Consider the following 392,851-nt stretch of genomic DNA (forward strand, 5'->3'; position numbering starts at 1 on the left):
CGTCCCGTGTGAGCGCGCTGAAGAGGTCGGTTCCGGGTGCGCGGCGCTTGTGGGCGATCAGCTCGGTGAAGTAGGCGTACAGACCGGTCCACGCCTCGTCCACCGCGCCGGACTCCAGCGCGTCGGCGGGCGAGCCGACCCGGTAGGTCCAGGCCCGCAGATCCGCCCGGTCGGCCTCCGGCACCCCGAGCACCTCACCGATCACGAGGACGGGCAGCGGGAAGGCGAAGGCGTCCACGAGGTCCACGCTGCCGTCCCGTCGTAGCCGTAGCTCCATCTCCCGCAGGAGTCCGGCGGTCAGCTCCTCGATCCGCGCACGCAGCGCGTCGACGCGGCGCGGGGCGAACGCGGCGGTGGTCAGCCGGCGCAGCCGGGTGTGGTCGGGGGCGTCGGTGTTGAGCATGTGCCGGGCCAGGCAGGCGCGGGCGCGCTGCGCGGGGGAGTCACCCTTCGGCCGCCCGGCACCCTGCGGGGGCACGTTCGAGAAGCGGGGGTCGGCGAGGACGGCCCGCGTCGCCTCGTATCCGGTGACGAGCCAGGCGTGCGTCCCGTTGGCGAGCGGGACCCGCACGGCGGGCCCCTGGTCGCGGAGGCGCGCGTAGTACGGGTACGGGTCGCGTGCGAAGGCGGGGTCTGCGGGGTCCAGGGGAGCGATCACCCGCTCATCCTCGCCGTGCGGGCCCGGTGACAGAGGTCCCCGCACCGCCAGGAACAACGGACAGGACCTGTGGGAACCGAACAGCAACCACCTGTGACGAGGGCTGCCACGGAACGTGACGGGGGCTACGGGCCGTGACGTATCCAATGCGGGGCCGCTTCGTGGAAGGAGGCGATCACGAGATATCTTGATGTCGAGCAATGTTGCAGACGTGGAGCGGAGCACCCGGTGACTGACTCGACCATCATCTACACCCAGACCGACGAGGCCCCGGCCCTCGCGACGTATTCGTTCTTGCCGGTGGTCAGGGCCTATGCCTCGACGGCGGGCGTCGCCGTGGAGAGCCGTGACATCTCCCTGGCGGGGCGCATCATCGCTCTCTTCCCCGAGTTCCTCGAGGAGAGCCAGCGCATCGATGACGCACTCGCCGAACTGGGCGAGCTGGCCAAGACGCCCGGCGCGAACATCATCAAGCTGCCGAACATCTCGGCCTCGATCCCGCAGCTGAAGGCGGCCGTCGCCGAGCTGCAGTCGCAGGGTTACGCGCTGCCGAACTACCCGGACGACCCGAAGACCGACGCGGAGAAGGACATCCGCGCCCGTTACGACAAGGTCATGGGCAGCGCCGTCAACCCGGTCCTGCGCGAGGGCAACTCGGACCGCCGCGCCCCCGCGTCGGTGAAGAACTACGCCAAGGCGCACCCGCACCGCATGGGCGCCTGGACGGCCGACTCGAAGACGAACGTCGCCACCATGGGCGTCGACGACTTCCGCTCCACCGAGAAGTCCGCGACCATCGCCGATGCGGGCTCGCTGCGCATCGAGTTCACGGGCGAGGACGGCAGCACCACGGTCCTGCGCGAGTCCGTACCGGTCCTCGCGGGCGAGGTCGTCGACGCGTCCGTGATGCGCGTGGCCAAGCTGCGTGAGTTCCTGACCGCGCAGATCGCCAAGGCCAAGGCCGACGGCGTGCTGTTCTCCGTGCACCTGAAGGCCACGATGATGAAGGTCTCCGACCCGATCATCTTCGGCCACGTCGTGCGCGCCTTCTTCCCGAAGACGTTCGCCGCGTACGGCGCGGCGCTTGCCGGCGCGGGCCTGAGCCCGAACGACGGTCTCGGCGGGATCCTCAACGGCCTCGACGCGCTTCCCGAGGGCGAGCAGATCAAGGCGTCCTTCGAGGCCGAGCTCGCCGAGGGCCCGGAGCTCGCGATGGTCGACTCCGACAAGGGCATCACCAACCTGCACGTGCCCTCCGACGTCATCGTCGACGCCTCCATGCCCGCGATGATCCGCACGTCCGGCCATATGTGGGGCCCGGACGGCGGCGAGCACGACACCCTCGCCGTCCTGCCCGACTCCAGCTACTCCGGCGTCTACCAGGTCGTCCTCGACGACTGCCGCGCCAACGGCGCCTTCGACCCGGCCACGATGGGCTCGGTGCCCAACGTCGGCCTCATGGCGCAGAAGGCCGAGGAGTACGGCAGCCACGACAAGACCTTCGAGATCGCGGCGCCCGGTACGGTGCGCGTGCTCGACGAGGCCGGCAACGTCGTCCTGGAGCAGACCGTCGCCACCGGCGACATCTTCCGGATGTGCCAGGCCAAGGACGCCCCGATCCGCGACTGGGTCAAGCTGGCCGTCAACCGCGCCCGCGCGACCGGCTCGCCGGCCGTGTTCTGGCTCGACGAGACCCGCGCGCACGACGCGCAGCTCATCGAGAAGGTCAAGGCGTACCTGCCCGAGCACGACACCGACGGCCTGCAGATCGAGATCATGTCGCCGGTGGAGGCGACCAAGTTCTCCCTGGAGCGCATCCGCCGCGGCGAGGACACCATCTCGGTCACCGGCAACGTCCTGCGTGACTACCTGACGGACCTGTTCCCGATCCTCGAGCTCGGCACCAGCGCCAAGATGCTCTCGATCGTGCCGCTCATGAACGGCGGCGGCCTCTTCGAGACGGGCGCGGGCGGCTCCGCCCCCAAGCACGTCCAGCAGCTGGTCCGCGAGAACTACCTGCGCTGGGACAGCCTGGGCGAGTTCCTCGCCCTCGCCTCCAGCTTCGAGCACCTCGCGCAGACCACGGACAACGCGAGCGCCCAGGTGCTCGCCGACACCCTCGACCGCGCGACGGCGACCTTCCTGGAGAAGGACAAGTCGCCGACCCGCCGCGTCGGCGGCATCGACAACCGCGGCAGCCACTTCTACCTGGCCATGTACTGGGCCCAGGAGCTGGCCAAGCAGACCGCGGACGCGCAGCTCGCGGAGTCGTTCGCCCCGCTGGCCAAGATGCTGGCCGAGCAGGAGCAGACGATCGTCGACGAGCTGAACGGCGTCCAGGGCTCGCCCGCCGAGATCGGCGGCTACTACCGGCCCGACGAGGCCAAGGCCGCGGCCGTCATGCGCCCGTCGGCAACGCTGAACAAGGCCCTGGCCCTCCTCGGCTGAGGAACCTTCGGCTGACACAGCCCCGCCCCGGCAGCGAAGTCGACTGCCGGGGCGGGGCTGTGTCCGCGTGCGGCGGGCGAGTCCGGCAGGATCAGCGCATGTCACGCCCGTCGAGCACGTTCCCCTGGCCCGCCCGACTGTCCACGGACCGCCTCCTGCTGCGCCCGATCGAGGCCGACGACGTGCCCGCCATGGCGCGGCTCTGGACGGACGCGGCCGTCCGCCGCCACCTCGGCGGGCCGGTCGACAAAGAGACACTCCGGGTGCGCGAGCAGCACTGCGTCGGTGTGCGCGGCGCCTTCAGCGTGACGCTGCGTACGGACGGGGCAGTGATCGGCGGCGTGCAGCTGGAACCCGATGCGCGCCGGGCCGGGCGGACCGAGGTGTCGTACCAACTGCTGCCCGAGCCCTGGGGGTCCGGATACGGCCGGGAGGCGGTCGCCGCCGCGGGCCCCCTGGGCGAAAGCCGCCGGTGGTGAGCGGTGCTCTTGACGGGCCTCTCCTCTTGACGGGCCTCGCCATTCCCTATTTCTGAAACGCGTTCTACTGTGTGCGCCGTCAAGCCCGAGCCCGGGAGCCAGCGGAAGCAGGAGGGGTCGTGCACCTCGAATACACGCCTGAGCAGCGGCAGTTGCGCACCGAGCTGCGCTCGTACTTCGCCGAGCTGGTGCCCGGCAACGCACACGCGCGGTACGCCGACCCGGCCGCGCAGAAGCAGTTCTACCGGGAGACCATCCGTCGCCTCGGCGGCGACGGCTGGCTCGGTGTCGGGTGGCCCAAGGAGTACGGGGGCCGCGGGCTCTCGCCGATGGAACAGTTCATCTTCTTCGACGAGGCCGCGCAGGCCGGCGTCCCGCTGCCCGTGATGGCCCTGAACACTGTCGGGCCGACCCTGATGCAGTTCGGCACGGAGGAGCAGAAGGCGTACTTCCTGCCGAAGATCCTCTCCGGCGAACTCGACTTCGCGATCGGCTACAGCGAGCCGGACGCCGGCACCGACCTCGCGGCGCTCAAGACCAAGGCGGTCCGCGAGGGGGAGGAGTACGTCGTCAACGGGCAGAAGATCTGGACCACCAACGGCGACACCGCCGACTGGGTCTGGCTCGCCGTCCGCACCGACCCGGACGCCCCTCCCCACAAGGGCATCACCATGCTCCTCGTGCCGACGAGCGACCCCGGCTACTCCTGCACCATCATCAACACCCTCGCCTCGCACGACACCACGGCGAGCTACTACGAGAACATCCGCGTCCCCCTCTCTCGCCGGGTGGGCGAGGAGAACAAGGGCTGGCGGCTCATCACCAACCAGCTCAACCACGAACGCGTCACGCTCGCCGCCCACGGCACCATGGCCATCCGCGCCTTCCACGACGTGCAGCGCTGGGCCGCCGACACCAAGCTCGCCGACGGCCGCCGCGTCATCGACCTGGGCTGGGTCCGTCGGCGGCTGGCCCAGACACACACCAAGCTGGACGCGATGAAGCTCCTCAACTGGCAGATGGTGAACGCCGTCCAGGAGGGCACCCTCACCCCCCAGGACGCCTCCGCCGTGAAGGTGTACGGCTCCGAGGCGCGCAGGGACGCGTACGCCTGGCTCATGGAAGTGGTCGGCTCGGCCGGCTCGCTCAAGGAGGGTTCCGCGGGCGCGGTCCTCCACGGAGAGCTGGAGCGCGGCTACCGCAGCGCCGTCATCTTCACCTTCGGCGGCGGCAACAACGAGATCCAGCGCGAGATCATCTCCTGGATCGGTCTCGGGATGCCGCGGGTGCGCCGCTGACGCCGCCATTTCCGGGGGTGGCTCAGAGACCGCGGGCGAGGTCTTCGAGTCACCCCCGAAGCGTGCGGCGGTGAGATCCGGCCAGTCCGTTACGGCCAGATGTATTGACACGGTCCGGAGGGCGGGCGAGCATCACAGCCAAGTTAATTAACTATCTAGTGCGTTAACTACGTCCCCTCGCAGTCCGCCCCCGCTCGTGGCCGGCTGCTCTCCCCGAGGAGTTCACGTGTCCGCTGACCCGCAGGCCGACCAGCCACCGGCCGCGCCGCCCCAGGGCAAGCCACGCAAGGCCGCCTTCGCCGCCTGGATCGGCAGCGCGCTGGAGTACTACGACTTCTTCATCTACGGCAGTGCCGCCGCCCTCGTCTTCCCCAAGGTCTTCTTCGACCCGGAAGACCCGGCCACCGCCACCCTGATCTCCCTGGCCACCTTCGGCGTCGCGTACGCGGCCCGGCCGCTCGGGGCTCTCGTCCTCGGCCACTTCGGCGACCGGCTCGGCCGCCGGAAGATCATGGTCTGGACGCTGATCCTCATGGGCCTCTCCACGTTCCTCATCGGCTGTCTGCCCACGTACGCCCAGATCGGTACCGTCGCCCCGGTACTGCTCGTGCTGATGCGGGTGTTCCAGGGCCTGTCCGCGGCGGGTGAGCAGGCCAGCGCCAACGCGATGACGCTGGAGCACGCGCCGGAACACCGGCGCGGCTACTACACGAGCTTCACCCTCAACGGCACCCAGGCCGGTCAGCTCCTCGCGACCCTCGTGTTCCTGCCGGTCGCCGCACTGCCGGACGAGCAGCTGTACAGCTGGGGCTGGCGCATCCCGTTCCTGCTGAGCGCCCTCGTCGCCGTCGCCGGATACGTCATCCGCCGCACCCTCGAAGAGACCCCCGTCTTCCAACAGGCATCCGCCGACCGGGAGGTGGCCAAGATGCCGCTGGCGGATCTCCTCAAGAACCACTGGGCCGACGTGCTGCGGGTGGTCGCCGCCGCGTTGATCGCGACGGTCAGCACGATCTTCTCCGTCTGGGCCCTCTCGTACGCCACGAGCGACGCGGTCGGCCTCGACAAGACGGGCATGCTCTGGGTCGCGGGCAGCGCCAACGCGGTGGCGCTGCTCGCCATCCCGCTCTGGGCCAGGCTCTCGGACCGGATCGGCCGCAGGCCCGTCTTCCTCGCCGGGGCGCTGGGCAGCGGGGTCATGATCTTCGTCTACCTGTGGGCGATCTCGACCGCCAGCTACCCACTGGTCTTCGTGACCGGAGTGCTCCTCTTCGGTGTCGTCTACAGCGCGGCCAACGGCATCTGGCCCTCGTTCTACGGCGAGATGTTCCCCGCGAGGGTCCGCCTCTCCGGCATGGCCATCGGCACCCAGATCGGCTTCGCCATCGCCGGCTTCGCGGTGACCTTCGCCGCGCAGATCGACGGTCCCGACGGCGACGACTGGCTCGGCGTCGCGATCTTCACCGCCGTGTTCTGCGTGATTTGCGCGATCGCCGTGGCCACCGGGCGCGAGACACACCGAGTGCCCACCGCCGATCTCGGACTGCGCGCACGGGACGCGAAGGCGCCGGCGAAGACGCCCGAGGCCGCCGCCCACTGAACCGGCCGCGCTCCCACCGCGCCCTCATGAACGACCGTGCCAAGACGACCCACAGGAATCCTCGATGACCTCGTACCTCACCGGCCTGATCGGCTCCGGTATCGGCCCCTCCCTGAGCCCCGCCCTGCACGAACGCGAGGCGGACCGGCACGGTGTCCGCCTCGTCTACCGCACCCTCGACATCGACGTCCTCGCCGTCGCGCCCGAAGCGGTGGGAGAGCTGGTGCACGCCGCCCGCCGCCTCGGCTTCGACGGCCTGAACATCACCCACCCCTGCAAGCAACTGGTCATCGAGCACCTGGACGAACTCGCCCCCGAAGCCGCCGAGCTCGGCGCCGTGAACACCGTCGTGTTCCGGGACGGACGCGCCATCGGGCACAACACCGACGCCACCGGATTCGCCCAGTCCTTCGCCCGCGGCCTGGCCGACGCGCCCACCGGTGACGTCGTACAACTCGGCGCGGGCGGCGCGGGCGCAGCGGTGGCGCACGCCCTGCTGAACCTCGGCGTCGACCGGGTCACCCTCATCGACACCGACCCGGCCCGTGCCGCCGCCCTCGCCACCGCGCTGACCACGCGCTTCGGGTCCGGCCGTGCGGTGTCGGCGCCCACCGCGGCGATGCCCGAGCGCCTCGCCGCCGCGGACGGGCTCGTCCACGCCACACCGACCGGCATGGTCGCGCACCCGGGCCTGCCCCTGCCGGCCACGCTGCTCAGGCCCGCCCTCTGGGTGGCCGAAGTCGTCTACCGGCCGCTGGAGACCGGCCTGTTGCGCGAGGCCCGTGCGATCGGTTGCCGCACTCTCGACGGTGGCGGCATGGCCGTCTTCCAGGCGGCCGACGCCTTCCGGCTCTTCACCGGCCTCGAACCGCACACCGGACCCATGCTCGCCGACCTCGGCGACCTGGCCGCCTTCCCGGCCTGACAGCCCCCGATCCGACCCGAGGACAGAGAACATGCGGAAATCGATCGCCACCGTCTCGCTCAGCGGCCCGCTGTCCGAGAAGCTCACCGCCGTCGCCACCGCCGGATTCGACGGTGTGGAGATCTTCGAGAACGATCTGCTCGGCGGCCCGCTCAGCCCTGAGGAGGTGCGGCTGCGCTGTGCGGACCTGGGGCTCGGCATCGACCTCTACCAGCCGTTCAGAGACTTCGAGGCCGTCCCCGCCGACGTGCTCGCCTGCAACCTGCGGCGCGCGGAACGCAAGTTCACCGTGATGGAGCGACTGGGCGCGGACCTGCTCCTCGTCTGCTCCAGCGTCGCACCCGAGTCCGTCGACGACGACGCGCTCGCCGCCGAGCAACTGCGGCTGCTCGCCGACCGGGCGGCGGCCCACGGCATCCGCATCGCCTACGAGGCCCTGGCCTGGGGCCGGCACGTCAGCACGTACGACCACGCCTGGCGGATCGTCGAACAGGCGGATCACCCGGCTCTGGGGACCTGCCTCGACAGCTTCCACATCCTCTCCCGCGGCTCGGACCCCAAGGGCATCGCGGACATCCCCGGCGAGAAGATCTTCTTCCTCCAACTGGCGGACGCACCCCTGATGGCCATGGACGTCCTCCAGTGGAGCAGGCACTACCGCTGCTTCCCCGGCCAGGGTGGCTTCGACCTCGCCCCGCTGGTGGCCGCCACCGTGCGGGCCGGATACCAAGGGCCCCTGTCGCTCGAAGTGTTCAACGACGTCTTCCGGCAGGCGGGGGCCGCCTCCACGGCCGTCGACGCGCTGCGCTCGCTGCTCCTCCTCGAGGAGTCGGCGGGTCTGTCCACTCTCCCCGCCGCGGCCGTCCCCTCCGGCTTCGCCTTCGCCGAGCTGACCGCGGCCGACACCGAACCGCTGCGCGGAATCCTGCAGGCCCTCGGCTTCGCCCACACCGCACGGCACACCTGGAAGCCGGTCGAGCTGTGGGAACAGGGGGAGGCCCGCGTCCTGCTCAACACCGGTGTCAGCGGACGCCGTCAAGGCCCCGCGCTGACCGCCATCGGCGTGGAGACCCCCGACCCGGCCCGAGCCGCACGGCGTGCCGAGGAGGTGCTCGCCCCCGTCGTGCCCAGGCGCAGGGCCCCGCACGACGCCCCGCTCGACGCGGTCGCCGCACCCGACGGCACGGAGTTCTTCTTCTGCCGCACGAAGCAGCCCGACCACCCCAGCTGGACCGGCGACTTCACCGACGTCCCGCCGCGTGCTCTGCCGGGGCAGGAGCCCGGAGAACAGAGCGCGACCATCCGCCACACCAACCACACCAACCACACCAACCTCATCAACAACATCGACCACATCGCCCTCACCCAGCCCTGGCACCAGTTCGACGAGGCATCGCTGTTCCACCGTGGCGTGCTGGGCCTGGAGGCGGACGACAGCCTCTATCTGGCCGACCCCTACGGCCTCGTGCGCAGCCGGGCCGTCGCCTCCCCCGACGGCGGTGTCCGCATCGTCCTCAACATCGCACCGGCGCCGGACGCCGAGGGCGCTCGCCTCCAGCACATCGCGCTGGCCACCGACGACATCGTCGCCGCCGCCCGGCGCGTGCGCGAGACGGGCACGAGCCTGCTCCCGATCCCCGCCAACTACTACGACGACCTCGACGCCCGCCACGAACTCGAGCCAGAGCACCTGGCCACCCTCGCGGAGCTGGGCATCCTCTACGACCGGGACGAGAACGGGGAGTTCCTCCACTGCTACACCGCCACGGTCGGGCGTGTCTTCTTCGAGCTGGTGCAGCGCACGGGCGGCTACCGGGGTTACGGGGCAGGGAACGCGGCCGTACGGCTCGCGGCCCAGCATCTTCACCAGCATTAGACTGACCGGCGCCGATGAGTCCGCCCTGAGGAGCCGCATGGCCGCCGCCGTCCCCCCGCCGTCACCGCCCGTCAAGCGCACCCGGGACGCGGCACGTACGCGGGGGGAGATCCTGGACGTGGCCACCGAGGAGTTCGCCCGCATGGGGTACGCGGGGGCCAGGGTGGACGAGATCGCCGCCCGCATGCGGACCACCAAGCGGATGATCTACTACTACTTCGGCAGCAAGGACCGGCTGTTCACCGCGGTCCTGGAGCGGGCGTACAAGGTCATCCGGCACGAGGAGCAGCAGCTCGACGTCGGGCATCTGAACCCGGTGTCCGCCATCCGCCGCCTGGCCGAGCTCACCTTCGACCACCACGAGGCACATCCGGACTTCATCCGCCTCGTCAGCATCGAGAACATCCACGAGGCCAAGCACATCGGTGCCTCGCCCAGTCTCGCCTCCCTCAGCTCCCCGGCGATCGACGTCATCGCCTCGATCCTCGAAGCCGGGCGCAAGGAGGGCGTGTTCACCTCCGAGGTGGACGCCGTCGACCTGCACGCGATGATCAGCTCGTTCTGCTTCTTCCGGGTCTCCAACCGGCACACCTTCCGCACACTCTTCGGCCGCGACCTCACCGAGGCGTCCCGCCGCGAGCACTACCGGACGATGCTGGGGGACATGGTCATCTCCTACCTGACCTCGGACCGCCCGCACATATAAGGAGGTGGTTGTATGCGCGAGGCATCCTCGTCGGGACGCCCGACCGCACCGGACCCGGGGCTCTTCGGTCCCTCGTCGGTGACCTGGCAGATGCACGGCGACCCGATGATGTGGGTCGCCGGGATCCGCGCCCTGTATCTGCAGGCGCTGCACCCCCGCGCGGTCCGCGGCGTCATGCAGAACTCGGATTTCCGCAAGGACGCCTGGGGCCGTCTCATGCGTACGGCGAACTTCGTGGGCACCACCTCGTACGGCACCACCGAGGTCGCCGAGCACGCGGGGGCGCGCGTACGGAAGATCCATACGATGATAAAGGCCACCGATCCCGGCACGGGGGAGCGGTACGGCGTCGACGAGCCCGAGCTGCTGCTGTGGGTGCACTGCGCCGAGATCGACTCCTATCTGCACGTCGCACGCCGGTCGGGGTTCCGTCTCACCGATGAACTCGCGGACCGGTATGTCGCCGAGCACCGGGTGAGCGCCCGGCTCGTCGGTCTCGACCCCGCGGCCGTTCCGGCGTCGACCGCCGAGCTCGCCGCGTACTTCGAGCGGGTGCGGCCCGAGCTCGCCGCCGGGGCCGAGGCGCGCGACGTCGACGACTTCCTCCAACGGCCGCCCACCCACCCCCTGTTGATCCCGGCGCGCGCCCTCCTGTGGCGGCGCGTGGCGAATCTGGCGTACGCCTCGTTGCCGCCGTACGCCCACGAGCTGTACGGCAGGAAGGCCCCGCCGCCCGCCACCGTGACCCGGCGGCTCGTCACCACCGGCACCATCCTGCGCACTGTTCCCGCACGTCTACGCTGGCAACTTCCCCCGAAACATATTCTGCGGGCCATGGCGAGGCTCGGCCCCGGCGCCCGGCCTGCCCCGTACAAACTCGACAGTCGGACAGCCATACTGGACGAGCCGGGGAGGGCGAGGCTAGGCAACGGGGGCGACGGACGGAGATGGCGGACACCAGGCTGATCCAGGGCCGGTACCGGCTGCTGGAGCTGATCGGGCGCGGCGGCATGGGCGAGGTGTGGCGTGCCCGCGACGAGTCGCTCGGGCGCAGGGTCGCCGTGAAGTGCCTCAAGCCGATGGGGCCCCAACACGACCAGTCCTTCACGCGCGTGCTGCGCGAGCGGTTCCGCCGCGAGGCGCGCGTCGCGGCGGCTCTGCAGCACCGCGGCGTGACCGTCGTCCACGACTTCGGAGAGCACGACGGCGTCCTGTACCTGGTCATGGAGCTGCTCGAAGGGCGCAACCTCAGCCAGCTCCTTGAGGACAACAAACAGCATCCGCTGCCCGTCGCGGACGTCGTGGAGATAGCCGACCAGGTCTCCGCGGCGCTCGCGTACACCCATGAACAGGGCATCGTGCACCGCGACCTGAAGCCCGCGAACATCATGCGACTCACGGACGGCACGGTGAAGATCTGCGACTTCGGGATCGCCAGGCTCGGCCACGACATCGGCTTCACCTCGCGCCTGACCGGCACGGGCATCGCGATGGGCACGCCCCACTACATGTCGCCCGAGCAGATCAGCGGCGCCCAGGTCGACCAGCGCAGTGACCTCTACTCCCTCGGCTGCGTGCTGTACGAGATCGCCACCGGGGCGCCGCCGTTCGACCTGGAGGACGCCTGGGCGGTGCTCGTCGGCCACCGTGACACGCCACCCGAGCCGCCGCGCCGGCACCGCGACGAGCTGCCCGAGTACTTCGAGAAGATCGTCCTCGACCTGCTCGCCAAGGAACCGGACGAGCGCCCCAGCGACGCACGCGAGCTGGGACGCCGTATCGTCACCGGCCGCACGGTCCCCTCGTACGTCCCGACCGTCGTCACCCCGCCGGTGCGCCGCGCGGAGCAGCCGCCCTCGCGCGAGCCGCGGCTGCCCTCGTGGACCCGCGGCATGACGACCGGGCACAAGGCGAACGGCGCCTCCGAGCTGCGGACGACGCCGCCCGACGCGGCGGCGGGCCTGACCGGCGAGTGGATACCGCGCGCCGACGCGCGACGGGCCGCCGCCCCGCGACAGCCCGAACGGCCCACCCCGTCGCCCGAGGTGGTCGCCACCCTCGTCAGCCGGCACAACGCGGGCCTGAGCCTGGGGCGCCTCGGCCGCTGGGCGGAGGCGGGCGAGGTGCACCGCGCGGTGGCCGCCGAGCGGGAGCACGCGCTCGGCCCCGACCACCCGGACACGCTCGCGAGCCGCTATGAAGTGGGCTTCACGCTCAGTCGCACCGGCCGGGCGGCCGACGCCCTGCGGGAGTACGGCCGCGTCGCCCAGGGCAGGGAGCGAACGCTCGGCCCAGAGCACCCGGACACGCTGGCCGCGCGGCAGGAAATGGCTTACGTCATGGGGCAGTTGGGGCGGCACTTCGAGGCCCACCAGCTGTATACGTCGGTTCTCGCCCTCCGGGAACGGACCGCGGGCGCCGACCATCCCGACACCCTGCGCTGCCGGCACAACCTGGCGTACAACCTCAGCAGGCTCGGCCGCCTGGAAGACTCCTACCAACTGGCCCGCGAGGTGGCGACGGCCCGGGCGCGCGTTCTCGGGGCCACGCACCCCGACACCCTCGTCACGCGCTACGAAGTGGCTTACGCGCTAGGCCAGTTGGGGCGCTGGCCCGAGGCGCTCCAGACGTATCGCGAGGTGGCCGACGCCCGGGTGCGGGCGCTCGGCGCCGACCACCCGGACACCCTCGCCGCCCGCTACGAGGTGGGCATCAGCCTCGGCAGGCTCGGCCGCAGCGGCGAGGCCCTTGAGCTGTACCGCGCCCTGATCGACGACCGCACCCGTGTGAACGGTCCTTCCCACCCCGAGACCCTGCGCGCCCGGCACGGCCTCGGCGTCAACCTCGGGCGCCAGGGCCGCTGGGAGGAAGCCCTGGCCGAGGCCCGCGACGTCTGCGCGATCCGCGAACGCGTCCTCGGCGGCGACCACCCGGACACCCTGGTCAGCCGCCGCGAGGTCGCCGTGGGCCTCGGCTGGCTCGGCCGCTGGGCCGACGCCCTGACCGAGTACCGCCGGGTCGCCGCGGCCCGCGAGCAGGTCCTCGGTGCCGATCACCCCGACGCCCTGGCCAGCCGCAACGACGAGGCGCACTGCCTGGAGCAGCTGGGCCGTGGGACGGAAGCGGTGGAGCTGTACCGCCGGGTTGCCGCGTTGCGGCAGCAGCGGGCCTCCGGCGGGTATTGAACCCGGGGCGCGTCGAGCGGTGCCGTTGCGCTGGGGCGGGCGGGTCGTCCGCGGGCTTGTCGTGGCTGGTCGCGCAGTTCCCCGCGCCCCTTCGGGGCGCCCTCGTGCTACCAAGGGCTATGCCTCCTCGCGATCGATACGACGCCGTCATCGTCGGCGGCGGCCACAACGGACTCGTGGCCGCCGCCTATCTCGCCCGCGCCGGACGCTCCGTCCTGCTCCTGGAGCGGCTCTCCACCACCGGTGGCGCCGCCGTCTCCAGCCGCCCCTTCGCCGGCGTCGACGCCCGGCTCTCGTGCTACTCGTACCTGGTCAGCCTCCTGCCGCGGAAGATCGTCAGGGAGCTCGACCTGGACTTCAGGGTGCGCACACGCACCGTCTCCTCGTACACCCCGACCGAGCGCGACGGCGCGGCGACGGGGCTGCTCGTGGGCGGGGGTGACGCGCGCACCAGGGACGCGTTCGAGCGGCTCACCGGCGGTCCGCGCGAGTACGAGGCCTGGCGGGAGTTCTACGCGATGACGGGGCGCGTCGCCGGGCAGGTGTTCCCGACGCTCACCGAGCCGCTGCCCACGCGCGACGCCCTGCGCGAGCGGATCGGTGACGAGGCCGCCTGGCGCGCGCTGTTCGAGGAGCCGATCGGCGCCGCCATCGAGGAGCGGTTCGCCGACGACCTGGTGCGCGGGGTGGTGCTGACCGACGCCCTCATCGGGACGTTCGCCGACGCGCACGACCCGTCCCTGCGGCAGAACCGCTGCTTCCTCTACCACGTCATCGGCGGCGGCACCGGCGACTGGAACGTGCCTGTCGGGGGCATGGGCGCGCTCACCGGAGCCCTCGCGGCCTCGGCGCGCGCGGCGGGCGCCCAGCTCGCCACCGGCCACGAGGCCACTCGCATCGAGTCGGACGGACGGAGCGCCGAGGTCACGTACCGCACAGCCGAGCGCGAGGCCACCGTCGGCGCCCGGTACGTCCTGGTCAACGCCTCGCCGCAGGAGCTCGCCGCCCTCGTGGGCGACGCCCCGCCCGCCCCGGCCGAAGGGGCCCAGCTCAAGGTCAACATGCTGCTCGAACGGCTGCCGAGGCTGCGCGACACGTCGGTCGACCCGCACGAGGCCTTCGCCGGGACCTTCCACATCGGGGAGGGGTACGGCGAGCTGGCGACAGCGTACGCCCAGGCCGCGTCCGGCGAGCTGCCCGCCGCGCCGCCCTCCGAGATCTACTGCCACTCCCTGACCGACCCGACCATCCTCGCCCCCGAACTCGTGGAGCGGGGCTGCCAGACGCTCACCCTCTTCGGGCTGCACACGCCCGCCCGCCTCTTCGCCCAGGACAACGACGCCGTCCGCGCCGAGCTGCTGAAGTCGACCCTGGCGCAGGTGGACGCGCACCTGGCCGAGCCGCTCGCCGACTGCCTGGCCACGGACGCCGAAGGCCGCCCCTGCATCGAGGCGAAGACCCCGCTGGACCTGGAACGCGACCTGCGTCTGCCCGGCGGCAACATCTTCCACCGCGACTTGGCCTTCCCCTACGCCCAGGAAGGCACCGGCCGCTGGGGCGTGGAGACACGGCATGCGAACGTGCTGCTGTGCGGGGCGGGTGCGGTGCGCGGCGGCGGGGTCAGTGGCATCCCCGGGCACAATGCCGCGATGGCGGCGATGGGCGAGTAGCCCCTCGGTGGCGGGCCGGGACAGCGAGGCACTCAGTCACTCGAAGGCGCCCACCCGACGGCTTCGATCCGGGCCGCGTCGGCGGGTCGTGCCTCGTCGAAGACCGTGCGGGCGCCGTCCTCGACCCGCAGTCCGTCGGCGTACGCGCCGCGCCCCACGTAGAGCTTGTCCGTCGCGTACCGCCAGCGCAGCGTGACCCCTTCGCCCCGCCATGGTGAGAGGTCCGCCGCGAGGCGGTGCCAGACGCGTCCCGACCAGCCGGACGCCGTGCCGTCGGGGTGCTGTCGAGGCGCCGTCCCCCGGTGCTCGGTGGTGAACGCCACCGGCTGCCATGTCGTGCCGTCGTCGCGCGAGGCCTCCAGGCGCAGCACGTCCGAGCCCGGCTCCGTGTCCCACCACAGGTCGCACCGCAGCTTCGCCCGGTCCGTGGTGAGAGTGAGGGGCGGCAGGGTCAGCGTGGCCGTTGCCGCGTTCGCCATGCCGGAGAACCACGCGGTGCGTCCGCGGGCGGGGCGCACCGGGACGGCGCGTGCCATGCGGTTCGCCGCCGCCACCCTGGGGGCCGAACCGGAGCGCCAACTGCGCACCGGGTGGACCGAGTTGCCCAGGACGACGAGGAAGGAGTCGGTCGTCGGGTCCAGGACGAGGGAGGTGCCGGTGAATCCGGTGTGGCCCGCGGTGCGCGGCGTCGCCATCGCACCCATGTACCAGTGCTGGTAGAGCTCGAAGCCCAGGCCGTGCTCGTCGCCGGGGAAAGCGGTGTTGAAATCGGTGAACATCAGCTTCACGGACTCGGCCGAGAGGATGCGGGAGCGGCCGTACACCCCGCCGTTGAGCAGCGTGCGGCCGAGGACCGCGAGGTCCCAGGCGCAGGAGAAGACCCCCGCGTGTCCCGCGACCCCGCCGAAACGGAAGGCGTTCTCGTCGTGCACCTCGCCCCACACCATGCCGCGGTCCAGGCCCGACCAGGGCAGGCGGGCGTCCTCGGTGGCGGCGATCTTCCGCTGCCAGGAGGCGGGCGGGTTGTAGCGCGTGCGGTGCATGCCGAGCGGAGCGGTGATCTCGTCGCGGAGCAGTGCGTCCAGACGGCGGCCTGTGATCTCCTCCAGGACCAGCTGGAGCGAGATGAGATTCAGGTCCGAGTAGAGGTACTTGGTGCCCGGAGCGTTGACCGGCGCCTCCTGCCAGATGAGGCGCAACTGGCCCTCGCGCGTGGGCTCCTTGTAGAGCGGGATCCAGGCACGGAACCCCGAGGTGTGGGTCAGGAGCTGGCGGACGGTGATGTCCTGCTTTCCGGCGCCCCCGAAGTCGGGGAGGTACGACGCGACCTTCGCCTCCAGCTCCAGCTTGCCCCGCTCGATCTGCTGCACCGCGAGCAGCGAGGTGAACAGCTTCGACACGGAGGCGAGGTCGAAGACCGTGTCCTTGGCCATCGGGATCTGCCGGTCGGCCGGCAGCTCGACGCCGGTGTCGGTCTTCTCGTCGTACGCCGCGTAGCGCACCGCCTTGCCGATGGGCTGGTGCAGGGCGACTGTTCCGCCGCGGCCCGCGAGCAGGACGGCGCCCGCGTACCACGGGTGCTTGGGGGAGGGGCCGAGGAACTGCTCGGCGTCGGTGACCAGTTGCCGCAGGTGTCCGGCGAGCAGTCCGGCGCGCTCGGGGCTGCCGGGCCGCAGCGTGGGACGCTTGGCGCCGGTCGCGGACGCCGCCGCGGCAGGGCCCGCGGGAAACGGGACCAGCGCGAGCGCCCCGCCCAAGGTGGCGAGCCCGGCACCCAGTTGGCGTCTGGTCAGCCCGCCGCCCGCTCTGTCGGACGCAGCCCCGTTGTCCTCGGCCATGACCGTGCCCCCTCCTGGAACTCTCCTGAGCTGAAATTATCTTTCGGGATCACAAGAGACTGCTGAAACTTTCATGTCAGTGCCGGGCCGTGTCAACCGCAGGCGCGAGGCAAAGATCTGACACCGCATCAGAAAATCTCTTCCGTCGTCCGGACGGCTGCGGCATCCTGCGCCCATGCAGACAGAGCTGAGCAGGAAACTGGGGATCGAGCACGCCATCTTCGGCTTCACGCCCTTCCCGGCGGTGGCGGCCGCCATCAGCAGGGCGGGCGGATTCGGTGTGCTCGGCGCGGTCCGCTACACGGCGCCCGACGAGCTGGCCCGGGATCTCGACTGGATGCAGGAGCATGTCGGCGACCGGCCCTACGGTCTCGATGTCGTGATGCCCGCGAAGAAGGTCGAGGGGGTGAGTGAGGCCGACGTAGAGGCGATGATCCCTGAGGGCCACCGGCAGTTCGTCAAGGACACCCTCGGCAGACACGGCGTGCCCGAACTCGCCGCGGGGGAGGCATCCGGCTGGCGCATCACCGGATGGATGGAGCAGGTCGCCCGCAATCAGCTCGACGTCGCCTTCGGCTACCCGATCAAGCTGCTCGCCAACGCCCTCGGCTCACCGCCCGCCGACGTCATCCAGCGCGCCCACGACCAGGACGTACTCGTGGCCGCGCTCGCGGGCAGCGCCCGGCACGCGCGAAAGCACGCGGACGCGGGCATCGACATCGTCGTGGCGCAGGGCTACGAGGCGGGCGGCCACACCGGCGAGATCGCCTCCATGGTCCTGACACCGGAGGCCGTCGAGGCCGTCGCGCCGCTGCCGGTGCTCGCGGCGGGCGGCATCGGAAGCGGGGAGCAGATCGCGGCCGCGTTCGCGCTCGGCGCGCAGGGCGTGTGGCTCGGCTCGCTGTGGCTCACCACGACCGAGGCCGACCTCCACTCGCGGGCGCTCACCGAGAAGCTCCTGGCGGCGGGCTCGGGCGACACGGTCCGCTCACGGGCCCTGACGGGCAAGCCCGCACGCCAGTTGCGCACCGAATGGACCGACGCCTGGGACGACCCGGACGGACCCGGCACGCTGCCCATGCCGCTGCAAGGGCTCCTGGTCGCCGAGGCGGTGTCGCGCATCCAGAAGTACGAGGTCCAGGCGCTGCTCGGCACGCCCGTCGGGCAGATCGTCGGCCGCATGAACAGCGAACGCGGCGTCCAGGCGGTCTTCGACGACCTGACCCGCGGTTTCGAGCGCGCCATCGACCGCGTGAACCGTGTCGCCGGACGCGACTGACGAGACGACGGAGGAGAGGTCCTTATGAGCAGTATGCCGGGTGGCACGCCCCCCAACGGCTTCTGGGCGCAGGCAGAAGCGGACCCGGACCGCACTGTTTTGACCGCGCCCGACGGTGAGCAGTGGACCGCGCGACGCCTGCACGCGGCGACCAACCGACTCGTCCACGGGCTGCGCGCCGCGGGCCTGGAGCGCGGCGACGCCTTCGCCGTGGTGCTGCCCAACGGCGTCGAGTTCCTCACCGCGTATCTGGCGGCCTCGCAGGCCGGTTTCTATCTGGTCCCGGTCAATCACCATCTGGTCGGACCCGAGATCGCCTGGATCGTCGCAGACTCCGGCGCGAAGGTGCTGATCGCGCACGAGCGGTTCGCGCAGGCGGCGACCGACGCCGCCGACGAGGCGAAGCTCCCGGCCACGCACCGGTACGCGGTGGGTGAGGTGACGGGTTTTCGCCCGTACCACGAACTCCTCGCGGGGCGAGCGGAGTCGGCGCCGCGCGACCGCACGCTCGGCTGGGTCATGAACTACACCTCGGGCACGACGGGCCGCCCGCGCGGCATCCGCCGCCCGCTGTCCGGCAAGCTCCCCGAGGAGTCCTACCTCGGCGGCTTCCTCGGCATCTTCGGCATCAAGCCCTTCGACGGCAACGTGCACCTCGTCTGCTCACCGCTGTACCACACAGCGGTCCTCCAGTTCGCGGGCGCCGCCCTGCACATCGGCCACCCGCTGGTCCTGATGGACAAGTGGACGCCCGAGGAGATGCTGCGTCTCATCGACACGTACAAGTGCACGCACACCCATATGGTGCCGACCCAGTTCCACCGCCTCCTCGCGCTGCCGGACGAGACGAAAGCCGCGTACGACGTGTCGTCGATGCGCCACGCCATCCACGGCGCCGCACCCTGCCCCGACCACGTCAAACGGGCGATGATCGAGTGGTGGGGCGAGTGCGTCGAGGAGTACTACGCGGCCAGCGAGGGCGGCGGCGCCTTCGCCACGGCCCAGGACTGGCTGAAACGGCCGGGCACCGTCGGCAAGGCCTGGCCCATCAGCGAACTTGCCGTCTTCGACGACGACGGCAACCCGCTGCCACCCGGTGAACTCGGCACCGTCTACATGAAGATGAGCACCGGCGGCTTCTCGTACCACAAGGACGAGTCCAAGACGAAGAAGAACCGCATCGGCGACTTCTTCACCGTCGGTGACCTCGGCCTCCTGGACGAGGACGGCTACCTCTACCTCCGCGACCGCAAGATCGACATGATCATCTCGGGCGGGGTCAACATCTACCCCGCCGAGATCGAGTCCGCGCTGCTCACCCACCCCGCGGTCGCGGACGCGGCCGCCTTCGGCATCCCGCACGACGAGTGGGGGGAGCAGGTCAAGGCGGTGGTGGAGGTGGCCGAAGGCCACGAGGCGGGTGACGCGCTCGCCACCGAGATCCTCGACCACTGCGAACGCCAACTGGCGGGCTACAAACGCCCGAAGAGCGTCGAATTCATCGACACCATGCCACGCGACCCGAACGGCAAGCTCTACAAGCGGAGGCTGCGGGAGCCGTACTGGGAGGGGCGGGAACGCGCGGTCTAGGGGCGAGGGCCGTACAGCGCGGGCAGGAGCTGTTCCTCCTCGTAGGCGAAGTGCCGCTCAAGGTCCGACGCGAGTCGGTCGAGTTCGCCGGCCAAGTCGAGGGCCGGGTCCGGATCGGCGATGAGCTTCTCCAGCTCAACGAGGGTCCGCGCGACCGTCTTGTGCTCCTCGCGGAGCCTGGCGATCCCCGGGGCCAACTCCGGGAACTGGCGCTCCAGTTCGGTGAAGGCGCCGTCCTCGTTGGTGTGGTGCTCGTGGAGCGCGCCGCAGAGGGTGATGCAGTGGCGGGTGAGCTGCTCGCCGAGGGACGGCGCTGGGCGCCGCATGCCGGATGTGGTGGGAGGGGCGGCTGCCTGCTTGCGTAAGTCGGCCAGCTCGTCGCGCAGTTCGGCGTGGACGCGGACCAGGTGATCGGCGATCGCCCGGTGCCGTGCCGGGTCGGCCGCCCTCAGCCGGTGCAGCGCGATGACGGGGATGGTGCGGTCCGTGCCCTGCTGGTAGGCGGTGAAGGCCGGGTCGCGCTCGCACTGCGCCGTGTACTGGCGGTCGCGTTCCTCGCCGACGAGCGGCTCGGCCGTGGCCGGGAAGCGGTCGACGCCGCCCGTGCCGTCGGCGACCTCGACGGTGAGCCGCGGGTCGGCCAGGAGATTGTGGTACCAGTCGGGGTTCTTGTCCCCACCGCCGTTGGAGGCGAAGACGAGGAGCCTCTCGCCGTCGCGGGCGTACACGGCGGGATTGCTCCGGGGGCGGCCGCTGCGGGCGCCCGTCGTGGTGAGGAGCACGAGCGGGACACCGGCGAACATGCCGCCGACCTCGCCTCCGTTCGCCCGGAAATCGGCCATGAGCTGTCGGTTGAACTCGGCGGGAGAGGGGAGCTGCGCGGGCTGTTCAGGCTCTTCGGGCATGGCTGTGGACCCCTTCGATAGCATCGGCACCCCAGGTGCGTTTGCTGTGAAAGCAAAATACCTTTGAGTTCAAAGCTATTAAGGAGGGTGGCGAGTGTCAACCGGCGACCAGGCCGGTCCGGAGGTCGACGACGCCGTCCGGACCCTGCTCCTGCTGATGCCGCGCATGGTCGGACGCGTCAAGCGGATCAAGATCCCCGAAGAGCTGCAGTCGCTGGCGCTGGCGCCCCGCCATCTCTCGCTGCTCGCCTATCTGCTCTTCGACGGCCCGATGAGCGTCAACGAACTGGCTGCCCGCCTGGAGGTCGCGCCGACGACGGTGAGCCTGATGGTCGGCGAACTGAGCCGCAAGGGAGTCCTGGAGCGGCAGGAGGACCCGGCCGACCGCCGACGCAAGATCGTCGACATCGCCGATGCGCACCGCTCGTCGATCGACGGCTGGCTCGGCCGGGGCGCCGTCGCCTGGCGCAAGGCGCTCGCCCCGCTCACGGGGGCCGAGAGGAAGCTGTTCATCGACACGCTCGCGGCGTACGAGGGTGCCCTCGCCGATGGCTGAGCGCCTCCCGGGCGCGACAGGGCCGGGTCACCCCGCCTCGACTTCAACGCGGCGGAACCCGGCCCCAGTGGGTGTCGAGCGGCCTCAGCGGCGCTCGCGCACCTTCACCACCTTCAGCTTCGGATCGCGCATGATGTCCTTCTCGCAGAACCGCGACGTCACCCAGCGCTCATCGGCGTACAGCCGCGTCTGATCGCTGTAGTGCGGCGAGTTCGGGTTGGACGACTGCGAGTAGGTGAGCAGCGTGCGCGCCTTCGGGCAGCCGCTCTTGTCCCAGCCGACCGCCTGGATGTGGCTCGAACCGTGCGCCACCTCGGTGTAGCCACCGCCCTTCGCGTCCCACACCGGCTCGATCTTGTTCCACACGCCGACCGACTCCGTGCCGCCGTGGATCGGCAACCGCTCCGAGCCGCGTACGACGAACTGGTTCCTGCCCAGCGGCGCGTCGAGCGCGATGCCCGCCCCGCGCAGTTCGGTCACCGCGTCGGCGAGCGCGGTCGCGAAGCCCGGCGCTGCCGTGTTGAGGGTGTTCGGCGTGCGCACCGGGTCGGCGGCGGAGAACGGCACCTTCCACAGCTGCGCGTTCGGGACGGCGGTGACCAGTTTGCGCCAGAACCGGTCGAAGAGCAGGGCGCCCTCGCTGTCCGTGTCCATGGAGTGGTCCCACGCCTTGAGGGCGGCACAGGCCTTGCGTACGTCAACCACCTTCCCGCCGCTGCCCGTTGCGGACCCGCCGGGCAGCGCGGCGCACGCCCGCGCCGCGTCGTCGGCGGCCAGATCGCCCGCGGGGGCCCGGTTCGCGAACTGCTGCTTCTGGAGGTCCTTGACCGTCAGGCCGCCCTCCTTCGCCATCGCCGCGACATCCTCGATGGCGCCGCGCGTGCGCAGGGAGCGCTGCGTGCCGATCGTCCCGAAGACCCGCTCATAGCCCGTGATCGGCCGGTCGGCGTTGGTCAGCCAGGCGCTGTCGTTGGAGTTCTCCGCGTACGGGGCGTCCTTCAGGGTGGGCATCTTCGACGGGCCGAAGACGCCGGGCTGGACGGCGTCCTTGTCCGAGCCGAGGGCGCAGGCACCACGCGAACCGTCGAGCACGGCCACGCCCGACGCCGGGTACGTCACCTTGCCCAGATCGGTGGAGCAGCGCGCGGCCAGGTCGTCGGTGATGCGGGGCAGCACCTGTGACTGGGTGAGCAGCGAGTGGCCCTTGCGGTCCGCGGCGACGGTGTTCACCCAGGGCAGGCCCTGGGTCTCACGCAGCGCCTTGAGGATGTCTTCGGTGGAGCGGGCCTTGCCGAAGCCGAGGTTGGTGTCGCTGCCGCGCATGTTCGTGGCGTTGGGGTCGTTCAGGGCGTACGCCGTCTTCGCCGACCAGGGCAGCGGGAGCTGAGCGCCGAGCCCGGTGGTGACGGGGCCGTACCGGGTCCACCACTGGGTGCGGGTCACCGCAGCGCCGTCCTTGACCGGTACCTGGACCGTCCGCTTCGTCATCTTCTCCGGCTTGCCGTCCACCAGATAGGTGGTGGGATCGGCCGGGTCGAGCGTGAGCTGATGCAGGTTGAGGGTGACGCCGGTCGCCACCGTGTGGCTCCACGCCACATCGCCGTTGAAGCCGATGTTGACGACGCCCGTGCCCAGCAGCGAACCGCCCGATACGTTCAGCTCGCCGGGGATGGTCTGCTGCGACTGCCAGAAGCGCCGGCCGCCCTGCCAGGGGTAGTGCGGATTGCCGAGCAGCAGACCCTTGCCGTTCGCGGTGGCCTTCCCGCTGAAGGCGACGGCGTTGGAGCCCATGACGGCGTCCTCGGCCGAGAAGAGGTCGCGTGCGGCCTTCGCCGTGCGCTCGGGGTCGGCCGTGCGGCCTGGGGTGTCCGCGCCGGGAGGCCGTGCGGCGGTGATGCCGTCGATGCCGCGCCCCTGACCGCCGAGCACCTGGACGGCGAAGCCCTGACGGGCCACGTCCAGGGAGGTGATCGGGCGCAGCCACTTGGCGCCCTTGCAGGCGGGGTCGGTGACGCGGTTCTGCCTCAGCCAGGCGTTGTAGCCCGCGGCGAAGCCCCGCATCAGCTTCTTCGAGGTGGCGCTCGGACCTGCCGGGGCGGGCTGATCGAGGAGCTTCTCCACCGTGCGTGTGTCGCGGACACCGCCGAAGTAGAGGTCGCTGGAGAGGTTCGTGGTCGCCGAGGACAGCGAGCCGTCCGGCTTGCCGTCGGGCCCGAAGTGACGTGACCGCTCCCCGCGTACGGTCACGTATCCCTCCGCGAGGGTGCACACCTGGTCGGCGGCCTGGGCCCAGCCGGTGCCGAAGCCGAGATTCTCGTAGTCCTTGGCGAGGATGTGCGGAATGCCGTACTGGGTGTAGCGGACGGTCGCGGACAGACCACCGTCCGACGGGCGGGCGTCACGGTCCTGTGCCGCGCCGGCGGTGGCGGCGGACGACGGCAGGAAGGCCGCGGCGGTCAACAGGCTGATGCCCAGGGCCGTGAGGCGTCTGGTGCGGGTACGCATACGCATGGTGCCTCCCAACAAGGGTGAGGGAAGGGGCGGTTGAGCGTACCAAGCGGTATGTCACTTGATCGAGTAGCGGGACCGGCCGGTTTCGCGCCCCGTCCGGAGCCTTGACCGCCGCGACGCACGCGGCACAGGATCACGCCATGACGGGTGTACGCAGCAATACGGTCGACGATGTCCTGGCGCGCAGCGCGCGGCGCGTGCCCGGACGGGTGGCACTGCGTTATGGAGAGCGGGTCTGGACCTACCGCGAACTTGACGACGCCGTGACCCGGGCGGCGGCGTACCTCCATCGGGAGGGGCTCGTCGACGGCGCCCGGGTCGGTGCGTACGGGCACAACTCCGACGCGTACGTCATCGGCTTTCTGGCCTGTGCCCGCGCGGGCCTGGTGCACGTGCCCATCAACCACAACCTCGAGGGCGAAGACCTCGGCTACATCATCGAGCAGTCGGGCAGCTCGGCCGTCCTGGTCGACCCCCACCTGGAGCGCCGCCTGCCCGGCACGGTGCGCGCGATGCCGCTGCGGGACACCGCGGACTCGCTGCTCGAACGCGCGCGTGGGCGTGAGGGCGAGGCCGTGTTCCTGCCGGGCCCCGACCGCAGCGGTGACCTCGCCCAACTGCTCTACACCTCCGGCACCACAGCGCTCCCCAAGGGCGCGATGATGACGCACCGCGCCCTCGTCCACGAGTACGTCAGCGCCATCACCGCCCTGGACCTGAAGGAGACGGACAAGCCCGTTCACGCGCTGCCGCTCTACCACTCGGCTCAGATGCACGTCTTCCTGCTGCCGTACCTGGCGGTGGGCGCCGAGAACACGGTCATCGACGCGCCCGACGCCGAGCGGATCTTCGAGCTTGTCGAGGCGGGTCGCGCCGACAGCCTCTTCGCGCCGCCCACCGTGTGGATCGGCCTCTCGAACCATCCCGGCTTCGCCACCCGTGACCTGGGCGGCCTGCGCAAGGCGTACTACGGGGCGTCGATCATGCCCGTCCCCGTTCTGGAGCGCCTGCGCGAACGGCTGCCGTCGCTCGCCTTCTACAACTGCTTCGGGCAGAGCGAGATCGGCCCCCTCGCCACGGTCCTCGGGCCCGACGAGCACGAGGGGCGGATGGACTCCTGCGGTCGCCCCGTGCTCTTCGTGGAGGCGCGGGTGGTGGACGAGCGCGGCCTTGAGGTGCCCGACGGCACGCAGGGCGAAGTCGTCTACCACTCACCGCAGTTGTGCGAGGGCTACTGGGACAAGCCGGAGGAGACAAAGGAGGCGTTCCGTGACGGGTGGTTCCACTCCGGGGACCTCGCCGTGCGGGACGAGGACGGCTACTTCACCGTCGTCGACCGGGTGAAGGACGTCATCAACTCCGGCGGTGTCCTCGTCGCGTCGCGCCAGGTCGAGGACGCGCTCTACACCCACGAACGCGTCGCGGAGACGGCCGTGATCGGGCTGCCGGACGAGCGCTGGATCGAGGCGGTCACCGCGATCGTCGTACGCAACGGAGACGTCACCGAAGCGGAGCTCATCGCGCACGCGCGCGAGAGGCTCGCCCACTTCAAGGCGCCCAAACGGGTGCTCTTCGTGGACGAGTTGCCGCGCAACGCGAGCGGGAAGATCCTCAAGCGGGAGCTGCGCGACCGTTTCGACGCGTCATAGTCCTAGGGGCCGTAGGGCCCCTAGGGGTTCCGCAGGTCCACGATCCGTTTGAACTTGCCCACCGACCGCTCGATGGTCTCGGGATCGACGATCTCGACCGCCACCGAGACACCGATGCCGTCCTTCACCGCCGACGCGATCTCCCGGGCCGCCGCCTCGCGCCGCTCGGGGGTCGTGTCCGCGCGGGACTCGGCCCGGACCGTCAGGGCGTCCATGCGCCCCTCGCGGGTCAGCCGCAGCTGGAAGTGCGGGGCGACGCCCGGCGTCCGCAGGACGATCTCCTCCACCTGGGTGGGGAAGAGGTTCACGCCGCGCAGGATCACCATGTCGTCCGACCTGCCCGTGACCTTCTCCATCCGGCGGAAGACCCGTGCGGTGCCGGGCAGAAGGCGGGTCAGGTCGCGGGTGCGGTAGCGGATGACGGGCATGGCCTCCTTGGTGAGGGAGGTGAAGACCAGCTCGCCGCGCTCGCCGTCCAGGAGTACCTCGCCGGTGATCGGGTCCACCACCTCCGGATAGAAGTGGTCCTCCCAGATGTGCAGGCCGTCCTTGGTCTCCACGCACTCCTGGGCGACACCCGGGCCGATCACCTCCGAGAGCCCGTATATGTCCACCGCGTCGATCGCGAACCGCTCCTCGATCTCGCGGCGCATCTCCTCCGTCCACGGCTCGGCGCCGAAGATGCCGACCTTCAGGGACGTCGTGCGCGGATCGACGCCCTGGCGCTCGAACTCCTCCAGGAGCGTGAGCATGTAGGAGGGGGTGACCATGATGATCTCGGGGCGGAAGTCCTGGATCAGCTGGACCTGGCGCGCCGTCATGCCGCCGGACGCGGGAATCACCGTGCAGCCCAGTCGCTCGGCCCCGTAGTGCGCGCCGAGCCCGCCGGTGAACAGGCCGTATCCGTACGCCACATGGACCTTGTGCCCGGGGCGACCGCCCGCCGCGCGGATCGAGCGGGCGACGACGTCCGCCCACATCGACAGGTCCTGCTCGGTGTAGCCGACGACCGTGGGCCGGCCCGTGGTGCCACTGGACGCGTGCAGGCGCCGCACCTCGGACTGCTCGACCGCGAACATCCCGAAGGGATAGTTGTCCCGCAGGTCGGACTTGGCCGTCAACGGGAAGCGGGACAGGTCGGCGAGCGTGCGGCAGTCGTCGGGGCGCAGGCCCGCCTTGTCGAACGCCGCCCGGTAGAAGGGCACGTTCTCGTACGCGTGCAGCAAGGTGTCCTGGAGGCGCTCCAGCTGCAGCGCTTCGAGCTCCTCGCGCCCGAGGCGCTCCGCCGCGTCCAGCATGGCCGTCATATGCGGTAACTCCCGTCCCAAACGGGCGACCGATCATTCGGTCGTCGATCTTCCGTAAAGGTCAGTAATCCAGCCCCGGAGGCGGCCGTCAAGAGATCGCGCAGGGCGGCCTTGAGCTGCGGCGCGACGGCCGCACGGCATTGTCCGGGTGCGGCGTGGGATGTGATGATCGCCCTCATGCCGACATTCCGGGGAATCGCCGTGCGTCCCGCCTCGTCCGCGAGGCGTCTGCTTGCTGCCGGGGCCGTGGCGGCGGCTCTGCTCGCCGGAAGCGGGGGCGGGGTGGCGGACGCAGCTTCCCCGGCGCCGCAGCCCGCTGTGTCGTCGTCCGTCCCCGCGGGGGCCTCGTACGCCCGGCTCCACTGGCTGGCCGATCTCGCTGCCCAGCGCCTGGCCACCGCCGATCTCGTCGCCGCCGCGAAGTACGGCACGGACAGTCCCATCGACGACCCGGCCCGCGAGAAGCAAGTGCTCGACGACGTCGCGCGGCAGGCGCGGGAACTGGGCGCCGACCCAGAGGCGACCGTGCGGATCTTCCGGGATCAGATCGAGGCCAACAAGATGGTGCAGCGGGAGCTGCACCGGCGGTGGGACGCGGACCCTTCGCAGGCGCCGACACCGGAGGAGCGGCCTGACCTCGCGGAGGTGCGCAAGGAGATCAACCGGGTGAACGGGGAATTGGTGCGGGGGATCGCTGCCTCTTCCGCCGCCCGAACGGCGCCGTCCTGCCGGGGGCTCGTGGTGGCGGCGGGCGTACGGGTGCGGAGTGAGCGGCAGCTCGACGAGTTGCACGCGATGGCATTGGGGCGGGCGCTGCGGTCCGTCTGTGCGGGCTGAGGTCTTTCTGGGCCGCCGCTTCGCGGCGGATCTCTCCCGCCCGCCCACCTGTCACTCCGAAGCTGATCTCTGTGGCCGTGGCGGTGGCTTCGATCAGCTCCCCGCAGCCACCGCCTTCGCCCAGCGGTAGTCCGCCTTGCCGCTCGGCGAGCGTTGGATCTCGTCGGTGAAGACCACGGAGCGGGGGATCTTGTAGCCGGCGAGGCGGGTACGGCAGTGGGTCTGGACGGCTTCGAGGTCCAACGAGGGTGCCCCGTCACGCAGTTGGACGACCGCGGCCACGCGGTTGCCCCAGCGCTCGTCGGGGACTCCGGCGACCAGTGCGTCGTACACGTCCGGATGCGACTTCAGCGCCTGCTCGACCTCCTCCGGGTACACCTTCTCGCCGCCGGTGTTGATGCACTGCGAGCCCCGGCCGAGGACGGTGACGATGCCCTCCTCGTCGACCGTGGCCATGTCGCCGAGCAGCACCCAGCGCTCCTCGCCCTTCCGGAAGAACGTCTCGGCGGTCTTCGCCGGGTCGTTGTAGTAGCCGAGCGGCACATGGCCGCGCTGGGCCAGGCGGCCCACGACACCCACCGGCACCGGCTCGTGGGTGACCAGATCCACCACCTGCGTACGTTCGTTGACCTCCAGGCGGAAGCCCTTCTCAGGGCCCGAGTCGTCCGTCGCCTTGCCGTTGGAACCGGACTCGGAGGAACCGAAGTTGTTCAGGAGCAGAACGTTCGGGGCCAGCTCCTGGAACTGGGCACGCACCGTCTCCGACATGATCGCCCCGGAGGAGGAGACGCTGAACAGTGAGGACAGGTCGGTGCCCTTGAGCGGGCCGTGCAGCGCGTCGATGAGCGGCCTGAGCATCGCGTCGCCCACCAGCGACACGCTCGAGACCTTCTCCCGCTCGATGGTACGGAGCAGCTCTTCGGGGACGTACTTGCGGTGTATGGCCACCCGCTGGCCGTAGTTGAAGGCGATGAACGACGTCAGCGTCGAGGTGCCGTGCATCAGCGGGGGAGCGGGGAAGAAGGTGATGCCGGGTCCGCCCGCCGCGACGCGTTCCGCAAGCTCCTCGGGCCGCTTCACCGGCTCACCGGCGGGCTCGCCTCCGAAGAGCCCGGCGAAGAACAGGTCCTCCTGGCGCCACATGACGCCCTTGGGCATGCCGGTGGTGCCGCCGGTGTAGATGATGAACAGGTCGTCGGCCGAGCGCGGCCCGAAGCCTCGCTCCGGCGAACCCGCGGCCTCCGCATCGCTGAAGGCCACCACGTCGAGCGCGGGGGCGTCGGCGGGCGGGAGCCCCACCCGCACCAGATGCCGCAGCTTCCGCGTGCGCGGCAGCGCGGCTGAGACCCGCTCGGTGAACTCCGCGTCGAAGACGAGCGCGGCGAGGTCGGCGTCGCGGTAGAGGTAGACCAACTCATCTTCCACATAGCGGTAGTTGACATTGACCGGGACGAGGCGTGCCTTGAGGCAGGCGAGGACGGTCTGGAGATACTCGACGCCGTTGTAGAGGTGGAGCCCGAGATGTTCACCGGGCTGGAGGCCGCTGTCGATCAGGTGGTGCGCGATGCGGTTGGCGGCCCGGTCGAGCTCGGCGTACGTCAGCCTGCGTTCCGCCCCGGTGCCGGGGTGATCGATGTACACGAGCGCCTCGCGGTCGGGGACCACGTCGACGACCGACTCGAACAGGTCGGCAAGGTTGTACTCCACCGCTCCTCCTGACCCCGGCGTCATCTCTTGTGGCCGTCATCAGAGCAGAGGCGCCCACAAGTGGGAAGGGTCCTCGTGCAAGGAAACTGACTGGGTGTCAGAAAACTCTTGAACTGGCTCCCCGCCTACTGCAACCTGTTCCAGGTCCGAAGCCGACAGCTGGGCCGAAGCCGACAGCAGGTCCGAAGCGAGAGGGAGCACGGCCATGGGTGGGACGGAACATCTCGCTGTGCAGCGCGAAGGCGCCACACTGATACTCACGCTCAACCGGCCGGAGGCGAAGAACGCGCTCTCGCTGCCGATGCTGGTGGGCCTCTACGACGGATGGGTGGCAGCCGACGAGGACGACTCGATCCGCTCCGTGGTGCTCACCGGAGCGGGCGGCGCGTTCTGCGCCGGCATGGATCTCAAGGCCCTCGCGGGCAACGGCATGGATGGTGAGCAGTACCGGGACCGGATGAAGGCCGACCCGGATCTGCACTGGAAGGCGATGCTGCGCCACCACCGCCCCCGCAAACCCGTCATCGCCGCGGTGGAGGGGTACTGCGTGGCGGGCGGCACGGAGATCCTCCAGGGCACGGACATCCGCGTGGCGGGCGAGTCCGCGACCTTCGGCCTCTTCGAGGTCAAGCGCGGCCTGTTCCCGATCGGCGGCTCGACCGTGCGCCTCCCGCGCCAGATCCCCCGTACGCACGCCCTGGAGATGCTGCTCACCGGGCGGCCCTACCCGGCGGCCGAGGCCGCGTCGATCGGACTCGTCGGCCACGTCGTCCCGGACGGCACCGCCCTGGAGAAGGCCCTCGCCATCGCCGAGCAGATCAACGCGTGTGGGCCGCTGGCCGTCGAGGCGGTCAAGGCATCCGTGTACGAGGCCGCCGAGATGACCGAGGCGGACGGCCTCGCGGCGGAGCTCGAGCGGGGGTGGCCCATCTTCGACACCGCCGATGCGAAGGAGGGCTCCAGAGCCTTCGCGGAGAAGCGTGCCCCCGTGTTTCGGCGGGCCTAGGTCTTGTCTCGTCTGCGGGGCCGCTGTGGCTGGCCGCGCAGTTCCCCGCGCCCCTTCGGGGCGCCAAGAAACGGAGTTCTGCTCATGGCATCCGCTCCCTCCCCCGAAGTGCTGCGTGCCCCTCTTGTTGTCGAGTTTCCCTTCACCCGCTCCCTCGGGCCCGTGCAGAGCGCCTTCCTCACCGGGCTGCGCGAGCGCACCGTGCTCGGCGTGAAGACCAAGGACGGGCGCACGCTCGTTCCACCCGTCGAGTACGACCCGGTGACCGCCGAAGAGATACGTGACCTGGTCGAGGTCGGTGCCACCGGCACCGTCACCACCTGGGCCTGGAACCACGAGCCCCGCAGGGGACAGCCCCTGGACACCCCCTTCGCCTGGGTTCTGGTGAAGCTCGACGGCGCCGACACCGCCCTGCTGCACGCCCTGGACGCGCCGGGCCCCGACGCGGTCAGGACCGGCATGCGCGTCCGGATCCGCTGGGCCGGCGAACGCACCGGGGCCATCACCGACATCGCCTGCTTCGAACCGTACGAAAGCGAAACGGGGGGTGAAGTCGGTTCGCACACCGGAGAGTTCAGTGACCCCGTCACCGGCATCGTCGCCGCCGCGCGCCTCGACTACACCTACGCGCCGGGCCGCGCCCAGACCGCCTACATCAAGGCACTCTCCGACCAGAAGACCGTCGGCGAACGCTGCCCCTCCTGCCGCAAGGTCTACGTACCGCCCCGCGGCGCCTGCCCCACCTGCGGCGTCGCCACGGCCGAGAGGGTCGAGGTCGGGCCGCGCGGCACTGTCACCACGTACTGCATCGTCAACATCAAGGCGAAGAACCTCGACATCGAAGTGCCCTACGTCTACGCGCACATCGCCCTCGACGGCGCCGACCTCGCCCTGCACGCCCGCATCGCGGGCATCCCCTACGACCAGGTGCGGATGGGTCTTCGCGTCGAGCCGGTGTGGACCGAGGGCGCCCGCTTCCCCGATCACTACCGGCCCACGGGCGAACCGGACGCCGACTACGACACGTACAAGGAGCTGGTGTAGATGCCGTCCGTGATGCGGCCCGTCCGCGACATCGCCATCGTGGCCTTCGGGCAGAGCGACCACCTGCGCTCCACCGACGAGCTCTCCGAGGTGGAGATGCTCATGCCGGTCCTGCATCAGGTGCTCGCCGCCACCGGCCTGAAGACCAGCGACATCGGCTTCACCTGCTCGGGCTCGTCGGACTACCTGGCGGGACGCGCCTTCTCCTTCACGATGGCGCTCGACGGGGTGGGTGCCTGGCCGCCGATCTCCGAGTCGCACGTCGAGATGGACGGCGCGTGGGCGCTGTACGAGGCGTGGACCAAGCTGCTCACCGGCGACGCCGACACCGCGCTCGTGTACTCCTACGGCAAGTCGTCCCCCGGATCGGTGCGCGACGTGCTGACCCGGCAGCTCGACCCGTACTACGTGGCGCCCCTGTGGCCAGACTCGGTGGCCCTCGCCGCGCTCCAGGCGCAGGCCCTGATCGACGCGGGGGACGCCGACGAGCCCGCGCTCGCCGGGGTGGCGGCGCGCAGCCGCCGGGACGCGTCCGGCAACCCTCACGCGCAGCTGCGTGGAGCGGTGCCGCAGGGCGACTACCTCGTACGTCCCCTCCGCACGGGTGACTGCCCGCCCATCGGGGACGGTGCCGCCGCCGTGATCCTCGCCGCGGGGGACCGCGCCCGTGACCTGTGCGAGCGGCCCGCGTGGATCCGCGGGATCGACCACCGCGTGGAAGCGCACAGCCTCGGCGTGCGCGACCTCACCGACTCGCCGTCCAGCCGCTTGGCGGCCGAGCGGGCCGGTGCCTTCGAACGGCCCGTGGACACCGCCGAGTTGCACGCGCCGTTCACCTCCCAGGAGCTCGTCCTGCGCAAGGCGCTGAAGCTGGGCGACGACGTCTCGGTGAACCCGTCCGGGGGCGCCCTCGCGGCGAACCCCGTCATGGCCGCCGGTCTGATCCGGCTCGGCGAGGCCGCCGCCCGCATCCACCGTGGCGAGTCGGACCGGGCCCTCGCGCACGCCACGTCCGGCCCGTGCCTGCAGCAGAACCTGGTCGCCGTCCTCGAAGGAGAGTCGTCATGAGTGGGGTGAGCGGGGTGGGCAAGGAGCCCGTGGCCGTCGTAGGGATCGGCCAGACCAAGCACGTCGCCGCCCGGCGGGACGTGTCGATCGCGGGCCTCGTCCGAGAGGCCGCTCAACAAGCACTGGAAGACGCCGAGTTGACGTGGGCGGACATCGACGCCGTGGTCATCGGCAAGGCGCCGGACTTCTTCGAGGGCGTCATGATGCCCGAGCTCTACCTCGCCGACGCGCTCGGCGCGGTGGGCAAACCGATGCTGCGCGTCCACACGGCGGGCTCCGTCGGCGGCTCCACGGCGCTGGTCGCGTCGAACCTCGTCGCGGGCCGGGTCCACGGCACCGTACTGACCCTCGCCTTCGAAAAACAGTCGGAATCCAACGCGATGTGGGGGCTCTCCCTCCCCATCCCCTTCCAGCAGCCGCTCCTCGCGGGCGCGGGCGGCTTCTTCGCCCCGCACGTGCGCGCGTACATGCGGCGCACCGGCGCCCCCGACACGGTCGGCTCGCTCGTCGCGTACAAGGACCGCCGCAACGCCCTCAAGAACCCCTACGCCCACCTGCACGAACAGGACATCACCCTGGAGAAGGTCCAGGCGTCACCGATGCTCTGGGACCCGATCCGCTACTCAGAGACCTGCCCGTCGTCCGACGGGGCCTGCGCGATGATCCTCACCGACCGTGCGGGCGCGGCCCGTTCACCCCGGCCGCCCGCCTGGATGCACGGCGGCGCGATGCGCAGCGAGCCGACCCTCTTCGCGGGCAAGGACTTCGTGTCACCGCAGGCCGGCAAGGACTGCGCCGCCGACGTGTACCGGCAGGCGGGCATCACCGACCCGCGGCGCGACATCGACGCCGTCGAGATGTACGTGCCGTTCTCCTGGTACGAGCCGATGTGGCTGGAGAACCTCGGCTTCGCCGAGGAGGGTGAGGGCTGGAAGCTGACCGAGTCGGGCGTGACGGAGCTGGACGGCGATCTGCCCGTCAACATGTCGGGTGGCGTCCTGTCCACCAACCCCATCGGCGCCTCGGGCATGATCCGCTTCGCCGAAGCGGCACTTCAGGTGCGCGGCCAGGCAGGCGAGCATCAGATCGACGGGGCCCGCAGGGCACTCGGACACGCTTACGGCGGCGGCTCGCAGTTCTTCTCCATGTGGCTGGTCGGCGCGGAGCCGCCCACGACGTGACGGGTGTGTCGTGCCGGACAGGCGACCGTCCTCCTGCCGCGGCCTGTCCGGCACCGGCACCGAAAGCTAGGCTGGCGGGCGGACGACGCATCGGGAGGAGCACGGACGTGGCCGAAGGCACCATTCAGCATCCGCTCGCGGGTCAGCAGCGCCCGCTCACGGGCTGGGACAAGCCGGAGCTCGACCTCAGCACAGCGGACTGGCAATCGAGCAGCGAGGGGCGGGGTGATGTGGAGATCGCCTTTGTCGAAGGCTTCATCGCGATGCGCAACGCAGGCCGCCCCGAGAGCCCTTCCCTCATCTTCACTCCGGCGGAGTGGGGAGCGTTCGTGCACGGCGCGCGAGCGGGGGAGTTCGACCTGACGTAGGCCGTGTGGGGCGTTTGGGCCCGCGTCTCCGGCTGTCGCGACCGCTCGCGGCTCGTGCCGTGCTGACCTGGTGACCTCGGCATCCGCCGCCGGCCCGCCTCCCGCACGAGGCAGGGACCGGCAGCGGAGCCGGTCGACCTTGGCCTTGCGCCGGAGACGAGGAAGCCATGAGTGACGATGCGCCCGTTGAACCCGCCGCGGCCTTCGACGAACCTGTCGTCGTGGCCGTCGACGGGTCGGCCGGCAGCGACCACGCCCTGGAATGGGCACTGACCGCCGCGCGGCTGCGGAACGCGCCGTTGCGCATCGTGCACGTGCGGCAGTACGCGCTGCCGCTGGCCGACGGTCCGTACATGCCGACCATCGACCACCGCCTCGACTCCGACCCGGTCGTCGAGCGGGTGCGGGGTGCCTTGGAGGGGCGGGCGAATCTGCCTCCGCTGACGGTCGAGGTCGTGGATGGCGCCCCGGGGCGGGACATCGCGCCGCTCGGTGACGAGGCGCGGCTGCTGGTCCTCGGGTCGCGGGGGCGGGGCGGCTTCACCAGTCTGCTGCTCGGCTCGAACGGGCTTGCGTGCGCGCGGGAGGCGGCGTGTCCCGTGGTCGTGGTGAGACCGGGCGACGGGATCACGGCGGGCGCCGGGCCGTGTGTGGTGCTCGGGCTCGACGTGCTCTCCCCGCACGAGGAGACGATCGGCTTCGCCTTCGCGGAGGCGGATCTGCGGGGCGCGGTGCTCCGGGTCGTCTGCGCCTACCCCGGGCCCGTCCTCGTCTACACGGCCACCGGCGATTTCGTGACTTCGGCGGAGGCGGACGCGGCGACCGCGGCGCAGTACACGGAGCTGGCGGGCCGGCAGCTCGCGCCCTTTCAGGAGCGGTATCCGAACGTGAGCGTCGAGAGGGAGGTCCTGCCGGGAGACGCGGCGGGGATCCTGGTGGACGCCTCACGGGAGGCGGACCTCGTGGTGGTGGGGCGCCACCAGAGCCGCAGGTCGCTGGGGAGGCTGATGGGATCGGTGACCAACGCGGTGCTGCTGCACGCGAAGGGCGCGGTGGCCGTGGTGCCTCAGAAGTCGCGGTAAGGACGGCCTCGCGCAACAGGGGCTCAGGGGCTCAAGGGCTCACTCCTCAGCGCAGCACCACGCAGCCGCGCCCCTCCAGCCTCCGCAGCAGGGAGTCGGGCACGGAGACCTCGTTCCAGCGCAGGTCCAGTTTCTCCAGCGCGGGCAGGTGGCCGATCCACGGCGGAAGCTCGCGCAGGCGGTTCGCCCGCAGATCGAGTCTCCGCAGCAGGGGCAGGCCACGCAGGGCCTGCGGCACCGTCGCGAACGCGTTCTCGCGCAGATCCAGTTCGCGCAGTTCGCCGAGACGGCCGACTGAGGCGGGAAGCGACGTGAGGCGGTTGCCACGCAGCCACAGCTCGCGCAGGGCCGCGAGCCCGCCGAGCGACGAAGGGACCGTGGTCAGGCGGTTGTGCTGGGCGCGCAGCTCCACCAGGGCGTCGAGTGAGCCCAGCGTGTCCGGCAGCGCCGTCAGCCGGTTCTCGCCCACGTTGAGATACGTCAGCCGCTTCAGACGGCCCAAGGAGTCCGGCAGCGCGGAGAGGCGGTTGTCGTGGACGTAGAGGAAACGGCTCAGGCCCGTCAGGTCACCCAGCTCCGGCGGGAGCTCCGTCAGGTGGTTGTGGCCCAGGTCCAGTGTGTGCAGCGAGGTCAGGGTGCCGATCCGGGCGGGGAGCCGCGTGAGCGCGTTGTCGGGCAGGAGCAGGACCTCCAGGGACGAGTGGTGCCACACCTCGTCCGGGACGTCGCTCAGGCCGCCGTGCCAGTAGTTGAGTACGTTCTCGGTGCCGACCGTCACGTGAAGTTCCTTCCATCCGCAGTGGATGACCATGGACTGCCGCCTCACTGTGGCCGTTGCGGGGCGTCCCATGGTGCATCACGGCACCTACGGCAAGCGGACCCATTGTCCGTGCGCGAAGGTCAACTCGCGGAGTCCGAGCAGGTGTTGAGTGATGTGTGCAGCCTGTCGCGGGACGTCCCGAGGCGCCGGGCAGGGCCTGCGGTGCGCGCGTCGCCTTCGCGTGGCGCGCGGGCCTGGCAGGACTTCCCTGCTCGCCGAAACCCATGACGCCCTCGGGTGCGCGCTCGCCACGGCGAACGAACCCGTCTGTGCGCCGGTCCGTCCGGCGCTGAACCGCGCCACGCCGGGCGACCAAGGATGCCGCCGATCCCCTCTGCCGCCGCACAGCACCGAGACGGACACGCTCACCGCGCGCGAGCGCACCGCGGCGGCGCTTACCGTCCGCGGCGAGTCCACCGTCTGCGGCTGGTCCACCGTCCGCGGCTGGTCCGCCGTCCGCGGCGAGTCCACCGCCCGCACCGCCGAGGAGCCGCACACGGACGAGCCGGCCGTCGTCCGGCTGCTGTCCGGCTGCTGTCCGGCCGCTGTCCGCCGTCTGCCGGAAAGTGGGAACGGACCGCTCCGCTCTCGCCGCCGCGCTCGCGCCCCACCACCCCCGCTGACCTCGCGCGCGACACCGTCCCGCCCGCCGGCCGCCTCGTGCGCGGCGCCGCCCCCGCGCCGACAAGCGTCGCGGGCCACGTACCATTGGCGCATGTCCTTCCTCCGCCGCCGCAGCTCCGCCACTCCCGCTGGCCCGGACTTCGATGTCCTGGCCATGGACCCGGGTGACTGGCCCGGCAACCTCGGCGCGGGTCTGCTGCCCGCCCCCGACGGCAGCTGCCAGGGCGTCTTTCTGCGCTACGACCTCTTCGGCGGGCGCGGCCCCGCGATGATCATCGGCAATCTGCCCGAGGGCTCCCCGGCGCGCGAGACGGCCGAGGACGAGGTTCCCTTCGAGGTGGCCCAGCTGCTGCTCGCGCTGGAGAACGACGAGGAGGTCACCGTCGTCACCACCGAGGACATGCCGGTGATGCAGGGCGACAACCTCCTCATCGTGCGCCGCCTCAAGCTCTCGGAAAGCCGCATCTCCTGCGTGCAGTTCGACCGCAGCGACGGCGTCCTCGTCACCATCGCCGCCTGGGACCGGCCGATCACCGACGATCTGTACGCACTCCTGAAGCCGCTGCCCGCGGAGCTCTTCCAGCAGGGCTGACACACCCGGGACCACCGCAGGCCGACCGCCCACCCCTTCTGCCGGAGGGGTGGGTTTTGTCATGCGCCTTGCCAGGCCAGTCATCGGACTTTTAACGTGACCCGTCATGACTCCCGGGATCTCGCGAAGAACCACGATGAAGTCCGCCGTAGGCGGAGCAGCCGTACTAGCGGCAGGTGGAGGCGCGCAAACCGCTACCGCGTCCGCAGTCGAGAGGCGGCCCGAAGAGCGTGATACCTCCGATGAATCGCTGCTCTGGTACGCGACGCCTGCCGCGGACTGGGAACGCGAGGCCCTCCCCATCGGCAATGGCGCGCTCGGCGCCATGATCTTCGGCACCCTCCCCTCCGAGCGGCTCCAGTTCAACGAGAAGACGCTGTGGACCGGCGGCCCCGGCTCCCGCGAGGGCTACGACCACGGCAACTGGCGCGAGGCCAGACCCGGCGCCCTCGACGCGGTGCGGGGGCAGCTGGACGAGAAGGGCGCACTCACCCCCGACGCCGTCGCGGCCGGCCTCGGCCAGTCCCGCCGCGGCTACGGCGCCCATCAGACCTTCGGCGACCTGCACCTCGACATGCCGGGCGCCCCGGACGCACCCGACGCCACGTATCGCCGCGCCCTCGATCTCCGCAAGGGCCTGGCGACCGTCACGTACACCCACCAAAAGGTGCGCCACGAGAGGGAGTTCTTCGCCTCCCACCCGGACGGCGTACTGGTCGGGCGCCTCACCGCCGACCGCCCCGCGAGCGTCAGCTGCACCCTGCGCCACACCTCGCCCCGCGCCGACTTCACCGCGAAGGCCGCGGGCGACCGGATCGCCGTACGCGGTGAACTCGCGGACAACGGGCTGAAGTTCGAGGCGCAGCTGCGCGTCGTCCAGCAAGGCGGCACCCGCACGGCGAACGCGGACGGCAGCATCACCGTCAGCGGCGCCGACCACGTCTGGTTCGTGCTCGCCGCCGGAACCGACTACGCCGACACCTACCCCGACTACCGCGGCGACGACCCGCACGCCCATGTCACCCACACCGTGGACAAGGCCGTCACCCGCGGCCACGGCACGCTGCGCGCACGCCACCTGCGCGACCACGGCGACCTCTTCGGCCGAGTCGGCCTCGACATAGGCCAGGCCGCTCCCACCGACGTCCCCACGGACCAGCTGCTCAAGGGATACACGGCAAGTGCGAGCCCGGCCGACCGAGCCCTCGAAGCGCTCTTCTTCCAGTACGGGCGCTACCTCCTCATCGCCTCGTCACGCCCCGGCTCGCTGCCCGCCAACCTCCAGGGCGTGTGGAACAACAGCACCAGCCCGCCCTGGTCGGCCGACTACCACACCAACATCAACCTCCAGATGAACTACTGGCTCGCCGAGGCCGCCAATCTCGCCGAGACCACCGCCCCGTACGACCGCTTCGTCGAGGCACTGCGCGCGCCGGGGCGGCGCACGGCGAAGGAGATGTTCGGCTCCCGGGGCTGGGTGGTGCACAACGAGACCAATCCCTACGGCTTCACCGGCGTCCACGACTGGCCGACCGCTTTCTGGTTCCCCGAGGCGGCCGCCTGGCTCACCGCGCAGCTCTACGAGCACTACCGGTTCGGGGGCTCCACCGCATACCTGCGCACCACCGCCTATCCGGCGATGAAGGAGGCCGCCGAGTTCTGGCTCGACAACCTCCGGACCGACCCCCGCGACGGCACCCTCGTCGTCACGCCCAGCTACTCGCCGGAGCACGGCGACTTCACGGCGGGTGGTTCCATGGCCCAGCAGATCGTGCACGATCTGCTCACCAACACCCTGGAAGCCGCCCGCGTGCTCGGTGACACGGCCGCCTTCCGCGCCGAACTGGAAAGGACCCTCGGCAAGCTCGACCCCGGCCTGCGCGTCGGATCGTGGGGGCAGCTCCAGGAGTGGAAGGCCGACCTGGACTCCGAGGCCGACGACCACCGGCACGTCTCCCACCTCTACGCCCTGCACCCCGGACGCCAGATCCAGCCGGGCAGCAAGTGGGCCGACGCCGCGAAGGTCTCTCTGACCGCGCGCGGCGACGGCGGCACCGGCTGGTCCAAGGCGTGGAAGGTCAACTTCTGGGCGCGGCTGCGCGACGGCGACCACGCGCACAAGATGCTCGGCGAACAGCTCAAGACCTCGACGCTGCCGAACCTCTGGGACACCCATCCGCCGTTCCAGATCGACGGCAACTTCGGGGCGACCTCGGGCATCGTGGAGATGCTCCTGCAGAGCCAGTTCGACGTCATCGAGGTGCTGCCCGCGCTGCCCGCGAGCTGGCCCGAGGGATCGGTGCGGGGCCTGCGCGCACGCGGCGGGGCACGCCTCGACATCGAGTGGTCGGGCAGAAAGGCCACGCGCATCGTGCTCACCGCGTCACGCACCCGCGAACTCACCGTGCGCAGCAGCCTGTTGAAGGGCGGCGAGAAGACCTTCAAGGCGCGGGCCGGACAGCGGTACGTCTTCGACTGAGCGCCGACCGCGCGCAGACGTCAGGGCCGGGCCGCTCCCACGCGAACCCGGCCCCGACCGTCCTCGGTGTACTACGAGCCCGAGGACACCGCCTGCACGTCGGCCGCACGTACATACGCCACGCGATGCCCGAACTGGATCTCGTAGTACATGTCCTTGCCGCGCACCACCTTGTGCGGCGCCGTGTCGAACGTCGGCGCGTAGAAGTACTCGCCCGGCACCTTGGCGCCGACCGCGTACTTCTGACCCGCGAGGAGCTTGTACGGCAGCGGCGTGACCGGCTGCACCGGGACGCCCGCCGGGTACGCCTCCTTCTCCGGGTAGGCGCGCCCGTAGACCGGGACTTCCTTGGCGTCGCCCTTCGGCGTCACCACGAGCCCCTTCGCGTCGACGGCCGTCGGCTGCTTCTTCGGGTTCTTGAACCAGGCCTTCTGGCCCAGGTACCAGACGGCGGTCCAGTCGCCCCTGCGATCGGCGACCGCGTACTGCTGGCCGGTGGACAGGCGGGCACCGATGTCGTTCACGCCGGTCGTCGAGTCGCCGCCGCCGGGCCGCAGGCCGATGTCCTTGATGAGCGGAGCGTCGTCACGCGGCTCGGTGTGGACGCGCACCGCGGCGGAACCGTGCGGCACGCATGTGTCGCCTGGCTTGACGCAGCCCGTGTACTCCGGCCGGTTCTTGGAGTAGGTGGGAGCGATCGTCACGAGGCCGCCGCTGGGGCCCGCCGTGCGCTTGAACGGCTTGCCCATCAGCGTGAAGTAGTGCTGCCAGTCCCAGTACGGGCCGGGGTCGGTGTGCATGCCCGCGATCGTCGAGGGCAGCGTGCCCGGGACGTTGTCGTGGCCGATGATGTGCTGACGGTCCAGCGGAATGCCGTACTTCTTCGACAGATACGTCACCAGGCGAGCCGAAGAGCGGTACATCGCCTCCGTGTACCAGGTGTCGGGCGCCGTCAGGAAGCCCTCGTGCTCCAACCCGATCGACTTGGAGTTCACGTACCAGTTTCCCGCGTGCCAGGCGACGTCCTTCGCCTTCACGTGCTGGGCGATGTGGCCGTCGGTGGAGCGCAGGGTGTACTGCCACGAGACGTACGTGGGGTCCTGCACCATGTTGAGGACGCCTTCCCAGCGGCCCTCGGTGTCATGGATGACGATCGTGTCGATGCTCTGGCTCTTGGGCCGGTCGGCCAGGTCGTGGTTGCCGTAGTCGTCGTTGCCCTGCGGGTCCTTGAACTCCTCGTACGGCGCAGGGATCCACTCGCACGACACGGTCGACGGGCACTCGGTCTCGCCCTTCGGCGCCTTCCGCAGCCCCATGCCCCGCACCTGCGCGGCATCCGGCTCCAGGCCGCTGACCGCCCCGAGCGCCACGCGCTGGCCGGCGTCCGTGGTGCGCTCCTGGCCGTCGCGGATGACGGCGAAGACGTCGTTGGCGTACGTCGCCGCGGTGGCCTGGTCGTCCGCGCCGGAGAAGCGGGCGATCGCGCCGTACCAGTCGGCCGGGTCGTCGCTCAGCGGCTTGCCGAGCTTCTTCTGCGCGGCGGCGAGCAGGGCGGCGCCGCCGCTCACGTTGGCGGCCGGGTCGGTGCGCAGCTGCTCGGCGGAGTGCCCGCTGAGCTCGGCGGCGCGGGGCAACGTCTTGAGACGCGCCGGCAGTTCGGAGTTCTTCGGCACCTCGGCCGTGAACTCCTTGGGCTTGAGGACGCCTCGCGACTCGTCGCCGCGCGGGTCCTCGTCGCCCTCGCTGTGGTGCGGGGCGGCGGCGATGGCGGTGCGCGCGTCGGTGAGATGCATCGGGCCGTACCCGCCGGTCACACTCGGCGCGCCGCCGTGCGCGTCCCAGCGGGACTGCAGATAGGACACTCCGAGCAGCACGCTCTGCGGTACGCGGTATTCGGCTGCCGCGGTCGCGAAGGCGCCCTGCAGGTCATCGCCCGCCCCGGGAGCACCCGGCGAGGAGGAGGACGGGGCGGCACCGAGCAGCGGAAGCAGCAGGCCGGCGGAGACAAGGGCGCCCGCGGTCCTGACAGCGCGTCTGCGCGCGGCAGGGGTACGGGCGGTGGCGGATCCTCGCAATGCGGCCTCCTGGGACGGTGAAGCGTGACGGGGCGTGCGGGGCCGGGCGTGCGTCAGTGGTACCGGCTCTCCGACGATCCGTCAATCATGCCCAGGAGAGGGGATCTCCCATGTCAGCGCCGGTTCCGGCGGGTTTCCCCCGGGAAGCCGCACGGCCTGCGACGCGTCAGTGGATTGGACCAATGAGCAGCGCCGATGTCCTGCGGGCCGACGAGCGGACCGGCCGCGGTGTCAGAGGTCCGGTCCACCTGTTCGGGGGAGGGGGCGGGGTGATTTCTCTCAGCGGGCCGCGCCCGAAAGGGCCCGGTTCACCTGCCGCGGGGACAGCGCGTGCTCGACGGCGAGGATGCCCGCGCCGATCGCCGCCGCGTTCTCGCCGGTGCGGCTCGGCTCGATCCGCAGCACATGGGTGGCCAAGGGGTGCGAGCGGCGGTACACCGCTTCCCTCACGCCGGCGAGAAGCTGGTCGTGGACGGCGGCCAGCGCCCCGCCGACCACCACCGTGTCCGGGTTGAAGAAGTTCACCAGGCCCGCCAGCACCTCGCCCACCGCACGGCCCGCCTCGCGCACCATGCGGACGGCATCGCGGTTGCCGGACTTCACCAGACGTACGACATCGCTGCCCGAGGTCGCCTCCAGGCCGAGCCCGGACAGCTTGCGGGCGACGGCCGCACCACCCGCCACCGCCTCCAGGCACCCCGAGTTGCCGCACCGGCAGGGCTCCTCGATGTCACCCACCCGGATGTGCCCGATGTCGCCCGCGCTGCCCTGCGCACCCCGGTGAGCCGGCAGTCGGCGACGATTCCGCAGCCGATGCCCGTGCCCACCTTGATGTGGAGCAGATAGCGGGTGTCGGGGAAGGCGCGGCGCTGCTCGGCGAGCGCCATCACGTTCACGTCGTTGTCGACGAGGGCCCGCGGGCCGAACTGCTCGGCGAAGAACTCCGGGATGGGGAACTGGTGCCGGCCCGGCATGATCGGCGGATCCACCGGACGGCCCGTCGAGAACTCCACGGGGCCCGGCACCCCGACCCCGATGGACTGGAGCGACGAGGGATCACGCTCGGTCTCATCGAGGAGCGTGCGCAGTGTCCGCTCCACGTGGCCGAGCACTTCCTGCGGGCCGTCCGCGATGGAGAGGGGGTCCTCGCGCAGGGCGAGCATCTCGCCGCCGATGTCGAGGAAGGCGACCCGGCAGTGCGACGCGCCCAGGTCGACGCCCGCCGCGGCGTGTTCGCGCGTGCGCAGGCGCAGGCGCCGCGGTGGCCTGCCGCCCGTCGACCCGCCGTCCGCCTCCTCCGTGACGAAGCCGTGCGCGATCAACGCGTCCACCCGCTGCGACACCGTCGATCGCCCGAGCCCCGTCAACTCGCTCACAGTGGAAGCTACTTGCGACCCTGACAGGTCAAAGCTCTCTCCCCCGGCACCCACAAGCTGTACATGGTCTTCAAGTCGCCGCAGAACAATGCCTTTGACGTGGACGCGGTGCAGTTCACCACGTCATAGTCACCCGGAAGTAGCCGGGGGCATACGAAAGCCCGCAGTGCGCCGCTGTCCAAGGCGCACTGCGGGCCTTCTTCCCCCCGGGTCAGCGAGTGCCGACAGCCGCGCGTACGGCCCGGCGGGCCAGCTGGCAGTCGTCGTGCAATCGCCTCAGCAGCAGCCGCTGTTCCTCACCGGACGGCGCGGCACCGGGATGGGCCGGTCCGGGCGCCGCCGGCGACGCGTCGTGCATGGACCGCTGCACGGCCATTTCGTACGTACGGATCTCCCGGGTCAGTACCAGCATCAGATTGACCAGGAACGCGTCACGTGCCGCCGGACCCTGCTCCTGCGCCAGCTGACTGATCTCGCGCCGCGCGACCGGGGCGTCACCGAGCACCGACCACAGCGTCGCCAGGTCATAGCCCGGCAGATACCAGCCCGCGTGCTCCCAGTCCACGAACACCGGGCCCGCCGGGGACAGCAGGATGTTCGAAAGGAGCGCGTCACCGTGGCAGAACTGCCACGTGCCGTGCTGCCCGGCCGAGTGTGCGATGCCGTGCAGAAGCTTCTGCAGGTCGCCCATGTCCCGGTCGGTGAGCAGCCCCAGCTCATGGAAGCGGTTGATCCGCTTGCCGTAGTCCATGGGGCGGCCGAACAGCTCCTGCGGTGGACGCCACCGGTTGAGGTGGCGGATGGCGTTGAGCGCCAACCGCACGTCCGCGCGCGGCGGCGGCTCCACGGGATGGCGGGACAGCGCGGCGACGCGTCCCTGCATCCGCTCGATCACCAGCGTGCAGTCCTCGGGGTCCGCGGCGATGAGCCGAGGGACCCGGACGGGAGGACGGTGCCGGACGAACGAGCGGTATACCGCTATTTCGTGCCGGATCCGCTCGGCCCACGCGGGCGAGTGGTCCAGTAGGCATTTGGCGATCGCGGTGCTGCGTCCTGTGGTTCCCACCAGCAGTACGGTGCGTCCGCTGCGGCGGAGCACCTGTACGGGGTTGAACTCCGGACAGATGCGGTGCACCGAGGCGATCGCGGTGCGCAGTTGCGCCCCCTGGGGGCCTGACAAGTCGAGTCTCCCGCTGAGCGGTTGCGTGCCGGCCCCCGGAACGCGTCGCGCTCGCCCGGCGCCGAGCGATCCGGCCGCGGGACGCGCGGGTTCCAGATACGGGCCGCTGCCGGGCTGTCGGCTGTGCAGCGGCCGGGGCGGAGCGGACACGGAGGACGATGCTGTGTACATGGGCGATACAGATCCCTTCGTGTGCCTGCGAATTGCGGCGCCTCCCGCCCCGGGCCCCTTGGGAGCACCCTGGGGAATGTCCCGCGGTGGCCCGGGTCGGGGTGGCGCATTCCTACCTGACACCCGGCGTCCCCTGGCACACCATGTGGCGCACCCTGGCGAACCCTGGCGAATAGTCGCTCAGCAACTGACAGAGGGTTACTGTCAACTCAGCCGAGAACCTGGGGGCTTGACGTGAACGGACAACCCAACACCCGACTTTCGGACCTGTTCGGCCTGGCAGGATGGTCCAAGGGTGAACTCGCGAGACTGGTGAACCGGCAGGCGGCGGCCATGGGCCACCCGCAGCTGGCCACCGACACCTCGCGGGTACGGCGTTGGATCGACACGGGAGAAATCCCGCGCGATCCGGTGCCCCGGGTGCTGGCGGCTCTGTTCACCGAGCGTCTCGGCCGTGTCGTGACCATTGAGGATCTTGGTCTGGTCCGGCACGGGCGCGTGGGGAAACGGCGTGGCGACGGGAGTGTGGAGCACCCCGACGGCATGCCGTGGGCGCCCGAACGGACAGCCGCGGTCCTCACCGAATTCACGGGAATGGACCTCATGCTCAACCGACGCGGCTTGGTGGGCGCGGGTGCCGCGCTCGCCGCCGGCTCCGCACTGACCGGCGCCATGCACGACTGGCTGCACACCGATCCGGCGCTCGCTGCCGACGCCCCCCGAACCGACCATCCCCTGCACGCCGACCCCGCCGGGTTCGACCGCTATGAGGCAGCCCCCATCGGGTCGCAGGAGATCGAGGAACTGGAGACCTCCGTCGAGGTGTTCCGGGCCTGGGACGCCTCCCGCGGCGGCGGGCTCCAGCGCAAGGCTGTCGTGGGACAGCTCAACGAAGTAGGCGGCATGCTCGCCTACCGGCACCCCGACCATCTCCAGCGCCGTCTGTGGGGCGTCGCTGCCAATCTCGCCGTCCTCGCGGGCTGGATGTCGCACGACGTCGGCCTGGAGCCCACGGCACAGAAGTACTTCGTGATCGCCGCGCACGCGGCCCGCGAGGGCGGTGACCGGCCGCGCGCCGGTGAGGCCCTGTCCCGGGCCGCGCGCCAGATGGTGCATCTGGGGCGTCCCGACGACGCCCTGGACCTGATGAAGCTCGCCCAGTCGGGTTCGGGCGAGGAGATGCTGCCGCGCACGCAGGCCATGCTCTACACCATCGAGGCCTGGGCACAGGCATCGATGGGCAAGGGGCAGGCGATGCGCCGCACGCTCGGCATCGCGGAGGAGTTGTTCGTCTCCGACAAGGGGGACGTGCCTCCGCCCGACTGGATGCAGATGTTCGACGAGGCGGACATGCACGGCATGCAGGCCCTGGCCTTCCGCACCCTCGCCGATCACGACGCGTCCGCCGCCAACACCGCCCAGCGCCACGCCAAGGAGGCCATCGACCTGCGGGCCAAGGGCCGCGACCGCTCGCAGATCTTCGACTACATCTCACTGGCATCGGCGTGCTTCATCGCCGACGACCCAGAGCAGGCCGATCGGTACGCACGGTTGGCGCTGGTGTCGATGGGGTCGAACTCCTCGCACCGCACCTGGGACCGGCTGCGTGAGATGTACCGCCTGACGGCTCAGTACTCCGGTTTCCCGAAGATCGAAGACCTGCGCGAGGAGATCAAGCTGGCCCTGCCCAAGGCGGCGGCCAAGTCCGGAGGTGGCAGCCGGGTCCGCGTCTAGGACCCGGCACGGCTCGGGCGCGGGTCAGGAGCCCACCCGGGGTCAAGAGCCCACCCGAGCGATCAACAGACAGGCGTCGTCCTCACGTGGGGCCACGCCGAACTCTTCGATGACCGCCCTCACGCAGTCCTGCGCACCCCGCGTGTCCGTGAAGCGTGGCGCGAGCGCGAGCAGCCGGCTCGTGGCCGCGTCCCTGGTGCGCCGGGGGACCAGCCCGTCGGTGTGCAGCATCAGCAGGTCGCCGGGCACGAGCTGCACGTCGGCCTGTTCGTACGTGGCTCCGGACGTCGCCCCGAGGATCACTCCACGCGGCGGCGTCAGCGCGCGCCCCGTCCCGTCGCGGAACAGCAGCGGGGCGGGGTGCCCCGCCTGCGCCCAGCTGAGGGTGCGGGTCGCGGGGGCGTACTGGCAGCAGACGGCGCTGCCGAGGGCGGGCTGTGTGGTGCCGTCCAGCAACTGGTTGAGCCAGCCCATCAGTTGGCCGGGCCGGACTCCGGCGACCGCCATGCCGCGCACCGCGCCGAGCAGCATCGCCATGCCCGACGTGACGGTGACGCCGTGTCCCGTGAGGTCGCCGACGCTGAGCAGGAACTGGCCGTCGGGCAGCTCCATCGCGTCGTACCAGTCGCCGCCGATCAGTGCGCTCGTCGACGAGGGGAGGTAGTGCGCGGCGAGGTCCAGCGAGGCGGGTCCGCCGTGCGGGAACCGCAGGGAGCCGCGCCACGGCGGCAGCACGGCCTCCTGCAGTTCGACCGCGAGCCGGCGCTCTGTCTGCGCGATGTGCCGCTGGCGCTGCAACGAGTCACGGGTCTCGCGCACCACTCGCTGGCTGCGGCGCAGCTCGCTGACGTCCCGCAAGACCGCCCACATCGAGGCGGTGCTGCCGTCAGCGGCGAGCACGGGCTCGCCCATCATGTGCACCTGTCGGACGCCGCCGTCGGGGCGCACGACGCGGAACTCGCCGTCGATCGGTTTGCCGTCGATCAGGCAGTCCGTGACCATGGCCGTCAGCAGTGGCTGGTCGTCGGCGTGCACCAGGGAGGGCAGTTCGTCGAGGGAGAGCGGGGGAGCTTCCGGGTCCCGCCCGAGAATGTGGTACAGCTCGCCCGACCAACTCGCCTCGTCGTTCAGGAGGTTCCACTCCGCGCTGCCGACCCGGCTGAGCAGCGACCCGCGCTGCGGTTCGAGCGGCGGGGGCATGGCCGGAGCGGCGGGCTCCCCGGCCGGTTGCGCGGGTCCGTCCCGCAACTGGGCGAGATGGTCGTCCAGGTCGCTGAGCTGTCGGACCGCCAGGTCGCACAGGGCGCGTTGCCAGCGCCCCTGCGGGTCGCTCTGGTCGGGCACGGCGTCACGGCGTACGGCGTCGACCTGGCCGCGGAGCCGACGTGTCTGCGTGATCAGCGCTTCGACCGAGCCGCGCTCGGGCGGCTGGGCCGAAGGGCGGTCCGCGAAGACATGGGACGGCATGAGGTGCTCCGTTGAGGGTGCGGTGCGACCAAACGGGCGGGATAGACCGCTAACGACTTTCGCACAGCGGTGGGTGGCTCGTAAGGCATTTGGCAACACACGACGCGGTGATGCTTGTGGCATATGTCTATGTCCTCCGGAACGATATGTTCCGATGGTGCGACGCGTCGGTGCGCTCCGCCGCGCCCGCTGAAGAACCTGCGACGCGAAGAGCGAGGAGCTGTCGCGTATGTGCGGGTACGTGGTCTTCGCTGAGGCCATCGATGAGGCCCGCCAGCGGAACGGGCTTGTCCAGGACGAGTGCGTCGTTGGACAGCAGGAGTGACGGCACCAGGACCGAGGCGGCTTCCTCGCTGAGCTGGTCGGCGATGTCGCACAGGACGGTGGCCTGGCTCCGGACGTGTTCCATCAGATCCGCCCGGCCTGAGTGCTCGGCGATCACGCGGTCGAGATTCCAGGTGTCGAGGGAGATCCGGTTGTCGAAGGTGGGCCGAGACCCGGCGACGACGCCCAGAGCGACCGCGGCGATCGAGGCGTCGACGCTGAGGAGATGAGCCAGTATCTGGTCGGCGTTCCATCCTCCGTCGGCCGCGTCGCCGAGGTCGGGGGTGGCCGCCGCGTCGAGCAGTCTGTCGTAGGCGCTGCGCAGTGCTGTCGTGTCCATGGCGCTTCCCTTTTCAGTCGGGCCGGGTGGAACTCGCATCCCGCTCCGCTGCCTCAGCGACGCGTTTGATGTTCGCCAACCGCCGGTCCCAGTCGGCCGCGAGCGAGGCCATCCACCGTGCCGTCGTGTCCAGCGCCGCGGGCCGTACCGCATACCGCACCTCGCGTCCGACCCGGCCGCCGGAAACCAGCCCGGCGGCGTCCAGGACGGCGAGGTGTTTGACCACCGCCTGGCGCGAGACGGGAAGCTGTTCGGCGAGCACGGTGGCAGTGGCCTCACCGCGTGCGGCCAGCAGATCGAGCAACTGACGTCGCGTGGGGTCGGCCAGCGCGCCGAGGACGCTGTCGACGACCTCGGCGGCGCCGTGACGTTCTTCCGTCACGTGGAGGGCTGTTCGGCGCGAGTCTTGAGCGCGTCGAGCTCCTGGGGCCAGCCCTTGCTGTGGTCCTTCAGGTTCTCGCTGCGCAGCTCCTCGGACCCGGCCAGCGCCGCGAACCCGCTCTCGACGACGCGGAGCCGCGTCTGGTCGCCTTCCTGGCTCAACGTGAACTCCACGAGGGTGCTGTTGTTCTCTCGCAGCTCTTCTCCGGGAAACGCGCTGGTCCAGCGGTATGCCAGGTACGTCGGCGGCTCGACCTTCTCCACGCGCACCGGGAAGTCGCCGTGCTCGGCGTTCTTCGCCACCATCGACTCGCCCTCCTTGGCCACGGTGCCGGGCAGGCTCGCTTTGTCGGCCACCCAGAACCCGGGTTGCGCCACCAGCGACCAGACCCGCTCCAGGGGCGCTGCGATCAGGGTGTCGCGTTCGATCCGGTCCACGCTCATGAGGGACTCCTTCGTCGTCACCATCGGATGCAACTCCAGGGTTGCACCTCAGCCGTCAATGCGCAACCCGCGGGTTGCGCCCGGGTTCTTCCGAGGCTGCTGTCAGCACTGCGCGAAGACGTACCCCCTCGTTCCCTCGGGGCTGACATCGCGGTCGCGCAGCGTGATGGACAGGCGAGAGCCCCAGGCGTCGCAGGCGTTGCGGTAGTCCTTGCGCGTGTACTCGACGGCGAAGACCTTGTCGGCGTAGGCGTCGGCGAAGTCACCGCACTCCTTGTACGCGGCGCACTCCTCGACGACGGCGAAGTCGAAACCGACGCGGTCGCGCTCGGGGAGGAGGCCGGTCGTGTTCTTCTGCGCGATGGCGAGGCCGCGACTGTGAGCCCGCTCGGCGAGCAACGTGGCGAAGGCGGCGGCGTGTTCGGGCGTGAGGAGCTCGTCGGAACGCTCGTAGGAGTCCAGGTTGTCGGGCTCGACGGCGTCGTGGCCCGACTTCGCGCAGCCGTCGATCCACGGTCCGACGATGTCCATCAGCTTCCGGCGCTTGCCGGGCGTGGAGATGTCCAGGAGCGGCTCCCCCCAGTCCTCGTCGATCACCAGCGAGCCGTCGCCGTCCTTCAGCAGCAGGTCGGGGTGGGTCTTCTTCCACCAGGTGATGGCGGAGCCCGGCTGGGTCTGGAAGGCGTTGACGTAGCACACGTTGTAGAGACCCTCGGCCGGCTCGGCGGAGCGGTCGCGGGACACCGCCTGTACGCCGTCGCCGGGGGAGTAGGGGCCGCCGAGCTGGTAGTCGAAGACGGCGTCGGCCTCCGGTGCGCGTACGGAGTCCGCGCGGTCCGTGGCCGGGCTGTCCTTGCCGTCTTCGGCGGTGCAGGCGGCCGTCAGGACGAGGGCGGCGACACAGACGGCCAAGCGACCGGGGCGAGAGCGGTGCGAGCGGCGGGAGCGGTGCATGCGAGGCCTTCGGTCGGGGCGGCAGTCGGTGAGGGCCATCCGGAAATATGACGCGATGTCGATCTTACGTAGGGCGCCCGGGGCCCCCGCGGTCAGGCCGTTGGCCGTCCCGCGCCCGGCCGTCCCGCTGGTCCTGGTCGGCGGCACCGTCCGCAGCGAGGGCTGTGAACTGGTGGGCCCCATCGCGCGGAAGCCCCTCGCAGGCCACCACGCGGGCGGACATCGCGTGCCTCGACGTGGACGGCATCGGTGCCGCCGGCGGGCGCGTCACGCCCAGGGGCGCCGTCAGTGCGCGATGGAGTCGATCAGCTCGCGCGCTCCCTGGCGCAGCAGCGTGACCGCCACGGACGTGCCGAGCGTGGCCGGGTCGAGCGGCCCGGCCCACTCGTGGGCGTTGAGGACCGTCTTGCCGTCGGGGGTGAAGACCCGGGCGCGCAGCGAGAGGTCGCCGCCGCGTTCGCAGCGGGCGTACCCGGCGATGGGGGAGTTGCAGTGCCCCTGCAGTACGTGCAGGAACATGCGCTCGGCGGTGGCCTCCCGCCAGGCCTCGGGGTCGCCGAGGCCCGTCACGGCGTCGATGGTCTCCGTGTCCTCCTCGCGGCACTGCAGCGCCAGGATTCCCGCGCCGATCGGCGGGCACATCGTCTCCACCGACAGGACCTCGGTGACCACGTCCATACGGTCGATGCGCTCAAGTCCCGACACCGCGAGCAGAAGTGCGTCCGCGTCGCCCGCGGCCAGCTTCTCCATGCGGCGACCGGCGTTCCCGCGCATCGGCACACACTCCAACGCCGGGTGAGAAGCGGCGAGTTGGGCGATGCGGCGCACTGATGACGTGCCGATGCGCGTGCCCGCGGGCAGCTCGTCCAGGGTGAGCCCGCCGGGGTGGATGAGCGCGTCGCGGATGTCGTCGCGCTTGAGGAACGCGGCGAAGGTGGTACCCGCCGGAAGCGGCCGGTCCGCCGGTACGTCCTTGACGCAGTGCACCGCGAGGTCCGCCTCACCGGCGAGCAGCGCCGCGTCGACCTCCTTGGTGAACGCGCCCTTGCCGCCGAGCTTCGCGAGATCCCCCATCCAGCGGTCCCCGGAGGTCGTGACCGGGACGACCTCGGTACGGATCCCGGGGTGCAGCGCGGCGAGTTCGGCGCGTACGCGCTCCACCTGGGCCAGCGCCATGGGGGAGGAACGGGAGACGATGCGGATCAGCTCAGGAGCGGACATGCGCACCACGATAGGCGCTCACCACGGCAGTCTGTTAAAGGACTCCGCACGCCCGCCGTGGGCCCTCGCACGATGATCTGTCGGTCGGCCCTGGCGTGCGCGCCGCCCCCGGCCCTCATAGCGTGAGAAGCAGCCGGTCACCGTCCCGTCCCCGCGCAGGTCCCGGCGTCCGCCACCTGGGAGGCCCCATGTCAGCCGCCGCCGCTCACCAGCGGTCCCCGATCGTTCTCGAACGCATGGCTCCCACCCATCTGGCCGACGTACTCGCCCTGGGACGCGAGCTGTACGACACCTCGGTGAAGCCGTACACGTCCTGGTCGCTGTCGGCGATCGCCCGGCACCTGGACGCCGACGCCTCCTCCTGCTGGGTGGCGCTCGACGGTGGCGCTCTCGCCGGGTTCGTCTGCGGCTCGATGGGATTCGATCAGCGGGCGGACTGGGGGAACCTGGAGTGGATCGCCAGTGCCCCCGCCTATCAGGGGCAGGGCGTCGCCAGCCATCTGGTGCAGGCCTGCTGCGCGACGCTGACCGCCGCCGGTGCCACCGCCGTGGTGACCGACGTCGAGTCGCGCAACACCGCGTCCGCCACGCTGATGCGGCGCAACGGCTTCAAGGAGAGCGTGTCCGTCACCCTCTTCGTGCGCGAGGCACCGGACGCGGTGGCCTGAAGGTCTCGGCCGGGCCGGGTGTCTTCGTGGGCGGGCGGTCAGCTCTGCGGCTGGCTGATGTTGACCATCCAGCTCCGCCTCGTCGTCTCCGCTGAGGCTCACCGAGAAGCTGTTGAGTTGAGGCGCGAGACCATGAAAACCTCCCGGAACGGGGTGGAACGGTCAGTTGTCCGGAGACTAGCGCGGCCCACTGACAACGGCCCGGGGAGGCGACTGCGAGGGGCCTCGCGGCACGTCGTCCCTTGATGGACGGAAAGCCCCTTGCGTGTAGCGTGCAGCCATTTGTCGCGCTCGGTTATTCAATCTTCATCCCGGTCCGGCATCCGGACGGACCTCTTGTGTGCGGACTGTATGCGAAATACGTTCTGCCGTAGCTGGCCAGGGCCCTGCCCAAGACGTCGAAGGACGGCCGCACCGTCACCTTCGCCCTGCGCGAGGGCCTGCGGTTCAGCGACGGCACCAGACTGGACGCGGACGCCGCCGTCACATCGCTGCTGCGCCACCGCGACCTCGCGGGCTCCGCGCGCGCCACCGAACTCGCCCCGCTCAAGGGGGCGCAGGCGACCGGACCGTACACCGTGAAGCTCACGCTCAAGTAGGCCTACGTCCCCCTCACGGCCGTCCTCGCCGACCGCTCCGGCATGGTCATGTCGCCGGCCGCGCTCAAGAAGTACGGCAAGAACTTCACCAACCACCCCTCCTGCGTCGGCCCGTTCAAGTACGTGGAGCGCGTCGGTGGCGACCGCATCGTGCTCGCCAAGGACCCGAACTACTACGCCGCCGAGGTCCACCTCGACAAGGTGATCTACAAGCCGATACCCGACGGCAACGTACGCCTGGCCAACCTGCGCTCCGGAGACATCCAGATCGGTGACCAGATGACACCGGTCGACGTACGCAGCGCGCTCACCGAGCCCGACCTCCAGCTCTTCAACTCACCCTCGCTCGGTTACCAGGGCATCGGCTTCAACGTCGGAAACGTCAAGGGCCTCGGGGAGAAGCCGGGACGCGTCGACACGCCCCTCGCGCGCGAACCGCGCGTCCGCGAAGCCTTCGAGCTCGCCATCGACCGTGACCTCATCAACAAGGTGGTCTTCCAGGGCATGTACGAGCCCGCCTGCGGCCCGGTCTCGCCCGAGTCCGCCATCGCGCCCGGCGTCAAGGCGTCCCGATGCCCCAAGCGGGACGTCGCGAAGGCCGAGCGGCTGCTCAAGGAGGCCGGGGTGAAGACCCCGGTGCGCATCGAGCTGAAGGTGTCCACGACGCCCGAGCACAGTCGTCTCGGGCAGGTGGTGCAGGCCATGACCAAGGAGGCGGGGTTCGCGGTCACGCTGCGGCCCACCGAGTACGCCACGATGCTCGAGGAGACCGACTCCGGGCACTACGACGCCTTCACCAGCGGCTGGTCGGGGCGGCTCGACCCGGACGGCAACATCGCCAGCTTCCTCCAGACGCGCGGCGCGATGAACGCCTACGGGCTCTCGGACCCGGGCATCGACCGGCTCGTCGAGCGTGGCCGAGCCGAAGCCGACCCGGACGAACGCACCGAGGTCTACGAGGAGTTGACCCGGCGCGCCCAGGAGCGGCGCGGGCTCGTCCACCTCTACCGCCAAAAGAACTACATCGTCGCGGGCAAGGACGTCGCGGGCGTCCGCGTCTACGGGGACGGCCTGGTCCGCGTCACGACTTCGGGGTACGCCCGATGAGCCCCATGACGCCCTACCTGCTCACCCGCGTCCGCCAGTTCCTCATCACGCTCGTCCTCGTCAGCATGGTCGTCTTCGCCGGCATCCGGGCGCTGCCCGGCGACCCGGCGCTAGCGCTCGCCGGTGAGGAGCGCAGTCCCGAGGCGCTCGCCGCCATCCGGGAGAGCTACGGCCTGAACGACAACATCGTCGTCCAGTACGGGCGCTTCATCGGCCATGCCGTCACCGGTGACCTCGGGACCTCCTCACGCACCGGGCCCCCCGTCTCCGACGCGATCACCGCCGCCCTGCCCATCACCCTCGAACTGGCCGCCCTGTCCCTGCTGTTGGCCGTCACGGTCGGCATCGGCGCGGGCATCGTCGCCGCCGTGCGACGCGGCAAGCCCGAGGAGTGGCTCGCCAACGCCCTCGCCCTGCTCGGCCTCTCCATCCCCACCTTCTGGCTCGGCATGGTCCTGGTCCTCGGGTTCGCCATCGCCGTGCCGGTCTTCTCGGCCTCCGGATACGTGCCCTTCGGGACCGACCCGCTGGACAACCTGCGCCGCATGGTGCTGCCCGCGATCGTCCTCGGCTCGGGGCTCGCGGCCGTGGTGATGCGCCAGACGCGGGCGGCGATGCTCGACTCGCTCTCCGCCGACTACGTCCGGACCGCGCGTGCCAAGGGCCTCTCACGGCGCGAGGTCATCGGAGGGCACGCGCTGCGCAACTCGCTGGTCACGGTCGTGACCGTGCTGGGCCTCCAGCTCGGCCATCTCATCTCGGGCGCGGTCGTCACCGAGCAGATCTTCGTCCTGCCCGGCTTCGGCAAGCTCACCATCGACGCCGTCTTCACCCGCGACTACGCGACCCTGCAAGGCGTGGTGCTGTGCACCTCCGCCGCGTACATCCTCATCAACCTGCTGGTCGACGTGGCGTATTCGGTCATCGACCCGCGCATCCGGCTCGGAGGTGCCCGGTGACGACAGCGGTGCTCACAAGACTGGGGCGGATACGTTCCGCGGGCGCGGGCAGCGGCAAGCTGCGCGCCCTGCGCAAGAACCGGCTCGCCATGACCGGCGGCGTCATCGCCGCCGTGTTCGTCCTCGCGGCGCTCTTCGCGCCGCTGGTCGCGCCGTACGGCCCCGCACGGCCCGACTTCGCGGGCGTCCTCGCCGCGCCCAGCTGGTCGCACTGGCTCGGCACCGACGACCTCGGCCGCGACCAGCTGTCCCGCGTCGTGTACGGGGCGCGTGCTTCTATGCAGGTGGGCGTGGTCGCGGTGGTCCTCGCGTTCGTCGTGGGCGTGCCGCTCGGCCTGCTCGCGGGCTACTACGGCAAGTTCACCGACAGCGTGGTCTCGCGGCTCACCGACACGATGCTGGCCTTCCCCTTCCTGGTGCTCGCCGTCGGGCTCGCCGCGGTGCTCGGCCCCTCCCTCACCAACGCGACCATCGCCATCGGGATCTCGCAGATCCCGGCCGTCATCCGCATCACCCGCGCGGAGACACTGCGCCTGCGGCACGTCGACTACGTGGCCGCCGCCGTCGCCAACGGAGGCGGCGACGCCACTGTCCTCCTCCGGCACATCCTGCCCAACGCCACCCCCGCGCTGACCGTCCAGGCGACCGTCGGCATCCCCGCCGCGATCATCGGGGAGGCGCTGCTCAGCTTCCTCGGCCTGGGAGTGCAGCCGCCGGAGGCATCACTCGGCGTGATGCTCTCCGGCGCCCAGTCCTTCCTGGCGCCCGCGCCGTGGATGGCGGTCTTCCCCGGACTCGCCGTCGTCGCGGCCACCCTGGCGTTCAACCTGCTCGGCGACGGCCTGCGGGACGTCCTCGACCCCCGAGGAGCCACCCGATGACCGAGCCCGTACTGAGCGTCCGTGACCTGTCGGTCTCCTTCCGCTCCGACGCGCGTACCGTGCACGCCGTCGACCATCTCTCGTACGACGTCGCACCGGGCGAGGTGCTCGCGGTGGTCGGCGAGTCGGGATGCGGCAAGTCCGTCACCGCGATGGCCGTGATGGGCCTCCTGCCGCCCACCGCGCACATCGAAGGGTCGATCAGACTCGGCGGCGCCGAGATCGCCGGAGCGAGCGAGAAGGAACTCGGGCGGGTCCGCGGCAAGGACATCGCGATGATCTTCCAGGAGCCGATGACCTCGCTGAACCCCGTCCTGACCATCGGCCGGCAGATCGGCGAGGTGCTCCGGCGCCACCAGGGCCTGTCGAAGAAGGAGGCACGCGCGCGTGCCGTCGACCTCCTCGACCTGGTGGGTATCCCGGCCCCCGCCCAGCGCGTCGACGAGTACCCCCACCAGCTCAGCGGCGGCATGCGGCAACGCGTCATGATCGCCATCGCGGTCGCCTGCGATCCGTCCGTCCTGATCGCCGACGAGCCGACCACCGCCCTCGACGTCACCGTCCAGGCGGGCATCCTCGAAGTCCTGCAGTCCCTGCGGGAACGGCTCGGCACCGCGATCGTGCTGATCACCCACGACCTGGGCGTGGTGGCCGACACCGCCGACCGTGTCCTGGTCATGTACGCGGGCCGCCCCGTCGAACAGGCCCCGGTGCACGAGCTGTTCGCCGAGCCGCGCCACCCGTACACCCGCGGCCTCCTGGGCGCGGTCCTGCGCCCGGGCGGCGAGGGCAAGCGCCGCCTGCCCGAGATCCCCGGCCTGGTCCCGAGCCTCGACGCGCAGCGGGACGCCTGCACCTTCGCCCCGCGCTGCGCGCACGCCGACGACCGGTGCACGACGGGCAGACCCGGCTTCAAGGCGGTCTCCCGGAACGCCGGTGCCGATGCCGCGCACCGGGCGGCCTGCTGGCACCCGCAGGACGCCGCCGTGCTCACGCCCACCACCCAGGAGGCCGGACAGTGATCCCCACGACGCAGACGCGCGAGAGCCAAGCGACTCCGGTACTCGAACTGCACGGCCTGGAGCGGCACTTCGCGGGACATGGCGGCGTCGTGCGCGCCGCCGACGGTGTCACGCTCACCGTCGGCAAGGGCGAGGTCGTGGGTCTCGTAGGGGAATCGGAGAGCGGCAAGTCGACCGTGGGGCGCTGTGCCGTACGGCTCGACGACCCCACCGGCGGAACCGTCCGCATCAACGGCACGGACGTGACCCGTCTTTCGCGCCGTGCCCTGCGGCCCCTCCGGAAAGACTTCCACCTCGTCTTCCAGGACCCCTCCTCCTCGCTCGACCCGCGCATGACCGTCGGGCAGATCATCGCCGAACCCCTGCACCTGCACGGCATGGCCAAGGGCGACGCGGCACGCGCGCGCGCGTGGCCGAACTCCTCGCCCAGGTCGGCCTGCGCCCCGAGCACGCGGACCGGCATCCGCACGAACTCTCCGGCGGACAGCGCCAGCGCATCTCCATCGCCCGCGCGCTCTCCGTCGACCCGGACCTCCTGGTGGCCGACGAACCCACCTCCGCCCTCGACGTCTCCGTCCAGGCCTCGGTCCTCAACCTCCTTGCCGACCTGCAGCGGGACCGCGGCTTCGGCTGCCTGTTCATCACGCACGACCTGGCCGCCGTGGAGTTCCTCGCCGATCGCATCGCGGTCATGTATCTCGGCCAGATCGTCGAACAGGCACCGACCGCCCAGCTGTTCGCCGACCCCAAGCACCCGTACACACAGGCACTGCTGTCCGCCGCGCCCGTCCCCGACCCGGCGCTCCAGCGCACCCGCCAGCGCATCGTCCTCAGCGGTGAACTGCCGAGCCCGCTCGCCCCGCCGCCGGGGTGCCGCTTCCACACGCGCTGCCCGCTGGCCGTCGACCGCTGCCGCGTCGAGGTGCCCGAGCTGCGCGAACTTCCCGGAGGCGGAGGCGGCGACGCCGACGGCCGTCGCCAGGTCTCCTGCCACCTGGTCGAGGACGACGGCACGGCTCCCGACGCGGCCGCCGCCCCGACCCTCCGTACGATCCCCAGTAGCCGCACCAGTACCCGCACCGCACGCTAGGAGCAGCACTCTTGTTCACCACTAGGCCGACCCTCCAAGGCACCTTCGGCATGGTGTCCTCCACCCACTGGCTCGCCTCGCAGTCAGCGATGGCCGTCCTGGAGGACGGCGGCAACGCCTACGACGCGGCGGTGGCCGCCGGTTTCGTCCTGCACGTCGTCGAGCCGCACCTCAACGGCCCGGCGGGCGAGGTGCCGATCATCCTGGCCCCCGCCGGAGGCGAGGTGCGGGTGCTGTGCGGGCAGGGTGTCGCGCCCGCCGGAGCGACCGTGGACCACTACCGCTCGCTCGGCCTCGAACTGGTACCGGGCACAGGGCCGCTCGCGGCCGCCGTGCCCGGCGCCTTCGACGCGTGGATGGTGCTCCTGCGCGACCACGGGACGAAGTCCCTCGCCGACGTCCTCACGTACGCCATCGGGTACGCGGAGGACGGCCACGCACCTGTGGAGCGCGTCGGCGAGACCGTCGAGACGGTGCGTGAACTCTTCGAGACCGAATGGCCCTCCTCGGCCGAGATCTACCTGCCCGGCGGCCAGGCCCCGCGCCCCGGTGAACTCCTGCGCAATCCCGCGCTCGCCGCGACCTGGCGCCGTGTGATCGAGGAGGCCGGGAGCGGCACGCGCGTCGAACAGATCGAGGCCGCGCGGAAGCTCTGGAGCGAAGGGTTCATCGCCGAGGCGCTGATACGCCAGGTGGGTCGCCCCACGCTGGACACCAGCGGATCCCGGCACACCGGCACGCTGACGGCAGCGGACCTCGCCGGCTGGGAGGCGACCTACGAGGCCCCGGCGACGTACGACTGGAACGGCTGGACGCTGTGCAAGGCGGGCGGCTGGAGCCAGGGCCCGGTCTTCCTGCAGCAGCTTGCCGTGCTCCCCTCGGCACTCGCGGACCTGCCCGCGTACGGCTCGGCCGACTACGTCCACCTGCTGATCGAGGGCTGCAAGCTGGCCATGGCGGACCGCGAGGCCTGGTACGGGGACGCGGACGGCGCCGACACGGTCCCCGTCGCCGACCTGCTGTCCGCGGCCTACAACGAGGAGCGGCGCACGCTCATCGGCGAGAAGGCATCGCACGACCTGCGCCCCGGAAGCCCCGGCGGGCGCACCGCGAAGATCTCCGCCCACGCGAGTGCCGTGGCCGCGGGCGAGCCCGGCTTCGACGCGCTCGGCCTGCCCGGAGCGGGCGCGGGCGAACCGACCGTCGCGAAGAGCGGCACCTCGCCCGTGCCCGGCGAACCGCCCGTATCGGCGGACGGCGCGACCCGCGGCGACACCTGCCACCTGGACATCGTCGACCGCTGGGGCAACATGGTCGCGGCCACGCCGAGCGGCGGCTGGCTGCAGTCCAACCCGGTCGTCCCCGAACTGGGCTTCCCGCTCGGCACCCGGCTCCAGATGGCCTGGCTGGAGGAGGGCCTGCCCAACTCCCTCACGCCGGGACGCCGTCCGCGCACCACGCTGACACCGTCCCTCGCGCTCAAGGACGGCGTACCGGTGATGGCGTTCGGTACGCCCGGCGGAGACCAGCAGGACCAGTGGCAGGTGCACTTCTTCCTGGCGGTGGCGCTGCGCGACTGGGTCCGCGGCGGCCTCGACCTCCAAGGCGCCATCGATGCCCCCAACTGGCACAACGACAGCTTTCCCGGCTCGTTCTACCCGCGCGGCATGCGCCCGGGGAGCGTCACGGTGGAGTCCCGCATGGACGAGGCGGTCATCGAGGAGCTGCGGCGGCGCGGGCACGACGTGACGGTCGGCGAGCCGTGGTCGGAGGGGCGGCTGTGCGCGGTGGCGCGCGACCCGCGGACCGGGGTGCTCTCGGCGGCGGCCAACCCGCGAGGCATGCAGGGGTACGCCGTGGGGCGGTGAGACGCCCGACGCGAAAAGGCTCCGGCCGAACTCGGCCGGAGCCTTTCCCGAGGCGCGTGCCCTCAGGCCTGCGGTGCCCTCAGGCCGGTGCGCGAGTGGGGCGGCGCACCAGCTCGCCGCCACAGTTCGGGCAGACATGCTGCATGCCGACGGCGCACGGCTCGCAGAACGTGCACTCGTAGGAGCAGATACGCGCCGGCGCGTCGAGAGGCAGGGCCGCCTTCTCGCAGCGCTCGCAACGGTCCCGCATCTCCAACGCCATCGTTCCTCCTCGACTGGACTCTTCGGAGCTTCATCTTCGACGGCGGTTCTGGCTCTGGAAGCAGGGTGGACGGCCAATGCCCGACATGATCGGGCCATGACCGCGCCTCGGCGTCCACCCTGCGCCGGAATCAGGAACGGCCGCCCGTTCCCTGCCCGTCGAGCGAGTCCTCCGTGACCGGGACCGGCTCCCGCTGAGGTGGCAGAGACACCGTCGCCGTGGCGCTGCGGCTCCGGGAGAACCGTGCGGCGACCGGCTGCGCGAAGCGTGCGGTCAGCGGGCCGACGATCACCAGGATCAGGACGTACGCCGTGGCCAGCGGGCCGAGGGACGGCTCGATGCCGGCGGTGACGGCGAGACCCGCGATGACGATGGAGAACTCGCCCCGTGCCACGAGGGCGCCGCCGGCCCGCCACCGTCCCTTGACGGAGATCTTGGCGCGGCGAGCGGCCCAGTACCCCGTGGCGATCTTCGTGCACGCCGTCACGACGGCGAGCCCGAGCGCGGGAAGCAGCACCGGCGGGATGCTGGCCGGGTCGGTGTGCAGGCCGAAGAAGACGAAGAAGACGGCGGCGAAAAGGTCCCGCAACGGTGCGAGGAGACTGTGCGCGCCCTCGGCGACCTCGCCGGACAGCGCGATGCCGACCAGGAACGCCCCCACGGCGGCGGACACCTGGAGCTGCTGCGCGATCCCGGCGACCAGGAGCGTCAGACCGAGGACGACCAAGAGCAGCTTCTCCGGGTCGTCGCTCGACACGAAGCGGGAGATGACGCGGCCGTAGCGGACGGCGAGGAACAGCACCAGACCGGCCGCACCGAGCGCGATGCCCAGGGTGAGACTGCCCGCGGCCCAGCCGACACCGGCCAACAGGGCGGTGATGATGGGCAGATACACCGCCATCGCCAGGTCTTCGAGGACCAGGATGCTGAGGATGACGGGTGTCTCGCGGTTGCCGAGACGCCCCAGGTCGCCGAGGACCTTGGCGATGACGCCGGACGACGAGATCCAGGTGACGCCCGCGAGGACGACGGCGGCGACCGGACCCCACCCCATGAGCAGTGCGGCGATGGCGCCCGGCACGGCGTTGAGCCCCATGTCGACGAGTCCGGCCGGGTACTGGGTCTTGAGATTGCTGACCAGATCGCTCGCGGTGTATTCGAGCCCCAGCATGAGCAGCAGCAGAATGACGCCGATCTCGGCGCCGATCGCGACGAACTCCTCGCTGGCCCCCAGCGGAAGGAGCCCGCCCTCGCCGAACGCGAGCCCGGCCAGCAGATAGAGGGGGATCGGGGAGAAGCGGAACCGTCCGGCGAATCTGCCGAGCAGTCCGAGCGCGAGGATGATCGCGCCGAATTCGATCAGGAAGACAGCGGAGTGCATCGAATCACTCCCGCCCGAGTATCGCGGCGGCGCTCTCCACACCCTCGCGGGTGCCGATCACGATCAGCGTGTCCCCGCCCGCCAGGCGGAAGTCGGGCGCGGGCGACGGGATGGCCTCGGCCCTGCGCAGCACCGCCACGATGGAGGCGCCGGTCTCGGTGCGCATCTGGGTCTCACCGAGGACCCGCCCGTTCCAGTGCGAGGAGCCGGCCACCTCGATGCGCTCGGCGACGAGACCGAGGTCGGTGGTGTGCAGGAGGTTCGGGCTGTGGTGCGAGGGCATCAGCGCGTCGATCAGCGCGTCCGCCTCGCCCGAGCTCAGCCGCAGTGAGAGCGCGCACTCGTCAGGGTCATCGGCACGGTAGGCGCTGAGGGTGCGCGCGCCGTCCCGGTGCGCGACGACCGAGATGTGGCGGTGTTCTCGGGTGGTCAGGTCGTACCGGATACCGATGCCTGGGAGTGGCGTCTGGCTGAGACGTGAAGCGGACACAGCTCTTCCCCTAGTTGCTGATTGGCTGATGGGCGTCAATACGGCGTTAAGGTCACCCTATAGGCCCGTTCTTTGCCAGAACTTGGTGGTAGAGGTCCCGTGCCGGGGTCAGACTTCGCGCTCCGCCAGCACCGTCTCGACGGAATCGGCTTCCGCCGCCGCCTTGTCCTCGCGGTAGCGGACGACCCGGGCGAAGCGCAGCGTGACACCGGCCGGATAGCGGGTCGACTTCTGCAGTCCGTCGTAGGCGATCTCGACGACGAGCTCCGGACGTACGGTCACGACGAAGCCGTCGTCGCTGACCGCCAACTCGCGCAGCCGCTCGGTCTGCCAGGCGAGCATCACGTCGGTCATGCCCTTGAAGGTCTTGCCGAGCATGGCGAACGTGCCGTCCGGGCGCCGGGCGCCCAGGTGCAGATTGGACAGCTTGCCGGTCCGCCGCCCGTGCCCCCACTCGGCGGCGAGGACCACGAGGTCCAGGGTGTGCACCGGCTTGACCTTCAGCCAGCTCGCACCGCGCCGCCCGGCGATGTACGGGGCGTCGAGCGCCTTGAGCACGACGCCCTCATGGCCGCGCCGCAGGGTGTCGGCGAAGAACTCCTCGGCGGCGCCGACCTCCGCCTCGTCGGCGGGGTCGGCGACGACGGTGCGGCGCACCCGCATCGGCTCCGGGACGAGCCGCGCCAGATGGGTGTGCCGCTCGGCGAACGGCAGGTCGAGCAGATCCTGACCTGACGCGTACAGGGCGTCGAAGAAGACGGGAGACACGGGGAGCCCGGCGGCGGCGGTGGTCACGTCGACGCGGGACCCGACACGACCGGCGATCTCCTGGAAGGGCCGGGGTCTGCCGTCCTCGTCGAGCGCGATGACCTCACCGTCGAGAATGAAGGCATCGCCCGCCAGCTCAAGGGCGGCTGAGGTGAGTTCGGGCAGCCGGTCGGTGATGTCATCGAGCGTGCGGGTGTAGACGCGTACGTCGTCCCCGTCGCGGTGCACCTGGACACGGATGCCGTCCAGCTTCTCCTCGACGGCGCACGGCCCGCCCAGCTTGCCGACGCCTTCGGTGACGGAGACGGCGCCGTGCGCGAGCATCGGCAGCACGGGCTGTCCCACGCTGAGCCGGAACTCGTCCACCGCGTCCGGCCCCTTCGCGAGGAGGGCCTCGGCGACGGGCGTCACCGCCCCTGCCAGCATCACCGCGCGGCGCACGGCGGCGGGCGGTGCCTCGGTGGCACGGGCGAGTCCCTCCACGGCGATGGCGTCCAGCGCGCCCTGGCGCACCTCGCCGGTCAGCAGACCGACGAGGAACCGCTGCTCCTCCGCGGTGGCCGCACCCATCAACTCCGCCACCAGCCGCCTGCGTTCGGCCTGGGACCCCTGCCCGGAGACGGCGCCGATGGCGGTCAGCGCATTGTCCGTGTCCTGAACGGTGAGGCCGGCCTCGACGGCCGGCGCAGGCGCCTCCTTCAGAAGGCTCCACCCGATGCCCAGCCTCCCCTGGGGGAGGCGCCCGGCGAGATAGGGGATGACGATGGGGGCGTCGGCGGGGGTGGCCGAGCGAAAGAGGTCGGCGAGAAGAGCGATCTTCTGGGACCGGGCGGGGGTGGTGGCCACGGTGGCGGATACGTGGGCGAGGCGGGCTAGGAGCATGCGTTGTCCTTTCCCCGGTCGCCGCCCTCCCTGAAACGCAGGGGCTTCGCCCGTCCGGCGTTTGGGGGCGAACTCGACGGAGGCGGTGGGTCGGGTGGGTGTGCAGCTCAGGTAGTAACTAAACCGACACACGGGGTGAGAGTGGTGCAGATCACACAGATCGGCCCGTGAGTCGCGTAATGAACCACCTCGTCCCGGCCTCGAACAAGCACGGAAGAAAGCAGAGCGAGCAGCGGCAGCTGCGCGGAACAGGAGTCCGATCATGGCCGTCACCTTTGAGCAGCCCGCCCGCGCCCGCCTGCTCACCCGCGAAGGCCAGGAGCGCGCGCTGCGCGTGATCTTGCGCTACACGGCGGCCGATCCGTCGGCCGTCCAGATCGTCTTCCCGCCGGAGGCCTCCCTCGACGGTGCGGAGGTCACCTGGATCTTCGCCCGTCAGCTCCTGGAGGAGGGTCTTCGCGACCCCGCGGGCGGCGGTGGCGTACGCGTCTGGCCGTCCGGGCGGGCGCGTACGGTTCTCGAGTTCCATGCGCCGCGGGGCCGGCCCTGGCGCAGTTCGACAGAGCTGCGCTGCGGCGGTTCCTGCTCCGCGCTCGGCTACCGGCGCCCCGAGAAGTGGGAGGCGCGGGTCGTTCGACGCCGCCGGACCACCACCGCCGCACCCACCACCAGAGCGGCCGAACCCGCGGCGACGAAGAGGAACGTGGTCCAGTCATGGCCGTCCGAGCCGCTCGCGTGCGAGGCGAGCTCGGCAGCGGGCGCGGGACCCTGCGCCGTGCCCCGGGACTCGCTCTCGGGGACCAGTGAACCCACCGGCCGCACGTGCCCGGCGGCCTTGAACCCCCAGTCGAGAAGCGCCCTGGCCTCCTCGTACACGCGGTGCGCGCCGCTCGCCTGGGGGTTCATCACCGACACGACGAGGGTGCGGTCGCCGCGCTGGGCCGCGCTGATGAGCGTGTTGCCCGCGTGGCTGGTGTAGCCGTTCTTGATGCCGAGCAGGCCGGGGTAGGGGGCCACGCCGTCGGCTCCGGTGAGAAGCCGGTTGGTGTTCTGGATGGGGTAGGACCAGCTGCCGTGCGGAAACTTGGCGATCGACGTCGAGCAGTATCGGGCGAACTGCGGGTCCGCGAGCCCCGCCCGCCCGAAGACCGCCAGGTCGTACGCAGAGGACACCTGCCCCGCGGCGTCGTACCCGTCGGGAGAGACCACATGGGTGTCGTGGGCGCCCAAGGCGCGGGCCTTGGCGCGCATCTGACGGACGGTCTGCTGCCAGCCGCCGTTGAGCCTGGCCAGCACGTGCACGGCGTCGTTGCCGGAACTGAGGAACACCCCGCGCCACAGATCCGCGACGGTGTAACTGCGTCCCGCCTCCACTCCCACCAAGCTGCTGCCGTCCCCGACCTCGGAGAGCTCGCTCGAAGTGACCCGGTGCCGGGTGAAGGCGTCCAGATGGGGCAGGGCCGTCAGGGCGAAGAGTGACTTCAGGGTGGACGCGGGCGGCAGCCGGCGGTGCGCGTTGTGGGCGGCGAACACTTCGCCCGAACGGGCGTCGGCCACCAGCCAGGAGAGAGCGGAGACGTCGCGCGGCAGGGCCGGGGCGCCGACATCGGGCCGCACCTGGACGCCGGGCCGGTCGAGGAGGTTCGAGGAGTACGCGGGGCCGGGCTTGGGCGGCGTGGGCTCGCCGGTGACCGCGGCGGCGGGTGTGGGCAGGAGGACCAGAGCGGCTACCGCGAGGGCCGCGGAGCGGACGGATGAGGAGCGCGGAAGGTACCTGATGACCATTCAGTCACCGTACGAGCGCCGCCCGAAGCCCGCAGGTCAGCTTGGTCCTACTGGATGTACGGGGTGGCCGGGGGCGGGGGACCGGACGCCTCCGCCGGAGCCACCCTCGAGGCGGTGTCCTCGTGCGTACCGAGGAGACCAAAGGCGCGGCACACCGGCGACCGCCGGTGTGCCGCGCCCTGTCGGTGCGCGCGTGGCGTTACTTCGGCAGGTGCGCCTCGATCGCGGTGACGACCGCGGGGGCGTCCGGCTCGGTCTGCGGGGCGAACCGGGCCACCACCTCGCCGCCCGGAGAAACGAGGAACTTCTCGAAGTTCCAGCGGACGTCGCCGGTGTGCCCTTCGGCGTCCGCGGTGTCCACGAGCTTCTTGTACAGCGGGTGCCGGTCGTCGCCGTTCACGTCGACCTTCTCGGTCATCGGGAACGTCACGCCGTACGTCGCCGAACAGAACTCGGCGATCTCCTCGGACGTGCCGGGCTCCTGGCCCATGAACTGGTTGCAGGGCACGCCGAGCACCGTGAAGCCACGGCCCGCGTACTTCTCCTGCAGGCTCTCCAGGCCCGCGTACTGCGGGGTGAGCCCGCACTTGGAGGCGACATTGACGATCAGGACGGCCTTGCCCAGGTGCTGCTCCAGGTTCGCCGGGCCGCCCTGCAGGCTTTCGATCTTTACAGCGTCATAGACAGACATGGTCCGGAGCCTACGCTCTAGCCGACGCGCGCCCGTGAGGAGACCGGCACAGGGCCTGCTAAGGGCGTGGCTCCGTTCGCTCCGACAGTTCGGCGCGCCACTGGCGCGGCCATTCTCCCGAGGGCGGGGGAGCTCCTCCGATGCCGAGGTCGCCGCGCGCGCTCTCGTAGAACTGATCGCGTGCGGCGCTGGCTATCTGATGTGCTCGGGCCCAGTCGGTCGACGCGCTGACCCCCTCCCGTACGAGAAGCTCTATGGTCCACACGGCTTCATGCCACTTCCGGGCCGCCGCGATCGTGGCCGCGTCCCCGACAAGCAGCATCGATTCCCACTCGGCCGCACGATGGGACTCGGCCTCGGCCAGTTCGGTGAACCCGTGGCTCCGCTCCAGCGGATCGGTCACGTCCGTGTACCCCATGGCCGCACCGATGCGCTGAGCGATCCGGAGCTGCACCTTGAGGGCGTTTCCGTAGCGGATGTACGTCTCGAACCGCTTCTCGTCCCATCGTTCCAGCTTCTGGATCTTCCACTTGCGCCGCTCGGTCAGGCTCTGTGCCGCGTAGGAACCCACGGAGCCCACCACGACACCGATCAGCGCGGGCAGTTGGTCAGCAAGCGACATGTTCCCCCCTCGTCACTCCGAGATTATCTCCGTCCGGTTCAGGTGACCCCGGGCGACCAGCTCGACGGTCGTGGCCACCGCGATCGCCTGGACCGCCATGAGGGCGATCAGCACGAAGAGCTGCACCGCGCCCGCGAGGACGGGTGACGCGCCGCCCAGGAGCATGCCGACGAAGGCTCCGGGCAGGGTGACAAGACCGACCGTGCGGGTCTGATCGAGGCCGGGCAGCAGGGCGTCGGACGCGGCGGGACGGATCACCTCCAGGCGGGCGTCACGGTCCAGCAGGCCAAGTGCCAGGCCCGCCTCGAACTCGCCCTTGCGGGAGTGGAGTTCATCCAGGGCCCGGCGCCCGCCGAGCACCGTCGCGGTCAGCGCGCCGCCGATCAGGATGCCCGTCACGGGGATCATCGCGATGCCGCGCACCGGCAGCAGGCCGGCCAGGACAAGACCCGTCACCACCGGGACGACCGGGCCCGCGATCGGCAGCGCCGCCCACCACCAGGTGCCATTGGCGGTGATGCGACGCCCCGCCGTACGCGCGGCGACGGCGAACATCAGGAGCAGGAAGGCGAAGAGCGCCACGACGTGGTGGATCACCCAGCCGATGACCAACGAGACCACGCCCAACTGCACGGCCGCCCGCACCCCGGCCACGAGGATCTCCCGCGCCCTGCCGTACATGCCGTCGGGGGAGAGGCGGAACACGGCGGCCACCGTGGCGGCGGCGAGCAGCAAGGCGAGGAGCACCACGCCGAGCGTCGCGTTGACCGGAAGCAGGGCCTGAGCAGCGAGATCACGCACCTACCCACCCTAGGGCCCGTCGCGCCGCGCGGATCGGGGGGAAGAGGACGGAAACGGTGATCGGAACTCGTGCCTCCTGGGTCGTCGCGAGCGGGCCCGGTCTGTGAGGATGCGGGAAGAACATGTGATGCCGGACGAGCAAGTAACGCCGGAAGAAAGAAGGGCTGACCTCATGGCGCAGCAGGTACAGGGCGTGATCGCGCGCGCGAAGGGCGAGCCGGTGCGGATCGAGACGATCGTCGTGCCGGATCCGGGGCCCGGAGAAGCCGTGGTGAAGGTGCAGGCCTGCGGGGTCTGTCACACCGACCTGCACTACCGCGAGGGCGGCATCAACGACGACTTCCCCTTCCTCCTCGGCCATGAGGCGGCGGGCGTCGTGGAGTCGGTCGGCGAGGGCGTCACGGAGGTCGCGCCCGGCGACTTCGTGATCCTCAACTGGCGTGCGGTGTGCGGCCAGTGCCGCGCGTGCCTGCGGGGCCGCCCCCAGTACTGCTTCGCCACGCACAACGCCAAGCAGAAGATGACCCTCGTGGACGGCACGGAGCTCTCGCCCGCGCTCGGCATCGGTGCCTTCGCGGAGAAGACCCTCGTCGCCGCCGGACAGTGCACCAAGGTCGACCCGGCCGCATCGCCCGCCGCGGCCGGACTCCTCGGCTGTGGGGTCATGGCCGGTATCGGCGCCGCCATCAACACCGGCAACGTGGGCCGCGGCGACTCGGTCGCCGTCATCGGCTGTGGCGGTGTCGGCAACGCGGCGGTCGTGGGCGCGCGGCTCGCCGGAGCCGCGAAGATCATCGCCGTCGACATCGACGACGAGAAGCTGCGGACCGCGACGAGCCTCGGCGCCACGCACACCGTCAACTCCCGTTCGGGCGACCCGGTCGAGGCGATCCGTGAGCTGACCGACGGCAACGGCGCCGACGTCGTCATCGAGGCGGTCGGCCGCCCGGAGACGTATGAACAGGCCTTCTACGCACGCGACTTGGCGGGCACGGTCGTCCTGGTCGGCGTGCCGACACCGGAGATGCGCATCGACCTGCCGCTCCTCGACGTCTTCGGGCGCGGCGGCGCGCTCAAGTCGAGCTGGTACGGCGACTGCCTGCCCTCCCGCGACTTCCCGATGCTCATCGACCTCTACCAGCAGGGGCGGCTCGACCTGGACGCGTTCGTCACCGAGACGATCGCGCTCGCAGACGTGGAGAAAGCGTTCGAGCGCATGCACCACGGCGACGTCCTGCGTTCGGTGGTGGTCCTCTGATGGCGGCGCGCATCGACCACCTCGTCACCTCGGGCACGTTCTCCCTCGACGGAGGCACCTGGGACGTCGACAACAACGTATGGATCGTGGGGGACGACAGCGAGGTCGTCGTCATCGACGCGGCGCACGACGCGGACGCCATCGCGGCGGCGGTCGGTGAGCGCCGCGTCGTCGCCATCGTGTGCACGCACGCCCACGACGACCACATCGACGCGGCCCCGGCGCTCGCCGCCCGCACCGGTGCGCCGATCCTGCTGCACCCCGCCGACGCGGAGCTGTGGAAGCAGACCCACCCCGACCGCGCCCCCGACGGCGAGCTGTCCGACGGGCAGGAACTCAGCGTGGCGGGCGTGGAGTTGAAGGTGCTGCACACCCCGGGGCACTGCCTCGGCGCCGTCAGCCTCCACGCGCCGGCCCTTGCCACGGTCTTCACCGGTGACACGCTCTTCGCGGGCGGTCCCGGAGCGACGGGCCGGTCGTTCAGCGACTTCCCCACGATCGTCGACTCCATCAGGGACCGCCTCCTCACGCTGCCGCCGGAGACGGTGGTGCGTACCGGGCACGGCGACAGCACGACCGTCGGCGCGGAGGCGCCGCACCTGGAGGAGTGGATCGCCCGCGGTCACTGACCGCGACAGCTGGCGTGAGCGACATCAACTGACGTACGCGACCGGGCTCAGCCCGGCGCGCCCGACCGGCCCCGCGTGGTTCACCGCGCGGGGCCGGTCGCGTACTGGCCCCGTTCCACGATCTCCGATAAGTTAGGCAAGGCTTACCTAATGGAGGTTGAAGGATGGCTGTCCGTCACGCTGGCACGACCGTGCCCACCGCAGCGGCACGCGCTCGCTCACTGCTCGCCACCGCCTGGTCCTGCGCGGTGACCACGGAGATCGGCAGGGATGAACTCGTCGGCGCCCACAGCGTCACGCCGGAGGGCGTCCTCCTGCTCTCCCCGCCCCCGGACAGTGCGCTGGCCACCGCGATGATCTGCGCGCCGCGCGGCGAACCGTCCACCCTGGTCGAGTTCGCCGACGTGGCCCCCGTACCGGTCAGGGACCGGATCCGGGCCCGGTTGTGGCTCTCGGGGTCGCTCGTACCCGACGGCGAGGGATTCATCTTCGCGCCGACCTGCGCCGTGCTGCACGACTCGACCGGCGGCCGCGTCGGCATCGACCTCGACGAACTGGCCCTGGCCGCCCCCGATCCGCTGGCCGAGGCCGAGGCACGGCTGCTCACCCACCTCGCCGACGCCCACGAGGACGCCGTCGAGCAGCTGACCAGGCTCGTGTGCGCGGACAGCTTGCACGGCGTGGTGCGCGTACGCCCGCTGGCCATCGACCGCTACGCCCTCACACTGAGGCTGGAGAAGGCCAGCAGCCAGGCCGACGTCCGGCTCGCCTTCGACGAGCCCGTCGAGGACCTCTCCCAGGTGACCGAACGCATGCACATCCTGCTCACCAAGGCCCGGCGCCTGCGGCGTCCCCTACTGCGCCCCACGCCCCCCGACGCCTGAGTTCGCCGACCGCATGGACCGCAGCGCGAGCACGAGCACGCCGATGTCATCGAGAAACACCGGGTCCGGCAGCAGATCGGCCGGCAGGACGAGATAGGCGACAGCGCCCCAGAACACCCACTGGCGCTCGACCGGCAGCCCCGCCGCGCGCAGCATGCGGCGCGTGCGGACCAGACGTACGAGCAGCGCGATCGCGACCGCGAGCGTCGCGGCGACCAGGATCGCGCCGCCGACAAGGAGGACCGTGACTTCCGTGCTCATCAGACCCTGACCTCCGTCCTGCGACTCCTGCGACCTTCTGCGGCGTCCTGCGCGGGCACTCGGCCCAGGCTATGGGTACCCGCGGGACACCGCGCGAACATTTCGTCCCGTTTTCGCGTGACGGACTTCTGCCCTCCCATGACGGACTATGGGGACTGGCTTCACAGCATCACCGCCAGCTCCTCGAACTCCTTCCCGGAAAGGCAGAGATGAGCCAGATGGGCCAGACGCTGCTCACGGCAGGGCGGGTACTGACCGGGCCACGTGGCCAGTACGTCACGGACGGCGCCGTACTGACCGAGGGCGCGGACATCGTCGCCGTGGGCGCCCGGGCCGAGGTCGAGCCCCTGGCACACCGTGTGTCGCGGCGGTACGCACTGCCCGACGCCACGGTGCTGCCCGGCCTCATCGACGCCCATGTCCACCTGGTCCTCGACGGGAGCAAGGACCCCGTGGCGGTCCTGGACGCGCACAGCGCCACCACCCTCATGGCGGCGATGGAGGAGCGAGCACTTCAGTTCCTGCGCAGCGGCGTCACCACGGTGCGCGATCTGGGTGACCGTGGCCGCCTCACCCTGCGTCTGCGCGAGGAGATCGCCGCGTCCCGGGTGCCGGGCCCGCGCATCGTCGCCGCCACGACGCCGCTGACCACGAAAGGCGGCCACTGCTGGTTCCTGGGCGGTGAGGTCGAGGGCGAGAGCGAGATCCGTGCGCTGGTCCGGCGCAACGCCGAGCTCGGCGCGGACGTCATCAAGGTCATGGCCACCGGCGGCGGTCTCACCCGAGGCGGTCCCGCCCCCTGGCAGGCGCAGTTCGACGCCCCCGAGCTCCGCGTGATCGTCCGCGAGGCACACCGGGCAGGGCTGCCGGTCGCCGCCCATGGGCACGGCACCGCGGGGATCGTGGCCGCGCTGATGGCGGGCGTCGACACCATCGAGCACTGCACCTGGATGACGCGCAAGGGTCTCGACCTGCGCGAGGACGTCCTGGACGCCATCGTCGCCAAGGGCACCCGGATCTGCCCCACCGTCAGCCCCAACTGGCGGATGCTGCCCATGTTCTTCGGCGCCGAGCGGGCCGAGGCGATGTTCGACCAGGTCCGCACGATGGCGGAGCGCGGCGCGCGGCTCATCGCGGGGACGGACGCCGGGGTGCAACGCGCGGGCTGTGACGGCCTGGCCCAGAGCCTCGGCTTCTACCAGCACTTGGGCATCGAGCCGCACCGCGTCATCGACATGGCGACCACGGAGGCAGCCGACGCCCTCGGCATCGCCGACCACGTCGGACGCCTGGCCGCGGGCCACCGCGCCGACCTGATCGCGGTGCGCGGCGATCCGCTCAAGGACGTGGAGGCGCTGGGCGACGTACGGCTGGTCATGGCGGACGGCAAGATGGTGGACCATGACCGAGCCACTTGAACATCCCACGCAGCCGTCCCCCACACGACCACGGTCCACGAAGGCCGTCCAGGCGCTGATCGTCGTCGACATGCAGTCCGCCTTCGTCACCGGCGACGGCGCCGTGCCCGAAGCGGCCCGCGTCCTGGACCGCACGACGGACCTGATCACGCGGGCACGCGCGGCAGGCGCCCTCGTCGTCCAGCTCCAGAACGACGGAGAGCCGGGAAGCGTCGACGAACCCGGCACCCCCGGCTGGGAGACACACTTCCCGGCGGACACCGACCGGGGCGAGAAGATCCTGCGCAAGAGCGTCGACGACGGCTTCGAGGAGACCGGGCTCGCCGACCTGCTCGCCGAAGCGGGCGTGCGCGACCTGGCCTTCTGCGGGGTGCAGTCCGAGATGTGCGTACTTGCGACCGCACGCACCGCCCTTGAGCTGGACTTCCGTGTCGTCCTGCCGCACGACGCGCACGCGACGTACGACATACCGGCCGCCGAAGGCATCAGCGACCTGGTCCCGGCGCCGATGGTGTCCCGGGTCGCCGAGTGGGCCCTCGGCGACGAGGTCGAGATCGTCGCGAGGGCCCAGGACGTCGGCTTCACCAAGCCCTAGGCCAGGCGAGGGGGAATCAGCGCGCGGTGTATGCGCCGTCCACCAGGTGATAGCTGCCGTGGATGAACGAGGCACGCTCCGAGAGCAGGAACACGATCAGCTCCGCGACCTCCTCGGAGTGACCGAGACGGCCGGCCGGGTGCAGGGAGACGAGGGCGTCGTACGCCTCCTTGTCCATGCTCTGCAGGAGCGGCGTCTCGATGAAGCCGGGGCCGACCGCGTTCACGCGGATGCCCTTCGCGGCGTACTCGGCGGCGGCGGTCTTGGTGAGGCCGACGACGCCGTGCTTGGCGGCGACGTAGGCGGGCGAGCCCGCGAAGCCCACCGAGCCGAGGATCGAGGCGACGTTCACGATGGCGCCGGCGCCCGCGGCCTCCAGGACCGGGAGTTCGTGGCGCATCGAGTAGAAGACGCCGTCGAGGTTGGTGCGTATGACGCGGTTGTAGACATCGATGTCGTACGCGCCCGTCGGCTTGCTCTCGCCGCCGATGCCCGCGTTGTTGACCGCGAGGTCGAGTCCGCCGAACGTGTCGACCGCGAACCTTACGGCGGCCTCGACCGACGCGGGCTCGGTGACGTCCACGGCGACCGCGGCGGCCTTGACGCCCTCCGCGAGGAGTTGGGCGGTGGCCTTCTCGGCGCCGTCGGCGTTGTAGTCGGCGATGACGACGTTCGCCCCGCCCGCGCCCAGGCGGCGGGCAGTGGCCAGGCCGATGCCTGAGGCGGCGCCCGTGATCAGGGCGGTCTTGCCCGCGAACTCGGTGGCGTACTCGGGGACGGAAGGGGCGGGGATGGTGGTGGTGCTCATGGTGCTCTTCGCTTTCCTCATCCGATGTGGGGGGCGGCGAGCGCCGCCTCCCCGGTCAGGACGGCGTAGGCCTGCTCCACATGTGCGGCGAGGTCTGCGTCGTGTCCGTGCCCGCCGCGTGCCCAGCCGCGCAGGGCCGCGGTCAGGACTCCGGCGGCGGCGCCGACGACGACGGCCGGGCGCTGGTCCCGGACGGGGTCGGTGCCGAGCCGGTCGGCGATGATCCGGACGGACTCGTCCTGGGCGTCGACCCGGACGCGTTCGTACGCGGCGAACAGGGCGGGCTCCGTGTCGACGAGCGCGAGCAGCGCCCGCCTGCGGGCCCGGCGGTGCGGCCCCGGAGACTCCGGGTCGGTGAGCCAGTCACGCACCGCCGCGTGGTAGGCGGCCAGCGGAGGCTCCTCGGCGGGGCGGGTGCGCAGGGCCGCGTTGATGCGGTCGCCGTCGGCGCGGGTGAAGTCGAGTGCCGCGGCCTCCTTGCCGCCGAAGTGGCGGCTGAAGGTGCGGCGCGTGACGTCGGCGCGCTCGGCGATGGCTTCCACGGTGACGGCCGCGAGGCCGTGCTCCAGGATCAGGTCGATGGCCGCGTCGGCGAGCGCCTCCCGGGTCTGCCGGGTCTTGCGCTGCCTGCGGTCCTCGACGCCCCGGTCCGTGGCCGGGGCGGCTGAGCCGGACTCCGTCGCCTTGTTCATGTCTCCGACTGTACACCCGTGATGTCCCATTGGGACACTTGTCCCGGCGGGACTCAAGGAGGACGGCTGGAGAGCGAGGCTCAGGAGGCGCAGGGGCCCTGGAGCGGCAGTGCGCACACGGCGAGCGGGGCGGAGAACGGCTCGCCCACCAGGCGTAGCCGGCCGTTCTTCGCCACCTGGAAGACGCTCACCGAGCTCGACTTCTGGTTGGCCGCGAACAGCAGACGCCCGGACGGCGAGAAGGCGATGTGCCGGGGGAAGTCTCCGCCGACGGGGACCGTGTCGAGCAGTCGCAACCGGGCACCGCCCGCTTCGATCGCGTACCGCGTGAGGCTGTTGTGCCCCCGGTTGGCGAGGAAGGCGAAGGTGCCCTCGCGCGTGACGAGCAACTGCGCCGGATAGCTGGTGCCTTCGCCCGTGCCGGTGGACTGCGGAGCACCGGGAGTCAGCCGCCCGCTCGCGGGGTCGTACGCGCAGACGACCACGGTGTTGTCGACCTCGTTCGCCAGATAGGCGAAGCGGCCCAAGGGGTGGAAGGTGAGGTGTCGCGGTCCCGCGCCCGGTCGCAAGGCGGCGTGCGAGACCTGGGCGAGCTTCCCCTTCTTCGTGTCGAGGCGGTAGCTGTAGACGGTGTCATTGCCCAGGTCGACGGCGAGGACGTGCCCGCCGTCCGGACTCGTCACGATCTGGTGGGCGTGCGGCCCCTCCTGCCCGGGGCCGGGCGGCGGGCTGGAGTGGGTGACCACGTCACTCAACTCGCCGAGGGCGCCCGACGGTTGAACCGGATGGACGGCCACGCTGCCGGAGAGGTAGTTCGCGCTGAGCAGCCAGCGACCGCTCGGGTGCACGGACAGATGGCAGGGCCCGGCACCGCCCGTGCCACGCGCGCCCAGGACCTCAGGGCCCGCGGACGAGAGCGCGATCGCGGTCACGCCGCCCTGCTCCCGCTCGTTGACGGCGTAGAGAGTCTTGCCCGAGGGGTGGAGACAGAGATAGGAGGGGTCGGGTACGCCGGTCAGTGTGCCGGCGCCGGTGATCTGTCCCGTCACTTCGTCATACGTCGCAAGGCCGAGGCCGGTTCCGCCGTCGGGCTGGTTGGTGTAGGTGCCGAGGAAGAGCCGCCGGTCCCGGCGAGGAGGCCGTACGGGAGACAGCGAGGACGCGAAGGCGGGCGCGGGCGTGGCCACGACAGCGGCGGCAGCGGTCGCGGCGGTGGCGGCGACCGCTCCGATGAATCCCCGCCGTCCCCAGGCGTGCACCTCCGGCCGGCCGTCGGATCCGGTGTTCGTCCCTGCCGCCATGTCCGCTCCTCGAGTGTCGGTGGTGACGTGTGTGGCAGACAGAGTGATGCCCGCGATCCCCACGAACAAGAGGCGCTGCCCGAGTTGCGTTCCGTGCGACGCCGTGAGGGCGGCGGTCAGCGTGCGCGTGGGCCCGCGCGGCGGCCGTGGAGGGTGCCGCGGGGGCCTGTTGTCGTCACAGGCTCGCGTCGCGGTGCGTGGGCCTGCCGTCGAGGACCGTGAGCAGGACCGGCAGGTCGGGGAGTTCGGTGGCGGCGGTGGTCAGCGGGTTGTCGGCGAGGACTGTGAGGTCGGCGCGGTGGCCGATCGTGAGCTGTCCCGCCGTGTGCTCCTCGCCTGCCGCGTAGGCGGCGTTCACCGTCATGGCTCGCAGTGACTCCAGCGCGGTGAGCGCCTGTTCGGGGCCGTGCGGGGGCTGGGTGAGGTCGCGGCTGGGGCGCCGGTGGCGGGCACCGGCCATGACACCGAGCGGCGGGTAGGGGGCGATGGGCCAGTCGGAGCCGAGGACGACCGTGGCACCGGAGTCCCACAGGTCCCGGCAGCGCCAGGCACGTGCCGCGCGCTCCTCGCCGAGGCGGCGTGACCAGTTGTCCGTGTGGTCGGCGCGGGTGAAGTCGCAGCAGTGCGTGGGCTGCATGGACGCGACGACGCCCAGCTCGGCGAACCGGCGCAGGGTGTCGTCGGGCACGGTCTCGATGTGCTCGACGCGGTGCCGGACCCCGTGGCTCCCGGTGGCGCCGGCCTTTTCGACGGCGTCGAGGACATGGCGTACGGCCGCGTCACCGATGGCGTGGGTGGCGGTGGGGACTCCGGCGCGGTGGAGCTCGCCGATGATGTGGGTGTAGACCTCGGGGTCGGGCCAGAAGGCGTGGGCGGACTCGCCGTGGCAGTCGGGGCGTTCCAGCCAGGCGGTGCCGTTGTCGATGGTCCCGTCCATGAAGAGTTTGATGCCTTCGGTCCGCCAGAGACGGCCGCCCGCGCCCTGCTGCTCGATGAGGGCGCGCAGCGCGTCGGCGTCGGTGCCGGGCTGGCAGCGCGGCGCGACCCGCACGCGCAGCGGCAGTTCACCGGCGGCGTCGAGTTCGGCGTAGAGCGTGAGGCTGTCGCCGTCCGCGTCCATGGCGTGCCCGCCGGTGAGTCCGGCGGCGGCCATGCCGCGCAGCACGGCGGCCAGGCGGGCGCGGCGTTCCGCCCGCGTGGGCCGAGGGGCGGCGCGCTCCACGAGCTCGCAGGCCGCGTCCTCCAGGAGCAGCCCGGTGGGCCTGCCCGCGTCGTCGCACACGACCTCGGCGGCTTGGGCGAAGGTGCGCGGCCCGTCGACGCCCGCGAGTTCGAGCGCACGCGGGCTGGCCAGCGTGGAATGAGCGTCGAAGAGTTGCAGGAGCGCGGGTACGCCGTCGAGGACGGGAGAGAGCGCGGCGGACTCCACGGGCCGGTCCCCGAAGACGTTCGGGTCCAGGCCCCAGCCGTGCAGCCAGGCACCGGGGGCGAGCGCTCGCACCGCGCGGGCCAGTGCCTCACGCACCTCGTCCAGGCCGGTGCAGCCCGACAGGTCGAGGCCGTGCGTCAGCTCCGCGCCCGTGACGGGGTGGAGGTGCCCGTCGACAAGGCCGGGGGTGACCACGGCCCCCTTCAGGTCGATCACCGTCGTGGAGGAGTCCGCGCGTGCGCGGATCTGCCGGTCGTCGCCCAGCGCGGAGATCCGTCCTCCGGACACGGCCAGAGCGGTCTCCTCCAGGAACCGCCCCGTGACCGGGTCGAGCAGGCGGGCGGAGAGCAGGACGAGGGAGGTGGGCACGGTGACTCCTTGAGGTGCGGTGGGTGGGCCTGTCGGCGGCGGGTGACTAGGCTCGGTCGGCCTTGTCGGTGGACGTGTCGACGGAACCGGCGTCGGTGTCGGCATCGGTATCGGAGTCGGTGTCGGCGTAGGTGAGCGTGCCGCTCGCGAGGCCCAGTTCCCGTTCCGCCGTGGTCACGGCCATCCGCGTCACCGCCTCGGGGCGTTTGCCGGCGTCGGCGTCGGCGTTCGCGTGGGCGCCGAGGCCATCGATCACGACAAGGACCTGAATGGCCGTCACTTCGGCGTCGTCCGTGCGGAATTCGCCCTGCTCGACGCCCTCGCGGATGAGACCTGCCAGGCGTCCGCGCCATGCGCCCTCCTGCTCGGCGACCCGGTCCCGCAGGACGGGGCGGTAGCGGCTGAGGTGGCGCGCGTTGATCCAGAGCCGGCTGATGTCCTCGTACGCCGGGCCCGTCGCGTGTGCGAAGAACCGCGCGAGGTGTCGCGTGGGGGACCTGTCGAACCGCTCGGCGGGCAGTAGGGCGTCGAGTTCGGCACTCGCGGCGCTGCCGAACGCCTCGGCCACCAGATCCTCCGTCGAGGGGAAGTAGTGGCTGATCAGTCCCGGACGTACGTCGAGCTCTTCGCCGATCCGGCGCAGAGTGACGCACTCGAGCCCCTCGGTCAGGGCCACGGCGGCGGCCGCTTCGACGATTTCCGCACGTCGGGCGGCCGGAGATTTCCGAATTCGCTTGCGCTGAACGCTTGACGACATGACCGCAACGCTATTGAGTGTGCGACCAATACGCAAGCAGCGGGCATGACCAGCACCCGGAGGGGCCACATGGCGTCCACGATTCCCGACCCGCACCAAGGCACCCGTGGCGCCCCCGAGGAGCCGCGACCGTCGAAGCGAGCGGCCCGCGTCGAGGCGCACGGCATCGATCCCATTCCCGAAGGAGAACGCCGCGGTCACCCCCGGGAGCTCTTCTCCGTCTGGGCGGCGGCGAACGTCAACTATCTGAGCCTGGTGGTCGGTGGCGCCCTGATCCTGATGGGCCTGACCCTGTGGCAGGCCCTGGCGGCGCTGGTCGTGGGCAACCTGTTCTGGGTGCTCACCGGGTTCCTCGCGGTGTCCGGACCGGCGGCGGGCGCGCCGAGCGAGGTGATCACCCGGGCCATGTACGGGATACGCGGCAACCGCGTGAACAACGCGGTCGTCGGCTGGATGATCTCCGTCTGCTACTTCGCCCTGAACCTCTCCGCCGCGGCGGTCGCCGCCTTCTCCCTCGTCGAGAAGACCGGCATCGAGGCGAGCACCGGCGTCAAGGTCGCGGTGATCGTGGTCATCGCCGCGCTCACCCTGACCGTCAGCGTCTTCGGCCATGCCATGATCATGAAGCTCTACCTCCCGATCACCCTGGTGCTGGCCGCGGTGTTCGCCGTCGTCGCCGTCGGAGTGATCGGGCACGCGGACTTCTCGTACGTCCCCGCCGAGCCGCTCACCGGCATCGACCTGTGGGCAACCGCCCTCGCCGGTGTCACGCTCATCGCGGCGGGCCCCCTGTCGTACACCACCAGCGCCGACTTCTCCCGCTATCTGCCCCGTACGACGTCGAAGAAGGCGATCGTGGGATGGACCGCCCTCGGCGGCTTCCTGCCCAGCACGATCGTCTGCTCGCTCGGCCTGCTCGCCGCGACCGCGGTCGACATGACCGATCCGCAGACCGCTCTCGAACAGGTTCTGCCCGACTGGTTCACGCCGTTCTTCCTGCTGGCCCTGATCCTCGGCACGATCTCCATCAACGCCTTGACGGCCTACAGCGCGGGGCTCGCCCTGCAGGCCGTCGGCCTCCGTATCCGCCGCTCGTTCAGCGTGATCATCGACGGGGTCGCCGCCGTCTGCCTGACCCTCTACGGGCTCCTGGTGTCCAATTTCCTCGACACCGTCAGCAACGTCCTCCAGCTCACCGTCATCCTGCTCGGCCCCAGCACGGCGGTCTACGCGACGGACATCCTGCTGCGCCGCAATCGCTACGACGGCCTCGCGCTGTCGGACGAAACCCCTGGTGGTCCCTACTGGTTCAGCGCCGGGGTCAACAGTGCCGGAGCGCTCGCACTCACCGCCGGCACCGCAGCGGCCGCCCTCTGCGTCAACACCCTCTACACGGGGCCGATCGCCGACGCCCTGGGCGGAGTGGATCTGGCCCTCCCCGTCGGCATGGTCGTGGCTTCGAGCGTCTACGCCCTTCTGGCCCGGCGGGCGATCGGTGCCGCGCACAGCGCGTGAAACACGGAGAGTAACGGCGGTAAAACGACCGCGAATATGCGCCGCAGCGTGGCCGGGGATGCCCCTCGGAGGTATGAACTGGCTCTGAGCGGGCAAGATGTAGGTGCCATTCGCGGTGCCGCCCCAGACCCCGGCGGCGTCGGGCGCCGGCCTCAGGGCCTCGCCGCTCGCGTTGTCGTAACTCTTCGTATGCGGGGTGTAGTGAATTGGGGGGTGGACCATGGGCACGCCCGACCCGGGCTTTGGGCTGCACCACCGTGTGGTCGACGGATCGATCGTTCTGACGTTCCGAGGCGAACTGGACGCCTGGGCCGATCAGGAACTCTCGCCGCACATAGCGGAGTTACTGGACCGGCCAGGCGCAGACGTGGTGGTGGACCTGCGGCAGGTCACGTTCCTGGACGCCGGCGGCCTGCGGCTGTTGGTACGCATCAAACGCCGGACCGTCGCGAAGCGGCGCACTCTGCGGCTGGTCCGCAGCAGTCCACGCGTCTGGCGAGTGCTGCGCATCACCCGCCTCGACCGCAGCTTCTCCGTCCTGGACGCCATGCCCGCGAACCTCGACACGCCAGAGGGCCAAGCGGGAGACCTGGAGAGGCCGGCCTGAGCCTGGAGAGGCCGGCCTGAGCGGGAAACCTCGCCCGGCGCGCGGGCGAGGGGTGGGCCGCGTGGCGGTTGTGGGTCTACTGATGTGAGACGGACGAGCCCCGCGCCCGTGCGGGGGCGCTCATCCCTCGGGACGCAGCAGCCCGCGCGCGTACGCCTTCGCCAGCCGCTGGGGCACCAGATAGGCGGAGCCGTCGATGGTGACCGGCACGAGCTGCGGGGTGGTGGCCTTCCACTGCGCGCGGCGGTGACGGGTGTTGCTGCGGGACATCTTCCGCTTGGGTACGGCCATGGGTTCAGATCCTCTCTCGGCGGTGCGACGCCGAGGCTACATGAAAATGGGTCCCATTTCGAAGTGGATGCCGGTCTGGCAGAGGCAAACCGTGGTTGACAGCCCGAACGCGCTCGCGACAGCATCCCGTTGATGGAGATCACCGACGTGACACCGGCTGAGGTCCGCGTCTGGCAGGCCTTCGCGCTCGGCGACGGAGTCGACTTCCGCGAGAGCCCCGACGACAACCCCCGGACCGGTGGCTCCTGGGGGCCCGAACGGACCGTGCGCGCCGAGGTGTTGCGCGCGCTGCTGCTCAACGGCCCGACGCGGGACGGCGAAATAGCGGGCCTGAAGCTGACGGGCGCACGCATCACCGGGCAGCTCGACCTCAGGTACGGCACGGTCGAGCATCCCCTGCGCCTGCGGTCCTGCTACTTCGAGGACACACCGGATCTCTACGGGGCCCAGGTGCGCACCCTGGTGCTGAGCGACTCCGTGCTTCCGGGGCTGTCGGCGGCAACGCTCCGGGTGGATCTGGTCCTGCGGATCACCTGCTGCCGGATAACGGGCCCCGTGCGGCTCGCGGGCGCGCAGATCGCTGGCGCCTTCTTCGCCAACGGCGCGGAGCTGGGCACCCCGCCCGCTCCCGACGAGCCGCCCGCACCGGACCCCGCGGCGGCGGCCGAAGCGGTGCTGCAGCTGAACCACGCGGACATCGGCACCGACGTATGGGCCGTAGGCCTGGTGGCCCATGGCCAGATCCGGCTGAACGGCGCCACCGTGGGAGGCCAGGTCAACCTCGACGACGCCGAACTGAGCGCACCCGGCGAAATCGCCCTGCACGCCGAGACGTTGTCGGTCGGCACCGACCTGCGGGCCAAACGGCTGCGCCTCCACGGCACGCTCAACCTGAGCGGCGCCAGAATCCCACGCCACGCCAATCTCGCCTACGCCCGCCTCTCCCAGCCCGGCGGATCAGCGCTACGCGCCAGCAGCTGCGTCATCGGCGAGCTGTGGCTGCGCGAAGCCGCTCCGATCCAGGGCACCGTGAACCTGCGCCGCTCCCAGCTCGACCTGCTGCACGTCCCTCCGGAGGTGTGGCCGGGCCAGGTCAAGCTCGATGGCCTCGTGTACCAGAGGCTCGCCCCGCACCTGCCCGCCGAGCTGCGGCTTCCGCTCCTGGAGCGCGAGGCGGGCGGCTATCTCCCGCAGGGCTACGAGCAGTTGACCGCCGCGTACCGCACGGTGGGCGACGAGGCGGCCGCCCGCACCGTGCAGCTGGCCAAGCTCCGCCGCCACCGGCGCACCCTGCCCCCGTACGCCAGGGTCTGGGGGTATCTCCAGGACGTGACGGTGGGCTATGGGTTCCGGCCGATGCGGGCGGCCGGATGGCTGCTGGTCCTGCTGCTCACCGGAGCGCTCGCCTTCGCCCTGCACCATCCGCCCGCCCTGAAATCCGGCGAGGCCCCGGACTTCAACCCCGTCTTCTACACCCTCGACCTGCTCCTGCCGATCATCGGCTTCGGTCAGGAGCAGGCCTTCGCGCCGGACGGCTGGTATCAGTGGCTCTCGTACGTGCTGGTCGCCACGGGCTGGGTCCTGGTCACCACGGTCGCGGCCGGCATCACGCGCTCGCTCAGCCGCCAGTGACGAACATCGCCGACCTGGACACAGACGAGCCGACGATCGATATCCTCCAGCGAAACGCTCAAACGAACACCTGATGGGTACGGAGCGAGGGGGGTCGGCAGCATGCGGGAGCCGAGGGATGTCAGGCGGCAGCGGATACTCGCGGTCGTGTCGTCGCGTGGCGAGGCGCGGCTGAGTGATCTCGCCGACGACCTGGAGGTCTCGGTGATCACTGTGCGCCGGGATGTCGAGGACCTGGCGCAGGAGGGCAAGCTGCGGCGCGGGCACGGCGTGGCGCGGTCCGTCGGTCCCGTCGAGCGTGGCGCCGCACCCGCCGAACCCGTGGCGAGCGGCGGGGCCGTGGCGCTGATGGTGCCGGAGCGGCACACCTACCTGTACGAGACGATGCACGGCGCCCGAGGTGTCCTGAGCGAGGCGGGCATCCGGGTCGCCCTGCACATCGCTCCGCAGGTGGAGGGCGCCGAACGGCCCCTGATCGAGCGGGTGTTGACCGAGGACGTACGGGGTCTGCTCATCGCCCCGCGGTGGCGCACCCGGGCCGAGGAGGAGGCGGACTACGCCTGGCTCGCCGCTTGCGGCGTGCCCACCGTCCTGATGGAGCGGCGGCCGGGCGCGGGCAGTGCGCTGCACGCCATGGACTCGGTCTGCACCGACCACTGGTACGGCATCCACCTCGCCGTCGACCATCTCGTGCGGCTCGGGCACCGGCGGATCGTCCTGGCAGCGCGCGACGACAGCCCGACGGCGCGCGCCCTGCGTGCGGCCTTCGCCGAGATCGCCGCCTCCAGGACCGAGGTCGAGGACTGGAGCGTCATGCTCAGCGCCGAAGGCGCGGGACCCGGCCGGGCGCGCGAGCCGCTGGACCTCGCGGCGCGGCTGCGCGAGAGCGGGGCGAGCGCCGCCGTGCTGCACGGCGACGTCGACGCCCTGATGCTCGTGCAACAGCTCATGGACCGTGGGGTGCGGGTGCCGCAGGACTGCTCGGTGGTGGCGTACGACGATGTGGTGGCCGCGCTCGGCAGCACTCCGCTGACCGCGGTGTCGCCACCGAAGCACGAGGTGGGACGCACGGCGGCCGGACTTCTGCTGCGCAGGCTCGACGAGTTGGCGGGGACCGGCGCCGGGCCGACGCAACGCGTGGAGCTCCTGCCCGAGCTCAAGGTTCGGGGATCCACCACGAACATCGGGATCGTTTGACCGCTTCAGTTTCTTTTGATCGGTCTATTGACCGGCACCGTTCACGCGATCAGGATTCCCGTGTCCCGAACAAGAGCCGCGGGAGGCACCCATGCCTGGTCGACCGAGCCGCCGGTCCCTGCTCGCCGTGACAGCCGCAGTTCCCATGGCAGGCGCGCTGAGCGCCTGTTCGGGCAGCACGGGCCGTACGTCGAGCAGCAAGGGCGGCACCACACGCATCACCTTCTGGTCCGCACTGCGCGGAAGCCAGGAAGTGGTCGACGCGTTCAACAAGACCCACGACCGCATCCAGGTCGAGTTCCAGCAGATCCCGTCCGGCGCCATGGGCGGATACGCCAAGCTCAGCAACGCCGCCCGGGCGGGCAACGCCCCGGACGTCGCCACCCTCGAATACCCCCAGGTCCCCGGCTTCGCCATCGACGGCGTCGCCCGGGACATCACCTCGCTCGTCAGCGACCGGCTGCGGGCCAAGCTGCTGCCGCAGGCCCTTGGCCTCACCACCTTCGAGAAGCGGGTCTTCTCGGTGCCGCTCGACGTGGAGCCGATGGTGCTGCACTACCGCTCCGACCTGTTCGACCGGTACGGCATCGAAGTCCCGCGCACCTGGGACGAGTTCGGCCAGGCCGCCCGCGCGGTGCGTGACAAGGCGCGCGACCGGCGCATCGCGGTCTTCCCCACCGACGGCGGAACCCAGTTCGCCGCGTGGGCGTGGCAGGCGGGCGCCCAGTGGTTCGACACCCGTGAGGGCGCCTGGAACGTCTCCCTGACGGACCGCCCGACACGGAAGGTCGCGGCGTACTGGCAGCGGCTCATCGACGAGGAGCTCCTCTTCGTCAACGCCACCGAGAGCAGGCACCACGACTCCCAGCTCGGGGAGGGCCTGGTCCTGGCCCGGCTCAGCGGCGCCTGGGACGCGGGCGCGCAGATGAACGCCAGGCCCGGACAGAAGGGCCAGTGGACCGTCGCCCCGCTCCCGCAGTGGGACCCCGGGAATCCTGTCGTCGGCACCCACGGCGGATCCACGTTCGCCGTCACCAAGGACTGCCGGCACCCCGAGGCCGCCATGGAGTTCATCGAGTGGCAGGTCTCGCACCCCGACGCCCTGCGCGCCCGCCTCTCCAGCGGCACCAGCAGCCAGTACCCGGCCGTCCCCGACCTCGTCCCCGTGGGCCGCGCCGCCTTCGACCGCGCCTACTACTCGGGCCAGGACATCTACCGCCTCTTCGAGGAACAGGCTCAGACGATCCGCGACGGCTGGGTGTGGGGGCCGCGGATGACCGCCACCCAGAAGGTGATGCAGGACGGCTTCGCCCGCGCCGGCGGCGGCAAGGGCTCCCTGCTCGACGCCGTCCGGGCGGCGCACGACGGCACGATGCCGGACCTCAAGGCCCTCGGCCTCGCCACCACCGAGCACAGCACATGAGCGGCCCGAACGGCCCCGGCGCGATACAAGCCGACGTACGCACCGACGAGCACCAGCAGAAAGGCAGGTGACCCCCGATGACCACGACCGCGCCCCCGGCCCGCGCCCCCCGCGCCGCTGAAGCCGTCCCCGACCATCGCGCCCGCACGCGTGCGCGACGCGGTGAACACCTGGCGTGCGGCGTCCTGATGACCCCCTTCCTGATCCTGTTGGTGGCGGTCTTCCTGATCCCCGTCGGCACCGCGGTCTGGCTGAGCTTCTTCAGCGACGACCAGCCGGGCCTCGGCTTCGGCCCGGAACGCACCGTCTTCGTGGGCCTGCGCAGCTACACGGCCGTCCTCACCGACCCGACCTTCCTCGGCAGCCTCGGCCTGGTCGCCCTCTACTGCCTGATCTACATCCCGCTGATGGTGGCCGGGGCCCTCGGTCTCGCCCTGCTGCTCGACTCGGGCGTCGTACGGCTGCGCGCCTGGGCTCAGTTGGGGCTCTTCCTGCCGCACGCGGTACCGGGCATCATCGCGGCGCTCATCTGGCTCTACCTCTACACGCCGGGTCTCAGCCCGGTCGTCGACGTGCTCTCCAAGGGCGACATCCACATCGACTTCCTCGGCGTGAACACCGTGCTCCCGTCGATCGTGAACATCGCCCTGTGGAGCAACCTCGGCTACAACATGGTCATCTTCTACGCCGCCCTGCAGGCCGTGCCCCGCGAAGTGATCGAGGCCGCCGTGGTCGACGGCGCGGGACCGGTGCGCACCGCACTCCAGGTCAAGGCACCTCTGGTGCGCTCCTCGATCGTCATGGTCGCCATGTTCACCCTGATCTGGGCGATGCAGCTGTTCACCGAACCGATGCTGCTCAGCCAGTCGTCCCCGATGATCAACTCGCGCTTCTCGCCCAGCATGTACATCTACGACGCGGCCTTCACCCGCAACAACTACGGTCTCGCCGCCGCCGCTTCGGTGATCCTGCTCCTGTGCACGGTCGCCCTTTCCTACGGCGTCACCCGCTGGACCAACCGCTCCCAGAAGGAGGCCGCACGATGAGCGCCGACACCCTCACCGCGCACCGCCCCCGCCTCCTGGGCCGCGCCGTCGTGAACACCGTGGTCGGCATCGCGGTGCTCTACACGCTGCTGCCCGTCCTGTGGCTGGTGCTCGCCGCCTCCAAGAACCGCGACGCGCTGTTCAGCAGCAACTTCTTCTCGCTGGCCGACTTCTCCTTCGTACAGAACCTGGGCGACCTGTTCGCGATGGACGGCGGCCTCTACGGCCGCTGGTACACCAACAGCCTCCTGTACGCCGTCCTCGGCGCCGCGATCAGCGCCCTGGTGAGCGTCGCCTGTGGCTACGCCTTCGACAAATACCGCTTCCGGCACAAGGAGAAGGCCTTCGGCCTGGTGCTCGCCGCGGTGATGGTGCCGCAGACGGTGCTCGCGCTGCCGCTGTATCTGATGGCCTCCGCCACGGGTGTCGTCGACACCTTCTGGGCGGTGTTCATCCCGGTCCTCTTCAACCCGTTCGGCGTCTACCTGGGGCGGATCTTCAGCCAGGGATACGTGCCCGACGAGGTCCTCGAAGCGGCGCGGGTGGACGGTGCGGGGGAGCTCACCACCTATGTGCGCGTCTCCCTGCGGATGCTGGGCCCCGGCCTGGTCACGGTGTTCCTCTTCCAGCTCACCGCCATCTGGAACAACTTCTTCCTGCCGATGGTGATGCTCTCGGACGAGAAGCTTTACCCGGTCAGCCTCGGCCTCTACACCTGGAACAGCTCGGCCACCGTCTCACCCGAGTACTACCCCGTGGTGATCATCGGCTCACTGCTCGCGGTGCTGCCGCTGATCCTCGCCTTCATTCTGCTGCAACGCTTCTGGAAGTCGGGTCTCACCGCGGGCTCGGTCAAGTGAGGCAGTGACCCCGGTCAAGTGAGTCATGTGAAAGGGAAACTGTTGAAGAACGGCAGCCACCGTCCGCGTACCGCGCTCGCCATGGCCCGGGACGCGGCGCAGGCCGTGCTCGGCCCCGACGCCCTGGCCGCACTCGGCCGCGTCAGCGATCTGGTGCCGGACACCGTCCTGGACGACTTCACCACGGAGCGGGCACGCACCGTGCTGCGGGACGTGGAGGTCCTGGTCACCGGCTGGGGCTGTCCGCCGCTGGACGCCGCTGCGCTGGCGGCCGCGCCCCGGCTGCGGGCCGTCGTCCACACCGCGGGGTCGGTACGCGGCCACATCACTCCCGAGTGCTGGGACCGCGGCATCGAGGTGTCATCGGCCGCCGCTGCCAATGCCCTGCCCGTCGCCGAGTACACCGTCGCCATGATCCTGCTCAGCGGTAAACGCGTCATGGAGCGGGCACGGGAGTTCAAGGCCACCCGGCGCCGCGACGCATGGCTCGGCCTGTCGCACGGCGTGGGCAACTACGGCCGTACGGTCGGCATCCTCTCCGCCTCGATGATCGGCCGCCGCGTCATCGAACTGCTGGGCCCCTACGACCTGCGGGTCCTGCTGCACGACCCGTACGTCAGTGACGAGGAGGCCCTGGCGCTCGGCGTACGGCCGGTCGGCCTCCAGGAGTTGTTCGCGAGCAGCGATGTCGTCAGCGTGCACACACCGCTGCTGCCCACGACCCGCGGCCTCGTCGGCCCCGAGCTGATCTCCGCGATGCGTCACGAGGCGGTGCTCATCAACACGGCCCGCGGCGCCGTCCTGGACCAGGCCGCCCTCACCGAAGCCGCGCTGGCCGGCCGCGTGCGCGCCGTCCTCGATGTCACCGACCCCGAAGTCCTGCCGCACGACCACCCGTTGTGGGAGTGCGACAACGTCATGATCACCCCACACCTCGCGGGCTCGCAGGGCAACGAGTGGGGGCGTCTCGCCGATCTCGCCGTCGCCGAGCTCGGTCGCTGGGCCGCGGGCGACGGTTTCGCCCATGCCGTACGACGCGAAAGGCTGGCCTACCTCGCATGAGCATCCCCGCACTGCCCGAAGAGAACCGGGAGTTGAGCCCTCACACCGGATACACGCGCGAGCACTGGGAGGCAGCCGCCGACGGTCTCCTGAGCGCCGCCTGGAAGTGGGCGACCCCACGCGGCGCCCTGCTCGACCTGCCGGGTCGGCCCTCCGTGTCCGGCGTACGGTCGGACGGCCTCGAGGGATACGCCCGCACCCTCCTGGCCGCCGCGTTCCGCGTGGCGGGCGCCGAGGGCAAGGACCCGCACGGCTGGCTCGACCGGTATGCGGAGGGCCTCGCGGCGGGCACCCGCACGCCGGGCCGCGACGACGCCGAGTCCTGGCCGGTGATCCTCGACCACCACGTCCAGGGCCAGCCGATGGTCGAGTCGGCGTCCGTCGCCCTCGGTCTGCGGCTGACCCGCCCCTGGCTGTGGGACCGGCTCGACTCGGACGTACAGGACCGGACGGAGCAGTGGCTGCGCGGCGCGATACGTCACGTCCCCGCGCCCAACAACTGGTACCTCTTCCCCTACACCGTGGCCGGGTTCCTGGAGTCCGTGGGCCGCGGCGACGCGGAGACGGCAAGGGCGCGTGAGCGGGCGCTCGGGCTCCTGGAGACGTGGCACCGCGGCCAGGGCTGGTACGCCGACGGTGACGGCCGCGCCTTCGACCACTACAACGGCTGGGCACTGCACCTGTACCCGACGCTCGACGCCCAACTCGCCAGGGACACCGGACAGTTGGAGCGGCATGGCGCCCGTCTCCACGAGCACCTGGAGAGCTTCGGTCTCCTCTTCGGTGCCGACGGCGCCCCGATCCACTTCGGCCGTTCCCTGACCTACCGCTTCGCCGCGGGCGCGTCCGTGGCCCTCGGCGCGCTCACCGGTCACACGCCCCTGACCCCCGGCACATCGCGCCGCATCCTCAGCGGATCGTTGCGCTACTTCCTCGACCGGGGCTCCGTCGGCGCCGACGGACTGCTCAGCCTCGGCTGGCACGGCCCCCACGACGCGACGCTCCAGCCCTACTCCGGTCCCGCGTCGCCGTACTGGGCGTCGAAGGCGTTCGTCGGCCTCCTCGCACCGGCCGGCCACCCCCTGTGGACCGCCACGGAGGAACCCGCGCCCAGCGAGCTCCGCGACACGGTCCTCGCGCTGCCCGCGCCCGGACTCCTCGTGCAGAGCACCCGCGCCGACGGGATCGTACGGCTGCACAACCACGGCAGCGACCACGCCCGCCCGCACGAGGCCGAGTCAGCGGCTCACGAGGACCCGCTCTACGCCCGCCAGGCCTACTCCACGCGGACAGGACCCACGACGCGCGGCAACACCCCGGACAACCACGTCGCGGTGGAGGTGGCGGGAGCACGCAGCGCGCGCTGCCGCATCCACCCGCTGGGCGCCGGTCAGGGCGACGGCTGGGGCTGGGCCGCTTCCCGGCACACCCCCGCCTTCGTGAGCGGTCCGCCCATGGTGCCGGGACTGCGCGTGGAGAGCGTCACCGTGGCCAAGGGGCGGTACGAACTGCGCGTGCACCGCGTCGTCGGCGCACCGCGCGGCGCCCGCGTCACCCACACGGGCTGGGCGACAGGCCCCGAGGAGCTCTTGCTGTCCGCGCTGCACCCCTTGCACGGCTGGAGCGGCCAGGACGAACAACGCGCGCCCCAGGGCACGGCTTTCACCCGGTGGGCCCGTATGCCGCGGCTCACGGCCGAAGCGGAAGGTACGGCCGTGTACGCGGCGCTGGCCACGCTCTGCGCGGAACCGGAACCCGCGCCCTTGGCGGACGCGGCCACCGTGGAGAGCGTGACGGAGGACGCCGTCGAGGTGCGATGGGCGGAGGACGACTCCGTTACTCGGATCGCCTTCGAACCGCTGCGGGTGGAGCACGGCTGAAACAGTGCTGCACAGGCTCGTCCACCCGCACCAGGGCCCTAGCCCCGCACCACTTCCCCGCCCACCACCACGACCTCGGCCCTCGTCCCGGGGATGTCCTCGGGGCGCACCCGCAGAATGTCCCGCGACAGCACGACGAAGTCGGCCAGCTTGCCCACGGTCAGCGAACCTCGGTCATTCTCAAGGAAGTTGGCGTAGGCAGAGCCCATCGTGTAGCCGTGGACGGCTGTTTCCACGTCGAGCGTCTCATCCGGCTGCCAGGCCTCACCACCGCCGAGGGGGCGCCGGGTGAGCGCGGTGTAGATGCCCGCCATCGGGTCCATCTCGGCGACGTTCCAGTCGCTGGAGAGCGCGAGCACGGCCCCCGCCTCGTGCAGGCTCCGCATGGGCCAGGCCTTGTGCCACCGGTCGGCGCCGACGTTCTCGGCCCAGTCCTGGCCCGGCCCCGCGATCTCGGGGGCGCAGTGGCGCGGCTGCATGCAGGCGACGACGCCGAGTTCCGCGAAGCGCGGGGTGTCGGCGGGGTCCAGGCACTCGACGTGCACGATCTGGTGGCGGGCGTCGCGCGGTCCGTTGAGCGCGCGGGCGTGCTCGACGGCGTCCAGGACCGTGCGGATGCCCCGGTCACCGGTGGCGTGCACGAAGCACTGGAAACCGCGGGCGTCCAGCTTCGCGAGCAGCTCCGCGAACTCGTCCGCGGGGTAGAACGTGTCGCCCCTGTGCCGTCCGCACCCGGAGTAGGGCTCCAGGAGCGCGGCCGTTCGGGGCTCCACGACATCGTCGATGTACAGCTTGAGCGGCCCGACCCGCAGTCGGTCGTCCGCGAACCGCCGTGCGGCGTCCGCGAAGTCGTCCAGGTCCGCGTCGGACGTACCGCGCGGATGGAAGAGCGCCGCGACGACGCGCGAACGCAGTCGTCCCTCCGCTCGGGCGCGGGTGAACAGCTCAAGGTCGTCCAGGGAGTTCTGCGGTTCGACGACCGTCGTGATGCCGTAGCCGATCGCGTCGTCCAGGCTCTTGGCCAGGCGCCCGTACTGCCGGTCGGGCGACGCCCACGGCAGGCCGAGCTCGCGCAGCGCGCGGTGCCCGTCGCGGGAGAGACCCTTGACCGCGAAGTCCTTGATGAAGCCGGTGGGTTCGCCCGTCGCCGGATCGGTCTCGGCGCGGCCGAACGGCAGTGACGTACGGTCGCGGTCGACGCCGAGACGGCGCAGGGCGGCCGTGTTGAGCCAGGCGGTGTGGACGTCGTAGCTCAGGACGAAGGCCGGGGTGTCGCCGGTGACGGGGTCGAGGTCGGCGGCGTTCGGCATGCGGCCGCCGGGGATGGCGGAGTAGTCGAACGCCTCGGCCTCGATCCAGTCGGCGCCCGGATTCTGGGAGCGCCAGGCGCGGATGCGGTCGTGGATCTCGTCGAGGGTGCGGGCACCGGCGAGCTGCACGCAGGCGTCGTCGGAGCCGAGGCGCACGTGGTTGTGGGCGTCGATGAAGCCGGGCAGGACCAGCCGTCCGCCGCCGTCGACGACCCGTGTTCCCGCGCCGGTCCAGGCGTCCGCCTCCGCGTCGGGCCCGAGCCAGGCGATGCGCCCGTCCAGGACGGCGAGCGCCTCGGCCGCGGGGAGGTCCGGGTCGACGGTGTGGATGCGGGCGCCGCGCAGGACGAGGTCCGCGGGCCTGGGAGTGGTGCTGGTCATGAGAGGTGAACTCCTGGAGCGGTACGGGTGGTACGGGTGGGTCATGGCGGGCGTACGAGCAGTGCGCGAAGGGCGCTTCAGACGGAGACCGGCGGGACCGCGGGAACGCTGCGGCGGGCCAGCGCCCAGTACGTGAGCGCGGCGACGACCGAACCGAGCAGGGTGAGGTCACCGCCACCGAGCGGCGCGACCAGCGGCCCCGTCCACAGCTCCGAGTCGCAGGTCAGCGCCGCGAAAGACATTCCGGCGACCAGGGCGGCCATCCCGGCGGGGTGGAAACCGGCCCGGTACCAGTAGGCCCCCTCGCTGCCGGTGGTGTGCAGGGCCCCGGTGTCGTACCGGCAGCGCCGCAGCAGCATGTCGGCGAGGAACACGCCGCCCCACGGTGCGAACACGATGATCAGGAGCGAGAGGAAGCTGAGCAGCGACTCGGTGAAGTCGGTCAGGAACAGCGCGCCGAGCGAGCCGAGCCCCGTGACGACGACGCTGATGACGATGGCCTTGGCGCGGCTCCACGGGATGCCGAGCACCTGGAGGTTGAGGCTGGAGGAGTAGAGCGTGAGGATCGAGTTGGTGATCGAGCCGCCGAGCACGAGCAGCAGGAACACCGGCTGGAACCAGCCCGGCAGCAGCTTCTCCACCCCCGCGACCGCATCCGTCATGTCGGCCTGCGTGGCGGCCGCGACGCCCGCGACACCGAGCGCCACGGAGGAGACGAGGCCGCCGAGCGCGCCGGTGACGGTGATGGAGCGCAGTGAGGTGTCCCGGGGCAGGTAGCGGGTGTAGTCGGCGGGCATCGGCAGGTACGAGAAAGGCCCCGCGAGCATCACCACGAACGCGAGCGTCCAGCCGGAGAGGCCCGCCCCGCCGCCCGCGACCGCGCCGAACTCGGCGTCGGGCAGCACGAAGACGAGCAGCACCCCGAAGCCGGCGGCCAGCACGTACGCCATCCAGCGTTCGGCGAGCTGCACGGTGGCGTGCCCCCACATGGCCACGGCGAAGGTCATCGCGAGGGTCACCGCGAGGGCGAGCGCGCGTGCCGCGTCACCGCCCGCCCAGCCGAGGTCGGCGAAGAGGGCTTCGAGGGCGAGCGTGCCGACCACGGTGTTGACGATGGTGTAGCCGATGGAGACCACCCAGTTGAGCAGCCCGGCGGGGAAGTTCCCGAGGACGCCGAAGGCGGCGCGGGAGATGACGAGGGTCGCTGTGCCGGTGCGGATGCCGCTGAGGCCGGCCGCGCTGATCACGAAGAAGGAGAGCCCGCCGATCACGACCACGGCGGTGGCCTGCCAGAAGCTGAGGCCGAAGCTGACGGCGAGGGCGCCGTTGATGACGTAGGTGAAGGTCAGGTTGGAGCCGAACCAGAGCCAGAACAGATCCTTGGCGCCGCCGTGCCGGTCCTCGTCCGGTATCGGGTCGATGCCGTGGGTCTCGACGCGGAACACCTCGTCGCTGGTGACGCCGGTGCCGATCCCGGAGGTCGTCGTCCCGGTGGAAACCGGGGCCTGTTGCGTCATGCGGGCACCTCACTCTCCGGCACCCAGAGTTTGAATGCCGTTCTATGACCTAGAACGGCATTCAAAATGCGCCACGGGTCGGGGAGCCGTCAAGACCCTGCGGGAAATCGGTCGCGGACAGCGGGGATAGGGTCGGCGGGTGGAGCGGGACGCGGGGACCGGAACGGGAGCAGGCGTGGCACGACGGCGGGACGGGCAGGTGGCGCGGGACCGGATGCTGGAGGAGGCGATGACGGCGATCGCCGAGAACGGCCTCGCCGCGCTCACCATGTCCGCCCTCGCCGAGCGTCTCGGCACCAGCGGCGGCCACATCCTGTACTACTTCGGCAGCAAGGACCGCCTGTTCCTGGAGGCGCTGAGCTGGAGCGAGGCCGCGCTCACCGAGGAGCGGCGCGCGCTGCTCGCGGGCCGGGCGGCGCCCGCCCGGAAGCTGGACCGCTTCCTGCGGATGTATCTGCCCAAGGGGCCGCGTGACCCCCGCTGGATGCTGTGGATCGAGTTGTGGGCGCGCACCGGTGCCAATGAACCGCTCCGTACGGCCCAGGAAGAGCTGGACCGCGGCTGGCAGGCGGATCTTCAGGCGCTGCTCACCCAGGGCGCGGCCAAGGAGGTCTTCGCGGTGGACGACGCCGCGGGCCGGGCCGGTGAACTCCTCGCCCTCCTCGACGGACTGAGTACCCGTGTCGTCCTCGGGCAGCGCGGCGCCGACCGCAAGGGGGCCCTCGCCTCCGCGCGCTCGGCGGCCGAGCGGCTCGTCGGGCGCCCCGAGGCGACCGGTCCGTAGCCCGAGCGGCCGAACGGGCAGGTCGTGACGGTCATGACGGAGCCGGAGCGTGGAAGCCTCCACACATGACCGAAAGCGCATACCTCTACATGCCGAATCCTCGGATCACGGTCCTTGGCGTCAATCCCGGCCGGCCGCCCTTTCGCATCGTCGAGCTCGACGGCGAGGTGGTCGGCGAGGCCAGGGAACTTGTCGACGTCCTGGAGGTGGCCGCTCAGGCGGGTCTGGTGGTGCACGACGTGGACGACCCGGATCAGGTGCGCTGGGTGGGCGGCGACAAGTTCACCTGGAAGCCGAAGGAACCGACGGGGCCCGAGGAGCCTAAGAAATCGATGGAGCCGAACTAGCCGAAGCGGGGCACGCCAGGGGGTCGGGGTGGTCGGCACCGAGGTCGTAGATCCTGTCCAGGAGCTCGGCCTCGTTGCCCGTCAGGCCCGCGCGGCGCAGGGCCTCGTCCGCCTCCGCCATGGGCCCGGCGAGCAGTGAGGCCGCCGCGGCCGGTGAGGGACCGGACAGTGCGGCGCGTGCGGTGTGCAGCAGCCGCAAGCAGGCCTGGGCCGCTGCCAGTTCCGGGGTCGGCGTGCTGGTCATGTCGAGAGCTCCTCTGCGCGGGGTCACAAGGACCGGTGGCTCGCACCGGTGGACCCTCCACTCTTGCGCACAGGTCTGACAATTGGGCTTCAGGCGGCCGCGGCGCGGCGGGTGAGCCGCAGCGTGAGGCCTTCCGGCATGAGGGTGAGGCGTTCGACGACCCGAAGGCGATAACCGGGGTCGGCGTGCAGGTCGTAGCGGCGCAGGAGCAGGCCGAGGACCAACGTCGCCTCGTGCAGCGCGAACTGCCGGCCGATGCAGGCCCGCGCGCCCGTGCCGAACGGCTTGAAGACGTGGGCGGGCCGTGCGCGTACCGCCGAAGGGGCGAACCGGTCGGGGTCGAACTCCTCGGGCCGCTCGCCCCATGCCGCCGGATCGCGGTGCAGCAGCGTGGCGAGGACGAGGGCCCAGGCGCCCTCGCGCATCGGGTGCGCGCCGCCGAGCGTCGTGTCGTGGCGGGCCTGGCGCGAGAAGCCGGGCGCGGTCGGCCACAGCCGCAGTGACTCGTCGAGGACGCGCCGCAGATAGCGGAGCTTGGCGACCTGCTCGTACGCGGGCTCCTCGGCGTCACCCCAGATCTCGTCGACCTCCGCCTGGGCGCGGGCAAGCACTTCGGGGGAGCGCGAGAGGTAGTGCAGGGCGAACGACAGCGCGCCCGAGGTCGTCTCATGCCCGGCGACCAGGAAGGTGATGACCTGACGGCGGATGTTCTCGGCGGAGAGTCGCTCTCCGGTGTCGGGGTGGGCGACCTCCAGCATCCGGTCCAGCAGATCGCCGTCACCGGGGCCGGAAGCGGCGCGGCGGGCCGCGACCACGTCGTCGACGGTGCGGTTGAGGTAGGCCATGTCGCCCGCGTTGCGCCGGGTGGCGCCGCGCAGCAGCAGCGGGGCGAGCGCGGGCGGCACGACGTTGCGGCGCTGGGCGTGGGAGAGCGTGCCGACCATGGCCGATACGAAGGGGTGCGGCCGGGACCGCTCGAAGGAGCCGAAGTCGTGCCCGAAGCCGGTGCGGGAGATCGTCTCCAGGGTCAGTTTCGTCATGTCGCCGGGCACGTCCACCGACCTGCCGGCCTCTGCGCGGGCGTCCCAGCGGGCGGTCAGCTGCCGGGCGACGTCCAGCATCAGCGGGTGGTAGCCGGCCATCGCGTCGCGGCTGAAGCCCGGCGCGAGGATGTCGTGCGCCAACTGCCAGTTGGGCTCGTGGTTGTACGCGGTGAACAGGCCGTCACCGGCCACCGGACGCAGGTTCGCGACACCGAGGCCCACGTGTTTGGCGAACCGCGACTCGTCGGCCAGTTCGGCCGCGAGGCCGGCGCCCCAGACGAAGACGATCTCCTTGCCGAACGCCTTGCGGCGGAAGATGGGGCCGAGGCCGCTGCCGATGCGCATCGAATCCTGCACCGGCGTACGGACGTTGGCGCCCAGGACGTCACCGATCAGGGGCAGGCGGCGCGGCGGGTGCGGTATGAGGTCGAGCCGCGGCCACCCGAGCTCGGCACTGCGGAACCCCTTGGGGGGAGCGCCGGCGGGCCCGTCCGCCCCGGCCGTCTCAGCGCCCTTCGCCACCCGCGATGCCTGCGACGCCTGCGCCATGTGTGCCATCTCCCTTGAGCCGCAGACCCGTTGAGCCTGTTGTACGCGGATTCAATAAGGGCTTCAGTCTGATCCCGCTGTTGAATCCACGTCAAGTAAGGTGCTGCCATGGCCGCGAACCCGCAGGAGCGCACGCGCCGCAGACTCAGCACCGAGGAGCGCAGGGAGCAGCTGCTCTCGGCAGGTGCGCGGCTCTTCGCCCAGAATCCGTACGACGACGTCTGGGTCGAGCGGGTCGCGGAGATCGCCGGCGTCTCGCGCGGCCTGCTGTACCACTACTTCCCGACCAAGAGCGACTTCTTCGCCGCCGTGGTGCGGCGCGAGAGCAGGCGCATGCTGCGTCTGACGGCGGCCGTGCCCGGAGTCCCGGTCCGCGACCAGATCGGTACGGGCCTCGACGCGTTCCTCGCATACGTCGAATCGCACGCGGAAGGCTTCCGTGCCTTCCACCGGGCGGAGGAGACGGGCGACGCCACCGTCCGGAGGATCTACCGCGAAGGCCTGGCGGCCCACGAGGACCAGATCCTCCAAGCCCTCGCCGCGGACCCCGAGACAGCGTCCACCCCGCACGAACTGCCCACCCTGCGCCTGGCGGTGCGCGGCTGGCTCGCCTTCATGGTGACCGTCTGTCTGGAGTGGCTCGATGAGCCGGAGCTGCTGCCGCGCGCACAGGTGCGGGATCTGTGCGCGAGAGCGTTGCTGGGTGCGATCGCGCCGTGAGGTGATCCCTGCGGTATCAGGCTCTGGAACGCCTGCCCCGCGCTGGTGGGGTGCCCGCGGTCAGGCCGCCATGGCCGGCGGCCTCGCCGCGGCCACCACTCGTCCGTCCGGGAGCAGTTCGCCCGCGTCGTCGAAGACGATGGTGCCGTTGCACAGCAGGCTCCAGCCCTGTTCGGGGTGGGCGGAGAGGATGCTGGCCGCGAGGTGGTCAGGGCTGTCGGCGGGCGGGCACGGGGGCTGGTGGGCGCACATGGTGTACCTCCGGGTGGGGGACGCGAACCTCGCGCGGCCCGGTCTCTTCGCGGTTTCTCCTTGCATGAGTTGAGACTTTCCGGAGGGACTCAACTCATCGGCCGAGGAGGCTGCTTGTGCCCTCAGGTGGGGAGGAAACCGGCCCGGAAGTGCGCCCGGAGTGTGGTGCGTGACGACGCGTCCCCGTCCGTGAGGCGGCCCGCGGCCCAGAGGAAGAAGTCGTCCCCCTCCGCGTCCATCCAGTCGTACGTCGGATCGAAGGGGCCGGGATCCGGTGCGGGGTAGAGCAGTTCGAGCGCCGTGCCCCGTGCGTCCTCGACCGTGAAGCGGCGGGTGCCGTTGGGGCCGGTCGACTGATGGGCCCACGCCGCTGCGCAGTCCCAGCGGCGTCGGCCGAACTGGAACCAGAGGGCCGGAGTCTCGTCGGCGGGGTCCGCGTACAGCGCCGCCGCCCCTGCCTCGCCCGCGTGGACGAAGCCGTGGCAGCGGCCGGACGAGGGGGACAGGAGCCCCGTGCGGGGGTCGAGGGCCCACGTCCGGCCGTGGTGGTCGTAGTCCTGAAGCGGCAAGGGCTTTTGAAGCAGCATGGACGTCAGGGGCTCAGGCGCGCGGCGGAATGCCGAGTTCCTGGTCGACGGCGGTGCTGGTGCGGGTCGCCGCCTCGATGACCGCGGCCCAGCTGCCGTACTTGGCGAACTGCTGGTCCGCGGTCGGGCCCAGGGGGTTGCCGTACTTCTTCATGTTCCGCTCCTCCAGGGCCTCTACCTGCGCGGGCGTCATCCCGGCGCGCGTGATGTCCTTGGCATCGTTGCGCATGTCGACGAGGACGCGGGCGATCTCCTCGTCGGAGCGGCCCTCCTCGCGCATACGGTCCGCCACGCGCTCCATGGTGTCCAGAAGCTGGTGGTAGCGCAGCCGCACCTCACGTGCCCGCTCCCGTTCCTCCGGGCTCATCTGCCGGATCAGACAGACCGCGGGGTCCTTGCTGGTGCAGGGCTCTTCGGTGGCGGGCGGCGGGGCCTGCAGGCTGGTGGCGGACGGGGCGTACGGCACCAGGGCGTCGGCATGGGCGTGTGCGGGGGCGAGCAGGGTGCCGCTGAGGGTGGTGAGCAGGGGGAGGAGGAAGAGGACGACGAGGCGGGGGAGGAGCCGCGAGGGAATCCGGGGTGTGACGGGAGCATTGGGTGTGACGGTCACGACCGTTACGTCGGATACGGCCATGGGGCGGGCAGGCACGTAAGAACTCTCCTTCGCCTGGGAGTTGGGGCGAAGGGGACATTACGGCGCGATAACCGCCGCGAGCGGCCACCCCCGCGGCGCGTCCGGGTGACGCACGACGCGACGCACGACGTGACGTACAAGGTGGCGTACGAGCTGATGCGCGAGGCGAGCTGCGAACCGACGCGCCCGGCTCGCCTTGTGCGTCGGCTCAGCGCACCGAGTCCGCCTCACCCGCGGCCGGCCGCAGGCTCAACGCGTGCAGCGCCAACTGCATCTCGAACTGCGCCACCGGGTCGTGCAGCCGGTCGCCGAACACCTCGTCCAGCTGCCGCAGGCGGTAGCGGACCGTCTGCGGGTGCACGGCGAGACGTGTGGCGACCTCGCTCGCGTTGTGTCCGCACCGCAACCAGCACAGGAGGGTCTCCGCGAGGCGCTCGCGCTGCGGTGAGCGCACCCCCTCCAGCGGCAGCAGATGCCGCTGGGCGAGCGCGTCGATCAGCGCCTCGTCATGGAAGAACAGCAGTGTCGACAAGTGATCGGCGCAGTGCAGCAGGCCCGCGCGGGGCAGGATGCCGCGCCGGGACAGCTCAAGGGCGTCCAGTGCCCAGCGCAGCGAGCGCGCGCCTTCGTGCAGTGCGACCGTGGGACCGATCACCGCGCGCAGGCCCTGCAACGCGGCGGCGATCGAGCGGGCCCGCCCCGGCCCCTCCGGGTCGGGCACCACGATGCGGCCGGGCTGCTCGGTCAAGCGCGCGAGGAACTCCGGCGGGACGATGGGGCTGACGGTCTCCGGGGCCAGGGTGTGGTCGATGACGACGACCGCCACCTCGCGCGGAATGGGCCACTGGGCGGCCTGCGCGAGATCGGCGATCGCATCCGGCGACGCGGGAGGATCGGCGGTCAGCAGGTCGACGAGGCGGGCGCGACGCTGCTGCAGTTCGCCCGCGGCGTGCAGCCTGGCCTCCGTGTAGCCCGCGGTCGTGGCCGCGGCCATCTCGTCGAGGTGGAGGAACAGGGCCTCACCGAAGGCGGCGAGGACATGCCGTGGCAACAGGTCGGCGTCGACCAGGGCGTTGACCCGGCGCCAGGTGACGCGTGCGCCGAGGCGCAGCGCGGACTGGAAGGAGTCGAGGCTGCGGCCCTCGTCCGCCTCGCCCCTGCCGATGTTCTGGTACGTGGCCTTCACCGACACCCAGTCGGTGTCCGGGTGGGCCATCCGGGCGAGAAACCCCTCGAGGGCCTGCTCCACGCCCCGGTTCACGACATGCATGTACGTGTCGTCGGTCGGGCGTGCGTACTCCGGGATCTCCGTGCGGATCGCCCGCACCACCTCCGATGTGATGTCGTCGAGGAACGGCCTCACGTGATCGTGGAGGCCCGAGGGGAAGGCCCTGAACGCGGCGTACGACTCCTCTGCCGGGGTGCCCGCGGGCACGGGGGCGTCTGCCGGGGGTATGCCGGCGGGCAGCGTCGAACCGTTCACCTGGGGTGCTCCCTCTGCGCGCGGGGGACAAAGGTTTGGTGAAGACACCGCCACGGGTCCGTGGCGGCCCGTCGAGGACGGACAGACATGATGCTGCCTCCTGACACCCGGCTGACAAGAGGCTGCGTGTGCGAACTAGGTCACGGCCGCAGGCAATTGCCGAACCCCGGCTCGCCCCCGAACCGGTCACCGACCCGTGCGGGTGTGTCGTCCTCGGTGAGTTGTCGGACTCCGCCGAGGAACGCGCCCGTCCGTGACCCGCTCCTCCTTGGCCGGCTGGTGCGCGTTGGGTCTTGCCGCGCTGCGCGCTCACTGCCCGGTGCCTTCGGCGACGGCTCCGTGGAGGGTGCGCGACGAGGGCCCGCCTCGTCTCTGTCCGGCCTCAGCGGACCGTCACGTAGACCACGGGCGAGATGGCGCGGCCGCCGACGATACGCAGGGAGTTGCGGCCCTTCCAGCCGAGCTTGACCCGCATTTTGTACACCCCGGAGCGCGCCGTGTACACCGACGCGGGCAGTGACACCCAACGCTTGCCCTGCTTCTGCTGCAGCGTGACGCGTGTGCCCGGCCGCATGTTGCGGCCGACGCCGTAGATGTGGAAGTTCTTCCACGCGCGCACGGTGCGCACGGTGGCCTTCGCCGTCAGCGTCGGACGCGGGGCCGCGGCCGTGGCAGCGCCGGGCGCCTGCGAGGTGTGCGGGCTCACGGCGCCCGCACCGGGCACGGCGGGGCCCGTCAGCACGGCGAGGGCCGCGATTCCCGCCACCGACGTGTACTTCACCGATGCGTACGTCAGCTTCGACCGATTCACACGCTCGCTCCGTTCGCTGGCTTCCGGGTGCGCTGGCCTCCGGGTCGAACCATGTGTAGACCGCGGAAGGATGAACGAATCAGATGATCGGGTGTGTTTCCCGGAATTTGACCCGACTGCCTCAGGGGCCCGGTGGATCCCAGCCGCACGGCGGTGTCCACTCGACTCCGCCGAGCGCGGGGCCGTGTTCGATCGCGGTGATCAGCTGATGGACCGAGGCGGCGCCCAGCGGTCCGGCCACGGATTCGACTCCGGCGAGCGCCTTGTGCGCCCGGCGCCAGGCCCGGCTGCGCCGGCCGCGCAGATGCTCGACGAGGGCGTACGCGTACTGCGTCATGGAGCGCGCCCATATGTCGTGCCGCGTCTGTGTGCCCGCCGACGCGCGGCGGACACTGCGCAGGGCGTCGGCCGGGCGGACGTGCGCCTGCGCCACGGCGAGCTCGGCCCAGCTGACCGCGGCGGGCGGGCCGTGGTCGGCGTGGACGGGGACGGTGTGGGCGGCTTCCCGCAGATGCTCGATGGCGCGTTCCGTCGCGCCGTCGCGCAGCGCGATGACGCCTTGGACGTGAGCGACCCGGCCGACGGTCGCGTCGTCCCCGCAGAGCACGGCGACCCGCCAGGCCTGGCTGAGAAGTTCCTCGGCCTCCGGCGCTCCCGTGCACGCCGCGAGCCAGCCGGCCAGCCACAGGGCCTGACCGCCAACCGGGGTGTCCGCGCGGCCGAGTGGCAGCAGCCGCCGCAGATGCTCCCGCCCCTCCGCGGCGTGTCCGCAGACCGCCCACCAGAACCACAGGTCCACGACCATGCCGAGGGCGGTCGCGCTCCGGTCGGCGCTGTCCGGGCCCCGCTCCAGTGCGGCCCGCAGGTTCGGCTCCTCGTCGCGCAGCAGCAGGGTCGCCCGCTCGTGCTGTCCGGTGCTCCACAACTGGTGGGCCTTCGAGGCGACGTCGCGGTACCAGCTGAGGTGGCGGGTGGCCGCCGCGACCCTCTCGCCCACGGATTCGAGGCGTTCGGCGCCGAAGCCGCGGGCCGCCGTCGGCAGCCGGTAGCGGGGCGGCAGCACGCCCCCGGGGTCACGTACGGGTTCCAGCACCGAAGCCAGGACGAGGCGTGCGAGACAGGACGCCACCCGCGCCTGGTCCAGTCCGCCCCCCGCGCACACGTGGACGGCGGCGTCCTCGTCGAACTCGCCCGCGAAGACGCTGAGCCGCGCCCAGACGGTGCGCTCCTCCTGCCCGCACAGCGCGTAGCTGGCGCCGACGGCGGCCCGTAAGGACCGGTGCCGCCGCAAGGGCGCCTCCGGCTTGCCGAGCCACCCCTGGCCGAGCCGCAGCATGTGTGCGAGCCGCGCCGGTGGATGCAGCGCGCTCTGCGCCGCGGCGAGTTCCACCGCGAGCGGTACGCCTTCGAGCCGAGCGCAGATGTCACTCACGGCGCGCAGTTCGGCTTCGTCGGGTGCGGCAGGGGAGGGCGCGGCGGCGCCCGGGGCCGTCCGCACGGTCGCCCGGCGCCCGGCGCCGCGGGCCCGCTCCATGAAGAGCTCCACCGCGGGCCCCGGTTCCTCCGCCGTGCCGGGTGCGCCTACGGGGAGCGGCCCAAGGCGCAGCACCAACTCCTGCCCCAGGCCGAGCGGTTGCCGACCCGTGGCGAGAACGCGCACGCCCGGCGCGCGCAGCAGCAGCGACTGCACCAGGCGTAGGCACTCATCGCGTACGGGATCGAAGTCATCGAGAACGACGAGCACCCTGCGCTCCCCGAGCCGCGCGATGAGCTCCGCTTCACTGAAGTCGCCCCGTGCCCCGGCGCTTTGCCGGCCCGCGGCTCCGGTCGGCTCGTGACCTTCCGTGGCTGCCGGCGTGCTGGGCTCGCCTCCGGCTGCGGGCGGCCCCCCGTCCGTCTCCCCGTCCATGGCCTCGACCACCGCCCGCGCCGCCGACCGGCCTTGCGCGGGAGCGCCGTCCCACCACCGTACGATGACGACGCCGTCCGTCAGTTGGCTGCCCACCGCCGCCGCGGCGTGTGCCGCGAGGACGCTCTTGCCGACGCCAGGGCCGCCCGTCACCGTCACCAGTCTGCTCTGGGCCAGCAGGCGGCGGAGTCCCGACAGCTCATCGGCCCGGCCCAGCAGGCCACCCCCGCGAACATGCACTCGCCCTGTCATCCCCTTCATCCCCGGGCCCTCCCATGCCGCGAGCCCTGCCGCCCGCCCCGCGCCACACTCGCCCTGCAGAATCGTCTCTGCAATGAATTCGACAAATCCTCTAACTCCGTGTCCGGTTCTGGGTTACGGGGCGAAGCCCCGGGCGGCCGGTCAGGTAGATCACTGTCTCCGGCGTCCTGCCTTACGTGACCAAGAACAAGCCGCAACAGCCGGCCGACGAAAGACCGGCCCCGGACAGACCGGGGCAGGAGCGGCTCTCCGCGGGGGAGACCTGGCGGGCGCTGTACCGATACTTCCGCCCGCACCGCTGGGTCGTCGCGTTCGGCGCCCTGTGCACCCTGATAGGCGCCGCGACCGGCCTCGCCCAGCCGCTCGCAGCGAAAGCCCTGGTGGACCGGCTCGGCAGCGACGACTCGATCACCGGGATCATCCTGCTGCTCACCGCGCTCGTGGTGCTCGGCACCGCCATCGACTCCGTCGGCGCGTACGTCCTCGAACGCACCGCCGAATCCGTGGTGCTCGCGGCCCGGCGCACCCTGATCGGACGGCTCCTGCGGCTGCGCCTGCCGGAGGTGGAGCGCACCCAGCCCGGTGATCTGATGTCCCGGATCACCTCGGACACGACGCTGCTGCGCGCGGTCACCACGCAATCCGTGGTGTCCGCCGTCGCGGGCGGTCTCTCCTTCATCGCGACGATCGTGATGATGGGCCTCATGGACGTCGTCCTGCTCGGCGTCACCCTCGGCGTGATCGTGCTGATCGGCGGCGCGGTGGCCCTGGTGATGCCGAAGATCGCTCAGGCGACCGAGCGGGCCCAGGAGGCGGTCGGCACGATCTCGACCGCGCTGGAGCGGGCGTTCGGCGCGTTCCGCACGCTCAAGGCGTCGGGCGCCGAGGAGCGCGAGACCGCCGCCGTGCGGGCCGCGGCGCAGGAGGCCTGGCGGCATGGGGTGCGCTCCGCCAAGTGGCAGGCGGTGGCGTGGAGTTCGGTCGGCTTCGCGGTGCAGGTCTCCTTCCTCGCCGTCCTGGGCATCGGTGGCGCGCGCGTCGCGTCCGGCGCCATCTCGGTCTCGACGCTCGTGGCCTTCCTGCTCTTCCTCTTCTACCTGATCGACCCGGTCTCGCGGCTCGTCGAGGGCGTCTCGCAGTATCAGGTCGGCTCCGCGGCCATCGCGCGGATCGTACGGGCCGAACGCCTGGAGACGGAGGACCTCACCGAGCCCGCGGCGGGCGCGAGGCGGCGCGGTCCCGCCGCGGTCACCTTCGAGGACGTGACCTTCCGCTACCGGGACGCCCTTCCGTACGTCCATCACGGCGTGAGCTTCGACATCCCGGGCCCCGGCATGACCGCCTTCGTCGGCCCTTCGGGCGCGGGCAAGACCACGGTCTTCGGCCTGCTGGAGCGGTTCTACGACGCCACGGGCGGCCGCGTCCTCGTCGATGGCCGTGACGTGCGGCAGTGGCCGCTCGCCGAACTGCGTTCCGTCATCGGCTATGTGGAGCAGGACGCGCCCGTCCTCGCGGGGACCCTGCGCGAGAACCTCCTGTTCGGTGCGCCCGGCGCGACCGACGAGGCGATCGCGGACGTGCTCGTACGCGCCCGGCTCGACACCCTCGTCGACCGGCTTCCGGACGGTCTGGAGACGCTGGTCGGCCACCGCGGCTCCCAGTTGTCCGGCGGCGAACGCCAACGCGTGGCGATCGCGAGGGCACTCCTGCGCACACCGCGCCTGCTGCTCCTCGACGAGGCGACCTCGCAGCTCGACGCCGTGAACGAACTGGCCCTGCGCGACGTCGTCGCGGAGGTCTCCCAGGAGGTCACGGTCCTCGTCGTGGCGCACCGCCTTTCGACGGTGACGCTGGCGGACCGGATCGTGGTGATGGACGCGGGGCGGGTCCATGCCTCCGGCACCCACGAGGAGTTGGTGGCGTCCGACCCTCTGTACGGAGAGCTGGCGGCGACGCAGTTCCTCGCCACGTCGGCATGACCGCGCGACCGCATGACCGCACGGCCGCCGAAAATTGCTGGCCCGGGACCTGACGCCCAGGATTGGATGGTGCGCATGACCAGCGGACGCAGGCGAGCGGGACTGTTCGTCGACGAAGAGCGGGACGGCCGACTGGCCGCGCGCACCACCGGCGACGAGCGGCTCATGCTCGTCGATTTCCTCGCGGCCCAGCGCACGACGCTCGAGTTGAAGTGCGCCGGTCTGGAGGCCGAGTTGGCCCGGCGGTCCGTGGAACCCTCCACGCTCTCGCTGCTCGGCCTCGTCCGACACCTCGCCGACGTGGAGCGCCGCTGGTTCCGGCGCGTGCTCTGCGGTCAGGACGCGCCGCTCCTCTTCGGCACCGACGCCGACCCCGACCAGGACTTCGACGGCGCCGACCCCGAACCGGCCGTCATCGCTGCCGCGTGGGACGCCTGGCGCTCGGAGGTGGCGTTCGCCGACCGCCTCGTCGCCGAAGCGCCCGACCTCGACATCGAGGGCGATGACGGATGGCGCGGAACGGTGTCGCTGCGCTGGGTGCTCATCCACATGATCGAGGAGTACGCCCGGCACAACGGCCACGCCGACCTGCTCCGCGAGCGGATAGACGGCGCGATCGGCGTGTAGAGGTGACTGCTTCTCTCCGCCGGCACACCGCAGGCAGACGACTGACGACGACCCTTCTCAGTAGCCACGGAGATCATTCATGACGGCCCTGGACAACCTCGTACGCCCGGACCGCTACCCGCGCTCCTCCGGCTACGACCCGGCCTGGGTGCTCGGCCTCGACATGGGCCCCCACCCGCTGTGGCTCCTGGAGAACCTCGCGGAGGATCTCGATCTGCGCCCCGGGATGCGCGTGCTCGACCTGGGCTCCGGCAAGGGCGCGACCTCGGTGTTCCTGGCCCGCGAGTACGGCGTCGAGGTCGTCGCCGCCGACTGGTGGATCGCCGCGGACGAGGCGGCGGCCGTCTTCGCCGAGGCCGGGGTGGGGGACCGGGTGGAGGCCGTGCGGGCGGAGGCGCACGCCCTGCCGTTCGACGAGGAGAGCTTCGACGCCGTCGTGAGCATCGACGCCTTCGAGTACTTCGGCACGGCGGACAACTACCTGCCGTACCTGTTGCGATTCCTGCGCCCGGGAGGGCAGTTGGGCATGGCGACTCCCGCGATGACCCAGGAGATCCGTGAACTCGGCGCGATCCCGCCGCACATCAAGAACCTCGTCGGCTGGGAGGCGCTCGCCTGGCACACGGCCGAGTGGTGGCGCTTCCAGTGGGCGATCACCGACCTGGTGACGGTCACCTCCGCACGCCTCCAGGAGGACGGCTGGCAGGACTGGCTGCGGTGGACGCGGGCCTGCGCCGAGCACCTCCCGGACGGCCGGGCGGCGAACCAGCCGGTGCTCGACATGCTCACCGCCGACGAGGGGAGGTTCCTCACCTTCGCCCTGGTGAGCGCGTGCAAGAACGGAGCGCCGTCCCGGGCCGCGGCGGGGTGAGGCACCACCGGGCGGCAACGGCTCTGCCGGACGGCGGGATCAGGCGGCTGAAGACGGTGACGTCACAAGACGGGTGACGAGGTCGTGCCATCCGGCCTCCACGCGGTCGAGCGGCATGCCGCGCTCGACGGTGAGGTGGTGCACGAGGACCCCGTCGATGGACCCGAGCAGGGTGTGCGCGAGGAGTTCGGCGTCGCCCGCGACACCGGCCTGGCGCAGCAGCATCGTGACGTGCGTGAGCCGCAGCCGGTTCGCCGGGACGGCGTAGGTGCGCAGCGGGTCGGTCCGTGAGGACAGGATCAGTTCGTGATGGTCGCGCTCGTGGCGGATCAGGGCGGGCCCGAACGCGTGCAGGCGCTCCAGGGGCGGGGCGTCGGGGCCCAGCGGGGCGGGGCCGGAGAGGAAGGCGGCCTGGAGCTGCTGCTCGCGGTGGTCGAGCAGGGCGACCAGGAGCCCGCTGCGGTCACCGAAGCGCCGGAAGACGGTCCCTTTGCCGACCCCCGCCGCCGTGGCCACCGCGTCCATGGTCAGCTGCGCGGCACCGCATCCCGCCATCAGCTGTGAGGCGGCGTCGAGCAGCCGCGTGCGGTTGCGCGCCGCGTCGGCCCTCAGCGACGGCGGCTCGCCCACCGGGGTGAGCGCGAGCTCGGTCGCCCCGACCGGTCTGTCGGGCGAAGGGAGGGGTGGGGTATCGGAGCCGGTCATGGATCCAGCGTAGCGCCCCGAGCCACTAAGTGGACCGCGGTCCGGATTGGTGGTACAACTTTAAACGGACCCCGGTCCGCTTGCTCCGTATCCCGTATAGAGACCCCGCCCACCCTTTTCAGGAGTTACGCCATGTCTGTACGCATCGTCGCCCTCGTCGGCAGCCTCCGCGCCGGCTCGCACAACCGCCAGCTCGCCGAAGCCGCGGCCAAGCACGCACCCGCGGGTGTGGACGTCGAGCTGTTCGAAGGCCTTGCGGACGTGCCCTTCTACAACGAGGACGTGGACGTCGAGGGCGGCGTCCCGGCCGCCGCGGCCCGCCTGCGCGAGGTGGCGGGGAGCGCCGACGCCTTCCTCCTCTTCTCGCCGGAGTACAACGGCACCATGCCCGCCGTGCTCAAGAACGCGATCGACTGGCTGTCCCGCCCGTACGGTGCCGGCGCGATCTCCGGCAAGCCGGTCGCCGTCGTCGGCACCGCCTTCGGCCAGTACGGCGGCGTGTGGGCGCAGGACGACGCCCGCAAGGCCGCGGGCATCGCGGGCGGCGTGGTCGTGGAGGACGTCAAGCTGTCCATCCCCGCCTCCCTGACCCGCTTCGCCGAGACCCACCCGGCCGACGACACCGAGGTGGCCACGGCCCTCACCGAGGTCGTCACCCGCCTCACCCAGCAGGCCACGCCCGCCGCGGCCTGACACCGCCGCCGCGCCCTGCCGGGGACGCTCCGGCCGGGCACGTCCCGGCCGGGCTAGGCGCAGTCGACGCGGTGGGCGACCGGACGGCCAGGACAGGTGAGGCACTCGAAGAGGTAGACCCCACCCATGTCGCCGAACATCATCCCCGCGCTTTCGTAGCGCACCTCGCGGTCCTCGACGGGAGTCCAGGCCCGCGCTGAACCGGCATCGCTCTCGGTGCTCTCGAACGTCAGCAGGTGCTCCATCGGCCGGCCGCACTCCGTGCAGGCCGGCCACTGCGGGTCCTGGCCCCACGCGGGGTAGCCGCCCAGCTTGGTACCCGGAGCGGTGGAGAGGTGGTACTCGTAATCCCAGCCGGTCTCCGCCAGGACCTGCTGGATCCGTGGCTCCAGGGCGTCCCACAGGTCGTCCGCGAGGTCCCAGCCGGGGTACTCCGTCACCCTTTCCGGATGTACGACGCAAGGGCGCGGCACGTAGTTCTCGTGCCGTTCGGTAGGCGCGGGCGGAGCGTCGAGCACCTGCCGCACCTCGCCCGCCGCCCGCCAGTGGACCCGGGGGACGACCCACGGACCGTCGCTGTGCCGGCGCGGGCACCACAGCACCTGGAGCACGTCACACCCCTCCGGGAAGGCGACGACGTCCGGGACATCGGCCCGGTAGATCTGCGCGACGGCCACCATCGGCGCCCCGCCGTGCTCGTCGCACACCGGCCACGGCTCCCGCTCGGGCCAGAGCAGCGGACCGCCGACGGAACTCTGGCGGTACGTCGGCCCGCCCGCGCGCGGGTGGAGCCGTACCGCCTCCTTCTTGTGGCGCACGACCTCGGGAAAGAGCCGCTCCACGTCCAAAGGGCGCGGCGGCGTGCGGCGGGTCATCCGCCCGAGGGTACGCGCACCCCGGAGAAAAGCACTTCCGTGCCGGAACGGCCGACCGCTAGCCTGCCGACAACGCCTACCCCTCGGAGAGTTGAGATGCCCGGTCGCTGAAGCGCGCGCTGACCTCCTGGTCGTCATCGACCTGTCATCGCGTGCTGCCCATGAGCTGCGGCACGGTGCATCCCTCTCTGCCTCAAGGGGCCCCTCGTGCCGTTCGCTTCCCGTGCCGTTTCCGCGCGTCGCCGGTCCAGCCTGTGGCGTGACGCCGACTTCCGCGCCCTCTGGTCGGGGCAGACCGCCTCGCAGCTCGGAGCGCAGGCCGGTCAAGTGACGCTGCCGCTCGTCGCCGTGGTGGCGCTCGACGTCGGTGCCGGTCAGCTCGGCGCCCTCCGCGCGGTGGAGCAGGCGCCGATCCTGCTCTTCTCGCTCTTCGCCGGGGCGTGGGTGGACCGTCGACGAGCCCGCGACGTGATGGTCCTCGCGGACCTGGGGCGTGCCCTCGCGCTCGCCGCGATCCCCCTCGCGTACCTGCTCGGAGTGCTCGGGGTCCCGGCCCTCCTCGTCATCGCCTTCCTCGTCGGTGCCCTCAGCGTGTTCTTCGACGTGGCCTACCAGGCCTCGCTGGTACGGCTGTTGCAGCGTGACCAGTTGCTGGTGGGCAACAGCGCGCTCGAAGGCAGCAGATCCGCGGCACAGATCGGTGGGCCCGCGCTCGGTGGCGCGATGGTGTCGCTGTTCTCCGCGCCGATCGCCACCATGGCCGCCGCGTTCTTCTTCGTGCTGTCCTTCGTGTCGATCCGTCGCATCCGCCGACGAGAAGTACTGCCGCAGGACGACCGCCCTCCGCGTGTCCGGCGACAGATCAGGGAAGGTCTCCGCTTCGTCGTCAAGAACACGTCGTTGCGGGCCGTGGGAGTTGCCTCGGCCCTCTTCCAGTTCTCGTTCGCGGCAGTGATGACCGTCTATCTGCTCTTCCTGCCGCGCGAACTGCACCTGTCGGGCATGGCGGTCGGCCTGGCGCTCGCCGCCATGGGGCCGGGCGCGGTGGTGGGCTCGCTGCTGGCGGCGCGGCTGCCGGAGAGGTTGGGCTACGGCAGGGTGGTGGTGGCCTCGGCGGTCCTCGCCGACGGTGTGATGCTCTGCGTTCCCGCCCTGCACGGATCCACGGCCGCCACCATCGGCTCACTCATGGCGATCAACTTCGTCTTCGGCGTCTTCGGTCAGTTGGTCAACGTCACGCTCATGGCCGTACGACAGGCCGTCACGCCCGTGCCGATGCAGGGACGGGTCGTCGCGACCATCAACTTCGTCGGGATGGGCCTGACGCCCTTCGGATCGCTGCTCGGCGGTTTCCTGGCCGGTGCGTGGGGGCCGCGCACGAGTCTGCTCCTGACCGCCGTAGGCCTGGCGCTGTCTCCCCTGTTCATGGCCCTGTCCCCGCTGGCGCGCCTGGGGCGCCGGCTCCCGGAAGAGGACGACGACTTGGCGCACGAGGACGACGTTCCGCGCGAGCGGCCGACGTCCTAGATTGGCTCTCATGTACTCGACACAGGTGTCCGGGCATGTGAACGCCCCGCGCGGGGCCGTCTATCAGGCGCTTGTGGACGAGGAGGCGATCGCGCGCTGGCGCGTCCCGGACGGCATGAGCAGTCACGTGCACGCCTTCGAAGCGTGGGAAGGCGGACGCTTCCGCGTCTCGCTCACCTACGACGGGCAGTCGGGCACCGGCAAATCGGCCGCGCACACCGACACGTACCACGGCCATTTCGCGAAGCTCGTGCCGGACGAGCAGGTGGTCGAGGTGCTCGCGTTCGAGACCGAGGACCCCGGCCTGAGCGGCACCATGACCATGACGACCACGCTCACCGACGCGGACGGCGGCGGAACCGATGTCCTCGTTCTGCACGAAGGAATCCCCGACAGCGTGCCCGCAGCCGACAACGAGACGGGGACGCGCATGGCGCTGGCGAATCTCGCCCGGCTCGTCGAGGAGGCGCGGTAGGCGGATCAGGTCGCACGTGGCGCGGTCGCGCCGGGCAGGGCCGCTGCCAGCGTGACGGCGGCGAGCAGGACGAGTGCGGGCGCGAGCGCGGCGGCAGTGCCGTGGTGGATCTGCAGCAGCCCGCCCGCGAGGGCGCCGGCGAACATCGCGGTGACGGACACGGCCCTGCGTACGGACGCCGGGCCGAGCCGGTCGGAGGCCAGCCCGGTCAGGGTGCGCGTGAGGACGGTGGTGGTGAGGTCGGGCACGGCGAGCTTGCCGACCACGGCGTTCTGCAGCCCCATGCCGAGCGCGAGCAGCACGATCAGCGCGTGCCTGGCGTCGGCGGCGAGGTCGAGCGACAGGGCCGCCGCCACGAGCACGGCGTGCGCGCCGACGAGGAGCGCGAACAGCCGCAGTGGCCGCACGACCCGTGGCGCGATCCGCCCGCCCGTCCACGCGCCCGCCACGAACGCCCCGACCGCGAGGAGCGAAGCCGTCGCGGAGAGCTGCACGTCACCGGCGAGCGCGAAGCCGAGGAAGACCACATTGCCGGTCATGTTGGCGACGAAGACACGGTCGAGACCCAGAAAGCTGACGGCGTCGACCAGACCCGTGACGAAGGTGAGCACGACGAGCAGCGGGGGCAGCACGCCGTGGTGGTCTTCGGTGTCGGGGAAGAGGAAGGCGGCGGACCGGTCGAGCGATGAGTTCATACCGTCTCTTCGGCAGGCACGGCCCACCGCCCGATCCGCCCCCGACCTGCCCGTCCTGCCGCTCACCGCCTCCAAACCCGGCGCACGTCACCGCGCGGGTCTTCGTGCACCGTCCAGCGACGGTCGATGACCGTCGTGATCCGGTGGCGGGTGTCGTACGGAGCCCAACCGGGGTCGCCGTGGCGGGCGAAGCGGATCCAGGCGGCGTGCATGCGGGGAGCCAGGTCGGGAGGCGGGCTGCCGGGGCCGAACAGGGAGCCGAAGCCGCCTGGTCGGGCCGGGTCGAGACCGAAGACGAAGGGGAGCTCCGTCGTGTGGGTGGCCCCGAGCAGTCCGTCGAGGGCGGGGGAGCGCCAGTCGAACCGGTAGCTGTAGGTGGTGCCGGAGGACCGATCGGCGTGAGCGTCGGCCAGGGCCCAGCTTCCGTTGCCGAACAGCGCGTCGCCCATGACGGCGGAGCGCAGCTGCCCGGGGGAGGCCCCGGGGTGCGCGGCGCGATAGGTGTCGACGAGCAAGTCCGGGTCGGGGTGGGAGCGTTCGGCCGCGGCGCGGACGTCGGCTGTCGTCGAGGCGGCGTAGGCGCCCGAGGGGACGAGATAGAGGCTGCCCTCGTCGGCGTTGGTGCCGATGAGGAGATCGACGTCGGCGCTGTCGGCTCCGGCGGCGATGGCGTCGGCGGGTTGCCGGTCCGCGACCACGCTGAACGGACTGAGCCCGATCAGCGGGTCGTACGCGGTCGTGGTCCGCAGGTCGATCCCGCCGAGCCGGGCCACCGCCCCGACCAGGCGTGCGTCGGAGACTTCCTCGAAGGCATCGACGTCCGGCGCGATGCCCAGGGCCGCCGTTGCCGCCTTCGTCACGCGGGCCGCCTGCTCGGTCGAGAAGGCGCCCAGGCCGCTGCCGCTCTGGATGATGGCGCGCCGCAGGAGACCCCTGCTCTCGGGGGCGGCGATGACGGCACCGGTGAGGGTGGCCCCGGCGGACTGGCCGAACAGGGTGACCTGGCCGGGGTCGCCCCCGAACTCGGCGATGTTCTCCCGTACCCAGCGCAGGGCGGCGAGGATGTCGAGGAGGCCGCGGTTGCGCGGCGCTCCGGGCAGGTCGAGGAAGCCGCTGATCCCCAGCCGGTAGTTGACGGTCACCAGGACGACACCGCTGCGTGCGAAGGCGGTGCCGTCATACAGGCTCGCCCTGGTCGACCCGGCCACGAAACCTCCGCCGTGCACGAAGACCATGACGGGCAGGGCCTGGTGCTGCTCCGGCTTCTGGTCCTGACTCGGGGTCCGCCCTCGGCGGGCGGGGCGGTCCGGGGCCCATATGTCGAGGGTGAGGTAGTCGTCGCCGGGCAGCCAACCGGGGCCGAAGTAGGGCGACATGTCGATGGCGCCCAGCTTCCGCTCGGCCTGCGGCGCGGTCGGCCCCGCCGTCGTCGCGTCCCGCACGCCCTTCCACGGGGCGTGCGGCTGCGGCGCGGCGAAGCGCCCGGTTTCGACCGGGGGCGCGGCGTACGGGACGCCGCGGAAGACGGTGAAGCCCTCGTGCCGTGCGCCCGCGACCTCTCCCTGACCGGTGCGTACGGTGCGGGCGTCAGCAGGGGACCCTGTGCGGCTCTGTGTGGTCATGCCTTCGCCACCAGACCCTCGCGACCTGCGTCTCCCTCGGCACGCACGTACGGCGCGTCTCCCTCCGCACGCCCGTACGGCGTGAAGGGCGCCCACCCCTTGATGGCGAACGCGCTGCCCGAGCGTTCGACCTCGGCGGCGCCGTGGCCGCCCAGGTGCGCGGGAACGACCAGCGCGTTGTGATCCGCGGCCCAGCCCAGGATCCGACGGCGCGTGGTGCGGGCGCCGACGGGATCCTCGCAGAAGCAGCTGTTGTGATCCGGATGGACGAGCTGGACGGGGCTGTGCAGCAGATCGCCGACGAAGACCGCGCGGTCCGTCCCGCTGACAAGGGTGAGAACGCTCGACCCCGGGGTGTGGCCGGGGGCCGTGTCGAGGCGCAGGTCGGCGTCGATCCGGTGGCTTCCTTCCCACAGGCGCACCTGGCCCGCGCGGTGCACGGGGGCGACGCTGTCCTCGAAGACGTTCTGGTTGCCGCGGCCGAGCAGCGGCTTGTGGCCGTTCTCGGGGTTCCAGAAGTCGTAGTCGTCCTTGGGCATCAGATAGGTGGCGTTCGGGAAGGTCGGCACCCAGTCCCTGCCGTCCAGGCGGGTGTTCCAGCCGACGTGGTCGACGTGCAGATGCGTGTTGATGACGATGTCGACGTCCTCGGGTGCGACACCGGCGCGCCCCAGGTCGGCGAGGAAGTCGGTGCGCAGGTGGCTCCAGACCGGGGCGTACGGGCGCTCCTTGTGGTTGCCGACGCCCGTGTCGACGAGAATGGTCTTCCCTTCGCTGCGCAACAGCCAGCTCTGCACCGCGGAGTTGACGATGTTGGTCCGCGGGTCGAGGAAGTGCGGCGGGTGCCAGGCGACATCGTCGCGCCAGGCGTCCTTCGGGACGGTGGGGAAGAATTGGCCGGGCGTCATGTCGACGGGGCCGTAGTACTCCTTGACGCGGGTGACGGTGACATTGCCGAGTTTGATCTGGTCCGTCTGGCCGATCTCGTTCGTCTGGCCCGCGGTCTGGCCCGCGGTCTGGCCCGTGTGGCGGCCCGTCTGACCCGTCTGACCCGTCTGATTCTTCTGTTCCATCGAGATGCTCCATGGCCGGGGATGGTGTGGGGCTTCGGAGCACCACCGTCGTCCTGTCCGCGCAGGTCAGCCAGACCCGCCGCTGCCTACCCCGGACAGGGTCAGGCTGCCGCACACGGGCCGGTGCAGACTGGGGACATGAGCGAACGAGGCCGACTCGGCGACTTCCTGTACGCGCGACGTTCCCAGCTGCGTCCCGCGGACGTCGGCCTGAGGGACTACGGCGACCGGCGACGCGTGGCGGGCCTGCGCAGGGAAGAGCTCGCGCTGCTCGCCGGGGTCAGCGCCTCGTACTACACGAGGCTGGAGCAGGGACAGTCGGTGGGAGCGTCCCCGGAGATCCTGGATGCCGTCGCGCGGGCGCTCTGCCTCGACGAGACGGAACGCCGGCATCTGCACGACCTCGCCGACGCCGGCAGGAGGCGGACCCCGGCCCGCCGGCCGCGAGCCGAGCAGGCGGGGGCCACCACGCTCCATCTGCTGAGCACCCTGGAGAGTGTTCCGGCAGTGGTCATCGGCCGTCGCACCGACGTGCTCGCCTGGAACCGACTCGGCCACGCGCTGTTCGCGGCACACCTGAGTCCCGACAGCCCCGAGCGGGCGTCGGAGCGCCCCAACCTCGCCAGAATGCTCTTCCTCGACCCCCACACCCGCGCGTTGTACGCCGACTGGACGGCGAAGGCCAAGGCCGTCGTCGAGAATTTGCGGATGGTCGCCGGGCGCCATCCCGACGACACGCTGCTGACCTCGCTCATCGGTGAACTGACCGTCAAAAGCCCGGAGTTCGCCACCATGTGGAGCGGCCACCGGGTGCACCCCTGCGACTTCGCCCGCTACGAGATGCGCCACCCGCTCGTCGGCACCCTCACCGTCACCCAGCAGAGCCTCAACCTCCCGCAGGCGGAGGGCCAGCACCTGGTGCTCGCCGTCACCGAGCCCGGCTCACCGTCGAGGGAGGCCGTGACCCTCCTCGGGCAAGCCATGACCGCCGACAACCCCCCGCGTACCGACAACCCCCCGCGTACCGACAACCCCCCGCGTATCGACAGCCCCCCGCTTACCGACGACCTCCCCCGTACCAACGGTGAACGGGTCGACGGAGCCAGGAGGGCGGACGTGCAACACCCCTAGGACGGCTGGCGCCCCTCCAAAGCCGTCTGCCAGCCCGGCAGTTCGGCCTCGCGCACCGGCGCGGCGCGCCGCCCGCCCCGCGCGAAGAAGTCGGCCAGCGGCAGCGTCGCGGCACCGACCGTCACCGCGTCCGGGCCGAGCCGGCCCAGGTCGATGGCGACGCGCCCCGCCGGGTAGGAGAGGGCGTAGGTCGGGATGTACCGCTTCACCGCGCTCAGGAAACGCTGCCCGAGCTGGAGCCCGGCCCAACCGCCGACGAGGATCCGCTCCGGCTGGAAGAGGTTGATCAGATCGGCGAGGCCCGCGCCCAGGTACTCGGCGGTCTCTTCGAGCACCGCCACGGCCGTCGGGTCGGCCGCACCGCCGCCCTGCGGGTACGCGGCGCCGAGCATGGCGGTGAGTGCGCTCTCCTCGTCCGTGCCCTGGGGCGGGCGACCGCCCGCCTCCTGCCACCGTTCGAGCAGTGCCTCCGCCCCCGCGTACGCTTCCAGGCACCCCAGGGCCCCGCACCGGCACCGTCTGCCCCGTACCCGCACGGTGAGGTGCCCCCACTCGAGGGCCCGGCCCTGCTCCACGTCCTCGGTGACGACGCACGCGCCGACGCCCGAGCCGAACAGGACGACCACCGCGTTGCGCGTCCCGCGCCCCGCGCCGAACCACATCTCCGCCTGGCCGAGCGTCTTGGCACCGTTGTCGATGAAGTACGGCGCGGAGGCCGGGAGCCGGGTCGGACCCCGGCCGGTCTCCCGCAGCAGGGATTCCAGCGGGACCGCGTTCCAGCCGATCGTCTGCCCGTGTACGACGGCACCGACTTCTCCGTCGCGCGCGACGATTCCGGGTACGCCGATCCCGACGCCCAAAAGCCCCTCCTCCGTGACGCCCCCGGCGCCGAGCACTTCTTCGATCCCGTCGCGGATGTGCCGCACGATGCCGCCGACGTCGTGGCCTTTCAGGGTCAACGGCCGCTCGGTACGGGCGAGTTCGGACAGGGACAGATCGAAGAGCTCGACGCGTACGCGGGTCTCGCCGACGTCCACGCCGATCAGCTGCCCGCGGCCGGGCGCGACCCGCAGCAGCGTACGCGGGCGCCCGCCGTCGGAATCCACGCTGCCCGCTTCCTCCACCCACCCCTCTGTCACCAGCTCGGCCACGACATTGCTGATGGAACCTGAACTCAGCCCGGTGGCGGGGCCGAGCGTGAAGCGGCTCATCGGTCCCTCGAAGTACAACCGCTGCAGTACGGCGGCGCGGTTCTCCCGCCGCAGGTCGTGCACCGTGCGCCCGTTGCGCTGCCCAGCCATGTGGTTCCTTCCGGCCTGCTCTGCCTCGAAGTTGGTTCTGTGCGACCCCTTGACGGTATCTTCCCTGCCGGTTTAACTCACGTCCTAAATTAAGTCATGAGGTCATTCAAGAGTTGAACGCGGCGCCAGTCTCCGTCCGGCGCTGAGCCATCCGCCCCATGACTCCCTCCGGAAGGGACACCTGGAGCCATGCGCAGTTTCCGAGCCGCCGCCTCCGTCGGCGCCGTCACCCTCTCGCTCGCCCTCACCGCGACCGCCTGCGGGGGCGGTTCGACGACGGGCGGCGAGGGGTCCAACGACTCGCCGAAGACGCTGACCTACTGGGCGTCGAACCAAGGCCCCAACATCGAGGCGGACAAGAAGATCCTCAGGCCCGAACTCGACAAGTTCGAGAAGAAGACGGGCATCAAGGTGAAGCTCGAGGTCATCCCCTGGTCGGAACTGCTCAACAAGATCCTCACCGCGACGACGTCGGGCCAGGGGCCCGACGTCCTGAACATCGGCAACACCTGGAGCGCGTCGCTGCAGGCCAGCGGAGCCCTGCTGCCCTGGGACGCGAAGAACTTCGACAAGGTCGGCGGCAAGGACCGCTTCGTGGAGTCCGCGCTCGGATCGACCGGAGCACCGGACAAGGACCCGGCGGCCGTACCGCTGTACTCCATGGCGTACGCCCTCTACTACAACAAAAAGATGTTCAAGGAGGCAGGCATAGAGAAGCCGCCCGCCACCTGGGACGAGCTGGTCGAGGACGGCAAGAAGATCTCCAAGGGCGGCAAGTGGGCCCTGGGCGCGGAGGGGGCGAACCTCTCCAACAACATCCATCAGGTGTTCGCCCTCGGCAAGCAGCACGGCGCCGACTTCTTCACCCCGGACGGCAAACCCGACTTCACCTCCGACGGCGCGGTCGCCGCCGTGAAGCAGTACGTCGACATGATGGCGAAGGACAAGATCATCGCCCCGGGCAACGCCGAGTACGCGCAGAACCAGTCCCTGAGCGACTTCGCCAAGGACAAGACGGCGATGGTGCTGTGGCAGGCGGCGGCCACCACCTTCAAGTCGCAGGGCATGAACGAGGACGAGTGGGGCGTGGCGCCCGTGCCCGTCGATTCCGGCGTGCCGGGGCAGGGCAGGGCCACCAACTCGATGGTCGCCGGAATCAACATGGCCGTCTTCAAAAACACGAAGAACATCGACGGCTCGCTGAAGTTCGTGAAGTTCATGACGAGCGACGCCGAGCAGAAGATCCTCTGCAAGTCCTACGGCTCCGTGCCGCCGGTCAAGGCGGCCCAGGAGGACGCCGCCTTCGACCGTCCCGAGCTGAAGGTCCTGCGCGACACCCTCGCCAAGAGCGCCGCGCCCCTGCCCCAGGTGGCCGACGAGTCGCAGTTCGAGACCGCGGTCGGCACCGCCGTCAAGAATCTCTTCGCGAACGCCGCCGCCGGCCGTGAGGTGACCACCGCCTCGGTGAAGGCCGAACTGGTCAAGGCGCAGCAGCAGATGTCCCAGCAGTGAGCGACACGACTGTGCCCGCTGGGACCACGACCATCGTGCAGAGCGCCGGGGAACCGCCCGTGAACGTGAAGGTCCCGGAGACGAAGCGCGGGCCGCGCCGCCGTCCCGGGCGGCTCCGCCGTATCGGCCTGCCGTACCTCCTGTTGCTCCCGGCCTTCCTGTTCGAACTGCTCGTCCATCTGCTGCCGATCGTCATCGGCATCGTGATGAGCTTCAAGGAGCTCACCCAGTTCTTCATCCGCGACTGGGGCGCGGCACCCTGGTCGGGCCTGGACAACTACAAGATGGCGGTGGACTTCGACGCGCCGGTGGGCGAGGCGTTGCTGCACTCGTTCTTCGTCACGTGCGCGTTCACGTTGCTCTCGGTCGGCCTGTGCTGGCTGATCGGGACGACCGCCGCGATCTATCTGCAGGAGACGTTCAAGGGGCGGGGCTTCCTCAGGGCGCTCTTCCTCGTCCCGTACGCACTGCCCGTGTACGCCGCGGTGATCACCTGGGGCTTCATGTTCCAGCGTGACAACGGCCTTATCAACCACGTGCTGCACGACCAGTTGGGCCTCGCCGACAGCGCGCCGTTCTGGCTCATCGGCGACAACAGCTTCGTCGCGCTGCTCACCGTTTCGGTGTGGAAGGGCTGGCCGTTCGCCTTCCTCATCATGATGGCCGGGCTGCAGAACATCCCCAAGGAGATGTACGAGGCCGCAGCGCTCGACGGCGCCGGGATGTGGCAGCAGATCCGCCGCATCACGCTGCCGTCACTGCGCTCCGTCAACCAGGTCCTCGTCCTCGTCCTGTTCCTCTGGACGTTCAACGACTTCAACACGCCGTACGTCCTGTTCGGCAGGTCGGCGCCAGAGGCCGCGGACCTGGTCTCGATCCACATCTACCAGTCCTCGTTCGTCACCTGGAACTTCGGCACCGGTTCCGCCATGTCCGTCCTGCTGCTCCTGTTCCTGCTCGTGGTGACGGGCGTCTATCTGTGGGTCACGTCACGCGAGAGGAAGTCCGCTCATGTCTAGCGCCCGCATGGCCGTGCGGCCCCGTACGGCCCGCCGGCCCCGGTCGCCGATGGCGGCGCCCCGCTCGTTCCTCTGGTCACGGCGTATCTTCCTGACACTGCTCACGGGCTTCGTGCTCCTTCCGGTGTTCGTCATGGTGTCCAGCTCGCTCAAGCCTCTCGAAGACGTGTCGGGCGAGTTCCGCTGGATGCCGAGCGGGCTCACGGTCCGCCCGTACATCGACATCTGGAAGACCGTTCCGCTGGCCGAGTACTTCATGAACTCGCTGATCGTGGCGGGCGCGGCCACCGTCTGCTCGGTGGTGATCGCCGTCTTCGCCGCCTACGCCGTCAGCCGCTACCAGTTCCGCGGCAAGCGCGTCTTCACGGTGACGGTCCTGTCCACCCAGATGTTCCCCGGCATCCTGTTCCTGCTGCCGCTGTTCCTGATGTACGTCAACATCGGCAACGCCACGGGGATCGCCCTGTTCGGCTCGCGGGCCGGGCTCATCCTCACCTATCTGACCTTCTCGCTGCCCTTCTCCATCTGGATGCTGATCGGGTACTTCGACTCGGTGCCGCGCGACTTGGACGAGGCGGCGCTCGTCGACGGCTGCGGGCCGATCGGCGCGCTCTTCCGGGTCGTCGTGCCTGCCGCGATCCCCGGCATCGTCGCGGTAGCGGTCTACGCGTTCATGACCGCGTGGGGAGAAGTGCTCTTCGCCTCCGTCATGACGAACGAGGCCACCCGCACCCTCGCCATCGGCCTGCAGGGCTACTCCACCCAGAACGACGTCTACTGGAACCAGATCATGGCCGCCTCGCTGGTCGTGAGCGTGCCGGTGGTCGCGGGCTTCCTCCTGCTCCAGCGCTATCTGGTGGCCGGCCTGACCGCCGGAGCCGTCAAGTGACCCCTCCTGCCCCTCATCTGCCCCATCCCCTCACGTCTGAGAGGACGTCTGTGTCCGAGCTCATCGACCTCGCCGCACTCCCGCACGATTTCGCGTGGGGCACGGCCACATCGGCGTACCAGATCGAGGGGGCCGTCACCCGGGACGGCCGGTCCCCCTCGATCTGGGACACCTTCTCGCACACCCCCGGGAAGATCGACAACGACGACCACGGGGACGTGGCCTGCGACCACTACCACCGCTGGCGCGAGGACATCGCGCTGATGAAGCGGCTGGGCACCAACGCCTACCGGCTGTCCCTCGCCTGGCCGCGTGTGGTGCCAGGCGGCGACGGACCGGTCAACGCCAAGGGCCTCGACTTCTACGACCAGTTGATAGACGGTCTGCTCGACGCCGGCATCACGCCGTCGGTGACCCTCTACCACTGGGACCTGCCGCAGGTCCTCCAGGACCGCGGCGGCTGGCCCGAGCGGGAGACGGCGGAGCACTTCGCGGCGTACGCGTCCGTCGCCGCCGAACGCTTCGGTGACCGTGTCACCCAGTGGGCGACGATCAACGAACCCCTCTGCTCGGCCTGGATCGGGCACCTCGAAGGGCGGATGGCACCGGGCCTGACCGACCTGACCGCCGCCGTGCGCGCCTCGTACCACCTGCTGCTCGGGCACGGTCTCGCCACCCAGGCCATTCGCGCCGCGGCGCCCGGCGCGCAGATCGGCATCGTCAACAACCTCTCCACGGTCGAGCCCGCGAGCGACCGCCCCGAGGACGTGGCCGCCGCCCGCCGCGTGGACGGCCACACCAACCGCTGGTGGCTCGACCCGGTCCACGGCCGCGGTTTCCCGGCCGACATGCAAGAGGTCTACGGGGTGGAACTGCCGGAGAAGGCGGGTGACTTGGCGACGATCGCGCAGCCGCTCGACTGGCTGGGCCTGAACTACTACTTCCCTGCCGCCGTCTTCGACGACCCCGCGGGCCCCGTGCCCTACGCCCAGCAGGTGCGCCGCGAGGGAGTGCCCCGCACCGGCATGGACTGGGAGATCGACGCGAGCGGCATCGAGACGCTCCTGCTGCGGCTGACGAACGAGTACGGGGCACGCAAGCTGTACGTCACCGAGAACGGCTCGTCCTACCCCGACGTCGTACGCCCCGACGGAACGATCGACGACCCGGAGCGCACCGACTACCTGGTCCGCCATCTCGCCGCCTGCGCGAGCGCCGCCCGCAAGGGAGCGCCCCTGGCCGGGTACTACGCGTGGTCGCTGCTGGACAACTTCGAGTGGGCCTACGGCTACGACAAACGGTTCGGCCTGGTGCACGTCGACTACGAGACGCAGCGCCGCACCGTCAAGGGAAGCGGTCTGCGCTACGCGGACATCATCCGTGGCCACCAGGGGCGCGCGAGCCGCGCCGCCTGACGCGCTCGCACGGCTGACGGCGGCTCCCGGCTCTCCGCCGATCCGGGGGCCGCCGCGCTTTTGTGGCTCCGCCTTCCCGCGTCAGGTCGTGTTCGTCCTGCGGCCCTCCTTCGCCGCCGCGGCGGTGCACACGAGGCCAAGGAGGAAGGTGAGGCCGCCGATGATGATGTTGGTGAGAATGACGCCCATGTCGGGGCTCGTGCCGACGACCCACGGCGACACGATCATCCACACGCCCATGGCGCACATGGCCCAGCTCAGGCCGTACATCCTGGCCGGGGCGACGGTGAACCCGAGACCCAGCAGGCCGATCGCGATGCCCATGATGAGGTTGTGGGTCGCGAGGACCGGCTGGCTTGCGGTGAAGTGGACCACCCAGGGCGAGATGGCACAGAAGAGACCCGTGAGGAACACGGGCCCGTCCACGAGTGCCACATCGCGTCCACCGAGTACGCGGGCGTATCGATCCCGCATTTCCGATACGTCAGGGTGAGCGGCTATGTCTCCCCTGTGTGAGACGTCGGCCATGAGACTCGTCTCCTCTGCTTCATGCAGACCTGATGACCTCGCGCGGCGAGATGTCGCGCATGTCCATTGTGCTCTTATTTTTTCTTTATGTGTAGTCGGGGTGATCCGCGGTCGACGGGCGCCGCCCGTACGGGGGACCAGAACGCGCCGTCCCACCCCCCGCCCGCTGGAATGAACGAGTGACCGCGCCCCCGGACGACTGCCTCGCGCGCAACGAGTGGATCTGCGGCGAGTATCTGAGCACCCGCCGCCAGATCATCGTCGACGCGGTCCTCCAGCACCTGGAGCTGACCGCCCTCTCCGTCCTCATCGCGCTCGTCATCGCCCTGCCCCTCGCCGTAGTCGCCCGCCGCTGGGCCCTGGCGGCCGGCCCCGTCCTCGCGCTGACCACGGTCCTCTACACGATCCCGTCGCTCGCGATGTTCTCGCTGCTGCTGCCCGTGTACGGCCTGACCGCGTCCCTCGTGGTCGCGGGACTCGTCCTGTACTCGCTGACACTGCTCGTCCGCAACATCCTGGCCGGTCTGCGCGCCGTCCCCGAGGAGACCCGGCAGGCCGCCCGCGGCATGGGCTACGGGCCGATCCGCCTGCTGCTGACCGTGGAACTGCCGCTCGCGCTGCCCGCCGCCATGGCCGGCCTGCGCATCGCCACCGTCTCCGCGGTCTCCCTCCTCACGGTCGGCGCGATCGTCGGCTTCGGCGGCCTCGGCAACCTCATCTACACGGGCATGAACACCTACTTCAAGGCGCAGGTCCTGACCGCGTCCGTGCTCTGTGTCGTCATCGCCGTACTGGCCGATCTGCTGCTCCTCGGCGTCCAGCGGATCCTCACCCCGTGGACGAGGGCGGTCCGCTCATGAACACCATCAGCGATGCCTGGCAGTGGCTCACCGACTCGGCGCACTGGGCGGGCGACGACGGCATCTGGCACCGGCTCACCCAGCACCTCGTCCTCACCGTGGCGTGCCTGATCCTGAGCTGCCTGATCGCGCTGCCGGTGGCGCTCGTCCTCGGCCACCTCGGCAAGGGAGGCGCCCTCGCGGTCAACATCTCCAACGTCGGCCGCGCGGTGCCGACCTTCGCGGTCCTCGTCCTGCTGCTCCTCACCCCCATCGGACAGTGGGGCGAAGGCCCCACCGTGGTCGCGCTCGTCCTGTTCGCCGTGCCGCCGCTGCTCACCAATGCGTACGTCGGGATGCGCGGTGTCGACCGCAGCGTCGTCCAGGCCGCGCGCGGCATGGGAATGACGGGGCGGCAAATGCTGTGGCGAGTCGAACTGCCGCTCGCGATGCCGCTGGTCCTCAGCGGGGTGCGGATCGCGGCCGTGCAGCTCGTGGCCACCGCCACGATCGCGGCGCTCGCGGGGGGCGGGGGGCTGGGCCGGATCATCACGGCCGGCTTCAACCTCGCGAGCACCCCTCAGGTCGTGGCGGGCGCGGTGCTGGTCGCCGTCTTCGCCCTGATCGTCGAGGGGATCTTCGAGATCGGCGAACGGCTCGCCCCCGGACGAGCGCGGGGGAGAGGACGGACCGGATGAGGCGGCATACGGGGCTGCCCCTGCTGACCTCGGCGCTCCTCGTCCTGTCCGGCTGCGCTTCGGGGCCGTCCCTGGAGACACGGGGGCAGGTGACCGCGCCACCCGGCGACAGCCATCACCTGGTCGTCGGTTCCGCGGGATTCACCGAGAGCGATCTGCTCGCCCAGATGTACTCCCTGCTCCTGAAGAAGGCCGGGTACGGTGCGCAGATCCTCTCCGTGGCCAACCGCGAGCTGTACGAACCCGCTCTGGAATCCGGCCAGATCGACGTCGTTCCCGAGTACGCGGCGACGTTCGCCGACTGGCTGAACGCCAAGAAGAACGGCGCGGACGCGCGGCCGGTCGGCTCGCCCGACCTGGACGCCACGATGAAGGCCCTGCGCGGCCTTGCCGCCCCGCGCGGCCTCACCGTCCTCGACCCGGGAGAAGCCGTCGACCAGAACGCCTTCGCCGTCACCGCGTCCTACGCGAAGCAGCACCGCCTGAAAACGCTGAGCGACCTCGGCAAGTCCGGCCTGAAGGTACGCCTCGCCGCGGGGGACGAATGCGTGCAACGCCCGTACTGCGAACCCGGCCTGAAGAAGATCTACGGCATCGACATCACCTCCGTCGACCCCAAGGGCGTGGGCACGACCCAGGCCAAGAAGGCCGTGCAGAGCGGTCAGGACCAGATGGTCCTGACCACGTCCACCGACGCCACGCTCGACGACTTCGGCCTCGTCCTGCTGAAGGACGACAAGAAGCTGCAGAACGCCGACTACATCGTCCCGGTCGTCAACCGCTCCCGCGCGGGCAGCGAGGGCGTCTCGCAGGCACTCGGCCGCCTCAACTCCGTGCTGACGACGGCGGACCTGGCCTCCATGAACGAACAAGTGGACAGCTGGCGCAGGCTGCCGCAGGACGTGGCACGGACATACCTGGAGGAGAAGGGGCTGCTGTAGCTCAGAAGGGGCTGCGGTGGCCCGCGACGTGCTGTGGCCCCGCGACGCCTGCGCGGCAGCCGAGAGGCCCGCACCCGGCAAAGACCTACGCGTCGGCCACGGAGTCGAACGCCACCTGATCCCGCGTCACGCCCTGCGCGTCCGCGTCCACCGAGCGGCGCAGGGCCTCGTGCAGCTTCGCCGGGGTCAGCACGCCGAGGAAACGGGCGCCGTCCAGGACCGCGACCCAGCCCGCGTCGTGCTGGAGCATCACACCGAACGCCTGCTTGAGCGGGGCGCCCACCGGGACCCACGCCTGCATGCGATGGGCCAGATCGCCGACTCTGCCCCTCTCTCCGGCCGACGCCACCTCGTCGATGCCGACCCAGCCGTGCAGGTCTCCGCCCGCGTCCAGGACGACGCCCCAGCGGGCGCCCTCCTCGCGCAGCCGGGCCGCGGCGTGCGCGGCGGGCTCGTCGAGCCGGACCACCGTCGGCTGCTCCAGGTCGTCCGGCTCGATCTCGGTGACCGAGAGCCGCTTCAAACCCCGGTCGGCGCCCACGAACCCGGCGACGTACGGCGTCGCCGGGGTGCCGAGCACCGCCCCGGGGGTGTCGTACTGCTCGATGCGCCCCTGCCCGTACACCGCGATCCGGTCACCGAGCCTGACGGCCTCCTCGATGTCGTGCGTCACCAGGAGAACCGTCTTGCGGACCGTCGCCTGCATTCTCAGGAACTCGTCCTGCAACTGCTCGCGCACCACCGGGTCCACCGCCCCGAACGGCTCGTCCATGAGGAGTACCGGTGGATCGGCGGCCAGGGCACGTGCCACGCCCACGCGCTGGCGCTGTCCGCCCGACAACTGCTCGGGATAGCGGGAGCCGTACGTCTTCGGGTCGAGGCCCACCAGGTCCAGCAGCTCGGCAGCCCGCGCCCGTGCCTTCGCCTTCTTCCAGCCGACCAGCGCGGGAACGGTCGCCGTGTTGTCGAGGACCGTCCGGTGCGGGAAGAGTCCCACCTGCTGGATGACATAGCCGATACGGCGGCGCAGGCGCACCGGGTCGACGTCCGCGATGTTCTCGCCGTTCACGAAGATGCGGCCCGCTGTCGGCTCGATGAGGCGGTTCACCATCATCATCGTGGTCGTCTTGCCGCAGCCGGAAGGGCCGACGAGCGTGACCAGTTCTCCCTGGGTGACCTCGAAGGACAGATCGTCCACAGCCATCGTGCCGTCCGGATAGCGCTTGCTCACCTGCTCGAACCGGATCATGCACTCACGCTAACCGCGGCCCTCGGACTCCGCTCACCAGCACCACCTCCAGGGTCCGCGGGCCATGCACGCCCTCCACCCGGTCCAGTTCGATGTCACTGGTGGCTGACGGCCCCGAGATCCACGTCAGCGGGCGGGTCGGGTCGAGCCGTTCGAGTGCCTGCGGGACGGAGGAGACCACCTGGTCCGGGACCCGTACGACACAGATGTGGTGATCAGGGACGAGGGTGATGCGCCGGCGGCCCTGGTCCGGACCGCCGTCCAGGACGATCGTGCCGGTCTCGGCGACGGCGACCGCGCAGCCGGTGACGACGCTGCCGACCGCGTCCAGCTCCCGCGCGGTGTGGGTCGCGCGGTCCTGGACGAGAGCGGCCGGACCGCCTTCCGGCAGCCAGTGGGCGGGCAGGGCGGACGGCACGAGCACCGTGCGCGATCCCCGCTCGGTCAGCAGCCGCGCGAGCAGGGCCGGAAGCTGGTCCTCCCGCGTGCGGTGCACCAGCGCGCGATAGTCCGCCAGGTTCTCCGCGAGCAGCTCGACGGTCTGCTCGGTGGTCCGGTCGCCGTGCTCGCGCGCGTAGTCGCGGGGGACCGCCGTGCTGTTGGTGTCCTTCCCTTCGTCCTCGCGCACGTCGCCCAGCGCCCGCCGGACGCGGCCCAGGACCCGGTCCCTGCTGTTCACTTGGTGTCGCCCTTCTGCGGCTTCTGCGGCTTCGGCGGATTCTGCGGACTCAGCGGTATCGGCGGCTCCTGCGTCTGGCCGCCGTTCGTACGCCGCCACCAGTCACGGAACGGCTCCGCGGGCACCTGCGGCAGATCCCGCGTCCCGCTCCACGCCCGCCCCGGGCCGGGAAGCGTGCGCGGATGGAGGCGCCGGGTCCCCGACGCCAGCCGCTGCCCCGCCCGCAGCACACCCGGACGACCGAACGCCCACCCCGCCGCGCGCATCGCCGCCCGCTCCGCGGCGTGTCCCTTCGCGGGCCGCAGCGTCACCTTCGAACCGTGCCGTGTCACTTCGCCGCCCTGCACCACCCGCTCCCGCAAGTGGACGAGGACCTCGGGGATGTCGATGGCGACCGGGCACACCTCGTAACAGGCACCGCAGAGGGACGAGGCATAGGGGAGCGAGGCGTCGATGTCGCTCTGGGTGCCGCGGAGTTGCGGGCTGAGGATCGCTCCGATGGGGCCGGGGTAGACCGAGCCGTACGCGTGGCCTCCGGCGCGTTCGTACACCGGGCAGACGTTGAGGCAGGCCGAGCAGCGGATGCAGCGCAGCGCCTGGCGGCCCACCTCGTCGGCGAGCGTGTCGCTGCGGCCGTTGTCGAGGAGCACCAGGTGGAAGGTGCTCGGTCCGTCGTCCTCGGAGGTGCCGGTCCACATCGACGTGTACGGGTTCATCCGCTCGGCCGTCGAGGAGCGCGGGAGGGTTTGCAGGAAGACCTCCAGGTCCCGCCAGGTCGGCACGATCTTCTCGATGCCGACCACCGAGATCAGCGTCTCGGGGAGCGTCAGGCACATGCGGCCGTTGCCCTCGGACTCGACGACGACCAGGGTGCCCGTCTCGGCCACCATGAAGTTCGCTCCCGAGACGCCGACCTTGGCGCGCAGGAACTTCTCCCGCAGATGCAGGCGGGCGGCGTCGGCGAGGTCGGCGGGGGCGTCGGTGAGGCCGTCCGGGGCGGGGCGGCCCCACTCGCTCATCTCGCGCGCGAAGATCTCGCGGATCTCACCGCGGTTGCGGTGGATGGCGGGCACCAGAATGTGCGAGGGGCGGTCCTTGCCCAGCTGCACGATGAGTTCGGCCAGGTCGGTCTCGTACGCGTGGAGGCCCTGAGCCTCCAGTGCTTCGTTGAGGCCGATCTCCTGCGTGGCCATCGACTTGACCTTGACCACCTCCGACTCGCCGGTCTCCTGGACGAGGCGGGTCACGATGCGGTTGGCCTCGTCGGCGTCCGCCGCCCAGTGAACGATGCCGCCCGCCGCCGTGACCGACTCCTCCAACTGCAGGAGGTAGTGGTCGAGACGGGAGAGCGTGTGATCCTTGATCCGTTTGCCCGCCTCGCGCAGCTGTGCCCAGTCGTCCAGTTCGGCGACGGCGCGGGCCCGCTTGTCGCGGATGGTGTGTGTGGCGTGCCGCAGATTGGCGCGCAGGGTCTTGTTGCCCACGGCCTCACGGGCGGCGGTGGGAAAGGCCGGCATGCCCACGAACGTGCCGCTCGGGCCACTCATACCGCTCGTACCGCTCGTGCCGCTCATGCCGTTCATGACAGGGGCTCCTCTTCCGTGCTCGCCAGGATCTCCGCGATGTGGACCGGACGCAGGCCGCTCTTGAGACGGCTCATGGTGCCCCCGATGTGCATCAGGCAGGAGTTGTCCGCCGCGCACAGCGCGTCGGCGCCCGTCGACTCGGCGTTGCGCACCTTGTCCGTGCCCATCGCCGACGAGACATCGGAGTTCTTCATCGCGAAGGTGCCGCCGAAGCCGCAGCACTCGTCGGCGCCCGGGAGCGCGCGCAGTTCGAGACCCTTGACCGCCTGGAGCAGTCGCGTCGGACGATCGCCGAGTCCGAGACTGCGCAGACCGTGGCAGGTCGGATGGTACGTCACGGTGTGCGGGTAGTACGCCCCGACGTCCGTCACGCCAAGGACGTCCACCAGGAACTCGGTGAGTTCGTACGTCTTGGGCACGACGGGTGCCAGCGTCGCCGCCAGGCCCTCACCGCGGCCCTCCGCACGGGCTCGTTCTCCCATGCGTGGGTACAGCTCGCGAACCATCGCGCCGCACGAACCCGACGGTGTCACGATCGCGTCGTACTCCTCCGAGCCGAAAACATCGGAGAAATGACGGGCGAGCGGCTCTGCCTGGTGGCGGTAGCCCGTGTTGTAGTGCGCCTGCCCGCAGCAGGTCTGCGCCATCGGAAAGTCGACCTCAACCCCCAGCCTGGTCAGCAGTTTCACCACCGCTCGCCCTGTGTCCGGATAGAGCGTGTCGTTGACACAGGTCAGGAACAGAGCGACACGCATCGCGGGTTCCTCCTCGTCGATCATCGGATGGATGCAGCGTAGGCGCTAGGCGCGCATTGCGGGAGACATGACGGGAGTCATGCTGCGGGTACGCGTCGCGCGGCCTCCTCCCACGCCGCCCGGCTCGCCGGGTCGCCGGCCGGTGCGTAGCGCGTCAGCCGCTGGGTGCGGGCCAGCAGGGCGCGCATCTCGTGGCGGTCGCCGCCCACCAGTCCGTGCGCCCTGGCCTGGACGAGTACGTTGCCCAGCGCCGCCGCCTCCGCCGGGCCCGCGACGACGGGCAGCCCGCAGGCGTCCGCGGTCAGTTGGCACAGGAGCGGGTTGCGGGCGCCTCCGCCGACTATGTGCACTACGTCCACGGATTTGTGCGCGAGACGTTGGGCGTCCTCGATGGCCCTGCGGTGGGCCAGGGCCAGGGAGTCGAGGATGCAGCGGGTCGTCTCGGCCGGGTTGCGCGGGGCGGGCTGGCCGGTGGCCTCGCAGGCTCTGGCGATGCGGTGCGGCATGTCGCCGGGAGGTAGGAAGGCGGGATCCGCCGCGTCGACGAGCGAGCGGAGGGCGGGAGCGGCGGCGGCTTCGAGCAGCAGCGCTTCCAGGGAGGGGGCGCTCGCACCTGTGTTCCACGTGCGCAGGCACTCCTGGAGCAACCACAGGCCCATGATGTTGCGGAGGTAGCGGATCGTGCCGTCTATGCCCAGTTCATTGGTGAAGTTGGCTTCGCGGCTCTCCTCCGTGCGGACGGGGGTGGTCAGTTCAAGGCCTGCGAGCGACCAGGTTCCGGTGCAGATGTAGGCGAAGTTGTCGGTCGTGGCGGGTACGGCGACGACGGCTGACGCGGTGTCGTGCGAGGCGACGGTGGTCACGGGGATGGGGGAGGTCAGGCCGGTGTCGTCGAGGACCTGGGGAAGCAGGTGACCCGCCGGGGTGCCGGGGTGCCTGACGGGGGCGAAGAGGCTGAGGTCGATGCCGAGTCGGGCCGCCACCTCGGGCGACCACTCGCCTGTGCCGGGGTCCATGAGCTGCGTGGTGGAGGCGTTGGTCAGCTCTGTGCCGATTTCGCCCGTCAGCCAGTACGTCAGCAGATCGGGGATGAGCAGGAGCCGCTCTGCTGCCGCCAGTTGGGCCGAGCCCCGCGCGGCCATCAGTTGGTACAGGGTGTTGAAGGGGGCGTACTGCACTCCTGTGGTGGCGTAGAGCTCGGCGGCCGGGACCGTTTCCCACGCCTTGGCCGCGACGCCGTCGGTACGGGGGTCCCGGTAGTGCACCGGGTTGCCGAGGAGGGTGCCGTCCGCATCGAGGAGGCCGTAGTCGACTGCCCAGCCGTCGATGCCGATGGAGGTGAGAGGGGCGGCGGAACCCGCGGCGCGCAGGCCGTCCAAGACCCCGGCGTAGAGGGACAGGACGTCCCAGTGGAGGGTGCCGGCTGTGCGGACGGGGCGGTTGGGGAAGCGGTGCGCTTCCTGGAGGGTGAGGGTGTCGGGGCCTGTCTCGGCCACCATGACGCGTCCGCTGGAGGCGCCGAGGTCGATCGCGGCGAAGTGGTGGTGTGAACGGTAGTGGGCGCGGGGCCGGGTGCGGGAGCGGGGGTTGGGCATGGTGACTCGCAGGGGTGAGGTTCGAGTGCTGGTCTTCGGTGGACGCTGGTACCCCGGGGGCGGGGTCACGCCGTCATGTCCGCCCGCGCCGGTTCGGTCTGAGCGCCCGGGGCTTCCGCCCCGGAGCCTGCGTACCGTGCTCCGGGCGGCCATACCGGTACTTCCCCGCCGGTCGGGCCCGTGGCTTCGGGCCGGTGGGCCTGCCGGTCTTGCTGGGCACGTCCCTCCGGCCGGGTTTGTGGCGCCGGCCGGAGGGGGCTCGGGCTACCTGAGGAACGCCGCCGCGACGCCCGCGTCCACCGGTATGTGCAGGCCGGTCGTGTGGGTCAGGTCGCCCGCCGTCAGGGCGAAGACCGCGTTGGCCACATGCTCGGGGAGCACCTCGCGCTTGAGGAGGGTCCGCTGGGCGTAGAACTCACCCAGGTTCTCCTCCGCTATGCCGTAGGTCGCCGCGCGCTGCGCGCCCCAGCCGCCCGCGAAGATCCCCGAGCCGCGGACCACACCGTCCGGATTGATGCCGTTCACGCGGATGCCGTACTCGCCCAACTCTGCTGCGAGGAGACGGACTTGGTGGGCCTGGTCCGCCTTGGTGGCGGAGTACGCGATGTTGTTCGGGCCCGCGAACACCGCGTTCTTGGACGTGATGTAGATGATGTCGCCACCCAGCGCCTGGTCGCGCATGACGCGGGCCGCCTCACGGGAGACGAGGAAGGAGCCGCGGGCCATGATGTCGTGCTGGAGGTCCCAGTCGCGGGCCGTGGTGTCCAGCAGGGGCTTGGAGATGGAGATGCCCGCGTTGTTCACCACCAGATCGACCCCGCCGAAGGCGAGGGCCGCCGATTCGAAGGCGGCCTTGATCTGCTCCTCGGACGTGACGTCCATGGGGACGGCCACTGCCTTGTCCGGGCCGCCCAGTTCGTCCGCCACGGCGGCCGCGTTCTCCGCGTTCAGGTCCGCCACCGCGACGCAGGCGCCCTCCGCCACCAAACGGTGCGCGATCGCCTTGCCGATGCCGCTGCCCGCGCCGGTCACCAGGGCGACGCGGCTCGCCAGGGGCTTGGGCTTGGGGAGGCGCTGGAGCTTGGCCTCCTCCAGCGGCCAGTATTCGATGCGGAACTTCTCCGACTCGTCGATGGGAGCGTAGGTGGAGACGGCTTCGGCGCCCCGCATGACGTTGATGGCGTTCACATAGAACTCACCTGCCACACGGGCGGTCTGCTTGTCCTTGCCGAAGGAGAACATGCCCACGCCCGGGATGAGGACGATGGCCGGGTCGGCGCCGCGCATCGCGGGAGAGGACGGGTCGGCGTGGCGGGTGTAGTAGGCCGCGTACTCCTCACGGTAGGCGGCGTGCAGCTCCTTGAGGCGGGCGACGGCCTCCTGGAGTGGGGCGGTCGGCGGCAGGTCCAGGACCAGAGGCCTGATCTTCGTGCGGAGGAAGTGGTCGGGACAGGAGGTGCCCAGGGCCGCCAGGCGCGGGTGCTCCGTGGCGGCCAGGAAGTCCAGGACGGTGTCCGAGTCGGTGAAGTGGCCGATCTGGGGGCGGTCCTGCGAGGCCAGCGAGCGGATGTGCGGAGCCAGTTCGGCCGCACGGTGGTGGCGTGCGGGGGTGGGAAGGGGGTCGTACCCCTCCAGGGCCGGGCCGAACGGAGCGGGCTTTCCGCGTTCCGAGAGGAACGCCTCCGCCGTGCGGATGATGTGCAGCGAGTTGCGCTCGCACTCGTCCGCCGTGGCGCCCCAGGCCGTGATGCCGTGACCGCCGAGGACGCAGCCGATGGCCTCGGGGTTGGCCGCCTGCACCTCGGCGATGTCCAGGCCCAGCTGGAAACCGGGGCGCCGCCAGGGCACCCAGGCCACTGTGGGGCCGAAGCACTCGGCCGTCAGCTTCTCCCCGTCCGCGGCGCAGGCCAGGGCGATGCCCGAGTCCGGGTGCAGATGGTCCACGTGCGGTGCGTCCACCAAGGCGTGCATCGCGGTGTCGATGGAGGGTGCCGCGCCGCCCTTGCCGTGCAGGCAGTAGTCGAAGGCGCCGACCATCTCGTCCTCGCGGTCCGGGCCCGCGTACACCTCCTTCAGCGCGTGCAGGCGGTCGAGGCGCAGGACCGCGAGGCCCTCCTCGGTGAGGGTGCCCAGGTCACCGCCCGAGCCCTTGACCCACATCAGGTCCGTGTCCGCGCCGGTGACCGGGTCGGGGGCCGTGCCCTTCGCCGACGCGTTGCCGCCCGCGTAATTGGTGTTGCGCGGGTCGGCGCCCAAGCGGTGGGCGCGGTCGAGAAGTTCCTTGATCCGTGCGTGCTGTGTCATGTCGCTCATGCCCCCCATCCGGCCTGCTCGCCGCCCACGCGGTCCTTGACGATCTGCTCCTGCCAGCCTGACTCCCGATAGGCCCTCATGGGATCCGGGTCGAGCCCCGAGTCCTCCCTGACTTCCGCCAGTAGGGGACGGACGTCCGTGTTGAACGCGTCCATCAAGGCCGCGTTGGCGGCGAGCACGTCGCCGGTCCGCTGCGCCTCGGCCAGCGCGTCCGCGTCGACGAGGAGGGCCTTCGCCGTGGCCTCCTGCACGTTCATCACCGAGCGGATGATCGCGGGGATCTTCGCCTCGATGTTGTGGCACTGGTCGAGCATGAACGCTATGTCCGAGTCCAGGCCGCCGCCCCGGACGACCTCGTACATGATCCGGAAGAGCTGGAAGGGGTCCGCGGCGCCCGCCATCAGGTCGTCGTCGGCGTAGAAGCGCGAGTTGAAGTCGAAGCCGCCCAGGCGGCCCTCGCGCAGGAGGGTCGCGACGATGAACTCGATGTTGGTGCCGGGGGCGTGGTGGCCGGTGTCGACGACGACCTGTGCCTTTGGCCCGAGCTTCAGGCAGTGGGCGTAGGCGGTGCCCCAGTCCGGGATGTCCGTCGCGTAGAAGGCGGGCTCGAAGAGCTTGTACTCGATGAGCATGCGCTGGTCGTCGCCGAGGCGGTCGTAGGTGGTCCGCAGGGCCTCCGAAAGCCGGTCCTGACGGCTGCGAAGGTCGTCCTGGCCGGGGTAGTTGGTGCCGTCCGAGAACCACAGCTTCAGGTCGCGCGAACCCGTCGCGTCCATGATGTCCACGCACTCCAGGAGGTGGTCGAGTGCCTTGCGCCGGATCGTCGGGTCCGGGTTGGTGACCGAGCCGAGCTTGTAGTCGTCGTCCTGGAAGACGTTGGTGTTGATCGCGCCGAGCGTAACGCCGCGCTCGGTGGCGTACTCCGCGAGCGCCGCGTAGTCGTCGACCTTGTCCCAGGGGATGTGCAGGGCGACCCTGGGCGCCACGCCCGTGTGGGCGTGCACCCGGGCGGCGTCATCCAGCTTCTCCCGGGTCGTGCGCGGGACACCTGGCTGCGCGAAGACCTTGAAGCGCGTACCGGAGTTGCCGTACGCCCAGGAAGGGGTCTCCAGGGCCTGGGTGGTGAGTGCCGTCTTCACGGCGTCCTTGCTGGTTCCGGCGGTCATCGCGCAGCCTTCCGAAAGAGCGGTCGTGGTGGGTCAGTTGGAGAATCGGTGCGTGCCGGAGGCAGCGGCGAAGACGGCGCAGCCGTCCTCCATCCGCAAGAACTCCGCCGCGTCATGCGTCACCTGCGTGCGCTTGCCGGCGGGAATCCACACCTCCGCCGTGGTGTTGGCGGGCAGGGTGAGGGTGAGACGGAACCCTTCGTCGTCCGTCTTCCAGTGGGTGCTGACCGGGCCGTAGAGCGCGTCGAAGCTGCTGTGGGCCTCGGTCACGCCGCCGCCTGGGCGCGGGCGGACGAGGATCTTGCGGAAGCCCGGGTCAGCCGGTGCGATGCCCGCGATGTTGGCGTACATCCACTCGCCCACCGAGCCGTAGGCGTAGTGGTTGAAGGAGTTCATGCCGGCGTCCTGGAAGCTGCCGTCCGGCTTGATGGAGTCCCAGCGCTCCCACATCGTCGTGGCGCCCTTGTCGATCTGGTAGCCCCAGCTGGGGAAGGATCTCTGGACGAGGAGGCGGTAGGCGACGTCCGTGTGGCCGGTGGCCGTCAGGACGGGGAGCAGGCGCGGGGTGCCGAGGAAGCCCGTCGACAGGTGCCAGTCCTTGGACCTGATGAGCTCCACCAGGCGGGCGGCCGCCGGTGCGCGGTCGCTGTCGGTGAGCAGGTCCATGGACAGGGCGAGGACGTACGCGGTCTGCGTGTCGCCCTTCACCCGCCCACCGCCGCTCACATACGCCGCGCGGAAGGCGTCACGGACGCTGCCGAAGAGCTTCTTGTACGGGGCGGGGTCCTTGCCCAGAACTTCGGCCACCCGGGCCACCAGGTCGGCGCTGTGTGCGAAGTAGGCGGTGCCGATGACGTCCTTGGGGGTCTCGTCCTGGATGTTGAGCCAGTCTCCGTAGCCCTCGGCGGGACGCAGGTATCCGGAGCTGTGCTTCTCCAGGTAGTCGAGCCACTTCAGCATCGACGGCCAGGACTGCTCCAGGACGCGCTTGTCCCCGTACGCCTGGTACAGGGCCCAGGGCACGGTCACTCCTGCGTCGCCCCAGCCGGCCACTCCCTTGCCGACCGTGCCGATGAAGGGGGCCACATCGGGGAACGCGCCGTCGTCGGGCTGCCCGTCGCGCAGGTCGTCGAGCCACTTGGTGAGGAAGCGGGCCGACTCCATCGTGTAGGCGGCGGTCGGCGCGAAGACGTTGATGTCGCCCGTCCAGCCGAGCCGCTCGTCACGCGCGGGGGTGTCGGTGGGGATGGAGAGGAAGTTGCCGCGCTGGCCCCAGGTGATGTTGCTGTGCAGCTGGTTGAGCAGGGGGACGTCGGTCTTGAAGTCCATCGTGAACGGCGCCGACGTGTGGATCACGCGGCCCACCACGGCGCCGAGCGGTGGCTTGCCGGGGTAGCCCGTCACCTCCACGTAGCGGAAGCCGTGGAAGGTGAACCGAGGCTCGAACGTCTCCTTGCCGCCGCCCTTGAGCGTGTACGTGTCGGTGGCGCGCGCGGACCGCAGGTTGGCGGTGTAGAGCGTGCCGTCGGGGTTGAGGACCTCCGCGTGGCGCAACCGGACCTTCGTACCGGCCTTCCCGGAGACGTTCAGCCGGACCGCGCCCACCATGTTCTGACCGAGGTCGAAGACGAAGACGCCGGGCTTAGGCTCGCTCACCTTCCGGGCGGAGATCTCGCTCTCCACGCGCGTGTGCCCGTCGATCTGGGCCACGACGGCGGCCTTGACCTTGTCGACGGTGTCAGCGGCGACCCACTTCGAGTCGTCGAAACCGGCGCGGGTCCAGCCCGCCGTCTCCAGGCGGGCGTCGTAGTCCTCGCCGGACAGGAGGTCCGCGGCGGTGACCGGGCCGGTGGCGGCGCGCCAGTCGGCGCCGGACAGGACACGGTCGGTGGAGTCGTCGGTGTACGTGACCTCCAACTGGGCAAGGAGGGCCGGTCGTTCGCCGTACTGATGAGGGCCGAACATGCCGACGTTGCCCGCGTACCAGCCGACCGCGACCGTCACGCCGAGCGCGTTGGCGCCCGACTTGAGCTGCTTCGTCACGTCGTACGTCTGGTACTGGACCCGCTTGTCGTAGTCGGTCCAGCCGGGCGCCAGGCGGTCGTCGCCGACCCGCTCGCCGTTCAGCCAGGCGTCGTAGAGGCCGAGGGCCGTGGAGTACAGCCGGGCCCGAGCGACCTTCTTGCCGGGCCGCAGGCGGAACTCGTGGCGCAGCTGGGCGGCGGGGCAGTGGTGGGGGGCGACCTTGCCCCACGGGCCCGCACCCCAGGCCGCGGTGACCTTCGCCGCCGGCCACGAGCCGTCGTCGTATCCCGCCGCCTGCCAGTCGCCCGTGGGTTCCTTGTCCGTGGTCTTCCACGTGGCGTCGGTGGTGAGGGTGCGCACGCCGTCGGCGGTCGTGAGCTCGAGCGCACCGAGCAGGCCGGCGGGCCCGGTGGTGGCGTTCGTGGCGGATACGGCGATGACCGCGGCGTCGGCGCCGAGCTGACCGGTCACGTCGACGACCGTGGGGCGGCGCCAGTTGTCGGCCGGGCCGTCCGCTTCGGTGTGCGCCACCCGCGTGCCGTTCACGTAGGCGGTGTAACCGTCGTCGGCCGTCATGACCAGCCGCGCGCGGGTCACTCCTTCGGGGACGTCGACGCGCCCGCGGAACCAGCGGGTGGCGGCCGGAGCGCTGGTCGCGGGGTCGCCCTCCGGGAACCAGATCCACGAGGCGTCGTCCAGGGCGGGCGCGCCGATGAGGGAGGCGGGCGCCCCGATCCACCGCGCCGTCCAGTCCTTCGCCGCGAGGAGCCCGGTCTCCCACCAGGAGGCCGCGCTCCATTCGGAGGCCGTGCCCGCGGTGTCCCAGACCCGGACCGACCAGTAGTAGCGCGTACGGGACTTGAGGTCCGGGCCCGCGTACGGGACCAGGACGGAGTCACTGGACGCGACCTTGCCGCTGTCCCAGACGTCGGGCTCGGCCAGGCGGCTCGCGGCGGTGGCCACGCGCACCTGGTAAGCGGTCTGGGCCTGGCCGTCCTTGGCGGACGTCAGGGGCCAGCTCAGTCTCGGACGCGGCACGTCGAGACCGAGCGGGTGTCTCACGTACTCCACGGTCGGTCTGGTCACGCGAAGGGCACGGCCTCCCGCGGCGGGGGCGCCATGGGCCGCCGGAACGGCCCCGGCGGTCATGGCCGTTCCCAGGGCGGCCGTGGCGCTGGTGCTGAGCAGTCGTCTTCTGCTGATCACAACTCGACTCCGTAACGACTCGACGATGAATCGTTTCACGAGAGGCGAAGCTAGGGAGCGTGCTGCTCGCTGTCAAGGGCCCCGAGGCGCTTGCCCCTTGTTGGGCCAAGTCGCGACAGGATTTACAAGTCGCGGCCATTGACGCCGTAGTTGGCGCGGGTTTAGCTTCCCTGAAAATTGTTTGAAACCTTTCACGCCGCATGCCCTTCGTGACCGATCGGTGCTACCTATGAGAGAGCCCCCCGTCCTTGCCGTGCAGGGCCTGAGCAAGTCCTTCGGGGCCGTGCGCGCCCTGCACGACGTCTCCTTGGAGCTGTACGCCGGTGAGGCGCACGCCCTCGCGGGCGAGAACGGCGCAGGGAAGTCCACCCTCATCAAGACCCTCGCCGGGGTCCACCGGCCGGACGCGGGAGAGCTGTCGCTCGACGGGTCCCCGGTCGTCTTCCACGGCCCGGGCGACGCCAGGGACGCGGGCGTCGCGGTCATCTACCAGGAGCCGACGCTCTTCCCCGACCTCTCCGTCGCGGAGAACATCTTCATGGGGCGCCAGCCACGCCGTTCCTTCGGCCGCGTCGACCACCAGGCCGTGCACGCCGCGGCCGACGCGCTCTTCAAGCGCCTGGCCGTCGACCTCGACCCCGAACAGCCCGCACGCGGCCTGTCCATCGCCGACCAGCAGATCGTCGAGATCGCCAAGGCGCTCTCCTTCGACGCCCGAGTCCTGATCATGGACGAGCCGACAGCGGCGCTCACCGGCAGCGAAGTGGCCCGCCTCTTCGGCGTCGTCCGTACCCTGCGCGAACAGGGCGCCGCGGTGCTTTTCATCTCGCACCGCCTGGAGGAGATCTTCGAGCTGTGCCAGCGCGTCACCACGCTGCGGGACGGCGGTCTGATCGCGAGCGAGCCGCTCGAAGGGCTGACCGAGGACGATCTCGTGCGCCGCATGGTGGGCCGTGACCTCGACGAGCTCTACCCGAAGCAGGACACAGAGGTGGGCGACGTCGCCCTCAGTGTTCGCCGGCTGACCCGGGAGGGCGTCTTCACCGACGTCTCGTTCGACGTGCGGCGCGGCGAGATCGTCGGTCTCGCGGGGCTCGTGGGGGCCGGACGCAGCGAGGTCGCGCGGGCCGTGTTCGGCATCGACCGGTGGGACGCCGGAACTGTCGAGGTGCAGGGGAAGAAGCTGATCAATGGAGCCCCCAGCATCGCCATGGCGGCCGGGCTCGCGCTCGTCCCCGAGGACCGGCGGGCCCAGGGCCTGGTGATGGACATGTCGATCGAGCGCAACATCGGGCTCACCGGACTGCGTACGACGGTGCGCGCCGGCCTCATGGACCGCGGCGCCGAGCGCAGCCGCTCGCTCGACTGGGCGGTGCGGCTCCAGGTGAAGTACGCGCGCATCGCCGACGCCGTCTCCACCCTGTCCGGCGGCAACCAGCAGAAGGTCGTCCTCGCCAAGTGGCTGGCCACCAAGCCTCAAGTGCTGATCGTGGACGAACCGACCCGCGGCATCGACGTCGGCACCAAGGCCGAAGTGCACCGTCTGCTGTCCGAACTCGCCGCCGACGGGGTCGCGGTCCTGATGATCTCCTCCGACCTGCCCGAGATCCTCGGCATGGCCGACCGCGTCCTCGTCATGCACGAAGGCCGGCTCACCGCCGAGATCCCACGCGCGCGGGCGACCGAGGAGTCCGTGATGGCGGCCGCCACAGGGAGGACGGCATGAGCGTGACCACCCAGAGCCCGGCACCCGCCGTGGACCCCGAGAAGGCCGGGGGCACGCGCCTGGTGGACCGCGTCTTCAAGATGCGCGAACTCGCCATCCTCCTTGTCTTCCTGGTGATGATCGGCATCACCCAGGCGGGCAACAGCGAGTTCCTGTCCGAGCAGGGCATCAAGGACCTGCTCCTCAACGCGACCATCCTCGTCCTCGTCGCCACCGGTCAGGCCCTCGTCGTCATCACCCGCAACGTCGATCTGTCGGTCGGCTCGACACTCGGCATCAGCGCCTTCGCCGCCGGCAATCACCTCCAGGGCGGCGGCGACCCGACGGTCGCGATCCTCCTCGCCGTCGCGCTCGGCGTCGGCTGCGGACTGCTCAACGGGGCGCTCGTCAGCCTGGGCCAGGTGCCCGCCCTCGTCGTGACGCTCGGCACCCTCTACGTCATCCGGGGCATCGACTCCATCTGGGTCGGCTCCCGGCAGATCACCGCGTCCGACCTGCCGGACGGATTCGTCGACTTCGGCTCCGGCGGGATCTCGGCGGTGCCGTACCTGGGTCTTATCGCGCTCGCCGTCCTCATCGTGGTCGCGTACTACCTGCGGCACTTCGGCGGCGGACGCGAGCTCTACGCCCTCGGCTCCAACCCCGAGGCCGCCCGGCTCGCCGGCATCCCGGTCCGCAAGCGCATCCTCGCCGCCTACACCGCGTGCGGGGCGCTCGCGGGGCTCGCCGGTGCGCTCTACCTGGCCCGCTTCGGCAACGTCGACTCCGCCACCGGCAACGGCTACGAACTCACCGTCGTCAGCGCCGTCGTGGTCGGCGGCGTCGTCTTCACCGGCGGCTCGGGGAGCGTCTACGGAGCCGCGCTCGGCGCCCTGCTCCTGACGTCCATCAACAGCGTGCTCCCCGCGCTGGGCGTCAGCTCCGTGTGGGTGCTCGCCATCAACGGCGTGCTGCTCGTCCTGGCCATCGCCGTCGACCGGATCGTCGCCCTGCGCGTCGCCAAGGCCCTGAAGAAGAGGAACGCCCGCCATGGCTGACTCCCACCGGCTCAACGTCACGCGCGCCGTCCGCTGGGACACCGTTGTCGGCGCCCTCCTTGTCGTACTCCTTTTGATGTCGTTCTCCTTTGTCGACGGTTTCGGGAACGCCCTCAACCTGTCGTTCCTCATCGGCAACACGCTGCCCATCGCGCTGATAGCCCTGCCGATGACCCTTCTCGTCGTCTCCGGAGAGATCGATCTGTCGGTGGCCTCGACAGCGGGGCTCTCCGGAGCCGTGATGGGCGCGCTCTGGAACGCCGGTATGGCCATCGAGACGATCATCCCGCTGGTGCTCCTCATCGGAGTCCTCTGCGGCCTCGTCAACGGCCTTCTGGTGACCCGCCTCGGACTTCCCTCGCTCGCCGTGACCATCGGCACCATGGCCGCCTACCGCGGCATCGCACAGATCGTCCTCGGTTCCGACGCCGTGACCGACTTCCCCTCGCAGTACCTGGACTTCGCGGCCGGACGCATCGGAGACACCTTCCTGCCGTACGCCTTCCTGCCCTTCCTCGCCCTCCTTGCGATCGCCGTCGTCGTCCTGCACGCCACGCCCTTCGGGCGCTCGCTCTTCGCGATCGGCGCCAACGAGGAGGCGGCGCGTTTCGCCGGTGTCCGCGTCAAGCGGCACAAGCTGTGGCTGTTCGTCGCCACGGGCCTCATGGCCTCCCTCACGGGTGTCTTCTGGGCCCTGCACTACGCGAGCGCCCGTTATGACAACGCCACCGGACTCGAACTGTCCGTCGTCGCCGCCGTCCTGCTCGGCGGCATCGACTTCGACGGCGGCAAGGGCACCCTCGGCGGGGCGATCGCCGGAGTCTTCCTGCTCGGCGCGCTGCAGAACGCGATGAGCCTGCTCAACGTCTCCGCCCAGTCGCAGATCGTCGTCACCGGCGTGCTGCTCGTGGTGTCCGTGCTCGGGCCGCGCGTGGCCCGGCAGATCGCCGTCGCCAGAGCGGGCCGCCGCGCCGCCGCTCCCGCCCGCTGACTCTCGTCGCCCGCCCGCTGACCCCTCGTACCGTCCGCACGTCCGAAAGGGACCAACGATGCTCTCTCCCCGCCGATCCCACCGTCGATCTGTCCGCCGCTCCGCCCTCACCCGCGCCTGCGTGACCCTCGCAGCCGTCACCTCGCTCGCCCTCACCGCCACCGCCTGCGGAGGTACCACCAAGGAGACCTCCAAGAACGACGACGCGGGCAAGGCCTCGAACGCCAAGGCCGACCCGAACGCGCCCACCAAGAAGGGCCTCACGGTCGCCTTCCTGCCCAAGCAGGTCAACAACCCGTACTTCACCGTCGCCGACAAGGGCGGCGAGAAGGCGCTCAAGGACCTCGGGTCGTCGTACAAGGAGACCGGTCCCAACAGCGCCACCGACACCAGCGGGCAGGTCTCTTACGTCAACACGCTCACCCAGCAGCAGGTCGACGCCATGGCCGTCTCCGCGCAGGACCCCGGCGCCCTGTGCACCGCCCTCAAGCAGGCCATGAAGAACGACATCAAGGTCGTCACGTACGACTCGGACACCAACCCGGGATGCCGTGACGTGTTCGTGTCGCAGTCCAGTGCCGAGGCGCTCGGCCGCACCCAGGTGGAGCTGCTCGGCAAGCAGCTCGGCTACAAGGGCGACATCGCGATCCTCTCCGCCGCCCAGACCGCGACGAACCAGAACACCTGGATCCGCTACATGAAGGACGAGCTGAAGAAGCCCAAGTACAAGAACATGAAGCTGGTCAAGACCGCCTATGGCAACGACGACGCCCAGCAGTCCTTCCAGCAGACCCAGGGACTCCTCCAAGAGCACCCGAAACTGGCCGGGATCATCTCTCCGACGACCGTCGGCATCAAGGCTGCCGCCCAGTACCTTTCGGGATCGAAGTACAAGGGCAAGGTGAAGCTCACCGGCCTCGGCACGCCCAACGACATGCGTCAGTACGTGAAGAACGGCACCGTCGAGGGGTTCGAGCTGTGGGACCCGGCCAAGCTCGGCGCGCTCGCCGCGCACACGGCGGTGGCCCTGAAGTCCGGCCAGATCACCGGCAAGAAGGGCGAGAAGTTCGAGGCCGGAGACCTCGGCAGCTTCACCATCGGTGACAAGGGAGTCGTCGATCTCGGCGAACCGACCGTTTTCGACAAGAAGAACATCGACCAGTACAAATTCTGAGGGGATCGCACGCGGCGGTGCACAAGGCACCGCACGCGCAACGGAACAAGGGGACGCATGGTCGGCATCAAAGACGTGGCGAAGCACGCCGGCGTGTCGGTGGGCACCGTGTCGAACGTGATCAACCGCCCGGACGTCGTCTCCGAAGAGACACGCCACCGGGTGCAGTCCGTGATCGACCGGCTCGGCTACGTCCGCAGCGAGTCCGCGCGGCAGCTGCGGGCGGGCCAGAGCCGCATCATGGCGCTCCTCGTGCTCGACATGGGCAACCCCTTCTTCGTGGACGTCGCGCGCGGCGCCGAGCGGGCCGCGCGCGACGCGGGGCTGCGCGTGATGATGTGCAACAGCGGACAGAGCCCCTCCGAAGAGGCCGAGTATCTGGCGCTCTTCGCCGAACAGCGGGTACGCGGCGTCCTGCTGACCCCGGCGGACGCGACGGGACGGAACATCGAGGCGTTCCGCAGGCACGACATTCCGTTCGTCCTGGTCGACCGTGTCGCCGAGGGCGCCACCGAGTGCTCCGTCTCCGTGGACGACGTCCTCGGCGGGGCGCTCGCGGTGAGCCACCTCGTCGACGCCGGGCACCGCGGCATCGCGTACGTGAGCGGCCCGCCCGGACTCAACCAGGTCAAGGACCGCAGACAGGGGGCGCTGCAAGCCCTCGCGGAAGCCGGACTGCCGGCTTCGGCGCTTCGGGAGCTGCCCACCGAACGCCTTGATGTGGCCGCCGGGCGTGACGCGGGCGCCCGTGTCCTCGGCCTCGCCGAGCGGCCGACCGCCGTCTTCTGCGCCAACGACCTGCTCGCTCTCGGGGTGCTGCAGGCGATGTACGCGGCAGGGGTGAGCGTGCCCGAGGACATCGCCATCGTCGGCTACGACGACATCGAGTTCGCCGCCGCGGCCGTCGTGCCGCTCACCTCGGTGCGCCAGCCCGCCGTCAAGATGGGCGCGATGGCCGCGGAACTCCTCCTGGAGGAGACCGAGTCGGACGCCGGCCCCGACGACCATGATCATCGGCGCGTGGTGCTCCAGCCGGAGCTGGTGGTGCGGCGCTCCAGCCTCACGCCCCGCTGAGCCGGGCCCGTGGCCCCCGCGCCCGCCTGACCGCTCCCGGGACCCTGGCGCCCGGCTGACCGCGCCTGTGGCGGGTGTGCTGAACTGGGGCGGAGTGTCCCCTTACGTATGCCGCCCAGGAGCCCTCTTGACCGCCGTCACCGCCACCGCCTCCTACCGTCAGCCCGGCGTCGTTCTGACCGACCACCGCTTCTCCGTGCCCCTGGACCACGACGACCCGGCGGGGGAGCGGATCGAGGTGTTCGCCCGCGAGGCCGTGGCGAGCGCGCACGGCGAGCACGGGGGCGCCGCCCTGCCGTGGCTGGTGTATCTCCAGGGCGGCCCGGGATTCGGGGCCAACCGGTTCGTGGGCAAGGAGGCGTGGCTGGGCAGGGCCCTGCAGGACTACCGGGTGCTGCTCCTCGACCAGCGCGGCACCGGCAGCTCCACGCCTGCGACGCGTCAGACGCTCCCGCTGCGCGGCGGCCCCCGCGAACAGGCCGACTACCTGACGCGTTTCCGCGCCGACTCCATCGTCCGCGACTGCGAGCTGATCCGGCGCGAACTGACCGGCGGCGCCCCCTGGACCGTCCTCGGCCAGAGCTTCGGCGGCTTCTGCGCGACCCACTACCTCTCGGCGGCCCCCGAAGGACTGCACACCGCCCTCATCACCGGCGGCCTGCCCACACTCGACGGCCACGCGGACGACGTCTACCGCGCCGCGTACCCGCGCATGGAGCGCAAGAGCGCCGCCCACTACGCCCGCTACCCCCAGGACGTCGAGCGCGCCCGGCGCATCGCCGCACACATCGCCGAGCACGAGCCGGTCCTGAACGGCGGCTACCGGCTCACCGTCGAGGCGTTCCAGTCCCTCGGCATGCTGCTCGGCATGGGCGACGGCAGCCACCGCCTCCACTACCTCCTCGAAGACGCCTTCGTGCGGACCCCGGCGGGGCACACGCTCTCCGACGCGTTCCAGGAAGCCGTACAGGCCCACCTCTCACACCGAGGCCACCCGCTCTTCGCGCTCCTGCACGAGACCATCTACGGCCAGGGCGGGCGGCCCACCGACTGGTCGGCCCAGCGGATGCGCGGCGAGTTCCCGCAGTTCGACCCGGGCAGGGCGCTCGCCGGGGACGCGCCGCTCCTCTTCACCGGGGAAGCCGTTCAGCGCTGGCAGTTCGACTGCGACCCCGCCCTGCGGCCGCTGCGCGAGACCGCCGACCTCCTTGCCGCACGTACCGATTGGCCGCCCCTGTACGACGCGGCACGCCTCGCCGCGAACGAGGTGCCGGCCGCCGCGGCGATCTACCACGACGACATGTACGTCGACACCGGTCACTCGCTGCGCACCGCCCGCTCCATCCGCGGCCTGCGGACCTGGGTCACCGACGAGTACGAGCACGACGGGCTGCGGGTGGGTTCACCGCGTGTCCTGGACCGGCTCCTCGCCCTTGCCAGGGGCGAGGCCTGAGCCCTCCGCGTCGGGGTCCCGCGAAGCTAGGCTGCGGGCATGACAGAGCCGTTGAACGAGAACGACCAGCTCACGCCCATGCCCGAGGACTGGCAGCGGGCCCTCGCCGTCGTCGCCCACCCCGACGACCTGGAGTACGGGTGCTCGGCCGCGATCGCCGGATGGACGGACGGCGGGCGCGAGGTCGCCTACCTCCTGGCCAGCCGGGGTGAGGCGGGCATCGACACGCTCGACCCCGCCACCTGCGCCCCGCTGCGCGAGCGCGAGCAGCGGGCGAGCGCGGCCGTCGTCGGCGTGTCCACCGTGGAGTTCCTCGACCACAAGGACGGCGTGATCGAGTACGGGACGGCGCTGCGCCGCGACATCGCCGCCGCGGTCCGCAGGCACCGGCCCGAGCTGGTGATCACGCTCAACCACCGCGACACCTGGGGCGGCGTCGCCTGGAACACCCCCGACCACGTCGCCGTCGGCCGCGCCACCCTGGACGCCGTGGCGGACGCGGGCAACCGCTGGATCTTCCCCGAGCTGATCGAGGAGGACGCGCTCGAACCCTGGGACGGCGTGCGCTGGGTGGCCGTCGCCGGTTCCTCGTCGCCCACGCACGCGGTGGACGCGACGGCCGGACTCGAACGCTCGGTGCTCTCGCTCCTGGAACACCGCACGTACATCGAGGCGTTGACGCAGGAGGACCCGGAGAAGTACTGCCGTGAGTTCCTCACCGGCAACGCGCAGCGGGTGGCGGCACGCTTCGGCGGGAAGCCCGCGGTGTCCTTCGAGGTCTTCAGCCGCTGAGCCACCGCCACTAAGCTGACGGCGCGTCGCATCGCTGACGGGGCGTCAGAAACGTAGGCAGGGGCTGGTACTGGATGATCGACACCATCGGCACGGACATCCCGGAGGGTGAGGAGCGGCTGCGCCTCGACATCGAGGACGGCCTGGGCATCCTCACCCTCTGCCACCCGGACAAGCTCAACGCGTGGAGCTGGGAGTCCACGCGCCAGCTCGGCGTCTTCGCCGACCGGATCCGCTTCGACGACTCGATCAGGGCGGTGCTGCTGCGGGCGGAGGGGCGGGCGTTCTGTGCGGGGATCGACGTCTCGGCGCTCAATGGCGGTGCGATCGAGGGACGTTCGGGTTCCGAGCGCACACGCAACTACTACGAGGGCCTGCGCTGGGTCCATGAACGCTTCCGCACGTTCGCACGCCTCCCGCAGCCGGTCGTCGCCGCCGTGCAGGGGTACTGCCTCGGATTCGGCTTCGAACTCGCGCTGATGGCGGATGTGCGGATCGCGTCCGACGACGCGGTGTTCGCGCTGCCGGAGGCGCAGATCGGTGTCGCGGTGGACGCCGGCGGTGATCTGCGCATCGCGCGCGACGCGGGAGCGGGCTGGGCCAAACTGCTCTCGCTCACCGGCCGCCGCATCGACGCCGCCACGGCCGAACGACTGCGGCTGGTCCAGATCGTCACGCCGGTGGACGAGTTGACCAAGACGGCCCGGGAAGTCGCCACGGAGATCGCGTCGAACGCCCCGCTGGCCGTCCAGGGCATCAAGCGGGGCATCGACGCGTACGCGGACGCGGGGATGGACGCCGCTCTCGACCGCGTGGCGATGAACGCGGCGATCACGCTGACGTCGGAGGACTCACGGGCCGGGTACAAGGCGAAGGGGGAGCGGAGGGCGGCCACGTTCGAGGGGAAGTAGGCGGCGCGGCTGCCGGGGAGCGGGGCGGGGCGGGGTCCGGCGGGGGTGCGGGGAAGTGCATCGTCTCGCCAGCCCTCGAAGTCCTCTCGCTAGCCCTCGAAGGGGCCGCGCCCCATCTGTTCGCGTACCGTCACCACCTCCGGACTCACCAGGCCCCGTCGCTGCCAGTTGGCGCCGTCCACCACCAGGGTGTGGCCTGTGATGAAGCGGGCGTAGGGGGAGGCGAGGAACGTCGCGGCCCAGCCCAGTTCACGTGGCGCGCCCACGCGCAGGGCGGGCTGGCGGCTGGCCTTGTCCTGGACCCGGTCGAGGTTGCCCCTGATGTCCGAGGTCATGTCCTCGTGCGGCATCAGCCCCGGCACCAGGCCGTTGACCTGGATCCCGTACGGACCCCACTCCACCGCCAGGCTCTCGACGAGGCTCTGCACGCCCGCCTTGGCCGCCGCGCTGTGCGCGAAGCCGGGGCCGCCCGTCCACGCGTACGACGCCCCGATGTTGATGACGGAGCCGGGCGTGCGCGCCGCGAGATGGCGGCGGCCGAACTCCCGCGTCATGAAGAACGTCCCGGTCAGCGTGATATCCACGACCGAGCGCCACGCGTTCGGGGACATGTCCTCGGCGGGCACGGGGAAGTTCGCCGCAGCGTTGTTGACCAGGACGTCCGGCAGGCCGTACGTCTCTTGCGCCGCGTCGAACACCTCGGCGACGCGGTCCGGGTCCCGGATGTCGCACGGGGTGGCCGCCACCCGACCGCCGAGGCCCGCGAGTTCGTCCCGCGCCGCCTTCAACCGCTCCTCCGTGCGGCCGGCGATCACCAGGTCCGCCCCGAGCCGCGCGAACTCCGTGGCGATGGCCTTGCCGAGGCCGGAACCGCCGCCGGTGACCAGGACGACCGCTCCCTCGTACGTGCCGGGTGGCAGCGCGCTCGCCCCCGACGGGGCGGGTGGGGGCAGGCCGGGCAGTGCGCTGCCCGGCCCGTCGAATGCCACGCCCTCCCCGTCGGATGCCACGGTCTCGTCGTCGGTCATGCGCGCGTTCCTTCCGTCGCGTCGTGTCCGTCGTGCGCGCATCGATACCGCGTCCGGGACGAAAGCTCCATGCCCGGAGGGGAATCGGGCGTTCAGTGGGTCAGGCCGTGCACCCGGTGGCCGCCCACCGCGGCAGCCACCTGAGCCTCCGCCTCCGGTGTGAAGACCCCTGCCCGCCGCCGGTCCGCTGTCGCGTCGATGTCCCGCATGACGAGTTCGGCGTTGATCGTCACCCCGGCCCGGTAGCCCGCACTCGCCGCGTTGACCACCTGCTCCATGGGGCTCGCGGCGTTGCCGACCGCCCAGACGCCGGGGACGCTCGTGCGGCCCGTCTCGTCCACCGCCGGATACGGCCCGTGGGGGGTGTCCCTCATCTCGGCGCCGAGTGCGCCGAGTACGCCGACCGCGCCTACTGCCCCGATGAGGTTGTCACGGGGCACCGCCTTCGCAGCGACGAAGAGCACCGAGCGGGGGACCACCCGTCCGTCGGCCAGCCGCACGCCCACCAGCCGGTCCCCCTCGACCTCCAGACCCGCGACCTCGCCCTCCACCACCGAGACCCCGGCGGCCGCGAGACGCTCCCACTCGGCGTCCGGCAGGTCCGCGACGGTGTGCAGGAACAGCGTCACGTCCTTGGACCACTGCGTGACCAGAAGCGCCTGGTGGATGCCCATCGCCGGCGACGCGATCACCCCGAAGGGCTGGTCCCGCACTTCGTAACCGTGGCAGTACGGGCAGTGGAGCACGTCACGGCCCCAGCGCTCGGCGAGGCCGGGCACGTCCGGAAGCGTGTCGACCAGGCCGGTGGCGAGGACGACGCGGCGAGCGTGCACGCGACCGCCGTCCGCGAGATCGACCTCGAACTCCCCGGCGCCGTCGGGCCGTACGGCCGTCACGCGGTCCGCGGCGATCTCTACGCCATACGTCTCCACCTCCCGCCGCCCCGCGGCGAGGAACTCCGCAGGCGGCATTCCGTCACGCGACAGATAGCCCTGCATGTGCGCGGCGGGCGCGTTGCGCGGCTCACCCGCGTCCACGATCAGTACGCGGCGCCGGGACCGGCCGAGGACGAGTCCCGCGCTCAGTCCTGCCGCGCCGCCGCCGACGACGACCACGTCGTACGCGTTCTTCTTGCTGTTCATAGTGACCACCTCCACGCCGGACCGTCCCACCGAGCGTGCGGGATTGACAAGCAAGTTTGCTGATACTGCAATAGAGGCATGGAAGAGAACAGAGAAGAGAGCAGAGAAGGAAACAACGACGACGGTGCAGATCTGGACGGAGTCCTCGCCGAGGTGGGCCCCCGCCTTCGGAGAATCCGCAAGGAGCGCGGCGCGACGCTCGCGGGCCTCGCCGCCGCCACCGGCATCTCCGTGAGCACCCTCTCCCGCCTGGAGTCCGGCCACCGCAAGCCCAGCCTCGAACTTCTGCTGCCCATCGCCCGCGCCCATCAGGTCCCCCTGGATGAACTGGTCGGCGCCCCTCCCGTCGGTGACCCACGGGTGCGGGCCAAGCCGATCGTCCGGCACGGACGCACCATGTTCCCGCTGACCAGGCAGCCCGGCGGCCTCCAGGCGTACAAGATCATCGAGCCCGCCCGCTCCGTCCAGCCCGATCTGCAGACCCACGAGGGGTACGAGTGGCTGTACGTCCTGTCCGGGCGCCTGCGGGTCGTGCTCGCCGATCATGACGTGGTCCTCACGGCGGGCGAGGCCGCGGAGTTCGACACCCGGCTTCCGCACTGGTTCGGGTCCACGGGGGAGGGGCCCGCGGAGTTCCTCAGCTTGTTCGGGCCGCAGGGCGAGCGGATGCACGTCCGGGCACGGCCCTCACGGCAGAAGCCCGAAACGGACTGACGAGACGGTTCCCCTGCCTGCAAGCGACCGCTTAGTATGCGACCGAGCCCGGTCTACGAAAGCCCCGTGGAGGCCCCGCATGCAGGCATGGCAAGTGCACCAGAACGGCGAGCCGAGCGCGGTGATGCGCCTCGAAGACCTGGACCGGCCGGTGCCCGGCGAAGGGCAACTGCTGCTCAAGGTCCGCGCCGCCAACATCAACTTCCCTGACGCGCTGCTCTGTCGCGGGCAGTACCAGGTCACGCCTCCGCTGCCGTTCACGCCCGGCGTGGAGATCTGCGGCGAGACCGAGGACGGGCGGCGCGTGATCGCCAACCCCGCTCTCCCGTACGGCGGATTCGCCGAGTACGCGATCGCCGACGCGGCGGCCGTGCTGCCCGCGCCCGACGCCCTGGACGACGCCGAGGCCGCCGCACTGCACATCGGCTACCAGACGGGCTGGTTCGGCCTGCACCGCCGCGCGCACCTCCAGGAGGGCGAGACCCTTCTGGTGCACGCGGCCGCCGGCGGTGTCGGCAGCGCCGCCGTCCAGCTCGGCAAGGCGGCGGGCGCCAAGGTCATCGGTGTCGTCGGCGGCGCGGCGAAGGCCGAGGTCGCGCGTGAGCTCGGCTGCGACGTCGTCATCGACCGGCGTACCGAGAACGTCATCGGCGCCGTGAAGGAAGCCACCGGCGGCCGTGGCGCCGATGTCGTCTACGACCCCGTGGGCGGCGACGCGTACACGCAGTCCACGAAGTGCGTCGCCTTCGAGGGGCGGATCATCGTCGTCGGCTTCGCGAGCGGTGTCATCCCGACGCCCGCGCTCAACCACGCCCTGGTGAAGAACTACGCGGTTCTCGGCCTGCACTGGGGCCTGTACAACGCCAAGGACCCACAAGCGATCCTCCGCTGCCACGAGGAGCTCACCCAGCTCGCGGCCAAGGGCGCCATCAAGCCGCTCATCAGCGAGCGTGTGCCGCTGAGCGACGCGGCAGCCGCCGTCCAGCGGGTCGCCGACGGCGTCACCACGGGGCGAGTGGCCGTGGTCCCCGGGGGAGGAGTGGCATGACGGACGCCGCCGAACTGCGCAGTCGCGCCCAGGAGTTCCTCGCCGCGAACCCACCGGCGACGACGGAACGCGCGGCCTTCCTGAAGGCCCGCTTCGACGCCGGACTCGCCTGGGTGCACTACCCGGAGGGGCTCGGCGGGCTCGGGGCTCCGCGGACCCTGCAAGCCGTCGTGGACGCCGAGTTGGAGGCCGCGGGCGCGCCCGACAACGACCCGCGCCGCATCGGCATCGGCCTCGGCATGGCCGCCCCGACCATCCTCCACTTCGGTACGGAGGAGCAGAAGCGGCGCTTCCTGCCGCCGCTGTGGGTGGGCGAGGAGGTGTGGTGCCAGCTCTTCAGCGAGCCGGGCGCCGGGTCCGACCTCGCCGCCCTGGGCACGCGCGCCGTCCGTGACGGGGACTCTTGGGTGGTCAACGGGCAGAAGGTGTGGACGTCCGGTGCGCACGCCGCCCGCTGGGCCATCCTCATCGCCCGCACCGACCCGGAGGTGCCCAAGCACCGCGGCATCACCTACTTCGTCTGCGACATGACCGACCCGGGCGTGGAGGTGCGGCCGCTGCGGCAGATCACCGGTGAGGCCGAGTTCAACGAGGTCTTCCTCACCGACGTGACGATCCCAGACACGCACCGCTTGGGTGAGATCGGCGACGGCTGGAAGGTCGCGCAGACCACCCTCATGAACGAGCGCGTCTCCATCGGCGGCAGCCGTATCCCGCGGGAGGGCGGTCTGATCGGCCCGGTCGCCGAGACCTGGCGCGAGCGTCCCGAGCTGCGCACGCACGACCTGCACCAGCGGCTCCTCAAGCTGTGGGTCGAGGCCGAGGTCGCCCGGGTCACCGGAGAGCGCCTGCGTCAGCAGCTCGTCGCGGGGCAGCCGGGCCCGGAGGGCTCGGGCATGAAGCTCGGATTCGCCCGTCTGAACCAGGAGATCAGCGGCCTGGAGGTGGAACTCCTGGGAGAGGAAGGGCTGTTGTACGAGGACTGGACGATGCGGCGGCCCGAGAAGGTCGACTTCGCGGGCCGTGACGCGGGCTATCGCTATCTGCGGGCCAAGGGCAACAGCATCGAGGGCGGCACGAACGAAGTGCTGCTCAACATCGTCGCCGAGCGCGTGCTCGGACTGCCCTCCGAGCCGCGCACCGACAAGGACGTCGCGTGGAAGGACCTCGCCCGATGAGCACGCAGACCCCCCAGATCCCGCAGCCCGCGCAGCGCGACCTGCTGTACTCCGAAGAGGAAGAGGCGCTGCGGTCGGTGGTGCGCGGCCTCCTCGCCGACCAATGCGACGCCACCGCCGTGCTCGCCCGCACCGAGGCCGCCGAGCCGCACGACCGTGAGCTGTGGAAGGCGCTCACGGACGGCATGGGACTCGCCGGCCTGCTCGTGCCCGAGGACCTCGGCGGCCAGGGCGCCACGCACCGCGAAGCCGCCGTCGTGCTGGAGGAGTTGGGCCGCGCGGTGGCGCCCGTGCCCTATCTCACCAGCGCCGTCATCGCGACCGAGACGCTGCTCGCCTGCCCGGGTGACGCGGCGAGGGAACTCCTCAAAGCGCTCGCGTCGGGTCGCACGGTCGGCGTGCTCGCCGTGCCGCTGGCCACCGCTCCGGGTGGCGTGCTGCCCGACGTACGCGTGCGGGACGGCGCCCTGCACGGCAAGGTCACCGGTGTCGCCGACGCGGTCGCGGCTGATGTGCTTCTCGTCGCGACGGGTGCGGGGCTGTACGCGGTGGACGCGGAGGATGTCGGCGTGCGGGTCGAGCCGCAGACCGCGCTCGACCTGACGCGGCCGCTCGCCACGGTCACCTTCGAGGGGGCGCGTGCGCGTGAGGTCGGCCCGGAGTCCGCGCCCGCGGTACGGCGGGGGTTGCGGGCAGGGGCCGGGCTCCTGGCGTCCGAGCAGCTGGGCCTCGCCGACTGGTGCTTGACCGAGACCGTTCGGTACACGAAGGAGCGGCATCAGTTCAACCGGCCCGTCGGGTCCTTCCAGGCGCTCAAGCACCGTCTCGCACAGCTCTGGCTCGAGGTGGTCAACCTGCGCGCAGCGGCCCGCAACGCGGCCGACACCCTCGCCGCCGGAAGCGAGGACGCCGATGTCGCGGCGGCTCTCGCGCAGGCCTACGCGTCGCCCGCCACGGTGCACATCGCCGAGGAGGCGCTCCAGCTCCACGGCGGTATCGGCATGACCTGGGAGCACCCCGTCCACCTCTACCTGAAGCGGGCCAAGGCCGACTCCATCGCGCTCGGCACGGTGGGGCGGCACCGCGAGGAGCTGGCCGCCCGCGTGCATCTGCCGGCACCCTGACACCGCCCCGGCGGCCGAGCACCGTGATCCACTCGGTATGGACCGCACGTTTTAGCCACCCATTACATGAGGCATAATTGCGACCCGTTCGCAATAACGCTTGATCTTCAGTAGGGGTGTGGAGCATGAGGGCCCGATCGATACGGGGTACGGGCGCGGTGGCGGCGGCCGCCTCACTGGCGGTCGCCGCTTCGGCCTGTTCGGCGCCGGGCGACGGCAAGAACGCGGGCGGCGCCAAAGACTCCGCGGTCGTCGGCATCGCGTACGAACCGGACACCCTGAGCCCGCTCCTCGGCTACGGCAAGGACGGCAACTCCAAGATCTTCGACGGTCTGCTCACGCACGACGCCGACATGAAGCTCAAGCCCGCGCTCGCCGCCGAGCTGCCCAAGGTCGCTGACGACGGCAAGACCTACACGTACAAGCTGCGCGAGGGCGTCGAGTTCAGCGACGGGAAGCCCTTCACGTCCAAGGACGTCGTCTTCACCTACGAGACGATCCTCGACAAGAAGACCAATAACGCGGCCAAGACCGAGCTCGACGCCGTCAAGAGCGTCGAGGCCAAGGGCGACGACACGGTCGTCTTCCACCTCAAGTACCCCTACGCGCCGTTCGCCGAGCGCACCGTCCTGCCGATCGCGCCCGAGCACATAGCAGGCAAGCAGGACGTGAACACCGGCGAGTTCACCACCAAGCCGATCGGCACGGGCCCGTACAAGCTGGTGAACTGGTCCAAGGGCGAGAAGCTCACCTTCAAGGCCAACCCCGGCTACTGGGGCGGCGCGCCGAAGGTCAAGAACTTCACCATGGCGATCATCAAGGACGACGACATCCGCGCCACCCGGCTCGACGCCGGTGAGCTCGACGGCGCGATCCTGCCGCCCAACCTCGCCAAGAAGTACGCACACGACGGCAACAAGAAGTCGTACGCCGCCACCACCTTCGACTACCGCGTGGTGACCCTGCCCACCGGCAACAAGGTCACGGGTGACACCGCCATCCGGCGCGCGCTCGACACCGGCGTCGACCGCAAGGCGATGGTCGACTCGATCCTGGACGGCGCCGGCAAGGAGGCCTACGGGCCCGTGCCGACCGACAGCCCCTGGTTCACGAAGGGGACCGAGCGCAAGCACGACCTGGCTGCCGCCGAGAAGATCCTCGACAAGGCCGGGTGGAAGCCCGGCAAGGACGGCATCCGCGAGAAGGACGGCGTCCAGGCGACGTTCCCGCTCTGGTACCTCTCCGGCGACAAGCTCCGCCAGGACCACGCGCTCGCCTACGCCTCCGACGCCAAGAAGCTCGGCATCAAGGTGGAGGTCCAGGCGGGTACATGGGAGGTCATCGAGCCGCGCATGCCCAAGGACGCGGTCCTGGCGGGCGGCGGCTCCCCGGCCGACCCGGACTTCGACCAGTACACCCTCCTGAAGTCCTCGCTCGCCGGTGACGGCTTCAACAACATGGCCCACTACGACAACCCCAAGGTCGACAAGGCGCTCGACGAGGCCCGCGAGAGCGGCGACCACGCCAAGCGACAGGCCGCGTACGACACCATCCAGCGCGAACTGGTGAAGAACCCGGGCTACACCTTCCTCACCCACATCGACCACCTCTACGTCGTCGACAAGCGCTTCGGCGACCTCACCACCCAGATCGAGCCGCACGACCACGGCCTCGCGTCAGGACCGTGGTGGAACGTCGAGGACTGGCAGCCGAAGCAGTGAGGACCGCGCTCCAGAAGCTCCCCTGGGGGCCGATGGCGCGCATGACGGGACGGCGAGCCCTGTTCGCCGTCCCGGTCCTGCTCGCCGTGACCTTCGGCGTCTTCGCCATCGCCGCCGCTTCCCCCTTCGACCCCGTCAAGGCGTACGCGGGCACGGCCGGGCTCACCGCGTCCCAGGAGAACCTCGACCAGCTGCGTCGCAACCTCGGCGTCGATCAGCCCCTGGCGCAGCGCTGGTGGGAGTGGCTGACGTCGGCCGTGACCGGCGACCTCGGCGACTCCAGCACCCTGCGCCAGCCCGTGGCCGACGTCATCGGCGAACGCATCGGCTGGTCCGTGCTGCTCGCCGCCACCGCCTTCCTGCTCGCCATCCTCGTCGGCACCACGCTCGGCGTCCTCGCCGCGCGCCGCCCCGGCGGCTGGCTCGACCGTGCCGTGACCTCGCTCGCGTACACGCTCGAAGCCGCCCCGCCGTTCTGGATCGGCCTTCTCGCCGTCTGGCTCTTCGCCCTGAAGCTCGGGGTGCTGCCGTCCGGCGGGCTCACGGACACCGCGAGCTCGGCGGTGACCGCCGGGCAGGTCGCGAGCCACCTCGTGCTGCCCGCCGCCGTCCTGGCGATCTCGCAGCTGCCGTGGTTCGTCCTTTACGTGCGCCAAGGAGTCGGCGACGCACTGGGCGACGACCCCGTCCGCGGCGCACGCGCGCGTGGCCTCGCCGAACGGACCGTCCTGCTCGGGCACGCCCTGCGCTCGGGCATGCTGCCGGTGCTCACGCTGATCGGCTCCCGGGTGCCCGAGCTGATCACCGGGGCGCTCATGGTGGAGACCGTCTTCAGCTGGCCCGGCATCGCCGCGGCCACCGTGTCGGCGGCGACCGCCGTCGACTTCCCGCTGCTGGCCGCGCTCACCGTCCTCGCCACGGCGGCGGTGCTCCTGGGCAACCTCCTGGCCGACCTGCTGTACGGCCTCGCCGACCCGAGGGTGGGATTCGATGGCTGAGACGACGACCTGGCGCGCCTCCCTGGGGAGCGCCTCGAAGACTCGCTCCACGCGCGCGTGGCGGGTGCGCTCCTCGGGCGTGATCGTCGCGGCGGTCGTCCTCGCCGTCCTCCTCGTGCCGCCGCTGGTGAACCTCGACGAACAGGCCGTGAACCTCGCGGCCAAGCTGCAGCCGCCGTCCTGGTCACACCCCTTCGGCACCGACGACGTGGGACGCGACCTGCTGCTGCGCTGCGTCTACGGGCTGCGGGTCTCGCTTCTCGTGGGGGTGGTGGCGGCCGTCGTCGCCACCGTCATCGGCACGGCGGTGGGTGCGCTCGCCGCCGCGTCGGGCGGCTGGGTCGACCGGATCGTGATGCGGCTCGTGGACGTCTTCTCGTCCGTCCCGCACCTGCTGCTCGGCATCTTCATCGTGGCGATGTTCCGGCCGGGCGTGTGGCCGGTGGTCGTCTCCGTCGCGCTCACCCACTGGCTGTCCACGGCTCGTATCGTGCGCGCCGAGGTGCTCTCGCTGCGCTCACGTCCGTACGTCGACGCGGCCATCTCCGGGGGCGCGTCGCGGATGCGCGTGACCGTGCGGCATCTGCTGCCCGGCGTACTCCCGCAGGCCGGACTCGCCGCCGTCCTGATGGTGCCGCACGCCATCTGGCACGAGTCCGCGCTGTCCTTCCTCGGGCTCGGACTCCCCACCCACCAGGCGAGCCTGGGTACCCTCGTGCAGAGCGCGCGCGGCTCGCTCCTGGCGGGGGACTGGTGGCCGACCCTCTTCCCCGGCCTGTTCATCATCGTGCCCACCCTGGCGATCGCGGGCCTCGCGGGCGCCTGGCGGGAACGGATCAATCCCCGGCGCCGATCGGAGCTCATGCTGTGACCGAGCCCGTCTCGACCTCAACCCCCGCGTCCCCGTCCCTCTCGGCCCCCGTGCTCTCCGTACGTGGACTCTCCGTGCGGTTCCGCATGCGCGGCGACACCTTCGTCTCCGCCGTCACCGACGCCCACTTCGACCTGGCGGCGGGGGAGTGCCTCGCCCTCGTCGGCGAGAGCGGCTGCGGCAAGTCCGTACTCGCCTCGGCGCTGCTCGGACTCCTTCCGCAGAACGCGGAGACCGCCGGGTCCGCGCTCATCGGCGACGTGGACCTGCTGACCGCGGACGAGCGCACCTTGGCCCGCACGGTCCGCGGGCGGCGCGTCGGTCTCGTACCGCAGAGCCCGGCCGCGCACCTGACGCCGGTGCGCACGGTCCGCGACCAGCTGGAGGAGACCCTGCGCGAGCTGGCGGACGTGCGCCGCCCGCAGCTGCGCAAGGCCGCCGAAGCCGCCGCCGAGCGGGCTGCGTTCCCCGCCGGGCACCTGGACCGCTACCCGCACGAACTCTCCGGCGGACTCGCCCAGCGAGCCGCCACCGCGCTCGCGCTCATCGGCGACGCGCCGCTGCTGCTCGCCGACGAGCCCACGACGGGCCTCGACCGCGACCTCGTCGACCGCACGGTGGACGAACTGCGCAAGCACGTCGGGAAGGACCGCGCGCTGCTCCTGATCACCCACGACCTGGCGGCCGCCGAGCGCATCGCGGACCGCGTCGCCGTGATGTACGCGAGCCGCATCGTCGAGCTGGCCGACGCCGAGGACTTCTTCGGCGCCCCCGGGCCCCGGCACCCCTACGCCCGCGGCCTCCTGAACGCCCTCCCCGAGCGGGAGTTCACGCCGATCCCCGGCATGCCGCCCGAACTCTCCGCGCTGCCGCCAGGATGTGCGTTCGCCGCGCGCTGCCCCGCGGCCGACGAAGCCTGCGCGGCCGTGCCGCAGGCCGTGGCCGGAGTCGCCTGCCACCACCCCCGTACGGCGGCCGTGCTGGAGGCACCCCGTGCTTGAACTCCTGTCCGTCACCGCTGGATACGACCGCCGCGCCCCCGTCATGCGCGGCGTGGACCTCACCCTCGCGCCCGGCGCCTCCGTCGGCCTTCTCGGCCCCAGCGGCTGCGGCAAGTCGACCCTGGCCCGGGTCGCCGCCCTGCTGCACAAGCCCGACGCGGGCCGCGTCGTCATCGACGGTGAGCCCGCCCACGGCTGGCGGCACCGCGCCCCCCGCGCCCAGCGCACGGCCTTCGGTGTCGTCTTCCAGCAGCCCCGCCTCTCCGCCGACCCACGGCTGACCCTCGCGGCCCTGATCGCCGAGCCGATGCGCGCGACCGGGCGCGGCAACGAAGCCGCCGGACGTGTACGGGAGTTGGCGGCCACGGTCGGCCTCGGCGCGGACCTCCTGGGACGCAGGCCGCACGAGGTCAGCGACGGCCAGCTGCAGCGCGCCTGCCTGGCCCGCGCCCTGGTGCTCCGCCCGCGCTGGCTGATCTGCGACGAGATGACGGCGATGCTCGACGCCTCGACGACGGCGGCTCTCGTGCACGCCGTGGAGGAGTACCGGCGGGAGAGCGGCGCCGGACTGCTCGCGGTCGGCCACGACCGGGTGCTCCTGGAGCGGTGGTGCGAGCGGACCGTCCACTGGGCCGAGCTGGTGAGGGAGGGGCCGCGGGGCACGTGATGTGGCCGCGGTGAACGAAGGGCGGCGATAGCGCCAACTCCCGTCGCCAAGGGGTTTCTTGACGCGAGCATGGCCTCATACTCACTGAGGCCCGCCCGTCGTCCTCTGCCCTTTCCGGGAGTCTCCGTGGCACTCATCACCCGTCGTAGAGCCCTCACCATCGGCGCCGCACTCGCCGGCACCGCCGCCGTCCCCGCGTACGCCCAGGCGAGCGAGCGAGGACACCACCCCCGCCCGCTCGTCCGCGCCCACGCGCACAACGACTACGAGCACCCCCGGCCCCTGTTCGACGCGCTCGACCACCGCTTCGGCAGCGTCGAGGCCGACATCTACCTCGTCGACGGGCAGCTCCTGGTCGCGCACGACCCGATCGACCTCGACCCCACCCGCACCCTCGCATCGCTCTACCTGGACCCCCTGGCGACCCGCGTCCGCGCCCACCACGGCTCCGTGTACCGCGGTCACCACCGCACCCCCTTCCAGCTCCTGATCGACATCAAGACCGAGGGCGCGGCGACGTACCTGGAACTCGACCGGCAACTGCGGCGCTACCGGCACCTGTTCACCACGTACTCCCACGGCAAGGTGCGCCGCGGACCCGTCACGGCGGTGATCTCCGGCGACCGGGCCGCCCGCGCGCCCATGGAGGCCCAGCGCGTGCGCCGCGCTTTCTACGACGGCCGCCTCGCCGACCTGGGCAGCGCGGCGCCCGCCTCGCTCATCCCGCTGATCAGCGACAACTGGACGCTCAACTTCAGCTGGCGGGGCGTCGGCGCGATCCCCGCCGCCGAGCGCGCCAAGCTGCGCGGCATCGTCACAGCCGCCCACAAGCGCGGGCAGCGCGTCCGCCTCTGGGCGACTCCCGACCTGGCGGGCCCGGCACGGGACGCGGTGTGGGGTGAGCTCCTCGCCGCGGGCGTCGACCACTTGAACACGGACGACCTGGCCGGTCTCGAGGCGTTCCTCGACGCCCACGGGCAGTAGGCGACGGCTCGGCCAGAGCAACCTCTCGGCAGATAACACCCGTTCGGAGGACATGCCGGTCGCCCGGACGGTCCCTCCGCTGCGCCACACTCGGCCCAAAGCCGCGATGTTGACGTGGCGGAGGAGGTTGACCCCATGGCCGTCTCGGTCTCTGTGGTGCTGCTGCTCGTGATCCTGGCAGTGGTCTTTCTGCGCAACGGCGCGCTGAAGTTCTCGCACGCCCTGGTCTGTGCGCTGCTCGGCTTCTATCTGGCGAGTTCGAGCATGGCGCCGACCATCCACAACGGGGTCACAGCTGCCGCGGACATCGTCAGCGGCCTGCAGCCGTGAGCCTGCAGCCATGAGCCTTGGGCCGTGATCGTTGCGTGTTCATGAACAACTGTCACCTTTCCATGGACACTTCAAGGCGCTGCCCCTAGCTTCGGCCCATGCCGCGTCGCAGAACCCTCAGCAGCGCCCTCGCCCTGACCGCTCTCACGGTCTCGGCCGCCTCCTTCGCGCATCCCGCCCAGGCGGACGACATACCGAAGGCGCCGGGGCACCGGCTCGTCGACCAGTACACCGGCACACCCGCCGACGCTCGCCCGCTCCCCGGCGAACAGCCGCCCCAGCACCCGTTTCTCGCCGCCAACGGCCGCAGTGGGATGCACGCGGACGCCGCGGGCAGCGGGACGTACCCCTGGAACGGCCCGCTGGGGAAGAAGCCGAAGGTCAGCAGCGAGAAGATGGCGGCGCTCGGGGGCGAGTGCGCCACCGTGACCTTCGACAGGGACGGCCGCATCGTCACCGTCTGCGGCACGTTCACCGGCTTCCTGGTCAAGCTGCTCGACCCGGACACGATGGCGACGCTCGCCGAGTACAAGCTCCCGCAGCGCCCCTCCACCGTCGAGGCCATCACGCGCCTGGACTTCTCGAAGATCTTCAAGGACACCTCGGGCGGCGCCTACTCCTACCTCGACGACCAGGACCGGCTCGTCCTCGCCGACTCCCGCCAGCACATCGTCCGGCTCGCGCACGAGCAGAGGGCGGACGGCAGTTGGCGCTTCGTCGTGGACCAGGACTGGGATCTGACGGCGCATGTCCCGCACGACTGCGTGACCTGGTCAAATCTCTACCCGAGTGGCGAATGTGACCCGGTCACCTCGGTGATGCCCGACTGGGACGGCCGCATCTGGTGGGTGACCCGGCAGGGGCGCGTCGGCACCGTCGACCCGAGGTCCGGTGACGTCCGCTCCGTCCGGCTGGAGGGCGAGGAGATCCAGAACTCGTTCTCCGTCGCCGAGGACGGCGTGTCGATCGTCTCCGACCACGCGCTCTACAGCTTCCGTGCCGCCGAGGACGGCACCCCGAAGGCCGTCTGGCGCCATACGTACGACCGCGGAACGGGCACCAAGCCCGGTTCGGTGAACCAGGGCTCGGGTACGACCCCCGACCTCTTCGGTCAGGGCGGCGACGACTACGTGGCGATCACCGACAACGCCGACGACCGGATGAACGTCCTCGTCTACCGCCGGGGCGACGACGTCGCCGACGACAAGCGGCTCGTCTGCAAGGTCCCGGTCTTCCGCTCCGGCGCGTCCACCACCGACAACTCACTGATCAGCTGGGGCAACAGCCTCGTCGTCGAGAACAACTACGGCTACGAGAACATCACGTCGCTCACCTTCGGGCGCAGCGTCGTCGGCGGCGTCAGCAGGATCGACGTACGCGAGGACGGCAGCGGCTGCGACACGGTGTGGGAGAGCGATGTCCGCGCTCCGTCGAACGTGCCCAAGCTGTCCACCGCGTCCGGACTGCTGTACTTCTACACGAAGGAGCCGAGCAGCCTCGGCATCGATGCGTGGTACCTGACGGCCGTCGACTTCCGCACCGGCGAGGCCAAGTGGAAGCGGCTCGCCGGCACGGGCATCGCGTACGACAACAACTGGGCCCCGGTGACCCTGGGCCCCGACGGAACGGCGTACGTGGGCGTGTTCAACGGCCTGGTGGCGGTGCGGGACACCGAGTGACCCTCCCGGCGCCCCGGCGCCCCGGCTTCGGTCAGCCCCCGGAGAACACGCCGATGCCGTTCGGCACCGGGCGTTCCACGCCGCCGCTGGGGTGGTTGCGTACGGTTACGGCTTCCGCGCCCGGGAGCTTGGCGACCAGCGTGGCGGACGAGACCAGGGTGGAGGAGCCGCCGCCGTCCAGACTGAAGCCGTCCTGCGCGCCCAACCCCTTCAACGTGTCGGCCACTTCGGCGATGGTCAGCCCCGTACGGAACTCGGGTGAGCCGTCCAGGGACAGGAGCAGGAGGCGCCGGCCGTCGTCGGAGATCCCGACAGCGGTCCGCACGGCCGACGTGACCGCGTCGAGGCCGGGCAGCGGGGCGCCGTCGCGCAGGACGGGGAAGCCGCCCAGCGCGAAGCGGAACGGAGTGCGCGACTCGGCCGCCACCAGGCGGTGCCTGACCTGCACCCGGTCGCCCGCGGAGAGCTTGCGCAGCTCCTGGGCGCCCGCCTCGCGCCCGACGAGGACCGTGGCGCCGTAAGCCACCGGACCACTGCCGGGTGTGTCCGCGGACGCCACGACACGGCCGCCGCGCACCGTCACCTCATGGGTGTCCGTGCTGCACGGAGCGCCGCGGTTGGTGTCGGTGCCGCAGGTGGAACGCACCCGCGAGGTGCTGCCCCAGTCGCTGGTGAAGGCACCGACGGAACCCACCGGGAGGGCGTACTGATTGAGCCCGCCGAGCGGCAGCCGCGTCTGCTGGGTGCGTACTTCACCGTCGAGGTGGAGGCTGTCCAGGCGGGCCCGGCCGTCGTAGCCCACGCCGAGCACGGCCTCCGTGGTCACACCGGGAGGCATCGCGGGTCCGAAGCGCTGCCCGTTCGGCACCGCCGCCTTGAGGGCCCTGCCGCGTGCGACCGCGGGGCCGACGGGCGCGCCGGTGGGCTGGACGCCCGGATGCTGGGTCTCGGAGATGTTGAAGAAGTCGCCGTTGATCCCGCCGACCGCCCCCGCTGCGTCCGCGAGCGCGGAGACGACGGAGCGGGCGCCCACCGCACCCGGATAGAGCAGCCCGACGCTCGTGTGCCGGTTGCTCAGATCGACGTCCAGTACGTGCGCGCGGGCCTTGCCCTGCGAGGCCGCGATGTCGAACTGCCGGTACTCCACGCCCGGCGCGATCCGTGTGGAGGCCGTCTTCCCGTCCGCCTCCACGCCGCCGGCCGGTGCCGCTCCCATCAGAGCCGCACCGGCCAGCGTGCCGAATGCCGTCAATGCCGAGAGCGCCGCTCTCGCCGTTCTGAACCGTCCCAAGATGTGCTTGCGCCGTGCTGCCACCCATGCCCCCTGAAGTCTTCCTGCCCATCAGTCGCCCCAGTCTGAGGGTCGGTCAGAAAGTGCACCAGAGGGCAGCGCCGGACGGGTGCAGGGCCGGTGGCTAGGTGCCGACCAGACGGGAACGGATGAGGAAACGTACGCCTTCCGGGGCTTCGAGGGAGAAGCCGCTGCCCCGGCCGGGCACGACGTCCACGATCAGCCGCGTGTGGCTCCACACGTCGTACTGGCTCTTCGACATCCAGAAGGAGATCGGTTCCGCCACGCCCTCGACGGTCAGCGAGGCCAGGCACACATCGGAGCCTCCGGTGCGGAACTCACCCTCCGGATAGCACATGGGCGCACTGCCGTCGCAGCATCCGCCGGACTGATGGAACATCAGGGGGCCGTGGGTCTCCCACAGCCGCCGCACCAGATCGGCGGCGGCAGGGGTCAGCTCCACGCGCGGAGTATCGGTCATGGGCTGCCGCTCCTTGGTCGCCGTCACCGGGCCGCCGTCGAGGCGGTGCCCCAGTCGACTACGGGCGAGGTTGCGAGGACGTTGCGGCCGAGGCCGGGGGCCACCGCGCCGTCTGCGGCGGGCGTCGCCCGAACGGCCCTAGGTGTGCTGTTCGGGCGGATCTCCACCAGAAGGGCGCTAGGTGAGCACCGCCCGGACGGCCTTGCCGCGCCGGCCGCTGCCGATCACCTCAAGGCGCGCGGCGAGATGCCGCACCATCGCGAGGCCACGACCGCTGTCCCGCTCGGTGCTCGGCTTGAGCACGCGTGGGCCTTCGGGGCTCGCGTCGTGGACCTCGACGGTCACGTGGTCCTCGGAGACCTCGAGGCGCAGACGGCAGGGGCTGTGGCCGTGCTGGGTGGCGTTGGCGACGAGTTCGGAGACGATCAGCGTGGCATCGTCCACCTGTTCGGCGTCCACTTCCGTCAGAGGCCGCCGGTGCCGGGTGAGGAACGCGGAGGTCAACTTCCGCGCCCGACCGGCCGATGCGGCTTCCTGCGGCAGTGCGTATTCCACGCGGGCGATGTGCCGATGGGCGCGCTGGTGCGCACGCATGGCGACTCACTTCCCTCCCCTGGACGACCGGCATGCTCTCGACGACATCCGCTCACCGGGGCCGCGACGTGTCTTGCGCGGCCGATCCTGCCCCACGGTGATGCCCGCCCCCGCTGATCGCCAACCAAGCTCCTGGGTATGGAGGTATGGAGGGACGAGCGCGCCTGCCGGCGTCTCAGGGAATGCGCGCCACAGCGGCGTAGATCCCGCTGCCCTCCGCGTCCGGCCGCGCCGTGCCCTTGAACCACTGTGTGGCTGTCACCAGGCCGGGCTCGACGAGGTCGAGGCCGTCGAAGAAGCGGGCCACCTCGGCACGGTTGCGGAAGCCGAGCTTGATGCCGCCCTTCGCGTACTCGGCGGTGACCTGCTCGGCCAGCTCCGGGTAGATGTCGGACGAGGCGTGCGAGAGCACCAGGTGGCTGCCGGAGGGCAGGGCGTCCACCAGGGTGTTCACGATGCCGTACGGGTCCTGGTCCTCGGACAGGAAGTGCATGAGCGCGATGAGGGAGAGCGCGATCGGGCGATCGAAGTCGAGGAGGCCGCGGGCGTGCGCGAGGATCTCCAGCGGCTCGCGGACGTCCGACTCGATGTAGTCGGTCATCCCCTCGGGGCTGCTGACCAGCAGGGCTTCCGCATGGCGCAGCACGATGGGGTCGTTGTCGGTGTAGACGACCCGCGCCGACGGCACGATCTCCTGGACGATCTGGTGCAGGTTCGGCGCGGTCGGGATTCCGGTGCCTATGTCGAGGAACTGGTCCACGCCCTGGGTGGCGAGCCAGGCGGTCGCGCGGTTCATGAACGCGCGGTTCTGCCGCGCGGCGTCCTTCGCCTCGGGCGGCAGCTTCTCGCCCACGGCCTCGTCGACGGGGTAGTTGTCCTTGCCGCCGAGCAGCCAGTCGTAGACGCGCGCGGGATGCGGCTTGCTGGTGTCGATCGTCGGCCTGGGCACACCTGCGGTCATGACGCACTCCGGTTGCTGCTGAGAGACGCTTGGATCGCCGCAGTCTGCCACAGCAACACCGCCTCGGGCACGGGGTGTTGAGGGCGGTGGGCCCGGCCGCCGCGTGCGGCGGTGTGTGGGGGTGCGCGCGAGCGATGAACGGGGGAGGACAGTCACACCCCGTGTGGGCGAGTTCGTCGGCGACCGCGCCGTGCGGGTCCGTCGCCACCGGGTCATGTCGTGGCCGGCGCTCCATGGCGGCTGAACCGACAGGACGATTGGCGCGACAGGCACGGCCCTGGCAGCACCGCATTCAAGGGGCCCGGCAGCGAGCAGGTGGCGGGCGGCCCCGGTCTGCAGCTCGGCACCGACGGTCCGCCGCCTCATCTGCGGTAGAGATCGCTCAGGAGCGCCACGGCGGCGTGCGTCATGGGGTGCGGGTCGTGGCGGCGCCAGACGAGATGGACGGCGATGGGGTCGGCGTCGCGCAGCGGGCGGAACACGATGCCGTCGCGGCGGTACTGGTTGGCGGTGCTCTCCGGGGTGAGGCCGACGCACCGGCCCGACGCGATGACGGCCAGCCAGTCGTCGATGTCCTGGGTGTACTCCACCGGGGGGCGGGCCTCCTCGGGCCACAGCTCGGCGGTGGTGGTGCCGGTGCGCCGGTCGATGAGCAGCGTCCGGTCTCGTATGTCGGCCAGGGGCACGGAGCGGCGCTTGGCCCAGGGGTCGTCGCTCGCCAGGGCGCAGAAGCGCCGCTCGTGACCGACGACGGCGCTGGCGAAGCGGGTCTCGTCGAAGGCGGTACGGACGACGGCGAGGTCGCACAGGCCCTCGGCGAGGCCGCCGGTCGCGGAGTTCGTCCGGACCAAGTACAGCTCGACGTCGGGGTGCCCGGCGGCCCAGCGGCGCTGGAACTCCGCCGTGTGGCGGCCCATCGCCGACCAGGCGTGGCCGATGCGCAGCCGGGTGTGCCCGGTGGTCGCCTCCCGGATCAGGTCGTCGGCCTCCGCGAGCAGGTGCCGGGCCCGGGCGAGCACCTGCACTCCGGCGGTCGTCGGCGTGATGCTCCGGCTGGTGCGGTGCAGCAGCCGCACTCCGAGCACTTCCTCCAGGCCGCCCAGTGTGCGGGAGACGGCCGCTTGGGAGACACCCAACTCGGCGGCTGCGTCGGTGAAGCCGCCGGTGTCGACGATGGCGACCAGGCAGCGCAGATGCCGCAGCTCCAGATTCATGACCCTCAGTGTATGGAGACCAAACCACATCGATAACCAGACCGTATGGATGGGTCCTCGCATGCATTTTTCGTATGCGCGTGAGTGACGCATCCTGCGGAGCATGCGAACGCTTCAGAGCCAAGCCGTGCCCGCAGCCGTCCATGACCTCCCGGACAGTTCGAGCGATCCGGCGCGCAGCTCGCGCGGGCGCCTCACGGGCATGGCGATGATGTTCGGCAGCGGCCTGTCCAACCAGGTCGGCGCCGCCACGGGCGCGTTGGCGTTCGGCGTCATCGGCCCTGCCGGCGTCGTGGCCGTGCGGCAGTGGGTCGCGGGAGTCGTCCTGCTGGCGGTGGGCAGGCCCAAGGTGCTCACCTTCACCTGGCGCCAGTGGTGGCCGCTGCTGTGTCTGGCGGCGGTCTTCGCCACCATGAACCTCTCCCTGTACACCGCGATCGACCGCGTGGGCCTCGGCCTCGCGGTGACCCTGGAGTTCCTGGGACCGCTGACGGTCGCGCTGGCCGCCTCCCGCCGTGCGGTGGACCTCGGCTGCGCGGTCGTGGCGGGGGCCGCGGTGGTCGCGCTGGCCCGCCCGCAGCCCAGTACGGACTACGTGGGCATCGGACTCGGTCTGCTCGCCGCGGCCTGCTGGGCCTCGTACATCCTGCTCAACCGCACGGTCGGCGTCCGCCTCCCGGGTGTCGAGGGTTCGGCCGCCGCCGCGGGAATCTCCGGGCTCCTCTACCTGCCGGTCGGCATCGTGGTGCTCGCCCACCACCCGCCGACGGCCGCCGCCCTGGCGTGCGCGGCCACCGCCGGCATCCTCTCCTCCGCGGTCCCGTTCCTCGCCGACCTGCTCGCGCTGCGCCGGGTCGACGCCCGCTTCTTCGGGATCTTCATGAGCGTCAACCCGGTCCTCGCGGCCCTGGTGGGCATGGTCGTCCTTGGGCAGGCTCTGGGCTGGGTGGAGTGGCTGGCCATCGCGGCGATCGTGACGGCGAACGGGGTCAGCGTCCTGGGACGCCGAATGTAGCTCAGCTTAACGAAGGTTAAAAACTCTTTGCTTGTCCTTTCGGGTCGGCGGCGGCATCGTTCCCTGACAACGGCCCGAACAAGGAGAACAACAGTGAACGGCGTCCCCGGACGGACATGGGCAGCGGCCAGGGTCGGTGTACTCGCCCTCCTCTGGGGTTCGACCTTCCTCTGGATCGAACTGGCCCTTGAGGGCCTGTCCCCCGTGCAGGTCACGCTCCTGCGCTGCGCCCTCGGGGCGGCCACCTTGACGGCCGTGCTCTTCGGCACACGCCACCGCCTCCCACGGGGCCGCGCGACGTGGAAGCACATCGCCATCGCCGCCTTCTTCTGCAACGCCTTGCCCTTCGGGCTGTTCAGCGTCGGGCAGCAGACGGTCGACTCCGGGGTGGCAGGGGCGCTGAACGCGACGACTCCGCTGTGGTCGGTCCTGATCGGCCTCGGCATCGGCACGGAACGAGGGCTGCGCCCCGTCCGCCTGGCCGGGCTCCTCCTCGGATTCGCGGGTACGTCGCTGATCTTCGCCCCGTGGCAGCAGTCGGGGCTGACGAGTTGGGGCGCCCTCGCGATCGTGGGCGCGGCGGCGAGCTACGCCGTCGGCTTCACGTACATGGGGCACCACCTCGTCGGCAAGGGCATGCCCACCCTGTCCCTCTCCGCCGCCCAGCTCATGGCGGCGACGGGCCTGACGGCGCTGGCCCTGCCGATGGGCGGCCTTGAGCCGATCGACGTGGCCCCCACGACCCTGGTCGCCGTCGCCGTCCTGGGGGTCTTCGCCACCGGCGTCACTTTCCACCTCACCTACCGGATCATCGCGGACGAGGGCGCGACCAACGCCGCGACCGTCGGGTATTTGTTGCCGGTGGTCTCCGTGGCACTGGGCGCCATCGTGCTGGACGAGGCCTTCAGTCTCCGGGTGGCCGCGGGGATGGCGGTCGTACTCATCGGAGTGAGCATGACGCGCCGCCAGAAGCGGACTGAGGTCGCACCTCCGATGGAGTACCCGGCGGCCTCGGGTCGTCCGTCTGGTGTGCGGCTTCCGCGGGTACATTCCCCGCATGACTGATGCCGTGGACGCCGACGAACTGCTGCGCCGCATCCAACGAGCCCGTGCCTGGGCCCAGCAGGAGGAGCAGCACTGGAAGACACAGTCCGACAAGTCGGAGAAGGAGGATCCGAACGAAGCGCTGGGAGCGGAGATCTTCGCCTGCGCGTACGAAGCGGTCCGTAAGGTCTTGGACGAGGTCATCGAGCCGGGGATCAACGACCGCGACCAGGGCGTGACCGGAGGCGGAGACGGCAGAGCATCCGAGTAATCCTCGGCGCCGCCCCTCGGTGCCAGCGCGACGTCCGATTCCCGCCAGCATCCGTTTCCGCCCCGCCCCACTGTTGAGGGCGGAAGGAAAGCGAAGCGAGGCAGGGAAGAAGAGGGAGGTCGCCATGACCGTCTACACCACCGTCACCAGTCCGCTCGGTCAGCTGCTGCTTGTGGGCGAGCCGGGCCCGAGGGGCGTCTCCTTGACGTCGCTGTCCATGACCGGGCAGAAGAACGCGCCCGCGGTGCGCGGTGGCTGGACCCGTGATCCCGATCGCTTCACGGGGGTCGCCCGGCAGCTCTCCGACTACTTCGCCGGTGAACTCACCGCCTTCGACGTGGAGTTTACCCCGAGCGGCACCGACTTCCAGCGGCTCGTCTGGAGCGCCCTGGAGGAGATCCCGTACGGCTCCACGACCACCTACGGCGAACTCGCCGGCCGCATCGGCGTGGAGCGCGGACGGATCCAGGCCGTGGGCGCCGCGATCGGAGCGAACCCCCTGCTTCTCGTACGCCCCTGCCACCGCGTCATCGGCGCGGACGGCTCCCTGCGGGGCTACGCGGGCAGCGTGGAGCGCAAGGTCCAGCTCCTCACGCATGAGGGCGCCCTGCAACCCACCCTCCTGTGACCCGCACGCTCACGAAGGTGTGACCCGCACGCTCACGAAGGGCCCCTCATCATGACCGACACAGCTCGCCCGACGGCCACCCGCGTCGGCGAACGCGTCGCGGCGGCAGACTGGGACGCCCTGGCCGCCGAGCTCGACGAACACGGCCACGCCCTCACCGGGCAGCTCCTGGCCCCCGATGCCTGCCGCGAGATCGCCGCCCTGTACGACGAGACCGACCGCTTCCGCGCCACCATCGACATGGCCCGCTACCGCTTCGGCTCCGGCCAGTACCGCTACTTCACCCACGAACTACCGCAAACGGTCAGGGAGTTGCGCGAGGCGTTCTATCCCCGGCTGCTTCCCGTCGCCCGCGACTGGGCCGCGAGGCTCGGCAAACCAGCCCCCTGGCCCGACAGCCTGGGGGAGTGGGTGGAGATGTGCCACGCGGCCGGGCAGGTCAAGCCCGCCCAGATCCTGCTCCGTTACGGCCCCGGCGACTGGAACGCCCTGCACCGCGACGTCTTCGGCGACATGCTCTTCCCGCTCCAGGTCGTCATCGGGCTCGACGCCCCGGGCGTCGATTTCACCGGCGGTGAGTTCCTCATGACCGAGCAGCGCCCCCGCGCCCAGTCACGCGGCTCGGCCATGGCCCTGCCGCAGGGCCACGGGCTCGTCTTCACGACCCGCGACCGGCCCGTGGCTTCCAGGCGCGGCTGGTCGACCGGGCCGATGCGGCACGGCGTGAGCACCGTCCGCTCCGGGCGCAGGCACACGCTCGGCCTGGTCTTCCACGACGCGGCGTGAACCCCTCGCAGACCGGAGGGCCGGGCCCGCGCACGTACACGCTGTGCGGTCCCGACGGAAAGCCGTACTCGAGCGACACGCCGGGCGCCCTGGGCGGGCACCGCCGCGGGCGCCTGTACGGCCGCCTCGACTGCCCCTCCGCACTGCGGGCCGTCGCCCGCGGTCCGTACGCCACCCACCGGGTGTTCTTCCCCGACGAGGCCACCGCGATCACGGCCGGACACCGCCCCTGTGCGGTCTGCCTGCCCGCTCAGTACGCTCGCTGGAAAGCAGACCGAGAAAGCACCGGCACACCATGAGCATCCTCAAGGAACGGGAAGCCTCCCGCTCACCCCTCGTCGGCGCCGCCGAGTCGGCCGCCCACGCGGACCTGCCCGCGCCCGCCGCGCACACCGAGGCCGAACTCGCCGCCATCGTCGGCCTGTTGACGCTTCCGGAAGCGCGGATCGAGACCGTCTCGGTAGGTCACAGCCGCGACGCGGCATCCCGAGCCGCCGCCGAATCCTTCACCACCGCGTGGACGGCCCGTGGCGGCACGGTCCTCGCCACGGTGAGCTGGCCCGAGACCGCCGCCTCCTGGCTGCGCCCCGCGCACCGGCTGACCGCTGAGCTCCCGGACGCCTGGGTGATGGCCGCCGCCCCCCTCGGGTTCGCCCAGCTCGCCCGCCGCCTGCGCCACTCCACCGACTGGGACCCGGCCCGCACCTACGCCTTCGCCTCCCTGCGGGACTCCAGGGTCCCCGCGCTCGCGGGCGCCGACGTCCACGGTCTGCGCGGCGCCACCGCCGAAGGCGGCACCTGGGACGTATGCCACCGCTGGGTCACCACCCGACTGCCCGCGGAGGCGACAGCGTGAGCGCCCTGATCCCCCGCCCCACCACGGAGATCGCCCCCGGGGCGGTGCACGTGCCGCAGTGGCTCACCCTGGACCAGCAGCGCGAACTGGTCACGGCGTGCCGCGGCTGGGCCACCGGACCGGTGCCGATCCGCCACACCGAGCTGCCGCGCGGCGGGGTCATGTCCGTGCGCACGGTGTGCGTCGGCTGGCACTGGCAGCCGTACCGGTACACGCGGACCGCCGGTGACGTGAACGGTCGTCGGGTCGCCCCGTTCCCGGACTGGATGGTCGCACTCGGCCGCCGGGCGCTCACGGCGGCGTACGGAGACGCGGCGGCGGCAGCCGACTACACACCGGACACGGCGTTGATCAACTTCTATGACGGGCAGGCCAGGATGGGCATGCACCAGGACAAGGACGAGCGGTCATCGGCCCCGGTGGTGTCCTTGTCCATCGGCGACACCTGCGTCTTCCGCGTGGGCAACACGCAGACGCGCACCAAGCCGTACACCGACATCGAACTGGCCTCGGGCGACCTGTTCGTCTTCGGCGGCCCCTCGCGCCACATCTTCCACGGGGTGCCCAAGGTCCACGAAGGCACCGGGGACCCCGCCACCGGCCTGGCCTCGGGCCGCCTGAACATCACGATGCGGGTCACCGGCCTCATCGGCTGACCAGGCGGCCCGAGCCGCGCGGCTATTCGAAGCGCGAGGTGTCGCCCGCCCCGCGGCGCACGATCTCGGCCTCGCCACCGGAGAAGTCGATGACCGTGGTCGGGCTCGTGCCGCAGTCGCCCGAGTCGACCACGGCGTCCACCACGTGGTCGAGGCGTTCCTTGATCTCCCAGCCCTGGGTCAGCGGCTCCTCCTCGTCGGGCAGGAGCAGAGTGCTGGAGAGCAGCGGCTCACCGAGCTCGGTGAGCAGGGCCTGCGTGACGACGTGGTCGGGAATCCGGACGCCGACCGTCTTCTTCTTCTGGTGCAGGAGCTGGCGCGGCACCTCCTTCGTCGCGGGCAGGATGAAGGTGTAGCTGCCCGGCGTGGCCGCCTTGATCGCACGGAACACGTCGTTGTCGACGTGCACGAACTGACCCAGCTGCGCGAAGTTCTGGCACACCAGGGTGAAGTGGTGGCGATCGTCGAGGTTCCGGATCTTGCGGATCCGGTCGAGACCGTCGCGGTTGCCGAGCTGGCATCCGAGCGCGAAGCAGGAGTCCGTCGGATACGCGATCAGCGCACCGGAGCGGATGCTGTCGGCCACGGAGTTGATGCTGCGCTGCTGCGGGTTGTCGGGGTGCACGTCAAAATACTTCGCCATCCGCCGAGCGTACGTGATCGCCTCAGCGGTCCCTGGTTCCTCAGCCGCCGAGGATGGTTCCTGGGCGCCGCACCTCCAGTTCCCGGGCGCCGCACCTTGAGCCGTCAGTCGTCGGCGACGACCGTGATCAGGGCGAGCGTGACGTTGTCCGGGCCTCCGGCGTCGATGGCGGCCTTCCACAGCTCGAAGACGGCCCGGCCTCCGTCGTGGGCCGCGAGCACCTCGGCCAGGGTCTCCTCGGGCACGGGATCGGTCAGGCCGTCGGAGCACACCAGGAAACGTTCACCCCCGACGAGCGGCGACGTGCTGACGTGCGGTGTGATGGCGGTGAACCGCAGCGCGCCACCGAGCGCCTGCGTGACGATCGACGTGGTGCGCCGGCCGGGAGCGGGCGGCGGGCTGTCGTCGACGCTCAGCCGGCGCAGCGCGCCGTTCACGCCGCCGAGGCCCACGCCGAGCACTCTGCTGTCACCGACGTTGAACACCAGCACTTCTTTCCCGAGGAGAACGACACCCGCGACCGTCGTCCCCATGGTCGTCAGCTCCGGGTCGCGTTCGGCGGCCTCGTACACGGCCTGATTGCAGGCGTTCAGTGCGTCGTGTACGGCCTGTTCGCTGTCCAGCGAGGGCCCGAGCGCCGCCAGCCGCCGTACGACGAGGCCGCTGGCCACCTCGCCGCCCGGCTGACCGCCGATACCGTCGGCGACCGCGACGACGAGAGGATTGCCGAGCGGGAACCCCAAGGTCTGCGGGTTCTCGGTCATCGTCCCGCACAGCGTCCACGGGCCGACGGCCAGGCTGTCCTCGTTGTGGTCGCGCACGAGCCCCGGGTGGCTCAGCGCGGTGACTGTGATGTAGGGCATCCGTGGGCCGCCTCTCCGCAACGGCGGGCGTGTTCCGCACCACCATTGTCACGCCGTCAGCCGCTCCCGGCTCAGTGGCGGACCGTGGCCGCCCCCTGCCCGCCGGTGACCGGGCGTGCCATGGTGGGGGAGTCGGCTGGTCTGGACCAGCTTCGGTCGTGGTGAGGAGCGTTCGCATGCGCGGCACAACGGTCTTGCCCGGTGAGGGGAACAGTGGGCTGCCCGGGGAGGAGGGCGTGCCGACGCACCGCCTGGAAGTGCCCATGCCCAACGCGCTTCCGTTCGCCATCGGCACGTTCGACACCATCGGGCCGATGTCGCGTGCGTCGTTCCCGCACCGCCACACCTTCCACGAGATCGTCCACGTCACCGGCGGCACCGGCAGGCACGTCGTCGACCTGACCGGCTTCGCCCTGAGGCCGCCGAACCTGTGCTTCATCGCCCCCGGTCAGGTGCACCACTGGGAGGACGTCACCGGCCTGGAAGGGAGTGTCATCCTCTTCACCGACGACTTCCTCCTGGACCATCCCGCGGACCGGCACGCGCTGCGGGGGCTCGGGCGGCGCTCCTGGCTCGAACTCCCCGACGAGGCGGCCGACCGGACCGCGCGCCTCGTCGCCGACCTCGACGGTGAGTACCGCGCGGGAGCCGACGGGTTCCAGGGCGTGCTGCGGGCCCTGCTGCACGTCCTGGTGGTGCGGGCCGCGCGGCTCCCCGCACACCATCCGGCGGCGGCCCCGCCCGTCCCGCGCACCCGGCCCGGCTCCGTCGCCGCGCGGTTCATGACCCTGCTCGGCGGCCCGGACGGCTCCCTGGGGTCCGTGCGCGCGTGCGCGCGGCAGCTGGGCGTCTGTGAGAGCTACCTCAGCGAGGCGGTGAAGGAGTCCACCGGCCGCACGCCGGGCGAGCTGATCCGGCAGGCACGGGTGCACGAGGCCAAACGCCTGCTGCTGCGTACGGAGTTGTCGGTCCGTCAGGTGGCCGCCCGGGTCGGCTTCGGGGACCCCGCCTACTTCTGTCGCTTCTTCCGCCGCGAGACCGGTGCGAGCCCCGGAGACTTCCGGCGCGGCGGCGGCGATATTCACCACGACCACCGACTTGAGTCCATCGCGCGGGCCCGGCCGCCCGCATAGCTTCGGAGCCGATCCGGAACTCACCCCACCCCCCTTCAGGAGGAGCGATGGAGCGCGAGAACGACACGACCGGGACCGGCGTACCTGACGACGGAAGCGGCCCGTCCGGGGATCACCGCGACAGCGGAGGCCCCAGCCGCAAGACCGTCCTGAGAGCGGCCGCCGCGGTGGGCATGTCCCTGCCCGTGGCCCTCATGGGGGTCCCCGCCCTGGCCCGGACGGCGGGCGAACGAGGGGTCGCGCCGGAGGCGACCCCGGCCTGCGACGACGGTGACGACCCCACGCCGCCGCAGATGGAGGGTCCGTACTTCAAACCCAACTCGCCCCGGCGCACCTCGCTCCTCCAGCCAGGCACTCCGGGCGTACGGCTCACCGTCACCGGCTACGTCTTCGGGCGCGCCTGCCGGCCCATACCCCGGGTCCTGATGGACTTCTGGCAGGCCGACACCTACGGAACGTACGACAACACGGGGTACCGCTTCCGGGGACACCAATTCACCGACGCGAACGGCGCGTTCAGGCTCACCACGATCGTGCCCGGCCTCTATCCGGGCCGCACCCGGCATCTGCACGTCAAGGTGCAGGCCCCGGGGCGCCCGGTCCTGACGACCCAGCTGTACTTCCCCGGTGAACCGCGCAACAACACCGACCCGATCTTCGACGCCCGGCTGCTCATGAACGTACGCACGGTCGGAAACGCGAAGGAGGCGGACTTCGACTTCGTCCTGAACGTGCCGCAGTAGCCCTGACCGCGAGACGGCTGAGCGGCAAGGGGCGCCGTACCGGCGACGTCAACGGCGACCACTACGACGACCTGGTGGTCGGCGAGAGCGGCAACGGCGAGAGCGATGCCAAGGTCATGGTCGCCCACGGCTCGGCGGACGGCCTGAAGCCGGACGTCCAGGAGTTCGACCAGGATCTGCCCGGCATCCCCGGTGCGGAGGAAGAAGGCGACCGCTTCGGCAGCTCCGTCTCCGTCGCCGACGTGACGGGCGACGGCTACGCGGACATCGCGCTCGGCGTGGTCGGCGAGGACATCAAGGCCGTCGGTGACGCGGGCGCCGTCGTCCTCGTGCACGGAAGCGCGAACGGCGTGACCGGCACCGGCGCCCAGGCCTTCCACCAGCACACGGCGGGCGTCCCCGGAGTCGCCGAGACCGACGACCAGTTCGGGGCGGCCACGGCGCTGCTCGACGTCACGGGTGACGGACACCGCGACCTCGCGGTGTCCTCCGCACGGGAGAACGCCCAGGCGGGCGCGGTCTGGTGGCTGCGCGGTACGTCCACCGGCCTGACCGCCACGGACTCCGTCGCCTTCGGCCCCAAGGACGTCGGCGCCCCGGACGTGGCGGCGATCTTCGGAAGTACCCTGCGCTAGGCGCGGCGCGGAGCAGTCCAAGTACGGGCCCGCGGGCGCGGCATGACGGGGCGTCATCCGGGCCCGCGGGCCCGCGTCGTGCACCGCCCCGTCAGTCGCCTCCGCCTCCACCACCTGCGCAGCTGGAGCCGGAGTCCGCGTGGTCCGATTCGCGGTCCAGGGCATGGCCCATCCGGATCATGGCCCGGCCGAGACCGGACGGAACGTACTGCGCTTCCGTGACGGCGCGTCGGACCGTGCCCTGCGGGAGTACCTGGGGCCCCGCGCACACGTACGCCGCCAGGGTCCCGTCCTCTTCGGCCGTCTGGAGCCGCTGCTTGCCGACCCGGGTCAGCTGGTGCCGGGACCTGGTCACCAAACCCCACTCCGCGAGCCGGGCGCCGATCTCCTCCACCTCGGGAGACTCGCGCAACTCCGCGCACACCGAAGCCGTTCCCCGGCTCTGCGGACACGCCGCGATCAGGGCGCGCTCGACCGGATGCTCGGGCGTCTCCTCGCCCAAGGCGCACACCCGTGACGCCCTGAGCCTGAGCAGCCCGCGCTCGGCGAGTCCGATCACCGCGCACTCCACCACACGGCGCGGCCCACCCGCCAGCCAGGCGATGTCGTACACGTCAAGGGCTTGTCGTGCTGCCGCCGCCGTCGTGGCCCGCCTGAAGTACACCCGCATGCCCCCACCCCCTTCACAACCCCGTCTTTCGGCTGTGGTGCCCGACGGCGGAGGCGCGCACCCCTCTCCCTCGTCCCTTCAGAGCGAAACTTGAGGGTTCCGGCACCTCCCGCCTCTCTGGGCGGCTACCGCCCCACGGCGATCCACGGGAGGAGCGGGCGACTGTGGGTGGCGCCACCGACACATGCGCCACCCACAGTCCGCTCGGCCACCGTCTCGGGGGTGACGGCGACAGCCTCAGCGGCACCGACTCCGCTGAGGCCGAACAGGAAGCAGGGTCCGGGCGGTCCTGCCGACCTCAGGCTCAATGACGTGACGACGAGCTACAGACTGCTTCCGTCGCGACCGGGCGCTTGGATGCACCCGGGCCCGAAATTCTTCAGCAGCCCTCCTCCGCGTCCTCCAGGCGCAGGCGCAGGCTGCGGATGCCGCGCCGGGCATGGCTCTTCACCGTGCCCAGCGGCCATCCGGTGCGCTCCGCGATCTGCGGGTGGGTCAGGTCCTCGTAGAACGACAGACGCAACACCGTCCGCTGGGGGGCAGGGAGCCTCGCCATCTCCTGTGCCAGCAGCGTCCGGTCGACCGTGGAGTCCATGCCCTTGAGGGCATCGTGATCCATCATGGCGTACTGCGCCACCGCACCCTCGACGAGCGCCGCCCGCCGGGTGCGCGCGCTGAGCGCGTCCGCGATCCTGCGCCGGGCGATGCCCGTCAACCAGGCCGCGGGACTGCCGAGTTCGGGGCGGTAGCGGGACCGGCCGCGCCATGCGGCGAAGAACACCTGCTGCGTGATGTCCTCCGCCTCACGGCTGTCGCCGAGCGCGCGCTGGGCCAGGGCGTGCACCAGCGGCCCCCACCGGCGGTACACCGCCGCGAGGCTCGCCTCGTCCCCACCGGCGAGGCCTCGGGCCAGGTCTGTGATCCCCTCCCTGTCGGGGGCTCGCACCGGCTGTGGCACCACTGTGCTCATCAGTGTGTCGTCAGCTCCCTCCGGCGATCGCAAGCGCCGTAAGAACGAACGGAAACGGGCAGTCGCGCCGTGACGTCGGACGCGATCCGGTCATCCTGGAAACAGCTGCTCCGGCACGGCAACTCGCATCGGTTGTGCGTCGTATCGTGGCCGGATGAGCGAGGGACAACGCCGCGGCCAGGACAGCGAGTCGGCGAGCACCGCGGTCACCACCGGTGCCCTGGCGCGGCGACTGGGGGTGTCACCGACGACGCTGCGGACCTGGGACCGCAGGTACGGTCTCGGCCCTGCCCGGCGCGATCCCGGCCACCACCGCCGCTGGTCCGAGCGGGACGTCGCCATGGTCGAGGAGATGGGCCGCCTCACCTCCTCAGGGGTGCCGCCGGCCGAGGCCGCCCATCAGGCGCTCAAGCTGCTCGACCCCGACGCGGCCTCCGGGGCCGCGCCCGGCCCGGCCGCCGTGCCGCGGCCCAGGCGCCCCGCACGCCGGGCACCCTCGTCCCCTGACACGTTCGTTCGCCGGCAACGGGGCCTGTCACGCGCCGCCGTGCGGCTCGACGCGCCCACCGTGCAGGACCTGCTGACCGACGCGGTGGAGAGCCACAGCCTGGTCACCGCGTGGCAGGAGGTGATGGTGCCGGCGCTGCACGCGGTGGGCCGCAAATGGGAAGAGGCCGGCGACCGCTATGTGGAGGTCGAGCACCTGCTGTCCTGGCACGTCTCCCGCACCCTGCACCGTTGCGCCACGGCGCCGACCACTGCGGACACGCCGAGCGCGCCCACTGCGAGCGCGCCCCTCGTGTTGGCCTGCGTACCGGGCGAACAACACTCGCTCCCGCTGGAGGCACTCAGCGCGGCACTGGGTGAGTTCGGTGTCCCGCAGCGCATGTTCGGCGCGGCGGTGCCGGTCGAGGCGGTCTCGGCCGCCGTGCGCAGGACAGGCCCTGCCGTAGTGGTCCTGTGGGCCCAGGCCCGCTCGACCGCGAGCGTCCCGCTGGCCCGGCACATCGCCGAGATCCGGTGGGGGGTGCGTGGTGCCCGCGGGCGTCCCGCCGTGATGCTGGCAGGGCCCGGCTGGGCGGGTCCGGCGGTGCGCGGTGCGCTGCGGCCCGCCAGCCTGCGGGAGGCTCTTGTCCAGATCGGCAGGGTACGCGGGGAGACGCCGACCGGCCGCGGGACAGTCTGACGCCCCGGGCAGTCAGACCGTTGCCACCAACGGCGTGCGCAGAGCGCTGCGTCCGTCGCGCCATGCGGCCAGGAGCCGTGCCCCGAGGCGGTCCTCCAGGAAGCCCGTGGCCTTGATGCCGAAGACGACGTCAGGCTCCAGGCCGGGTTCGCTCGCGAGCAGGCCGCCGATCACGTCGCGGCGCACCACCTGCTCATGAACGGCGTCGGCCTCCACGTGCTCGTCGTAGAACCGCTCGGCCGCCTTGCCGGCGCCGCTCCTGCGCATGGCCTTGGCCAGCCGTCGCGAGCCCGGGGACGAGGTCACCTCGACGGCGGCGAAGTGACCGACCAGCGCGCCGCGCAGCGCCCGGTGCAGGCCGAACAGGGACATCAGGTTGACCGTCGCGAGCGCCGTGCCCGGGGCGGCGTCGAGATAGTGCCCGTACGCGGTCTCCAGCGAGAGGTCCTCCATGAGGTCGGCGAAGAGCCGGGCGTGGATGTCCTCGGCGCGTCCGGCACCGAACTCGTCGAACTCGATGGCCACCATGCCCGCCTTGGCCCGGCCGTGCAGCCGCGGGATCACCCAGGCGTGCGGATCGGCCTCCTTGAGGTGGTACAGCGAACGCAGCGCCGCGTACTCCCTGAGCTGCCACAACTCGCCGTCGCGTTGCAGGTGGTGGCTGACACTGGTGGGGCAGTGGCCGATCGGTTCCACCAGCAGTCCGCCCAGGGCGCCTTCGGCGCTGTCCGTGGAGCGGCAGTCGGCGCGCAGGGCGCCGAGGAAGCGTCCTTCGAGCGCGCGGCGCAGTCCCAGCAGCTCGGGGTCCCATTCGAGGTCCTCGTGGACTCCGTCGAAGCCTTGGTAGTGCAACTCGTAGAGCGTGTAGAGAGCGAGCTGGAGGTCGTCTCCATAAGGGTCGGCGTCGTGCGTGTCGCGGGGCAGCGGCCCCGGACTCCCGCCCGCACGCAGGGTGGTGATCACGAGCTCGGACAGTGGGCCGCGGGGCTCGGGCAGAGCGGGGCTCGTGCGGCGCGACTCGCGGACACCCTCGCAGAGCGTCTGGTTCTCAGCGGTCATCGGGTGCTTCCTCCCCCTTGGTGTGCTCGGTGTCCTCGGCGTTGTCGAGGTTCTCAGCCTTCTCGGCGTTCTCGGCGTGCTCGGCGTTCTGGGCGTTCTGGGTCTTCACGCGGCGGCGGTGGCTGGTGTCGCACCACGGGTAGGTGCGACTGCGGCGGCAGGTGCAGATCGCGGTGGTGAAGCGCCGGGAGGCGATGACGCTGCCGTCCTCAGCGACGACTTCGACAGGGCCCTCGACGAGCAGCGGCCCCTCGGGGTCGATCGTGACGCGGCGCGGCCGTGGGTCGCGTGGCCGATGGTCCGTCGCGGTCGGCGCGGGTTCAGGTGCGTTCGGCACGGATGACCACCAGTTCTTCCAGTTCCTCGTCGCCCAGCAGCCCTTGCCTGCGCAGGAAGGCCCGGCGTGAGCGCAGGACGGGCCCGAACGGTATGAGGGCGCGGTCGGTGACCGTGGCCTCCAGACCGGCCTTGGAGAGCCGCGACAGTGTGGTGTCGGTGTCGCACAGCGCCGAGTGGACCATGAGCAGCACACCTCCGGGGCGCAGCACCGCGGGCGCCGCGTCGCAGATGCGGTCGACCAACGCGCGGCCGTCCCGCCCAGCGTCCCAGGAACGGGCCGGGCCACGCCGTGGCAGCCGGTAGGAAGCGGAGGGCACATACGGGGGATTGCTCGCCACCAGGTCGTAGGTCCGCCCGGGCACGGCGGCCGTGAGGTCGCCCCGCAGGACGGTGATGCGCTGACGTGCCGCCAGTGCGTTGAGACGGGCGGTCAGGACGGCACGCCGGGCGATGTCCACCGCGGTCACGTTGGCGCCGAGCCGCGCCGCGTGGACGGCCAGCGCGCCACTGCCGGTGCCCAGGTCCAGTACGTCCGTGCCGGGGCCTATGGCCTCGCCGCACAGGGCGCGAGCGAGGAGACCGGTGTCGTCCTGCGGTGCGTAGACCCCGGGGAGGGTCAGCAGGCGTCCCGGGGACGCACCCGCGGTTGTATCGGCGACCATCACGCACCTCCGATGGGTGAGGGGCCGGCGGGACGTTGCGTTTCCTTGCCCGGCCCTCTCACCACACTCCGCTGTTCCCGCACCTGCCACCACTCGGGTGGTGACACACAGTGACGAGTCGGGCCGACCGGGTGTCTCTCTGACCTCATGGGTTCCTCGGTTGCTCGGGGCTCGCTCCGGCGACTGTCGATCTCCCAAGTGCCCTGCGAACCGAGACGCACACGTGCGGGCCATCCGGAGTGGTTGGACACTGGAAGGGAGGCGTGGCGCGCTGACGGGGCCGCGATTGCGCCACCGTGACCTGGGTACGCGGCCATCTCGGTCATTCAGCGGAACAGCCGCTGGCACCCCGGACACAGAAAGGGCGCCATGCCGCTCAACATCTTCGTAATCGGGCTGGACGAGGCCAATCTGCAGACACTGCGCGCTGTCCCCGACGCGCAGGACTACGAGTTCCACCCCCTCCTGACAGTCGACGAGCTGCAGCGCGGCGAGGTGTCCGTCCCTGCATTGCTGGCCAAGGCGGAGCGGATCCTCGACGCGTTCGACGGCCACATCGACGCGATCGTCGGCTACTGGGACTTCCCTGTGAGCACGCTCGTGCCGATTCTCGGCGAGCGCTACGGGACGCGGACCACCAGTCTGGATTCCGTGGTCAAGTGCGAGCACAAGTACTGGAGCCGACTGGAACAGCAGCGGGTCACCGACGCTCACCCGCCGTTCGGTCGGGTTGACATGGACAGCGCCGACCCCGAGCCCCCCGAGGGCATGGACTTCCCGATGTGGCTCAAGCCCGCGCTGTCCTACTCGTCCGAGCTGGCGTACGGGGTCCATGACCAGGCCGAGTTCGTCGAGGCGGCCAACCGCATCCGTGAGGGGATGGGCCGCATCGGGCGGCCGTTCGAGGACATACTCGCCCGCGTCGAGCTGCCCCCGGAGATGGCCGACGTGGGCGGCCAGGTCTGCCTCGCCGAAGGCGCGCTGAACGGCATCCAGGTGGCGGTCGAGGGCTATGTCCACGAGGGCGAGGTCACCGTCTACGGCATCCTCGACTCGATCCAGTACCCCGACTCCCCGTGCTTCCTGCGCCACCAGTACCCCTCGACTCTCCCCGGGCCCGTGCTGGAACGGCTGCGGGACGTGTCGGAGCGGGTGATGCGGCAGATCGGCATGGACGCGGCGACCTTCAGCATCGAGTACTTCTACGACCCGGGGACCGACGCGATCAACCTTCTGGAGATCAATCCGCGTCACTCCCAGTCGCACGCGGAGATGTTCGACTACGTCGACGGCGTGCCCAACCACCACTGCATGCTGAGCCTCGCCCTCGGCAAGGACCCCGCACTGCCGTACCGCAAGGGCCCCTACGCCACCGCCGCCAAGTGGTACTACCGCTGGTTCGCCGACGCCACCGTCCACAACGTCCCCTCCCGCAAGGACATCGAGAGCATCGAGCGGCGCATCCCCGGAGTGCGCATCGACGTGGTGGTCGAGGAGGGGCAGCGCCTCTCCGACGTACCGCAACAGGACAGCTACAGCTACGAGCTGGCCCACATATTCACCGGTGGGGACAGCGAGGAGGACATGCGGGCCAAGTACGACCAGTGCGTGGCGGCCCTCGGCCTCACCTTCGACGAGACCGAACCCGGCGGTCGCGACACGACGAACGACTGAACCACGAACCCCCCGCAACACGAAGGAGCGATCTCGGCTTGCGCTATGTGAGCGACCTTCCGCACGAGACCAAGGAAGAGGAGAACGTCACCATCCCCGTGGCGGACGGAACCCGCCTCGCGGCCCGCATCTGGCGGCCGACGTCCTCCGACCAGGACCCCGTCCCCGCGGTCCTGGAGTACATCCCCTACCGGCAGCGCGACCTGACGGCCGAGCGCGACTCCATCCACCACCCCTACATCGCGGGGCACGGCTATGCCTGCGTCCGCGTCGACCTGCGTGGCACCGGCGACTCCGAAGGGGTGCTCAAGGACGAGTACCTGGAGCAGGAGCAGACCGACGCCGAGGACATCCTGGCCTGGCTCGCCGACCAGCCCTGGTGCGACGGCACCACCGGCATGATGGGGATCTCCTGGGGCGCCTTCGCCGCGCTCCAGGTCGCCGCGCGACAGCCCGAGAGCCTGCGCGCCATCGTCATCGCGTCCTTCACCGACGACCGGTACGCCGACGACATGCACTACATGGGCGGCGCCCTCCTGTCGGACAACCTGGCCGAAGCGGGCACCATGTTCGCCTACGGCACGTGCCCGCCCGACCCGGCGATGGTGGGGGACCGGTGGCGCGACATGTGGCACGAGCGCATGGAGGGCACCCGCCCCTGGGTGATCGAATGGCTTCGGCACCAGCGCCGCGACGACTACTGGCGGCACGCGTCGGTCTGCGAGAACTACCAGGCCGTACGCTGTCCCGTCCTCGCGTCGAGCGGCTGGGCGGACGGCTACTCGAACGCGGTGATGCGTCTCCTGGGCAATCTGGACGTGCCGCGCAAGGGGCTGATCGGCCCCTGGTCCCACAAGTTCCCGCACCTCGGTCAACCGGGCCCCGCCATCGGCTACCTCCAGGAAGTGGTGCGCTGGTGGGACCACTGGCTGAAGGGCGTCGACAACGGCGTCATGGAAGGCCCGATGCTGCGGACGTGGATGCAGGACAGCGTGCCGCCCTCCACGTCGTACGAGGAACGTCCCGGACGCTGGGTGGGGGAGCCGTCCTGGCCCTCCCCGTACATCACTCCCGTCGTGCGGTGCCTCACCCGACACGGTCTCTCCGAGCCGGACTCCGAGACCTCCGCGTCTCAGGGTTCCCCCCAGGGAGAGCGTGCGGGCGCTGACGTGGGGCTGTCCGTCCAGTCACCGCTGTCCGTGGGCCAGTTCGGCGGGAAATGGGCCTCCTACAACGCGCCCCCCGACCTTCCCTACGACCAGCGTGAGGAGGACGGCGGCTCGCTGGTCTTCGAGACCGAGCCGCTGACCGAGCGGACGGAGATCCTCGGCGCGCCCACCGTCGAACTCGACCTGAGCGCCAGCGAACCGGTGGCCATGGTCGCGGCACGCCTGTCCGACGTGGCCCCCGACGGCAAGGCCACCCGCGTCAGCTACGGCTTGCTCAACCTGACCCGCAGCGAGGCGCACGGCGATCCGCGCCCCCTCGAACCCGGGCGCCGCTACCGCGCGGCCATCGCGCTCAACGGCGTCGCCCAGGCCTTTCCACCGGGCCACCGCATCCGCCTGTCCCTGTCCACCTCGTACTGGCCGCTGGCCTGGCCGCCGCCCAAGCCGGTGCTCCTGACCGTGTACGAGACTTCGAGCACCCTGACACTCCCGGTCCGCCCCGTGTCGGAACCCGATGCCGTGCCGGAGCAGCCCTTCGGCGAGCCGGAAGGCACACGGCCGAGGTCTCCCGTCCAGCTGGTGGCGCCCGAGGAGCGCTGGCAGGTCAAGCGCGATCTGGTCGACTACGCCGCTGAGCTGGAGATCGTCAAGGACCGGGGCGTCATGCGTCTTGAGGACATCGGCCTCGACGTCGGCCGCCGGGCCTACGAGCGCTACACCTCCATGGCCGAGGACTTCACCTCCGCCGCGGGCGAGTCGGCCTGGACGATGTCTTTCCGGCGCGACGACTGGGACGTACGGGTGGAGACGCGAACGGTCCTCAGCTGCGACGAGGACAACTTCCGGGTGGACGCCACCCTGGACGGTTACGAGGGTGAGCGGAGGGTTTTCTCGCGTACCTGGAATGAAACCGTGCCCCGCGACTTGCTGTGACACCACGGCGGAACAAGCCGTGGTGAGACGGCCGGAATTTTCAGTTTGGCCATTTTCCGGCAGGGCACCCGATGCCTTGGAGGTTGATCATCCCCTCCCGCTGAGTGAATTCCTGCGTTTCGCGGAAAATCAATTGAGGAGTTCTCGATGAGCAACGAAATCTGGAGCTACGTTCCCACCGCCGGGCACGGCCCGGACGCCGATCTCACCGGCTACAAGGTCGAGGCCGCCGACGGCCACATCGGCAAGGTCGACAAGCACTCGAACGAGGTCGCCAACCAGTACATCGTCGTCGACACCGGAGTGTGGATCTTCGGCAAGGAGGTGCTCCTGCCCGCGAGCACCGTCACCGCCATCGACCACGAGGCGCGGACGATCCGCGTCTCGCGCACCAAGGAGCAGATCAAGGACGCTCCCGAATTCAACAAGGAAAAGCACCTGGGCGATCCCGCCTACCGTGACCAGATCGGCGGCTATTACGGTGGCCACGGTCCGGGTCACTGACCTTCGCGGTGGCGTGAACATTCCGCCCCACTGACACCGATGGCGTCCGAGGCAGCACATGCCTCGGACGCCATCAGGCGTTTATGCCGGTATCGAAAACGAGCCGTATCGAAAATGCGCCGACCCGCCGGAATTGGTGTCCGGCGGCGTCATCGCTCAGCCGCGACGCGGGCGGCGATGGCTCGGGCGCACTCCAGCGCTTCGGTGTGCGTCGTGTCCACCTCCATGTCGTAGAGCACGCCGTCATGGACCACTTCGGCCTGGGAGGCGGCCATCCCGGCCACGCGGTCGCCCCGCGCCGTCTCCCGGCCCGCGGCGACGGTGCTGTCGCAGCGGACACCGACCCAGAGCACCCGCACATCGCCGAGGGCCTTCCGCCACCGCTCCTGGGACGCAGGACCGCCCAGAAAGACCTCGTCGACGATGACCCGGGCTCCGGCACGGGCCATCGACGCGATTCCCTCGATCCACGCCACCTCCAGCGTCCGGAATTCGGGTCCGACGACCACCTGGCCGTCCTCGGCGAACTCGATTCCCCCCGACCCGGTGCGCATGGACGCGGGCATGGCGTCGACCAGCGTGTCGCAGCCGAAGGTCAGCCACGGGTCCGCCAGCACCGTCTGCAGGCAGCGCGCGATGCCGGACTTCCCGGAGCTTGACCCGCCGTTGAGAACGATCACTTGAGTCGTCACCGCGCCACCGTAGAAGCATCGCGGCGCCATCGGAAACGGATTTCGTCCGCCCCGTCCGCCCCGCCTGCCCAGCCCGCGATGACGCGCGCCCGCGACCCGCCCGGTCAGCCGGTGCCGTCGTACGGGCTGACGCGGCGGTACGCGGCACGCGCGTGGAGTACGCGGCCCGCCGTCGTGCCGACAAGAGCCGCGGCCAGCAGGCAGGTGATCCACTCGGGGTCCCGGTGCCCGGCCCAGGAGACCTCTCCTATGGGGTGCGTGGCGGAGACATTGAGGAGCATCCAGCACAACAGGGCCGTCCCCGGCGCCGCGACGAAACGACCCCGCATCCCAAGGAGCGCGGCCAGCACCGAGAGAGCCGCGAGAGCGATCCCCGTCCGGTCGAGCGCACCGAGCAGATCGAGCAGCGTCACCAGCACGAAGGCGCCCGCGTACGCTCCCGTCCAGATGAAGGGCGTGGCCACCGGTTCGGGAACTTCCCGCACACCTTTGGCGAGGTACCACCACTCCACCACCATCGTTTCCTCCCCACCGCCGGTCCGCCGGGGCGCCGCTGCCCCGGGGACGTCCGTGACCGGCGCCTCCCGCAACGAGACGACGCACCGGAGATGGGACACGGGCGTGGTCTCGGGCAGATTGTCGCACCACATCCGATGACCGCTGTCCGCACGGAGGCCCTGCCGAAGTGGTCTTGCTCTCGTCGTGTTCGCGTCATAATCCCCGGATGGACCCCGCCTCGAATCCCGAGCCCTCCGCGCCCCGACGCCGTGCCCGCATCGTCGTCGTGGGGGCCGGGCCGGCGGGCCTCACCGTCGCGAACATCCTGCGTGCCGCCTCCGTCGACTGCGTGGTCCTGGAGACGGAGAGCAGGGACTTCATCGAACATCGGCCCCGCGCGGGCTTCATCGAGGAATGGGCCGTGCGCGCCCTGGAACAGCGAGGTCTCGCCGACCGTCTGCTGGCCCACGCGCAGACGCACGGCGCATGCGAGTTCCGCCGGGCGGGGAAGCGCCACCGGTTCGCGTACGGAGAGCTCTCCGGGCACCGTCACTTCGTCTATCCCCAGCCGCTGTTGGTGACGGACCTGGTGGAGGCGTACGCCGACCGGTCGGGCGGCGACATCCGCTTCGGCGTACGTGACGTGGAACTGCACGGCATCGACACGGACCGCCCCTCGGTGTCGTACACCGACCCGGAGACGGGCGAGCGCATACGCGTCGAGTGCGACGCCATCGCGGGCTGCGACGGCGCGCGCGGCGTGACACGCGCCCACCTGGCGGCGGAGCGGGTCACCGTCGCCCGGCACGACTACGGCATCGGCTGGCTCGCCCTTCTCGCACAGGCGCCACCGTCCTCGGACTGCGTCGTATTCGGCCTCCACCCGCGCGGATTCGCGGCCCACATGGCCCGGAGCCCCGAGGTCACCCGCTACTACCTGGAGTGCCCGCCCGGCGACGATCCCGAGAACTGGCCGCACGAGCGCGTCTGGTCCGAGCTGCACGCCCGCCTCACGGCGGAGGGGGCGCCGCCGCTCATCGAGGGGCCACTGATCGAGAAGCGTGTTCTCGACATGCACAACTACGTCGTGGAACCCATGTCCCACGGGCGGCTGTACCTGGCGGGCGACGCCGCGCACCTCGCCGCTCCGATCGCCGCGAAGGGCATGAACCTGGCCCTGCACGACGCACTGCTGCTGGGCGACGCACTCGTCGCCTACTGCGCGCAAGGGAACGAGAGCGGCCTGAGCGGTTACTCGGAGGCCTGCCTGCCCAAGGTGTGGCAGTACCAGGAGTTCTCCCGGTGGCTCTCGGAACTGCTGCACGGGACGTCGTCGGGTGACCCGTTCCAGGCGGGCATCGCGGCAGCACGGCTGCGCAGGATCCTCGACTCGCCGGCCGCCGCCGCCGCGTTCGCCGAGCTCTACATCGGCAAGGGCGCCGACGCCGACGACTGAGCCCCCGCAGGTGACATGTGTACCGGGGAATCGGCGACATCCGGATCTGCCGGGCGCCGCGCTCGGCGGGCACGCTGGGTCGGGTACCGCGGGGTGGCCGAGCCTCCGCGGACGGCAGCGGAGGGAGGCGCTGAGGTCATGATCCTGCCGAGCCCGAAAGAGCGGAACGTACCGAAGAGCGGTAGGTACGAGATCGACGCGGCGGCTTCGACGGTGCGGTTCCGGACACGCACGGTCTTCGGCCTCTTCCCGGTCCGGGGCACCTTCGGCATCAGCCGGGGGCAGATCACCGTGGCCGATCCCGTCGACGAGTCCTCGGTGGACGTGACCGTCAGGGCGGGCTCCTTCGACTCGGGTCTGGAGCGCCGCGACCGGCACGTCACGTCCGCCGACTATCTGGACGCGGCCAGGCATCCGGAGATCGCGTACCGCGGCCGACGGGTGGCGTGGTCCGCGACGGGCACGGCAGTGCTGGAGGGCGAGTTGACGGTACGAGGCGTCACGCGGCCCGTAGCCGTGACGGTCGGGCCGGTCGTGCTGAACGGGCGCCGACTGACCGTCGAGGGCACTGCCACCGTCGACCGGTACGCGTTCGGCGTCACCACGGCGAAAGGCATGACCGGCCGTCGCCTGGACATCCACCTCGCGGTCGAAGCGGTCGCCAACGAGTGACCGGCTGAGCGGGGACGGCAGCCGGTGGTCCACCGGGCGCGCCACGCGCCGGTGAGCAGGCGGAAGTCGAAGAGCCACGTGTGGCAGGCGCCACCGCGCCCCCCCCAGGCAGGCGTCCGTGCATACGCGTGAGGCACATGATGGACTCGGAGCATGGCTGTAGAGGCTCTTATCGTCATCGACATGATCAACACGTACGACCACCCCGATGCGGAAACCCTCCGTAAGTCCGTCGAGGACGTCCTGCCCAACGTCCGCAGACTGATCGAGCGGGCGCGGGCCGAGGACATCGCGGTGATCTACGTCAACGACAATTTCGGCCTGTGGCGCTCGCACCACGACGAACTGCTCGACATCGCCCTGAGCGGCCCGCACGCCGAGCTGGTCGCTCCGATCCGTCCCGCGGACGACTCGCTCTTCGTGGTGAAGGCCCGGCATTCGATCTTCTACGACACCCCTCTGGAGTACCTGCTCGGTCAGCGCGGCATCGAATCCGTACTCCTCTGCGGCCAGGTGACCGAGCAGTGCATCCTCTACTCGGCGCTCGACGCCCACATCAGGCACCTGGATGTCGTCGTGGCCGAGGACGCCTGCGCGAGCATCCACAGCGACCTGGCCGCCGCGGCGCTGCGGATGATGGAACGGAACATGCAGGCGCGCGTGGTCCGTTCGACCGACGAGGCGCTGTTCGGGCCCGCATGAACCCGCTGGACGAGTTGGACGCCCGTATCGCGGGGTGCTCCGCCTGCCCCAGGCTGGTCGAGTGGCGGGAAGAGGTGGGGCGGGTCAAACGGGCCGCCTTCACGGACTGGACGTACTGGGCCCGGCCGGTGCCGGGGTTCGGGCCGCCGGACGCCTCCATGCTCGTCATCGGGCTCGCGCCCGCGGCGCACGGCGGGAACCGGACGGGCCGGATGTTCACGGGCGACCGTTCCGGAGACGTCCTCTACCGGGCGATGTACGAGCTGGGTCTCGCGTCGAGCCCGTTGGCGGTGTCCGTCGACGACGGCCTGACGCTGCGCGGGGTGCGGGTCACGTCGCCGGTGCACTGTGCACCGCCCGAGAACAAGCCGACCCCCGGTGAGCGTGACATGTGCAGGCCGTGGCTCGTACGGGAGATGGAGTTGCTGGGCCCGCGACTGCGGTCGGCGGTGATTCTGGGGGCGTTCGGCTGGCAGGCCGCCCTGCCGGCGTTCACGGCGGCGGGCTGGCGCGTGCCGAAGCCCAGGCCGCGGTTCGCGCACGGAGCGAGGGTGACGCTGGAGCGTGAAGCCGCGCAGGCAACGGGTGGCCGGTCAACGACGGTCGCACACGGGGAATCCGGGCCGGGTCCCGTCACCCTGTACGGCTGCTTTCACGTCAGCCAGCGGAACACGTTCACCGGCCGTTTGACCCCGGACATGCTCAAGGACGTCCTGCGGGAAGCGGCGGCGGAGGCGGACATCCCGCCGTACGCACGGGCGGACGGGCGGGATTGACCGGCGAGGCCACTCACCACCTGTGGCCTCAGCCGCCCTCAACGGCAGAAGCCCCCGCACGGGAGTGGGCGGGGGCTTCTGCGGAGTCTGGTCAGGTGTCGCGGCGCTTCATGGACTCGCGCGTCTCCTCAGCGCGGTCGCGGGCGCCGCCCATGGCCTTCTTGGCCTCACCCTTCGCCTGGTCCACCTTGCCCTGGGCCTGCTTGCTGCGATCGCCCGTGACCTTGCCGGTCATCTCCTTGGCCTTGCCCTTCATCTTGTCCATGCCGCCCTTGTCAGCCATGACCACTCCTTTGTCGGTACAGCGCCCACCGGTGTCACACACGGTGTGGGCCTCTGCCTTCAACGTAAGCGGGACACGGACACCTCGCCCGTCCAGCCGTCACACACCGTCACGGCAGGCTCAGTCCAGGCAGAACTCGTTGCCCTCGGGGTCGGTCATCACGATGTAACCGGCGCTCATCGGGGGAGCGGGCTCGTCGCGACGCACCCGCTTCGCCCCCAGCGCGACGAGGCGGTCGCACTCGGCCTCAAGTGCCGCCATGCGCTCCCCTCCCTCAAGGCCGGGAGCCGCGCGGACGTCGAGATGCACACGGTTCTTGGCGATCTTGTCTTCCGGGACCTGCTGGAAGAACACGCGTGGCCCGTCCCCTTGTGGGTCCTCGATGGCCGACTTCGAGTTGCGCTGGTCCTCCGGTACGCCGATCCGTGCGAGGAAGTCGTCCCACGCCGCGAGCGCGTCGGCGCCCTCGGGCAGGTCGACTCCTGGCGGGCCGGGGTGGACGTAACCCAACACGTCGCGCCAGAAGGACGACAGCGCCCGCGGGTCGTGGGCGTCAAAGGTGATCTGGATGTGGCGGCTCATCGGATTGCTCCGTTCGTGGCGGGACTCGTGAGCGGGAGAGACCGACCGCAGACCCGTCGGTTGTCTGGGCTCCCTCAAGCCACCCTGACACTCATGGCGGACAGGATCGGTCCGCCACTCTGGCAGACTGCGCGCCATGGACGGGGCACGCGACGACGAACTGGGTACGACGGAGCGGGTGCTCACCCTGCTCGGACTGCTGCAACAACGCCAGGTGTGGACCGGCCCCGAGCTCGCCGACCGGCTCGGCGTCACGACGCGCACCGTACGGCGTGATGTGGAACGGCTGCGCACACTCGGCTACCCGGTGCACGCCGGCCAGGGCGTCGGCGGCGGCTACCGACTCGGCCCGGGGCGGGAACTGCCGCCGCTGCTTCTCGACGACCGGGAGGCGATCGCCACCGCGGTCTCGCTGCTGGCAGGGGCGAAAGGCGCCGTCGCGGGCGCCGGTGACGCCGCACTCCAGGCCCTGTCCAAGCTCGACCAGGTGCTGCCCGCGCGACTGCGGCACGAGGTGCGCGCGCTCTCCGACTCGGTGGAGTTCTTCGGCCGAGGCCGCGCGCCCGTCGATCCCGAGGTGCTCATGACGCTCGCCCGAGCGTGCCGCGACGAGGTCGAGGCCGGGTTCGACTACCCCTCCAAGGGCGAGGTGCGAAGGCGGCGGGTGGAGCCCTACCGCCTGGTCGCCTCCGACCGGCGCTGGTATCTCCTCGCCTACGACCTCGACCGCGACGACTGGCGCAGCTTCCGCGTCGACCGGATGACCGACGCGTCCGCGCGGACCTTCCGTTTCAGCCCGCGCGAGGCGCCCGACGCGGCGACGTACGTCCAGGAAGGGGTGGCCAGCCGGGTCTACGCGCACCAGGCGCGCTTCCTCGTGCACGCGCCGGCCGCCACGGTCCGCGCGCAGGTTCCGGGGTCGGCGGCGGTCGTACGACCGCGGGGGAGCGAACGCTGCGAGGTCCTCAGCGGTGCCGAGCGACTCGACTTCGTGCTCATGCACGTGCTCCTGCTGGGGCACGACTTCGAGGTGCTCGACCCGCCGGAGCTCGGTGAACGCTGCCGTGTGCTGGCGCACAGACTCCTGGCGGCCGGAACCACGACCACGCCGTCGCCCGACGTCGAGAAGCCCTGAGCCGCGGGCCGTCAACAAAAACGCAACTCCCGTCCGATGAACGCAACTCTCGTCGCACCCGTATCTAAGTCCGGAACAGGTGTCCGGGGCCGGACGTCCAGGACCGGACACGTCCCCGGCTTCGGTCGGTGAGCGCATTCGGCAATCCCCCACAGGAGGCGACGAGTTGAGGCACAAGCGAATACCCAGGCGAAAGGCCGTTGTGGCAGGGGCCGCGGCGTTGGGCATGGTCGCGACGGCCGTCCTGCTGCAGCAGGCCAACGCCTCGCAGTCCGGGTCGGAGACCGCTTCGGGGCCCGCCGCCAAGAGGATCAGCGCGGCATCGGCGACGAAGCTGGTCGAGCCGTTGGCCTCGCGGCTCGGTGACGCCTACGCCGGGGCGTACTACGACGAGGAGAAGCAGCAGCTCGTCGTCAACGTCGTGGGCGACAACAACGCGGTCGACGTGCAGGTGAGGAGAGCTGGAGCGGTGGCGCGCAGCGTCGACAACAGCGCCGGTGAACTGGGCGCCGCCACGCGGACGTTGGCCGGACGGGCCACCATGGCCGGAACCGCGTGGGCCACCGACCCGAGGACCAATCAGATCGTCGTCACGGCCGATCGCACCGTGACCGGCGAACGTTGGGACAAGCTCGAGGCGACCGTCGAATCGCTCGGTTCGGGAATGGCCCGCATTCAGAAGTCCGCGGGGGAGTTCAAGACCTTCGCCGCAGGCGGTGACGCCATCTTCGCGGGCGGCGCGCGCTGCTCGCTCGGCTTCAACGTGACGACCGAGGACGGCAGTCCCGGCTTCCTCACAGCCGGGCACTGCGGGGTGGCCGCCGAAAGCTGGTCCGACGCGCAGGACGGCGCGGCCATCGGAACCGTGCAGGCGGCGACGTTCCCCGGCGACGGCGACTTCGCGCTGGTCACGTACGACGATCCGGCGACGGAGGCCCCGAGCACGGTCAACACGGGAGACGGCCAGGCCACGGAGATCGTGCGGGCCGCCGAGGCGGCGGTCGGGCAGGAGGTGTCCCGCATGGGCAGCACCACCGGCCTCCAGTCAGGCGCGGTCACCGGCCTCGATGCCACCGTGAACTACCCGGAGGGCACCGTCAGCGGGCTCATCCAGACCGACGTCTGTGCCGAACCGGGAGACAGCGGGGGCTCGTTGTTCACCGCGGACGGCAGCGCGATCGGCCTCACCTCGGGTGGCAGTGGTGACTGCACCGCGGGCGGCGAGACCTTCTTCCAGCCTGTGACCACCGCGCTGGCCGCGGTCGGCGCCGAGATCGGCGCCGGCGGCAACTGAGGTCAGGGTGCCGGGCCCCCCGTAGGTGGGTGTCCATGCCCGTCGCGGCGCTGATCGCCTTCGGCGTGAGGCGCCGCGATGATGCCCGCGGGGTGCGGCGAGGGGCGACGGGGTGCGGCTCAACCGACCGAGAAGGTGGTGCCCGGGGTGGCGTGGTCGACGGGGCCGCCGAACCGGGCGGCGGCGCGGGCCACTGCCTGTTCGGGGGTGAGGGCGCGTCCGACATGCGTGACGATCAACCGGCCCGCGCCTGCCGAGTGGGCCGTTTCCCCGGCGTCTTCAGGCGTGTGATGGACTCGCTCGCTCTCCGGGAGCCGCTGTGCGCTGTCGGCCTCACACAGCAGTACGTCGCAACCGTCGGCCAGCCGTGTGAGGTTGGCGCAGGGCGCCGTGTCCCCGGAGTAGACCAGCGTCCTGCCCGCGGCCTCGACGCGCAGGGCGAAGGCCGGGATGCCGTGCGCCACCGCCCGGCTGGTCAGGGTGAGCGCACCCACGCGGGCTTCGTGCCCGTCGTGCAGTTCCCGCACATCAAAGGCCGATTCGACCGGACAGCGGGTCGCGGTGTTGGTCAGGAAATGAGCCAGCCGGTCGGCGATGCCCCGCGGCCCGTACAGGCGGATCGGCGCCGTGAGCCGCACATCCGCGAACAGTGCGCCGTAGTAGGCGGTCAGCAAGTCCGCGCTGTGATCGGCGTGCAGATGCGAGATCCAGATCGCGTCCAGCTCGTCCAGCCGCACGTACCGCTGCAACTGCGCCAACGTCCCACTGCCCGCGTCCATCCACACCCGGGTGTCACCACCGGACACCAGGTATCCGGAGCATGGATTGTCCACGCTCGGATAGGGCGTCGCGGAACCCAGAACGGTGAGACGGAGAAGATCGCTGGCCACCGCACGAGTCTAGAACGCATGGCCGGACGCCCTGACCGCTCGGACGGCCGGACTCAGTCCACCGGCTTGCCCGGCTGATCGTGGGTGGAGCAGTGGATGCCGCCCCCACCGGAGGCGATGGTGTCGATCCGGACCTGCACGACGTCCCGGCTCGGGAAGTGTTCCCGCAGGATGCTCCGGGCGCGGTCGTCGGCCTTACGGTCTCCGAACTCGGGCAGAAACACGGAGTCGTTGGCGACGTAGAAATTGGTGTACGTCGACACGAAGTCGTCGCCCGCACCCCTGATCCTGTCCAGGTCGGGCTGCGGCAGATCGATGACCTCGATGCGCCGGCCCCTGGCATCCCTCGCCTCGCCGAGCGCGGCCTTCGCCTGGTCGGCCGCGCGCGACCAGGAGTCGGCGGGCATGCCGGGGAAAGCGCGGTCGAGGAGCACCACACCGGGGGCGGTGAACCGCACGAGGCTGTCCACGTGAGCGTCGGTGATGTCCTCGCCACGTACGCCGTTCAGCCAGATCACCTTCTTGATGCCCAGCGTCCGCTTGAGCACGGTCTCGATCTGGTCCCGGCTCTTGCCGGGGTTGCGGTTGTCGTTGACGATCGAGCTCTCGGTGATGAGGAGGGTGCCCTCGCCGTCGGTCTCGAAGGAGCCGCCCTCGGCGACCAGGGGCGCCTTCCTGCGCGGGATGCCGTACTCCGGCAGGAGGGTGCGGCCCACGCGGGCATCGTGGGTGTGCTCCTGCTTGTTCCCCCACCCGTTGAAGTTGCAGTCGACGCCGACCACGTCACCGTCCTGCTCCACGAACACGGGCACGGTGTCGCGCGCCCACAGGTCGTCGACGGCCAAAGGGATGACCTCGACGTCGCGCCCGCAGGCCTTCTGGGCGGCTCTCCGCTGACCGGGCCTGGCCAGCATCACGACCTCCTCGTGCGCCGCGATGGCGCGGGCGACGCGCGCGATGTCCTCGCGTACGGCAGGGAGGTCCTCCTCCCACACCGACTCCAGAGCGGGCCACGACATGAAGGTGCGCGTGTGACTCTCCCACTCGGCGCCCATGCGCCGCCCCTTGCCTGCCGTGTCCTGGGCACCGGCGGTCCTGGTGCTCCCCGGCAGAGCGTCGCTGGGCCCGCACGCCGAAGCGCCGAGAGCGCCCGCGCCGATCCCGGCGAGCGCGCGGAGGGCTGAGCGACGCGAGGGGAGAGGCGGACGAGACGTAGGGCGGGGCGACACGGCGAACTCCGATCGGCTGTGGACCTCGACTCTGACACAGACTGAAAATTCAGTCAAAGAACGGGACCGGGACCGTGTCTCCGCGCCATGAGCGTCCCGGTAAAGTTCGGGTGCATGGCGTCTCGCAGCACTCAGATCCTCGAAGCGGCCGCACGGCTCATCGCCCGCCGCGGCGTGCGCGGCCTACGCGTCGAAGAACTCGCCGCCGAAGCGGGCGTGTCGACCGGGTTGATCTACTACCACTTCAAGGACCGCACCGGGATCCTGCGCCACACGCTCGAGTTCATCAACGACCGTGCCGAGCGCTACACCACCGGCCGCGCGACGGACGCCGAACCCCTTTCCCCGCGTGCGGAACTGGACGAAACCCTGCTCCTGGAGCTGCAGGACACCCAGATGGTCAGGGAGAACAGCGCCGCCTGGGGTGAGCTGCGGGCGAGCGCCGTTTTCGATGAGACGCTCCGGGAGGACCTCGCCAGGGCGACCCTGGTGTGGGTGCAGGAGGTGGCGGCCCTCCTCGGCCGGGTGCGGCCGACGGCCCCGGCGCCCGCCCTGGCCGCTTCGGGGGAGCGGCTCACGGCCCAGCTCGAAGGGCTCAGCATGCGCTGGCTCAGCGGCGGACTGAGGATCGACCACGCGCGTGACCTGATGCGCGGTGCCGTCGACGCCGAGGTGGCGCTGCTGGGGGAGAAGTAGCGACTCCCGAGCGGATTCCCCACCACTGAAAATCGCGTCAGTCCGCAAACCTCACGCCATGCTGGTGGCGCCGTCCAGTGACTCGCGGATGATGTCGGCGTGGCCCGAGTGCTGGGCGGTCTCGGTGACGATGTGCATCAGGGCCCGGCGTGCCGACCACTCCGCGCTGGCCTGGAACCACGGAGCCTTCGGAAGCGGCCACGTGACGTCGAAGTCGGGCAGGGTGGCGACCAGTTGGTCGGTCCGGCGGGCCACATCGGCGTAGTCGGCCAGTACGCCGGCCAGCGTCTCGCCCGGCAGCATCCGGAAGTCGTCGGCCCGGTCGCCCCAGTCGGCCTCCGTCATGGACATGAAATCCGGCATCGTCGACGGGCCTTCCAGGATGAAGTTCACCCACGCTTTCTCCGTCTCGGTGACGTGCTTGATCAGGCCGCCGATGCACAGCTCACTGGCGGTGGTCCGCAGCCCGGCCTGCTCGTCGGTGAGGTCACGTGCGGTGAAGCGCAGGAAGTGCCGGTGCTTGGCCAGGACCTCCAGCCATTCGGCGCGCTCGCCGGCGACAGCCGGGGTCTCCGTCGTGTCGGGGGTGGTGCTCAGCTCGTGCGCAGTCATGGTCATTCGCCTTCCGGTTTTCGCGTCTCGCCGGTCGAGGACCACGCTACGAGGCGTATAGGCCAGAAGCTGTCCTAGATGGCGCGCGCAGGGAAAGTGGGCGGAACCGTTGTGGACGGAGGCGAGGAAACGCACAAGATCCGCGCCGCGCCTCTCCCCGCCTCTGCCCCCGGACCGAAGTACCGGGGGACAGCCCTACCCGAATCCGGCAGCCAGCAGGATCGCCCCGGGCCGCCGCCTGCGGAAATGCTGAGATCGGCAAATGCCGCAGGTTTTCCCAGAGTCCGTAGGAGTTGGCGCGTGCGTGAGCAGGTATGGCAGAAATCCCGTTCTTCCCGGCGGCAGGGAGGCCGGCGCAGAGTCCTTCCAGGCGCGGTCGCGGTGGTCGTCGGCGTCATGACGATCGGTGCGCTGGCGCCGCACGCTGTAGCCGACGCCAGGCCGGACGCCGTCGACACCGTCCGGCAGGGGCTGAACGGGCTGGTGCGCTCCGACGGTATGCCCGCCGCGCTGGCGAGCGTCCAGGACCGGGAAGGCCGCCACCGTACCTACACCGCGGGGGTCGGCGATGTGGCCACCGGCTCGAAGGTGCCGAGGGACGGCCGGGTGCGGATCGGCAGCAACACCAAGGCGTTCACCGCGGTAGTCGTGCTGCAACTGGTCGGCGAGGGGAAAATCGGCCTCGACACCACGGTCGACACCTATCTGCCGGGCCTCGTCCGCGGGGAGGGCATCGACGGCCGCCACATCACCGTCCGTCATCTCCTGCAGCAGACCAGCGGGCTTCCCAACTACAGCGACCATCTCGGCGAAGACGTCCGGTACTTCGCTCCCCGCGAGCTTCTCGACATCGCGCTCCAGCACGAAGCCGACTTCGACCCCGGGAAGAAATGGGCGTACAGCAACACCAATTACGTGCTGGCCGGCCTGATCGTCGAGAAGGTCACCGGCCACCCCCTCGCCAAGGAGATGGACCGGCGCGTCATCCAGCGCGTCGGGCTGCGCCACACCTACTTCCCCGCCCCGGGTGACGCGGCCGTCCGAGGCCCGCACCCCCACGGCTACTACCGGGAATCGGCCGACGCGCCTCTGCGGGACGTCACGGAGATCGACCCCTCCTGGGGGTGGGCCGCGGGCCAGTTGATATCCACCAACTCCGACCTCAACCGTTTCTACTCCGAGCTCCTGGGCGGCCACCTCCTCGCACCGGCCCAACTCGCCCAGATGCGCGGCTCCACCCTCCCCGCCGAAGAGACCTTCGGTCCCGGCGCCCGCTACGGCCTGGGGCTCGTGAGCAAGCCGCTTCCGTGCGGCGACGGCCTCTACTGGGGTCATGGCGGGAGCTTCCCCGGATACGAGACAAGGGGCGGAGCCACCGACGACGGCCGCGCGGTCAACGTCGCGGTGACCATGCAACTGGACGACGAGGCGGGCAGGGAGCGCGTCGACAAGGTCGTGGACGCGGCCTTGTGCCGCTGAATCAGGTGGGCAACAAGTGAAGCGATGAGTGCCGGTGGGCGCGACCGCCGAGGTCCATGTGCCCGCCGCGTCCCGCAACGCGTCGCGCAGGGGGGCGCATGCGCCGCGCGGCACTGAGTTCGTGCGCACCGAACCGGGCTGTGCGGTGTACCGGGCGCCGCACGGAACTCGGCGGCTCAGCGGCCGTCCCTGACCCTCTGTCACCGCGCTTCTGCCTCGGTGCTCGCCGCGCCGGGGTGGGGCTGCGCGGCAGGACGGTCGGCTGAGCCAGGTGGAAGGCGTCTGAACAGGCGAAGGCCTGCGTCAGGCGCCTTCTGCCGTGCCCGGACCTGCCCCGCTGTTGTCCCGCATCTGGGTCTCGCCTGGATCTTCGTGCTGCGCTCCCCAGCTCATCGGGTTATTTTATGCACGTTTTTCCGGCTTATGTCTATGTGTGCCTTCTGTCCTGCGCTCGTAGGCCAGAAGAGGAGCAAGAGCAGCAAGAGCAGCCCTACCGCGCGTAGGGGGAAAAGGCAGGCGATGGTCAAGACCTTGAACGCCCCGCGCGTCGGACTGGAAAGCCGCGGTCCGGCACCAGTGGTCCGCCGTTCGCGCCGCGCCGCAGGCCAGGGGTGGCTGGCCGCCGTCGCGGTGGCCTTCACGTTGGTCCAATTGGCCCTGGTGCGGCCCGGCATGGGCCTCGGCTGGGACGAGGCGGTGTACGTGAGCCAGGTCAGCGGCCACGCTCCGGCGGCGTTCTTCAGCGCGCCCCGCTCCCGCGGGATCTCCCTGCTGGTCGCACCGATCGCCTCCTGGTCGTCGTCCACCGAACTCCTGCGGGTCTATCTGGCTCTGCTGTCCGGCCTCGGCCTCTTCCTTGCGCTGCGCGTCTGGCGCGGGCTCTTCCCCCAACGGGTGGTGACCCTGGCCGGGGTCCTGTTCGCGACGCTCTGGGTGACTGTTTTCTACGGCCCGGAGGTCATGCCCAACTACTGGGTCGCGATCGGCGCCCTGGCCGGTGTCGGCTGCTTCCTGCGGGCCCAGGCCGACCGCCGCGACCGGGCCGCGCTGTGGGGTGCGGGTGCGAGTACGGCGCTGCTGGCGTGGATGCGGCCCACCGACGCCGTCTGGGGGGTCCTCCCGTTGTTCGTGCTGCTGGTGTGTGTCCGCCGGTGGCGGCGACCGCGGCTGCTCGCGGCGCTCGTCGTGGGGCTGGGGTCGGGGGCCGTCGGCTGGGTGGCCGAGGCGTACGCCAACTTCGGCGGCCTGGGTGCGCGCCTGGCCGACGCCTCCCAGATCCAGGGCGGCCTCGGCTGGAACATCGCCGTCCTCGATCAGCTGCGTGGACTGGGCGGCCAGACCCTGTGCCGCCCGTGCGACAGTCCACTTCCGGCGCCGGAGCTGATCGCGTGGTGGTTCGCCCTGCCGCTGCTCGCCGTGGTCGGCCTCGCCGTCGCGGTCAAGGGCCGGCGCACCGCGCGCACGCTGGTGCCGCTGGCCTGCGCCACGACGGCGGGCATCCCGTACCTGTTCATGATCGGATACGCCGCCCCGCGCTTCCTGCTGCCGTTCTACGCGCTGCTCGCCATCCCGGTCGCCGACGCCCTCGTCCACCTGGTCACCACCGTGCGCCGGCCATGGAGGCCGGTGGCGGTCACGTTGGCGGCGCTGGCCTTCGCCGGGCATCTGGCCATGCAGTACGTGGTGCTCGAGGACACGGTGGCCCGCTCGACCGCGGGTCGCCAGGAGTGGGCCCGCACGGCGGCCGAGCTTCACCGGCTCGGCGTACGGCCGCCCTGCGTGCTGAACGGACACGAGGCGCTCCCGGTCGCCTTCTACGCCGGGTGCTCCTCCGCCCAGACGCAGGGGCACAACGCCAGCGTCACGCAGGCGGAGCTCCTTCGGACGGCACAGCGGACGCCGACGGCCACGCTCGTCAGGGAGCAGGACGGGCCGCCGGGTTTCGCGCGCGACTGGCCCTCCCACGACTTCGGTGACCTGCGCATTCACATGGGTCCCGCGGACCGGACAGACGGCCCGGGATGACGCGCGCCTGGAGCCCGCCTCCGATCGCGGACGAGCGCGCCCTTTTCGGCGTACGAGCTGTGTGAGCGACGGGGGAGAGCGCACCCTCTCACACCGCCGGCCGTCTCACACCGTCGCGGGAAAGGCCTGCTCCGTCCAGATGGTCTTGCCGGAGCGGGTGTAGCGCGTTCCCCACCTCTGGACGAGCTGCGCGACGATGAACAGGCCGCGCCCGCCTTCGTCCTCCTCGCCGCTGTGGCGCAGGTGAGGTGAGGTGTGGCCCCTGTCCGCGACCTCGCACAGGAGGGTGCGGTCACGGATGAGACGCACTTGGATAGGGCCTTCGGCGTACCTGACAGCGTTGGTCACCAGCTCGCTGACGACGAGCTCGGTCGCGAACGCCAGTTCCTCCAGGCCCCATTGGTGTAGTTGTTCGGTCGCCAGCTCGCGGGCCCGGCCCGCGGCGACAGGTTCGGACGGCAGCTCCCACTCGGTGACCTGTGAGGTGTCGAGCTCGCGGGTACGAACGAGCAGCAGTGCGGTGTCGTCGGCCGTCGAACCGCTCGGCAGGAGCTGTGCCACAGCCCGGTCGCACAGTCCCTCCAGCGAGGCGTGCCGGTCGCTGAGCACCTCCTTCAGGGTGTCGAGTCCGTGATCGATGTCGCGGTCGCGTGCCTCGACCAGGCCGTCGGTGAAGAGTGCCAGCAGGCTGCCCACCGGCAGCTCGATCTCCAACGACTCGAACGGCAGACCGCCCAGGCCCAAGGGCGGTCCCGCCGGCAGGTCGGGGAACGTCGGCGGGCCGTCCGGGGCGACGACCGCCGGAGGCAGGTGCCCGGCCCTGGCCATGACGCAGCGTCGCGACACCGGGTCGTACACCGCGTACAGGCAGGTCGCCCCGGTGGTCACATCGGCGTAGTTCCCGTCGGGCGTGCCCAGCTCGCTGCGCTGCTCCTCCGCCGACTGCGCCACCAGATCGTCGAGCCGCGAAAGCAGCTCGACGGGGTCCATGTCCATCTGGGCGAACGCGCGTACGGTCGTGCGCAGCCGGCCCATGGTGGCGGCTGCCTGGAGCCCGTGACCCACCACGTCCCCGACCACGAGCCCGACCCGGGTGCCGGACAGCGGGATGACGTCGAACCAGTCTCCGCCGACGCCTGTCACGTCGTCCGTGGGCAGATACCTGTGCGCGACCTCGACCGCCGACTGCTCCGGCACGTGCCGCGGCAGCAACTGGCGCTGGAGGGCGAGAGAGGCGGTGCGTTCACGGGTGAAGCGGCGGGCGTTGTCGATGGACACGGCCGTACGGGCGACCAACTCGTCGGCCAGCGCCACTTCGCCGCTGTCGAAGGCGGACGATGCGGTGTCGCGGATGAAGGTGACGAGTCCCAGCATGCTGTTGCCGGCCCGCAGTGGCACGACCAGGACCGCGTCGTCGAGCACGAGCCCGCCCGATGACAGGCTGCGATACTGCGGCGAACCAGGCGGGTACTCCACGGGTGGATGGTTCTCGGAGGGAGCGGCACGCCCGCGGTCGGCGGGCCCTCGATCACTGGGCCCGCAGTGAGAAGGGTGTCCTCCCGGCTCCAGTTGTTCCGCTTCGTCCGCCGAGCAGCGGGCCACCCGCACCAGAGACGCCGCCGACGGGCCGATGGTGCCGGGCACCTCGCCTTCGAGCACCGCCTGGGCGAGGTCGACCGTCACCGTGGAGGCGAACTCCGGTACCGCCACTTCGGTGATCTTCTCGGCGGTGACCCGCACATCGAGAGCGGTTCCGATCCCGCGGCCCGCCTCGACGAGCAGGGCAAGCCGCTGCTGCGCCTTGTACCGGTCGGAGATGTCGAACGCGTCCTCGCACACTCCGATGACGCGGCCGTCGGCGTCCTGGAGCCGGTAATAGGCGCAGGACCAGAGGTGGTCCGTCTCCGGGTCGCTGGGCGGGCGGCCCTGGAAATGCAGGTCCAGAAAGGGTTCTCCGGTGTCCAGGACGTGACGCATGACGGCTTCGAGCGTGGGCGGATGTCCCTTGCTCACGAATTTTCCACCGGAGTACAGCTCATCGGCCCGAAGGCCCCGGAACTCGGCGAACGGTCGCCCTATCTCCCGTTCGTACGCGGTGTTGCACCAGGTCAGGCGCAAGTCGGCGTTGTAGATGCCCAGGCCGACGGGCGACTGGGTGGCCAGGCCCTGCAACAGGGCGAGGCGCGATTCCCACAGCCGCAGATCCTGCAGCTCTGTCGCGACGAGGATGCGCGCCGCCGGGCCCGCGCCGGGCAGGTCGCACACCGCGGTGGCGACGATCAGGTCATGCCCGTCCTGGTGCCGTGCGACGTAGAGCTCGCTTCCCCGGAATTCGGGAGGGCGAGCGAGGGAGGGGGTCGTCGGACCGGGTGACAGGAACGTGGTCAGGGGCCGGCCGACGATTTCCTGCGGCCGGTAACCGAGGAGCTGCTCCGCCGCCGGGCTCCAGCCGATGACCGTGTCCTGGGCGTCGACGACCGCCGTGGCCGCCCTGGTGACGTCGAGGGGACCACGAAAGTCAGCACCCTGCTCCTCGTTCCATGCCTTCATGGCGCCACACCAGCCCCGTTCATTCCCTACAGAATCCGCTGTCCGCGGGGAGGGCACAACTGCGGTTCACCCGCTCGACGAAACCGCGGGGTCGGCTCGCCCGCGGGATTGTCCTGCGGATCGCACAGGAAACGAGGATCTCGTCCCGCATAGAGCCGGGTGACCACCCGCTGCGCGCCCCCCTCGCCCGGACGCCACCGAACGCGGAGGCCCGCTCCCACTCCCATGCCCACCCCCCTGCCGCTCGGCCTGGTGCGGGCGACGAGGACCCCGCGCGGGTCATGACCGCGGCCGCTCAGGACATCGAAAGTCGTTCACCAAGATCGTCGAACGATACGCTCCTGCGATGCGTCTGATACCCGACGACCCGTTTCCCGAAATCGGCCACCCTTACACGACGGACGTGAGCGCGGACGGCCGCTGGATCGCCGTCAGTTGTCACGCGAGCGGTCGCGGCGGTCGTGGCCGGATCGTCGTCTACCGGGCGAGCGACCTCGCCTTATGGGACCAGATCGTGCTGGATCAGGGCATCGAGTGGCTCGTCTTCCACCCGGCCCTGCCCGTGCTCGCCGTGGGCACGGAGGACGGTGACGCATTCGAATTGCGGGGCGGGCTGCACCTGTATGAGCCGGAGACCCGGCGCCGCACCGACGCGGCCATCGACGGGGCCGGTGTCAGCGCCCTGCGCTGGCGGGACGCGCGCCGCCTTGAGGTGACGCTCGCTCGGCCGGTCGTCGACCACGTGGACCCCGGCCGAGTCACGTACACGCGACTCGTCTGCGAGCGTCACGACTGGCGGGGCATGACTGCTGACGTTCTCACAACGGTGCTTGCCGCACCGGGGATGCCGGTGGAGGTCGACTGGAGCGGCATCAAGGGTCCGGACATCGACCTGCCTCAGCGGTACCTCACCGACACCGCCGCCGAGAAGGGCCGCGTCTGGACCCGACGATCCGGGGCGGCCGTTGTGGAGGTGCTGCGGGACGGCCGGATGCTTGCCGCGTCACGGAGCGGGGCCCTGCTGGAATGCTGGTCGCCGGACGGCACTCTGCAGTGGACCGTGCCGGCGCCCGACGAGCAGGGGCAACGCAGCGGCTGCCGGCTGTACGTCACCCCGGATGATGAGAGCGCTTGGATCACCGTCCTGGTGGGCGACAGCAGCGATCGGCGCACCTTGCTGTGCCGGTTCGCTCTCGCCGACGGTGCCCAACTCGCCGAACTCCGCCTTGACTTCCCGGTGGCCATCGCTGCGCGCACGGACGGGGCCTGGGTGGCGAGGGACTCCAGGGAGCTGTTCCCGGGGCCGCGCTGGCCACCGAACGAGAGCGTCGTGCTCACCCCTTCCGGACGACAGCTGGCGACCGTGGCGTTGGGAGAGAGCGACAGTTCCTACGACTTCCCGGTGCGACGCTCGCCCCACCTGCTGTGCCTCTACGGCGTCGGTGGCGGGGACGTGATGACGGGGGCGCTGGAGAAGTGGGTCGTACGGGTCGACCCCCACGGGACCGAGCGTTTGTTCCCGTTCGCCTGGGACGACTCACTCGGCCGTCACCTGCGCGGCGGCCCAGCCGTGTACGTCGACGACGATGCCGGGCCAGGGCTCGTCCACACGTGCACGGCGCCCGACGGCACCCACCTCGTACGGCGTGCTTACCCGGGCGGTGCGGTGGTCTGGGCCCATCGCTTCGACGCACAGGTCACGGGGGTCGACGCCCACGGCGGTCTCGTCCACGCCGTGACCGGAGCCGGAGCCGGAGCCGGAGCCGTGACAGGAACCCGAGCCGGAGCCTGCGAGCTGCTCACGCTGCGAGCAGCGGAAGGCACAGTAGTGCGACGGAGCGAACTCGGCCTCGGCGGGCACGTCTACACCCCGACTTGCCTGAGCGCCGGCCCGAGCGGGGACCTCGTGATCGGCACGGCGGAGGGCCGGTTGATCAGTGCGGCTTTCCCCTTGCGTACCTGACTTGACGGTGCCTCGGGTCCCGGCTGGGGTGGGCCGGCGGGGATTGTGCACCGGAACCTGCGTGCCACCGGCCGCCGAACCCACACCGCCGCCGGCCGGATCCGGTGATCCGGACCTGGCCGCTGTGGCAGATGGTGCGGATGGTGTCAGAGGGCGGGGACGCGGGTGAGGCGTTCGCGCAGGGTGGCGGCGAACTCCTCGGCCCTCGCCAGCTGAGTGCGCAGCTTCTCCACCTGCTCGGCCGCGTCCTGCTCGTAGCCGCGCACGCGCTCCAGGAGCGCCTCGCGCTCGTCCGCCGCCAGCTCCTCGCCGGAGTCGAGCCGGTCGGTGGCGTCAAGGAGGTCGCGCATCTGGTCCAGGGTGAAGCCGAGCGGCTTCATGCGGCGGATGACCATCAGACGGGCCACGTCGTCCTCGGTGTACAGCCTGAAGCCGCCCTGGGAGCGGGCGGAAGGGATGACCAGGCCGGTCTCCTCGTAGTGCCGGATGGTGCGCAGCGACAGCTCGGTCCGTGCGGCAACCTCGCCGATCTGCATGTGTTCGCTGCTCACACGGACACCTTTCTCTCCTGTCGCCCGAGGCCACAGGCCGGCCGGCGTCGATCTCTACCGTAACGTTAGGGTAGAGTAAGTGGTCGTGGGCGTGGGCTCCAAGTCGTCTCCTGCTCCCCATGGTGCGGGATGGACCGCTCCCGTGACCGACAGCCCTGTCGGGGCCGACGACGCCCCCGGCGAAGTCCGATGCTGCAGGAGAGAGCGTGCGCATGTCCATGATGCCCAGCGCCGCCGCCTGCCCGCCGTGACCCTTCGCCCCTGAAGCAGCCGCGCACGCCTGCGCGAGCCGGCTGCTTCCTTCTGGCTTCAGCCCGCCGTACGTGGGCTCCCCGGCTGGCCGCCCGGCTGTCCGGCGCCTTCTCGCACGCCCCACGACACCGGGCGTGCCCGAGCACGACAGGTAACTCTTCTTGTCTACGTCTGCACTGTCCCCGGCTGCGCGGCTGCGAGGCCTGCGCCCCGACTGGCTGAACGACCCGAAGGTCTGGCGCACCGAGGTCCTGGCCGGCCTCGTCGTCGCCCTCGCGCTGATCCCTGAGGCGATCTCGTTCTCGATCATCGCCGGGGTCGACCCGGCGATCGGCCTGTTCGCCTCGTTCACGATGGCCGTGACCATTTCGATCGTCGGCGGACGCCGCGCGATGATCTCCGCCGCGACCGGCGCGGTGGCCCTGGTCATCGCCCCGCTCAACCGCGAGCACGGCCTCGGCTACCTGATCGCCGCAGTCATCCTGGCCGGTGTCTTCCAGATCATCCTCGGCGCGCTCGGCGTCGCCAAGCTGATGCGTTTCGTGCCCCGCAGTGTGATGGTCGGCTTCGTCAATGCCCTGGCCATCATGATCTTCATGGCGCAGGTCCCCGAGATGCACGACGTGCCCTGGCCCGTCTACCCGCTGATCGCGGCGGGGCTCGCCCTCATGGTGTTCTTCCCGAAGGTCACCAAGGTGATCCCGGCCCCGCTCGTGTCGATCGTCATCCTCACGGCCATCACGGTCGCCGCCGGCATCGCGGTGCCCACAGTGGGAGACAAGGGCGAGCTGCCCTCGTCCCTGCCGGTACCGGGCCTGCCCGACGTGCCCTTCACCATGGACACCCTGACCACCAGCGCCCCGTACGCGCTCGCCATGGCGCTGGTCGGCCTGATGGAGTCCCTGATGACGGCCAAACTGGTCGACGAGATCACCGACACCCACTCCTCCAAGACCCGCGAATCCATCGGCCAGGGCATCGCCAACATCGTCACCGGCTTCTTCGGCGGCATGGGTGGCTGCGCGATGATCGGCCAGACGATGATCAACGTGAAGGTGTCCGGGGCCCGCACCCGCCTGTCCACCTTCCTGGCGGGATCCTTCCTGATGGTGCTCTGCATCGTCTTCGGGCCGATCGTCTCCGACATCCCCATGGCGGCCCTGGTCGCCGTGATGGTGATGGTGTCCTTCGCGACGTTCGACTGGCACTCCATCGCGCCCAAGACCCTCAAGCGCATGCCCACCGGAGAGATCGCCGTCATGGTGATCACCGTGACCGTGGTGGTCGCCACCGACAACCTCGCCATCGGCGTCGTCGTCGGCTCCGTCACCGCCATGGTCATCTTCGCCAAGCGCGTCGCCCACCTCGCCAACGTCACCTCCCACGCCGCCCCCGACGGCAGCAGCGTGGTCTACTCCGTGACCGGTGAGCTGTTCTTCGCCTCGTCCAATGACCTCGTCGGACAGTTCGACTACGCCATCGATGCGGACAAGGTCGTCATTGACCTGACCGCTGCCCACATCTGGGATGCCTCCTCCGTCGCAGCGCTCGACGCGATCGAGACCAAATACGCCCACCGCGGCAAGACCGTCGAGATCATCGGCCTGAACAAGCCGAGCGCCCAGATCCACGAGAAGCTCAGCGGCGAACTCACCGGGAACCACTGACCGATCCACCGCGTCTGCGAGGGCGGCGAGCGGACCCCTGGACCGTCATCTACAGAAAGACGACTGATGAGGGCCGAGTCCTTGCCGCCATTCTCGCCGCCAGAATCCAGTTGAGATGGCGCCCTTGATGGGCAAGGGTCTGAGGTCATGGAGTTCTTCTGCTATCACCGTGATCGGCCCGGCTCCCTCGCCTTACGCGAGGAGTTGCTGGAGGAACACTGGTCCTACATGGATCAGTACGCCAAGGAGCTGATCGCTCGCGGCCCCACCTTCGCCGATGACGGGGAAACACCCACCGGCAGCGTGCACATCGTCGACCTGCCCGATCCCGCCGCCGCTCGCGCTTTCGCCTTCGGCGAGCCCAACTACCAGGCCGGCGCGTACCGGGACGTGTTGCTGCGCCGGTGGCGCAACCTGCTGGGGCGCACCATGTGGGATTTCCCGGGTGGCCGGACCGGTGGCAACCGGTACCTGGTGCTCGGCCTGGGCGAGGGCCCGGCCGCCGACCTCCGCCTGCCGCTCGACCGGGACGAGCTGGTCGCGTACGGGCCGCTGTTGTCCGACGACGGCGACACCTGGCTCGGTACGGCGGTGCTGCTGAGGGCCCCGGACCCGGACACGGCACGAGCCGTCCTGACTCCGGACCGGTACGCGGACATCGAGGTCCACGACTGGGAGTTCGGCGGTCGTCGATGAGCCACGGACCCACCGGTCTGACGTCATCTGCGGACCACATCGACCTGGGGCAGGAGCAGTGACGGTGGCGCTTCGGGCTGTTCCTCTGCTGGGCGGGCCGGTGGAGTTTCGGGGAGCGCTGGACCTGGAGACCACACAGGCAGGGGTGATGCCCCGCCGGTTGCCCGCGTGGACCAAGGAGCAGTACCAGGACCCGTCGGTCTACGGCGTGACCGTGATGCCTTCGGGGGTGAGGCTGGTGTTCCGCACTGACGCACGGGAATTGGAGTTTGAGGTCCTCACCTCCACCGGCCAGCTTGCCTCCGACCCCCATCCTCGCCCGACCGGGATGCTGGAGTTGCTGGTGGACGGCGTCTTGACCGGCCGTCAGCAGGCGCCGGTGGGCAACGTGCTGCGGATGGCGGGCCCCGGGGCCGTACAGCGACTAGTCCCGGGCGAGCCAGGGACCGTACGGTTCGCCGGGCTGCCGGCAGGCATGAAGAGCGTCGAGTTGTGGCTGCCACAACAGACCCCGACGGAACTGGTGGCACTGCGCGCTGACGGCGAGGTGTCGGCCCCACTGCCGGACGGGCGGCGCCGCTGGGTGCACCACGGCAGTTCCATCAGCCACTGCATCGAGGCTGACGGTCCCACTGGCACCTGGCCGGTGGTGGCGGCGGCGCTCGGAGGGGTGGAGGTGGTCAACCTCAGCCAGGCGGGAAACGCGCTGCTGGATCCCTATGTCGCCCGTACGATCCGTGATGCGCCCGCCGACCTGATCAGCCTCAAGGTGGGCATCAACATCGTGAGCCTGACCGCCTTCCGGCTGCGTACGTTCGGCCCGGCGGTCCACGGGTTCCTGGACACGATCCGGGATGGACACCCGGACGCCCCGCTGCTGTTGATCTCTCCGGTGAGCTGTCCGGCCCTGGAGGAGGCCCCCGGCCCGACCGTGACCGGGCCGGACGGGAGGCTCGCTGCCCTGGGCGACCCGGCTGACGTGGCCCGCGGTGCATTGTCGCTGGCGGTGGTCCGTGCCGAGCTGGCCCGGATAGTCGCGGCACGGCAGGCGTCTGATCCCCACCTCCACTATCTCGACGGACGCGAGCTGCTCGGCCCGGACGAGGCGGACGACCTGGCCGACGGCCTCCACCCGACCGCCGCCGCATACCGACGCATGGGCAAGCGCTTCGCAGCCCACGCTTTCGCGTCGGACGGTCCCTTCCCTTGAGCGAGCCGGGCTCCGCACAGCGCAGGCGTCTTCTGTTGCGCTGAAGCGGGAGTGCCGCTCCCATGGCCCCGGCTGAAGGGTGTACCCCGGCTCCGGTAGCAGTGCGGCTGAAGTTCCGGGCCCGGGGCGGCTCTTGAGCCCCTTGTACGGGGGCTACTTCACGGCTCCTGCGGCCAGGCCGCGGGTGAGGGAGCGCTGGAAGAGGAGAGCAGGTAGGTGCCGAAGGCGCTGTACGTGATGCCGACCAGGATGGTGTAGCCGAGCTTGCCGTCGTACAGGCCCATCTCCTTGAACAGGTAGTAGATGGGGTAGACGAGGCCTTCCTGTGGCAGGACGTTGACGCCGAGGAAGAGCGCCCCGAGCGGCGTCAAGTCCTCCTACCGCCGGGTTCAATGGACTACCGGTATCCGGTGGCGCACCCGGTGGTGTTGAGGTTGAAGTCGGACGGGGTGCTGTTGGCTCCGGGCAGGGTGCCGGTGAAGGAGACCCGGCGGGTCTGGCCGGGGGCCAGGGCGCCGTCCGAGCCGGGGCTCTGCAGGGCGACATCGGTGCCGTTCTGGATGGCCTCAGCGCCCTCCGACTGCTTGATCCGCTGGCCGTCGGCGTAGCGGAAGCGCACGGACCAGGCGGCGAGCGGCGTCCGCCCGGTGTTCTTGATCTTCATGGTGCCGGTGAACTCGCCGCCGGCCTTCGGCTCCGCCGCGTAGCTCACCCGGCAGGAACCGGCCGGCACCTCGCCGCGGGGGAAGAAGACCGTGCCGGGCATCTCGGGGCGCTTGATGTCGGTGTTGGCCGCGATGAGGTCGCCCAGGTCGTGACGGAAGTCGATGCCGTACTTCTTGGAGATCGCCTCCAGGGCGCTGGCCTGATTGCCGTAGAAGAACCGGTCGCCGTCGCGCAGCCGCCGGAACTCCCGCGCCCACATGGACCGCTGCAGCTCGCCGAACTCCGAGCCCTTCAGGTGCGGTTCCGACTGCATGCCCACGTAGGCGTCCACCCGGTCGACCGAGCCGTAGATCGCCTTGAGCCGGGCGGCGAGCGTGGTCCGCTTGGTGTAGCTGACGGTGGAGTGGTCGCGTGGGTCGTTGCGGTGGCCGACCTTGCTGCCGAAGAGGTTGGTGATATTGGTGAAGTCGGTGCTGTCCGGGTCGTTGATCTCGTTGCCGGGGGTGAGTTCCGGGTCCTTCGGGAAGGCGTCGGTGGCCTCGCCGGTGATGTCGGTGAACGACCGGGCGGGCGGGAGGCCGTAGGCCCGGCGCATGGAGTTGTACGACGGCATGCCGTGGTCGCGGCTGCGGGCCAGGTCGGTCGCGCCCAGGTCGAAGACGCACTTCGGGTCGGCGCTCTCCGGCCCGCATAGCACGCTGCGCAGCAGGTGGTCGATCGTCTCGTCGTTGCGGTACTGCGCCCGCTCCCCGATGGTCTGCAGCGTCGGGCCAAGACCCAGGCCCTTGACCAGCGATGGGTTGTCGCGGGTGTGCACCATGTCGACCTCGACGACCACCTTGCCGTCGTTGGTGAGGAAGGCGGGTAGGCCCGCGGCCCGGAACGCGTCCAGTTGGGCCGGCGTGTAGCGGTCGGCGGGCTGGGTGACGGAGAAGCCGCCGTGGATCATGCTGTGTGCCCGGTAGCCGGTGGCGGCGAACTCGTTGGACAGAGTGGTGTTCACCTTCGGGTCGTAGCCCCGGTAGCGCGGCAGATCGATCCCCATGGCGGGCAGGAACTCGCGGTAGGTGATGTATTGGATCTCGCTGATCACCACCCGCCGGGCGATCTGGAACCGCTCCTCTTCACTGAGCGACGCGGGCAGCGCGTCCACGATCCTGTTGTGCTCCCTGGCGAACAGCGTCTGGACCGCGGTCACCGCGATGTTGTTGTTCACCCGCACGTCCCCGGCGACCGCCGCGCTGGCCGGATCGGCGCGCAGCCGGCCGTCGATGTCCGTGGCAGGAGCGTTCGAGGCGTCGCCTCGCGCGTCCCGGCGGGGCAGGTAGCCGTCAGGCAGCAGCAGCTTCGCCCCGTTGTTGGCCACATCGCCGTCCGCCGGACCCTGCCGGAGCCAGTCAAGCCGGGTGTTCTTGGTGCCGTAGACGCCGGAGGCGTCGAGGTAGGAGCTCTGCATGTTGACCTGCTGGCGCGCGTTGGTCACGCCGGTGCCGTCGGCCGGCCTGGATCGTACGAACGGCAGATAGTGCTTGCCGGATATCAGCTCCAGCGGATCGCTTCCGTCGCCCTTCATGTCCTCCCGCTCGCCCTGCGGGTCACTGGCTTGCTCGCCCAGCCGCAGCGCGAAGGTGTGGTCGAGGAACTGCGCCCAGGCCCAGCCCCACTGGCTGACCTGGCGCTCGGAAAAGACGTTCACCGCGGGTACGTCATTGGCTCCCAGGACCTCCTCGTCGCCGAAGATCCGGTTGCTGGCGTAGCGAGGGTCGGGCCCGGCGACGGGGGCGCTGTGTCCGTCGGCGTAATTCGGGGCGGCTAAGCGCGCATACGGGCTGTCGGCCCGGCCCCAGTCCGGGTGCGCCCGATTGTTGCCACTGCCGTCCAGCGACTGGGTCTGCGGGCGTACGCCGTCCTTGGCGTCCGCCGCGCCGAGTGGCACGGTCAGCGCTGCCACCAGCCCGGCCCCCACCCACCACGCGCGTCTCATCTGTCGTCCCCTCCGTAGATGGCGGTCGAATGCCTCGCCAAGAATGCACGGAGCGCTGTCCAAGTGACAGAACCGACTGTTTGGACGGGTGGGGGCATGGCGGGTCCACGTCAACGGGCGTCGGGGATAAGCAGGTTGATGACCGTGAGCTGCTCGCCGCAGTTGGGGCACTCGTGGAAGGCGCCCAGGCCGGCGCCGGGTTCGGCCGCGTACGGGACCTCAGTCGGCTCCGGTGCCTCGGCGGCCCGCAGCTGCTGCGCCCGCCACCAACGGGCCCGGCAGCCAGGGGCGCAGAACCTGCGGGTCGGGTTCCGGCTGGTCCAGGCGAACTCTGCGTCGCATTCGGCGCAGCGCCGGGTAGCGGTGGCCATGGGGCCTCCTGTATCTGCTCGCGGGGCTGAGGGATCTGCGACCAGTAGACAGGGGAATGGGTAACTCCGTTGTAACACAGGGCCACATGGCAGGAAGGGGTGCTCCGCCGCTCGTTCGTCTGATCCTGTTACCTCGCCGAGACCACCCGAGGTGGAGGATGAGCGAGTGATCGAGGGGGCGATGAGTTGCGCACATCCGCAGGGCGAGCGGCGCGTGGGAGCGAGCAGGCGGCACAGTTGCCGGTCGAGGGCCGGGCGCGGCTCACACCGGACGCCCGGATGGCGCCCCGGCGCACCGGGCTGACGCTGTCCCCCGGTCTTCCGCTGGCGGAGTGGCGCCATATCGGCCGGCAGATATTCGTGGTATCGGATTCGTCGGCATGGTGGCTGGGTGACTGGCTGATATACGGCAGGAAAGAGTATCCCGACCGCTACCGCAAGGCGGTGGCCGACACCGGCCTCGACTACCAGACCCTGCGCAACTATGCCTGGGTCGCCGGTAAGTTCGAGCCTGCCCAGCGACATGCGCAGCTCAGTTTCCAGCACCATGCCGAGGTGGCCGGATGTCCTGCGGAGGAGCGGGAGGTCTGGCTGACCCGGGCCGAGCAGGGCGGCTGGTCGCGGAATGAGTTGCGCCGCCGGACCCGGACTCGGCGTGACTCCGGCGGAGGGGCACTTGCCCCGCAGATGCAACTCGATCTGCCGTCCGATCACCGGGTCCGCTGGGAGAGGGCTGCCGCGGCGGCAGGACTAGACCTACTGGAGTGGATTGTCCGTATGCTGGACGAGGCCGCCGGCGATCCCAGGGAATCTGCGGTCCTGCTCGATGCCTCTCTCGAAACCTGAAACTCCGTTTTCACCGTAGGGCGTTCGCCCGTTGTCCCGCCGGCGAGACAACGGAATCGCGCATTCTCTCCCCTGTTTCGTGCCAATTGCCGTCGGCTGCCAGAGGGGTTGCCAGCCGTGCGAATTCCGTCGGCAGTCGGCCGTACACACCCGTCGGGCCTGCGTCTATTCCCTTGTATACGGAGCCGTGGCCAACGTTCTCGGCCCCGCCTGAGACATCTGGCCGACCCCCTCTGAAGGGGCGTACGGTGTCCGGATTCCTGGCATCAGAACCGATGGACGGTGTTAGAGTCCGAAGCGGCTAACAGGGTCGTTATTCGGCCCGTGCGGTGGCATTGCGGGGGGAGAAATCCAATGCGCTCAGCCGTGGGGAAGATCCACAGTGGAAGCGACGCCGGTATCACCTGGTCCACACTCCTTTGGGGTACGCCTAACGCCATGCACCGCTGAGTGCGAGCTGGTTCGCAGGAGTTACCTCGAGAGGAGCTTGTGATGCAGTCTGGCCAGCCTCAGTTCGAACAAGAGATGGTAGTCGAAGCCGAGATCAGCTCATTGTCCGTCGCCGCTTCGCCGCGTAGTGCGGGTGAAGATCAGGACCATATACAGGCCTTGATGGAAGTGCGGATTCCGCTTCCTCCAGTGCTGGTGCACCGGCCGACCATGCGGGTGATCGACGGGGTGCACCGTTTACGGGCGGCGCAGCTTCGCGGTGATGAAAAGATCCCCGTAACGTACTTCGACGGAAGCGAATCCGACGCGTTCGTGCTCGCGGTGGAGTCGAACGTCGCGCATGGCCTGCCGCTGTCGATGGCGGACCGGAAGCAGGCGGCGGGCCGGATCATCACGACGCACCCGCAGTGGTCGGACCGGATGATCGCCATGACCACGGGTCTGTCGCCCGGCATCGTGTCCGAGATCCGCCGGCGGGCGGCCGGGGGCAACCTCATCGAGGGCAGCAGAATCGGCCAGGACGGGCGGGTCCGGCCGGTCAACATCGCTGCCGGGCGCGTGCTGGCCAGCAAGCTCATCCAGGAGAATCCCGGGCTGTCGTTGCGGCAGATCGCGCGTGAGGCCCGGATATCGCCCGAGACCGCCAGGGACGTCCGAAACCGGCTGCACCGCGGCGAGGACCCGCTGCCGAAGCCGCGCGTGCGGGCGCGTCCACGGCCCGATGCCGTGATCCCGGCAACGCCCGCCGAGCGGGGGAGGACCGAGCCGCCCGCGGTGACGAGCGATGGCGGGGCGATCAGCAGGTCGCGGATCGCGGAGCGGGTGGCGGCCGTGGACCGGCTGAAATCCGACCCCGCCCTGCGGTTCAGCGACACCGGACGTACGTTGCTGCGGCTATTCGGTTTCCTCACCCTCGCCGGTGCGGAGTGGCAGGCGATTATCGACAGCGTGCCCCCGCACTGCAAGGGGACGGTGACCGGCCTCGCCCGCGAGTGCGCGGGCGTCTGGGAGGAGATCGCCGCGCGCATGGATTATGAGGTTACGGCGTAGGGATAGTTGATCGCGGCTGCCCGACCGAGCCGTCCAAGTGGCGAATTCAGCTGGTTGGACGGGCTCGGTCCAGTCGCGTTTTCCTGTTCCCGCCCCATCATGATTTCCCTTGTCCAGGATTTCACCGCGTCCGGTTGGACGTCGTTGTCGAACGCTGGTGCACGTGTGATGCTGAAGCCTGAAACTCGCTTTCATTGAATTGTCAGGCAGCCTTTCGGGGGAGTCCATGATAACGCGGCAGCTTGCACCGGCGGATTTACTCAGGCAGGACCTTCACGACTCCCTCGCCGACCCGGTGCTGGACACGATGAACTTCCTCAACGAGATCACTTTCCGCTATCCAAATGCGATCTCCTTTGCCCCCGGCCGCCCGTACGACGGCTTCTTCGACACCGAGCAGGTCTTTACCTACATCCGCGGCTACCTCGACCACCTTGCCGCGCAGGGGAGTTCGCCGCAGGAGATCAGGACCGCCCTCTATCAGTACGGCCCGACCGCGGGCACCATCCGCGAGATCATCGCCGATTCGCTGCGGGCCGACGAGGACATCGACGTCCCGGCCGAGTCGCTGGTGGTCACCGTCGGCGCACAGGAGGCGATGCTCCTGGTGCTGCGGGCGCTGATGGCCGGCCCCGACGACGTGCTGCTGGTCTCCAGCCCCTGTTATGTGGGGATCACCGGCGCGGCCCGTCTCCTTGACATCGCCGTCTGTCCGGTCGAGGAACGCGAGGACGGGCTGCACCCCGACGACGTCGAGGCGGCGATCGAGGAGCAGTTGGCCCGCGGCCGCCGCCCGCGCGCCCTCTACGTGCTGCCCGACCACGCCAACCCGGCGGGCACCACCATGAGCGAGCCGGCCCGCCGGGCTCTCCTTCGCTCGGCCGGGCGGCACGGCCTCCTGATCGTGGAGGACAGCCCGTATCGGATGGTGAGCCCCGGCCCGCGGCTGCCGACGCTGAAGTCCCTCGACACCAGCCGCTCGGTGGTGCACCTGGGTTCCTTCTCCAAGACGGTCTTCCCCGGGGCTCGCGTCGGCTTCGTCGTCGCCGACCAGCGGGTCGACGACGGCGCCGGCGGTACGTCCTTGCTCGCAGCCGAACTCGCCAAGATCAAGAGCATGGTGACGGTGAACACCCCGTCGCTCAGCCAGGCCGCCGTGGCCGGCGCGCTGCTCGCCGCCGACGGCCGGCTCTCGGAGCTGAACGCCAAAGCCGCCGACTACTACGGCGACGCCATGGGAGCCATGCTCCGGCATCTCGGCGAGGCCCTGCCCGCCGACCGCCGTGCGGCGCTCGGGGTGCGGTGGAACGAGCCGGCCGGCGGGTTCTTCCTCAGCATGCGGGTCTCCTTCGCGGCGGACGAGGCCGCTCTGACCCGCTCCGCGCGCGAATTCGGAGTCATCTGGACGCCGATGCGGAACTTTTATCCTCACGGCGGCGGCCGGCACGGCATCCGCCTGTCCATCAGCTATCTGACGCCCGCGGAAATGAAAGAAGGCACCGCGCGGCTCGCCCGCTTCATAGCGGCGGAGAACTCCGGAACGGAAGGGGGAGGTACGTGACCAGCTACTCAGGACTGCTGCGCAGTAAGCCGCGTAGGTGGGGGTGGACGTTCCGGTGACCGCCATCCTTGAAAGCCCGCATTCCCCCCGGAAATCCGCACCGGTCGTGCCTCAGCCAGGCCTGACCGCGAGGCGGGAGTTCCTGCACCCGCGGATCATCGGAGTCGGTACGGCGGTGTCGCCCACCTCGTACAGCCAGCAGGAGGTGCTCGACGCCTTCGCGATCACCGACCCCCGGGTCCGTTCCGTCTTCCTCAACAGCGCCATCGAGCGCCGCCACCTCGCGCTCCCCGCCGTGGACGCCACCGGGGCCCGGATCGCGGAGCCGCAGGGCGACCTGCTCGCCAAGCACAAACAACTGGCCATCGAGATGGGCGCGGACGCGCTGCGCGCCTGCCTGAAGCGGGCCGGCGCCGACCTGGCCGACCTGCGCCACCTGTGCTGCGTGACCTCCACCGGCTTCCTCACCCCCGGGCTCAGCGCGCTGCTCATCCGGGAGCTGGGCATCGACCGGCACTGCAGCCGTTCCGACATCGTCGGCATGGGCTGCAACGCCGGGCTCAACGCCCTGGGCGTCGTCACCGGCTGGGCCGCGGCCCACCCCGGCGAACTCGCCGTCGTGCTGTGCACGGAGGCCTGCTCGGCGGCGTACGCGATGGACTCGACGATGCGCACGGCCGTCGTGAACAGCCTGTTCGGCGACGGCGCCGGCGCGGTCGCGCTGCTCGCGGGCGAACGGACCGGCGAACAGGCGGGCGCGGCAGAAGCCGAGGAGGGTCCGCGGCTGCTGAAGTTCGCCAGCTGCATCATCCCCGACGCCATCGGGGCCATGCGCTACGACTGGGACCGGGACCTCGCCCGCTTCAGCTTCTTCCTCGACCCGCAGATCCCGTACGTGGTCGGCGCCCACGCCGAGATCGTCGTGGACCGGCTGCTGGCCGGAACGGGCCTGCGGCGCAGCGACATCACCCACTGGCTGGTGCACTCGGGCGGCAAGAAGGTGATCGACGCGGTCGGCGTGAACCTCGGCCTGACCAGGTACGACGTGCGGCACACCACCAGCGTGCTGCGCGATTACGGAAACGTGTCCAGCGGCTCCTTCCTCTTCTCCTACGAACGGCTGCTGGACGAAGGCGTCACCGAACCAGGGGAGTACGGCGTGCTGATGACCATGGGGCCAGGCTCCACCCTCGAGACGGCACTGGTCCAGTGGTGAGGCGGGAGAGCGCCGTGAAAGAGGTATTGACGCTGACCGTGGACGGCACCGAGCCGATGTCGGCCGCCGCCGTCGCGGCCGTGCAGGAGGCCTGCGACCGGGCCGAGACACAGGGCGGCTCCGGCATCCTCACCATCCACGTCTCCGGTGCTCCCAGCGGCGACTGGACCAGCGGACTCGACGTGATGCTGGTCAGCAAGTGGGAGCGGGCGCTGCGCCGCCTTGAACGGCTCCCCGTCGCCACGGTCGCGGTCGCCGGCGGCGACTGTGGAGGGACGGCGCTCGACGTGTTCCTGGCCGCGGACGTCCGCGCGGCGACGCATGGCACCCGGCTGCTGATCCCCCGGGACGCCACCGCCACCTGGCCCGGCATGGCGGGCTACCGGCTCGTCGCGCTGGTCGGCACGGCGAGGATCCGCCGCGCCGTCCTCTTCGGCCTGCCGATCGAGGCTCCCGAGGCGCTGCGTCTTGGCATCGTGGATGAGATCGTCGACGAGCCCGCCGCCGCCACGGCGGCCGTCGCCGGACTTGCCAGCGGGCTGGCCGGCAAGGAGCTGGCGATCCGGCGGCAGTTGCTCTTCGACGCCGCGACGACGAGCTTCGAGGACGCGCTCGGCCCGCATCTGGCCGCCTGCGACCGGGCGCTGCGCGGCACGGCCCGACAGGAGGCGTCGTGACGGCACCCGACCAGCCGGACAGGGACGTCTGGCCGAGCCTTCGGGAGGCGGCGACCCGCGTGGAGGACCTGATCGCGGCGCTCCCCGACCCCGGTGCGCGCACGCACCCGCAGCGTGCGGAGCTCGCCGCAGCCAAGGACGCGGCCCGCGCGCTACGGGTGCACTACCTCGACACACACGCCGACGCCGTGTTCGAGCGGCTCGCCGACGGGCTGCGCATCGACGAGCTGGTGGCAGCCGCCGCGGACGCCTGCCCCGGCCTGGTGCCGACGGAGAAGCAGCTCGCCGCCGACCGCGGCCGCCGCCAGGCGGACAAGGAGGGCTGGGAGATAGACCAGGGCATCTTCTTGCGGGCGGTGCTGCGCTCCCCGCTGGCGGGCCCGCGGGTGCTGGACGCGATGCTGCGGCCGACGCCGCGCGCCCTGCGGCTGCTGCCGGAGTTCCGCCGCACCGGGGTGCTGCGCACCCGCTCTGTCCTGCTGGAACGGCGGGACGGCGCCGCGCATCTGACGATGTGCAGGGACGACTGCCTGAACGCCGAGGACGGTGAGCAGGTCGACGACATGGAGACCGCCGTGGACCTCGCGCTCCTTGACGAGGAGGTGCGCGTCGGCGTGCTGCGGGGCGGGGAGATGAGCCATCCCCGCTACCGCGGCAAGCGGGTGTTCAGCGCCGGCATCAACCTCAAGAGCCTGCATGCCGGCGGCATCTCGCTGACCGGCTTCCTGCTCCGCCGCGAACTCGGCTACCTCCGCAAGCTGGTCACCGGCCTGCTCACCGATCACACCGGGGCCTGGCATTCCCGTACGGTCGAAAAGCCCTGGATCGCGGCCGTCGACACCTTCGCCATCGGCGGCGGCATGCAGCTGCTGCTCGCCTGCGACCAGGTGCTCGCCGCGTCGGACGCCTATCTCACTCTGCCGGCCGCCCGCGAGGGCATCGTGCCGGGAGCCGCCAACTTCCGCCTCGGCCGGTACACCGGTCCGCGGATCTCCCGCCAGGTCATCCTGTCGGGGCGGCGGATCTGGGCGACCGAACCGGACGCCCGGCTGCTGATCGATGAGGTCGTGGAGCCCGGCGAGCTCGACACCGCCGTGGCTCGCGGCGTGGCACAGATGCAGAGCCCGGCGGTCGTCGCGAACCGCAGAATGCTGAACGCCGTCGAGGAGCCGCCGGAGGAATTCCGCCGGTACATGGCCGAGTTCGCGCTGCAGCAGGCGCTGCGCCTGTACGGCGAGGACGTCATCGACAAGGTCGGCCGCTTCGCGGGGCGCGAAGGATGAGCGACGCCGGCCCCCGGGTGCGGTGCGAGACGCGCGACCACGTCGCCTACGTCACGCTCGACCGCCCCGACTTACTGAACGCGATGGACCTGCGCATGCACGAGGAGCTCGGCGCGGTCTGGGACTACGTCGAGGCCGACGACGAGGTACGCGTCGCCGTACTCACCGGGGCCGGCGAGCGCGCCTTCAGCGTCGGACAGGACCTCAAGGAGCGCGCCCGGCTGAACGCCGGGGGCGCTCCGCCGACCACCTTCGGCAGCCGCGGCCAGACCGGCTGGCCGCGGCTCACCGACCGCTTCACGCTGTCCAAGCCGGTGCTCGCCCGGGTCCAGGGCTACGCCCTCGGCGGCGGGTTCGAACTCGCCCTGGCCTGCGACCTGATCATCGCGTCCGAGCGGGCCGTGTTCGGCCTGCCCGAGGCGCGGCTCGGGCTGATCCCCGGGGCCGGCGGCGCGTTCCGGCTGATCCGGCAGCTGCCGCAGAAGGTCGCGCTCGGACACCTGCTGACCGGCCGCAACCTGGACGCCGCCGCGGCGCTGCGGTACGGCCTGGTCAACGAGGTCGTACCGCCCGCCCGCCTTGACGACTGCGTCGCCCAGTGGACGCGGGATCTGGTGCGCAGTGCCCCGCTCTCGGTCCGGGCGATCAAGCAGGCCGCCCTGGCGTCGGTAGACATGCCGCTCCCGGACGCGTTCACCGCCACGTACAGCTGGGAGGAGCGCCGCAGGCACAGTGCGGATGTGGCGGAAGGGGTCAAGGCCTTCACGGAGAAGCGCGACCCCGTCTGGACCGGTAAGTGAGCGGAGAGCAAAGGGGGATGGCCGATGCCGGTGGTGCCTGTCAACGGGATCAAGCTGAGCTACGACGACCACGGCTCCGGAGAGCCGGTGGTGATGGTCACCGGAACCGCCGCGCCCGGGCGGATTTGGCGCACCCACCAGGTACCGGCCCTGAAGGCGGCCGGCTACCGGGTCGTCACCGTCGACAACCGGGGCATCCCGCCGACCGACGCCGGACCGCAGTCATACACCGTCGACGACATGGCGGCTGATGTCGCCGGACTCATCGAGCACCTGGGCGCGGGCCCGTGCCGGGTCGTCGGCTTCTCCCTGGGCGGCATCATCGTCGCCGAACTGCTGCTGGCCCGCCCCGAGCTCGTCCGGCAGGCCGTGCTGATCGCCTCCTGCGGCCGGGCGGACGCGCTGATCGCAGCCATGGCGGCCGCCGACCTGGCCCTGGCCGACAGCGGCGGCGCCCTGCCGCCGGCGTACGCGGCCTATGCGCAGGCCATCCAGAACCTGTCGCCGGAAACCCTCAACGACGAGGAGCGGCTGCGGGACTGGCTGGCCGTCTTCGAGCTGTCCGGGGCCGCCCCGGGCTCGGTCCGCGACCAGCTGGGCCTGCAGCTGATCGGCGACCGGCTGCCCGCCTACCGCCGGATCGGCGTGCCCTGCCACGTCATCGGCTTCGCCGACGACCTCGTCGCCCGCCCGCACCTGGTCCGTGAGGTCGCGACGGCGATCCCCGGCGCCGGTTACACCGAAATCTCCGGCTGCGGCCACTTCGGCTGCCTGGAAAAGCCCGACGCGGTGAACGAGGCGATGACCGGATTCTTCACGCCCAGCTGACGTATCCGAGCGATAGCGTTATCGGCTGAAGGCGACCGGTCTGCGCTAGGGGTGGGGCGATGAGAGTGCTGGTGGTTGAGGATCATGCCGTGCTGGCGGAATCGGTGGCACGGGTATTACGCCGCGAAGGAATGGCCGTCGATGTCGTACACGACGGCGAACGCGCCCTGGAGAGCACCTCCGTCGTCGACTACGACGTCGTCGTGCTCGACCGGGACCTCCCCGGAATCCACGGCGACGACGTCTGCGGCACGCTGGCCGGACAGCCGCAGCAACCCCGTGTGCTGATGCTGACCGCCTCCGGCACGATGGCCGAGCGGGTGGACGGGCTGAATCTGGGCGCGGACGACTATCTGCCCAAGCCCTTCGCCTACCCGGAGCTCATCGCCCGGATCCGCGCCATCTCCCGGCGCCCGCAGCAGGCGCTCGCGCCCATCCTCACCCACGACGACCTGCGGCTCGACCCGGCCAAGCGGCTCGCCACCCGCGGCGGCGAGCGGCTGCCCCTCAACCCCAAAGAGCTGGCGGTCCTCGAGTACCTCATGGCCGCCGAGGGGCGGGTGGTACCGACCGAGGAGCTGCTTGAGCGGGTGTGGGACGACGCGACGGACCCGTTCACCAACACCGTCAAGACGACGATCAACCGGCTGCGCGCGAAGCTGGGGTCCCCGCCCGTGATCGAGACGGTACCCCGGGGCGGGTACCGGATCTGACCGGATCTGAGGTGTCATGCGCTCGTTCCCGCTGACCGCGACCTACCTCACCCGCGCCCGGGCCGCCGCGCTGCTGCGGCCCCGGCGGGTACGCATGCGCCTCACCCTGCTGTACGGCGGGCTGTTCGTCCTGTCCGGTGCGGTGCTGCTGACCATCACCTATTTGCTGGTGGCCGGTTCCACCGGCGGACCGGTCCTGGTCAAGGGCGTAGAGGAGTCGGCGGAGTCGGGAGGGCCACCACGGCGGAGCCGGTTCGTCGGCGACGGCCAGCCGGCTCCGACCAGCCAGCTCACGAAGGGGCTGGAGCAGCAGGCCGCCCGCACCCACGAGGAAATGATGAACCGGCTGCTGCTCGAGTCGGCGATCGCGCTCGCGATCACGGCGGTGATCGCGATCTGGCTCGGCTGGGTCGTTGCCGGCCGGGTGCTGCGGCCACTGCGCTCCATGACCACCGCCATCCAGCAGATCACGGCACGCAATGTCCACGAGCGGCTGGGCGTCGACGGCCCGCGCGATGAGCTGAAGGACCTCGCCGACACGGTGGACGGACTGCTCGGCCGGCTGGAGACGGCGCTGGACTCCCATAAACGCTTCGTCGCCAACGCCGCGCACGAACTGCGCACCCCGCTCACGCTGGAGCACGCGCTGCTGGAGGAGTCCCTCATCGACGGCGACCCCACGGTGGAATCCTTCCGCGGCAACTTCGAGCGGCTGCTGGCGATCAGCAAGCAGCAGGGCCGGCTCCTTGAGTCGCTGCTGTTCCTGGCCACCAGCGAGCGCGGCCTCGAGGAGCCGGAGCCGCTGGAGCTGGCGCACCTCGCCGACGAGATCGTACGTACCTTCCGCCCGGCCGCCGAACGGCGCGGCCTGCGGCTCGTCGCCGATGTCGGGCCCGCCGCCCTGCACGGCGACCCAGCGCTGGTGGAACGGCTGCTTGCCAACCTCCTCGACAACGCGATCGACTACAACTGCCCCGACGGGCAGGTGGAGATCACCATCGGCACCCGCTCCGGCCGGGCCTTCGTCCGGGTCGCCAACACCGGCCCGCAGGTTCCTGCGGACCAGGTCGACCGGCTGTTCAACCCCTTCCAGCGGATGCGCCGCAACGCCGACGACGGCCACCACGGCCTCGGCCTGTCCATCGTCCGCTCCATCGCCACCGCACACGACGCCGAACTCACGGCGCAGGACCGTCCGGACGGCGGCCTGGTCGTGCAGGTGGCCTTTCCCGCACAGCGCAAGTTCACCGGCGCTGCGACGAGAGCGGTGACAAGAAAGGCTGACAAGTCCAAATAGCGTGTCCAAGTGTCGAGAATAAGCGGTTGGACAGGGCTGTCAAATTACACTGCTTGTCGTCTACCAAGGGCCTGATTATTGTTGGCCACGCCCAGGTGAACCCATTGACGGGAGTGGTCATGGCGAATCCCTTTGACGACGAGAACGGCTCCTTTCTGGTGCTGGTGAACGACGAAAACCAACATTCTCTCTGGCCCGCATTTGCCGAGGTGCCGGACGGCTGGAAGGTCGTTTTCGGCGCAGGAATGCGAGCGGCCTGCATGTCGTACATCGAGGAGAACTGGACGGACATGCGCCCCAGGAGCCTCGCCGAGGCGATGGACGCGGCCGACGGCGAGAAGGCCACGGCCGAATCCGTCAACTGACCGAAGACCGACCGGACGGCGAGACGACGGGACAGAGGTGGTAGCTGTGGCCATGATGGGTGGCCCAGGACCGGTGATCGTACGGGGGGACGGACCCGATCCGTCCATCGGGAAACAAGAGGTCAGGCCCGGCACCGCTAAACGAATATTCCCGTACGCCAGGCGACACCGCCGCCTTGTAGCGGGCCTGCTGGCGGCGACAACACTGAACGCCGGCATCGCCGTTGCCATTCCGGTGATGTTCAAATACCTCATCGACAACGGAATTCTCAAGAACAACACCTCGGCTGTTGTATGGATAGCCGTGGCCGTCGCCGGATTATCCCTCGTGGCCGGCCTGTTGGGATTCGTGGAGGCCTGGGTGTCCGCCCGGGTCAGCGAGGGGCTCATCTACGACCTGCGGACCGAGGTCTTCGACCACGTACAGCGGCAGCCGCTGGCCTTCTTCACCCGGGCCCAGACCGGAGCGCTGGTCAGCCGGCTCAACACCGACGTGATGGGCGCACAAGCTGCGCTCACGTCGCTGCTCTCCACCGTCGTCTCCGCCGCGCTCACCCTCACCTTCATCCTGATCACGATGATCTACCTGTCGTGGGTCATCACGGTGATCGCCCTGCTGCTGGCCCCGTTCTTCGTGGTGCCCGGCCGCGTCATCGGCCGCCGGATGCAGCGGCTCATGCGCCGGCACATGCAGATCAACGCCGAAATGGGGTCGATGATGCATGAGCGGTTCAACGTCACCGGAGCCCTCCTCGCCAAGCTCTACGGCCGCCCCGGCCGGGAGTCGGCCGAGTTCTCCGGCCTGGCGGGCAGAAGCCGCGACGTGGGTGTGCAGACCTCCGTCCACATGAAACTGCTCTTCCTCTCCACCATGCTGGTCAGCTCGCTGGCCACGGCGGCGGTGTACGGGGTCGGCGGCCGGCTGGTCATCGACAGCACCCTCCAGATGGGCACCCTGGTGGCGCTGGCCACCCTGCTCACCCGGCTGATGCAGCCGATCGGCCAGCTCTCCAACGCCCAGGCGGACGTGATGAATACGCTGGTCAGCTTTGACCGGCTGTTCGAGGTACTGGACCTGAAGCCGCTGATCGCAGAGAAGCCGGACGCGGTGGCGCTCCCGGCGGCGAGCGGGGCCGGGAACAAGGCCGGCGGCAAGCAGCCGCCCGCGGTGTCGATCGAGTTCGACAACGTGTCGTTCCGCTATCCCAAGGCGGCCGACGTCTCGCTCGCCTCCCTCGAATCGATCGCGCTGCCGATGCCGGAGCGGGCCGGCGACGCCTGGACCCTGCGCGATCTCACCTTCACCGCACCGGCCGGCAAGCTCACCGCGCTGGTCGGCCGCTCGGGAGCAGGCAAGACCACCATCACGCACCTGGTGCCGCGCCTGTACGACCCGGGCGCGGGAACGGTGCGCATCGGCGGCCACGACGTGCGCGACCTGACCCTGGAGTCGGTGCTTGACACCGTCGGCATGGTCACCCAGGACGCGCACCTCTTCCACACCACGATCCGCCAGAACCTCACGTACGCCCGCCCGGACGCCACCGAGCAGGACCTGACCGACGCCTGCAAGGCCGCGCAGATCTGGGAGCTGATCGAATCGCTTCCGGACGGCTTCGACACCGTGGTCGGCGACCGCGGCTACCGGCTCTCCGGCGGCGAGAAGCAGCGCATCGCCATGGCGAGGCTGCTGCTCAAGGCCCCGCCCGTCGTCGTTCTCGACGAGGCCACCGCGCACCTCGACTCGGAGTCCGAGGCAGCGGTGCAACAGGCGCTCAAGACCGCGCTGAAGGGGCGTACCTCCCTGGTCATCGCCCACCGGCTGGCAACGATCCGCGACGCGGACCAGATCCTGGTGATCGACGAGGGCCGGGTCCAGGAGTCAGGCACCCACGAGGAACTGCTCGAACAGGGCGGCCTGTACGCCGAGCTCTACCGGACGCAGTTCGCCGGCCAGTCGAAGAACGGATCGTCGGCGCCGCGACCGGAGCCGGTGCACGCGGGCGGGCCCGGACCGGGACCTGGTGGCCGTGGTCCGGTGCGGATCGGGATGGGACCAGAGCCCGGGATGGGACCAGGGCCGGGGATGGGACCAGGGCCGGGCATGGGACCGGGCCCCGGCGGGCCCGGAGGCGGCGGTCCCTTCTTCCACCAGGGGCCCCCGCCACCGCCGCCGGAGCACCGCTAGCTCCGTACGCCCAGCGACCGACGACCCAGTGGAGACCTCTGGCATGTCTGACTCTCGCCGCTCGAATGTCACCAACCCCGTCCCGGAGCTGATCCGGGCCCAGGCGCTTCGGTCGCCGGAGGCACGCGCGGTGTGGTGCGGCTCCGAGACCCTCTCGTACGGGGAGTTGGACGCCCGGTCGAGTCGGCTGGCGCGCTATCTGCTGCGACTCGGCGTGGTTCGGGAGTCGAGGGTCGGACTGCGGTTGCCGCGCGGCGTCGACATGGTGGTGTCGATGCTGGCGGTGTGGAAGGCCGGGGGCGCGTATGTGCCGCTGGACCCGGAGTACCCCGCCGACCGGCTGGAGTTCATGGCGGCGGACTGCGAGTCGTCGCTGGTGATCGACGCAGAGTGGCTGGCCGGCGCGCGGGCGGTGATTGCCGCGGAACCCGCGCAATCGCTCCAGGCAGTGCTCGCCCCGGATCAGTTGGCGTACGTGATCTACACCTCCGGCTCCACCGGTCGCCCGAAAGGGGTGGCCGTCCATCACCGGGGCGTGGCCAATCTGGTCGAGGCGATGGGTCCGGTGCTGGGCGCGGGTCCTGGTGAGGTGACGTTGCAGTTCGCGTCGTTCAGCTTCGACGCTTCGGTGCTGGATGTGGCCGTCACCTTGGCGTCGGGTGGCACGCTGGCGATCGCCACCGGCGAGGAGCGCACGGATCCGCGGGCGCTGGCGGAGATGATCGATACGGCCGGGGTGACGGTGGCCAGCGTGGTGCCGTCACTGCTGTCCGTACTCGACCCGCAAACCGTGCCCGGCGTACGCAACTGGGTGCTGGGCGCCGAGCGGCTGACCGCGGGCCTGGCCGCCAAGTGGCGTGCCCAGGCGGGGCTGTGGAACACCTATGGACCCACCGAATCCACGGTCATCGCCACCGCCGTGGAGCTGCCCGCGGGCATCACCCCCGACGATCAGCCCCCGTCCATGGGCCGTGCCCTGCCCAACACCCAGGTCCTCGTGCTGGACGACCTGCTGCGCCCGGTGCTGCCGGGTGTGGTGGGTGAGGTCTATCTGGCCGGTCCGGGCCTGGCCCGCGGCTACCTGGGCCGCCGGGAGCTGACCGCGGAGCGCTTCGTCGCCAGCCCCTTCTTCGGTGGCGGGCGGATGTACCGCACCGGCGACCTCGCGCAGTGGACCGGCGACGGGTTGCTCCACTTCCAGGGCCGTGCCGACGAGCAGGTCAAGATCCGCGGCTTCCGTATCGAACTGGGCGAGATCGAATCCGCCCTCACCGCGCATCCGGCTGTCGCGCAGGCGGTGGTGACCGTACGGGACGACCGTCTCGCCGCGTACGTGGTCGCCGACGGCGAACTCACCTCCGCCGCCGCGCGCGAGTTCGCCGCCGCGCGTCTCCCGGAGCACATGGTCCCGGCCACGGTGACCGTGCTGGACGCGCTGCCGCTCACCCCCAACGGCAAGGTCGACAAGGCGGCGCTGCCGGCCCCGGCCGCACGCGAGCGGGGCAGGGCCCCCGCAACGCCCGCGGAACTGCTGCTCTGCGATCTCTTCGCCGAGGTCCTTGGCGTGGGGGAGGCCGGTGCCGACGATGACTTCTTCGCGTTGGGCGGGGATTCGATCCTGTCGATGATGGTCGTATCCGGCGCTCGCCGGGCGGGTCTCGCGGTCACGACCCGGCAGGTCTTCGAGGAGCGGACCGCCGCCCGGATCGCCGCGGTCTCGGTGCCCCTCGGCGACGCCGCCGCATCCGTCGACACGGCTGCCGGTACGGGCGATGTGCCGCTCACTCCCGTCATGCTCGAACTGCTGGAGCGGGTGCGGCCGGCAGATCTGCCGGAGATCTTCCAGTCGGCCCTGGTCGCGACCCCGCCGGGAGTGGACACAGCGACTCTGACAGCGGCGCTGCAGTCGCTCGTGGGTCACCACGACCTGCTGCGCGCACGGTTGGTGCCGGGTGCGCAGGCGCGGCTTGTGGTGCCGGAGGCGGCTTCGGGGCGGGTGTGGGTGCGCCGGGTCGATGCCGCTGTGGCGGATGCGGAGGCGGAGGCGCGGGCAGCGGTGGGTCGGCTGGATCCGCTGTCCGGCGTGATGGTGCAGGCGGTGTGGTTCGACGCCGGGGTGGAGGCGCCGGGGCGGCTGTTGCTGGTGGTTCATCACCTGGTGGTCGATGGGGTGTCGTGGCGGGTGCTGCTGCCGGATGTGGCGGAGGCGTGTGCGGCGCTGGGCGCGGGTCGGGAGCCGGTACTCGCACCGGTGGCGACGTCCTTTCGGCACTGGGCGCGGGAGTTGGTGGCGCAGGCCGGGAGTGCGGAGCGGCTGGCGGAGCTGGAGGCGTGGGCCGCGATGCACGCGGGTTCCGACCCGCTGCTGACGACGCTGCCCCTGGACCCGGCCGTGGACTTGGGCGCCACCGTGCGGCGGGTGTCTGTGCGGGTGCCGGTGCCAGTGACGTCGGCGCTGCTGACCGGGGTGCCGGGGGCCTTCGGAGCCGGGGTCGATGAGGTGCTGCTCGCGGGGCTGGCGGCGGCGACAGGGGCGTGGGCCGACTGGGGACGGATTTCGTTCCTGGTGGACGTGGAGAGCCACGGCCGGGAGCCGTTCGGCGACGATGGAATGGACTTGTCGCGGACGGTGGGCTGGTTCACCGGCATCCATCCCGTCCGGCTGGATACCGGTGGGGCGGTGGGGGTCGGGGAGGTCGTCAAGCGGGTCAAGGAGCAGGTGCGGGGTGTGCCCGGGGACGGGCTGGGTTACGGAATGCTGCGGTATTTGAATGCGGATACGGCGGCGAGGCTGGCGGAGCTGCCGGCCGCGCAGGTCGGCTTCAACTACCTGGGCCGCTTCAGCAGCCGCTCGGGCGACTGGCAGCTGCTCGACGACGGCCTGGGAGAGGGCATCGCGAGCCGGGCGCCGGCCATGCACGCCCTTGAGGCCGAAGGCATCGTCCATGATCTCGCCGAAGGGCCGGAGCTCACGCTGACGTTGGCGTGGCCGGAGCGGCTGTTGGGCGCGGAGTCGGCGCAGTCTCTCGTTGATGCCTGGGCGGCGGCCTTGGCGGATCTGGCCGCATACGTGGCCTCGGGTGGTGGCGGTCATACGCCGTCGGACTTCCCGTTGGTGGTGTTGGGGCAGTCGCAGATCGAGGAGTTGGAGGCGGCGGTTCCCGGGCTGGTGGAGGTGTTGCCCGTATCGCCGTTGCAGGAGGGTCTGCTGTTTCACGCGCTGTTCGACGAGGGTTCGGCGGATGTGTACGTGGAGCAGTTGGTCCTGGACCTGGCGGGGCGGCTGGACGCGGGCGTGTTGCGGGCGTCGTGGCAGGCGGTGCTCGATCGGCACGGGAGTCTGCGGGCGGGGTTCCGGCAGGTGGCGGGGGTCGAGGAGCCGCTGCAGGTGGTCGTTGAGGGTGTGGAGCTGCCCTGGCGTGAGGAGGATCTGACCGAAGAGCCGGAGTCGGCTGAGGCGTTGGTTCGTGCCGAGCGGGTGCGGGGCTTTGATGTGGCTCGGCCGCCGTTGATCCGTGTACTGCTGATCCGGCTGGGCGCGGACCGCTGTCGCATGGTGATCACGCTGCACCACATTCTGCTGGACGGCTGGTCGCTGCCGATCCTGCTGCGGGAGGTGTGGGCCGCCTACGCGGCCGGCGGCCACGGCGCGGGACTGCCCGCCGTCACCCCGCACCGCGAACACCTCGCCTGGCTGGCGCGCCAGGACAAGGACGCCGCACGGGCCGCCTGGGCGCAGGCCCTGGCCGGGCTCGACGAGCCGACTCTCGTGGCCGCTGCCGCCGCGGACGGCACGCCGAGCCCAACCGGCCGCCTGGCCTTCGCGCCGGACGCCGAACTGACCGCGGCACTGCGCGACCTGGCCCGCCGGCACGGCGTCACGCTGAACACCGTCGTGCAGGCTGCCTGGGCACTGGTGGCCGGTGCCCTGACGGGACGTCGGGACGTGGTGTTCGGGGCGACGGTCGCGGGCCGGCCGGCTGAGCTGTCCGGCATGGCGGACATGATGGGGCTGTTCATCAACACTGTTCCGGTGCGGGTGCGGTTCGATCCGGCGCGGACGGGCGCCGAACTTCTCGCAGGCCTGCAGGCAGAGCAGTCCGCGCTGCTGGACCACCAGCATCTCGGCCTTACGGAGATCCAGCGCCTTGCGGGCCCGGGCGCGGCCTTCGACACACTGCTGGCGTTTGAGAACTACCGGGCCGGCGAGAGCGGCCCACCGCAGCCGCTGCGGCTCACCGGCTCCGGGGTCCGCGAGTCGACGCACTTCGCGCTGACGCTGGGCGTCGATCCGGTCAACGGGCTGCGGCTGCGGCTTGACCACCGCCTTGACAGCTTCGACGCGGCGGCGGCCGTGGCGATATCGGAGCGGCTGATCCGGGTGCTGACCCGGATGGCCGCCGCGCCGGAGGCACGGATCGGCACGCTGGACAGCCTTGACGAGGCGGAGCGGTCCCTGGTCGTCGAGGAGTGGAACGACACGGCGCGGCCGCTACCGGCGGACACTTGGCTGGAGCTCTTCGGGGACTGGGCGATCCTGACGCCCAATGCAGCGGCGGTGCGCTGCGGCGCGGAGACCCTCTCGTACGCGGAGCTGGAGGACCGGTCGAACCGGCTGGCGCGCCATCTGCTGACGCTTGGTGTGGTTCGGGAGTCCCGGGTGGGGCTGCGGTTGCCGCGGGGTGTCGACATGGTGGTGTCGATGCTGGCGGTGTGGAAGGCCGGGGGCGCGTATGTGCCGCTGGACCCGGAGTATCCCGCCGACCGCCTGGAGTTCATGACCGCGGACAGCGGCGCGTCCGTGGTGATCGACGCGGACTGGCTGGCAGCCGCCGGGCCGATGATCGACACCCGGCCGGACGCTCCCCTCGATGTCGTGGTGGATCCGGATCAGCTCGCGTACGTGATCTACACCTCCGGTTCGACCGGCCGCCCGAAGGGCGTGGCGGTGGAACACCGGGCTGTGGCGAACCTGGCCGAGGCGATGCGTCCGGTGCTTGAAGTCTCGGAGGGGACGACGGCGTTGCAGTTCGCGTCGTTCAGCTTCGACGCCGCGGTACTGGACGTGGCCGTGACGCTGACAGCGGGCGGGACGCTGGCGATCGCGACGAGTGCGGAGCGGACCGATCCGCAGGCGCTGGCGGAGATGATCCGTACAGCTGGGGTGACGGTGGCCAGCGTGGTGCCGTCGCTGCTGTCCGTGCTCGACCCGCTGGCCGTTCCGGGCGTACGAAATTGGGTGCTGGGCGCCGAGCGGCTGACCGCGGGCCTGGCCGCCAAGTGGCGGGCTCGGGCAGGGTTGTGGAACACGTACGGCCCCACCGAATCCACGGTCATAACCACCGCCGTGGAGCTGCCCGCGGGTATCACCCCCGACGACCGGCCGCCGGCCATCGGCAGCCCGCTGCCCAACACACGCGTCTTCGTGCTGGACGACTTCCTGCGCCCGGTGCTGCCGGGTGTGGTGGGTGAGGTCTATCTGGCCGGTCCGGGCCTGGCCCGCGGCTACCTGGGCCGCCGGGAGCTGACCGCGGAACGCTTCGTCGCCTGCCCGTACGTGGCGGGCGGGCGCATGTATCGCAGCGGCGACCTGGCGAGGTGGAGCGACGGCGGGCTGCTGCACTTCGAGGGCCGGGCGGATACGCAGGTGAAGATCCGCGGCTTTCGCGTGGAGCCGGGCGAGATCGAGTCGGTCATCGCGGCGCATCCGGCCGTCGCGCAGGCGGCGGTCGTGGTGCGTGCGGACCGTATCGCCGCCTATGTGTCGCCCGGTGCGCAGGGCGCGGCCGACGCGACCGCGATACGGGACTTCACCGCCCGCCGGCTGCCCGCGTACATGGTCCCGGCCGCGGTGACCGTCCTTGACGCGCTGCCGCTCACCCCGAACGGCAAGGTGGACAAGGCCGCTCTGCCGGCCGTTGACGCGGCGACCGGACCGGGCCGGGCGCCGGCGACACCCGGCGAGGCGCTGCTGTGCGGGCTCTTCGCCGAGGTCCTTGGCGTGCGGGAGGCCGGTGCCGACGACGACTTCTTCGCGCTGGGCGGAGACTCGATTCTGTCGATGCTGCTGGTCTCGGCCGCTCGGCGGGCAGGCCTTGCGATCTCCTCCCGGCGAGTGTTCGAGCTGCGGACTCCGGCTGGGCTGGCGCGGGTCGCGGAGGCCGTGGACAGCGGTGGTGTGGTGTCGGTCGGGGAGTCCGGCGTGGGTGCGGTACCGCTGACGCCGGTGATGCATGAGCTGATCGAACGAGTCGGACTCGACCGGCTCCATGAGGTCGTGCAGTCCAGCTGGGTACGGACGCCGACCGGTCTGGACTTCGAGGTGCTCGCGCGGGCGGTGCAGGCGCTGGTCGCACGGCACGACGTGCTGCGGGCGCGGTTGGTGCCGGGCGCGGAGGCGCGGCTTGTGGTGCCGGAGGCGGTGCCGGGGTGGTCGTGGGTGCGTCGGGTGAACGCGGATGTCGCGGATGCGGAAGTGGAGGCGCGGGCGGCGGTGGGCCGGCTGGATCCGCTGTCCGGTGTGATGGTGCAGGCAGTGTGGTTCGACGCCGGTCCGGCGACCGAGGGGCGACTGCTGCTTGTCCTCAACCACCTGGTGGTGGACACGGTGTCGTGGCGGGTGCTGCTGTCGGATCTGGTGGCGGCGTATGCGGCGTCGGCAGCCGGTGAAGAGCCGGGTCTCGATCCGGTGGAGACGTCGTTCCGGCACTGGGCGCGGGAGTTGGAGGCGCAGGCCGGGAGTGCGGAGCGGCTGGCGGAGCTGGAGGCGTGGGCCGCGATGCACGCGGGTTCCGACCCGCTGCTGACGACGCTGCCGCTGGTTCCGGTGCGGGATGTCGAGTCGTCGGTGCGGCGGGTGTCGGTGCGGGTGCCGGTGCCGGTGACGTCGGCGCTGTTGACCGGGGTGCCGGCGGCGTTCGGTGCCAAGGTCGATGAGGTGCTGCTGGCAGGGCTGACAGCGGCGCTGGAGGAGTGGCGGCCCGAGGGTGACTCCGGGGTGCTGGTCGAGGTTGAGCGGCATGGGCGGGAGCCGTTCGGCGACGATGGAATGGACTTGTCGCGGACGGTGGGCTGGTTCACGGGTGTGCATCCGGTCCGGGTGAATGCCGGTGGGGCGGTGGGGGTCGGGGAGGTCGTCAAGCGGGTCAAGGAGCAGGTGCGGGGTGTGCCCGGGGACGGGCTGGGTTACGGATTGCTCCGGTATTTGAATGCGGATACGGCGGCGAGGCTGGCGGAGCTGCCGGCCGCGCAGGTCGGCTTCAACTACCTGGGCCGCTTCAGCAGTCCCGCGGGAGACGGCTGGCAGCTGCTCAGTGACGATGTCGGGGGTGGCCTCGGCGGCGACTTCCCGGTGCGGCATGCGCTGGAGTTCTTGGGTGCGGTCCGTGATCTGGCGGATGGGCCGGAGCTGACCTTGACGTTGGCGTGGCCGGAGCGGTTGCTGGATGCGGAGGCGGCGCGGGCGCTGGTTGACGGCTGGGCGGAGATGCTGGCCGGGCTTGAGGCTCATGTGGCCTCGGGTGGTGGCGGTCGTACGCCGTCGGACTTCCCGTTGGTGGTTTTGGGGCAGTCGCAGGTGGAGGGGTTGGAGGCGGCGGTTCCCGGGCTGGTGGAGGTGTTGCCTGTATCGCCGTTGCAGGAAGGCCTGCTGTTTCACGCTCTGTTCGATCAGCAGGGCCCGGATGTGTATGTGGAGCAGTTGGTTCTGGAGTTGGCGGGCCGGCTGGACTCGGATGTGTTGCGGGCGTCGTGGCAGGCGGTGCTTGACCGGCACGGGAGTCTGCGGGCGGGTTTCCGGCAGGTGGTGGGGGTCGAGGAGCCGCTGCAGGTGATCGTGGAGGGTGTGGAGCTGCCCTGGTGCGAGGAGGATCTGACCGAACAGCCGGATTCGGCGGAGGCGTTGGTTCTTGCCGAGCGGGTGCGGGGCTTTGATGTGGCGCGGCCGCCGTTGATCCGTGTACTGCTGATCCGGCTGGGCGCGGACCGCTGTCGCATGGTGATCACGCTGCACCACATTCTGCTGGACGGCTGGTCGCTGCCGATCCTGCTGCGAGAGGTGTGGGCCGCCTACGCGGCCGGCGGCAGCAGCGTCGGACTGCCCGCGGTCACGCCGTACCGGGAGTATCTGGGCTGGCTGGCGCGCCAGGACAAGGACGCCGCACGGGCCGCCTGGGCGCAGGCCCTGTCCGAGGCCGAGGAACCCACCCTGGTCGCCCCCACCGCCGTGGACGCCGGGGCGGCGTTGCCGCAGTCGGTGTCATGCGCGCCGGGTGCGGAGCTGAGCGAAGCGGTGCGCGGCCTGGCCCGGGAGCTCGGCGTGACGGTGAACATCGTCCTGCAAGCGGCATGGGCCATCGTGGTGGGTCAGCTGACCCGTCGACGCGACGTGGTCTTTGGGACGACGGTCGCAGGGCGGCCGGCGGAGCTGCCGGGCATGGAGACCATGCTGGGCCTCTTCATCAACACCGTGCCCGTGCGGGTGCGGATCGAAGCGATGCAGTCGGTGGCCCAGTTGCTGACCGAACTGCAGGCGGAACAGTCGGGGTTGCTCGACCACCAGTATCTCGGTCTGACGGAGATCCAGCGGCTGGCGGGGACCGGCGCGAGCTTCGACACGCTGCTGGCCTTCGAGAACTTTCCGGGTGATCCGGATGTGCCGTCATCGCTGGAGTCCGTGGTCGTCACGGGCACCGGGATGCGGGAGTCGACGAACTTCGCGCTGGCGCTGGGCGTGGACCCGTCCGATCTGAATCTGCGGCTCGACTACCGCCCGGACCTGTTCGGCGAGGACACCGCTCAGGCGTTGACCCGTCGGCTGGTGCGAGTCCTTGAGCAGGTGGCGGCGGATCCGCAGATGCGGCTGAGTGAGATTGACGTACTCGATGCCGATGAGCGGGCGCGGGTGGTGGAGCAGTGGAATGCCACGGCGCGGCCGGTCGGGTCACTGACCGTGCCGCAGCGCTTTCAAGAGTGGGCGGTTCGGTCGCCGGAGACGGTCGCGGTGCGCTGCGGGGCGGAGACCGTCTCGTACGGGGAGCTGGAGGTCCGGTCGAATCGGCTGGCCCGGTATCTGCGGGGGCTTGGTGTCCGGTCCGAGTCGCGGGTGGGTCTGCGGCTGTCGCGTGGTGTCGAGATGGTGGTGTCGATGCTGGCGGTGTGGAAGGCCGGGGGTGCGTATGTGCCGCTGGACCCGGAGTATCCCGCCGACCGGCTGGAGTTCATGGCCGTTGACAGTGGCGCGTCGGTGGTGATCGATGCCGGCTGGCTGGCTGAGGCAGAGAGCGCGATTGCCGTCGAGCCGGACGCGTCGCTTGAGATCCCGGTGCATCTGGATCAGTTGGCGTATGTGATCTATACGTCGGGCTCGACGGGTCGCCCGAAGGGTGTGGCGGTGGCGCATCGGGGTGTGGCCAATCTGGTCGAGGCGATGAGTCCGGTGCTGGGTGCGGGTCCTGGTGTGGTGACGTTGCAGTTCGCGTCGTTCAGCTTCGATGCTTCGGTGCTGGACGTGGCCGCCACGCTGTCGGCGGGTGGCACGTTGGCGGTCGCCACCGGCGAGGAGCGCATGGATCCGCGGGCGCTGGCGGAGATGGTCGATACGGCCGGGGTGACGGTGGCGAGTGTGGTGCCGTCGCTGCTGTCGGTGCTCGACCCGCAAGCTGTGCCCGGCGTACGCAACTGGGTGCTGGGTGCGGAACGGCTGACCGCTGATCTTGCCGTCAAGTGGCGTGCTCGGGCCGGGTTGTGGAACACCTACGGGCCGACCGAGGCCACCGTCATGACCACGGCCGTGGCCGTCGACGAGAGGATCAGCCCGGACGATCAGCCGCCGGCGATCGGCGGTCCACTGCCCAACACCCAGGTCTACGTCTTGGACGATTTCCTGCGCCCAGTGCCGGTCGGTGTCACGGGTGAGGTGTATCTGGCCGGTGCGGGTCTGGCCCGCGGTTATCTCGGCCGCCGGGAGCTGACCGCGGAGCGGTTTGTGGCCTGCCCGTACGCCGAAGGCGGGCGCATGTATCGCACCGGAGACCTGGCGAAGTGGAGCGATGACGGGTTGCTGCATTTCCAGGGCCGTGCCGACGAACAGGTCAAGATCCGCGGCTTCCGTATCGAACTGGGCGAGATCGAAACCGTCCTCACCGCCCACCCGGATATCACCCAGGCCACCGTCATCGCCCGCGAAGACCGGCTCGCCGCCTACATCGTTCCCGCCACCGGCAGCCGCCTCGACACCGTCGCCCTGTTGGACGCTGCCGCCGCCCGGCTGCCGGAGCACATGGTTCCGTCCGCCGTCGTCGTCCTGGACGAGCTGCCGCTGACCCCCAACGGCAAGGTGGATCGCGCAGCCCTGCCCGCGCCCGTGAGCGCGGCCAGGGGCGGCCGGGCACCGGCGACGCCGGTCGAGGTGCTGCTGTGCGAGCTCTTCGCCGAAGTGCTCGCGCTGGAACAGGTGGGTGCCGACGACTCGTTCTTCGAGCTGGGCGGCGACTCGATCATGTCGATGCTGCTGGTGTCGCGTGCTCGGCGGGCAGGGCTGGCAATCTCGTCTCGGCAGGTGTTCGAGCGGCGGAACCCGGCAGGTCTGGCGCGGGTCGCGGAGGCCGTGGACAGCGGTGGTGTGGTGCCGGTCGGGGAGTCCGGCGTGGGTGCGGTACCGCTGACGCCGGTGATGCATGAGCTGATCGAACGGGTTGGCCTCGACGCGGTGGGCGAAGCCGTGCAGTCGGCAGTGGTGAGCACCCCGGTCGGACTCGACTTTGAGGTCCTCGCGCGGGCGGTGCAGGTGCTGGTGGGTCACCACGACGTACTGCGGGCGCGGTTGGTGCCGGGTTCGGGGCCGCGGCTCGAGGTGCCGGAGGAGGCGCCGGAGCGGACGTGGGTACGCCGCGTCGACGCGACCGGCCTGCCGGCCGACGCTCTGCGGGAATTGACCGGCGCACAGGCTCGTGCGGCCGCTGGGCGGCTGGACCCGGCCGCCGGCGTGATGCTCGAAGCGGTGTGGTTCGACGGTGGTCCTGAGGCCGGGGGGCGACTGCTGCTTGTCGTCAACCACCTGGTGATGGACACCGTGTCGTGGCGAGTGCTGCTGCCGGATCTGGCGGAGACGTGTGCGGCGTTGGAAGCCGGTAGGGATCCGGACCTCGAGACGACGATGACGTCATTCCGGCATTGGGCAGGGGAGTTGACGGCGCAGGCCGGGAGCGTCGAGCGGCTGGCGGAGCTCGAGGCATGGACCGCGATGACCGCGGGCCCCGACCTGGAGCTGACGGCCGGGCCGCTGGATCCGGTACGGGATGTCGAGTCCTCGGTGCGGCGGGTGTCGGTACGGGTGCCGGTGCCGGTGACGTCGGCGCTGTTGACCGGGGTGCCGGCGGCGTTCGGTGCCAAGGTCGATGAGGTGCTGCTGGCCGGGTTGGCGGCCGCGATAGGGGAATGGGCCGCTCATGGACGGGCGTCGTTCCTGGTCGACATCGAGCGGCATGGGCGTGAGCCGTTGTCCGACGGCATGGACTTGTCGCGGACGGTCGGCTGGTTCACCGGAGTGCACCCGGTCCGGCTGGATCCGGGCGAGGCCGACAGCGGCGCGATACGGGCCGGCCAGGCGGCCGCCGGAGCGGTCGTCAAGCGGATCAAGGAGCAGGTGCGCGCCGTGCCCGGGGACGGGCTGGGCTACGCCATGCTCCGGTACCTCAACTCAGCTACGGAGCTGCCGACTGCGCAGGTCGGCTTCAACTACCTGGGCCGCTTCAGCAGTCCCGCGGGCGACGACTGGCAGCTGCTCGACGACGATCTCGGCGGTGGCGTCGGCGGCGACTTCCCCGTGCTGCACGCGCTGGAGTTCATGGGAGCGGTTCACGACCCGGCCGAGGGCGGTCCGGAACTCACCCTGAGCCTCTCCTGGCCGGAGCGGTTGCTGGATGCGGAGGCGGCGCGGGCACTGGTTGACGGCTGGGCGGAGATGCTGGCCGGGCTTGAGGCTCATGTGGCCTCGGGTGGTGGCGGTCGTACGCCGTCGGACTTCCCGTTGGTGGCGTTGGGGCAGTCGCAGGTGGAGGAGTTGGAGGCGGCGGTTCCTGGACTGGTGGAGGTGTTGCCTGTATCGCCGTTGCAGGAAGGCCTGCTGTTTCACGCTCTGTTCGATCAGCAGGGCCCGGATGTGTATGTGGAGCAGCTGGTCCTTGACCTGGAGGGACGGCTGGACGCAAGCGTGTTGCGGGCGTCGTGGCAGGCGGTGCTCGACCGGCACGGGAGTCTGCGGGCGGGTTTCCGGCAGGTGGTGGGGGTCGAGGAGCCGCTGCAGGTGATTGTGGAGGGTGTGCAGCTGCCCTGGCGCGAGGAAGACCTCACGGACGAGCCGGTGCAGGCCGCCTGGGCGCGGTCGGAGCGGATCGCGGTCGCCGAGCGCGCGCAGCGATTCGAGCTGGTGACGCCGCCCTTGTTGAAGGTGCTGCTGATCCGGCTGGGCCAGGATCGCTACCGGTTGGTGATCACCATGCATCACCTGGTGCTGGACGGCTGGTCGCTGCCGATCCTGCTGCGGGAGGTGTGGGTCGCCTACGCGGCCGGCGGCAGTAGCGCCGGACTGCCCGCGGTCACGCCGTACCGGGACTACCTCGCCTGGCTGCAGCGCCAGGACAAGGACGCCGCACGGGCCGCCTGGGCGCAGGCCCTGTCCGGGCTCGACGAGCCGACTCTCGTGGCCGCTGCCGACCCGGCCCGGTCGCCCGGCGAGACCGCGTACATCAGTGCCGAGCTGGCCCCGCCGCTCGCGCAGGAGCTGACGCGGCTGGCCCGCGAGGCGGACGTGACCCTGAACACCGTTCTGCAGGCCGCCTGGGCGCTGCTGGTCGGCGGCCTCACGGGCCGCCGGGACGTGGTCTTCGGAGCCACAGTGGCGGGGCGCCCGGCGGAGCTGGCGGGTATGGAGGACATGCTGGGGCTGTTCATCAACACGGTCCCGGTGCGGGTGCGTTACGAGGCCACGCGGTCAGTCGCGGAGCTGCTCGCCGACCTGCAGGCGGAGCAGTCCGCGCTGCTGGACCACCAGCATCTCGGCCTGACGGAGATCCAGCGGCTGGCAGGGGCGGGCGCGAGCTTCGACACGCTGCTGGCCTTCGAGAACTTCCCCGGCGACCCGGAGGTGCCGGCCGCCCTCGACTCCGTCCGGCTGACGGGTGCGGGGATGCGGGAGTCGACGAACTTCGCGCTGGCACTCGGGGTGGACGCGTCCGAACTGAAGCTTCGGCTCGACTACCGCCACGACCTGTTCGATCAGCGGGAGGCCGAGCGAATCGTACGCCGGTTGGTGCGGGTGCTGGACCAGGTGGCGGCGGATCCGCGGGTAAGGGTGGGCGAGCTGGACCTGCTGGACGCGGGTGAGCGGGAGCTGGTGGTGGAGGGCTGGAACGCCACGGCGCGCCCGGTCCGGCCGCTGACCGTGCCGGAGCGGTTCCGGGAGTGGGCGGTCCGGGCTCCGCAGGCGGTCGCGGTGCGGTGCGGTGCGGAGGCCGTCTCGTACGGGGAGCTGGAGGTCCGGTCGAATCGGCTGGCCCGGTATCTGCGTCGGCAGGGTGTCCGGTCCGAGTCGCGGGTGGGTCTGCGGCTGTCGCGTGGCGTCGACATGGTGGTGTCGACGCTGGCGGTGTGGAAAGCCGGGGGCGCGTATGTGCCGCTGGACCCGGAGTACCCCGCCGACCGGCTGGAGTTCATGACGGTCGACAGCGGCGCGTCCGTGGTGATCGACGCGGAGTGGCTGGCGGATGCCGATGGGGCGGTGGCTGCCGGGTCGGGCGCACCGCTCGAAGCAGAGCTTGATCTCGATCAGTTGGCGTATGTGATCTACACGTCGGGTTCGGCAGGGCGCCCGAAAGGTGTGGCGGTCGTGCATCGGGGCGTGGCCAATCTCGTCGAGGCGATGGGACCGGTGCTCGGTGCCGGTCCCGGCGAGGTGACGCTCCAGTTCGCGTCGTTCAGCTTCGACGCCTCGGTGCTCGACGTAGCCGCCACCCTGGCGTCGGGCGGCACGCTGGCGATCGCCGCGAGCGAGGAGCGCACCGACCCGCAGCTGCTCGCGGAGATGATCGATACGGCCGGGGTGACGGTGGCCAGCGTGGTGCCGTCGCTGCTGTCCGTGCTCGACCCGCAGACCGTTCCCGGCGTACGCAACTGGGTGCTTGGCGCCGAGCGGCTGACCGCCGACCTCGCTGCCAAGTGGCGCGCGCAGGCAGGGCTGTGGAACACCTATGGGCCGACCGAGGCCACTGTCATGACCACCGCCGTAGGTCTCGATGAGGGCATCAGCCCGGACGACCCGCCGCCGGCGATCGGCGGCCCGCTGTCCAACACCCGGATCTACGTCCTCGACGAGTTCCTGCGTCCGGTGCCGATCGGTGCCACCGGGGAGGTGTATCTGGCCGGTCCAGGTCTGGCCCGCGGCTACCTGGGCCGCCGGGAGCTGACCGCGGAGCGGTTTGTGGCCAGCCCGTACGCCGGAGGCGGGCGCATGTACCGCACCGGCGACCTCGCGAAGTGGAGCGATGACGGGTTGCTGCATTTCCAGGGCCGCGCCGACGAGCAGGTCAAGATCCGCGGCTTCCGCATCGAACTGGGCGAGATCGAGTCCGTACTCGCCGCCCACCCGGACATCTCCCAGGCCACAGTGATCGTCCACGACGACCGGACAGCCGCGTACACCGTGTCCGACGCCGAGCTGGATCCAGCCGCCATCCGGGAGTTCGCCGCCGCCCGCCTCCCCGACCACATGGTCCCGGCCACCGTGACGGTCCTGGACCAGCTGCCCCTCACCCCCAACGGGAAGATCGACAAAGCAGCCCTCCCGACCCCCGAAGCCGCCACCGGCCACGGCCGAGCACCCGCCACTCCCCTCGAGGAAACCCTCTGCGCCCTCTTCGCCGACGTCCTCGGCATCGACCACGTCGGCGCGGACGACTCGTTCTTCGAGCTCGGCGGCGACTCGATCATGTCGATGCAACTGGCGTCGCAAGCCCGCCGAGCCGGCTGGGTGGTGTCGCCGCGGCAGGTCTTCGAGGAGCGCACGCCCGCCGGTCTGGCGCGCGTCGTGGAGCCGGACCGTGCTGCGGAGTCGACAGCCGGCCCCGACCTGGAGGCAACCGGTGTGGGGGAGATCGCCTTCACTCCGGTGATGTGGTCGCTCGGTGAGTCCGTGGCCGGCGCCGCGCAGTGGATGGCCGTGGGCGCGCCCCCGAAGCTGGGTCTGGAGACGCTGACCGCCGGTGTGGCCGCGCTGCTGGACACGCACGACATCCTGCGCGCCCGGCTGGTGGCCGCCGAGTCGAAGCTGGTGGTGCCGCGGCCGGGCTCGATCGACGTACTGACGCTCGTGTCCCGCGTCGATGCCGCCGGTGTCGAGCACCCCGAGCTGAGCGAGCTGGTCCGGACCGAGGCGCGGTCGGCAGTCCGCCGACTGGATCCGGACGCAGGGGTGATGGCGCAGGTGGTGTGGCTGGACGCCGGTCCTGACCGGGTGGGCCGCCTGCTGATCGTCGTCCACCACCTCGCGGTGGACGGGGTGTCCTGGCGGATCCTGCTGCCGGACCTGCGGGCCGCCTGCGAGTCGGCGGCGGCCGGCCGGGAGCCGCGACTCCAAGCCGTGGGTACGTCCTTCCGCCGCTGGTCCCAGCTGCTGGCCGCCGAGGCGGTCAGCGAGCACCGGACAGCGGAACTCCCGGTCTGGCAGGAGCTGCTGTCCGCCGACGAGCCGCTGCTCGGACAGCGACCACTGGATCCCGTACGGGACACAGTCGCGGACCTGCACCGCACCGAGTGGGTCGTGCCCGCCGCCGTCGCCGACACGCTTGTCTCCCGCACCGCCGCCGCCTTCCACTGCGGCGTCCACGAGGTACTCCTCGCGACGCTGGCCGGCGCGGTGGCGCAGTGGCGGCCCGAATACGCCGCCGGTGTGCTCGTCGACATCGAGGGCCACGGCCGGGAGGCACTGGCTGACGGGGCGGATCTCTCACGCACGGTCGGCTGGTTCACCAGCGTGCACCCGGTCCGGGTGGCGTCCCGAGGTGTGGACCTTGCCGACGCGCGGTCCGGTGGCCCGGCCGCCGGCGCCCTGCTGAAGGCCGTGAAGGGGCAGGCTCGGGCCAAGCCCGGCGACGGCCTCGGCTACCAGCTCCTGCGCCACCTCAACCCCGAGACCGCACCCGTACTCGCCGCGCTGCCCGTACCGCAGATCGGCTTCAACTACCTCGGCCGCTTCGCCGCCGGGCCCGACTCCGGAGAGCCGGCAGTCTGGGAGCCCGCCGGTGAGACGGGCCCGGGCGGCGCCGCCGACCCGCAGGCTCCGGCCGCCCACGCACTGGACGCGGGCGCGGTCGTCCGGGACTCCGCACACGGACCCGAGCTGACGCTGTCACTGGCCTGGGCAGCCGGCCTGCTCGATGACGCTGACGGCGCCGAGCTCGGCCGCCAGTGGCTGGCGATGCTCACCGGCCTCGCCGAACACACCACCACCGACCCCGCCGCCGGCGGCCACACCCCCGACGACTTCCCCCTCCTCCAACTCCCCCTGCCCCAGCGCGGCGTCCAGGAGCTGGAGCGGGCGGTCCCGGACCTGGCCGACGTGTGGCCGCTGTCCCCGCTGCAGGAAGGGCTGCTCTTCCACGCCGCCTTTGCCGACCAGGAGCCCGACGTCTACGCGGGACAGCGCGCCTTGCTGCTCGACGGCCCGCTGGACGCGGCCCGGCTGCGCGGAGCCTGGCAGGCGGTGCTTGACCGGCATCCCATCCTGCGGGCGAGTTTCCACCAGGGCGTATCCGACGAGGCAGCGGTGCAGGTCATCGCCGACGACGTCGCACTGCCGTGGCGCGAGGCCGATGTGTCCGGCATGCCGGAGGCGCAGGCGGGCGTGGAGACGGGCCGGCTGTGCGCGGCGGAGATGGCGGAGCGGTTCGACCTGACCAGGGCGCCGCTGCTGCGGGTGCTGCTGATCCGGCTCGGCGAGCGGCGGCACCGCATGGTGGTGACCACCCATCACGTCGTGGTCGACGGCTGGTCGCTGCCGGTCCTCTTCGACGAGTTGTCCGCGCTGTACGAGGCTGCGGGCGGCGGGCGGCGGGCGGCGCTGCCGCCGGCGACGTCCTACCGGGAGTACCTGGCCTGGCTCGGCCGGCAGGACCGGCCGGCCGCGCGGGCCGCCTGGCGGGCGGAGCTGGCCGGCGTCGACGAGCCCTCGCGCGTCGCGCCCGAGCGGTCGGCAGCGGCGGCGGCCCGTCCGGTTCCGCTGGAGTTCGAGTGCTCCGCCGAACTGACCCGTGACCTCACTCGACTCGCCCGCACCCACGGCCTGACGATGAACTCGATCGTGCAGGGCGCCTGGGCGCTGCTGCTGGCCCGGCTCATCGGGCGCGACGACGTGGTGTTCGGCAGCACGGTGGCCGGCCGGCCCGCCGAGGTGCCGGGCGCGGACGCCTCGGTCGGGCTGTTCATCAACACCCTCCCGGTACGGGCCCGGCTTGACCCCGGGCAGTCGGCCGTGGACCTGCTCGCGGACCTGCAGCGGCGCCAGGTCGCCCTGATGGGGCACCAGCACCTGGGCCTGGCGGAGATCCAGAAACTCGCCGGTTCCGGGGCCGGGTTCGACACGCTGGTGGTCTACGAGAACTACCCGCGCTCCGCCGCCGACGAGGGCCCCGCAGGCGGCCTTTCGCTGCGGCCGGACGGCAAGTCGCAGGACGCGAGTCACTACACCCTCGCCCTCATCATGGCGCCCGGCGACCGGCTGGCAGGAGAGGTGGTCTACCGGCCGGACCTCTGCACTCGCACCTGGGCGGCGGAGAACCTGGCCTGCCTGTTGCGGGTGCTGGAGCAGCTGGCGGCCGACGCCACCGTGCCGGTGGGCCGGATCGGCGTCCTCGGCGCGGCCGGGCAGGAGCGGGTGCTGCGGGAGTGGAACGACACCGACACCGCCGCGCCGGTGACCGCCGCCCCGCTGCCCGAGCTGTTCGCCCGCCAGGTGCGGCGGACCCCGGACGCGGCGGCGCTGAGCTCCGTATCGGACGAGCCGGCCCGGTCGCACGGGCACGAGCTGTCGCACGTGCATGAGCGGACCATGACCTATCGCGAGCTGCAGGACGAGGCCGGCCGACTGGCCCGGCGGCTGATCGCCGCCGGCGTCGGGCCGGAGGTCCGGGTGGCACTCCTTGCGGAGCGCACGGTGCCCGCGGTGGTGGCGCTGCTTGCGGTGTCGATGGCGGGCGGCGTCTTCGTACCGGTGGACCCGGCCTATCCGCGGCAACGGCTGGAGTTCATGCTGCGGGACGCCGATCCGGCGCTGGTGCTCTGCTCCACCGCGGTGCGCGGCGTGCTGCCAAACGAGTTCGCGGCGCGGGCTCTGGTCCTAGACGAGCCGGCCGTGGCCGCGGCGGTGGCGAACCAGGCACCCGGGTCGATCGCGGACGCGGAGCGGCGCGCACCGCTGCGGCCGGAGCATGCGGCCTACGTCATCTACACCTCGGGCTCCACCGGCCGCCCCAAGGGCGTGGTGGTCTCGCACGCCGGCCTTGCGAACCTGGCGCAGGCGCAGATCGAGCGGTTCGCCGTGCACCCGGACGCCCGGGTGCTGCAGTTCGCCTCGCTGAGCTTCGACGCGGCCGTGTCCGAGCTGTGCATGGCGCTGCTGTCCGGCGCCACGCTGGTGGTGGCCGGCGCCGAACACCTGCCGCCGCGGCTGCCGGTGGCCGAGACGCTGGCACGGACCCGGACCACGCACGTAACCCTGCCGCCCAGCCTGCTGGCGGTGGCGGAGACCCTGCCGGACACGGTGCAGACCGTGACGGTGGCCGGTGAGGCTTGCCCGGCGGCGGTCGCGGACCGCTGGTCCGCCGGGCGGCGCCTGGTGAACGCCTACGGGCCGACGGAGGCGACGGTGTGCGCGGCCATGAGCCCGCCACTGACGCCGGGCGCCGACGGCACCGTGCCGATCGGGCGGCCGATGGCGAACACCCGGGCCTTTGTACTCGACGGCTTCCTGCAGCCGGTGCCCGCCGGGATAACGGGCGAGCTGTACTTGGCCGGCCCGGGCCTGGCCCGCGGCTACGCCGGGCGGCCGGGGCTGACGGCGGAGCGGTTTGTGGCCTGCCCGTACGTCGAGAGCGGACGGATGTACCGGTCGGGCGACCGGGCGCAGTGGACCGCCGACGGCCAACTGCTCTTCCAGGGCCGTGCGGACGAGCAGCTGAAGATCCGCGGCTTCCGCGTCGAACCGGGCGAGGTGGAGTCGGCCCTCGCCGCGCGTCCGGGGGTCGCCCAGGCGCTGGTGGCGGCGGACGGGGAGCGGCTGGTCGGGTACGTCGTCCGTATCGCGGGTGCGGAGGTGGACGGCGCTGCCGTCAGGGAGGCCGTTGCCGCACGGCTGCCCGAGTACATGGTCCCGGCAGCGGTGGTGGTGCTGGACGAGCTGCCGCGCACGCCCAACGGCAAGGTCGACAAGGCGGCGCTGCCCGCGCCCGATGTCGTACGTGAGGCGAGCCGCGCGCCGTCGTCGCCGGTGGAGGAGGCGCTGTGCGGCCTGTTCGCCGAGGTGCTGGGCGTGGACGAGGTCGGGGTGGATGACGACTTCTTCCAGCTCGGCGGCGATTCGATCATGTCGATGCAGCTGGCGTCGCGGGTGCGGCGGGCGGGCTGGGTGGTATCACCGCGGCAGGTCTTCGAGGAGCGGACTCCGGCCGGTCTTGCGCGAGTTGTCGCCGCGGCGGATGCCGGGATGTCGGCGGTGGACGTGTCCGGGGTGGGGGAGATCGCCTTCACCTCGGTGATGCGGTCGCTCGGGGAGTCCGTCAGGCGGCCGGGCTTCGCGCAGTGGATGGTCGTAGGTGCGCCCCCGACGCTGACTCTGGAGACGCTGACCCCCGCCGTGGCCGCCGTGCTGGACGCGCACGACATGCTCCGGGCGCGGCTGGTGACCGGCGAGTCCCGCCTGGTGGTGCCGGAGCCGGGCTCGACCGACGCCGCTGGGCTCGTATCGCGGGTGGCCGCGGTCGGCGCGACGGATGCCGATCTGGGAGAGCTGGCAGGGGCGCAGGCGCGGGCGGCCGTCGAACGGCTGGATCCGGGCGCAGGGGTGATGGTGCAGGTGGTGTGGCTGGACGCCGGTCCTGAGCGGGTGGGCCGGCTGGTGATCGTCGCGCATCACCTCGCGGTGGACGGTGTGTCGTGGCGGATCCTGCTGCCGGATCTGCGGGCCGCGTGGGAAGCGGCCGCGGCCGGCCGGGAGCCTGCGGTGGACGCGAGTGGCACGTCGTTCCGCCGCTGGTCGCAGCTGCTGGCCGCCGAGGCCGTCAGCGAGGAGCGGACGGCGGAGCTGCCGGCGTGGCAGCAGCTGCTGACCGCCGACGAGCCGCTCATGGGGCGGCGGCCGCTGGACCCGGTACGGGACACGGTGGCGAGCCTGCGCCGCGAGGAGTGGGTCGTGCCCGCTGCCGTGGCCGAGACGCTCGTCTCCCGCACCTCGGCCGTCTTCCACTGCGGTGTACACGAGGTGCTGCTCGCGACGCTGGCCGGCGCGGTGGCGCGGTGGCGGCCGGAGTACGCCCCCGGCGTGCTGGCCGATATCGAGGGCCACGGCCGCGAGGCAAGCGGCGACGGGGTGGATCTCTCGCGCACGGTCGGCTGGTTCACCGGCGTACATCCGGTACGGGTCGCCGCCGGTGACGCGGATCTCGGCGAGGCGCAGGCGGGCGGTCCGGCGGCGGGCGCCCTGCTGAAGGCGGTCAAGGAACAGCTCCAGCGGGTTCCGGGCGACGGCCTCGGCTACGGGCTGCTCCGCCATCTGAACGCGCGCACCGCACCGGAGCTGGCCGCGTTGCCCGCACCGCAGATCGGCTTCAACTACCTGGGCAGGTTCCCCGTCGGGTCCAGCACCGGCGAACCGGCCGCCTGGGAGCCGGCCGGCGAAACGGGCCCGGTCGGCGCCGCCGACCCGCAGGCCCCGGCCACCCATGCGCTGGCAGCCGGCGCGATCATCCAGGACACCCCGCACGGACCCGAACTGACCGTGTCGCTGGCGTGGCCGGGCGCCCTGCTGGACCACACGCAGGGTGCGGAACTCGGCCGCCACTGGCTGGCGTTCCTCGCCGGACTCGCCACCCACACGGACGGCGACCCCGCCGCCGGCGGCCACACCCCCTCCGACTTCCCCCTGCTCGAACTCGCCCAGGACGAGGTCGAGGAGTTCGAAGCACTGGCGGCAGAACGCGAAGGAGAAAACCCGCTGTGACGACGCCCAAGGCAAACGCCCTCGCCGAGGTCTGGCCGCTCTCGCCGCTGCAGGAAGGCCTGCTCTTCCACACCTCCTTCGACGGCGAAGGCCCGGACGTCTACGCCCTGCAGACGGTGATCTCGATAGCCGGACCACTCGACCCGGAGTGCTTCCGGGCCTCCTGGCAGGCGCTCCTTGACCGGCACGCGGCACTGCGGGCGAGCTTCCACGAGCGGAAGTCGGGCGCGCCCGTCCAGCTTATCGCCCGTACGGTGCAGCTCCCCTGGCAGGAGACCGACCTGTCCGGCCTGGCGGAGCCCGAGAGGACGGCCAGAGCCGCGGAACTCGCCGCACAGGAGCACGCGAAGCGGCTGGACCTGGCGGCCGCGCCGCTGCTCCGGCTGCTGCTGATACGGCTCGCCGACCAGCGGCACCAGCTGGTGCTGACGACCCACCACATCCTGATGGACGGCTGGTCGATGCCGGTGCTGCTCAACGAGCTGGCCACGGTGTACGCGGCCGGCGGTGACACCCGGACACTGCCCCCGGTGGCCGGTTACCGGGGCTACCTGGCCTGGCTGAACCGCCAGGACAAGGCGGCGGCACGAGCCGCCTGGCAGGCCGAGCTGACCGGCGTGGAGGAACCGACGCTGGTGACGACCGCCGACCGGAAGCGGACCGCGGTACTGCCGCGGGAGTGCCGCCTCGACCTCTCCGGTCCTGCCACTCGCGCCCTCACCGAGCTGGCCCGAACCCAGGGTCTGACCGTCAACACGGTGGTGCAGGGCGCCTGGGCACTGGTGCTCGCGCGGCTGGCCCGCCGCACCGACGTCGTCTTCGGCGCCACCGTGGCGGGCCGGCCGGCGGAGCTGCCCGGGGCGGAGTCCATGGTCGGGCTGCTTATCAACACCCTTCCGGTACGGGTCCGGCTGCGGCCCGAACTGCCGGTGCTTGAACTGCTCACCGGGCTGCAGCAGCGTCAGTCGGAGCTGATGGCACACCAGCACCTCGGCCTGGCGGAGATCCAGCGCGCGGCCGGACCGGGCGCGGGCTTCGACACGCTGGTCGTGTACGAGAGCTTCCCCAGGGCCCCGGAACCGCGGGGAGACCGCACCGAGACCTACACCATCTCCGGCGGCGAGACCCGCCAGGCAACGAACTATCCCCTCACCGTAGGGGTGACCCCGCACGACCGGCTGCGGATCGAGCTGGCTTACCGGCCTGATCTGTGCGAGGCGATGGAGGCCGAGCGGATCGCCGCCCGGTTGGTGCGGGTGCTGGAGCAGGTGGCGGCGGATCCGCTGGTGCGGGTGGGCGAGATCGAACTGCTGGCTGCGGGTGAGCGGGCGCGGGTGGTGGGGGAGTGGAACGCCACCGCGCGGCCGGTGGGGTCGGAGACGTTGGTGGAGCGCATTCGGGCGTGGGCGGTTCGGGCTCCGGATGCGGTCGCGGTGCGGTGCGGTTCCGAGGCGGTGTCGTACGGGGAGCTGGAGGCGCGGTCGAATCGGCTGGCCCGGTATCTGCGTCGGCAGGGTGTCCGGTCCGAGTCGCGGGTGGGTCTGCGGCTGTCGCGTGGTGTCGAGATGGTGGTGTCGATGCTGGCGGTGTGGAAGGCCGGGGGTGCGTATGTGCCGCTGGATCCGGAGTATCCCGCCGACCGGCTGGAGTTCATGACGGTCGACAGTGGCGCGTCGGTGGTGATCGATGCGGAGTGGCTGGACGAGGCGCGGGCGGAGATCGCTTGGGAGGCCGATGGGCCACTCGAAGCGAGCGCCGATCTGGATCAGTTGGCGTATGTGATCTATACCTCCGGTTCTACGGGTCGCCCGAAGGGTGTGGCGGTGGCGCATCGGGGTGTGGCGAATCTGGTCGAGGCGATGGGTCCGGTGCTGGGTGCGGGTCCTGGTGAGGTGACGTTGCAGTTCGCGTCGTTCAGCTTCGACGCGTCGGTACTGGACGTCGCCGCCACGCTGGCGTCGGGTGGCACCCTGGCCATCGCGACCGGCGAAGAGCGCACCGACCCGCAGGCGCTGGCCGCAATGATCCGGAACAGCGGCGTGACAGTCGCGAGCGTGGTGCCGTCCCTGCTCGGTGTCCTGGACCCCCAGGCTGTGCCCGGCGTACGCAACTGGGTGCTGGGTGCGGAACGGCTGACCGCCGGCCTGGCTGCCAAGTGGCGTGCTCGGGCCGGGTTGTGGAACACCTACGGGCCGACCGAGGCCACCGTCATGACCACGGCCGTGGCACTGCCCGCAGGCCTCACGTCCGACGACGAAGCGCCGGCGATCGGCAGTCCGCTGCCCAACACCCAGGCGTACGTCCTGGACGAATTCCTGCGGCCGGTGCCGGTCGGCGCCACGGGTGAGGTGTATCTGGCCGGTGCGGGTCTGGCCCGCGGTTATCTCGGCCGCCGGGAGCTGACCGCGGAGCGGTTTGTGGCCTGCCCGTACGCCGGAGGCGGGCGCATGTATCGCACCGGAGACCTGGCGAAGTGGAGCGATGACGGGCTGCTGCATTTCCAGGGCCGTGCCGACGAACAGGTCAAGATCCGCGGCTTCCGTATCGAACTCGACGAGATCGAAACCGTCCTCACCACCCACCCCGACATCACCCAGGCCACGGTCATCGTCCGCGACGACCGCATAGCCGCCTACACCGTGTCCGAGGCGGAGCTGGACCCCGCCGCCATCCGGGAGTTCGCCACCACCCGCCTCCCTGACCACATGGTCCCGGCCACCATCACCGCCCTGGAGACCCTCCCACTCACTCCCAACGGCAAGATCGACAAGGCGTCGCTGCCCGCTCCCGACATCGCGCACGCGCCGAGTCGCGCGCCGTCAACGCCTGTGGAGGAACTCCTGTGCACCTTGTTCGCCGAGGTGCTGGGCGCGGGTGAGGTCGGGGCCGACGACGACTTCTTCCAACTCGGCGGCGATTCGATCATGTCGATGCAGTTGGCGTCGCGGGTCCGCCGCGCCGGCTGGGTGATATCGCCGCGGCAGGTCTTCGAGGAGCGAACCCCGGCCGGCCTGGCGGGAGTCGTCGCCGCGACGGGCAGTACGGCATCCGCAGCGGACGCGTCCGGCGTGGGTGAGATCGCCTTCACTCCGGTGATGCGGTCGCTCGGCAATGCCGTCACAACGGCCGGCTTCGCGCAGTGGATGGTCGTCGGCGCGCCTCCGAGGCTGGGTCTGGAGACGCTGACCACCGGGTTCGCCGCCGTGCTGGCCGCCCACGACATCCTCCGCGCCCGGCTGGTGGCCGCCGAGTCGAAGCTCGTGGTGCCGCCGCCGGGCCCGATCGCCGCACCGGCGCTCGTATCCCGCGTGGACGCCGCAACCGTGCCGGTGGGGACGCTGGATGCGCTCGTGGCCGCCCAGGCCGAGGCGGCCGTCGAACGGCTGGATCCTGCCGCCGGTGTGATGGCGCAGGTGGTGTGGCTCGACGCCGGGCCGGAGCGCGTGGGCCGCCTGCTGGTCGTCGTCCATCACCTCGCGGTGGACGGGGTGTCGTGGCGCATCCTGCTGCCGGATCTACGGGCCGCCTGCGAGGCGGCGGCCGCCGGCCAAAAGCCGTCTCTGGAGCCGGTGGGTACGTCCTTCCGCCGCTGGTCGCAGCTGCTGGCCGCCGAGGCCGTCAGCGAGCACCGGACGGCGGAACTCCCCGCCTGGAAACAACTCCTCGCCGACAAAGAGCCGCTCCTTGGACGGCGCCCCCTGGACCCCGCGCAGGACACCGAGCGGACCACGTTCCGGCGGCGCTGGCTGGTACCCGCCGCCACGGCCGAGACGCTCGTCTCACGCACCCCGGCCGTCTTCCACTGCGGAGTGCACGAGGTGCTGCTCGCGGCGCTGGCCGGGGCAGTGGCGCAGTGGCGGCCGGAGTACGGCGCCGGGGTGCTCGTCGACGTCGAGGGGCACGGCCGAGAGCAGTTGCACGACGGCGTCGATCTGTCGCGGACCGTGGGCTGGTTCGCCAGTACGCGCCCCGTACGGCTGCGCGTCGGCGCCACCGGCGCGGACCGTGCACGGACGGGCGGGCCGGCTGCGGGCACGTTGCTCAAGGCGGTGAAGGAGCAGGCCAAGGCCGCGGCCGGGGATGGGCTCGGCTTTGAGCTGCTGCGCCACCTGAACCCCGCGACCGCACCCGTACTCGCCGAACTGCCCGCCCCGCAGATCGGCTTCAACTACCTCGGCCGCTTCCCCGCCGGCGACTCCGGCGGACCACCCGCCGCCTGGGAGCCCGCCGGCGAGTCGGCGCTCGGCGGCGCGGCCACCCCGGACATGCCGGCGCGGCACGCACTGGAGGCCGGGGCCCTGGTCCAGGACACCCCGGGCGGACCGGAGCTGTCGCTGACGCTGGCCTGGCCCAGCGGACTGCTGCCTGCGGCCGACGCCGACCGGCTGGGGCTCGGCTGGCTGGACCTGCTGGCGGGACTGGCCGCACACACCATGGCCGACCCGGCAGCCGGCGGCCACACCCCCTCCGACTTTCCCCTGCTCGACCTCGCTCAGGACGAGGTCGACGATCTCGAGTCCGAATTCGCCGACGACCGCGCGTAAGTCACTCGACCCTGGCAACTGTAAGGAGAAACCCGATGGCCCGAGCACATGTCGAGGACGTCTGGCCGCTGTCGCCGCTGCAGGAAGGGCTGCTGTTCCACGCTTCGTTCGACGACCAGGGCGCCGATGTGTACCAGGGCCAGCGCGGCGTCGACCTGATCGGGCCGCTGGACGCCGACGTACTGCGCGCATCCTGGGCAGCGCTCCTTGACCGGCACGCCGCGCTGCGGGCGAGCTTCCGGCGGCGGAGTTCCGGCGAACCAATGCAGGTCATCGCCCGCGAGGTGCCCCTGCCCTGGCAGCAGGCGGACGTCAGCGGGCTGGCGGAGGCCGAGGCGACCGCCGATATCGAAGAGCGGTGCGCGGCGGAGCTGCGGGAGCGCTTCGACCCGGCCACACCGCCGCTGCTGCGACTGCTCCTCATCCGCCTCGGCGAGGACCGCCACCGACTCGTGCTGACCAGCCACCACGTCCTCATGGACGGTTGGTCGCTCCCCGTCCTCTTCGGCGAACTGGCGGCCATCTACGCGGCCGGCGGCGATACGCGCGCACTGCCCAGGGCCACCTCGTACCGGGACTACCTCGCCTGGCTGCAGCGCCAGGACAAGCCGGCCGCACGGGCGGCCTGGCAGGCGGAACTCGCCGGCGCAGACACGCCGACGCTGGTCGCCCCGGCCGACCCGGGCAGGCGCCCCGGCGAGCCGGCGAATCTCATCACCGACCTTTCGCCCGAGCTGACCCAGGACCTCACCCGGCTGGCCCGCGGCCAGGGCGTGACCCTCAACACCGTGATCCAGGCGGCCTGGGCGCTGGTCCTGGGGCAGCTGGCCGGCCGCACGGATGTGGTGTTCGGCGCGACCGCGGCCGGGCGGCCCGCGGAACTGCCCGGCGTGGAGTCCATGGTCGGCCTCTTCATGAACACCCTCCCCGTGCGGGTACGCCTCGAAGCCGCCACGACGGTCTCCCAGCTGCTCACCGACCTGCAGAAGCGCCAGTCCGCGCTGATGGCCCACCAGCACCTCGGACTGCCCGAGGTGCAGCGACTGGCCGCCCCGGGCGGCGTCTTCGACACGATCGTGGTGTACGAGAACTACCCGAGCCCGCCGAAGGAGGAACCCGCCCCGGAGCGCCTGGAAATCCGCCGCACACCAGCGGTGCGGGACGCCTCCCACTATCCGCTCGCGCTGATCGTGGTGCCCGAGGAGCGGATGCATCTCAAGCTGGACTACCAGGAGGAGGTGTTCGGGCGGGCGGACGTCGCCGCGATCGCAGGGCGATTGGTGCGGGTGCTTGAGCAGGTGGCGGCGGATCCGCTGGTGCGGGTGGGCGAGATCGGACTGCTGGCTGCGGGTGAGCGGGTGCGGGTGGTGGAGGAGTGGAATGCCACGGCGCGGCCGGTCGGGTCGCTGACCGTGCCGCAGCGCTTTCAAGAGTGGGCGGTTCGGTCGCCGGAGGCGGTCGCGGTGCGCTGCGGGGCGGAGACCGTCTCGTACGGGGAGCTGGAGGTCCGGTCGAATCGGCTGGCCCGGTATCTGCGGGGGCTTGGTGTCCGGTCCGAGTCGCGGGTGGGTCTGCGGCTGTCGCGTGGTGTCGACATGGTGGTGTCGATGCTGGCGGTGTGGAAGGCCGGGGGTGCGTATGTGCCGCTGGATCCGGAGTATCCGGTGGACCGGCTGGAGTTCATGGCCGTTGACAGTGGCGCGTCGGTGGTGATCGATGCCGGCTGGCTGGCTGAGGCAGAGAGCGCGATTGCCGCCGAGCCGGACGCGTCGCTTGAGATCCCGGTGCATCCGGACCAGTTGGCGTATGTGATCTATACGTCGGGCTCGACGGGTCGCCCGAAGGGTGTGGCCGTTGCGCACCGGGGTGTGGCCAATCTGGTCGAGGCGATGAGTCCGGTGCTGGGTGCGGGTCCTGGTGAGGTGACGTTGCAGTTCGCGTCGTTCAGCTTCGATGCTTCGGTCCTTGACGTCGCCGCCACGCTGGCGTCGGGTGGCACCCTGGCCATCGCGACCGGCGAAGAGCGCACCGACCCGCAGGCGCTGGCCGCAATGATCCGGAACAGCGGCGTGACAGTCGCGAGCGTGGTGCCGTCCCTGCTCGGTGTCCTGGACCCCCAGGCTGTGCCCGGCGTACGCAACTGGGTGCTGGGTGCGGAACGGCTGACCGCCGGCCTGGCTGCCAAGTGGCGTGCACGGGCCGGGTTGTGGAACACCTACGGGCCGACCGAGGCCACCGTCATGACCACGGCCGTAGCCGTCGACGAGAGCATCAGCCCGGACGATCAGCCGCCGGCGATCGGCGGTCCACTGCCCAACACCCAGGTCTACGTCTTGGACGAATTCCTGCGCCCAGTGCCGGTCGGTGTCACGGGTGAGGTGTATCTGGCCGGTGCGGGTCTGGCCCGCGGTTATCTCGGCCGCCGGGATCTGACCGCGGAGCGGTTTGTGGCCTGCCCGTACGCCGGAGGCGGGCGCATGTACCGCACCGGCGACCTGGCCAAGTGGAGCGATGACGGGCTGCTGCACTTCCAGGGCCGCGCCGACGAACAGGTCAAGATCCGCGGCTTCCGTATCGAACTGGGCGAGATCGAAACCGTCCTCACCGCCCACCCGGATATCGCCCAGGCCACCGTCATCGCCCGCGAAGACCGGCTCGCCGCCTGTCTGGTCGCCGACAACCCCGACCTGAGTACGTCCGCCATCCGCGAGTTCGCCGCCGCCCGGCTGCCGGAGTACATGGTCCCGGCCATCCTGACCGTCCTGGACGCCCTGCCGCTCACCCCCAACGGCAAGGTCGACAAGGCGGCGCTGTCCGCGCTCGAGTACGCGGCCGGCCAGGGGCGGGCCGCGGCGACGCCCATGGAGGAGATCCTCTGCGGGCTGTTCGCCGATGTGCTGGGCGTGGCACGGGTGGGACCGGACGACGGCTTCTTCGAGCTGGGCGGCGACTCGCTGCTGGGCATGCGGGTCGTCGCCCGTATCCGTGCGGTGCTGGACGCGAAGGTGAGCATCCGCGACCTGTTCGGCGCGCCATCGGCCGCCGGGCTGGCGCGGCAGCTGACCGGCGCAGGCGAACACAAGCGCCTGGAACTGCTGCCGCAACCGCGCCCCGACCAGGTGCCGGTCTCGTACGCGCAGCGCCGCATGTGGTTCCTGAACCGGCTGGCCGAGGTCGGCTCGGAGGCAGCGGGGGCGTACAACCTGCCGCTGGCGCTGCGGATGGAGGGTGAGCTGGATGTGCAGGCGCTGGAGGCGGCGCTCGGCGATGTCGCCGACCGGCACGAGAGCCTGCGCACCTTGTTCCCCGATGCGGATGGCGAGCCGTGGCAGCAGGTGCTGGAGGGCGCGGCCGGACGGCCGACGCTGGACGTGCGGCCGGCCGATGCGACGCGGCTGGAGGAGCTGCTCGCGGCGGCCTCAGGCCGTGGCTTTGACCTGAGTGCTGAACTTCCGTGGCGGGTGTCGTTGCTGCGGGTGGCGCCGGGGGAGTTCGTGCTGTTGTTGGTGGTGCATCACATTGCCTCGGACGGCTGGTCGATGGGGGTGCTGGCCCGGGACTTGCGGGCGGCGTACGAGGCGCGGTGCGAGGGTCGGGCGCCGGCCTGGGAGCCGCTGCCGGTGCAGTACGCGGACTACGCGCTGTGGCAGCGGGAGGCGTTGGGCGACTCGGGCGATCCGGAGAGTGTGATCAGCGGGCAGCTGGCGTACTGGAAGGACGCCCTGGCCGACGCACCACCCGAGCTGGCCCTGCCGGTGGACCGCGCACGCAGGGGGGAGCCCTCCTTCCAGGGCGGCAGTGTGCCGGTCTCGGTGGAGGCGGACACGCACCGACGGCTGGTGGCGGTGGCTGCCCGGGGCCGGGCGACGATGTTCATGCTGGTGCATGCCGCGCTGTCGGTGCTGCTGTCACGGATGGGCGCCGGGTCCGACATTCCCGTGGGCACGGGGATCGCCGGCCGCGGGGACCCGCAGCTGGAGGGGCTTTCGGGGTTCTTCGTGAACACGCTGGTGCTGCGGGCGGATCTGGAAGGTGATCCGTCGTTCGCGGAGGTGCTGCGGCGCGTCCGGGAGGCGGATCTGGCGGCGTACGCGCATCAGGACGTGCCGTTCGAGCGGCTGGTGGAGGAGCTGAACCCGGCGCGCTCGCTGTCCCGCAACCCGCTGTTCCAGGTGATGCTGGCGCTGCAGAACATCCCCGAGGCCGAATGGCAGCTGCCCGGCTTACGCGTCACCCCGCTCCCGCCCGTGGCGGAGTTGCCGGCGCGGTTCGACCTCTCCGTGACGCTCGGCGAGCGGCGGGATGCGGACGGCTCTCCGGCGGGTCTCGGGGGCGGGATTCTGTACGCGGCGGATCTCTTCGACGAGCCGACCGTACGGGCCCTCGGCGACCGTTTCGTGCGAGTGCTGGAGCAGGTGGCCGCCGATCCGCAGGTGCGGCTGAGCGAGATCGACGTACTCGACGCGGGTGAGCGGGCGCGGGTGGTGGAGCAGTGGAATGCCACGGCGCGGCCGGTCCGGTCGACCACGGTGGCGGAGGCCATCGCGGCGCAGGCGGCCCAGTCGCCGGATGCGGTCGCGGTGCGGTGTGGCTCTGAGGCGGTGTCGTACGAGGAGCTGGAGGCGCGGTCGAACCGGCTGGCTCGCTGCCTGCGGGGGCTTGGTGGTGTCCGGTCCGAGTCACGGGTGGGTCTGCGGCTGCCGCGCGGCGTCGACATGGTGACCTCGATGCTGGCGGTCTGGAAGGCCGGCGGCGCCTACGTACCGCTGGACCCGGACTATCCGGCCGATCGCCTGGAGTTCATGGCGGTCGACAGCGGCGCGTCGGTGGTGATCGACGGCGAGTGGCTGTCGGACTTCGATGTGGCGATCGCTGCCGAGTCGGACGCGCCGCTCGAAGTGGAGCCTGATCCTGAACAGTTGGCGTATGTGATCTACACCTCGGGCTCGACCGGTCGTCCGAAGGGTGTGGCGGTGGCGCATCGGGGTGTGGCCGATCTGGTCGAGGCGATGGCGCCGGTGTTGGGTGCCGGTCCCGGTGAGGTGACGTTGCAGTTCGCGTCGTTCAGCTTCGATGCCTCGGTCCTGGACGTCGCCGCCACGCTGGCGTCGGGTGGCACCCTGGCCATCGCGACCGGCGAAGAGCGCACCGATCCGCAGGCGCTGGCGGAGATGATCCGTACGGCCGGGGTGACGGTGGCCAGCGTGGTGCCGTCGCTGTTGTCCGTGCTCGACCCGCAGACGGTTGCGGGGGTACGTAACTGGGTGCTGGGGGCCGAGCGGTTGACCGCGGATCTGGCCGCCAAGTGGCGTGCGCAGGCAGGGCTGTGGAACACCTACGGCCCCACCGAGGCCACCGTCATGACCACGGCTGTTGCGCTCGACGAGGGCATCACGCCGGACGATCAGCCGCCTGCGATCGGCGCCCCGCTGCCCAACACGCGGGTCTTCGTGCTGGACGATTTCCTGCGCCCGGTGCCGATCGGTGCCACCGGGGAGGTGTATCTGGCCGGTGCGGGTCTGGCCCGCGGTTACCTGGGCCGTCGGGACCTGACCGCCGAACGGTTTGTGGCTTGCCCGTACGCCGCTGGCGGACGCATGTATCGCACCGGTGATCTCGCCAAATGGAGTGGCGACGGGCTGCTGCACTTCCAGGGCCGCGCCGACGAGCAGGTCAAGATCCGCGGGTTCCGTATCGAACTCGGTGAGGTGGAGTCCGCCCTCACCGCCCACCCGGATGTCACCCAGGCCACCGTCATCGCCCGCGACGACCGCCTTGCCGCGTACGCCGTGTGTGCGACCGCCCTGGAACCCGCCGCCTTACGGGAGTTCACCCTCACCCGCCTCCCCGACTACATGGTCCCGGCCACCGTCACGATCCTGGACGCCCTGCCCCTCACACCCAACGGCAAGGTCGACAAGACCACCCTCCCCGACCCCGAAACAGTCACCGGCCACGGACGAGCACCATCCACCCCCGTCGAGGAGATCCTCCGCACCCTCTTCGCCGACGTCCTCGGCATTGGCGAGGTCCGTATCGATGACGACTTCTTCCAGCTGGGCGGGGACTCACTGCTCGGCATGCGGCTCGTCGCCCGAATCCGCGCGGCGCTTGACACCGAGCTGGGTATCCGCGACGTCTTCGGCACACCCACTGTGGCCGGGATCGCGCGGTTGGTTGGCGACGTCGCGGCCGAGAACCGGGTGGCGCTGCGGCCGCAACCGCGGCCCGACGACGTGCCGCTGTCGTTCGGCCAGCAGCGCATGTGGTTCCTGAGCCGGATGGACGGCGTGGACTCGGAGGCGGCCGGCGCGTACAACCTGCCGCTGGCGCTGCGGATGGAGGGTGAGCTGGATGTGCAGGCGCTGGAGGCGGCGCTCGGCGATGTCGCGGACCGGCACGAGAGCCTGCGCACGGTCTACCCGGACCGGGAGGGCAAGCCGCGCCAGGACGTGCTGACCGGAAGCGGCGCTCATCCGCGGTTGACCGTCGTGGACACCGAGGAGTCCCGTCTCGACGAGACCCTGGCCGGGCTGAGCGGCCGTGGCTTTGACCTGGGTGTGGAGCTGCCGTGGCGGGTGTCGTTGCTGCGGGTGGCGCCGGGGAAGTTCGTGCTGTTGTTGGTGGTGCATCACATTGCCTCGGACGGCTGGTCGATGGGGGTGCTCGCGGAGGATCTGCGGGCGGCGTACGAGGCGCGGTGCGAGGGTCGGGCGCCGGCCTGGGAGCCGCTGCCGGTGCAGTACGCGGACTACGCGCTGTGGCAGCGGGAGGCGCTCGGTGACCCGGACGATCCGGAGAGTGTGATCAGCGGGCAGCTGGCGTACTGGAAGGACGCCCTGGCCGACGCCCCACCCGAGCTGGCGCTGCCGATGGACCGCGCCCGTACCGCGACCCCCTCCTTCCGCAGCGGAACGGTGGACGTCGAGGTGTCCGCACAGACGCACGCCTGCCTGATCGAGGCGGCAGGGCGCGGCCGGGCGACGATGTTCATGCTGGTGCATGCCGCGCTGTCGGTGCTGCTGTCACGGATGGGCGCCGGGTCCGACATCCCCCTCGGTACGCCCGTCGCGGGACGCGGGGACGCGCAGCTGGAGGGCCTTTCGGGGTTCTTCGTGAACACGCTGGTGCTGCGGGCGGATCTGGAAGGTGATCCGTCGTTCGCGGAGGTGCTGCGGCGCGTCCGGGAGGCGGATCTGGCGGCGTACGCGCATCAGGACGTGCCGTTCGAGCGGCTGGTGGAGGAGCTGAACCCGGCGCGCTCGCTGTCCCGCAACCCGCTGTTCCAGGTGATGCTGGCGCTGCAGAACGTACCCGAGGCCGAATGGCGGCTCCCCGGCCTGCGCGTCACCCCGATGCCGCCGGCTGCCGCGCCCCCGGCGCGGTTCGACCTGTCCGTCTCGCTGGGCGAGCGGCGCGGTGCGGACGGCTCTCCGGCGGGCCTTGGGGGCGGGATTCTGTACGCGGCGGATCTCTTCGACGAGTCGACCGTACGGGCCCTCGGCGACCGACTTGTGCGAGTCCTGGAGCAGGTGGCGGCCGATCCCGAGGTGCGGCTGAGCGAGATCGACGTACTCGACGCGGGCGAACGGGCGCGCGTGCTCGAGGAATGGAACGCCGGCACCCGGCCGATCGGCCCGCTGACCGTGCCCGAGCGCTTCCAGGCGTGGGCGGTCCGGACCCCGGACGTGGCCGCGGTGCGCTGCGGGTCCGAGGAGCTGTCGTACGCGGAACTGGAGGCGCGGTCGAATCGGCTGGCCCGCTACCTCCGTCGGCAGGGCGTGTGCCGGGAGTCGCGGGTGGGGCTTCGGCTGCCGCGCGGCGTCGACATGGTGACCTCGATGCTGGCGGTCTGGAAGGCCGGCGGCGCCTACGTACCGCTGGACCCGGAGTATCCCGCCGACCGGCTGGAGTTCATGGTCATGTCCAGTGAGGCACAGGTCGTGCTGGACGACGCCGTGCTGGCCGACGCGCAGGAGACGATCGATGCGCAGTCGGACTCTCCACTCGAAGTAGGGCTGGATCCCGACCAGTTGGCATACGTGATCTATACCTCCGGCTCCACCGGCCGCCCCAAGGGCGTCGCTGTCCCCCACCGAGGCCCGGCCAACCTGGTCGAGGCGATGGGGCCGGTGTTGGGTGCCGGTCCTGGTGAGGTGACGTTGCAGTTCGCGTCGTTCAGCTTCGACGCCTCGGTCCTTGACGTCGCCGTGACCCTGTCGTCGGGCGGCACGCTGGCGATCGCCGCCAGTGAGGAGCGCACCGATTCGCAGGCGCTGGCCGCCATGGTCGAGCGGAGTGGTGTCACCGTCGCGAGCGTGGTGCCCTCCCTGCTCGGAGTCCTGGACCCGCAGACCGTTCCCGGCGTACGCAACTTGGTCCTTGGCGCCGAGCGGCTCACCGCCGATCTCGCCGCCAAGTGGCGGGCGGCCGCCGGGCTGTGGAACACCTACGGTCCGACCGAGTCGACCGTCATTGCCACGGCTGTTGCGCTCGACGAGGGCATCACGCCGGACGACCAGCCCCCGGCGATCGGCAGTCCGCTGCCCAACACGCGGGTCTTCGTCCTGGACGATTTCCTGCGGCCGGTGCCGATCGGTGCCACCGGCGAGGTGTATCTGGCCGGTCCAGGTCTGGCCCGCGGCTACCTGGGCCGCCGGGACCTGACCGCGGAGCGCTTCGTGGCCTGCCCGTACGCCGAAGGCGGGCGCATGTACCGCACCGGAGACCTCGCCAAGTGGAGCGACGACGGGCTGCTGCACTTCCAGGGCCGCGCCGACGAGCAGGTCAAGATCCGCGGCTTCCGTATCGAACTCGGCGAGATCGAGTCCGTCATCGCCGCCTACGAGCACATCGCCCAGGCGGCCGTCGTCGTCCGCGAGGACCGGCCCGGCGACCCCCGCCTGGTCGCCTACGTCGTCCCCGCCGAGGGCAGTGGCCTTGAACCGGCTGCCGTGCGGGAGTTCGCCGCCGCCCGGCTGCCCGAGTACATGGTGCCGGCCACGGTGATGGCCCTCGACGCGCTGCCGCTCACCCCCAACGGCAAGCTGCACAAGTCCGCCCTGCCCGCGCCGAGCTACGCCAACCTGGTCTCGGCGCAGGCGGCGCAGGGTGAACTCCAGGAGACCCTGTGCGTCCTCTTCGCCGAGGTGTTGGGCCTGGAGCGGGTCGGGCCGGGCGACAACTTCTTCGACCTGGGCGGCAACTCGGCCCTGGCGATGCGTCTTGCGGGGCGGGTCCGTACCGAACTCGGTGCCGAGCTGAGCATTCGGCAGTTCTTCGGCGCCTCGACCCCGGTCGGCGTGGAGCGGCTGCTCGGCGCCAAGCTGCGGCCGCCGCTGCGGGCGGTCGACCAGCGGCCCGCCGAGCTCCCCGCCTCCGTATACCAGCAGCGGGTCTGGCAGGCGGAACGGGCGGCCGGCGCGGACGCGACGAGCAACCTCGCCGCAGCGCTGCGGCTCGATGGCGAGCTGGACGTGCCGGCCCTGCGGGCCGCGCTGGCCGATGTGGTGGCGCGGCACGAGCTGCTGCGTACGCGGTTCCGGGAGACTCCGGAGGGCACGCTGATGCAGGAGCCGGCCGAGGCCGGCGGCGACGCTGCCGTACCCGACGGCCTTGCGGTGCTGCGGGCAAGCGAGGACGAGTTGCCGGGGCTGCTGGCGTCCCGCATCCGGCAGCCCCTCGACCTGACCCGGGAAGCTCCCTGGGCGCAGCATCTCTTCAGGCTCTCGGCCACCGGGCATGTGCTGCTCATCGTCATCCATCCGATCGCGGCGGACGAGTCCTCGGTGAACCTGCTGATCCGCGACCTCGCCGCCGCCTACGGGGCACGCCGCGAAGGGCGGGCGTCGGAACGGGCGCCGCTGCCACTGCAGTTCGCCGACTACGCGCTCTGGGAGCGCGAGCTGCTCAAGGGCGAGGAGGAGGCGGAGAGCCTGGTCGCCGATCAGCTCGAGTACTGGAGGGCCGCCTGGGCCGACGCCCCGCTGCGGACCGGACCGCCGACGGACCGTGAGCCGGCGGCCGGGCCGGACGGGCGCACCGCCTCCATCCCGATCCGGATCCGGGCGGACACCCACGCCCAGCTCCTTGACGCGGCCGACGCCGCCGACGCGACCACCTTCACGGCGGTGCACGCCGCGCTCGCACTGCTGCTCTCCCGGCTCGGCGCCGGAACGGACCTGCTCCTTGGCACCGTACTGCCGCGGCCGGACGGGGAGGAGAGCCTGGAGGGCGTGGTCGGGCCGCTGTCCGGGCTGCTGTCGCTGCGCCTGGACACCCACGGCAACCCGGCCTTCCGCACCCTGATCAAGCGGGCCAGGGAGGCGTACCAGGAGGCGCTGCAGAACCAGGACGTGCCCTTCGACCGGCTGGTGGAGCGGCTGGAGCCGAGGTCGAGCGGAGCCCATCACCCGGTATTTCAGATTCTCCTCGACGTACGCGACGACATCGCCGAGAAGTGGGAGGACGCGGGGTTGCCGGGTCTTGCCACCACCAGGCTGCCGCTGCCGCCCCAGAACTCCGCGCTCGACCTGCGGCTCACCCTGACCGAGAGTTTCGAGGACTACGGGGACCCGGACGGCATCGTCGGCAGCCTGGACTACGCCGTCGATCTCTTCGACGAGCCGGAGGCCGCCGCCTTCGCCCGCCGGCTGGTGCGAGTGCTGGAGCAGGTCGCGAAGGATCCGGAACTCCCGATCGGCAGACTCGATCTCCTTGACGAGGGCGAGCGGGCCCTGACCGAGCGGCCGGCGGCCGCGCCCGGCGACCAGGGCACGGACGTGCGGTGGCCGGACGGCACCCGTGCCCATCTGCTGGACTTCTACCTCCGTCCGGTCCCGCCGGGCGCCCTGGGCGAGGTGTACGTCACCGGCCCGGCGCTCGCGCACCGCTACCCGGACGCATCCTGCGAGACCGGCAGCCGCCTCGTCGCCAGCCCCTTCGGCCGCCGCGGCGAACGGATGCTGCGCACCGGCCAGTGGGCCCGGCGCGACGCCTCCGGCCTGCTGCGGCCGCACGCCGCGGGCGACCCGGACCGGCATCGGCGCGACGGCGTTGGCCGACGCACCGTCAGAAACTCCGAGGATCTCGGCGTGCTGCTGCCGCTGCGTGCCGAGGGCGGTCGCCGGCCGCTGTTCTGCATTCACCACGGCACCGGCCTGAGCTGGAGTTACGCCACCTTGCTGCCGCACCTTCCGGCCGATCTGCCGATGTACGGCATCCAGGCGCGCGGCCTCGCCGGCCCGGAGCCGCTGCCGCACAGCGTGGAAGAGATGGTGGACGACTACGTTGCCCAGATGCGGAGCGTGCAGCCGCACGGCCCGTACCGGCTGACCGGCTGGTCCTTCGGCGGTGTCGTCGCGCAGGCCATCGCGTGCCGGCTGGAGGAACTGGGCGAGCAGGTCGACCTGCTCGCGCTGCTCGACGCGTACCCGTACCGGGACGTCGGCTCCGTCGGCGGCGACCAGGAGAACGGCATGGGCCCGGTGGACGGCAAGGGCAGCTGGGGCGAGGACAGCGGTGCCGGTCCCGGCCGGGACGTGGAGGCGCGCGGTGCGCAGCTCGAGAACATGCGGGAGGTCATCATGAACATCGTCGGCCTCATCCGCGACCACACCCCGCGCCGCTTCGGCGGCGACCTGCTGGTGTTCGTGGCGACCGAGCGGCGCACCGAGAAGCTGCTGGCCACCGAGGCCATCGCGAGCTGGCGACCGTATGTCGCCGGGAACATCGAGACCCACGAGGTCACCTCGAGCCACGAGGACATGCTCGAATCCGCGCACCGGTCCGGCATCGGCCGTGTGCTCACCGCGAAGATCCGTGCCGGAAAGGGCGATTGAGATGGCAGCGGAGAAGACCTTCGACATCATCCCGAATCATGTGCGGGAGGGGGTGGAGCCGCCGCCCGGCCTGGCGCCGATGAGCGAGCACACGCCGCTGCTAGAGGACACCGGGCCGGGGCTGATCAGCTGGGTCGCCACCGGTCGGGATGAGGTACGGGAGATCCTCGGCGACGCCCAGTGCCGCTTCTCCACCCGGCCACCGGCCGACAGCGAGGAGGAGTCGCGGGAGATCACCCAGATCGGCAATCCCCTGATGCACGACCCGCCGGAGCACACCCGGCTGCGGAAGATGCTGGCGCCGGAGTTCACGCCGCGCCGGATGCGGCGGATCGAACCGCAGGTCGAGCGGATCGTCGAGGACCGCCTCGACGTCATGGAGCGGGCCGGCAGCCCGGCCGACTTCATGCGGCACTTCGCCTGGCCCATCCCCGGCCTGGTCGGCTGCACACTCCTCGGCATCCCCCGCGACGACCAGGCGGAGCTCGCCCGGCACCTCGACCTCAGCCGGCGCGACAACCGCGGCTGGCGGGCCCGCCGCGCCTCAGCCAAGGCCTTCGACGACTATCTGGCCCGCTATGTCGCCGCCAAGCGCCGCCACCCCGGCGACGACCTCGTCAGCGGGCTGATCACGGAGCACGGCCCGGCGGTCACCGACAAGGAACTGGTGGGCCTGGCCGCCTCCGTCATGGCCGCCGGGATCGAGAACATGGTCGGCATGCTGGGCCTGGGCATCCTGTCGCTGCTCGACCACCCTGACCAACTCGCCGCGCTCCGCGACAAACCGGAGCTGATGGACCGGGCGGTGGAGGAACTGCTGCGCTACACCACCGTGGTCGCGGTCGCCTCACCGCGCACGGCGCTGACCGAGGTGCGCATCGGCGAGCACACCATCCACCCCGGGCAGGTCGTCTCCTGCTCGCTGCTTGCGGTCAACCGCGCCCAGCCGGACGAGACCGACCGCGACCATCTCGACATCCTCCGCGAGGGCAACAATCACCTGGCCTTCGGCCACGGCATCCACTACTGCGCGGGCGCGGCGCTGGCCCGCATGGAACTGCGGATAGCCTTCGCGGCCGTGCTGCGCCGCTTTCCCGAGTTGCGGCTCGCGGCGCCCCGCGAGGACCTGCGGTTCCGGCCGCCGTGGATGGCCACCTTCGGCATCGAGACCCTCCCGGTCTCCTGGTAAACGGAAAGGCACCCCATGCCGCAGCCACCGGAACTCCCCGCGCACCTGCGCCGCGACGGCCTTGACCCGACGCCCGAGCTGACCCGGATGAGCCACAGCACGCCCGTCACCCGTGACCCGGGGGCCTTCGACTGGGTTGTCACGGGGCGCGCGGAGGTACGGGCGGTGCTCAGCGACACCGACCGGTTCAGCTCCGTGCCGCCCGTACAGCAGAAGGCCATCTCGCAGCCCAAGGAGGCCGGAAATCTGCTGCATTACGACCCGCCGGAGCACGGCCGGCTACGGAAACTCCTTGCGCCGGCCTTCACCAGCCGGCACATGCGCTCGATGGCACCGGCCGTCGAAGCGGTGGTGGCCGAGCGGCTCGACGTGCTGGCGGAGAACGGGCCGCCGGCCGATCTGATGCGGCACTTCGGCTGGCCGGTGCCGGGCCTGGTCAGCTGCGCGATGCTCGGTATTCCGCGCGACGACCTGGCCCAGCTGGGCCGGATGCTCGACGTGCGCGCGCCCAGCCGGATGGACGCCCACTCCGGCAGCCGCGCCCGGCGGCGGATAGCGGCACAGAAGGCGTACATCTCGTACCTCGGCGGCATCGTCGCGCGGCAGCGCCGGGAGCCCGGCGAGGACATGCTCGGCACCATCGTCCGCGAACACGGCGCGGAGCTGACCGACGCCGAACTGGTCGGCGTCGTCAACTCGTTTCTCGCGGGCGCGCTGGAGAACTCGACGCAGATGCTGGGCCTAGGCGTGCTCACGCTGGTGCGGCACCCGGACCAGCTCGCGCTGCTGCGCGCGCGGCCGGAGCTGCTGGATCAGGCGGTGGAGGAACTGCTGCGGCACGTCACGGTGGTGTCGACCGCGTCGCCGCGGACGGCGCTGGCGGACGTGACCCTCGGCGGGCAGCAGATCAAGGCGGGCGAGACCGTCTCCTGCTCTCTTCTCGCGGTCAACCGCACGCGCCTGCCCGGCGGTCCCGAGGACCGGCTGGATTTCACGCGTGCGGATGCCTCCTCCCACCTGGCGTTCGGGCACGGCGTCCACCACTGCATCGGGGCCGCGCTCGCGCGCGTGCAGCTGCGGGCCTCCATCGCCGGGCTGCTGGCGCGGTTCCCCGGGCTGCGGCTGGCGGTTCCGGAGGCCGAGCTGCGGTTCCGTCCCTTCGCCGTGCAGTACGGAGTGGAGGAGCTGCCGGTCGCCTGGTGACGGTGACGGCGGCCCGGGAGGGCCGTCGTCACCGTCGTCATACGGCGTCGGGGGAGCAGCTGTAGAGGGTTTCCTGGCCCTGCCGGCGTGCCTCGCCCTGCTGTTTCGGTTCTGCCTTGTCCTTCGAGGGCTTCGCTCCGGCTTGATCCTTCGGCGCCTTGGGACCTGGGTCGCCCTTCTGGTTCTGAGGCCCCTTCGGGCCCTTCTTGCCCTGAGGTTCCTTCGGGTCCTTCGGGTCCTTCGGGTCCTTCGGTTCTTGAGATTCCTGCGGAGCCTTCGCGCCATCTGGTCCCGCCGGCCGGCCCCCGTACGCCTTCGGCTCGACCTTGGTGCAGGTCGACCTGACCCAGTCGTTGATCTGTCCCACCGAGCTTCCGGCCTGCGATGCGCCCGACTTCCCGCCGCCGCTGCTCAGCAGCGCGAAGCGCAGCTTGCCGTCCGCCACCAGCTTGCGGTACTCGTCCAGGGTCGCCGAGTTGGCCCCGCCCGTGAACCCGCCGAGCGGCAGCACGGGCAGTGCCCTGGCGTAGATGTACGGGGCCGCCGCCTGCCAGTTGTCGGTGGAGAAGGTGTACTCGGCCCCGCGGTCGTGCTTCTGGACGTACGCCAGGAGCGCCTTCTGTTCCTTGCTCAGCCCGGCCGCGATGTCCCCGCCGCTCGGACCGCCGGACGGTCCCGACGAGCGGCGCGGCTGCCCGGAAGCCCCCTGCCCGCCCGCCGATACGGTCGGCCCGCCGCTGTTCTTCCCCGCCTTGCCGTCCTCCGGCCGGTAGGGCGGCCCGGCGTACGCGTCGAAGGACGAGCCGGCGTACGTGGAGTCCAGCACCGACAGCGACCACGCCGTGGGCGCGGCGAACATCGCGATGCAGCCCGCCACCAGCCCGGCGACCCCGATCCGGCGGGACAGCCGGGCGTCCGGCGGCGCCGGCAGCACCGCGTACACGAGGCCCGCGCAGGCCGCGACGGACGCCGCGAGGATCACGGGCGTGAGCCACGGCACGAAGTCGGGGTACTCCGCGGCCACATGAAGCGTCCAGGCCTCCTGTACGACGATGGCGGCCGGCAGCACCAGGGTCTGCGGCGGGCCGAGCGCCGTGCGGTGGATGCGCCACAGCGCCACGATGCCGACGGCGGCCAGCGCGGCCAACGCGGGTGCGAGCAGCGTGACGTAGGCCGTGTGCGGGACCCCCATGGCGCTGAGCAGCACCGCCGAGGTGAGCAGCCACCCGCCCCACATCAGATAGCCGGCCCGCCGCTGGTCGGTGCGCGGGGCGCGGCGGTGCCGAATCAGGCCGAGGACCAGGGACAGCAGCGCCAGCGGATACAGCCAGCCGATCTGCGCGGCGAACCGGGGTCCGAAGAGCTTGCCCCACCCCTCGGTGCCCGGCATGGCCTGGGGGTCGCCCGCCTGGGCGCCGGCCTGGCTCTGCGACGGCGGCGCACCCTGGAAGGTCCCCTTGAACGAGCCGTCGATCAGGCCGTCGTGGAGGCGGTCGAGCCCGTTGTAGCCGAAGACCATGGCGAAGGCGCTGTTGTTGGTCGTGCCGTCCGCGTACGGGCGCGAGCTCTCCGGTGTGAAGGTCATCAGCGCGACCCACGACAATGACACCGCGAACAGCACGCCGCCCGCCGCAAGCAGCTGCCCCAGCCGCTTGCGCAGCGGGTGCGGGGCGGCGATGAGATAGCCGAGGGCGAGCGCCGGCACGACGACCCAGGCCTGCATCATCTTGGCCTGGAAGCCCAGCCCGACCCACATGCCGCTGAGCAGCAGCGGGCCCAGGCGGCCGGTCATCACCGCCTTCTGGTACTGGTCCGCGGCCAGCACCAGGCACATGGTGAGGGACGCGTCGAGTATCGCGTGGCCGAACATCGACGCCGCCACCGGCGTCATGGTCAGCAGCCCGGCCGCGGCAAGACCGGCCACCGGGCCCTGCCAGCGGCGCACCACCCGGTACAGGACCAGCACCGACACCACGCCCTCCAGAACCTGGGGCAGTGTCAGTGACCAGGCGTGAAAGCCGAACAGCCGGGCGGCGAGCGCCTGCGGCCACAGAAAGCCGCCGACCTTGTCCATGGTGATGGTGGCGGCCGGGTCGAAGGCGGTGAAGAAGAACGCGTGCCAGCTCTCCGACATGCTGCGGGCGGCCACCGAGTAGTACGGGGCATAGGAACTGCCGGCGAGATTCCAGCCGTAGAGCACGGCGGCGAGCGCGGCCACCCCCAGCAGCGCCGGGCGGGCCCAGGGCGGCTGGTCCGGGGGAGATCGCCAGAACCAGCGGCGGTGGGGCGGTGGGGCGGTGCTGGGGGAGGTCTCGGGGTAGGTGGCCGCAGCAGTCAGTGACATGTCCCCACCGTGTGAGGGCTGCGGTAACCGTGCGGTCACAAACGCTTGCGGAATGGACAGTTGGACGGCCGCGGCTGTGTCCGCCGTGTGACCGCCGCCCACGTAGAAACGGCACCATGCTCATCACACGTAAGCGCGCCAAAGCGCACACCCTGATCGCCGCGTCCGCTCTTGTCGTCGCCGCTTTCGGTGCCGCCGGCTGCTCCGGTGACTCGAACGCCGCCGAGTCGGGCGGCAAGTCCCCCGGCACCAAGGACAAGGGATTCGCCCAGGCGATGGCCTACTCGAAGTGCATGCGGGAGAACGGCGTCCCCGACTATCCGGACCCGGAGCAGGACGCCGACGGCCGGGTCAAGACGAACCCCGGCAATGGCGCGAACGACCCGAAGACCCTGCAGGCGATGGAGGCCTGCCGCGACAAGATGCCGCAGGGGCGCTCCGTGGAGAACGGCGGCAAGATGGACGCCTCCAAGGTGAACTCGTGGGCCGAGTGCATCCGCAAGAACGGCATCCCGAAGTTCCCGGACCCGGAGGTCGACGGCACCAGGATCAACGTGCCGCTCGGCAAGCTCGGCATGATGCCCGACGACCCGAAGATGCAGAAGGCGTCGCAGGCGTGCCAGGACAAGTCCCCGGGCGGCGAGATGTACTTCACTGACGGGTCCGAGCAGTGACGACGCCCGATCACACCCATGAACTGCGGGATCCCGGCGCGCCGGACGGCGACCCGGCCGCCGCGCTGGAAGTGCGCGGGTCCGGTGCTCTGGCCACCGAGCAGCCGGCCAGGGCGGCGCTCGCCGCTTCCGCCCCGGATCCCGCGGAGTCGGCCCCCGTTCCAGCCGGCGGCGGGGGCCAGGACGGCGCCGGCGGCGGCGAGGAGCCGCCTCTCAGCCGCGGCAAGCGGCGGCCCCTGCGCACCACCCTGATCGTGCTGGTGGCGATCGCCGTGGCCGCGACCGCGGGGCTCGCGGCCAGCGGCTCGCTGGGCGGCAAGGAGGACGACAAGCCCGAGGCGTCCAAAGGCCCTTCGGCGACGGCGAAGGTGCAGCGCACCACCCTGACCGACATCCAGACCGTGGACGGCAGCCTGAGTTACGGCGATGCCGCCACCGTGCTGGCCCAGTCCTCCGGCGGCGGATCCACCCCGGGAGCGGGCGGCGGCTCCGGGATCGTCACCTGGATGCCCAAGGCAGGCGACACCATCAAACGCGGCGGGGACGTCTACCGCGTCAACCAGCAGAAAACACCGCTGCTCTACGGCAACATCCCCTTCTACCGCACCATGAAGTCCGGCGACTCCGGCAGCGACGTCAAGATCCTCGAGCAGAACCTGAAGGCCCTCGGCTACGACGGCTTCGTCGCCGACTCCACGTACAACTACGACACCGCCGCCGCCGTCAAGGAGTGGCAGGACGACCTGAACCGCGAGGAGACCGGCACCGTCAAGCCGGGCGACGCGGTAGTGGCCCCCGGGGCCAGGAAGGTCTCCGCCGTGAAGGCCGAGGTGGGCGCCGCACCCAGCGGCGAGGTGCTGACCTGGACCGGGACCGAGCGGGTCATCACCGTGGACCTCGACGCCCAGTACGAGGACCTCGTCAAGAACGGCACGAAGGCGCAGGTCAAACTCCCCGACGGGACGAGCGTCGAGGCGACGGTCACCGAGGTCGGCTCGCCCTCGAACGCCGCCGACGAGGGGTCCGGCGACTCGGGCTCCGGTGACTCCGGCTCCGACGACAGCGACAAGGCATCGACCCTCCCCGTCGAGCTGAAGGTGAAGGACCAGAAGGGCCTCGGCAGCTATCAGGCGGCGTCGGTCGACGTCACCCTGAAGTCGGAGAGCCGCAAGAACGTGCTCGCGGTCCCGGTCAGCGCCCTGGTGGCGAAAGACGGCGGCGGCTACGCGCTCGAGGTCGTGAAGTCCTCGGCGCCGAACGGCGTCGAGTACGTCCCGGTCAAGCTCGGCATGTTCGCCGACGGCATGGTCGAGGTCTCCGGCGCCGGCATCTCCGACGGCACGGTCGTGGGGGTCCCGAAGTGAGCCCACTGTCCCACCCGGTGGTCGACCTCGCCGGGGTTTCCAAGTCGTACGGCGAGCTCACCGCGCTGCACTCCGCCGACCTGGTGATCCACCGCGGCGAACTGCTCGCGGTGGTCGGCCCGTCCGGCTCCGGCAAGTCCACGATGCTCAACATCATGGGCACCCTGGACCGCCCGTCGGAGGGAAAGGTCCGCATCGGCGGCCACGACATCGACGAGCTGCGCGACCGCGACCTCTCCGCGCTGCGGGCCGCCACCATCGGATTCGTCTTCCAGCAATTCCATCTGGCGCAGGGCATACCGGCGCTGGACAGCGTCGCGGACGGGCTGCTCTACAGCGGCCGGACCCGCGCCGACCGGCGCGAGCTGGCCGAGCGGGCACTGCGCCGGGTCGGCCTCGGCCGGCGGCTCTACCACGAGCCGCACCAGCTCTCCGGCGGCGAGAAGCAGCGCGTGGCCATCGCCCGCGCGGTGCTCGGCGACCCGCCGCTGCTGCTCGCCGACGAGCCGACCGGCGCGCTGGACTCCCGCTCCGGCGCGGTGGTGATGGAGCTCCTGCACGAGCTGCAGGAGGGCGGCACGACGGTCGTGGTCATCACCCACGACCGCGACATCGCCGCATTGCTGCCGCGGGAGGTCCGGCTCAAGGACGGCCGGATCGAGCACGACTCGGCTGTCGGCGCGGCGGCCGGCGAGCTGATGGCCGGAGGGAGCGCCCGATGAGCCTTGTGTCCCCGCCCCGGGAGACCGAACCCGCCCCCTGGCGCAGCCTCCCGGCGCCCCCGCGCCCCAAGGCCGCCCGGATGAGCCCGGCCGATGTGATCCGGGTCGGCGGCTCGGGGCTGCGCGCGCGGCCGATGCGGGTGTTCCTGTCCGCGCTCGGCATCGCCATCGGTATCGCCGCCATGATCGGCGTGGTGGGCATCTCCTCGTCCTCCACCAACGACCTCAACCAGCGCCTCGCCGCCCTCGGCACCAACCTGCTGACGGTGGCCCCCGGCGAATCCTTCGGCGGCGGCACCGCGCACCTGCCCGAGCAGTCGCTCGCGATGATCGGCAACATCCCGGACGTCACCTCGGTCTCCGCGCTCGGCAAGACCAGCGCGAAGGTCTACCGCAACGACATGATGCCGGAGGAGGAATCCGGCGGCCTGCGCGTCACCGCGGCCCGCACCGACCTGCTGAAGTCCATCGGCGGAGAACTCACCGACGGCCGCTGGCTCAACGCGGCCAACAGCAAGTACCCGGCCGTCGTGCTCGGCGCCAACGCCGCGTACCAGTTGAACATCCACCAGGCCGGTCCGGAGGTAAGGGTCTGGCTCGGTGACCGCTGGTTCACCGTCGTGGGCATCCTGGCACCGAACGAGCTGCTGCCCGCCCTGGACAACAACGCCATGATCGGCTGGGGGGTGGCGAAGGCGGAGCTGGGCTTCGACGGCTACCCCACCACCGTCTACGTCCGCGCCGAGGAGGACGCCGTCAAGGACGTCCAGGCCAAGCTCGGCGCCACCGCCAACCCGGAGGTCCCGAGCGAGGTGGACGTCTCCCGCCCCTCCGACGTACTGGCGGCGAAGGAGGCCACGGACGACACCCTCAGCGGACTGCTCCTGGGCCTCGGCGGCGTGGCGTTGCTCGTCGGCGGCGTCGGCGTGGCCAACACCATGGTCATCTCCGTCCTCGAGCGCCGCTCCGAGATCGGCCTGCGCCGCTCGCTCGGCGCGACCCGAGGCCAGATACGCACCCAGTTCCTGGCCGAGGCGCTGCTGCTGTCTGCTCTCGGTGGCATCGGCGGCGTACTGCTCGGCATCGGCGTCACCATCGGCTACGCGACGTACCAGGACATGACCACGGTGGTGCCGGTCTGGGCCATGGTCGGCGGCGTCGGCGCCACCCTCGTCATCGGCGGCCTGGCCGGCTTCTATCCGGCTGTACGAGCCGCCCGGCTGCCCCCCACCGAAGCGCTGGCCACCTCGTAGCCCCGCTGCCGTTCCGCCCCGGGCCGCGGTGCCCCTGCTGACACCCCCGAGCAGCAGGGGCACCGCACCGTCTGCGGCGACACGCGACCCTTCGGGCGGGTCGCGGAGTCGGTGGTGGACCTCGTAGCCACAAGGCGTCCAGTGCGTGAGCGTGGGCGAGAAGGGCGTCGACCGAGCGATCTCATTGGCCCACCCCGCGCAGTTCGCGGGCCACTCAGTCGCGGTGTGCGCTCCCCCTACGGATCGCCGGGTCAGCACGGTGAAGCGCGTGCCCCGGCACCGGCGAAAGGCAGGCGCGCGATCCGGCAGGATGGCCGCATGTCCCACACTCCGATACGCCCCGCGCAGCCCTTCGACGAGAAGTGGATCGCCCAGGCCCTCAACGGTTTCATCGAAGGTTCTGGACACTGGGGGCCCGGCACGCTCGCCGTGTTCACCGAAGTGGGCGGCTACTTGACCGGGAGCGGCGAGGAGGCGCCCGCGCGGTACCGGGGCTGGAACTGGTACCGGTTCATCGGCCGGTGCGGCGCCGTGGCCCTGCGGGCGAGCTCTTTTCACGTGCAGGACCATCTGCGCGAGGTGCAGCTGGCGATGCTGGATGTGTGGGCAGAGACTCCCTTTGCCGACCCGGAGGTTCGCGCCCGGATGCGTACCGGCGTCCTCGAACTCGCGGACAAGAACACGCATGCCACTCGAACCCACGATGGTGCGGTGGTCGCTCTGCACGGGCTCGGCGCCGGCCGGGACGGGCAGCGCTTCGTCGAGTTGCGCACCGGCACCGCCCAGCCGCCGGCACCAGGTCGGATCACGGCCACCGAGCCGGTGCCCGCGGCCGGTTGGGACACACCTGACCGACTGCGGCGCCTCGTGCACCTCGTACGGCAGAAGGGGCCCGCGCCCTGGGACCGTGCGGCGGCCGCGGTGCTCGCCGAGCGGACCGGGCTGAGCCGGGCCGGTGCCGCACTGCTGCTCGCCGGGATACCCGATGTGAAGTACGGGTACCGGGGCCTCGATGCCGAGGCGCGCAAAGTGATGGGACTCAAGCAGTCCGAAGCCGAGGCCGGTGAACGGGAGTTGGCGGCCCTGCGGGTGGCCGAGCGCCTCGACCTGCTGGCCGACGTGCTGCCCGCGGACCCCGAGCAGCTGTGGCTGGAGGGCGGGCAGTTGGCGCTCGCCGAGCGGATCGCCGAGGCCTGGCGCAGGCAACAGGGCGTACGCCCCGCCGTGCCCGAGTCGACGCTCGCCGTGGCCGCCGAGCACAGTGATATTCGGATGGCCCCGGCAGCCGTGTGCGCCGTGTTCGCCGATCCCGCGCGCGAGCCGCGGCTGACCCGCGACCCTGACACCCGGCTGCGGGTGAACAGCATCAGCGGCGGCGGTTGGGAGGGCGGCGAGGGTTTCCGTTTCAGAGAACTGCTCGCCGTGGTGTGCGACGCCGTCGACTGGGTGTACGCAGAGCTTCCCGAAGGAGATCCCGTACGCCGGGGTGTCCCCGAGACCGTACGGCTGCTGCGGGAACGCCTGGCCCACCCGGAGTTGCTGCTCTCCGCCCGTGGCCGCAGCCTGCGTGGCCGCACCGTGGCGGACCTGCTGCCGGGCTTCCCCGGCGCCCTGCCCTACTTGGACGCCGCCGAGCCGCTTGCCCATCCCACGCTGGACGACGGCCTGGTCGTCGTGTCCGAAGCGGGGTTCGACCGGCGCGGTGAGCGCGAGGCGCCCGGCGTGTACTTCCGGCCCGGCCGCTACGGGGCCGACGAGCGCTCGCGGCGCCTGGAGGCTGTGGTCGACGCGGAGGACTCGCATCTGGCGCTGGTCCGCCGGCTGCGCGGTCCCGAGTTCGAGCGGATCGTGCAGCGTATAACCGAGGGGTCGCTGCCGCCGGGCGGCTACGAGAGCGATCCGCGGCTGTCCGCACCAAAGGTGGTCGAGGAGGTGGCCGCCACCACCGGTCTGGAGTCGGACGCCGCCACTTTGTATCTGCAGCTGCTCGCCCTGCCCGTGCCCACCGACCGCCGTATCCGCCGCTTCAACCGGTGGACTCCCGCGCACCACAAGGCCGTAGCGGCCGCACTCGTCGAGGCCGGTCTGGCGGTCGCCGACCGCAGGGCCCGGGCCGGGCGGGGGGTGTTCCTGCCCGGCGACTGGGCGGGCGGGGACAAGTTCTACCCTCCGATGGAGACCTGGAAGGCAGGGCTGCTCGGGGTCCGGGTCATCGGGGCCAAGGTCTGCTCCCGGCCCGTCGTCGGCCCTCTGCCCGAACTCTTCGCCCGGGCCTGGCGGACGCGTCCCCACTGAGCGTGGTGGCACGTTCCCCAGGTTGCGCCAGAACACCGGAGGATGACTGACTGACTGTCCTCCTCCTTCGATTTGTGCGGTCAGGAGCTGGGTTCGCCCGCGGGCCCCGTGCACGGTGTCACCAGTCCGCAGTCGTCGGTCGGCACCGCCGCCCGCTCGCGGTCCTACCCGGGTCTCTCCTCCCAGGCCGTGACCACGCGCATCCGCTCGCCCTGGGCGCCGAAGAGACTCAGGAACTCGACGGGCTGCTCGCCGGCGTTGCCCAGCGCGTGGGGCAGCCGGGTGTCGAACTCTGTGGCCTCCCCGGCCGTCAGGACTCGCTGCTGCCGCAGTGTCCGCAGACGCCCCCCGACCGTACGCAGTACCTCCTCCGGTTCATTGCGGTTCGCACCCGCATCTTGCCAGGTCGGCAAGGTGGCTTGGGTTCCGACGACGGTCCGCCGGAAGATCACCGCCGAGCGAAAGGAACACCACGGAACACAAGCACCACACCGAGCGGCAGGCGGCCGACGGACAGAACGAACCGGTCCACGACGTCGTCGTGGTCGCAGGAGGCGCGGCAGGTCTGAACGCGGCGCTCACCCTGGGGCGCGCTCGCCGCACCGTACTGCTCGTCGACGCCGGACGACAGCGCAACGCTCCCGCCCGCAGCATGCACAACTACCTGGGCCACGAAGGCATCGCTCCCGCCGATTTCCTCGCTCTCGCGCAGGGTGAGGCCGCGCGCTGCGGAACGCGTACGGTCGAGGCATCGGTCGTTGCCGCGAAGCGTGCCGGGGACGGGCGCTTCGAGGTCGCTCTCGACAACGGCACCGTCGTGCGGGCGCGCCGCCTGCTCCTGGCCACCGGCCTGGTGGACGAACTCCCCGACGTGCCCGGGGTGGCCGAGCGTTGGGCACGGGAGGTGCTCCACTGCCCCTACTGCCATGGCTGGGAGGTACGAGACCAGGCGATCGGAGTACTGGCCACTGGCCCGGTCGGCGTCGAGCAGGCGCTGCTGTGGAGCCAGTGGAGCGATGACATCACCCTGTTCACGCACACCGGGCCGAAACTCGACGACACGGCGCGTGCACGTCTCGCTGCGAGGGACGTGCGCGTGGTGGAGGGCGAGGTGTCACGCCTCGACATAGGGGAGGACCGCCTGCGCGGTGTCGTGCTGGCCGACGGGCGGCGACCGGAGGTGAGCCACCTGGTGGTCGCTCCGCGTTTCAACGCCCGCCTGGAGGGACTGGCCGGCCTCCACGTCGAGACCACGGAGCTGCGGATCTTCGGGCAGGTCGCGGGCCGCCATGTGGTGACGACCCTGGCTAGCGACGTTGCCCGCCGCGTACACACCCGCGGTACTCGTCGCCCCCTGCGGGCGGGGTGGGACACGTTTCTCCGGGTCGGTGGAGGGCCAGTGGGAGCGGCCCTGCCCGATGTGCTGCGTCTCGTCGAGAGGTCCTTGACCTCGGATGACGCTCGTATCGGAGGTTTCTGCTGCGCTTCCGTAGTGGTGGCGCGAGTGTCCATCCCGGCCGTGCCTACCTCGGAGCCCGGGTGGTGGAGGAGCCAGGCCGTGGTGATACAGGCGATGCGGCGGTGCCGGACGGTGAGGATGCCACCGACGCGAAGAGTGGCGGTGCCGCCTTCGCCTCAGACGGGCGTGGAGTCGGTGTCGGCCTTCCCGAAGGGGAGTGGTGTGGCGGCGAAGACGGAATCCGGGTCGAACGCAGACTTCAGTGCCAGCAGGCGCTGGGTGTTCGGCCCGTAGGAGTTCGCAACCTGGTCGGGAGTCTCCGGCCCCAGGAAATTCACGTAGCCGCCCGGCAATGAGAACGGTTCGAGCGCCGCGTGAAGCTCTTCCAGCCAGCGCAGGTGGGGCGAGCTGCCGACGGCACGTCCTGCGTGGTCGTTGCTCTCGTCGCTCTCCCACAGGGAGATCAGCTCGACCATCAGGTGCGGTTCGCGCCGGCCGAAAGCCGTCGAGCCGAGAGGCGGGCGGGTGGCGGCACCATGGAACTGGTGCCACACGATCGCGGAGAACGGTGAGGTGAACTCCTGGGCGGCTCGGTCCAGGACGGTCGCGACGGAGCTGGAGACGCTCTGGACGGTTCGCGTGCGGATCGCGCCCATCCGCCCGGGTGGGAACATGGCGTCCGTCGCGGCCAGCGTCACGGAACGGGCGACAGGTCCCACCTCGGCGAGCACGGGTGTACCGAGCCCGGCCAGCGCACGGACCGGCCCGTTCTCGGCGTTCCCCACCTCGAGCTCCCCCGACCAGGTCGGCGCGACGTACACCGTCGGCTTGCCGTCCGGACCGGGAAGGAACCCCACGTCCACCGTCAGCTCGTCCGGACTGTCCTGAAGGATCCCACTGAGGTCGGCCAGGATGCCGGCGCTCTGGGCGATCGGGTACAAGATGGTTCCCGACACCACTGTCGGCACGGGGTGCAGACGGATCCGCGCCGAGGTCACGACACCGAAGTTGCCGCCGCCGCCGCGCAACGCCCAGAAGAGGTCCGGATCATGTTCGGCGTCGGTGTTCACCCGTGAACCGTCGGCCAGGACGACTTCGGCGCCGAGCAGGTTGTCGGCTGCGAGTCCGAACTGCCCGAGGAGGGGACCGTACCCGCCGCCGAGCGTGAGGCCGACCATTCCGACGGAGCCCGCCGTTCCGGTGACGGCGGTCAGGCCCGCCCGCTCGGCGGCCGAGACGACGTCGGACGAGAGCGCCCCGCCACCCACCGTCGCGCACCGGTTGTCGACGTCGATCCGAACTTCCCTCATGTCGGTCAGATCGAGAACCAGCCCCCCGGGACGGAACGCCCGGCCCCAGAAGTCGTGACCCCCGCCGCGCACGGACAGCGGTACCCCATGGTTACGAGACGCGCGTACTCCGGCCTGCACGTCAGCGGTGGTCGCGCACCGCACGACGACGGATGGGCGGATATCCACCGCCGCGTTGAACAGCGCCACGGCTCGTGCGTACTCCGGTCCGTCGGTGAGCACACGGTCCGGTGATATACGGGACCGCAGCTCGGTCAGCAAGGCGGTGCTGACTTCGTCGTGGGCGTCGGTACCGGCAGGTGTCTGCATGGTCACTCCTGTGTGTTGTGGTCGGAGATGGAGTTCGGTGCCCTGGATGGATCAGGAGGACGGCAGGTCGGGCTCGGCGCACTGCCGGGCGAGGACAGCGACCATGTCGGGCAGCAGAACGGCCACGGGGTCATGGGTCAGTTCCGTCATGCGCAGGCGTCCCCCGAAGGTGGCGACACCGAGGACGTGCTCGCCGCGCAGTTGAGTGGTCTGCGCCGGCCCCCACAGAGCGGTGAGACAGGTGCGGTCGTGTGCCGGCGTCCGCACCACCCCGAGGTTGGTGATCTGAATGTCGGCGGCGGTGGCGACGGTCATCATCGCCTCGGCCTCTTCGGGGGTGGCCGGCGGCTGTTGGGCCAGCGCCTCCGAGCCGGTCTTGAGTACCTGCGGTGCACGCCGGCGTGCCAGAGCCTCGTGATGATGCCGGGCCAGTTTCCAGAAATCTTCGGCCTGGGATGCCTCACTGGCGGTCCGTGCTCCCGCGAACCGGTTGGCGACGGCGTCGGGCAGACCTGCGGCACGGCGCAGGTCGACCGGGCTCAGCACCCTCACCCGGGGGCGGCCCGCGCGGTGGAAGACCGTGCAGGCGGCAGCGCACAGTGCGGCGTGCACGGAAACGCCCTCCGCGCGGCAGCGGGTCACGAGCCGTGCGGTCAGACCGCGTTGCAGTGCCAGGGCGGAGACGTGCGGTGCCCGTCCCGAGAACTGCGTCAGCTCACCGGGCGCGTTCATCAGCTCATCCGGGGGTGGGCCCACGGTGGGCGTCGCAGTGTCGAGAGCTCGCAGGAGGGTCTCCTGGGGTGGCGGTACATCCTGCTCCGGGATCGGCTCGGCGTCCTCCTCGTCGCCGTCGAGGGCGGCGACAAGGTCCGTTACCGCGCGCATGCCGCCGGTGCCGTCGGTGATCTGGTGGGCGAAGGTCAGCACGATGAAGCTGCCGGTCTCCGCGGGAATCAGTACGGCGCGTATCAGCGGGCCGGGCTCCGGCGCCATGGGGCGCGTCTGCTCGCCGGCGACAACCGCCTGCCAGGGGGTTCCCTCGGCAGCGGTTTCGATCCTGACCGGGCCTTCCGCCCAGCGGTATCGGGCCTGGGGAACTCGGCGGTCGACCGAGACGCGAAGCAGCGGGTGCAGTGCCTGCACACCCCGCAGCGCCCGCGCCAGCGTCTGCCGGGACACCTTCCGGTTGATCTCGGCGACCAGGGAGAACTGGACGGGGTTTCGGTGCATATAGAGATCGATGGTTCGCTCGAAGGCTCCGAGTTCCCTCACCGTCTCCGCGTGCGTATGGCTGATCGACATCCAGAGGCCCCTTCTTCGCTGAGGTGATATGACGGATCACTACCTGGACGCATCGTGGCGAGGCGGGAGTTCGGCCTCCTGCTGAGCGATCGTCTCGGCCGGTCGGCTGGGCACCAGGCGCTTCGACGTTGTGCGGAAGGCCCAGGCGACGACCAGCGCGGCCACCACGGTGAGGGGAGTGCCCATGGCTATCTTCGCGAAGGCGAGCCAGCCGGTGGCGTCGTGCACGTAGAGCCACTGCTTCACCACGAACCGGGCTCCGAGGACGATGGCCGCTGCGAGGGTGGCGATGTCGTGTGCCCGCAGAACCTGACGGTCCTCGCGCCAGGCGTGCGCGCCCCCGTGCAGGAGGTTCCACGCCACGCCGGTCAGGGGGCGGCGGAAGAGGACCGAACCGAAGGTGGCGAGGAAACCGGCGAAGGCCACCCAAATACCCAGCAGGAAGAAGTCCTTGGCGGAACCGGTGAGCGCGACGATGCCTGCCGCGACCAGAACGCCGGTCAGGCTGCCGGAGGCTGCGAGAAGACGTTCCCCGCGCACCAGCCGGGCCAGGGTGAGCACCGCACCGGTCGTGACGGCCGCGATCACGGCCGCCTTCGTCGACAGCAGAGCGAGTGCGATCACGAACACCACGACCGGGACGGTCGAGTGGACGAAGCCCGCCGCGCCGCCCATGGACTCGAGCATGGGCGGCCGCGGGGCGGGAGGCGGCGTGTTCCCGGGGTTCCTGCCGTCGGTCGAGGAGGGGCCGTGCTCGCCTTGGGGATGGGACATCGATCACTCCTGATCACGTGGTGCGGTTGCGGCTTTCCTGGGGCGTTTCTCGTCGCGGTGGCACTTCGATTCAGGCGCTCCAGCCGCCTCCCACGGCCCGGCTCGCGAGATAGGAGTCGCGCAGCGCCTTGCGAAGGCCGGGTACGAAGGCGTCGAACCGCGCCGCATGCGCAGTGAGGCCGGCCTTGTGGGCCCGGCGGTCTTCCTTGCTCCACACGGTGGCCAGTTCCAGCTCCACGGCCAGGACGGCCATGGCGAGTTCGTCTGTCAGGTCCTCGGCGGGAGGGTTGTCGAAGACGGTCGCGCGCACCCGGTCCTGGAGAGCGCGCACCAGGTCCGGTTGCACCACGGAGACCCGGTCGATGGAGATGGCCCCCAGCTTCTTCTCCCGCGTCATGACGACATCCCCGGAGGCGAGCAACTGGTCGCGAATTGGTGTCTCGGCGGTGTGGGCCTTGTTGTGCAGGAACTTGAGCCAGCCCCTGGGCTTGTCCTCAGGCAGGTCGTACCAGACTGCGGTGGTGAACGGGTCCTTCGGCGGGTTGCCGGGGAGTCGCCGGACCTTCCCCCCGGTGGCGTCCAGCAATCCGTCGCGGGCCAGCTCGGTCATCGCTCCGGCCCGTAATAGTTGGCCGCGCCCCTGAATGTTGTCGAGCTGGAACTTCTCCTTCTTGACGGTGTAGCAGAGCAGGTACAGCTTCTGGGCGAGAGTCATGGGCATGGTGGTTCACCTATAAGTCAGTCGTTGCAGGGTGGGGGGATTCTTGTGCCGCGGAAAGAAACAGCAGGCAAGTTTCCCCCTCACCTTTCACCTGCAGTCTTCCCCAAATCGCTTTTATGGCATAGAAGACGCAGACGGCTAGGCGTTCACCACTCCGGTGTATGTCAGTGAGCGAATTCCCTGCTGCTTTTGCCTTCTGTTGTGACTACTACCTTCGGTTCGAGCCGTGAAACTGGTGACGTTACGGCACACTTCTGTGCACCACCGGAAAATGGACATGTCGTGCGACCACCCTGAGACCGGCTGCGACTCAACGGTTCGCGGAGACAAGGGGGCGGGTGGTGGCGGGCGTGTCCGTCTTGCATACGGTGCCGTCGGCGGGGTGGGTGCCGTAGATGAGGGCGGCGTCAACTGCCCTGTCGACACACGAGTTGGTGCCGTAGGAGCCGTGTCCGACTCCCTCACGCGTGAGCAGGACCGCGGAGTCCAGGGTTCGCGTCATGTTCTCGGCCCAGTGGTGGGGGGTGACCGGATCCAGCCGGCCCGCGACCACCAGTGCCGGGGGCGTACCAGCGCCTGTGAGCGGCTTGGTGACGCGGTCCTTGTTCGGCGCTGGCCACCGGGCGCAGTTCAGGGCGGAGTAGGCGGCCCGGGTCCCGACACGCCTGGCCTCAGCAATGGCCTTGGTGGCTGCGGTCTTGTGCGCGGCGATGCCGGCCGGGGTATGCCAGTCGGCGCAGCGTACTGCGGTGTGGGCTTCGAACATCGCGGTAGGAACCGGGAAGGGGGACACCGTGACGCTGTTCCACAGTGTGTACAGGGGCGCGCCGTTGCCGTCCTGGGCGGCCAGCAGAGCCGAGGTCAGCAACGGCCAGGTGTGCTGGTCGCCGGCCAGGGCTCGGGTGGCCTCGAGGGCCATGGCGCCGTCGAGTTCACCGCCCGGGGTGGCGCCCTTGGCGGGTGCGATCTCCAGTGGCTTCGCTTCCAGCGTGTCGATCAGTTCGTCGAACGCCGCCTGGGGGTCGCCCGCTCCGAACGGGCACACCGCGGTCCCTTCGGTGCGGCAGGTCTTGAACCAGGCGTTGAGGGTCCGTTCGCTTGCAACGGCGACGTCGTGCTGGAAGGGGAGGGAGTTGCCGAACCACTGGTTGGTGTCGACGGGCGCGTCGAGCACCATCTGGCGGACGCGGTGAGGGAACAGGGTGGCGTACATCGGGCCGACCACGGTGCCGTAGGACAAGCCGTAGTACGTGATCTTGTTCGCGCCGAGCGCGGAGCGAACCTGGTCGATGTCGCGGGCCACGTTGTCGGTGGACAGGCCGGCCAGGAACGCCTTGCTCTGGTGTCTGACGCAGCCGTCGGTGAACGCGGCGGCATCGCTCAGCAGTCGCGGCAGGGGTTTGCCCCCGGGTACGGCCGGGTCGAAGGCGGTGCCGACGGCGTCGGATCGTTGTTTGTCTGTCAGGCAGCGAACGGCCTGTGATCCGCCGACGCCGCGCGGGTCCATCGCGATGATGTCGAATCTGGCGAGCACCGCGGGGGAGAAGGCGCCAGGAGTGCCGGCTGTTCTGGGCAGATTGCGCAGTGCTTCGGTGGCGGGAACTCCGGGCCCGCCCGGGTTGAAGATCAGGCTGCCGATGCGGTGGTCGGGGTCAGTGGCCCGGTGGCGCATGACCGCGAGCGGGATCTGCGTGCCATCGGGCTCGGTGTATTCCTGCGGCACCTTGATCGTGCCGCATTCGAGGTTCTTCCCGCACGTGCTCCAAGTGAGCGGGTCCGGAGACGGGGCGGAGGCCGACGTGGCCCCTGCGGAGGTGCTGCGCGGCCCCGAGGCGCCGGACGAACACCCGGTCAGGACGAGGAGCGCTGCGGTGAACGCCGCCCCGTACCGGGGTCTTGGCTTCAACCGGGTCATGCTGATCTTCCTTTCGCCGTACGCGTGCCACTCCCTGCGGCCGGGCCATGCCGGTCGTGCAGGAAGCCGGCCGTAGGGGGGTTGATGTGGTCACGCCTTCCTTGCTTCGTGGGGTCAGTGACCGGCCGCGTCGAGCAGAGAGGAGTACCGCAGGCGGAGCGCGCGCTCCATGCTGGCCAGAACGGCCCCGACCCCCAGTACGAGGTTCAGCCAGATCGGCAGGTGCATCGGTGATTCGAACGTTCCGACCCGCTGCGCGACGGGGGGAATCTGAGAGACGGGTTCAGCGAGCTGTAGCAGGTTCAGGCCCACACCGATGACAAGCAGCAACACCGACCCGATGCCGATCGCCCGGCTCAGGTCCGGATGGCGGGCGCCGAAGCGCGCCCGCCGTCCCTCCGCCGAGGCCGGGTCGGGCGTGAGCTGACGCGGCTGTCCGCCCGAGGGGCGGTAGTGGCAGCGCCTGATGCCGTAGTTGCTCATCGCCACCTCGATGACACCCCCGTCGACAGGGAAGACCGCGGGCAATTTCGACTCGGCCACATGCCTGCCGTCCAGGAACAGGTGCGCCCGGATCCTGCTGTTGTCCAACCGCGCCCAGTGCCGTACGTCGACGGCGTGCAGGCGGGATGGCCCATCAACCCGGGAAAGTCGTAAGCAGAACAGGGAGCGCAGGGGGAGCTGCCACCAGCGGAACCGCTGGAGCTCCCTGCCGTCTCCCGGCTTGAGGCGCTTCGATGCCGCCCACTGCTTCCAGGTCATGCCCCGCCCCTTCTGCGCACATCGGCCGCACCTCACTAGTACAGCGTGTTAGAGAAACGCTAGCACACTGTACTAGTACGGCGTGCTAGTACAGTGAGGGGCTGGTAGAAGCGAAGGAGAGCGGAGCATGGACACCCGCGAGAAGATCCTCCAGGCCGCTGCGGAGATGATCAGCGAGGACATGGCGGCGAAGCTGAGCGTGCGAGCGGTCGCAGCGCGTGCGGGAGTGAGCACCGGCTCGCTGAGGTTCCACTTCCCCACCCAGCGTGCCCTGCAGGACAGCTTGCTCGCGCGGATCTACGAACACCTGCTGCCCGGCGACCCAATCCGGGACCGGACACTGCCGCCCCGCGAACGGCTGCTGAACTGCCTGCGGCAGGTTCTCGCACCGCTCGGCACCAACGAGGACGCGCGAACCGCGTGGGGCACGATCTACCGGGCCTTCATCGAACCCGAGCCGACCGAACAGGTACGCGCCGCATACCTCGGCCATGAGCGGGAGGCGGAGCGCCGGATCGAACACTGGCTGACCGTGCTCGCCGAGGAAGGCGCGCTATCCCCGGGAGACCACACCCGCAACGTCAGGTTCCTTCTCACCGTCCTCAACGGGCTCTCGGTCGAACGCGCCCTGCCCACCCGCGAATCCGTCCTCATCGCCGAGATCGAGACCCTCGACGCCGCCGTCGACCACGTCCTCTCCACCGGCCCCGCACCACCCGCCGGGCCGACTCGACCGTGAACCGAACCAACCACCCCTCTCCACCGGTTCCACCCGACTCTCCACCGGTTCCACCGACGGGTAGGGGCGCGAGCGGAGCGTGCGGTAGTGCGACGTCCGCCGGGACCTTCCCTCAGCTCAACGGCCTGCTGCGGGAGCACGCTCTCCCCTGCGCGGGCCTGCCGTTGCGTCATGGTTTTCAATGGCCCCACGGCGCGACCGCGCCGACTGCACCGGACGGTGAGGGAGACATCGATCATGGCGTGGAGCACCCGGGAGATGGCGGAGCTGGCCGGCACCAGCCTCAGGGCCGTACGGCATTACCACGCCATCGGCCTGCTCGACGAGCCGGAGCGCCGCTCCAACGGGTACAAGCAGTACGGCGTCCAACATCTCGTCCGACTCCTCCGGATCAAGCGCCTCGCCGCTCTGGGGTTCTCCCTCTCCCAGATCGCGGACATGTGTGACGGCCCGGATTCCGACCCGGACCCACGTGATCTACGGGCTCTCGACGAGGAGTTGGCCGCCACCATCGAACGTCTGCAACACGCCCGCGCCGAGGTCGGCGCCCTCATGCGCAGAAAGGCCACGACCGATCTTCCCCTCCGCCTCGCCTCCCTGGACGAGACAGCAGAGCTCCCTGACCCCGACCGCTCTTTCGTCACTGTCCTCGGTACGGTCCTCGGCCCCAGTGGGCTGGACGCCTACGCGGACTTGCTCCATGAGGAGCCGCAGCCGGTGGCACGCGCATTCGACGAGCTTCCCGCCGATGCGGACGAGCAGGCACGCCAGAGTCTCGCTGAGCGTCTCGTGCCTTACGTCCGAGGTCTCCGGGCCAAGCATCCCGGGCTGAGCGACCTCGCCTCGGACGCTCCGCGCGGCCGGCAGCACACCGCTCGCACCATCGGCACAGCCATTACCGATCTCTACAATCCGGCCCAGGTCGACGTGATGCGGCGTCTCCACACCCTTCTGTCCGATGCGGGCGACCCACGTTGACGGCCTCCGGGGAAGGTCAGTCCGCGCGGCAGAACGTGTCCTTCGCGGGCATCTCGCCCTCCACGAGGTAGCGCGTGGCGGTGTTCAGCGCGCAGGAGTTGTTGCCCAGGACGTACCCGCCGTGCCCGCTGTCGTCGACGCTGACCAGCCGTGCCCGGTCGCCGAATTTCTCGCGCAGCATCTTCCCGCCCCGGTGCGGGGTCGACGCGTCCCGCCGGTCCTGCAGGAGCAGCACGTTGCGGAGGCCCTCGGCGTCGATCTTCACCGGCGGTTCGGCGGGGGTGTGCGGCCAGAAGGCGCACGGTGTGATGTCGGCGGTGGCGGCGCCGTACAGCGGGTAGCGTTCGCGGTCATCGGCGCACCCCGGCGCCCGGCCACCGACCCGCGCCCCCCGGTGGCCGCTTCTCCCGCCTGGCGCGCCCGCTGTAACAGTTCCAAGCTCGGTCGGCTGGAGTGAGCTTGGTGGCGCCTTCATCGAGGCGGTGGGAGATTCCCGGCCGCCCGCGTCGTCACTTCGCTGGCCTGTGCAAGCGTTTCTTGATACGTACGGTGCGTGCCGAGCGGACACACGTACGTGACCGCGCGTCCCCGAGTGCCGGAGGTCCGTCATGGGCAAGCGTTTCACGCGGCAGCACCTCGGCCCGGTGGCCCTGATCGCCCTCATCGCCACCGCCCTGCTGGGCGCGGGCCTGGCTCCGGCCGCTTCGGGGGCAGTGGAGAGTGGGCGCCCCGGCACCGATTCCGGCGCCGTCACGGGGGCCACTTCCGGCAGCGGGTCCGCGACCGCCCCCACCGCCGACGGTATACCTCGCCTCACTGACGCCCGCGGACGCACACTCACCCTGCGCGGCTGGAACGTCGAGGACAAGATCCACCACGGCCCGGACGCCCTCAGCGCGATCACCGAGCGGCACTTCGCCGACTTGCGGGCCCACGGCTTCAACTTCGCCCGCCTGCTGGTCTTCTGGGACGACCTGGAGCCGCGGCGCGGGCGCTACAGCGAGTCGTACCTGCGCAAGGTCCGACGCATCCTCGACTGGGCGCACGAGCACGGTGTCCACGTCGTCATCGACGCCCACCAGGACGTGTTCGGGCCCGCGTTCGGCCACCGCGGGTTTCCGGCGTGGGCGACGCGGACCGACGGGCTGCCGTTCACTCCGCACCCCGGCGACTGGTTCGCCGAGTACTTCGAACCCGCCGTCCAGCGCGCCTTCACCCATCTCTACGAGGACGCGGACCTGCGGCGCGCGCAGGCTCGCATGTGGCGCCTGCTGGCGGACCGCTTCGGCGGGCACCCCGCGGTGTTCGGCTACGACCTGATCAACGAGCCGATGGGGGAACTGCGCGCGGGTGAGGACCTGGCGAGTGCCGCACGCCGCATCGAGGCGACGCAGCTCACTCCGATGTACCGCCGCCTGGCCGCCGCCATCCGCACCCGGGACCGCTCGAACCACCTGTTCATCGAGCCGACCCCGATCGTCGGCGAAGGCGTGCCCACCGGCCTGGGCCGCATCCCCGACGAACGCGTCGTCTACGCCCCGCACTTCTACAACACCACGATGGAGGCGGGCGCCGACTACGACCCGGCGGCCGGCTGGATCACGGCGTACGAGAACGCCGTCACCGCATACCCGCGCGAGCACTCGGTTCCCGTCGTGGTGGGAGAGTGGGGCCCGCTGAACAGCGGCCTGCCGAACATGCGCCGCTTTCACGACGACGCGCTCGCCTCCTTCACCCGCTACTCCTCGGGCTGGGCCGCCTACGTCTGGTGCTACGGCGGCGGCTACTGCGCCCTCGACCGCGACGGCCGCTTCCGTACGAACAAGGAGCGCACTGTCACGCCGTACGCCCCGGCGGTCGCGGGCACCGTGCGCGCCGACACCCACGACCCGGCCCGCGCGACGTACCGCCTCGCCTACCGGTCGACTCGCCGTCCCGGCACCACCGTGTTGTCCCTGCCGCCGAACACCACCGGCTGGCGGATCGAGGTGTCGGGCCGCACGGCACACCCCAGCGCCCGAAATGTGCCGCCTGGGCAGGCACGACAGGTGCGCGTGTGGGCGTCCGACGGAACGGAGGTGCAGGTGACGGTGCGGCCGGGCTCCGGCCGCCGGGGCTGAGACCCGGGGCGTCCTACTAGACCCCGAGTCTTATGGCGTGATCATTCGTTGAACGGTGCATGACAGACCTGGTTCAGCACAGGTCGATCATCGACTTGAGGCAGCCTGTTGCTTACTCAGAGTGACTCCGGTGTCGGGCTGCCTGGAGCGTAGCGGCGCCTCCAGGCAGCCGACTTGAGGCTCTAGAAGAAGCCGAGTTTCTTCGGGCTGTATGAACAAAGAACGTTCTTCGTCTGCTGGTAGTGCTCCAGCATCATCTTGTGCGTCTCGCGCCCGATGCCGGACTGCTTGTAGCCGCCGAACGCCGCGTGTGCGGGGTACGCGTGGTAGCAGTTCGTCCAGACGCGGCCCGCCTGGATCGCGCGGCCCGCGCGGTAGGCGGTGTTCATGTCGCGCGTCCATACTCCGGCGCCCAGGCCGTACAGCGTGTCGTTGGCGGTCTTGATCGCGTCGTCGAAGTCGCTGAACGACGCGACCGAGACGACCGGGCCGAAGATCTCCTCCTGGAAGATCCGCATGCGGTTGTCGCCCTCGAAGATCGTCGGCTGGACGTAGTAGCCGCCGGCCAATTCGCCGTCGTACGTGATGCGCTGACCGCCGGTCAGTACCTTCGCGCCCTCCTGCTGGCCGATGTCCAGGTAGGACAGGATCTTCTCCAGCTGGTCGTTGGAGGCCTGGGCCCCGATCATCGTGTCGGTGTCCAGCGGGTGACCCGGCACGATCTGCTCGGTGCGGGCGACGGCCGCTTCCATGAACTCGCTGTAGTGACCCCGCTGGACGAGAGCGCGCGACGGGCAGGTGCACACCTCGCCGTTGTTGAGGGCGAACATCGTGAAGCCCTCGAGCGCCTTGTCACGGAAGTCGTCGTTGGCGGCCCACACGTCGTCGAAGAAGATGTTCGGCGACTTCCCGCCCAGCTCCAACGTCACCGGCTTGATGTTCTCCGAGGCGTACTGCATGATCAACCGCCCTGTCGTGGTCTCACCGGTGAAGGCGACCTTCGCGACGCGCGGGCTGGAGGCGAGAGGCTTGCCCGCCTCGACGCCGAACCCGTTGAGGATGTTGACGACACCCGGCGGCAGCAGATCGGCGACCAGGCTCATCCAGTAATGGATGGACGCCGGGGTCTGCTCAGCGGGCTTGAGGACGACCGCGTTGCCCGCCGCGAGAGCCGGCGCGAGCTTCCATGTCGCCATCAGGATGGGGAAGTTCCACGGAATGATCTGCGCGACGACACCGAGCGGCTCATGGAAGTGGTACGCGATGGTGTCCTCGTCCACCTCGCTCAGTGACCCCTCCTGCGCACGGATGACCCCAGCGAAGTAGCGGAAGTGGTCGATGGCGAGCGGGATGTCGGCGGCCAGCGTCTCGCGCACCGGCTTGCCGTTCTCCCAGCTTTCCGCCACCGCGAGCTGTTCGAGGTTCGCCTCCATGCGGTCGGCGATCTTGCGCAGTACGTCGGCTCGTTCGGTGGCGGAGGTGCGGCCCCACGCGGGCGCGGCGGCATGCGCGGCGTCCAGGGCACGCTCTACGTCCTCGGCCGTGCCGCGGGCGATCTCGGTGAAGGGCTGACCGTTGATCGGGCTCGGGTTCTCGAAGTACTGGCCGCGGGCGGGCGGGACGTACTCGCCGCCGATGAAGTGGTCGTAGCGGGCCTGGTAGGAGACAACTGCGCCGTCGGTGCCTGGCGCTGCGTAACGGGTCATCTTGCTGGCCTCCCGGGGAAGGCTGCCCGCCGTTGGGCAGCTCTCGCCCGGAGGCTAGGAGGGCGGACGTTGCAGGTACGTTGCGGTAGTGGCCGGTGGATTCAGCCCTCCCTGTCTCGCGTCGCTCAACTCCGCGTCCAGCTCCCGGAGTCGGGCCAGCACCGGTGGCGTCGGCCGTACCTGCGCCAGCGCTTGCCACACCGGCAGGTCGTCCACACCCCACGGGGAGTGCACCCAGTCCGCCAAAAGGTCCGGGTCGCGGCGTGCGACGAGTGCGGCCCGCAGTTGATCGGCGAGCCTGCGCCGCAGCCGGGACACGGCAGGCGCCTGCGAGGCGGGCAGCAGCGGACCCGCGTACGCGGCGGCGGCCGCCGTGACAGCCCCCGAGCCGAGCCTTCGCTCGACGGCATCGACATCCGACTCGACCGGCACGGAAAGCCTGTACGGGCGCGACCTCAGCAACTCCGGCCCCAGAAGTCGCCGCAGCCGCGCCAACTCGGCCCGCAGCGTCACCGGCGTCACCGACTCGTCCTCGTACAGCGCGCACAACAACTCATCGCCGGTCAGCCCCTCCGGATGGTGGGCCAGCAGCACGAGGATCTCGCTGTGCCTGCGGCTCAGCCGCACCTTGCGTCCGCCCGTCAGCAGCAGCGCCTCGTCCCGTCCGAGCGCGGTGAGGACCACGGAGTCCCTGCTCTCCACCGGCGGTGACAGCAGTGCCAGTTGTGACTCAGCCGCCCGAGCGACCGCCTGCACGAAGGCAAGACTGTGCGGATGCGCGAGGCCGTCGCCGCCCGTGATGTCCACCGCTCCGAGCAGCCGCCCGGTCCGCGGATCGTGCACCGGGGCCGCCGCGCACGTCCACGGCTGGACACGCCGGATGAAGTGCTCGGCCGCGAAGACCTGCACCGGCCGATCCACCGCCACCGCCGTCCCCGGAGCGTTCGTCCCCATCGCTGACTCCGCCCACCGTGCACCGGGCACGAAGTTCATCTGCCCCGCCTTCTGCCGGGTCGCGGAATGACCCTCGACCCAGAGCAGCCTGCCGTGCGCGTCGCACACCGCGAGGAGATGCTCACCGTCCATCGCGAACGTGCCCATCAGCTCACGGAACAGCGGCATGACCCCGGCCAGCGGATGCTCGGCGCGATACGAACCGAGGTCCCCGCCGGTGAGCTCCACCGCCGCGCCGGTGTCCTCCGGACTGACCCTGGCCCTGGCCGAGCGGCGCCACGACTCGGCCACCACGGAACGCACCGGTCGCGTGAGTGTCCCCGCCTCGGTGAACCTCTCGTGAGCGCGCCGCAACACCCGCACCCGCTCGGCAGGATCGGCGCCGGCTTCCAGGGCCACCCATGGTTCGGACAACTCGGCCTCCCGGGACGGCGATGAGTGCTGCCATCGTCGCCCCGCGAGCGTGCCCCGACAAGCGCTGCGGCAAGTGCCCTGACGAGCGCCTCGACATCCACCGCGGAATGCGCCGAAGCCTCGACGCCCACCGCGGAGTGAGCCGCCGCCGTCAGGTGAAGTTGACCAGACGGATGTAGCGCGTCCAGTCCCAGTGCGGTCCTGGATCGGTGTGATCGGCGCCGGGCACTTCGACGTGCCCGATGATGTGCTCGCGGTCCTTGGGGATGTCGTACATATCGCAGATGGCCGAGGTCAGCAGCGCGGATTGCTCGTACATCGCGTCGGTGAAGTACTTCGGCTGATCCACCCACCCTTCGTGCTCGATGCCGATGCTTCGGGTGTTGTAGTCCCAGTTGCCCGCATGCCAGCCGACATTGCGTTCGCGCACGCACTGGGCGATGTGCCCGTCCTTGGAGCGCACCACATAGTGGGCCGACACCTTCTTCGCCGAGTTCTGGAAGATGGCGAGCGTGTCGGCGTAGGTCTCCTGGGTGACGTGGACGATCACGTAGTCGACGGGGTAGGTGCTGGGGCGGTTGGCGGCCGTGTAGTTGAAGCTGCTTGCCGGAACCCATTCGGCGAGCGGATAGTCGACCGCCCGAGGCCGGGCCGTGGCGCGGGTGGCGGGGAGGAGCGCGCCGGGGACGGCTGCCAGGGCCGCACCCTGCAACAGCCTGCGCCTACTGGGAAAGCGTCTTGCTCGATCCATGGCCGGCCTGCCTCTCGTGGGGGGAACAGCTGAACTTACTCAGTGGGGCAGCAGCATGGCCGTCTCTCGCAGCCGCGCGTGCAGCCGAGGTCGAGCACCGTACCGGGAGCGATCCGCCACGGGCGGCGCGCCGCCGAACGTCCAGGCGTACTCGTCGGGTTGGGGCCGCACGGTCAGGATCCGAGGCTGGTTCATGGCTGGGCTGCTCTCCTCTGTCGCTCCGGGGGGAATTCGTGGGCCTTGTGCGGCCCGACGGCCCCGCGATGCGGCCCATGACGAATTGCTCGCGACACCTGAATCCCCCGATCCGCGTGAACACGAAACCGCCGCCGGGGCGATGGTGTTCCGCGTCAATTACGTTACGGGCAGGGATGGTTGAGGCGGAAGGGTGTGGTCTAAATCTGTGTACAGCATCGTGATTGTGGATAACACGGTCACTCTTGAGGGTGAGGAGTTGGAGGGGGGAAGGGTGCCTGAGGCTGCCGGGGGGTGCCTGAGGGAGGCAAGTCCGTCTCCGCCCGGGCTGCCCGCCTCACCCCAAAGCAGCCGCGCCCATGGCGGCCTGTTCCTCCGCACGGGTGCGGGCGGACTCCGCCTGAGCCGTGTCGCCGAGCCGGTCGGCCAGCCGTGCGCGAGCCCGCCAGTTGTAGGGACAGATGGGACGCAGATTGCTGCGTTCGCTGAGCAAGGTGCGGGCCAGGTCGTGCCGGCCGGAGCGGATGGCCGCCTCCACGAGCGTGCGCTGGATGGCGTCGCGCTGGGCGTGGCTGCCGCCGAAGGAGTTGAGGTGGTGGCGGATCGGGGTGAGCAGCTCGACCGCGCGGGCGTACCGCCGTTGCCGGTAGGCGATGAGGGCGCGGCACACCGGGATGCCGATCTCGCGTGTCATCGCGTGGTTGGACACAACGGGGTCGGTCCGGGCGAGCCAGTGCTCGCGGTCCTTCACCAGCCGCTCAGCTGCGGAAAGCCGCCCTGCCCCTACATACGCCATCACGGCATGGACGTCGTTGAACGCGTAGTAGGCGCCGTCCTCGCGCCCGGCCCATGCCTGGGCGAGCACGGTCCAGCGGGACTCGACGTCGATGTCCGCGAGTAGCAGCCGCCACAACAGGGCCGAGGCGTCCAGCAGTTCCATGGCGACGGGCTGCGACGTCTCGTTGTGGAGGGTGCTGTCGTAGACGCCGAGGACGCGTTCGATGCTCCCCGCCTCCAGTGCGTACAAGGCGTAATGCCACGTGTTGTGCACGGACAGATAGTTGCCGTCGGCCCAGTCCTCGGTCCGAGCATCCAGATAACGGATGCCCTCGCCGAACAGTCCTCGCATCTCGTACGTGTGGACGACCGCATGGATGCCCCACACATCCCGTGGGTGACGTTCGACCGCCCGCAGTCCGATCTCCTCGGCGTGGCCGTGGTGCCCGGCTTCTTCGAGCCCGAAGGCGTACATCCCCAGCAGCGGCCCGAAGTGCGGGTCGTCGCCGTCCCATGCGGTGAGCACGCCACCGACCCGGTCACGCAGCCGCTGCGCGTCCCCGGTGAAGAAGTCGATCTGGTGACCGACGGCCAGGGCGAGGGCGTCGCGGGGGAACTCGGTACTGATCTCGCCGAGGATCTCTCCGGCCCGCAGCATCTCCCCGCCCAGCCAGCTCTCGGCAGCCGCCGCGTGCATCGTCTCGCGTGGCGAGAGCCCGGCAGGATCGACTGCGGCTCGGAAGGTGCTGAAGGAACGCCGGGCAGCGGCCGCGTCCTTCTCCTCGGTGCCGAGAAGCCCGAGGTAGGCAGCAAAGACATGCGCCATCGCCGAATCCGGAGAGTCCGCCACCATCGCCTGTACTTCGTCGGCTACTTCGGCACGGAAGAACAGCAGCGCGTCGAGTGCTCGCTCGTAGTGGCGCGCGGCTTCGTCGCTGGTGCCACTCAGGACGTGGGCATGCCGGTCCATTTCCATCGCTGTCCCCTATCCAGGCGGCTCTGTCCGGTCCGTCCAGTTGCGATTCAGCCTATTCGCCCCATTGGGCCCTTTCGGTCCATCCGGTCGGTTCATTCAGTTCAGAGAGTTCACACGGTTCAGTCTCGCGATTCTGCCCTCGGGGTTCGAGGGTGATGCTCGGTTCACCCGAACGACGTCTGGACGCACCGCGTCACAACGGTGCTGTCTGTGGACCCGTCACAGCTTCAGCCGCGCTTCGACGTACGCGTGTTCCAACCGAGCACCGCGGCCAGCAAGACGACCGCAGGCAACAGCAACAGCGCGGCGCGGCTGCCCCCATCTGCGGCGATGTGTGCGAACACCGCCGCGCCCACCGCACCGCCGACCATGTCGAAGCTGCTCAGCCAGGACATCGTCTCGGTGACGGGCCCCTCGGGCGCGAGGTCGCCGCCGGTCGTGCGCAGCGCCGCGAAGGTGCAGCCGATCGCAAGGCCGGCCAGCGGGCAGACCAGGAGTACGGCATGAGGCGACAGCCCGGTGGCGAGCGTCAGTCCGCCGGTCCCTGCCGCGAATACGCAGAGCAGTACGGAGACCTTGGGGCCGCGTGACAGGAGGTTCGGTACGGCGCCCAGAACGAGGCTGCCCAGCACGCTGCCGACGGACAGTATCCCTAGATACAGGCCGGTGAACCCGGCCGCGTGGTGCTGCCTTGCGTAGATCGGCAGCACCACGTCCACCGCGGTCACCGCCGTGACGAAGAGAGCCTCAGCGGCCAGCAGGCGCCGTAGGGGAGCGGATGCCAGCGGGCCGAGCCGATGCCCGGACCGAGCGGGGCGTGATGGCGGGCCCGGCACGTTGATCAGGAGGCCGACGGAAGCGACCGTCAGCAGCGCCGCGACTGCGAACGGCGCGACCGGCGAGACCGACAGACTCAGCCAACTGGCGAGCACAGGTCCGGTGATCAGTGCGGCGCCCGTCATCGACGAGTCGAGAGCCATCGCCGTGGTGGTCAAATCGCCGTACAGGGGGCTGCCCTCGGGGCCGTGCCAGGCCGAGCGCATCATGACGGCGACGGGAGGAGTGCTGGCGCCCGTGGCCGCGGCGAGTGCGAGGACCGCGACGATGGACCCGCCGCCGCACACCACCAGGACCAGCAAGGGAGTGGCCGTCAGGTACATGGCCAGAAGGCTCAGCAGGACCGGCCGCGGTGCATGCCGGTCGATGAGCCGCCCGCGCAGGGGACCGGTGGCCCCTTGGCCGACTGCCAAGGCGCTCACCGCAAGGCCCGCGGTCCCGTAGGAGTGGCTCCTGCCGACCAGGAGCAGCAGACTCAGGGAGACCATGCTGGGCGGCAGCTTCGACACGATGCCGACCGTGGCGAGTCGCCAGGAGCCGGGTACGTCCATCAGGTCCCGGTAGCTGGAGAGGAAACGCCGGGGCGTTGCCTCGGTCGGCTCGGTCGGCTCGGTGGGGTCGGTGGGGTCGGCGCGGACCGTGCTCGCCCGGCCCACTAGCGAGGCAGTCGAGCACGTAGGGCCCGGACGGTCCAGTCGAGCACCGGGGACAGGCTCTCGGGGGCGGGCCACCCGTTGATGACCGCGAGCAGCAGCAAGTAGCGATCCCGCCGGGGGTCGTCCATGGTCTCCAGGCGGGACACCAAACGTCGGCGCAGGGTGGTGTCGTCGGGGTGTCCGAGAATGTGCGCGTAGTGGGCCGCGAGCGCCGTGACGATCGGCTCGGCATCGGGCGCTGCCGGCTCGACCCCTGCCGCCAGGGCCGGGATGACCTGCGAGCGGACAGCAGTGGCGAGGATGCGTGGCAGGCCGGTGCTGCCGTCCGGGGCGCGGTCGGTCGCCAGATCTCTGGCCATGCCCTGCATCGTGGAGCGGAACCCCTGATCCTGGAACAGCTCGGCCAGTTCCACCCAAGCCTCGACCTGCTCGGCCTCGGGGCTTTCCGGCAGTTCGGGCGTCAGGGAGCGGGCCACCGCCGCGAAGGCGGGGTGGTCGCCCAGGCCGTCGAAGACGGCACCCAGGAAGTCGTCGATCAGACGACGGCGTTCGTTCTCGGAGAGCTTGGCCAGCTTGTGCATGAGATCCAACTCCTCAGGGGTGGAGCCGCGCTTGGCCACTGCCGTCAGGACCGCGCGTCGCAGGCGCAGCACTCGGATCTGCACCTCCAGCGCGTCCGCATGCGCCGAGGCCACCTCGGGGAGAGACACCTCCCGGTCCACGACCTTCCGGATGGTGGGAAGGTCAAGACCCAGGTCGCGCAAGGTGCGTACGAGGCCGAGGCGGGCGACGGCGTCGGTGCCGTACAGGCGGTAGCCGGCCGGGCTGCGGTCGGCGGGCGGCACGATCCCCGCGTCGGAGTAGAACCGGACGGTCTTGACCGTCAGCCCGGTCCGCCGAGCCAGATCACCGATCGAGTAGAGCGTGTCGCCGTTCATGGCCCCACCTTCATGTCTCCCCCTGGTGGAGACTCAAGTCCCGCAGACCCAGAGACAGGGCCCAGTACTTACTGCGCACGCGTGGCCTTGAAGGCGTCGAGCAGATGTTGCGTCCCGGGGGACAGCGGCCCAGGCCGCACGGCAAGGCTGACGGCCGAGCGCGCGCCGAGCAGCGGCCGGAAGGCGACACGCCCGGCTGGGGGGAGATCCCCCACAAGGTCGAAGACGGTCCAGGACGGCGCGCCGCTCGCCGAGTCCGTGGCGATCGCCGTCAGAGTCTCCTGCAAGGTGGTGAAGTGCGGGCCGGCAGGCACATCGGTGCCCGAGGCACGCATCAATCCCGTCATCAGATCGTAAAACGCCGGGTTGCGGTCCCGTGGCGCCAACCGCAGCGGCAGACCCGCGAGATCGCCCGGCTCGAAACGGGGCAAGGCCGCCAGCGGATGAGCGGCGGGCAGCGCGACGATCAAAGGATCGTCCCAGACCGGCATCACCGAAAGTCCCGGCAGCGGACCGCCGCCCCGGACGAGAGCAGCATCCAGTTCTCCGCTCCGTAGTGCCTCGATACGCCGCTCACGGGTCTCCTGGAGCAACCGGACCCGAAGCGCCGGGGCCCGTTCAGCCAGCACGTCGAGCGTCGGATGCACGCGCTCAGCGAACGCCCGGGCAGTGCCGAGTCGCAACACGCCCTCCGTGCCGGAGACGGTCTGGGCGGCCACGTGCTTCACCCGGGCAGCGGCCGCGAGCGCGGTCCGCGCCTCCGGCAGCAACCGCTCACCTGCCGCGGTAAGCCCCACGCGGCGGGTGGTCCGGTCGAAGAGGCGCAGGCCCAACTCCCTCTCCAGACGGGCGACCTGTTGGCTCACGGAGGCCTGTACGACGTGCAGCCGCCCGGCGGCCCGGCCGAAGCCGCCCTCGTCCGCCACCGCCACGAAGTACTCGAGCTGCCGAAGCTCCACGGTGGTCGCGCCCCTCCCGTATCGACTCCACATGAGCGCATTCATCGGCTCAAGTGATCACTGCCTTCATGAACAGCTTCTTGGACGCGCTGTGTTCCCGCGATGGACTGGTGCTCTCGAGCACTCACAGCGATAGAAGGAGTACGACGTGTCCCGCAATCCGCACGCCCTGGTCGTTCACGCGCAAGACGCGGAGGAAGTGGCCCTGCCCGGAGGCGGTCGATTCCGATTGCTGGAAGACAGCCGCGCGACCGGCGGACTGCTGGGGGCCAACCGGCTTGCCCTGCCCGCCGGCGCCGACGGCACGCGCCCGCATCACCATCGCTTGTCGACCGAGCTCTTCCATGTGCTCGACGGCACCATGGAGTTCCTGCTCGACGGCGTACTGACGGCTGTGGACAAGGGCGGTCTCGTCGTGGTGCCGCCGGGTACAGCGCACGCCTTCGGAGCGTCGGCCGACGGCCCGGCGGAGTTCTTCGCCGTGCTCACTCCGGGAATCGAACGGTTCGCGTACTTCCGGCAGTTGGGCCGCATCGCACGAGGCGAGGCGGGGTGGGACAGCATGGACGAGCTGCACGACACGTACGACGTGCACTTCGTCGGGGGAGCACAGTGGCGTTGACACGGATGCGGTCCGGGAGAAATCGGGCCACAAGGAGCCGGGCGACAAGTGGGCGCCCCGCAAGGCAGCGGCCGGTCAGCCGCGCGGAGCATGGCGAGCGGACAGGCGGTCCTACGCCGCCGCCCCCGCCGGATCATCAAGCACCGCCCGTACGACCGAGTGCGCCGCCCCCAGCAACGGACCGTCGGATCCCAGCCCGGAAACAGCGACAGCGCACGCCGTGCCCGCCGTACGACGCCCCAACTCGCCCCGCAAGGACGGCAGCAACCACGGTGCGAGCCGGGACAAGGCTCCGCCGAGCACCACCGAACGCGGATCCAGCAGGTTCACCGCACCGGTGAGCGCGATGCCCAGTGCGAATCCCGCACCTTGCAGTGCCTTTCGTACGTTCGCGTCGCCCTGAGCGGCGCGCTCCGCCAACAGACCGACGCGGTCCGCACCCGGATCGAGGCCCGCCGCACGCAATACCGCTTCCTCACCCGCGTACTGCTCCAGACAGCCACGTCCGCCACACGGACACGCCGGGCCACCCGGCCACACCGGCACGTGCCCCAGCTCGCCCGCGAAGCCGCGTGTACCGCGCAGCAGCCGCCCGTCGACGACCAGGGCGGCTCCGATGCCGATCTCCGCCGACACGTGGAGGAAGTCCTGGGGCACCTCGTCGCCGAGCCACAGCTCGGCCAGCGCTCCGAAATTGGCCTCGTTGTCCACTGTCAGCGGCAGCCTGCTCGGCAGCAGGGCGCCGAGGTCGACGTCGTGCCAGTCGAGGTTGGGAGCGCGCACCACCACCCCTGTGCCGCGGGCGACCAGTCCGGGGACGGCGAGGGCTAGCCCCGCTGGACGCAGCCCCGCCTGGCGGGCCTCCTCGCTCACCTGCCGCACCAGCGCGATGAGTTCCTTGATGACGGGCTGGGGGGAGCGCCCCCGGTTGTCGCCTTGTCGCACGGCACGCGCGCGTACCTCTCCGCGCAGGTCGACCGCGCACACCGCGAGGTGGTCGACGCCCACTTCGGCGCCGAGGCCGGCCGGCCCGCTTCCGCTTACCGCGAGAGCGGAGCCGGGGCGCCCCACCTTGCCGGGGCGCTCGGGACCCAGCTCGTCCAGGAGCCCGGAGCGGATCAACTCGTCCACCAGCGTGGAGACGGCGGCCCGCGTCAGGCCGATCCGGGTGGCCACGGCGGCGCGGGACAGCGGCCCGTGCGCGGCGACGGCGTGCATGACGCGCGAAAGGTTGCGGCGGCGCATCCCCTGCTGAGTGTCGGGCAGCGGAAGCCCGGACGTGCCCCTGCGCGCGTCGTGCGGTGGTGCGGTCATGCCCCCGTCAGTCCCTGTTCTTCCGTCCTCATGGCCGTGCGTCCTCGTGGCCCCCGGCGTCGAGCAGCGGCGCCGCGTCGGAGACTACCCCGGCGATCCGCGCGAGCGCCGACTCGTCCCGTTCCACAGGGGGCAGCACGGGCCCCTCGGCCGTACCCCAGCGGCGCGCGACAGCCGCCGGGTCCTCACCCGTGAGAAGGCCCGCGGCTTGCGCGGCGGCACCCAGCGCGACCAGTTCCCTGGCCTCGGGCACCTGAACGGCCCGCCCGGAAAGCCGCCGTACGGTGTCCTGCCAGGCCGTGCCGCGCGCCCCGCCGCCGATGAGCAGGAGCGGAGTCGAGCGGTCCGCGTCCGCGTCCAGGACCAGGTCGAGGGCGCCGAGCAGCGAGTGCACAGCGCCGTCGTAGGCCGCCTGCAACAGCTGCCCCGGAGTCGTGTCGTGCCGCAGCCCGTGCAGCAGTCCAGAGGCGCGCGGCAGGTCGGGGGTGCGCTCGCCGTCCAGGTAGGGCAGCAGGGTGACGGCGCCTCCCGCCTCCACCGCCTCACGGTCGAGGCTCAGCAGCGCGGCGACCCGGTCCACGGCCAGGGTGCAGTTGAGGGTGCAGGCGAGCGGCAGCCAGTCGCCGCGCGCGTCGGCGAAGCCGGCGACCGTGCCCGTGGGATCCGCCTGGCGCCGCGTGGAGACCGCGTACACGGTGCCCGACGTGCCCAGGCTCAGCACAGGGGTGCCGGGGCGCAGACCGAGCCCGAGTGCCGCCGCCGCGTTGTCGCCGGTGCCGGGAGCGACCAGCGTGCCTTTGGAGAAGGGGAGTTCGCCGCTCCCGCGTACCGTGCCGGCGACTTCGCCGGGGCGGACCACGCGCGGCAGCAGCTCGGGGTCAAGGCCCACGAGCCCCAGGATCTCCTCGTCGTACGCTTCCGTCGCCGATGCCCACCACCCCGTACCGGAGGCGTCGCCGCGGTCGGTCGTGCCGCTTCCTGTCAGACGTTCGGTGAGGTAGTCGTGGGGGAGCCGCACGGCCGCGGTGGCGCGGGCCGCCTCGGGCTCGTGCTCGCTGAGCCAGGCCCACTTGGTCACCGTGAAGGAGGGGCCAGGCACGCTGCCGACGCGCTCGGCCCACGCCTTGGGGCCGCCGAGCCGGTCCACCAGAGAGCGGGCCTGCGCCGCCGAGCGCACGTCGTTCCACAGCAGCGCGGGCCGCACCGGCCTGGACTGCGCGTCCAGCGTGACGAGCCCGTGCTGCTGACCGCCGACCGACACCGCGGCGGCTTCGCGGGCAGCGGCGCCGCACTGGCCGAGGGCCGCGCTCAGGGCGTTCCACCACTCCTCGGGGTCGCTCTCGCGGGCGGCGCCCGTGCTGACGCTGTGCGGGGCCTGACCGCTTGCCACCACCCTGCCGGTGGCGGCGTCGACGACCAGGACCTTGGTGGACTGCGTGGAGCTGTCCACGCCGACGACGAGGGGCCCGTCGGCTGCTGGCGCTGATGACATCGGGGGTCTCCGTTCCCGCGGCTGTTTTCCGGGCGCACCCGGACTTCTTTCCGTCCGACCTTCCCAGGGATGCCTCCGGATACTAATTTGTTAAGTGCCATGACGAAATAGTCGTGGCAGCCGGACATGAGCGGGCGCGCCGTCGCGCCCCGCTCGGCCGCACAGCCGTGCACCAGTCATCAAGGGAGCCGCACATGACGTACCAGCCCACTCCTGAGGACAAGTTCACCTTCGGCCTGTGGACCGTCGGATGGCAGGGAAGGGACCCGTTCGGCGACGCGACCAGGGCGGCCATCGACCCGGCCGACTCCGTGCGGCAGCTGGCCGAACTGGGTGCCTACGGAGTGACCTTCCACGACGACGACCTGATCCCCTTCGGCGCGTCGGACACCGAGCGCGAGTCGCACATCAAGCGCTTCCGGCAGGCGCTCGACGCGACCGGCCTCGTCGTGCCGATGGCGACCACGAACCTCTTCACGCACCCCGTCTTCAAGGACGGCGGGTTCACCGCCAACGACCGGGACGTGCGCCGCTTCGCGCTGCGCAAGACCATCCGCAACATCGACCTCGCGGTGGAACTGGGCGCACACACCTACGTTGCCTGGGGCGGCAGGGAAGGCGCCGAATCCGGTGCGGCGAAGGACGTACGCGTCGCCCTCGACCGCATGAAGGAGGCCTTCGACCTGCTCGGCGACTACGTGACGGAGCAGGGGTACGACCTGCGCTTCGCGATCGAGCCCAAGCCGAACGAGCCGCGCGGCGACATCCTGCTTCCCACCGTCGGGCACGCCCTCGCCTTCATCGAGCGACTGGAGCGTTCCGAACTGTTCGGCGTCAACCCCGAAGTGGGCCACGAGCAGATGGCCGGCCTCAACTTCCCGCACTCCATCGCCCAGGCCATGTGGGCGGGCAAGCTCTTCCACATCGACCTCAACGGCCAGACCGGCATCAAGTACGACCAGGACCTGCGCTTCGGGGCGGGCGATCTGCGCAGCGCCTTCTGGTTGGTCGACCTCCTGGAGAGGGGTGGTTACGAAGGGCCGCGGCACTTCGACTTCAAGCCGCCGCGCACGGAGGACTACACGGGCGTGTGGGCGTCGGCTGCCGGCTGTATGCGCAACTACCTGATCCTTCGTGAGCGTTCGGCCGCGTTCCGCGCCGACCCGGAGGTCCAGGAGGCTCTGCGGGCATCCCGCCTGGACGAACTGTCCCTGCCGACCGTCGAGGACGGCCTCTCCGGGCTGCTCGCTGACCGCGGTGCCTTCGAGGACTTCGACGTGACGGCGGCCGCCGACCGTGGCATGGCCTTCGAGCACCTCGACCAGCTGGCCATGGATCACCTCCTGGGGGCGCGGGGCTGACCGGAGGCCGCAGCTCCGCTGCGTTTCGGGAGGAATCAACTTGCGCGCAGGGGTCGCATCGTGAACCTTTCAGGGCGACTCTTGACGGTATGGCCATGCCGCCCGTTCCGCCGCCGCCTCCTCCTCCGCCGCCGGGTGACTCACCCCCTCCGGGCGATGGCGGCCTCGGACCACCCGGGGGTGGGTACGGCCCGCCTCCGGGCGGCGGCTTCGGACCACCCCCGGACGGCGGGGGCTGGCCTCCCGCGGGGGGAGGCGGTGTGCCCCCTGGTGGCGGCGGGTGGTCACCTGCTCCACCGCCGGGCGGACCGTCCGGGCGACGGGGCGGGCTTTTCGTCCTGCTCGCGGTGATCGTCGCGATCGGAGCCGTCGTCGCGGTGGTCCTGGTGACCACCAGCGGTGACGGCTCAGGCGACAAGAAGGAGCCCTCCGAGAGCAGCGAGAGCTCGGACGGCAAGCCCACGCCGTCGCTGAGCATCCCGTCGGAGATCCCCTCCGAGCTGCCGTCGAAGGTGCCGACAGAGATGCCCTCGAACCTGCCGAGCGGCCTGCCGTCGGGCTTGCCCAGCGAACTGCCGAGTGACCTGGACTCCCTGGTCCCCTCACGTGCGGACAACGAGGTGCCCTACTACTTCCTGAAGGGGAACCTCATCCGACCCGGGGCCTGAACGCCGCGTTGCACGCGGGCTCGGCAGATCAGATGCCCTTCGGCAGCCGCACGTACGTCACCGTGGTCTCCACGTCGCTGTCCACGAGCCGGCCCTCCTCGTCGAACGCCTCCGCCCCGTCCGTCATCCCGAAGTCGTTGTCATTGATCAGGGCGAGCGTGTGGTTGTTCACGCGGGCCACGCCTTCGATCTTGTCGGGTACACCGTCCACGCCTCCCAGGTCGACCAGCAGACGCTTCGCCAGGACGGGCACTCCGGAGGCCGCCGGATCGTCGAGCTGCTCCAAGGAGGGCCTTGTGGTGTCGTCGTCCCACTGCTCGCCGAGGATGTCGGAGCCGCGGTCGAGCTTCACCACGTGCAGGCGCGCGGCCTTGTCGGTGCGCTCCTCGACCAGGAGCCGCTCACGGCCGACGGCCACCACGGAGGAGATCTTCAGCTCCGACGTGTCGTCCTCGCCCGGGTCGACGACACCCACCGCGTCGAAGCGATACGCGTACTCGGCGGTGACCTTCTGCTTCTTCGGCGAGAAGCGCAGCAGGCGCGTCGTCCGCGACGCGTCGCCCGCATCCTCGTCCGGCACGGACAGGGGGCTCTGGACCGCCATCACGAGGTCACCCCCGGGGAGTTGAGCGAGCCCCTCAAAGCCGCGGTTGCCCTTGCGGTGCAGCAGAATGCCCGGAAGCGCCTCGACGACCGGGTAATCGGCGCCCGACAGCTTAAGGCCCTCGGGGACATAGCGCTTGAGCACCTTCCCGCGCGCGGAGACGTGGACGAGCGAGGGTCCGTACTCGTCGACCAGCCAGAAGCTGCCGTCGTGCGCCCGCACGATGCCCTCGGTGTCGAGGCCGTTCGGGTCGTAGGTCAGTGCCGTCTTCGCGTCGTAGGTGTACGGCGCCTCATCGCGCCCTTCCTGGTTGGGCAGCCCGGTGACGGGCTTCCCCGAGGAGGTGGTCAGCGGGAGCGCGTCGATGACCTTCACGGTGTCACCGGTGACGCGGACCTTCACGATCGCCGGATCGAAACCGGGGACGGGGAAGGTGCGACGCTTCTTGCCGTCCACCTTTATCTGGCCGTTGGGCCCGCGGTCGGTGACCGTCCAGAACTCGCCTTTGCGGCCGGCCGGGTAGATGTCGCTGCCTATGCCGCCGAGGTTCACACCGCGGTCGTCGCTCACCGTGCCGGGCAGCAGGGAGTTGCTGAACGTCCCCAGAGGGACGTCGCCGAGCGTCGCCGTCGAGGTGATCCGAGGCGCCTTGTCCTTGCCGCCGGACTGGGCGCCCGTGGCGGTACCGGTCACCGCGATCGCGGCGAGCACGGCGATCGGCACACCCGCGGCGACGGAACGGCGGACGCGACGCTTACGGGCGGCGTGCGGGGACATGAGTGCCTCCTGGGGCGCAAGTGTTAGGTGACAGCGATCAGACTTCGCCGCCGCCGCGAACGCAGGGAGGCACAAAGGTGAACGTGAGGGGGCGTGCTGACGGCGCCTCCCAGGAGGGGCGGGAAGCGCCTTCGTTCGGTACGGGCCGGTCAGCGGCGGTTGGGCACCTGGCCCTTGTCGCTTCCCTTCGTCCGGATCGCACTGACGTAGTCCATCACTCTGGGGCACCGCGGAGCGGGGGAGTCCAGTCGCGGTCGGCACCCTCTGAACCGGTGTGATCCACACTCTCGGATGTCATGCCCGCGCTCAATCGCTGGCCAGGGGAGCACTCGCGCCGGTGTTCCCGGCGCGTGTGAGCGTTTCGGATACGCCGGGGCGGCCGCCCATTCCGGCCAGGTGTAAGGCCTTGGCGGAAGGCCCTGGTGGCGTCATGGACGCCCTGGTCCGGTGCGGGCCTGCGGGAAGCGCGCACCGGACCTGCCCGCTCTATTCGCCGCCGGTCACCACGGCCAGTGCCGTCGCCGGGTCGTGGGCCGCGGGGCCCGCCGGGCTCCAGCGGCCGCGCTCCTTGCGGTAGGGCCACCAGCGGCCGTCGGCGCCGTGCCGCAGCTGGGCGTCGCCCCCGACCACGGTCCAACGGTTACGGGCGGCGCGCAGCCGCGGACGCTCCTCGTCGTCCCAGGCCGCGTCCAACGCCGCACGCGCGCGTGCCAGCGCGTCCGCCTCAGGGGTCCACTCCTCCTCCAGGACGGTCAGCGCGGCCGGGCCGCCGTACTCCCAGGCCCGGACGGCCAGCGCGAGGCCGTCCTTGCCGCGGTCCCCGGCGGTCGCGAGGCGCGCGGCCACCGGTGCGGGTGCCGAGGTGGCGAGGCGCACGGCATCTTGGGCCGGCGTCAATTCCGGCTCGACCGGCTGACGCTCGTGCCCGGGGGAGAGCGCCTCGGCCAGCATCCGGTGCGCCTCCACGGCCGCCTGCGCCGCCAGGAATTCGAGTGCCGCCACATCGAGGCCGGGCGCGGGCTCCTCCTCGGTGTCGAGCGAAGGCGGCAGACCCGGCTCTGAGGGCAGTGGAGGCAGATCGGGCAGCGGAGGCAGGATGGCTCCCTCCGCGTACGCCTCGTCGGCGTCCACGCCCTCCTGGGCCCCGTCCTGCTCCTCCGCGGGCGTCTCCTCGGCTTCCGCCTGCGCCACGCTGCGTACTTGCAGCTCGTCCAGCAGCTCGCGCTCCGCCCGGCCGCGCATCAGGAACAGTACGAACGGGTCCTGGTCGAGCAACCGGGCCACCTGGTAGCAGAGCGCGGCGGTGTGCCCGCAGTGATCCCAGGCGTCGCAGTCGCACTGGGGCTCCAGGTCACCGATGCCCGGCAGCAGTTCGACTCCGGCCGCCGCCGCGTCCTCCACGAGGTGTGGCGGCATCTCGCGGTCGAGCAGCGCCGCGATGTGCCCGGCCCGCTCGACGGCCATACCCAGGAAGCGGTCCCACTCCTCCTCGCTGAGCCGCTGCAGCAGTACGTCGGAGCGGCGCGGGGCGCCGTCGCGGTCCTGGACGACCGCGGTGATCCGGCCGGGGCGCACCGAGACCGCGCCTACGGCTCCCGCGCGCGCGAACCTGCGCCCGGCCTTCAACTGCTGGAGATCCAGAGCCGTGTCCTCGAGGGCCTTCAGCCAGGCCTGTCCCCACCAGCTCTGCGCGAACGCCCGGCCGTGCGTGGCCGGCAACGCGGCGAAGGTGCGCTCATGTTCGTACGCGCCCTCTCCATGACGTCCGTCCCCGCGCGTTTCGCCGTTCGGCTCGTCGTACATGTCGTCGCTCATCGAGTCCCCCCTCGCAGCTCCACCAGATCCGACAGCTCGGCGTCGGTGAGTTCCGTCAACGCCGCCTCGCCGGAACCGAGCACCGCGTCAGCCAACTCCCGCTTGCGCACCAGCATGTCGGCGATGCGGTCCTCGATCGTCCCCTCCGCGATCAGCCGGTGGACCTGCACCGGCTGCGTCTGCCCGATGCGGTACGCGCGGTCGGTGGCCTGCGCCTCGACGGCGGGGTTCCACCAGCGGTCGTAGTGCACGACGTGCTCGGCCCGCGTCAGGTTCAGTCCGGTCCCCGCCGCCTTCAGCGACAGCAGGAAGACCGGGACCTCGCCGTCCTGGAAGCGCTCCACCATCGCCTCACGCGCCGCGATGGGCGTGCCGCCGTGCAGGAACTGAGACGGGGTGCCGCGGGCCGCGAGGTGCCGCTCGATGAGGCGCGCCATCTGGACGTACTGCGTGAAGATGAGAACGCTCGCGTCTTCGGAGAGGATCGTGTCGAGCAGCTCGTCGAGGAGTTCCAGCTTTCCGGAACGGCCCTCGATCCGCGGCTTGTCCTCCTTGAGGTACTGCGCGGGGTGGTTGCAGATCTGCTTGAGACCGGTGAGCAGCTTGACGATCAGACCGCGTCGGGTGAAGCCGTCGGCGCCGGAGATCTCGGCGAGGGTCTCGCGAACCACGGCTTCGTAGAGGCCCGTCTGCTCCGTGGTGAGGGATACGGCGCGGTCGGTCTCCGTCTTGGGCGGCAGTTCGGGTGCGATGCCCGGGTCGGACTTGCGCCGGCGCAGCAGGAAAGGGCGTACGAGCTGGCCGAGCCGCTCGGCGGCTGCCGGGTCCTTGCCGCTCTCGACGGCCTGGGCGTAGCGGGTGCGGAAGGTGCCGAGCTTGCCGAGCAGGCCCGGTGTCGTCCAGTCGAGGATGGCCCACAGCTCGGAGAGGTTGTTCTCCACGGGGGTGCCGGTGAGCGCCACGCGTGCGCGTGCGCCGATGGTGCGCAGCTGTTTGGCGGTGGCCGAGTACGGGTTCTTGACGTGCTGGGCCTCGTCGGCGACGACCATGCCCCAAGGGGTGTGCGCCAGGCTGCCCGCGTCGAGCCGCATCGTGCCGTACGTGGTGAGCACGAACTCCCCGTCGGAGAGGCCCTCCAGGCTGCGCCGAGAGCCGTGGAAGCGGCGTACGGGAGTGCCGGGGGCGAACTTCTCGATCTCGCGCTGCCAGTTGCCCATGAGGGACGTGGGGCAGACGACGAGGGTGGGCCCGGCGGTCTCGGTGTGGGTCTGCCGGTGCAGATGCAGGGAGATGAGGGTGATCGTCTTGCCGAGGCCCATGTCGTCCGCGAGGCAGCCGCCGAGCCCCAGGGAGGTCATCCGGGCCAGCCAGTTCAGGCCGCGCAGCTGATAGTCGCGCAGGTTCGCGGCGAGCGCTTCGGGCTGACCGACGGGCTCCATGCCCTCGGGGTCCGCGAGGCGTTCACGCAATGTGGCGAGCCAGCCCGTCGGCTGGACGTCCACACGCTGTCCGGCCAGTTCGGTGGTGCCCGTCAGGACGGCGCTCAGGGCGTCGATCGGGGTGACCTTGTGGTCCTGGTGTGCGCGAGCGCGCCGCGCTTCTTCGGGGTCGATGAGCACCCACTGGTCGCGCAGGCGCACCACCGGGCGGTTGGCTTCGGCGAGCTGGTCGAGCTCTGCGCGGGAGAGCTGTTGATCGCCCAGCGCGAACCGCCAGTTGAAGGCGAGCAACGCGTCGGCGGAGAGGTACGACGGCGTGTCCGACGACGGCTTGTCCGCGTCCTTGGCGTCGACGGTGTCGTCATCGGGTGGGCCGATGACCGCGCGGGCGGTCAGATTGCGCGCCAACTCCTTGGGCCAGTGCACCGCCACACCGGCAGTGGCGAGCATGCGCGACCCCTCGCCCAGGAGCGAGGCGACTTCTTCGTCGGCGAGTTCGATCGCATCGGGGACGGTGGCCGAGAGCAGCGGGGCCAGCGGCGGCCACGCGCGCGTGGCGCGTCGCAGCGCGAGCAGGGCGTCCATCCGCGACCGAGGCCCGAAAGCCTGCCCCGAGGCGCCGGAGCCGGCCCACGCCTCGGCGGCGTCCGCGACGAGCGAGGGGTCGCTGACACTGTGCAGCTGCAGTACGGCACGGAACGGCAGCCGGGTCCCGTCGGGGGTGTCCGACACCAGACCGGGCACTTCGACGCGCAGCGAGATCCGTACGCCTGCGTCGTGCCCGGCGGCGACATCGGCGGCCCAGGGGCGCTGCTCGGGGATGCGCTGGGGCTGCGGCGAGGTGAAGGCCGCAGCGCCCGCGGCCAGTGATGCGGCCGGCGTGCGCGGCAGAGTGTCGGCCACCGCGTCCAGGAACTGGCGCAGCAAACGCTCGGGTTCGGGCAGCCGCAGGGGTTCGGAGCCGCCCTCCAGCGGAAGGGCGTGCGCGGCGGGGGGCATCGCGGCGGCAAGGTCGCGCAGGCGTCGCAGGTCGTCGGCGCCCAGCGGGCCCGAGCGCCACGCGTCGTGATCGCTCGACGTCAGCCCGGGCAGCAGCAGTCCGCGCGCGGCGAGTTGCAGCGCGAGCAGGCCTGCCGTGCCCCAGAACGCGGCCGTCGGGTGAGCGCCCGCTGATGCACGCGCGCGTGTCAGAACCGGCAGCGCAGCGCGCATCGGAAGAACTACCGCGGATACGTCGCTGAGCCGGGCTCCGGCGTCGCCGGGGACCGCGATGGCCAGTTCCTCGACGGTGCCCGCGGGGCAGGCGGGAGGTGGGTCTCCCTCGGGGTGCCAGAAGGCGACCCGGCCGGTGCGTGCCGGGTCGGCGGCTACGAACAGGACGGAGCAGCGGGACAGTTCAGAGATCTCGGAAGGTGACGCGGCAGAGGGCCTGGGCACGGCGATGGCGCATTCCTCAAACTTGACTACTGGGCTTGAGCGCCCGAGAGTACAACACGGCGGCCTCAAGACGTGAGCGATCACAGGGTGATCCACGTCACGAAGCGCGGAAGGGTGTAGCTAGCCCCCCTTCCAGACGGTGCTGGCCCCCTCCCGAGACGGGTGAAGGCGCCATGGTTGTCCCAGGTCACGGGCTCATAAGTTGGGTCACGTCAGCCCGATCCAGCCAGAGACCGGAGACCTCACCATGCCCCAGGCCGCCGCAGCAGTCGCGGAACGTCCCCCAGGCTCCACCACGAGCCAGCCCGCCGGGAGCGATTTCGCACCTCTCCTGCGCACCGTCAAGGAGCAGGGGCTCCTGGGCCGCCGCACCGGCTGGTACGCCCGCACCATCGCCATCAACACCGTGGCCCTCGCCGCGGTGGCGACGGGCATGTTCCTCATCGGCGGCTCCTGGTGGGTACTGCTCCTCGCGCCCGTCCTCGCCGCACTGTGTGCCCGTACGGCGTTCATAGGCCATGACGCCGGGCACTCCCAGATCACCGGCGACCGCGGCGTGAGCCGCACCATCGGGCTCATTCACGGCAATCTCCTGCTCGGCATGAGCTCGGCATGGTGGAACGACAAGCACAACCGCCACCACGCCAACCCCAATCACATCGACAAGGACCCCGACGTGGCCGCGGACGTCCTCGTCTGGACGAGCAAGCAGGCCAAGCTCCGCGTGGGCTTCCGGCGCTGGCTCACCCGCAACCAGGCCTGGCTGTTCTTCCCACTGACGTTGCTCCAGGGCATCGCCATGAAGATCTACGGCTTCCAGGACCTGCGCCGCCAGGGCCCGCGCGAACGACTGGTCGAGGGCTTCCTCCTGGTGGCCCACCTCATCGGATACGTGACGCTCCTGCTCGCCACCATGCCGGTGGGACACGCCGTCGCCTTCGCCGCCATCCACCAGGCGCTCTTCGGCCTGCACCTTGGACTGGCCTTCGCGCCCAACCACAAGGGCATGGAGATGCCCGACCCCGACGGGGAGCGCTGGGGCCACCTCAGCCGCCAGGTCCTCACCTCGCGCAACATCCGCGGCAGCGCGCTGACCGACTGGTTCCTGGGCGGACTCAACTACCAGATCGAGCACCACCTGTTCCCGAGCATGCCCCGCCCCAGCCTGCGGCGCGCCCAACCGCTGGTCCGCGCCCACTGCGCCAAGCTGGGCGTGCCGTACGCGGAGGCCGGATTCGTCGACTCCTACCGACAGGTACTGCGCCACATGTACGAGGTCGGCGAGCCGCTGCGGGCCGAGTAGCCGCGCGTACCGCGGCGCACCTCAGGGTTACGTCAGGGTCACTCCTCAGGGGTCTATCAGGGGAGCAATCTGGAACCGTGGACGGCCTGAGCCCGTTTCTCAGGACAGAGAGCGGCAGCAGCCGCGAAGGAGGCGACACACATGTCGAAGAACGCGAAGATCGCCGCAGGAGGTGTGGCGGCCGGCATCATCCTGTTGATCTGGCTGCCCTGGTGGGCCGCACTCCTGATCGTGCTCGGAGTCCCGGCCGCGGCGTATCTGACCCTCGACCCCGGACAACGGCGCAGGCTACGCCGCGTCTCGCGCAAGGAGATCGGGCACTGACCCGGCACCCCGCATCGGGCATCACACCGGTGAAGGGCTGCCCGCCGTGCAGCTGACGGCTTCTCCGCTCGCGGTCCCGCCCATGGCGGCACCGCGAGCGGAAAACCCATTGCGCCCGGGCGGTTCCGCCGTGACCATGGCGCACATGACTTCCCGAAAGGAGGCCCAGCGATCCCACGGTGATCGCTGATGGCCGCACACGAGGCGTCGCAGACGCCGTCCCCCCAGCCGCAGCCCACTCCCGCGCCGCTGACCCCGGCCTGGCTGACGGCTCACTTCGACCCACTGCCCTTCCCGGCCCGCATGAGCGCCCTCGCCCGTTACGCCCGCGCGCTCACCGAGGACGCGTACGGCACACTCCGCGCGGCCCTCGCAGCAGGCACCCCGGACGAACGGCACACCGCCCTCTTCCTCGCCGTCGCCCGGCGCGACCTCACCACCATCGCCGACGCCCTCGCCGAACCTCTCCTGTGCCGCCGCGCCCTCTCGGCCGCCATCCGGCTTCCGGTGCCGGAAACGGCCCTGGAACAGCTCGCGTTGAGCGACATCGGGGCGGCACGGCACGGGACCTACCGCGTGCTGCGCCTGAGTCGGCGACGCGCCCTCGCCGCACACCTGCTGCCCGAGGTCCACGAACGATTCGGCGCACGGGACGCCGCCCACCTGCTGCCCGCATGCCCCGCCGAGACGGTCGGCGCATGGTTGCCCCGACTCGATCCGCCTGCGGGCGTACTGAGCGCGCTGACCCGCACCGCACCGCTCGCCGTGGCCCAACTGCTCGTCACCCATGGTGAGAGCCGCGCCAACCGCGACCGCCATCGCTTCGTGGGCCGCTACCGTGCGATCGCGAGCGCGGCCGCGGAACGTGACCTGGAGGCAGGGCTGCTGCTCCTGGCCCAGGTCCCGGATCTCCTGACCCCGCGAGCGGCCCGAACGCTGCTCCGTGGCCCGGCCGAAGTCCTCGAGATCCTGCGCGCCGCCCCGCCCGACCAGGACGGCTCACCCCGTGAACTGCGGATCTGCTCCGGAGCATTGCCGCCCGCCACCATGCGAGCCCTGCACGCGCTTTCACCTGCGGACCTGGTGGATCTCGCCCGCCGCTGCCCCGTGACGCAGCCACGGCACCGGGGACCGGGACGTCACGACATCGAGCCCGACAGCCTCCTGGTGCTGCTGCCCGCACCGGAACGGCGCCGCCTCGTCGAGGAACGCAGCGCCCGACGCCGCTCCGTACGGAGCCTGCCCCTGGCCACGCTCACGGCCCTCGAGCCGGCCGACAGGGTGGCGCACGTCATGCCCTGGGTGGAGCGCTTGTCGCGTCAGGAGTGGACGTTGAGCCGCCTTGCCGCCGGGCTTCCGCTCGCTGTGGGAGAACCCATGCTGCGCGACATGGCCGGGCGGCACCGCGTCCATCAGCGCCTGGTGGCCTGGCCCGCGCTGCTCGCCTGCGCGGAACTCGAAGGCGACCCGGATGAGTTCGCACGGATCGCAGGTGACTGCGAGCGGGCCTGGCACGACCAGGAGGAGGTGCGCAGGGCCGCCCTCCAACAGCTCGCGGGGGCGCCCTCAGGTCTGCTCGCGGCGCTGCCCGACCGGGTCCTGCGTGACGCGGCGCTGACCACCGTCCAGTCCCGCGACTCGACCACCCACACCCTGGCCGCGGCGGACCAACTGCTCCGCCGTGCCGCGGAGAGCGCCACGGTGACCGGCACATCCAACCGCGCGGTCTACGCGACGGAACTGCTCTGCCACGTCCTGTCCGACCCACGCTCCCGCACGACGATCGCGCCGCTGCGCATCGGCGAGGAAGCGGCGCGTGCCATCTGGTCCGCCACAGCGCAGGGCACAACGGCACGCCCCGACCTGCGCACCGTGCTCGCGGAACTCCTCGCGCCGCACCTCACCGCACTGCCGGAACTGGACGCTCTGGTGCGTGCCCTGGCGCTGGAGTCCGACAACCCGGACATCGCCGCCCGCGCGGCGGCCGCCTGGGTGGGCCCGGTGGAGCTACGGGAGCGACGCAGCGCCGAACTGATCGGCCGCGACGCGTCGTTCGCGTCGGTGCCGGTCATCCTGCGCACCGTCGTGACCCGGCGGACCGACCTGCTGGACTCCGTGCTGCTTGCCGCTCGGGAAGGGCTCACAGGCCGCGTCCGCCCCCGCACCGCCCCCTGGGCCGCGGGGGTGCACACAGGCGTCACCGGTCGCTGGCTGCCCGCGCAACGCCGCGCGTGGGACGAGCACCACGCGCGCGTGGCCGCCGACGAGCTGGCTCCCCTGCGCACCCGTGCCGACGCGGCAGCCCAGGTACGCGAATCCGCGCTGCTGACCAGCCTCGCGGATGCGGCGCCACAACCCGTCGCCGCGGCGGCGCTCGGCGCGCTGGGCGAGGTCGTCGGCGAGGCTCACGACGGCGTACCGCACACCACCGAGCCATTGCTGGGCATCCTGCTGCGGCACGCCGGGACGGGCGGCGTCCGGGGGAGGGCCGCCATGGCATCCGTACGCCGACTCCTGGCGGTGGTACCGGACCCGGAGGCGATTGCCCTGCTCGCCCCCGTGGCCTGTGCGGCGGACGCCCCCGTCGGTTCCCGCAAGGAAGCCGTCCGCGCCCTTGGCGCGCTCACCGGTGGCGCGGCGTACGACGCGCTGCTGGCCGCCTGGGACGCACCGCGGCAACACCGCGACGTACGCGCCGTAGTGGCGCGCCATCTCCTGGCAGAGATCGACCGCCCCGCCGTAGCCGATCGCCTGGCTCGGGCGGCGGACGAACCCGCAGTACGGGAAGCGGTGGTTCACGCGCGCGTGGGGCCCGTAAGCGCATCTGCAGGGGAGGCCTACGCGGATTTCCTGGCACGCTTGGTGAGGGACGGCGGCGAAGAGACTGTGGTCGCCGCGTGCCGCGCCCTGCCCACCTGGTTCACACCACGTTCGGCCGAAGCCATGCGGGCCGTCGCCGATGTCGCCACGGACCCGCGGCGGCGCCGACGGGAGTGGAACGCGGCCGTACAGCAGTTGTCCTGGTTCCCCCGAGGGCCGGTGGCAGGGCCCATCCTGAAGAACGTCATCCGGCGGCTTCAGGAACTCGCCGGCACGCCGGAGCCACGGGTGCGCGCCGACGCGCTCCGTCGTCTCAAGGGCATCGCCGAGGCCGTGCGTGTCCGGCGAGGCTCCGCCCACACGCTCCTCTTCGCCGATGCCTTGGCCCTGTCGCTGCATGCCGTGGGCCTGTGCCCCGATGCGGCGGCCTTGACGTGGGACACGTCGCTGGCTGCCGTGCGCCACGGCGAACATCACGCGGCGCGCTGGGAGCGGCTGCTGGATCTGGTGGAGGAGCGCCCCGAACGGCTGCCCCTGGGGAGCGAAGTCCATCTCGATGTCCCGGCGCCACGCGCGCGTGCGGCCCTGCTCGCGGCCGCCCGGCTGCTGCGCGAGCGAGGGACCACAGTGGCCGGGGTGATGGCGCTCGCGCTGGTGCGTGCGGGTGGCCGGGCGACGTCGTGGGACGGGACCTGGCGCGCCGAACTGGTGGCTCTGCGCGGTCACGCGGACCACGACACCGCCATGGGCGCGTTTCTCCTCGCCTCCGAACTGGACCCCTCACGAGACGCGTGACCAGGGGGTCGCGCCGATCGGAGCGATCAGGTGGGGCGTACGGCCATCTTGTCGAGAGCGTCGAGGAGCGAGGGGAGTTCGGGGCCGCGGCCCACCGGCAGTACCTCGCCGGGCTCTTCGTCGAGAAGCACGAACGCGATGTCGTCGGTCCTGGCGACCATGGACCAGCCAGGGCCGTCGGCACGAAGGGTGCGGGCCTCTCCAGAGGCGAACGAGGACCGCACGCGGCCCAGCGGCGGCGGAGCGTTCACATACGCCCGTGCCTCCGCCAACACTCGACGCACCCCGGTGAGGGGAGCCTGAGCGGCATCGGCATCGGCATCGGCATCGGCATCGGCGTCGCCATGGCCATCGGCCGTGGGACCTTTGCCGCTCCCGGGGCCGGCGCCCCCGCCCTCCTGAGCAGCCTCGTCCTCGGCGCCGTCGGTCAAGAAGTCGGCGTCGTCGATCTGCTCGCGCCACGCCGCCCACTGGAGCGCGATCTCGTCGGCGCCCAGCCGACGCTGAGCAGGACCCCAGGTGTCGGACTGAGGAGGTGAGAGCGGCCTCTGGTCCGCTTCCTCGGGCTCGGGGTCGTGCGGGGCGGGCACGTTGGGCGCCGCGACGGCGACCGCGAGCGGCCAGCCGGGCAACGCGGCGGCCACCGTACGTTCGTCGGGCGACAGGTCGTACTCCATGCCGCAGTCCCAGGAGGCGATGGCGACGGCCACGAGTGACACGTCGTCGACGACGACGGTCCACCGGGCACCCGCACCGTCCTGACCGAGCACCAGACCGTACCCGGCGGCGAGTGGCGCGAGTCCCAGGGCCGCGCACGCCTCCGGATAGTCGTCACCGAGCACACTCGGGAACTTCGCGGGCGTCAGCAGCACCGCGGTCAGGACGTACAGCGCGTCGTCCTCGGCGGCGACAGCGTCGTCCGTTCCTGCCATGCCGGCCTCCCCATCGCTTCGTCTGTCGGCGCACCCTAACCACAGGTCCGCTCGACCGTCGAGGGGTGTGTGACCAGGAGGGGTGCTCGTGCGCGCCGGGAATCTCGCTCGTGTGACCCCGTGCCGGACGCCTACGCTGGGTGTCATGCACAGAGCCAGTTCGCACTACGTCTGCCTGCCGTGCCGTGCTTCTTTCAAGAAGCCGGTCGACTACGACCGCGTGCGTACCGACGTCTGCCCGCAATGCGAGGGCCCGTTGCTCAACGCGGGCTCGGCACTCGCCGTGCCCAAGCGCCGCGACAAGGCGGCCTGGCGCGCCTTGAGCGTGGTCCTGTTGGCCGGGCTCCGCTTCCGGCAGGGGTGCTGCGGCGACGGCCCGGGCTATCGCCCACGTACACCGCGCGAGATCCGAGAACGCCTCGCGCACGCGGCCGAGACAGGCGACCCCCTCCAAGAGGCACTGGCCTGCCCCGAGCCCACGCACACGGACGTCAGGCGGCAGGCAGGCCGAGGAGCGTACGTGCCACGTCCGCCGGCGGCTCGTCGCGCTCCCGGGCGAGGGCGATGACCGCTCGGCACGCGAGTTCGCTGACACCGAAGGACAGCGCCTCCGGCGACACCCAGCCGGCGGCTTCGTCCGCGCGGTCCTGATCATCATCGGCACACGCGGCCACGTAGACGGCAGCCGCCTCGAAGAGGTTGTGCGGGCGGCGCTCCTCCTTGCGGCCAGCAGCGTCGTCCGTGCGCCACAGCTTGCGGATCTTGTCGAACATGTGGGCCACCTTCCCCCGGTTGTGGTTGCCGCTGATGATCACTCATCTGTTGTAGCCCAACGTAGAGTTGGAGCTCCGACGACAGAAGGGGGGCCGTGCGGTGAAGCGCTATGACCGGCTCAAGGAGATTCGGCGTCTCGATCCGGAGAAGGACGCCCTGACGATCTACCGGCTCACCGCGACGTACGAGTTCCCCTGGGATTACACGCGTGCTCTCGAGCTCGCGCTCTACCGCACCTACGCCGTTCCCAGTATCGGCCGTCTCCTCGCCGAGACGGCGGAACTGACGGACCGTGCGCAGAAGCGGTACGACGACACGGCTCTGCTCCTCGACACTGTCGTGGAGCACGGCTTCGGCACGGACGAGGGCCGCACCGCGATCCGCCGCATCAACCAGATGCACCGTAGCTACGACATCAGCAATCAAGACATGCGCTATGTGCTGTGCACGTTCGTGGTGATGCCCAAGCGCTGGATCGACGCCTACGGCTGGCGCAAGCTGTCACGCCATGAGAAGACCGCGGCCGCCGTCTATTACCGCACCTTGGGGCGGCACATGGGGATTCAGGACATCCCGGACTCCTACGAAGCCTTCGAGAAGTGTCTCGATGCCTACGAAGAGGCACACTTCGCGTGGGACGAGGGCGCACGCAGGGTCTCCGACGCGACCCTCGACCTCATGGCCTCCTGGTACCCGCGTCCTCTGGCGCCCTTGTTGCGTGCCTCGACCCGTGCCCTGCTTGACGAGCCCCTTCTGCGCGCCTTCCGCTACGCACCACCAAACGCCGCCACCCGCAAGGTGGTCAGGAGCGCGGTGCGTTTGCGCGGCCGGGCCGTGCGCCTGATGCCGCCCCGCAAGGCGCCGCATTACGCCCGGCAGAACTGGGAGATCAAGGGTTACCCGCGGGGGTACCGAGTCGGTGAGCTCGGCACGTTCCCGGTGCCCGGCGCCCGAGGCTGTCCGGTGCCGCACAGTGGCGAGTCGGCGCCGACCTCAGCGGAGTGAGTCCAATGTCGTCCGCAGCCACGCGAGTTCGGCACGGCTCGTCGCGCGGGCGATGGTGAGGATGCCGCGTCGGAACGGATCGTCGAGTTCCTCGGCGCGCAGCGGGCGCTCGCCGTCGTAGAAGAAACTGGCCGGCTCCTCGAGGAAGGCCAGACGGCGCTCGAGGACCGCGGCCTGGGCCGCCTTGTCGTCGACGTGGCGGAGAAAGGCGAGGACCGTGAACCAGCGGTTCTCATCGGTGATGTCGGCCTGCTGCGGCTCCGTGAGCCTGCGGCACAGCTCCCTCCTGCCTTCCGCCGTGAGGTTCAGGACATGGCGGGGTGCCGCCACGGAACCGGGCTGTGTCTCGCGGGCCAGCAGTCCGGCCTTCTCCAGCCGTTTGATGGCGGGGTACAGCGTGCTCTCCGCGACCGGGCGTACGTGCCCGGTCAGCGCCGTGATGCGCTTGCGCAGTTCGTAGCCGTGCAGGGGCGCGTCGTAGAGAAATCCGAGGATGGCCAGTTCGAGCATGCCGTGCATTCTGCCGTACCGGCGGTGTACCTTTCCCTGGCAATACATCGGCGGCGATGTATTCTCCCGTGGGTGTATAGGTGAACGAGTGAGGGAGTGACGATGCGACAGGCACGGTTCGACGCGCACGGCAGCTGTGTCCGCTGGACGGAGAGCGAAGGAGCCGACCCGGCCCGGGTGTACGTGCACGGGCTCGGCGCGGCGTCGTCGGTCTATCACGCGCACATCGCGGCCAGGCCCGAGCTGGCGGGACGCCGGTCGCTCTTCGTCGATCTGCCGGGCCACGGCATCAGCGACCGTCCGGCGGACTTCGGTTACTCCCTGGAGGAACACGCGGATGCCCTGGCCGCCGCGCTGGACGAGGCTCAGGTGACCGGTGCGGAGATAGTCGCGCACAGCATGGGCGGGGCCGTCGCCATCGCGCTCGCGTACCGCCGAGGCGATCTGGTGTCCCGTCTGGTGCTCACCGAGGCCAACCTCGACCCCGACCCGGCAGTGACAGAGGGCAGTAGCGGCATCGCGGCTTACGAAGAGGAGGACTTCGTGACCGACGGCTACGCGCGCGTGCTCGACAAGGTCGGCCCCACGTGGGCGGCGACCATGCGGCTGGCCGACCCCCGAGCCCTGCACCGCAGCGCGAGAGGACTGGTGAGGGGAACGCGACCCACGATGCGCGCGATGCTCATGGAACTGCCCGGCGAGCGCGTCTTCTTGCAGGGAGCGCGGAGCGGCGAGCTTCCGGGGGCACGCGAGCTGATCGCCTCCGGGGTGAAGGTCGTCACCGTGCCGAGGGCGGGGCACAACGTCATGTTCGACAACCCGGAGGCGTTCGCCTGCGCCGTGGCAGGACGCCCGCATCCTGCAGATCAGGTCACATCGGGCCCAGATCGCCTGACCGAGGCGTTCTCGGCGACATCTTCGTGAACCTCCCGCCGACCGGGTGTGTTGCCCGTCCGGACGGGCGCTGTCGGCCTACTCCTCTCGGACGGCCAGAGCGAGGAACCGTGAGTCCTCGTCGACGTACGAGGTCAGCCGCCAGCCGGCACCGGCGAGCAACGGGCGGAGGTTCGCCTCGGCACGCAGATCGTCCTGGGTGAGCTGGCGACCCTGCCGAGCCGCGAGCGCCGCCCGGCCGATGGGGTGGAAGAGGGCAAGAATCCCGCCGGGGCGTACGACACGTCGCAGCTCATTCAAGTTCACGGCCGGATCGGGAAGATGGGAGACCAAGCCAGCGCCGAACACGGCATCGAGCGCCGCGTCGCGCACCGGCAGCCGCGTCACGTCGGCGAGCAGGAGGTGCCCCACGCGGCCCCTGCCCGCCCGTGTGGCAGCCTCCAGCATCGCGGGTGTCAGATCGGCCCCGATCACGATTCCCGAGGGCCCTACGGCCTCCCTGAGCGCCGGCAGCGCGCGTCCGGTGCCACACCCGGCGTCGAGGACGCGCCCGCCGGGCTCAAGACCGAGTTCGGACGCGGCGGCCCGGTAGGCGGGCCCGTCGTCGGGGAACCGGCTGTCCCAGTCGGCCGCTCGGGCGGAGAAGAAGTCGCGGACACGCGTGTGGTCATCGCTCATGTGGCCATGATTGCGCAACGACTCGCATGCGCGTTGGGGGCACATGTTCGAGCGCCACGCGATCGTTCAGGACCCTCTCTCTGTCATATTCCAACACCTTTCGAACTGCGCCCCCGTTGTGCGCCCCCGCCCGGACTAGCGTCCCGGAGCCATGGGACACTTGGACCACGCCACCTTCGGCTGGCTGACCCCCGCGCTGTCGTACGCGATGGCCTGTATCGGCGCCGCTCTCGGGCTGCGTTGCACCGTCCGTGCGCTCGGCGCCACGGGCACCTCACGCCGCAACTGGCTCATCACCGCGGCCTCCGCCATCGGGGCGGGCATCTGGACGATGCACTTCGTGGCCATGCTCGGCTTCGGCGTCACCGGCACGGAGATCCACTACAACGTGCCCTTGACCATCCTGAGCCTCGTCGTCGCGATGGCCGTCGTCGGAGTCGGGGTCTTCGCCGTCGGATACGGCCGTAACCGCGGACGTGCGCTCGCGCTCGGCGGGCTCACCACCGGGCTCGGCGTCGCCTCCATGCACTACCTGGGCATGGCCGCGCTGCGGCTGCACGGCAACGTGCGCTACGACCCCGTGCTGGTCGGCCTCTCCGTGGTCATCGCCGTCGTTGCCGCGACCGCGGCCCTGTGGGCGGCTCTCAACATCAAGTCACCTGTCGCTGTCGCCGTCGCGTCACTTGTCATGGGCGGGGCGGTGAGCAGCATGCACTACACCGGGATGCTGGCCGTGAGTGTGCGGGTCACCGAGTCGGGCGCGGCATTGTCCGGCGCGACGACCATGCAGTTCATCTTCCCTCTCGCGGTCGGCCTCGGCTCCTATCTCTTCCTGACCTCCGCGTTCGTCGCGCTCTCTCCGACCTCGGGGGAGCGTGAGGCCTCCGTGGCGGCCCAGCGTCCGGTGGAGCGAGCCGCCGGATAGCAGCGCCTCCGGCCCGGTCACGAACGGGCTGACATCCCGATATCTCTCCGAGCGAGGAGGCCATGCCTACACCCCCCAGGACCCCTGACCCGGCCGACGACATGCCGCCGCCGAAGACCGTGGCCCCCGCACGTGGTCGACGCGCGCACGCGGGGCCGCCCGCCGACGAACGCCCCGACGCGGAAGCCCCCGGGGAGCCCGGACCGTCGACGGCCCCCGCGTCGCGTGAACACTCGTGGTGGCCGCGCCCGCGCACCGTACGAGCCAAGATCGTGTGCCTGCTGATGGTTCCGGTCGTCTCCCTGATCGGGCTGTGGGGGTATGCCACGGTCAGCACGGCCCAGGACGTCGCTCACCTGCGGCAACTGCAGCGCGTCGACGCGGAGGTACGCGGCCCTGTCGACACGGCCGTCGCCGCACTGCAGGCAGAGCGCGTGGCAGCGGTGCGTTACGCGACCCGACCCGCGCCCGACGGTGGCAGCGACCTCAAGAGGCGGGCGGAACGCACGGACCGCGCGATCGCGAAGCTGCGCCGCGGTGAGGGCGGGACGGTCGCCGACGGAGCCGACATGCCCACCGGCGTGGCCTCCAGGCTCGCGTCGTTCGTCACCGCTGTCGAGCGCCTGAGCACGTTGCGGGCCGACGTGATCGACGGGCGCACGGGCTGGGACGCGACCTACGGCCAGTACACGAAAACCATCTCGGCCGCCTTCGGGGTCGGCGGCGCTCTCACCGGCATCCAGGATGCCGAACTCGGCTCCGACGCGCGCGTGCTGCTCGAATTCTCCCGAGCCGCCGAGATGCTGGCCCGCGAGGACGCCGTCCTGTCCAGCGCCCGGCTCGACGGCTCCCTCGACGGTGAGCGACTGCGACAGTTCACCGGAGCCGTCGACACCCGGCGGACCCTGACCGACGCGGCGGTTGCGGATCTGCACGGATCCGAACGTGAAGCGTGGCAGGCCCTCGTGGAGGGACGTGCGTACGCCGACGTGCGCGCCGTCGAGGACAAGGTGCTCGTCGCGGCGCCGGGCCGCAAAGCCGCCGACGCGTCATCGGCAGCCAAGTGGGACAGCTCCCATGCCGCGGTACGGGACGAGCTGCAGGCGATCGACGTGGGCGCGAGCCGCAGCGCCGCAGACCGGGCCGACCCGTTGACCCGCGGATTGCTCACACCGGCAGGCGTCGCCGTGTTCCTCGGGCTCCTCGCCGTCGTCGCCTCACTGGTCATCTCCGTACGCATCGGGCGAGGCCTCGTCGTCGAGCTGGTGAGTCTGCGCAACGGCGCCCTGGAGATCGCCCGCCACAAACTCCCGCACGCCATGAGGAGGCTGCGCGCCGGTGAGGAGATCGACATCCACGCCGAAGCACCCCCGGGGCCGCCTGCGGAGGATGAGACGGGGCAGGTCTACGAAGCGCTCGGCACGGTGCACCGGGCGGCCCTGCGCGCCGCCATCGAGCGCGCCGAACTCGCCAGCGGCATCTCGGGCGTCTTCGTCAACCTCGCCCGCAGGAGCCAGGTCCTCGTCCATCGCCAGCTCAGCCTCCTCGACGGCATGGAGCGCCGGGCGGACGACCCGAACGAACTCAGCGACCTCTTCCGGCTCGACCACCTCACCACCCGGATGAGGCGACACGCGGAGAGCCTGATCATCCTCTCCGGAGCCGCGCCGGGACGCGCCTGGCGTCTGCCCGTCTCCTTGACGAACGTCGTCCGAGCGGCCGTCTCCGAAATCGAGGACTACGCGCGCGTGGAGGTACGACAACTCCCCACCGCCGCGGTCCTCGGGACGGCAGTCGCCGACCTCACCCATCTCCTGGCCGAACTCGTCGAGAACGCCGCCCAGTTCTCGCCGCCCCACACCAAGGTGCGGGTCAACGGCGAACCGGTCGGCAACGGCTACGCCCTGGAGATCGAGGACCGTGGCCTGGGCATGGGCACGGAGGCCCTGGCCGAGGCCAACCGCCGCATCGAGCAGTCCGAGGCGCTCGATCTGTTCGACAGTGATCAACTGGGTCTCTTCGTCGTCAGCAGGCTCGCCGCGCGACACGGGATCAAAGTGCACCTCCGCACGTCCCCTTACGGCGGTACCACCGCGGTCGTCCTCCTGCCTACCGCACTACTGCAGAGCGCCACGCCGGAGAGTGCCGGAGGCCACACCATGGAACGTGACCGTGAACAGAGCGCGCACGCGCGCGTGCCCGATGCCACACCGCTGAACGGCAACTCCGTTCCGGCCCCGGCCGCCCGCCCCGCGCTGACCGCGTCGACGGATGCCCCGGCGGCGACACCCCCAGGCGTCACGGCCCTTCGCCTGCACAAGCCTCCGGCAACGGAACCCGACACCGCCCCGGAGCCTTCGGACGACCTCCCGCGCCGCGTGCGTCAGGCCAGCCTTGCCCCACAGCTGCGCGAGCGCCCCCAAGACGACGCTGCCGGGACCGTGAGCGTCCGCGAAGACACCGGACGCACCCCCGAAGAGGTACGGGACCGTATGGCCGCCTACCGCGACGGCTGGACCCGCGGAGGCGGCCGCAGGCCGGGCATCGTCGGCGCGGTCCCCGACATCCCAGGCCCCGCCCCGGCCAGTGACAGCACCGAAGGAGACCACGCATGATCCAGGATCAGAGCATCACCGCCGGCAGGGCCGGCGAACTCGACTGGCTGCTCGATGACTTGGTGCTGCGCGTCGGCGAGGTACGGCACGCCGTGGTCCTCTCCAACGACGGACTCGCCGTCGGCGCCTCGACCGCCCTCACTCGAGAGGACGCCGAACACCTCGCCGCTGTCGCCTCCGGATTTCACAGCCTCGCCAAGGGGGCGGGTCGGCACTTCGGAGCCGGGGGAGTGCGTCAGACCATGGTGGAGATGGACGACGGCTTCCTGTTCGTGGCAGCTGCGGGCGACGGCTCCTGCCTCGCCGTGCTCAGCTCCGTGACCGCCGACATCGGCCTGGTCGCCTACGAGATGGCGCGCCTCGTCAAACGGGTGGGCGAACATCTCCACACCCCTCCGCGCTTCGCGGCTCAGCCGCCGGCTGCCGGATGAGACAGGGCGGCAGACGCGGATGACCGAGGACGAGAGCGGCGTCCCGCGCGACGCCGGCAGCCAGTGGTACGACAACGAGGCCGGACCGTTGGTCCGTCCCTACGCGATGACGGGCGGGCGGACCCGTCCGGGCCCCAGCGGAGTGCGCTTCGACCTGATCGCACTCGTGGCGCTGGACGCGAACGCACCGAGTCCCGGGGATGACACCGCGCTCGGCCCGGAACACCGATCGCTCATCGAACTGTGCCGTACCGAGACCCAGTCGGTCGCCGAACTGGCGGCCGGCGCCGATCTGCCCGTGGGCGTGGTCAGAGTACTGCTCGGCGACCTGCTGGAAATGGGCTGCGTGAATGTGAACCGACCCGTGCCACCCGCACAGCTACCCGACGAGAAGATCCTGCGAGAGGTGATCGATGGGCTCCGAGCACTCTGACGCCGACGGCGGCGACACGACCGCCATGGCGTTGAAGATCCTGGTCGCGGGCGGCTTCGGGGTGGGCAAGACCACCCTGGTCGGCGCGGTCAGCGAAATCCGTCCGCTGCGCACCGAGGAACTCCTCAGCGAGGCGGGCCAGTCGGTGGACGACACCGGCGGAGTCGACCGCAAGACCACGACGACCGTCGCCATGGACTTCGGCCGCATCACCATCAGGTCCGGCCTGTCGCTGTACCTCTTCGGTACGCCGGGGCAGGACCGTTTCTGGTTCCTGTGGGACGAGTTGTCCCAGGGCGCGCTCGGTGCCGTCGTCCTCGCGGACACCCGACGGCTCGAGGACTGCTTCCCCGCCGTCGACTACTTCGAGCACCGGCACATCCCGTTCGTGGTGGCCGTCAACTGCTTCGCGACCGCGCGTACGTACGGTGCACATGAAGTGTCACGGGCCCTGGACCTCGACCGCGGCACCCCCGTGGTGCTGTGCGACGCACGGGACCGCGATTCGGGAAAGGAGGTGCTGATACGCCTGGTCGAGTATGCCGGGCGGATGCATACCGCCCGGCTGCTCGACACGGTGGGCTGAGGCAGGTGGCCGAGGCGCCGTCAGTCGGCGACCGCGCCCTGCGCGACCACCTTGTCGATCTTGACGCGCACGAGCAGCTCACCGGGCACGCCATTGCGCTCGCCGAACTCCTCGGCGAGCCCCTCACCCATGTAGCGGGCGCCGAGCCTGGCGGCCCAGTGCCGCACTTCGGCGAGATCGTCGCTCAGCCGCGCCTGCCCCTGCAGAATCACGAACGCGAAGGGAGGCCTGTCATCGTCCACACATAGGGCGACACGCCCGTCTCGCGCCAGATTCCGCCCTTTGACGGTCTCCGCTCCGGTGTTGAACACCAACTCGTCCCCGTCCAGCAAAAACCAGATCGGTGCGATATGCGGGCTGCCGTCCGCCCGGACGGTCGACAGCTTGCCGGTACGGGTGCCGTGCGAGACGAAAGCCCGCCACTGGTCCTCGGTCATCTTCTGTGCCATGTCCTCATCATGCTTGCCGGAGGGCCGATGGTGGGGAAGGCTGGCAGGTCAGTTCCTCCAGCCAGGGGGAACAGAAGGCGGGGAGACGGGAACATGGCGCAGAACACGGGCCTCGGCTGGCTGCTCGACGACTTGACCAAGCGCATGGAGCCCGTGCGGCACGCGCTGGTGCTGTCCAACGACGGTCTGGTGACCGGCGCGAGCTCGGAACTGAAGCGCGAGGACGCGGAACATCTGGCCGCGGTCTCGTCGGGCCTGCACAGTTTGGCCAAGGGCTCGGGGCGGCACTTCCGCGCGGGCAGCGTGCGCCAGACGATGATCGAGTTCGACGACGCGGTGCTGTTCGTCACGGCGGCCGGCGACGGCAGTTGTCTGTGCGTTCTCAGCTCCGCGGAGGCGGACATCGGTCAGGTCGCCTACGAGATGACACTCCTCGTCAATCGTGTCGGCGAGCACCTCGGCGTAGGCGCCCGGCAGCCGGAGCGAACACCGGTCGTCGACCTTTGATCTGCCTCTGACCTGCTGAAACGTCGACGCTTCGAGAGTTATCCACAGGCTCGGCGCGGATCGCGGTGATCGCGCTACGGTTTTCCCGAGAGCAAAGACGCCTCACGGGGGAGAACCACCATGACTGGTCACACGATCACGCGGGAAACCGTCGACACGGCAGCGCGGACAGCGGTCGCGCAGAGCCGAGCGGCACGCGAACTGGGGTTGAAACGCGGCGAGTTCGAGCTCGCCGTGATGTTGGGACGCGTCCGCACCGTCCGCGACTCAGCCGGTGGGCGGCGCCGCGTCACACGCGAGGAGATCGAGCGCGTCCGTGCAGAGGACGGCTTTCCCGCGGCGTGGCTGGAGCGCATCAGAGCCGTGGGCACCACGGAGGGCGCGGCTCTCATGAACATCTCCACGGCCCGGTTCACCCGGCTCACACGCGCAGGCTTCGTCACCCCGGTAAAATTTTACCTGAACCGTTACCGCGCGGTGGTCTGGCTGTATCTGGCCGAAGAGCTGAAGCATTTCGCCGAAACCGAGGTCAACGCCGGCCTGCTCACCGGACGAGCCCCCGGCACGATCCGCGCCCAACTGGAGGCGGGCGTCGATCTGCGGGCACGGAACTGGCGGGGCCGCCACGCGGGAGCGCTGCTGCGGCAGACCGACGACCCCTGGGAGCGCGCCGCGGCCGTGGCCTCGCTGCTCGACCCGGTCCAGATCTCGGAAATCATCAGGGATCCGTACGAACGCGCCTACGTACGCAGGCTCATGCCCGAGCCCTTGGGCCAAGGCGCGCCGGAGTCGCCGGCGGGACGGATCATTCACAAGATCACGACCGCGGACGATCCGGACGAGATCCGCTGGTTGCGGGCCAATCTCACCATCAGCCTGTCCCAGGCCCGACGACAGCGCCCGGCGCCACGGCCCGTGCCGAAGCCTGGGCCCCACCCGGCAGCCGGTGCCGTCCCTGGCCCTCGGGCAGAGTCCGATGCCGAGCCGAGTCTGCACGCCCCTGCGCCGCACCCCGCGGCGCATCTGGAAACACCATCCGCCGCGCTGCCCGGTGAAGAGAAGAGCAGCCGGACGGAGCCACGAGGTCTGCTCAAGTGGATGCGCCGCAGGGGAGCGTAACCAGAGCCACGAGGGAGGGGAGGCGAACGGACGTGAAGGCAGGCCCTGCCACGGGCGCCGCTACATGGTCGCGTCGAGGTCCTTGGCGTAATGCTCGATCGCGGGGCGGTAGGCGGCGATGCCCGGGTCCTTGCTCGTGGTGGCGAGCACAGTCAGGAGGATCTCCATCGCTTCGTGTGTCCGGCCGTTGTTGTAGAGGGCCATGGCCAGGAAGGTCTTGAGGGCGCCGTCGTCGGGGAATTCAGCTGCCGCGTCACCCAAGGTCGTGACGGCTTCCGCATACCGGCCAAGGACGCGGTAAGTGCTGCCAAGACCCAGGAGCGCTCCTCGGCGGTCATCAGGAGAAAGGCCGGGTGCCTCGACCGCGCGTACGTAGTACGGCACCGCCTCGGCCTCCAGGCCGAGTGTGTCGTGCACCCACGCGGTCTGGTATGCCACCTCCACGTCCAGGGGGAGCTGCTCGCTCAAGGCGAGCAGTCGTTCCCGAGCCTCCTCCCGGCGGCCGTCCTCGCGGAGCCGTACGGCCTCGGCGAGCAGGCCGTCGCGGTACGCGGTCAAATCCCCATCACTCATCAATGCCCCATCCATCTCTCTGCCTTACCTGAGCCTTGACCGAACGATCGGAGGCACTCATGTCATTCTGCCGGGAACGTATGCGCCGCCTGTGGCCCTTTCGGTGGCGGGCCCGTGGAGTCCCGTGGGGTGAGCGTCGGCGTGGGCACCTGGTGAGGGGCCACACGCCGGCCGGACAGAACCTCATAGAGGGAACGGGCCACATCCGCTCCGAAGGCGTAGATGTCATGGCTCATCGCGGAGAGCGTCGGGTGGGTCAGCTTGCACAACTGCGAGTCGTCCCAGGCCAGCAGGGAGATGTCGGCGGGCACCCGCAGGTCCATCTCGGCGGCGACAGAGAGCCCGGCCACGGCCATCAAGTCGTTGTCGTAGATGATCGCTGTGGGCCGCTCGGCCGCGGTGAGCAGCGAGCGCGTCGCTCGGGCCCCCGCCTCGCCGGAGAAGTCCGTGGCCAGCTGACGCTCCTCCGGCAACCCCAGGTCGGCCATGGCCGCGGTGAAGGCGGCGCCGCGGATCACACTGTGCCCCAGCTCGGCGGTGCCGCCGACCCGGGCGATGGAGCGGTGTCCCAACGCCGCGAGATAGCGCACTGCTTCCGTGACGGCCGCGGTGTCGTCGGTCCACAGCGAGGTGAACGACCCCGTCAGCGAGGGGTGGGCGACAGCCACCACCGGCATCCCGAGCTGCGAGAGAACGGGGACGCGGGGGTCACGCTCGCGAAAGTCGACCAGCACAGAACCGGCGATTTGCCCCGACCGCCACCAGTGACGCTGAAGCTCGATCTCCTCGTCCATGCTCTTCACCAAGCGCACCACGCGTCCTCAACCAGGGGGAGGTGAAGCTCCCGGCCGCCCGCGCCGGTGCCCCGAAGCAGTAGGCGTGACAACGGCCCCTCACATCTCGCAGGGGGCGAGGGGCCGTTCCCCGCTCGCGACGGGGGCAGCGCGCCGGGCTGACGCGACCGCTCATGCCCCCGTCGACGGCCGGCCGTCCATGTGGCGCTCGCCGTAGGCCCTGAAGAGCCCTTCTTGGACGACCGAGACCAGCAGTCTGCCCTCGATGTCGTAGATACGGCCGCGGGCCAGGCCTCGGCCGCCCGTCGCGATCGGTGACTCCTGGTCGTACAGGAACCATTCGTCCGCGCGGAAGGGGCGGTGGAACCACATGGCGTGGTCCAGCGAGGCCATGTCGAAGCCGCGCGGGCCCCACAACGGTTCCACCGGGATGCGGACGGCGTCCAGGAGCGTCATGTCGCTCGCGTATGTCAGGGCGCAGGTGTGGACGAGGGGGTCGTCACCGAGCGGGCCCACCGCACGCATCCAGACCGCGCTGCGCGGCTCGGCGTCCTTGATTTCATCGGTGGTCCAGCGCAACCGGTCGACGTAGCGGATGTCGAAGGGCTGGCGCCTTGCCATGCGCTCCAGTTGCTCGGGGAGCTGACCCAGATGCTCGGTGATCTCCTGGGCGACCGTCGGCAGCGACTCGGGGTCGGGGGCGTCGATGCGCGGCGGCAGCTGGTGCTCGAAGGCCCCTTCCTCGGGCTGATGAAAGGAAGCCGTGAGATTGAAGATGGTGCGGCCCTGCTGGACGGCGGTCACACGACGCGTGGTGAAGGACCGTCCGTCCCGCACCCGCTCGACCTGATACACGATCGGCACGCCCGGCCGGCCGGGCCGCAGGAAGTAGGCGTGCAGCGAGTGGACCGGGCGCTCGCCCTCGGTGGTGCGCCCCGCGGCCACCAGCGCCTGCCCGGCGACCTGCCCGCCGAAGACCCGCTGCAGGGACTCCTGCGGGCTGCGGCCACGGAAGATGTTGAGCTCGATCTGCTCAAGGTCCAGCACGTCGACAAGACGGTCGGCGGGGTTGTTCATGGCGGTTCCTCGACTCCTGTCCGGGGGAAGCTCGGCGGTGGCGGTGGCGGTGGCGGTGGCGGTCAGCGATCGGCGATCAGCGGACAATAATCGTCAGCTGTCAGAGCTGGCCGACGTCCGTGACGCGGACGACGGCGCGGCCCTCCTCGTCGGAGGCCGCGAGATCGACCTCCGCGCTGATGCCCCAGTCATGGTCGCCGTTCGGGTCGGCGAACGTCTGCCTGACGCGCCACAGACCGTGCTCCGGGTCTTCCTCGATGAGCAGCAGCTTGGGGCCGCGCGCGTCGGGACCGGTGCCGAGATCCTCGTACTCGTCCCAGTACTTGTCCATGGCAGCGCCCCAGGCGTCGGCGTCCCAGCCGGAATCGGCGTCCAGTTCGCCCAGTTCCTCGACGTGGTCGAGCGCGGCGAGCTCCACGCGGCGAAAGAGCGCGTTGCGGACCAGGACGCGGAAGGCGCGGGCGTTGGCCGTGACCGGCTTGACCTGGTCGGCCTTCTCCTGGGCTTCCTCCGCCGTCATCACCTCGGGGTTGGCGAGCTGCTCCCACTCGTCCAGGAGGCTGGAGTCGACCTGGCGCACCATCTCGCCGAGCCAGGCGATGAGGTCCTCCAGGTCCTCGGACTTCAGGTCGTCCGGGATGGTGTGCTCAAAGGCCTTGTACGCGCTCGCGAGGTAGCGAAGGACGATGCCCTCGGTGCGGGCGAGCTCGTAGAAGGAGGTGAACTCCGTGAAGGTCAGAGCCCGTTCGTACATGTCGCGGATCACGGACTTGGGGGAGAGCGGGTGGTCGCCGACCCACGGGTGGCTCGTCTTGTAGGTGTTGTACGCGTGGAAGAGGAGCTCTTCCAGAGGCTTGGGGTACGTGATGTCCTGGAGCCGCTCCATGCGGTCCTCGTACTCGACGCCGTCCGCCTTCATCAGGGCCACGGCCTCGCCGCGCGCCTTGTTCTGCTGAGCGGCGAGGATCTGGCGCGGGTCGTCGAGGGTGGACTCGACGACGGACACCATGTCCAGGGCGTACGAAGGCGATTCCTGGTCGAGCAGGTCGAAGGCGGCGAGCGCGAACGTCGACAGCGGCTGGTTGAGCGCGAAGTTCTGCTGGAGGTCGACCGTCAGGCGCACGATGCGGCCCGAGGCGTCCGGCTCGTCGAGCTTCTCGACCACACCGCCGTCGAGCAGCGAGCGGTAGATGGCGATGGCGCGGCGGATGTGGCGCAGCTGCTGCTTGCGCGGCTCGTGGTTGTCCTCGAGGAGGTGGCGCATCGCCTCGAAGGCGTTGCCCGGGCGGGCGATCACCGCGAGCAGCATGGTGTGCGTGACGCGGAAGCGGGAGGTCAGTGGCTCGGGCTCGGATGCGATGAGCTTCTCGAATCCGGCCTCGGTCCAGCCGACGAAGCCTTCGGGGGCCTTCTTGCGCACCACCTTGCGGCGCTTCTTCGGGTCGTCGCCCGCCTTGTTGAGCGCCTTCTCGTTCTCGATGACGTGCTCGGGCGCCTGCGCCACGACGAGGCCTGCCGTGTCGAAGCCCGCGCGTCCCGCGCGGCCCGCGATCTGGTGGAACTCCCGGGCGCGCAGGGTGCGTACGCGGGTGCCGTCGTATTTGGTGAGAGCGGTGAACAGCACCGTGCGGATCGGGACGTTGACGCCGACGCCGAGGGTGTCCGTGCCGCAGATGACCTTCAGCAGACCGGCTTGCGCGAGCTTCTCGACGAGCCGCCGGTACTTGGGCAGCATGCCCGCGTGGTGTACGCCGATGCCGTGGCGCACGTACCGCGAGAGGTTGCGGCCGAACTTGGTGGTGAAGCGGAAGCTGCCGATCAGGTCGGCGATCTTGTCCTTCTCCTCGCGGGTGCACATGTTGATGCTCATCAGCGACTGCGCGCGCTCGACGGCCTGTGCCTGCGTGAAGTGCACGATGTAGACCGGCGCCTGCTTGGTCTCAAGGAGCTCGGTGAGCGTCTCCGTGATCGGCGTCAGGCGGTATTCGTACGACAGGGGGACGGGGCGGGTCGCGGAGCGGACCACGGAGGTGGGGCGTCCCGTGCGGCGCGTCAGGTCCTTCTCGAACATCGAGACGTCGCCGAGCGTCGCGGACATGAGGATGAACTGCGCCTGCGGCAGTTCGAGGATCGGGATCTGCCAGGCCCAGCCCCGGTCCCCCTCCGCATAGAAGTGGAACTCGTCCATCACGACCTGGCCGACGTCGGCGTGCTTGCCGTCCCGCAGCGCGATGGACGCGAGGACCTCGGCCGTGCAGCAGATGACCGGGGCGTCGGAGTTCACGGACGCGTCACCGGTCAGCATGCCGACGTTCTCGGTGCCGAAGAGCTTGCACAGGTCGAAGAACTTCTCCGACACCAGCGCCTTGATCGGAGCCGTGTAGAAGGTGACCTTGTCCTGGGCCAGTGCGGTGAAGTGCGCACCCGCCGCGACCAGGCTCTTTCCGGAGCCGGTCGGCGTGGACAAGATCACGTTGGCTCCGGAGACCACCTCGATCAGCGCCTCCTCCTGAGCCGGGTAGAGAGTGATCCCCGTCTCCTCGGCCCACGTAGAGAAGGCTTCGAAGAGGGCATCGGGGTCGGCATCCGGCGGCAGTCGATCAATGAGTGTCACACCCCCATCTTGCCTCCCTTCTCACCCGATCAGGGAACCGGCGGTCCGCACGAAGATCACGAACGCTACGCTGTGTCGCCAACGGGGCGTCAGTACAACGGGAATGGGCGGGGAACAGCCATGATGGGTCCGGCACACTCACTGTCGGGGGCCGCGGCCTGGCTCGGCGTCGGAGCCGCCGCGGCGGCCGCGGGGCACACGATGCCCTGGCCGGTCCTCCTCGTCGGGGCGCTGATCTGCGCCGGGGCCGCGCTCGCACCTGACCTCGACCACAAGTCGGCGACCATCTCGCGGGCCTTCGGGCCCGTCTCCCGAGGCCTGTGCGAGATCGTCGACAAGCTCTCGGCCGCCGTCTACAAGGCGACGCGCAAGCAGGGTGACCCGCGCCGGGCCGGCGGGCACCGCACCCTGACGCACACCTGGCTGTGGGCGGTCCTCATCGGGGCGGGCGCCTCCGCCCTCGCCCTCTTCGGTGGCCGCTGGGCGGTCCTCGCGCTGCTCTTCGTCCACATGGTGCTGGCCATCGAAGGCCTGCTGTGGCGGGCCACCCGGGGGTCCGGCAGCGATGTGCTGGTGTGGCTGCTCGCCGCGACGAGCGCCTGGATCCTCGCCGGAGTCCTGGACAAGCCGGGCAACGGCGCGGACTGGCTATTCACCGCGCCGGGCCAGGAGTACCTGTGGCTGGGTCTTCCGATCGTGCTCGGCGCCCTGGTGCACGACATCGGGGACGCGCTCACCGTCTCCGGCTGCCCGATCCTGTGGCCGATCCCCATCGGCCGCAAGCGCTGGTACCCCATCGGACCGCCGAAGCTGATGCGGTTCCGGGCGGGCAGCTGGATCGAGCTGAAGGTGCTGATGCCGGCCTTCATGCTGCTCGGTGGAGTGGGCGGCGCGGCCGCGCTCAACTTCATCTGAGGCAATTCTCATCCGGGTGCGGCCCGGCGATGAGTTTCGGCCGGGATCAGGGTCTACACGACCATGACAACGACGCACATGCTCAAGACACCGGGCGCCGAGCTCGCCTACGACGTCCACGGCCCTGTGCCGACGGTGGACGGACGCCCTCCGCTGCTCATGATCGGCCAGCCCATGACCGCCGACGGATTCGCGGCTCTGGCGGCCCGCCTCCCCGACCGCACCGTGGTCACCTATGACCCGCGTGGCCTCGGCCGCAGCAGCCGCAGCGATGACAGGCACGACCACGACCCCGAGGTCCAGGCCGGTGACGTGCACGCCGTGATCCAGGCACTGGAGACCGGGCCCGTCGAGCTGTTCGGGAGCAGCGGTGGCGCGGTGGTCGCGCTGGCACTGGTGGCGGCGTACCCCGACGACGTGACCACCCTGGTCGCGCACGAGCCGCCGCTGCTCGCCGTGCTCCCCGACGCCCGGGCCGCCGAGCGCGCCAGGACCGGTGTTTCGGACGCGTACGACAAGAGCGGCTGGGGTGCCGGAATGGCGGCCTTCATCACGATGACGTCATGGCAGGGCGAATTCACCGACGCCTACTTCGCGCAGCCCGACCCCGATCCTGCCGCGTTCGGTTTGCCGACGCAGGACGACGGCTCGCGCGGCGACCCGCTGCTCTCCGACCGGTCGTGGGCGGTGAGCGGTTACCGGCTCGATGCCGGCGCGCTCGCCGCGGCGTCGACGCGGATCGTGATCGCGGTGGGGGAGGAGTCGGAGGGCGTGTTCACCTGGCGTACCTCGGTGGCGGCAGCCGCGCTGCTGGGACAGCGGCCGGTCGTGTTCCCGAGTCACCACGGCGGCTTCACGGGCCCTGAGTCCGGTTACCCGGGCAAGCCGGACGCCTTCGCGCTCAGGCTGCGCGAGGTGCTCGACGACGTTTCCGCTCCTGCGGCCAATTGACCGGAGTGGCGGCCTGGCCTCAGCCGACCGCGTCGGCGGGGCGGAGCGAGAAGGATCGCTCCGCCCCGCCGACGCGGGGGGCAACTCCCCGTGCCACGGGGGCCCGCTACCCGTGCCAGGAGCGCCAGAGCGCCGCGTACGCGCCGTCCGCTCCCACCAGCTCGTCATGGCTGCCCAGCTCACTGATCCGGCCGTTCTCGACCACCGCGATGACGTCCGCGTCGTGCGCGGTGTGCAGCCGGTGTGCGATGGCGACGACCGTGCGGCCGTCCAGGACACGCGCGAGGGAGCGTTCCAAGTGACGTGCCGCGCGCGGGTCGAGGAGTGAGGTCGCCTCGTCCAGGACCAGGGTGTGCGGGTCGGCGAGGACCAGGCGGGCCAGCGCGATCTGCTGGGCCTGCGCCGGGGTGAGGGCGAAGCCGCCCGAGCCCACCTCGGTGTCCAGGCCCTCGCTCAGGGCCCGCGCCCAGGTGTCCGCGTCGACCGCGCCCAGCGCGGCCCAGAGTTCGGCGTCCCCCGCCCCCGTCCTCGCGAGCAGGAGGTTGTCGCGCAGGGAACCCACGAAGACGTGGTGCTCCTGGTTGACCAGCGCGACGTGGGAGCGGACGTCCTCCGCGGGCATGGCCGACAGCTCCGCGCCGCCCAGCGTCACGTGACCGGCCCGCGGCGCGTAGATCCCGGCGAGCAGTCTGCCCAGCGTGGACTTGCCCGCGCCGGACGGGCCGACCAGGGCGACCCGCGAGCCGGGCTCGACGGCGAGTGAGACCTTCCGCAGGACGTCGACGCCCGCGCGGTAGCCGAAGTGCACGTCGTCCGCGAGCACAGCGCGTCCGTCAGGAGCCAGGGAGCCGTCGCCCACGTCCGGTTCGATGTCCCGTACGCCGACCAGGCGGGCCAGTGAGACCTGGGCGACCTGCAACTCGTCGTACCAGCGCAGGATGATGCCCAGCGGATCGACGAGCATCTGCGCGATCAGGGCACCTGTGGCCAGCTGCCCGACACCGATCCAGCCCTGCAGGACGAACACGCCGCCGATCATCAGGACCGAGCAGAGCACGAGGGTGTGGGTGAAGGTGATGACCGGGAAGAGGACGGAACGCAGGTAGAGAGTGTGCCGTTCCCACGCCGTCCATTCACGGATACGACGCTCCGAAAGGTCCACGCGGCGCTTCCCGAGCCGGTGCGCCTCCACCGTGCGGCCCGCGTCGATGGTCTCGGCCAGGGCGGCGGCGACAGCGGCGTATCCGGCGGCCTCCGAACGGTAGGCGGAGGGCGCCCGCTTGAAGTACCAGCGGCAGCCGACGACGAGCAGCGGCACCGCGACAAGGATGGCGGGGGCCAGCGGCGGCGCGGTCACGGCGAGTCCGCCGACCAGCAGCACGGCCCACACCACGCCGATCGCGAGCTGAGGCACCGCCTCCCGCATGGCGTTGGCGAGCCGGTCGACGTCCGTGGTGATCCGCGAGAGGAGGTCCCCTGTCCCGGCTCGCTCCAGCACACCCGGCGGCAGCCCGACCGACCGCACCAGGAAGTCCTCGCGCAGATCGGCCAGCATCCGCTCACCGAGCATCGCGCCGCGCAGCCGCACCTGATGGACGAAGAGGGCCTGCACGACCAGGGCGACGGAGAAGAACCCGATGGTGCGGCCCAGATGGAGTTCGCGGGCGCTGTCCGCGACGTTCTCGACCAGACCGCCCAGCAGGTAGGGACCGGCCATCGAGGCGAGCACGGCGCAGGTGTTGACCGTGATGAGCAGGGCGAAGGCCCGGCGGTGCCGCTTGACCAGCTCGCGTACGTAGGCTGCCACCGTCGCGGGCGCGCCCACGGGCAGGGTGTCCGCGGTGGTCGGGGCCGCCGGGTCGTACTCCGGTGGCGCCAGGCCGATCATGCCGTCTCCTCGATGTCGATCTCGATGTTGGTCTCGATGCCGGTCTTGTCGGTCTTGATGTCGGTCGGCGTCTTCGCTGCTCGTTCCTCGTCCGTCTCGCGTGTGACGACCGCCCGGTAGCGCGGCTCGGTGTGCACGAGCGCGCGGTGTTCGCCCACCGCCGCGACCTCGCCGTCGTACAGGAAGACGACCCGCTCGGCCCGGTCGAGGAGCAGCGGCGAAGAGGTGAGGACCACGGTCGTACGGCCTTTGCGCAGCCCCTTGATGCCATCGGCGACCCGAGCCTCGGTGTGCGAGTCGACGGCGGACGTCGGCTCGTCGAGCACGAGCACTTCGGGGTCGGTGACCAACGAGCGGGCCAGCGCGAGCCGTTGCCGCTGCCCGCCCGACAGGGAGCGCCCGCGCTCGGTGACATGGGCGTCCATCGGGGCCTCGTCCACCGAAGCCTGCGCGAGGGCGTCCAGGACGTCCGCGCACTGCGCGGCGTCCAGGGCCTCGTCGGCGCTCACCGCTCCCGATGTCGGTACGTCGAGGAGCCCGCGAAGCGTGCCGGACAGCAGCACCGGGTCCTTGTCCTGGACGAGGACGGCGGTGCGGGCGGTGGCCAGCGGCACCTCGTCGAGCGGTACTCCGCCGAGCCGCACGGACGGCAGTTTCTCCGCGTCGTCGAACGCCGCATGTCCGCCGAGGCGTTCGGCGAGCCGCCCTGCCTCGTCGGGGTCCCCGCACACGACGGCGGTGAGACGGCCCGAGGGGGCGAGCAGTCCGGTGGCGGGGTCGTGGAGATCTCCCGTGGGCGTCTGGGTGCCGTCACGCGGTTCGTCTCCGGCGTGCTCGGTGTTCGCCGTCCGCTCGTCGCCGGCGTGCGCCGTGCGCTGCAGGGAGAGCACCCGGGCGGCTCGTTTCGCAGAGGGGCGCGAGAAGCTGTAGGCCATCGCGATCTCCTCGAAGTGCCGCAAGGGGTAGGTCAGCAGCGTGACCGTGCTGTAGACGGTGACCAGTTCGCCGATGGTGATCCGGCCCTCGCGGGCCAGGTTCACGCCGTGCCAGACGACCACGATCAGGAGCAGCCCGGGCAGCAGCACCTGGACCGCCGAGATCGTCGCCCACATGCGGGCGCTGCGTACGGCGGCCGTACGCACCTCCTGCGAGGCGCGGCGGTAGCGGTCGAGGAAGAGTTCCTCGCCGCCGATGCCGCGCAGCACCCGCAGCCCCGCCACGGTGTCCGAGGCCAGTTCGGTCGCACGCCCGGCCTTCTCCCGCTGGTGGTCGGCGCGCCGGGTGGCGCGCGGCAGCAGCGGGAGCACGGCGAGCGCGAGCACCGGAACCCCCACCGCGACGACGACGCCGAGAGCGGGCTGGTACACGACGAGGCCCACACAGACGAGGACGACCGTGAGCGCGGCCGCCGCGAACCGCGAGGCCGCCTCCACGAACCAGCCGATCTTCTCGACGTCACCGGTGGAGACCGCGACCACTTCACCGGCGGCGACCCGGCGGGTGAGCGCCGAGCCGAGCTGTGCGGTCTTGCGGGCCAGCAGCTGCTGGACACGGGCGGCAGCGGTGATCCAGTTGGTGACCGCGGTGCGGTGCAGCATGGTGTCGCCCAGGGCGATGGCCATGCCGCACAGCAGCATCACCGCGCCCGCGACGGCGAGACGTTCCCCTGAGCGGTCGATCACGGCCTGCACGGCGAGGCCGACGAGGTAGGGGAGTACCGCGATGGAGCCGAAGTGCAGCATGCCCCAGGCGAGGGACTTCAGCTGGCCGCCGAGCTGGTTCCGCCCGAGCCAGCGCAGGAAGTGAGGGCCCGAGCGGGCATCCGGCATGCCCGGGTCGGTGTACGGAAGATCGCGAATCTGCATGACGTGTGACGTCCCAGGGTCGAAGAGACGGACCGTCGGTTCGGCGGAGCGTGCCGGCGTGAACGGACGGTGGTGAACGGACGGAGGAGCGGCTCCACAGGTGGAGGCGACTGAACTCGAGCGGAGGTAACAGGCCGTGAAAGGTTCGCCTCGCAACGTGGCGCGAGGCAAACGATTTTCCGTCGGGAAGTAAAGATTCGGCCCCTTCTCGGCCCCGGACCGGGCACCGGCGCGGCACGCGTGAGCCGAGTGCGACCATGGGCGGATGCGTATAGCCGGTGCGGTGCGAACGGTGGCCGCCGTCGCGGCCTGCGGTGTTCTTCTGACGTCCTGCGGCAGTTCGGACGACGGGGCGAAGGCCGGGGCGAAGAACGACGAGGGCGCGGGCCGGGCCAAGAGTGCCGAGGCGGCGCCGACGACCGACCTCAAGCGCATCCCCGACGTGGGCGACCGCCTGCAGAACAAGATCCCCGAGAACTCGCGGCAGGTCGTCGCGGTGTACGGAGAGGGCGAGGACTCGGCGAAGTCGACCGTCGTCCTGTACGAGAAGTCCGGCTCCACCTGGGACAAGACCCGCGGCTGGGCCGCGCACAACGGGAAGAAGGGCTGGACGACCGACCACCGCGAGAACGACAAGCGCAGTCCGGTCGGCGTCTTCACGCTCACCGACGCGGGCGGCGTCCTCGCCGATCCTGGCGCCGGACTCCCCTACACCCAGAGCGCGTCGATGCAGGCCCCGCACTACTGGGCCAAGTCGCACTGGCACGACTTCGACTACGTCATCGCCATCGACTACAACCGCGCCAAGGGCACCCCGCCCAACGACCCGACCCGCCCCCAGGGCCAGTCCAAGGGCGGCAGCATCTGGCTGCACATGGACCACGGCAGCGGCACGTCGGGCTGCGTCAGCCTGTCGAAGGAGGGCATGCGGTACCTCCTGAAGAACCTCGACCCGAAGCGGCACCCGGTCGTGCTGATGGGCGACAAGGCGAACCTGAAGGGCTAGGGCCCTTCGGACGGAGATCTGTCAGAAGGGCCCGCTGTCGCGGCCCGGGAGCCCGGCAGTGCCGACGTGCGCACCGCCGGGCCGGGGCCCCTTACGCCTGCGGCTTTTGCGAGTCCACCCCCGGACGCGCCTTCTTCCACATCCCGCGAGTGAAGTCGGGGATGGCCTGCGGCGCGCCCTTCGCCTTGATCGACAGATGGCTCAGGGGAACGGGCGACGTCCAGACCGCGGCGTCGTAGACGTCGAAGTCCGGCACGAGGCCGAGCTGCATGGTCTGCATCAGACGGAAGATCATGATGTAGTCCATGCCGCCGTGCCCGCCCGGCGGGTTGGAGTGCTCCTTCCACAGCCAGTGGTCGAACTCCGTGGCGTACTTGCCGAAGTCGCCCCATGCGTCGTCCGTGTGGTCCGGCTCGATGTAGATGCGGGAGGGATAGTCCTCGAAGACGCCCTTCGTGCCGCCGAGGCTGTTGATGCGGCTGTAAGGGTGCGGAGTGGAGACGTCGTGCTCCAAGCGGATCACCCGTCCCTTCGCCGTCTGGACGAGACTGATGGTGCGGTCGCTCTCGATGTACGTCTCCTTCCAGCTCGGGTCGCCCGCCGGCATGTGGGCCTTGCGGTACTCGGCGAGACCGAGGGCGGGCGTGCCGAAGCTGGAGATGTGCGTGACGCGGTCGCCGCGGTTGATGTCCATGTAGTTGGAGACCGGGCCGAAACCGTGGTTGGGATAGAGGTCGCCGCGCAGCCGGGTGTGCCACAGGCGCCGCCAGGGGCCCTCGTAGTAGTTCGGGTCGAACATCAGGCCACGAAGATCGTGGTTGTAGGCACCCGCTCCGTGCAGCAGATCACCGAACTTGCCCGCGTGTGCCATGCGCAGGACGCGCATCTCGTTCTTGCCGTAACAGCAGTTCTCCAGCTGCATGCAGTGTCTGCGCGTGCGCTCGGAGAGGTCGACCAGTTCCCAGAGCTGGTCGAGCTGGAGCGCGACCGGGCACTCCACACCGACGTGCTTGCCGTTCAGCATCGCCGTTCTGGCCATGTCGAAGTGCCAGTCCCAGGGCGTCGCCACGTACACGAAGTCGATGTCACCACGCTTGCACAGGTTCTCGAAGTCGTGATCGCCCTTGGTGTACGTCGCCGGGGCGGGCTGGCCCGCTTCGGTGACCTTCTTCGCGGCAGCCGCGGTCTTGTCCTTGACCGGGTCGCAGAGCGCGACGACCTTCACCCCGGGGATCGCGAGGAACAGGTCGATCATGCTGCCGCCACGGTTGCCGAGTCCGACGATGCCGACACGCACCGTGGAACGCCGCTCGAACGGTACGCCGACCATGGTCTTGCCCTTGCGGGGCGGCGCCTGTGCGGCTGTGGCCGCGCCCGCGGGCGCGGCCTGCGGGGCGTCGGCGTGGGCCGTGCCGCCGGCGAGTGCGCCGAGGCCGAGCCCGGCTCCGGTGAGGCCGGCGGTGCGGAGCACGGCGCGGCGGGATGTGCCGTCGGCGGAGTTGTCAGGGGTGGCGGACTCGTCAGGGTTCGGTATCGCGTGCTCGTCGTGCATCGGACCTCCGTGGCTTGGATGCCTGCGCTGGAACGGGTGCCACCCTGATGGGGCGACGAGCGTGGCGCAAGGGACCGAAGTGGCCAGGGAGTTGGATTTATTTCGCGCCCCTTCCGCGGGGCGTCGTGTACGGGTGTGCCGACGGGGCGGTGCTCACGGTCGTGTCGCGCGCTCCAGCTCCAGGAGTACGGAGTAGTAGGCGCGGCCTGTGGCGTGGTCCATGCCCACCTCGCACATGCGGTTCGCCGAGAGGTGCGCGTCGAAGGGGCGGGCGGTGACCTCGGCCGCCTCCTTGCGGGTGGCCGACTCCGTCAGCTCCTTGTGCAGCATGCCGCGATCGCCGGCGAAGGCGCAGCAGCCCGCGTCGTCAGGGACGAACACCTCGTCGGCGCAGGCCTCGGCGAGGGCACGCAGCTGGCCTTCGTCGCCGAGGTGGCTCATGGAGCAGGTGGGGTGCAGGACGGCGGAGCCGACCGTGCGGTGCACGGTCAGGTGGGGGAGCAGCTCGTCCGCGGCCCACACGAGGGAGTCGACGACGGTCAGCTCCTGGTGCAACTGCTGGTTGTCCGCGGTGAGATAGGGCACGACTTCGTGTGCGATGCCGAGCGTGCAGGACGAGGCGTCCACCACCAACGGCAGCCGGCCGCCCGCCGTCCAGCCCCAGGCCGCCTCGACGATGCGGTTGGCCATCACCGCGTTCCCCTCGTCGTACCCCTTGGAGTGCCAGATCGTCGCGCAGCAGGTCCCCGCGACGTCGTCCGGAATCCAGACGGGCCTGCCCGCGCGCGTGGAGACGGCGACCATCGCCTCCGGCAGGGAGCGGTCGCCGGGGCTCCCGAAGATGCGGTTGACGCACGCCGGGTAGTACACGGCGCTCGCACCCGTGCGTGTCGTGCGCGGCAGTTTGCGGGCGGCCGCTGCGGGGATGGCCGGCAGCCACTCGGGCACCAGGTCGGGGCGGACCGCCTTGCGTGCGGCGCGCGTCACGGAGGTCAGCAGCCGGTCGCTGATCCGGTCGGCGGCGGCCACCGCGAGCCGCGCCGCCGCCTCGACCGCCTTGAAGTTCTTGGCGGCGACGGCGGCCGCTCTCTCCTCGCGCGGTGAGTGCCGTGCGTGCCGGAAGTCCTTCATCAGGGCTCCCGTGTCGATGCCCACCGGGCAGGCCAGCTTGCAGGTGGAGTCGCCCGCGCAGGTCTCCACGGCGTCGTATCCATACGCCTCGATCAGGCCGTTCTCGACCGGGGAGCCGGGTGTCTGGCGCATCATCTCGCGGCGCAGCACGATGCGCTGGCGCGGGGTGGTCGTCAAGTCCTCGCTGGGGCAGCTCGGTTCGCAGAAGCCGCACTCGATGCAGGGGTCCGCGATCAGCTCCACCTTGGGGATCGTCTTCAGGCCGCGCAAGTGTGCCTTCGGGTCCCGGTCGAGGACGATGCGCGGCGCGAGCACGCCGTCCGGGTCGATGACCTGCTTGGTGCGCCACATCAACTCCGTGGCCTTCGGCCCCCATTCGAGCTCCAGGAACGGGGCGATGTTGCGCCCCGTCGCGTGCTCGGCCTTGAGAGAGCCGTCGAAGCGCTCGACGGTGAGCCTGCAGAACTCGTCCATGAACGCGGCATAGCGCTCGACGTCCGAGGGCAGGCCCGCGTCGAAGGCGAGCAGGAAGTGCAGGTTGCCGTGCGCGGCATGCCCGGCGACTGCCGCGTCGAAGCCGTGCCGGGTCTGGAGCTCGAGGAGCGCCTCACAGGCGGCGGCGAGCCGCGACGGCGGCACCGCGAAGTCCTCGGTGATCAGCGTCGTGCCGGAGGGGCGTGTGCCGCCGACCGCTGTCACGAAGGCCTTGCGGGCCTTCCAGTAGCCCCCGATCGTCTTCGGGTCACGGGTGAAGGCGTTGGTCACCGAGGCGACGGGCGCCACGAGTTCGAGCCCGTCGAGGACCTTGGCGGCCGCCGCTTCGTACGCCTCCTGGCGTGCCTCGTCCGGTGCGCGGAACTCCACCAGGAGCGCGGCCGTCGACTTCGGGAGCCGCGCCCAGTCGGCGGGCACCCCCGCGACGCTGGTCGATGCGCGCAGGGTGTTGCCGTCCATCAGCTCGACGGCGAGCGCGCCCGCCTCGTTGAACATCGGGACGGCCGCCGCGGCGGCAGGAAGGGAGGGGAAGAACAGCAGCGCCGTGGTGACGTGCCGGTCCAGCGGGAGCGTGTCGAAGACGACCTCCGAGATGAACCCGAAGGTGCCCTCCGAGCCGACCATCAGGCCGCGCAGGATCTCGACGGGCGTCGCACCGTCCAGGAACGCGTCCAGGCGGTAGCCGTTGGTGTTCTTGATCTCGTACTTGGCACGGATACGGGCCGTGAGCTCATGGTCCGCCTCGATCTCGCGCTTGATCGACAACAGGCCCTCGCACAGGGCCGGCTCGGCATGCGCGAGCTGTTCGTCGGCGTCCGGGCCCGCCGTGTCGACGACGGTGCCTGTCGGCAGGACGAAGGTGAGCGAGGCCACCGTGCGGTACGAGTTGCGGGTGGTGCCCGCCGTCATCCCGGAGGCGTTGTTCGCGACGACTCCGCCGATCGTGCAGGCGATGGCGCTCGCCGGGTCCGGGCCGAGCACCCGCCCGTGCCGGGAGAGCGTGGCGTTGGCCCGCAGGACGGTCGTCCCGGGACCGATGCGGGCCCGCTCGCCGTCACCGATGACCTCGACGGCCGCCCAGTGCTTGCGGACGTCGACGAGGATGTCCTCGCCCTGGGCCTGGCCGTTGAGCGAGGTACCCGCCGCGCGGAAGACGACCTCGCGGCTCCTGCCGTGCGCGTACGACAGGACGGCCGAGATGTCGTCGATGTCCTCGGCGACGACCACGACCTGCGGCACGAAGCGGTAGGGGCTCGCGTCGGAGGCGTACCGCACGAGGTCGGAGATCTTCGTCAGGACCTTGTCCTCGCCGAGCAGCGCTGACAGCTCCGAGCGCAGCGGTTCCGGGGTGCCCTTGGCCTGCCGGTCCGGCACCCGGTCGGGAGCCGGGCCCTTTGGGCGCGACGTGGGGCGCAGGGCTTCCGGCTTGGGCTCCAGGAACGGCATGAGCTCTCCTCGGCGAGGGGCGGACGGTCAGGCGGTGGCAGGCGTCCGGCGGTGACAGGCGTCCGGTGGTGTCAGCAGCGACGGACGTCCGACACGTCGAACAGCGCGTTCAGCAGGCCGCCGAGCTGCTCGCGCTGCTCGGCGTCCAGTGGAGCCAGGATGTCCTCCGCGGCGGCCAGTCGCGCGCCGCGCAGTTCCCCCAGAGCCTTGCGTCCGGCGTTCGTGAGCTCGATGCGGATCACGCGGCGGTTGGTGGGATCGGGGACGCGCCGCACCAGATCACTGGCTTCCAGGCCGTCGACCAGGCTCGTCACGGCACGTGGGACCACTTCTAGGTGCTGGGCGAGGTCGGCCATGCGCGGCGGAGCGTCGTACTGCACGAGGGTGCGCAGCAGGCGCGACTGGGCCGGGGTGATGCCGATCGGCACCAGATGGCGCTTCTGGATGCGGTGCAGCCTGCGGGTCAGTCGCAGCAGCTGTTCGGCGAGCAGTCCGTCGGCGTCCGGGGTGTTCATGCGGGAACAATATCAGGACCTTGTGCATTGTGAGTATAGGTAACAGTGAGCTATGATCCCTCAGTCACCGTCGGTCATGTACCGGCCGACCTCCATCGGCCCGTGCGCCGACTGCCCCGCCGGCCCGTGTCGCCGGCTGCCGTCTCACCTGCCGTAGGAGCCCATGCCTCACGACGAACCCAAGTGGACACCGCAGCCCTTGGCCCCCGGCCAGGAGGAACAGCCGCGGCAGATCCGCCGCATCCTGGGCCTCTTCCGCCCCTATCGCGCCCGCCTCGCGATCGTCGGCCTGCTGGTCGGCGCCGCCTCCCTGGTCTCGGTCGCCACCCCCTTCCTGCTCAAGGAGATCCTCGACACCGCGATCCCGCAGGGACGGACCGGCCTGCTGAGCCTGCTCGCCCTCGGGATGATCCTCAGCGCCGTCGTCGCCAGCGTCTTCGGCGTCCTGCAGACCCTGATCAGTACGACGGTCGGCCAGCGCGTCATGCACGACCTGCGCACCGCCGTCTACGGCCGGTTGCAGAGCATGTCGCTCGCCTTCTTCACCAGGACCCGCACCGGAGAGGTCCAGTCCCGCATCGCCAGCGACATCGGCGGCATGCAGGCGACGGTCACCTCCACCGCCACCTCCCTGGTCTCGAACTTCACCAGTGTGATCGCCACCATCGTCGCGATGCTCGCCCTGGACTGGCGTCTGACGGTTGTGTCACTGCTCCTGCTGCCGGTCTTCGTGTGGATCAGCCGCCGGGTGGGCCGCGAGCGCAAGAAGATTGCCACGCAGCGGCAGAAGCAGATGGCCGCGATGGCGGCGACGGTCACCGAGTCGCTCTCCGTCAGCGGCATCCTGCTCGGCCGCACGATGGGCCGCGCCGACTCGCTCACCCAGTCCTTCGCCGACGAGTCCGACCGCCTTGTCGACCTCGAGGTCCGCTCGAACATGGCGGGGCGCTGGCGCATGGCCGTCATCTCGATCGTCATGGCCGCCATGCCCGCCGTCATCTACTGGACCGCGGGCCTCGCCTTCCAGATGGGCGGCCCGACGGTCTCGATCGGCACGCTCGTCGCTTTCGTTTCCCTTCAGCAGGGCCTGTTCCGGCCCACCGTGAGCCTGCTCTCCACCGGCGTACAGATCCAGACCTCGCTCGCGCTCTTCCAGCGCATCTTCGAGTATCTGGACCTGCCCATCGACATCACCGAGCCTGAGCGCCCGGTGCGCCTGGACAAGATCAAGGGCGAAGTCCGCTTCGAGGACGTCGAGTTCCGTTACGACGGGGACGACGGCCAGAGCCGCCCGATCCTCGACGGCATCGACATCACCGTTCCCGCCGGCGGCAGCCTGGCCGTCGTGGGTCCCACCGGATCGGGAAAGTCGACCCTCAGCTATCTGGTGCCGCGGCTGTACGACGTGACGGGCGGTCGCGTCACGATCGACGGCGTCGACGTGCGCGACCTGGACTTCGACACGCTGGCCCGCGCGGTCGGCGTGGTCTCCCAGGAGACGTATCTCTTCCATGCCTCGGTCGCCGAGAACCTGCGCTTCGCCAAGCCCGACGCCACGGACGAGGAGCTGATCGCCGCCGCCGAGGCCGCCCAGATCCACGACCACATCGCCTCCCTGCCCGACGGTTACGACACCGTGGTCGGCGAGCGCGGCCACCGCTTCTCCGGCGGCGAGAAGCAGCGCCTCGCCATCGCCCGTACGATCCTGCGTGATCCGCCCGTGCTCATCCTGGACGAGGCGACCAGCGCCCTGGACACGCACACGGAGCGCGCCGTCCAGGAAGCCATCGACGCCCTGTCCGCCGACCGGACGACGCTCACCATCGCCCACCGGCTCTCCACGGTCCGCGGCGCCGACCAGATCGTGGTCCTGGACGCGGGCCGGACCGCCGAGCGCGGCACGCACGAGGAGCTTCTGGAGAGGGACGGCCGTTACGCCGCGCTGATCCGAAGGGACGCCCAACTGGAGCCAGCAACATGAAAATATGCTCGGAATGTCTGCTTTTGCACGATAATGTGCCCGCATGCTGCAGACCAAGACTCCGCGCCGGGGCACGATTCGACTGACGCGTCGGGGCCGGATCGCCCTGATCGCGACCGGAGCCGTCGCGGCGGTCACCGCCGTGGCGGTGCCGCTGCTGCTCCCGGACGAAGAAGCACGTCCCGAGTCGCTGACCATCCCGGAAGGCTGGCGCACGAGCCAGGTGTACGGGGCCGTCGACAAGGCCCTCGGCGTGCCGGCGGGCACCACGAAGAAGGCCCTTCCCCAGGCGAAACTCAAGCTTCCCGGCGCCGCACGCGGCAACCCGGAGGGTTACCTCTTCCCGGCGACGTATCCCATCGACAAGCAGTCGACCCCCGCGTCCGTGCTCTCGTACATGGTGAACACGGCCACGAAGAAGTTCGGCGGCAACCAGGTCACGGCAGGCGCCGACCGCAACACCCTGAACCTCTACCAGACCGTCACCATCGCCAGCATGATCGAGGCAGAGGCAGGATCCAAGGCGGACATGGGCAAGGTGGCCCGGGTCATCCACAACCGCCTCGAACAGGGCATGCCGCTGCAGATGGACTCGACGATCAACTACGCCCTGAAGCGCTCCACGCTGAGCACCCGCGACAGCGACACGCAGATCAACAGCCCCTACAACACCTACACGCGCATGGGCCTGCCTCCCACCCCGATCAGTAACCCGGGCGAGGAGGCGATGCGCGCGGCGACGAATCCGACGCCGGGCAACTGGCTGTACTTCGTGACGGTGAAGCCGGGGGACACCCGCTTCACCGCGAGCTTCGAGGAGCAGCAGAAGAACGTGGCGGAGTTCAACAAGAACCAGAGCAAGAACAAGAGCAAGAACCAGGGCGAAGACAAGGGCGAGGACAAGGGCGAGGACAAGGACGCCGCTGTCACACCGTGACCGGCACGTCCTCAAGGAGTCGCTTGATGTCCCGCACCGCCGCGCGTCCCGCACGGTTCGCGCCGATCGTGCTGGCCGAGGGGCCGTAGCCCACCAGGTGGATGCGGGGGTCGGCGGCGGCGCGGGTCCCCTCGACGCGGATGCCGCCGCCCGGCTCGCGCAGCTTCAGCGGTGCCAAGTGTTCGATGGCCGCCCGGAATCCGGTGGCCCAGAGAATGATGTCGGCGTCCACGTGCCGTCCGTCGTCCCACTCGACGCCGCTCGGCGTGATGCGGTCGAACATCGGGAGCCGGTCGAGCACTCCGTCGGCCCTGGCCTGCCGGATGGCGTCGTTGACGGGCAGCCCGGTCACGGACACCACGCTCTGCGGCGCGAGCCCTCGCCGCACCCGGTCCTCGACCATGGCGACGGCCGAGCGCCCCCAGTTCTCGTCGAAGGGCCCTTCGCGGAAGACGGGCGGCCGCCGGGTGACCCAGGTGGTCTGCGCGGCGTACGGAGCGATCTCCATCAGATGCTGGGTCCCCGAGGCTCCGCCGCCCACGACGATCACCCGCTGCCCCTTGAACGCCTCGGGCCCCGGATAGACCGCCGTGTGCAACTGCCGCCCGCGGAAGGTGTCCTGTCCCGGATAGCGCGGCCAGAACGGCCGGTCCCACGTACCCGTGGCGTTGATCAGTGTGCGCGTCGCCCAGACCCCGGCGGACGTCTCGACCAGCAGCCGCCCGCCCTCGCCCTCGCGCACCCGGTGTACGTCGACAGGACGGTGCACCCGCAGGCCGAAGCGCCGCTCGTACTCCTCGAAGTACTCCTGGATGACCTCGGACGAGGGCCGCGCGGGATCGGCGCCCGTCAGTTCCATGCCGGGCAGCGCGTGCATGCCGTGCACTTTCCCGTACGTGAGCGAGGGCCAGCGGAACTGCCACGCGCCGCCCGGCCGCGGTGAGTGGTCCAGGACGACGAAGTCCTTGTCCGGTTCGAAACCGGCCCTGCGCAGGTGATAGGCGCTGGACAGGCCCGCCTGCCCGGCGCCGATGACGACGGCGTCCACCTCTTGCGCCGTTTGTGCCGCTTCGTGTGCGGCCGCGTCCCGTGCCCCGATGTCGTTCACGTTTCTACTAACTCCCTCGGGGCCCGGGATCTTCCCGCGCAGGCGCCGGGTCAGCGCCCGCCCGCCACCAGGAGTGGGGCGCCGCCCGGAGCGGAGGCCGGGCGGCCGTTCGCCGCGGGCACCCCCGCCAACGGCGACGCCGGAATCCGGGGCAGTAGCCCGCGCGCCGCCAGATCCGGGATCACGCCCTCGCCGAACCAGTACGCCTCCTCCAGATGCGGATAGCCCGAAAACACGAAGTGCTCGACGCCCAGCGCGTGATACTCCTCGATCCGGTCGGCGACGTCCGCGTGACTCCCGACGAGCGCGGTGCCCGCGCCGCCCCGTACGAGACCGACGCCCGCCCAGAGATTCGGCGAGATCTCCAGGTCGTCGCGGGAGCCGCCGTGCAGCGCGAGCATCCGCTGCTGGCCGACGGACTCGCTGCGGCCGAGCGCCTGCTGGGCGGCGGCGATGGTGTCCGGGTCGAGGTCGTCGAGCAGCCGGTTCGCGGTGGCCCACGCCTCGGCGGCGGAATCACGCGAGATGGTGTGCAGCCGGATCCCGAACCGGACCGTGCGTCCCTGTTCCTCGGCGAGCCCACGAATCCAGTCGATCTTCTGCTTCACCTGCTCCGGCGGCTCACCCCACGTCAGATACACGTCAGTGTGGTGCGCCGCGACCGGCCCGGCCGCCGCCGACGAACCACCGAAGAAGACCTCCGGCAGCGGGTCCGGAGGCAGCGCGGTGAGACCGCCCTCCACTTGGTAGTGCTCCCCGGCGAAGTCGAAGGGCCGACCGCCCCACACCCCTCGCACGACGGAGAGGAACTCGTCCGTACGGGCATAACGGCGATCGTGGTCGAGATGGTCACCGAAGCGCCGCTGCTCGGTCGAGTCGCCGCCCGTGACGACGTTCAGGAGCAGCCGCCCGCGCGTGATGCGCTGATACGTGGCCGCCATCTGCGCGGCGAGCACAGGGGAGATGACACCGGGCCTGAACGCCACCAGGAACTTGAGCCGCTCGGTGTGCTGGGCCAGCGCGACCGTCGTCAGCCATGCGTCCTCGCACCAGGTGCCGGTCGGCGTCAGCACCGCTTCGAAGCCCAGCTGCTCGGCCGCCTTGGCTATCTGGATCAGATAGTCGATGTCGGGGGCCCGCACGCCACTGACCGGGGTGACACGGGAGCGTGTGATGCCGCCGTCGGTGTAGGCATGCCGGTCCACGAGGGTGCGGCCGTCGCCGCCGGTGGGCAGGAACCAGTTGAGATGGACGGTCATGGTCAGGACTCCTCGCGGTACGTGCGCGGCTTGCTGGTGGAGGGCGGCAGGGTGCCGTTGAATCGGGTGTCGACGAAGCCGCCGAAGTCGATGCGGCGCGGGATGAGCTTCTGGTCGGCGAAGGTGTCCGCGATCTTCTGCTCGGAGGTGATGACGTTCTTGTCCACGGCCACCGGGACCCGCGTGCCGTTGCTGCGCTTGACGGCCGCGAGCGCGACCTCGTAGGGCAGACCGGTGTCCTTCGCCCAGACCTTCGCCCACGCCTCCGGGTGGTCGTAGACCCAGTCCTGGGCCTTGCGCAGCCGCTTGAGGTAGTCGGCGATCGCCGCGGACTTCTTCTTGTCCTTGAGCGCGCCGGGCGCCGCCACCTGGAAGGAGAGGCCGTTCACCAGTCCGTCCCCGTCCGTCAGGACGCGCCCCTTCTTGCTCTCCAGGACCTGTGAGGTGTACGGGTCCCAGACGGCCCAGGCGTCCACCTTCCCGCTGGTGAACGCGGCCAGCGCGTCGGCCGGCTGCAGGTACTTGACCTTGACGTCCTTGAAGCCGAGCCCGGCCGCCTCGAGGGACGCGATCAGCTGGTAGTGCGCCGACGACCCCTGGGCCACGGCGACGGACTTGCCCTTGAGGTCCGTGGGCTTCTGCAGGGGCGAGCCGTTGGGCACGAGGATCGCCTCGCCCGACGCCGTGCCGTGGTTCGCCGCCACCACGGAGATCTTCGAGTCCGCTCCTGCGGCGAAGACGGGCGGTGTGTTGCCGACGGCGCCGATGTCCACGGCTTTGGCGTTGACCGCCTCCAGGAGGGGAGGCCCGGAGGTGAAGGTGGACCAGCGGATCTTGTACTTCAGGTCGTCGAGTTCCCCGGCCGCGCGCAGGACGGCCTCCGAACCGCCCTTCTGGTCCCCGACGTTGAGGGTGAGGGGTCCCTGGCCGTCGGTCCCGCCGCCCGCGCCGCCGGACGATGTGCTCGCGGAGGAGGAGCCGGAGCAGGCGGCGAGCAGCAGGGCCAGGGGGAGGAGCAGGGCGGGGGCGGCGAGGTGTCGTCGCATGGTGAGTCCGTTCAGTCCGTTCGTTCTGTTCGTTCTGTTCGTGCTGTTCACGGGGGAGGAGGGATGCGAGCGGTTCATGCGGCGGCGGATTCCGCGGTGGCGGGCGCGTCGACGCCCAGGCGCCGCAGCAGCTCGGCACGCAGCTCGGCGAAGCGCGGGTCGGAGATGCCGCGCGGCCGGTCCAGATCGATCTCGGTCTCGTACGCGATGACCCCGTCGTCCATGACGAGCACCCGGTCGGCGAGGAGCACGGCTTCCTCGACGTCGTGCGTGACGAGCAGGACGGCGCATCCGCGCCGCTGCCACAGTTCGTCGACGAGGCGCTGGGCCTTGATGCGGGTGAGCGCGTCCAGTGCGCCGAACGGCTCGTCGAGCAGCAGCAGATCGGGCTCACGCACGAGGGCGCGGGCCAGGGAGGCGCGCTGAGCCTCGCCGCCGGAGAGTGTCTTGGGCCAGGCGTTCGTACGGTGCTTCAGCCCGACCTCCTCCAACGCCCGCTCGGCGACGCCGCGTTCGGGCTTCCCCTTCAGACCGAGCAGGACGTTGCGCCACACGCGCTTCCAGGGCATGAGCCGGGGCGCCTGGAACGCGACGGCTCTGCGGCGCGGTACGAGGACCGTCCCCTCGATGTCCCGGTCAAGGCCGGCGAGGATGCGCAGCAGGGTCGACTTGCCGCAGCCGCTGCGCCCGAGCAGCGCCACGAACTCGCCCGGCTTCACGTCGAGGTCGAGCTGATCGATGACGGCACGCCCGTCGAAGGAGCGGGTCAGCCCTTCGACCCGTACGGCCGAAGTGGCATGCTCCGTCTGCTTGGAGGGAGCGGTGGCCGTGAGGGCGGTGTCTGTGTGGGTGGTGTTGTGGGTGGTGTCCGTGTGGGCCGTGGGGGTCACCGGCCGGTGAACGTCGGTCGCCATTGCAGCAACAGCCTTTCGAGGGTGCGGACGATGAAGTCGGCGACGAGGCCGAGGAAGGCGTAGACGATCAGGCAGACGACGATCACGTCGGTCCGCAGGAAGTCACGCGCCTGGACCATCAGGAAGCCGATCCCGGAGTCCGCGTTGATCTGCTCGGCGAAGACGAGAGCGAGCCAGGCGATGCCCAGGGAGTACCGCAGCCCGGTCATCGCACCCGGCAGCCCGCCCGGCAGGATGACGTGCCGCACGAGCCCCCACCGCGAGAGCCCCAGGGACTCACCCGCCTCGATGAGCTGTGAGTCGACCCCGCGGATTCCCGCGTACACGTTCAGGTAGAGCGGGAAGGAGACGCCCAGCGTGATGATGGCGACCTTGGGCGCCTCGCCGATGCCGAACCAGATGATGAACAGCGGGATGAGCCCGACGAAGGGCACGGTGCGCAGCATCTGCACGCTGGCGTCGACGAGATCCTCGCCGACGCGGAAGAGCCCCGACACGAGCGCGAGCGAGGTCCCGACGACGACACCGAGCAGCAGCCCCGCCGCGACCCGCTGCAGGGAGACCCCCATGGCGGAGGTCAGCGAACCGTCGCTGAGGAGGTCACGGGCGACGCCGGCGATGGTCCCCGGCGATGCGAGGATGTCTTTGGTCAACACCCCTGTGGAGCTGAGGAGTTGCCACAGGGCGAGGAGTGCGAGGGGGCCGGAGGTGCGGCGCAGCCAGCGGGGGACGTGAGCGCGGCGGGTGGATGAGGGGACGATGGGAACGAGAGCGGGCCCGGCCGACTGTGTGTCCAGGCCGCCTGTGGCAGGTGGGGCGGGCTCGACGGACTTGGATATTCCCGAAATGTCGGATGTGGAATTTGGCGGGGCATGGCTGATGCTCATGGGTGCTCCACGGCAGGAGGGAGGGATGCCCGAAAGGCCTACACGCGGGACGGCGAAATCAACCGCGCGCAGGCAGCGGGACAGAGAGGTGCGAAGAGGGAGAGGCCGGCTGAGAGAACGTCAGCAGCCGCGACGACACGCAGCAGAAGCCACCCGCAGCAGGTCGATGTGACCGCGCGTGGTGAGCAGAGCTGAACGCAACATGCCGCAGAACGTAGCCAGATCGTCAGCGTACGGTCAATGTCGTCTCGAAAGGCGGACGCCGCGTATCAGCGAACGGGGGTGGCGTGAGAGAGGATGGATCCATGTCCGATGCTTTCACCACACATGTCCTGAACGTCACCACCGGCTCGGCCGAGAAGGTCTTCGACCTCACCGACGACATCCAGAGCTTCCTGCGCGAGGCGGCGGGTGGCCGCGACGGCCTGCTCAACGTCTTCGTTCCGCACGCCACCGCCGGCATCGCGATCCTGGAGACGGGCGCCGGCAGTGACGACGACTTGCTGGCCGCGCTGCACACCCTGCTCCCGGCCGACGACCGCTGGCAGCACCGCCACGGCAGCCCCGGCCATGGCCGCGACCACGTGCTGCCGGCGCTGGTGCCGCCGCACGCGACGTTGCCGGTGATGGGGGGCCGCCTCGAACTGGGTACGTGGCAGTCGGTGTGTCTTGTGGACACGAACAGGGACAACCCCGAGCGGAAGGTCCGCATCACTTTCCTCGCGGGTTCTTGAGCTCCTGGTCGTCTACCGCTCCGCTGGGGGGGGAGCGGCCTTCGGCAGCGACCGTGCGCACTGACCGTCGCCCCCAAGTACTCGCGTCCGTAGTGAAGTTGTCCCCCCTGAAGCTCGATGGATCAAGTTCTTCCGCTTTCCGGAGTCCAAGGTCTTGTCAGCCCGCCGCCTCATGGATAGGACTGTCCGGGTGGTGATCACCGGAACGTGGCGCGTCCCCTGTGGCAGTCGCTTCGGCTGCTCCACGCCCCTCGCCCGGGAACACCGGCACCGCCCGGCCGCGCATACATGCGGACCGGTCTCGCGGTGACTTCTTGATTCCCGACGGAAGGTGGAGCAGCTCATGAGCCACGCGCAGAACACCGGGGTGAGCCGTCGCCGCGTCCTGGGCGGAGCGGCCGGGATCGCCGCTGTCGCGAGTCTGCCCTCCGGCGCCGCGTTCGCGGCCCCGGCGCAGTCGCCGCCCGAGGCGGCCCGCTGGCGCGGACATGCGGCGCGTGTGACGATCACCCGCGACGACTGGGGCGTTCCGCACGTGGTGGGCGAGAGTGACGCCGATGCCGTCTTCGGGATGATGTACGCCCAGGCCGAGGACGATTTCAACCGGATCGAACGCAACTATCTGGTCGCCCTCGGCCGCCTTGCCGAAGCAGAGGGCGAGAGCGCGATCTGGCAGGACCTGCGCCAGCGGCTGTTCCTCGACCCCGAAGCGCTCAGGAAGGAGTACGCGAAGACCCCGGCTTGGCTGCGCACGTTGATGCGGGCCTGGGCGGACGGGCTGAACTACTACCTCGCGACACACCCCGAAGTACGTCCGAAGGTGCTCGAGCGGTTCGAGCCGTGGATGCCGTTGAGCTTCTCGGAGGGCAGCATCGGCGGCAACATCGAATCGGTGCCGCTCACCCAGCTCGAAGCCTTCTACGGCAAGCGGGAAGTGCCGATGACCGATGAGGAGCGGGGGCTGCTGCTGCGCGAACCCACGGGATCGAACGGCATGGCCATCGCGCCGAGTCGTACGCGGGACGGCCATGCGCTGCTGCTCATCAACCCCCACACCAGCTTCTTCTTCCGTGCCGAGCAGCATGTCACCAGCGGCGACGGCCTCAATGTCTACGGCGCCGCCACCTGGGGCCAGTTCTTCATCTACCAGGGCTTCAACGCGCGCACAGGGTGGATGCACACGACGAGCGGCGTCGACAACGTCGACGAGTTCGCCGAGCGGATCGTGACCGGGAAGGACGGTGGCCGCTTCTACCGTTACGGCGATGAACTGCGCCCCGTGACGACAAGGACGATCACGCTGTCCTGTCGCACCGCGGACGGCGCACAGGACGAGCGCAGCTTCACCACCTTCGCCACACACCACGGGCCGATCGTTCGCGAGGCGGACGGCAAGTGGATCGCGTGCGCACTGATGAACAAGCCCCTCGACGCGCTCAAGCAGAGTTTCCTGCGCACCAAGACGCGGGATTACGCGGGCTACCTCCGGGTCGCGGGCCTCAGAGCCAACAGCTCGAACAACACACTCTTCGCGGACTCCAACGGCGACATCGCCTTCCTCATGCCGCAGTTCATGCCGGTGCGCGATGACCGCTTCGACTACCGCAGGCCCGTCGACGGCAGCGACCCGGCGACCGACTGGCGCGGCCTGCACGGCCTCGCGAGCATGCCGCAGGCCGTGAACCCGAGGAACGGCTGGGCCTTCAACACCAACAACTGGCCCTGGACCGCCGCCGGCGCGGACAGCCCCGACGCGGCCGACTACCCGCGCTACTTCGACCAGGCCGGAGAGAACCCGCGCGGGCCGCAGGCGATTCGCGTGCTGTCCGCACGCGACGACTTCACGCCGCAGAGGCTGATCGCGGCCGCCTTCGATCCGTATCTCACCGCCTTCGCACGCTTGGTGCCGGGGCTCGTCGCCGCGTGGGACCAACTGCCATCGACCAATGGCCAGAAGGCGAAGCTGTCCGGGCCGACAGCCCTGCTGCGGGACTGGAACTACCGCTGGGCGGAGAGGTCCACCGCCACGTCGTTGGCCGTGTTCTGGGGTGAGGCGCTGTGGGCGCTCACATCCCGGGCGGCGGTGGACGCCGGTATGTCGGTATGGGACTACATGGCCGAGCGTGCTTCCGATGAGCAGCGCCTCGGGGCGCTCCAATCGGCGGTGGACCGGCTGACGCGGGACTTCGGCGGCTGGAAGGTGCCGTGGGGCCACATCAACCGCTATCAGCGCAACGACGGCTCGATCGTCCAGGAGTTCAGCGACGACAAGCCGAGCATCCCCGTGCCCTTCACCTCGGCGCGATGGGGTTCGCTCGCGTCGTTCGGAGCGATGCGCTACCCGGGAACGAAGCGTTACTACGGCACCAGCGGCAACAGCTTCGTGGCGGTGGTGGAGTTCGGACCACGGCTGCGCGCCTGGGCGGTGACGGCGGGAGGAGTCAGCGGACATCCCGACTCGCCGCACTTCGACGACCAGGCCGAACGTTACGCGCAAGGAAACCTGCGGCCCGTGTACTTCTATCCCGACGACCTCAAGGGGCATGTCGAACGGAGGTACCGGCCGGGGCAGGAGCCCACCCAGTAGGCCCTGGTGGGTGTGCGGCGTCCAGATCTGCGTGGTCGACGACGCCGCACGGGGCCCGGGGTGCACCGGCCCGGAGGCCGAGCTCGGCGGTTTCCGGTCGGATCATGGCGGAGATGTGAGCAGTCCGTTGACAGGCGTGCGAGGCCTTCGTAGCTTTTCGAATCGTCGGTAGTGCCGATGATTTGATAAGTAGATCATTTAGATCTCGGGGGAATGATGTCCGGACGAACGACCTCGGCGGGCGGGCGGGGGTGGACCCTGGCCGTGGTGTGTGTGGCCACGTTCATGCTGCTGCTCGACCTGACCGTGGTGAATGTGGCGCTGCCCGACATCCGGGACGCCTTCGACGCGAGTTTCACCTCGCTGCAGTGGGTGCTCGACGCGTACGCCCTCGGTCTCGCCGCTGTTCTGCTCACGGCCGGATCGCTGGCGGACCGCCTGGGGCGCAAGCGCGTCTTCAACATCGGCTTCGTCGTGTTCCTGGTGGCCTCGCTCGCCTGCGGCCTCGCGAACGATGCCGCGGTCCTGTCCGTGGCACGGGGGGTCCAGGGGCTCGGGGGAGCGGTCCTTTTCGCCGTCGGACCGGCGCTGATCGGGCAGGAGTACCAGGGCAAGGACCGAGGCAAGGCGTTCGGTGTCTTCGGTGGAGTGGTCGGCCTGTCCATCGCCTTCGGGCCGCTCATCGGGGGCGCGCTCACCGATGGGCTGAGCTGGCGCTGGATCTTCCTGGTGAACGTTCCGGTCGGACTGCTCGCCATGGCGGTGAGCGCGCTGCGGATGCGGGAGTCCCGCGCGGAGTCGGCCCCCGCGGTCGACTGGTGGGGCCTGGCGCTCTTCACCGGCGCGCTGACACTGCTCGTGCTCGCGCTGCTGCGAGGAGAGGCCGAGGGCTGGGGCAGCGCACCCATCGTCGGCATGTTCGCGGCCGCTGTGCTGCTGCTCGGGGCGTTCGGCGTCGTGGAGCGCCGCCTTGGCGAGCGGGCCATGTTCCAGCTGTCGTTGTTCAGGAACAGGACATTCAACGGGGTGTCGGTGGTGACGCTGCTGTGCGCCGCCGCGACCATGTCCGCGATCTTCCTCCTGGTGTCGTACGTGCAGAACGTGCTCGCGTACTCGCCGTGGGAGACGGGCCTGCGGTTCCTTCCGCTGACCGGGACGCTGTTCGTCGCGGCCGCGATCTCGGGGTCGCTGACCACCCGGGTGCCGCAGCGGCTGCTGATGGGGACTTCCCTCGCGCTCATCGCGGCCGGGCTTTTCCTGGTCGCGCTCACCGGTCCGGACACCTCCTGGACCGCGCTGCTGCCGAGCATGTTCGGGATCGGCCTCGGCATGGGTCTCTTCAATCCGCCGCGCGCCTCGCTGTCCATCGCCGTCGTGGAACCGTCCAAGGCGGGCATGGCCTCGGGGATCAACGAGACGTTCCAGCAAGTGGGCGTCGCCATCGGCATCGCGGGCTTCGGTGCGGCGTTCCAGGGCAGGGTGAGCGACCTCTTCACGCAGTCCGAAGCCGGACGCCAACTGGGGGCCTCCGCGGAGGAGTTCGGTGAGGCCGTGGCGGCGGGCGGCGGCGCGGAAGCCGCCGGGCGGGCGTCCTCGGGGATGGCTCCCGCACTCGAAGCGGCGGCCCGTACCGCCTTCGTGGACGGGCTGACGGATGTGATGTTCGTGTGCGCGGTGGTCGCCGCCGTCGGCGCTGTGGTGGGCTTCGCCTTCATCCGTACACGCGATCTGCACGAGAGCGCCCGGGGCGAGACCGTGGACGTGGAGAGCGGCCGGGCCGGGGTCAATGTCGTCGGCCCGCAAGGGCGGTTGGAGGAAGAGGGCGCCGCAGCGCCGATCGTCGTCGAAGCCGCACGTGTCGGGGGAGAGGGATGAGCCACCGTGCCGGGGGAGACGGGTAACCCGGTCGGCGACGGCCGGGCTACCCGCCCCGACCGGAGGCGGATACCCCAGGTGACACCGGCCTTGGAGGCCGGTGTCACCGCCAGTACCCTTGACGTCATCGATGATCGGCGCAGGGGATGCTCGGCATCACCGAGCAACACCATCTCCTGGGCCGGTCCCTTCACCGAGATGTCAGCAGCAAAGGGAGCGGCCCGGATGACAGAGGCGACGCCCACCTCGGCGCAACCCGCCGGGCTCGACTTTCCCCTCGTCCGCAGGACCGGCTATCTGCTGAACAAGGCCGGATCGATCCTGATGGAGGACGCGGAGCGGGCCCTCATGGCGCAGGGCATGCGGCTGCGCTATTTCTACGTCCTCGCGGCGCTGGAAAGTGATCTGAGTCTGTCTCAGCAGGATTTGAGCAGACTCCTCCACCTCGACCCGACGACCATGGTCGCCCTGATCGACGAGATGGAGCGGGCCGGCCATGTGGAGCGGCGGCGCAACCCGTCGGACCGCAGGCGCTACATCCTGCGTCTCACCGACGGCGGCCGCGAGGCGCTCGAGCGTGCCGGACACGCCGTGGACGCCGTGGAGCAGGACTTTCTCTCCGCGGTGCCCGCGCAGGACCGCGAGCGACTGCGGGCACTGCTCGGCGAGCTGCTGGCCGACCGCTGGCCGCGCGTGATCGCCTGCGAGTGACGTCCGGCCGAATTCCGTAAATTCTGCGGTGCAACTGGAATTAAAGAATCCCCATTTGAGGTTCTCTTTGGGTCGATCTGTGGAGGCCGTCACAGATTTCCTTGACTAATTGCTTTCCCCTTGATGTGCCGGTTAGTGTTTTTCTGTCCGGGTCACATGGCTCGGGACACGGGGGAAGGTAAACGGGGAATGAGCAACAAGGAATTAGTATACGGATCTCTGGAAAGCTGCCTGGGGCCGGGCAGCACCCGCTTTTTCGGAAGCGGATACAAACGCGTCACGCAAGGCCTCAAGGACATCACCACCGATGGCTCCGCCGACCCGGGCGGGCTGGTCACCGCGCGCGGCACGCTCACCTATCCGCGCGACTGGTCCCGCAAACCGGGCGCCGGTGAACTGCGACCGCATCTGAGCAGCATCGACGCGCTGGTGCTTGCCGCGAACCTGGCGGAGACGCACCTCGCCCGGGCCTTCGGGCTCGGCGCCGCCGAGCGGCGCAGGATCTGGCTGCGCAGTGCCGACGTACGGGCGGGCAGCACGCCGCACGAAGACCTCGCGGACTTTCCGGTGCACGGCAGGCTGCTCGCCGTCGAGGGCCCGGCCGGGGAACGCACCACCCTGGCCAGTACGTTCGACTGCCGCGTCGGCAGCCTGAAAGTGCGCTGCACGCTCGTGCACGAACAGGGCGGCGGCGCGCGCACCCCGGTCACGTACGACGACGAGAAGCAGGCGCTCGGGCCGGCGCGAGCCCGTCACTACGGCGCGGGCTACAAACAGCGCGACCAGTACGCCGAGCAGGTCCGCGTCGACCTCGACCGGCAGGAGATCCAGGGACTGCAGCGCGTCGTCGCCACGGACGAGGACGCGCACACGTGCGGGGCGGAAGCGGCTTACGGGCCGTCGGTCTCCCTGGTCGACGCGCTCGTGGGCGTGGCCCAGCTGGCCCAGGTCCTGCTCTACGCGCAGGACGGACTCTCCCGCGGCGCCACCGACACGCTCTGGATGAGGCGCTTCGTCATCAGTGCGGGGACGCCGGTGCGCCCCTTGGGGCACAGCTTCACGCCGACCGTGCGCACCGCGAGCTCCCGGCTCCTTTCCATGGGCGACGCCCGCTGGCGCACCGCGGAACTGGCCGTCGACGACTTCGCGGGGATCGACGGCCGCTGCTGGCTGGCGCACCGCCTCCCGGCCGCCGCCGCATAACCACACGACCACATTCCCCTGCCCGTACAGGTATTCCGGCACGCTGGAATTGCGGGCAGGGTGAATGACGGTTGAAGCACAACAGGTGCAAGGAAAGCAACACGCGCAAGAAACGCAACACCTGCAAGAAACGCAACGGGGGAAATGAATCATGCGCTTTACACCCACGCTCCGATTAGGAGACGTGCTCGTCGTACTCGAAGGGCCGGCCCGCCTGCTCTGGAAAGAGCACGCGGGCGGGCCCGGCCCGAGGCACTGGACACCGACGGGGCTGTGGCCGGACGCGAGGCAGCGTGCCCAGGTGCGCGAGCACCTGGACGGGGAACGGCCGCTGCTCGTCCTGCTGGACGAGGCCCGGTGCCGCGTGCCCATGCTGCGCGAGGAATGGCGGGCCGCGCCCCGCCAACTGCTGCGCGACCAGGCGGGCACCGGCTCCCGGGACCCCGAGGGCCCCGCTGGCGGCGAGGACCCCGCGGGCGACGAAGTCGTCGAGGTCAGCCTGCCGTTTCTCGACTGGCTGCCCGAGGCCGACAGGCAGCGCGCCGCGCGCTTCCTCGCGGAGAGCGATGCCGCACTGGCACGCACGCCGGTGGCGTTCCTGCCGGCGCTGATGACGGAGGAACCGCGCGACGGAACGCCGATGAGCCCGCGCTTCGCCCGGCGGCTGCTGCCCAACGCGCTGACGGCGGACCGCCTCGCGGCAGCCGTCGAGCACCTGTTCGCCGACGCGTCGCAGTACTGCGCGGCGGCGACCGGCTCGGCGAGGTGATCGCGGTGAACCAACACCCGCTGAACGAGCACCCCCCGAACTCCGTCGGCGGCTGCGGTCCCTTCACCAGCCTGGGGGAGATCGGCCTCCTGATCGTCACGACAGCCGTCCAGAACCTGGCGCTCACCGGCCGACGTACGGCGGAACTCCGCAGCCGACAGGCGCGAAACGCGCGAGAAGCCACCGCCCCGAGGAGCCACTGATGGGACGTTCGGTCATGGTCACCGGCGGCAACCGCGGCATCGGACTCGCCGTGGCCACCGCCCTGGCGGCCGACGGCGACCGTGTCGCCGTCACCCACCGGGACACCGCACCGCCCGACGGACTCCTCGGCGTACGCGCCGAGATGACCGACACCCGGAGCATCGACGCCGCCTTCAAGGAAGCGGAGGCCGCGCACGGGCCGGTCGAAGTGCTCGTCGTCAACGCGGGCATCACCCGGGACACCCTGATCCTGCGCATGGCCGAGCAGGACTTCACCGACGTCGTCGACGTCAACCTGCACGGCGCCTTCCGCGCGGTGCGCCGAGCCGTGCGCGGCATGGTGCGGGCGCGCTGGGGCCGGATCGTGCTGATCTCCTCCATGACCTTCGCGTACGGAGCGCCCGGCCAGGTCAACTACGCGGCCGCCAAGGCCGGAATGCTCGGCATGGCCCGCTCCCTCGCCTGGGAGCTCGGCCCACGGAACATCACGGTCAACATCGTCGCGCCAGGCCTGATCGACACGGACATGAGCCGCGAGATCACCGAAGGCCGCCGCGAACACCTGCTGTCCATCACTCCGCTCGGCCGCGTCGGGGAAGCGGCCGACGTCGCCGCCGCCGTGCGCTACCTCGCCGGCGAGTCGGGCCGCTTCGTCACCGGAGCGGTCCTGCCGGTCAGCGGCGGCCTGGGCCTGGGCGGCTGACCACATCACCCACCCCGGCTCCGGCCGGGCCACCCACCACGGGAAGAGAACACACCATGGGGAACACAAGCACCCCCTCAGCGCTCGCCGACGCCACGGCCGTCCCGCCCCCGCAGCGCGGTCTGCACCTGGCGATCTCCGGCACGTACTCCAGCGGCAAGAGCACCACGACCGAGACGCTGTCGATGGCGACCGGCATCCCCCGCACGCACGCGATGACGTCGCGCGAGATCCTCGTGGACCTCGTGCCGGGCAAGCAGGTCCAGGAACTCAGCGCGATGGAACTGACGATGCTCGGATTACGCCGTCTTGAGGAGCGCATCCACCATGAGGCGGGCGAGGGGCCGTTCATCTCGGACGGCTCCGTGATCCACGAGTGGATCTACGGTGAAGCCCGCATGCGCGTCGGCATCAACCCCGGGGCGAACCTGTTCCTGCGGGCGGTGAAGAACATCGCCGGGCTTCCGGTGAAGCGGTTCTACCGCCAGTACATGGACGCCTACGGGGCGGTCGCCAAGGCACGTGCCAAGCGGATCTACGACGCCTATGTGCACCTGCCGGTCGAGTTCGAGATGAAGGCGGACGGCCACCGGCCGGTCTCCGAGAAGTTCCGGCAGATGTCCGACGACCTGCTGATCGAGACCCTGGAGGAGCTGGAGATCCCGTACCACGTGGTGGGCGGCACCGTCCGCGAACGTGTGGAGCGGATCATCGAGATCTTCGGCCTGCCCCTGGTGATGCCGCTCGACGAAGCGATCGAACGGGCCGGCGCGAAGGTGCGCCAGGCCACCGAGGTCCTGGAACAGGACGCCCGCTTCCACGAGGCCCAGCGGACCAAGTCCCTGCGGCGACGCGCCTCGTACGCGGTGCGGTTCTGACCATGTCTTCCGGTGGGCGGCTCCGGTCGCCCACCGCAAGCGGGTCCGGCTCACCTCAGGCGCCTAGCTCCCGCAGAACGGCCTGGCCCGCCGCGCGGTGTACTGCCGCCGTGGCGGGATCTGTCGCATCGAGGACGGTCGCGATGCCTTCGTGCGCCAGTGCCTCCTCGTTGCGGTAGCCCAGTCGCGGGGCGAGTTCGAGAGCATGGCGGTGTAGTCGCAGAGCCTCTTCCGGCAGGCCCGCGAGGCGGCAGGTCTCGGCGTAGCCGTTGAGGAAGTGGATCTTCCAGTGTTCCTCGAAGAGCTCGTCGAGCAGCGCGAACGCCTGCCGGTGGCTGGCCAGCGCCTCCTCGTGACGGCCCATGCGCCGGAGCGCGACACCCAGGCAGTTGAGGCACCACGCCTCGTTGTGGAGGTGCCCGTCCTCTCGGGCCAGTGCCAACGCCTGGTGCAGGTGGGTCGCCGCCTCGTCGGGCTCCTCGTCGGCGATGGCCAGGCCGAGGGTGATCCGGGCCGTCAGCGTGGGCGGCGACGCGGCGTCGGAGTGGGGGATGTCGAGGACCTCCCGGGCTCGCTGCGCCGCCTCCTCGCGGTGCCCCAGTTGCAGCATCGCCCAAGCCTCGGACGCGGCGGCTGCGGCCCGGCCCGTCGGGCAGTCGGCCTTCTCGTACAACTTCCCGGCCAGCCTGAAGAGTTCGAGCGGCTCCTCGACATACCCCTCGTCCCACTTCAGATAGCCGCGCCGCAAGGTCAGCTCGGCCTCCGACCCCAAGTTGCCCGCCTGGGACAACCGCGGTTGTGCCGCCTCGTACGACGCGGCGGCCTCCGCCATCCGGCCCGCGTTGTAGCGTGCGAAACCCAGGTCGCTGTGCGCGTCGGCCAGTTGGAGCGGATCGCCCAGGCGCTCGGCGGCGGCCAGCGACCGCTCGAAGAGAACGTTGAGGTGCGTCGTGCCGCAGCGCCGCGCGAAGTAGGCCCGTAGGAAACGCGGCAGCTCGCACACGTGCACGTCGGCCCCGACGGCGGCCGCCGTCTCGAAGGCGGCCACCAGGTTCTCGTACTCTGCCACGAGCCAGGCGAACGCCGCGTTCTTGTCCGCGAACCGCGGCAGCGCGACCGGCGGCCGGCCCGCGGAGGGCGCCCGGCCGGGCGACAGGAACGGCATCGCCGCGTCGGCGGCTGCCGCCGCGTGCACGTAGTAGTCGAGGAAACGGCCGAGGGCCCGCTGCCGTTCGGCCGGTGAGTCCTGCTCCTCTCCGGCCCGGCGCGCGTGCTGGTGCACCAGGTCGTGCAGGCGGTAGCGGCCCGGCGTCGACTCCTGCACGAGGTGCGCGTCGACCAGGTCCTCCAGCATCGCCCGCGCGCTGCTCAGCGGTACGTCCGCCAGGGACGCCGCCAGGTACTCGTCGAAGGAACCCCCGGGAAGCAGGCCGAGCAACCGGAACAGGCGGGCTTGAGAGCGGTCCAACTGCCGTACGGACATGGCGAACGCGGTGTCGAACTCGCTCGCTCCCTCGGCCATCCGCTCGACGAGGACGCCCACGGTCCAGCCGGGCCGGTGCCGCAGCCGGGCCGCGGCCAGGCGCAGGGCCAGTGGCAGATGGCCGCACAGCCGCAGTACTTCGGCGGCGGCCAGCGGGTCGCGGGCAAGGCGGCCGTCGGGACCGCTCGGGTCGCCGCTGGCGCGGGCAAGGAGTTCCGCGCTCTCCTGCGGGCTCAGCACGTCGAGGGAGACCGGCGGCACCTCGTCCAGGCCGATGAGCCGGTTCCGGCTGGTGATGAGGGCGACGGACGGACCGGCGCCGGGCAGCAGGGGGCGGACCTGGTCGGCGTCGGCGGCGTTGTCGATCACCACGACGACCCGCCGGTCGGCAAGTTCTGAGCGCCAGCAGGCGGCCAGTTCCTCCACGCCCTCCCGGGGAACCTTCTCGGACGGGACGTCGAGCGCGCCGAGCAGCATGCGCAGCGCCGAGTCGGGGTCGAGCGGCTCCCGGCCCTCGGTGAAGCCGTGCAGATCCACGTAGAGCTGGGCGTCCGGGTAGTCGGCGGCGAGGCGGTGCGCCGCGTGCATCGTCAGGCAGGTCTTGCCGACCCCCGCCATGCCGTCGACGGCGACCACCCGGTGGCTGTCCACCGCGGCGAGCACGGCGGCGAGTTGTGCCTCGCGTCCGGTGAAGTCCGGCACGTCGCGCGGCAGGTCGTTGCGGGGCCTCGGCCTGCCCTGGCGGCTGGACTTCGGGGGCGCGGGAAGGGGGTTGGAGGAGCGTTCCCACAGGGGGCGCAGTGGGCGGGGGTCGCGCTTGACGAGACGGCAGAGCGCGATCACCGCGGGCCAGGGCGGCAGGGTCTGGCCGCTGAGGTAGCGGGAGAGCGACGAGGAACTGAGGCCCGCGTCGCGCGCGAGGGCCCGTACGCCGAGTCCGGACAGTTCCTGGATCAGGCGTAGCCGCGCCGCCAGTTCGTTCTGCGGATCCGCCTGCGCCGTGCGTTGCGGCTCATCCACCAGATACCCCCCGTGTCCCGTGTCGTCAGAAACCTACCGGGCCACGTCATCGCTGCTCAAGGATGTTTCAGCTGTCCCACGGTGTCCCACCGCCATCGTCGTGGCGAGCGGATCGGGCTGATATGGAGTCACGCCCCGAGGGAACGGGGGCCGACACCGAAGCCGAAGCACAAAGAGGAGAACACCGAGATGCAGTCCCGTATGCAGAACCCCGCCGTCATCCTGTCCGACGCCATGCCGGCCATCCAGACGCTCTTCAAGGCCGTGCACTCCGGAGGGGTGGAGGCACAGACCCTGGAGCTGGTGCACCTGCGGGTCAGCCAGATCAACGGCTGCAGCGCCTGTGTCGACGGCGGCGCGAAGTCGGCCCGCAAGGCGGGCGTCAGCGACGAGCGGCTCGCCGCGGTCGCCGCCTGGCGCGAGGCCCCGTACTTCACCGAGCCGGAGCGGGCCGCGCTGGAGCTCGCCGAGGCCGCGACGCGCCTCGCCGACCGCGCCGACGCGGTGAGCGACGAGGTGTGGGACGCCGCCGCCACCCACTTCGACGAGAAGCAGCTGGCCGCGCTCGTCCTCATGACCGGTGTCACCAACCTGTTCAACCGGCTCAACGCCACGACCCGCCAGATCGCCGGTGCGTGGGGCTGACACCCCGTCGGGAGGAGCCGCCGTGACGGCTCCTCCCGGGCACGGCCACTTCCCACACCGACCCACGTACGCAAGGAAACCGCCATGACGAACGCCCAGAAGTCCGCCAAGAGCCCTGCCGCGACCGCCACCGAGTTCGACGGATTCACCGATGAGGAGCGCGGCGCGATGAAGGCGCGCGCCCAGGAGCTCAAGGCCTCCGCGCGCCGCGGGTCGCGCGCCGACAAGGCGGCGGAGGAGGAGGCTGCCGTGGTCGCGAAGATCGCCGAGATGGAGGATGCGGACCGTGTCATGGCCGAGCGCATCCACGCCGTGATCAAGGAGAACGTGCCGGAGCTTGCGCCGAAGCTCTGGTACGGGATGCCCTCGTACGCCAAGGACGGCAAGGTCGTCTGCTTCTTCCAGAGCGCTCAGAAGTTCAGCGCGAGGTACGCCACGTTCGGCTTCAGCGACAAGGCGGGACTCGATGACGGCGCCATGTGGCCGACCTCGTACGCCCTGAAGGAGCTGACGCCCGAGGGTGAGGCGCGGATCGCGGCGCTCGTGCGGAAGGCGATGAACTGAAGAAGGGCCGGGGGCTCCGCGAGCAGGACGGCGGAGCCGCGGCGGGGCGAGGAGGGGCTCTCACGGGCCGGGTCGGCGTGTCCTTCGCTGGGAACGCGGCCCGGCCCTCGCCGCGTGTCCCGGCCGCGAGTAGCCACAGCCTGCGCAGGCTGTCCGGTCAGTCGAGGTCTTGCGCCGCCTTGTGCCCGGCCTCGGCGACACGGTGGAGGAACTGGGAGAAGCGTTCTAGTTCGGTGTCCGGGTAGTCGGCGCAGATCCGCTCCACGGAGGCGTTCATCCCGGCGAAGTGTCCGAGCAGCTCGGCGTTGCGGTCACGCAGCGCCCGCACCAGGGAGGCACGGCGATCCGCCGGGTCGCGCTCACGGGAGATCCAGCCGGCGCGTTCGAGCCGGTCGAGTACTCCGGTCATGGTGGCGGCGTGGAGTCCGGCGCGGCGGGCCAGGGCGCCGGGGCTCAGCGGGCCGTGAGCGTTGATGAGGTCAAGGCAGTCCATGTCCACGTCCTTGAGGCCGACGCGGCCGCCGACCTGCCGGTTGAGCAGAGTGAGCTGGGTGTCCAGCTCGCGCAGCGCCTGCTTGACCCCGACGGTCGCGCGGCGATGGCTGCCGTCCCCGGAACCAGATGCTACGGAACTCATAACTTACGCACCCCAAAGGAAAGTGTTACGGTCCTCGTATATTACGGCACTCGGACAAGCCGGGGTGACGGAAGGGGCATTGCCATGTTCGTGGTGATCGGAGCAACCGGGCACGTGGGGCGCGAGGCTGTACAACTCCTGCTGGACACAGGCCGGGAGGTGGCCGCCGTGACGCGTGGCGACCAAGTCTCCGCCGGTCTGCCGAGCGACGCGCGCGTGGTGTGTGGTGAGCCTTCCCGGCCGCGCTCGCTGGCTGCGCACCTGCCCGGCCACGTCGAGGGGGTGCTGCTCGGGCTGCGCCCGGTCGGCACGGCCGCCGCCACGGCCGACCTGCTGGCGCTGGCCGCGGAACGAGGCGCCAAGCAGGTCGTGGCACTGTCGGCGCTGACCGTGGAACAGCCCGTCGGCGTCCCCCGGTTCGTCGAAGAGTTCCGGGAGTTCGAAGCTGCCGTGCGCGGATCCGGGCTGTCGTGGACGATCTTGAGGTGCGCGGACTTCACGGCCAACTCCCTGGCGTGGGCACCGCAGATCCGCGCGAGCGGCACGGTGTACGGCGCCTACCCCTCGGCGGCGACCTCACCGATCCACCCGCGCGACATCGCGGACGTGGCCGTACGGGCGTTCACCGGCGCCGAACTGGCCGGACAGGCCCTCGCGCTCACGGGGTCGCAGTCGCTCGACCAGCGGGAGAAGGTCCGCATCATCGGCGAGGCGGTCGGCCGGGAACTGTCCTTCCAGGAGGTCGGGCCCGAGGATGTCCGCCGCGCGATGCTCGCCCAGGGCATGCCGGCGGACATTCCGGAGCGGCTGCTCGGCTCGCTGGCCGGCTATGCCCGGACGCCGGGCCGTACGACCGACGCCGTACAGCAGGTCCTGGGCCGTGCGCCGCTCGGCTATGCGCAGTGGGCGTCCGAGAACTCCGGCGCCTTCGCCGCGCCACGTCAGGTCAGTACGCCGCTGTGAACCGGGCACGGTGGTGCTTGGGGCGCTCCGCCTCGTCAAGGAGGGCCACCGCGAGATCCTCCATCGAGAGCGCGGAGACGCCGTGGGCGTCGACGATCAGTTCGTCGGCGCCCAACCGGAAGTGCCCCGTGCGCTCGCCCGGTTCGAGGAGGGACGGCGGACTGAGGTAGGTCCAGTCGACGTCATGGGCGGTGGTGCGGCAGGCGTCGAGTTGCTCGTTGCAGGCCAGGGCGATGGGGCGTAGGGACGGCGGGAAGTCGGGGGCGTCCACCACCATGGTGCCGCCGGTGCCGGGGATCGTGAGACCGGCGGCGCCGCCGACGAGCAGGAGCCGTACGCCGGTGGCGTGCAGCCCGGCGAGCAACGCTCGGGTGACGGCGGCCAGTTCGGGCTCGCGACCGGGGGCGGGGCGGGTCGCGGTGATCACCAGGTCCTGTCCCGCGGCGAGCGTCTCGACGGTGTGCGGGTCGGTGGCGTCGCCGGTGCGGGCCCTGGCGGCGGTGGGCAGTCCGGTCGCTCGGGCCGGGTCACGGACGACTGCGGTGACCTCGTGCCCGCGGGCGATGGCCTCGGCGACGACGCGGCGGCCGACGTTGCCCGCGGCTCCGAAGACGGTGATGTTCATGGGGTACTCCTCAACTATGGGGAAATATGGGGTCGATGGGCGGGGCGGGCACGGTCCCAGGCCCACACGGTCACGGCCCCGGTGGCCAGGGCCGCTCCGAGGGCGCAGGCGCCGGGCCAGCCCGCGGCAGCCCAGACGACGGAGGCGAGCGCCGAGCCGATGGCGCCACCGACGAAGAGGCTCGTCGCGAACGCCGAGTTGATGCGGTTGCGTGCCTCGGCGTCGAGCGCGAACAGGATGGTCTGGCTGCTGTTGAGGACCGCCTGCTGGCCGATGTTCAGGGCGACCACACCGACCGCGAGCCAGACCAGGGACCGCTCTCCCGCCAGCAGGAGCAGCCAACCGGTGAGCAGCAGGGCCGTCGCCGCACCCGCCACGTGCTGGGCGTGGCCGCTGTCGCTCAGGCGTGCGGCGAACGTCATCGACAGGATGCCCACGGCGCCGACCAGGCCGAACAGCCCGATCGCAGGGGCCGCCCAGCGGAAGGGCGCACCGGCCAACAGAAAGGTGAGCGCGGTGAGTTGAACGCTGTAGGAGGCGAAGGACAGGGCGCCGAGGAGGGCGCGGCGGCGCAGCACGCTCTCCTCGCGGAGCAGAGAGAGCGTGGAGCGGAGCAGGGCCGGGTAGCGCAGGTCGGCGGTGACCGCGAGGTACGGCAGGCGGCGGTGCAGGACGGCGGCGGCGCCCGTCATGAGGGCGGCGAGCACCCAGTAGACGGTGCGCCAGCCGCCCAGTTCGGACAGGCCGCCCGCGGCTGTGCGGGCCAGCAGGCCGCCGAGCAGTACGCCCGACATGACGGTGGCGACGGCGCGGCCCCGGGTCGCGGCGGTGGCGAGAGCGGCGGCGTGCGCGACGACCACTTGGGCGCCGACAGAGGTGAGGGCCGCGAGGACGGTGCCGGCCAGGAGGACCGGGCCGCTGGGGGCGAGAGCCGAGACGCCGAGGAAACCGGCGGTGGCCAGGAACAGGGTCACCGCCAGGCGGCGCCGGTCGATGACGTCACCGAGCGGGACGAGCAGCAGCAGCCCGAGTGCATACCCGGCCTGCGACGCGGTGACGACGAGACCCGCCAGGAGGCTGCCGAGGCGGAGGTCGTGGGAGATGAGGTCGAGCAGCGGCTGAGCGATGTAGTTGCCGGCGGCGGACAGGCCGGTGGCGACGGCCATGAGGAGCAGCAGGCCGCGGCGCGGGGCCTCGTGCTCTCCCGGCTCCGTCGCCCGTCCGTCGTGAAGTCCCGTCTGTCTCATGGCAGTCAGCCTGCGGCCGACCTCAATGATGAGTCCAACACATCCTTGTCATGTGAACGATCGCACTCGACGATGGATCGCATGGAGTTGCAGCAGTTGCGCTATGTCGTCGCGGTCGCCGAGACGGGTGGGTTCACACGGGCCGCCGAGCGGTGTCTGGTGGTGCAGTCCGCGCTCAGCCATCAGATCGGGAAGCTGGAGAAGGAGCTCGGGGCGCGGCTGTTCGAGCGGACGAGCCGGCGGGTGGCGCTCACGCCGGCGGGCGAGGCATTCCTGCCCGCCGCGCGGCAGGCGCTGGAGGCATCGGAGCGGGCGCGGGCCGAGGTGGCGGCGGCAACGGGGGAGATCCGTGGGCGGCTGGCCATCGGGGCGATCTCGACGGTGACCGCGGTCGACGTGCCGAACCTCATGCGGGCCTACCACGCCACGTATCCGCAGGTCACGATGCGGCTGATCGACGGCATGAGCGAGGCGCTGGTGCGCGGGGTGCGGGAGGGGGCCCTGGATCTGGCCTTTCTGGGGGTGCCGCCTTCGTTCCGTACGGACGAGCCAGGTGTGGGCAGCCGGACGCTCGTGGTCGACCGCCATGTGGCGGTGGTCGCCCCCGGCCATCCGCTGGCCGAAGCGGCTTCCGGCTGCCCCCTGCCGCTCGAAAGGATCGCGGGCGAGGTGTTCGTGGACTTTCCCGCGGGCATCGCGGCGCGGGCGCAGACCGACGAGGCGTTCGAGGCCGCAGGGCTGCGGCGTGAGGTGGCGTTCGAGGCCAAGGGGCTTGAGTTCTTCGCCGACCTGGTGCGGGGCGGGCTCGGCATCGCCCTGCTGCCGTCGCGCCTTGTGCCGCGGCTTCCCCGGCTGGCGGTGGTGCCGGTGAAGGACGGACCGGTCCGCGAGGAGCGGCTGGTGTGGAGCCGGACGCGGAATTCACCGGCGGCTGCCGCGTTCCTTGAGTCGGTGCCGGACTGATCGTAGGCCGCCGCCGGGCAGAAGCACCGGCACCCGGGTGAGCCGTGTCTCACCAGGGCGGCGCCACTTGTTTATGCAACGAGTTGCATAGCAGGATCGGGGCATGGCGCTAGAGCACGCGATCCTCGTCTCGCTCCTCGAGAAGCCGGGCTCCGGCTATGAGCTGGCCCGGCGGTTCGAGCGGTCCATCGGCTACTTCTGGACCGCCACCCACCAGCAGATCTATCGCGTCCTCAAGCGCATGGAGAGCGACGGATGGATCGATGTCCGGGAAGTCGCGCAGCAAGCACGCCCGGACAAGAAGGAGTACTCCGTCACCGCCCTCGGGCGGTCCGCGCTCTCCCGGTGGCTGCACGAGCCGATCGAACCCGAGAGCGTGCGACACGAGCTCGCCGTGAAGATCCGCGGCGCGGCCTTCGACGACCCGGTCGCACTGATCCACGAGGTCGAGCGGCACCGCAAGGCGCACGCCGACCGGCTCGCGCGCTACCTCGCGGGGCAGCTGCGGGACTTCACCGGACCCGACGCGCCCGCCATGCCCGACGCCGGGCAGGAGCTCCAGCACGTCGTGCTGCGCGGCGGCATCGCGTACGAACGCATGACGCTCGCCTGGCTGGACGACGTGCTCGCCACCCTCCACCGGCTCGGCCCCCAGGGCTGAACCGGCCTGGCGCTCCACCCCACCACCCCTCACCGAACCTCCCGAGCCGGAAAGGCGAACACTCATGTCCGACCCGCTGCTGTTCAACCCGCGCACCTACGACCCGACCCATTTCGACCCGGAGACCCGCAGGCTGCTGCGCGCGACCGTCGACTGGTTCGAGGCCCGTGGCAAGCGCCGGCTGATCCAGGACTACCGCGACCGCGCGTGGCTGGCGGATTTCCTCGAGTTCTCCGCCAAGGAGGGTCTCTTCGCGACCTTCCTCACCCCCGCCTCCGCCGCCGAGGGCAAGGCGGACGCGCGTTGGGACACCGCCCGGATCGCCGCCCTGAATGAGATCTTCGGCTTCTACGGGCTCGACTACTGGTACGCGTGGCAGGTCACCATCCTCGGTCTCGGCCCGGTCTGGCAGAGCGAGAACGCGGCTGCCCGCACCCGCGCCGCCGAACTCCTCGACCAGGGCGAGGTGTTCGCCTTCGGCCTGTCCGAGAAGACCCACGGCGCCGACATCTACTCCACCGACATGCTCCTCGAGCCCGACGGCGAGGGCGGCTTCCTGGCCAGCGGCTCCAAGTACTACATCGGCAACGGCAACGCGGCCGGCCTCGTCTCCGTCTTCGGCCGCCGCACCGACATCGAGGGCCCCGACGGCTACGTCTTCTTCGCCGCCGACAGCCGTCACGAGGCGTACCACCTCGTCAAGAACGTCGTCGACTCATCGAAGTACGTCAGCGAGTTCCGCCTGGAGAACTATCCGGTGGGCCCGGACGACGTCCTGCACACCGGCCGTGCCGCCTTCGACGCCGCCCTCAACACCGTCAACGTCGGCAAGTTCAACCTCTGCACCGCCTCGATCGGCATCTGCGAGCACGCGATGTACGAGGCCGTCACCCACGCCACGGGCCGCATCCTTTATGGCCGCCCCGTCACCGCCTTCCCGCACGTGCGCCGGGAGTTGACCGACGCGTATGTCCGCCTCGTCGGGATGAAGCTGTTCAGCGACCGCGCCGTCGACTACTTCCGCTCGGCGGGCCCCGACGACCGCCGCTACCTCCTCTTCAACCCCATGACGAAGATGAAGGTGACCACCGAGGGCGAGAAGGTCATCGACCTCATGTGGGACGTCATCGCGGCCAAGGGCTTCGAGAAGGACAACTACTTCGCGCAGGCGGCCGTAGAGATCCGCGGCCTGCCCAAGCTGGAGGGCACGGTTCACGTCAACCTCGCCCTGATCCTCAAGTTCATGGGCAACCACCTGCTGAACCCGGCCGAGTACGAGCCCGTACCGACCCGACTGGACGCGGCCGACGACGACTTCCTCTTCCGGCAGGGACCGGCACGCGGCCTGGGCGCCATCCGTTTCCACGACTGGCGCGCCGCCTACGACGCTTTCGCCGACGTGCCCAACGTCGCACGCTTCCGCGAACAGGCGGACGCCCTTTGTGAGTTCGTCACCACCGCCGCCCCCGACGAGGAGCAGAGCCGCGACCTCGACCTTCTCCTCGCCGTCGGCCAGCTGTTCGCGCTGGTCGTGCACGGCCAGCTGATCCTGGAGCAGGCGCGCCTGACCGGCCTCGACCAGGATGTGCTCGACGAGCTGTTCGCCGTTCTCGTACGCGACTTCTCCGCGCACGCCGTCGAACTGCACGGCAAGGACTCCGCCACCGAGACGCAGCAGAACTGGGCGCTGGGCGCGGTACGCCGCCCGGTGGCCGACGACGCGCGCTCGGCCCGGGTGTGGGAGCGCGTCGAAGCGCTTGCGGGGGAGTACGAGATGGCGCCGTAACCCGCGGGCCCGAACCGGATGCCCGCCGCGCGCCCCGGTGCGGCGGGCTCAGACGGCGAACACCTGCGAGTCGTCGGCGAAGGCCTTGAACTCCAGCGCATTTCCTGCCGGGTCGAGCAGGAACATCGTCCGCTGCTCGCCCTTCTCGCCCTCGAAGCGTACGTACGGTTCGATGACGAACTCGATGCCTGCCGTACGCAGACGCTCGGCCAGCTTCTGGAACTCGGGGACCGGCAGGATCAGTCCGAAGTGCGGCACCGGGACGTCGTGGCCGTCGACCGGATTGTGTACGCGCTGCGGGCCCTTCGGCGCGAGATGCGTGACGAACTGGTGGCCGTGCATGTTCCAGTCCACCCAGGTGTCCGCGCTGCGGCCCTCCTCCAGGCCGAGCACCTCGCCGTAGAAGAGACGGGCCGCGGCGAGGTCGTCGACCGGCATGGCCAGGTGGAACCGGGGGACGGGGGAGTCGAGAGTCATGGCGCTGCCTCCTGTGGCGTGGGCCTGAGCGGGCCTCAGGCGTGCCCGGTCACCCGCGGGCGCAGTCCGGGCACATACCCCGGTACGTCACCTCGGCAGCGGACACGGTGAAGCCGTAGCGCTCGGAGGCCGGCAGTGCGGCCAAGGGGTCTCCGCCGGGGTGTACGTCCCGGATGGCGCCGCAGCCCGAGCACACCAAGTGCTGGTGGGGCTGGTGGGCGTTGGGGTCGTACCGCTTCGCGCGGCCGGTGGACACCTCGATGACCTCGCCGAGGGTGACCAGCTCGCCGAGGGTGTTGTAGACCGTGGCACGGGAGATCTCCGGCAGCCGGTCGGTGGCGCGCGCGAGCACCTCGTCCGCGGTCAGATGGACATGTTCACCGTCGAGTACCTCGGCGACCACCCGGCGCTGCGCGGTCATCCGCCAGCCACGTCCGCGGAGCCGTCCCAGAAGATCGCTCATGCTTACCAGCCTATCTGTGCTTCGTCTGATGACTGAATGCGTACGGATCCGTCTTTCGTATTGACTTGGACTTGGTCCATCGTAGGATCAGTTCCGGCCGACGGCCAAGGGACAGGGCAACAGCAGGGAACAGCACGTGACTTCAGGAGACGGGTCCGTTCGCCCCGGCATCCGGTACCCCGTTCGCGGAGAACCACGCCGGCGAGCCGGCGGACGTTCTCGGCCTGGTACTGATCATCCAGGACCCGGACTTGTCGAAGAAGCCTGCTCGCCTCGACCGCGAGCGCACCGCTCACGCGCGCAAGGGCTCTTGGACGGTGACCACCTCGGCATCCGGTTCCCGGCCGCCGAGGCCCACCCCCCCCTGGGCGCCCCCGACCGTTCTGCCGTTCGCAGTTCTTCAGCACCGTGTTCCGCCCGTAGCACCGTGATCCGCCCCGTCCGGAAGGATTACCATGACTGAGAACCATGACGCGATCGTCACCGACCCGAAGCCGGAAGAGACCGGCGGTTGCCCGGTCGTGCACGGTCGCGCGCCGCACCCGACCCAGGGCGGTGGAAACCGTCAGTGGTGGCCGGAGCGGCTCAACCTGAAGATCCTTGCCAAGAACCCCGCCGTGGCCAACCCGCTGGGCGAGGAGTTCGACTACGCCGAGGCGTTCAAGAGCCTCGACCTGCCGGCCGTGAAACGCGACATCGCCGAGGTCCTCACCACCTCGCAGGACTGGTGGCCGGCCGACTTCGGCAACTACGGCCCGCTGATGATCCGGATGGCCTGGCACAGCGCGGGCACCTACCGCATCAGCGACGGCCGCGGCGGCGCCGGCGCCGGTCAGCAGCGCTTCGCGCCCCTCAACAGCTGGCCGGACAACGCGAGCCTGGACAAGGCCCGCCGCCTGCTGTGGCCCGTGAAGAAGAAGTACGGCCAGAACCTCTCCTGGGCCGACCTCCTCGTCCTCACCGGCAATGTCGCCCTGGAGTCGATGGGTCTGAAGACCTTCGGCTTCGGCGGTGGCCGCGCGGACGTCTGGGAGCCCGACGAGGACGTCTACTGGGGTCCCGAGACCGACTGGCTCGGTGACGAGCGCTACACCGGTGACCGCGAGCTGGAGAACCCCCTCGGTGCGGTCCAGATGGGCCTCATCTACGTCAACCCCGAGGGCCCCAACGGCAACCCGGACCCGATCGCCGCGGCCCGCGACATCCGCGAGACGTTCCGCCGCATGGCGATGAACGACGAGGAGACCGTCGCCCTGATCGCGGGTGGCCACACCTTCGGCAAGACCCACGGCGCCGGTCCGGCGGACAACGTCGGCGACGACCCCGAGGCCGCCCCGATGGAGCAGCTGGGCCTGGGCTGGAAGAGCACGTACAACACGGGTGTCGGCAAGGACGCCATCACGTCCGGCCTCGAGGTCACCTGGACCGAGACGCCGACCCGGTGGAGCAACCACTTCTTCAAGAACCTCTTCGAGTACGACTACGAACTCGGCAAGAGCCCGGCAGGCGCCCACCAGTGGGTGGCGAAGGACGCCCCGGAGATCATCCCGGACGCCTTCGACTCGTCGAAGAAGCACCGCCCGACGATGCTGACCACGGACCTGTCGCTGCGCTTCGACCCGATCTACGAGCCGATCTCCCGGCGCTTCTACGAGAACCCGCAGGAGTTCGCGGACGCCTTCGCCCGCGCCTGGTACAAGCTGACGCACCGTGACATGGGTCCGGTCGTCCGCTACCTCGGCCCGGAGGTCCCCTCCGAGGAGCTGCTGTGGCAGGACCCGCTGCCGCAGCGTACGGGTCAGGTCATCGACGCCGCGGACATCGCCACCCTCAAGGAGCAGATCCTCGGCTCCGACCTCACGGTCTCGCAGCTCGTCTCCGCCGCCTGGGCCTCGGCCTCCTCCTTCCGCGGCAGCGACAAGCGCGGCGGTGCCAACGGCGCCCGCATCCGCCTGGAGCCGCAGCGCAGCTGGGAGGTCAACAACCCGGACGCCCTCGCCCAGGTGCTGCGCACCCTGGAGGGCATCCAGGAGTCCTTCAACTCCGCCGGCGGCAAGCAGGTCTCGCTGGCCGACCTGATCGTCCTCGCCGGCAGCGCGGCAGTCGAGCAGGCCGCCAAGGACGGCGGCGTCCAGGTCGAGGTCCCCTTCACGCCCGGACGCGTGGACGCCTCGCAGGAGCAGACCGACGTGGAGTCGTTCGCCGCGATCGAGCCGGCCGCCGACGGGTTCCGCAACTACGTCGGCAAGGGCACCCGCCTGCCGGCGGAGTACCTGCTGCTCGACAAGGCGAACCTGCTGACCCTGAGCGCCCCGGAGATGACGGTCCTCGTCGGTGGCTTGCGCGTCCTGGGCGCCAACCACCAGGGTTCCCAGCACGGCGTCTTCACCACGGCACCCGGGACGCTGACCAACGACTTCTTCGTGAACCTGCTCGACATGGGCACGCAGTGGAAGTCGACGACCGAGGCCCAGGACACGTTCGAGGGACGCGACGCCGCCACGGGCGACGTCAAGTGGACCGGCACCCGCGCCGACCTCGTCTTCGGCTCGAACTCCGAACTGCGTGCGCTGGCCGAGGTCTACGCGAGCGATGACGCCAAGGAGAAGTTCGTGAAGGACTTCGTCGCGGCGTGGAGCAAGGTCATGGACCTCGACCGGTTCGACCTGGTCTGAGCTCTCTGACGGTGGCGTCCGGGCCGGCCCTCGCGGGTCGGCCCGGCGCCGTTTCAGTTCTCCAGGAGGTTACGGGCGTCGACCGGCAGCCCCGTGGCGAAGGAGCGGTTCGCGGTCAGGCCCGTGACCAGCGAGCGGGCTCCGTCCACGGCGTCCGCCGCGCGGCCCAGCAGGTCCGCGTCACCCGGCGCACGCTCGCCGAAGAGGTCGGCCAGCATGCGTACGTCCCCGCCACCGTGCCCGCCCTCGCCCGTGGGCACCTTCACTTCCCGCGGCTCCTCCCAGAAGCGGCGCAGCAGGAGCTGAGTGCGTCCGGCCTCGTCCCCGGCCGCCGTGCCGTGCAGGACGGCGCTCGCACCCTCGGTCCGTACGTCGGGGCGCGTCCAGGTGGATTCCTCCACGAGGAGTTCGACGCGCCCCTGACTGCCGTTGAAGGCGATCCGGTAACCCTCCCAGGGCGCGTACGCGGTGAGGTGGTACGTGAGGGTCGCGCCGCAGGAGTAGCGCACCAGGACCGCCATGTCGTCCTCGATGCTCACGCCGGGGCCGAACACGTTCTGGTCGCGGTGGTAGCCGTCCTCGCCCTCCGCGTCCAGGTACAGGGCGCTGAGCGCGGTCGAGTCGGCCAGGCGGACGGCGAAGGGATCGCTCTCGGCGGCGGGAGAGCCGTGGGCACGGGTGTAGTCGCGGGCCAGGCCGCGCCGGGCGCCCGCCTCGGCGCCGTAGAAGAAGAGCCCGCCCTGCGCGTAGACGGTTTCGGGCCGCGCGGCCAGCCACCAGTTGACCAGGTCGAAGTGGTGGGTGGCCTTGTGCACCATGAGGCCACCTGAGTTCGCCTTGTCGCGGTGCCAGCGGCGGAAGTAGTCCGCGCCGTGCCGCAGATCGAGCAGCCACTCGAAGTGCACCGAGCCGACCTCGCCGATCGCGCCGTTCGCCAAGAGCTCTCGTACGGCTGAATGCACGGGGTTGTAGCGGTAGTTGAAGGCGACCCGGACCTCACGGCCGGTTCGGCGCCGGACGTCGAGGATGCGCCGGGCGCGCTCGGCGGTCGTGGTCATCGGCTTCTCGGTGACGACGTCGCAGCCCGCTTCGAGAGCCCGCACGATGTAGTGGTCGTGGAGACGGTCGACGGTGCAGACCACGACCAGGTCGATGCGCTCGCGCCGCAGCATCTCGTCGAAGTCGTCGGCGCGGTAGGCGGGTACGGGCCGGCGGCCGGGGCGAGCGGTCGCGATCCAGTCGTTGTGGACGGCCATGCGGTGCGCGTTGACATCGCAGAATCCGGCCAGCTCGATCCGGTCCGCGTATGGACCGGCGAGCGCCTCGGTGTAGAGCTGGGCGCGGGCGCCGAGTCCCACCACGGCACAGCGGCGACGGCGCGCGGCGTCGAGGGGCATGTGTGACTCCGTTCGGGGAGCTGGGGTGTGGGAGGTCCGGTGGGGGCGTCGTGGGGAGGCGGTGAACGCGCGGCGACGGCCGCCGGTGCTACCGGGCCAGGCAGGCGCGTCCACATATTGAGTCGTTTCAGATTTCGGCTCCGAGGTCTTGTCCTGACATTCCCGCGGTGCCTAGGGTCGGCGTCAGTGCAAGCGCTTTCTAAGCTCGTTCGAGGAGACCGTATGTCCTCCACCCCCACTCGTCTACGGGCCGCCGTCGTCGGCACCGGCTCCATCGTCACCGGCAGTCATCTGCCCGCGCTGCGGGCCCACTCCGACCGGATCGAGCTGAGAGCCGCCGTGGACGTCGATCCGGCCGGACTCGCCGCGTTCCGCGTGGAGGCCGCGGCGGTGGACATGGACATCGAGGGCTACCCGGACTTCGACGCGATGCTCGACGCGGTCCGCCCCGACCTGGTTCTGATCGGCACCCCGCCGTCGCTGCACCGCGCGCAGACGGTGGCAGCGCTGAAGGCGGGCGCGTGGGTGCTGTGCGAGAAGCCGCTGTGTCTCTCGCTCGCCGAGTACGACGAGATCGCCGCCGCGGAGGAGGCAACGGGAACGTACGCGGCAGTGGTCTTCCAGCACCGCTACGGCTCGGGCGCAGTCCACGCCCGCGAGCTGATCGCGAGCGGCGAGCTCGGCGCGCCCCGCGTCGCGCACTGCCAGACCACCTGGCACCGCGACAGCGCCTACTACGCGGTGCCGTGGCGGGGGCGTTGGGAGAGCGAGGGCGGCGGCCCCACCATGGGCCACGGCATCCACCAGTTCGACCTGCTCCTGCACCTGCTCGGCGACTGGACCGAGGTGCGCGCCATGGCGGCCCGCCTCGTGCACGACACCGAGAGCGAGGACGTCTCGACCGCCCTGGTGCGGTTCGAGAACGGCGCGCTCGCCACCGTCGTCAACAGCGTCCTGTCCCCGGACGAGGTCAGCCGCATCCGCGTCGACTGCGCCGACGCGACGGTCGAACTCACCCACCTCTACGGCCACTCCAACGAGGACTGGGCCTACACCCCGGCCCCGCACGTCGCATCCGGGCGGGTGGACGCCTGGCGCGCCCCCGCCGCCGACGTGCCCAGCTCGCACGCCGCCCAGCTCGGCGCGCTCCTCGACGCGTACGAGCGGGGGGTGCGGCCGCCGGGCAGCGGCGCCGACGCCCGCCGCACCCTCGAATTCGCCGCCGCCCTCTACAAGTCGGCGTTCACCGGACAGCCGGTGCTCGCGGGCGAGATCACCGCCGGCGACCCCTACTACCCGGCCATGCACGGCAGCCACCCCGACTGGAGCCCCCAGCGATGAGGATTCAGGTCACCCACACCCACGGCGAGCGGATCACGGTCAGCTCCGGCGGCGTCGAGCTGCTCAGCTACGTCTACGCGCCGGACCCGGACCCCTTCGAGGCCCGCAAGCCCTACATCCACCCCCTGCGCACCCTGGCCGGGAACCAGGTCTCGGGCTACCGGCCGAACGACCACCGCTGGCACAAGGGCCTTCAGATGACCGCGAGCCATCTGTCGGGGCAGAACTTCTGGGGCGGCAACTGCTATGTCCACGGCGAGGGCTACCTGCGCCTGCCGGAGCGTGTCGGGTCCATGCGCCACGACGGCTTTTCCGCCCTCGACGTCGAGGATGACCGCCTCCACCTCACCGAGGAGCTCACCTGGATCGAGCACGGCGGCCAGGAATGGGCCAGGGAAGAGCGCGACATCACCGTCCACTCCGTCGACGAGGCCGCCGGGTCCTGGGCCCTCGACTGGTCGATCCGCCTGACCAACATCCGTGACGAGCCCCTGCGCTTCGGCTCGCCGACCACCGCGGGCCGCGACATGGCCGGATACACGGGCCTGCAGTGGCGTGGTCCGCGCGACTTCACCGGCGGCGCCGTCTTCGGCCCCGACGACGAGAAGGAAGCGGACAGGCTGATGGGCACACAGTCCCCGTGGCTCGCCTTCACCGCCGAGCACGACGACGTCGACGCGCACTCCACGCTCGTCTTCGCGCACGCTCCCGAGAACCTCGACGGCACGAGCGCGATCAACGAATCGCACTGGTTCGTACGCTCCGAGCCCATCCCCACCGTCGCCTTCTCCTGGGCGTTCTTCGACGAGTTCGCGCTGGCCCCCGGCGCCTCCTTCGCCTACCGCTACCGCGTCGTGGTCGCCGACGGAGCCTGGGACCGCGACCGCGTCGCCACCCACCTGAAGGGACTGACATGGTGAGCCTTCCGCACCCCCTGCCCGGAGCCGTCGGCCTCTCGCATCTGAGCGCCTACGACTGGGAGGCCACCGACGGTGTGTGCGGCGGCAGTCCGCATCTGCACCTGGTGTGCACAGAGGCGTACGTCGTCACCGGTGGCCGCGGCGCCGTCCAGACCCTCAGCCCCGAGGGCTACCGCGAGGTCCCCCTGGAAGCGGGCTCCCTCGCGTGGTTCACGCCCGGCACCGTGCACCGCATGGTGCAGGGCGGCGACCTGCGGATCACGGTCCTGATGCAGAACAGCGGCCTGCCCGAGGCCGGGGACGCCGTCTTCACCTTCCCGCCGGACGTGCTCGCCGACCCGGAGCGGTACGCCGCCGCGGCGCGGCTCCCAGCGAAGAGCGGCCCGGACGCGGAGGCCGCCGCCCGCAAACGCCGCGACCTGGCCGTCGAGGGTTACCTGCCGCTGCGCGATGCGCTCAGAGCCGGGGACAACGGGCCCTACCTGGAGTTCCAGCAGGCCGCGGCCCGGCTGGTGAGGGACAAGGTCCCGGCCTGGCGCGAGCTGTGGCGGGCCGGTGCGCTCGCCACCGCCGAGCGCACCGGCGCCCAGCTCGACGCCCTGGAGTCCGGCAGCCCCGGCTACCTCGCGGGTTCGGGCTCGTACGACAGCCGTCCTTCCCGCTACGGCGGCTACGGCATGTGCGGGCGCCGCGACGAGTACGAACTGCCGGGGACCACGCTGCCGTACCACGGCGAGTAGCCACACCCGCGCCCCCAGCACACCAAGCACCCGTCAGGAACCAGAGAGGAGAGGTGTCATCGGCATGCCCGGAAACAGGACAAAGTGGTCCTGCGCAACGGTCGTGGCGCTCACGCTCAGCGCGCTGCTCACCGGCTGCGGCGGCTCGGACGAATCGAGCGGCGGCGGCAAGACCGTGCTGCGCTACACCTGGTGGGGCAACCCCGACCGGGCCGCCCGCACGCAAGAAGCCGTCGCGCTGTTCGAGAAGGAGCACCCCGGGATCACGGTGCAGACCTCGTTCGCCGGCTACGAGGCGTACAAGCAGAAGCTCGCCACGCAGGCGGCGGGCGGCGACGCCCCCGACGTGATGCAGCTCGACTACCGGCAGATCGACCAGTACGCGTCGGGCGGCATCCTCCTCGACCTCGGCAAACAGAAAAGGGCCCTGCGCACCGACGAGATCGACGAGGGCCTCCTCGCCACCGGCGTCGTCGACGGCACCCAGTACGCCATCCCGCAGGGCCGCGGCACCGAGACCCTCGTGTACGACGCCAAGCAGTGGAAGGCGGCCGGGGTGACCCTCCCGCGGGACGGCTGGACCTGGGACGAATGGGCCGACTCCATGCGGGAGTTGGCGAAGAGAACAGGGAAGCCGGGCTCCGTCGACCCCGGACAGAGCGAGGACTGCTTCGAGGTGTGGCTGCGCGGCCAGGGCAAGTCCCTCTACACGAAGGACCGCCGGCTCGGCTTCACGGCGGACGACCTCACCCGCTGGTGGACCTTCACCGACAAGCTGCGCCGTGAGGGCGCGGTGTCGGCCGCCGAGCAGACCACACAGCTCGACGGGTCGGTGGAGAACCAGCCGCTGGCCCGGGGCAAGGCGATCGCCGACTTCAACTGGGACGCACCCGCCAGCGGATACACGGAGATCGTGGGCGAAGGGCTGACCCTCGCCCCCATGCCGTCGGGCGCGGACGGCACACCCGGCCAGTACTTCAAGCCATCGATGTTCATGGGCGCCGCGGCCGGCACACAACACCCCGAGGAGTCGGCCGAGTTCATCGACTTCATGATCAATGACGAGAAGGCGGCAGCGATCCTGGGCGCCTCCCGCGGCATCCCGGTCAACGAACCGATCCGCGAGGACATCGGCCCCGAGCTGAAGGACTTCGACAAGATCGTCGCCGACTACCAGGACTCCGTCGACGGGAAGCTCGAAGCGCCGCCGCAGGCCCCGCCCAGCGGAGACAACTCCCTGCAGACCACCTTCCAGCGCGACTACGACCACGTGTCGTTCGAGCAGATGACACCCCGCGAAGCCGCCGAGGACTTCATCACCGAGGCGAAGGCGGAGCTGAGGTCATGACCACCACCGACATACCCGCGAAGGCCGCTCGCGCGAAAAGCCCCGAGCCTGCGGGCGAGCAGCGCCGAAGGCGTGAACGCGAAGGCGCCGCCTGGGTGTTCCTCTCACCCTGGGTGCTCGGCGCGGTCGCCCTCACCCTGCTGCCGATGGCCGTCTCGCTGTATCTGTCCTTCACCGACTACGACCTGTTCAACGCGCCACGCTGGGTGGGACTCCGTAACTACGTCCAGATGTTCACCGAGGACCCGCGCTACTGGCGCTCGGTCGGCGCGACGCTGATGTACGTCGTGATCGCCGTACCGCTGCAACTGGCGCTCGCCCTGGCCGTCGCCCTCGCCCTGAAGTCGATGAAGCGCGGCAAGGCCTTCTACCGTTCGGCCTTCTACGCCCCCTCGCTGCTCGGCGCCTCCATGTCGATCGCCCTGGTGTGGCGGGCGGTCTTCAACGACGGCGGCACCGTCGACAACCTCCTGTCGGACATCGGCATCCACACCGGCGGCTGGGTCAACAGGCCCGGCTGGGCGCTGCTCGCCGTGGCGCTCCTGACCGTCTGGCAGTTCGGCGCCCCCATGGTGATCTTCCTGGCGGGCCTCCAGCAGATCCCCGCCGAGCTCTATGAGGCCGCGGCGGTCGACGGGGCGAGCCGCAGGCGGCAGTTCGTCTCCATCACGCTGCCGATGCTGTCACCGGTGCTCTTCTTCAACCTGGTCCTCCAGACCATCCAGGCCTTCCAGGTCTTCACCCCCGCCTTTGCGGTCAGCGGCGGCAAGGGCGGCCCCGCCGACTCCACCCTCTTCTACACGCTCTACCTCTACGACCGCGGCTTCGTCGCCTCACACATGGGCTACGCCTCCGCCATGGCCTGGGTCCTGCTGATCGCCATCGGAGCGGTGACCGCGGTGCTCTTCCGCACCTCGCGCTCCTGGGTCTTCTACGCGAACGAGGGGGAGCGATGACCACCACCGCCACCACCGCGGGCCGACGGGCCTTTCCCTGGCGGCGCGTCGCACTGCACGCCGGGTGCCTGGCCGCGCTCCTGGTGATGCTCTACCCGCTCGCCTGGCTCGTCGCCACGTCGCTCAAGCCCGCCGACGAGGTGATCGCGAGCCTGAACCTGCTGCCGAGCAAGCTGGAGTGGTCGAACTACACGACCGCTCTCGACGGCGTGGACGACGTGTCCGTCGCACGGCTGCTCTCCAACTCCCTGCTGATCGCGGGCGGCGCGGTCCTCGGCAACGTACTCAGCTGCTCTCTCGCGGCCTACGCCTTCGCGAGGCTGCGCTTCCGCCTGCGAGGGCCGCTCTTCGCCTTCATGATCGCGACGATCATGCTGCCGCACCACGCCGTCCTGATCCCGCAGTACATCATCTTCAACCAGCTCGGCATGGTGAACACCTACTGGCCGCTGATCCTGCCGAAGTTCCTCGCCACCGAGGCCTTCTTCGTCTTCCTCATCGTGCAGTTCATGCGCGGCCTGCCGCGCGAGCTGGAGGAAGCCGCCAGGATCGACGGCTGCGGGCCGTTCCGAAGCTTCTTCCTGGTCGTCCTGCCGCTCACCAGGCCCGCGCTGATCACCACCGCGATCTTCACCTTCATCTGGACCTGGAACGACTTCTTCACCCAGCTCATCTATCTCTTCTCGCCGGAGAAGTTCACCCTGACCCTGGCGTTGCGGTCGTTCGTGGACGCCTCCAGCCAGTCGGCGTTCGGCCCGATGTTCGCCATGTCGGTGATCGCGCTCCTGCCGATCGTGCTCTTCTTCCTGGCCTTCCAGCGCTTCCTGGTCGAGGGCATGGCCAACTCCGGGGTCAAGGGATGAGCGCGCGGGCCCGCGAGACGGGCGAGATCTTCGGGCCGCGGATGACCCTGTTCGCGGACGTCCTCGCGCTCGGCGTGGTCACGGCGCTCGCCTGTCTGCCACTGATCACCGCACCCGCGGCACTCTCCACCGCCTGCGCGCTCGTGCGCGGCACCACCGAGGACCGACCCGCCACGGCGAGGCGGTATGCGGCGCTCCTGCGTGAGCGGTTGCGCCCCGGTGACCTCGCCGCGGGGGCGGTCGCACTCGCCGGGGTCTGGCTCTTCGCGGCGGACCTGGCCCTTGCCGGGGCGGGGCTTCCGGGCGCCCGCGTCTTCGCCGTGACGGCCGCGGTGATCGGGGCGTGCGCCGTGATTGTGGGCCTGCGCGCCTGCGCCCGCCCCGCGTCGCTCACCGACTGGCGCGCCGCGGTGCGCGAAGCCGCCACGGACTCGGCGCGGGACGTGGGCGGCAGCGCGCTCGTCCTGCTCGCCCTCGCGGCGGCAGCGCTGTGCGCCTGGATGATGCTGCCGCTCGCGTTCCTGGTGCCGGGGCCGCTGGCCCTGGCCCTCACCGCCATCGACGTACGCCACGTACGCATGCCCCAGAGGGAGACAGCGTGATAGCCCGCAGGACCTTCATCGCCACCTCCGCCACGGCCACCGCCGCGGGGATCGGAGGCATCTCGGGCGGTACGGCCACCGCCGCGCCCGAAAGACCCCCGCAGGACACGGCCTTCGTCGACTTTCTCACCAAGGCGGCCGACGCGCGCGCCGCCGCCGTCCTCGACATGTACGACGACCACGTCACCGAGCTGCGCGACCAGGGCAAGGCCCGCGCCGCAGCCCGCAGCCTGCGCACCCTCGTCTCCGTCCACGTGCACACCGGATCGCGGTACCACCACGACGCGGGGCTCCTGGGCCCGCTCGGCGAACTCGCGGACACCCTCGCCGACGAGCAGTTCGACGACGGCCTGTGGGACCAGGGCGCCGTCCACTCACCGCCCGACACCGCCTTCTCCATCGTCGATCTCAACATCGCGTACGCCCTGCTGGACAAGGACGGCGAACGGGCCACCGCGAAGCTGCGGGCCACCATCGAGCGGATCCTGCGCAAGGCGGGCCCCGGTCTCGCCAACGGCGGTGTGCACACCGCCAACCACCGCTGGCTGGTGTGTTCCGCGCTCTCCCGCATCCACCGGCGCTGGCCCGACCCGTCCTACCCCCGGCGCGTCGACGCCTGGCTCGCGGAGGGCATCGACCAGCTCCCGGGCGGCGAGTACAGCGAGCGCAGTCCCACGTACTCGGCGGTGGTGACCAACCCGGCGCTGCTGACCATCGCCCGCTTCCACGACCGGCGCGACCTGTACGCCCACGTACGGGACAACCTCACCGCCTCGCTCTACGTCACCGAACCCAACGGCGAGGTGGAGTCCGTCCATTCGCGCCGCCAGGACCAGGCAGCCCTGCGCTACCTGCCCGAGTTCTGGCTCCAGTACCGGGAGCTGGCGATCCGCGACGGCGACGGCACGTTCGCGGCCGTGGCCGCGCTGTTGCAGGAGCGCGGCATGGAGCAGACCTTCGGCGAGACCCCGCCGGGTGACCGGCTCGCCGAGGTCCTCGACCGTCCCGGTCTCGCGCGTGAGCTGCCGGCGGTGAAGCCGCTGCCGACCGACTTCACGCACCACGACGACAGCTGCCGCCTGGTACGTGTGCGCCGCGGCGAGCGGACGGCGAGCATCTTCGGCGGCACGGACCTGCCCGAGGTACACGCCATCTCATCGGGCCTGTCCACCAACCCCACCTTCTTCAAGATGCGCAAGGGCACAGCGATCCTCGACTCGCTGAGACTCGCCCCACAGTTCTTCTCCCTCGGCCCCTTCCGGTCCGAGGGCCTGGAACGGCGGGGAGAGGCGTGGCGGCTGCACGCGGAGGTCCGCGCCGCCTTCCACCAGCCGCTGCCGCGGCGCCACCGGCGCAAGGACGGGCTCTACCCGCTCACCGACGACGGCCGTTTCTGGTCGGCGATGGACTTCCCGCACCGGCCCAAGGAGTATCGGGCGCTGCGTACCGAGATCCTGGTGCGCGAGACGGACGACGAGGGCTGGGAGCTCTCCTTCGACGTGTCGGAGTCCGCCGTGCCGCTCGCCCTTGAACTCTTCTTCCGGCGGGGCGGAGAACTGTCGGGGGAGGGCCTGGAACCGGTCGCCGGAGCCGATGACACCTACCAGCTCGTCAGCGGCGAGGCGAGCTACACGGCCGGCGACGACCGGATCACCTTCGGCCCAGGCAACGGCAAGGGCGGCAAGCAGCCCGCCGTGGTCGATCCGGGGGAGCGCTACACCTGGATGAACGGCTCCCTCACCCCGGACGGCATCCGGGTCCTGATCACCGGCCGTTCGCCGCTGAGGTATCGGCTGACCCTGCGCTGACCTGCCCTCAGAGCTCCGGGCGGCGGGCGAGGAAGACGAACTCCCTGCCGGGGCGGTCCGGTGCGTCGCGGATCTCTTCCACGGCATAGCCGTGCGCGGTGAGCGAGGCGGTCACTTCGTCCCGCTCGCGGAAGCGCAGGGTGGAGTCGGAGGTGAGGGTCTCGCCGGTCCTGGTGTGGAGGTAGGTGTGGCGGAAGGAGACCAGCGGCAGGCTGATGTCGGTGACGTCCACCCAGGTCTCGACGTCGCCGACGCCTTCGACGGTGACGGTCTTGTGGGTCGCACCGCGGTTCCACCCCTCCCACGCCCGCCGGGCGGGGTCACGGGTCTCGAAGACGAGGTGGCCGCCCGGCCGCAGCGCGTCATGGATGCCGCGCAGGGTGCCCTCCCACGCGTCAGGGTCCACGATCGCCTGGGCGACGTTGGCGGTCATGGTGGCCAGGTCCACCCTCATCTCCGGCAGCGTTGTCGCGTCGCCGTGGAGCCATCGCACGCGCTCGCTGCCGGGCTTGGAGCGTGCGACGTCGAGGGAGGCGGCGGCCGGGTCGACGCCGGTCACGCGCAGCCCGCGGCCGGCGAGGAGCAGCGTGAACGTGCCCGTGCCGCAGCCCACGTCCAGGACCTGACGTGCCCTCAGTTCCGTCGCCACAGCGGCGTACACGTCCAGGTCACCGCGGTCCGCGTCGAGGGGGTCGTAGAGCGCTGCCAGTCTTGGATTCTCGTACGCCTCGTCTGCCACGCCCGGCACGCTACCAACGGGAGCGACGGTGGAGGCACCCTTTTTCTCCGTGCCTCCACCGTCGCTCCGCCGCGCGCTCTACCGGTTGACGGTCAACTCCTGTATGCCCGCGGGCTTCTTCGCGTCCTTGGAGGTGAACGTCACGCGGACGTAGCGGGCCATGCCCCCGCCCGGCTCGGCGGTCTTCCAGTGCCGCCCGTCGAGCGAGGTCAGCACCGTGTGCTTCGTCGGCTTCACGTCCGTCCAGCGCGGGGTGATCTCGGTGATGCGCGCGACCTTGCCGAGGTCCGCGGTGAGGGTGGCACGGGCGGTGTCGGGGACCCAGGCCGTGGCGGTGCTGCCGTCGAGCGCGGCGTCCGCGTACTGGCCCGGCTGCTCCGAACTGGCCTTCGCGCTACGGCACCTGGCGAGGTTGTCGGTGGGTTCGAGATCCGGGCGGCGGGTCTTGATGTGGGCGGATGCGCCCTGGCTGACGATCTGCTTGCCCTGCGGGGTCTCGATCTCGAAGGGCTCTCCGTGGGTGAGACGCACGGTGGTCTCGTGGGCCCCGATGGCGATGTCGTACGTACGGCCCTGCCAGCGCAGGCCGCCCAGCTTCACGCCCTGGGACAGCTGCGGCGGCAGCATCGGATCGAGGTGCACGCTGTTCTCGCGCATCCGCTGCCCGGTCAGGCCGTTGGTGAAGACCTGGAGGAAGCCGCCCTGGCCGGTCGTGAAGTTCTGCGCGGGGGAGCCCGACAGCGGGTCGGAGGCGCCCGCCTTCTCGCCGCGCGCCTCCGAGAACAGGTCGAACGGGCCGCGCACGAAGGGACGGATGGAGCGCGTCAGGTAGGTGTACGCGGAGCAGCCGGGCTCGCCGATGGCGGCGGCGTCGATGGCGTGCACCGAGTCGGTCATGGCGGGCCCGTCGGGGTCGGTGCGGGCCGCGTAGTGGTCGAGGGTGTTCGTGGCGGCCTGCTCGGACATCGGCCACTCCAGCGGGTACATCAGGAGCACGGTGTCCGCCTGCTTGATCACCGAGCCCTTGTAGCCGTCGTACTGCTGGAAGACCTGCTTCTTCTTGTCGTAGGGGATGCGCAGCTTGTCGGCGACCGTGTTCCAGTGCACCGGGGCGTCCTTGCCGAGGAGTTGCGCGGCGCGGGTGGCGGTACGCAGGGTGGTGGCGGCGCCGGCGTTGGTGAAGACACCGTCGTCGACTCCGTTGCTGTACTCGTCGGGGCCCGCCACGTCCTTGATGGAGTAGCTGCCGTCGGCGTTGCGCGTGGCGCGGTCGGCCCAGAACTCGGCGATGCCCTTGATCACCGGCCAGCCGCGGGTGCGCAGCCAGTGGGTGTCCTTGGTCGCGAGGTAGTACTGCCAGGCGGCCAGGGCGATGTCGCTCTGCAGATGGTTCTGGGTGCGGCAGTGCGGCGGGTCCACGCTGTGGCACTCCGCCTCGAGGTCGCCCTTGCTCGCGCTGGTCCAGGGGTAGAAGAGGCCGGGGTGGCCGAGCTTCCTCGCGTTGGCGCGGGCGGCGTCCCGGGTGCGATAGCGGTACTCCACCACGGACCTGGCGAGGTCGGGGTGGGCGGCGAGCAGCGCCGGGTACATCCAGGTCTCCGCGTCCCAGAAGACCAGGCCCGCGTAGTTGTCGCTGCTCAGACCGGTGGGGGAGATGCTGTCGGCCGAGCCGGGGCGGGTGCTGGACAGCAGCCCGTACTGGGCGGAGCGCACCCACGACTGGAGATCGCCGTGGCCGGGCACCTCGATGTCACTGCGCCACAGCTTGCGCCAGGCGGCGGTGTGCCCGGCGAACAGCGCGTCCCAGCCGCGCCCGGCAGCGCGCTGCGAGGCCGCGACGGCGTCGCGCTCGGGGGAGCGGGAGGTCAGCGCGGTGTCGACGCCGACGTACTTGGTCAGTTCGTAGGTCCGGCCGGAGCGGACCGGCATGTCGACGGAACGATGCGCGCTCAACTTGCGGGCAGGGGGCGAGGTTTGTTCATTTCCTGTACGGACGCCGTGCCCCGCGCGCAGGGTCGACGCCACCGTTCCCGCGGTCTTCGTGCCGTCCGTGCGGAACCCCACGGCCATGGTCCCCGCGGAGCGGGCGCCACCGCCGGTGGCGGTCATGCGCCGTGCGCCGCGTCCGTCGATGCGGTCGGTGACCTTCGCGTCACCGTCCCAGTGCGGGGTCATCCGCAGACGTACGGCGCCGACGTGGGGGTTGGCGCGGTCCGCGAGGACGTCGTAGACGAGGTCGGTGGCCCGGCCGTCGGCGGCCGTCCAGGTGAGCCGTGTCCGCACCAGGCCGCGGCGCAGGTCGAGACTCTGCCGGTAGTGCGAGATCCGGGCGGCCGGCGTCGCGGAGGTGAACGTCTCGGAGCCGTGCCCTCCGGTCGACACCGTGAGCGGGCTCCACGTGGGGATGGCCGCGGCGACCTCGCGGTTCTCGGTGGTGCCCTTGTTGTGCGCGTAGAGCCCGGAGACGAAGGAACCGTCGTAGCGGCTGCTGAACAGCGGCCACCCGGTCTTCGCTTCGGACGCGGTGTAGCCGGCTCCGTTGGGCGCGACGCGCTGGCCGAGGTAGCCGTTGCCGACAAAGGCGTGGTGCGTGTCCTTCGGGTCGATGCGGTGCGACGTCAGTGTCCAGCCGTCATCGGGGGAGGGTGTGGGTGTCGTCGGCTCGTCGGTTCTCGGGGACGCGATGTCGGCCGCCGCGGTGGGGGGAACGGCCGCCGCGAGCACACCCACGAGGAGGGGTGCGATGAAGCGGGCCGGGCGGGGGAGTGACCTCATTGTGCTCCGTTGCGGGGTCGCCGGGGAAGGTCAGGCGACCATAAAGATGTGAACGGTTCGCGTCAATGAATCGTGCACTGTGTTGAAGAATCAAACGAACCAGTGAGTAGGTCCTACTGCTGGGGACGCCGGGTGCCCCGGGCCCACAGCGAGCGCACATGCCCGAGATGGCGCGCCATGCACTGCTCCGCTCCCTCGGCGTCACCCGCCGCCATCAGGTCGAGCAGCTCGATGTGCTCCTGCGCCGAGGGGATGAGACGGCCGCGCTCGTCCAGCGCCGTCAGTCCATAGAGGCGGGAGCGTTTGCGCAGGTCGCCGACGGTCTCGACGAGTCGGTCGTTGCCGCCGAGCGCGAGCAGGGAGAGGTGGAACTGCCGGTCGGCCTCGAGATATCCGATGAGGTCGTGGTCGCGGGCGGCGCGCACGATCTCGTCGGCCACGGGACGCAGCTCTTCCAGCTGTGCGCGCGACGCGGACCGGGTGACGCGGCCGATCATCGGGACCTCGATGAGGGTGCGGATCTCGGTGTACTGGTCGAGGTCGCGTTCATCGACCTCGGTGACGCGAAAGCCCTTGTTGCGGACCGGTTCCACCAGGCCCTCGCGGGCCAGGTCGAGCATCGCCTCGCGTACCGGCGTCGCGGAGATCCCGAAGTCCTCGGCGAGGACGGGCGCCGAGTAGACCTCACCGGGCCGCAGTTCGCCGGATATCAGCGCGGCCCGCAAGTGATGGGCGACCTGATCGCGCAGCCGCTCCCGGGGAGTGAGAAGGGTGCGCTGTGTGAGGTGACCCATGGTGGTGATCCCTTCGTGACCCCGCAGGTCGTGGCTCACGCGCCCGCCCCGAGTGGTTCACCAGCGTACAAGGTCACATTGGACTCGCCCCGGGATCCGGTACGCCGTCCTGGTCTGCCCGCGGTGTGAACACGCGGGCTCCGTACGGACGTTGGCACTGACGGTCCAGGGGACACCACAGCGTCTGAGGGGTTGTCAGTACCATTTCACATTACTACGTTACGCATCACATGGCGCGACCCCGCTCCTCAAGTGGCCTTTGCCGACCGGTAGGTGTCGACAAGCCACCCCCGCGTCATGCGCACGCACTGCTTGCCCCACCTCCCACACATCAGGAGCCTGTCGTGCAACAGCCCCGTACCCTGCGCAGATCCATGGTGGCCGCGGCCATATCCGTGACCTTGTGTGCCACGGCCGCACCGGTTGTCCATGCGGACACCCCCGCGCCCGCCCCGCGTCCGGTCGCCCCCGCCGCCGCGCTGGGACCTGAGGCGCCGAGCCCGTTCGACCGCGTCGACCGCCGCGCCAAGGCACCGAAGTCCACCGCCCGGAAGCTCCCCGCCCCCGGCGGACTCAGCGACGGACGTGTCCCCGGTCCTCGTACGGACAAGGCGAAAGCCATGGCCGAGGTGGCACGCGCCACCGTCGGCAAGACGTCGGTGCCGTGCACACTCGACGGCGTCAAGGGCCTGACGCCCGCCCAGTTCGTCGATTTCCTCGCCGACCCGGCCGTCACCGCCGACGGCTGTCTGCGCGGACTCGTCTGGACCTGGGACCGGCGCCTCGCCCCCATCATGTCGGCCGCGCACATCCAGGCCGTGTCCCGGCGCGTCACGCAGCTCGCCCCCTCTCACGACGGCACCAATGGCAGCCACCTCCTTGAGATGTTCACCTACCTGCATGCCGTCTCCTACCAGGGCTTCTCGCACGACGAGGTCGACATCACCGACCCGGAGACCCTGGCCGCCATGCGACGCGCCGTGGACGCCTTCGGCACGGCCGCCCACGCCTTCGACGTCACACGCTCCAACGCCGAGACGCTCCGCGAGGCGTTGACTGCGGCCAGCGCGGCGGGCCTGCGGCAGCATCAACTGCCGCTCGTCAAAAGGGTCCTGGCGACGATGGACGCCGCCCACCCCGACACCGCACAGAACACCGGCTGGGCGGGCGCCGCCCTCGCCGCGCTCACCCTGAACTACCTCGGCATCCACCCCGGCAACCAGGACACCGCCTTCCGCGCCGCCGTGGCCGCCGACCCCGCCTACCGCGCCGCCTTCAAGGCGTTCGCCGGGCACACCCACCTCAGGGGCAAGCCCAACGCATGGGTGGTGCGCGACGCGGTGAGCGAGTACGGCAGGATCGGCCAGATCGACGCTCTGCGCACCGAGATCGTCGCCGGGCTCGGCCCTCTCCTGGACCTCACCGCCCGCAATTTCGGAGACGGCAGCGCGCCGTGGGCGAAGGTCGTCACCTGGCTGATCGAGTTCGACGCCTGCAAGCCGTACAAGGTGTGCAGGGGCGACATCGAGCGCCGCCTCTTCCCGCAGACCTACGCGTACGACAAGGGCGGCATGAAGGTGCGCACCGCCCTCGACCGCGACACCGTCGACCAGCTCTACTACGCGAGCAAGCAGGTCAAGGCCCAGTTCCACCGCGTCGTGGGCACCCAGGAGCCGCTGGGCGGCGATCCCCACACGACCCTGACCACCGTCCTGTACGCCTCTCGCGCCGACTACGAGAACTACCATCCGCTGCTGACCGGCATGGGCACCGACAACGGCGGCGTCTACATCGAGAGGGGCGCGACCTTCTACACCTACCAGCGGCGCGTCCCCCAGGACTCCTCGCTGACGCTGGAGGAGCTGTTCCGCCACGAGTACACGCACTACCTCAACGGCCGCTGGGCCGTGCCGGGCTTCTTCGGCGAGGGGCCGTGGTACGAAGGCGACCGGACGACCGCGATGGACGAGGGCACGGCGGAGTTCTTCGACGGCGCCACCCGCGACGACGGCATCAAGGTCCGCAAGTCCCTGATCCAGGGCATCATCGACGACACCGCGGGCGGCGGCCCGCGCATGACCGTGGACCAGCTGCTGCACGCCACCTACGACGGGGACGGCTTCCGCTTCTACGACTACGCGGGCGCCTTCTTCGAGTTCCTGTGGACCGAACGCCCCGCGCTGATCAAGGAGATGTACCGCCACCTGCGCTCCGACGACCCTGGCGCGTTCGACGCCTGGCGCGACCGTCTGGGCCGTGACGCGGGGCTGCAAAGCGCCTACGACGCCTTCCTCGACAAGCAGATCGCGCACGTCGACGACCTGTTCGTCCCCGACACCAAGTACGTCCCCGTCGGCCGGCTCCGCGACAGCACGGCGGGCCAGGTCCGCTCCTCGTTCATCGCGACGACCGGCATCACGCCCGACTGCCGCTCCACCGGCGCGCCGGGCCGCCCGCGGTTCGTGTGCACCGGCCGGATCACCGCGAACCTCAGCGACGCGGCCGATCCCGACCTCGTCTTCAAGGACATGTCCGAGACCGTGGACGCCTACATCCTCGACCGCGCCGCGGGCGGCGACAACAACCTCACCGACATGAACTGCGCTTTCGGCGAGGTGGACATCTGGACCAACGGACGGGCGGGAACGTCCGACTACACCTGCGAGGGCCCCTTGCGCGGCTGACGGCCCCACCCGGAGGCCGCTGAAGCCGCCGTCTCGGCGACACCGGTGATTTCACCGATGCCGACGCCCTGTCGGTACGGCCACGGTGGGGACCGCCAACGAACGAACACGGCGGTTCCCACCGGGGCGTACCTCCCTCTCCCGGGTGGCTCCGCCACGACCGAGAGGACCCCTCCGTGCGTCTGCACGCCTTCTCCCGCCCCATGGTGCGGGCCTGTCTGGCCGCCACGGTCGCCACCGCGGGACTCCTCGGCAGCGGCCTCGCGCCCGGCGCCCAGGCCGCCGCGGACAACCCGTACGAACGCGGCCCGGCACCCACGGTCTCCAGCATCGAGGCCTCGCGCGGCTCGTACTCCGTGTCGCAGGCCAACGTCTCGTCGCTGAGCGTGTCCGGCTTCGGCGGCGGCACCATCTACTACCCGACGTCCACCGCCGACGGCACCTTCGGCGCGGTCGCCATCTCCCCGGGCTTCACCGCGTCCCAGTCGAGCATCGCCTGGCTCGGGCCGCGGCTCGCCTCCCAGGGCTTCGTGGTCTTCACCATCGACACCAACTCGACGGTGGACCAGCCCGACAGCCGGGGGCGCCAACTCCTCGCCGCGCTCGACTACTTGACGAAGAGCAGCTCGGTGCGGGGCCGTGTCGACGCCTCCCGGCTCGGCGTGATGGGACACTCCATGGGCGGCGGTGGCAGCCTGGAGGCCGCCAAGAGCCGTACCTCACTGAAGGCGGCGATCCCGCTGACCGGCTGGAACACCGACAAGACCTGGCCCGAGCTGCGGACGCCGACCCTCGTCGTGGGCGCTGACGGCGACACCGTCGCCCCCGTGTCCTCCCACTCCGAGCCGTTCTACCAGTCGCTGCCGAGCTCCCTGGACAAGGCATATCTGGAGCTCAACGGCGCCTCCCACTTCACGCCGAACTCGTCCAACACGACGATCGGGAAGTACAGCCTTTCCTGGCTGAAGCGGTTCATCGACAACGACACCCGCTACGAGCAGTTCCTCTGCCCGCTGCCGAGGCCAAGCCTCACGATCGAGGAGTACCGGGGCAACTGCCCGCACAACTCCTGATCCCGATGACCCTTCATGGGGGCCCGTCGTCCGTCGCCGGTCAACCGGCGGCGGACGACGTGTGCCGTGCCCCGGGCGCCCGATTGTGCTCGCGCACATCCCGGGGCTGTTGCCACTGGTGGCGTGCCCAGTGCGGCGGACGCGGGACTTCCGGGTTGTGTTACGCGGAAGTAACGTGCGGGCGTGACCCCTTCGACGACCGAACCCGGCGTGCTCAGGGCCCCTGAGCTGTACGGCCGCCGTGCGGAAATCGCCGCGGTGGAGACCCTGGTGGGGCGCCTGCGGGCCGGCCGTGGCGGCGTGCTCGCCATGACCGCGCAGCCCGGCCTCGGCCGCACCGCACTCGTGGAGTACGCGCGGACGATCTGCGGCCCGGCCCCGTCCGTCCAGCCGACCGACCCGGCGGCGCTGCCGCCGCCGCAGGAGAGCCCGCTGCTGCTGTGCGTCGACGACGCGCACACCTGGCACCCCACGGCCAGGGCCGCCCTCTTGGCCGACCTGCGCCGGCTGCCCGCCGAGAGACCCGTGGCCGTCCTGCTCACCTTCGCCGAACCTCACCTGGAAACGGGAGAGTTGTGCGGCCTCGCCACCCTGCGTCTTGGACCGCTCGACGACAGCGCGGCCGCCGCCCTGCTCGAACGGCTGACCCGCGGCCCGGCCGACCCGGTCGTCGAAGCCTGGCTGATCCGCGAGGCCGCGGGCAATCCGCGCCTGCTCTCCGCGTTCGTCGCGGCCCTCACCCCCGACCAGCTGGCCGGCCGTACCCCGCTGCCCGATCCGCTGCCCGGCGGGGAAGACGTCCTTGACGACTACGCCGCTCGCGTCGAGAATCTGCCCGCCGACACCCGCGCCCTGCTGCTGCTCGCGGCGGCGGCCGGGGAGCATGAACCGGAGGGTGCGGGCGCGGACCTCGCCCTGCTGCTACGGGCCGGTGGCGACCCCGCGGGACTCGCGCCCGCCGAAGCCGCCGGTGCGGTCGTCGCAGCGGGCGGGCGCATCCACTTCACCCAACCACTGCTCCGCCGGGCCCTGCTGCACCGCGCCCCGCTCGCCCGCCGCAGGGCCGCTCACGTCCGCCTCGCCACCGCCTGCCGGGACCGCCTCTCCCGCCTGGTCCACCTCGCCTGCGCCGCGGAGGATCACGACGCGCGGCTCGCCGGAGCCCTCGCCGCCGAGGCCGCCGCGCCCCGCGCGCACGCCGAGCGCTCCGCCGCTCTGGCCCGCGCGGCGACGCTCACCGCCGACACGGCGCTGCGCACCGACCGGCTGGCCGACGCGGCGGAAGCGGCCCGGCAGGCGGGAGACCCCGTCCGGGCCCGCGCCCTGCTCGCCCACACCGCGGGCGCTCCCGCCCACGGCGGCGTCCACCAGGTGCGCGGACTGCTTTCCCTCACCGACGGACCGGTCGCCGACGCCAAGGAAGCCCTGCTCACCGCCGCCGTGCTGCTCCCGCCCGACCAGGCCCGCCACGCGCTGATCGGCGCGGCGGAGGCGGCCTGGGCGATGGGCGACGCCGCGGCGTACCGGGAGGCGATGGCGCGCGTCCCGGTCTGTGCCGACGACGCGTCCCTCGAGGCGTACCGCGCCGGGATGTACGCCGTCCTCGCGGGCCGCACCGCCGAGGGGCATGCCCTGCTGCGCCGCTGCCTGGACGACGTACCGCAGACGGGCGAGCCGGCCGGTCTGCTGCGCGCCGGAGTCGCCGCCCTGGTCGTCGGCGAGGTCGAGACCGCCTGCGCGGCGGGCGCCCGAGCGCTCGCCGCCGTACGTGCCTACGGCCCCGAGGTGCTGCTGCCGCGCGCACTGGAACACCTCGCCTACGGAGAGCTGCGCGCCGGCCGCCACACCACGGCACGGGCGCACGCCCTGGAAGGGCTCAGGGCCGCGCACCGCATCGGGCAGCCCAACGTCGCGGCCTGTCTGCAGGCCGTCCTCGCGCTCGCCGCCTCCGTGGAGGGTGACGCGGAGGTCTGCGCCGGGCATGCGCGGGCCGCGGCGGCGGGCGCGGGCCCGCACGGTCTTCAGCAGGCCGCCACCCTCGCCGTCTGGGCCGTCGCCCGAGCGGATCTCGCGGCGGGGCGCCCGGGGGACGCCGCCGCCCGCCTCGCTCCGCTGGTGGCCCCGGGGCCCCGGAGCGGCCACTTCGCCGTCCGCATGCTGGCCGTTCCCTGTTTCGTGGAGGCGGCTGTCCAGACCGGGCGCACGGCAGAGGCCCGGAGCGCCACGGCCGAGTTCACCCGCTGGACCGAGTCCACCGCGGACCGGCTCGCCCCGGCCCAGCTGGCCCGCTGCCGCGCCCTGCTGGCCCCACCGCAGCAGACGGCCGCCGCGTACGAGAGCGCGCTCGCGCACCACGACCGCTCACCCGGTGAGTTCGAACGCGCCCGTACGCAGCTGCTGCTCGGCCAGTGGCTGCGCCGCGAACGCCGTACCCGCGAGGCGCGCGGCCCGCTGCGGGACGCGCTGGTCGGCTTCGAGCGGTGCGGAGCGCGCGCCTGGGCGGACCGCAGCCGCGGTGAACTGCGCGCCGCGGGCGAGGCGGTGGCAGGCGAGCCGGGTCAGGGACCGCTGACGGCGCTGACCCCGCAGCAGCAGCGCATCGCCCGTCATGTGGCGGAGGGAGCCACCAACCGCGAGGTGGCGGTGCGCCTGTCGGTGAGCCCCCGCACCGTCGACCACCACCTGCGCAATGTGTTCGCCGCGCTGGGCGTACGCTCCCGCGTCGAGCTGTCCCGACTCCTCGCCGGTGTCGGAGGGTTGCCGGACCGTGATGAGGAGATTGCCGCACACCTCTAGGTACCGACTGGGCGGTATGCCATTCTTCGGGCGTCAAGAAGATCCGGCAGTGCGCACACTTCCCGTGGAGGCCTCATGCCACACGTCCTGCGGTCACGGATCGGGCCCCTGCACGAAGTGCCCGCCATCACCCCGCTCGCACCGGGCACCCGCTCCCTGCTCGACGCCGAGGCCGTCGCCGTACTGCACCGCGCGGCCCGCGCCTTGCTGAGGGATCTGCCCACGATGACCGACCGGCTCGTGGCGGAGCTGCGTGAGCAGGAGCCCGCCTACCGCGCCGACATCGAGGCCCGCCCCACCGAGGTGTGGCAGGAGGTGCACCGCTCGCTGCGGTACAGCGTCACCTCACTCCTCCAGCCGGGAGAGACCAGAGAGGCCGCCCACCGCACGTCCATCCAGATCGCCGGGGTACGCGCCGAGCGGGGCCTGCCGCTCGACGCGCTGCTGCACGCCTTCCGGCTCGGCGGGGCCATGGTGTGGCAGGGCCTGGTCGAGGAGGTGTCGCGCGGCAACCCCGATGACATGGGGCTGCTCATCCACGTCGCCACGGATGTCTGGAACTTCGTCGACGAACACTGCGGCGTGGTCGCCGACGCCTACCGCCGCACGGAGCGCCGCATGGCCTGGCGGCACGAGAACCGTCTGCGGCTGCTGACCGCGAGCCTTCTCGACGGAAGCGCCCGCCTCACCGACCTGCCCACCGCCGCCGATGTACTCGAGCTGCCCGAGGACGGGTGGTACGCCGTGATCGCGGTGGCGGGAGAGGGCGGCGGCTTCACCCTGCCGCCGGGGACGCGGACGCTGCGCCACTCCCGCCCCGACGCCCAGTACGCCCTGGTCCTCCTCGGTGACGCCGAGGGCGACCCGGCGGCGGAACTGTCCGCCCTCGGCGCCGGGCTCACCCTGCCACCAGGGGCTCGCGCCGGCATCGGCTCACCCGTGGAGGGGCTTGCCGCCGTCCCGCACGCGCGCCGCCTCGCCGACACGGCGCTGCGTGCCTGCCCTCGCAGCGGCGGCACCGTACTCCTCGACGAACGGCTGCCGGACGCTCTCGTCGTCTCATCTCCCGAGCTCGCCCAGGCGCTCGCCGAGCGCGTCCTCGGTCCGCTGCGCGCCCTCGACCCCACCGACCGGGACCTCCTCCTCGACACCCTCGTGGTCTGGCTGGAGACCGACGGCTCCGCGCAGCGTGCCGGAACCCGCCTCTACTGCCACCGCAACACCGTCCTCAACCGGCTGCGCCGCGTCGAGCAGTTGACCGGCCGCAGCCTCACCCGGGTCGGCGACCTCGTGGAGATCTCGCTCGCACTCGGGGCGCGCAGACTGCTCGGCGGGTGAACGCAGGGCAGGCGCCCAGACGTCCGGCAGGTAGGCCGTCCGGATGCCTCCCGCCGACTCCAGGAGCAGGCGCGCGGCGGACACCGCCGTACCGAAGGCGCGCCCGAGCGAGTCGAGTGCCTGCAAGGACTCCATGTACCCCTGCGCGTAAGCCCGGTTGGCATCCCGGATCTGGTGACCGGCCGGGACGTCCTGGAACAGCGTGGGCGAGGTGTCGGCGACGCGGCGCACGATCTCCCGCGCGGCCCGGACGCCAAACTGGGCAGGGGGCTCAGGCCGTCCTCCAGTACGTCATAGCGGTAGACACCGGGGGACAGGCCGTCCACCGCGTACGCGACGACGTAGACGTCCAACGCGCTGCCGAAGCTGGTCAGGAGCGCCAGAGGGTCCTCGGTGGCGGCTTGTTGGGCCAGGCTGGACCGCACCTGCGCGCAGCCGGTGCACAGGATCCAGCCGAGCTCGGCCGAGGAGAAGGGCCGTCGTCCGGGCCGGGGCACCGAGCGCCTGGCGGCCAGGGCGCCGGCGGTGAGACGACAGGAGCGGGGGGGGGGGGGCGGCCGCGGGCCGCGGGCCCGCCGGGCG

General features: G+C 70.8%; 311 protein-coding genes and 8 pseudogenes (1 of these 319 cut by a window edge). 185 read left to right on the forward strand and 134 right to left on the reverse strand.

Features of this window, described 5'->3' with window-relative positions; all coding sequences use genetic code 11:
* A protein-coding gene (locus AB0I94_RS07090; RefSeq protein ID WP_363308419.1) for a cytochrome P450 crosses the window boundary here: on the reverse strand, positions 1-658 show its 5' portion. 611 nt of this gene lie to the left of the window's left edge; 658 of the gene's 1,269 nt are visible here — the first part of the coding sequence; the start codon lies at positions 656-658; its stop codon lies off the left edge, out of view.
* A gap of 228 nt (positions 659-886) precedes the next feature.
* On the opposite strand from AB0I94_RS07090, the gene AB0I94_RS07095 reads away from it, so the two are divergent.
* The 10 genes from AB0I94_RS07095 (at position 887) to AB0I94_RS07140 (ending at position 14,845) form a co-directional block, all read left to right on the forward strand.
* Positions 887-3,106 carry an NADP-dependent isocitrate dehydrogenase gene (locus tag AB0I94_RS07095; RefSeq protein WP_363308420.1) on the forward strand — a complete coding sequence of 740 codons (2,220 nt, stop codon included), beginning with the start codon at positions 887-889 and terminating at the stop codon, positions 3,104-3,106.
* Positions 3,107-3,204: 98 nt separating this feature from the next.
* The gene (locus tag AB0I94_RS07100; protein ID WP_363308421.1) at positions 3,205-3,585 is read left to right on the forward strand and encodes a GNAT family N-acetyltransferase; all 381 of its coding nucleotides are present in this window, start codon (positions 3,205-3,207) and stop codon (positions 3,583-3,585) included.
* Between the two features lie 119 nt (positions 3,586-3,704).
* A complete protein-coding gene (locus AB0I94_RS07105) occupies positions 3,705-4,883 on the forward strand; it encodes an acyl-CoA dehydrogenase family protein (protein WP_363308422.1) in 1,179 nt (392 codons plus the stop codon).
* A 226-nt stretch (positions 4,884-5,109) separates the two neighbouring features.
* Positions 5,110-6,483 (forward strand): MFS transporter, encoded by a 1,374-nt coding sequence (locus AB0I94_RS07110; RefSeq protein ID WP_363308423.1) that lies wholly within the window; start codon positions 5,110-5,112, stop codon positions 6,481-6,483.
* Between the two features lie 64 nt (positions 6,484-6,547).
* A complete protein-coding gene (locus AB0I94_RS07115; RefSeq protein ID WP_363308424.1) occupies positions 6,548-7,408 on the forward strand; it encodes a shikimate dehydrogenase in 861 nt (286 codons plus the stop codon).
* Positions 7,409-7,439: 31 nt separating this feature from the next.
* Positions 7,440-9,284, forward strand: coding sequence for a TIM barrel protein (locus AB0I94_RS07120; RefSeq protein WP_363308425.1), 1,845 nt, complete (start codon positions 7,440-7,442; stop codon positions 9,282-9,284).
* Positions 9,285-9,321: 37 nt separating this feature from the next.
* On the forward strand, positions 9,322-9,990 hold the full coding sequence (locus AB0I94_RS07125; RefSeq protein ID WP_363308426.1) for a TetR/AcrR family transcriptional regulator: 669 nt from the start codon (positions 9,322-9,324) through the stop codon (positions 9,988-9,990).
* 12 nt (positions 9,991-10,002) lie between these two features.
* Positions 10,003-10,956 (forward strand): oxygenase MpaB family protein, encoded by a 954-nt coding sequence (locus AB0I94_RS07130; RefSeq protein WP_363308427.1) that lies wholly within the window; start codon positions 10,003-10,005, stop codon positions 10,954-10,956.
* Complete coding sequence (locus AB0I94_RS07135; RefSeq protein ID WP_363308428.1) at positions 10,938-13,175, forward strand: serine/threonine-protein kinase; 2,238 nt, start codon at positions 10,938-10,940, stop codon at positions 13,173-13,175. The genes AB0I94_RS07130 and AB0I94_RS07135 overlap by 19 nt, the downstream gene beginning before the upstream one ends.
* Positions 13,176-13,294: 119 nt before the next feature.
* A complete protein-coding gene (locus AB0I94_RS07140; RefSeq protein WP_363308429.1) occupies positions 13,295-14,845 on the forward strand; it encodes an NAD(P)/FAD-dependent oxidoreductase in 1,551 nt (516 codons plus the stop codon).
* Between the two features lie 32 nt (positions 14,846-14,877).
* On the opposite strand, the gene AB0I94_RS07145 is transcribed toward AB0I94_RS07140, so the two are convergent.
* The gene (locus AB0I94_RS07145; protein WP_363308430.1) at positions 14,878-16,683 is read right to left on the reverse strand and encodes a serine hydrolase; all 1,806 of its coding nucleotides are present in this window, start codon (positions 16,681-16,683) and stop codon (positions 14,878-14,880) included.
* Positions 16,684-16,858: 175 nt separating this feature from the next.
* On the opposite strand from AB0I94_RS07145, the gene AB0I94_RS07150 reads away from it, so the two are divergent.
* Together AB0I94_RS07150 and AB0I94_RS07155 are read left to right on the forward strand one after the other, a co-directional pair.
* Positions 16,859-17,962: a nitronate monooxygenase family protein gene (locus AB0I94_RS07150; RefSeq protein WP_363308431.1), complete on the forward strand. Its 1,104-nt coding sequence runs from the start codon at positions 16,859-16,861 to the stop codon at positions 17,960-17,962.
* Positions 17,963-17,995: 33 nt separating this feature from the next.
* On the forward strand, positions 17,996-19,552 hold the full coding sequence (locus tag AB0I94_RS07155) for an acyl-CoA synthetase (protein ID WP_363308712.1): 1,557 nt from the start codon (positions 17,996-17,998) through the stop codon (positions 19,550-19,552).
* On the opposite strand, the gene AB0I94_RS07160 is transcribed toward AB0I94_RS07155, so the two are convergent.
* Entirely contained in the window at positions 19,549-20,457 is a 909-nt protein-coding gene (locus AB0I94_RS07160; protein ID WP_363308432.1) for a nitroreductase/quinone reductase family protein, read from the reverse strand. The genes AB0I94_RS07155 and AB0I94_RS07160 overlap by 4 nt on opposite strands.
* Positions 20,458-20,551: 94 nt before the next feature.
* On the opposite strand from AB0I94_RS07160, the gene AB0I94_RS07165 reads away from it, so the two are divergent.
* A complete protein-coding gene (locus tag AB0I94_RS07165; protein ID WP_363308433.1) occupies positions 20,552-21,013 on the forward strand; it encodes a MarR family winged helix-turn-helix transcriptional regulator in 462 nt (153 codons plus the stop codon).
* Positions 21,014-21,097: 84 nt separating this feature from the next.
* On the opposite strand, the gene AB0I94_RS07170 is transcribed toward AB0I94_RS07165, so the two are convergent.
* On the reverse strand, positions 21,098-23,518 hold the full coding sequence (locus AB0I94_RS07170; RefSeq protein WP_363308713.1) for a penicillin acylase family protein: 2,421 nt from the start codon (positions 23,516-23,518) through the stop codon (positions 21,098-21,100).
* Positions 23,519-23,664: 146 nt separating this feature from the next.
* Here AB0I94_RS07170 and AB0I94_RS07175 point away from each other — a divergent pair, with 146 nt between their 5' ends.
* Positions 23,665-25,173, forward strand: a complete 1,509-nt coding sequence (locus AB0I94_RS07175; RefSeq protein ID WP_363308434.1) for an acyl-CoA synthetase — start codon at positions 23,665-23,667, stop codon at positions 25,171-25,173.
* 20 nt (positions 25,174-25,193) lie between these two features.
* Here AB0I94_RS07175 and paaK read toward each other — a convergent pair whose 3' ends face one another.
* Complete coding sequence (gene paaK, locus AB0I94_RS07180; protein ID WP_363308435.1) at positions 25,194-26,480, reverse strand: phenylacetate--CoA ligase PaaK; 1,287 nt, start codon at positions 26,478-26,480, stop codon at positions 25,194-25,196.
* 177 nt (positions 26,481-26,657) lie between these two features.
* On the opposite strand from paaK, the gene aroQ reads away from it, so the two are divergent.
* Entirely contained in the window at positions 26,658-27,317 is a 660-nt protein-coding gene (aroQ, locus tag AB0I94_RS07185; protein WP_363308436.1) for a gamma subclass chorismate mutase AroQ, read from the forward strand.
* Positions 27,318-27,410: 93 nt separating this feature from the next.
* Here aroQ and AB0I94_RS07190 read toward each other — a convergent pair whose 3' ends face one another.
* Positions 27,411-29,024 carry an acyl-CoA synthetase gene (locus AB0I94_RS07190; protein WP_363308437.1) on the reverse strand — a complete coding sequence of 538 codons (1,614 nt, stop codon included), beginning with the start codon at positions 29,022-29,024 and terminating at the stop codon, positions 27,411-27,413.
* A 205-nt stretch (positions 29,025-29,229) separates the two neighbouring features.
* Between AB0I94_RS07190 and AB0I94_RS07195 the strand changes: the two genes are divergently transcribed.
* The 6 genes from AB0I94_RS07195 to AB0I94_RS07220 all read left to right on the forward strand — a co-directional run bounded on the left by AB0I94_RS07195 (position 29,230) and on the right by AB0I94_RS07220 (position 34,773).
* A complete protein-coding gene (locus AB0I94_RS07195; protein WP_363308438.1) occupies positions 29,230-30,030 on the forward strand; it encodes a crotonase/enoyl-CoA hydratase family protein in 801 nt (266 codons plus the stop codon).
* 84 nt (positions 30,031-30,114) lie between these two features.
* Positions 30,115-31,074 (forward strand): OB-fold domain-containing protein, encoded by a 960-nt coding sequence (locus tag AB0I94_RS07200; protein WP_363308439.1) that lies wholly within the window; start codon positions 30,115-30,117, stop codon positions 31,072-31,074.
* Complete coding sequence (locus tag AB0I94_RS07205; protein ID WP_363308440.1) at positions 31,075-32,142, forward strand: thiolase domain-containing protein; 1,068 nt, start codon at positions 31,075-31,077, stop codon at positions 32,140-32,142.
* 14 nt (positions 32,143-32,156) lie between these two features.
* On the forward strand, positions 32,157-33,323 hold the full coding sequence (locus AB0I94_RS07210) for a thiolase domain-containing protein (RefSeq protein WP_363308714.1): 1,167 nt from the start codon (positions 32,157-32,159) through the stop codon (positions 33,321-33,323).
* A gap of 107 nt (positions 33,324-33,430) precedes the next feature.
* Positions 33,431-33,691: a DUF397 domain-containing protein gene (locus AB0I94_RS07215; protein ID WP_363308441.1), complete on the forward strand. Its 261-nt coding sequence runs from the start codon at positions 33,431-33,433 to the stop codon at positions 33,689-33,691.
* A gap of 167 nt (positions 33,692-33,858) precedes the next feature.
* Positions 33,859-34,773 carry a universal stress protein gene (locus AB0I94_RS07220; protein WP_363308442.1) on the forward strand — a complete coding sequence of 305 codons (915 nt, stop codon included), beginning with the start codon at positions 33,859-33,861 and terminating at the stop codon, positions 34,771-34,773.
* A 46-nt stretch (positions 34,774-34,819) separates the two neighbouring features.
* On the opposite strand, the gene AB0I94_RS07225 is transcribed toward AB0I94_RS07220, so the two are convergent.
* Positions 34,820-35,551 (reverse strand): leucine-rich repeat domain-containing protein, encoded by a 732-nt coding sequence (locus AB0I94_RS07225; RefSeq protein WP_363308443.1) that lies wholly within the window; start codon positions 35,549-35,551, stop codon positions 34,820-34,822.
* Positions 35,552-36,308: 757 nt separating this feature from the next.
* On the opposite strand from AB0I94_RS07225, the gene AB0I94_RS07230 reads away from it, so the two are divergent.
* Together AB0I94_RS07230 and AB0I94_RS07235 are read left to right on the forward strand one after the other, a co-directional pair.
* A complete protein-coding gene (locus AB0I94_RS07230) occupies positions 36,309-36,809 on the forward strand; it encodes a hypothetical protein (RefSeq protein WP_363308444.1) in 501 nt (166 codons plus the stop codon).
* 136 nt (positions 36,810-36,945) lie between these two features.
* Complete coding sequence (locus tag AB0I94_RS07235) at positions 36,946-39,288, forward strand: glycoside hydrolase family 95 protein (RefSeq protein WP_363308445.1); 2,343 nt, start codon at positions 36,946-36,948, stop codon at positions 39,286-39,288.
* A gap of 71 nt (positions 39,289-39,359) precedes the next feature.
* Here AB0I94_RS07235 and AB0I94_RS07240 read toward each other — a convergent pair whose 3' ends face one another.
* The 3 genes and pseudogenes from AB0I94_RS07240 to AB0I94_RS07250 form a co-directional block, all read right to left on the reverse strand.
* Positions 39,360-41,363, reverse strand: a complete 2,004-nt coding sequence (locus AB0I94_RS07240; protein WP_363308446.1) for an N-acetylmuramoyl-L-alanine amidase — start codon at positions 41,361-41,363, stop codon at positions 39,360-39,362.
* Between the two features lie 279 nt (positions 41,364-41,642).
* Positions 41,643-42,526 (reverse strand): annotated as a pseudogene (locus AB0I94_RS07245) (ROK family protein).
* Positions 42,527-42,950: 424 nt separating this feature from the next.
* Positions 42,951-44,090 (reverse strand): aminoglycoside phosphotransferase family protein, encoded by a 1,140-nt coding sequence (locus AB0I94_RS07250; RefSeq protein ID WP_363308447.1) that lies wholly within the window; start codon positions 44,088-44,090, stop codon positions 42,951-42,953.
* Positions 44,091-44,324: 234 nt separating this feature from the next.
* Between AB0I94_RS07250 and AB0I94_RS07255 the strand changes: the two genes are divergently transcribed.
* Positions 44,325-45,824 carry a hypothetical protein gene (locus AB0I94_RS07255; RefSeq protein ID WP_363308448.1) on the forward strand — a complete coding sequence of 500 codons (1,500 nt, stop codon included), beginning with the start codon at positions 44,325-44,327 and terminating at the stop codon, positions 45,822-45,824.
* A 42-nt stretch (positions 45,825-45,866) separates the two neighbouring features.
* Here the strand turns inward: AB0I94_RS07255 and AB0I94_RS07260 are convergent, their stop codons facing one another.
* The 6 genes from AB0I94_RS07260 to hemC all read right to left on the reverse strand — a co-directional run bounded on the left by AB0I94_RS07260 (position 45,867) and on the right by hemC (position 50,955).
* A complete protein-coding gene (locus AB0I94_RS07260) occupies positions 45,867-47,291 on the reverse strand; it encodes a SpoIIE family protein phosphatase (RefSeq protein WP_363308449.1) in 1,425 nt (474 codons plus the stop codon).
* Between the two features lie 127 nt (positions 47,292-47,418).
* Positions 47,419-47,955, reverse strand: coding sequence for a hypothetical protein (locus tag AB0I94_RS07265; protein WP_363308450.1), 537 nt, complete (start codon positions 47,953-47,955; stop codon positions 47,419-47,421).
* Positions 47,956-47,968: 13 nt separating this feature from the next.
* Positions 47,969-48,337, reverse strand: a complete 369-nt coding sequence (locus tag AB0I94_RS07270; RefSeq protein ID WP_363308451.1) for a metalloregulator ArsR/SmtB family transcription factor — start codon at positions 48,335-48,337, stop codon at positions 47,969-47,971.
* Positions 48,334-48,780: an SRPBCC domain-containing protein gene (locus tag AB0I94_RS07275; protein ID WP_363308452.1), complete on the reverse strand. Its 447-nt coding sequence runs from the start codon at positions 48,778-48,780 to the stop codon at positions 48,334-48,336. The genes AB0I94_RS07270 and AB0I94_RS07275 overlap by 4 nt, the downstream gene beginning before the upstream one ends.
* A 102-nt stretch (positions 48,781-48,882) precedes the next feature.
* Positions 48,883-49,917: an endo alpha-1,4 polygalactosaminidase gene (locus AB0I94_RS07280; protein WP_363308453.1), complete on the reverse strand. Its 1,035-nt coding sequence runs from the start codon at positions 49,915-49,917 to the stop codon at positions 48,883-48,885.
* A gap of 102 nt (positions 49,918-50,019) precedes the next feature.
* Complete coding sequence (hemC, locus tag AB0I94_RS07285) at positions 50,020-50,955, reverse strand: hydroxymethylbilane synthase (RefSeq protein WP_363308454.1); 936 nt, start codon at positions 50,953-50,955, stop codon at positions 50,020-50,022.
* A 188-nt stretch (positions 50,956-51,143) separates the two neighbouring features.
* Between hemC and AB0I94_RS07290 the strand changes: the two genes are divergently transcribed.
* The 7 genes and pseudogenes from AB0I94_RS07290 (at position 51,144) to AB0I94_RS07320 (ending at position 59,149) form a co-directional block, all read left to right on the forward strand.
* Positions 51,144-51,623, forward strand: a complete 480-nt coding sequence (locus tag AB0I94_RS07290; RefSeq protein WP_363308455.1) for a GNAT family N-acetyltransferase — start codon at positions 51,144-51,146, stop codon at positions 51,621-51,623.
* Positions 51,624-52,009: 386 nt separating this feature from the next.
* Positions 52,010-53,329 (forward strand): annotated as a pseudogene (locus tag AB0I94_RS07295) (ABC transporter substrate-binding protein).
* A 5-nt stretch (positions 53,330-53,334) separates the two neighbouring features.
* Positions 53,335-54,288, forward strand: a complete 954-nt coding sequence (locus AB0I94_RS07300; protein WP_363308715.1) for an ABC transporter permease — start codon at positions 53,335-53,337, stop codon at positions 54,286-54,288.
* A 29-nt stretch (positions 54,289-54,317) separates the two neighbouring features.
* Positions 54,318-55,169 (forward strand): ABC transporter permease, encoded by an 852-nt coding sequence (locus tag AB0I94_RS07305; protein WP_363308716.1) that lies wholly within the window; start codon positions 54,318-54,320, stop codon positions 55,167-55,169.
* Entirely contained in the window at positions 55,166-56,191 is a 1,026-nt protein-coding gene (locus AB0I94_RS07310) for an ABC transporter ATP-binding protein (protein WP_363308456.1), read from the forward strand. The genes AB0I94_RS07305 and AB0I94_RS07310 overlap by 4 nt, the downstream gene beginning before the upstream one ends.
* Positions 56,191-57,281 (forward strand): annotated as a pseudogene (locus AB0I94_RS07315) (oligopeptide/dipeptide ABC transporter ATP-binding protein). Before AB0I94_RS07310 ends, AB0I94_RS07315 begins: the two are co-directional and overlap by 1 nt.
* Before the next feature lie 11 nt (positions 57,282-57,292).
* Positions 57,293-59,149: a gamma-glutamyltransferase gene (locus AB0I94_RS07320; RefSeq protein WP_363308457.1), complete on the forward strand. Its 1,857-nt coding sequence runs from the start codon at positions 57,293-57,295 to the stop codon at positions 59,147-59,149.
* 79 nt (positions 59,150-59,228) lie between these two features.
* On the opposite strand, the gene AB0I94_RS07325 is transcribed toward AB0I94_RS07320, so the two are convergent.
* The 4 genes from AB0I94_RS07325 to AB0I94_RS07340 form a co-directional block, all read right to left on the reverse strand.
* Positions 59,229-59,411 (reverse strand): DUF1272 domain-containing protein, encoded by a 183-nt coding sequence (locus AB0I94_RS07325; protein WP_363308458.1) that lies wholly within the window; start codon positions 59,409-59,411, stop codon positions 59,229-59,231.
* A 130-nt stretch (positions 59,412-59,541) separates the two neighbouring features.
* Complete coding sequence (locus AB0I94_RS07330) at positions 59,542-60,792, reverse strand: cation:proton antiporter (protein ID WP_363308459.1); 1,251 nt, start codon at positions 60,790-60,792, stop codon at positions 59,542-59,544.
* 4 nt (positions 60,793-60,796) lie between these two features.
* Positions 60,797-61,282, reverse strand: coding sequence for a TrkA C-terminal domain-containing protein (locus AB0I94_RS07335; RefSeq protein ID WP_363308460.1), 486 nt, complete (start codon positions 61,280-61,282; stop codon positions 60,797-60,799).
* A 108-nt stretch (positions 61,283-61,390) separates the two neighbouring features.
* A complete protein-coding gene (locus tag AB0I94_RS07340) occupies positions 61,391-62,932 on the reverse strand; it encodes an ATP-dependent DNA ligase (protein ID WP_363308461.1) in 1,542 nt (513 codons plus the stop codon).
* Between the two features lie 262 nt (positions 62,933-63,194).
* Between AB0I94_RS07340 and AB0I94_RS07345 the strand changes: the two are divergent.
* A pseudogene (locus AB0I94_RS07345) lies at positions 63,195-63,416 on the forward strand (SsgA family sporulation/cell division regulator); the annotation flags it as partial.
* A 113-nt stretch (positions 63,417-63,529) separates the two neighbouring features.
* Here the strand turns inward: AB0I94_RS07345 and AB0I94_RS07350 are convergent.
* From AB0I94_RS07350 to AB0I94_RS07365, 4 genes are all read right to left on the reverse strand, one after another.
* Positions 63,530-64,717, reverse strand: coding sequence for a serine hydrolase (locus tag AB0I94_RS07350; protein WP_363308462.1), 1,188 nt, complete (start codon positions 64,715-64,717; stop codon positions 63,530-63,532).
* A gap of 199 nt (positions 64,718-64,916) precedes the next feature.
* Complete coding sequence (locus AB0I94_RS07355) at positions 64,917-65,408, reverse strand: glutathione peroxidase (RefSeq protein WP_363308463.1); 492 nt, start codon at positions 65,406-65,408, stop codon at positions 64,917-64,919.
* A gap of 58 nt (positions 65,409-65,466) precedes the next feature.
* Positions 65,467-66,030, reverse strand: coding sequence for a hypothetical protein (locus AB0I94_RS07360; protein WP_363308464.1), 564 nt, complete (start codon positions 66,028-66,030; stop codon positions 65,467-65,469).
* Positions 66,031-66,042: 12 nt separating this feature from the next.
* Positions 66,043-66,831, reverse strand: coding sequence for an ABC transporter permease (locus AB0I94_RS07365; RefSeq protein WP_363308465.1), 789 nt, complete (start codon positions 66,829-66,831; stop codon positions 66,043-66,045).
* A 172-nt stretch (positions 66,832-67,003) separates the two neighbouring features.
* On the opposite strand from AB0I94_RS07365, the gene AB0I94_RS07370 reads away from it, so the two are divergent.
* The 3 genes from AB0I94_RS07370 to AB0I94_RS07380 all read left to right on the forward strand — a co-directional run bounded on the left by AB0I94_RS07370 (position 67,004) and on the right by AB0I94_RS07380 (position 69,602).
* Positions 67,004-68,089: an S-(hydroxymethyl)mycothiol dehydrogenase gene (locus AB0I94_RS07370; protein WP_363308466.1), complete on the forward strand. Its 1,086-nt coding sequence runs from the start codon at positions 67,004-67,006 to the stop codon at positions 68,087-68,089.
* Positions 68,089-68,718: an MBL fold metallo-hydrolase gene (locus AB0I94_RS07375; RefSeq protein WP_363308467.1), complete on the forward strand. Its 630-nt coding sequence runs from the start codon at positions 68,089-68,091 to the stop codon at positions 68,716-68,718. The genes AB0I94_RS07370 and AB0I94_RS07375 overlap by 1 nt, the downstream gene beginning before the upstream one ends.
* A gap of 164 nt (positions 68,719-68,882) precedes the next feature.
* Positions 68,883-69,602: a DUF2470 domain-containing protein gene (locus AB0I94_RS07380; RefSeq protein ID WP_363308468.1), complete on the forward strand. Its 720-nt coding sequence runs from the start codon at positions 68,883-68,885 to the stop codon at positions 69,600-69,602.
* Here the strand turns inward: AB0I94_RS07380 and AB0I94_RS07385 are convergent.
* A complete protein-coding gene (locus tag AB0I94_RS07385) occupies positions 69,573-69,863 on the reverse strand; it encodes a YkvA family protein (RefSeq protein ID WP_363308469.1) in 291 nt (96 codons plus the stop codon). The two genes, AB0I94_RS07380 and AB0I94_RS07385, sit on opposite strands and share 30 nt — an antisense overlap.
* 209 nt (positions 69,864-70,072) lie before the next feature.
* Here AB0I94_RS07385 and AB0I94_RS07390 point away from each other — a divergent pair, with 209 nt between their 5' ends.
* Complete coding sequence (locus tag AB0I94_RS07390; RefSeq protein ID WP_363308470.1) at positions 70,073-71,281, forward strand: amidohydrolase family protein; 1,209 nt, start codon at positions 70,073-70,075, stop codon at positions 71,279-71,281.
* Positions 71,265-71,876, forward strand: coding sequence for an isochorismatase family protein (locus AB0I94_RS07395; RefSeq protein WP_363308471.1), 612 nt, complete (start codon positions 71,265-71,267; stop codon positions 71,874-71,876). The genes AB0I94_RS07390 and AB0I94_RS07395 overlap by 17 nt, the downstream gene beginning before the upstream one ends.
* Positions 71,877-71,892: 16 nt before the next feature.
* Here AB0I94_RS07395 and AB0I94_RS07400 read toward each other — a convergent pair whose 3' ends face one another.
* From AB0I94_RS07400 to AB0I94_RS07420, 5 genes are all read right to left on the reverse strand, one after another.
* Positions 71,893-72,684, reverse strand: a complete 792-nt coding sequence (locus AB0I94_RS07400) for an SDR family NAD(P)-dependent oxidoreductase (RefSeq protein WP_363308472.1) — start codon at positions 72,682-72,684, stop codon at positions 71,893-71,895.
* A 17-nt stretch (positions 72,685-72,701) separates the two neighbouring features.
* Positions 72,702-73,376, reverse strand: a complete 675-nt coding sequence (locus AB0I94_RS07405) for a helix-turn-helix domain-containing protein (protein ID WP_363308473.1) — start codon at positions 73,374-73,376, stop codon at positions 72,702-72,704.
* A gap of 80 nt (positions 73,377-73,456) precedes the next feature.
* Positions 73,457-74,677, reverse strand: a complete 1,221-nt coding sequence (locus AB0I94_RS07410; protein WP_363308474.1) for a lactonase family protein — start codon at positions 74,675-74,677, stop codon at positions 73,457-73,459.
* A 175-nt stretch (positions 74,678-74,852) separates the two neighbouring features.
* Entirely contained in the window at positions 74,853-76,475 is a 1,623-nt protein-coding gene (locus tag AB0I94_RS07415) for an amidohydrolase (RefSeq protein ID WP_363308475.1), read from the reverse strand.
* A gap of 46 nt (positions 76,476-76,521) precedes the next feature.
* Positions 76,522-77,232 (reverse strand): TetR family transcriptional regulator C-terminal domain-containing protein, encoded by a 711-nt coding sequence (locus tag AB0I94_RS07420; protein ID WP_363308476.1) that lies wholly within the window; start codon positions 77,230-77,232, stop codon positions 76,522-76,524.
* A gap of 69 nt (positions 77,233-77,301) precedes the next feature.
* Between AB0I94_RS07420 and AB0I94_RS07425 the strand changes: the two genes are divergently transcribed.
* Together AB0I94_RS07425 and AB0I94_RS07430 are read left to right on the forward strand one after the other, a co-directional pair.
* On the forward strand, positions 77,302-78,747 hold the full coding sequence (locus tag AB0I94_RS07425) for a cytosine permease (protein ID WP_363308717.1): 1,446 nt from the start codon (positions 77,302-77,304) through the stop codon (positions 78,745-78,747).
* A gap of 220 nt (positions 78,748-78,967) precedes the next feature.
* The gene (locus AB0I94_RS07430; RefSeq protein WP_363308477.1) at positions 78,968-79,354 is read left to right on the forward strand and encodes an STAS domain-containing protein; all 387 of its coding nucleotides are present in this window, start codon (positions 78,968-78,970) and stop codon (positions 79,352-79,354) included.
* Between the two features lie 120 nt (positions 79,355-79,474).
* On the opposite strand, the gene rpmF is transcribed toward AB0I94_RS07430, so the two are convergent.
* The gene (gene rpmF / locus AB0I94_RS07435) at positions 79,475-79,645 is read right to left on the reverse strand and encodes a 50S ribosomal protein L32 (RefSeq protein ID WP_363308478.1); all 171 of its coding nucleotides are present in this window, start codon (positions 79,643-79,645) and stop codon (positions 79,475-79,477) included.
* 132 nt (positions 79,646-79,777) lie between these two features.
* On the opposite strand from rpmF, the gene AB0I94_RS07440 reads away from it, so the two are divergent.
* The 7 genes from AB0I94_RS07440 to AB0I94_RS07470 all read left to right on the forward strand — a co-directional run bounded on the left by AB0I94_RS07440 (position 79,778) and on the right by AB0I94_RS07470 (position 88,745).
* Positions 79,778-81,277 carry a membrane-associated oxidoreductase gene (locus AB0I94_RS07440; RefSeq protein ID WP_363308479.1) on the forward strand — a complete coding sequence of 500 codons (1,500 nt, stop codon included), beginning with the start codon at positions 79,778-79,780 and terminating at the stop codon, positions 81,275-81,277.
* Between the two features lie 102 nt (positions 81,278-81,379).
* Positions 81,380-82,474: a substrate-binding domain-containing protein gene (locus AB0I94_RS07445; RefSeq protein ID WP_363308480.1), complete on the forward strand. Its 1,095-nt coding sequence runs from the start codon at positions 81,380-81,382 to the stop codon at positions 82,472-82,474.
* A gap of 91 nt (positions 82,475-82,565) precedes the next feature.
* Entirely contained in the window at positions 82,566-83,897 is a 1,332-nt protein-coding gene (locus AB0I94_RS07450; RefSeq protein ID WP_363308481.1) for an extracellular solute-binding protein, read from the forward strand.
* Positions 83,898-83,974: 77 nt separating this feature from the next.
* Complete coding sequence (locus AB0I94_RS07455; protein ID WP_363308482.1) at positions 83,975-84,943, forward strand: sugar ABC transporter permease; 969 nt, start codon at positions 83,975-83,977, stop codon at positions 84,941-84,943.
* Positions 84,940-85,803, forward strand: coding sequence for a carbohydrate ABC transporter permease (locus AB0I94_RS07460; protein WP_363308483.1), 864 nt, complete (start codon positions 84,940-84,942; stop codon positions 85,801-85,803). Before AB0I94_RS07455 ends, AB0I94_RS07460 begins: the two co-directional genes overlap by 4 nt.
* Positions 85,804-85,884: 81 nt before the next feature.
* The gene (locus AB0I94_RS07465; protein WP_363308718.1) at positions 85,885-86,865 is read left to right on the forward strand and encodes a hydroxyacid dehydrogenase; all 981 of its coding nucleotides are present in this window, start codon (positions 85,885-85,887) and stop codon (positions 86,863-86,865) included.
* Positions 86,862-88,745, forward strand: a complete 1,884-nt coding sequence (locus AB0I94_RS07470; RefSeq protein WP_363308484.1) for a DUF2264 domain-containing protein — start codon at positions 86,862-86,864, stop codon at positions 88,743-88,745. The genes AB0I94_RS07465 and AB0I94_RS07470 overlap by 4 nt, the downstream gene beginning before the upstream one ends.
* A 38-nt stretch (positions 88,746-88,783) precedes the next feature.
* Here the strand turns inward: AB0I94_RS07470 and AB0I94_RS07475 are convergent, their stop codons facing one another.
* Together AB0I94_RS07475 and AB0I94_RS07480 are read right to left on the reverse strand one after the other, a co-directional pair.
* A complete protein-coding gene (locus tag AB0I94_RS07475) occupies positions 88,784-90,436 on the reverse strand; it encodes an amidohydrolase (protein WP_363308485.1) in 1,653 nt (550 codons plus the stop codon).
* A gap of 77 nt (positions 90,437-90,513) precedes the next feature.
* The gene (locus AB0I94_RS07480; RefSeq protein ID WP_363308486.1) at positions 90,514-91,953 is read right to left on the reverse strand and encodes a cytosine permease; all 1,440 of its coding nucleotides are present in this window, start codon (positions 91,951-91,953) and stop codon (positions 90,514-90,516) included.
* 214 nt (positions 91,954-92,167) lie between these two features.
* On the opposite strand from AB0I94_RS07480, the gene AB0I94_RS07485 reads away from it, so the two are divergent.
* A complete protein-coding gene (locus tag AB0I94_RS07485; RefSeq protein ID WP_363308719.1) occupies positions 92,168-92,737 on the forward strand; it encodes a TetR/AcrR family transcriptional regulator in 570 nt (189 codons plus the stop codon).
* A 65-nt stretch (positions 92,738-92,802) separates the two neighbouring features.
* Positions 92,803-93,084: a hypothetical protein gene (locus tag AB0I94_RS07490; RefSeq protein ID WP_363308487.1), complete on the forward strand. Its 282-nt coding sequence runs from the start codon at positions 92,803-92,805 to the stop codon at positions 93,082-93,084.
* On the opposite strand, the gene AB0I94_RS07495 is transcribed toward AB0I94_RS07490, so the two are convergent.
* Both AB0I94_RS07495 and AB0I94_RS07500 read right to left on the reverse strand, forming a co-directional pair.
* Positions 93,059-93,328, reverse strand: a complete 270-nt coding sequence (locus AB0I94_RS07495) for a hypothetical protein (RefSeq protein ID WP_363308488.1) — start codon at positions 93,326-93,328, stop codon at positions 93,059-93,061. The two genes, AB0I94_RS07490 and AB0I94_RS07495, sit on opposite strands and share 26 nt — an antisense overlap.
* A gap of 89 nt (positions 93,329-93,417) precedes the next feature.
* A complete protein-coding gene (locus AB0I94_RS07500; RefSeq protein WP_363308489.1) occupies positions 93,418-94,920 on the reverse strand; it encodes a cytochrome P450 in 1,503 nt (500 codons plus the stop codon).
* A gap of 108 nt (positions 94,921-95,028) precedes the next feature.
* On the opposite strand from AB0I94_RS07500, the gene AB0I94_RS07505 reads away from it, so the two are divergent.
* Positions 95,029-95,640, forward strand: a complete 612-nt coding sequence (locus tag AB0I94_RS07505) for a helix-turn-helix domain-containing protein (protein WP_363308490.1) — start codon at positions 95,029-95,031, stop codon at positions 95,638-95,640.
* Positions 95,641-95,700: 60 nt separating this feature from the next.
* Here the strand turns inward: AB0I94_RS07505 and AB0I94_RS07510 are convergent, their stop codons facing one another.
* The 6 genes from AB0I94_RS07510 to AB0I94_RS07535 all read right to left on the reverse strand — a co-directional run bounded on the left by AB0I94_RS07510 (position 95,701) and on the right by AB0I94_RS07535 (position 101,556).
* Positions 95,701-95,892, reverse strand: coding sequence for a DUF5999 family protein (locus AB0I94_RS07510; protein ID WP_363308491.1), 192 nt, complete (start codon positions 95,890-95,892; stop codon positions 95,701-95,703).
* Between the two features lie 122 nt (positions 95,893-96,014).
* A complete protein-coding gene (locus AB0I94_RS07515) occupies positions 96,015-96,479 on the reverse strand; it encodes a hypothetical protein (protein WP_363308492.1) in 465 nt (154 codons plus the stop codon).
* A 13-nt stretch (positions 96,480-96,492) separates the two neighbouring features.
* The gene (locus AB0I94_RS07520) at positions 96,493-97,128 is read right to left on the reverse strand and encodes a hypothetical protein (RefSeq protein WP_363308493.1); all 636 of its coding nucleotides are present in this window, start codon (positions 97,126-97,128) and stop codon (positions 96,493-96,495) included.
* A gap of 193 nt (positions 97,129-97,321) precedes the next feature.
* Positions 97,322-98,596, reverse strand: a complete 1,275-nt coding sequence (locus AB0I94_RS07525; protein ID WP_363308494.1) for a helix-turn-helix domain-containing protein — start codon at positions 98,594-98,596, stop codon at positions 97,322-97,324.
* A gap of 382 nt (positions 98,597-98,978) precedes the next feature.
* On the reverse strand, positions 98,979-99,407 hold the full coding sequence (locus AB0I94_RS07530) for a hypothetical protein (protein WP_363308495.1): 429 nt from the start codon (positions 99,405-99,407) through the stop codon (positions 98,979-98,981).
* A gap of 121 nt (positions 99,408-99,528) precedes the next feature.
* Positions 99,529-101,556 (reverse strand): AAA family ATPase, encoded by a 2,028-nt coding sequence (locus AB0I94_RS07535; protein WP_363308496.1) that lies wholly within the window; start codon positions 101,554-101,556, stop codon positions 99,529-99,531.
* A 293-nt stretch (positions 101,557-101,849) separates the two neighbouring features.
* Between AB0I94_RS07535 and AB0I94_RS07540 the strand changes: the two genes are divergently transcribed.
* From AB0I94_RS07540 to AB0I94_RS07550, 3 genes are all read left to right on the forward strand, one after another.
* On the forward strand, positions 101,850-103,556 hold the full coding sequence (locus tag AB0I94_RS07540; protein WP_363308720.1) for an ABC transporter ATP-binding protein: 1,707 nt from the start codon (positions 101,850-101,852) through the stop codon (positions 103,554-103,556).
* Positions 103,557-103,631: 75 nt separating this feature from the next.
* Entirely contained in the window at positions 103,632-104,183 is a 552-nt protein-coding gene (locus AB0I94_RS07545; protein ID WP_363308497.1) for a DinB family protein, read from the forward strand.
* Between the two features lie 79 nt (positions 104,184-104,262).
* Positions 104,263-105,054, forward strand: coding sequence for a methyltransferase domain-containing protein (locus AB0I94_RS07550; protein ID WP_363308498.1), 792 nt, complete (start codon positions 104,263-104,265; stop codon positions 105,052-105,054).
* A 39-nt stretch (positions 105,055-105,093) separates the two neighbouring features.
* Here the strand turns inward: AB0I94_RS07550 and AB0I94_RS07555 are convergent, their stop codons facing one another.
* The gene (locus AB0I94_RS07555) at positions 105,094-105,759 is read right to left on the reverse strand and encodes a TetR/AcrR family transcriptional regulator (protein WP_363308499.1); all 666 of its coding nucleotides are present in this window, start codon (positions 105,757-105,759) and stop codon (positions 105,094-105,096) included.
* A gap of 132 nt (positions 105,760-105,891) precedes the next feature.
* Here AB0I94_RS07555 and AB0I94_RS07560 point away from each other — a divergent pair, with 132 nt between their 5' ends.
* Positions 105,892-106,452 carry an NAD(P)H-dependent oxidoreductase gene (locus AB0I94_RS07560; protein ID WP_363308500.1) on the forward strand — a complete coding sequence of 187 codons (561 nt, stop codon included), beginning with the start codon at positions 105,892-105,894 and terminating at the stop codon, positions 106,450-106,452.
* A 53-nt stretch (positions 106,453-106,505) separates the two neighbouring features.
* Here the strand turns inward: AB0I94_RS07560 and AB0I94_RS07565 are convergent, their stop codons facing one another.
* Positions 106,506-107,327: a DUF1963 domain-containing protein gene (locus tag AB0I94_RS07565; RefSeq protein ID WP_363308501.1), complete on the reverse strand. Its 822-nt coding sequence runs from the start codon at positions 107,325-107,327 to the stop codon at positions 106,506-106,508.
* A 207-nt stretch (positions 107,328-107,534) separates the two neighbouring features.
* Between AB0I94_RS07565 and AB0I94_RS07570 the strand changes: the two genes are divergently transcribed.
* Positions 107,535-108,854: an MFS transporter gene (locus AB0I94_RS07570; RefSeq protein ID WP_363308502.1), complete on the forward strand. Its 1,320-nt coding sequence runs from the start codon at positions 107,535-107,537 to the stop codon at positions 108,852-108,854.
* 10 nt (positions 108,855-108,864) lie between these two features.
* Entirely contained in the window at positions 108,865-109,329 is a 465-nt protein-coding gene (locus tag AB0I94_RS07575; protein WP_363308503.1) for an SRPBCC domain-containing protein, read from the forward strand.
* Between the two features lie 5 nt (positions 109,330-109,334).
* On the opposite strand, the gene AB0I94_RS07580 is transcribed toward AB0I94_RS07575, so the two are convergent.
* The 3 genes from AB0I94_RS07580 to AB0I94_RS07590 all read right to left on the reverse strand — a co-directional run bounded on the left by AB0I94_RS07580 (position 109,335) and on the right by AB0I94_RS07590 (position 112,719).
* Positions 109,335-110,024 carry a YoaK family protein gene (locus AB0I94_RS07580; RefSeq protein WP_363308504.1) on the reverse strand — a complete coding sequence of 230 codons (690 nt, stop codon included), beginning with the start codon at positions 110,022-110,024 and terminating at the stop codon, positions 109,335-109,337.
* Positions 110,025-110,086: 62 nt separating this feature from the next.
* Positions 110,087-111,646 carry a carboxylesterase family protein gene (locus tag AB0I94_RS07585; protein WP_363308505.1) on the reverse strand — a complete coding sequence of 520 codons (1,560 nt, stop codon included), beginning with the start codon at positions 111,644-111,646 and terminating at the stop codon, positions 110,087-110,089.
* Entirely contained in the window at positions 111,643-112,719 is a 1,077-nt protein-coding gene (locus AB0I94_RS07590) for an MBL fold metallo-hydrolase (protein ID WP_363308506.1), read from the reverse strand. The genes AB0I94_RS07585 and AB0I94_RS07590 overlap by 4 nt, the downstream gene beginning before the upstream one ends.
* A 138-nt stretch (positions 112,720-112,857) precedes the next feature.
* Here AB0I94_RS07590 and AB0I94_RS07595 point away from each other — a divergent pair, with 138 nt between their 5' ends.
* Entirely contained in the window at positions 112,858-113,850 is a 993-nt protein-coding gene (locus AB0I94_RS07595; RefSeq protein ID WP_363308507.1) for a helix-turn-helix transcriptional regulator, read from the forward strand.
* Here the strand turns inward: AB0I94_RS07595 and AB0I94_RS07600 are convergent.
* The gene (locus tag AB0I94_RS07600; RefSeq protein ID WP_363308508.1) at positions 113,847-115,151 is read right to left on the reverse strand and encodes an ROK family transcriptional regulator; all 1,305 of its coding nucleotides are present in this window, start codon (positions 115,149-115,151) and stop codon (positions 113,847-113,849) included. The genes AB0I94_RS07595 and AB0I94_RS07600 overlap by 4 nt on opposite strands.
* Before the next feature lie 189 nt (positions 115,152-115,340).
* Between AB0I94_RS07600 and AB0I94_RS07605 the strand changes: the two genes are divergently transcribed.
* From AB0I94_RS07605 to AB0I94_RS07620, 4 genes are read left to right on the forward strand one after another with little or no spacing between them, the layout of a single operon-like run.
* Positions 115,341-116,663 (forward strand): sugar ABC transporter substrate-binding protein, encoded by a 1,323-nt coding sequence (locus tag AB0I94_RS07605; RefSeq protein ID WP_363308509.1) that lies wholly within the window; start codon positions 115,341-115,343, stop codon positions 116,661-116,663.
* Between the two features lie 59 nt (positions 116,664-116,722).
* Entirely contained in the window at positions 116,723-117,682 is a 960-nt protein-coding gene (locus AB0I94_RS07610) for a sugar ABC transporter permease (RefSeq protein ID WP_363308721.1), read from the forward strand.
* Positions 117,675-118,571, forward strand: coding sequence for a carbohydrate ABC transporter permease (locus AB0I94_RS07615; protein ID WP_363308510.1), 897 nt, complete (start codon positions 117,675-117,677; stop codon positions 118,569-118,571). The genes AB0I94_RS07610 and AB0I94_RS07615 overlap by 8 nt, the downstream gene beginning before the upstream one ends.
* A gap of 50 nt (positions 118,572-118,621) precedes the next feature.
* Positions 118,622-119,986 (forward strand): GH1 family beta-glucosidase, encoded by a 1,365-nt coding sequence (locus AB0I94_RS07620; protein ID WP_363308511.1) that lies wholly within the window; start codon positions 118,622-118,624, stop codon positions 119,984-119,986.
* An 81-nt stretch (positions 119,987-120,067) separates the two neighbouring features.
* Here AB0I94_RS07620 and AB0I94_RS07625 read toward each other — a convergent pair whose 3' ends face one another.
* Positions 120,068-120,514 carry an SPW repeat protein gene (locus tag AB0I94_RS07625; RefSeq protein ID WP_363308512.1) on the reverse strand — a complete coding sequence of 149 codons (447 nt, stop codon included), beginning with the start codon at positions 120,512-120,514 and terminating at the stop codon, positions 120,068-120,070.
* Positions 120,515-120,693: 179 nt separating this feature from the next.
* On the opposite strand from AB0I94_RS07625, the gene AB0I94_RS07630 reads away from it, so the two are divergent.
* From AB0I94_RS07630 to AB0I94_RS07640, 3 genes are read left to right on the forward strand one after another with little or no spacing between them, the layout of a single operon-like run.
* Positions 120,694-121,374, forward strand: a complete 681-nt coding sequence (locus AB0I94_RS07630) for an ABC transporter permease (RefSeq protein ID WP_363308513.1) — start codon at positions 120,694-120,696, stop codon at positions 121,372-121,374.
* The gene (locus AB0I94_RS07635; RefSeq protein WP_363308514.1) at positions 121,371-122,051 is read left to right on the forward strand and encodes an ABC transporter permease; all 681 of its coding nucleotides are present in this window, start codon (positions 121,371-121,373) and stop codon (positions 122,049-122,051) included. Before AB0I94_RS07630 ends, AB0I94_RS07635 begins: the two co-directional genes overlap by 4 nt.
* The gene (locus AB0I94_RS07640) at positions 122,048-122,992 is read left to right on the forward strand and encodes an ABC transporter substrate-binding protein (protein ID WP_363308515.1); all 945 of its coding nucleotides are present in this window, start codon (positions 122,048-122,050) and stop codon (positions 122,990-122,992) included. Before AB0I94_RS07635 ends, AB0I94_RS07640 begins: the two co-directional genes overlap by 4 nt.
* Before the next feature lie 85 nt (positions 122,993-123,077).
* Here the strand turns inward: AB0I94_RS07640 and AB0I94_RS07645 are convergent, their stop codons facing one another.
* The 8 genes from AB0I94_RS07645 to AB0I94_RS07680 all read right to left on the reverse strand — a co-directional run bounded on the left by AB0I94_RS07645 (position 123,078) and on the right by AB0I94_RS07680 (position 135,566).
* The gene (locus tag AB0I94_RS07645) at positions 123,078-124,241 is read right to left on the reverse strand and encodes a betaine/proline/choline family ABC transporter ATP-binding protein (protein WP_363308516.1); all 1,164 of its coding nucleotides are present in this window, start codon (positions 124,239-124,241) and stop codon (positions 123,078-123,080) included.
* 4 nt (positions 124,242-124,245) lie between these two features.
* Positions 124,246-124,920, reverse strand: coding sequence for a lactate utilization protein C (locus tag AB0I94_RS07650; RefSeq protein WP_363308517.1), 675 nt, complete (start codon positions 124,918-124,920; stop codon positions 124,246-124,248).
* A complete protein-coding gene (locus AB0I94_RS07655; protein ID WP_363308722.1) occupies positions 124,917-126,494 on the reverse strand; it encodes a LutB/LldF family L-lactate oxidation iron-sulfur protein in 1,578 nt (525 codons plus the stop codon). Before AB0I94_RS07655 ends, AB0I94_RS07650 begins: the two co-directional genes overlap by 4 nt.
* A 5-nt stretch (positions 126,495-126,499) precedes the next feature.
* Entirely contained in the window at positions 126,500-127,261 is a 762-nt protein-coding gene (locus tag AB0I94_RS07660) for a (Fe-S)-binding protein (protein ID WP_363308518.1), read from the reverse strand.
* A gap of 77 nt (positions 127,262-127,338) precedes the next feature.
* The gene (locus AB0I94_RS07665) at positions 127,339-128,856 is read right to left on the reverse strand and encodes a rhamnulokinase family protein (RefSeq protein ID WP_363308519.1); all 1,518 of its coding nucleotides are present in this window, start codon (positions 128,854-128,856) and stop codon (positions 127,339-127,341) included.
* Between the two features lie 264 nt (positions 128,857-129,120).
* A complete protein-coding gene (locus AB0I94_RS07670; protein ID WP_363308723.1) occupies positions 129,121-131,160 on the reverse strand; it encodes a bifunctional aldolase/short-chain dehydrogenase in 2,040 nt (679 codons plus the stop codon).
* Positions 131,161-131,165: 5 nt separating this feature from the next.
* Positions 131,166-132,335 carry an L-rhamnose isomerase gene (gene rhaI, locus AB0I94_RS07675; protein WP_363308520.1) on the reverse strand — a complete coding sequence of 390 codons (1,170 nt, stop codon included), beginning with the start codon at positions 132,333-132,335 and terminating at the stop codon, positions 131,166-131,168.
* A 33-nt stretch (positions 132,336-132,368) separates the two neighbouring features.
* Positions 132,369-135,566: an alpha-L-rhamnosidase gene (locus tag AB0I94_RS07680; RefSeq protein WP_363308521.1), complete on the reverse strand. Its 3,198-nt coding sequence runs from the start codon at positions 135,564-135,566 to the stop codon at positions 132,369-132,371.
* 229 nt (positions 135,567-135,795) lie between these two features.
* Here AB0I94_RS07680 and AB0I94_RS07685 point away from each other — a divergent pair, with 229 nt between their 5' ends.
* The 8 genes from AB0I94_RS07685 to AB0I94_RS07720 all read left to right on the forward strand — a co-directional run bounded on the left by AB0I94_RS07685 (position 135,796) and on the right by AB0I94_RS07720 (position 144,724).
* The gene (locus tag AB0I94_RS07685; protein WP_363308522.1) at positions 135,796-137,292 is read left to right on the forward strand and encodes a sugar ABC transporter ATP-binding protein; all 1,497 of its coding nucleotides are present in this window, start codon (positions 135,796-135,798) and stop codon (positions 137,290-137,292) included.
* Positions 137,289-138,329, forward strand: coding sequence for an ABC transporter permease (locus tag AB0I94_RS07690; protein ID WP_363308523.1), 1,041 nt, complete (start codon positions 137,289-137,291; stop codon positions 138,327-138,329). Before AB0I94_RS07685 ends, AB0I94_RS07690 begins: the two co-directional genes overlap by 4 nt.
* Entirely contained in the window at positions 138,322-139,320 is a 999-nt protein-coding gene (locus AB0I94_RS07695) for an ABC transporter permease (RefSeq protein WP_363308524.1), read from the forward strand. The genes AB0I94_RS07690 and AB0I94_RS07695 overlap by 8 nt, the downstream gene beginning before the upstream one ends.
* 58 nt (positions 139,321-139,378) lie before the next feature.
* The gene (gene rhaS / locus AB0I94_RS07700) at positions 139,379-140,494 is read left to right on the forward strand and encodes a rhamnose ABC transporter substrate-binding protein (protein WP_363308525.1); all 1,116 of its coding nucleotides are present in this window, start codon (positions 139,379-139,381) and stop codon (positions 140,492-140,494) included.
* Positions 140,495-140,551: 57 nt separating this feature from the next.
* On the forward strand, positions 140,552-141,568 hold the full coding sequence (locus AB0I94_RS07705; protein WP_363308526.1) for a LacI family DNA-binding transcriptional regulator: 1,017 nt from the start codon (positions 140,552-140,554) through the stop codon (positions 141,566-141,568).
* A 127-nt stretch (positions 141,569-141,695) separates the two neighbouring features.
* Positions 141,696-143,021, forward strand: coding sequence for an alpha/beta fold hydrolase (locus tag AB0I94_RS07710; RefSeq protein WP_363308527.1), 1,326 nt, complete (start codon positions 141,696-141,698; stop codon positions 143,019-143,021).
* 39 nt (positions 143,022-143,060) lie between these two features.
* Complete coding sequence (locus AB0I94_RS07715; RefSeq protein WP_363308528.1) at positions 143,061-143,813, forward strand: PIG-L deacetylase family protein; 753 nt, start codon at positions 143,061-143,063, stop codon at positions 143,811-143,813.
* 74 nt (positions 143,814-143,887) lie between these two features.
* Complete coding sequence (locus AB0I94_RS07720) at positions 143,888-144,724, forward strand: enoyl-CoA hydratase/isomerase family protein (protein ID WP_363308529.1); 837 nt, start codon at positions 143,888-143,890, stop codon at positions 144,722-144,724.
* Positions 144,725-144,813: 89 nt separating this feature from the next.
* Here AB0I94_RS07720 and AB0I94_RS07725 read toward each other — a convergent pair whose 3' ends face one another.
* Positions 144,814-145,752 carry an SDR family oxidoreductase gene (locus AB0I94_RS07725; RefSeq protein ID WP_363308530.1) on the reverse strand — a complete coding sequence of 313 codons (939 nt, stop codon included), beginning with the start codon at positions 145,750-145,752 and terminating at the stop codon, positions 144,814-144,816.
* 92 nt (positions 145,753-145,844) lie between these two features.
* The gene (locus tag AB0I94_RS07730) at positions 145,845-146,894 is read right to left on the reverse strand and encodes an NAD(P)/FAD-dependent oxidoreductase (RefSeq protein ID WP_363308531.1); all 1,050 of its coding nucleotides are present in this window, start codon (positions 146,892-146,894) and stop codon (positions 145,845-145,847) included.
* 78 nt (positions 146,895-146,972) lie between these two features.
* On the opposite strand from AB0I94_RS07730, the gene AB0I94_RS07735 reads away from it, so the two are divergent.
* The 12 genes from AB0I94_RS07735 to AB0I94_RS07790 all read left to right on the forward strand — a co-directional run bounded on the left by AB0I94_RS07735 (position 146,973) and on the right by AB0I94_RS07790 (position 159,209).
* The gene (locus AB0I94_RS07735) at positions 146,973-147,608 is read left to right on the forward strand and encodes an XRE family transcriptional regulator (RefSeq protein WP_363308532.1); all 636 of its coding nucleotides are present in this window, start codon (positions 146,973-146,975) and stop codon (positions 147,606-147,608) included.
* Between the two features lie 79 nt (positions 147,609-147,687).
* On the forward strand, positions 147,688-148,656 hold the full coding sequence (locus tag AB0I94_RS07740) for an NADPH:quinone oxidoreductase family protein (RefSeq protein ID WP_363308533.1): 969 nt from the start codon (positions 147,688-147,690) through the stop codon (positions 148,654-148,656).
* Positions 148,653-149,834 carry an acyl-CoA dehydrogenase family protein gene (locus tag AB0I94_RS07745; protein ID WP_363308534.1) on the forward strand — a complete coding sequence of 394 codons (1,182 nt, stop codon included), beginning with the start codon at positions 148,653-148,655 and terminating at the stop codon, positions 149,832-149,834. Before AB0I94_RS07740 ends, AB0I94_RS07745 begins: the two co-directional genes overlap by 4 nt.
* On the forward strand, positions 149,831-150,958 hold the full coding sequence (locus AB0I94_RS07750) for an acyl-CoA dehydrogenase family protein (protein WP_363308535.1): 1,128 nt from the start codon (positions 149,831-149,833) through the stop codon (positions 150,956-150,958). Before AB0I94_RS07745 ends, AB0I94_RS07750 begins: the two co-directional genes overlap by 4 nt.
* Before the next feature lie 125 nt (positions 150,959-151,083).
* Positions 151,084-152,679, forward strand: a complete 1,596-nt coding sequence (locus AB0I94_RS07755; RefSeq protein ID WP_363308536.1) for an ABC transporter substrate-binding protein — start codon at positions 151,084-151,086, stop codon at positions 152,677-152,679.
* 32 nt (positions 152,680-152,711) lie between these two features.
* Positions 152,712-153,677 (forward strand): ABC transporter permease, encoded by a 966-nt coding sequence (locus tag AB0I94_RS07760; RefSeq protein WP_363308537.1) that lies wholly within the window; start codon positions 152,712-152,714, stop codon positions 153,675-153,677.
* Positions 153,670-154,548 (forward strand): ABC transporter permease, encoded by an 879-nt coding sequence (locus tag AB0I94_RS07765; protein WP_363308538.1) that lies wholly within the window; start codon positions 153,670-153,672, stop codon positions 154,546-154,548. The genes AB0I94_RS07760 and AB0I94_RS07765 overlap by 8 nt, the downstream gene beginning before the upstream one ends.
* 86 nt (positions 154,549-154,634) lie before the next feature.
* Positions 154,635-155,549, forward strand: a complete 915-nt coding sequence (locus AB0I94_RS07770) for an ABC transporter ATP-binding protein (RefSeq protein WP_363308724.1) — start codon at positions 154,635-154,637, stop codon at positions 155,547-155,549.
* Positions 155,542-156,216, forward strand: a complete 675-nt coding sequence (locus AB0I94_RS07775) for an ATP-binding cassette domain-containing protein (RefSeq protein WP_363308539.1) — start codon at positions 155,542-155,544, stop codon at positions 156,214-156,216. The genes AB0I94_RS07770 and AB0I94_RS07775 overlap by 8 nt, the downstream gene beginning before the upstream one ends.
* A gap of 126 nt (positions 156,217-156,342) precedes the next feature.
* A complete protein-coding gene (locus tag AB0I94_RS07780; RefSeq protein WP_363308540.1) occupies positions 156,343-157,200 on the forward strand; it encodes a phosphatidylinositol-specific phospholipase C/glycerophosphodiester phosphodiesterase family protein in 858 nt (285 codons plus the stop codon).
* Between the two features lie 135 nt (positions 157,201-157,335).
* Complete coding sequence (locus AB0I94_RS07785) at positions 157,336-157,530, forward strand: hypothetical protein (RefSeq protein ID WP_190081791.1); 195 nt, start codon at positions 157,336-157,338, stop codon at positions 157,528-157,530.
* Between the two features lie 98 nt (positions 157,531-157,628).
* The gene (locus AB0I94_RS07790) at positions 157,629-159,209 is read left to right on the forward strand and encodes a hypothetical protein (protein ID WP_363308541.1); all 1,581 of its coding nucleotides are present in this window, start codon (positions 157,629-157,631) and stop codon (positions 159,207-159,209) included.
* Between the two features lie 31 nt (positions 159,210-159,240).
* On the opposite strand, the gene AB0I94_RS07795 is transcribed toward AB0I94_RS07790, so the two are convergent.
* From AB0I94_RS07795 to AB0I94_RS07815, 5 genes are all read right to left on the reverse strand, one after another.
* Positions 159,241-160,425 (reverse strand): phosphodiester glycosidase family protein, encoded by a 1,185-nt coding sequence (locus AB0I94_RS07795; RefSeq protein WP_363308542.1) that lies wholly within the window; start codon positions 160,423-160,425, stop codon positions 159,241-159,243.
* A gap of 199 nt (positions 160,426-160,624) precedes the next feature.
* Positions 160,625-160,981, reverse strand: coding sequence for a DUF779 domain-containing protein (locus AB0I94_RS07800; protein ID WP_363308543.1), 357 nt, complete (start codon positions 160,979-160,981; stop codon positions 160,625-160,627).
* A 177-nt stretch (positions 160,982-161,158) separates the two neighbouring features.
* A complete protein-coding gene (locus tag AB0I94_RS07805; protein ID WP_363308544.1) occupies positions 161,159-161,575 on the reverse strand; it encodes an ATP-binding protein in 417 nt (138 codons plus the stop codon).
* Between the two features lie 175 nt (positions 161,576-161,750).
* Complete coding sequence (locus AB0I94_RS07810; RefSeq protein WP_363308545.1) at positions 161,751-162,536, reverse strand: SAM-dependent methyltransferase; 786 nt, start codon at positions 162,534-162,536, stop codon at positions 161,751-161,753.
* Positions 162,537-162,898: 362 nt separating this feature from the next.
* Complete coding sequence (locus AB0I94_RS07815) at positions 162,899-163,750, reverse strand: LysR family transcriptional regulator (protein WP_363308546.1); 852 nt, start codon at positions 163,748-163,750, stop codon at positions 162,899-162,901.
* 202 nt (positions 163,751-163,952) lie between these two features.
* On the opposite strand from AB0I94_RS07815, the gene AB0I94_RS07820 reads away from it, so the two are divergent.
* From AB0I94_RS07820 to AB0I94_RS07855, 8 genes are all read left to right on the forward strand, one after another.
* Positions 163,953-164,765 (forward strand): EamA family transporter, encoded by an 813-nt coding sequence (locus AB0I94_RS07820; protein WP_363308725.1) that lies wholly within the window; start codon positions 163,953-163,955, stop codon positions 164,763-164,765.
* A 93-nt stretch (positions 164,766-164,858) separates the two neighbouring features.
* Positions 164,859-165,830: a DMT family transporter gene (locus tag AB0I94_RS07825; protein WP_363308547.1), complete on the forward strand. Its 972-nt coding sequence runs from the start codon at positions 164,859-164,861 to the stop codon at positions 165,828-165,830.
* Entirely contained in the window at positions 165,823-166,080 is a 258-nt protein-coding gene (locus AB0I94_RS07830; protein ID WP_363308548.1) for a hypothetical protein, read from the forward strand. The genes AB0I94_RS07825 and AB0I94_RS07830 overlap by 8 nt, the downstream gene beginning before the upstream one ends.
* A 124-nt stretch (positions 166,081-166,204) precedes the next feature.
* Positions 166,205-166,708: a methylated-DNA--[protein]-cysteine S-methyltransferase gene (locus AB0I94_RS07835; RefSeq protein WP_363308549.1), complete on the forward strand. Its 504-nt coding sequence runs from the start codon at positions 166,205-166,207 to the stop codon at positions 166,706-166,708.
* 51 nt (positions 166,709-166,759) lie between these two features.
* Entirely contained in the window at positions 166,760-167,494 is a 735-nt protein-coding gene (locus tag AB0I94_RS07840; RefSeq protein ID WP_363308550.1) for a 2OG-Fe(II) oxygenase, read from the forward strand.
* A complete protein-coding gene (locus tag AB0I94_RS07845) occupies positions 167,491-167,793 on the forward strand; it encodes a metal-binding protein (RefSeq protein WP_363308551.1) in 303 nt (100 codons plus the stop codon). The genes AB0I94_RS07840 and AB0I94_RS07845 overlap by 4 nt, the downstream gene beginning before the upstream one ends.
* Positions 167,790-168,350, forward strand: a complete 561-nt coding sequence (locus AB0I94_RS07850) for a hypothetical protein (RefSeq protein ID WP_363308552.1) — start codon at positions 167,790-167,792, stop codon at positions 168,348-168,350. Before AB0I94_RS07845 ends, AB0I94_RS07850 begins: the two co-directional genes overlap by 4 nt.
* The gene (locus AB0I94_RS07855) at positions 168,347-169,006 is read left to right on the forward strand and encodes an alpha-ketoglutarate-dependent dioxygenase AlkB (protein ID WP_363308553.1); all 660 of its coding nucleotides are present in this window, start codon (positions 168,347-168,349) and stop codon (positions 169,004-169,006) included. Before AB0I94_RS07850 ends, AB0I94_RS07855 begins: the two co-directional genes overlap by 4 nt.
* Before the next feature lie 22 nt (positions 169,007-169,028).
* Here AB0I94_RS07855 and AB0I94_RS07860 read toward each other — a convergent pair whose 3' ends face one another.
* Both AB0I94_RS07860 and AB0I94_RS07865 read right to left on the reverse strand, forming a co-directional pair.
* Positions 169,029-169,649, reverse strand: coding sequence for an L-threonylcarbamoyladenylate synthase (locus AB0I94_RS07860; RefSeq protein WP_363308554.1), 621 nt, complete (start codon positions 169,647-169,649; stop codon positions 169,029-169,031).
* A 104-nt stretch (positions 169,650-169,753) separates the two neighbouring features.
* Complete coding sequence (locus tag AB0I94_RS07865) at positions 169,754-170,512, reverse strand: protein phosphatase 2C domain-containing protein (protein WP_363308555.1); 759 nt, start codon at positions 170,510-170,512, stop codon at positions 169,754-169,756.
* Between the two features lie 176 nt (positions 170,513-170,688).
* On the opposite strand from AB0I94_RS07865, the gene AB0I94_RS07870 reads away from it, so the two are divergent.
* From AB0I94_RS07870 to AB0I94_RS07880, 3 genes and pseudogenes are all read left to right on the forward strand, one after another.
* Positions 170,689-171,645, forward strand: coding sequence for an AraC family transcriptional regulator (locus AB0I94_RS07870; protein WP_363308556.1), 957 nt, complete (start codon positions 170,689-170,691; stop codon positions 171,643-171,645).
* Between the two features lie 173 nt (positions 171,646-171,818).
* Positions 171,819-172,385, forward strand: a pseudogene (locus AB0I94_RS07875) (dioxygenase); the annotation flags it as partial.
* Positions 172,386-172,405: 20 nt separating this feature from the next.
* Positions 172,406-173,023, forward strand: a pseudogene (locus tag AB0I94_RS07880) (FG-GAP repeat protein); the annotation flags it as partial.
* Between the two features lie 91 nt (positions 173,024-173,114).
* Here AB0I94_RS07880 and AB0I94_RS07885 read toward each other — a convergent pair.
* Positions 173,115-173,693, reverse strand: coding sequence for a TIGR04222 domain-containing membrane protein (locus AB0I94_RS07885; RefSeq protein ID WP_363308557.1), 579 nt, complete (start codon positions 173,691-173,693; stop codon positions 173,115-173,117).
* Positions 173,694-174,072: 379 nt separating this feature from the next.
* On the reverse strand, positions 174,073-174,663 hold the full coding sequence (locus AB0I94_RS07890; RefSeq protein WP_363308558.1) for a sigma-70 family RNA polymerase sigma factor: 591 nt from the start codon (positions 174,661-174,663) through the stop codon (positions 174,073-174,075).
* A gap of 154 nt (positions 174,664-174,817) precedes the next feature.
* Between AB0I94_RS07890 and AB0I94_RS07895 the strand changes: the two genes are divergently transcribed.
* Positions 174,818-175,849 carry a MerR family transcriptional regulator gene (locus tag AB0I94_RS07895; RefSeq protein WP_363308559.1) on the forward strand — a complete coding sequence of 344 codons (1,032 nt, stop codon included), beginning with the start codon at positions 174,818-174,820 and terminating at the stop codon, positions 175,847-175,849.
* Between the two features lie 12 nt (positions 175,850-175,861).
* Here AB0I94_RS07895 and AB0I94_RS07900 read toward each other — a convergent pair whose 3' ends face one another.
* From AB0I94_RS07900 to AB0I94_RS07910, 3 genes are read right to left on the reverse strand one after another with little or no spacing between them, the layout of a single operon-like run.
* Positions 175,862-176,908: an iron-containing redox enzyme family protein gene (locus tag AB0I94_RS07900; RefSeq protein ID WP_363308560.1), complete on the reverse strand. Its 1,047-nt coding sequence runs from the start codon at positions 176,906-176,908 to the stop codon at positions 175,862-175,864.
* Complete coding sequence (locus AB0I94_RS07905; RefSeq protein WP_363308561.1) at positions 176,898-177,245, reverse strand: CDGSH iron-sulfur domain-containing protein; 348 nt, start codon at positions 177,243-177,245, stop codon at positions 176,898-176,900. Before AB0I94_RS07905 ends, AB0I94_RS07900 begins: the two co-directional genes overlap by 11 nt.
* Positions 177,229-177,909 (reverse strand): HemK2/MTQ2 family protein methyltransferase, encoded by a 681-nt coding sequence (locus AB0I94_RS07910; RefSeq protein ID WP_363308562.1) that lies wholly within the window; start codon positions 177,907-177,909, stop codon positions 177,229-177,231. The genes AB0I94_RS07905 and AB0I94_RS07910 overlap by 17 nt, the downstream gene beginning before the upstream one ends.
* 369 nt (positions 177,910-178,278) lie before the next feature.
* Here AB0I94_RS07910 and AB0I94_RS07915 point away from each other — a divergent pair, with 369 nt between their 5' ends.
* From AB0I94_RS07915 to AB0I94_RS07925, 3 genes are all read left to right on the forward strand, one after another.
* Positions 178,279-179,583: an ATP-grasp domain-containing protein gene (locus AB0I94_RS07915; RefSeq protein WP_363308563.1), complete on the forward strand. Its 1,305-nt coding sequence runs from the start codon at positions 178,279-178,281 to the stop codon at positions 179,581-179,583.
* Between the two features lie 38 nt (positions 179,584-179,621).
* Entirely contained in the window at positions 179,622-181,685 is a 2,064-nt protein-coding gene (locus AB0I94_RS07920) for a CocE/NonD family hydrolase (protein WP_363308564.1), read from the forward strand.
* A 147-nt stretch (positions 181,686-181,832) separates the two neighbouring features.
* On the forward strand, positions 181,833-182,189 hold the full coding sequence (locus tag AB0I94_RS07925; protein WP_363308565.1) for a PRC-barrel domain-containing protein: 357 nt from the start codon (positions 181,833-181,835) through the stop codon (positions 182,187-182,189).
* Positions 182,190-182,338: 149 nt separating this feature from the next.
* Here AB0I94_RS07925 and cpt read toward each other — a convergent pair whose 3' ends face one another.
* Positions 182,339-182,881: a chloramphenicol phosphotransferase CPT gene (gene cpt / locus AB0I94_RS07930; protein WP_363308566.1), complete on the reverse strand. Its 543-nt coding sequence runs from the start codon at positions 182,879-182,881 to the stop codon at positions 182,339-182,341.
* A 104-nt stretch (positions 182,882-182,985) separates the two neighbouring features.
* Positions 182,986-183,498 (reverse strand): hypothetical protein, encoded by a 513-nt coding sequence (locus AB0I94_RS07935; protein ID WP_363308567.1) that lies wholly within the window; start codon positions 183,496-183,498, stop codon positions 182,986-182,988.
* A 107-nt stretch (positions 183,499-183,605) separates the two neighbouring features.
* Between AB0I94_RS07935 and AB0I94_RS07940 the strand changes: the two genes are divergently transcribed.
* The 4 genes from AB0I94_RS07940 (at position 183,606) to AB0I94_RS07955 (ending at position 186,985) form a co-directional block, all read left to right on the forward strand.
* Positions 183,606-184,835 carry a 4-hydroxybenzoate 3-monooxygenase gene (locus AB0I94_RS07940; RefSeq protein WP_363308568.1) on the forward strand — a complete coding sequence of 410 codons (1,230 nt, stop codon included), beginning with the start codon at positions 183,606-183,608 and terminating at the stop codon, positions 184,833-184,835.
* A gap of 138 nt (positions 184,836-184,973) precedes the next feature.
* A complete protein-coding gene (locus AB0I94_RS07945) occupies positions 184,974-185,507 on the forward strand; it encodes a YceI family protein (RefSeq protein WP_363308569.1) in 534 nt (177 codons plus the stop codon).
* Positions 185,508-185,660: 153 nt separating this feature from the next.
* Entirely contained in the window at positions 185,661-186,209 is a 549-nt protein-coding gene (locus AB0I94_RS07950; protein WP_363308570.1) for an isochorismatase family cysteine hydrolase, read from the forward strand.
* Entirely contained in the window at positions 186,206-186,985 is a 780-nt protein-coding gene (locus AB0I94_RS07955) for a uracil-DNA glycosylase (RefSeq protein ID WP_363308571.1), read from the forward strand. Before AB0I94_RS07950 ends, AB0I94_RS07955 begins: the two co-directional genes overlap by 4 nt.
* Before the next feature lie 91 nt (positions 186,986-187,076).
* Here the strand turns inward: AB0I94_RS07955 and AB0I94_RS07960 are convergent, their stop codons facing one another.
* Both AB0I94_RS07960 and AB0I94_RS07965 read right to left on the reverse strand, forming a co-directional pair.
* On the reverse strand, positions 187,077-187,268 hold the full coding sequence (locus AB0I94_RS07960; RefSeq protein WP_363308572.1) for a CsbD family protein: 192 nt from the start codon (positions 187,266-187,268) through the stop codon (positions 187,077-187,079).
* A gap of 120 nt (positions 187,269-187,388) precedes the next feature.
* On the reverse strand, positions 187,389-187,850 hold the full coding sequence (locus tag AB0I94_RS07965) for a VOC family protein (protein ID WP_363308573.1): 462 nt from the start codon (positions 187,848-187,850) through the stop codon (positions 187,389-187,391).
* A 136-nt stretch (positions 187,851-187,986) separates the two neighbouring features.
* Between AB0I94_RS07965 and AB0I94_RS07970 the strand changes: the two genes are divergently transcribed.
* Positions 187,987-188,985, forward strand: coding sequence for a YafY family protein (locus AB0I94_RS07970; RefSeq protein ID WP_363308574.1), 999 nt, complete (start codon positions 187,987-187,989; stop codon positions 188,983-188,985).
* 226 nt (positions 188,986-189,211) lie between these two features.
* A complete protein-coding gene (locus AB0I94_RS07975) occupies positions 189,212-190,279 on the forward strand; it encodes a S1 family peptidase (RefSeq protein ID WP_363308575.1) in 1,068 nt (355 codons plus the stop codon).
* A gap of 119 nt (positions 190,280-190,398) precedes the next feature.
* On the opposite strand, the gene AB0I94_RS07980 is transcribed toward AB0I94_RS07975, so the two are convergent.
* Entirely contained in the window at positions 190,399-191,169 is a 771-nt protein-coding gene (locus tag AB0I94_RS07980; protein ID WP_363308576.1) for an MBL fold metallo-hydrolase, read from the reverse strand.
* 53 nt (positions 191,170-191,222) lie between these two features.
* Complete coding sequence (locus tag AB0I94_RS07985) at positions 191,223-192,224, reverse strand: agmatine deiminase family protein (protein WP_363308577.1); 1,002 nt, start codon at positions 192,222-192,224, stop codon at positions 191,223-191,225.
* Between the two features lie 288 nt (positions 192,225-192,512).
* Here AB0I94_RS07985 and AB0I94_RS07990 point away from each other — a divergent pair, with 288 nt between their 5' ends.
* Positions 192,513-193,094 (forward strand): TetR/AcrR family transcriptional regulator, encoded by a 582-nt coding sequence (locus AB0I94_RS07990; RefSeq protein WP_363308578.1) that lies wholly within the window; start codon positions 192,513-192,515, stop codon positions 193,092-193,094.
* A gap of 51 nt (positions 193,095-193,145) precedes the next feature.
* On the opposite strand, the gene AB0I94_RS07995 is transcribed toward AB0I94_RS07990, so the two are convergent.
* Positions 193,146-193,706 (reverse strand): DinB family protein, encoded by a 561-nt coding sequence (locus tag AB0I94_RS07995; protein ID WP_363308579.1) that lies wholly within the window; start codon positions 193,704-193,706, stop codon positions 193,146-193,148.
* Between the two features lie 396 nt (positions 193,707-194,102).
* Between AB0I94_RS07995 and AB0I94_RS08000 the strand changes: the two genes are divergently transcribed.
* Both AB0I94_RS08000 and AB0I94_RS08005 read left to right on the forward strand, forming a co-directional pair.
* The gene (locus tag AB0I94_RS08000) at positions 194,103-195,185 is read left to right on the forward strand and encodes a serine hydrolase domain-containing protein (protein ID WP_363308726.1); all 1,083 of its coding nucleotides are present in this window, start codon (positions 194,103-194,105) and stop codon (positions 195,183-195,185) included.
* A gap of 519 nt (positions 195,186-195,704) precedes the next feature.
* Positions 195,705-197,210, forward strand: a complete 1,506-nt coding sequence (locus tag AB0I94_RS08005; RefSeq protein WP_363308580.1) for a hypothetical protein — start codon at positions 195,705-195,707, stop codon at positions 197,208-197,210.
* Positions 197,211-197,315: 105 nt separating this feature from the next.
* On the opposite strand, the gene AB0I94_RS08010 is transcribed toward AB0I94_RS08005, so the two are convergent.
* Positions 197,316-199,760, reverse strand: a complete 2,445-nt coding sequence (locus AB0I94_RS08010) for a SpoIIE family protein phosphatase (RefSeq protein ID WP_363308581.1) — start codon at positions 199,758-199,760, stop codon at positions 197,316-197,318.
* Positions 199,761-200,106: 346 nt separating this feature from the next.
* Between AB0I94_RS08010 and AB0I94_RS08015 the strand changes: the two genes are divergently transcribed.
* On the forward strand, positions 200,107-201,723 hold the full coding sequence (locus AB0I94_RS08015; protein ID WP_363308582.1) for a hypothetical protein: 1,617 nt from the start codon (positions 200,107-200,109) through the stop codon (positions 201,721-201,723).
* Positions 201,724-201,869: 146 nt separating this feature from the next.
* Here the strand turns inward: AB0I94_RS08015 and AB0I94_RS08020 are convergent, their stop codons facing one another.
* Positions 201,870-202,274: a MerR family transcriptional regulator gene (locus AB0I94_RS08020; RefSeq protein ID WP_363308583.1), complete on the reverse strand. Its 405-nt coding sequence runs from the start codon at positions 202,272-202,274 to the stop codon at positions 201,870-201,872.
* Positions 202,275-202,687: 413 nt separating this feature from the next.
* Between AB0I94_RS08020 and AB0I94_RS08025 the strand changes: the two genes are divergently transcribed.
* From AB0I94_RS08025 to AB0I94_RS08035, 3 genes are all read left to right on the forward strand, one after another.
* Positions 202,688-204,193, forward strand: coding sequence for a SulP family inorganic anion transporter (locus AB0I94_RS08025; protein ID WP_363308584.1), 1,506 nt, complete (start codon positions 202,688-202,690; stop codon positions 204,191-204,193).
* Positions 204,194-204,340: 147 nt separating this feature from the next.
* Complete coding sequence (locus tag AB0I94_RS08030; RefSeq protein ID WP_363308585.1) at positions 204,341-204,889, forward strand: YciI family protein; 549 nt, start codon at positions 204,341-204,343, stop codon at positions 204,887-204,889.
* Positions 204,890-204,947: 58 nt separating this feature from the next.
* On the forward strand, positions 204,948-206,099 hold the full coding sequence (locus AB0I94_RS08035; RefSeq protein WP_363308586.1) for a GDSL-type esterase/lipase family protein: 1,152 nt from the start codon (positions 204,948-204,950) through the stop codon (positions 206,097-206,099).
* 158 nt (positions 206,100-206,257) lie between these two features.
* Here the strand turns inward: AB0I94_RS08035 and AB0I94_RS08040 are convergent, their stop codons facing one another.
* From AB0I94_RS08040 to AB0I94_RS08050, 3 genes are all read right to left on the reverse strand, one after another.
* Positions 206,258-206,470 carry a hypothetical protein gene (locus AB0I94_RS08040; RefSeq protein WP_363308587.1) on the reverse strand — a complete coding sequence of 71 codons (213 nt, stop codon included), beginning with the start codon at positions 206,468-206,470 and terminating at the stop codon, positions 206,258-206,260.
* A 26-nt stretch (positions 206,471-206,496) separates the two neighbouring features.
* Positions 206,497-208,749, reverse strand: a complete 2,253-nt coding sequence (locus AB0I94_RS08045; protein WP_363308588.1) for a peroxidase family protein — start codon at positions 208,747-208,749, stop codon at positions 206,497-206,499.
* Between the two features lie 110 nt (positions 208,750-208,859).
* Entirely contained in the window at positions 208,860-209,120 is a 261-nt protein-coding gene (locus AB0I94_RS08050; RefSeq protein WP_363308589.1) for a hypothetical protein, read from the reverse strand.
* Positions 209,121-209,357: 237 nt separating this feature from the next.
* On the opposite strand from AB0I94_RS08050, the gene AB0I94_RS08055 reads away from it, so the two are divergent.
* The 17 genes from AB0I94_RS08055 (at position 209,358) to AB0I94_RS08135 (ending at position 262,435) form a co-directional block, all read left to right on the forward strand.
* Entirely contained in the window at positions 209,358-209,966 is a 609-nt protein-coding gene (locus AB0I94_RS08055; RefSeq protein ID WP_363308590.1) for an LmbU family transcriptional regulator, read from the forward strand.
* A gap of 492 nt (positions 209,967-210,458) precedes the next feature.
* A complete protein-coding gene (locus tag AB0I94_RS08060) occupies positions 210,459-211,466 on the forward strand; it encodes a ParB N-terminal domain-containing protein (protein WP_363308591.1) in 1,008 nt (335 codons plus the stop codon).
* A 226-nt stretch (positions 211,467-211,692) separates the two neighbouring features.
* The gene (locus AB0I94_RS08065; RefSeq protein ID WP_363308592.1) at positions 211,693-213,027 is read left to right on the forward strand and encodes a PLP-dependent aminotransferase family protein; all 1,335 of its coding nucleotides are present in this window, start codon (positions 211,693-211,695) and stop codon (positions 213,025-213,027) included.
* 106 nt (positions 213,028-213,133) lie between these two features.
* Complete coding sequence (gene dpgA, locus AB0I94_RS08070) at positions 213,134-214,243, forward strand: 3,5-dihydroxyphenylacetyl-CoA synthase DpgA (RefSeq protein ID WP_363308593.1); 1,110 nt, start codon at positions 213,134-213,136, stop codon at positions 214,241-214,243.
* Between the two features lie 14 nt (positions 214,244-214,257).
* A complete protein-coding gene (gene dpgB, locus AB0I94_RS08075) occupies positions 214,258-214,920 on the forward strand; it encodes an enoyl-CoA-hydratase DpgB (RefSeq protein ID WP_363308594.1) in 663 nt (220 codons plus the stop codon).
* Positions 214,917-216,203, forward strand: coding sequence for a (3,5-dihydroxyphenyl)acetyl-CoA 1,2-dioxygenase DpgC (gene dpgC, locus AB0I94_RS08080; protein WP_363308595.1), 1,287 nt, complete (start codon positions 214,917-214,919; stop codon positions 216,201-216,203). Before dpgB ends, dpgC begins: the two co-directional genes overlap by 4 nt.
* Positions 216,200-217,003 carry an enoyl-CoA-hydratase DpgD gene (gene dpgD, locus AB0I94_RS08085; RefSeq protein WP_363308596.1) on the forward strand — a complete coding sequence of 268 codons (804 nt, stop codon included), beginning with the start codon at positions 216,200-216,202 and terminating at the stop codon, positions 217,001-217,003. The genes dpgC and dpgD overlap by 4 nt, the downstream gene beginning before the upstream one ends.
* A 24-nt stretch (positions 217,004-217,027) precedes the next feature.
* Positions 217,028-217,831, forward strand: coding sequence for an alpha/beta hydrolase (locus AB0I94_RS08090; RefSeq protein WP_363308597.1), 804 nt, complete (start codon positions 217,028-217,030; stop codon positions 217,829-217,831).
* Positions 217,832-217,890: 59 nt separating this feature from the next.
* On the forward strand, positions 217,891-218,544 hold the full coding sequence (locus AB0I94_RS08095; RefSeq protein ID WP_363308598.1) for a response regulator transcription factor: 654 nt from the start codon (positions 217,891-217,893) through the stop codon (positions 218,542-218,544).
* A 16-nt stretch (positions 218,545-218,560) separates the two neighbouring features.
* The gene (locus AB0I94_RS08100; RefSeq protein WP_363308599.1) at positions 218,561-219,841 is read left to right on the forward strand and encodes an ATP-binding protein; all 1,281 of its coding nucleotides are present in this window, start codon (positions 218,561-218,563) and stop codon (positions 219,839-219,841) included.
* A gap of 119 nt (positions 219,842-219,960) precedes the next feature.
* Positions 219,961-220,206 carry an MbtH family protein gene (locus AB0I94_RS08105; protein ID WP_363308727.1) on the forward strand — a complete coding sequence of 82 codons (246 nt, stop codon included), beginning with the start codon at positions 219,961-219,963 and terminating at the stop codon, positions 220,204-220,206.
* 55 nt (positions 220,207-220,261) lie between these two features.
* Positions 220,262-222,394 (forward strand): ABC transporter ATP-binding protein, encoded by a 2,133-nt coding sequence (locus tag AB0I94_RS08110; RefSeq protein WP_363308728.1) that lies wholly within the window; start codon positions 220,262-220,264, stop codon positions 222,392-222,394.
* Between the two features lie 43 nt (positions 222,395-222,437).
* On the forward strand, positions 222,438-243,659 hold the full coding sequence (locus tag AB0I94_RS08115; protein WP_363308600.1) for a non-ribosomal peptide synthase/polyketide synthase: 21,222 nt from the start codon (positions 222,438-222,440) through the stop codon (positions 243,657-243,659).
* Positions 243,656-248,203, forward strand: a complete 4,548-nt coding sequence (locus tag AB0I94_RS08120) for an amino acid adenylation domain-containing protein (RefSeq protein ID WP_363308601.1) — start codon at positions 243,656-243,658, stop codon at positions 248,201-248,203. The genes AB0I94_RS08115 and AB0I94_RS08120 overlap by 4 nt, the downstream gene beginning before the upstream one ends.
* A 35-nt stretch (positions 248,204-248,238) precedes the next feature.
* The gene (locus AB0I94_RS08125; RefSeq protein WP_363308602.1) at positions 248,239-260,043 is read left to right on the forward strand and encodes an amino acid adenylation domain-containing protein; all 11,805 of its coding nucleotides are present in this window, start codon (positions 248,239-248,241) and stop codon (positions 260,041-260,043) included.
* Between the two features lies 1 nt (position 260,044).
* Positions 260,045-261,232: a cytochrome P450 gene (locus AB0I94_RS08130; protein ID WP_363308603.1), complete on the forward strand. Its 1,188-nt coding sequence runs from the start codon at positions 260,045-260,047 to the stop codon at positions 261,230-261,232.
* Between the two features lie 15 nt (positions 261,233-261,247).
* Positions 261,248-262,435, forward strand: a complete 1,188-nt coding sequence (locus tag AB0I94_RS08135; RefSeq protein ID WP_363308604.1) for a cytochrome P450 — start codon at positions 261,248-261,250, stop codon at positions 262,433-262,435.
* A gap of 37 nt (positions 262,436-262,472) precedes the next feature.
* Here AB0I94_RS08135 and AB0I94_RS08140 read toward each other — a convergent pair whose 3' ends face one another.
* A complete protein-coding gene (locus AB0I94_RS08140) occupies positions 262,473-264,779 on the reverse strand; it encodes a glycosyltransferase family 39 protein (RefSeq protein WP_363308605.1) in 2,307 nt (768 codons plus the stop codon).
* A gap of 116 nt (positions 264,780-264,895) precedes the next feature.
* Between AB0I94_RS08140 and AB0I94_RS08145 the strand changes: the two genes are divergently transcribed.
* From AB0I94_RS08145 to AB0I94_RS08165, 5 genes are all read left to right on the forward strand, one after another.
* Complete coding sequence (locus AB0I94_RS08145) at positions 264,896-265,453, forward strand: hypothetical protein (RefSeq protein ID WP_363308606.1); 558 nt, start codon at positions 264,896-264,898, stop codon at positions 265,451-265,453.
* A complete protein-coding gene (locus AB0I94_RS08150; protein WP_363308607.1) occupies positions 265,450-266,817 on the forward strand; it encodes a peptidoglycan-binding protein in 1,368 nt (455 codons plus the stop codon). Before AB0I94_RS08145 ends, AB0I94_RS08150 begins: the two co-directional genes overlap by 4 nt.
* Positions 266,814-267,539 carry an ABC transporter ATP-binding protein gene (locus tag AB0I94_RS08155; RefSeq protein ID WP_363308608.1) on the forward strand — a complete coding sequence of 242 codons (726 nt, stop codon included), beginning with the start codon at positions 266,814-266,816 and terminating at the stop codon, positions 267,537-267,539. Before AB0I94_RS08150 ends, AB0I94_RS08155 begins: the two co-directional genes overlap by 4 nt.
* 80 nt (positions 267,540-267,619) lie before the next feature.
* The gene (locus tag AB0I94_RS08160) at positions 267,620-268,792 is read left to right on the forward strand and encodes an ABC transporter permease (protein WP_363308729.1); all 1,173 of its coding nucleotides are present in this window, start codon (positions 267,620-267,622) and stop codon (positions 268,790-268,792) included.
* A gap of 318 nt (positions 268,793-269,110) precedes the next feature.
* The gene (locus tag AB0I94_RS08165; RefSeq protein WP_363308609.1) at positions 269,111-271,087 is read left to right on the forward strand and encodes a hypothetical protein; all 1,977 of its coding nucleotides are present in this window, start codon (positions 269,111-269,113) and stop codon (positions 271,085-271,087) included.
* A 164-nt stretch (positions 271,088-271,251) separates the two neighbouring features.
* On the opposite strand, the gene AB0I94_RS08170 is transcribed toward AB0I94_RS08165, so the two are convergent.
* Positions 271,252-271,500, reverse strand: coding sequence for a cupin domain-containing protein (locus AB0I94_RS08170; RefSeq protein WP_363308733.1), 249 nt, complete (start codon positions 271,498-271,500; stop codon positions 271,252-271,254).
* A gap of 128 nt (positions 271,501-271,628) precedes the next feature.
* Between AB0I94_RS08170 and AB0I94_RS08175 the strand changes: the two genes are divergently transcribed.
* Positions 271,629-272,840: an NAD(P)/FAD-dependent oxidoreductase gene (locus AB0I94_RS08175; RefSeq protein WP_363308610.1), complete on the forward strand. Its 1,212-nt coding sequence runs from the start codon at positions 271,629-271,631 to the stop codon at positions 272,838-272,840.
* On the opposite strand, the gene AB0I94_RS08180 is transcribed toward AB0I94_RS08175, so the two are convergent.
* From AB0I94_RS08180 to AB0I94_RS08205, 6 genes are all read right to left on the reverse strand, one after another.
* On the reverse strand, positions 272,723-274,165 hold the full coding sequence (locus AB0I94_RS08180; protein ID WP_363308611.1) for an FAD-binding oxidoreductase: 1,443 nt from the start codon (positions 274,163-274,165) through the stop codon (positions 272,723-272,725). The genes AB0I94_RS08175 and AB0I94_RS08180 overlap by 118 nt on opposite strands.
* Before the next feature lie 51 nt (positions 274,166-274,216).
* Complete coding sequence (locus AB0I94_RS08185) at positions 274,217-275,467, reverse strand: peptide synthetase (RefSeq protein WP_363308612.1); 1,251 nt, start codon at positions 275,465-275,467, stop codon at positions 274,217-274,219.
* A 39-nt stretch (positions 275,468-275,506) separates the two neighbouring features.
* Positions 275,507-276,241, reverse strand: coding sequence for a DUF3159 domain-containing protein (locus tag AB0I94_RS08190; RefSeq protein ID WP_363308613.1), 735 nt, complete (start codon positions 276,239-276,241; stop codon positions 275,507-275,509).
* Positions 276,242-276,311: 70 nt separating this feature from the next.
* A complete protein-coding gene (locus AB0I94_RS08195; RefSeq protein WP_363308614.1) occupies positions 276,312-276,962 on the reverse strand; it encodes a GPP34 family phosphoprotein in 651 nt (216 codons plus the stop codon).
* A gap of 310 nt (positions 276,963-277,272) precedes the next feature.
* Positions 277,273-278,877, reverse strand: coding sequence for an alpha/beta hydrolase (locus tag AB0I94_RS08200; protein WP_363308615.1), 1,605 nt, complete (start codon positions 278,875-278,877; stop codon positions 277,273-277,275).
* A gap of 114 nt (positions 278,878-278,991) precedes the next feature.
* Positions 278,992-279,639, reverse strand: a complete 648-nt coding sequence (locus AB0I94_RS08205; RefSeq protein ID WP_363308616.1) for a hypothetical protein — start codon at positions 279,637-279,639, stop codon at positions 278,992-278,994.
* A 127-nt stretch (positions 279,640-279,766) separates the two neighbouring features.
* Here AB0I94_RS08205 and AB0I94_RS08210 point away from each other — a divergent pair, with 127 nt between their 5' ends.
* Positions 279,767-280,378 carry a TetR/AcrR family transcriptional regulator gene (locus tag AB0I94_RS08210; protein ID WP_363308617.1) on the forward strand — a complete coding sequence of 204 codons (612 nt, stop codon included), beginning with the start codon at positions 279,767-279,769 and terminating at the stop codon, positions 280,376-280,378.
* 237 nt (positions 280,379-280,615) lie between these two features.
* Positions 280,616-281,356: a MerR family transcriptional regulator gene (locus AB0I94_RS08215; protein ID WP_363308618.1), complete on the forward strand. Its 741-nt coding sequence runs from the start codon at positions 280,616-280,618 to the stop codon at positions 281,354-281,356.
* Positions 281,357-281,372: 16 nt separating this feature from the next.
* Here the strand turns inward: AB0I94_RS08215 and AB0I94_RS08220 are convergent, their stop codons facing one another.
* Complete coding sequence (locus AB0I94_RS08220; protein WP_363308619.1) at positions 281,373-281,831, reverse strand: alpha/beta hydrolase; 459 nt, start codon at positions 281,829-281,831, stop codon at positions 281,373-281,375.
* A gap of 133 nt (positions 281,832-281,964) precedes the next feature.
* Here AB0I94_RS08220 and AB0I94_RS08225 point away from each other — a divergent pair, with 133 nt between their 5' ends.
* Positions 281,965-283,476 carry a cellulase family glycosylhydrolase gene (locus AB0I94_RS08225; protein ID WP_363308620.1) on the forward strand — a complete coding sequence of 504 codons (1,512 nt, stop codon included), beginning with the start codon at positions 281,965-281,967 and terminating at the stop codon, positions 283,474-283,476.
* 182 nt (positions 283,477-283,658) lie between these two features.
* Here AB0I94_RS08225 and AB0I94_RS08230 read toward each other — a convergent pair whose 3' ends face one another.
* From AB0I94_RS08230 to AB0I94_RS08265, 8 genes and pseudogenes are all read right to left on the reverse strand, one after another.
* Positions 283,659-285,182, reverse strand: a complete 1,524-nt coding sequence (locus tag AB0I94_RS08230; RefSeq protein ID WP_363308621.1) for an aldehyde dehydrogenase family protein — start codon at positions 285,180-285,182, stop codon at positions 283,659-283,661.
* 54 nt (positions 285,183-285,236) lie between these two features.
* Positions 285,237-286,550, reverse strand: a complete 1,314-nt coding sequence (locus AB0I94_RS08235) for a GAF domain-containing protein (protein ID WP_363308622.1) — start codon at positions 286,548-286,550, stop codon at positions 285,237-285,239.
* 151 nt (positions 286,551-286,701) lie between these two features.
* Positions 286,702-287,301 (reverse strand): N-acetylmuramoyl-L-alanine amidase, encoded by a 600-nt coding sequence (locus AB0I94_RS08240; protein ID WP_363308623.1) that lies wholly within the window; start codon positions 287,299-287,301, stop codon positions 286,702-286,704.
* A gap of 86 nt (positions 287,302-287,387) precedes the next feature.
* Positions 287,388-287,496 (reverse strand): annotated as a pseudogene (locus AB0I94_RS08245) (acetamidase); the annotation flags it as partial.
* A gap of 337 nt (positions 287,497-287,833) precedes the next feature.
* Complete coding sequence (locus AB0I94_RS08250; RefSeq protein ID WP_363308624.1) at positions 287,834-289,249, reverse strand: tetratricopeptide repeat protein; 1,416 nt, start codon at positions 289,247-289,249, stop codon at positions 287,834-287,836.
* Between the two features lie 227 nt (positions 289,250-289,476).
* Positions 289,477-290,742 carry an MFS transporter gene (locus tag AB0I94_RS08255; protein ID WP_363308625.1) on the reverse strand — a complete coding sequence of 422 codons (1,266 nt, stop codon included), beginning with the start codon at positions 290,740-290,742 and terminating at the stop codon, positions 289,477-289,479.
* On the reverse strand, positions 290,742-291,680 hold the full coding sequence (locus AB0I94_RS08260; protein WP_363308626.1) for a MerR family transcriptional regulator: 939 nt from the start codon (positions 291,678-291,680) through the stop codon (positions 290,742-290,744). The genes AB0I94_RS08255 and AB0I94_RS08260 overlap by 1 nt, the downstream gene beginning before the upstream one ends.
* A 68-nt stretch (positions 291,681-291,748) precedes the next feature.
* The gene (locus tag AB0I94_RS08265) at positions 291,749-292,639 is read right to left on the reverse strand and encodes a LysR family transcriptional regulator (RefSeq protein WP_363308627.1); all 891 of its coding nucleotides are present in this window, start codon (positions 292,637-292,639) and stop codon (positions 291,749-291,751) included.
* Positions 292,640-292,787: 148 nt separating this feature from the next.
* Here AB0I94_RS08265 and AB0I94_RS08270 point away from each other — a divergent pair, with 148 nt between their 5' ends.
* Entirely contained in the window at positions 292,788-293,261 is a 474-nt protein-coding gene (locus AB0I94_RS08270; protein WP_363308628.1) for a cupin domain-containing protein, read from the forward strand.
* 111 nt (positions 293,262-293,372) lie between these two features.
* Here AB0I94_RS08270 and AB0I94_RS08275 read toward each other — a convergent pair whose 3' ends face one another.
* Together AB0I94_RS08275 and xylB are read right to left on the reverse strand one after the other, a co-directional pair.
* Complete coding sequence (locus tag AB0I94_RS08275) at positions 293,373-294,575, reverse strand: ROK family transcriptional regulator (protein WP_363308629.1); 1,203 nt, start codon at positions 294,573-294,575, stop codon at positions 293,373-293,375.
* A 28-nt stretch (positions 294,576-294,603) separates the two neighbouring features.
* Positions 294,604-296,067, reverse strand: a complete 1,464-nt coding sequence (xylB, locus tag AB0I94_RS08280) for a xylulokinase (protein WP_363308630.1) — start codon at positions 296,065-296,067, stop codon at positions 294,604-294,606.
* Between the two features lie 194 nt (positions 296,068-296,261).
* Between xylB and xylA the strand changes: the two genes are divergently transcribed.
* Together xylA and AB0I94_RS08290 are read left to right on the forward strand one after the other, a co-directional pair.
* Positions 296,262-297,428, forward strand: coding sequence for a xylose isomerase (gene xylA / locus AB0I94_RS08285; protein WP_363308631.1), 1,167 nt, complete (start codon positions 296,262-296,264; stop codon positions 297,426-297,428).
* Between the two features lie 347 nt (positions 297,429-297,775).
* Positions 297,776-298,096, forward strand: a complete 321-nt coding sequence (locus AB0I94_RS08290; RefSeq protein WP_363308632.1) for a hypothetical protein — start codon at positions 297,776-297,778, stop codon at positions 298,094-298,096.
* A 28-nt stretch (positions 298,097-298,124) separates the two neighbouring features.
* Here AB0I94_RS08290 and AB0I94_RS08295 read toward each other — a convergent pair whose 3' ends face one another.
* The 3 genes from AB0I94_RS08295 to AB0I94_RS08305 form a co-directional block, all read right to left on the reverse strand.
* A complete protein-coding gene (locus AB0I94_RS08295; RefSeq protein WP_363308633.1) occupies positions 298,125-299,477 on the reverse strand; it encodes an esterase-like activity of phytase family protein in 1,353 nt (450 codons plus the stop codon).
* Positions 299,478-299,963: 486 nt separating this feature from the next.
* A complete protein-coding gene (locus tag AB0I94_RS08300) occupies positions 299,964-301,280 on the reverse strand; it encodes an SWF or SNF family helicase (RefSeq protein ID WP_363308730.1) in 1,317 nt (438 codons plus the stop codon).
* Positions 301,281-301,288: 8 nt separating this feature from the next.
* The gene (locus tag AB0I94_RS08305) at positions 301,289-304,168 is read right to left on the reverse strand and encodes a DEAD/DEAH box helicase (RefSeq protein WP_363308634.1); all 2,880 of its coding nucleotides are present in this window, start codon (positions 304,166-304,168) and stop codon (positions 301,289-301,291) included.
* A gap of 247 nt (positions 304,169-304,415) precedes the next feature.
* Here AB0I94_RS08305 and AB0I94_RS08310 point away from each other — a divergent pair, with 247 nt between their 5' ends.
* From AB0I94_RS08310 to AB0I94_RS08320, 3 genes are all read left to right on the forward strand, one after another.
* The gene (locus AB0I94_RS08310; protein WP_363308635.1) at positions 304,416-305,471 is read left to right on the forward strand and encodes an acyl-CoA desaturase; all 1,056 of its coding nucleotides are present in this window, start codon (positions 304,416-304,418) and stop codon (positions 305,469-305,471) included.
* 141 nt (positions 305,472-305,612) lie between these two features.
* Entirely contained in the window at positions 305,613-305,795 is a 183-nt protein-coding gene (locus AB0I94_RS08315; protein ID WP_160502917.1) for a hypothetical protein, read from the forward strand.
* Positions 305,796-305,984: 189 nt separating this feature from the next.
* The gene (locus AB0I94_RS08320; protein WP_363308636.1) at positions 305,985-309,410 is read left to right on the forward strand and encodes a hypothetical protein; all 3,426 of its coding nucleotides are present in this window, start codon (positions 305,985-305,987) and stop codon (positions 309,408-309,410) included.
* A gap of 26 nt (positions 309,411-309,436) precedes the next feature.
* On the opposite strand, the gene AB0I94_RS08325 is transcribed toward AB0I94_RS08320, so the two are convergent.
* Both AB0I94_RS08325 and AB0I94_RS08330 read right to left on the reverse strand, forming a co-directional pair.
* Entirely contained in the window at positions 309,437-310,342 is a 906-nt protein-coding gene (locus tag AB0I94_RS08325; RefSeq protein ID WP_363308637.1) for a hypothetical protein, read from the reverse strand.
* A 491-nt stretch (positions 310,343-310,833) separates the two neighbouring features.
* Positions 310,834-311,115, reverse strand: a complete 282-nt coding sequence (locus AB0I94_RS08330; RefSeq protein ID WP_363308638.1) for a hypothetical protein — start codon at positions 311,113-311,115, stop codon at positions 310,834-310,836.
* A gap of 100 nt (positions 311,116-311,215) precedes the next feature.
* Here AB0I94_RS08330 and AB0I94_RS08335 point away from each other — a divergent pair, with 100 nt between their 5' ends.
* On the forward strand, positions 311,216-312,121 hold the full coding sequence (locus AB0I94_RS08335) for an oxygenase MpaB family protein (protein WP_363308639.1): 906 nt from the start codon (positions 311,216-311,218) through the stop codon (positions 312,119-312,121).
* On the opposite strand, the gene AB0I94_RS08340 is transcribed toward AB0I94_RS08335, so the two are convergent.
* The gene (locus AB0I94_RS08340; RefSeq protein WP_363308640.1) at positions 312,110-312,631 is read right to left on the reverse strand and encodes a PadR family transcriptional regulator; all 522 of its coding nucleotides are present in this window, start codon (positions 312,629-312,631) and stop codon (positions 312,110-312,112) included. The genes AB0I94_RS08335 and AB0I94_RS08340 overlap by 12 nt on opposite strands.
* A 102-nt stretch (positions 312,632-312,733) precedes the next feature.
* Between AB0I94_RS08340 and AB0I94_RS08345 the strand changes: the two genes are divergently transcribed.
* On the forward strand, positions 312,734-313,555 hold the full coding sequence (locus AB0I94_RS08345) for an alpha/beta hydrolase (protein ID WP_363308641.1): 822 nt from the start codon (positions 312,734-312,736) through the stop codon (positions 313,553-313,555).
* Between the two features lie 48 nt (positions 313,556-313,603).
* Here the strand turns inward: AB0I94_RS08345 and AB0I94_RS08350 are convergent, their stop codons facing one another.
* Complete coding sequence (locus tag AB0I94_RS08350) at positions 313,604-314,203, reverse strand: methyltransferase domain-containing protein (protein ID WP_363308642.1); 600 nt, start codon at positions 314,201-314,203, stop codon at positions 313,604-313,606.
* A 151-nt stretch (positions 314,204-314,354) separates the two neighbouring features.
* Between AB0I94_RS08350 and AB0I94_RS08355 the strand changes: the two genes are divergently transcribed.
* From AB0I94_RS08355 to AB0I94_RS08375, 5 genes are all read left to right on the forward strand, one after another.
* Positions 314,355-315,128 (forward strand): MHYT domain-containing protein, encoded by a 774-nt coding sequence (locus AB0I94_RS08355; RefSeq protein ID WP_363308643.1) that lies wholly within the window; start codon positions 314,355-314,357, stop codon positions 315,126-315,128.
* Positions 315,129-315,190: 62 nt separating this feature from the next.
* Positions 315,191-317,743, forward strand: a complete 2,553-nt coding sequence (locus AB0I94_RS08360) for a nitrate- and nitrite sensing domain-containing protein (RefSeq protein WP_363308644.1) — start codon at positions 315,191-315,193, stop codon at positions 317,741-317,743.
* Positions 317,740-318,174 carry a roadblock/LC7 domain-containing protein gene (locus tag AB0I94_RS08365; RefSeq protein ID WP_363308645.1) on the forward strand — a complete coding sequence of 145 codons (435 nt, stop codon included), beginning with the start codon at positions 317,740-317,742 and terminating at the stop codon, positions 318,172-318,174. Before AB0I94_RS08360 ends, AB0I94_RS08365 begins: the two co-directional genes overlap by 4 nt.
* 19 nt (positions 318,175-318,193) lie before the next feature.
* Entirely contained in the window at positions 318,194-318,607 is a 414-nt protein-coding gene (locus AB0I94_RS08370; protein ID WP_363308646.1) for a DUF742 domain-containing protein, read from the forward strand.
* On the forward strand, positions 318,588-319,193 hold the full coding sequence (locus tag AB0I94_RS08375; protein ID WP_363308647.1) for an ATP/GTP-binding protein: 606 nt from the start codon (positions 318,588-318,590) through the stop codon (positions 319,191-319,193). The genes AB0I94_RS08370 and AB0I94_RS08375 overlap by 20 nt, the downstream gene beginning before the upstream one ends.
* A 20-nt stretch (positions 319,194-319,213) precedes the next feature.
* Here the strand turns inward: AB0I94_RS08375 and AB0I94_RS08380 are convergent, their stop codons facing one another.
* Positions 319,214-319,642: a PPOX class F420-dependent oxidoreductase gene (locus AB0I94_RS08380; RefSeq protein WP_363308648.1), complete on the reverse strand. Its 429-nt coding sequence runs from the start codon at positions 319,640-319,642 to the stop codon at positions 319,214-319,216.
* Positions 319,643-319,735: 93 nt separating this feature from the next.
* Between AB0I94_RS08380 and AB0I94_RS08385 the strand changes: the two genes are divergently transcribed.
* Both AB0I94_RS08385 and AB0I94_RS08390 read left to right on the forward strand, forming a co-directional pair.
* Entirely contained in the window at positions 319,736-320,149 is a 414-nt protein-coding gene (locus AB0I94_RS08385) for a roadblock/LC7 domain-containing protein (protein WP_363308649.1), read from the forward strand.
* 120 nt (positions 320,150-320,269) lie between these two features.
* Positions 320,270-321,268 carry a DUF6397 family protein gene (locus AB0I94_RS08390; RefSeq protein ID WP_363308650.1) on the forward strand — a complete coding sequence of 333 codons (999 nt, stop codon included), beginning with the start codon at positions 320,270-320,272 and terminating at the stop codon, positions 321,266-321,268.
* A gap of 60 nt (positions 321,269-321,328) precedes the next feature.
* Here the strand turns inward: AB0I94_RS08390 and AB0I94_RS08395 are convergent, their stop codons facing one another.
* From AB0I94_RS08395 to AB0I94_RS08410, 4 genes and pseudogenes are all read right to left on the reverse strand, one after another.
* Entirely contained in the window at positions 321,329-321,841 is a 513-nt protein-coding gene (locus AB0I94_RS08395; protein WP_363308651.1) for a tetratricopeptide repeat protein, read from the reverse strand.
* Positions 321,842-321,903: 62 nt separating this feature from the next.
* Positions 321,904-322,656, reverse strand: a pseudogene (locus AB0I94_RS08400) (substrate-binding domain-containing protein); the annotation flags it as partial.
* A gap of 150 nt (positions 322,657-322,806) precedes the next feature.
* Complete coding sequence (locus AB0I94_RS08405) at positions 322,807-323,712, reverse strand: acyl-CoA thioesterase II (protein ID WP_363308652.1); 906 nt, start codon at positions 323,710-323,712, stop codon at positions 322,807-322,809.
* Positions 323,713-323,812: 100 nt separating this feature from the next.
* On the reverse strand, positions 323,813-326,326 hold the full coding sequence (locus AB0I94_RS08410; RefSeq protein WP_363308653.1) for a DUF3516 domain-containing protein: 2,514 nt from the start codon (positions 326,324-326,326) through the stop codon (positions 323,813-323,815).
* 120 nt (positions 326,327-326,446) lie between these two features.
* Between AB0I94_RS08410 and AB0I94_RS08415 the strand changes: the two genes are divergently transcribed.
* Together AB0I94_RS08415 and AB0I94_RS08420 are read left to right on the forward strand one after the other, a co-directional pair.
* Complete coding sequence (locus tag AB0I94_RS08415) at positions 326,447-327,241, forward strand: metal-dependent hydrolase (protein WP_363308654.1); 795 nt, start codon at positions 326,447-326,449, stop codon at positions 327,239-327,241.
* A 63-nt stretch (positions 327,242-327,304) separates the two neighbouring features.
* On the forward strand, positions 327,305-328,192 hold the full coding sequence (locus AB0I94_RS08420) for an alpha/beta hydrolase (protein WP_363308655.1): 888 nt from the start codon (positions 327,305-327,307) through the stop codon (positions 328,190-328,192).
* Between the two features lie 106 nt (positions 328,193-328,298).
* Here the strand turns inward: AB0I94_RS08420 and AB0I94_RS08425 are convergent, their stop codons facing one another.
* Both AB0I94_RS08425 and AB0I94_RS08430 read right to left on the reverse strand, forming a co-directional pair.
* On the reverse strand, positions 328,299-330,080 hold the full coding sequence (locus AB0I94_RS08425) for an ABC transporter ATP-binding protein (protein ID WP_363308656.1): 1,782 nt from the start codon (positions 330,078-330,080) through the stop codon (positions 328,299-328,301).
* Positions 330,077-331,945: an ABC transporter ATP-binding protein gene (locus tag AB0I94_RS08430; protein ID WP_363308657.1), complete on the reverse strand. Its 1,869-nt coding sequence runs from the start codon at positions 331,943-331,945 to the stop codon at positions 330,077-330,079. The genes AB0I94_RS08425 and AB0I94_RS08430 overlap by 4 nt, the downstream gene beginning before the upstream one ends.
* Positions 331,946-332,210: 265 nt before the next feature.
* On the opposite strand from AB0I94_RS08430, the gene AB0I94_RS08435 reads away from it, so the two are divergent.
* On the forward strand, positions 332,211-332,951 hold the full coding sequence (locus tag AB0I94_RS08435) for a L,D-transpeptidase family protein (protein WP_363308658.1): 741 nt from the start codon (positions 332,211-332,213) through the stop codon (positions 332,949-332,951).
* A 91-nt stretch (positions 332,952-333,042) separates the two neighbouring features.
* Here the strand turns inward: AB0I94_RS08435 and AB0I94_RS08440 are convergent, their stop codons facing one another.
* The 3 genes from AB0I94_RS08440 to AB0I94_RS08450 form a co-directional block, all read right to left on the reverse strand.
* Positions 333,043-334,503, reverse strand: a complete 1,461-nt coding sequence (locus AB0I94_RS08440; RefSeq protein ID WP_363308659.1) for a Gfo/Idh/MocA family oxidoreductase — start codon at positions 334,501-334,503, stop codon at positions 333,043-333,045.
* A 153-nt stretch (positions 334,504-334,656) separates the two neighbouring features.
* Positions 334,657-337,575, reverse strand: a complete 2,919-nt coding sequence (locus AB0I94_RS08445; RefSeq protein WP_363308660.1) for an FAD-binding and (Fe-S)-binding domain-containing protein — start codon at positions 337,573-337,575, stop codon at positions 334,657-334,659.
* A 71-nt stretch (positions 337,576-337,646) separates the two neighbouring features.
* Positions 337,647-338,090 (reverse strand): MarR family transcriptional regulator, encoded by a 444-nt coding sequence (locus tag AB0I94_RS08450; protein WP_363308661.1) that lies wholly within the window; start codon positions 338,088-338,090, stop codon positions 337,647-337,649.
* Between the two features lie 163 nt (positions 338,091-338,253).
* Between AB0I94_RS08450 and AB0I94_RS08455 the strand changes: the two genes are divergently transcribed.
* On the forward strand, positions 338,254-340,071 hold the full coding sequence (locus tag AB0I94_RS08455; RefSeq protein WP_363308662.1) for an ABC transporter ATP-binding protein: 1,818 nt from the start codon (positions 338,254-338,256) through the stop codon (positions 340,069-340,071).
* Positions 340,072-340,117: 46 nt separating this feature from the next.
* Positions 340,118-341,008 carry an endolytic transglycosylase MltG gene (mltG, locus tag AB0I94_RS08460; RefSeq protein WP_363308731.1) on the forward strand — a complete coding sequence of 297 codons (891 nt, stop codon included), beginning with the start codon at positions 340,118-340,120 and terminating at the stop codon, positions 341,006-341,008.
* Here the strand turns inward: mltG and AB0I94_RS08465 are convergent.
* The 6 genes from AB0I94_RS08465 to AB0I94_RS08490 all read right to left on the reverse strand — a co-directional run bounded on the left by AB0I94_RS08465 (position 340,998) and on the right by AB0I94_RS08490 (position 346,426).
* The gene (locus tag AB0I94_RS08465; protein WP_363308663.1) at positions 340,998-342,116 is read right to left on the reverse strand and encodes an NAD(P)-binding domain-containing protein; all 1,119 of its coding nucleotides are present in this window, start codon (positions 342,114-342,116) and stop codon (positions 340,998-341,000) included. The two genes, mltG and AB0I94_RS08465, sit on opposite strands and share 11 nt — an antisense overlap.
* Positions 342,117-342,166: 50 nt before the next feature.
* Complete coding sequence (locus AB0I94_RS08470) at positions 342,167-343,375, reverse strand: LLM class flavin-dependent oxidoreductase (RefSeq protein ID WP_363308664.1); 1,209 nt, start codon at positions 343,373-343,375, stop codon at positions 342,167-342,169.
* 2 nt (positions 343,376-343,377) lie between these two features.
* The gene (locus tag AB0I94_RS08475; protein WP_363308665.1) at positions 343,378-344,421 is read right to left on the reverse strand and encodes an ABC transporter substrate-binding protein; all 1,044 of its coding nucleotides are present in this window, start codon (positions 344,419-344,421) and stop codon (positions 343,378-343,380) included.
* Positions 344,422-344,495: 74 nt separating this feature from the next.
* Positions 344,496-345,335 (reverse strand): ABC transporter ATP-binding protein, encoded by an 840-nt coding sequence (locus AB0I94_RS08480; RefSeq protein ID WP_363308666.1) that lies wholly within the window; start codon positions 345,333-345,335, stop codon positions 344,496-344,498.
* Positions 345,308-346,222: an ABC transporter permease gene (locus tag AB0I94_RS08485; protein ID WP_363308667.1), complete on the reverse strand. Its 915-nt coding sequence runs from the start codon at positions 346,220-346,222 to the stop codon at positions 345,308-345,310. The genes AB0I94_RS08480 and AB0I94_RS08485 overlap by 28 nt, the downstream gene beginning before the upstream one ends.
* A gap of 120 nt (positions 346,223-346,342) precedes the next feature.
* Positions 346,343-346,426, reverse strand: coding sequence for a putative leader peptide (locus AB0I94_RS08490; RefSeq protein ID WP_349817350.1), 84 nt, complete (start codon positions 346,424-346,426; stop codon positions 346,343-346,345).
* A 101-nt stretch (positions 346,427-346,527) separates the two neighbouring features.
* Between AB0I94_RS08490 and AB0I94_RS08495 the strand changes: the two genes are divergently transcribed.
* From AB0I94_RS08495 to AB0I94_RS08535, 9 genes are all read left to right on the forward strand, one after another.
* On the forward strand, positions 346,528-346,956 hold the full coding sequence (locus AB0I94_RS08495) for a secondary thiamine-phosphate synthase enzyme YjbQ (RefSeq protein WP_363308668.1): 429 nt from the start codon (positions 346,528-346,530) through the stop codon (positions 346,954-346,956).
* A 343-nt stretch (positions 346,957-347,299) separates the two neighbouring features.
* Complete coding sequence (locus AB0I94_RS08500; RefSeq protein WP_363308669.1) at positions 347,300-349,543, forward strand: penicillin acylase family protein; 2,244 nt, start codon at positions 347,300-347,302, stop codon at positions 349,541-349,543.
* Positions 349,544-349,759: 216 nt separating this feature from the next.
* Positions 349,760-351,418 (forward strand): MFS transporter, encoded by a 1,659-nt coding sequence (locus AB0I94_RS08505; RefSeq protein WP_363308670.1) that lies wholly within the window; start codon positions 349,760-349,762, stop codon positions 351,416-351,418.
* A 225-nt stretch (positions 351,419-351,643) separates the two neighbouring features.
* Complete coding sequence (locus tag AB0I94_RS08510; protein ID WP_363308671.1) at positions 351,644-352,129, forward strand: MarR family winged helix-turn-helix transcriptional regulator; 486 nt, start codon at positions 351,644-351,646, stop codon at positions 352,127-352,129.
* A gap of 189 nt (positions 352,130-352,318) precedes the next feature.
* Positions 352,319-353,332, forward strand: coding sequence for an AvrD family protein (locus AB0I94_RS08515; protein ID WP_363308672.1), 1,014 nt, complete (start codon positions 352,319-352,321; stop codon positions 353,330-353,332).
* Positions 353,333-353,516: 184 nt separating this feature from the next.
* Complete coding sequence (locus AB0I94_RS08520) at positions 353,517-354,101, forward strand: hypothetical protein (RefSeq protein ID WP_363308673.1); 585 nt, start codon at positions 353,517-353,519, stop codon at positions 354,099-354,101.
* Positions 354,102-354,106: 5 nt separating this feature from the next.
* Complete coding sequence (locus AB0I94_RS08525; protein ID WP_363308674.1) at positions 354,107-354,304, forward strand: hypothetical protein; 198 nt, start codon at positions 354,107-354,109, stop codon at positions 354,302-354,304.
* The gene (gene fabG / locus AB0I94_RS08530; protein ID WP_363308675.1) at positions 354,304-355,008 is read left to right on the forward strand and encodes a 3-oxoacyl-ACP reductase FabG; all 705 of its coding nucleotides are present in this window, start codon (positions 354,304-354,306) and stop codon (positions 355,006-355,008) included. The genes AB0I94_RS08525 and fabG overlap by 1 nt, the downstream gene beginning before the upstream one ends.
* A 56-nt stretch (positions 355,009-355,064) precedes the next feature.
* Positions 355,065-355,886 (forward strand): AAA family ATPase, encoded by an 822-nt coding sequence (locus tag AB0I94_RS08535; protein WP_363308676.1) that lies wholly within the window; start codon positions 355,065-355,067, stop codon positions 355,884-355,886.
* A gap of 55 nt (positions 355,887-355,941) precedes the next feature.
* Here the strand turns inward: AB0I94_RS08535 and AB0I94_RS08540 are convergent, their stop codons facing one another.
* Complete coding sequence (locus AB0I94_RS08540; RefSeq protein ID WP_363308677.1) at positions 355,942-358,389, reverse strand: tetratricopeptide repeat protein; 2,448 nt, start codon at positions 358,387-358,389, stop codon at positions 355,942-355,944.
* Between the two features lie 189 nt (positions 358,390-358,578).
* On the opposite strand from AB0I94_RS08540, the gene AB0I94_RS08545 reads away from it, so the two are divergent.
* Together AB0I94_RS08545 and AB0I94_RS08550 are read left to right on the forward strand one after the other, a co-directional pair.
* The gene (locus AB0I94_RS08545) at positions 358,579-359,034 is read left to right on the forward strand and encodes a carboxymuconolactone decarboxylase family protein (protein ID WP_363308678.1); all 456 of its coding nucleotides are present in this window, start codon (positions 358,579-358,581) and stop codon (positions 359,032-359,034) included.
* Between the two features lie 84 nt (positions 359,035-359,118).
* Positions 359,119-359,598: a DUF1801 domain-containing protein gene (locus tag AB0I94_RS08550; RefSeq protein WP_363308679.1), complete on the forward strand. Its 480-nt coding sequence runs from the start codon at positions 359,119-359,121 to the stop codon at positions 359,596-359,598.
* 157 nt (positions 359,599-359,755) lie between these two features.
* Here AB0I94_RS08550 and AB0I94_RS08555 read toward each other — a convergent pair whose 3' ends face one another.
* Positions 359,756-360,235 carry a MarR family transcriptional regulator gene (locus AB0I94_RS08555; protein ID WP_363308680.1) on the reverse strand — a complete coding sequence of 160 codons (480 nt, stop codon included), beginning with the start codon at positions 360,233-360,235 and terminating at the stop codon, positions 359,756-359,758.
* 84 nt (positions 360,236-360,319) lie between these two features.
* Here AB0I94_RS08555 and AB0I94_RS08560 point away from each other — a divergent pair, with 84 nt between their 5' ends.
* Positions 360,320-361,198 carry an NAD(P)H-binding protein gene (locus tag AB0I94_RS08560; protein WP_363308681.1) on the forward strand — a complete coding sequence of 293 codons (879 nt, stop codon included), beginning with the start codon at positions 360,320-360,322 and terminating at the stop codon, positions 361,196-361,198.
* On the opposite strand, the gene AB0I94_RS08565 is transcribed toward AB0I94_RS08560, so the two are convergent.
* Together AB0I94_RS08565 and AB0I94_RS08570 are read right to left on the reverse strand one after the other, a co-directional pair.
* Entirely contained in the window at positions 361,182-361,823 is a 642-nt protein-coding gene (locus AB0I94_RS08565; RefSeq protein WP_363308682.1) for an NAD(P)H-binding protein, read from the reverse strand. The genes AB0I94_RS08560 and AB0I94_RS08565 overlap by 17 nt on opposite strands.
* A gap of 14 nt (positions 361,824-361,837) precedes the next feature.
* Complete coding sequence (locus AB0I94_RS08570; protein ID WP_363308683.1) at positions 361,838-363,070, reverse strand: MFS transporter; 1,233 nt, start codon at positions 363,068-363,070, stop codon at positions 361,838-361,840.
* 81 nt (positions 363,071-363,151) lie between these two features.
* Here AB0I94_RS08570 and AB0I94_RS08575 point away from each other — a divergent pair, with 81 nt between their 5' ends.
* The 3 genes from AB0I94_RS08575 to AB0I94_RS08585 all read left to right on the forward strand — a co-directional run bounded on the left by AB0I94_RS08575 (position 363,152) and on the right by AB0I94_RS08585 (position 366,480).
* Positions 363,152-364,033 (forward strand): LysR family transcriptional regulator, encoded by an 882-nt coding sequence (locus AB0I94_RS08575; RefSeq protein ID WP_363308684.1) that lies wholly within the window; start codon positions 363,152-363,154, stop codon positions 364,031-364,033.
* A gap of 103 nt (positions 364,034-364,136) precedes the next feature.
* Complete coding sequence (locus tag AB0I94_RS08580) at positions 364,137-364,694, forward strand: PadR family transcriptional regulator (protein WP_363308685.1); 558 nt, start codon at positions 364,137-364,139, stop codon at positions 364,692-364,694.
* Positions 364,695-364,758: 64 nt separating this feature from the next.
* Positions 364,759-366,480, forward strand: a complete 1,722-nt coding sequence (locus AB0I94_RS08585; RefSeq protein ID WP_363308686.1) for an acyl-CoA dehydrogenase family protein — start codon at positions 364,759-364,761, stop codon at positions 366,478-366,480.
* 48 nt (positions 366,481-366,528) lie between these two features.
* Here the strand turns inward: AB0I94_RS08585 and AB0I94_RS08590 are convergent, their stop codons facing one another.
* The gene (locus tag AB0I94_RS08590) at positions 366,529-366,957 is read right to left on the reverse strand and encodes a VOC family protein (protein WP_363308687.1); all 429 of its coding nucleotides are present in this window, start codon (positions 366,955-366,957) and stop codon (positions 366,529-366,531) included.
* 49 nt (positions 366,958-367,006) lie between these two features.
* On the reverse strand, positions 367,007-367,420 hold the full coding sequence (locus AB0I94_RS08595) for a Fur family transcriptional regulator (RefSeq protein ID WP_363308688.1): 414 nt from the start codon (positions 367,418-367,420) through the stop codon (positions 367,007-367,009).
* A gap of 455 nt (positions 367,421-367,875) precedes the next feature.
* On the opposite strand from AB0I94_RS08595, the gene katG reads away from it, so the two are divergent.
* Positions 367,876-370,095 (forward strand): catalase/peroxidase HPI, encoded by a 2,220-nt coding sequence (katG, locus tag AB0I94_RS08600; RefSeq protein ID WP_363308689.1) that lies wholly within the window; start codon positions 367,876-367,878, stop codon positions 370,093-370,095.
* Positions 370,096-370,148: 53 nt separating this feature from the next.
* Here katG and AB0I94_RS08605 read toward each other — a convergent pair whose 3' ends face one another.
* Positions 370,149-371,492, reverse strand: coding sequence for a Gfo/Idh/MocA family oxidoreductase (locus AB0I94_RS08605; RefSeq protein ID WP_363308690.1), 1,344 nt, complete (start codon positions 371,490-371,492; stop codon positions 370,149-370,151).
* 222 nt (positions 371,493-371,714) lie between these two features.
* Here AB0I94_RS08605 and AB0I94_RS08610 point away from each other — a divergent pair, with 222 nt between their 5' ends.
* The 8 genes from AB0I94_RS08610 to AB0I94_RS08645 all read left to right on the forward strand — a co-directional run bounded on the left by AB0I94_RS08610 (position 371,715) and on the right by AB0I94_RS08645 (position 380,070).
* Complete coding sequence (locus tag AB0I94_RS08610; protein ID WP_363308691.1) at positions 371,715-372,833, forward strand: Gfo/Idh/MocA family oxidoreductase; 1,119 nt, start codon at positions 371,715-371,717, stop codon at positions 372,831-372,833.
* On the forward strand, positions 372,830-373,753 hold the full coding sequence (locus AB0I94_RS08615; protein WP_363308692.1) for a PmoA family protein: 924 nt from the start codon (positions 372,830-372,832) through the stop codon (positions 373,751-373,753). The genes AB0I94_RS08610 and AB0I94_RS08615 overlap by 4 nt, the downstream gene beginning before the upstream one ends.
* Positions 373,747-374,493: a cupin gene (locus AB0I94_RS08620; RefSeq protein WP_363308693.1), complete on the forward strand. Its 747-nt coding sequence runs from the start codon at positions 373,747-373,749 to the stop codon at positions 374,491-374,493. Before AB0I94_RS08615 ends, AB0I94_RS08620 begins: the two co-directional genes overlap by 7 nt.
* Positions 374,494-374,557: 64 nt before the next feature.
* Positions 374,558-375,841, forward strand: coding sequence for an ABC transporter substrate-binding protein (locus AB0I94_RS08625; RefSeq protein ID WP_363308694.1), 1,284 nt, complete (start codon positions 374,558-374,560; stop codon positions 375,839-375,841).
* Positions 375,838-376,797 (forward strand): sugar ABC transporter permease, encoded by a 960-nt coding sequence (locus AB0I94_RS08630; RefSeq protein WP_363308695.1) that lies wholly within the window; start codon positions 375,838-375,840, stop codon positions 376,795-376,797. Before AB0I94_RS08625 ends, AB0I94_RS08630 begins: the two co-directional genes overlap by 4 nt.
* Entirely contained in the window at positions 376,794-377,660 is an 867-nt protein-coding gene (locus AB0I94_RS08635) for a carbohydrate ABC transporter permease (protein ID WP_363308696.1), read from the forward strand. Before AB0I94_RS08630 ends, AB0I94_RS08635 begins: the two co-directional genes overlap by 4 nt.
* On the forward strand, positions 377,657-378,262 hold the full coding sequence (locus AB0I94_RS08640; protein WP_363308697.1) for a hypothetical protein: 606 nt from the start codon (positions 377,657-377,659) through the stop codon (positions 378,260-378,262). Before AB0I94_RS08635 ends, AB0I94_RS08640 begins: the two co-directional genes overlap by 4 nt.
* Positions 378,259-380,070 (forward strand): hypothetical protein, encoded by a 1,812-nt coding sequence (locus AB0I94_RS08645; protein WP_363308698.1) that lies wholly within the window; start codon positions 378,259-378,261, stop codon positions 380,068-380,070. The genes AB0I94_RS08640 and AB0I94_RS08645 overlap by 4 nt, the downstream gene beginning before the upstream one ends.
* A 7-nt stretch (positions 380,071-380,077) precedes the next feature.
* On the opposite strand, the gene AB0I94_RS08650 is transcribed toward AB0I94_RS08645, so the two are convergent.
* The 3 genes from AB0I94_RS08650 to AB0I94_RS08660 form a co-directional block, all read right to left on the reverse strand.
* Positions 380,078-380,809 (reverse strand): class I SAM-dependent methyltransferase, encoded by a 732-nt coding sequence (locus AB0I94_RS08650; RefSeq protein ID WP_363308699.1) that lies wholly within the window; start codon positions 380,807-380,809, stop codon positions 380,078-380,080.
* A gap of 78 nt (positions 380,810-380,887) precedes the next feature.
* A complete protein-coding gene (locus AB0I94_RS08655; RefSeq protein WP_363308700.1) occupies positions 380,888-383,584 on the reverse strand; it encodes a discoidin domain-containing protein in 2,697 nt (898 codons plus the stop codon).
* A 113-nt stretch (positions 383,585-383,697) separates the two neighbouring features.
* Positions 383,698-384,378: a GntR family transcriptional regulator gene (locus tag AB0I94_RS08660; RefSeq protein ID WP_363308701.1), complete on the reverse strand. Its 681-nt coding sequence runs from the start codon at positions 384,376-384,378 to the stop codon at positions 383,698-383,700.
* 344 nt (positions 384,379-384,722) lie between these two features.
* On the opposite strand from AB0I94_RS08660, the gene AB0I94_RS08665 reads away from it, so the two are divergent.
* From AB0I94_RS08665 to AB0I94_RS08680, 4 genes are all read left to right on the forward strand, one after another.
* Complete coding sequence (locus tag AB0I94_RS08665; protein WP_363308702.1) at positions 384,723-387,062, forward strand: collagenase; 2,340 nt, start codon at positions 384,723-384,725, stop codon at positions 387,060-387,062.
* 203 nt (positions 387,063-387,265) lie between these two features.
* A complete protein-coding gene (locus tag AB0I94_RS08670; RefSeq protein WP_363308732.1) occupies positions 387,266-388,135 on the forward strand; it encodes an alpha/beta hydrolase in 870 nt (289 codons plus the stop codon).
* Between the two features lie 183 nt (positions 388,136-388,318).
* Positions 388,319-390,931: a LuxR C-terminal-related transcriptional regulator gene (locus tag AB0I94_RS08675; RefSeq protein WP_363308703.1), complete on the forward strand. Its 2,613-nt coding sequence runs from the start codon at positions 388,319-388,321 to the stop codon at positions 390,929-390,931.
* Positions 390,932-391,006: 75 nt separating this feature from the next.
* Positions 391,007-392,269 carry a helix-turn-helix domain-containing protein gene (locus AB0I94_RS08680; RefSeq protein WP_363308704.1) on the forward strand — a complete coding sequence of 421 codons (1,263 nt, stop codon included), beginning with the start codon at positions 391,007-391,009 and terminating at the stop codon, positions 392,267-392,269.
* Positions 392,270-392,851: the final 582 nt, after the last annotated feature.

Source organism: Streptomyces sp. NPDC050147 (genome assembly GCF_040660195.1).
Classification (GTDB): Bacteria; Actinomycetota; Actinomycetes; order Streptomycetales; family Streptomycetaceae; genus Streptomyces.

Bases quoted from the DNA above. Each gene is read 5' to 3' on its own strand.
- AB0I94_RS08205 (WP_363308616.1), bottom strand. From the start codon at position 279,639: ATGACCTGGAAGCAGTGGGCGGCATCGAAGCGCCTCAAGCCGGGAGAC.
- AB0I94_RS07120 (WP_363308425.1), top strand. From the start codon at position 7,440: ATGCGGAAATCGATCGCCACCGTCTCGCTCAGCGGCCCGCTGTCCGAG.
- AB0I94_RS07470 (WP_363308484.1), top strand. From the start codon at position 86,862: ATGAGCATCCCCGCACTGCCCGAAGAGAACCGGGAGTTGAGCCCTCAC.
- AB0I94_RS08105 (WP_363308727.1), top strand. From the start codon at position 219,961: ATGGCGAATCCCTTTGACGACGAGAACGGCTCCTTTCTGGTGCTGGTG.
- AB0I94_RS07130 (WP_363308427.1), top strand. From the start codon at position 10,003: ATGCGCGAGGCATCCTCGTCGGGACGCCCGACCGCACCGGACCCGGGG.
- AB0I94_RS08110 (WP_363308728.1), top strand. From the start codon at position 220,262: ATGGGTGGCCCAGGACCGGTGATCGTACGGGGGGACGGACCCGATCCG.
- AB0I94_RS07585 (WP_363308505.1), bottom strand. From the start codon at position 111,646: ATGACCACACAGAGCCGCACAGGGTCCCCTGCTGACGCCCGCACCGTA.
- AB0I94_RS08030 (WP_363308585.1), top strand. From the start codon at position 204,341: ATGGAGTTCTTCTGCTATCACCGTGATCGGCCCGGCTCCCTCGCCTTA.
- AB0I94_RS08470 (WP_363308664.1), bottom strand. From the start codon at position 343,375: ATGACCGTCCATCTCAACTGGTTCCTGCCCACCGGCGGCGACGGCCGC.
- AB0I94_RS08380 (WP_363308648.1), bottom strand. From the start codon at position 319,642: ATGGCACAGAAGATGACCGAGGACCAGTGGCGGGCTTTCGTCTCGCAC.
- AB0I94_RS08660 (WP_363308701.1), bottom strand. From the start codon at position 384,378: ATGGGTCACCTCACACAGCGCACCCTTCTCACTCCCCGGGAGCGGCTG.
- AB0I94_RS07695 (WP_363308524.1), top strand. From the start codon at position 138,322: ATGGCTGACTCCCACCGGCTCAACGTCACGCGCGCCGTCCGCTGGGAC.
- AB0I94_RS07515 (WP_363308492.1), bottom strand. From the start codon at position 96,479: ATGCTGCTTCAAAAGCCCTTGCCGCTTCAGGACTACGACCACCACGGC.
- AB0I94_RS07425 (WP_363308717.1), top strand. From the start codon at position 77,302: ATGGCGTCCACGATTCCCGACCCGCACCAAGGCACCCGTGGCGCCCCC.
- AB0I94_RS08680 (WP_363308704.1), top strand. From the start codon at position 391,007: ATGCCACACGTCCTGCGGTCACGGATCGGGCCCCTGCACGAAGTGCCC.
- AB0I94_RS07170 (WP_363308713.1), bottom strand. From the start codon at position 23,518: ATGCGTACCCGCACCAGACGCCTCACGGCCCTGGGCATCAGCCTGTTG.
- AB0I94_RS08325 (WP_363308637.1), bottom strand. From the start codon at position 310,342: ATGGCAGGAACGGACGACGCTGTCGCCGCCGAGGACGACGCGCTGTAC.
- AB0I94_RS07340 (WP_363308461.1), bottom strand. From the start codon at position 62,932: ATGCTCCTAGCCCGCCTCGCCCACGTATCCGCCACCGTGGCCACCACC.
- AB0I94_RS07565 (WP_363308501.1), bottom strand. From the start codon at position 107,327: ATGACCCGCCGCACGCCGCCGCGCCCTTTGGACGTGGAGCGGCTCTTT.
- AB0I94_RS08260 (WP_363308626.1), bottom strand. From the start codon at position 291,680: ATGAACGGCGACACGCTCTACTCGATCGGTGATCTGGCTCGGCGGACC.
- AB0I94_RS08230 (WP_363308621.1), bottom strand. From the start codon at position 285,182: ATGACCCGTTACGCAGCGCCAGGCACCGACGGCGCAGTTGTCTCCTAC.
- AB0I94_RS07890 (WP_363308558.1), bottom strand. From the start codon at position 174,663: ATGAGCACAGTGGTGCCACAGCCGGTGCGAGCCCCCGACAGGGAGGGG.
- AB0I94_RS08130 (WP_363308603.1), top strand. From the start codon at position 260,045: ATGGCAGCGGAGAAGACCTTCGACATCATCCCGAATCATGTGCGGGAG.
- AB0I94_RS07510 (WP_363308491.1), bottom strand. From the start codon at position 95,892: ATGTGCGCCCACCAGCCCCCGTGCCCGCCCGCCGACAGCCCTGACCAC.
- AB0I94_RS07300 (WP_363308715.1), top strand. From the start codon at position 53,335: ATGACGCCCTACCTGCTCACCCGCGTCCGCCAGTTCCTCATCACGCTC.
- AB0I94_RS08415 (WP_363308654.1), top strand. From the start codon at position 326,447: ATGATGGGTCCGGCACACTCACTGTCGGGGGCCGCGGCCTGGCTCGGC.
- AB0I94_RS07820 (WP_363308725.1), top strand. From the start codon at position 163,953: ATGGCGATGATGTTCGGCAGCGGCCTGTCCAACCAGGTCGGCGCCGCC.
- AB0I94_RS08300 (WP_363308730.1), bottom strand. From the start codon at position 301,280: ATGTACGACGAGCCGAACGGCGAAACGCGCGGGGACGGACGTCATGGA.
- AB0I94_RS08140 (WP_363308605.1), bottom strand. From the start codon at position 264,779: ATGTCACTGACTGCTGCGGCCACCTACCCCGAGACCTCCCCCAGCACC.
- AB0I94_RS07480 (WP_363308486.1), bottom strand. From the start codon at position 91,953: ATGACGCAACAGGCCCCGGTTTCCACCGGGACGACGACCTCCGGGATC.
- AB0I94_RS07395 (WP_363308471.1), top strand. From the start codon at position 71,265: ATGACCGAGCCACTTGAACATCCCACGCAGCCGTCCCCCACACGACCA.
- AB0I94_RS07985 (WP_363308577.1), bottom strand. From the start codon at position 192,224: ATGGGCGCCGAGTGGGAGAGTCACACGCGCACCTTCATGTCGTGGCCC.
- AB0I94_RS08500 (WP_363308669.1), top strand. From the start codon at position 347,300: ATGAGCCACGCGCAGAACACCGGGGTGAGCCGTCGCCGCGTCCTGGGC.
- AB0I94_RS07885 (WP_363308557.1), bottom strand. From the start codon at position 173,693: ATGCGGGTGTACTTCAGGCGGGCCACGACGGCGGCGGCAGCACGACAA.
- AB0I94_RS07485 (WP_363308719.1), top strand. From the start codon at position 92,168: ATGCTGGAGGAGGCGATGACGGCGATCGCCGAGAACGGCCTCGCCGCG.
- AB0I94_RS07685 (WP_363308522.1), top strand. From the start codon at position 135,796: ATGAGAGAGCCCCCCGTCCTTGCCGTGCAGGGCCTGAGCAAGTCCTTC.
- AB0I94_RS08490 (WP_349817350.1), bottom strand. From the start codon at position 346,426: ATGTTGCGTTCAGCTCTGCTCACCACGCGCGGTCACATCGACCTGCTG.
- AB0I94_RS07555 (WP_363308499.1), bottom strand. From the start codon at position 105,759: ATGACCGGCTCCGATACCCCACCCCTCCCTTCGCCCGACAGACCGGTC.
- AB0I94_RS07665 (WP_363308519.1), bottom strand. From the start codon at position 128,856: ATGCCCAACCCCCGCTCCCGCACCCGGCCCCGCGCCCACTACCGTTCA.
- AB0I94_RS07135 (WP_363308428.1), top strand. From the start codon at position 10,938: ATGGCGGACACCAGGCTGATCCAGGGCCGGTACCGGCTGCTGGAGCTG.
- AB0I94_RS08655 (WP_363308700.1), bottom strand. From the start codon at position 383,584: ATGAGGTCACTCCCCCGCCCGGCCCGCTTCATCGCACCCCTCCTCGTG.
- AB0I94_RS07800 (WP_363308543.1), bottom strand. From the start codon at position 160,981: ATGACCGATACTCCGCGCGTGGAGCTGACCCCTGCCGCCGCCGATCTG.
- AB0I94_RS08345 (WP_363308641.1), top strand. From the start codon at position 312,734: ATGCGACAGGCACGGTTCGACGCGCACGGCAGCTGTGTCCGCTGGACG.
- xylB (WP_363308630.1), bottom strand. From the start codon at position 296,067: ATGTCATCAGCGCCAGCAGCCGACGGGCCCCTCGTCGTCGGCGTGGAC.
- AB0I94_RS07740 (WP_363308533.1), top strand. From the start codon at position 147,688: ATGCAGGCATGGCAAGTGCACCAGAACGGCGAGCCGAGCGCGGTGATG.
- AB0I94_RS07230 (WP_363308444.1), top strand. From the start codon at position 36,309: ATGTCCTTCCTCCGCCGCCGCAGCTCCGCCACTCCCGCTGGCCCGGAC.
- AB0I94_RS08330 (WP_363308638.1), bottom strand. From the start codon at position 311,115: ATGTTCGACAAGATCCGCAAGCTGTGGCGCACGGACGACGCTGCTGGC.
- AB0I94_RS08590 (WP_363308687.1), bottom strand. From the start codon at position 366,957: ATGACTCTCGACTCCCCCGTCCCCCGGTTCCACCTGGCCATGCCGGTC.
- AB0I94_RS08535 (WP_363308676.1), top strand. From the start codon at position 355,065: ATGGGGAACACAAGCACCCCCTCAGCGCTCGCCGACGCCACGGCCGTC.
- rpmF (WP_363308478.1), bottom strand. From the start codon at position 79,645: ATGGCCGTACCCAAGCGGAAGATGTCCCGCAGCAACACCCGTCACCGC.
- AB0I94_RS07760 (WP_363308537.1), top strand. From the start codon at position 152,712: ATGGCGCGCATGACGGGACGGCGAGCCCTGTTCGCCGTCCCGGTCCTG.
- AB0I94_RS08065 (WP_363308592.1), top strand. From the start codon at position 211,693: ATGATAACGCGGCAGCTTGCACCGGCGGATTTACTCAGGCAGGACCTT.
- AB0I94_RS07725 (WP_363308530.1), bottom strand. From the start codon at position 145,752: ATGACCGACGACGAGACCGTGGCATCCGACGGGGAGGGCGTGGCATTC.
- AB0I94_RS07490 (WP_363308487.1), top strand. From the start codon at position 92,803: ATGACCGAAAGCGCATACCTCTACATGCCGAATCCTCGGATCACGGTC.
- AB0I94_RS08005 (WP_363308580.1), top strand. From the start codon at position 195,705: ATGGTCAAGACCTTGAACGCCCCGCGCGTCGGACTGGAAAGCCGCGGT.
- AB0I94_RS08315 (WP_160502917.1), top strand. From the start codon at position 305,613: ATGTCGAAGAACGCGAAGATCGCCGCAGGAGGTGTGGCGGCCGGCATC.
- AB0I94_RS08390 (WP_363308650.1), top strand. From the start codon at position 320,270: ATGACTGGTCACACGATCACGCGGGAAACCGTCGACACGGCAGCGCGG.
- AB0I94_RS07770 (WP_363308724.1), top strand. From the start codon at position 154,635: ATGCGCGGCGACACCTTCGTCTCCGCCGTCACCGACGCCCACTTCGAC.
- AB0I94_RS08580 (WP_363308685.1), top strand. From the start codon at position 364,137: ATGGCGCTAGAGCACGCGATCCTCGTCTCGCTCCTCGAGAAGCCGGGC.
- AB0I94_RS08405 (WP_363308652.1), bottom strand. From the start codon at position 323,712: ATGAACAACCCCGCCGACCGTCTTGTCGACGTGCTGGACCTTGAGCAG.
- AB0I94_RS08640 (WP_363308697.1), top strand. From the start codon at position 377,657: ATGAGCGCGCGGGCCCGCGAGACGGGCGAGATCTTCGGGCCGCGGATG.
- AB0I94_RS07410 (WP_363308474.1), bottom strand. From the start codon at position 74,677: ATGGCGGCAGGGACGAACACCGGATCCGACGGCCGGCCGGAGGTGCAC.
- AB0I94_RS07545 (WP_363308497.1), top strand. From the start codon at position 103,632: ATGACCAGCGGACGCAGGCGAGCGGGACTGTTCGTCGACGAAGAGCGG.
- AB0I94_RS08495 (WP_363308668.1), top strand. From the start codon at position 346,528: ATGTCCGATGCTTTCACCACACATGTCCTGAACGTCACCACCGGCTCG.
- AB0I94_RS07765 (WP_363308538.1), top strand. From the start codon at position 153,670: ATGGCTGAGACGACGACCTGGCGCGCCTCCCTGGGGAGCGCCTCGAAG.
- AB0I94_RS07275 (WP_363308452.1), bottom strand. From the start codon at position 48,780: ATGAGCGTGGACCGGATCGAACGCGACACCCTGATCGCAGCGCCCCTG.
- AB0I94_RS08185 (WP_363308612.1), bottom strand. From the start codon at position 275,467: ATGTCGATCAGCCATACGCACGCGGAGACGGTGAGGGAACTCGGAGCC.
- AB0I94_RS08060 (WP_363308591.1), top strand. From the start codon at position 210,459: ATGCAGTCTGGCCAGCCTCAGTTCGAACAAGAGATGGTAGTCGAAGCC.
- AB0I94_RS07325 (WP_363308458.1), bottom strand. From the start codon at position 59,411: ATGGCGTTGGAGATGCGGGACCGTTGCGAGCGCTGCGAGAAGGCGGCC.
- AB0I94_RS07380 (WP_363308468.1), top strand. From the start codon at position 68,883: ATGGCTGTCCGTCACGCTGGCACGACCGTGCCCACCGCAGCGGCACGC.
- AB0I94_RS08135 (WP_363308604.1), top strand. From the start codon at position 261,248: ATGCCGCAGCCACCGGAACTCCCCGCGCACCTGCGCCGCGACGGCCTT.
- AB0I94_RS08115 (WP_363308600.1), top strand. From the start codon at position 222,438: ATGTCTGACTCTCGCCGCTCGAATGTCACCAACCCCGTCCCGGAGCTG.
- AB0I94_RS07400 (WP_363308472.1), bottom strand. From the start codon at position 72,684: ATGAGCACCACCACCATCCCCGCCCCTTCCGTCCCCGAGTACGCCACC.
- AB0I94_RS07635 (WP_363308514.1), top strand. From the start codon at position 121,371: ATGAACACCATCAGCGATGCCTGGCAGTGGCTCACCGACTCGGCGCAC.
- AB0I94_RS08395 (WP_363308651.1), bottom strand. From the start codon at position 321,841: ATGAGTGATGGGGATTTGACCGCGTACCGCGACGGCCTGCTCGCCGAG.
- AB0I94_RS07670 (WP_363308723.1), bottom strand. From the start codon at position 131,160: ATGACACAGCACGCACGGATCAAGGAACTTCTCGACCGCGCCCACCGC.
- AB0I94_RS07730 (WP_363308531.1), bottom strand. From the start codon at position 146,894: ATGAACAGCAAGAAGAACGCGTACGACGTGGTCGTCGTCGGCGGCGGC.
- paaK (WP_363308435.1), bottom strand. From the start codon at position 26,480: ATGACGGCCATGCTGGACGCGGCGGAGCGCCTCGGGCGCGAGGAGCTC.
- AB0I94_RS07590 (WP_363308506.1), bottom strand. From the start codon at position 112,719: ATGGAACAGAAGAATCAGACGGGTCAGACGGGTCAGACGGGCCGCCAC.
- AB0I94_RS07430 (WP_363308477.1), top strand. From the start codon at position 78,968: ATGGGCACGCCCGACCCGGGCTTTGGGCTGCACCACCGTGTGGTCGAC.
- AB0I94_RS08200 (WP_363308615.1), bottom strand. From the start codon at position 278,877: ATGACCCGGTTGAAGCCAAGACCCCGGTACGGGGCGGCGTTCACCGCA.
- AB0I94_RS07290 (WP_363308455.1), top strand. From the start codon at position 51,144: ATGTCAGCCGCCGCCGCTCACCAGCGGTCCCCGATCGTTCTCGAACGC.
- AB0I94_RS08000 (WP_363308726.1), top strand. From the start codon at position 194,103: ATGACGATCGGTGCGCTGGCGCCGCACGCTGTAGCCGACGCCAGGCCG.
- AB0I94_RS07250 (WP_363308447.1), bottom strand. From the start codon at position 44,090: ATGTACACAGCATCGTCCTCCGTGTCCGCTCCGCCCCGGCCGCTGCAC.
- AB0I94_RS07450 (WP_363308481.1), top strand. From the start codon at position 82,566: ATGCCTGGTCGACCGAGCCGCCGGTCCCTGCTCGCCGTGACAGCCGCA.
- AB0I94_RS08485 (WP_363308667.1), bottom strand. From the start codon at position 346,222: ATGAGCATCAGCCATGCCCCGCCAAATTCCACATCCGACATTTCGGGA.
- AB0I94_RS08090 (WP_363308597.1), top strand. From the start codon at position 217,028: ATGCCGGTGGTGCCTGTCAACGGGATCAAGCTGAGCTACGACGACCAC.
- AB0I94_RS08250 (WP_363308624.1), bottom strand. From the start codon at position 289,249: ATGGAAATGGACCGGCATGCCCACGTCCTGAGTGGCACCAGCGACGAA.
- AB0I94_RS08320 (WP_363308636.1), top strand. From the start codon at position 305,985: ATGGCCGCACACGAGGCGTCGCAGACGCCGTCCCCCCAGCCGCAGCCC.
- AB0I94_RS07715 (WP_363308528.1), top strand. From the start codon at position 143,061: ATGACAGAGCCGTTGAACGAGAACGACCAGCTCACGCCCATGCCCGAG.
- AB0I94_RS08670 (WP_363308732.1), top strand. From the start codon at position 387,266: ATGGTGCGGGCCTGTCTGGCCGCCACGGTCGCCACCGCGGGACTCCTC.
- AB0I94_RS07260 (WP_363308449.1), bottom strand. From the start codon at position 47,291: ATGCCGTCCCATGTCTTCGCGGACCGCCCTTCGGCCCAGCCGCCCGAG.
- aroQ (WP_363308436.1), top strand. From the start codon at position 26,658: ATGCCGACATTCCGGGGAATCGCCGTGCGTCCCGCCTCGTCCGCGAGG.
- AB0I94_RS08445 (WP_363308660.1), bottom strand. From the start codon at position 337,575: ATGCCGTTCCTGGAGCCCAAGCCGGAAGCCCTGCGCCCCACGTCGCGC.
- AB0I94_RS08240 (WP_363308623.1), bottom strand. From the start codon at position 287,301: ATGGATCGAGCAAGACGCTTTCCCAGTAGGCGCAGGCTGTTGCAGGGT.
- AB0I94_RS08295 (WP_363308633.1), bottom strand. From the start codon at position 299,477: ATGTCCCCGCACGCCGCCCGTAAGCGTCGCGTCCGCCGTTCCGTCGCC.
- AB0I94_RS07155 (WP_363308712.1), top strand. From the start codon at position 17,996: ATGCCGGGTGGCACGCCCCCCAACGGCTTCTGGGCGCAGGCAGAAGCG.
- AB0I94_RS07560 (WP_363308500.1), top strand. From the start codon at position 105,892: ATGTCTGTACGCATCGTCGCCCTCGTCGGCAGCCTCCGCGCCGGCTCG.
- AB0I94_RS08560 (WP_363308681.1), top strand. From the start codon at position 360,320: ATGTTCGTGGTGATCGGAGCAACCGGGCACGTGGGGCGCGAGGCTGTA.
- AB0I94_RS07175 (WP_363308434.1), top strand. From the start codon at position 23,665: ATGACGGGTGTACGCAGCAATACGGTCGACGATGTCCTGGCGCGCAGC.
- AB0I94_RS07790 (WP_363308541.1), top strand. From the start codon at position 157,629: ATGCCGCGTCGCAGAACCCTCAGCAGCGCCCTCGCCCTGACCGCTCTC.
- AB0I94_RS07755 (WP_363308536.1), top strand. From the start codon at position 151,084: ATGAGGGCCCGATCGATACGGGGTACGGGCGCGGTGGCGGCGGCCGCC.
- AB0I94_RS07115 (WP_363308424.1), top strand. From the start codon at position 6,548: ATGACCTCGTACCTCACCGGCCTGATCGGCTCCGGTATCGGCCCCTCC.
- AB0I94_RS07735 (WP_363308532.1), top strand. From the start codon at position 146,973: ATGGAAGAGAACAGAGAAGAGAGCAGAGAAGGAAACAACGACGACGGT.
- AB0I94_RS08475 (WP_363308665.1), bottom strand. From the start codon at position 344,421: ATGCGACGACACCTCGCCGCCCCCGCCCTGCTCCTCCCCCTGGCCCTG.
- AB0I94_RS08195 (WP_363308614.1), bottom strand. From the start codon at position 276,962: ATGCCCATGACTCTCGCCCAGAAGCTGTACCTGCTCTGCTACACCGTC.
- AB0I94_RS08340 (WP_363308640.1), bottom strand. From the start codon at position 312,631: ATGCTCGAACTGGCCATCCTCGGATTTCTCTACGACGCGCCCCTGCAC.
- AB0I94_RS07785 (WP_190081791.1), top strand. From the start codon at position 157,336: ATGGCCGTCTCGGTCTCTGTGGTGCTGCTGCTCGTGATCCTGGCAGTG.
- AB0I94_RS07205 (WP_363308440.1), top strand. From the start codon at position 31,075: ATGCCGTCCGTGATGCGGCCCGTCCGCGACATCGCCATCGTGGCCTTC.
- AB0I94_RS07995 (WP_363308579.1), bottom strand. From the start codon at position 193,706: ATGACTGCGCACGAGCTGAGCACCACCCCCGACACGACGGAGACCCCG.
- AB0I94_RS08010 (WP_363308581.1), bottom strand. From the start codon at position 199,760: ATGAAGGCATGGAACGAGGAGCAGGGTGCTGACTTTCGTGGTCCCCTC.
- AB0I94_RS07955 (WP_363308571.1), top strand. From the start codon at position 186,206: ATGAACCCGCTGGACGAGTTGGACGCCCGTATCGCGGGGTGCTCCGCC.
- AB0I94_RS07465 (WP_363308718.1), top strand. From the start codon at position 85,885: ATGGCCCGGGACGCGGCGCAGGCCGTGCTCGGCCCCGACGCCCTGGCC.
- AB0I94_RS07385 (WP_363308469.1), bottom strand. From the start codon at position 69,863: ATGAGCACGGAAGTCACGGTCCTCCTTGTCGGCGGCGCGATCCTGGTC.
- AB0I94_RS07850 (WP_363308552.1), top strand. From the start codon at position 167,790: ATGAGCATCCTCAAGGAACGGGAAGCCTCCCGCTCACCCCTCGTCGGC.
- AB0I94_RS07655 (WP_363308722.1), bottom strand. From the start codon at position 126,494: ATGAGCGGCACGAGCGGTACGAGCGGTATGAGTGGCCCGAGCGGCACG.
- AB0I94_RS07970 (WP_363308574.1), top strand. From the start codon at position 187,987: ATGGACGGGGCACGCGACGACGAACTGGGTACGACGGAGCGGGTGCTC.
- AB0I94_RS07495 (WP_363308488.1), bottom strand. From the start codon at position 93,328: ATGACCAGCACGCCGACCCCGGAACTGGCAGCGGCCCAGGCCTGCTTG.
- AB0I94_RS07975 (WP_363308575.1), top strand. From the start codon at position 189,212: ATGGTCGCGACGGCCGTCCTGCTGCAGCAGGCCAACGCCTCGCAGTCC.
- AB0I94_RS07370 (WP_363308466.1), top strand. From the start codon at position 67,004: ATGGCGCAGCAGGTACAGGGCGTGATCGCGCGCGCGAAGGGCGAGCCG.
- AB0I94_RS07960 (WP_363308572.1), bottom strand. From the start codon at position 187,268: ATGGCTGACAAGGGCGGCATGGACAAGATGAAGGGCAAGGCCAAGGAG.
- AB0I94_RS07835 (WP_363308549.1), top strand. From the start codon at position 166,205: ATGACCGTCTACACCACCGTCACCAGTCCGCTCGGTCAGCTGCTGCTT.
- AB0I94_RS07475 (WP_363308485.1), bottom strand. From the start codon at position 90,436: ATGACCAGCACCACTCCCAGGCCCGCGGACCTCGTCCTGCGCGGCGCC.
- rhaI (WP_363308520.1), bottom strand. From the start codon at position 132,335: ATGACCGCCGGAACCAGCAAGGACGCCGTGAAGACGGCACTCACCACC.
- AB0I94_RS08435 (WP_363308658.1), top strand. From the start codon at position 332,211: ATGCGTATAGCCGGTGCGGTGCGAACGGTGGCCGCCGTCGCGGCCTGC.
- AB0I94_RS07600 (WP_363308508.1), bottom strand. From the start codon at position 115,151: ATGGCTGGGCAGCGCAACGGGCGCACGGTGCACGACCTGCGGCGGGAG.
- AB0I94_RS08480 (WP_363308666.1), bottom strand. From the start codon at position 345,335: ATGGCGACCGACGTTCACCGGCCGGTGACCCCCACGGCCCACACGGAC.
- AB0I94_RS07235 (WP_363308445.1), top strand. From the start codon at position 36,946: ATGAAGTCCGCCGTAGGCGGAGCAGCCGTACTAGCGGCAGGTGGAGGC.
- katG (WP_363308689.1), top strand. From the start codon at position 367,876: ATGACTGAGAACCATGACGCGATCGTCACCGACCCGAAGCCGGAAGAG.
- AB0I94_RS08585 (WP_363308686.1), top strand. From the start codon at position 364,759: ATGTCCGACCCGCTGCTGTTCAACCCGCGCACCTACGACCCGACCCAT.
- AB0I94_RS08455 (WP_363308662.1), top strand. From the start codon at position 338,254: ATGCCTCACGACGAACCCAAGTGGACACCGCAGCCCTTGGCCCCCGGC.
- AB0I94_RS08145 (WP_363308606.1), top strand. From the start codon at position 264,896: ATGCTCATCACACGTAAGCGCGCCAAAGCGCACACCCTGATCGCCGCG.
- AB0I94_RS08615 (WP_363308692.1), top strand. From the start codon at position 372,830: ATGAGGATTCAGGTCACCCACACCCACGGCGAGCGGATCACGGTCAGC.
- AB0I94_RS07355 (WP_363308463.1), bottom strand. From the start codon at position 65,408: ATGTCTGTCTATGACGCTGTAAAGATCGAAAGCCTGCAGGGCGGCCCG.
- AB0I94_RS07660 (WP_363308518.1), bottom strand. From the start codon at position 127,261: ATGCGTGTCGCTCTGTTCCTGACCTGTGTCAACGACACGCTCTATCCG.
- AB0I94_RS08215 (WP_363308618.1), top strand. From the start codon at position 280,616: ATGGCGTGGAGCACCCGGGAGATGGCGGAGCTGGCCGGCACCAGCCTC.
- AB0I94_RS07350 (WP_363308462.1), bottom strand. From the start codon at position 64,717: ATGGTCATCAGGTACCTTCCGCGCTCCTCATCCGTCCGCTCCGCGGCC.
- AB0I94_RS08545 (WP_363308678.1), top strand. From the start codon at position 358,579: ATGCAGTCCCGTATGCAGAACCCCGCCGTCATCCTGTCCGACGCCATG.
- AB0I94_RS07640 (WP_363308515.1), top strand. From the start codon at position 122,048: ATGAGGCGGCATACGGGGCTGCCCCTGCTGACCTCGGCGCTCCTCGTC.
- AB0I94_RS08635 (WP_363308696.1), top strand. From the start codon at position 376,794: ATGACCACCACCGCCACCACCGCGGGCCGACGGGCCTTTCCCTGGCGG.
- AB0I94_RS07965 (WP_363308573.1), bottom strand. From the start codon at position 187,850: ATGAGCCGCCACATCCAGATCACCTTTGACGCCCACGACCCGCGGGCG.
- AB0I94_RS08555 (WP_363308680.1), bottom strand. From the start codon at position 360,235: ATGAGTTCCGTAGCATCTGGTTCCGGGGACGGCAGCCATCGCCGCGCG.
- AB0I94_RS08430 (WP_363308657.1), bottom strand. From the start codon at position 331,945: ATGCAGATTCGCGATCTTCCGTACACCGACCCGGGCATGCCGGATGCC.
- AB0I94_RS07625 (WP_363308512.1), bottom strand. From the start codon at position 120,514: ATGGCCGACGTCTCACACAGGGGAGACATAGCCGCTCACCCTGACGTA.
- AB0I94_RS07310 (WP_363308456.1), top strand. From the start codon at position 55,166: ATGACCGAGCCCGTACTGAGCGTCCGTGACCTGTCGGTCTCCTTCCGC.
- AB0I94_RS08550 (WP_363308679.1), top strand. From the start codon at position 359,119: ATGACGAACGCCCAGAAGTCCGCCAAGAGCCCTGCCGCGACCGCCACC.
- AB0I94_RS08570 (WP_363308683.1), bottom strand. From the start codon at position 363,070: ATGAGACAGACGGGACTTCACGACGGACGGGCGACGGAGCCGGGAGAG.
- AB0I94_RS07330 (WP_363308459.1), bottom strand. From the start codon at position 60,792: ATGCACTCCGCTGTCTTCCTGATCGAATTCGGCGCGATCATCCTCGCG.
- AB0I94_RS07605 (WP_363308509.1), top strand. From the start codon at position 115,341: ATGCGCAGTTTCCGAGCCGCCGCCTCCGTCGGCGCCGTCACCCTCTCG.
- AB0I94_RS07815 (WP_363308546.1), bottom strand. From the start codon at position 163,750: ATGAATCTGGAGCTGCGGCATCTGCGCTGCCTGGTCGCCATCGTCGAC.
- AB0I94_RS08095 (WP_363308598.1), top strand. From the start codon at position 217,891: ATGAGAGTGCTGGTGGTTGAGGATCATGCCGTGCTGGCGGAATCGGTG.
- AB0I94_RS08420 (WP_363308655.1), top strand. From the start codon at position 327,305: ATGACAACGACGCACATGCTCAAGACACCGGGCGCCGAGCTCGCCTAC.
- AB0I94_RS07840 (WP_363308550.1), top strand. From the start codon at position 166,760: ATGACCGACACAGCTCGCCCGACGGCCACCCGCGTCGGCGAACGCGTC.
- AB0I94_RS08385 (WP_363308649.1), top strand. From the start codon at position 319,736: ATGGCGCAGAACACGGGCCTCGGCTGGCTGCTCGACGACTTGACCAAG.
- AB0I94_RS07160 (WP_363308432.1), bottom strand. From the start codon at position 20,457: ATGCCCGAAGAGCCTGAACAGCCCGCGCAGCTCCCCTCTCCCGCCGAG.
- AB0I94_RS07865 (WP_363308555.1), bottom strand. From the start codon at position 170,512: ATGCCCTACATCACAGTCACCGCGCTGAGCCACCCGGGGCTCGTGCGC.
- AB0I94_RS07900 (WP_363308560.1), bottom strand. From the start codon at position 176,908: ATGACCGCTGAGAACCAGACGCTCTGCGAGGGTGTCCGCGAGTCGCGC.
- AB0I94_RS07195 (WP_363308438.1), top strand. From the start codon at position 29,230: ATGGGTGGGACGGAACATCTCGCTGTGCAGCGCGAAGGCGCCACACTG.
- AB0I94_RS08045 (WP_363308588.1), bottom strand. From the start codon at position 208,749: ATGAGACGCGCGTGGTGGGTGGGGGCCGGGCTGGTGGCAGCGCTGACC.
- AB0I94_RS08595 (WP_363308688.1), bottom strand. From the start codon at position 367,420: ATGAGCGATCTTCTGGGACGGCTCCGCGGACGTGGCTGGCGGATGACC.
- dpgD (WP_363308596.1), top strand. From the start codon at position 216,200: ATGAGCGACGCCGGCCCCCGGGTGCGGTGCGAGACGCGCGACCACGTC.
- AB0I94_RS08505 (WP_363308670.1), top strand. From the start codon at position 349,760: ATGTCCGGACGAACGACCTCGGCGGGCGGGCGGGGGTGGACCCTGGCC.
- AB0I94_RS08375 (WP_363308647.1), top strand. From the start codon at position 318,588: ATGGGCTCCGAGCACTCTGACGCCGACGGCGGCGACACGACCGCCATG.
- AB0I94_RS08425 (WP_363308656.1), bottom strand. From the start codon at position 330,080: ATGATCGGCCTGGCGCCACCGGAGTACGACCCGGCGGCCCCGACCACC.
- AB0I94_RS07265 (WP_363308450.1), bottom strand. From the start codon at position 47,955: ATGGACACGACAGCACTGCGCAGCGCCTACGACAGACTGCTCGACGCG.
- AB0I94_RS07830 (WP_363308548.1), top strand. From the start codon at position 165,823: ATGACTGATGCCGTGGACGCCGACGAACTGCTGCGCCGCATCCAACGA.
- AB0I94_RS07405 (WP_363308473.1), bottom strand. From the start codon at position 73,376: ATGAACAAGGCGACGGAGTCCGGCTCAGCCGCCCCGGCCACGGACCGG.
- AB0I94_RS07550 (WP_363308498.1), top strand. From the start codon at position 104,263: ATGACGGCCCTGGACAACCTCGTACGCCCGGACCGCTACCCGCGCTCC.
- AB0I94_RS08605 (WP_363308690.1), bottom strand. From the start codon at position 371,492: ATGCCCCTCGACGCCGCGCGCCGTCGCCGCTGTGCCGTGGTGGGACTC.
- AB0I94_RS07140 (WP_363308429.1), top strand. From the start codon at position 13,295: ATGCCTCCTCGCGATCGATACGACGCCGTCATCGTCGGCGGCGGCCAC.
- AB0I94_RS07390 (WP_363308470.1), top strand. From the start codon at position 70,073: ATGAGCCAGATGGGCCAGACGCTGCTCACGGCAGGGCGGGTACTGACC.
- AB0I94_RS07915 (WP_363308563.1), top strand. From the start codon at position 178,279: ATGCCGCTCAACATCTTCGTAATCGGGCTGGACGAGGCCAATCTGCAG.
- AB0I94_RS07750 (WP_363308535.1), top strand. From the start codon at position 149,831: ATGAGCACGCAGACCCCCCAGATCCCGCAGCCCGCGCAGCGCGACCTG.
- AB0I94_RS07615 (WP_363308510.1), top strand. From the start codon at position 117,675: ATGTCTAGCGCCCGCATGGCCGTGCGGCCCCGTACGGCCCGCCGGCCC.
- AB0I94_RS07950 (WP_363308570.1), top strand. From the start codon at position 185,661: ATGGCTGTAGAGGCTCTTATCGTCATCGACATGATCAACACGTACGAC.
- AB0I94_RS08515 (WP_363308672.1), top strand. From the start codon at position 352,319: ATGAGCAACAAGGAATTAGTATACGGATCTCTGGAAAGCTGCCTGGGG.
- fabG (WP_363308675.1), top strand. From the start codon at position 354,304: ATGGGACGTTCGGTCATGGTCACCGGCGGCAACCGCGGCATCGGACTC.
- AB0I94_RS07500 (WP_363308489.1), bottom strand. From the start codon at position 94,920: ATGGCGCAGGCGTCGCAGGCATCGCGGGTGGCGAAGGGCGCTGAGACG.
- AB0I94_RS07460 (WP_363308483.1), top strand. From the start codon at position 84,940: ATGAGCGCCGACACCCTCACCGCGCACCGCCCCCGCCTCCTGGGCCGC.
- AB0I94_RS08180 (WP_363308611.1), bottom strand. From the start codon at position 274,165: ATGCAGACACCTGCCGGTACCGACGCCCACGACGAAGTCAGCACCGCC.
- AB0I94_RS07645 (WP_363308516.1), bottom strand. From the start codon at position 124,241: ATGATCCGGTTCGAGCAGGTGAGCAAGCGCTATCCGGACGGCACGATG.
- AB0I94_RS07720 (WP_363308529.1), top strand. From the start codon at position 143,888: ATGATCGACACCATCGGCACGGACATCCCGGAGGGTGAGGAGCGGCTG.
- AB0I94_RS07280 (WP_363308453.1), bottom strand. From the start codon at position 49,917: ATGGGGCCCACCAGTTCACAGCCCTCGCTGCGGACGGTGCCGCCGACC.
- AB0I94_RS07990 (WP_363308578.1), top strand. From the start codon at position 192,513: ATGGCGTCTCGCAGCACTCAGATCCTCGAAGCGGCCGCACGGCTCATC.
- AB0I94_RS07860 (WP_363308554.1), bottom strand. From the start codon at position 169,649: ATGGCGAAGTATTTTGACGTGCACCCCGACAACCCGCAGCAGCGCAGC.
- AB0I94_RS08015 (WP_363308582.1), top strand. From the start codon at position 200,107: ATGCGTCTGATACCCGACGACCCGTTTCCCGAAATCGGCCACCCTTAC.
- AB0I94_RS07595 (WP_363308507.1), top strand. From the start codon at position 112,858: ATGAGCGAACGAGGCCGACTCGGCGACTTCCTGTACGCGCGACGTTCC.
- AB0I94_RS08210 (WP_363308617.1), top strand. From the start codon at position 279,767: ATGGACACCCGCGAGAAGATCCTCCAGGCCGCTGCGGAGATGATCAGC.
- AB0I94_RS07795 (WP_363308542.1), bottom strand. From the start codon at position 160,425: ATGGGAGCGGCACCGGCCGGCGGCGTGGAGGCGGACGGGAAGACGGCC.
- AB0I94_RS08350 (WP_363308642.1), bottom strand. From the start codon at position 314,203: ATGAGCGATGACCACACGCGTGTCCGCGACTTCTTCTCCGCCCGAGCG.
- AB0I94_RS07910 (WP_363308562.1), bottom strand. From the start codon at position 177,909: ATGGTCGCCGATACAACCGCGGGTGCGTCCCCGGGACGCCTGCTGACC.
- AB0I94_RS07575 (WP_363308503.1), top strand. From the start codon at position 108,865: ATGTACTCGACACAGGTGTCCGGGCATGTGAACGCCCCGCGCGGGGCC.
- AB0I94_RS08510 (WP_363308671.1), top strand. From the start codon at position 351,644: ATGACAGAGGCGACGCCCACCTCGGCGCAACCCGCCGGGCTCGACTTT.
- AB0I94_RS08355 (WP_363308643.1), top strand. From the start codon at position 314,355: ATGGGACACTTGGACCACGCCACCTTCGGCTGGCTGACCCCCGCGCTG.
- AB0I94_RS08220 (WP_363308619.1), bottom strand. From the start codon at position 281,831: ATGAAGGCGCCACCAAGCTCACTCCAGCCGACCGAGCTTGGAACTGTT.
- AB0I94_RS08165 (WP_363308609.1), top strand. From the start codon at position 269,111: ATGTCCCACACTCCGATACGCCCCGCGCAGCCCTTCGACGAGAAGTGG.
- AB0I94_RS07125 (WP_363308426.1), top strand. From the start codon at position 9,322: ATGGCCGCCGCCGTCCCCCCGCCGTCACCGCCCGTCAAGCGCACCCGG.
- AB0I94_RS07145 (WP_363308430.1), bottom strand. From the start codon at position 16,683: ATGGCCGAGGACAACGGGGCTGCGTCCGACAGAGCGGGCGGCGGGCTG.
- AB0I94_RS07940 (WP_363308568.1), top strand. From the start codon at position 183,606: ATGGACCCCGCCTCGAATCCCGAGCCCTCCGCGCCCCGACGCCGTGCC.
- AB0I94_RS07445 (WP_363308480.1), top strand. From the start codon at position 81,380: ATGCGGGAGCCGAGGGATGTCAGGCGGCAGCGGATACTCGCGGTCGTG.
- AB0I94_RS07200 (WP_363308439.1), top strand. From the start codon at position 30,115: ATGGCATCCGCTCCCTCCCCCGAAGTGCTGCGTGCCCCTCTTGTTGTC.
- AB0I94_RS08310 (WP_363308635.1), top strand. From the start codon at position 304,416: ATGCCCCAGGCCGCCGCAGCAGTCGCGGAACGTCCCCCAGGCTCCACC.
- AB0I94_RS08625 (WP_363308694.1), top strand. From the start codon at position 374,558: ATGCCCGGAAACAGGACAAAGTGGTCCTGCGCAACGGTCGTGGCGCTC.
- AB0I94_RS07580 (WP_363308504.1), bottom strand. From the start codon at position 110,024: ATGAACTCATCGCTCGACCGGTCCGCCGCCTTCCTCTTCCCCGACACC.
- AB0I94_RS08050 (WP_363308589.1), bottom strand. From the start codon at position 209,120: ATGGCCACCGCTACCCGGCGCTGCGCCGAATGCGACGCAGAGTTCGCC.
- AB0I94_RS08125 (WP_363308602.1), top strand. From the start codon at position 248,239: ATGGCCCGAGCACATGTCGAGGACGTCTGGCCGCTGTCGCCGCTGCAG.
- AB0I94_RS07375 (WP_363308467.1), top strand. From the start codon at position 68,089: ATGGCGGCGCGCATCGACCACCTCGTCACCTCGGGCACGTTCTCCCTC.
- rhaS (WP_363308525.1), top strand. From the start codon at position 139,379: ATGCTCTCTCCCCGCCGATCCCACCGTCGATCTGTCCGCCGCTCCGCC.
- AB0I94_RS07150 (WP_363308431.1), top strand. From the start codon at position 16,859: ATGCAGACAGAGCTGAGCAGGAAACTGGGGATCGAGCACGCCATCTTC.
- AB0I94_RS07895 (WP_363308559.1), top strand. From the start codon at position 174,818: ATGAGCGAGGGACAACGCCGCGGCCAGGACAGCGAGTCGGCGAGCACC.
- AB0I94_RS08360 (WP_363308644.1), top strand. From the start codon at position 315,191: ATGCCTACACCCCCCAGGACCCCTGACCCGGCCGACGACATGCCGCCG.
- AB0I94_RS08620 (WP_363308693.1), top strand. From the start codon at position 373,747: ATGGTGAGCCTTCCGCACCCCCTGCCCGGAGCCGTCGGCCTCTCGCAT.
- AB0I94_RS07745 (WP_363308534.1), top strand. From the start codon at position 148,653: ATGACGGACGCCGCCGAACTGCGCAGTCGCGCCCAGGAGTTCCTCGCC.
- AB0I94_RS08440 (WP_363308659.1), bottom strand. From the start codon at position 334,503: ATGCACGACGAGCACGCGATACCGAACCCTGACGAGTCCGCCACCCCT.
- AB0I94_RS08160 (WP_363308729.1), top strand. From the start codon at position 267,620: ATGAGCCCGGCCGATGTGATCCGGGTCGGCGGCTCGGGGCTGCGCGCG.
- AB0I94_RS07705 (WP_363308526.1), top strand. From the start codon at position 140,552: ATGGTCGGCATCAAAGACGTGGCGAAGCACGCCGGCGTGTCGGTGGGC.
- AB0I94_RS07690 (WP_363308523.1), top strand. From the start codon at position 137,289: ATGAGCGTGACCACCCAGAGCCCGGCACCCGCCGTGGACCCCGAGAAG.
- AB0I94_RS08225 (WP_363308620.1), top strand. From the start codon at position 281,965: ATGGGCAAGCGTTTCACGCGGCAGCACCTCGGCCCGGTGGCCCTGATC.
- AB0I94_RS07220 (WP_363308442.1), top strand. From the start codon at position 33,859: ATGAGTGACGATGCGCCCGTTGAACCCGCCGCGGCCTTCGACGAACCT.
- AB0I94_RS07945 (WP_363308569.1), top strand. From the start codon at position 184,974: ATGATCCTGCCGAGCCCGAAAGAGCGGAACGTACCGAAGAGCGGTAGG.
- AB0I94_RS08365 (WP_363308645.1), top strand. From the start codon at position 317,740: ATGATCCAGGATCAGAGCATCACCGCCGGCAGGGCCGGCGAACTCGAC.
- AB0I94_RS08370 (WP_363308646.1), top strand. From the start codon at position 318,194: ATGACCGAGGACGAGAGCGGCGTCCCGCGCGACGCCGGCAGCCAGTGG.
- AB0I94_RS07805 (WP_363308544.1), bottom strand. From the start codon at position 161,575: ATGCGTGCGCACCAGCGCGCCCATCGGCACATCGCCCGCGTGGAATAC.
- AB0I94_RS07455 (WP_363308482.1), top strand. From the start codon at position 83,975: ATGACCACGACCGCGCCCCCGGCCCGCGCCCCCCGCGCCGCTGAAGCC.
- AB0I94_RS07505 (WP_363308490.1), top strand. From the start codon at position 95,029: ATGGCCGCGAACCCGCAGGAGCGCACGCGCCGCAGACTCAGCACCGAG.
- hemC (WP_363308454.1), bottom strand. From the start codon at position 50,955: ATGTCCGCTCCTGAGCTGATCCGCATCGTCTCCCGTTCCTCCCCCATG.
- AB0I94_RS08575 (WP_363308684.1), top strand. From the start codon at position 363,152: ATGGAGTTGCAGCAGTTGCGCTATGTCGTCGCGGTCGCCGAGACGGGT.
- AB0I94_RS08565 (WP_363308682.1), bottom strand. From the start codon at position 361,823: ATGAACATCACCGTCTTCGGAGCCGCGGGCAACGTCGGCCGCCGCGTC.
- AB0I94_RS08275 (WP_363308629.1), bottom strand. From the start codon at position 294,575: ATGACCGCACCACCGCACGACGCGCGCAGGGGCACGTCCGGGCTTCCG.
- AB0I94_RS08190 (WP_363308613.1), bottom strand. From the start codon at position 276,241: ATGTCCCATCCCCAAGGCGAGCACGGCCCCTCCTCGACCGACGGCAGG.
- AB0I94_RS07100 (WP_363308421.1), top strand. From the start codon at position 3,205: ATGTCACGCCCGTCGAGCACGTTCCCCTGGCCCGCCCGACTGTCCACG.
- xylA (WP_363308631.1), top strand. From the start codon at position 296,262: ATGACGTACCAGCCCACTCCTGAGGACAAGTTCACCTTCGGCCTGTGG.
- AB0I94_RS08630 (WP_363308695.1), top strand. From the start codon at position 375,838: ATGACCACCACCGACATACCCGCGAAGGCCGCTCGCGCGAAAAGCCCC.
- AB0I94_RS08100 (WP_363308599.1), top strand. From the start codon at position 218,561: ATGCGCTCGTTCCCGCTGACCGCGACCTACCTCACCCGCGCCCGGGCC.
- AB0I94_RS08450 (WP_363308661.1), bottom strand. From the start codon at position 338,090: ATGAACACCCCGGACGCCGACGGACTGCTCGCCGAACAGCTGCTGCGA.
- AB0I94_RS07440 (WP_363308479.1), top strand. From the start codon at position 79,778: ATGGAGATCACCGACGTGACACCGGCTGAGGTCCGCGTCTGGCAGGCC.
- AB0I94_RS07420 (WP_363308476.1), bottom strand. From the start codon at position 77,232: ATGTCGTCAAGCGTTCAGCGCAAGCGAATTCGGAAATCTCCGGCCGCC.
- AB0I94_RS07360 (WP_363308464.1), bottom strand. From the start codon at position 66,030: ATGTCGCTTGCTGACCAACTGCCCGCGCTGATCGGTGTCGTGGTGGGC.
- AB0I94_RS07925 (WP_363308565.1), top strand. From the start codon at position 181,833: ATGAGCAACGAAATCTGGAGCTACGTTCCCACCGCCGGGCACGGCCCG.
- AB0I94_RS07810 (WP_363308545.1), bottom strand. From the start codon at position 162,536: ATGACCGCAGGTGTGCCCAGGCCGACGATCGACACCAGCAAGCCGCAT.
- AB0I94_RS07870 (WP_363308556.1), top strand. From the start codon at position 170,689: ATGCGCGGCACAACGGTCTTGCCCGGTGAGGGGAACAGTGGGCTGCCC.
- AB0I94_RS08610 (WP_363308691.1), top strand. From the start codon at position 371,715: ATGTCCTCCACCCCCACTCGTCTACGGGCCGCCGTCGTCGGCACCGGC.